Below are 440,524 nucleotides of genomic sequence, written 5' to 3'. Positions count from 1 at the left end.
AACGTCGAGCGCCGTCGCCGCCCTCTCCGCCCTGGCCCACCCGGGGCGGCTGGAGGTCTACCGCCTGCTGGTGAGGGCGGGCGATCCCGGCATGGCCGCCGGCGAGATCGCCCGCGCCACCGGCTCCCTGCCCAACACCCTGTCGGCCAACCTCAACATCCTCTCGGGCGCGGGCCTGGTCCGCTCCCGGCGGGAGGGCCGGTCGATCATCTACACCGCCGCCTATGACCGGATGCGCGACCTGCTGGGCTTCCTGATGGAGGACTGCTGCAGCGGCGCGCCGGAGATCTGCGGCCCGGTGGCCGAGATGGCCGCCCGCGCCTGCAAGGCCTGCTGACCCATGACCGAGCGCGTCTACAACGTCCTGTTCCTGTGCACCGGCAACTCGGCGCGCTCCATCCTGGCCGAGGCGCTGATGAACAAGCTGGGCGCCGGCCGGTTCAAGGCCTACTCGGCCGGCTCCTTCCCGAAGGGGGAGGTCAACCCGCACGCCATCCCGCTGGTGGAGAGCCTGGGCTTCCCGGCGAGCGCGTTCCGATCCAAGTCGTGGGACGAGTTCGCCGCCCCAGGCGCGCCGCAACTCGACTTCATCTTCACCGTCTGCGACGACGCGGCCGGCGAGACCTGCCCGGTGTGGCCGGGCCAGCCGGTCACCGCCCATTGGGGCGTGCCCGACCCCGCGGCGGTCCAGGGCAGCCATGCGGAGATCGCCGCCGCCTTCGCCGAGACCTGCCGTCAGCTGGGGACGCGGATACGCCTCTTCCTGGAGCTGCCGCTGGCCTCCATCGACCGGATGTCGCTGCAGAACCGCCTCGCCGAGATCGGCCGACACGCGGACGCGCCGGCCGGATGAGCGACGAGGCCAGCCTCGAGCCGCCGCTCGAGCCGGTCAGCCTGTCGCGGCGGCTCGCCGCCGAGGCGCTGGGGACGGCGATGCTGCTCGCCGTCGTGGTCGGCTCCGGGATCATGGGCGAGCGGCTGGCCGGCGGGAACGACGCCATCGCCCTCATCGCCAACACCCTGGCCACCGGCGCCGGCCTTACGGTCCTGATCGTCGTGTTCGGCCCGCTCTCCGGCGCCCACTTCAATCCTGCAGTGACGCTGGTCTTCGCGCTTCGGCGGGAGATCGGCGCGGGGCTCGCGGCCGCCTACGCCCTGGTCCAGGCGGTCGGCGGGATCGCCGGCGTCTGGGCGGCCCACGCGATGTTCGCCGAGCCGGTGTGGCAAGTGTCGGCCAAGCTGCGCGCCGGCCCGTCGCAGATGTTCTCGGAAGCCGTGGCGACCTTCGGGCTGATCGTCACCATCCTCGGCTGCGTGCGGCTGCGGCCGGCGTTCACGCCCATGGCCGTCGGGCTCTACATCACCGCCGCCTACTGGTTCACCGCCTCGACCTCGTTCGCCAACCCGGCGGTGACCCTGGCCCGCTGCCTGTCGAACACCTTCGCGGGCATCGCGCCCGCCTCCGCGCCGGGCTTCGTCGCCGGCCAGCTCGCCGGCGCCCTGGCCGCAGCGGCGCTGATGGCCTGGCTCCTGCCTACTCGACGGGCTTAGCCCGGTAGGACTCCTCGTCGAGCTCGTTCTCCCACTTGGCGACGGTGACCGCGACGGCCAGGTCGGAGGTGTTGTTGGCCACCGTCCGGGTCATGTCGAGCAGCCGGTCGAAGGGCAGCACGAAGCCCACCACCAGCGCCGTCTGCTCGGCGCTGACGCCGATCGAGCTCAGCACCGCGGCCAGCATGAACAGCGAGGCCGAGGGGATGGGCGCGGTGCCCACCGCCACCAGCACGGTGGTCAGGCCGGCGAGCAGGTACTGGGTGAAGGTCAGGTCGATCCCGAACGCCTGCACCGCGAACATGGTCAGCAGGCCGATGTAGAGGGCCGTCCCGTCCATCGAAACGGTGGTGCCGATCGGCAGGGCGGTGGAGGCCACGGTGTGCGACACGCCGAGGTTCTTCTCCGCCACCCGCATGGAGACCGGCAGCGTGGCGGCCGAGGACGAGGTGGAGAAGGCCACCAGCACGGCGTCCCAGATGTCGCGGAAGAAGGGCCGCGCCGGCAGCCGCGCGACCAGACGGATCAGCCCGCCGTGGGTGAGGATCACCTGCAGGGCGCAGCCGGCCACCAGGGCGACCGCCAGGTAGAAGACGTGGACGAAGACGCTGATCCCTTGCGTGCCCGCCACCCAGGCGATCAGGGCGAAGACGCCGAACGGCGCGACCTCCATCACCACCCGGACGATGAACAGCATCACGTCGACGCCGGCCTCGAACACCTTGCGGAGCGGCTCGCCCTTCTCGCCGATGGCCAGGATGGCGCTGCCGACCATGATCGAGAAGAAGATCACCCCCAGGATGTCGCCGCCGGCCAGGGCCTCGACCGGGTTCAGCGGCACGATGCCCATCAGCTGCTCGGCCACCGTCGGCGGCTCGCCAAGCACGTGCGGTTTGACGCCTTCGAAGACGACGCCTTGGCCGACGCCGATCAGCGCGCCGAGCGCCTGGCCGAGGATCACCGCCACCACGGTCGTGCAGAGGTAGAGGAACAGCGTCTTGCCGCCGATGGACCCCAGGCGGCGCGGATCGCCCATGCCGGTGACGCCGGCGACGATGGAGACGAAGACCAGCGGCACCACCACCATCCGGATCAGCCGGATGAACAGGTCGCCGACCCACTTGATGGACTCGGCTGCATCGCCCAGCAGCGCGCCGGCGATGGCGCCCAGCACCAGAGCCCCGAAGATCCGCTTCCACAGGACGACGTCGAACCAGTAGCGCTGCAGCAGGCTGCGGGCCGGCGGGGCGGCGGTCTCGTCGGCGGGCGTGGCCATGGGCGTCCTTCGCGTGGCGGTTCGCGGCGAGCCTAGGGGCAAGGGCCGCGCCGCGTCGAGGCCTTAAGCTGCGCCTTTGACACGGCAAAGCCCGTCATCCCGGACGGCCTGCAAGGCCGATCCGGGACCCAGCGGCGCGCTCGGCACGTCTGGGTCCCGGCTCTTCGGCCCGCTCGGGCGGGCCTGCGGCCGGGATGACGGCGGCGGATTACCGTCCGGCTTGAACCGCCCTCGCCCGCTCCCACTCGGCCCACAGCTTCGCCTCCTCGGCCTCGGCGGCCTCGATGGAGGCGGCCTTGATGTGGCCGAAGCCGCGGATCTGCTGCGGCAGGGCGGCGAGCTTCAGGGCGGTGGCGCGGCGCTCGGGAGCAAGGCCCGCGAGGAGGCGCTCGAGGCCCGCCTCATAGCGGCCGATCAGGGCCCGCTCCGTCCGGCGCTCGTGCGTGTAGCCGAACGGATCAAGCGGCGTGCCGCGCAGGCGCTTGAACTTCGCCAGCGTCGGGAAGGCGCCGCCGAGCATCCAGCCGCCGAAGGCCAGCTTCCTCGGCCGGCCCTCCTTGTCCTTCGGCGCCAGCAGCGGCGGCGAGAGCCAGACCTTGTCCTTGCCGCCCTGGAAGGTCTCGCCACGGTAGGCGGCGAAGCGGCCGTCGGTGTAGAGGCGGGCCACCTCGTACTCGTCCTTGTAGGCCATCAGCTTGTAGAGGCTGAGCGCGGCGGCGCGGGTCAGGTCGTCGTCACCGGCCGCCCGGACCTGGGCGATGCGGTCGAGGTAGCGGCGGGCGTAGGCCTTGTCCTGGTAGGCCTCGAGCTCGGCCGCCCGGTGGGCGATCAGCTCGTCCAGCGGCATGGTCTCGGGCGTGGGCACGTCGGCCTCACGGTGGCCGCGGCTGGCCGGATCATGCGCGGCCATGCGGCCGATCTCGAAGGCCTGCAGGTTGGCCTCGGCCTCCACCCCGTTCAGCCGGATGGCCCGGTAGAGGGCGCGGCTGGAGACCGGGATCACCCCCTTCTGCCAGGCGAAGCCCAGCATGATCATGTTGCCGAAGATGGCGTCGCCCAGCTTGGTCTCGGCCAGGGTCTGGGCCGGGCAGGCGTCGAAGCTCTTCGTCGCCGCAGCGATCCGCCGGGTGAACCCATTGGCGTCGTAGCGCACGTCGCGATCGGTGACGAAGTCGGCGGTCGGGGCGATGTCCGCATCGCCCACCGCCACCGTCCGGTCCTTGGCGTAGAGCGCCAGGGCGTCGGCGCCGGCCGCCACCATCATGTCGCAGGCGATCAGCACATGGGCGCTGGCGGCGGGCACGCGGCCGCCGATCGGCGTCTCCTCGGTCTCGCCGATGCGCACGTGGGAGAAGACCGCCCCGCCCTTCTGCGCCAGGCCGGTCATGTCCACCACGCTGGCCGAGCGGCCATCCACGTGGGCGGCCATGGCCAGGATCGAGGCGACCGTGGTCACGCCCGTCCCGCCGACGCCGGTGAAGACGATGTTGCGCACCCCCTGCAGGGCCTCGAACTGCGGCAGCGGCGTGGAGTCCGCCGTCAGCGCCGGCAGCTCGTGGGCGTGGGGGTTCTCCGCGCCCTCGACGGTGACGAACGAGGGGCAGAAGCCGTCGAGGCAGCTGTAGTCCTGGTTGCAGGTGGACTGGTTGATCTTGCGCTTGCGGCCGAAGGGCGTGTTCAGCGGCTCGACCGACACGCAGTGCGAGGTCTTCGAGCAGTCGCCGCAGCCTTCGCAGACCAGCGGGTTGATGATCACCCGCTGCTCGGCCTTGGGCATCTTGCCCCGCTTGCGCCGGCGCCGCTTCTCGGTGGCGCAGACCTGGTCGTAGAGCAGCACGGTGACGCCGGGCGTCTTGCGCAGCTCCCGCTGGATGCTCATCAGCTCCGAGCGGGGATGGACCGTCACGCCGGGCGCAAGGTCGGAAACGCCCTCGTAGCGGGAGGGATCGTCGGCGACGATCACCGTCTTCGTCACGCCCTCGGCGGCGAGCTGGCGGGTGATCTGGGCCGGGGTGAAGCCGCTCTCGGCCTGCTGGCCGCCGGTCATGGCCACGGCGTCGTTGAACAGCAGCTTGTAGGTGATGTTGCTCTTCGCCGCGACCGAGGCGCGGATGGCGAGCGAGCCGGAGTGGTTGTAGGTGCCGTCGCCCAGGTTGACGAAGACGTGCTTCTCGTCGGTGAAGGGCGCCGCCCCGACCCAGGAGAGCCCCTCCCCGCCCATGTGGCTGGTGAGGTCTGTGTTCGGGTCGGCGAAGCTGGCCATGTAGTGGCAGCCGATGCCGGCCAGCGCGCGGCTGCCGTCCGGAAGCCGCGTCGAGGTGTTGTGCGGGCAGCCCGAGCAGAAGAACGGCTTTCGCTGCTGTTCGGCGGCCAGGGTCACGGCCGCGACGCCCGCGGCGCTGACCCGGCTGAGGTAGTCGTTCACCTCGTCCATATGCGGGCCGGGCGGCAGGCGGTCGGAGATTGCGAGCGCGATCTCGGCGACCGAGAGCGAACCGACCTGGGCCAGCAGCGGGTGGCCGCGCTCGTCGACCTTGCCGACGATCCTGGGCTTGGCGTGGTCGGGCAGGTCGTAGAGGGCCGCGCGGACCTGTTGCTCCACCAGCGGGCGCTTGTGCTCGATAACCATCAGGGTCTCGAGGCCGGCGGCGAAGGCGCGCACGCCGGTCGGCTCCAGCGGCCAGGGCATGCCGACCTTGTAGATGGTGACGCCGAGCGCGGCCGCCTCCGGCAGGGACAGGCCCATGGCCGCGAGGGCCTCGATCACGTCCTTGTAGGCCTGGCCCTGGCAGACGATGCCGAGCCTGGGCCGAGGCGAGGCCAGGGCCACCCGGTCGATCCGGTTGGCGCGGGCGAAGGCCAGGGCGGCGGGGATCTTGTGCAGCCGAAGCCGCCGCTCCTTGTCGAGCGGCTGGTCCTTGGTGCGGATGCCGAGGCCGCCGGCGGGGATCGGGAAGTTGGCGGGCGTGACGATCCGGTGACGCGACAGGGTCACGTCGATGGTGGCGCCGGAGTCCATGGTGTCCGCCAGCGCGATCAGCCCGACCCACAGGCCGGAGAACCGGCTCATGGCGTAGCCGATCAGGCCGTAGTCCAGCACCTCCTGCACGTCGGCCGGCGCCAGCACCGGGATCTCGGCGTCCTGGAAGGCGAACTCCGACTGCGACGGCAGGGTGGACGACTTGCACATGTGGTCGTCGCCGGCCACGGCCAGCACCCCGCCGCGCGGCCAGGTCCCGGCGAAGTTGGCGTGCTTGAACGCATCGCCCGTGCGGTCGACGCCCGGCGCCTTGCCGTACCACATGCCGAAGACGCCGTCGTAGCGGGCGCCGGGGAAGAGGTTGGTCTGCTGGCTGCCCCAGACGGCGGTGGCGGCCAGGTCCTCGTTCAGCCCCTCCTTGAAGAGGATGTCGTGCTCGGCGAGGTGCTTTTCCGCCCGGTGCGCCTGCTGGTCGAGGCCGCCGAGCGGCGAGCCGCGGTAGCCGGAGACGAATCCGGCCGTGCTCAGCCCCTCCGCCCGGTCGAGCCGCTTGCGATCGATCAGGATGCGCAGCAGCGCCTGCACCCCGGTGATGAAGACTCGACCCTCGGTGAGCAGAAATTTGTCGTCTAGCGTCACATCTAGGTGCCGCATCGCAAATTCCTTCCTTTTGGGGCTCCCTAATCGCTTTAGAAGATCATATAAGAGCGCGGCAATTGCTTACCAAAGGCGTGCCCCCTGGGATGGGTTCCTGGGCAAGAAACACGCTGTGTGGGCCGGGGATCGGGAGGAAAAACTTGTCTGAGGTGCTTGATGCGGTCGATGCCAAGATTCTCGACCTGATCCAGCATGACGCCGGGCTTTCGGTGGCCGAGATCGCCGAAAGGGTCGGATTGTCCTCCAGCCCCTGCTGGCGGCGCATCAAGCGGCTCGAAGACGCCGGCGTGATCCAGCGCCGGGTGACCATCCTGGACCGCGAACGGCTGGGCCTCGGCTTCGAAGTCTACTGCACCGTCAAGCTCTCCCTGCCGACCAAGGACAACCTCGAGTTCTTCGAGCAGGCCATCGCCCGCCTGCCGGAGGTGGTGCAGTGCGCCACGGTCACCGGCGCGGCCGACTACGAGCTGCGCATCGTCACCCGCGACATGCACACCTTCGACGACTTCCTGCGCGACAAGATCCTGTCCCTGGGCCTGGTCTCCAACATCGAGAGCCGGATCGTCATCCGGGCCGTCAAGAACACCACCGCCGCCCCGCTCGGCCTGGTCAGCCCGTACATCAGCGCGCAGGGGTAATCCTTCCCTCCCCTTCAGGGGAGGGCCGAGTCGGCGAAGCCGACCGGGGTGGGGAAGTGACAGGCGGCTTTGCGCCCGAGTTCCGACGCCGGCGCGGTTCGAGCACCCGTCCGCTTCGCTGCAATCGCGTCCACCCTCCCCTGAAGGGGAGGGAAGACCTATGCTGAGCTCCCAATCCAAGGAGCCCTCCCCATGATCGACCTCGTCATCGACCAGCGGCGCAAGGACCTGGGAGGGTTCGAGGTCGGCCGGGTGTTGCCCTATGCGCGGCGGCGGATGGTCGGCCCGTTCATCTTCTTCGACCACATGGGCCCGGCGCAGTTCCAGCCCGGCTTCGGCCGCGAGGTGGACGTGCGGCCCCATCCGCACATCGGCCTTTCCACCATCAGCTACCTGTTCGAAGGCGAGATGACCCACCGCGACAGCGTCGGCGTCACGCAGGCCATTCGTCCGGGCGAGGTGAACTGGATGACGGCCGGCTGCGGCATCACCCACTCCGAGCGGTTCGAGACCCTCCGCGCCCAGGGCGGCCGGATGGACGGCATCCAGGCCTGGGTCGCCCTGCCGCTGGAGACGGAGGAGACCGACCCCAGCTTCGCCCACCACGAGGGCGGCGAGGATCTGCCGACCTACGAGGACCGGGGCATGTTCGCCCGGCTGATCGCCGGCGAGGCCTTCGGCGCGAAGGCGGCGGTGAAGGTCCATTCGCCGATGTTCTACGTCCATTGGGTGCTGCAGGAGGGGACCACCGCCGGCGTCCCGGCCGAATACCCCGAGCGGGCCGCCTACGTGGCCCGCGGCGCGGTGGAGGTGGAAGGCCAGACCTTCCGCGAGGGCCAGATGGTCGTCTTTTCGCCCGGCGAGACGGTGAAGGTCACCGCCGTCGGCGGCCCGGCCATCGTCATGCTGCTGGGCGGCGAGCCGGTGGGCGAGCGCTACATCGAATGGAATTTCGTCGCCTCGTCCAAGGACCGGCTCGAGCAGGCCAAGGCCGACTGGCGCGCCGGCCGCATGAAGCTGCCCGACGCCGACAACGGCGAGTTCATCCCACTGCCGGCCGACCCGCCCCCGCCCGCGAACCCGATGAGCTGACCCCCTTCCTCTTTCCTTTGCCATTCATGGGAAAGGGGGACCACCCGCCGAGCGGAGCGAAGAGCGGATGGCGGAAAGGGCAAGCCACGCGCACGGCGCTATCCGTCGCTGCAATTGAGATCTGTTCGTCCGCCGCGCAGGGGGCTCGCCCCCTCCCCCACCCGCCTCAGCCGGCTTGGCCGGCTTCGGCGGGCGGTCCCCCTCCCCCGCTTCGCAGGGGAGGAAAAGGTTGCGAAAGACATTGTTGCAAGTCATTCTCACTCGCATCTGAGGAGAGACACGCATGGTGGTGCAGACGAGCGGGGTGTTGCTCTTGCGGCTGATGCGGCTGGAGCGGGAGGCGCGGCCGAAGCCGCGGACCCTCAGGCCTTCAGCGCCTTGTGCGTCTTCTCCCAGTACTGGGCGCCGGTCACCACGGTGATCAGGGCGGCCAGCCAGAAGATGGCGTGGGCGGCGAAGGTGACGGTGTCGCGGATCTCCGGCTCCGGCGGCAACTGGAAGGCGCCCCAGGCGGCGACCAGCAGCTCGCCGCCCAGGCCTACGAGCTGAAGCGTCGTCTTCCACTTGGCCAGCAGGGTGACCGGCAGCTTCACGCCCTTGCCGGCGCCCACCTCGCGCAGCGCGCTGACGGTGAACTCGCGGAACAGGATCAGGCCGGCGGGGATCACCACCATCGGCTGGGGGCCCAGCGCCATCAGGCCGAGCACGCCCCCGCAGACCAGCACCTTGTCGCCGATCGGGTCGAGGATGGCCCCCCAGACGCTCTCGGCGTTGAACTTGCGGGCCAGCCAGCCGTCGAAGAAGTCGGTCACCGCCGCCACCACGAAGGCCCAGAAGGCCCAGCGCTGCAGGCCGAACTGGCTCTCCGGCGTGAGCCGCTCCGACAGCCAGGGCACCCCGCCCGCCGCCGCGGCGAGCGCCAGGAACATGAACAGCGCCAGCACCAGGCGCAGGGAGGTCAGCAGGTTCGGGAGCGCTTGCATGTGGGCCTCAACGCGCCGGAATCGCGCTGGGCGCCAGCTTAGCCCTTCCCTCCCCTTCATGGGGAGGGCCGAGTCGGCGCAGCCGACCGGGGTGGGGGAGTGACGAGCCTGCGAGGCGCTGATCGTCCAACGCCCGCCAAGCCAGGACTCCCCCACCCGTCGCGTCGCTGCGCTCCGCGCCACCCTCCCCTGAAGGGGAGGGAAGGCGCTCTACGCCTTGTGGAAGAAGTCATAGATGCGCTGGGCGAGGGGCTGGCTGACGCCCTCGACCTTGGCGAGGTCCTCGACGGAGGCTCTCGAGACGCCGCGGGCCGAGCCGAAGGCGTGGAGGAGCGCGCGCTTGCGCCCCGGCCCCACCCCCTCGATTTCATCGAGCGGGTTCTTCTTCATGTCGATGGCCCGGCGGGTGCGGTGGCTGCCGATGGCGAACCGGTGGGCCTCGTCGCGCAGGCGCTGGAGGTAGTAGAGAACCGGGCTCTTCGGCTCGAGCATGAAGGGCTCCTTGCCGGGGATGAAGAAGCGCTCCAGCCCCGCATCCCGGTCCGGCCCCTTGGCGACGCCCACCACCGGGATGTCGTCGACGCCGAGGTCGGCCATGATCTCTAGCGCCGCCGAAAGCTGGCCCGCGCCGCCGTCGATCAAAACCAGGTCCGGCCGGGGCGGCGTCTCGCCCGCCTCCTCCTCCTTCACCAGCCGAGAGAATCGGCGGCGCAGCACCTCGCGCATCATCCCGAAGTCGTCCCCCGGGGTGAGCTCGGTGCTCCTGATATTGAACTTGCGGTACTGGCTCTTCTGGAAGCCCTCGGGCCCGGCGACGATCATCCCGCCGACCGCGTTGGTCCCCATGATGTGCGAGTTGTCGTAGACCTCGATCCGCTCGGGCTGGCCCTCCAGGCCGAAGGCCTCGCACACGCCCGCCAGCAGCTTCGACTGGGCCGAGCTCTCGGCCATCTTGCGACCCAGGGCCTCGCGGGCGTTGGTCAGGGCGTGGTCGACCAGCTGGCGCTTCTCGCCGCGCTGGGGCTTGGAGATCTCCACCTTGCGCCCGGCCTTGATCCCGAAGGCCTCGCACAGCAGGTCCTTGTCGCTCGGCTCGACGTTCAGGAGGATCAGCTTGGGGATCGGCTTGTCGTCGTAGAATTGGCCGAGGAAGGCGCTCATCACGTCCACGTCCTCGTCCTGCCGGTCGACCCGGGGGAAGTAGGCGCGGTTGCCCCAGTTCTGGCCGGCGCGGAAGAAGAACACCTGCACGCAGGCTTGGCCGCCCTCGGCGTGCAGGGCGAAGACGTCGGCCTCGTCCACCGTCTCCGGATTGATCTGCTGTTCCTGGGCGATCGACGACAGCGCCCGGATCCGGTCGCGCAGGCGGGCGGCCCGCTCGAACTCCAGGTCGTCGGAGGCGGCCTGCATCTCCTGCGCCATCTTCGCCATGACCGCCCGGCTCTTGCCGCGCAGGAAGGCCTCGGCCTGGTCGACCAGCCCCTGGTAATCCTCGATGGAGATCAGGCCCGTGCACGGCGCCGAGCACCGCCGGATCTGGTGCAGCATGCAGGGCCGGGTGCGCGTCTCGTAGACGTTGTCCGAGCAGGACCGCAGCAGGAAGGCCTTCTGCAGGGTGTTGAGCGTGCGGTTCACCGCCCAGGCGCTGGCGAACGGGCCGAAGTAGTCGCCCTTGATGGTGTGGGCGCCGCGGTGCTTGCGCAGCTGCGCCGCCTCGTGGTCGCGCCGGATGAGGATCTCGGGGAAGCTCTTGTCGTCGCGGAGCAGCACGTTGAAGCGCGGCTTCAGCTGCTTGATCAGATTGATCTCGAGCAGCAGCGCGTCGGTCTCGGTGCGGGTGACGACGAACTCCATCGCCCGCGTCAGGTCGACCATGTGGGCGATGCGCTGGGTGTGGAACCGGCCCTGCGCGTACTGCGTCACCCGCTTCTTCAGCGAGCGGGCCTTGCCCACGTACAGCACCTCGCCGTCCTCGCCGATCATGCGATAGACGCCGGGCGCGTCGGGCAGACGCTTCACCTGGTCCTTGATGAGTGCGGCGCCCTGAAGCAGGGGCTCGGCGATGGTGTCGGCCATGGGCCCGCATATATAGGCCAGGAACGGCCGGCGCGCAGGAGCGGCCCGGTCACGGAACAGCGGGCGAAACGCCGCGTTCCGGCAAATCATGGACGGGGCTGGGCCGGCGTTGATCGAAAACTTCGAGGCGGACGCTGCCGCGCCATCGCCACGCCTCGACTTCGAGGCCCTGTTCGGCGCCCTGCCGAGCCCCTACATGGTGCTCGACCGGCAGCTGAACTATGTCGCCGTGAACGACGCCTACGTCGAGGCGACCGGCCGCTCCCGCGAAGGCCTGATCGGCGGCGCCATCTTCGACCTGTTCCCGAACGACGGCGAGAGCGGCGCCCTGCTGCGCGCCTCGTTCGAGCGCGTCCTGAAGACCGGCCGCCCCGACTCCATCGCCTACATCCCCTACCCCATCGCCGCCCCGACCGGCGCGCTGGAGATGCGCTACTGGTCGGCGGTCCACACGCCGCTGAAGGACGCCCAGGGCAAGGTCGCCTTCATCGTCCAGAACACGGTGGACGTCACCGAGCTTCGCCGGCTGAAGGACATCGCCTACGGCCCGGCGGGCCAGCCGCGCGCCTCCGCCGCCCAGCTGCTGCTCCGCGCCCAGGAGGTGCAGGCGGCCAACGCCTCGCTGATCGACGAGACCAACCAGCTCCGCGACCTGTTCATGCAGGCGCCCGGCTTCATGGCCGTGCTGACCGGCCGCGATCTGACGTTCCAGTTCGTCAACTCGGCCTACCTGCAGCTGATCGGCCATCGGCAGGTGATCGGGCGCACGGTGCTGGAGGCCCTGCCGGAAGTCCGCGCCCAGGGCTTCGTGGAGCTGCTGTCCGACGTGATGTCGACCCGCCAGCCCTACGTCGGCCGGGCGATGGGCGTGCGCCTGCAGCGGACGCCGGACGGGCCGCCGCAGGAGCGGTTCGTCGACTTCATCTATCAGCCGATCCTCGATCCGGCCGGCGAAGCGACCGGGGTGTTCGTCGAGGGGTACGACGTCACCGACCGCGTCCGCGCCGAGGCCCAGCAGAAGTTGCTGGTCGACGAGCTGAACCACCGGGTGAAGAACACCCTGGCCACCGTCCAGGCCATCGCCGCCCACACCTTGCGCGGCTATCCCGACCCCAAGGGCTTCCGCGAACAGTTCGAGTCCCGGCTCATGGCGCTGTCCGGGACGCACGACCTGCTCACCGCCACCAGCTGGCGCAGCGCCTGCCTGAAGGACGTGCTGCTGGCCGAGCTGAAGCCCCACGGCGAGGGCCGCTACGAGCTCGACGGCGCGGACGTGAACCTCTCGCCGAACGAGGCGCTGACCCTGGGACTGGTGTTCCACGAGCTGGCCACCAACGCGGCCAAGTACGGGGCGCTGTCCGCGCCCGGCGGCAAGGTGCGCGTGGCCTGGCGGGTGACGCGCGAGTGCGGCCAGCCGCGGCTGGCGCTCACCTGGACCGAGGCGGGCGGCCCGCCGGTCGATCCGCCAAAGCGCAAGGGCTTCGGCTCGCGCCTCATCGAGCGCACGCTGAGGGGCGACATCCAGGGCGGGGCCAGCCTCGACTTCGCCCCTTCCGGCCTGACCTGCCGCCTTGAAGCCCCGCTCCGCGCGGCTGACTGACCGCGCTAGAGCTTGTAGCCGCCGGCCTGGAGCTTCTCGATCACCGGCTTGGTGATGCGGATGTAGCCCTTGTCGGGATGCTTGAAGTAGAGCGGGTGCTTGACCTTGGACGGGTCGAAGCCCTCGGCGACCAGGTCGACCTTGCGCTGCTTGAAGGTGCCGGTGGTCTCGAGAGCCGGCAGCAGGCGCAGGAACATGGGCTGGGCGAAGTGCGGCAGCTCGCGCTCCACGTGCTCGCCGAAGGCCTTGACGTCGAACTCGCCGCTGGTGACCAGGGCGGCCATGCCGGCCCGGCCCTCGGCGCCGGGCGCCTCCACGCCGTAGACGTTGGCCTCCAGGACGCCGGGCGCCTCGTGCAGCCGCAGGGCCACTTCGGCGGTGGAGACGTTCTCGCCCTTCCAGCGGAAGGTGTCGCCGATCCGGTCGACAAAGTAGACGTAGCCGTCGGCGTCCTGGCGCATCAGGTCGCCGGTGCGGAACCAGGCGTCGCCCTTCTGGAAGACGTCCCGCAGGATCTTCTTCTCGCTGGCCGCCTTGTCCACGTAGCCGGTGTAGTCGGTTCGCGCGTCGTCGCCGATGCGGCCGATGCATTCGCCCACCTGGCCGGCTCCGCACTCGATGCACAGGCCGTCCGGCCCGCGGATCGGCTGTTCGGTCTCGACGTCGAACTGGATCAGCCGGGCGTTGAAGCGGTTCTTCATCCACTTCGGGATGCGGCCGATGGCGCCCTCGCGGCCGTCGTAGTTGAACATCGCCACGTTGCCTTCGGTGGCGCCGTAGAACTCCAGGATCTGGGGGATGCGGAAGCGGGTGCGCATCTCGCGCCAGACGTCGGGCCGCAGGCCGTTGCCGAAGGCCAGGCGGATCTTGTGCTTGGCCTCGTCATCCTGCGGCGGCTGGTTCACCAGGTAGCGGCACAGCTCGCCGATGTAGACGAACATGGTGCAGCGCTCGGCGACCACCTCCTCCCAGAAGTGGCTGGCGGAGAACTTCTTCTTCAGCACCACCGAGCCGCCGTTCAGCAGCGCCGCGCCCAGGGCGCAGAGGCCGCCGGTGGCGTGGTAGAGCGGCAGGGCCACATAGACCCGGTCGTGCTCCTTGGCCCCGGTCGCGCCGGCGAAGGCCCGCATGTAGAGCTGGGCCCGCTGGTGGCTGATGCGCGCGGCCTTGGGCAGGCCGGTCGTGCCGCTGGTGTAGATGTAGAGGATGGTGTCGCGGGCGGTCATGTCCTCGCGCACCGCCTTGTCCGGCGGCAGCTGGCTGCAGCTGCGCAGCGCCTGCGGCAGGTCCCGCTGGTCGCCGCTGGCCCTGCCCAGCACCCACTGGACCATCGGCTTCTCGAGCTCGCCCTTGACGTCCTGGAAGGCGGCGGCGGTCTCGTCGTCGACGATGACGTGGCTCGCGCCCGACAGCTTCAGGCAGTGGGCCAGCGGCGCGCCGGTCAGCTGGTTGTTCACCAGGGCGGTGACGACGCCGACTTTCGAGAGGCCGTACCAGACAGCGAAGTATTCCGCGCGGTTGGGCATGAACAGCGCCACCACCTGGCCGCGCCGCAGGCCCAGCCCCTTGGCCCAGTGGGCGAAGCGGTTGGCCATGGCGTCCACCTCGCCGAAGCTCAGCGTGCGCCCTTCGAAGGTGAGGGCCGGGCGGCTCCGCCACTTCTCGACCGCCGCCTGCACGTCGTCGCACAGCAGCGTCTTCGAATCGGGGGCGATGGTCTTGATGCGCCCTAGCGTGCGCCGCAAACCACGCACGTACCTGAGGTCGCGCTGCAACCGAGCCTTCAGACTCATAGATCCCTCCGACGGAGAGCGCAGCTTGGCGGCGTTCGTCGGAGGGTCAAGGCGGAGCGGCGCCGCGGGCGCTGACAACTCCGTCAGAGGCTTGCGGGCGTGGCGCCGGGGACTCACCCGGGCCGGGCCGGTCGCCGGCTTGCGGGGCTGGCGGGCGCGATCCTTCAGGCTGCTCATCTCGTCCCCTCGCCTCGGCTGTCGCAGACGCCCCGACGGTCCGGCGGCGAGGGTTGCCAGCGGATTGAGCGGCGGCGTTAACGCAGGCCGCTCCGGTGGGCTACACTGCCGCAGGTGACCGCCCTGCCCCGCGCCATCCTCTTCGACCTCGACGACACCATCATCTCCGCCGGCCCGCGCGGCCTGCTGCTGCGCACGCTCGCCGAGGAGATCGCGCACCTCCTGCCGATGCCGCCGGACGAGGCCGCCCGGCGGCTGGAGGCGGCCAATCGCGACTTCTGGTCCGACGAGACGCGGCACCGGACCTGGCGCTTCCGGCTGGAGGAGGCGCGCACGGCCATCGTCGAGCGGGTGTTCGAGAGCTGGCGGCCGCAGGCGCCGGGTCTGACGCCGGATGTGGCCCGCCAGTTCGGCGCCAGGTTCCACCGGCTGCGGGAGGAGAACGCCTGCTTTCCCGGCGCGGTGGAGACCATCGACGAGCTGAAGGCCCGCGGCGTCCTGCTGGCGCTGGTGACCAACGGAGCGGCCGAGGCGCAGCGGGCCAAGGTGGCGCGGTTCGACCTCGCCCGCCGCTTCGACCATGTGCAGATCGAAGGCGAGGCCGGGTTCGGCAAGCCGGAGGAGCGGGCCTACCGCCACGCGCTCGAGGCGCTCGGCGTGCAGCCGCACGAAGCCTGGATGGTGGGCGACAACCTCGAGTGGGAGGTCGCCGCGCCGCAGCGGCTCGGCATCTTCGGCATCTGGCACGACCACCTGGGCGAGGGCCTGCCGCCGGGCTCGACCGTGCGCCCGGACAGGATCATCCGCGCGCTCCCCGAACTGCTCGACTGAAATCGGGCGAACTCGCGGCGCGACACGCCACAATCGCGCCTGTATTGCGCAAGCATGGCGAGCACCCGAGAAACCGCCTCCGAGTAGTCGGCCAGTTTTGGGCGCCAAACAGGAGGGATTTTTACAGCACAGATGGAACCCGCTTCGGAACAAGCTGAGCCCGATGCCGTTGTAGCTCCGACCAACGATACCGGGAGAACGCCACCATGCCCGATCCGACGGGTACGCCGACGCAACAGGACTTCACGCGGCAGGACGGAGCGTCCACCGACGCCGAGCCGTCGATGTTCGCGCAGACCCCCATCTACGCCCGGGAGACGGGCAAGCGGCGCAAGGGCTTCGGCCGCGCAGGCGGCGCACGACCGGCCGCGGCGGCCTCGACCGCGGCGGCCGCCGAGCCCCGCAGCTTCGCCGAGCCCGCACCCGCGGCCCCCACGGGCGGCTTCGCAAATCCCGAGCCGATGATGCAGACCGGGCCGGCCGCGACGACCGCCGCCGAGCCGGCGACCAACACCCCCACCGACACCGGGCTGGGCATGGCCGGCGCGCGCCGCACCACCACCGCCAGGCGCAAGTCGAAGGGCGCGCCGGTCGGCGCGATCGCGGCCGGCGCCGTGGCCCTGGTGGCGGTGGCGGGCGTCGCCTTCTACGCGATGAGCAACGGCGACGAGCCGGCGGCCACCACCGCGGCCACCGACTCCACGCTGCCGCCGATGGCGACCACGGCCCCGCCGACGCCCGGCCCGACGGCCGCGGCCTCGACGACCACGCCGATGACGCCGGCCACGACCGCTGCGGCGACCCCGGCCGCGGCCACGCCGGCGGCGAGCCCCGCGCCCACCGAGGTCCGCACGAGCGCCCGCACCACCCGCGTCGCGCGCACCACCGCGCGGGCGCGGCCCGCCGCCGCCGCCAGCGCCGACTCCGAAGCGATCGACGCCAGCGGCACGGTGGCGCTGCCCGCCGGCCCGCAGCCCTACACCTCGATCGCCAGCTCGCCCGCCGCCGCGCCGCCGGCCCTGGTGATCCCGCCGGTCACGCCGGCCCCCGAGGCCGCGCCGGCCCCGACGCCGGACGCCGCACCGGCCCCGCAGGCCTCCACGCCCGAGGCGGCGCCGGACCCGGCCACGACGCCCTAGGCCGTCGACCTGATACGCGCTGCGACGGGCGGCTCCCCCAGGGGGCCGCCCGTTCTTTTCGCCTGCGACCGATCTGCCTTGCGCGGGCGTGTCACATCCCCAAGCGACTCAGGCATTCGTTAAGACCGTTGCGTCTAGTCTGACCCGCGTCGTTTGGGGGCTTATCGACATGCACAAGATCCTGTTCAGCCAGGAAGGCGCCGAGTGGGCCACGGCCATCCTCGTGTTCGTCTGCGGCGCCGCCGCAGGCCACTACGCCTCTGAAGGCATGAACGCGGTCCAATGGGCCGGCGCGGCCACCGCCGTCCTGGGCTCGGTCACCGCCGCCGTCGCCGTCCGCGTCTGGCCGTCGCCCGTGCGCGAGACGGTGGACGAGTAGGCCTTCCTCCGCCGGGGTGCTCGGAACCGATCACTCCGCGTGGACGTCCACGCCGAGCGCCGTCAGCAGGGCGTACTGCTGATCCAACGTCACCTTCAGCCCGTCGCGGCTGGCCAGCGCCGTCAGGTCGAGGCCGCTGACCTCCGCGGCGCGTAGATCCGCGCCGGCGAGCCGGGCGTCCGCCGTCAGCGCCCCGAACAGGTTGGCGCCGCGCAGGTCCGCTCCCTCCAGGTCAGCCCCGCGCAGATCGGCCTCCTTCAGGCTCGACTTGCGGAAATCGCACTCCGGCGCGCGCGCCTCCGACAGGTCGGCCAGCTCCAGCATGCAGGCGTCGAAGGTCACCGCCGTGCGCACCACCTTGGCCCCGAAGGCGCGGCTGAAGTCGGCCCGGTGGAAGCGCGCGCCGCGCAGGTTGCAGCCGTGGAACTCGGCCGCGTAGAGGCTCGAGCGGTCGACGTCCGCAAACGCCAGGTTGCAGCGGGAGAACCTGGCCTCGTCCAGGCGGCTGAAGGCGAACTGCACGCCGGCGTGGTTCTCCGGGTCGGAGAAGTCGCAGTCCTCGAACACCGTCTCGCGCAGGTCCGCGTGCGCGAACCGGCAGCCGATGATCCGGCAGCCCTTGAACCTGGCCCCCTGCAGGATGACCGCCGAGAGCTGCGCCTCCAGCAGGGTACAGTCGGTCAGCACGATGTCCGTCAGGTCCCGCTCGGCCCAGTCGAGGCGGGAGAGGTCCTGGCCGGTGACGACCGCGCCGGCTTCGAGTTGGATCTCGTCGGCCATTACCTACACCGCGCTCCCCTGTTTCGCGCCATGGCCGGCTTCATGCCGGCCACCCATCCCGTCGAGGTCAGGCCCCGCTACGTCAGGATGGGTCGCCGGGACGAGCCCGGCGATGACGAAAGGTGTGGGGCAGCCTACTCCGCCGCCCCCACCGGCACGTCGATCTCGCCCACCTTGCGGAACTTCTCGGCCATCTGGGCCATGCCCTCGGCCACGTCGTTCTGCGCCGCCGCCGCGTCGCGGATGTCATGGCTGATCTTCATCGAGCAGAACTTGGGCCCGCACATGGAGCAGAAGTGGGCGGTCTTGTGCGCCTCCTTCGGCAGGGTCTCGTCGTGGTACTCGCGGGCGGTCTCCGGATCGAGGCCGAGGTTGAACTGGTCCTCCCAGCGGAACTCGAACCGGGCCCTGGACAGCGCATCGTCCCAGGCGCGCGCCGAGGGATGGCCCTTGGCGAGGTCGGCGGCGTGGGCGGCGATCTTGTAGGCGATCACCCCCTGCTTCACGTCCTCGCGGTCCGGCAGGCCCAGGTGCTCCTTGGGCGTGACGTAGCAGAGCATCGCCGTGCCGAACCAGCCGATCATCGCAGCCCCGATGGCCGAGGTGATGTGGTCGTAGCCAGGGGCCACGTCGGTGGTGAGCGGGCCCAGCGTATAGAAGGGCGCGCCGTGGCAGGCGGCCAACTGCTTGTCCATGTTGGCCTTGATCTTGTGCATCGGCACGTGGCCGGGGCCCTCGATCATCACCTGGCAGCCGTGGCGCCAGGCCACCTGGGTCAGCTCGCCCAGGGTCTCCAGCTCGGCGAACTGGGCCGCGTCGTTGGCGTCGGCGATGGAGCCGGGGCGCAGGCCGTCGCCCAGCGAGAACGACACGTCGTAGGCCCGCATGATCTCGCAGATCTCTTCGAACCGCTCGTAGAGGAAGCTCTCCTTGTGGTGGGCCAGGCACCACTTGGCCATGATCGAGCCGCCGCGGCTGACGATGCCGGTGGTCCGCCGCGCGGTCAGCGGGATGTACGGCAGCCGCACCCCGGCATGGATGGTGAAGTAGTCCACCCCCTGCTCCGCCTGCTCGATCAGGGTGTCGGCGAAGACGTCGAAGGTCAGGTCCTCGGCGATCCCGCCCACCTTCTCCAGCGCCTGGTAGATCGGCACCGTCCCGATCGGCACGGGGCTGTTGCGGACGATCCAGTCGCGGATGTTGTGGATGTTGCGGCCGGTGGAGAGGTCCATGACCGTGTCCGCGCCCCAGCGGATGGCCCAGACCATCTTGTCCACCTCGTCGGCGACCGTGGAGAGCACGGCCGAGTTGCCGATGTTGGCGTTGATCTTGACCAGGAAGTTGCGGCCGATCGCCATCGGCTCGAGCTCGGTGTGGTTGATGTTGGCCGGGATGATCGCCAGGCCGCGGGCCACCTGGTCGCGCACGAACTCGGGGGTGACGAAGTCGGGGATCTCGGCCCCGAAGTCCTCGCCGTCGCGGATGAAGGGCTCGCCCTCCTGCCGGCGCAGGTTCTCGCGGATGGCGACGTACTCCATCTCGGGCGTGACGATCCCCTTGCGGGCGTACTCCAGCTGGGTGACGGCGTGGCCGGCCTTGGCCCGGTAAACCCGGCGCGGCGCGGCGAACTGCGGCGCCAGGTGCTTGCCCTGCGCAAAGCCGTTGTCCTCCGGCTTCACCTGCCGAGGGTTCTCGACGATCTCCACGTCACCGCGGGAGACGACCCACGGCTCGCGGGTGCGCGGCAGGCCCTTCTCGATGTCGATGGTCGCGCGCGGATCGGTGTAGGGCCCGGACGGATCGTAGAGGGTCAGCGGCGGCTCGCCGGCGCTCTCGTGGACCGCCACCTCGCGGAACGGCACGCGGATGTCGGGCCAGATCACGCCGGGCTGGTAGACCTTGCGCGATCCCGGGCGCTCGCCCGTGGGAATGGCCTTGGCGATGGGCGTTTCGATGTTCACCGGCGCGGTTCCTTCAAGAGGATCCGAGAGCCACCGCCAGCGTCGGCTGAAAAGAGGACGAGGGCGTAAGGCGCCCGCCGTCCGGTTCCCATCCCTTCGCCGGCATGACCCGGATCAGGTTCGACGGGTCGCGGGCTCACCCGCCTCTCAGCCGCTTACGCGCGGCCCCCCGGAGAATGGCCCCAGACTAGAGGCGAAGGAGCCGCGGCGCCAGACCCTGCCGACCGGCGTTTTATCGTTGCTGCCGGCGGCCGGGCTCTTGGTGTAGGCTCCAGGCGGCAGGAGACACGGTCATGAGAACCCATTTCGCAGCCGGCTGCGCCGCCGCCCTGCTGACGGCCTGCGCCGGCCCGCCAACCTACGATGCCGCCTACGCCGGACGGGCGGGCGCCGATGCGGTCGACACCGTCGGCGCGCCGGGCTGCTTCCGGATGAACGACATCCGCTCGCACCGCATCGCCGATTCCCGCACCCTCTATGTGGACGTGGGCGGCCGCGAGACCTACCGCCTCGACATGAGCGGCTCGTGCCTGGCCGGCGCCTCGCGCCAGGAGACGCTGATCACCGAAAGCGCCGGCGGCTCGGGCCTGATCTGCCGGCCCATCGACCTGAACCTGAAGGTGCGGCTCGGCGGCGGGATGGTCAGCCCCTGCATCATCTCGGCGATGACCCGGCTGACCCCGGCGGAAGTCGCGGCCCTGCCGCCGGACCTGCGGCCGTAGTCCTACCTCCCGCCGCTTCGCGGGGGAGGTATGCGGGTCGGCGCTGAAGGCGGCCAGCTTTCCAAAGCTTAATTTGGCCGGCCTGCCGGCGCGGTGCACGGTCGTCGTCGCGTCCCTCCTCCAGGAGGGTGGGCGCGGGGACGTCCCGGACCGACCGGCGAACTTGATCTGCGCCGCTCGCCGGCCTGCGAGGGGCGTCCCCCGCCCGGCATGGATCAGAGCCGGCTCGCCTGGAAGGTGTCGCAGGCGTCCGGATCGCCGGTCTCGACGCCGCGCCGGAACCAGCGCATCCGCTGCTCGCTGGTGCCATGGGTGAAGGCGTCGGGCATCACCCGGCCCTGGGCCTGCTTCTGCAGCGCATCGTCGCCGACCGCCGAGGCGGCCCTGAGGCCATCCTCGATGTCGCTGGGATCGAGCGCCACCTGGCCGCCGGACACCTGCGCCGCATGCGCCACCCAGACGCCGGCGAAGCAGTCGGCCTGCAGCTCCAGCCGCACGGCGCCGCTCTCGGCCCCGCGCATCCCCATCCGCTGTGCGACGGTGGTCTGGCCGGTCAGGTGCTGGACGTGGTGGCCGATCTCGTGGGCGATCACATAGGCGCGGGCGGCCTCGCCCTGCGCGCCGAAGCGGTTGGCCAGCTCGTCCCAGAAGGACAGGTCCAGATAGACCTTCTGGTCGGCCGGGCAGTAGAACGGCCCCATCGCCGCCTGCCCCGTCCCGCATCCGGTGCCGGTGGCCTGGTCGTACAGCACCACGTCCGCCGGCGGCCGGTAGGTCTGGCCCGCCTGACGGAAGATCGGCCCCCAGACGTCCTGGGTCGAGGTCTCGATCACGTCGACGAAGGCGCCGGCCTCGTCCTGCGGGCTGCCGATCTGCCCCTGCTGCTGCTGGGCCGGCGCGCCGGCGCCGCCGATGACGCTGGTGGTGGTCGACGGATCGATGCCGAAGACGAAATAGCCGATCAGGGCGATGATCACCCCGCCGACGCCGAGACCGCCGGCCGCCGCGCCCGGCCCCAGGCCGCGCCGATCCTCGATGTTCCCCGACCTGCGTCCGCCTTGCCAGCGCATCCCGTGATCCTTCCTCTGCCGCCGCCCGGGCCGTAACGCGGGAAGGGCCGCGGCTGCTCCGCCGGGCTAGCGGGCGGGACGGCTCGCGGCGCGGACCCGGTCGTTCGAAGCGTCGAGGCGATCATCGGGGATGGAGACGAAGCCGCCAAGCCCCGCATCCGAGCCGCCGGAGGCGGTCGTGCGGCGTTCCTGTGGAACGGGCGCGGCGGGCCGGCGGCGCTGCGCCTCCAGATCCCGCACCGTGCGCTCGGCCTGGAGCCGCATCTCCATCGACGTGATCTGGTTCTCGAGGTCGATGGTGCGGTTGCGCAGCATGTCCTGCTGGGCGCGCAGCTCGGCCTCGCGGGCGAGCAGACCCGGGTCGTAAAGGCCCTGCGCCGCGGCCGGCGTGGCGGCGGCGAGGACAAGGGCGGCGATCAGCAGTCGGCGCATGGGCATCCCTCCACCATCTAGGAACGCCGCAGGCCCGCGCCAGGGTCCGGGCTCAACCGCCGCGCTTGGTGACGGTGAAGCGGACCAGCTGCTCGCGGGGGGCCGACCACTCGGGCTTCAGCTCCAGCGCCTTCTGGTAGTCGAAGTAGGCCGACTTGGCGTCCTCCAGCCCCTCGTAGGCCAGGGCGCGGTTGTAATAGGCCTTGGCCGGCTCCTCGACGCCGAGCTCCAGCCCCTTGTTGATCTGCGGCACGCTCTCCGCATAGCGCTTCTGGCCGATGAAGGCCGCGCCGCGGTTCACGTAGGCCTCCCCGACGTCGGGCTTGAGCCGGATCGCCAGGTCGAAGTCCTTCACGGCCATGTCGTACTGCGCCCGCCGCAGCTTGAAGACGCCGCGGTTGACGTAGGTGCCGGCCCGGTCGCGGGCGTTGAGGAACTCCGACTCCAGCGCCGTCGTGCAGAGCGCTTCGTACTCGGGGGCCGACTCGCCGCGGATGGCGGCCTGCGAACAGGCTTCGGCCAGCCCGCCGCCGATGACGGTGACGGCCGCGTTCGCCGAGCCGGCCGCTGCGAGGGCGGCGGCGGCGCCGAGCGCGGCCCAGATGGTCTTCATGGCCTTGGGTCTCCTGATCGCCATGCCCGGCTATCCTCGGGGCGAGCGCGCCTGGCGCATGATCAGGCGGCGCGCCCGCTAAGGGCGCCCGGTCGTGTGCGCCAGAGTCTTCCCGTAACGACGGTCTGTCAACGCACGGCTCGCGTGATCGCCGTTCACGCGGCGTCGCGCCGCGCCTGCCGCATCCGCACCGTCTCGCGATAGAGGATGTAGACGCCGCTCGCGGCCACCACGAGAGCCCCAGCCACGGTCACGGGCCTCGGCAGCTCGCCCCAGATCAGGAAGCCGAAGACGCTGGCCCAGAGCAGCTGCGTGTAGTCGAACGGCGCCACCGCGGCGACCGGCGCGACCTTCAGCGCCTGGGTGAGCAACAGCTGGCCGACGCCGCCCAGCAGGCCCATCACCACCAGGACGCCCAAGGTGAACGGCTCCGGCGCGACCCAGTGGAACGGCAGGCTGGCCAGCCCGAGCAGCATCCCCGCCAGGGTGAAGTAGAAGACGATGGTGGGGCCGGGCTCGGTCCGTCCGATCTCGCGGATGGCGATCATCGCGCCCGCCGCGCCGAGGGCGCCGGCGAGGCCGAACAGCACGCCGAGATTGGCGAACTCGGTGGGGCTCGGCCGCACCATGATCAGCACGCCGACGAAGCCGACGGCCACCGCCCCCCAGCGGTGGCGTCCGACCTTCTCCTTCAGGATCAGCGCCGACAGCGCGGTCATGAACAGCGGCGCGGCGAAGGAGATGGCCGTCGCCTCGGTCAGCGGCAGCAGGGCGGCGGCCGAGAAGCCGCAGACCATCCCCGTCAGGCCCACCGCCGAGCGCGCCAGATGGCCCAGCGGGCGGCGGGTCTTCAGGACCCGCAGACCCGTGGTCGGCAGGATGTAGAGGGCGATGGGGATGAAGGCGAAGGCGTTGCGGAAGAAGACGATCTCCAGCACCGGGATGCCCTGCCCCGCCGTCCACTTCACCCCGGCGAACATCGCCGCCATGCAGGCCATGGCGCCGACGCGCAGGGCGATGCCCAGGCCGATGCGCTGGGCGTCGGGTCGGTCGCTGGCGGGGGGAGAGGCGGAGGTCACGGGGACTCGGGGCGGCGGGCGGGCCCTCGTCCTTAGCCGTCGAACCGGGTTTGCGAAACCGGCCGCAGCGTCCGCGAGTTGGAGGCGTCGAAGGAGCCCGCCATGCCCGACGAACCCCTGCGTCCCGCCGACGAAGCCGCCGCCGGCGCGCCCGGCACGGGCGAGAACGTCTGTCCGCGCTGCAACGGCGCCGGCCACATCGACGGCGGCCCGTGCCCGGAGTGCGAAGGCACGGGCAAGATCACGGAAGGAATCGGGGGCGCCTAGGCGCCCAGCCGGCCGAGGGGTTGGGGGGCGGACCCGCGCTCGACTTGGCCGACCATCCGCCCGTCCAGCCACACCTCCACCCGCTCGCAGCTGGCGTGCTCGCGCAGGAAGACGTGGGCGCGGGCCAGCGCCTCGCGCCGGCTGGCGCCGGCCACCAGATCGACGACCGGCACGCCGCCGTCAGGCCTGACGCCCAGGAGAGTGTAGCTGTCTTCGTCCATCTCCACCCCGATGCGATGGACGGCCAATAGCACGTCCCCCGGGGCGGCGATGTCTTCTACCCGACCTTGCGGTCAGGTGATGCGCTTGGGCGCGATCGGGTCGCTGGCGGGGAAGGTCTCCTCGACGGCTTCGTCGAGCAGCTCCTCCTGGCGCGCCCTCAGGTCCGCATCCTCCGCGCACGGTCCCGGCGCAGACTCGGCGGCCTTGTCGGCGTTGTGCTGTCCGCCGCTGGCCCGCTCGATCGGCGCGGGCCGGTCGTTGTCCCGGCGGCCGTCGTCGCTGTCGGTATGCGGTTGGTTGGGATGCATGACTTTCCCTCGTTTCGCCCTCTTCCAAAGGTAACGGCGCCGCGCCCGCCCCGTTCCGAGCAGGCAAGCGCCGCCGTCAGGGGCTCCCGGGCCCTGGATGCGGTTGCGCCGCCCGCAGGGCTGGGGCTTTTTCGGGCGCCGCCCCTTTACGCGTTGAGTGCCTTTCATGCCCGCCGCCATCCTGCGCAAGCTCTCCCGGCTGGCGCCGCCTGAAGTCCGCAGAGTCGCCGTGGGACTTCTGACCGACGTTCGGAGCCTCCCGGCCCGGATCGTCGACCCCGACCGTCGGGGCGAGCCGTGGAGCGTGATCCACGATGTCGGCGACGGCGACTACCGGCACGTGGGCCGCCAGATCGCCCGCTGGCTGGTGCGGTTCGGAGGGCTGAGGGCCGAATCCTCGGTGCTGGACATCGGCTGCGGCACCGGCCGGGTGGCCGAGCACGTCACCAAGGTGCTGGGGCCGCAGGGCCGCTACCTGGGGTTCGACGTCTCGGAAAAGGCCATCCGCTTCTGCCAGGCGCGGTTCGCGGGCGATCCCCGCTTCCAGTTCCACAGCATCGACGTGCAGAACGGCTTCTACAACCGCGCCGGCGGGATCCCGGAGGACCAGGTCCGCTTCCCGGCGGATGACGCCAGCGTCGACATCGCCTTCGCCACGTCGGTGTTCACCCACATGCGGCTGGCCTCGGTGGAGACCTACATCCGGGAGGCCGCCCGCACGCTGCGCCCGCACGGCGTGCTGCTGTTCTCCGCCTTCACCCTTGAGCCGGGACGCGAGCGCTCGCCCGCCCTGCCCTTCCAGCCCTTCGAACCCGGCTCGGCGGTGGTCAACCCGCGCGCCCCCGAGCAGGCCATCGCCCACCGGCGAGAGGTGCTGGAGGACCTGGTCCGGGGGGCCGGCCTGCGCACCGACGTCCTGCTGCGCGGGGAGTGGCATCCGCCCGCCGCCTACGACGGCGGGCAGGATCTCTGGATCGCGGTGAAGTAGCCGCGGCCGGCGTCAGGGGCCGGCGCGCCCGCCGATGCCGACCTGCCCGGCCGGGCCCTCGGCGCGCACGGCCTTGGCGGCCCCGCCGAAGTAGCGCGAGAGCCGGCGGCCGGGCCTGCGCGCCGGCGATCCGCCGAGGATGGCCGCCCAGCGCCGGACCTGCGCCTCGTCGTCCAGCGGGATCGCCCGAACCCCTTGGCCCCCCGGCATTTCGTCAGCCATTTCAGTCCGCTCCCAGCCTCAACCAGCCAACGCTCGCCGACCTTCAGCGTTCCGGGTCAGGCGGCGGCCGGGCGGACGGCGATCATCCCTTCGGTCCGCGCCCGCGCTTCCGGCGTCGCCAGGCAGGTGGCCACCGCCTCGTAGCCCGGCGCCCCGGGAAAGGGCGCGACCACGGTCGGGGGGCTGTGGTTGGCGGGGCAGAGGAGGATGGCCTCCTCCGGCCCGACGGCGGCCAGGTCGAGCATCGCGCAGGACCGGGTCAGCACGAACAGCGGCCGCGCGCCCGGACCGCGCCGGCGCAGGTGGGCGGCCAGCGCCAGCTGGGTCGCCTCGTCCAGCCCCTGCTCGGGGATGTCGACCACCAGCGCGGCCGGGCCGTCGGCCTCGAGCGCGGCGAGCAGCGCCGTGAGCGCATCTGACGGCGTCGCCCCGTCCTCGACCAGCCAGGCCTGCGAGGCGGCCACGCGGGCCGCCAGGGCCGGGTCGGCCGCGACCTGCGCCTTCGCCGCCGCCGCGCCGTCGGCCAGCCGGTCCAGGTCGACGAAGGCGGCGTTCGGCAGCGTCTCGGCCAGGCGCAGGGCGAGCCGCGTCTTGCCGCTGCCCAGCGGCCCGACAATCCAGGTCAGGGCCCGCAGCGCGCGCAGCTCGAAGCGCTCGCCGCCCCAGGGCCAGGGCAGGTCGAAGGCGACGACCGGCTCGGCGGCCGGCCCGGCGAGGCGGGCCAGGTCCTTGGCGCTGGGCGACGCGCCCTGGGCGAGGGCGGCGCGCAGGCCGCGCACCCGGTCCACCAGGCCGGCCATCTGGCCAAGCTCCGCCTCGAGCCTCGCCTGATGGGCCGCCAGCGCCGGCTCCAGCCCCTGGGCGTCGCCATCCAGCACCCGGCCGACCTGCGCAAGGCTGAAGCCCAGCGCCCGCAGCGCCGCGACCTCCGCCGCGCGGGCCATCTCGCCCGGGCCGTAGGCGCGCCATCCCGCGCCGGTGCGGACCGGCGTGACCAGGCCGCGGGCCTCGTAGAGGCGCAGCGCCTTGGCGGAAACGCCCAGCCGCCGGGCGGCTTCGGCGGGGCTCAGGTAGGGGGCGGAAGCAGTCACGAATCACCTCGCTCTCGGCTGACCGCCTTTCCATCGGGGCAGCCCCTGGGGCCGGGTCAATGGGACATCGCGCATCGCGCTATTGCTTCCCGAAACCGCGTCGCAGACTAGGCTGTGGGCGAGCCCGACGCGCACGGAGTCGCCCTGAAGTGAAAGCCGCCAAAGACCTGCTACCCGGCGTGCCGCTGATCCACAGCCCGTTCTTCCAGGACGTCCTGGTCGAATCGGACTGGGACGCGGAGACGCGCCGCGTCGCCGTCGACCTCAACCGGGACGGGTTCGCAGTCATCGACTTCCCGGAGCCGGAACTCGAGGCGCTGGCCGCCGACATCGTGGCGAGCGTGCACGCGGACCTGGCGTGGGACCGCTGGCGCTCGGGAGAGCTCGCTGAGCTGCCGCGCGCCACCGACGCCTGGGCGCACAACGAGTCCGTCCGTCGGATCGCCGCCAACGCCAAGATCGTCGAGCTGCTGGGCCGCCTCTACGGCCGGCCGGCCTTCCCGTTCCAGACGCTGAACTTCGCGATCGGGTCGCAGCAGGACATCCACGTCGACCTGGTGCACTTCGCCTCCTCGCCGGAGAACTACATGTGCGGCGTCTGGCTGGCGCTGGAGGACATCGCCGAGGGGGCGGGCCCCTTGCGCTACTATCCGGGCAGCCATCGCTGGCCGGCGGTGTTCAACGAGCACGTTGGCCGCCGGCCGACCTCCGACGGCGACCCCTACGCCGACCTGGGCGCCTTCGAGGCGGTCTGGGAGCGGCTGGCGCAGGTCCACGGCGCGCAGGAAGTGCGGTTCCACCCCAGGAAGGGCCAGGCGCTGATCTGGGCCGCCGGGCTGCACCACGGCGGGGCGCCCCACACCGACCGGACGCGCACCCGCTTCTCCCAGGTGACCCACTACTTCTTCGACGGCTGCGCCTACTTCACGCCGCTCTACTCGAACACCTACGCCGGCCGCATCGGCTTCCGCCACGAGATCACCGACGTGCGCACGGGCCAGGTGCGGAAGATGGACGTCAACGGCCAGCCGGTGCCCTGGAGCCTGATCAAGGCCACCGCGCCGCCGCCGCCGAACCCGCCCTCATTGCCGCGGCGGATCCTCCGGCGGCTGACGGGCCGCTGACCGGGGCCTTGCGAACCTTCATCGCCGTTGCACATTCGTCTGCGAACGGGGCCGATGCGCCTCCTCTGCAGCGATAGGAGCCTCCGTGCCGGAACCGACGGCGCCTGACCCCCTTGGCAAGCGCGCCGTCGGGCTGATCCTGCTCGGCGCGGCGGCGCTGGTGGGCGCCTACATGGTCGCCCAGCTGGCGATCCGGCTGTCCAACTTCTGGATGCTGATCTTCGGGTCCGTCCTGGTGGCGGTGATCCTGCGCTCGATCGCCGACCCGCTGGTGCGGCGCACGCGCCTGAGCGACGGCCTAGCCACCCTGGTCGCGGTGCTGGTGGTGGTCGCGGTGGTCGGCGCCATCTCCACCCTGTTCGGCCGGGCGATCGCCATCCAGGTCTCGGCGCTGGCCGAGCGGGTGCCGGAGGCCTGGGACTACGTCCGGGGCGAACTGGAGGCCTCGCCGCTCGGGGACCAGCTGCTGGAGGCGGCCGGCGCCGCCGCCAGCCAGGCCGGGCGGGCGCTCGCCCTCGCCCAGCGGGCGGCGACCAGCGCCCTGGCGGGCGTCACCACCCTGCTGCTCGTGCTGGTCGCCGGGGTCTTCCTCGCCACCAAGCCGGCCGCCGCGCGCGAAGGCGCGCTTTCACTGGCGCCCCTGTCGGTCCGGCCGCGGCTGCGCGAGGTGATGAACGCCTGCGGCCGGGCGCTGAAGGGCTGGCTGAAGGCGCAGCTGATCTCGATGATCCTGGTCGGCACGCTGGTCGGCCTGGGGCTCTGGCTGATCGGCGTTCCCTCTCCGCTGGCGCTGGCGCTGCTGACCGGCGTGGCGCAGTTCGTCCCTGTCATCGGCCCGATCGTCTCGGCGGTCCCGGCGCTGCTGATCGCCGCCACCCAGGGCCCGCACGCCCTGCTGCTGACGCTGGCCCTCTACGTCGGGGTCTCGCAGCTGGAGGCGAACCTGATCACCCCGCTGGTGCAGAAGAACGTCGCCTCGCTGCCGGTGGTGCTGGGAATCTTTGCGGTGGTCGGCCTCGGCACGATCTTCGGCCCCCTCGGCGTGCTGTTCGCGACCCCGCTGGCGCTGGTCATCTACACCGCCGTGACCATGCTCTACCGCCAGGACGTCCTGCACGATCCCGACGCCAAGGCGCCGGGCGAACAGGATCCGGCCTCGACCTGATCCGCCGATGGTGCCCCAGGTCGGACTCGAACCAACACGTGCTCTCGCACAACAGATTTTGAGTCTGCCGCGTCTACCATTTCGCCACTGGGGCCCAGCGGGGCGGGCAATCTAGCCGAGCGCGGCGCCCCGTCAACGCGGCGGGGCGGGCTCGCCGGCCAGGGCGGCGGCGGCCGACTGCAGGCGGGCCAGCAGGCGCTTCAGCTGGGCGACCTCGTCGGGGGCCAGGCCGGAGATCAGGGCGGCCTCGTAGGCCAGCGCCAGGGGCGCGATCTCGCCGTGCAGCGAGGCCCCGTCGGGGCTCAGCGCCAGCACCTGGGACCGGCCGTCGGCAGGGTTGCGGCGCCGCTCCACCAGCCGCCGGCGGGCGAGCGCGGCGGCGGCGCGGGAGACGGTGACCTTGTCCATGCCGGTGCGGGCCACCAGCCCCGCCTGGGTCGCCTCCCCTTCCTCGGCCAGCACGCAGACCAGCCGCCACTCGGGGATGGCCAGGCCGAAACGGTCCTCGTAGGCCCGGGCGATCAGCCGGCTGACGGCGTTGGAGGCCACCGACAGGCGGTAAGGCAGGTAGTCGGAGAGGCGGAGCAGCGCGCCGGCGCCCTGGGCCGGATCGCGCGGGGGCGCGGTCTCGCGCCTGGGCTGGGCGTTCACGTCACCTCCTGTTCTATCGCTCCGAACAGGGTGTGGCGGCGCTCGTCCCGCATCTCAATCCGGACCACGTCGCCGCGCTTGAGGAACGGCGTCCTGGGCGCCCCGTGGGCGAGCATTTCCACCGTCCGCACTTCTGCGATGCAGGAATAGCCGACGCCGCCCTCGGCCACCGGTTTTCCTGGACCGCCGTCCGGCCCGCGATTCGACACCGTCCCCGAGCCGATGATCGAGCCGGCGCACAGGCTGCGGGTCTTGGCGGCGTGGGCGATCAGCGTCCCGAAGTCGAAGGTCATGTCGACGCCGGCGTCGGCGCAGCCGAAGGGCTGCCCGTTCAGCTCCACCTCCATCTTCCGGTGCAGCCTGCCGTCCCGCCAGCTCCCGCCCAGCTCGTCCGGCGTCACCGCCACCGGCGAGAAGGCCGAGGCCGGCTTGGACTGGAAGAAGCCGAAGCCCTTGGCGATCTCGGCCGGGATCAGGTTGCGCAGGGAAACGTCGTTGCACAGCATCACCAGCCGGATCGCCGCCAGCGCCTGTTCCCGGCTCGCCCCCATCGGCACGTCGCCGGTGACCACCGCCACCTCGCCCTCGAAGTCGAGGCCCCAGGCCTCGTCCACCAGTGGGATCGGGTCGCGCGGGCCCAGGAAGCCGTCGGATCCGCCCTGGTAGATCAGCGGATCGGTCCAGAAGCTCTCGGGCATCTCGGCGGCGCGCGCCTGCCGCACCAGGGCGACGTGGTTCACATAGGCCGAGCCGTCGGCCCACTGGTAGGCCCGGGGCAGCGGGCTCGCCGCCTCGTGCTCGTGGAACCGCTCGCGCGGCACGGCGCCGTGCTCGAGGCTCTCGGCCAGGCCCCGGAGCATCGGCTCGCAGGTCTCCCAGTCGTCGAGCGCCGCCTGCAGACTGGGCGCGATCGCATCGGCGTCGGTGAACCAGGCCAAGTCCCGCGAGACCACCACCAGGTGGCCGTCCCGGCCGTTCTTCAGCGAGGCGAGTTTCACGAGGCGGAGGTCTCCTTGGCGATCTTGCGGGTCAGGCGCACGCCCTCTTCGAAGGCGCGGGGCTGGTAGACGTTGACCTCGACGCGGATGTCGCCGCCAGGGTCGTCGTCCCACAGGTAGCTGCGCTCGAAGCAGACCTCGCGGCCGGCGGGGGTGAAGCCTTCGAAGGTGTCGCCCCAGGGGGTGTGGGCCGAGAGCTGGCGCCAGCCGAGGGTGCAGGCGCGCTCGATCTCCTCGTGCGCCGCCTTGGCGAGGTCCGCGCGCAGGCCCTCTTTGGCCGTCAACCGGGCGATCTCCAGCTGTTCACGTAGTCCGGGTTCTCCACCGTAGAGGCCGCCTCGCCCACGTCCAGCGGATCGCGCGCGTCGATCATCACGGCGTACTCGTCGGTGGCGGGCTTTGGCTGGCTGAACATGTTCTTCAGCGCCTTGGGGTGCGGGCCGTGGGTGAAGCCCGAGGGATGGAAGGTCATCATCCCGGCCTCGATGTGGTCGCGGCTGAAGAAGTCGCCGGCGTGGTAGAACAGCACCTCGTCGTAGTCGTCGTTGTTGTGGAAGAAGGGCACCTTCAGCGCGCCGGGATCGGTCTCGAAGGGCCTGGGCGTGAAGGTGCAGACCACGAACCGGTCCGAGACGAAGGTCGAGTGGACCGACGGCGGCAGGTGGTACCGGTGGCTCATCACCGGACGGATGTCGCGGACGTTGAGCCGCACGGGCGCGAGCTCGCCGTGCCAGCCGACAGCGTCCAGCGGATTGTACGGATAGGTCACCACGCTGACCTGGCCGCGCTTCTTGATCTCGACGCGGAAGTCGCCGCGCTCGGCCTGATGGGCCTGGAAGGCCTCGTCGATGGCGGGCGTCTCCAGCATGGCCGGGTCGAACAGGGCGTGGCCGCCCAGCAGCCCCTTGTCCGGCAGGCCGAAGTGGGTGTTGGTCGCCTGAATGGTCAGCAGCGCCGCCGGGCCGTCGGGCGCGAGGCGCCACATGGTCCCGCGCGGCAGGTAGAGGTAGTCGCCGGCCTGGAACGGCAGCCGGCCGTAGTCGCAGAAGAGGTCGCCGCGCCCTTCGTGCACGAACAGCAGCTGGTCGCCGTCGGCATTGCGGGCGAGGTTCGGCATCGGCCCGGCCAGCTTCCAGAAGCGGATCTCGGTCGCCGCGTTGTGCAGCACCACCGGCGCGCTCCAGGGCGATCCGGCCGGCTCGTTCAGGCGGTTGAGATCGAAGGCCCGCGGCCGGAGCGGCCCCTCGAAGCTGGTCCAGCCGGTGGGCGGCCTCGGGTGGTAGATGAAGGCGGCCGGGCCGAAGAAGCCCTCCTTGGAGATCTCGCGCTCGAAGGTCCCTTCCGGCAGGTCCGCGTGGGCCTGGCGGGAGCGGCGCCCCTGCGCGCCGCGGACGGGGATCCAGTTGCGCGTGGCCATCTCTATGGGTCGTCCTTGTAGACGCCGACCACCAGCGGCTGGCCGTCGGCGATGCGGGCCCGGTACATGCCCGAGGTGTTGAAGCTCCAGGCGATGTCGCGGCCCGGCGAGACGGCGATCACCCCGCCGTCGCCGCCGATCTTGGAGAGCTTCTTCTGCACGACCTCGTCGGCGGCGGCCTGCAGGCTCATGCCCTTGTGCTCGACCAGGGCGCAGACCTCGCGGGCCACGGTCAGGCGGATGAAGTACTCGCCCGTCCCGGTCGCCGAGACGGCGCAGGAGGCGTTCGCCGCATAGGTGCCGGCGCCGATGATCGGCGCATCGCCCACCCGGCCCCAGCGCTTGGCGGTCGTCCCGCCGGTGGAGGTCGCGGCCGCCACGTCCCCGCGGATGTCGACGGCTACGGCGCCCACCGTGCCGCGCTTGCCCTCGTCGTGGGCCAGGGCGGCGGCCCGGTCGTCCTCGTCCGCGCCACGGGGCCTGGCGGGGACGGCCAGGTTCTGCCTGGCGAGCTCGCGCTCCAGGGCCCGCCAGCGCTGCGGCGTATAGAAGTAGGCCGGGTCGACCTCCGGCAGGCCGCGGCTGCGGGCGAAGGTCTCCGCGCCCGTCCCCATCAGCATCACGTGCGGCGAGTGCTCCATCACCTGGCGGGCCAGGCTGACGGGGTTGCGGGTGCGGGTGACGCCGGCCACGGCGCCCGCCTTCAGGCCCCGCCCCTCCATCACCGCCGCATCCAGCTCGTTCTTGCCCTCGGCGGTGAAGACCGCCCCGCGGCCGGCGTTGAACAGCGGGTTGTTCTCCAGTTCGACCACCGCCGCCTCGACCGCGTCCAGCGAGGTCCCGCCGGCCCGCAGCACCCTGGCCCCCGCCTCGGCCGCGCGTGTCAGCCCGTCGCGATAGGCCTTCTCCTGATCCGGGGTCAGGGCGTTGCGGTCGATCACGCCCGCGCCCCCGTGAATGGCCAAGGCCCACTTCGGGGCCGCCTCAGCCGCGTCCGCCATCAACACTCCCAATGCGACCAGGGACCAGACCTTGAGCTTCATCCGCCATCCTTCGCCGGCAACACGCCACGGCGGATCTGATCCAGCTCGATCGACTCGAACAAGGCCTTGAAGTTGCCTTCCCCGAAGCCCTCGTTGCCCTTGCGCTGGATCAGCTCGAAGAAGATCGGCCCGATAAGATTGCCGGTGAAGATCTGCAGCAGCAGGCCCTGCCCCTCGGTCGGCGCCCCGTCCACCAGGATGCGGTCGGCGGCCAGCCGCTGCAGGTTCTCCCCGTGCCCCGGCACCCGGGCGTCGAGCTGCTCGTAGTAGGTGTCGGGCGTATCCTGGAACGGCACCCCGCGGGCGCGCATCGCCTCGACCGAGGCGTAGATGTCGCCGGTCCCCAGGGCCACGTGCTGGATCCCCTCGCCGTGGTAGTCGCGCAGGAACTCCTCGATCTGCGAATGCTCGTCCTGGCTCTCGTTCAGCGGGATGCGGATCTTGCCGCAAGGGCTGGTCATGGCCTTCGACACCAGCGCCGTCTGCTTGCCCTCGATGTCGAAGTAGCGGATCTCGCGGAAGCCGAAGATGCGCTCATAGAAGTCGGCCCACTTGACCATGTTGCCGCGGAACACGTTGTGGGTCAGGTGGTCGATGTAGTCGAGGCCGACCGAGTTCTTCGCCATCTCTTCCTCGGCCCCTTCGATGGGCACGAAGTCGACGTCGTAGATCTCCTGCGCGCCGTAGCGGTCGACGAGGTAGAGGTTCGAGCCGCCGATCCCCTCGATGGCCGGGATGTTGAGCTCCATCGGCCCGACCGGCCCCTGCACGGCCTTGGCGCCGCGCTCCACCGCCAGCTTCAGGGCCCGGGCCGCGTCCTTGACCCGGAAGGCCATGGCGTTGGCCGATGGGCCGTGGACCTTGCGGAAATCGGCCGCCTGGCCGGAGGGCTCCATGTTCAGGATGAAGTTGATGTCGCCCTGCCGGAAGCGGAGCACGTTCTTCGACCGGTGCTTGCCGGTGGCGGTGAAGCCCATCAGCTCGAACAGGTGCTTCAGCCGCTCAGGCTCGGGCGAAGTGAACTCGACGAACTCGAAGCCGTCGGTGCCCAGCGGGTTGTCGAACAGGTCGCGGGCCTCGGAGGGGGCCTGGATGTTCATCGGCGTCTCTCCCAGATGCGGAGATCGTATCAGTTGAAACTATGCAGCGGCCGGGGCCGGGGCAAGACAAGCCCGGCAAGCCTTGCTAGGCAGAACGCATGAACCTCCTGATCGGCCCGCGCCGAGTTTCCGCCGCCGAGGTGGCGGGCGGATGAGCAAACTCGATCCCCTCCTCGCCCGCTGGCCGCTGGTCGCCCTCCTCGCGTCCGCGGCCATGCTGGCGACGGCCCACGTCTTCCAGCGGCTGGGCTACGCGCCCTGCGTGCTCTGCCTGAAGCAGCGGGAGGTCTACTGGGCGGCGGGCGGCGTGGCGCTGGCGGGCCTTCTGCTGACGCGGTTCCTGCTGAAGGAGGCCCGCTGGCGGGCGGCGCTGAACCTGATGCTGGGGCTCGTCTTCCTCGTCGGGGTCGGGGTCGCGGCCTACCATGCGGGGGTGGAGTGGAAGTTCTGGCCCGGCCCCGCAGCCTGCGCGCCCGGCGGCGCGGTCACCGCCGAGGACATGGGCGCGCTGCTCTCGGGCGAGGCCGTCGAGATGCCCGCCTGCGACGAGGCCGCCTGGGTGTTCCTGGGACTGTCGATGGCCGGCTGGAACGCCCTCGCCTCCCTGGCGCTGGCCGTGCTTAGTTTGGCCGCCGCGCGGAAGGAGTGGAGCCGCCGATGACCGACAAGCCGATCCCGCCCCGCCCCGGCCAGGGCGCCTGGGCCGCGCGCATGGCCGAGATCCTCAGGGTCGACCACGCGGGCGAGTTGGGAGCCGTCCACATCTACCGCGGCCAACGCGCCGTGCTGGGCGAGGCCCCCGGCCGCGAGCGGATCGCCGGCCAGCTCGCCGAGATGGAAGGCCACGAGGCCGAGCATCTGGCCAGGTTCGACCGGCTGCTGACCGAGCGGCGCGTGCGGCCGACGGCCCTGGCGCCCGTCTGGCGCCTGGCCGGGTTCGCGGTCGGCGCGGGCACCGCCCTGCTCGGCGAGAAGGCGGCCCATGCCTGCACCGAGGCCGTGGAGACGGTCATCGAGGAACACTACGCCGGCCAGATCGCCGAGCTCGCCAACCGCGACCCGGAGCTGGCCGCCGAGCTCTCGAAGTTCCGCGACGAGGAGCTGGCGCACCGGGACCTGGCCGTCGAGGAGGGCGCGCGCGAAGCGCCCGGCTATTCCGTGCTCGCAGCGGTGATCCGCGCCGGCTGCCGCACGGCGATCAAGCTCAGCGAGAAGATCTGAGATCATGACCTCCTCTCCCCCGACGCGCAGCGCGGGGGGAGAGGATTGAGGAGAGGGGCGACGCAGAGCTTGCGGCCGCACCGGATGGTCCCGCGATGTTCGAACGCGGTGGGACGTCGACCGGGCGCTACGCAAGCGGGGGCGCCGCTCCACCCCTCTCCCGGCCTCTCCCCTCGGGCTGCGCCTCGGGGGAGAGGAGATGGGCGATCGCGACGCTAGCGGGATGTATCGGCGGCTGTGTTCACCTCGGCCGGCGCGGGGGCCGAGTTCATCGTCGCCACTTCCTGGCGCATGGGGCTCGCCGCCGTCTCCTGCTCGCCGGTCGTGTCGGGCCTGGCGATGAAGACGATGGCCAGGATGACGAGGCTGACGCCGACGATCAGCCAGACGAGGCCTCGCCCGCCCGGCTTCGAGTTGACGTCGGCGCCATGCGCGCGGACCTTGCCGTCGTCCACGCCCGGCGCGGTGTCCGCCGCGTTTGTCTTGGTGTCCTGAGGTCTTTCCACGTCGCGCTCCACAGCTGAAGGATCAGGTCATCCGGGCAACCCGACAGCCTGTCGCCGGTTCCCGCGCTCGCCCGTGCAGAGCGGGATGACATTGCCTACATCTGCGACATGGCGGACATGGGCTTGCCGACAGAAGCGGATCGCGGGAGAGATATTGCCCCGCCGCGGGCGGCTGAGGAGCTTTCGATGTCCTGGGACCATCTCGACCGCTTCAAGCACCAGGACGAGGCCGAGGCGCTCGCAGGGCTGCTGAAAGCGCAGCCGCTGAGCACGGCCGACCGCCGGACGGTGGTGGACGAGGCCGTCCAGCTGGTGGAGGCGGCCCGCCGCGGCGCCCGCAAGCAGGGCGTGGTGGAGAGCTTCCTGCAGGAGTTCAGCCTCGGCACCCGCGAGGGCCTGGCGCTGATGTGCCTGGCCGAGGCCCTGCTGCGCACCCCGGACGAAGCGACCCGCGACCGGCTGATCGGCGAGAAGATCGGCGGCGCCGACTGGGCCAGCCATCTCGGCCGCTCCGACAGCCTGTTCGTCAACGCCTCCACCTGGGGCCTGATGCTGACCGGCAAGCTGGTGGACGTGGACGAGGAGGCCAGGCGCGACCTGCCCGGCTTCCTGAAACGCCTCGCCGGCCGCGTGGGCGAACCGGTGATCCGCGCCGCCGTCGCCCAGGCGATCCGCATCATGGGCGAGCAGTTCGTGCTGGGCCGCACCATCGAGGCGGCGCTGCAGCGGGCGGCGAAGGAGGGCTACCTCTGCTCCTTCGACATGCTGGGCGAAGGCGCCCGCACCGCCGCAGATGCGGCCCGTTACGAGGCCGCCTACGCCGCCGCGATCGAGACCGTCGGCGCCCAGGCGAACGGCCACGGGCCCGAGGCCGGGCATGGGGTCTCGGTCAAGCTCTCGGCCCTGTCGCCCCGCTACGAGGCGGTGCAGGAGGCCCGGGTCTGGGAAGAGCTCTACCCGCGCCTGAAGCGGCTGGCCCTGATCGCCGCCCGCGCCGACATCAACTTCACCATCGACGCCGAAGAGGCCGACCGGCTGGTCCTGTCGCTGAAGCTGCTCGACCGTCTGGCGCGCGAGCCGGAGCTGGGCGACTGGCGCGGCCTGGGGCTGGCCGTGCAGGCCTACCAGAAGCGCGGCGTGCACGTGATCGGCGCGGTCGCCGATCTCGCCCGGTCGAGCGGCCGGCGGCTGATGGTGCGGCTGGTGAAGGGCGCCTACTGGGATTCCGAGATCAAGCGGGCCCAGGTGAACGGGCGCCAGGACTACCCCGTCTTCACCACCAAGCCGGCGACGGACCTGTCCTACCTGGCCTGCGCCAGGGCGCTGATCGCAGCCTCACCCCATCTCTACGGCCAGTTCGCGACCCACAACGCCCACACCCTGGCGGCCGTGAAGCGGATGGCGGACGCGGCGGGGGTCAAGGTGGAGTACCAGCGCCTGCACGGGATGGGCGAGGCGCTCTACCGCGCCGCCGACGAGCGTTGGGGCGGCCTGACCCTGCGGGCCTACGCGCCCGTGGGCGGGCACGAGGACCTGTTGCCCTACCTCGTCCGGCGCCTGCTGGAGAACGGGGCCAACACCTCCTTCGTCCACGCCCTGCTGGACGAGGGGGTCCCGGCCGCCAAGGTCGTGGCCGACCCCGTCGCCGCCGTCGAAGCCGCCCCCCGCCCGCACCCAAAGATCCCCAAGCCTGTGGACCTCTACGGCCGCGAACGGCGCAATTCCGAGGGGGTCGACCTCTCCGTGGGCGAAGAGCGCGCCCGGCTCGCCGCGGCGGTGGCCCGGCTGAAGCCGGTGGAGGCCGGCGCCCTCGTCGGCGGCAAGCTCACGCTGGGCTGCAACGCCCCGCCCATGACCAGCCCCGCCGATCCGGACCTCGTCGTCGGCAAGGCGTCCGAGGCGGTGAAGCCGGAGATCGACGCCGCATTCGCCCGCGCCAGGGCCGCCCAGCCCGGCTGGGACGCCGCCGGCGGCCCGGCCCGCGCCAAGGTCCTGCGGTCCATGGGCGATGCGCTCGAGGCCGAGCGCGAGCGGCTGATCGCGCTGTGCATCCGCGAGGCCGGCAAGACCCTGCCCGACGCGGTCGCCGAGATCCGCGAGGCCGCCGACTTCTGCCGCTACTACGCGCACCTGGCCGAGACGCGTATGGTCCCGGAGACGCTGAAAGGCCCCGCCGGCGAGAGCAACGTGCTGGAGCTGCACGGCCGCGGCGTCTTCGTCTGCATCAGCCCCTGGAATTTTCCTCTGGCCATCTTCACCGGCCAGGTGGCCGCCGCGCTGGCGGCCGGCAACGCGGTGCTGGCCAAGCCCGCCGAGCAGACCCCGCTGATCGCCGCCGAGGCCGTGCGCCTGTTCCACGGCGCGGGCCTCGACCCCGACCTGCTGGCCCTCGTCCCCGGTCGCGGGGAGACGGTCGGCGCGGCGCTGGTCTCCCACCCCGACTGCGACGGCGTCGCCTTCACCGGCGGCACCGAGACCGCCTGGGCGATCAACCGCACCCTGGCCGAGCGCAAGGGCCCCATCGTCCCCTTCATCGCCGAGACCGGCGGCCTGAACGGCATGTTCGTCGACACCACCGCCCTGAAGGAGCAGGTGATCGACGACGTGGTGCTTTCCGCCTTCGGCTCGGCCGGCCAGCGCTGCTCGGCCCTGCGCCTTCTCTTCCTGCCGAACGAAACGGCCGACGGCCTCGTCGAGGGTATCGCCGGCGCGATGGACGCCCTGGTGGTCGGCGACCCGGCCGACCCCGCCACCGACGTCGGCCCGGTCATCGACGAGGAGGCCCGCGGGAACCTCGCCGCCCACCTCGAGCGGCTGGAGCGCGAGGCCAAGGTGGTCCGCCGCCTGCCGGCCCCGAACCGCGGGACCTTCTTCGGCCCGGTGCTGGCCGAAGTCCCCTCCGCCCGCTTCCTGGAGCGCGAGGTGTTCGGGCCGATCCTCCACGTCGTCCGCTACGATCCGGCCCGGCTGCGCGAGGCCGCCGCCGACCTGGCCGCCAGCGGCTATGGCCTGACGCTCGGCGTCCACTCGCGCATCGAGTCCTTCGCCGAGGAGGTCCGCCGCCTGGTCCCGGCCGGCAACGTCTACGTCAACCGCTCGATCATCGGCGCGGTGGTGGGCGTCCAGCCGTTCGGCGGCGAAGGCCTCTCCGGCACGGGGCCCAAGGCCGGCGGCCCCAACGCCCTCTCCCGCTACTGCCTGGAGCGCGCCGTCAGCATCAACATCGCCGCCCAGGGCGGCGATCCGGCCCTGCTCAACCTCTAGGCTTGCGCACAGTCAGGATTACAGATGTAGTCTCCGTATGCGCGGAGACCGCATCACGCCCCGTCCGGATATCGCCGCTGCGCTGAGCATGGGCGCGATCATCCTGTCCGCCGCGGCCATTCCCGCCCTGGTGTTGACCGAGGGGCTCGCCCGCCGCCAGGCGCTTCGCGGCCTGTGGACCATCGAGGGCCCGCCGTGCCCGACGCTCGCGCAGCCGGGGCCGGACGTCTTCGGTCCCGGGGGCCCCAGGACCTTCGTGTTCGGCGAGGCCGCGCTGTCCCGCCGCCTCGGCCACGCCAGCTGCGTCGCCAAGACCGAAAGTGGCCTGTTCACCCAGGCGACCTACAGCGTCTGCCAGTTCACCGGACCGGCGCAGATCGCCGTGCGGACGCAAGGCCGCACGACCTGGTTCGCCCCGGGCTATGGCCGCCGCGCGACGGTGACCATCCGGCGCGGCGAGGTCTCCTGCGTGCTCGGCGGCTGGTTCGGGACGCGCTAGGCTCGGCTTCATGGCAAGGGACGCCGACGTCGAAAAGGTGCTGCAGGCGCTTCAGGCCGAAGCGTCGGACAAGGTCCGCGACGAGATGGGTCCGCGCTACGGCATCGTCACGCCCAAGGCCATGGGCGTGCCCATGAACCGGATGCAGGCCATCGCCAAGCGCCTCGGCCGCGACCACGAGCTGGCCGAAGCCCTGTGGGAGACCGGCTGGTACGAGGCCCGCACGGTCGCCGCGCTGATCGACGATCCGGGCCAGGTCACCCCGGCGCAGATGGACCGCTGGCGCGCCGACTTCGACAACTGGGCCATCGTCGACACGGTCTGCTTCAAGCTGTTCGACCAGAGCCCGCACGCCTTCGCCAGGATCGACGCGTGGGCCACGCTGAACGACGAGATGGGCCGCCGCGCCGGCTTCGCCCTGCTGGCCTGCGTCGCCCTGCACGGCCGGGGCGGCGACGCCGACTACCTCTCCCGCCTGCCGCTGATCGAGGCCGCCGCCACCGACAGCCGCAACTTCGTGAAGAAGGCGGTCAACTGGGCCCTGCGCGCCATCGGCGGCAAGAAGAGCCCCGCCCTGCGCGCCGCAGCCCGCGAGCTGGCCGACCGCCTGGCCGCTTCGCCCGACCGGACCGCCCGCTGGATCGGCCGCGACGCCCAGAAGGCCTTCGCCAAGGCCGACGCGAAGGCGGCGGGCTAGCCGGCCCACGCCGGCGCCACGCCATTGTCGAGGACGTGACACTCTGGCCTAAACTCCCGCCAGCTTCGCCGTCGGACGGCCGGCGGCTCGTGAAGGAGAGATCGACGTGGCCGGATTCAAGGAATTCATCGCACGGGGCAATGTTCTGGACCTGGCGGTCGCCGTGATCATCGGCGCGGCCTTCGGGACCATCGTGTCCTCGCTGACGGACGACGTGATCATGCCGGTTGTCGGGGCGCTGTTCGGCGGGCTCGACTTCTCCAACTACTTCATCCGGCTGGGGCCGATCCCCGAGACGTTCACCGGCGATCCGAACAGCTACGCGGCGCTGAAGGCGGCGGGTGTGCCCATGCTGGGCTATGGCTCGTTCATCACCGCCATCGTGAACTTCCTGATCCTGGCGTTCGTGATCTACCAGTTCGTCCGGCTCGCCACGCGCTTCAACAAGCCCGCCGAGGCGGCGACGCCGGCGCCCAGCGACGAACTGCTCGTGCTGCGCGAGATCCGCGACGCGCTGAAGTCGCGGGGACCGGCCTGAGGCGAGGGCCCGCGGCGCGCGCTCAGTGCATCTCGCGCGCCGCGACGGCTCCTGCGAAATTGGGATCGCCCGTGAGGCCGGCGTAGACCTCCATCAGGTTCTCGAACACCGCATCCCAGCTGTGGCGCGCGACCGCCCGGGCCCGGGCGCGGCGGGAGACCTCGGTCAGGTCGCGGGCGAACAGGGCGTCGATCGCCTCGGCCAGGGCCGCCGGCTCCGAGGCCTCGGCCAGCTCACCCACCTCGGAATCGACGGTCTCGGCCACGCCGCCGGACCGCACCCCGACCACCGGCAGGCCGCAAGCCAGCGCCTCCAGCACGATCAGGCCCAGCGGCTCGTCGGGATTGGCGTGCAGGAAGCCGTCGCAGCTGGCCAGCAGCCGGGCCAGCGAGGTTGAATCCTGCATGTAGGGCAGGCCGATCACGCGCTCCGACGGCGGGGCGGCCTCGCCGGCGCCGACCAGCAGCAAGGTGGTCCCCGGGTCCAGCCGCTCGACCGCCTCGACCATGACGTCGATCCGCTTCTCCCGCGCCGGGCGGCCGGCGAACACCAGCAGGCGGTGATCGGCCGGCAGCCCCAGCCTCGTCCGGAGCGCCGCCCGGTCGGCCAGGTCCGGGCGGAAGAGGCCGACGTCCGCGCCGAGCGTCAGCGGCTGGGCCCTGGCCACCCCCGCCTCCTGCAGCCGCTGGGCGACGAAGCGGCTGGGGGCCAGCACGGCGTCGAACTGGTTGTAGATCCGCGACCAGCGGCGGCGCACCGGCTCCTCGGCCCACTCGCCCAGGTGCAGGGCCGCCAGCGCCGGCAGGTCCGTGTGGCAGAAGCCGACCACCGGGACCCCCAGGGCCTCGCCGGCGCGCAGGGCCGCAAGGCCCGGGGTGTAGGGGTCGCCCGCCTCGATGAGCGTCGGCCGGCGGCGGACCAGCCGCTCCATCCAGGCGGTCTTGCTGACCGGCCAGCGGTAGCCTTTCCCGAACGGCAGCGGCGCGGTGTAGATCGACCACAGGCCCTGGCCGTCGTGGGCGTCCTTGCGGCCGGGCAGGACGAGGTTGTGGCGCACGCCGGGCCGATTGGCCGCCAGCCAGTCGCGTTTGGCCAGCAGGTAGCGCTTCACCCCGCCGCTGCGGGGCGCGTAGAGCATGGTGGTGTCCACCAGCCGGGTCGGCCGGCCCGAGGGGCTCCTGGCCCGGTCCGCCGCGGCGGTCTCGCGCTCCAGCGCGATCATTCGCCGCACCCCGTGGGAAGCTTGATCGAAGTCGCGGCCATCGCCCTCCACCCTTTCTGGTCAAGCTTGTTCGCGAACAGATAGCCGGGCCTTGCGTTCGATCAAGCCCCCCGAGGTGAGTTGCTGTTCCAGGCCCCGGCGCCCCGCCCCGCGGTGGGCGGCGACGCCCGTTCAGGTTAAGGACGGGCGTAAACAGATGCGTCCGATTTTCGGCGAATACTTGTCTGCAATCGACGCCCGATGTAGAGGAGTACGTAGAGAACAGTGGTCGAAATGCGGCTAAACATTAACCGACTTTCACCACGTTGATTTCTCATATCGCAAGACCGGCACCCCTAGCGTCGAGGCTCTCGAACTGGGGGCGATCCGAGTAAGTCATGCGACTTGTCACCATCGTTAGTCTGGGCGCTTCGGCGGCCCTGGGGCTCGCGGCGCTGTTCGTCGCCAAGGTGGTGTTGCCGCAGGAAGAAGCGGTCGCGACCGAGGTGCGCCCGATGCGGACCGTTCCGGTCGTGGTCGCGGCCAAGCCGATCCCCTATGGCGTCAAGCTCAGCGCCGAGCACCTGGCCCTGGCCCAGTACCCGCCGGAGAGCGCGCCGGCCGGGGCCTTCGCCTCCATCGAACAGATCCTGTCGCAGGACGAAGGCGGCCCGCCGGTCGTGCTGATGCCCATCGCCGCCAAGGAGGCGGTGCTGCCGGCCAAGCTCAGCGGCGCCGGCGCCCGTCCCTCGGTGGCCGCCGTGATCGCCGACGGCATGCGCGCCTACACCATCCGGGTGACCGACGTCTCCGGCGTCGGCGGCCTGGCTCTGCCGGGCGACCGGGTGGACGTGCTGCTGATGCGCGACCTGTCGTCCGACACCAGCAACCGCTACCTGGTCACCGAGGTGGTGCTGCAGAACGTGCGCCTGCTGGGCGTGGACCTGAACGCCGACCAGACCTCCACCGAGACCACCTCGCCGAAGACCGCGACCCTCGAGGTCTCCATGGAGGACGCCCAGAAGCTGGCGATGGCCGGCGACCTGGGCAGCCTGTCGCTGGCCCTGCGCCGCTCCGGCGCGGCCGAGATCGAGCCGACGGCCCCGGTCGAAACCTACGACGTCGTCTCGATCGGCGCGGCGCCCGCCCCGGCGCCGAGGGCGGCCAGCGGCGGCGCCCGCGCGCCGGCCAACGCGGCGGCCCCGCGCCGCTCCTCGCCGATCCTGATCATCGAAGGCGACAAGCCCGCGCCGGAAGGCGCGTAAGGCCAGCAGGAAGAAATCCCATGTCGCGTATCCTCAGCCTCGCCCTCGCCGCCGCTCTGGCGCTCGGCCCGAGCGCCCAGCCGGCCCTGGCCGACGCATTCCCCGCCGAGTCCGCCCGCAGCCGGGTGATCGCCGTGCCGGTGGACAAGTCGCTGTCGTTCCGCCTGGACTCGCCGGCCTCGAAGATCGTCGTCGCCCAGCCGGACACGGCCCAGATCGTCGCCACCACCGACCAGAACTTCTACGTCCGCGGCAAGAAGCTCGGGGCCACCAACCTCTTGATTTACAACCGCCGCGGCGCGCTGATGGAAGTCGTCGACGTGCGCGTCGGCTACGACGCCGAGGCCCTGCAGCAGGACCTGGCGGCCGCCCTGCCGGGCGAGAAGATCACCGTCCGCAACCTCGGCAACGGCCTGCTGCTGACCGGCCAGGTCTCCAACACCGCCGCGGCCGTGAAGGCCAAGGCCCTGGCCGAGAAGATCGCTCCGGAATCGGTCACTTCCGCCTTGACCGTGGACGCCTCCCAGCAGGTGATCCTGGAGGTCCGCATCCTGGAGGCCAGCCGCACGGCGCTGACCGAGCTCGGCTTCGACATCGCCGCGGCCAACAACTCGACCTTCGCCTTCCTGTCGGGCGGGGCGATCGTCTCCTCGCCGATCAATCTGGAGACCCCGGCCGGCATCCTGCGGCTCTCCAGCACCGTCGGCACCGCCGCCTTCGACGTGACCATCAACGCGCTGGAGGAGAAGGGCGTGGTCCGCACCCTGGCGCGGCCGAACCTGGCGGCGCTGTCGGGCGAGAAGGCCAGCTTCCTGGCCGGCGGCGAGTTCCCCTTCCCCGTCCCCAGCGGCGAGGACCAGGTGACCATCGAATTCCGCCCCTACGGCGTGACCCTCGATTTCGAGCCGATCGTACAGGACAACGGCCTGATCAAGCTGAAGGTCGCCCCTGAGGTCAGCGCGCTGGATCCGCGCAACAGCCTGCGCACCAACGGCTTCGACGTCCCCAGCCTGTCGGTCCGCCGGGCCGCCACCACGGTGGAGCTGCGCGGCGGCGAGAGCTTCGCCATCGCCGGCCTGTTCCAGCAGGACTATCTGAACTCGATGCGCGAGATCCCCGGCCTCGGCGACGTGCCGGTGCTGGGCGCCCTGTTCCGCTCCACCCGCTGGCGGCGCAACGAGACCGAGCTGGTGATCATCGTCACGCCGCGCCTGGCCACCGTCGCCGACCTCGGCCCCGACCAGCCCAATCCGCTGGGCGCCTTCGACGAGCCGAGCGCCATCGACCTGATCCTCATGGGCGCGACGGCCAGGAACGCGCCGCCGCTGGGCGCCGTCGGCCAGTCCGGGCGCTGAGCCGCGCCGATGGGCATCGCCAAGCGTATCTCCCGGCTGCTCCGCGACGAGCGCGGCGGCATGGCGCTGTGGGCGGGACTGCTGGCCCCGGTGCTGGTGGGCTTCGGCGCGCTCTCGGTGGACGTGGCGCGGATGTACAACCTGGACGCCGACCTGCAGACGGCGGCCGACTCCCTCGCCCGGGCCGGCGCGATCGAGCTCGACGGCCGCTCGGACGCCATCGCCCGCTCGACTGCGGCGATCAACAACCTGGTCGACAACGAGCAGCGGCTCGCCGACGCCGGGGCCGGCGAGGTGCAGGTCGCCAACCTGCGGTTCCTCAAGGGCCTGCCGCCCAGCGACGATGCGCCGATCACCGCCGGCTACGTGACCGCGGACTCGAAGGAGGCCCGCTACGTCGAGGTCAACGTCGCCCCGACCGCCATCACCACCGTCTTCCCGCCCAGCCTGGTGCGCGGCCTGGTCCGTTCGCAGCTGACCGCCCAGGCGGTCGGCGGGCGCAAGTCGGGCATGTGCGGGGCCGCGCCGCTGTTCATCTGCAACCCCTACGAGGGCACGGGCCAGACGCTGGAGGTGGCGCTGGAAAGCCGGGCGGTGCGCGGGCGCCTGGTGCAGCTGCGCGCCAAGGGCGGCGGCAACGCGGCGTACGGGCCCGGCAACTTCGGCTTCCTGGAGCCGCCGGGCGGCCGGGGGGCGAACGAACTGCGCGACATGATGGGCCAGGTCAGCCCCGACGCCTGCTACGACGCGGCGGGCGTGATCCTGCGCACCGGCCAGATCTCGTCGGTGTCGCAGGGGCTGAACACCCGCTTCGACCTCTACGACGGCAATTTCAGCGGCAAGCGGAACGACCCGGACTACGCCCCGGCGCGCAACGTCACCAAGGGCTACACCTACACTGGGAACAACGCCTGCAACGCGAGCCCGGAGTCCAACCCCAGCCGCGCGCTCGGCCTGCCGCGGGACGCCTGCTTCGCCGCGGGCTCCTGCCCGAACATGGGCGGGCGCATGGGTGACGGGAACTGGGACATCGTCAGCTACATGCGGGTGAACCACCGCTCGCCCGCGACGGCGACGATCGGCGGCGTCACCTACACCTTCAACTACGCGGCCGGCACGGTGAGCCCGAGCCCGCGGCCGACCCGCTACGAGGTCTACCGCTGGGAGATCGACAACGCCCGCATCCCGGGCGAGTACACCCCGTCCGGCTCCGGCGCCTGGACCCAGGAGAAGGGCGCCCCGCGGTGCTTCAGCGGGACCGTCCCGTCCGCCCCCGACCGGCGGATCATCCCCGTCGCGGTGCTGAACTGCGAGGCGCTGGAGGCCGAGTACGGCCTCAACGGCGGCTCCACGCCGCCGCTGCCGGCGATCGGCTTCGCGAAAGTGTTCCTGACCGAGCCGATGGGCAGCGGCAGCGACGACGTCATCTGGGGCGAGCTGGTGGGCATGCTGCAGAAGGGCGTCGACCCCTGGTCGACCGACCAGGTGGAGGTGCGCCGGTGAGGCGGCTGATCCGCCGATTGATCGGCGACCGCCGCGGGGTGGCGGCCACCGAGGCCGCGCTGCTGGCGCCGGTCTTCCTGGCGATCGGCTTCGGCTGCGCCGACGCCGGGGGCCTGCTGCTGGAGCGGCACCGGATCAAGGTCGGGCTGGCGCTCGGCGCCCGGATGCTGGCCAGAGCGCCGGTCCCCTCCGCCATGGAATCCACCGCCAAGAACATCGCGGTCACGGGGCGGCCGTCCGGCGGCGCATCGCGGGTGCAGGGCTGGACCACCAACGACCTGGTGGTCAGCTACCGCTTCGTGGCCAACAGCGGCGGGGCCTACGTCGGCGGCGCGAACATCCGCATCGTGCGCCTGGAGACCACCAAGGACTACGAGGGGCTGGGCCTCCTGAACTTCGTCGGCGTCGGCGCGACCACGATCCGCGCCTGGCACGAAGAGCGGTGGACCGGATGAGCCGTTCGCTGCGATCCCTCATCCGCGACCGCCGCGGCGCCACCGCCGTGGAGTTCAGCCTGGTGGCCGGGATCATGATCCTGGGTTCGCTGACCCTGATCGACTTCGGCCGCTTCCTCTACGGCTGGAACCAGCAGGCCCAGGCCGTACGGCTCGGCGCGCGGCTGGCGGCGACGCACAACCCGGTGGCCCCGGACCTGTCGACGATGACCGGCCTGGAGACCGGCGTGGAGGTGGGCGATCCGGTCGGGCCCTACGAGCGCGTCTGCACCTCCACGTCCTGCTCGGGCGGCGGCGGCCATTCGAGCGCGGCCTTTAACCGGATTTTCTTTGGCGCGGATGCTCAATGCGGCGAGGCGGCCAGCGAGGCCGCCATGGGCATGTGCGATACGATGACAAGTCTCCAGCCTGGGCAAGTGACCGTCACCTACCGGAACTCCGGGGCGGACGTGGCCGGGACCGCGGGCGCCCTGCGCCCGCTGATCAGCGTGCGCCTGTCCGGGGTCAGCTCCGGCGCGGTGTTCATCGACACCCTCTGGTCGGCTCTGGGCGCCCTGCCCGACACCGAAGTCACCGTTCTGGCCGAAGATATGAGGACCTCATCATGAGCATGCCGAGCTTGACCGGCCGACGCATCCTGGCCGTGGGCGCGGGGCTGGCGACGCTGGCCGAGGGGCCGCTCTACGGCGCGGTGCTCGAGACCGCCGGGGTGGAGCGCCTGCGCGCGTTCGGGCCGGAGGTCGCCGACCTGGTCCTGATCGACGCCGACTCCACCGAGCCGGAGGCCCTGGTCCCGGCGCTCGCCGCCCTGGCCGCCCTGCCCTCGCCGCCGCCGACGCTGCTGATCGGCGCCCGCCTGTCCGCCGGCCTCGTGCGGGCCCTGCTGAAACTGGAGAGGTCCGACGTGCTCGAAGCCCCCTTCACGCCCGACCAGCTGACCCGGGCCGTCATGAGCCTGCTGACCGCCCCGGCCTCCGCCGTCGGCGCCGCCGCCCCCGCCTCCAGCTCGCGCTGCTGGGCCATCACCGGCGCCGTCGGCGGCTCGGGCGCGACCACGGTCGCCATCGAGGTGGCCTACGCCCTCTCGCAGCGCAGCCGCAAGGAGCGCAGCGTCTGCCTGGTGGACCTCAACCTCGCCGACGGAGCGGCCGCCGCCTACCTCGGCGCGACGCCGGCCCTTCGGCTGGCCGAGTTCGGCGCCCACGCCGAGCGGATGGACGCCTCCATGCTGCCGGCCTTCGCCGTGCCGGTCACCAAGCAGCTCGACCTGCTGGCCTGCCCGCGCGACCCGGAAGGCTTCGATCTGGTCCCGCGCGAGGCGGTGCTGCGCATCCTGGAGATCGCCTGCGAGGCCTACGACTGGGTGGTCGTGGACATTCCCCGCCATCGCCGTCCCTGGACGGTGGACGTGCTGGCCGGCTCGGACGAGGTGCTGGTGGTCTCGGAGCTGACCGTGCCCGCGCTGATCGCCGCCCGCTCGCTGTCCGAGGAGATCGAGCGGCGCCTGCCCGAGGGGCCGACCCCGCGGATCGTGCTGAACCGCCTGGCCACCCGCATGTTCGGCCCGGCGCCGACCATGGCCGAGGCCGAACGCGCCCTGCAGCGCAAGGCCGAGGCGGGCGTGAGCTCGGACTGGGAGGCGGCCGCCGCCTCCGTGAACCTCGGCGGCCCGATCGCCCAGCACCGGCCCAAGTCGCGCATCGTCCGCGACGTCTCGGTGCTGGTGGACCGCCTGATCGCCGACGAGAAGCGGCGTAAGGCGCAGGCCGCGCGAGCCGCCTGATGGGACGCTTCGGCCTCACGCGACCGCAGGCTGCGCCGCCGCCGCCTGCGCCGGAAGCGGGCGACCCGGCGCCGGCCACGGCGCCCCCGGCGCAGGCGGCCCCGACTGCGCCGGTCCCTCCGATCCTGGCCAAGGACCCGGAGGCCGAGATGCTGGACCTGAAGGTCCGGCTGCACGGCCGGCTGATCGACGAGCTCGACCTCTCCAAGCTCGACAAGCTGGAGGATGGCGAGCTGCGCCGCCAGGTGATGAACCTGGTGATGGACTTCGCCCGCGGCGAGCGGCTGGTGCTGAGCACGAGCGAGCTCGAGAAGCTGGGCGCCTCGGTCTACGACGAGATGGTGGGCCTGGGGCCCATCGAGCCGCTGCTCAAGGACGACTCGATCAACGACATCCTGATCAACGGCCCGTTCCAGGTGTACGTGGAGCGCCGCGGCGAGCTGGAGCTGACCCCGGTCCGCTTCCGCGACAACGACCACCTGCTGCGCATCGTCAACCGGATCGTCGCCGGCGTCGGCCGCCGGATCGACGAGAGCTCGCCGATGGTGGACGCCCGTCTGCCCGACGGCTCCCGCGTGAACGCGGCCATCTACCCGATCACCATCGACGGCGCGGCCGTCTCGATCCGGAAGTTCTCCAAGAAGCCCTACACGCTGGAGAAGCTGGTGGAGGTCGGGGCCATGCCGATGCCGGTCGCCGACTTCCTGCACGGCGCCGTGCGCAGCCGCGTCTCGACGGTCATCTCCGGCGGTACGGGCTCGGGCAAGACCACCCTGCTGAACGCGCTGTCGGCGGCGATCAGCCACTCCGAGCGCCTGATCACCATCGAGGACGCCGCCGAGCTGCAGATGCAGCAGCCGCACGTGGTGCGCATGGAGACCCGCCCGCCGAACATCGAGGGCAAGGGCGAGATCCGCCAGCGCGAGCTGGTCAAGAACGCCCTGCGGATGCGTCCGGACCGGGTGATCCTGGGCGAGGTCCGGGGCGAGGAAGCCTTCGACATGCTGCAGGCCATGAACACCGGCCACGAAGGCTCCATGGCCACCATCCACGCCAACACGCCGCGGGACGCCATCACCCGCCTGGAGCAGATGGTGGCGATGAGCGGGATGCGGCTGACGCCGGAATCCATGCGCGGCCAGATCGCCAGCGCCATCGGCATGATCGTGCAGGTGATGCGCCTGTCGGACGGCAAGCGGAAGGTGATGAGCGTCACCGAGATCACCGGCATGGAGGGCCAGGTGGTCCAGATGCAGGAGATCTTCGCCTTCCACCGCACCCACACCGGCCCGGATGGGGCGGTGCACGGCGAGTTCCGCGCCACGGGGCTGCGCCCCCGCTGCCTGGACGAGATGATCCGCCGGGGCATCCCGTACGACACCGCCAACTTCGATCCCGCAAAGCCGCTGGGCTAGCGCGATGCCGAACTTCCAGCTCGACGCCAACGCGGTCTTCCTGGTGCTGGTCTTTGCGGCCGTGTTCGCGGCCGCCCAGGCCGGCATCGGCCTGGTCCGCGTCGCCAGCGTGAAGCGCAAGGTCAACAAGCGGCTGGTGCTGGCCGAAAGGATCGGCGGCATCTCCGAACTGGTGCTGGAGCTGCGCAAGCAGCGGGGCCTCTCCGCCAACGGCGAGAAGAAGGGCTGGGCCTGGCTTTCCGACCTGATCGTCCGCTCGGGCCTGACCTACGAGCCGCGCCGCTGGGCGCTGCTGGCCGTGGGGGCGGGCGCGATCGCCGCGCTCGGCGCCTTCGTCGCCACCAAGAACCTGGCGCTCGCCGCCGTCGCCCCGCTGCCAGTGGTGACGCTGGGGCCCATCGTCGTGCTGAAGGTGGTCGCCGGAAAGCGGGCCAAGGCGCTCGGCTTCCAGCTGCCGCAGGCGCTCGACATCATCGTCCGCAGCCTCGAGGCCGGCCACCCGGTGCCCACCGCCATCGCCCTGGTGGGCCGCGAGATGTCCGACCCGATCGGCACCGAGTTCGGCATGGCGGCCGACGAGATCTCCTACGGGGCGACCCTGCAGGAGGCGGTCGACCGCATCGCCGAGCGCTGCCAGCACCCGGACGTGGACCTGTTCGCCGCCACGGTGCGGCTGCAGGAGCGGGCCGGCGGCAACCTCACCGGCCTCCTCAAGCTCAACGCCCACACCGTCCGCGAGCGGCACAAGATGCGGCTGAAGATCAAGGCCGCCTCGTCCGAGGGCCGCGCCTCGGCGATGATCCTGACCTCGGCGCCCTTCCTGGTCGCCGCCATGCTGCAGCTGATCTCGCCCGGCTTCTACGGCGACGTCATCCACGAGCCGTTCATCCAGATCGGCCTCGCCGGCCTGGGCCTTTGGATGTTCATCGGCAACCTGGTCATGCAGCGCATGATCGACATGCGGATCTGACCTGAATGCCCGTCTCGATGCAGGACATGATGACCTACGTCGCCGTCGCCCTGATCGCGATGGCGGCGGGCGGCTGCCTCCTGGCGGTGGTGAACGAGGCCCGCGCCCGCGCCGTGCGGCGCACCCGGCTGAGCGGCGGCGCGGCCGCGGCGGCCCGCCCGCAGGCCCAGTTCACCGAGCAGCTCGCGGCCGGGATGCGCCGCCTGGGCCACAGCGCCGCCGTGCGCGATCCGGCCAAGCTCTCGATCGTCCGCAACCGGCTGATGCAGGCCGGCTTCTTCAGCAAGGAGGCGGCGGTCGTCTATCTGGGCGTGCGCGCCGCGGCCCTGATCGCCGCCACCATCGGCACCCTGCTGCTGCTGCCGATGATGATGACCGGCTTCGGCGGAATGGGCGCGGTGGCGGTGGCCGGCGCCCTGTCGCTGGCCGCCCTGATGGGCCCCGACCAGGTCCTCAACATGCGCAAGCAGGCGCGCGAGCGGGAGTACGCCGACGGCTTCCCCGACATGCTCGACCTGCTGGTGGCCTCGGTCGAAGCGGGCCTGTCGCTGGATGCGGCGGTCAGCCGGGTGACCGACGAGCTGGCCCGCCGCTACCCGAACCTGACCGTCCACCTGCGCTACCTGACCCTGGAGCTGCGCGCGGGCCGCGCCCGCAAGGACGCCTGGTCCGGCTTCGCCGACCGGCTCGGCATCGAGGACGCCCGGGCCATGGCCACCATGCTGCGCCAGGCCGAGGACATGGGCACCAGCCTGGGCGAGACGCTGACCGTCTTCTCGGCCGACATGCGCACCAAGCGGATGCTGCGGGCCGAGGAGAAGGCTCTGGCCCTGCCGGCCAAGCTGACCGTGCCGCTGATCCTGTTCATCTTCCCCTGCCTGCTCGGCGTGCTGATCCTGCCGGCCGCCTTCCGCCTGGCCCAGAACTTCAACTGACGCGGGCGACCGCGACGATCGGTCGCGCCAGCAAAAGCGGAGCGGCGACAGGCGCTTAACCGCTCCAATTTACGCTCGCACCAGTAGCCCGGCGCGTTGGGAGCGGCTCGGGAGGGAGGCCGCCGCCTGATGAGCGCCGTCGCACGCCAGATCGAGACGCACGAGGAGGCCGCCCTCGAGGCGCCCCGCTTCACCGCCGCGAACGGGCGTCCGCTGCGCGTTTCCTGCCGTCTGGAGCCGGTGCTGGAGCTGAAGGCCTTCCGCCGGATCGGCTACCGCATGGCGCGCCAGGTGGTGGACGTGGAGACCGGACAGCCGCTCTCCGTCGACGAGACCGTCCGGCTCACCCGGGCCGACCTGGAGCGGATCGACCTGGCCACCCTCTCCCGGGGGCTCGACCGCCTGCAGGTCGAGTCCGAAGGCGCCAAGGAGCTGACGCTGACCCTGCCGGTCTCCTACGTCAGCCTGTCCAACCCGCACGGCCGCAAGGCGCTGGTCGGCTATTTCAAGCAGGCCCGCGAGGCCGTGCTCAAGGGCCTGGTCTGCGAGGTCACCGAGATCGAGGGCGTGCCGGAGGTCGGGCTGACCGCCGCCTTCGCCGCCATCCGACCCTACTGCCTGTTGCTGGTGGGCCGCCGCGCCCCGCCGTACGGCGACAGCCAGATCCTGGCCTCGGTCGGGCTGCAGGGCGTGTCGGTCGAATGCCCGGGCGAGCTGTCCGACGACGGGGAGTTCGTCGCCTGGGCGCGCCAGTCCACCGACGCCGGCAAGCGCGTCGCCCGCTCGGTGATGGCGTTCGGCGTCCCCTCCACGCGCCACCTGGCGATCGCCGCCCACCTGGGCGCCTCGCACGGCAGCCTGCGCTCCGGCCCGGTCGTGGCCGCGGCCGGCGACTAGGGCGTCGACGGCGCGCCTTCCGGGATCACCCACAGGTGGATGTCCCGGCCGTCGGCGCGGATGGTTCGCTGCGGGCGCCAGTCGCCCATCGAGTGCATGTGGCTGACGACCCGGGTCCCGGGCTTCAGCGTGGCCAGCAGCCTGGGCCGCAGCTTCAGGTTCACGTCGGGATAGAGGAACAGGGTCACCACGGTGGCCTCGCTGAAGTCCGCCGCGAACAGGTCCTCGTTTCGGAAGCTCACCCGGTCCGCCACCCCGGCCTTGCGGGCGTTGTCCTTCGCCCGCGCGACCAGCTTCGGATCGATGTCGATCCCCACCGCCCGGGCGCCGAAGTCGCGCGCCGCGGCGATCGGGATGCGCCCGTCGCCGGAGCCGAGGTCGTAGACGACGTCCTGCTCCCCGACCTTCGCCAGCTCGAGCATGGCGCGCACCACCTTGTGCGGGCTGGGCTCGTAGCGCACGTCCGGCTTCCGCAGCGCGGCCCCGGCCTCGGGGCGGGGCGCGGCCCGGCCCTCGCCGACCTCGGTGCAGCCGGCCAGGAGCAGCCCCGCCGCCATCGCCAGCGCGGCGCGAAGCGAGATCCTGCGGCCCATGGCGCCGGCCCTTTCGTCGAACCTGCCCTGAAACGCTCCAGCACGGCTTTTGGATCGGCGCCGCGGATCTGCGGGACCGCGTCCGATTTTCGACCGAATCTCAGGTCAACAAGCGCCGCAGTTCGAGGGAGGCCGAACCCGTGCGTAGTCTGAAACTCCTGGCGCTGGCTGGACTGGCCCTGACGCTGGCCGCTTGCGGTCACAACACCGAGCAGCGGGCCGCGACCGGCGCCGCCGCCGGCCTGATCCTGGGCGGCCCGGTCGGCGCGGCCATCGGCGCCGGCGCCGGCGTGGTCGTCAGCAAGACCCAGGACCGCTGACGGCGCGGTCCGCCGCGCGTTGCCGCCCTCCCCCTCGACTGGCTACTCTGACGCTCCAGCAAGAGGAGCGCTCGCCGATGTTCAAGGGTGTGGATCACGTCGTCATCGCCGTGAAGGATCTCGACGCGGCGGTGGGCCGCTATGAGACCATCTTCGGCGCGCCCGTCAGCGAGCGGCGCGAGGCGCCGGCGGCGGGGATGAAGATGGCCTTCTTCCGCTTCCCCGAGTCCTTCGTCGAGCTGGTCTCGAACATCGACGACAAGGGTCCGATCGCCAAGCGGCTGGCCGAAAAGGGCGAGGGCGTCCACCTCGTCGCCATGCACGTCGACGACATCGACAAGACGGTCGCCGAGCTGCGCGAGAAGGGCGTCCGGCTGGTCGGCGACCCCGGCCCCGGCAATCCCGTCAAGGGCCAGGTCTTCGTGCACCCGTCGGAGACCGGCGGCGTGCTGACCCAGATCGTCCAGCGCTGAGGCCCTACGCCTCCAGCTCGACGTCCCAGTAGAGGAAGTCCAGCCAGCTTTGGTGAAGGTGGTTGGGCGGGAAGCGGCGGCCGCGGTCCTGCAGCTCGTAGGCGCTGGGACGGCGGGGCCGGTGGTGAGGGTGCATGGCCGCCTCGGCCGGGGTCCGGCCGCCCTTGGTCAGGTTGCAGCGGGCGCAGGCGGTGACGATGTTCTCCCAGGTCGTGCGACCCCCGCGGGAGCGCGGGACCACATGGTCGAAGGTCAGGTCTTCGCCGCAGCCGCAGTACTGGCAGGTGAAGGCGTCGCGCAGGAAGAGGTTGAAGCGGGTGAAGGCGGGCGGCCGGTCCTGGGCCACGTAGTGCTTCAGCGAGACGACGCTGGGCAGCCGCATCTTGAAGGAGGGGGAGTGGACCTCCTGGTCGTAGGTCGAGACCACGTCGACCCGGTCCAGGAACACCGCCTTGATCACCTCCTGCCAGGGCCAAAGCGACAGGGGGTAGTAGCTGAGCGGGCGGAAGTCCGCATTCAGCACCAGGGCCGGCCAACCGGAGGGCGGGTGGTTAAGCACCTGCATGGCCGGGCCTTTCGGGGAGCCCTACGGCTCTGATCGGGTACGCTACAGGACTGAAGACAACGCCTCGTCGCTAGGAGCCCCAGAAGGCGAATCGACGAACATCGATCCGCTGAAAGGAGCATAGGGGAAAAACCGTGGCGCCTCCATGACGGCGGGCCGGAGCCGAGCGATTCCGGCCCGCGTCACTTGCGCCGCATCTGCGCCTACGCGCCCAGGGCGGCGGCGCCGCCGACGACGGTGAAGCTGAGGAACAGCAGGAAGGCCGCAACATAAGCGTCGGCGGTGCGGGCGAAGGTGTTGAGCGACATATCAGATCTCCTTGGCTTGGGATTCAGACCGAAGCGATCTGAACGGTGACAAGATAGGACGATCTAAGCGGCGTTCAAATATCGATTTACGCTGTACGGGTATGCGGATTTGCATAGCCCCAACTCCTTCCCCTACCTCTCCCGCGCAGCGGCGGGAGGTAGGGGTCACGGGAAGTAAGAGGACATACGAAAAAGGGGACCCCGTCGGGTCCCCTTCGTACGGCGGTGAGTTTCGACCGGCTTAGACCAGGGTCGCCGTGGCGAAGGCCGCCAGGAGGCCGAGGCTGACGAAGAACGCCGGAGCCGCGCGGTCGAAGAGCCGTTCAAACGTGACGAGAGACATGACACACACCTTTTCAGTTGAACCCCCGGGGGAGCGGGGGCGTTTTGTTATTTGAACAACGCTAAGATAGCGCCGATCTGAGCGACGTCAAGATGCATCTTTACGCCGTCCAGATTCAGAATTAGGGTGGAGCCTATGAGAGAAACTGCAAGCGCCGCCGAAGCCCGGCCGTACCACCACGGCGACCTGCGCCGGGCCCTGATCGACGCGGCGCAGCGGATTCTCGAGGCCGAGGGGCCGACGGCGCTTTCCCTGCGCGCGGTGGCGCGCGAAGCCGGCGTCAGTCCGGCCGCCCCCTACCACCACTTCAAGGACAAGGGCGAACTGCTCGACGCCGTCGCCGACGAGGGCTGGCGCCTGCTGAACGAGGCGATGAAGGCGGCCCGCGAAAAGGCCGGCTCCCCGCGCGCCGCAATGCCCGCGCTCGGCGTCGCCTATGTCTGCTTCGCGCGCGAACACCCGGCCCTCTACCGCGTGATGTACAAGCGCTCGCGGGACAAGGAGGCGCTGCCGGAGCACCTCCACGACGACGACGATTCCGCCTACTGCCGCACCCGCGACACCCTGATCGAGGCCGGCGCCGATCCGAATGACGCCATCGGCCTGGAACTGGCCACCATCGCCGCCTGGTGCGCCGCCCACGGCCTGGCCGAGCTGGGGGGCTTCCGCCAGTTCGAGCCTCTCAAGGATGCGCTCGGCGGAGAGGACGCCTTCTTCCGCGGCGTGTTCGAGCACATGGGGGTGTTCGCCAAGGGGCTGAACGACTAAAGCCGCTCTGGTGGCCCCAAGCTTCGTCACGCGCTTCGCCCCCTCCCCCACCGGCCGCCTGCACCGCGGCCACGCCTTCTCGGCCCTGACCGCCTATCGGGCCGCCCGGGCGGCGAACGGCCGCTTCCTGCTCCGCATCGAGGACATCGACGCCACCCGCTGCCGGCCCGAATACGAGGCGGCCATCTTCGAGGACCTCGCCTGGCTGGGCCTTCAGTGGGAGACGCCGGTCCGCCGCCAGTCCGAGCACCTGGCCGACTATCGCGCCGCGCTGGAGCGGCTGGCGCAGGGCGGCCTCGTCTACCGCTGCTTCCGCACCCGCAAGGAGATCCTGGCCGAGATCGGCCACGCTCCGCACGGCGCGATGGAGGCCTTCCGCGGCGGGCCCCTGCCGGCCGACGAGGAGGCGCGGCGCCTTGCGGCCGGCGAGCCCTTCGCCTGGCGGCTCTCGCTGGCCGCCGCCGAGGCGCGGCTCGGCGGCTTCTCCCGCCTGACCTTCCTGGAGGAGGGCGAGGGCCCGAACGGCGAGGCCGGGACCATCGCCGCCCGCCCCGAGCTCGGCGGCGATGTCGTGCTGGCGCGCAAGGACGTCGGCGTCGCCTACCACCTGGCCGTGGTCGTCGATGACGCCCTGCAGGGGATCACCCACGTCGTCCGCGGCCAGGACCTGTTCGAGGCCGCGCATGTCCAGCGGCTGCTGCAGGCGCTGCTCGGCCTGCCCTCGCCCGTCTACCGCCACCACCGCCTGCTGGTCGGCCCGGACGGCCGCCGCTACGCCAAGCGCGACAGGGCCGAGACGCTGGCCGAGCTCCGCGCCCGGGGCGTTGGGCCCGCTGAGCTGCGCCGGGAGCTGGGCTTTGACTGAAACGCGCGCGCCCGACGGCCGCTGGCAAGGCCTGGCCGTCCTGATCTTCGGCGCGGTGGTGATCGGCTTCGCCCCGATCCTCGTGCGGCTGGCCGAGACCGGACCGGCGGCGGCGGGGTTCTGGCGGCTGGTGTTCGCCACGCCGCTGCTGGCGGCCCTCAGCTTCCGGCCGGGCGCCGAGCGGACGGGCGGCGCGCCGCCCCGGGCCGCGGTCCTGGCCGGCCTGATGTTCGCCCTCGACCTGGGCTTCTGGCACTACGGCATCGCGCTGACCTCGATCGCCAACGCCACGGTGCTGACCAACCTGACCCCGGTGGTGGTCACCGCCTTCGCCTGGATCTTCTTCAGGCAGGCGCCGCGCCGGCTGTTCGTCGCCGCCGTGGCCCTGGCGGTCTCCGGCGCCTGGATGATGGCCGCCGCGCGGGGCGGGACGCCCGGGGTCAACCCGCCGCTCGGCGACGCCCTCTCGCTGGCCACCACCCTCTGGTACGCCCTCTACATGATCGCCGTGGCCCAGGCCCGCCGGTACGCGGGAGCCGTCCAGGTGATGCTCTGGTCGACCCTGACCGGCCTGCCCTTCCTGCTGGCCGGCGCCCTGATCCTGCGGGAGGACTTCGCCCCCGAAACCTGGGTCGGCTGGGCCGCCTGCGTGGGCCTGGGCGTCATGCACGTGGCCGGCCAGGGCTCCATCGCCTGGGCGCTCGGACGGCTGCCGGCCGCCACCGCCTCGGTGGTGGTGCTGATCCAGCCGGTGATCGCCGCCGCCCTCGGCTGGCTGCTGTTCGCCGAGGCGCTCGGCCCCTGGCAGGCGCTGGGCGCGGCGATCGCCCTGGCCGGCATCGCGCTCGCCCAATGGGCGGGACGACCGCGGGCCGAGGCGGCCTAGGCGCTCAGTCCGTAGGCCTGCCGGGCGACCTCGATGGCCTCCAGTTTGGCCTGGAAGGCGGACCAGTCGTCGCCCTGCGCGATAGGCGCCCAGAGAGCCTCGATCTCGTCGTAGAGCAGCTCTTCCGGCTCGGCCCGGGCGAAGTAGCCGGCGGCGAGCCGCTCCGGACGTTCCGGGGCATAGGGCGCCAGCAGCCGACGGAACTCGGCGAACCCCTCCCCTTCGTAGATGTCGCCCCTGGGACCCTTCAGCGCCCGCGCCTCGTCCTTGCAGAACCAGTCGAAGAAGAAGGGCTCCCAGCGCAGCCGCTCGCCGCCGGCGGCGATGGCGCGGAAGGCGGCGTTGACGAGGTCGGCGTCCTCGTCCGGAGAACGGGACTGAAGACCCAGCCTGGCCAGCATCGCGGCCGTCAGCTCACGCCGATAATGGCCGGAGAAGGTGTTGAGCGCCTCGACCAGCGGGTCGTGGCCGGTCACCAGGGTGAAGCAGGCGGCCAGCTGCTGCAGGTTCCAGAACACCGACTCCGGCTGACGGCCGAAGCTGTAGAGACCGGCGTGGTCGAAATAGGCGGCGGTGAAGTTGGGGTCGTTGTGCGGCAGGAAGCGGTAGGGGCCGTAGTCGAAGCTCTCGCCGGTGATGTTCATGTTGTCGGTGTTGAGCACCCCGTGCACGAACCCGGCGGCCATCCAGCGGGCGGTGAGCCGGGCCGACCGCTCGGTCGTCGCCGCCAGCAGGGCGGCCGCCTTGTCCTCGGCGTTGTGCAGTTCCGGGTAGTACCAGGCGATCACGTGGCCGATCAGCGCCTCGATCCGGTCGGCCTTGTCGAAGAAGGCGTGCCGCTGGAAGCTGCCGAAGCGGATGTGGCTATGCGACAGCCGCACCAGCACCGACGAGCGCGTGGGGCTGGGCTCGTCGCCGCGCCAGAGCGCCTCTCCCGTCTCGACCAGGGAGAAGGAGCGGGAGGTGGGCACGCCGAGCGCCTCCAGCATCGCCGTCGCCAGCACCTCGCGCACGCCGCCCTTCAGCGTCAGCCGCCCGTCCCCGTCGCGGGACCAGGGCGTCTGGCCCGAGCCCTTGGTGCCCAGGTCCAGCAGCCGCCCGGTCCCGGCCTCACGCAGCTGGGCGAAGGTGAAGCCGCGGCCGTCGCCGAGCTCGGGGTTGTAAACCCGGAACTGGTGGCCGTGATAACGCTGGGAGAGCGGGACAGGCAGGTTGTCGGGCAGCGGCCGGAAGCGGCCGAAGTGGGCGATCCACTCCTCGTCCGTCAGGCCGGCCAGCCCCACCGTCGCGGCCGCCCGGTCGTTCCGGAAGCGCAGGATGGTCTGCGGGAAGTCGGCCGCCTGGACGGGATCGGCGAACTCGGGCCCCAGCTCCTGCAGGTGCGGCTCGGGGCGGTAGGCGGCGGGGTCGACGGGCATGGCCTCTCCTGGCTGTCGGCGCCAGCATAACGAACCATCCGCCCAGATCGCCCCCGCCCCTTGCGGGCCATTTGGATGACGCCGCTCGCCGATTGCTGTTGCGGCAAGGCCACAACCATAGCGGCACCCGCCGAGAATAGGGCCAAGCCTGATTGTCGCCGACCCGCGTTCGGTCTAGACGCCCCCGCCTCGGAACACGGCCGCGCCTCCCCGTGACGGCCGTCGGGGATAACCGACAAAGGGAGTTTCAATGCGCATTTCCCAGCTGCTTCGCAGTTCGGCCTCGTTTGCGGTGCTGTCCGGCCTCGCCTTCGGCACGGCGGCCCACGCCCAGGACGCGGCTGAGACCCGCGAAGTCGACGAGATCATCGTCACCGCCCAGAAGCGCGAACAGAGCCTGCAGGACGTGCCGATCGTGGTCACGTCCGTCAGCGGCCAGCTGCTGCAGGACGCCGGCGTCCGCGACATCCGCGAACTGACCGTCCTGACGCCCGGCCTGACCGTCACCTCGACGTCCAACGAGACCATCGTCACCGCCCGCGTCCGCGGCGTCGGCACCGTCGGCGACAACCCCGGCCTGGAGAGCTCGGTGGGCGTGGTGATCGACGGCGTCTACCGTCCCCGCAACGGCGTCTCCTTCGGCGACCTGGGCGAAGTCACCCGCATCGAGGTGCTGAAGGGCCCGCAAGGCACCCTGTTCGGCAAGAACACCTCGGCCGGCGTGGTGAACATCATCACCGCCGGTCCGACCCGCGACCTGCAGGCCGAATCCGAAGTCACCGTCGGCAACTACGGCCAGTGGGGCTTCTCCGGCGCGCTGTCGGGCCCGATCACCGACACGGTGGCCGGCCGGATCTACGCCGCCGCCCGCGCCCGCGACGGCTACCTGAACGTCGTCACCGGCGAGGGCCCGCGCGGCCGCCACGAGGACAACACCCAGGACTTCTACACCCTGCGCGGCCAGCTGCTGTTCGAGCCGTCGCAGGATCTGAACATCCGGGTGATCGGCGACTACACCAAGCGCGACGAGCTCTGCTGCGCCGGCACCCAGCTGTTCGTCGGTCAGGCCGCCAACAGCCGCGCCCGGCTGATCGAGCAGGTCCGTCCGGGCTCGCTCGACCTGACCAGCACGCCGTTCGACCGGCTGGCCTTCTCCAACCGCCCGACCGACCAGCGCGTCGAGGACATGGGCCTGTCGGCCGAGGTCAACTGGGACATCAACGAGGCGATGAGCCTGACCTCGATCACCGCCTGGCGGAACTGGCAGGCCGAGACCGGCCAGGACTCCGACTTCACCGCGGCCGACCTGGTCTATCGCCCGAACGACGGCCGCAACCGCGTCGAGTTCGAGCAGTTCAGCCAGGAGCTGCGGCTGGCGGGCGAAGCCATGGACGGGCGGCTGAACTGGCTGGTCGGCGGCTTCTACGCCAAGGAAGACCTCAACACCCGCTCGCTGTTCTTCTACGGCCAGGACTACTACGCCTACTTCGCCCAGCGGGTGCTCTCGAACGTGCCGGCCCTCATCGGCCTGACGCCGGGCACGATCTTCCAGCCGGGCCTGGGGTCGGACGACATCCACGCCCAGGAAGGCGACACCTGGGCCCTGTTCACCAACAACTCGTTCAAGATCACCGACGCCCTCGAGCTGACGGTGGGCCTGCGCTACACCATCGACGAGAAGTCGCTGACCAGCGACTACACGACTACCGGTTCGTCCTGCGACCAGGGCGAGGCGGCCTTCCCGGCCCTCGCCGGCCTGCTGGGGACGGCGACGACCATCGTCGGCGGTCTGTGCCTGAACGCCCAGAACAACGATTTCGACGACCTGGGCGTCGTCAACCAGTCGCGCGAGGAGAAGGAGTGGTCGGGCACCGCCAAGCTGGCCTACCGCTTCAACCCCGACCTGATGACCTACGTCAGCTATTCGCGTGGCTATAAGGCCGGCGGCTTCAACCTCGACCGCGAACAGCGGATCCTGGCCGGCCCCGGCGGGGCGCCGAACTTCACGGCGGACCCGGACACCAGCTTCCGCGGCGAGTTCGTGGACAGCTGGGAAGTGGGCGCCAAGTCGACCCTGTTCGACGGCTCGCTGCTCCTCAATCTGGCGGCCTTCCACCAGACCTTCGAGGACTTCCAGCTGAACACCTTCGTCGGCACGGCCTTCATCGTGGAGACGCTGCCGGAGGTGATCTCGCGCGGCGTCGACGCCGACTTCATCTGGTCGACCCCGGTCGACGGCCTCGATTTCCAGGGCGGCGTAACCTACGCCGAAACGGAGATCCAGCCCTTCACCGCCTCGGACCTGCTGGTCCCCAGCCGGTTCAACAGCCTGCGCCGCCTGCCCGGCGCGCGGCTGTCGTTCGCGCCCCTGTGGTCGGCGTCCCTCGCCGGCACCTACGAGCGCGAGCTGGGCGGCGAGCTGATGCTGCGCTCGAACGTCTCGGCCAAGTACACCTCCAGCTACAACACCGGCTCGGACCTGCACCCCGCGAAGCTGCAGGACGAGATGGTGCTGGTGAACGCCCGCGTCGGCGTCGGCGCCGCGGACGAGAGCTGGACCGTCGAGCTGTGGGCCAACAACCTGTTCGACGAGGACTACCTCCAGGTCGGCTTCAACGGGCCGTTCCAGGTGGACGAGAACAACGACGCGGTCAGCGTCTACAACGCCTTCCTGGGCGCGCCCCGCACCGTCGGCGCGACGCTCCGGCTGCGCTACTAGACCTCGCCGGCTTCGCGTAACAATGGTGGCCCGGGAGCGATCCCGGGCCATCTTTCTATTGGGCGCTCCTGCGGACCGGGCCGGGAATCCAAGCGTCGCAATGACCTCGACTTGGCGTTGGCCTCTGGCCGTGCTGTGAAGCAGGGGTGACCGAGCTGGCCGTCCCTGAGCTCGACCTGACGCAATGCGACAGGGAGCCGATCCACATTCCGGGCGCCGTGCAGCCGCACGGCGCGCTCGTCGTCGTGGATCGCGCGACCCTGCGGATCGAGCAGGCGGGCGGCGGCTGCGCCCAACTCCTCGGCTCGGCGCCGGAGAGCCTGCTCGGCCGTCTCGTGACGGACGCCGTTCCGGCCGCCGCCGGCCTGTCGCTGGACGAGGCCTTCTCGGGAGCGACCTACGCAGGCGCCCTGCCCGGCGGCTCGGGCGGCGAGCTGGACTGCGTGGTCCATTCGGTCGGCGACAAGCTGGTGCTGGAGTTCGAGGCGGCGCCCGCCCGCCGCCGGTCGGCCGCCGAGATGGCCCGCACCGTCGAGACGATCGGCTCGGCCTTCGGCGCCGCGCGCACCCTCTCCCAGCTTGCCGACATCGCCGCGGCCCGTTTCCGGGAGCTCACCGGCTTCGACCGGGTGATGGTCTACCGCTTCCTGCCGGACGAGACCGGCAGCGTGATCGCCGAAGCCAGGGCGGATGCGCTCGAGCCCTTCCTCAATCACCGCTATCCGGCCAGCGACATTCCCAGGCAGGCGCGCCAGCTCTACCTGCGCAACGTCATCCGGGTGATCCCGGACGTGGGCTATGCCCCGAGCCCGCTGCTGGCGCAGGACCTGGGCGAGCCGCCGCTGGACATGTCGGACGCCCACCTGCGGAGCGTCTCGCCGATCCACATCCAGTACCTGAAGAACATGGGGGTGGCGGCCTCGGCCTCGGTGTCGATCATCCGTGACGGACAGCTCTGGGGGCTCGTGGCGCTGCACCACCGCACGCCGCGGGGCCTCAGCTTCGACGACCGCAGCCTCTGCCGGCTGCTGGCCGCCTCGCTGTCGCACCAGATCGCCAGCCTGGAGGACGCCGAACTCTACAGGGAGCGGCTGCGGAGCCGGGCGGCCGAGGACGCGCTGTTCAGCCTGCTGGCGCGCGGCGCTTCGGTGGACGAGGCGCTCGAGAGCCATGCGCCGGACCTGCTGGAGGTGGTGAGGGCGCACGGGGCGGCCGTGCGCCACGGGGACAAGGTGACGACCGCCGGCCTCTGCCCCGATCCCGACAAGCTGCTGACCCTGGCCGACTGGCTGCTGGAGCGCCCCGAGCCGGGAGTCTTCGCGACCGACTCCCTGTCGCGCATCTTCCCGGCCGCCTCCGTCTACCCCGAGACGGCGAGCGGGCTGCTGGCGGTCACCGTCTCCACCTCGGACAGGCGCCAGCTGCTGTGGTTCCGGGCCGAGCAGGTGGAGGAGATCAACTGGGCCGGCAATCCGCACAAGCCGGTCGACGCCGCATCCGATGTTGGAGCCCTGACGCCACGCAAGTCCTTCGACCTGTGGCGGGAGACGGTCCGCGGCCGCGCGCAGCCGTGGTCCTCGGTCGAGGCCGAGGCCGCCGGGCGCATCGCCCGCACGGTCGCCGAGCTGCAGCGGACCCAGAGCATCGCCCGGCTCAACGAGAGCCTGCGCCGCGCCCTCGACGAACGGGACCAGGAGCTCAGCCAGAAGAGTCACCTGCTGCGCGAGGGCGACCACCGGATCCAGAACAGCCTGCAGATCGTCGGCGGCATGCTGCGGATGCAGCTGCGGACGACCACCGATCCGGACGTGAAGGCCCAGCTGGAAGAGGCGCTGAGCCGGGTCAGCGCCGTGGCCCTCGTCCACCGCCGCCTTCACCGCTCCGAGCATCCCGAGACCGTCGACCTGGACGTCTACGTGCGCGAGCTTCTGGCCGACATCGGCGCGTCGCTGGGCGCGGAGTGGACGCGCCAGATGAAGACCAACCTCAATCCGGTCTCGACCCCCACCGAGATGGCGATGTCCATCGGCCTGGTGCTGAGCGAACTGGTGCTGAACGCCGCCAAGTACGCCTACGAGGGCGGCGCAGGCCCCTTGCAGGTGGACCTCGTCGTGCGCGGCCCCGCCCTGCGGCTCGAGGTGCGCGACTGGGGTCGCGGCGAGGCCGTGGCCAAACCGGTCGCCGGCGGCGGCCTCGGCTCCCGGCTGATCGGCGGTCTCATCGACCGGCTCAAGGGAACCATCGACCGCAGCGCCGCGGCGCCGGGCCTGCGCGTGGTCGTGACCGTCCCGCTGCCGGCGGGCGCACGCGGGCCCGGCGCATGAGCGTCCTCGCCGAGCTCCGGCGGGCCACGCGCGACCGTCACGACGACCTCGAGGCGAGCGCCGGCATCGTCGAACGGCTGGCCCGCCCCAACGAGCGGCGCCGACTGCTCGAGGCCTTCCTGTCGCTGTACGAGCCGGCGGAGGCGGCCCTGCGGCCTCAGTTGGAAACGATCCCCGATTTCGCGTTCGACGCCCGCCTGAAGACCCCGGCGTTGCGCCGGGACCTGCGGTCCCTGGGCGTCCAGGCGGACAGGGCTGCCCCGCTCCCGCCGCCGGCCCTGACCAGCCGCGCCCACGCGCTCGGCTTCGCCTATGTGCTCGAGGGCTCCACCCTCGGCGGGCGGGTGATCCGCAAGCGCCTGCGGGCGGCCGGCGCGCCGCTGGAGGGGACGAGCTTCTTCGACGTCTACGGGTCCGACACCGGCCGACGGTGGCAGGACTTCTGCGCCGTGCTGGAGCGCGAGTGCGCCGGCCGGGCGGCCGAGGCCGTCGCCGGCGCCGTGCTCGGGTTCGACTACGTGCGCAGCGGCCTCGTCGGCGAGGCGGCGACCGCCGCCTGAGGGGCGGCTACCTGGCCGCCTCCTGCGCCTTCTCGCCGGCCTCGGCGGCGGCCTCTCCGGCGGTCTCCGCTTCCTGGCCGGCAGCGGCTGCGGCGTTGCCGGCGGCCTGGGTCTGGGCGGTGGTCTGAGCTGTCGCGGCCGAGGCGGCGGCCTGCTGGGCCTGCTCGGCGGCGGCCGCCGCCTGAGCCGACGCCGCCGCGGTCTCCCGCGCCGCCTCCGCGGTCGCCGCGGCCTTGTCCTGGGCGGTCTGGGGCTGCTGCTGGCAGGCGGCCGCCGCCAGGGCCAGGGTGAGGGCGGCGCAGGTCGAAAGGCGCATCGGCGAGGCTCCGGCTGTCTGCCGAGAAGGCGCGCCGCGCCCCGCCGGTTCTCGCGTTCAGGCCGGCGCGGCCGCGCCCATCTTGTCGCGCAGGTGATCGATCACCGCCCGCATCTCGTCCTTCGGACTGAACTCGATGGCGCTGTAGTCCTCGTCCACCCACACCGTATGGCCCGGCGGCCAGTAGTAGACCTCGCCGGCGCTGACGGTCTCGGTCGCCCCGTCGGCGTAGCGGACGTTGATCGAGCCTTTCAGCACCATGCCCCAGTGCGGGCACTGGCACAGGTTCTGCGGCATGCCCTGAAGCAGCGGCGTCGCGTCCGCGCCCTTGGGGAAATGGATGTGGGAGATGTTGAGCTCTCCCCAGTCGGCGCCCTGCACCCGGACGCCGCCGGCGTTGAGGGCGTCGGGCAGCGCCTCGCACTTCATCTTCATGGCGATCCTCCAGATCAGATGGACGCCACTGTGCGCCGCAAGCCTCGGGCGCGCTTGCAGAAGTCCTGGAGGTTTCTGGGAGATCGACGGGCCGCGTGGTAGCTTGCGTAACGATGATCTACCGCTTCGGCGCCTTTGCCTTGGATGCCGCGGCCTGCGAACTGCGGAAGGGTGAGGCGCGCGTCCCGCTGGAGCCGCAGGTCCTCGCCCTGCTGCGCCTGCTGATCGACAACCGCCACCGTCTGGTCTCCAAGGACGAGATCGTCGAGACCGTGTGGAACGGCCGGATCGTCTCCGAGGCGGCGATCTCCAGCCGGGTGAAATCGCTGCGTCAGGCGCTCGGCGACGACGGCTCGACGCAGAGCATCGTCCGCACCGTCCCCAAGCTCGGCTTCCGCTTCGTGGCCGAAGTGGAGGCCGCCGGCCCCGAGCCCACGCCCGCCGCTTCGCCGGCGCCGCCGCAGGAGGCGGCCGAGCCGTCCTCCAGGCCCTCGATCGCCGTGCTGCCCTTCGAGGTGCTGGGCGACCCGCAGGAGGCGGCCGGCCTGGCCGAGGCCCTGCCGCACGACCTGATCGCCGAGCTGTCGCGGCTGCGCTGGCTGTTCGTGATCGCCCGCGGCTCCTCGTTCCGCTTCCGGGGGCCTGACGCCGACCTCGCCGCCGTCCGCACCGCCCTGAACGCGGCCTACTGCCTGACCGGCTCGGTGGAGGTCAGCGCGCGCGTCATGCAGTTGACCGTCGAGCTGGCCGACACCCGCGACGGCGGCGTCGTCTGGAGCGAGCGGTTCCGGGCCGCGCCCGATGCGGTGCACGAGATCCGCGAGCGCATCGTGCGCCAGGTGATCGGCGCCCTGGAGCTGCAGATCCCGCTGATCGAGGCCCGCCGTGCGCGCCTGGCCTCGCCGGAGAACCTCGACGCCTGGGCCGCCTATCACCTGGGGCTCAGCCACATGTACCGCTTCACGGCCGAGGGAACGGCGCGCGCCGCCGAGCTGTTCGGCCAGGCCGTGGCGCTGGAGCCGGGGTTTGCGCGGGCGCACGCGGGTCTCTCCTTCACCCACTTCCAGACCGCCTTCCTCAGCTTCACCGACGCGCCGGCCTGGGCCGCGGCGCAGGCGCAGCGCTCGGCCGAGACCAGCCTCGAGCACGACCCGCTCGACCCATTCTGCAACCTGGTGATGGGCCGGGTCTTCTGGCTGCGGCGGGACCTGGAGGCCAGCCTTCCCTGGCTGGAGCGGGCGATCGGGCTCAACCCCAACTACGCCCAGGCGAAATACTCCAAGGCCTGGAGCGAGACTCTCATGGGCTTCGGCCTGGAGGGCCGCACCGGCGTCGACGAGGCCCTGCGCCTCAGCCCGCTCGATCCCCTCGCCTACGGCATGCTCGGCGTGCGCGCCCTTTCGCACCTTGTGCTCGACGAGCCCGAGCAGGCGGCTCAGTGGGGCGAACGCGCCGCCCGCGCCCCCGGCGCCCACGCCCTGATCCACATGATCGCCGCGGTCGGCCACAGCCTGGCGGGCGATCCCGCCCGCGCCTGCCGCTGGGCGGCCTCGGCCCGGGCCCGCAAGCCCGGCCTCTCGGCCGACGACTTCCTGAGCGCCTTCCCGTTCCACGATGCCGCGGCGCGCCGCCGGGTGGTGGAGGCGTTCAGATCGCTGGCCTGACGGCGGCTTCCTACCTCCCCCGCGCAGCGGCGGGAGGTAGAGGGCGCGTCTTAGGCCCAGCCCTCTTCCCACCGCGGCGTGCCGGCGAAGTGGCGGACCAGGTGGTCGACGAATACCCGAACCTTGGGCGAGAGGTGCCGGGCGTGGGGGTAGACGGCGTAGATCGGCATCGGCTCCGGTTCGTAGTCGCAGAGCAGGGTCGAGAGGCGCCCGGCCCGCAGGTCCGCCGCCGCCGCGAAGGCCGGCGCGCGGGCGATGCCGAAGCCGTAGCGCGCGGCGGCCAGGCAGGCCTCGGCGTTGGACAGGCGCAGCCGCCCGTGCACCCGCACCTCCGTCTTGCCGGCGCCGCGGCCGAAGCTCCAGAGCGTCGGATCGGCGAGATTGAGATCGAGGATGGCTTCGCGGTGGGCGAGGTCGGACGGGTCCAGGGGCCTTCCCTCGCGCTGCAGGTAGTCGGGCGCGGCGCAGGTGACGATCCGCGCCTCCCCCAGTTTGCGGGCGACCAGCGAGGAGTCCGCCAGCCGGGTGATGCGGACGGCGACGTCGTAGCCCTCCTCCACCAGGTTGGTGACGCGGTCGGTGAGCGAGACCTCCAGCGACACCTCCGGATAGGCCCGCGCGAACTCCAGGATCACGCACTCCAGCTCGGTGCTTCCGAACGACATCGGGGCGGTGACCTTGAGCAGCCCCTGCGGCCCCCTCACCTCGCGCACCGAGGCGTCGAGGGCGTCGAACTCGTCGATCAGGCCGCGCGCCCGCTCCAGGTAGGCCCGTCCGCAGTCGGTGAGCGAGACGTCCCGCGTCGTCCGGTTCAGCAGCCGCGTGTTCAGCCGGTCCTCGAGCCGGGCGATGCCCTTGGAGGCCTGGGCCGAGGAGACGCCGAGGCGCCGCGCCCCGGCGGCGAAGCTGCGCGCGTCCGCCACGGCCACGAAAAGCCGAACCTCGTCGAGTCGGTCCACCCGGTTACTCCTTCCAAAGCGGAAACAGTATCCTTCGGACCGCACGGATTATCAACGCGGGGTCGCGGGCCCACCTAGGCGTTGTCGCCTTCGGGCGCCAAGTTTCAAGGGAGAGATCCATGACCACCCGCACCGTCGCCGTCCTCGTCGGCAGCCTCCGCAAGGACTCCTTCAGCCGCCAGGTCGCCGAGGCCCTGGCCGCCGTGTCGCCGCAGAGCGTGAAGTTCCGCTTCGTCGAGATCGGCGACCTGCCGTTCTACAACCAGGACGACGAGGCCACGCCGCCCGCGCAGTGGGTGCGCTTCCGCGAGCAGATCCGCAGCGCCGACGCCCTGCTGTTCGTCACGCCCGAATACAACCGCTCGGTCCCGGCCGTGCTGAAGAACGCCATCGACGTGGGTTCGCGCCCGTACGGCCACAGCGTCTTCAACGGCAAGCCGGGCGCGGTGATCAGCGTCACGCCGGGTGGCCTGGGGGCCTTCGGGGCCAACCACCACCTGCGCCAGTCGCTGGTGTTCCTCAACGTGCCGACGCTGCAGAGCGAGGCCTATATCTCCAACGCCGGCGCGCTGTTCGACGAGCAGGGCCAGCTGGTCAACGAGGACACCCGCGGGTTCCTCACCAAGTACGCCCGCGACTTCGCCGACTGGATCGAGGTCATCGTCGGCGCGCGCGCGCCGGAGTTCGTCTAGGCCATGCGCCAGCCGACCCTGTTCATCCCGCACGGCGCGGGTCCCTGCTTCTTCATGGACTGGACCCGCGGCCCGGCGGACGCCTGGGACAAGACGGCCGACTGGCTGGGCGGCCTGATCGCCGCCCTGCCGGAGCGGCCCAGGGCCATCCTGGTGGTCTCCGGCCACTGGGAGGCGCAGGCCTTCACGGTGGGCTCGGCGGCGCGGCCGGAGCTGATCTACGACTACTACGGCTTCCCCGCACACACCTATCAGCTGGCCTTCGACGCCCCGGGCGCGCCGGCCCTGGCGGCCCGGGTGCGCGAGCTGCTCTCAGCCGCCGGCCTGCCCGCCGTCGAGGATCCGACCCGTGGCTGGGACCACGGCGTCTTCGTGCCGCTTAAGGTCGCCCTGCCCGACGCCGACATTCCGGTCGTGCAGCTGTCGCTGCAGGCGAGCCTCGATCCGGCCCTGCACCTGGCGGCCGGCCGCGCGCTCGCGCCCCTGCGCGACGAGGGCGTGCTGATCGTCGGCAGCGGCATGAGCTGGCACAACATGCGCGGCTTCTCGCCGGCCTTCACCGAGCGCTCGCGGACTTTCGACGCGTGGCTCACCGAAGCCGTCGCCGATCCCGCCGCCCTCGCCCGCTGGGAAGAGGCGCCCCACGCCCGCGAGGCCCACCCCCGCGAGGAGCACCTCGCCCCCATCTTCGTCGCCGCCGGCGCCGCCCGGGGCGAGCCCGCCCGCAAGGTGTTCGGGGACGAGGTCATGGACGTGGCGATCTCGGCGTTCCAGTTCGGGTAGTTCCTTCCTCTCCCGCGTGCGGGAGAGGGGGACCGCCGGCCGAGCGCAGCGCAGAGCCGGTGGGGGAGAGGGAAAGCCGCATCCACCGCGCCTGGGGCTTGCCCTTTCCACCCCCCGCTCTTCAGCCGGCGTTCGCCGGCTTCGGCGGGCGGTCCCCCTTTCCCATGAATGGGAAAGGAAAGAGGGTCAGCTCAGCGCGGCCTTCAGCGCCTGCGCGGTCTCCCGCGCGGCGACGTCCACGGCCGGCGAGACGTCGGCCATGATGTAGAAGTCGTGGACCAGGGCGGGGTACTCCACGTGCCGGGCCTCGACACCGGCGGCGCGCAGGCGTTCGGCCCAGTCGCGGCCTTCGTCCTTCAGCGGATCGAAGCCGGCGGTGACCACCAGGGCGGGCGGCGCGCCGGAGAGGTCCTTGGCCTCGCCCAGCCATGCCCGCGCGCTCTGCGGATGGCCCTTGGCGGCCAGGCACTTGTCGAACCAGGCGATGGCCGCCTTGCTCAGCACCGGCCCGTCCAGCTCCTTGCGCGAGGCGGTGTCCTCCACCGGCCAGATCCCGGGGTAGAGCAGCAGCTGGAAGGCGAGCCGCCGGTCCGGGTCGCCGCGCAGGTCGAGGGAGACGGACGCCGCCAGGTTTCCGCCGGCGCTGTCGCCGCCGACCGCGATCCGCGACTTGTCGAAGCCGATCTCGTCCGCGTGGTCGAAGGCCCACTTCGTTGCGGCGAGCGCATCGTCGTGGCCGCAGGGAAACGGGTGCTCGGGCGCCAGCCGGTAGTCCACCGCCATCACCCGCACGCCGGAATAGGCCGCCAGCCTGCGGCAATGGCCGTCGTGGGTCTCCAGGTCTCCGATCACGAAGCCGCCGCCGTGGAAGTAGACCAGACCCGGCGTCTTCGCCGGCGCGCCGGGCGGGGTGTAGAGCCTGGCGGGGATCGGCCCCTCGGCGCCCGCCACCTGCAGGTCCCGCGTCTCGACGTCCTTCGGCGCGTTGGCGTTCTGGGCCGTCCGCTGGGCGCGGTAGCCGGCGCGGACCATCTCCGGCGGGATCACGTCGAGCGGCGGGGCCGGGTTGGCGGCGGCCACCTTCGCCTGCTCCTCCACGTGCGCCTTGAAGTGCGGGTCCATGGTCATACGCGTCTCCCCCTAACTCACCTGCCGCTCGCGCCCGGCCCAGTAGGGCGCCCGCAGCTCGCGCCGCAGGACCTTGCCGGACGGGTTTCGCGGCAGCACGTCGACGAAATCCACGCTCTTGGGCGTCTTGTAGCCGGCGATCCGGCTGCGGCAGTGGGCGATGATCTCAGCCGCGTCGGCGCTCGCGCCGGGCCGCAGCACGACGATGGCCTTCACCGCCTCGCCCCAGGTCTCGTCCGGCACGCCGATGACCGCGGCGTCGGCGACGGCGGGATGCGAGAAGAGGGCGTTCTCCACCTCGGCCGGATAGACGTTCTCGCCGCCGGACACGATCATGTCCTTCACCCGGTCGTGCAGGAACACGAAGCCGTCGGGGTCGCGGTAGCCGGCGTCGCCGGTCTTGAACCAGCCCTCGGCGTCGATGGCCTCGGCGGTGGCGTCCGGGCGGTTCCAGTAGCCCTTCATCACGCAGGGCGAGCGGATCTCGATCTCCCCCACCTCGCCGATCTCGGCGTCGCGCCCGCCGGTGCGGATGCGCAGCTCGATCTCCGGCGAGGGAAGGCCGCAGGCGCGCAGCTTGCCCTTGGCCGGGTCGTGCGCCTCCGGCGGCAGCCAGGTCCCGACGCCGATGGTCTCGGTCAGGCCGTAGAGCTGGTTGAAGCCGGCGCCGGCGAACCGCGCCTGGGCGCGCAGCAGCACGTCCTCGGAGATGGGCGAAGCGCCGTAATAGATGCCCTTCAGACTGGAGACGTCGGCGCTCTCCACGCCGGGCGTCATCAGGATCATGTTGATCAGCGCCGGCACCAGGAAGGCGTGCTCGATCTGGTGCTGTTCGATGGCCTGCAGGATGGCCGGCGGGCTCGCCTCGGCGAGGACGATGGCGAGGCCGCCCTGGAGCAGGGACAGCATGCCCATGTTGGCGCCGGCCACGTGGAACAGCGGCATGGCGACCAGCACCGGCATGCCTTCGCCGAACCGGCCCCAGCCCGCCTCGGCCGAGCGCCGCAGCGCCGCGTAGTTGCCCTGCGTCAGCTGCACGCCCTTGGGCAGGCCCGTGGTGCCGGAGGTGTAGAGCTGGATGACGTCGTCGTCCGCCGCCGCGGGATGCTGCGGATCCTCGGCCGGCTGGCCCGCGATCCAGCCGCGGAAGTCCGGCCAGGCGGCATGGCCCGGCTCGAACTGCACGATCGTGGATAGCCCGCAGTCGGCGGCGAGCCCTTCGACGACGGCGGCGTACTCGGCCCCGCAGGCCAGCACCTTGCAGCCGGCGTCCTTCAGCACGAAGGCGATCTCCGGCGGGGCGAGCCGCCAGTTCACCGGACAGAGGCAGGCGCCGATCTTCAGCGCCCCGAACCAGAGGACGAAGAAGTCGTCGACGCCCTTGGCCAGCACGCCCACCCGCTCGCCGGGCTTCACGCCCGCCGCGCGCAGCGCCTGGGCGGCCTGCGAGGAGAGCCGGTCGAACTCGCCGTAGCTGGTCTCGCGACCCTCGAAGCGGATGGCCGGCGCGTCAGGCCGCCTGCGGGCCTGGTCCCTGACGGCGTCGACGATGCCCTGGAAGGCGCTCATGCTCAAGAAACGAAAACGCCTCCGGGGCGGGCCCCGGAGGCGTCGTCGCTCGCCTTACTCGGCGGCCTGTTTCGGCGCGTAGCCGAGGATGGCCTTGGTCTCCAGGAACTCGTGGAAGGCGTAGTCGCCCCACTCGCGCCCGTTGCCGCTCATCTTGTAGCCGCCGAAGGGGGCGGTCATGTCGGAGCCGCCGTTGATCGACACCTGGCCGGCGCGCAGCGAGCGGGCCACTTCCCGGGCCTTCTCGATGTCCGCGCCGTTCACGTAGGCCGCCAGGCCGTACTCGGTGTCGTTGCCGACCTCGATCGCCTGCTCGAGGCTCTCGTAGCCGAGGATCGACAGCACCGGGCCGAAGATCTCTTCCTTGGCGATCGTCATCTCGTTGGTGACGTTGGCGAACACGGTGGGCTTCACATAGTAGCCCTTGTCCAGGCCCTCCGGCCGGCCGGGGCCGCCGGTCACCAGGGTGGCGCCTTCCTCGACGCCCTTCTGGATCAGGCTCTGGATCTTGTTCCACTGCACCTCGGAGACCACCGGGCCGATGGTGGCGTTTCCGTTCGGGTCGCCGACGGTGATCTGCTCGGCGGTCTCGCGGGCGACGCTGATCGCCTCGTCCATCCGCTTGGACGGGACGAGCATCCGAGTGGGCGCGTTACAGGACTGGCCCGAGTTGGTCATGATGTGCTGCACGCCGCGGGCGACCGACTTCGAGAAGACGTCGTCGTCGAGCACGATGTTCGGGCTCTTGCCGCCCAGCTCCTGGTGGACGCGCTTGACGGTCGGGGCGGCGTTCTTGGCCACCTCGATGCCGGCGCGGGTGGAGCCGGTGAAGGAGATCATGTCCACGTCCGGGTGGCTGGACAGGGCCACGCCCACGCCCGGGCCGTCGCCGTGCACCAGGTTGAACACGCCGGCCGGAACGCCGGCCGCATGCATGATCTCGGCGAAGATGTGCCCGCTGAACGGGGCCACTTCCGACGGCTTCAGCACCATGGTGCAGCCGGTGGCGATGGCCGGGGCCACCTTGCAGGCGATCTGGTTGAGCGGCCAGTTCCAGGGGGTGATGAAGCCGCAGACGCCGATCGGCTCCTTGACGATCATCGTCTGGCCGCGGTCTTCCTCGAACTTGAAGTTCTTCAGGATGTTGGCGGCGGTGGCCAGGTGGCCCATGCCGGCCGGCACCTGGGCCCGCTGGGCCAGGGAGGCGGGCGCGCCCATCTCTTCGGTCACCGCGTTGGCCAGGTCGCCGAAGCGCTTCTGGTACTCGGCCAGGATCCGCTGCAGGACTTCCAGGCGCTCCTCACGGCTAGTGCGCGACCAGGCCGGGAACGCCTTGCGCGCGGCCTTGACGGCCTTGTCGACGTCGGCCGCGGAGCCGATCGCGATCTTGCCGCAGACCTCTTCCGTGGCCGGGTTGATGACGTCGAGGGTCTTCTTCTCGACAGGATCCACCCACTGCCCGTCGATGTAGAATTTCATGTACTCGCGCATGACGTCCTCCTGGACCCGTATCGTTTTGGTTGGCCGAAGTGGACGCCTCGCCCCACCCGGCTTCAGCTACGTATCTTAGTGATCACTGATAACCCGCCAAGCCCCGAGGGGCCCGCGCTCGGCCGAATTCATGGACCGCGGGCGTTGGGGAAGGCAAGGGGCGCGTTCCTTCCTTTCCCAGCGTCCCCGCCTTTCCTTTCCCATTCATGGGAAAGGGGGACCGCCCGCCGAAACCGGCGAGAGCCGGCTGAAGAGCGGGGGTGGAAAGGGCAAGCCACGGGCGCGTGCGCACCGGCTCGCTCCAATCTGCACCTCTCCTGTCGCCGAGCAGGCGGCTCGCCCTCTCCCCCACTCGCTCTTCGCTGCGCTCGGCGAGCGGGCCCCCTCGCCCATGAATGGGAGAGGAAAGAGGTCAGGCGCTCTGCGCAGCGCTCTGATGCGCCATCGGCTGTCCCGCCACCGGGCTCCTGGCCTTGGCGATCCAGTCGGCGCGGATGGAGCCGATGTAGAGGTCCTTCAGGTCCGGGCCGCCCCAGGTGACGTTGGTCGGGTGGTTCACGTGCTCGCCCGAGGGATCGTGGATCACCGTCTCGACGCGGCCCTCGGGCGTGATCGCCACCACCTTGTTGGCCGCCGGCAGGCAGACCCAGAGGTTCCCCTCGGCGTCGAAGCCGATCCCGTCGGTCCAGCCGGTGGTCTCGGGCGCCGCGCCCCGCTCCAGCGAACCCAGCACCGGCCCGTAGCGCTCGCCGGGGCCGAGCTTCGCGCCCGGCAGGATGGGGAAGCGCAGCACGTCCGCCCCGCTGGTCTGGGCGCAGAACAGGAACCGCTCGTCGGCCGCGAGCGCCATGCCGTTCGGGAACTTCAGCCCCTCGGCGACGATATCGCTCGACCCGTCCGCCCGCAGCACGAAGATGAAGCCGTCGGTGCGCCCGTCCAGCGCCTGCGGCCAGGTCTCGGCGTGGGTGGAGTTGGCGCACCAGATGTTCCCGCCCCGGTCGATCACCGGGTAGTTGGCGCTGGTCAGCCGCCTGCCGCCCACCTCGGCGAGGAGGGTCTCGTGCACGCCGCTCCCCGGGTCGAAACGCTGCAGCGGCCCGTCCTGGCGGTCGTAGATGCCGAAGTTGGCGATCAGGATCCGGCCGTGGGCGTCCATGTTGATCCCGTTCGGCGCCCCGCCCTTCGGCCCCATCCGGCGGAACGATCCGTCCGGCAGGACCTCGGCGACCGCGCACTGGTGGTCGGAGGCGAACACCCGCCCATCCGGCCCGACGACCACGTCCTCCGGGCGGTCGATCCCCACCGCGATCTTCTGGAAGGCCTCGGGCGCGATCGGCTGCAGCGGCATGGCGTCTCCTCCTCCGTTGTGGTTGGCTCGAAGCTTGGACACGGGCCCGCGCGTTCCACAAGCTCGCTTGCGGAGAGCGCCGGGCGCCGGTAAAGCCGCGGCGAAGTTGTTATGGAGCCTGAAGAACCATGGTTGCGATCGGCGCCATCGTCCTGTTCCTCATCGTGGTCGCCGCGCTGAACTTCTATGAGTTCGGCCGGCTCGACTGACCCCTTGAGCGGAGCGCCCGCGGTTGGCTGAGCGCGGCCGAGGGGCCGCCCTGATCACCGGCGGCGCGCGGCGCATCGGCCGGGCGCTCACGCGGGCCTGCGCCGAAGCCGGCTTCGACGTGGCCATCCACGTCCGCACCATCGACGACGACGCCGAAGCCGCGGCCGCCGACGTGCGCGCCCGCGGCCGCAAGGCGACCCTGCTGCCCTGCGACCTGCGCAAGGAGGCTGTCACCGTGGCCCTGGTGGGCGAGGCCGAGACCGAGCTCGGGCCGGTCACCCTGCTGGTCAACAACGCCTCGGTGTTCGAGGACGACACCTTGGCCTCCATGAACCGCGCCTCGTGGGACGCGCACATGGACACCAACCTGCGCGCCCCGCTGATCCTGGCCCAGGCCTTCGCGCGCCGGCTGCCGGATGATCGCGAGGGCCAGATCGTCAACATCCTCGACCAGCGCGTCTGGCGCCCCGTGCCGGAGTTCTTCAGCTACTCGCTCAGCAAGTCGGCGCTGTGGGAGGCGACGCGCATGCTGGCCCAGGCGCTGGCCCCGCGCATCCGGGTCAACGGCATCGGTCCGGGCCCGACGCTGCAGTCGATCCACCAGGCCCCGGAGGACTTCCAGGCCGAGGTCGACGCCACCCTGCTGCGCCACAGCGTCGATCCCGCCGAGATCGCCGCGGCGCTTCGCTATCTCATTGACGCTCGTTCGGTGACGGGCCAGATGATCGCCGTCGACGCGGGCCAGCACCTGGCGCCGCGGCCGTAGGAGCGCCTCTTCGCTTGTCCGTCATCCCGCTTCCGCACGAGCCCGCGGCGCCTGAACCCGAGGTCCGGGCGGTCATGAGCAAGGTCTTCGTCCGGGGCCTGAGGCTCGACATCGAGATCGGCGCCTACGCCCACGAGCTCGGCCGCACCCAGCCGCTGGTGATCGACGTGGAGCTGGACGCCCCCGTCGCCGGCGCCCAGGGCCTGGGCGACGTGGTCAACTACGAGAAGATCGTGAAGGCCGCCAAGGCGATCGCCGCCGAAGGCCACATCGACCTCGTCGAGACCTTCGCCGAGCGCCTGGCCCGGGCCTGCCTCGCCGATCCCCGCGTGACCGCCGCCCGCGTCCGCGTGGAAAAGCCCCACGCCCTCGCCCCCGACGCGGAAGCCGCCGGCGTCGAGCTGACGCTGGTGAAGGAGTAGGCCTCTCCCCGCTACAGGGAGAGGGTTGGGTGAGGGGCGCGCGGCTGCAAGCCGCGCCCGGCACGAAGCGACGGACGACGGCGCACCCGGAGAGTCCCCCCTCACCCTACCCTCTCCCCCCGCTCCGCAGGGGGGAGAGGTCTGGAGCTGCGTAACATGAACGCGATTTAAAGTGGCGCCCGGGCCAAAAGCGACCACATCAAGGCCATGAGCTTCCAGGAGAGGGCCATGACCGACCACACCCAACTTCCGCCGCCCCCGGCGGCCGGCGCCGCCGACGAGCGCACCCTGCCGATCGTCGCCTACGCGCTCTATCTCGGCGGGATGGTGACGGGCGGCCTCACGCCGATCATCGGCGTCATCATCGCCCACGCCGGGAAGGACAACGCCAGCTGGTTCGTGCGCAGCCACTACCAGTTCCTGATCCGCACCTTCTGGATCACCGTGCTCGGCCTGCTGGTCGGCGGCGCGGCGATGGGCGTCGGCGCCATCCTGTCGATCATCCTGATCGGCATCCCGATCATGGCGCTGGCCGGGCTGTTCCTGGCCCTGGTCGGCATCTGGTTCGTGGTGCGCTCGGTCGTCGGCCTGGTCTACGCCGTGCAGAACCAGCCCTACCCCAAGCCCGAGACCTGGCTGCTGTGAGAAACAAGACCTCTCCCTCCGCGTGCGGAGGGGGAGGTCTACATTACGCGGGCTCCAGCTCGCGCCGCACGAGGCGGGCGTAGTCGTCCATCAGCGACAGCGAGAGGGTCCCCGGCTTGAAGCGGAACTCGCCGATCTCCGAGACCGGCGTCACCTCGGCCGCGGTGCCCACCACGAAGCACTCGGAGAAGGTCGACAACTCCTCCGGCTTGATGTGGCGCTCGACGACCTCGATCCCCTTCTGCCTGGCGAGCGCGATCACCGACTGGCGGGTGATGCCGTTCAGGAAGCAGTCGGGGGTGGGGGTGTGCAGCACTCCGTCCTTGACGAAGAAGACGTTCGAGCCGGTGCTCTCGGCGATGTAGCCGCGGTAGTCGAGCATCATCGCGTCGGTGTAGCCGTCCTTCTCCGCCGCGTGCTTGGAGATGGTGCAGATCATGTAGAGGCCGGTGGCCTTGGCGTGGACCGGCTCGGTCTCCGGCGAGGGCCGCTTGTACTTGGCCCAGGTCAGCCGGATGCCCTTGGCCTTCTCTTCCGGCGAGAAGTAGCTGGGCCAGTCCCACACCGCGACGGCGACGTGGACGGTGGTGTTCTGGGCCGACACGCCGATCATCTCCGAACCGCGCCAGGCGATCGGCCGGATGTAGGCGTCGGTGAGGCCGTTCTTCGCGCAGGCGTCGATGCAGGCGCGGTCGATCTCCTCGACGGTATAGGGGATCTCGAAGTCCAGCTGCCGGGCCGAGAAGAACAGCCGCTCGGTGTGCTCGCGCAGCTTGTAGATCTCGCCGCCGTACATCCGCTCGCCCTCGAACACGGCCGAGGCGTAGTGCAGGCCGTGGGTCAGTACGTGCACCTTCGCCTCGCGCCAGGGCACGAACTGGCCGTCCAGCCAGATCCAACCGTCGCGATCGTCGAAGGGAACCATAGACATGAGGGGGAAGCCTCCTTTCAGCGAGGTTCACTTACAGCCTGGAGCGGCGCTGGCAAAGGAATAGGCGCGCCGCGCCCAACCGCCGCAACCGTCGCGGGCCGCGCGCAATCGGGCTATCTAAGCGGTTCATGAGCCTGGCCGAAGTCGATCGCAAAGCCCGCCGCCACCTGATCGTCGTGGACGACGACGACCGCATCCGCGAGCTGCTCAAGCAGTACCTGGCGCGCGAGGGCTATCGGGTGACCACCGCCTCTGGCGGGGCGGCGGCCCGCAAGCTGATGGAGACCCTGGACTTCGACCTGGCCGTCTTCGACGTGATGATGCCGGGCGAGGACGGATTCTCCCTCACCCGCTGGCTGCGCGAGCGCAGCGGGCCGGCGGGCCGCACGCCCGTGCTGATGCTGACCGCCCGGGGCCTGCCCGAGGACCGCATCGAGGGGCTGAAGCTTGGCGCCGACGACTACCTGCCCAAGCCGTTCGAGCCGGAGGAGCTGCTGCTCCGCATCCACGCCATCCTGCGCCGCTCGGGCGACCGGCCGGCGCCGCGGGGCCCCCTGTCGCTCGGCCGCTGCCAATTCGACCTCGCCCGCAGCGAACTGACTTGCGATGGAGAGCTCGTCCGTCTGACCGAGGGCGAGCAGCAGCTGCTGCGCACCCTGGCCCGCTCGCCGCACGAGCCGGTGGACCGGCTGGAGTTGGCCAGGGACACCGTCGATCCCTCCGGCCGGGCCGTGGACGTGCAGGTCACCCGCCTTCGCCGCAAGATCGAGGCCGATCCCAAGACGCCGCGCTACCTGCAGACGGTGCGCGGGGTCGGCTACATGCTGGCGCCGGACTGATGCGCTCGCGCCTGACCGCCCGGATCCTGGCCCGCTGGATCAAGCGGCGGCTGCCCACCAGCCTGTTCGGCCGCTCGCTGCTGATCATCATCCTGCCGGTGGCGCTGATGCAGGTGGCCGTCACCTTCGTCTTCTTCGACGCCCACTGGAACACGGTGACCAGCCGCCTCTCCGAGGGCCTGGCCGGCGACATCGCCTGGGCGGTGGAGAGCTACCAGGACGATCCCAGCCCCGCCGCCTTCGCCCGCCTCTCCACGCGCGCCGAGGAGTCCCTCTCCCTCTCCATCGCCCTGCAGCCAGGCCGCACCCTGCCCGAGCGGCGGCGGCACGCGCTGTTCGCGGTCCTGGACCGGTCGATCGAACGGGCCCTGTCGGAGCGGCTCGACGCCCCCTTCTGGTTCGACACCACCCGCTACCCGGCCTACGTCGACATCCGGGTGCAGGTGGACGAGGGCGTGCTGCGCATCCTGGCGCCGAGGGATCGCGCCTACGCCACCCAGGGCCACATCTTCCTGCTCTGGATGATCGTCGCGACCATCCTGCTGACCGCGATCGCCATCCTGTTCATCCGCAATCAGGTGCGGGCCATCGAGCGGCTGGCCGACGCCGCCGACGCCTTTGGGCGGGGGGCCGACGAGGTGGCCTTCAAGCCGCACGGCGCGCGCGAGGTGCGCAAGGCGGCCCACGCCTTCCTGGCCATGAAGAGCCGCATCCAGCGGCACATCGACCAGCGCACGGCCCTCCTGGCCTCGGTCAGCCACGACCTGCGCACGCCGCTCACCCGGCTGAAGCTCGAGCTGGCTCTGGCCGAGCCCAACAGCCGCACGGCCGAGATGAAGCGCGACCTGGCCGAGATGGAGCACATGATCGACGAGTACCTCGCCTTCGCCCGCGGCGAGGGCGGCGAGGCGGTCGAGACCGTGCAGCTGCGCACCCTGATCGACGAGGTCAGCGAAGGCGCCGTCCGGGCCGGCGCCCAGGTCCGCGTCGCCGCCGACCCCGGCCTCACCGCCGAGGTGCGGCCCAGCGCGCTGAAGCGCGCCCTCTCCAACCTGGTCATGAACGCCGCCGTCCACGGCGAGCACGTGGAGGTCGCCGCCCGCCACCGTCCGGCCGGCGGCGTCGAGATCGTGGTGGACGACGACGGTCCGGGCATCCCGCCGGACCGCTACGAGGAGGCCTTCAAGGCCTTCTCCCGCCTCGACGAGGCCCGGAACCAGAACGAGAAGGGGGTCGGCCTGGGCCTGGCCATCGCGCGCGACGTCGCCCGCGGCCACGGCGGCGACGTGGAGCTGGGCCCCTCGCCGCTGGGGGGCCTCCGGGCCGTGGTGCGGCTGCCGGGATGAGCCGAGTTCGAGGAACTAGGCCCCCAGCTCCTTCGACCGCCGCGTCGCCGCCACCACCGCCTCGCGCAGCAGCGGCCCCAATCCGCCCTCGCCCGTCAGCACCTCCAGCGCCGCCGCGGTCGTGCCCCCCGGCGAGGTCACCTGTTTGCGCAGCTCGGCCGGATCGGCGCCCGTCTCGGCGAGCAGCGCCGCAGCGCCGGTGAGCGTCGCCCGGGCCAGCTTCCGCGACTCCTCAGGCCCCAACCCCACCGCCTCGCCCGCCGCCTCCAGCGCCTCGACGAAGGCGTAGAGGTAGGCGGGCGACGAGCCCGACACCGCCGTCGCCGCATGCATCAGCCGCTCGTCGGCCAAATCGACCACCGCGCCCAGGGGCTCGAACAGCGCGTGCGCCCGGGCGAACGCCTCGGGATCGGCGGAGAAGATGCTGGCGGTGCAGCGGGCGATGGCCGCCGCCGTGGTCGGCATAACCCGCGCCACCGGCCGCTTGCCGAACTCGACGGAGAGGTCCGCGGTGGCCACGCCCGCGGCCACCGAGACGATCACCGCATTGGAGGCCAGCCACGGCGTCACCTCGGCAGCGGCCTCGCGCCAGATCTGCGGCTTGACCGCCATCAGCACGGTCTTGGCCCGCGCCAGATCCCCGTCCTCGGGGTTGAGCCAGGCGCCGCCCCGCGCGGCGTCCTCCGCGGCCGGGCTCGGCTGCGGGTCGCGGATCATCAGGTCGGCAGGAGAAAAGGCGCCCGTGCGCCGCCAGCCCTCGATCAGCGCGCCGCCGAGCCGGCCGGCGCCCAGCATCAGGATAGGGGTGGTCATGAAGGTCCGCTCCGCGAATTCGCGCGGACCGTAGAAGATCATGCGGCGGCGGGCGAGTGGGGCCGAGGCGCGAGGGCTAATGCCCACCGTCATCCCGGCCGCAAGCCCGCAACAGCGGGCTGGAGAGCCGGGACCCAGCAACACCGGGCGCGGGGCCTGGGTCCCGGATCGGCCTAGCAGGCCGTCCGGGATGACGAGGATTGTTCGTAGAAGCGGCCGTCACCGCCGAACGGATATGCTCAGGCCTCGCCCATCGTCTCGAACATGCAGGCGGCCATGGCTTCGGCGGGGGAGCGGGCGCCGCGGACCATGAAGTCGAAGGCGGGGTAGAAGCGATCGGCGGCCTCGACGGCGACGTCGATCATGCCCGCGGCCTGGGCCAGCGAGGGCTGCTCGCCGGTCATCAGGGTCATGGCGTGGCGGAAGACGATCTCGCCGTCGTCCCACACCTCGAAGTGGCCCATCCACAGGCGCTGGTTGATGATCGAGATCAGCTCGAAATATTCGGCGCGGCGGGCCGGGTCGGCCTTCAGGTCCACCGATAGGCACAGCTGCAGGCAGTCGGCCTCCGGCCGCCAGGCGAACCACAACTCATAGTCCTTCCAGTCGCCGGTCAGGCAGAAGGCGAGGTCGCCGTCTTCCGTGCGGTCGAACTGCAGGTTCTCGGCGGAGAGCACATGCTCGACCACGTCGAGCGGATCCGGACCGATGAGGATGTCTTCGTCGGGGCGCTGGGTGTCCATGAGACCCTGGGTCCTTTCAGGCCGGCGCGAGCAAAGGGATGGCTCCCGAATCGCCGTCCGAAGTTGAGACTAGTCTGGTTCGCAAGCCGCCCGTCAGGGCCTTCGCGTCGCGGGCGAGCCGTAAGCTGTGAATTAGTCCTGCGCGGCGCCCTGGCCCTTCAGGGCCGCCAGTTCGGCGCGCAGCGCGGCGATCTCGGCCTTGAGGGCGTCGAACTCGTCGCGGCGCACGAGGTCGAGCTCGGCGGCCATCCGGTCGGCCTGGGCGCGGAACGCGGCCTTGGCCTCCTCGCTGGCGGCCTGGGCCATGCCCATCGCGGCCGTGGTCAGCTTGGCCATCTCGTCGAGGAAGGGGTTCTGGGTCTGCATCTCGTCACTCTGGCGGGGCGTGGGGCCGCCTCGCATGTTCCTATATGGGACGGAAGGGTAGGAATGCGAAGGGCTTTGCGTCTAAACCGGCGCAAAGCGTGGGCGAGGAGACGCAGGCCATTGCCGTTCCCTGAGATCGATCCCGTCATCTTCCAGATCCCGGGCTTTTCCCTGGGCGACCTGCAGATCGGGCCCTTCCCGATCCGCTGGTACGCGCTGGCCTATGTGGCCGGCATCCTGCTGGGCTGGCGCTACGTGGTGACGATCGTGCGCAACCCCAGGCTCTGGGAGCGCCGGGGCCCGCCCGCCACCGACATCCAGATCGACGACCTGGTGCTGTGGATCACCCTCGGGATCATCGTCGGCGGCCGGCTGGGCCACGTCTTCTTCTACACGCCGGACATCATCTTCACCGACCCGATGGAGATCGTCCGCGTCTGGAACGGGGGCATGAGCTTCCACGGCGGCGTGCTGGGCGTCACCGTGGCGATGATCGCCTTCTCGCTGCGCGCCAAGGTCGACCTCTACCGGCTGGCCGACCTGGTGGCCGCCGCCCAGCCGATCGGCCAGTTCTTCGGACGCATCGCCAACTTCATCAACGGCGAACTCTGGGGCCGGCCGACCGAACTCCCGTGGGGCATGATCTTCCCGAACGACCCGGAGGGCGTGCCGCGGCACCCGAGCCAGCTCTATGCGGCCGCGCTGGAGGGCGTGCTGGTGTTCCTGATCGTCCGCTGGGCGACGCACGGCCCCCACAAGCTGCTGAACCGGCGGGGCGTGGTCGCCGGCATCTTCCTGGTCAGCTACGGCCTTGTGCGGATCGCCGTCGAGACGGTGCGCGAACCCGACGCCTACATGCCGGAGATGCCGCTGGGCCTGACCATGGGCATGATCCTCTCCATGCCGATGCTGCTGGTCGGCGCCTGGCTGATCTGGCGCGGCCTGAAGGAGCCGGTTCCCGCCGAACCCGCGGCGAGCCCCGCCCCCTCCGCCGCCTCATGAGCCTGGCGCAGCGGCTGGCGGCGCAGATCCGGGCGGGCGGTCCGATGACCATCGCCCAATACATGACCGCCTGCCTGCACGACCCGCAGGACGGCTACTACGCCACGCGCCCGGCGCTGGGCGCCGACGGCGACTTCATCACCGCGCCCCTGGTCAGCCAGATGTTCGGCGAGCTGGTCGGCGCCTGGCTGGTGGCGTGCTGGGAGCGGCTCGGCCGCCCCGCGCCGTTCCGGCTGGTGGAGATGGGCCCCGGCGACGGGACGCTGATGAGCGACATCCTGCGGCTCGCCCGCCTCGCGCCCGAGTTCGCCGCCGCGGCGGACCTGTGGCTGGTGGAAGTCTCCGCGCCGCTTCGCGAGGCCCAGGCGCGCCGCCTGGAAGGCGCGGCCGTTGTCCCCAAGTGGGCGGGCGCGCTGGCCGACGTGCCGGGCGGCGCGCCGCTGCTGCTCGTGGCCAACGAGCTCCTCGATTGCCTGCCGGCGCGGCAGTACGTGATGACGCCGCAGGGCTGGGCCGAGCGGCTGGTCGGCCTGGACGCCGACGGCCGCCTCGCGTTCGGCCTGACGCCGTCGCCCGGCGCGGGACCCGAGGCGGCCCCGGAGGGCGCCATCTTCGAGCGCTCCCTCGCCCAGGAGGCCCTCGGAGCCGAGATCGGCGAGCGCATCGCCCGGGACGGCGGCGTGGGGTTGCTGATCGACTATGGCCGCGACCGGCCGGAGTTCGGCGATACGCTGCAGGCGCTGAAGCGGCACCGGAAGCAGCCCGCCCTCGCCTGCCCCGGAGGCGCGGACCTGACGGTGCACGCCGACTTCCCCGCCGTGCTGGCGGCGGCGCGGCAGGCGGGCTCTGCGGCCCACGTCCTCACCCAGGGCGAGTTTCTGCGCCGCCTGGGGCTGGACCATCGCGCCGCCGCGCTGGCCAGGTCCCGTCCCGACCGGGCGGACGAGATCGCCCGCCAGCGCGACCGGCTCGCCTCGCCCGAAGGCATGGGCGAGCTCTTCAAGGCCGCCGCCATCGCCTCGCCCGGCTGGGCGGTTCCCGCGTTCCAGGAGGCGGCATGACCCTCTCCCCCATCACCTCGCCGCTGCTGAACCTGCCGGGCGTCCGCCACGCCTTCTTCACCCGCCAGGGCGGGGTCTCGAAAGGGATCTACGAGAGCCTCAACGTCGGCCTGGGCTCGTCCGACGATCCGGCGGACGTGGCCGAGAACCGCCGGCGCGCCGCCGAGCACTTCGCCCTGCCGTCCGAGGCGCTCTCCACCTGCTACCAGATCCATTCCGCCAACGCCCTGATCGCCGAGCACGCGTTCGGCGACATGCGGCCCGAGGGCGATGCGGTCGTGACCCGCGCCAGGGGCGTGATCTGCGGCGCGCTGGCCGCCGACTGCGCGCCGATCCTGATGGCCGACCCGCAGGCCGGCGTGGTGGCGGCCGCCCACGCCGGCTGGCGCGGCGCCCTGGCCGGAATCGCCGAGGCGGCGGTCGCGCGGATGGTCGAGCTTGGGGCTGAACCGGGGCGGATCGTCGCAGCCGTCGGCCCCTGCATCGGCCCGGCCTCCTACGAGGTCGGTCTGGACTTCCTGACCAGCTTCACCGCCAAGGACGCCGGCTACGAGGTCTTCTTCCGTCCCGGCGCGGGCCCCGACAAGCGGCTCTTCGACCTGCCAAGCTTCGTGCTCTCGCGGCTGCGCGCCGCCGGCGTGACGACCTGCGCCTGGACCGGCCACGACACCGTGCCGGACGAGGAGCGGTTCTTCTCCAACCGCCGGGCCTTCAAGCGCGGGGAGCCCGACTTCGGCCGGCTGCTGTCGGCGATTGCGCTGACCTGAGGCTTGCTCCCGCCCGCGCGCCTGCTACAAGCCCGCGCGAACGGCGACGACGACGGGGGCCCGATGAAGCTGCTGGCCGGCAATTCCAACCCACAGCTCGCCCAGTCCGTGGCCGACCATCTCGACCTTCCGCTCACGCGGGCCCAGGTGAAGCGGTTCCCGGACAACGAGGTCTGGGTGACCATCGACGAGAACGTCCGCGGCGAGGACGTCTTCGTTCTCCAGTCGACCAGCTACCCGGCCAACGACAACCTCATGGAGCTGCTGATCTGCATCGACGCGCTGAAGCGCGCGTCGGCCAAGCGGATCACCGCCGTGCTGCCCTACTTCGGCTACGCCCGGCAGGACCGGAAGACCGGCGGCCGCACCCCGATCTCGGCCAAGCTGGTGTCCAACCTGATCACCCGCGCCGGCGCCGACCGGGTGCTGACGATGGATCTGCACTCCGGCCAGATCCAGGGCTTCTTCGACATCCCCACCGACAACCTGCTGGCCGCCCCGCTGCTGGCCGAGGACATCAAGCGCCACTACGAAAAGCCGTCCGACCTGCTGATCGTCTCGCCGGACGTGGGCGGGGTGGTCCGCGCCCTGGCGCTGGCCAGCCGGCTGAACGCCGACCTGGCGATCGTCGACAAGCGCCGTTCGGGGCCCGGCAAGAGCGAGGTCGCCAACATCATCGGCGACGTGTCCGGCCGGCGGCTGATCATGTTCGACGACATCGTCGATTCGGCCGGCACCCTGTGCAGCGCCGCCAAGTCGCTGATCGACGCCGGCGCCGTGGAGGTCTCGGCCTACGTCACCCACGGGGTGCTGTCGGGCGCGGCCGTGCAGCGGGTGCGCGATTCGGTCCTGAAGGAGCTGGTGATCACCGACTCCATCGACGCCGCCGACCGGGCGGTCGACGGCAAGATCCGGGTGGTGAGCTGCGCGCCCCTGATCGGCGAGGCTATCCGCCGCATCGCCAACGAAGAGTCGGTTTCCAAGCTGTTCGACTAGTCCAATCCCGCTACAGTGGCCGGGCTGTTGATCCGGCCAGAAGGGCCGGGTTGGTGAACATGCGTTAACGATGCCGAGACACAATCTCGCCAGCACGCACGCCTACTCAACTCCCTCTTGTACTCGGGGAAGGCCCCTCATGACGCTTACGCCCAAGGTTCGCGCGGCGATCGCCGGCGCCGCGGTCGCCCTCACTGCGCTCCTGGCCGGATGCGCCTCCGAGCCGCCGCCCCCGCCGCCGCCGCCCCCGCCGCCGCCGGTCTCGCTGGCGCCCCAGCTGATCGAGCAGGCCAGCGCCTACCGCCTCTACATGCAGCGCGCCACGGCCATTTCGGCCAGCTTCGCCGACGGGCTGCAGGTGCAGCAGGCGCTGAAGGTCGGCTCGGCCTACGAGCCGCAGCAGCTGCTGAAGGGCGCCATGGCCTATGGCGCGATCGCCGCCCTGCAGGACCAGGCCTTCGTCTCCGGCGTGCGCACCCACGCGGCCGACGCCCAGCGGCGGACCGAGGTGGCCTATGCGATCATGAAGGATCCGACCTACGTCCTGTCGATGCCCGGCGCGAACAGCGCCGCGGGCCTAGTCGTGGCCGCCCTGGGCGGCGAGGGCCGCCAGCTCTACGCCACCGGCAAGGCCGTGAAGATGGCCGCCTACGACGTCCAGCGCAGCGCCTGGTCCAAGGCCGAGGTGCCGAACCGTCCGGCCCGGCTGGCCGAGATGAAGAACCTTTCGATCACGCCGCTGGCCGGGGATGCGGCCGAGACGCTGCGCCTGCAGCAGGCCGCCGTCGGCGCCGCCCCGATCGCCCTGACGGCCGAGCCCGCCAGCCCGCCCTACAGCCCGGTGGTGGTGCGCAGCCTGGCCGTCGCCGCCCTGGCCGCGCTCGGCTACGGCAGCGAGGAGTACCTCAGCCACGCCAACGCCATCCTGGCCGACCCGGGCTCCAGCTCCTGCCTGTCGATGTCCAAGCTCAACCTCTACCAGTGCCTGGCCGTCTCCAAGCCGCACTACGAGGATGTCTTCTGCCTGGGACAGCACGCGCTGATGGACACCGGCCGCTGCCTGGTGCGCGGGGCGGGCGCGGCCGAGCCGGTCGACGTCAACACCCAGCCGCTGAAGATCGCCGGCCAGCTGCCCTCCCCCGCCCAGCCGGCGGTGGTCGCCTCGCAGGCGTCGACGGCTCCGTAACAGCTTGATCACATGAGGCGCGGCGCCCGTTGCAACGGGCGCAGCCCTCGTGTATCTAGCCGCACCTTTCGAGCCCCAAGGGGCCCGGACCAACGCCGCGCGGCTCTTGCGCGGCGGTTTCGTTTTGAGGCGAGGCCATGGCCGAGATCGTATTGAACGTTGAAGTGCGCGAACGCACGGGAACCGGCGGCGCGCGCGCCGCGCGCCGCGACGGCAAGGTGCCGGGCGTGCTCTATGGCGGCGACAAGCAGCCGGTGCCCATCGCCGTCCGCGCGAACGAGTTCCGCAAGGCGCTCTACACCGGCAAGCTGCTCGGCCACCTGGTGACCCTGAAGCACGGCGGTGAGACGCAGTCGGTCATCGCCAAGGACGTGCAGATGCACCCGGTCACCGACGAGCCGTGGCACTTCGACCTCTACCGGGTCGACGCGCACCAGCAGATCAAGATCGCCGTGCCGGTGCACTTCAAGAACGCCGACGAGGCCCCCGGCATCAAGCGCGGCGGCACCCTCAACGTCGTGCGTCACGACGTCGAGCTGCTCTGCCCGGCCGACCGCATCCCCGAAGAGCTGGTCTTCGACCTGACCGGCCTGGAGATCGGCGACACCATCCGCATCTCGGCCTTCCAGCTGCCGGAAGGCGTCTCCACCACCATGGACCGTGACTTCGTGGTCGCCACCGTCACCGGCGCGAGCGCCGCGGTGGAGGAAGAGACCGCCGAAGGCGCCGAAGGCGAAGCGGCCGAAGGCTCGGAAGACTAAGCCTTAAGCCGCCTTCCTCCGGGGGGCGACATGCTGATCCTCGCAGGGCTGGGCAATCCCGGCCCGCGGTACGCCGGCAACCGGCACAACATCGGCTTCCGGGCGGTCGACGAGATCGCCCGGCGCTGGCGTTTCGGCGCCGAGCGCCAGCGCTTCCAGAGCCTGGCCTGCGAAGGCGTCATCGAGACGCCGCAGGGCCCGGTGCGCACGCTGATCCTGAAGCCGCAGACCTACTACAACGAGAGCGGCCGCGCGGTCGGCGAGGCGCTGAAGTTCTTCAAGCTGCAGCCCAAGGACCTCGTCGTCTTCTACGACGAGATCGACCTCGCCCCCGGCCGCTTCCGGATGAAGACCGGCGGCGGGGCGGCGGGGAACAACGGCGTGCGCTCCATCGCCGCCCAGGTCGGCCAGGATTTCCGCCGGGCCCGCCTGGGCACCGGCCACCCCGGGCACAAGGAGCTGGTCCACGGCCACGTGCTGTCGGACTTCCACAAGGTCGAGCTGCCCTGGGTCGAGGACCTGTGCCGCGCCTGCGCCGACGCCGCCCCCCTGCTGGCCATGGGCGAGGACGAGAAGTACCAGGCCGAGGTCATGCGCCTGGCCCCCGCCGACAAGGCCGACCCGCGCAAGGCCGCCCGCGGGGATTGACGAGCCGTCCAGGCTTGGCTGCAAATGCCTGCCGTCGGTTGCGTGGGGGAAGGCATGCCGCTTCTGATTGGGCTGTCGCTGGTGATGTCCATCGCCCTGGCGGTGCACGTGGTGCGCACCGGCCAGCCCTCCTACTGGCTCTGGATCGTGCTGGCGTTCCAGCCGCTAGGCGGGGTGGTCTACGCGCTCGCCGTGCTGCTGCCGGACGTCATGCGCGGCCCAGCGGCCCGAGAGCTTGAGCGGGCGGCGCGGGCCAAGCTCGATCCCACGCGCGAATACCGGCTGGCCAAGGCGGCCGCCGAGGATGCGCCCACCGTCGCCAACCAGGCCCGCCTGGCCGCCGCCGCCGCGGGCCTGGGCCAGCACGACGAGGCCGAGCGGCTGTACCGCGAGGCCGCGCAGGGAATTCACGAGGACGACCCGGCCCTGCTGCTCGGGCGCGCCAACGCGCTCATCGAGCTGCAGCGCTATGACGAAGCCCTCGCGGTCCTGGAGAAGCTGGGCGAGGACGCCGAGCGCGGCCGCACGCCGGCCGCCGCCTTGGCGCTCGCCCGGGCGCACGAGGGCCTGGGGCGTATCCGCGAGGCGGACAGCGCCTACAGCTGGGCCGCCCAGCGGCTGGCCGGCTTCGAGGCGCTCGGCCGCTACGCCGCCTTCATGGCCCGCAGCGGCCGCACGGCCGAAGCAAAAGAGGCGATCGCCGAGCTCGACAAGCGCCTCTCCAAGACCCACCGCCAGTTCCGCAAGGAAGGCCGCTTCTGGCGCGACCTGGCCGCTGCGGAACTGGGCGGCTAGAGCCGGCTCGCCCCCTTCCCCAGCCCCGCTTTGCGGGCGAGGAAGGGTGACAGGCGACAATCACCGCGCCGTCGGCTAAACCCCCGCGCAATCCATTCATCTGAGGACGGCATGGCTCTGAAAGTCGCCATCGTCGGCCTGCCGAACGTCGGCAAGTCGACCCTTTTCAATGCGCTCACCCAGACCGCCGCGGCGCAGGCGGCCAACTATCCCTTCTGCACCATCGAGCCGAACGTCGGCGACGTGGCGGTGCCCGAGCCGCGCCTTGAGGCGCTGGCCAAGGTGGCGGGCTCGAAGGAGATCATCCCGGCCCGGATCAACTTCGTGGACGTGGCGGGCCTCGTCCGCGGCGCCTCCAAGGGCGAGGGCCTGGGCAACCAGTTCCTGGCCAACATCCGCGACTGCGACGCCGTCGCCTTCGTCGCCCGCTGCTTCGAGGACGACGACATCACTCACGTCGAGGGCCGGGTCGATCCCATCTCCGACCTGGAGATCATCGAGACCGAGCTGATGCTGGCCGACCTCGAGAGCCTCGAGAAGCGGGTGACCAACCTCGATAAGCGCGCCAAGGCCGGCGACAAGGAGAGCGCCAACACCCTGCGTCTGGTGAACCTGGCGCTCGCCGAGCTCAACCAGGGCCGCCCGGCGCGGATGGCCAAGGTCGGGCTGGAGGACGAGAAGGCCTGGCGCATGCTGCAGCTGCTGACCTCCAAGCCGGCCCTCTACGTCTGCAACGTCGACGAGGGCTCGGCCGCCACCGGCAACGCCCTTTCCGAAAAGGTCGCCGAGCGGGCGGCCCGGGACCACGCCAATTCGGTGGTGATCTCGGCCAAGATCGAGAGCGAGATCGCCCAGCTGGATCCGGCCGAGCGCGGCGAGTTCCTCGAGACCCTGGGCCTTGAGGAGCCGGGCCTGAACCGGATGATCCGCGAGGCCTACAAGCTGCTCGGCCTGCAGACCTACTTCACCGCCGGGCCGAAGGAGGCCCGCGCCTGGACCATCCCCGTGGGCGCCACCGCCCCGCAGGCGGCCGGCGTCATCCACACCGATTTCGAGAAGGGCTTCATCCGGGCCGAGACGATCGCCTACGATGACTACGTCCGGCTGGGCGGCGAAACCGGCGCCCGCGACGCCGGCAAGATGCGTTCGGAAGGCAAGGAGTATGTCGTCCGCGACGGCGACGTGATGAACTTCCGGTTCAACGTCTGACGCGCATCCAGCCAAGGTGGACGCCGGTTTGGCCCCGGGATGCGCGTCTACTAAAGATGGACGGGCCTGTTCATCCCGGTCGGCTGGCTGACCGGGACAGGCTGCAGGGAGAGGCGCGATGGGCGAGACGATCAAGCTGACGAGCCCGGCGGACGGGTTCGAGTTCTCCGCCTATCACGAGCCGTCGTTCACCCCGCGCAAGGGCGGGGTGATCGTCATCCAGGAGATCTTCGGGATCGACCAGTACGTCCGCGCCGACGTCGCCCGCTGGGCCAAGGCCGGCTACGAGGCGATCGCGCCGGCCCTGTTCGACCGCCGCCAGCACGACTTCGTGGCCCCGCACGATGCGGACGGCATCGCCGCTGGGATCGCCCACGCGCGGGCCACGCCCATGGAACAGGCGCTGGCCGACATCGAGGCCTGCCGCGACTTCCTCGCGCCCCGCGGCAAGGTCTGCGTGGTCGGCTACTGTTACGGCGGATCGCTCGCCTGGATCGCCGCGGCCCGGCTGGGCGGCCTGGCCGCCGCGGCCAGCTACTACGGCAGCATGGTCAAGGCCAACGCCCACCTGAAACCCAGGTGCCCGACCATCGTCCACCTGGGGCGGACCGATCCCGGCATCCCCGCCGACGAGGTGGAGGCGGCGGTGAAGGAGTCCAACCCCGACGTGCCGGTCTACATCTACGAAGGCGCCGGCCACGGCTTCAACAACGAGAGCCCCGAGCGCTACTCGGCCGAAGCGGCCGACCTGGCCCGCCAGCGGACCCGGCATCTGTTCGACGCGGCGGTCTGAGCGATGGGCGAGATGATCCGCCTGACCAGCGGCTTCGACGGGTTCGAGCTGGACGCCTATCGCGCCCCCGTCTCCGACGCCCGCCGGGGCGGCCTGGTGCTGATCCAGGAGATCTTCGGCGTCACCGACCACATCAAGGAGCTGGCCGACGGCTTCGCCGCCGACGGCTACGAGGTGATCGCGCCCTCGTTCTACGACCGGCTCGAGCGCGGCTTTGCGGCCGGCTACGACCAGGAGGGCGTCCAGAAGGGCGTCCGCTATTCGCAGGAGACGCCCTGGGACCAGGTGGCGGGCGACATCCAGGCGGCGATCGAGGCCCTGAAGCCGCCGGTCTTCGTCACCGGCTTCTGCTGGGGCGGGGCGGCGACCTGGCTGGCCGCCTGCCGATGCGAGGGGCTCTCGGCCGCGGCCTGCTACTACGGCCGGCGGATCTCCGAGCTGGTGGACGAGACGCCCCGCTGCCCGACCATCCTGCACTTCGGCAAGACCGACGCCTCCATTCCGATGGAGAAGGTGGAGGAGATCCGCCAGAAGCACCCGGACCTGCCGGTCTACCTCTACGACGCGGGCCACGGCTTCGTCTCCGACCGGCGCAGCGACTACCACCCTGACTCGGCAAGGCTCGCCCGCCTGCGGACGCTTCAGCTCTTCACGATGAACGGCGGGGGGCGCGGCGAAGGGGCTTAGCGCGAGCGCCCCTTCCCCTAGCGCTCCTCGATCACCTCGCGCACGTCGGGCCGCCGCTCGAGGCTGCGGACCAGCATCGCCTGGGCGGCGAGGATGCCGATGCCGGCGGCGTAGGCGGCGAACACGCCGGCGAACTTCAGCTCCGCATCGTTGGCGGCCAGCTGCGAGTAGACGAAGGCGGCCGCGCCCACCAGCAGGCCGATGCCGATCAGCACCGACGAGGCCGTCTGGCCGAACCCGGCCTTGAAGCTCATCCAGACGTACTTCGTCAGACCCCGCCGCAGCGCCGGAATGGCCAGCGGCACCAGCAGCGACAGGATCAGGAAGGGCGCGGGCCACAGCAGCGTGCCCTGGGCCACCAGGCTGGTGGGGCTGGGAAGGGTGCGGAAGGCGTGCAGCACCGCGCCGGTGTAGATCAGGCAGGCGGCCAGCACCGTCAGGTCCTGCATCCGCTTGAAGTTACGCCAGGCGGGAGTGAACACCATGCTCCCCAAGTTAGGGGTTCGCGACGGCGGTCGTAAGGCTGTTTCGGGCTAGGCGCCCTTCACATGGCCGTTGGCGCCCTAGTGCCCGCCGAAGGCGATGAGGCTGGTGACCGGCAGGCCCTCGGCGCGCAGGCGCTCGGCCCCGCCCAGGTCCGGCAGGTCGATGACGAAGGCGGCGGCCACCACCTCGGCTCCCGCGCCGCGCAGCAGCGACAGGCCCGCCAGCGCCGTGCCGCCGGTGGCGATCAGGTCGTCCACCAGCAGCACCCGCTCGCCGCTCTGGCAGGCGTCCAGATGCATCTCGATGGCGTCGGTCCCGTACTCGAGGGCGTAGTCGGCGCTGACCGTCTTGTGGGGCAGCTTGCCCTTCTTGCGCAGGGGCACGAACCCGGCGCCCAGCTGGTGCGCCACCGCGCCGCCGAGGATGAAGCCACGGGCCTCGATGCCGGCCACCTTGTCGATCCGCCCATCCCGGAAGGGCGCCGAAAGCGCATCGACGCTGCGCGCGAAGCCCACCGGGTCTGCAAGCAGGGTGGTGATGTCCCGGAACATGATCCCGGGCTTCGGATGGTCGGGGATGGTGCGGATGAGCGCGGCCAGGTCCAAGGGCGGAATCCCTCCAGGCGAGAGGCCCTGCTTATCGCCGAGGGCCGGCGGCTTGGCTATGCTCAAGCGTCTCCGGCATGGGAATCACGTGAGAGCCTGGGTCTTCGCCACGGCCGCCGCCGTTCTCGCCTCCAGCCCCGCCCGGGCCGGCGAGATCGACTGCTGGTTCGAGGAAGGCGCCCTGGTGGTCCCGGCCGTGGTGGCGGGCGCGGCCGGGGACTACATCCTCGACACCGGCGCGCCGCGCACCCTGCTGCACGAGACCCGCGCCCAGGCGGAGGGGTTCGAGGCGACCCAGCTGACCGGCGAGGTGCGGGTCGCGGGGCTCGCCCTCCCCGCCCGGTCAATCGCCGTGGAGAGCCTGGATGCGCGCACCTTCGCCCATCCGACGCCGATCGCCGGCGTGATCGGGGCCGACGTGCTCTCCGGCTTCGTGGTGGACGTGAGCTACAGCCCCTGCCGGGTCGGCCTATACCGGCCCGGCCGGGCCCCGCCGATGCGCGGCGGACTGACGATGCCCATGGGCCGCTTCGGCGCCCTGCCCCTCGCCGAAGGCTCGATGACCGACGGGCGCACCGGCGCCCGGGGCCCGTGGATCGTGGCGGTGAGTCAGGCGCTCCCGGCGCGCCTCAACGAGGCGGTGGCCTCCGCGCCGGGCGCGGCCAAGCCGGAGGAGCTCTATCCCGGCGGCGTCTGGACGGCCGAGCTGGCGGGCCTCGCCTTGGCGGGCCAGGCGGCGCCGGGCGCCCGGGTCGGGCTCCTGCGCCAAGCCGAGGCCGACGGCGCGCTGGGGGCGATCGGCTCGCCCGTGCTGTCGCGGTGGACGATCCGGTTCGACTTCCCGGCCGGGCGCCTGATCCTCAAAGAACAAGGCCCGCCGCCTCTCGGCGACGGGCCTCGCTAGCTCGGGTTCGCGACGCGCCTAGTGGGCGACGTTGCGCCAGATCCGGCGGTAGCTGGCGTAGACCAGGCCGGCCAGGATCAGCAGGTAGATCATCGCCGCCAGGCCGAACTGCTTGCGCTCGACCATCTTGGGCTCGGCGGCCCAGGTCATGAACGCGACCACGTCCTTGGCCTGCTGCTCGATGGTGGCCTTGGTGCCGTCGTCGTAGGTGACGCCGTCCGGCCGCAGCGGCGGCGGCATGGCGATGAAGCCGCCGACGGGCACGTGGTGGGCGTCGCCGCTCCAGAAGGCCGCCAGGTCGCCGGACATGTACGGGTTGTAGTACTGGCCGGGGCTGACGTTCAGGCCGGCCGGCGGGTCTGCATAGCCGGTCAGGATCGAGTAGACGTACTGCGGCCCGTGGTGGCGGGCCTTGATCAGCACCGACAGGTCCGGCGGCAGGGCGCCGCCGTTGCCGGCCCGGGCCGCCGCCTCATTGGGGTACGGGTTCGGGAACCGGTCCGCCGAGGTGCCGGGACGCTGGATCACGTCGCCGGTCTCGGAGTCGATGTCGTTGACCTGGTACTCGGCCGCGATCGCCCGGACGTACGGGTTGTCGTTCGGATTGGGCCGGTCAGGGTCGTAGAACGGCCCGTGCTTCTGCCCCAGGTTCCGGAAGCTCAGCAGGTTCATGCCGTGGCACGAGGCGCAGACCTCCCGGTAGACCTTGTAGCCGCGTTGCAGCTGGGCCTGGTCGAACTGGCCGAACGGCCCCTCGAACCCGAACTCCACGTGCTTGGGCGCCTTGGCGCCGCCGGCGGCGAGCGCAGGCCCCGCCGAGATGGCGAACCCAAGCGCCGCGAGTGCGATGACTTTGCGCAGCATCTTCGGGCTCAACCTCTCATCTCGGGGGCCGCGGCCGCGCCCGCAGGCGCGGCGGCCGGATGCGACAATACGGGTGCTGAGATCGATTCCGGCACCGGCAGCGGGGTCTCGGTGAGGCCCAGCACCGGCAGGACGATCAGGAAGTAGGCGAAGTAGTAGGCCGTGGCCACGCGCGACAGCCAGACGTAGCTGTTGAGGTCCGAGTCCCCGAGGATGAAGGTCGTCAGGTTCGGGATCACCGGATCGTCCGGCAGCTTAGCGCCGCACCAGCCCAGCACGAGGCAGGCGATGAAGAACAGCAGGAAGTACCACCGCGCGGTCGGCCGGTAGCGCATGGAGCGCACCTTCGAGGTGTCCAGCCAAGGCAGGATGAACAGCACGCCGATAGCGCCGAACATCAGCAGCACGCCGCCGAGCTTGTCCGGGACCGCCCGCAGGATCGCGTAGAACGGCAGGAAGTACCATTCGGGCACGATGTGCGCCGGGGTCACCAGCGGGTTGGCCGGGATGTAGTTGTCCGGGTGGCCCAGCAGGTTCGGCCCGTAGAACACGAAGCCGGCGAACATGATGAAGAACAGCACGATCGCGAAGCCGTCCTTCACCGTATAGTACGGGTGGAAGGGCACGGTGTCGGCGGCGCTCTTCACGTTGACGCCGGTCGGGTTGTTGTTGCCCGGCACGTGCAGCGCCCAGATGTGCAGCGCCACCAGGCCGGCGATCACGAACGGCAGCAGGTAGTGCAGCGAGAAGAAGCGGTTCAGCGTCGGATTGTCGACCGCGAAGCCGCCCCACAGCCAGGTGGTGATCGCCTCGCCGACGACCGGCAGGGCGCCCAGCAGGTTGGTGATCACGACGGCGCCGTGGAAGCTCATCTGACCCCAGGGCAGGACGTAGCCGAGGAAGGCCGTGGCCATCATCGCCAGGTAGATCAGGCAGCCGATGATCCAGAGGATCTCCCGCGGCGCCTTGTAGGAGCCGTAGTAGAGGTTCCGGAAGATGTGGATGTAGACGGCCACGAAGAACATCGAGGCGCCGTTGGCGTGCATGTAGCGGATCAGCCAGCCGTAGTTCACGTCGCGCATGATCCGCTCGACGGAATTGAAGGCGTGGTCGACGTGCGGCACGTAGTGCATGGCCAGCACGATGCCGGTGGCCAGCTGCACGACCAGCATGGTCGCCAGGATGCCGCCGAAGGTCCACCAGTAGTTCAGGTTCTTCGGGGTCGGGAAGGCGACCGCGGTCTCGTAGGCGAAGCGCGCGATCGGGAGCCGCAGGTCGAGCCAGCGCTCGAAGCCGGTCTTCGGCTCGTAGGTGGGATGATGTCCAGCCATCGTTAGCCCACCCTGACCGAGGTGTCCGAGAGGAAGGTGTATTCGGGAACCTCGAGGTTCCGCGGCGCGGGACCCTTACGGATCCGGCCCGAGGTGTCGTAGTGCGAGCCGTGGCAGGGGCAGAACCAGCCGCCGTACTCGCCGCCGCCGAACGTCGGCACGCAGCCCAAGTGGGTGCAGGTGCCGATCAGCACCATCCACTGGGCCTTGCCGTCCTTGACGCGGTCGGCGTCGGCCTGCGGGTCCGGCATGTTCGCGTTGTCGTCGGCGCGCGCCTTGGCGATCTCGGCCTCGGTGCGGTTGCGCACGAACAGCGGCTTGCCGCGCCACTTCAGCACCACCTGTTGGCCAGGCGGCACCTTGGTGAGGTCGAACTCGATCGAGGCCAGGGCCAGCACGTCGCCGGACGGGTTCATCTGGTCGATGAACGGCCAGCCGATGCCGACCACGGCCCCCACCGTGGCGGCGCCCGCCGCGATGTGAATGAAGTCGCGACGGTTCGGGTCGTCCGCCGCGTGTGGGTGGGATGTCGAGCCCACGACGGTGTCAGCCACCTTCAAGCTACCCTTCATCTAAGAGCCGCGGGTGCGGCCCCTCTCTCCGACCCCTGAGGTTCAGGGGCGCTGCTGCTCGACCCCGCCAGAACCTCTGGGCTAGGGTGTCGCCGAAACCGCCGGTCCGAAGGATTTATCGCAGGCCAAGCGCCCCGCGATGCCGCGGGGGCGGTCCCCGTGATTCGTCCCTCAATAGCCCCGGTCTATTCCGTGGCGGACCGCTTAGAATGCGTTTGGCCCTTTTTCAACCGGACATTCCGCAAAACCTGGGCGCCGCCATGCGCTTGACCGCCTGCCTGGGGGTCCCGCTGGAGGTGATCGAGCCCTGCGGCTTCCCCCTCTCCGACCCCGCCCTGCGCCGCGCGGCCCTTGACTACGGCGGCCTGGGAGAGGTGACACGGCGCCGCAGTTGGACGGATTTCCAGGCCGCGTCCGAGCGCGCCGAGGGCCGTCTGGTGCTTTTCACCACGAGAGGCGCCCTGCCCTTCCACGAATTCGCGTTCCAGGCGGGCGATACGCTGCTGTTCGGCCGCGAGAGCGCCGGCGCGCCGGAGGAGGTGCACCAGGCGGCCGAGGCGCGGCTCTTCATCCCCCTGGTTCCGGCCGCCCGTTCGCTGAACGTGGTCACCGCCGCGGCCATGGCGCTCGCCGAGGCGCTGCGGCAGACGGGGGGATATCCGCCCGCCCCACCTTCAACCGCTCATCCCGGCGAATGCCGGGACCCAGATCCCAAGCGCAATAGCGGCTGATCCGCCCGCAGCGTTATTGGACCCCACATCTGAGCCCGTCATCTGGGTCCCGGCATTCGCCGGGATGAGCGGGGGTGGGGAAGCCAGCACCGCCGTTGCGTACCGCCCCGGGATTTCCTAAGCCCGACCCATCATGACCGACGCCGCCACCCTGGAAGACTGGAACACCCGCGCGAGGGCCTGGTTCGACGCCCTGCGGGACCGCATCTGCGCCGAGTTCGAGCGCCTCGAGGACGAGGCCCCCGCCGAGCTCTACCCGGGAGAGCCGGGCCGCTTCGAGCTGAAGCCCTGGGTGCGCGCGGCCGGCGGCGGCGGGGTGATGGGCTTCATGCGCGGCGGCCGGTTCTTCGAGAAGGCCGGCGTCCACATCTCCCTGGTGCACGGGACCTTCACGCCGGAGATGGCGGCGACCATGCCGGGCGCCGACAAGGACCCGCGCTTCACCGCCACCGGCATCAGCCTGATCGCCCACATGCGCAGCCCCCGGGTGCCGGCGGTGCACATGAACACCCGCTTCCTGGCCACCACCCAGAGCTGGTTCGGCGGCGGCGCCGACCTGACGCCGACCATCGACGTCCAGCGCGATCCCAAGGCCGAGGACGCCCAGGCCTTCCACGCGGCGATGAAGGCCGCCTGCGACCGCTTCGATCCGGAGTGGTACCCGAAGTACAAGGCCCGCTGCGACGAGTACTTCTTCCTGCCCCACCGCAACGAGCCGCGGGGGATCGGCGGCATCTTCTACGACCACCACAACTCGGGCGACTGGGAGCGCGACTTCGCCTTCACGCAAGCCGTGGGGGAGGCCTTCCTCGACGTCTACCCGCGCATCGCCCGCCACCGGATGCACGAGCCCTGGACCGAGGCCGACCGCCAGGAGCAGCTGGTGCGCCGCGGCCGCTACGTGGAGTTCAACCTGCTCTACGATCGCGGGACCATGTTCGGCCTGAAGACCGGCGGCAACATCGAGTCCATCCTCTCGTCCATGCCGCCCCTGGTCGCCTGGCCCTAGGCGCGGCGGGGCTGTTCGCAGCCTCGAGAATCAGGCTGGTGGAACCCTCGCCGCTGGAGGGTTCGTGACCGCGCTCGTCGATCTGCTGGAAGACTGCCAGCCCGCCGACCTCGACCGGGTCATCCCGATCGTGCAGCGGCTGCACGCCTGGCTGGGCGAGACGGCGTACGACGGCTGCGACAAGCAAGGGTTCGCGGGCCGCACGCTCGCCCTTGCACAGGACGCTCGCTTCGACGCCGACGCGCGCCTCACCCTGGCCGGCGACGTGCTGGACCTGACGGCCGCCTGCGGCCTGCCGATCTGCGATGCGGACTACGCCGCGCTCGGCGCGATGGTCCGCGCCGCCCTGGGCGAGGCCGCGGCGCACATCCGTCACCGCGGCGAGGCGGCCGACGGGCGGGTGATGCGTCGGCACACGGTCCTGCCGGGCGCCCTCGTCTCGCCGACCGACGCGCCGACCCGTGACGTCGTCGAATACCTCGCCGCCCTCGCGGGCGACGCCGCCAACGAGCTGATCGACGTCTGGGTGCGGGGCGACGTCTCGGCGGACCTCGGCGGCTACATCGCCGAACGGCTGGGGCCGGCGCTGGAGCGGGTGCGCTTCTTCGCCATCGACCGGCAGCCCGACTACCTGGCCCTGCTGATGCAGCAGGGACCGCGGACCAGCCACGTCTGGCGCGAGAGCCCGCTGGCGGCGGACATCAGCCTGCTGGCCCTGATCGGCCCGACGCTGATGGTCGTCGGGGAAGACGTCCCGCCCCTGCAGCACGCCGACGTCTACTGGTCCTGCCGAGAGCCGGCTCACATCGAAGCGGTGTGGCGCCGCAGAGGCGCGCCCGAGACCTTCGTCGCCAACTACGTCCAGACCCAGGCGATCCCGCACCGCAGCCCGCCGGCCGGGCCGCCGCGCAGCCGGGAAGAGCTGGGTCTGGCGCCCGACGACCTCGTCCTGGCCACCGTCGGCCCGCGCCTGGGCGCCGAGTTCGATCAGGCCTTCGTCGACGGCCTGGGAGCCTTCCTGCTGGCCGATCCGCGCCGGCGGTGGCTGGTGGCCGGCCCGATGCCCGACTTCTGGATTTCCGCCTTCGGCCAGGTGCTGGGCCGCCAGTTCGTCCACGCGCCGCTGGACGTGGACCTGCCCGGCCTGCTGGCCCTCGCGGACCTGTTCGCCAATCCGTTCCGGGCCGGCGGCGGCAGCTTCGCCTTAGTGGCCATCGAGGCGGGGGCCGTCGTGCTGACGTGCGACGAGGGCGACGTCGCCGGCTTCGTTCCCGAGGCCCACCGCGCCGGCGACGCCGACGCCTACTTCGGCCGGCTGGAGGAGCTCGCCGCAGACGCTTCGCTCCGCCAGGCCTGGGCCGCCGAGCAGCGCGCGCTGGCGGGCCGGCGGCTGGATGCGTCCCGGTTCGCGGCCGAACTCAAGGACCTGGTCGCCCTCGCCTACAAGCGCTACCGCGCCCGCCTCCCCGCCACCCTCGAAGAGATCCTCGCCCTGCGCCCGCCCGGCGTCGGGTCGCTCCGCGGCCGGGCCTGACGGCCCCGCAGTCAGCCGCGGGGGCCCTCCGCCAAGGTCGCCGGCGGCGCAGCGTCACTCCCCGGAGGCGCCGTTCCCACCAACAGCGCGGCCGTCGCGCTGACGGCGACGATGAGGGCGCTCCACTTACGCATACGCTTGGACTTTCAGAGGCAAGGCGGATGAGCCGTTAACCGACGCCCGCCCGCCCGCGTTGCAGCGCGGCTACGAATTCCTGGGATCGGCCAGGAACCGCCGGATCCACTCCGCCAGGCGGGCGCGATCGTCGGGGCCCTCCAGGCTGGCGATCGCCTGGGCTGCCTCTTCCTCCCCGATCCGCTTGCTGCGGCGGGATTCGATCAGCGCCTTGGCGTATTCCGGCTCGAACTCGGGATGCAGCTGGATGGAGATGGCCGGCTGGTCGGTCCAGGCGAGCATGCCGAAGGGGCAGAAGTCGCTGCCGGCCACCACGGCGGCGCCTTCGGGGAGTTCGACGACCTGGTCCTGGTGCGAAGCTGGGGCGCGCAGTTCGCGCACCGTGTCCATCCACGGCTGCGGCTCGCGGACGCGGTAGCTGTGCAGGCCGATGCCCCAGCCGTTGGGCGACTTGATCACCTTGCCGCCGAACGCCTCGGCCATGATCTGGTGGCCGAAGCAGACCCCGACCAGGGCCGCCTGGCCGTTGGCGGCGCGCAGGAAGTCCTTCAGCCGGCCGATCCACTCGGCGTCCTCGTAGGCGCTGGCGGGCGAGCCGGTGATCACATAGGCGGCGCAGGCCTGCGGGTGGTCCGGCAGCTCGCCGGCCGTGGCGTCGAAGGTCCGGTAGTCGTAGTCCGGCCCCAGCAGCCGGCGGAACATGGCGGGATAGTCGCCGAAGGTGGCGTCCAGGCCCGAGGGCGGCGCGCCGGTCTCGAGGATCCCAAGCTTCAATAGACCATCCCCTGGGCGACGGCCTTGAGCTTCTCGATGGCCGCCAGCTTGTCGTCGATGAAGTCGTGGTCGATCCACCAGGCCTCGACCTCCTTCAGCACCTGGCCGACCATCGGCCCGCGCGGCACGCCGGCCCGGACCACCTCGTCGCCGTTCAGCGGGAAGGCCGGCGCCGACCAGCCTTCGCCGAGCGCGATCAGGCCCCGCCACTGGGGCGCGGTGGCGGTGCTCGAAGCCGTCGCCCAGGCGAGCTTCACCCGGTCGCGGAAGGCCTGGTGGCCCAGGGCGTAGACCGCCCGCCGGGTCTCGCGCGCGCTCATCCAGCTCTTGATCGTCGGCTCGCGGCCCAGGGCTGCCGCGATGCGGTCCCGATGCTCGTTGGAGAGCCGCAGCCGTTCGGCCAGAACCGGGGCGATGGCCGGATCGTCGGGCATCATGGCCGCCAGCCGCAGCACCGCGTCGGTCTCGAAGAGCTGCTCGCTCTCGATCTCCACCAGCCCCTCGAAGCGGCCGAGCGCGACGGCCTCGGGCAGGGCCACGGCCAGCACGCCGGTCTGGGCCATCAGCCGCACGGCCAGGCGCGGATCGTCGGCGGCCAGCAGCTTGAGCAGCTCGGCCGAGATCCGCTCGGCGGCCAGGTTGGCGATGGCGTCCTTGTGCTCGGCGCAGGCGGCCAGGGCGGGCGCGTCCGGCTCGCCCCGGCCGAACCAGGCGAAGAAGCGGAAGAAGCGCAGGATGCGCAGGTGGTCCTCCAGGATCCGCCGCGCCGGCTCGCCCATGAAGACGATGCGGCCCGCCCGCGCGTCCTCCACGCCGCGGCCGGAGGAATCGAACACCTCGCCGTCGCGCCCTGCGTAGAGCGCGTTGAGGGTGAAGTCCCGCCGCTCGGCGTCCTCCATCCAGTCGGTGGTGAAGGCGACCACCGCGCGCCGTCCGTCGGTGGAGACGTCGCGGCGAAGCGTGGTGATCTCGAACGGCTTGCCGCCCGACACCGCGGTGACGGTTCCGTGCTCGATCCCGGTCGGGACGGCGCGGATCCCGGCCGCCTTCAGCGCCTCGGTCACCTGGTCGGGGGTGAGCGGAGTTGCGATATCGATGTCGCTGACCGGCCGGCCGAGCACGGCGTCGCGGACGCAGCCGCCGACGAACCGGGCGCAGTCCGGGCCGCCCTTCGCCTCCAGCGCGTCGAGCACCGCCACGGTCTCCTTGGCGGTCATCCAGGGGGCGGGGCCGATGCGTGCGCTCATGGGGACTTCTGCTCGTAATGGCCCGGGACCACGCGCCCGTCTTCAAGCGTCTCGGCCGGTACATAGCGGCCGCCGCCGCCGTCGTCATGGAACAAGGGCAGGATCAGCATCGAGAGCGCGAACATCACCGCGGCGGCCGCCACCAGCCAGGCCCAGGGGGTCTCGCCCATGTCGCGGCCGTTGCGCCGGGCCCACTCGCGCCAGACGAACCAGACGACGAACGGCGTGGCCACCAGCACCGCCCGGATGAGGAAGATCCTAAGCAAGCGCGGCCCCGTAGAGCCGGTCGTAGAGGGCCCGCAGCATCCCGGCGGTGGCGCCCCAGATGTACTGGTCCTCGTGGGTCATGGCGTAGAAGCGCCGCTTGTCGCCCGTCGGCAGCTCGCGCTCGTGCTCCTCGTAGTTGGACGGGTCCATGAGGAAGCCGAACGGCGTCTCGAAGACGTGCGCCACCTCGTCGGGGTTCGGCTCCAGGGTGAACCCCTCTGCAATGAAGCCGACCACCGGCGTGACCAGATAGCCGGTGCCGGTGCGGTAGGGCGTCGACAGGCCGGCCAGCTCGACGAAGTCGGGATGCAGGCCCACCTCCTCCTGCGCCTCGCGCAGCGCCGCCTGCCAGGCGGTCTCGCCGGGGTCCAGCCGGCCGCCGGGAAAGGCGACCTGGCCGGTATGCCGCCGCAGCGTGTCGCTGCGCCGCGTGAGCAGCACCGAAAACCCCGCCTCGCGCTCGATCAGGCCGACCAGCACCGCGGCGGGCGTCAGCTCGATGGTCGGATCGGACGGCAGGGGCTCCAGGCCCTGGTCGCCCATGACGACGCCGCTCGCCGGAAGCCGGTCCTCGAGCGGATCGAGATGCCGCGCGATCCAGGCCCGCAGCTCGGCGGGCGATGCGCCAGGGCTCACGGCTGCGCCGCCCCGACCTCGAACCAGGCGCCGTTGGAGGTCACGCCATAGCGCTCGCCGTCCGGCGTCGGCTTCGGCTCGGCCATCTCCACGAGCTCGTAGAACACCGGCCGGTTGATCAGCGCCTCCAGGCCGCGGCGGACGTGGAGGTAGGGGCGCGGCTCGCCGCTCTCGGGATCGACCTCGACGCGGATAGGGTGCTCGGGACCGGCCTCGACCTCGTCGCCCACGTTGGTGGTGAACCGCAGCGCCTCGCCGGCCCGCTCCACGGCGACGGCGACGAAGGGCGCGTCCTCCACCTTGATCTTCATCTTCTCGACCGGCGTGACCAGCCAATAGCCGTCCGGGTCCTTGCGCAGGACGGTCGAGAACAGCCGCACCAGGGCCTCGCGGCTGATGACGGCGCCCTCGTGCACCCAGGCGCCGTCCCGGCGGATGACGATGTCGATCTCGCCCGAGTGGGCCGGGTTCCACAGGTGCACCGGCGGCAGCCCGCGCTTCTTCGGCTCCGCGTCCTGCGCCGCCTTCGCGGCCGCGATCACGCCTTCCAGGCCGGGACGAGCTTCAGCTTCCGCCATGCGACATAGGTAGGCCGCGCCGGCCTGCGCCTCAAGCGGGCTGGACGGGCCCCTCCAGCGGCGGCGCGTTCAGGTCCAGCATCTTGGCCAGCACCCGGCCACGGTCCACAGGCCCCGGCAGCTCGATCCGGGCCCCCGCGGCGGCCGAGAAGCCGACGCGGGCGTAGTAGGGCTCGTCGCCCACCAGCACGACGGCGGCGTAGCCGGCGCGACGGGCCGCCTCGCAGGCCTTCTCCAGCAGGGTGATGCCGTAGCCCGCGCCGCGCAGCTCGGTCTCCACGGCCAGCGGGCCCAGGAAGGCGACCGGCGTGTCGCCGACGCGCACCCGCCACTGCCGCACGACGCCCACCAGTCGCCCCTCCAGGAAGGCGCAGAAGGAGAGCTCGGGCACATAGGTCGCGAACTCGCGCACCCGCTCGGAGACCTTCACGTGGCGGCCCGGCCCGAAGGCCCGGTCGATCAGGGCCTCGGCGGCGGGACTGTCCTCCGGACACTCCGGCAGGATGGCGAGCGTGGGCTTGGGCTGGGCGGTCATCGGCGTGGGGCGGTCTCGATAGGGATAGCGACGGCGACCCGCCGCCCTGCTCAATGCGCCCGGCGGCGGGGGGTTCTTTGCGCCGGCCGCGCGGGCCGACGGAAGATGCAGCCTCGTCGCAGCATGGGCCCTTCCCGAAGAGGCTGTGGCTGTAGGGGCGCCGGACAGGCCCGTCAACGGCGCCGTTGCGGGCCGGCCCGGCGCAAGCCAAGTTGCGCAGCCCCATGTCGGATCCTCCCGCCGAGTCCCTGCCCTCCGCCCGCGCCCTGCTGCGCGAGCGCGACTACGTCCTGTTCTGGGGCTCGCGCTTCGCCGGAGGCCTGGCGGCGCAGATCCAGAGCGTCGCCATCGGCTGGCACATCTACGAGCTGGCGCGGCGGACGATGAACGTCGCCGAAGCCGCCTTCGTGGTCGGCATGGTCGGGCTGGTGGCGTTCATCCCGGTCTTCCTGCTGACCCTGCCCGCCGGCGAGACGGTGGACCGCTACGACCGGCGCAAGGTGATGATGGGCTGCTATGCGGCCGAGCTCCTCACGGTCGGCGTGCTCGTCTGGGCGACCGCGACCGGCGCAGCCACCGTCGGGCTGATCCTGGCGGTCGCCGCCGCCTTCGGCGCGGCGCGCGCCTTCATGGCCCCGGCCGGCACCGCGCTCGGGCCGATGCTGGTGCCCAGGCAGCTGCTGCCCCGCGCCATCGCCTGGAACTCGCTGGCCTTCCAGACCGCCTCGATCCTCGGGCCGGCCGTCGGCGGGCTGCTGCTGGCCCGTTCGACCACCCTGGCCTATGCGACCGCGCTGTGCCTCTACGCGACGGCCGCCCTGCTGGTCTTCCTGATCCGCACGGACACCCAGCCGAAGGTCAACCCGGGCTCGCGCCTGGCGCTGGTCAAGGAGGGACTGGCCTACGTGTGGAACCAGAAGATCGTGCTCGGCGCGATCTCTCTGGACCTGTTCGCCGTCCTGCTGGGCGGGGCGACCGCGCTGCTGCCGGTGTTCGCCCGCGACGTGCTGCATGTGGGCGAGCAGGGCTTCGGCATCCTGCGCGCGGGACCGGCCATGGGCGCCACGGTGGTGGCCCTGTTCCTGGCGGCCAACCCGATCCGCAGCAAGGCCGGCCTGTTCATGTTCACCGGCGTCGCGGTCTTCGGGGCCGCCACCGTGGTCTTCGGCCTCTCCAAGTCGCTCTGGCTGTCGGTGGCGGCCCTGGCGGTGCTCGGCGGCGCCGACATGCTGAGCGTCTACATCCGCCAGACGCTGGTCCAGCTGGTCACGCCCGACAACATGCGCGGTCGGGTGGCGGCGGTCTCGACGCTGTTCATCGGCGCCTCCAACGAGCTCGGCGAATTCGAGAGCGGCGTCGTGGCCCGCTTTCTGGGCCCGGTGGGGGCGGCGGTGTTCGGCGGCGTGGGGGCGATGTTCGTCACCGGCCTCTGGGCCAAGCTGTTTCCCGCCTTGCGCAAGGCGGACCGCCTCGAATAACTGTCTGCCATATTCATAGGGAGCTCTCGGACGAGAGAATTGCAATTATGGGCGCATTGGAAGGCAAGGTTGTCCTGGTTACAGGCGGCGGCAACGGCATCGGGCGCGACTGCGCTCTGATCGCCGCGCAAGAGGGCGCGAAGGTCGTGGTCAACGACCTGGGCGGCGGCCTCAAGGGTGACGACGAGGGCTCCGCGAGCGCCGCCGAGAAGGTCGCCCAGGAGATCCGCGCGGCGGGCGGCCAGGCCGTCTCCAACTCGGACAGCGTGACCAACTACCGGGCCGTCCAAGGCATGGTCGAGCAGGCGCGCGACGAGTTCGGCGGCCTGCACGCGGTGATCAACCCGGCCGGCATCCTGCGTGACGTGATGTTCCACAAGATGACCGAGGACGACTGGGACCGCGTCATCGACGTGCACATGCGCGGCAGCTTCAACGTCGCCCGCGCCACCATCGAGCTGTTCCGCGAGCAGAACGACGGCGCCTACATGTTCTTCACCTCGACCTCGGGCCTGTTCGGCAACATCGGCCAGGCCAACTACGGCGCGGCCAAGATGGGCATCGCCGGCCTGTCGCGGATCATCGCCATGGAAGGCGCGCGCAACAACGTGCGCTCCAACTGCCTGGCGCCCGTGGCCTGGACCCGGATGACCCAGTCGGTGCCGGTGAAGGACGAAGCCGCCGCCGCCCGCCGTCAGGTGATGGCCGAGAAGATCCGCGCCGACCAGCCGGCCCGCTTCTCGGTGGCGATGGTCTCCCCGGCCGCGGCCCACGTGTCCGGCCAGATCTTCGGCGCCTCGGGCGAGACGATCACCCTCTACTCGCAGCCGCGGCCGATCGAGACGGTGACCAAGGAAGAAGGCTGGACGGTCGACACCATCCTCTCCGAGGCGGTGCCGAAGATGCAGCCGAAGTTCTTCGACCTGAACCGCGCGCCTCCGGCGGCCCAGCCGCAGAAGCAGCCGGCGTAAGCTGAGCGGAGCGACCGGCGGCGCCTGCGGCGCAACCGGTCACCGCAATTCGATGAAGGGTGACGGGTTGGGCGCGAGCCCTACCTGTCACCCTTTTTCTTTGGCCTATCGCCCGCCGCTGCGCAGGATGAACGCCAGGATCTCGGCGATGGCGACGTAGAGTTCTTCGGGGATCTCGGTGTCGAGCTCGATGTGGGAGAGGGCCTCGGCGAGGGCCGGGTTCTCCTCCAGCGGCACGCCGTGCTCGCGGGCGGCGGCGATGATCTTCTCGCCCAGCCAGCCGCGGCCGACGGCCACCACCTTGGGGGCCTCCGGCTCGGTGTAGCGCAGGGCGACGGCCAGGCGGCGGGCGACGGGGCCGGTCATGTGGCCTGGTCCAGGAAACGCCCCGGCGGGACGGGCGCGCGCGGCGCCGGCCCCAGCCGCACCGCCAGCTCGGCCTCGAAGCTCGCGCGCGACAGGGCCGCCGTCAGCCGCTCGCCGTCGCGGGCGAGCCGGCGCGCCGTCTCCGGCCGCTCGGCCCACAGGGTCACCCCCGCCTTGGCGCCGCGGAGTACGACCTGGGCCTCGACGGGTCCCATCGGCTCCAGGTCCAGGGCGAAGCGGACGCGCCAGGCCGGCGGGGCGGCGCCGTGTTCGGAGCGTCCATCCCCCTCCCCGTCCGGCGCATCGCGGCGGATCTCGAAGCCGGCCACGGCCGGTCCGTGCGGCGTCGTCAGCGGGACCTCGAAGCTCCATCGCGCCGCGGCCGGAACCTCGTCGGGCGGGCGGGCGGTCGGCAGGGAGGCGATCTGGTGCAGCTCCTGGCGGGCGATCGCCGCCTCCACCTGCGGCGCGAGGGCCCGGGCGATGGCGGCGGGCCCGGCGTCGGCCGGCAGGCTGGGCGCGGCCGGCGCCTGGGGCGCGGGCGCAGCGCCCGCCATCGGCGGCGCGGGACGAGCGGCGGCGGGCGGCGGCGCGGGACGGCCGGGCGCGGCCTCTCTCGGCGGTGGCGCGGCGGTCGGGGCCTCAAGCTCGACAGGCGGCGCGGGCGCGGCTGCGGCCGGCCTCGCGGAGAGCGGCCGGGGCGGTGGGGCGGGTCTCTGCGCCAGGGCCATGTCCGACGCATCGGGGGCGGGCTGCGGCGGCGCACTTTGGGGTCCGGCGGGCGCAGGGGCCGCAGACGTCGGAGCAGCCGCGGCCGGCGCCGAAAGCTGCGGCGCAGAGACAGGCGCCGCCGCCGTGTTCGGCGGAGCGGCCGCCTGCGCCGTCGCAGCCGGCGGGGTGGGAGGCGGAGCGGCCGCGGGCGGCGCCGCAGGAGCTCCCGCCGCGGCCGTCGACGGGGGCGCAGGGGCAGGAGCCGTCGCGGCCGGTGCGGACGGCGGCGCCGGCTGACCGCTCGGCGGCGAGGCCGGCGTCGGCTGGGCGCTGGCCGGTGCAGGCGGAGACGGCTGGGCGGTCGCCGCCGCCGCCGCTGGGGCGGGGGCGCGAGGCGGCGCCGACTGGCCCGCCGCCGGCGCGGCGGCCGCGGCCTGAGCCGGCGCTGGCGGGGCGGCGCGGGGTTCGGGCGGGGGCGCCGGCGCGTGGGCGGCCCGGCCGGACGGCGGCGGGTTCGCCGCGGCGGGCCGGTCAGGGGCCTGAGGCGCCAGGTCGGCGACGACCTGCTGCAGCTTCACGAGCGCGGCCTTCAGGTCGCTGGTTGGGCGGGGCGGGACGCCGGCGGGCTGCGGCCGCGCGAGCCGGGCCTCCAGGAAGAGGCCGGAGACGGCCAGGGCCTGCTTCAGCCCCTGGGGCGTGGTCAGCGCCTCCGGGCGAGCCTGCAGGGCCATGACCGTGCGGACGGCGGCGCGCAGCGGGGCGGGCAGGTCCGGCTGCTCGGCGAGCCGCGCGAGGTTGGCCATGAGCGGCGCGACGCTGTCCTGCGAGATGGCCGCGCTCTGCGCCGCCGCGCCCGCGGCCTGGGCCAGCTGGGGCGGCAGGAGGATCGCCGGCATGGCCGGCGGGGTGCGGGCGGGCGCCGGCGCGGCCGCGGCTGGCGGCGCATCCGCGCCGGGGGCGGGCGCCGTCCGCGGCGCCGGAGCCTGCGGCTGGGCGGCGCCCTGGCGGGCCTGCGTCTCGCCCTGGGACTTGCCGTCGGACCGGGGCGCGGCGGGCGCGACCGGGGCGACGGGCGGAACCGGCGCCGACGGTGGCGTCAGGCCGGCGGCGGCCAGCACCCGCTGGGCCTCCGGCGACAGCTGCGGCACGGGGAAGACGGTCACGGGCGGCGCGCCTTTCGGGTCTTTCTCCCGGCAGCGTAGGCCGTCACGGTGAAGCCGCCCTTAAGCCTCCGCGAGCCGCGCCAGCGGCTCGCCGGTCAGCCGGCGGACGATCCAGTCGTCCAGCGCCGCGGCCCCCAGGGCGTCGTAGAAGGCGATCGACGGCGCGTTCCAGTCGAGCACCGCCCATTCCAGCCTCGCCAGCCCCTCGGCCACGCAGCGGCGGGCGAGGCCGGCGAGCAGCGCCTTGCCGGCGCCGCGGCCCCTGGCCTCTTCCCGCACGAACAGGTCCTCCAGGTAGATCCCGTGCCGGCCGGCGAAGGTGGAATAGCTGTAGAACCAGAGGGCGAAGCCGACGGGCGTTCCGTCCGCCTCGGCGATGTCGCAGAAGACCCGCGGCGCGGGCCCGAACAGGTCGCGGGCGATGTCGGCCTCGGTGGCCTTCACCTGGTCCAGCAGCCTCTCGTACTCGGCCAGGTCGCGGATGAAGCCGTATATTGTCGCGCAGTCGGCGGGGCTCGCGGGTCGGACGGCGATCTTGGCGGCCTGCAGGGGAGCGTCGGTCATGGCGGTGTCTTCGGAGTTCCTGGACTATCTGCTCGAGCAGCTCGAGCCGCTGGGCCGGGTGACCAGCCGGCGGATGTTCGGCGGCGCCGGCCTCTACCGCGACGGGATCATCTTCGGGATCGTCTCGGGCGAGGCCGTCTACTTCAAGACCGACGAGACGAACCTGCCCGACTACGAGGCGGCCGGCGCCGAGCGGTTCGATCCCATGCCGGAGCGGCCGGCGAAGTTCAGCTACTTCTCCGTGCCCCCGGACGTCCTCGAGCAGCCGGACGAGCTGGCCGAATGGGCCCGCAAGGCCGTGGCCGCCTCCGCCCGCCGGCCCGCCAAGCCCGCTAAGCGGCCGCGCCGGCCCCGATCGTGACGCCGGGCGGCGGAACCGAGTCCTCGGGCACGAAGAAGTCGGGCATCAGCGGCCGCGACGGGTCCACCCGGTAGGGCTCGAAGTCGCGCACCCCCTCGCCGTAGAGGAAGGTGTCGTCGATCAGGCAATTGCCGCTGAACTGGCGCGCGGGCTTGTTGAAGATCGCGTAGGCCGCGTCGGCCATGATCTCCGGCTTGCGGCAGCTCCTCATCCCCTCGTCGCCGGCCAGGGCGAACTGGATGGCGGCGGTGGCGATCCCGGTCCTGGGCCACAGGGCGTTGAAGGCGATCCCGTCCTCGCGGAACTCCTCGGCCATGCCCAGCACGCACATGCTCATGCCGAACTTGGCCATGGAGTAGGCCACGTGGCCCTTGAACCAGCGCGGGTTCATGTCGAGGGGCGGGCTGATCATCAGGACGTGCGGGTTGGCCGCCCGCTTCAGGTGCGGGATGCAGGCCTTGGAGGTCAGGTAGGTCCCGCGCGCATTGACCCCGTTCATCAGGTCGTAGCGCTTCATCTCGGTCTGCAGCGTGCCGGTCAGCTGGATGGCGCTGGCGTTGTTCACGCAGATGTCGATGCCGCCGAACCGCTCGACGGCCTTGTCCACCGCCGACATCACGCTGGCCTCGTCCCGCACGTCGACGACCAGCGGCAGGGCCTTGCCGCCCGCCTTCTCGATCTCCTCGGCGGCCGTGTAGATGGTGCCGGGCAGGTGCTTGTGCGGCTCGGCGGTCTTGGCGGCGATCACCACGTTGGCGCCGTCGCGGGCGGCGCGCAGGCCGATGGCCAGGCCGATCCCGCGGCTCGCGCCGGTGATGAAGAGGGTCTTCCCGGAGAGCGACATCGAACCCCCTCCCCTACCCGAGCTTGCCGAAGTCGGGCGCGCGCTTCTCGCGGAAGGCGGCGAAGGCCTCCTTCGCTTCCGGCGACTTCAGCTGGGCGGAGAAGTGGCGGCCTTCCTCGTCGATCCGCGCCGCCAGGCGGGCGGGGTCGCGCATCAGCGCCTTGGTGATCGCCACCGCGCTCGGCGGGCGGGCCGCCACCGCTTCGGCCGCGGCGCGGGCCTTGGCGCGCAGCTCTGCGGCCGGGACGGCCTCGTTGGCGATGCCCCAGGCCACCGCCTTGGCCGCATCCACCGCCTCGCCCAGGACGAACATGGCGAAGGCCCGGGCGTGGCCGATCCGCTCCGGCAGCTGCAGGCTGGAGGCGGCCTCGGGCACCAGGGCGAGGTTCACGAACGGCGTGGTCAGCAGGGCGTCCTCGGAGACGTAGACCAGGTCGCAGTGCAGCAGCATGGTGACGCCCACGCCCACCGCGCGGCCGTTCACCGCCGCCACGATCGGCGTCTTGGCCCGCGCCAGCGCGCTCAGCAGCGGATTGCCCCCGCGCCGGGCGTCCTGGGCCGAGGCCTCGCCGGCGTTCACCGCCGCGAACTCGCCCAGGTCGTTTCCGGCGGTGAACATGTCGCCGTTGGCCTGGATCAGGACGCAGCGGACGTCCCTGTCGAACTCGGCGCCGTCGATGCCGTCGGCCAGCGCCTGGTACATCTCCCGCGTCAGGGCGTTCTTCTTCTCCGGGCGGTTCATCGTCAGGGTCAGCACCCCGGCGGATTTCTCGGCCAGCACGTGCTGTTCGGTCTGGACCAGGGTCTCGCTCATCGGCGCCTCCTCACGTCTTACTGCGTAAAGGCTAGGCCGCGGACGCGACGGCGTCGATCCGATTTCCTCTAACAGCGGCATGCGAAAACAGGCGCTTGGCCGCCCTTGCGGTCAAGCCGCGCCACAGTTCCGCCTCCGTGGCTTGTTCATCCTTGATTAACACGCTGTGGCGGCGTTTTAGTCGCCCGCAATGGAAACACCCCCCAGGAGAGTAATAAGCATCATGAAGCCCTTAAGGCTCGGGCTCATCGCCGCTGTCGCGATCGGCATGCTGGCGCCGGTCGCCGTTTCTTCCCAATCCAAGGACGCAGGCGTGTCCGAGAAGGACCGTCAGCGCGGCATGGCCGAGGCCCCGGCCATCGCCCAGGCCGCCGGCGTCACCTGCCAGGTCTCCGACGCCCGCTTCATCGGCGAGGTCGCCGACAAGAAGGCCAAGACCAAGAGCAGCTACTACGAAGTGGACTGCTCCGAGGGCCTCGGCTTCGTCCTGCAGAACACCGCCGGGGCCAAGCCCTCGGCGTTCACCTGCATCGAGGCCAGCGCCCCCGGCGCCGACGGCAAGCCGAGCGCGCTCGCCTGCGCCCTGCCCGGCAACCAGAACAGCACCGCCGACGTCGCGGCCCTGGCCAAGAAGGCCGGCGTCGCCTGCCCGGTCGAGAAGGTCCGCGCGGTCGGCCAGACCACCGACAAGAGCCTGTTCGAAGTGCTCTGCGCCGGCGGCACGGGCTACATCGTGACCGCCAGCAACCCGCCGATCGCCTCGGCCACGGCCGAGGCGGCGAGCTGCCTGCTCTACGACGAAGCCAACACCAACATCTCCTGCACCCTGGCCGACAAGGCGGCCCGCCTGGCGGTGGTGGACACCCTGGTCCAGCAGTCGGGCACGAGCTGCCAGGTCAAGGACCGCAAGTTCGTCCTGATGACCAAGCAGAACGACACCTACTTCGAAGTCGCCTGCCAGGACGGCAAGGGCTACATGATCAAGGCCGACGCGGCCGGTAAGGGCTCGGCGGTCGACTGCGCCAAGGCCCAGCACATCGGCGGCGGCTGCACCCTGACCGACGCGCGCGCCGCGGCCACCGAACAGGCCGGCCTCTACACCCGGCTCGCCAAGTCGGCCGGCCACAACTGCGAAGTGACTCAGTACGGCGCCCTGCCCGCCGCGGCCGGCAAGGACGTGGTCGAGCTGGTCTGCGCCAACGGCCCCGGCGGCATCGGCGTGTTCGAAGCCAACGGTTCGGGCAAGGTCTACAACTGCGCTCACGCCCTGGTGGCCGGCTACCGCTGCTCGCTCAACAAGGGCGACACCGGCGCCTCGGCCCTGACCGCCGACCTGAAGAAGCTCGGCAAGGGCTCCTGCACGGTCAAGGACTCGCGCCTCGTCGGCAAGACGGCCAACGGCAGCGCCTACGTCGAGGTGAACTGCTCGGACGGCCTGGCCGGCTACATGATCGAGTACACCGCGGCGACCGTGACCCCGAAGGAAGCCATCGGCTGCGCCTTCGCCAAGGGCATCGCCGGCGGCTGCAAGCTGCCGGGCAACACCTGAGGCGCGGCGCTACAGCCTGAAGTCAGAGGCCCGCGGGGACGCCCCCGCGGGCCTTTTTCTTTGGTCTCACCAGGCGGGGCGCACCGACGAGATCGCGTCGCCGAGGCCGAGGGAGCGGGTGTCCGAGACGCTCCGGCTGACGGTCACGCAGCGGCCGCGGTAGCCGGCGTCGGAGCAGACGATCCACGGCCCCGAGCCGCGCTCGATGCGGATCGAGCGCACCCGGTCGTTCAGGCCGGTGTGGTCGAGATTGTCCACCGGACCGTCGATCCAGGCCGGCTGGCCGCGGAACCCACGGCCCTCGAACAGGCCGATCGCGCCGCCAGGGTAACCGCCGGGATAGCCGCCGTAGCCCGGTCCCGGCCCGTAACCGGGAGGATCGTAGGGCGCGGGCAGCGGCGCATAGGGCGAGCCCGGCCGGCCGACGGCGCCTGGGCCCAGGCAGACCAGCCCGCCCTCGGCGTCGACGGTGATATCGCTGGCGCAGCTCAGCACGTTGATCGAGGACTGAGCCCAGCCGTTCACGCCGCGACAGCGGGCGTTCAGGAACTGCCCCTCCATGTAGATGTCGGTGCACTGCCGCTGATAGCTGCCCGGCGGCGGGCCGCCGTAGGGCTGGGCCTGAGCCGGCGCCGCCGCCGCCGCCAGCGCCAGGGCCGAAAGGGCCAGGATCGTTCGCATTCTTGCGCTCCAGTCTCGTCCCTTGAGCACTGTAACGCTTGAAACGTCCTGACGGTCCAGATCAGCCGATCGCCGCCTCGATGAACATCGGGCCGCGCTGGGCCATGGCCCCGGCGAACACCTTCTCGAAGTCCTCGGCGGTCTCGCAGCGGACGGCGGGTACGCCCATGCCCTTGGCCATGGACACCCAGTCGATCTTGGGATCGCCGAGGTCCAGCAGCTTGGAGGCGGCGGGCCCGGCCTCGGTCCCCGCGCCGGTGCGCATCAGCTCGATGTTCAGGATCCGGTAGACGTGGTTGGCGAAGACCACGACGGTCACGTCGAGGTTCTCGCGGGCGATCGTCCACAGGCCCTGGACCGTGTACATCGCCGCCCCGTCGCCGTTCAGCGACAGCACCTTGCGGTCGGGCGCGGCCACCGCGGCGCCGATGGAGAGCGGGATGGCCTGGCCGATCGCCCCGCCGGTCAGGGCCAGCACCTCGTGCGGCGCGGCCTTGGCGCAGGGCACGGCGACCCCGCCGCCGGAGGTCACCGAGTCGTCGCAGATGATCGCCCCTTCCGGCAGGTGGCGGGCGATGGCGATCCCTGCCGACTGCGGCGTCAGCGCCCCGGCCGGCGCGGCGTCCGGCTTCACCAGCGGCTGCACCGGGCCCTGCCTGGGGGCGCCGAGCGCGTCGGCGAGGGCGTTCATCGCCGCCACCGCATCCTCGGACCGGGAGGCGAGCTCGGTGGTCTGGCAGCCTTCGGGCACCAGCACGCTCGGCCGGCCCGGATAGGCGAAGAAGGCCACGGGCGTGACGGTGCCGACGAAGACCATCAGGTCGACGCCTTCCAGGTCGGCCAGGGCCGCCTCGCCGAAATACTGCATCCGGCCGGGCTGGAAGTGGCCGGCGCCGCGGGGCTGGCGGGCGACGAAGGTGTCGGCCAGCACCCGGTAGCCGGCGGCCGCCAGCCGGCCCGCCGCGGCCATGCCGGGCGCCAGGCAGGCCTGGCCGCCGATCAGGAACACCGGCTTCTTGGCCTCGCGCAGGGCGCGGGCGACGGCGTCGACCTTATCGCCGGCCGGCTCGGCCCGCGTCGGCTTCTGGGCCCGCACGGGCTCGGACTTGGTCTCCAGCCAGGCGCTGTCGGCGGGCAGGATCAGGCTGACCGGCCCGCCCGGCGGGCCGTAGCTGGCCGCCACGGCCTCGGCCGCCACGCCGGCCACGGCGTCGGGGCTGTCGGCGCTCTTCAGCCAGATGGAGTTGGGGCTGGCCAGGGTCGGGATGTCGGAGTTCAGCGGCGCGTCGTACTGGCGGTGGTAGGTCGCGTGGTCGCCGATGACGTTGACGATCGGGGTGAAGGCGCGCCGGGCGTTGTGCAGGTTGGCCAGGCCGTTGCCGTAGCCGGGGCCCAGGTGCAGCAGGGTGCAGGCCGGCCGCTCGGCGATGCGACCGAAGCCGTCGGCGGCGCCGGTGGCCACGCCTTCGAACAGACACAGCACCGGGCGCATGGCCGGCTGGCGGTCCAGGGCGCTGACGAACTGCATCTCGCTCGTCCCCGGGTTCGCGAAGCAGGCGGTGACCTCGTTGGCCAGGAGCGTTTCGATCAGGGCGTCGGCGCCGTTCATGTTCAGAACACCATCACGTCTGGAGGGGCGGGGTCGGAGTAGAGGCGCTCGACGTCGGCGGCGCGCAGCCGCCGGGCGAGGGCCTGGGCGATGTAGCCCTTGTCGGTGATCTCGCCGGCGCCGGCGTTGGGCGGGCCGTCCAGCACCAGGGCGCGGGTCACCTTGCCGCCGCCCTTGGCCGCGGCGTTGTAGCGGGAAAGCCCCTCGCGGGCCGCAGCCTGCACCTGGGCGCGGTCCATCGTGGGGTTGGGGTAGAGCAGCAGGCCGACGCCGGCCTCGCCCTCGCCGCAGACGACCGCGTCGGTCACCGCCCCGCCGATCGCGCCGACGGCGGCGATGCGCAGGTCGCCGACGGCCACGAAGGTGCCGCTGGCCAGCTTGAAGTTCTCCGAGATGCGGCCGTCGAACACCAGCCCCTGCATCGGGTCTTCCGGATCGACGAAGCGGGCGGCGTCGCCCAGGCGGTAGAAGCCCTCCTCGTCGAAGATCTCGCCGGCCAGGTCCTCGCGGCCGAGGTAGCCCGGGGCCACCTGCGGGCCCTTGACCCGGAACTCCAGCTTTCCGGCGACCGGCGAGAGCTTCACCGCCGTGCCCGGCACCGGCAGGCCGATCAGGCCCATGCGGTCGTTGGGCCAGTGGACGTTGCAGGCGGTGGGGCCGGTTTCGGTCGCGCCGTAGCCGCTGGCGAAGCTGATCTTCTCGCCGACCGTGCGCACCGCCACCGCCTGGATGCGGTCCGCCACCTCCTGGCCCAGCGCCGCGCCGCCGTACTGCAGCACCCGCACCCGCGAGAAGAAGGTGCGGGCCAGGGCCTCGTCCCTCTCCAGCTCGTCCACCAGCAGCATCCAGCCGGCCGGGACCATGTTGCAGTAGGTGGTGGCGACCTCCTTGAGGTTCCGGACGGTCTCGGCGAACCGGCCCGCCACCGGCTGGCCGGCGTCGATGTAGAGCGTCCCGCCCCGGTGCAGGCCCATCTGCAGGATGGCGTTGGCGCCCAGGCTGTGGCTCCAGGGCGCGGAGTTGACCATCACCGGCGGTTCGGGGTCGTCGTAGCAGGCGGCGACCTGGGCCGCGGTCACCGCCAGCCGCCGCTGGGCGATGATCACCGCCTTGGGCAGGCCCGTGGAGCCGGAGGTCAGCAGGTATTTAGCATGGTCTTCGGGCCGCGCGCTGGGCGCTGCGGGCGCGGCGTTCCACAGGCGCTCCAGGGGGATGTCGCCGTCTCTCGCGTTCTTGCCCGCGATCACCGGCAGGCCCTGCAGGAAGTCGGCCTCCAGCGCCTCGCGGAACAGGGCCGCGTCCTCGGTGTAGACGGCCGCCGGCTTCAGGACCTGCACCGCGTGGGCCAGCCGCGAGAGGTCCGCGCCCGGCAGGCCGTACTGCGGCGAGACCGGCGCGGCCGGCAGGCCCTGGCTCATCGCCGCGTACTTGATCAGCGCATGGTCGATCCCGTTGCGGGCCAGGATCAGCAGCGGCCCCTTGCCGACGACGTCCAGTTCGCGCAGGCCGCCGGCCAGCGCCGCGACGCGCTCGTGCGCCTCGAGGTAGGAGAGCTTGCGCCAGCCCTCGCCCGCCCGTTCGGCGAGCCAGGTGCGGTCCGGCGCCTCGCGGGCCCAGTGGGCCAGGGGCTCGACGGGCGTCTGGAAGGTGGCGTCGAAGGGCGTGGGGTTGGTGAGCACGATCTCGCCGCCCGGGCGGCGGTCCACCTCCAGCCGGCGGGGCGCGTAGCGCGGGTCGCGGAACGGCGCGGTGGCGATGCGGAGCTCGGCGTCCATCCCTCCTGGGTTAGCCGCTGGCGGAGCCTTCGTCGAGATTCCTCAGCTGACGCTCGAGCCACAGCCGCTCGGCCGGCGCCGGCGAAAGGGCCAGGGCCGACTTCAGCGCGCAGGCCGCCTCCGCCCGCCGCCCCGCCTTCACGCAAAGGCCCGCCCGCGCCGCCTGGTAGGGCAGCCAGCCTTCGACGCCCGTGATCGCCGCGAGCGCGGCTAGACCCTCTTCCGCGCCCCGCGCCTCGCCGATCGCCACGGCCCGGTTCACCGCCGTCGCCGCGTGCGGGCGGACCAGCATCAGGATCTCGTAGAGGGCGGCGATGTCGGGCCAGGGCGTCGGCCGTCCCTCGATGCGGGCGCAGTGGGAGGCGTGGACGGCGGCCAGCAGCTGGCGCGGGCCGCTGCGGCCCATTTCGGCCGCGCGGTCCAGGAGACGCACCCCCTCGTGGATCAGGTCGGCGCGCCAGAGCCCGACCTCCTGCCGGTCCGGCGGGACCATCGCCCCGGCCGCGTCCAGCCTGGCCGGCCGCCGCGCCTCGGCGAAGCGGACGAGGGCGGCCAGGCCCAGCGCCTCCGGCTCGTCCGGCATGAGCTCGGCCAGGAGAGGCGCAGCACCTCCTCGGCCAGGCCCGAGGCCTCGCCCGCCAGGGCCGCGTCCTCGTAGGCCTGGGCGTAGGCGACCTCGAGCGTGCTGAGCACCGCCTCCAGCCGCTCGGGCCAGGCCTCGCGTCGGGGGATCTCGAACGGCACGCCGGCGGCGGCGATCTTCTTCTTTGCCCGGGTGATCCGCTGCAGCATCGCCGGCTCGGCGACGAAGAAGGCCCGGGCCAGCCGCTCGGTGGAGAGGCCGCAGACCACCTTCAGGGTCAGCGCGACCCGTGCGTCCGGCGAGATGGCGGGGTGGCAGCAGACGAAGATCAGCCGCAGCCGCTCGTCCGGGATGGGGGTGTCGGCGGCGATCAGCGCCTCCTCGGGCGTGGGCGCCGGCTCGGGCGCGTCGAGCACCGCCCGCGCGCGCACGGCCGCTCGGCGCCTGGCGTCGATCGCCCGGCGCAGGGCCGCGCGCCAGAGCCAGGCCGCCGGATCGCGCGGCGGCTGGTTGGGCCAGGCGACGAGCGCCGCCGCGCAGGCCTCGGCGAAGGCGTCCTCGGCGGCGTCCAGGTCCCGCAGCCGCGCGGCGAGGGCCGCCACCACCCTCGGCCGCGCGGCCCAGATCTGCTGGCCGATCCGCTTCATCAGCCGTAGTTGGCGTGCGGCCGGACCTCGACCTTGCCGCCCGGCGTCACCGGGATCTTGCGGGCCCAGTAGAGCGCCTCGTCCAGGTCCTTCACGTCCAGTTCGTAGTAGCCGCCCAGGTGTTCGCGGGTCTCGGCGAACGGGCCATCGTGCAGGGTCTGGGCGCCGTCCGTGCCGGTGCAGACGGTGGTGGCGGTGGACGAGGGCTCCAGCGGCGCGCCGCCGTAGACGACGTTCTTGGCGCGCAGCTCCTCGCCGAGCTTGCGGTGCTTGGCGACCACCTCCATCAGCGCCTTCTGGCCCGCCTCGCCCTGGTAGGCGCCCTCCGGCTCGTAGATCAGCAGCATGTATTTCATCGTCTCTTCCCTTCGGGCCTCGATGTTGCGCGACGCCGATGCGTGCGTCACCGGGGAGACGCGCGGGCCTTGGGAGATTCGACAGGGCGCATGGCGATTGCCGGTACTCTCGCGCGAGGCGAACCCTTAGGACGAGGCATGACCACCGACGAGAAGGCGAAGTCGAAGCGGCGGCCCCCGATCAGCCTGGCCGCGCGGCTCGCGGGCCTGGTCCTCGACTTCACCCCGGGGGTGTTCGCGGTGCTGGCCTTCGCGGCCGGCGCCGTGATGCTGGCCGCCAGCGCCACGCCCGAGATCGGCGCCCGGCTGGAGCCGGTGGCGCGCTATGCGCCGGTGCTGGTCATCGAGCTGTCCCACTTCCTGGCCAGCGTGGTCGGCTTCCTGCTGATGGTCATCGCCAGCGGTCTGTGGCGCCGGCAGCGGGGCGCCTTCTGGATCGCGCTGGCGCTGCTCGCGGGCGGAGCGGTCTTCTCGGTCCTCAGGCACGCGCCGGTGATCGAGCCGGCGCTGCTGGTCGGCGTCGCCGCAGCCATGCTGCCCTGCCGCAGGGCTTTCCGCCGCCGCTCTCGCCTGACGGCGGGCGCGATCAGCCCGGTGTGGCTGGGCGCCATCGTCGTCACCGTCGGGGCGGCGGCCTGGCTCGGCTTCTTCGCCTACCGGGACATCCCGTACACGGACGAGCTCTGGTGGACCTTCCTGCGCGACGCCGACGTCGCCCGGTTCCTGCGCGCCGAGGCGGCGCTGGCGCTGCTCACCCTGCTGCTGGGCCTCAGCGTCCTCTTCAGCCGCCCGTCCGCCCGCGGCCGCGGCCGGGCCAGCCCCGAGGACATCGAGCGCGCCGCCGCCATCCTGGAGACCGCCCAGGACGCGCCGACCAACGCCGCGCTGGCCCTGGTGGGCGACAAGGACCTGCTGTTCTCGGCCTCGGGGCGCAGCTTCCTGATGTTCCGGGTCCGCGGCGCCCACTTCGTCGCGCTGGAGTCGCCGGCCGGCGATCCGGCGGAGCGGCGCGACCTGCTCTGGGCCTTCCTCGAGCTCGCCGACCGGGAGGGCCGGGGCGCGGTGATGTACGGGGTCGGCGACGAGCTCCTGCCGGACCTGGCCAGCCTCGGGATGAGCATCCGCAAGGTGGGCGAGAGCGCGACCGTCGATCTCTCCACCTTCAGCCTGACGGGCCGGGCGCGGCAGGACCTGCGCACCGCCCGCAACCGCGCCGAGCGCGAGGGCTACCGCTTCGAGCTCCTTCCGCCCGGCTCGGCCGCGGCGCACGAGGCGGAGCTGTCGCGGATCTCCAACGCCTGGCTCGCCGCGCAGAAGGGCGGCGAGAAGGGCTTCAGCATGGGCCGCTTCGACCTCGCCTACCTGAACCGCACGCCCCTGGCCGTGGTCCGCGGGCCGGACGGCGCCGTCGCCTTCGCCAACCTGCTGGTCAACCGCGCCCGCAGCGAGGTGGGCGTCGACCTGATGCGCCACCTCGAGGTCCGCAGCTTCGTCATGGACTACCTGTTCGCCGAGGCCATCCTGTGGGCCCAGCGCGAGGGCTATCGGACCTTCGACCTCGGCAAGACCCCCCTCGCCGGCCTCGACGACCACGACCTCGCCCCGCTGTTCATCCGCCTGGGCGACCTGGTGTTCGACGAAGGCGGCGCGCTCTACAGCTTCCAGGGCCTGCGCGCCTACAAGACCAAATTCTCGCCCAGCTGGCGTCCCGTCTACATCGCCGCCACCCCCGGCGTGCCGATGGTCAGCGCCCTTCTCGACGTCGCCCTGCTGTCCAGCGGCGGCTGGCGCGGGGTGCTGGGGCTGCGGGGAAGGCCGAAGGGCTAGGGCAGCGCTCTCTACTCTTGCCCCAACCCCCACCGTCATCCCGGCCGCAAGCCCGCCCTGGCGGGCTGGAGAGCCGGGACCCCGCCGGCAAGGCGCGGATACTGGGTCCCGGATCGGCCTTGCAGGCCGTCCGGGATGACGGGGCGGGAGGAGCGCGAGTTAGCTCGCCAGCGTCTCCAGGAACCGCACCGGCTCGCCGAGGTGAGGCGCCACCACCTCGTCGTCGCGCATGACGATCCGGCCGCGGACGATGGTCGCCATGGGCCAGCCCTTGGCTTCGAAGCCGTCGAAGGGGGTCCAGCCGACGCGGGTGGCCATGGCGTCGTGGGTGATGGTGCGGCGGGCCTTCAGGTCGACGATGGTGAGGTCGGCGTCGTAGCCGACGGCGAGGCGGCCCTTGTCGGCGAGGCCGAAGATGCGGTTGGCGCCGTGGCTGGTCAGGTCGACGAACCGCTCGAGGGTCAGCCGGCCTTCGGCGACGTGGGTCAGCATTACCGGCACCAGGGTCTGGACGCCCGGCATGCCCGAGGGCGAGGCGGGATAGAGCCGGGCCTTCTCCTCGCGGGTGTGGGGGGCGTGGTCGGAGCCGATCACGTCGGCGACGCCGTTGGCGATCCCGGCCCACAGCCCCTCGCGGTGCTCGGGCCCGCGGATCGGCGGGTTCATCTGGGCGAAGCCCTTCAGCCGCTCGTAGGCCTCCGGCCCGGCGAGCGTCAGGTGCTGGGGCGTGACCTCGACGGAGGCGACGTCCTTGTGGGCGGCGAGGAAGGCGATCTCTTCGCGGGTGGTCACGTGCAGCACGTGGATCCGCTTGCCCAGGCCCTTGGCGATGCGCACCAGCCGCTCGGTGGACTGGATGGCCGACTGGGCGTCGCGCACCTCGTAGTGGCTCACCCAGTCGCCGGTGCGGGCCAGCGGGCGGCGCTCGGCAAGGCGGTATTCGTCCTCGGAGTGGAAGGCGGCGCGGCGGCGGATGTGGCGCAGCACGTCCTCGACGCCGGCGTCGTCCTGCACCAGCAGGGTGCCGGTGGAGGCGCCCATGAACACCTTCACCCCGCAGCAGCCGGGCAGCTGCTCCAGCTCGCCGAGGAAGGCGGCGTTCTCGTGGGTGCCGCCGATGTAGAAGGCGTGGTCGCAGTGCATGCGCCCCTTGGCCCTGGCGAGCTTGTCCTCCAGCGTCGTGGGGTCGGTGGTGTTGGGCTCGGTGTTCGGCATCTCGAACACGGCCACCACGCCGCCGAGGACCGCCGAGCGGCTGCCGGTCTCCAGGTCTTCCTTCCACTCCATGCCGGGCTCGCGGAAGTGGACCTGGGTGTCGATGACGCCGGGCAGGACGGTGAGGCCCGCCGCGTCGAACACCTCGCCCGCCGAGGCCTGGGAGAGGTCGCCGACGGCGGCGATCTTGCCGTTGCGGACGCCGACGTCGGCAAGGCCGCGGCCGGCGTGGTTCACCACCTCGCCGCCGCGGACGATCAGGTCGAAGGTCTCAGGCAAGTTCCGGCTCCGTCGCCTCGAGCAGCTCGCGCGCGGCCAGGGTCACCGTGCGCACGCCCAGGTCCATCATGTGGCAGATTTCCTGGTTGAGTCCCGGGTCGACGCGCCGGATCTCCTCCAGGGTGCGCACGCCCCGCACCGCCCGGGCGTGTTCGCCCCAGGGGCCGTAGAGCTGCTCGTCGGAGGGGCCGAAGAGGCCCAGCGTCGGCGTCCCGGCGGCGGCGGCCATGTGCATCAGGCCCGAGTCGTTGCCGATGAAGAGGCGCGCGCGCTTCAGGCAGGCATAGGCGGTCAGCACGTCCACCTTGCCCACCAGGTCGATGAAGCGGTTCTTGAGCACCACGTGGCGCAGCGGGGCGACGACCTGGTGGTCGGCCGTCCCGCCCAGGATCATCAGTCGCCCGCCTTCCATCGGGCCGCCCTTGCCGAGCAGCTGGATGGCGGCTTGCGCGAAGCGCTCGATGGGCCAGGTCTTGCCGACCCAGTTGGAGGCCGGCGCCAGGGCCAGGATGGGGCCCGCGCCCGCCGTCAGCTCGTCGGCGCGCGCCTCGGTCTCGGCGGAGGTGAACAGGAAGGGCGCCGGCGGCTCGTCCTCCAGCTTCAGCACCCGGGCGGCCTCGATCACCTTGTGCACCGGCGAGCCGGAGCCCTTGCGGTGGACGGCCCGGCGCTTGGTGGACAGGAAGCGGTTGATCGCCGAGCCGCGCAGGTCGACGACCAGGCCCCACTTGCGGCGGCGCACCTCGCTCCACAGGCCCAGCCAGTGGCCGCCGCCCTTGTGCTTGTCGAGGACGATCACCTCGTCCAGGTGCGGGACCTCGGCGAACAGCGGGGCCGCATCGCGGCCGGCCACGATGGTGAAGCGGGCGTTGGGGATCTCGTCGAGCAGCTTCTTGATGAGGCCCGAGGAGAGCACCGCATCGCCGATTCGCGTGGCGGTGATGAACAGAATCGGAAACGAGCCGCGCGCCATGGAGCCTCTATAGGATGGGCTCGGCTGGCGCTCCACCGACTCCGCGCTTAAGTCTCGGGCCATGGCGAACAATCAACTCCTCGCGGTGCTGGCCAGCCGGGCGCTGATCGCCGTCTCCGGCCCCGACTGGCGTCACTTCCTGCAAGGACTGCTCACCCAGGATGTCGAAACTCTGGCGCCGGGCGAGCTTCGCTTCGCCGCCCTGCTGACGCCCCAGGGCCGGCTGCTCTACGACATGTTCGTCGCCGGCCGAGAGGACGGCTGCTGGCTGGAGGTCGAGGCGGCCAAGCTCCCGGCCATCGTCCAGCGGCTGTCGCTCTATCGCCTGAGGGCCAAGGTGGAGATCGCGGCGGACGAGACGCCGGTCGCGGCGCTGTTCGGCGGCGAGGCCGCCCCGGAGGGCTGGTTCCGCGACCCGCGCCTGCCGGCGCTCGGCTGGCGCGGCTACGGCGCCGCTGCGCCCGCCGACGCCCAGGCTGCGAGCGAAGCCGACTACGAGGCCCACCGCCTGGCGCTCGGCGTCCCCGGCCCCGCCGACTGGGGCTCGGAGAAGACCTATCCGATCGAGGCCGGCTTCGACCTGATGGACGGCATCGACTTCAAGAAGGGCTGCTTCGTCGGCCAGGAAACGACGTCACGCATGAAGCGCCGCGGCCAGATCAAGACGCGGATGCTGCCGATCGCGTTCGACGGCCCCGCGCCCGCGCCGGGCGCCGAGATCCTGGCCGGAAGCCTGCGCGCCGGCGAGGTGCTCTCCGGCCAGGACGGCCGCGCCATGGCCCTCGTGCGCCTCGACCGTGCGCTGGGCGCCGAGCTGACGGTGGAGGGCCGCCCCGTGCGCGTCGAGACGCCGGACTGGATGGCCTCGGCGATCAGCGAGAGCGCCTGATCCTTCAAGACCTCTCCCCGCTCGCGGGGAGAGGGTTGGGTGAGGGGCGCGCGGCCGAAAGGCCGCGCCCGGCGCGAAGCGGCGGAAACGTGTGCGCGCGGAGAGGCCCCCCTCACCCTACCCTCTCCCCCCGCGAGCGGGGGGAGAGGTCATTAGGCGAAGAACCCCCTCAGCGCCGCCAGCGTCTCGGCGGGCCGCTCCTCGGGGATGAAATGCCCGGCGTCGATCTCCTGGCCGCGGACGTCCGCGGCCCAGTCGCGCCAGATCGCCAACACGTCGTACCAGCGCGGCAGCGCGCCCTTGGCGCCCCAGAGGACGAGGGTCGGGACCTCGATCTTCCGCCCCGCCCCGCGGTCGGCCTTGTCGAGGGCGAAGTCGAAGGTCGCGCCGGCGCGGTAGTCCTCGCACATGGCGTGGATCACCGAGGGCTTGCGGCCGGCGCGCCGATAGTCCGCCAGCGCCTCGGGCGCGAAGGGGCCGCGGCCGCCGCGGAAGAAGAACCAGTCGGGGTTCGCCTCGATGATCCGCTCCGGGAACGGGTGCGGCTGGACGAGGAAGAACCAGTGCCAGTAGCCGAGGCCCATGGCCATGTCGGCGCGGCTGTAGACCTCGAATGTCGGCACGATGTCGAGGACGGCGAGACGGGCCACCGCCTCGGGGTGGTCCAGCGCCAGCCGGTAGGCGACCCGCCCGCCGCGGTCGTGGCCGGCCAGGTCGAACCGCTCGAACCCGAACCGGCGCATCAAGGCGAGGGCGTCCCGGCCCATCGCCCGTTTCGAGTAGGGCTCATGGTCGGCGGTGGTCTCCGGGCCCGTGCTCTCGCCGTAGCCGCGCAGGTCGGGCGCGATCACCGTGAAGTCGCGGGCGAGGTCGTCGGCGATCCTGCCCCACATCATGTGCGTCTGCGGCCAGCCGTGCAGCAGCAGCAGCGGCGGCCCGCTCCCGCCCCGGCGGACGCGCAGCCGCGCCTGGCCGACGTCGACCTCCAGGACCTCGAAACCCTCGAACATGGGCCGATTAGGCTCGCCGGCCTGGCCGCGGGCAAGCGCGATTGAAGCGCCCTGGCGCGGCGCATACCCTCGGTCGGCGAATCGGGCGGGGGGAGCGAAGATGCGCGCATTGGCATGGGCCGTGATCGCCCTGGCGCTGGCGGCGGGTCCCGTGGCCGCGCAGGAGGGGCCGCTCGACGAGCCGACCGAGAAGCTCTCGCTGAAGCCGCACCGCATCAAGGGCCAGCTGCTCGGCTACGGCTACACCCTCGGCGAGTTCACCGGCGAGGTGCGCAGCACGGCCAGCTCGGTCCGCGCGCCCACCTATTCGTCGGACAAGGCCAAGACCACCTTCACCTTCTCCTCGCCGCGGCATCCGCAGGTCACCGTCCGCTGCGCGGGCGGCCAGAGCCACCGGCAGCTGGCGTGGATCCAGTTCAACACCAAGGACCTCGCCTACGTCTGCGAGTTCGAGGGCGGCCCGCCCGACGCGGCCTTCGCCCTGGCGCTCAGCGACGGCTCGGTCATGCAGCGGCTGTATCAGCCCCAGCGGGCCGCCGAGCTGACCTTCGGGGCGGTCACGCTTCGCGCCGAGACGCGGCACGTGAAGGGCGCCCTGCCCTTCAGCGGCGGCGCGCCGGTGTCCTACCGCATCAGCCGCGAGGACGGCCGGGGGATCGCCGCCATGCTCCGCGGCGCGCTCCGGCCGACCTTCCACCTGCCGCCCGAGGGCGCGCCCGAACGCGACGCCGCCGCGCTCATGGCGCTCGCCCTCTTCTTCTTCGTCGATCCGGGCCTCGAGGAATACTAGGCGGCGCGGTCCAGCTCCTTGGCCAACGCCTCCAGCAGCTCGCGGCAGCCCTCCTCGCGCATCGCCACCGCGTTCGGCTCGTCGAAGTAGGCGCCCTGCTCGGTGTAGGTGAGGCGGCAGCCGCCCGCGACCGGGTCGATCTGGATGGTCGCCAGCGAGACCGAGATGTTGGTTCCGGCCACCGTCATCCGGTAGCTGATGACGATCCGCCGGTCCGGCACGATGTCCTGGTACTGGGTGACGTTGGTCATCTCCGGCCCGTCGCCGAACCGGAAGCGGGAGAACTCTTCGCCGCCGACGCGGAAGTAGTTGCGGTGCTCGAACACTTCCCAGCCCTCGCCCTCGACGAACCAGCGCCGCTTGGTGGCGGTGTCGGCGTGGGCGAAGAACACCTTCGACGGGGGGTGCCTGTAGGTCCGCTCCACGGTGAAGCTGCCGTGGGTCACCTTCGACGGTTCGGTCATGACGTCGGTCCTCATGTCTTCTTCTCCGGTTGATCGGCTTCGTCCTCGTCCAGCAGCGCGGCGAGGCGGTCGTAGCGGCGCTCGATGAATCGCCGGCGTTCGGCGACCCAGTCGGCCAGGGCGTCGAGGCCCTCCGGCCGCAGGCGGCAGGTGCGGGTTCGGCCCACCTTCTCGGTGGCGACCAGGCCCGTCTCCTCCAGCAGCTGGATGTGCTGGACCACCGCGGCCAGGCTGATCTCGAGGGGCCGGGCCAGTTCGCTGACCGACGCCGGCCCCGCGCTCAGCCGCTCCACGATCACCCGCCGGGTGGGCTCGGCGAGGGCGCGGAAGCTGGCGTCGACAGGCTGATACTCAAGCATGCACTTAAGTATCGCCACCTCGGTGGTTAGTCAAGCGATCACTTAAGTATCAGCCGCCCTGCTCTTCGCCGGTGGCCCGCTCCACCGCGACGGCGGCGGAGAAGCCGTGAAGCACCGTCGAGACCAGGACGGTGAAGGCGGCGATGGCCCAGAGCTCGGCCTCGTTGACCAGTTCCATGTGGCTGCCGGCGTAGCTGAGGTAGTAGACGGTCCCGACGCCGCGCACGCCGTAGACGGCCACCACCAGCCGCTCCCGCCGCCGCATCTTCGACCAAAGCAGCGAAAGCCAGCCCGAGAGCGGCCGCACGATGAAGATGAGCCCGAGCCCGACGAGCGCACCGCGCAGGTCGAGGTGGCTCAGCAGCGCCGGCATCGCCGCGCCGAGACCGATCAGCAGCATGGCCGTCAGGGCGTGCTCGATGGTCTCCGAGAAGTCGTGAAGCCGGACGTGGAACTCGTGGTGGGACTCGCTGCGGCGCACCGTCAGGCCGGACACGAAGGCGGCGATGAAGCCGTAGCCCTCGGCCAGCTCGGTGGCGCCGTAGGCGACGAACACCCCGGCCAGGGCGAAGACGCCGGCCTGGGTCTTGGCCAGGGCGTTCTCGCGCGGGAAGTCGAACAGCACCTTGCCGAGCAGCCAGCCCACCCCGACGCCGCCGGCCACGCCGACCGCCACGCGATAGAGAACGTCGCGCCAGGCCCACTCGCCGATGAGCTCGGGCGTGACCACGGACGCCGCCGCGACGGCCAGGCTGAGGTGGACGAAGGGAAAGGCCAGGCCGTCGTTGAGCCCGGCTTCGGTGGTGAGCGTCAGGCGCACCGGATGCTCGCCGCCCTCGGTGGGCCGCCCCACCTGCACGTCGCCGGCCAGCACCGGGTCGGTCGGCGAGAGCACCGAGGCCAGCAGCAGGGCGCCGCCCAGCGTCAGTCCCGCCGCCGCCCAGCCCAGCAGCGCCACCCCGATGATGGTCAGGGGCATGGCGATGGCCAGCATGCGGATGGTCGGACCGAAGCCGGCCAGGCCGACCAGCCGGTCGATGCGCAATCCGACGCCGAACAGGCCCATGATGACGCAGAGCTCGCTGACCACCTCCCACGGCTTGGGCGAGTCGATGGGGCTGATGGCCTCCGGCATGCCGGGGATCCAGCCGAAGATCAGCCAGCCCAGGCCGATCAACAGGGCCGAGGCGGTGGGCTCGCGGGCCGAGACGAACCGCGGCAGCCAATAGGCCAGGATGATCGCCACCCCCAGCGCGGCGAGCAGCACGTGATAGCTGGAGAACTCGAACACGCGATGCTTACGCGCGCCGGGCCTGCGGGTTCATTCCTGGGGTGCACGGCGGTCGCTCGCGGGGTCTTTCGCCCGGCGATCCGCCTCCCCAGATGAAGTCGATGAGCGTCGCCTTCACCCGCGAAGAGGACTACGAGGCCCAGGCCGCCGACCTGCCGGACCGTCCGATCTCGCCGCATCCGAACCTGGTCACGGCCTCGGGCCTCGCCCAGATCGAGGCAGAGCTGGCGGCCGCCCGCACGGCCTACGCCGCCGCCCAGGCCCAGGGCGACGTCAGCGCCGACCGCACGGCGATGGCGCGTGCGACGCGGGACCTGCGCTACTGGTCCGCCCGCCGGGCCACCGCCCAGCTCACCGAGCCCACCGGCGATCCCGACCTCGTCCAGTTCGGCCGCACGGTCGAGTTCGAGCGCGAGGACGGCCGGCGCCAGGCCTTCCGCATCGTCGGCGAGGACGAGGCCGACCCCGCCAAGGGCAGCGTCTCCTACGTCTCGCCGCTGGCCCGCGCCCTCATGGGCAAGGCCGTCGGCGACACCGCCCTGGTGAACGGCGCCGAGGTGGAGATCGTCGCCGTCCGCTGAACCCAAGGCTCAGTCGAAAATGTCGAAGATGCTGCGCCGCTTGTGGCCGTAGTGGCCGCGCTCGCCGCGTTCTCCGCGCTCGCCCCACTCGCCGCGTTCGCCGCGCTCCCCGCGTTCGCCCCACTCGCCGCGCTCGCCCGGATGACCGCCCACGGCGCCCGGCGGATAGCTGGCGGGGCGGTAGGCGACGCCGCCCTGGCTCGGCGCCTGCGCCGCGCCCTCGCTCCGGGCCGCCTCCATCAGCTTCTCGAGCTCGCCGCGGTCGAGCCACACGCCGCGGCAGGTGGGGCACATGTCGAAGTGCACGCCCGAACGCTCGACGGTGTTCATCGCGGCGTTGTCGTTGGGGCACATGAGCAGGGGCATCGCAGGGGACCTCCTTCGCGTTGCAGGGCACGAGGCTTCAAGCCCCCGGCCCGCAGGTGATGTTCCGAAGTTCTGCGGGCCGACATCACGTGGCCGAAGGTCGGCCGCCGCCAGAGGGGCCCGGTCCGCAAGCCTCGAACATGGGCCGGCGCGCCGCGGTGGACAACCCCGCGTCGGGTGCGCCCCTTCCGTCTCGTCGCTTCGCGCCGATCCACCTCCCCCGTCGTCTGCGCGTCGGGGGAGGAGCTGACGCGTCATTCTCCTCCCCCGCAGCGAAGACTGCGGGGGAGGGGGACCGCCGAAGGCGGTGGAGGGGGCGCTCGGCCCCTACCCCGCGATCTCGGCCACCGTCGCGCCCAGCGCCGCCACCAGGTCCTTGGGCGACAGCTCGGCCTGCAGGCCCCGCTGGCCGCCGTTGACGAACACCTTCTCGTGGGCCAGGGCGGCCGCGTCCACCACCACCGGGCTCTTCCGCTTCTGGCCGAACGGCGAGACGCCGCCGACCCGGTAGCCGGTGATCCGCTCGGCGTCGGCGGGCTTCATCATCGCCGCCGACTTGCCGCCGACCGCCGCCGCCAGTCGTTTCATCGCCACCTCCCTGTCGGAGGCCAGCACGGCGCAGACCGGCTTGCCGTCCACCTCGGCCATCAGGGTCTTCAGCACCCGCTCGGCCGGAACGCCCAGGCTCTCGGCCGCCTGCAGCCCCACCCGCGGGGCGTCCGGGTCGTAGTCGTAGGTCGCGAGGCGATAGGCGACCTTGGCGGCGTCGAGGGCGCGGGTGGCGGGCGTGGTCTTGGCCATCCCCCGGCTCTAGCCAAGCTCGCCGCGCCCCGCCACCATCGGCGCATGCACGAGCACCCCCACCGCTGCCCCTGGCCCGGCCAGGACCCGCTCTACCTCGCCTATCACGACACCGAGTGGGGCGTGCCCGAGTACGACTCGCGAGCCCTGTGGGAGAAGCTGGTGCTGGACGGCTTCCAGGCGGGGCTGGCCTGGATCACCATCCTGAGGAAGCGCGAGGCCTTCCGCGCCGCCTTCGACGGCTTCGACCCGGAGAAGGTCGCCCGCTACGGCGAGGCGGACAGGGCGCGGCTGATGGCCGACGCCGGCATCGTGCGTTCCAACGCCAAGATCGACGCGGCGATCGACGGCGCCCGGCGATTCCTCGACATGCGCGACAAGGGCGAGGACTTCTCGCAGTTCCTGTGGGGCTTCACCGGCGGGAGGCCGATCCAGAACGCCTGGGAGAACGTGTCGCAGGTGCCGGCCCAGACGCCGCTGGCCGTGGAAATGTCCAAGGCGCTCAAGGCCAAGGGCTTCAAGTTCACCGGCCCGGTGATCGTCTACGCCTTCATGCAGGCGACCGGCATGGTGAACGATCATGTCACACCCTGCTTCCGGCACGCCGAAGTGGCGGCTATGAGCGGCTGATGCCCAAGGGCCCCACCATGCTGCTCGAGAAGGCCTGCCCGGCCCCGGTCTGCGGGGTCGACGAGGCGGGCCGCGGGCCGTGGGCCGGCCCGGTCTGCGCCGGCGCGGTGATCCTCGACCCCCGCCGGGTCCCCAAGGGTCTGGACGACTCCAAGAAGCTCAACGCCAAGACCCGCGAGGCCCTCGAGGTCGAGATCAAGGCCAAGGCGGTCGCGTGGGGCGTCGGCTTCGCCTCGGTGGAGGAGATCGCCTCGCTGAACATCCTGCACGCCACCGGCCTGGCCATGTGCCGTGCCATCGAGGCGATGGCGGTGCAGCCGGTGTTCGCCCTGGTGGACGGCAACTACCGCTTCAAGCTGCCGTGCGACGTGAAGACCGTCGTCGGCGGGGACGGCAAGTCCAAGTCGATCGCCGCGGCCTCGATCCTGGCCAAGGTCGCCCGCGACCGGCTGATGGTGGAGATGGACGCCCGCTACCCCGGCTACGGCTTCGCCTCGCACAAGGGCTACCGCGCCCCGATCCACGCCCGCGCCCTGCTCGACCTCGGCCCCTGCGAGATCCACCGCCTGACCTGGGGCCCGGTCAAACTCGCCCTCATGGGCAAGGACCCACTGCTGGCCTTCGACGACGCCCTGCAGGACGAACTGCCGCTCTGAGCGGCTGGCGCAGCCAGCTAGACACAAAGAACACGAAGACCACGAAGGACACGAAGAGGCTGAGCACGCGCCGGCGCCTTCGTGATCTTCGTGGTCTTTGTGGTCTTCGTGTTCTGAATGCCGGCCTCGCCGGCGATTAGTCCCCTCCTCTCCCCGACGCGAAGCCCTTGGGGAGAGGAGAGGCGCGGATTGATCCGCTGAATCAAGATTGCCGTTGGCTCCCAGGGCGGCGATGGCTTGGCCATGGACGCCTCGATCTCCCCGGCCCTGATCTCCGCCTTCGAGGTCCAGGCCGGCTTCTGCGAGCGGCTGGGCTCGCCGTTCAACGCGGCGCTGGCGACGGCCGCGGCGGAGGCGATGGGCCGGGGCGACGGGCTCGAGGGGCTGCTGCGGCCCTGGGCCGGACTGAGCGCGCACGAGATCGGCGAGGCGGCCGTCACGCTGCGCCTGCTGGGCGCCTGCCACGATCTGGCGCTGAGCGGCGAGGCGCCGGAGCTCGCCGCCGCCTACCCGGCGCCGGATCGCGACGGCGACCCGCAGGCCGCCTGGCGCATCGCCCGGGCCGCGATGGCCGCCCGGCGCGGCCGCTTCGAAGCCTTCCTCGGACACGAGCCGCAGACCAATGAGGTGCGCCGCTCGGCGGTGCTGCTGCCGGGCTTCCTGACCATCGCGCAGGCGACGGGGCTGCCGCTGCGCGGCTTTGAATTGGGCGCCAGCGCCGGACTCAACCTCAACTGGGACGGCTTCCGTTATTCGCTGGGCGAGCACGCGTGGGGGCCGGAGGACTCGCCCGTCCGGCTCGCCGCCGAATGGCGAGGCCCGCCGCCCCCGCTCGATGCGCCGGTCCAGGTTCTGGAGCGCGCCGCCTGCGACCGCCGTCCCGTGGATCTGACCGACCCCGAACAGCGCCGCCGGCTGCTCGCCTTTATCTGGCCGGACCAGTTCCAGCGCCTGGCCGCCGCCCGCGCCGCCATCGACCTGGCGCTGTCGCGCGGCGTCCGCGTCGAGGCCGCCGACGCGGCTGAGTGGCCGGCCGGGCGCGCCGAGCCCCGGCGGGGCGCCGCCACGGTGCTCTATCATTCGATCTTCTGGCAGTACCTGCCCGAGCTCTCCCGCGCCCGGCTCGCGGCGCTGATCGACACGCTCGGGCGGACGGCCACGGCCGACGCCCCCTTCGCCTGGCTGCGGATGGAGCCTCCGCCCGGCGAGCTCGCCCACATCGAACTGCGCCTCACCCACTGGCCGGGCGGCGAGGACCGCCGGCTGGCGCGGGCGCACCCCCACGGCGCCTGGGTCGAGTGGACGGGCTGATCCTCGTCCGCCCCCCACCGTCATCCCGGCCGCAAGCCCGCCTCGCGGGCTGGAGAGCCGGGACCCAGGGGCCCCAAGCGCCGTAGCTGGGTCCCGGATCGGCCCTGCGGGCCGTCCGGGATGACGGGTGGTGTTTACCTGTCGCCCCGGCTCTCGCGCATGCGCAGGATCAGCGACTGGCTGGCGGAGGCCATCAGCTCGCCGTCCTGGGCGAACATGTACATCGAGCCGTGGGCGAAGCCGCCGTGCAGGCCGTGGATGCGGATGTCGCAGAGCACCCACTCGGTGGGCACGATCCGGCGGATGCGGATGGTGTTGTCGAGGCTATTGCCGCCGGCGTTGGCCCCCAGCGCCGCGCCGACGCCGGAGGGCACGTGGTCGGCCATGATCGCCAGCATCGGCGCGTCGATGGCGTGACCCTCCTTGGGCCGCATCCACAGGAGCGAGCGGCCGTCCGCCTCGGGCGCCGCGCCCTTGCCGAAGCTGCCCTTGGCGACCCGCACCTCGATGCGGCTGTGCAGGCCCTCGTCGTCGCCACGCCAGTGCTCGGAGGGCTCGCAGTCGTCCGGCCCCGGCCCGTCGGGCATCGCCAGCCACTGGCGCGACAGCTCGCTGGGCCGCGATCCCAGGGCCGCGTTGACCGTGAAGATCTCCTTGTCGTCCACGTGCCCGATGACCCGGGCCTGGCTGTTGTACTTGCCCTCAGCCGGCACCCAGACGTCCAGGTCCACCACGCTCGGCGGGCGGGCGTAGGACAGGTACTGGGCCGTGGCCCAGATCACCGGCCGCTCGCAGGTCCGTTCCATGGCCGCGATGGCCGAGGCCATGCCGACCCCGCCGAACATGAACAGGTTGCCGGGCGGGCCGACGCACACGGCGGGGCTCAGCGGCATGTACCAGCGGTGCGGATTGTGCGTCGCGCGCAGGTCGAAGAAGAGATCGCTCATCGCGGCCGCTCAAAGCCTAAGCCGCAGGTTTTCGCAAGTGCGAGATAAGGACGCCCAATCCGGGCGCCACGGCGGCGCTTAACACCCCGTTCACCACGTTTGTTCGTGACCATTCAACCTTAACGGCGGCAGGATTCCGCGGTCAGTTTTTTCCTTAACCGGGTGCGGCCATGGCTCTTCCTGCGGACAGCATCATCTGCGGCGATTGCATCGAGGAGCTGAAGAAGCTTCCGGCCAAGTCCGTGGACCTGGTGTTCGCCGACCCGCCCTACAACCTGCAGCTCGGCGGCGACCTGCTGCGGCCCGACAACTCCAAGGTCGACGCGGTCGACGACGACTGGGACCAGTTCGAAAGCTTCGCCGCCTACGACGCCTTCACCCGCGCCTGGCTCTTCGAGTGCCGCCGGGTGCTGAAGGACGAGGGCACGCTGTGGGTGATCGGCAGCTACCACAACATCTTCCGGGTCGGCACGGCGCTGCAGGACCTGGGCTTCTGGCTGCTGAACGACATCATCTGGCGCAAGTCGAACCCGATGCCGAACTTCAAGGGCACCCGGTTCACCAACGCCCACGAAACCCTGATCTGGGCCGCCAAGGGCAAGGGCGCGCGCCGCTACACCTTCAACTACGACGCCATGAAGATGGCCAACGACGAGCTGCAGATGCGCTCGGACTGGACGCTGCCGCTGTGCACCGGCGAAGAGCGGCTGAAGGACGAGACCGGCTCCAAGGCTCACCCGACCCAGAAGCCGGAGGCCCTGCTGCACCGGGTGATCCTGGCGTCCACCAAGCCCGGCGACGTGATCCTCGACCCCTTCTTCGGCACCGGCACCACGGGCGCGGCCGCCAAGAAGCTGGGCCGCCGGTTCATCGGCCTGGAGCGCGACCCCGCCTATGTCGAGCTCGCCAAGACCCGCATCGCCCGCGTCACCCCGATCGCTGAGAAGGACCTGGAGGTCACCGGCTCCAAGCGCGCCGAACCCCGCGTCCCGTTCGGCGCCGTGGTCGAGGCCGGGCTGCTGCGCCCGGGCGACGTGCTCTACTGCCCGAAGGGCAAGCTCGCCGCCAAGGTGCGCCCCGACGGCTCCCTGGCCTCCGGCGACCTGACCGGCTCGATCCACAAGGTCGGCGCCATGGTGCAGTCTGCGCCCGCCTGCAATGGCTGGACCTACTGGCACTTCAAGTCCGACAAGGGCCTGGCCCCCATCGACGTTCTGCGGGCCAAGGTGCGCTCGCAGATGCCGGCGTAGGCCCCCTCCACCGCCTTCGGCGGTCCCCCTCCCCCAAGGGGGGAGGAGAATCGATGCGGCGCCGGAGTTCCTCTCCTCCCCCTTTGGGGGAGGGGGACCACGCGAAGCGTGGTGGAGGGGGCAGCCGCCCGCTCAGATCAGCCCGTTCAGCCCGGCGCGAGCCGCCTTGAGGAACACGCTGGGCAGCCCTTGCAGGGCCGCGCGCGGGTGGAAGGCCAGCTCGCCCTCCCCTTCGGCCCGCAGCAGCCGCAGCGACAGGGTGAAATGGGTGAAACCGTGCTCCACCTCGCCGACCTCGCGCCAGTCCGCCGGCGCCGGCGCGGCGGCCAGCGCCTCGGCGAGGCTCCAGGGCGCTTCGCGCCAGTCGCTCGTCGGCAGGGCCAGCATGCCGCCCAACAGCCCCTCTGGCGGGCGGCGGACCAGGGCCACCTCCTCGCCCCGGGTCAGGACATAGGCGATCCCGTAGCGGTGCGGCCGCCGGGCCTTGGCCGAGCGGCGGGGATAGGCCTCCGGCGCGCCGGTCCTCAGCGCCGCGCAATGGGCCGCGACCGGACAGCGCTCGCACAGCGGCGTCTTCGGTTTGCAGATCACCGCGCCGAGGTCCATCAGCGCCTGGGCCCAGTCGCCGGGGCGCCCGTCGCGCACCAGGCCGCCGGCCAGCGCCTTCAGCTGCGGCTTGGCGGCGGGCAGCGGCTCCTCGACCGCGAACAGCCGCGCCGTCACCCGCTCGACGTTGCCGTCGACGACGTTGGCGGGCCGGTCGAAGGCGATCGCCGCCACCGCCGCGGCGGTGTAGGGGCCGACGCCCGGCAGGGCGAGCAACCCGGCCTCGGTGTCCGGAAAGACCCCGCCGTGCTCGGCCGCCACGGCCCGGGCGCAGGCCAGCAGGTTGCGGGCTCTCGCGTAGTAGCCGAGGCCCGCCCAGGCGGCCATCACCTCGGCGTCGGGCGCGGCGGCCAGGTCGCTGACCGTCGGCCAGCGGTGGGTGAACTCCAGGAAGTAGGGCGCAGCGTGGGGGACCGTCGTCTGCTGCAGCATCACCTCCGAGAGCCAGACCCGGTAGGGGTCGGGCTTCACGCCGGGGGCGCGCTCGTGCGGACCCACCCGCCAGGGCAGGGTCCGCGCCTGGACGTCGTACCAGGCGAGCAGGGCGGATCTGAGGGCGGCGGCGTCCACGGCTCCTGCTTACCGCCGAGCGCCCCGGGAGCGCCACCACCGCAAGGTGCGGCGAAAGCCCCTCGCCTTCGCCGCGCCGGTTCGCGCTATGATGGCCTCATGTCCCGGCGCAGCCTGCCCTCGCGAGAGGACGCCATCATGATCCTGGCCACCAAGCGGACGCGCCCGGCGCGGCGACCGCCGCCGCCGGCCGGGCGGATGCTGGCCTCGACCCTGAAGGCGCTCGACGCCAGGTTCGGCCAGGGCCCGCAGGCGCTGCAGGCCCGATGGCGCGAGATCGTCGGCGAACAGATCGCCCGCCGCACCGAGCCGGTGAAGGTGATCAAGGGCCGCCAAGGCCAGCCCTCGACCCTGGAGATCCGCGTCGACGGCCCTGCCGCGGCGCTGATCCAGCACCAGGCCGCCGAGATCGTCTCACGCGTGAACCTGTTCCTGGGATCCGGCGCCATCGGCCGGCTGCGCATCGTCCAGGGCCCGCTCCGCCCGGCCGCCGCCGCGGCCGCCGCGCCCCGCCCGCAGGTCCGCCGCCCCGCCCCGCTCGACGCCGCCCGTGAGGCCGAACTGAAGCGCAGCCTCGCCGATGCCCCCGACGGCCCGCTTAAGGCGGCGCTTGAGGAGCTGGGCCGCAACATCCTGCGGAAGGGATAAAATTGCCGCTCATCCCGGCGGAGGCCGGGACCCAGAATGGCGGGCGCAGATTCGCCTCCCATCTGGCTCCGCGTTCATCCAGCCACCTCTTTCGTCTTGGATCTGGGTCCCGGCCTTCGCCGGGATGAGCGGGGGTGGGGTGGGCGCTCGCAGGGGATGAAAGAGGTGCGGCGCGGCCCGGTGTTGACTCGCGCACCCAACCGCCTTTCCTGCGGCAACCTGGCCAATGGGGCCGCGCGCAGGGAATCGCGCTTTAATCATTCATTCAGGACTGCAGAGCCTCGCCATGCCGCACCTTACCCGTCGCACTCTCGCCATCGCCGCCGCCAGCTTCGCGCTCGCCCTCTCCGGCTGCGGCCAGGCCAACGGGGCGGGCGGCGCCGCGGGGACGGCCGTCAGCGGGGACATGACGCTGGGCGACCCCAACGCGCCGGTGAAGGTCGTCGAGTACGCCTCGCTGACCTGCCCGCACTGCGCCGCCTTCCACAACGAGGTCTTCCCCGAGTTCAAGAAGAAGTACGTCGACACCGGCAAGGTCCACTACACCTTCAAGGAATTCCTCACCCCGCCGGCCGCCGTGGCCGCCGCCGGCTCGCTGCTGGCCCGCTGCGCCGGCAAGGACAAGTACTTCGACGTCATCTCCGCGGTCTTCCACAGCCAGTCGGAGTGGGGGACCAGCGGGCCACGCGAATCCCTGCTGCGAGTGGCCAAGTCGGCCGGCATGACCGAGGAGCAGTTCGACAAGTGCGTCGGCGACCGCGAGGCGCTGCAGGCGCTGAACGCGCGCGTCGAGAAGTCCGCCAAGGAAGCCGACATCCAGTTCACCCCGACCTTCGTGATCAACGGCAAGAAGGCGAAGGAAGGGGCGATGACCATGGCCGAGCTCGACGCGGCGATCGCCGCCGCCTCGAAGTAGGACGCGCGAAGGGGGCCGAGTGCACTTCCAGCGGCTGCGCCTCTCCGGGTTCAAGTCCTTCGTCGATCCGACGGAGTTCCGCATCGAGCCGGGCGTCACCGGCATCGTCGGGCCCAACGGTTGCGGCAAGTCGAACCTTCTGGAGGCGCTCCGCTGGGTTATGGGCGCCAACTCCGCCAAGGCCATGCGGGCCGGCGGGATGGACGAGGTGATCTTCGCCGGCAGCGGAAACCGGCCCTCGCGCAACCACGCGGAAGTCGCGCTGACCATCGACAACTCCGACCGGCGCGCGCCGGCGGCGTTCAACGAACATCCGGTGCTCGAGGTCGTCCGGCGGATCGACCGGGGCGAGGGCTCGACCTACCGGATCAACGGCCGCGAGGTCCGGGCCCGCGACGTCCAGCTGCTGTTCGCCGACGCCTCCACCGGCTCCAACTCGCCGGCGCTGGTCCGCCAGGGCCAGATCTCCGAGCTGATCGGGGCCAAGCCGCAGAACCGGCGGCTGATCCTCGAGGAGGCGGCCGGCGTCTCCGGCCTGCACTCGCGCCGGCATGAGGCCGAGCTGCGCCTGAAGGCCGCCGAGGCCAACCTCAACCGCCTGCAGGACGTGCTGGGCGAGCTGGAGTCGTCGCTGAACAAGCTGCGGCGGGAGGCCCGCCAGGCTGAGCGCTACAAGAAGATCTCGGCCGAGATCCGCGCCCTGCAAGGCGCCTTGCTGTTCGCCCGCTGGTCGGAGGCCAAGGCCGCCGTCGAGCGGATCGGTGGAGAGCTCCGTGAGGCGGCCGGCGAGGTGGAGGCCACCGCTCGCGCGGCCGCCGGCGCCACCACCCGCGCCGCCGACGCCGAGCGGGCGCTGGCGCCCCTGCGCGAGGCCGAAGCCGTCGCCGCCGCCGTCCTCGGCAAGCTGGCCATCGACAAGGATCGGCTCGAGCGGGAGGAGGAGCAGGTCGCCGCCGAGCGCGAGCGGCTGGCCGGCGAGCTTTCCCGAATCGACGCCGACCGCGCCCGTGAGACCCAGATCATCGACGACGCCGAGGCCGCCCTCGCCCGCCTCGCCGACGACCTGGCCTCGGTCGAGGCCGCCGTCGCCGCCGCGCCCGAGAAGGTCCCCGAGCTGGAGGCCGCCCTGCGCGAGGCCGAGGCGGCCCGGGCCGAGGCGGATGCGACGGTGGAACGCCTCGCCTCACAGCTCGCGGCCGAGGAGGCCCGCCGCCGGGCGGCCGCCGCGCGGGTCGACGAAGCCCAGGGCCGGGTCGCCCGCACCCGCAGGGCGCTCGACCAGGCCAGAAGCGAACGCGCCGCCCTCGCCCCGCAGAACGAGCCGCAGCTCACCGCCGCACGCGAGGCCTTCGCCAAGGCCGAAGCCGGCCTCGCGGCCGCCCGCGCCGCCCTTGAGGCGGCCGAGACCGCCCGCCAGCAGGCGAGCCAGGACGCCAACGCCGCCCGAGAAGCCGCCCGCAAGCTGGAGGACCAGCTCGGCCGGCTGACCGCCGAGGCCCGCGCCCTGGCCCAGCTCGTCGCGCCGCAGCGCAAGGGCGGCTACGCCACCGCGCTGGAGAAGGTCCGTCCCGGCCGCGGCTACGAGGCCGCGCTGGCGGCCGCCCTGGGCGATGACCTCGACGCGGCGCTGGATGCCTCCGCGCCGGCCTTCTGGGGCGGCCGCGACGCCGCGGCGCCCGCCTGGCCCGCGGGCGCCCAGCCGCTGGCGCCGCTGGTCGAGGCGCCGCCCGCCCTCGCCGCCCGCCTGGCCTTCACCGCCCTGGTGGACAAGGCCGACGGGGATCGGCTCCAGCCCCTGCTGCCGCCGGGCGGCCGGATCGTCTCCAAGGAAGGCGACCTCTGGCGCTGGGACGGCTTCACGGTCCGCGCCGAGGCCAAGAAGCCCGCGGCGGTGAAGCTGGAGCAGAAGAACCGGCTCGCCGAACTGGAGATCCAGATCGAGGCGCTGGAGCCCGACGCCAAGGCGCAGGCCGAGGCGGCCAAGGCCGCCGCCGCCCGCCTCCAGGCGCTCGAGGCCGAGCTCCAGACCTTGCGCCGCCAGCCGCCGCAGGCCGAGCGCGCCGTGGCCGACGCCCGCCAGGCGGTGGAGAAGCTGGACCGCGAGGCGGCCCGCCGCGAGGCCCACGCCGCCTCGCTCGACGACGTCATCCGCCGCTTCGAGGCCGAGCTGGCCGAGACCGAGGCCGCCCTGGCCGCCGTGCTCGCCGAGGCCGGCGATCAGGACGGCTCCGAGACGCTCAAGGCCGAGCTCGCCGCCGCCCGCGAGGCCGCCGGTCCCGCGCGCGAGGCCGCCGCCCAGGCCCGCATGGCCCTCGACGTGGAGGTCCGTGAGAAGACCCAGCGCGTCCGCCGGCTGGAGACCCTGACCAAGGACCGCGACGACTGGGCCCGCCGGGCGAAGGCCGCCGCCGCCCGCCTGGAAGACCTGATGGCCGGGCGCGCCAAGGTCCAGGCCGAGATCGACGCCTCCAGCGAGGCGCCCGCCCGGCTCGAAGCCCGCCGCGAGAAGCTGCTGGCGGAATTCACCGCCGCCGAGGCCCGCCGCGCCCAGGCGGGCGACGCCCTGCAGGCCGCCGAGGCCGAGCGGACCGAGGCCGACCGCGCCGTCCGCGCCGCCGAGACCGCCGCTTCCGAAGCCCGCGAGCGCCGGGCCTCGCTCACCGCCCGGCTGGAAGCGGCCCAGGAGCGGCTGACGGAAGTCGACGCCCAGCTGCGCGAGACCGCCGGCCTGGAGCCCGAGGCCCTGGCCCAGAAGCTGTCCGAAGACGCCGTCGCCATCCCGGCCGACGCCAGCGGCATGGAAAGCCACCTCTTCAACCTGGAGCGCCAGCGCGAGGCGATCGGTCCGGTCAACCTGCGCGCCGAGGAGGAGGCCGCCGAGCTCGCCACGCGCATCGAGACGATGCACTCGGAGCGCAGCGATCTGACCGGCGCCATCGCCCGCCTGCGCCAGGGCATCGACGAGCTGAACGGCGAGGGCCGCGAGCGGCTGCTGGCGGCCTTCGACGTCATCAACGAGCACTTCAAGGCGCTGTTCTCGGCGCTGTTCCAGGGCGGCCAGGCCGAGCTGCGGCTGGTGGAATCCGACGATCCGCTGGAGGCGGGCCTCGAGATCTACGCCTGCCCGCCCGGCAAGCGGCTCTCGACCATGAGCCTGATGAGCGGCGGCGAGCAGGCGCTGACCGCGATGGCGCTGATCTTCGCCGTCTTCCTCGCCCAGCCGGCCCCCATCTGCGTGCTCGACGAGGTGGACGCCCCCCTCGACGACTCCAACGTCGACCGGTTCTGCAACCTGCTGGACGAGATGCGCAGCCGCACCCAGACCCGCTTCGTGGCCATCACCCACAACCCGGTGACCATGGCCCGCATGGACCGCCTGTTCGGCGTCACCATGGCCGAGCGGGGCGTCTCCCAGCTGGTCTCGGTGGACCTGCGCCAGGCCGAGGCCCTGGCGGCGGAGTAATCAGACCTCTCCCCGCGCAGCGGGGAGAGGGTTGGGTGAGGGGCGAGCCGGCGCAGCCGGCGAGTGCGGCGGCGCCGCAGCTCCCATGCCCGCACGTTCGCGCCGGCCCAGACGCCCCCCCTCACCCAACCCTCTCCCCCCGCATGGCGGGGGGAGAGGTCTTGAGCTTCCCTCGCGGCGCCGTTGTGCGACGGCGTTCAGGCGGCCATGCTCCTCCCAACAAGAGTACGAGGAGGAACTTCCATGGGCCTGCACACGCCGCTTTGCGATCTCCTGGGCGTCGAGAAGCCCATCATGCTGGCCGGGATGGGCGGGGTGTCCTACGGCGAGCTGGTGGCGGCGGTGTCGAACGCCGGCGGCTACGGCGTGCTGGGCATGGCCGGACGCTCCCCCGACTTCATCCGCGACGAGATGCGCAAGGTGAAGTCGCTCACCGACAAGCCGTTCGGCGTCGACCTGCTGGCCGCCTCGCCCCAGTCGCTGACCGCCTCGGTGGAAGTGATCATCGAGGAAGGCGCCTCCAGCTTCGTGGCGGGCCTGGGCATCCCCATGCCGATCATGGAGCGGCTGAAGAAGGCGGGCCTGAAGGTGATGGTCGTCTGCGGGGCCGTGAAGCACGCGGTGAAGGCCGAGCAGGCCGGCTGCGACGCGGTCATCTGCCAGGGCGGCGAAGGCGGCGGCCACACCGGGCTGGTGGGCACAATGCCGCTGATCGCCCAGGCGGTGGACGCGGTGAAGATCCCGGTGGTCGGGGCGGGCGGCATCTTCGACGGCCGCGGCCTGGCGGCGGCGCTGGCCCTCGGCGCCCAGGGCGTCTGGATGGGCACCCGCTTCATCGCCTCGAAGGAGGCTCACGCCGGCGCCCTCTACCAGCAGGCGGTGCTGGAGGCGGCGGACGAGGACACAGTCCGCACCCGCTCCTATTCGGGCAAGCCGATGCGGGTGAAGAAGAACAGCTGGGTCGAAGAGTGGGAGGCCCGCCCGCAGGACATCCAGCCCTTCCCGCAGCAGGCCCAGCTCTCCGGCCAGGCCGGGGTGATGGGCGGCATCGGCGGGCAGATCGAGGGCCTCGACCCGGACCGCTCCTGCTTCGCCATGGGCCAGTCGGCCGGCGGCGTTCACGACATCCTGCCCGCCGGCGAGATCGTCCGCCGCATCATGTCCGAGGCCGAAGCGGCGATGGACCGGATAGGCAGGCTCCGCACGCGGGAGGCGGTGGGCGCGTAACCCCATTCGTCATCCCGGCCGCAAGCCCGCTCCTGCGGGCTGAAGAGCCGGGACCCAGGAGTCCAGCCGTGGCGCCTGGGTCCCGGATCGGCCCTGCGGGCCGTCCGGGATGACAGGAGTTTGTGCTGCGCCCTACGGCGCCGCCGCCAGGTACCCCGTCGGGTCCTGCAGGAACTGGCCGAAGGTGCCCAGGCAGGTCTGCCAGGCGCCGATGTGCATGCGCATGTCCTCGCGCGTGTCGGTGGCGCCCAGCAGGGTCGCGTAGACCACGTTCATCTTGCCGGACTTGTCCTGATAGGCGCGGCAGAGCAGCGAGGTCTGGTTGAAGTTGTTCACCTGCGCCAACGTCGCGCCGCGCTTCTCCGAGGCGGCCGTGAAGGCCAGCGCCTTGCAGGCCTTGCCGCTGGCCTCGCAGCCGGCGAACTGGGCGCCGAAGGCGACGCCCGAGGTCGAGACGCTGAGATGGACCTCGTCCTCGGCGCTGCGGGTCACCTCGGCCTTGGCGTCCATGGCGGCGAGGACATTGATCAGGCCGGCCGGGTCGCGGGCGTCGAACCGGGCCGGCGCGGCCTTGGGCGCCGCCTTCGGCGCAGCCTTCGGGGCGGGCTTGGTCTGGGCGGGCGCGGCGATTGGCGCGGCCGCCAGCGCCAGGACGGCGATTGCGGTCAGGAGTCTTTTCGTCACCATGCGGCTCCCCTAGCAGAGGGCCGCGGCGAAATCTCGGCCCAACTCGGAGGTAGGCGTGGTCACATTCCGGCGAACCCTGGCGGCGGCGATCGCGCTTGCGCTGGCGGGCCAGGCCCAGGCCCAGGCCCAGGCTCAGGACAGCGGCCGGCGTGGCGACCTGGTCGCCCTGTCCCGCGTGCTGGGCGAGAGCCAGGCCCTGCGCGAGGCCTGCGAGGGCAAGAAGGACCAGTACTGGCGATCGCGCATGATGCGGCTGCTGTCGCTGGAGGAGGCCGACGGGGCGGCCGGCGCGGCGCTCACCGCCGCCTTCAACGCCGGCTACGCGGAGGCGCGGCAGGCCTGGCCCGACTGCGGACCGGAGAGCCGCCGGGCCGAGGTGGACGCCGCCGTCCGCGGCCAGCAGCTTTCGGCGATGCTGGCCGGCCCGGCCCCGGCGGCTGCGCCGCGCATCGACCTTCCGGACGACATAGGCGCCCCGCCCGAGCCGCGCTAAGCTCGGCCGCAACCTAGGGGGGCTTTCGATGGAACTTGCGACTGCGGTCGTCGTCCTGGTGCTGGCGCTGGTCGTGCTGTTCGGCGCCATCAAGATCGTGCCGCAGGGGCGCGAGTACACCGTCGAGCGGTTCGGCCGCTACACCCGCACCCTCAAGCCCGGCATCAGCATCCTGACGCCCTTCGTCGAGGGCATCGGGCGCAAGGTGAACATGATGGAGCAGGTGCTGGACGTGCCGCGCCAGGAGGTGATCACCAAGGACAACGCCCTGGTGCACGTGGACGGCATCGTCTTCATCCAGGTGATGGACGCGGCGGCCGCGGCCTACCGCGTCGACAACCTGCACTACGCCATCAGCCAGCTGGCGATGACCAACCTGCGCACGGTGGTCGGCTCGATGGAGCTGGACGAGGTGCTGTCCAACCGCGACCAGATCAACACCCGCCTGCTCAACGTCATCGACCACGCCACCGGGCCCTGGGGCGTGAAGGTGGCGCGGATCGAGATCAAGGACCTGCAGCCGCCGCCGGACATCACCGACGCCATGGCCCGGCAGATGAAGGCCGAGCGCGAGCGGCGGGCGGTGATCACCGAGGCCGACGGCGAGAAGTCCGCCGCCATCGCCCGGGCCGAGGGCGCCAAGCAGGCGGCCATCCTGGAGGCCGAGGGCCGGCGCGAGGCGGCCTTCCGCGACGCCGAGGCGCGCGAGCGCGAGGCCGAGGCCGAGGCCAAGGCCACGGCGTTCGTGTCCGAGGCCATCGCCCGCGGCGACGTCAACGCGATCAACTACTTCGTCGCCCAGCGCTACGTGGAGGCCTTCGCCAAGCTGGCCGAGAGCCCGCAGCAGAAGACCGTGATCGTCCCGGCCGAATTCTCCGCCCTGACCGGCTCCATCGCCGGCATCGCCGAACTGGTGAAGACTGTCGGCGGCGGTGCGCCGCCCGCCCCGCCGGCCCGCGGGCGCGGCGCCGTCCCGACCAGCTAGGCCGCCGATGCCGGACCTCGTCGACCTCTACCTCTCGCACGCCTTCTGGTTCTGGCTGGGGCTGGCCGCGGCCATCCTGGCGGCGGAGGTGGCGACCAGCACCGGCTGGCTGCTGTGGCCCGCAGGCTCGGCCCTGGCGGTGGCCTTCCTGACGCTGATCATCGGCCCCGACCCGGCGACCACCATCGCCGCCTTCGCGGTGCTGACCCTGGCCTCGACGCTGCTGGCCCGGCGCTACCTGCCCAAGTCGGTGCTCGGCGCCGGCGGCGACATCAACGACAACGTCTCCCGGCTGATCGGCCAGGAGGCCCGCGCCGTGGCCGCCTTCTCCGAGGGCTCCGGCCGCGTGCTGATCGACGGCAAGGAATGGGCCGCCGAGCTCGACGAGGGCCACATCCTCGCCGCCGGCGAACGCGTGCGGGTCATCGGCGTCCGCAACGGCGCGCTGCAGGTGCGGCCGGCGGGGTAGGCGCGGCGCCGCGTCACTCGCATCCACGGGCCATTCGCGGGAAACTCGGGGCATGAGCGCTCTTCGTTCCGCCGCCTTTGTCCTTTCACTCGCCCTGGCCGGCTGCGCCCCGCTGGAACCCGGGAGGATCGAAGGGCCCAACTGGGCCGGGCCGCGAGAGACCTGGATGGACGATCCGACGCCGCCCGCAGCGGCCATGAACGGCGTCTCGGGATGGGCGCTCCTGCGCTGCCGGGCCACCGCCACGATGCGTGTCACCGATTGCGCTCCAATCGCCGAAGCGCCGCCGCACTGGGGCTTCGCGCAGGCCGCGCTGGAGATGAGTCCGCAGCTCGTGCTGCGCGAGGGCTCGCCGGACTACGGATACGCCCTGCCCGAACCTGGCGAGTATGCGCTCATCCCCGTCGCCTTCTGCCCTCAGGAGGTGAGCGAAGCCTGCCGCACCGCATCCAGGCAGCAGTCCGCCCGCTTCGCAGCCAGGGTCAAGCAGATCGCCGAACTCATCGAGAGCGGTCGCTGCGCGGAGGCCAGGCCGGCCGCCGCGGCCCTGGGCCAGCCGCTGTACACGGCGCTGGTGGACCGCGAGTGCGCGGCGCAGGACGCGGCGGGCTAGGCCCCCGGGGCCACAACCTTAGCCCCAGGCGTCATGGCCGCCTTAATGCCGGCCACCCATTCTGCTGGGCCGCCCCAGCCGCAACGGGCCGGGTCGCCGGGACAAGCCCGGCGATGACGGGAGGGGATGAGCGGAGGGAGCTACCCCGCGTTCCGCAGCTCCGTGATCCCCCGCCGGGCCAGGGCGTCGGCGCGTTCGTTGTGTTCGTGGCCGGCGTGGCCCTTGATCCAGCGCCAGTCGACCTCGTGGCGCAGGCGGGCCGCGTCGAGCCGCTTCCATAGGTCCTCGTTCTTCACCGGGTCCTTGGCGGCGGTCTTCCAGCCGCGCGCCTTCCAGGCCGGCATCCACTGGGTGATGCCGTTCTTCACATACTGGCTGTCGGTGTGGAGCTCGACCTTGCAGGGGCGCTTCAGCGTCTCCAGCGCCTGGATGGCGGCCATCAGCTCCATTCGGTTGTTGGTGGTCACCGGCTCGCCGCCGTAGATCTCCTTGACCGTGTCGCCCCACATCATCACCGCGCCCCAGCCGCCGGGCCCCGGGTTCCCGCTGCAGGCGCCGTCCGTGTAGATCACCACCTTCGGCGTCATGCGCCCTCCCCGAACAGCACGAGGTCGGGGGCGGAGCGGTGGACCGCCAGCTTGCGCTCGTATTCCATCGGATCCTTCGGCCGCACCAGGGCGCCGGCGGGCGTGGCGTGCCAGTCGTGCAGCCGGGTGAGGAAGAAGCGCATCGCCGCCCCGTGGGCGAGGATCGGCAACGCCCGCCGCTCGGCGCTGCTCAGCGGCCGCCGCGCCTCGTAGCCGGCCACCAGGGCGCGGGCGCTGGTGATGTTGAAGCTGCCGTCCGGCTCGAAGCACCAGGCGTTCAGCGCGATGGCGATGTCGTAGGCGTAGGCGTCGGTGCAGGCGAAGTAGAAGTCGATGGCCCCGGCGAAGGCCTGGCCCTGGAAGAAGACGTTGTCCGGGAAGTAGTCGGCGTGGATGACGCCGCCCGGCAGGCCCCGCGGCCAGTCCCGGGCGATACGGGCAAGATCGGATTCGATCTGGTCGGCCATGCCGGGCTTCAGCCGCTCGGCGTCCGGGCGCAGGCCGGCGAACAGGGGCGCCCAGCTCTCCTGGCCCAGGTCGTTCTCCTTCGACATCGCAAAGCCCGCCCCGGCCTCGTGCAGCCAGGCCAGGCCCCGGCCCGCCTCGCGGCAGTGGGCGGCGCTGGGCCGGCGCACCGACAGGCCCGGCAGGAAGGAGACGACCGCCGCCGGCTTGCCCCGCACCCGCTGGATCAGCTCGCCGGCGCGGTTGGCGATCGGCGTCGCGCAAGGAAAGCCGTGCTCGGCCAGGTGCCGCATCAGGCCCAGGTAGAAGGGCAGGTCGTCCTCCCTCACCCGACGCTCGTAGACGGTCAGGAAGTAGCGCCCCTTGTCCGTCTCCAGGAGGAAGTTGGAGTTCTCCACCCCCTCGGCGATGCCCTTGAACGAGAGCGGCGCGCCGAGGTCGAACTCGGCCAGGAGTTCGGCGAGCTCCTCGTCGGTGATGTCGGTGTAGACGGCCATGCGGGCTCCCGATTGCGGGCGCCCGGGCCCGGCGTCAAGCGAGGTTCGGGGACGCGCCCCCTCCACCACGCTTCGCGTGGTCCCCCTCCCCCGCTTCGCGGGTGAGGAGCTTGGCGCATCAGCTCCTCCCCCGGCCCGCAGAGGACGGGGGAGGTGGATCGGCGCGCAGCGACGAGACGGAGGGGGCGCTACGCCACCAGCACCCGCGGCAACTTGAAGCTGACGGTCTCTTCGCGGGCCGAGATCTCCTCGACCTCGACGTCGAAGGTCTCGGCGAGGCGGTCGATCACCCCCTGGACCAGCACCTCCGGGGCCGAAGCGCCGGCGGTGACGCCGACCGTGCGGGCGGTCTCGAACCAGGCGAGGTCGAGGCCAGAGGCGTCGTCGATCAGGTGGGCCTGGCCGGCGCCCGAGCGGCGGCCGACCTCCACCAGGCGAAGGGAGTTGGAGGAGTTGGCCGACCCCAGCACCAGCAGCACGTCGGAGGCCGCGGCGATCGTCTTGACCGCCTCCTGCCGGTTGGTGGTGGCGTAGCAGATGTCTTCCTTGTGCGGCGCGGCGATGGCCGGGAAGCGGGCCCGCAGCGCCTCGACGATCTCGCTGGTGTCCTCGACCGACAGCGTCGTCTGGGTGGCGAAGGCGACATTGCCCGGATCGCGCGGCGTGAAGGCCAGCGCATCCTCCACGGTCTCGATCAGGGTGACGGCCCCGTCCGGCAGCTGGCCCATGGTGCCGACCACCTCCGGATGGCCCGCATGGCCGATCAGCACGATCTCGCGGCCGGCGTCGTAGTGGCGCTGGGCCTCCACATGGACTTTCGAGACCAGCGGGCAGGTGGCGTCGAGGTAGAGCATCTGGCGCGCCTGCGCCTCCGCGGGCACCGACTTGGGCACCCCGTGGGCGGAGAACACCACCGGCCGGTCGGCCGGGCACTCGTCCAGCTCCTCGACGAACACCGCGCCCATGGCCCGCAGCCGCTCGACGACATAGCGGTTGTGGACGATCTCGTGGCGCACGTAGACCGGCGCGCCGTACTTCTCGATGGCGCGCTCGACGATCTGGATGGCGCGGTCCACGCCGGCGCAGAATCCGCGCGGGGCGGCGAGCAGCACCTTCAGAGGACGGCGCGGGACGACGGGAGCGTTCATGGCCCGCAACGTAGGGCCGCAGGGGCGGGACCGCCAGCCGCGTTGCGGCCGCATTCGATAGCCTTTACTAGGAGGCGACTGCGCCCTGTAGCGGCGCAACCCCCTTCAGGACGCGACATGAGCCGCCCTCTCCTCCTCGCCGCCGCCTTCGCCGCGGCGCTGACCACCGTCTCCTTCGACGCCGCCGAAGCCCAGTCCTCGCGCCGCCAGGACCAGCAGCAGGAGCAGCAGCGCGAGGAAGCGGCCAAGAAGCGCCGCTCGGCCGAGGAGTGGGGCGATTCCCGCGCCCCCCTGCCCCAGCTGCGCAACGCCGGTCCGTGCCCGTATGTGAAGGTGCTCTACGACGCCGCCCGCTACATCGAGTTCGAGGGCGGCCGCGAGGCCTCCGCCGCGGTCGGCTACTCGGGCGAGATCCAGGGGGTCTCGGCCGAGTGCGCCTACAAGGACGACGAGCCGATCCGCGTCTCGATGGAGATCCTGTTCGACCTGGGCAAAGGCCCCACGGCCCAGGGCTCGTCCAAGACCTATCGCTACTGGATCGCCGTGACCAAGCGCAACGACATGGTCATCGACAAGCAGTACTTCGACCTGCCGGTGAACTTCCCGGCCGGCCAGAACCGCATCTACGCCACCGAGACCATCGACCGGATCACCATCCCGCGCGCCCAGATGACCACCAGCGGCGCCAACTTCGAGGTGCTGGTCGGCTTCGACGTCACTCCGCAGATGGCCGAGTTCAACCGCGCCGGTAAGCGGTTCCGCGTCAACGCCGGGAGCGACGTGGCGGCCGGGGGTTCCACCTCGGGCCAATGAGCGACCTGAAGAGGGGCCTGAGCGAAGCGGTCGGCGCCGCCTTCGCGAGCCTTGGCCTTCCCGCCGAACTCGGGCGGGTGACCGTTTCCGATCGTCCCGACCTCGCCGACTTCCAGTGCAACGGCGCGCTCGCCGCCGCCAAGCAGGCCAGGCGCAACCCGCGCGAGGTCGCGACCGAGGTCGCGCGCGCGCTGGAGGCCGACCCGCGCCTGGCCTCCGTCGAGGTCGCCGGCCCGGGCTTCATCAACCTGAAGGTCTCGGAGGCGGCCCTCTCGCAGCGGGCCGCGGAGATCGCCGAGGATCCGCGGGCCGGCGCCTCCAACGTCGCCGATCCGCGGCGCGTGCTGGTCGACTACGGCGGCCCGAACGTCGCCAAGCCGATGCATGTGGGGCACCTGCGCGCCTCGATCATCGGCGAGTCCGTCAAGCGGCTCTACCGCTTCCGCGGCGACGAGGTGATCGGCGACGCCCACTTCGGCGACTGGGGCCTGCAGATGGGCCTGGTGATCGGCGCGGTGATGGACGAGCGCCCGGAGATCCGCGACCGGGTCGAGGCGTTGAACGCCCGCGGCTCCCAACCCTCGCCCGAGGAGGAGGCCGAGGCCTTCGCGCTGTTCTCCGTCGTCAGCCTGGAGGACCTCGACCGCCTCTATCCGGCCGCCGCGGCCCGCAACAAGACCGACGCCGACTACCGCGGCCGGGCCCGGCGGATCACCGCCGAACTGCAGGCCAAGAAGCCCGGCTACCATCTGCTGTGGCGGCACTTCGCCAAGGTCACCCAGGTGGCGCTGGCGCGCGACTTCCACGCGCTCGGCGTCGACTTCGACCTCTGGAAGGGCGAGAGCGACGTCGACGAGCTGATCGAGCCGATGGTCGCCGAGCTGGACGCCAAGGGCCTGCTGGTCGAGGACCAGGGCGCCCGCATCGTCCGGGTCTCCCGCCAGGGCGACAAGCGCGAGCTGCCGCCGCTGCTGGTGGTCTCCTCCGAAGGCTCGGCCATGTACGGCACCACGGACCTCGCCACCATCCTCGACCGGCGCAGGAGCTTCGATCCGCACCTGATGCTCTACGTCGTCGACCAGCGGCAGGCGGACCACTTCGAGATCGTGTTCCGGGCCGCCTACTTGGCCGGCTACGCCGCCGAGGGCAGCCTCGAGCACATCGGCTTCGGGACCATGAACGGGACCGACGGCAAACCCTTCAAGACCCGCGAGGGCGGCGTCCTGAAGCTGCACGACCTGATCGAGATGACCCGGGCCAAGGCCCGCGAGCGGCTGCACGAGGCGGGCCTGGGCGAGGAGCTGAGCCCCGAGCTCTTCGAGGACACCGCCCACAAGGTGGCGGTCGCGGCCCTGAAGTTCGCCGACCTGCAGAACTTCCGCGGCACCTCCTACGTCTTCGACCTCGACCGCTTCTCCAGCTTCGAGGGCAAGACCGGGCCCTACCTGCTCTACCAGGCGGTGCGGGTGAAATCCCTGCTGGCCAAGGCGGCCGAGCAGAGCGCCGAGCCCGGCCCCGTCGCCGTCGCCGAGCCGGCCGAGCGCGAGCTTGCCCTGCTGCTCGACGCCTTCGACGCCGCCCTGGCCGAGGCCTACGACAAGAAGGCCCCGCACTTCATCGCCGAGCACGCCTACAGGCTCGCCCAGGCCTTCTCCAAGTTCTACGCCGCCTGCCCCATCCTCACCGCCGAGCCGGCGGTGCGCGGCTCGCGCCTGACGCTGGCGGTGACCATGCTGCGGCAGCTGGAGCTGGCCCTGAGCCTCCTGGGCTTCGAAGCGCCGGAGAAGATGTAGGCGTCACCGATCTGCGATCCGCCTCGAGGACGGCCTGAACCTGGCCTCGGCCGTCAACTCCGCCGACGCCACCGGGGACGGCGTGCGCGACACCGTGCTCACCCTCTCCAACGGCCATGTCATCGTTCTCTCCGGCTACACCGGATGGAATGGCGGCGGCCTGATCCTGGCCTAGGCGGGCCCCGGCTCCGGGGCCGCTCCCTCGAAATGGGTGACGGGGTCCTCGCCTGCGAGGCGAGACGCGTTGCCAAGCCCGCGCCCCAACCGCACGTTGTTATCTGAATATTAACGTCACCGCTCGGGCTGGGCGGTCGGGATCAGGTGCGGCCGCCTGGGGAGGCGGCCCATGGGGGTTGGATTATGAGCGAACTGGTCATCGGCGCGGGCGGCGCGCAGCCATACGCTGGCGGCTTCGGCGATCACGGAAGCCGCTTCTTCGGGCAGGAGTTCATCGCGCTCGACCCGATCCTGGGCGAGCTGACCTTCCGGGTGGACCTCACCGGCGAGGCGGGCCCGGTCGCCCTGCGCGTCCTCGTCGTCAGCCTGCTCCCGAACGACAAGGTCAACCAGGTGCTGTTCACCTCGTCCACCTTGACCGTCAATCCCGCGGCGGGCGAGACCCTGGTCTACAACGCGGCGGAGCTCCGCGACCTCACCGTCGACCTTGCGGACACCGCCGTGGTCGCCGGGCAGCGCTACGCCATCGTCTGGCAGTACATGCCGGTGAACTCGGGGGATGGCCAGCTCACGTTCGCCGCCAACAGCGGCGGGGTCTACGCCGGCGGCGACATGAGCGCGACCAATGGGGCGGACCTGAACTCGTTGCAGTTCAGCTCGAGCAACATCGACATCGCGATGACGCTCACGTTCGAGGGCGCGGCAAATTCGGCGCCCACCGCGCCGGCCCTGGCTGATCAGAACGTCGCGGAGGACACCGCGGTCAACTTCCAGGTCGCCGCCTTCAGCGACGTCGATGGCGACACGCTGACCTACACCGCCTCGATGGCCGACGACGGCGCCCTGCCGGGCTGGCTGAGCTTCGACGCCGCCACGCGGACTTTCACCGGAACGCCGCCGGCCAACTTCAACGGCGTGCTGGCGCTGAAGGTCACCGCCAGCGACGGCGCGCTCACCGCCTCCGACACCTTCAACCTGACCATCTCGCCGGTGAACGATGCGCCGGTGGCGGCCGCGCTGGCTGATCAGAACGTCGCGGAGGACACCGCGGTCAACTTCCAGGTCGCCGCCTTCAGCGACGTCGATGGCGACACGCTGACCTACACCGCCTCGATGGCCGACGACGGCGCCCTGCCGGGCTGGCTGAGCTTCGACGCCGCCACGCGGACCTTCACTGGAACGCCGCCGGCCGACTTCAACGGCGTGCTGGCGCTGAAGGTCACCGCCAGCGACGGCGCGCTCTCCGCCTCCGACACCTTCAACCTGACCATCTCGCCGGTGAACGATGCGCCGGTGGCCGCCGCGCTGGCTGATCAGAACGTCGCGGAGGACACCGCGGTCAACTTCCAGGTCGCCGCCTTCAGCGACGTCGACGGCGACACGCTGACCTACACCGCCTCGATGGCCGACGACGGCGCCCTGCCGGGCTGGCTGAGCTTCGACGCCGCCACGCGGACCTTCACCGGAACGCCGCCGGCCAACTTCAACGGCGTGCTGGCGCTGAAGGTCACCGCCAGCGACGGCGCGCTCACCGCCTCCGACACCTTCAACCTGACCATCACGCCGGTGAACGACGCGCCAGTGGCGGTGGACGACACGGTGACGCTATCGGAGGACGCCGGGCTGGCGACGGTGTTCGTGCTGGCGAACGACACCGACCCGGACGGCGACCCGCTCGCGCTCAGCAGCATGACCCACTTCCCTTCGGATATGGACCTGCAGTTCGTAAGCTTCGAGACGGGCCAGATCAGCTTCCTTCTCGGCTCGCGCTACCAGTACCTGAAGGGCGGCGAGACGGTCAGCTTCGACTTCTTCTATCGTAACAGGGACCCTTCCCACGCCACAGATGATGGCAAGGTGACGGTCACCGTCGTCGGCGCGAACGACGGGCCGACGGCGCCGACGCTGGCCGACCAGTCGTTCGCGGAGGATGCGCCGGTCAGCTTCCAGGTCGCCGCGTTCGAGGACGTGGACGGCGACACGCTGACCTACACCGCCTCGATGGCCGACGACGGCGCCCTGCCGGCCTGGCTCAGCTTCGATGCGGCCACGCGGACCTTCACCGGAACGCCGCCCGCCAACTTCAACGGCGTCCTGGCCCTGAAGGTCACCGCCAGCGACGGCGCGCTCAGCGCCTCTGACACCTTCGACCTCACCATCACGCCGGTGAACGACGCCCCGGTCGCGCCCGCGCTGGCCGACCAGAGCTTCACCGAAGGCGCCCTTGTCAGCTTCCAGGTCGCCGCCTTCAGCGACGTGGACGGCGACACGCTGATCTATTCGGCGACTCGGGCAGACGGGAGCGCCCTGCCGGCCTGGCTGAGCTTTGATGCATCTACCCGCAGCTTCAACGGAACGCCGCCGGCCGACTTCGTCGGCGTGATCGCGCTGAAGGTCACCGCCAGCGACGGCGCGCTGACCGCCTCCGACACCTTCGAGCTCGCCATCACGCCGGTGAACGATGCGCCGACCGCCGTCGGCGACGCGATCTTCGTGAACGAGGACGCCACGACGGGGAACCTCGTGGCCACGCTGCTGGCCAACGACACCGATCCGGACGCCGGCGACAGCAAGACGATCACGGCCGTCGGGACCTCCGCCACCAAGGGCACGGTCGTCTTCGACGCCGGGACCCAGACCCTGACCTACGCGGCCGACCACGACGACTTCGACCTCTTGGGCGCCTTCGGCGGGCCGAACACCGCCACCGACACCTTCACTTACACCATGGTGGACAGCGGCGGCCTGACCTCCACGGCGACGGTCACCGTGACGATCACCGGTGTCGCCGACGGGGTGAAGATCAACGGCGGGGGTGCGGCCCAGACCCACCAGGGCGGCGATGGCGATGACACCATCTTCGGCCTCGCGGGCCATGACTCCATCTACGGCCTGGGCGGCTCGGACAGCCTCAACGGCGGGTCGGGCAACGACATCGTGGACGGCGGTACGGGCCACGACCGCCTGCTGGGCGACAGCGGCAACGACAGCCTGTACGGCGGCGCCGGCCGCGACACGCTCTGGGGCGACGCCGGCAACGACCTGATCGACGGCGGCGCCGGCGACGACGTGATGAGCAGCGGCTCGGGCTACGACGTCTTCGTCTTCACCGCCGGCCAGGGCGGCGACCGCGACATCGTCACCGATTTCGCCACCGTGGACCGGATCCGGCTGGAGGACGGCCTGACCCTGAGCTCGGCGAACAACGCCGCCGACGTGACCGGAGACGGCGCCCGCGACACCGTGCTCACCCTCTCGGACGGGCACGTCATCGTGCTCTCCGACTTCACGGCATGGAGCCCCGGCTACCTCGTGCTGGGCTAGGCGGCGGCGCGCCGGGCGGCCGGCGCCGGGCGCGTGCAGCGGGCGACGATCGCCAGCAGCTCGGCGGGGCGGAACGGCTTGGCCAGATAGGCGTCGAAGCCGGCCGCGCGCAGCCGTTCGGCGTCGCCGGCCATCGCCTCGGCGGTCAGCGCGACAATGGACGTGTCCCGCCGGCCGGCCTCGCCGGCGCGGACCGCGGCCACCGCCGCGGAGCCGTCCAGGTGGGGCATGTTCACGTCCATCAGCACCAGGTCGAAGTCCTGCCGCCGCAGCGCCTCGAGCGCCTCCATCCCGTCGTTGACGATGGTCAGCGACCCGACGAGGCCGTTGAGCAGCGCGTGGACGACCAGCTGGTTGAGGGGATTGTCCTCGGCCACCAGCACCCTGAGGTCGGCGATCGGCTCGCGAGACTGCGCCGGGTCCGCGCGCGACAGCTCCGCCCCCGCCCCTTCGGACTCCCGAGCCTTCGCGCCGGCGGCCGGGGCGGGCGGGGAGATGCGGATCAGATTGGCGGCCAGTCCGGCCGCGCCGACGACCAGCGCCACGACCAACAGCCCCTGCATCGTCGCTTCGGGCGAGGCGCGCTCGGCCAGGAAGACGATTGCGGCGAGGCCCGCCAGACCCAGGCCGAAGTTCACCGCCCGCGGCGCCGACGGCGGCCAGCCCTCGGCGGCTTGGCGCGGGCCGGTGGAGAGACTTGCGGCTGCGGCGAGGGCGGTCGGGCGGGGCATCGGAACAGGCACTCCAGTCGGGCCAAGGATCGCTCGCGCTCCGGTAGCAGGCCCTTAAGCATAGGGTGAGGCGGATTGTCGCAGATCGGGCGCCGCCGGCTCGCGGGCCGCGCAGCGATGCGCGTTGACTTGGGAAGCGCGATCGAACAGGTTCGCGCGACTCTCGCGGGAGAGGCCGGGCCAGCCCCGGCGCCGAAGGCGCAACCGCCCCGGAAACGCTCAGGCAAAAGGACCGCGAAGGGCTGATGAACGCTGGAAAGTAGCCGCGCCTTTCGGGGCGGGCTCGCCGAAGGAGCAGAGGGGGAAACCCCCAAATCTCTCAGGCCCAAGGACAGCGGGGGCGCAGGTCGGCCGGGGGCGTTTTCCCCGGGCGTGCGCGAAGTCGTCAGCCGGAGTCCGTGTCGTGACCGAAGCCAGTCTCAAGACCACGCCGCTCACCGAGGCGCACCTGGCCCGTGGCGCGCGCATGGTCCCGTTCGGCGGCTACTCCATGCCGGTGCAGTACGCCGAGGGCGTGCTCAAGGAGCACCTGTGGACGCGCGAGCACGCCGGCGCCTTCGACGTCTCCCACATGGGTCCGGCGGTCCTGACGCTGGAGGAGACCAGCGGCGACGCCGAAGCCGACCACAAGGCGATCGCCGCCCTGATCGAGCCGCTGGTCTGCGGCGACATCCGGGGCCTCAAGCGCGGGCAACTGCGCTACACCCTGCTGCTGAACGACGAGGGCGGCGTCCTCGACGACCTGATGATCGGCCGCCCGGCCGACGACGAGGCCCAGGGCGGCCTCTACATCGTCGTCAACGCCGGGACCAAGGACGCCGACTTCGCCCGCATCGAGCAGGCGGTCGCCGGCCGCGCCAGCCTGACCCGCGCCGACGACCGCGCCCTGGTCGCCATCCAGGGGCCGCGCGCCGCCGACGTGACCAAGGCCTTCTTCCCCCTGGCGCCGACCCTCAGCTTCATGACCTTCGCGACCTTCGACCTGGAGGGCCACCCGTGCGTCGTCGCCCGCTCCGGCTACACGGGCGAAGACGGCTACGAGGTGCTGGTCCCGCGCGAGGCGGCCGCCGGCTTCTGGAACCGGCTGCTGGCGGACGAGCGCGTCCGCCCCATCGGCCTGGGCGCCCGCGATTCCCTGCGGCTCGAGGCCGGCCTGCCGCTCTACGGCCACGACCTGGACGAGACCGTCTCGCCGATCGAGGCGAACCTCGCCTTCGCCATCTCCAAGCGACGCCGCAAGGCGGGGAACATCCCCGGCGCGGCGCGTATCGAACAGGAAATGACGCAGGGGCCGTCGCGCCTCCGCGTCGGCCTGAAGGTGCTGGAAGGCGCCCCGGCGCGCGAGGGGGCCGAGATCGCGGACGAGAACGGCCATGTGGTCGGCAGGGTGACCAGCGGCGGCTTTTCGCCGAGCCTCTCCGGCTCCATCGCCATGGGGTTCGTCCCGCCGTCGCTGTCGGAACCTGGAACCCGCCTGAAGGTCATCGTCAGAGGAAAGCCGCAGGCCTGCGAAGTCGTGGCCCTGCCGTTCGTCCCGCACCGCTACGTCCGGCTCGCCTGAAGAGGAAGAGACAAGAGAATGCGCTTCACCAAGGACCATGAATGGGTCGTCCTCGAGGGCGATGTGGCGACCGTCGGCATCACCGCCTACGCCGCCGAGCAGCTCGGCGACGTGGTGTTCGTGGAGACCCCGGAGGTCGGCAAGACCGTCTCCGCGGGCGACTCCTTCGCCGTCGTCGAGAGCGTGAAGGCCGCTTCCGACGTCTACGCCCCGATCTCCGGCGAAGTGGTCGAGGCCAACGCCGCGCTCGGCGACAAGCCCGAGACGGTCAACGAGTCGGCCGAGGGCGAGGGCTGGTTCGCCAGGCTGAAGGTGGCTGATCCCGCCGAATACGAGGGCCTGATGGACAAGGCCGCCTACGACGAGTTCCTGAAGACCCTCTGACCATGCGCTACCTCCCCCTCACGCCGGCCGACCGGGCCGAGATGCTGGCCGCCATCGGCGCCGGCCAGATCGACGAACTGTTCCGCGACGTGCCGGAAGCGGCGCGCCGCAAGGAGCTGTTCGACCTGCCGCTGCACGCCGGCGAGGTGGAGGTGGAGCGCCAGCTCGGCCGCCTGGCCGCCATGAACCGCGCCGCCGGCGCCGGGCCCTTTTTCTGCGGCGCGGGAGCCTACCGCCACCACGTGCCGGCGACGGTGGACCACATCATCCAGCGCTCGGAGTTCCTGACCAGCTACACGCCCTACCAGCCGGAGATCGCCCAGGGCACGCTGCAGGCCCTGTACGAGTTCCAGACCCAGGTCGCGGCCCTCACCGGCCTCGATGTGGCCAACGCCTCGATGTACGACGGCTCCACCGCCTGCGCCGAGGCGGTGATGATGGCCCAGCGGGTCACCCGCCGCGAGAAGGCGGTGCTGTCCGGCGGCCTGCACCCCCACTACGCCGCCACCACCCAGACCATCGCCCACGCCGAGGGGATGGAGATCCAGCGCTTGGCCGCCGCCATCGACGGCGAAGCCGCGGTGCTGGAGGCCATCGACGCCGACACCGCCTGCGTCGTCGTCCAGACGCCCAACGTGTTCGGCACGGTCACCGACGTGACGAAGATCGCCGAGGCCGCCCACGCCGCCGGCGCGCTGCTGATCGTGGTGACGACCGAGGCCGTCTCCTTCGGCCTGCTGAAATCGCCTGGGGCCATGGGCGCCGACATCGCCGTGGCCGAGGGCCAGTCGATCGGCAACGCGCTGAACTTCGGAGGCCCCTACGTCGGCCTGTTCGCCGCCCGCGAGAAGCTGGTGCGCCAGATGCCCGGCCGCCTGGCCGGCGAGACGGTGGACGCCGAGGGCCGCCGCGGCTTCGTGCTCACCCTCTCCACGCGCGAGCAGCACATCCGGCGGGAGAAGGCGACCTCCAACATCTGCACCAACTCCGGTCTCTGCGCGCTGGCCTTCACCATCCACCTGTCGCTGCTGGGCGGCAAAGGCCTGCGCCAGCTGGCGCAGGTGAACCACGCCCGGGCCAGGGAGCTGGCCAAGGCGCTCGCCGCCGTCCCGGGCGTCGAGCTGCTGACCCCGCGCTTCTTCAACGAGCTGGCCGTGAAGGTCCCGGGCGCTGCGACCGCCCTGGTCGAGGCCCTGCTGGACGACGGGATCGTCGCCGGCGTGCCCTACGCCCGGCTCGACCCGCACGCGGGCCAAGACGACGTCCTGCTGCTGGCCGCCACCGAACTCACCACACCAGAAGACATCGCCGCCCTGACCGGCGCGCTCTCCAAGAGGATCGGCGCATGAGCATGCTGAGCGTCGGACGCCCGACCCGCCCCGAGGCCGCGGACGCCCAGGGCCAAGCCTCCCTCACCGGCGGCCGCGGCCTGCTGCAGGACGAGGCCCTGATCTTCGAACTCGGCGGCTGGGACAAGACCGGCGTCGACCTGCCGGAGCCGGAGGCCGACGCCTCCGACCTCGCCGGCCTGACCCGCGACGACGTCCCCCTGCCCGGCCTCTCCGAGCCCGAGGCGGTGCGCCACTACGTGCGCCTGTCGCAGAAGAACCACGCCATCGACCTGGCGCTCTATCCGCTCGGCTCGTGCACCATGAAGCACAACCCGCGGCTCAACGAGCGGATGGCCCGCCTGGCCGGCTTCTCGGACATCCACCCGCTGCAGCCGCAGTCCACCGTGCAGGGCGCCCTGGCGCTGATGGACGGCCTCGCCCACTGGCTGAAGACCCTGACCGGCATGCCGGCCGTGGCCCTGCCGCCCAAGGCCGGCGCGCACGGCGAGCTTTGCGGCCTGCTGGCCATCCACGCCGCCCACGACGCCAAGGGCGATTCGGCCCGCCGGCGCGTGCTGGTGCCAACCTCGGCCCACGGCACCAATCCGGCCACCGCCGCCTTCGTTGGCTACTCGGTCACCGAGATCGCCCAGACCGACGACGGGCGCGTCGACCTCGCCGACATGGCCGCCAAGCTTGGGCCGGACGTGGCGGCCATCATGGTCACCAACCCCAACACCTGCGGCCTGTTCGAGCGGGACATCATCGAGATCGCCCGCCTGGCTCACGAGGCCGGGGCCTACTTCTACTGCGACGGCGCCAACTTCAACGCCATCGTCGGCAAGGTGCGGCCGGGCGACCTCGGCGTCGACGCCATGCACATCAACCTGCACAAGACCTTCTCCACGCCGCACGGCGGCGGCGGGCCGGGCGCTGGGCCCGTGGTGCTGTCGGAGGCCCTGGCGCCCTTCGCGCCGGCCCCCTGGGTCGTGTCGGGTGAAGGCGGCTTCAAGCTGGTCGAGGAGCCCGCGGGCGAAGCGGCCCAGGCCTTCGGCCGGATGAGCGCCTTCCACGGCCAGATGGGGATGTTCGTCCGCGCCTACGCCTACATGCTGAGCCACGGCGCCGACGGCTTGCGCCAGGTCGCCGAGGACGCGGTGCTGAACGCCAACTACGTCAAGGCGCGCCTGCAGGACCTGATCACCCCGGCGTTCCCGGAGGGGCCGTGCATGCACGAGGCCCTGTTCGACGACAGCTGGCTGGAGGGCACCGGCGTCACCACCCTCGACTTCGCCAAGGCGATGATCGACGAGGGCTTCCACCCGATGACCATGTACTTCCCGCTGGTGGTGCATGGGGCGATGCTGGTGGAACCGACCGAGACCGAGTCCAAGGCCGAGCTCGACCGGTTCTGCGAGGCGCTGCGGGCGCTGGCGACGGCCGCCAAGGCGGGCGAGGTGGACCGCTTCAAGGGCGCGCCCTATCTGGCGCCCCTGCGCCGGCTCGACGAGACCCTGGCGGCGCGCAAGCCGAAGCTGGCGTGGCGCCCAGAACCCACGGGTGTGGCGCCGACGCCGCTCGCTGCCGAATAGCGTAGCCTCGGGAGAAATTTCCGGGGCGGCGCCTTTACGACTCTCCGGCGCGTTCGCATATCTCACTGGCGGGTCGGCCGGACCTCCCCCGAATGGCCGTCCCGAACCCAGGTCGAACCCCCGTGTCTTACGTCAGCATCATGCCGCGCGCGCGCCGCTACGCCTCCGATGATCTCGCGCAAGAGATCCTCGGCCGGATTACGCGCGCCGCCCTGGTGATGCTGGGCCTGACGGTGGTCGCCGCCGGCATCCTGATCGCGCCCTTGCCCGGCCCGGGCGGCATCCCCGTCATCGTCGTCGGGCTGATGCTGATCCTGCGCAACTCGTTCAAGGCGCGCCGGCATTTCGTGAAGTTCCAGCGGGCCCACCCGAAGATGGTCTACCCGATCCGGCGCCTGCTGCGCCGCGAGCCGGAGATGATCCTGGTGGCCTGGCAACAGACGCTGCGGATCGAGCGGCTGGTTCTTCCCGCCCGTTTCCGGGTCGCGATGCGGCTCCGGCGGCGGTGGAAGCTGAAGCGGCGCAGGTCCGCTTCAGCCTGATCGTCCGTTCTACTTCAGCTTGACGGCGAGTTCGCCGATCGCGCGGTCGATGCTCGGGTCGCTCTTCAGGCCGGCCAGCCGGCCGGCGAGCACGCCCTCGGCCGCCCGGGCCGCCAGCTCGGCGGCCGTCGCCTTGACCTCGACAATGGCCTGGGCCTCGGCGGTGGCGATCTTGCGCTCGGCCAGTTCGCGCCGGCGGGCCACGCTCTCCTCGAGCTTCACCCGGGCCTCTTCCTGGTTGCGCTTCGCTTCCGCCTGAGCCGCGGCGAGGATGTCGGCCGCCTGCCGCTCGGCTTCGGCGCGCTCGGTGCGCAGCTCCTCGAGCAGGCGCTGGGCCTCCTCGCGCAGGCGCTTGGCCTCGTCCAGGTCGGCCTGGATGGCGGCCGACTTGGCGTCGAGCATCCCCGCCACCGCCTTCGGCGCCTTGGCGACGAAGATCACGATGGCCAGGAAGATCAAGAGGCCGATCCCGACCCAGAACTCCGCTTCGGCCGGGCTAAGGAAGGCAGGCATCAGACGGCTCCCGCGGGGATACGCGCCGCCAGGGCGGCTTCGACTTCGGCCGGCGCGGCCGGTTGGCCGGTCAGCTTCTGGACCATGGCCTGGGCGGTCTCCGAGGCGATCGCGCCGACGTTGGTCATCGCCTGGTCGCGCATGGTCCGGATCCGGCCTTCGGCCTCGGCGAGCTTCGCGTCGAGCTCGCGCTCGAGTTCGGCCTGCCGTTCGGCGATCTCCGCCGCGGCCTTGGCCTTGGCTTCGGCGCCCACGCGTCGGGCGTCGGCCCGGGCCTGCGCCACCTCGGCCTTGGCGGCTTCGGCGAGCTTCTCGGCCTCGGCCTGAACGCTCTTGGCCTCGGCGACAGCGGCGCTGATCGTCTCGGCCCGGGTGTCCAGCACCTTGCGCAGGCGCGGCACGAAGACCCGGCCCAACAGGATGTAGAGCAGCAGGAAGATCAGCAGCAGCCAGACGATCTGGCCGCCCCAGTACTCGGTGCGGAACTGCGGCAGTCCGCCGCCTTCGCCGCCGTGGGCGGCGACTTCGCTCGTACCGGCAGGGACTTCGTGACCGTGCACGGCCTCGGCCGCCTCGGCAGCCGGATTCGTGTCGTGGTCGCCCGTGCTCGGCGTGGTGGTCGTTTCGGCGGCCATTGGCCTGGTCGTCCTTAGAAAACGACGGGCGGAGCAGGCTCCGCCCTGTTGGCGTCAGCGGTTAGCTGAACAGGATCAGCAGGCCCAGCACGAAGGCCAGAATGCCGAGGGCTTCGGTCAGAGCCGCGCCGAGGATCAGGTTGGTGAACTGGCCGCCGGCCGCCGACGGGTTACGCGTGGCGCCTTGCAGGAAGCCCGAGAAAAGGGTGCCGACGCCGATGCCCGCGCCGATCATGCCCAGGGTGGCGAGACCCGCGCCGATGAACTTAGCCGCTTCCGCTTCCATGATGTGTGTGTCCCGTTTGGAAGTTGTGAGAGTGAGGGGTTGCCGGCCGTCAGTGGTGATGGCCGAGGTTGACCACGTCGTTCAGGTAGACGCAGGCCAAGACTGCAAAGACGAACGCCTGAAGGAAGGCGACCAGGAACTCGAGCGCGGTGAGCGCCACCACGCCGCCCAGCGACAGCAGCGCGCCGGGGATGCCGAGCAGGCCCAGGCCGCCGCCGGCCGCCAGGGCGCCCAGGCTGACCACGAAGCCGGCGAACACCTTCAGGGCCACGTGGCCGCCCAGCATGTTGCCGAACAGACGCAGGGCCAGGGTGACCGGGCGCAGCAGGAAAGAGATGAGCTCGATCGGGGTGACCAGGACCAGCATGTACCAGGGCACGCCGGCCGGCACGAACAGCTTGTACATGTTCACGCCGTTGCGCATCACGCCGACGATCAGCACCAGCAAGATGGTCATCGCCGCGAGCGTCGCGGTGACCGCCAGTTGCGAGGTGGCGGTGAACACCAGGAACATGCCCAGCAGGTTCATCGCCAGGATGAACAGGAACAGGGTGAAGATGAAGGGAAAGTACCGGCGCCCTTCGTGACCGATGATGCTGGTCGTCAGGTTGTCGATGTAGCCGAACACCCCTTCGCCGATCAGCTGCAGCCGTCCCGGGACGACCGCGGCCTTGGCCGTGGCGATCGCGAAGAAGACGACGATCAGGCCGGCGGCCAGCAGCATGGCCACCGTGGAGTTGGTGATCGACATGTCGATCACCCCCACGCCGGGGAGCGAGAAATCCGGGAGGTCCACGATCTTCTGGACCTCGAACTGGTGCATCGGGTCGGCCATGCCGCCTCGAACTCCTTCAATCTTCCTCGTCATCCGGGGGCAGGTCCTTGGGGGGACCCCACTCCCTCGTCGCTTCTTCAGACATCCGCTGCGCAGAGCGGACCGCCATCCAAACCGACACTACGAAGCCGACGAGGACCCCGCAGATCATCCCCCACGGCGCGGTGCGCAGAAGGGCGTCGGCGCCCGCGCCAATCGCGATGCCGACAAACAGGCCGCCCAGCAACACGCCGAGCAGCCGATATCCGTATCCGGCCGCTTTGACGCCGTAATCCTGCGGCGTCGTGGCGGTCCGCGCCCGAAGAGCCTCGGCCTGCGCTTCGAGACGCTTGATGGTCTCGTCCCGCGTTTCGTCAGGCTCCGGCATGGTCCTCGAGTCCAGCCGCAGCAGCAAAGTCGCCGCCATGGCCCGGGCTGAAAGTCGCGCGGAACCTATAGACGCTGGTGCAGTGCGTCAAGATTCCGGCGCCGCAACATAGCCCGTTGTTTTTTCACGGGAAAAATGTGGCGGGAGATTTGGTCGCGCTTCTTAGAAGATAGCGTAGCCGCCGTCGATCAAAATGGAGTCGCCGGTATGGAAGCGCGAGGCGTCCGAGGCGAGGTAGACGGCGATGCCGCCGAAGTCCTCCGGCTCGCCCCAGCGGCGGACCGGCACGCGCTTGATCACCTGCTCGTTGAACTTGTCGTTGCCCTGCGCGCCGGCGGTCATGTCGGTGGCGATCCAGCCGGGCAGCACGGCGTTGGCGCGGATCCCGTAGCGGGCGTACTCCACGGCCAGTCCGCGCACCATGCCCAGCACCGCCGTCTTGGCCGAGGAATAGGCCTCGTTGCGGGCCGCCCCGTGCACCGCCGACAGGGAGGACGTGACCACCAGCGAGCCGCCCGGATCGCCGCCCTGGGCCCGGGCCACCATGTGCTTGGTCGCCTCGCGGAAGGTGAAGAACACCCCGTCCAGGTTGACGCCCATCACGCGCCGCCAGGTCTCGGTGCTCATCTCGGCGAAGGAGCGGGCCCCGCCGCCGATCCCGGCGTTGGCGACCACGGTGTCCAGCCGGCCCATCTGTTGGGCCGCCTGCGCCATGCCCTCGACCACCTGCTGTTCCTGCGACACGTCGATCCGCTGGCTCAGCACCCGCACGCCGTGCGCCTTGAGCTTCGCCTCCGCCGCGGCGTTCTTCTCGGCATTGGTGCCCCAGATGACGACGTCGGCGCCCGCCTGGGCCATCGCCTCGGCCATGCCGAGCCCGATCCCGCCGTTGCCCCCGGTGACCAGCGCGACCTTCCCGGTCAGATCGAACGGCTTGTAGGCCATGGCGGCGCTCTCCCTCTGCTTTGAGCGCTCCTGAAAGGCCCAGTTCCGTAAGGAGCGTCAAGCTTTCAGACCTCTCCCTCCGCTCGCGGAGGGAGAGGGTAGGGTGAGGGAGGCTCCACCCGCCGCGCGGCGCCGGCGCCGGAGGCCCTCCGCTGCGCTTCGGGCCCCCTCACCCAACCCTCTCCCCGCCTTGCGGGGAGAGGTCTAGAGCAGCGGCTCGATGGCCGCGCGTTCGTCGCCGAAGGGGTCGTCCTCGACGTGCGACGAGGCGGTGTCGAACACCATGGTGGTCCGCCGTTCGGGGTCGAAGGCCGGCCACTGCAGGCCGGCGGTGCTGGGGTTCCCGGTCCGCGCGAAGGCCGCCCAGGCCGCGTTCATCTCCGCCGACAGCCGCTCCACGTCCGGGCCCGTGCCGCAGAACCGGTCCTGCGTCGGCGCCGAGAGGGTCCCGAAGACGAACGGCATCTCCAGGGCGTGGCAGGCGCCGAGCGCCCCCTTCCGGGCCGGCGAGGCGTGGGTGAAGAGGTAGAGGTAGGTGTTCGGTTGCACCGCCTTCTGGGCGCTCGCCAGCCGGATCGAGGGGACGCGGAAGCGCACGTCGCTCTGCACCGCATCCAGGATGTCCAGGCTCTCGGCCGGCAGGCCCTTGGCCCGGCGTGACGTGCGGTAGGTCTCGATCAGCGCCTTCGCCTGCGCCTCGTCGGCCTTGGGCAGCGCCGCGCGGACGGCCGCGACCAGCCCGGCCTCGTCGAGCGGCTGGCGCGGGGCGGCGGCGTTGAACAGCTTCACCTCGTCGCGGTTGGAGCCGATCAGCACCGCCGTCTCGGACGCGCCGCCGGCGCGGACGATCCTCATCGGCTCGTCGGGCAGGGTGGCCGCATCGCGCACTGGCCCGAAGGCCAGGCCCTGCTTCTGGACAGCCGCCTGCGCCTGGACGATCTGCGCCGCCGGCACGTCCCGCAGCTCCGCGGCGCGCTCGCGGGTCAGGCCCAGCGCCGCCAGCAGGGCGTCGGCGCTCTTCGCGGCCACCTCCGGCGGGGCGGCGCGGCCCACGCCGCTCTGCAGGATGGCGCGGTGGAACAGCCCCTTGGCCGGCGGCATGGCCAGCAGCGCCGCCACGGAGGCCGAGCCGGCGGACTCGCCGAAGATGGTCACGTTGGCCGGATCGCCGCCGAACGCCTCGATGTTGGCCTGCACCCATTTCAGCGCCGCGACCTGGTCCAGCAGGCCCTGGTTCGGCCCGAAGCCCGCCTCCGGGATCGAGAGGAAGCCCAGGGCCCCCAGGCGGTAGTTGATGGTCACCACCACCACGTCGTGCCGGGTCGCGAACGGCCCGCCGTCGTAGAGCGGCTCGTAGCCCGCGCCGTGGGTGAAGCCGCCGCCGTGGATCCAGAACAGCACGGGCCGGCGCGCCCCGTCAGGCGCCGGGGTGAAGACGTTGAGGTTCAGGCAGTCCTCGTCCTGCGGCCCGGAGGCGGCGAAGCCCTGGATGACGTGCGGCGTCTGCGGCGCGGCGAAGCCGATCTCGTGCGCCCGTCGCACCCCGCCCCAGGGGGCGGCCGGCTGCGGCGGCCGAAACCGCTGCTCGCCGGTTGGACAGGCCGCGTAGGGGATGCCGTAGAAGGCCAGATGCCCGTCCTTCAGGACGCCCTCGACCCGGCCGCCCGTCGTCGCCACAGCCTCCAGCGTGCGCGCATCCATGCCGCTTCCTCCACCATCCTCTTTTCGTTGGCGGCGAGGCTACACGGCCCACAAACCGCCGTCATCCCGGCCGCAGCGAAGCGGAGAGCCGGGACCCAGGAGGCCACGCGGTGAGTCTGGGTCCCGGGTCTCGCTGCGCTCGCCCGGGATGACGCCTAGGCGGCGGTCCAGCCGCCGTCGATGGCGAGGGAGGCGCCGGTGGTGGAGGCGCCCAGGTCGCTGACCAGGTAGAGCAGCATGCCGGCCAGATGGGGGTACTCGACGAAGCTCTTGTTCGGCTGGGCGGCGAGGATCACGTCCTCCACCACACGCTCCTCGGGAATGCCGCGGGCTTTCGCCTGGTCGCCGATCTGGGCCTCCACGAGCGGCGTCTTCACATAGCCCGGGCAGATGGCGTTGCAGGTCACCCCGCTGCGGGCGAGCTCGAGGGCGATCGACTTGGTGAAGCCGACGATCCCGTGCTTGGCCGCCACATAGGCCGACTTGAAGGGCGAGGCGACGAGGCCGTGGGCCGAGGCCAGGTTCACGATCCGCCCGCGCCCCTGGGCCTTCATGATCGGAACCGCCGCGCGGGTGGCGTAGAAGGCCGAGGAGAGGTTGATGGCGATGATCGCCTCCCACTTCTCCGGCGGGAACTCCTCCACAGGCGAGACGTGCTGGATGCCAGCGTTGTTGACCAGGATGTCCAGCCGGTCGAATTCGCGCCAGGCGCTGTCGACCAGGTCGGCGATCTCGTCGGGCTTGGTCATGTCGGCGCCGTGGTAGACGATCCTGACGCCCGTCCGCTCCTCGAGCGCGCGCCGGTCGTGCTCGATCCTGGCCGCGTCGCCGAAGCCGTTGATGACGACGTTGACGCCCTGCTCGGCGAGGGCCGTGGCCATCGCCTCGCCGATGCCGCTGGTGGAGCCGGTGACGATCGCCGCCTGGCCCGCAAGGCCGTAGTCCATGCTCAACTCTCCTTCACGGCCCCCGCCGGCGGCGGCTGCGGCCGCGAAAACGTCCACTCCGCCTCGGTCGAAAGATCCTCGCGGAAACGGTAGCCGGCCACGTCGAAGCCCTTCAGCTTCTCGGCCTTGTCGATCCGGTGATCGATGGCGAAGCGCGCCACCATCCCCCGCGCCCGCTTTGCGTAGAAGCTGATCACCCGCCCCTCGCCGTCCTTCTCCTCGAGGAAACGGAAGCTGACCACCGGCGTCTCCAGGGCGGCCAAGTCGACGGCGCCGAAATACTCCTGGCTGGCGAGGTTCACGAGGGTGCGGTCCTTGTGCCCACGGGAGGCCTCGTTGAGCGCCTTGGCGATCTTCTCGCCCCAGAACTTGTAGAGCGTCGGGCCGCGCCTGGTCTTCAGCCGGGTCCCCATCTCCAGCCGGTAGGGCTGGATGGCGTCGAGGGGCCGCAACACGCCGTAGAGGCCGGAGAGGATGCGCACGTGGTCCTGCGCCCAGGAGAGCGCCCGCTTGTCCAGCTCGCGCGCCTTCAGGCCCAGGTAGACGTCGCCGTTGAACGCCAGCGCCGCCTGCAGCCCCTCTTCCGAGGCCGGGTCGAAGGCCTGGAAGCGCTCGCGGTTCAGCTTGGCGAGGTCGTCGGAGAGGCTCATCAGCCGCTTCAGGTCCGCGGCCTTCAGCTTGGCGGTGACCTTGGCGAGCTCGGCCACGTCGTCCATCAGCTCCGGCGTGCTCACCGGCAGCTGCGCCTTCGGCCGCTCGAAGTTCAGCGACTTGGCGGGCGAGAGCACCATCAGCATGGCGGCTCTCTTGGCCCGAGACTCAGGGGAAGGGAAGAGGCTGGGTGACAGACAATCTGACCTCTCCCTCCGCCCGCGGAGGGAGAGGGTAGGGAGAGGGAGGCCGCGGCCGCGGTGCAGCCCCGACGTCGGAGGCCCTCCGCTGCGCTCCGGGCCCCCTTCACCCAACCCTCGCCCCGCCTTGCGGGGAGAGGTCAGAGACTAGAACAACACCCGCGGGTTCATGATCCGCTTGGGATCCAGCGCCTGGCGGATGGCGCGCAGGGCGGCGACCTCGACGGGGCTCTTGTAGCGCAGGGCCTCGGCGGTCTTCATCGCGCCCAGGCCGTGCTCGGCGCTGATCGAGCCGCCGAGCCGGGCGACGATGTCGTGGACGATGCGCGAGCCCTCGTCGCGCCTGGCCGAATGGACCGCATCGTCGCCGCCGTCGGGCCGCAGCACGTCGTAGTGGATGTTGCCGTCGCCCACGTGGCCGAAGGCGCAGATCCGGCAGCCGGGGGCGAAGCGGACCATCGCCTGGGACGCCTCGCGCAGGAAGTTGGCCACCTCGCTGACCGGCACCGAGACGTCGTGCTTCCAGGTGGCGCCCTCGGGCTTCTGGGCCGGCGACTGGTTCTCGCGCAGGGACCAGAAGGCCCGCGCCTGGGCGTCGGTCTGGGCGACGGCGGCGTCCTGCACCAGGCCCGCCTCGAGGGCGCCGGCCAGCAGCCGCTCCATGGCCGCCTCGGCCGAGCCCGGCTCGCCGGAGGTGATCTCGATCAGCGCATACCAGGGATGGACGCCCTCCAGCGGGTCGCGCTGGCCGGCGATGTTCCTCAGCGCGAAGTCGACGCCGATGCGGCTCATCAGCTCGAAGGCCTCGACGGCGCCGCCCGCCTCCTCCTTGGCGCGGGCCAGAAGGCGGATGGCGTCGTCGGCGCTGGCCAGCCCCGCCATGGCCGTGGCCCGCGAGGCCATCACCGGGAACAGCTTCAGGCTGGCGGCGGTGACGACGCCGAGCGTCCCCTCCGCGCCGATCAGCAGCTGCTTCAGGTCATAGCCGGTGTTGTCCTTGCGCAGGCGCTTCAGCCCGTTCCACACCTCGCCGTTCGGCAGCACCGCCTCCAGGCCCAGCACCAGCTGGCGGGTGGTCCCATAGCGCAGCACCTGGGTGCCGCCGGCGTTGGTGGAGACCACCCCGCCCACCGTCGCCGAGCCCTCCGAGGCCAGCCCCAGCGGGAAGCGGCGCCGATGCTGGGCCGCCGCCTCGTGCACGGAGGCCAACGTCACGCCGGCCTCGGCCACGATCACGTCGTCGAAGGGATCGAGGTCGCGGACCGCCCGCAGCCGCTCGGTGGAGAGCAGGATCTCGCCCTGTGGGATCTGGCCGCCGACCAGGCCGGTGTTGCCGCCCTGGGTCGTGATCGGCACGCCCGCCTCGAAGCAGATCCCCACCACCGCCGCCACGTCCTCGGTGGTCTTCGGCAGCGCCAGGAACGGCGTCGTTCCCTGCCAGCGGTCGCGCCATTCCAGGAGCTTCGGCGCCAGACGTTCGGGATCCTGGCTCCACCCCGCCTCGCCCAGCACGGCTTTGAGGCGGGAGAGGACGTCGGCGGGCACAGGCGCGGTCATGGCGGCGAGTGTAGCGCCTCGGCCGCCGATGATCGATTCAGGGGAGATAGCCGGGTCGACTCCTCTCCTCCCGTGTGGGGCGCCTCATGCCGAGCGCGACATCCCACTCCTGCAACCCGGCTCGGACGCGGCCCTTTCCGCAGTTTCCGATCTCCACGACGAAGTGGGGCGGATCGATGATATCCAGCCGACGCTCGCTCATACGCACGATGACTCTAACCGTCCGCCCCCGCACCGAGTGGGTCGGACTTGCCGTGTCCCAGTCGCGAAGTTCACCCTCCAGAGCTCTTCGCACCTCGGGCATGACTACGGTCTCGTGGAATTCAGGCGTGTAGCTGAACCTGCACTTTGCATCGGCTTGCGCAGGGGCCGCCAGCAGCAGGCCTGTCGCGGCGCAGGCCAGAACCCGGTCGTGGCGCATGGCCATCACTTGATGCGGATGCCCACCGGCCCCTGGGCGCCCTGGACCTCGAAGGTATCGCCGCTCTTCTTGTCCTTCGGGTACTCGGTGCAGCTCTCCTCCGGCTGGATGGAGGACTTGGTGCACAGCTTGTCGCCGTCGATCCGCCACTCGCCGGTGATCTGGCCGTCCATGGCGGTGAACTTGCCGTCCGGCGTGTAGTCCACCTCGATGTCCATGCCCTGGATGTTGAGCACGATGCCCTTGGTGGTGACCTCTTCCAGCGTTCCGGCCAGGGCCGGCGTCGACAGCGCCAGAAGTGCCGCGGCGGTCAGAAGCGTGCGCATGGTGATCCTCTCCCCGTTGAAGCGGCCATGGCGCCACAACTTGCGGCGGTCGAGCAAGAGAAAATTGGAAGGTGCGGTATGGTCCGCCGGACCTTGACTCGCGCGCCGCTACATTCATACTGGTTGGTATGTACCGTGACGACGCCCTGCCAGCGAAGACCCGGGTCCGCAATCCGGCCCAGACCCGCGAGCGGCTGCTGTCGGCCGCCTTCGAGGAGATGCACCGGTCCGGCTTCCGCGGCACGGACCTGGAGACCATCCTGGCCCGCGCCGGCGTCACCAAGGGCGCCATGTACCACCACTTCCCGGGCAAGCAGGCCATCGGCTACGCGGTCGTCGACGAGGTGATCGCCGAGGTCACCCGCCGCAAATGGCTGGAGCCGCTGGCCGAGGCGGCCGACCCGATCGCCACACTGATCGCCATCATCGAGTCGACCCCTTTCACGGCCGAGGACCTGGAGAAGGGCTGCCCGCTGAGCAACTTCTCCCAGGAGATGTCGCCGCTGGACGAGGGCTTCCGGATGCGCACCGGCGCGGTCACCCGGGCCTGGCGCGAGGCCATCGCCGAGGCCCTGCGGCGCGGCCAGGCCGCGGGCCTGGTCTCCCGCGCCGTCAATGCGGAGGACGAGGCCGTCTTCCTGATCGCCGCCTACCAGGGCGGCCTGTCGCTGGCCAAGAACACCCAGGACGAAGCCACCCTGCGCGCCTCCCAACGGACTCTCGTCCGCCACCTGGAGAGTCTGCGCGCCTGAACCCTGGCCGCCTGTTCGCGCGGCCCCTTACAAACCGACTGGTCGGTTCAAACAGGAGACGAACGTGAAGCTCTACTGGTCCGAGACTCTCAATCCGCGGAAGGTCTGCGCTGTCGCACGGCACCTGGAGGCGCCGGTGGCGTTCGTCCACGTCGATCTCGCCGCTGGCGGGTCCCACGCCCCCGACTTCCTGGCCCGCAACCCCAACGGCAAGGTGCCCGTGCTGGAGGAGGCGGACGGCCGCACCCTCTGGGAGTCCAACGCCATCATGTGCCGCCTCTCGGAAGCTGCGGGCGCGGACCTGTGGCCCCGCGACGAACGGCAGATCGACCTGCTGCGGTGGCTGTTCTGGGACGCCCAGCACTTCGGCCTGCACGCCAGCCGGCTCTACTTCGAGAACATCATCCGGCCCAAGCTGTCGGGCGCGGAGCCGAACCCGCGCACGGTGGCGGACGCCCTGGGCCAGTTCCGGACCTACGCCGCCATCCTCGACGACCACCTGGCCGGCCGAAGCTGGGTGATGGGCGATCAGCTGACCCTCGCCGACTTCGCCCTGGGCGTCGCCCTCCCCTACGCGGAGGCGGCGCAGATCCCGCTCGGCGACTTCCCCGCCATGGCCCGCTGGCACGACCGGCTGAACGAGCTGCCCGCCTGGCGCGAGCCCTTCCCCGCGATCCACTGATCCACGCCGTCCGCAAAGGAGCCTGAGATGGACGCCAAGACCGAAACCCTGATCCCCGCCCAACAGCTGGCGCGCGAGAACCCCCTCCGCGTCCCCAATGAGAGCGCCGAATACCGCGCCGCCCGCACGGCCTTGCTGGCCGAGGAGATCGAGCTGCGCCGGCACATCGAGCGGGTGGCGGCCCAGCGCCGCGCGCTGCCGCCCGGCGCCCCCGTGACCGGCGACTACCGTTTCCTGGGCGAGGAGGGCGAGGTCGACCTCGCGGGCCTCTTCCAGGACAAGCCCACCCTCGTCGCCTACAGCTACATGTTCGGTCCGCAGCGGGAGCGCCCCTGCCCCATGTGCACCGCCATGCTCGGCGCCTGGGAGGGCAACGCCGCCGATATCGGCCAGCGCGTTTCGCTGGTGGTGATCGCCCGCTCGCCGCTGGAAAAGCTGCTGGCCTGGAAGCGCGAGCGCGGGTGGAAGAACCTGCGTCTCTACCAGGACCTCACCGGCGCCTACTCCCGCGACTACTTCGCCATGCCCACCGACGGCGCGGACGACTCGGCCCTCAACGTCTTCACCCGCAGGGACGGGACCGTCCGCCACTTCTGGTCCGGCGAGATGGGGGACGGCACGGCCGACCCCGGCCAGGACCCTCGCGGCGCGCCCGATCCCACCCCGCTGTGGACCGTGCTGGACATGACCCCGGAAGGCCGGGGCCGCGACTGGTATCCGAGCCTGAACTACGCCTGAGGCTGACCGGCAGCGGCGGCTCGGTCCGCCGCCGCACGCTCAAGCCGCTTCCGCCGGCCGGCCGATCTCCTATGGTGGCGACAAAGAAGTCCCAGGAGAGGAAGCCCATGACCCCGCTCGTCACCACCTCCGACGCCGGCCACGTCCGCACCATCACGCTGAACCGGCCGGCCAAGAAGAACGCCCTTTCCCAGGAGCTGGCCTGGGGCGTGGTCGAGGCGGTGGACGAGGCGGCCAAGGACGACAACGTCTGGGTCGTGGCCATCACCGGCTCGGGCGACGCCTTCTGCGCGGGCCTGGACCTCTCCGGCTCGGAGCCCTACTCGCCATGGCCGGCGATGACCGCCCAGCTCGACGACATCGGTTGGGTCGGCCACTTCCTGCTCTCCATCCGCAAGCGCTGCGACAAGCCGGTCGTCGGCGGGATCAACGGAGTGGCGGTGGGCGCGGGCCTGGGCCTGGCCATGAGCTGCGACGTGCGGCTGATCGCGAAGAGCGCGCGGCTGATGGCCGGCTACACCCGCATCGGCGGCTCGCCCGACGCAGGGCTGACCATCACGCTGCCGCAGGCCATGGGCTACGAGAAGGCCATGCGGTTCATGATGGAGAACCGCACCGTCACCGGCGAGGAGGCGATCGCCTGGGGCATGGCCGGCGAAGTGGTGGACGACGCGGCCTTCGCCGAGCGCCTCGCCACCTATTGCCAACAGCTGTGTGAATGGTCGCCGATCACCCTGCGGCTCCTCAAGCGCGGCATCGTCAAGTCGTACGAGACGTCCGACCTCGAGACCCAGCTCCGCTACGAGGTCTCGAACATCCGTAGAGCCTTCGGCAGCCAGGACGGCCAGGAAGCCCGCAAGGCCTTCCTCGAGAAGCGCAAGCCGGTGTTCCAGGGGAAGTAGCGCCTTCCCTCCCCTTCATGGGGGAGTGTCGAGATTTCGGGGCGCTGGACCACCGGCTGCCCGCGAGGCCGAGACTCCCCCACCCGTCCCGTCGCTTCGCTCCGGACCACCCTCCCCATGAAGGGGAGGGAAAGGTGACCTCACCCCACGAACCCCGCCGCCCGGCGCAGGCGGTCGTTGATGGCTTCGCCGAGGCCGTCGTCGGGGATGGGGGCGACGGCGATGGCGCGGGGGCGCGTGGCGTCGGCGGCGCGCAAGTGGGCGAAGAGGTTGGCGGCCGCTTCGCGCAGGTCGCCGGAGGGGCTGAGGTTGAACGGGCCGGGCGCGCCAGAGCCGAAGCCGAGGAAGGCCTCGCCAGGCTCGGGCGCGGCGGCGTTCAGGCGCACCGGCGCGTTCGGCGCGTAGTGGCGGGCGAGGCGCCCGGGGGAACGGCGCGCGTCCGCCTCGGCCTCGGCGAGGGCGCCGATCTCGGCCTCGATCTCGCCGCGGGTGACGGCGCCGGGGCGCAGCAGGCGCGGTTCATCAAGCAGCGAGACGACCGTCGACTCCAGGCCGACCCGGCAGGGGCCGCCGTCGAGGGCCGCCGCAGCGGCGGCGCCGGTCTCTTCCAGGGCGGCCTCGAAGGTCGTGGGGCTCGGCCGGCCGGAGCGGTTGGCCGACGGGGCCGCGACCGGGCCGCCGAAGGCCGCCAGCAGCGCGCGGGCGATCGGGTGGGCCGGCGCGCGGACGGCGACGGTGTCGAGGCCGGCGCGGGCGAGGTCGCTGACCTTGGCCGGCGCCCGGACCGGCAGCACCAGGGTCAGGGGGCCTGGCCAGAACCTTTGGGCCAGGCGCCGCGCGCGCCCGTCGAACACCGCGACGCGCTCGGCCGCCTCGAGGCCGGCCACATGGGCGATCAGCGGATTGAAGCTCGGCCGGCCCTTGGCCTCGTACAGCCGGGCCACGGCGTCGGGGTTGGCGGCGTCGGCGGCCAGGCCATAGACCGTCTCGGTCGGCAGGATGACGAGGTCGCCGGCGCGCAGGGCCGCCGCGGCGCGCGCGATCGCCGCGCCCTCCCCTCCCCGCTCGTCCGCCGGTTCCGTCATGGCCGGGCTCGTACACCGTGCGAGCGGGGCTTGTCCTCATCCCTCTCACCGCCGAGATTGCGGCGCCGGTTATCCACCCCAGAGGCTCCATGTCCGACGTCCAGATCGCCGCCCTCCACTGGGGCGTGAAGCAGAGCTTCCGCAGCTACGTCGAGGCCGTGGGCGGCCAGATCGCGTTGTCGGGGCCGGCGGAGCGCGCGCCCGACGGCGGCTTCGTCTTCGCGGCCGGCGAGGCGGCGGTGACCCGCAGCCCCGACGGTCGCCCGCAGGGGCAGGCTCAGTTCTCCGGCGAGGTCCGGTTCGAGGCCCACGGCGGGATGCTCAAGGTCGCCATCGCCGACCCGGGCGTTGAGCTCGGACCCGACGGCGGCGCCCTGACCGTCGCCGACCCCTGGGCGGCCGGCAAGCGCATGGCCATCGCCAAGCTCGACGTGGCCGCCGCCGTCACGGAGGCCGGCGAAGTCGCCCTCCCCGCCGTCACAACGATCGACGGCATGCAACTCCTCGGCGACCACTATCCGCCCGGAACTCAGCTCGATCCCGTGCGGCTGAAGCTGGGCTGAGTGATGGGTGACAGGTAGGGCTTCGCCCAACCAGTCACCGAGGTCGTCCGGTGACTGGTTGCGCCGCAGGCGCTACCTGTCACCCCACCTTCCGTCATCGCCGGGCTCGTCCTGGCGACCCAGCCCGCTACGGCAGGTCGATCCTCATCAGGATGGGTGGCCGGCATGCAGCCGGCCATGACGAAGTGAGGGTGCGCGACGTGGGGAGGCGGCGGCGCTATCGCCGCGCGCGGATATCCACCTCGATCTTCACGTCGGCGGGGATCTGGTCGGTGGCGGCGAACTCGCCCTGGCCGACGCCGAAGGCGGTGCGGTCGAGGCTGGTTTCGCCGCGGACCCGGGCCTTGTCCTCGTCGATGTCGAGCTCGAAGGGCAGGCTGACCGGCCGGGTCACGCCCTTCAGGGTCAGGCGGCCGCGGGCGATGTAGCGGTCCTCGCCCGTGCGCTCGAACCGGTCGGCCACGAACGTCGCCCGCGGGTGCTCGTCGATGTTGAAGAAGTCGAAGCCCGGCAGGGCCTCGTCGCGCTGGGGATCGCCGGTGTCCACGGAAGCCACATCGATGGTCACGCTCACCCGCGAGCGGTCCAGCGCGTCGGGACTGAAGCGGATGTCGGCGCTGAAGCGTTCGAACTCGCCCTCGATCTTCGTCTGCCCCCAGGCCGTCTCGAACTCGATCTTGGAGCCGTCGTCGAGCCGCCAGGCGATGGGCTCGCCGGCCGCCGCGGGCGTCTCGGGCTCCGCGGGCGCGACCGCACCGCTATCCGCCGCGAGCGGCTCGCCGGGCCCGGTCGCCTCGAGCGGCTCGGCGTCCTCGGCCGGGGCCGCGGCGGGCGGCCGCAGCCCGCCCAGCGGCGGCGTCACCACCGCGGCGAACGCAGCCACCGCCGCGGCGGCCAGGGCGATGATCGCCAACCGGGGCTCCAGCCAGCGGCCGGCCCGGGCGCCCGGCGCCATGCGCGCCAGCACCGGCTCGTCGCGGCTGAGCAGCTGGTGCTTCAGGGCGCCCGCCACGTGCAGGGCGATCAGGCCGTAGAAGCCCTTGATGATCAGGTCGTGGCCGGCCTCGCCGAACTCGTGCAGCCCCTCGCGGGCGTCCCGCGACATGGCGTCGGTCCCGGGCAGGTCCGGCCAGGGGATGACGCCGTAGAGCAGGGTCGGGATCTCGATGCGGCTGGTGGAGACCATGATCCAGCCGGTCAGCGGCATGCCGATCATCACCACGTAGAAGGCCGCGTGGGTGAAGCCCGCCAGGGTCTTCTCCCAGCGCCGCAGGGTGTCCGGCATCGGCGGCGGCGGGTTCATCAGCCGCCAGCCCAGACGCACGAGGCTGAGGAGCAGGATGGTGACGCCCACCGACTTGTGCAGTTGGGTGACGGCGAAGGCCTCGGGGCCGCGGTCCTCCATCCGGCCCGCCAGGACGATCTGGGTCAGGATCAGGGCCGCGATGGTCCAGTGCAGGACGATGGCGATGGTGGCGTAACGGCCGCTGCCGGCCCGGGCGGGGTTCTCCGCGACGTCGCTCATCGGCCTATTTCTTGGTGAACTCGACCTCGAAGTCGAGCATCACCTCGTCGCCCGCCGCGCTGGCGGAGGTCGTGAGGCCGAAGTCCGAGCGCTTGATCATGCCGGTTCCGGAAAACCCGAGCCGCGTCCCCGTTCCCATCATCCCCGGCCCGACGCCGTTGAAGGTCACGTCCAGGGTGACCGGCTTGGTCACGCCCAGGAAGGTCAGGTCGCCGATGATCTTGCCCCGGCCGTCCGCCCCGGCGTCCACCTTGGTGGAGACGAAGGTGATCGCCGGGTGGGCCGCGGCGTTGAACCAGCGGGGGCCGGCCAGCTCCTTGTCGAAGTTCGGCAGGCCGGTGTGGATCGAGGCCGGGTCGATGCGGATCGTCGCCTTGGCGGCGGCCGGGTTCGCCGGATCCCAGGTGAAGCCGCCCGAGAGCTTGTCGAACCGCATGGCGTAGTTGGAGAAGCCGCCCAGGTGGGAGACCTTGGCGGTCAGGCTGGCGTGGCGGGCGTCCAGCACATACTCGCCGGCCGGGACCTGGGCCGGATCGCGCGACTCCGGCGCCGCGACGGCGACGGCGGCGAGGGCCGAAGACATGACGATTGCCAGCGCGGTACGACGGAACACGATCACCTCCCACTCTTTCCCCTCACCTATCGGGCGGGTTTGTTTCCCGCAATTTGCAGCCGCCGCTGCGTCAGGCTTGGAGGGTGCAGGGCCGGCGCCGTAAATGGCCGCGAGCCACTGGAGCCCCGCCCATGACCTTCCGCGCGCCCGTCCGCGACATCGCCTTCGCCCTGGCCGCCGTCGGCGGGTCGGACCTGGCCCGGCGCGGTTTCCCGGACCTGGACGAGGACACGATCCAGGCCATCCTCACCGCCGCCGGGGCCTTCTGCGAGGAGCAACTGGCGCCGCTGAACCGCATCGGCGACACCCACGGCGCGCGCTACGAGAACGGCAAGGTCACCGTCGCGCCCGGCTTTGCGGAGGCTTACCGCGCGTTCGCCGCCGGCGGCTGGAACAGCCTGTCGGCCGATCCCGAGCACGGCGGCCAGGGCCTGCCCAAGGCGCTGGAAGCCGGCGTCTTCGAGATGGTCCAGTCGGCCAACATGGCCTTCGGCCTCTGCCCGATGCTGACCCAGAGCGCCATCGAGGCCCTCGCCCACGTGGGCACGGAGCGCCAGAAGCAGCTCTATCTGCCGAGGCTGGTCTCCGGCGAGTGGACCGGCACCATGAACCTGACCGAGCCGCAGGCCGGCACAGACCTGGCCGCCCTGACCACCCGCGCCGAACCGGACGGGGCCGGCGGCTACCGCCTGAACGGCCAGAAGATCTTCATCACCTGGGGCGACCACGACGCGGCGGACAACATCGTCCACCTGGTGCTGGCGCGCCTGCCCGACGCCCCGCCGGGGGTGAAGGGCATCTCCCTCTTCCTGACGCCCAAGCGGCTGGTGAACGAGGACGGCTCGCTCGGCGGCCTGAACGACCTGCGGCCGGCCTCCATCGAGCACAAGCTGGGCATCCATGGCTCGCCCACCTGCGTCATGCTGTTCGAGGGGGCGAAGGCCGAGCTGGTGGGCAAGCCCGACGAGGGCCTGGCCAACATGTTCCTGATGATGAACGCCGCCCGCCTGCAGGTCGGCGTCCAGGGCGTGGCCATCGGCGAGCGCGCGTGGCAGCAGGCGATGGCCTTCTCGCTCGAGCGCCGGCAGGGCCGTTCGGCCTGGACCGGCGAGACCTCCGCGCGGATCTTCGACCACCCGGACGTGCGGCTGATGCTGGCGCTCACCAAGGCCAAGATCGAGGCGGCCCGGGGGATCTGCCTGATGACCGCCGTGCTCGCCGACGAGGCCCGGCTCGCCGAGACCGAGGCCGAGCGGGCGGCGGCCAAGGCGCGGCAGGAGCTGCTGACGCCCATCGCCAAGGCCTGGTCCACCGACATCGGCGTCGAGGCCGCCTCCATCGGCGTGCAGGTGCACGGCGGCATGGGGTTCATCGAGGAGACCGGCGCGGCCCAGCACTACCGCGACGCCCGCATCGCCCCGATCTACGAGGGCACCAACGGCGTCCAGGCCCTCGACCTCGTCGGCCGCAAGGCGCCGATGGCGGACGGCGCCGTGGTGCGCGGCCTGGCGAGCGACATCCTGACCACCGCCGAGGCGCTGACCGCCGCCGAGGGGCTCGCCCCCGTCGGCAAACGGCTGGCCGAGGGCGTGCTGGCCCTGGAGCGGGCCACCGACTGGCTGCTGGAGCACCGCGGGCCGGAGGGGCTGGCGGGCGCGACGGCCTACCTGCGGCTGGCCGGCGCGGTGATCGGCGGCTGGGTGTTGGGCCGCCAGGCGCTGCTGGCCCAGGGCGGGACCGATCCGTGGCTGGCCGGCAAGGCCAGGCTCGCCCGCATCTACGCCGACCGGGTGCTCACCCTGGCGGCTGGCGAGGCCGCCGCGGCGATGGCCGGCGACGCCGACCTCGCCGCTCTGGAGCCGGAGGCGCTGGCCGGGTGAGCGAAGCCTTCTTCGCCCGCCACCCCGTCGACGTCGCCCGCGAGCTGATCGGCGCCCGCCTCACCCTCTCCGGCGTCGGCGGCGTGATCGTCGAGACCGAGGCCTACCACCACGAGGACCCCGCCTCGCACAGCCACGCCGGGCCGACGGCGCGGAACGCGGCCATGTTCGGCCCGGTCGGCCGCGCCTACGTCTACCGCTCCTACGGCATCCACTGGTGCCTCAACATCGTCTGCGGCAGCGATCCCGGCAGCGCGGTGCTGATCCGCGCCCTGGAGCCGACGGACGGCCTTGAGACGATGCGCCGGCGCCGGGGGCTTTCGGACCCGCGCCAGCTCTGTTCCGGCCCCGGCAAACTCTGCCAGGCCCTGGGGGTCACCCGCGAGCACGACGGCCTGCCCATCGACCACGCCCCCTTCGCCTTCACGCCCGCGGCCGCGCCGTCGGAGATCCTCGCCGGCCCGAGGATCGGCATCTCGAAGGCCGCGGACCTGCCCTGGCGCTTCGGCCTCAAGGGCTCGAAGTTCCTCAGCCGGCCGTTTCCAGGCGCCTCCCGGTGACTGGTTAGGGTGTCCCGGCGTAGCCTCGCCGCCCCACCGAGGGACCCCCTTACCTGTCACCTTCGCAGGCGGCTCCGAGGGGTGACAGGTAAAGGCGTCCCGCAGGGCACAGTTCGCAAATCCGCGTCGGGACGCCTTAACCAGTCACCGTCAGATGGCGGAGCCTCACCCTCTCCGCTTCGCCTCGGCGGTCTGGGGGAACACCTTGCCGACGTCCAGCACGCCCCAGCCGTAGGTGGGATCGGCGCCGGGCTCGCCGGTATCGCGGGCGTTCTGCAGCAGCAGGGCCAGCGCCTCGCGGCCGGTGAGCTGCGGATGGCCCTCCATCACCAGGGCGAGGGCGCCGGCCACGTAGGAGGCGGCGAACGAGGTGCCCGACACGAGGCGGCAGGTCTTCTTGCCGCAGTCGGTGACGATCCGCTCGCCGGGGGCGGCCAGGTACCAGGCCTTCGTCGGGCCGGCGCGGTTGGACCATTTGGTGAGCTCGCCTTCCGCCGTGGTCGCGCCCACGGCGACGATCGCGCCGGCGAACCTGGGATCGGCGGCGTAGCGGGCCGGATAGCCCGGCTGGTCGGCCGAGCGGTTGCCGGCGGCGATCACCACCACCGCCCCGCCGTCGACGGCGTTCTTCAGGGCGGTCTCGAAGGCCGGCCCCATCGGCCGGGTGGCCTGCAGCGGCAGGACGATGACCCGGGCCTTCTGGTCGGCCGCGTACTGCACGGCCCGGGCCAAGGAGGAGGCCTTGAAGGCGCACTGGCCGTTGTGGCCGCCCTCGATGTCGGCCCGCACCGACAGGAGCTCGGCGTTGTAGGCCACGCCCACCAGCCCCCTGCGGTCCAGCGCCGAGCCCAGCGGGCCGGCCATGTAGGTTCCGTGGCGGTCGGTGGCCGGCAACGCCCGCTCGGCGGCGAAGATGTCGACGGAGTTGCGCGAGACGTTGCGCAGCACCTCGCGCGGGGCGTCCTGCAGCCCGCAGTCGACCATGGCCACGGTCACCCCGCGCCCGGTCGCGCCGGCCTGATAGGCGCCCATGGCGTTGATCGCGCCCAGGCCCCAGCTGCGCAGATACTCGCCGCTGGTGACCTCCGGGACGCGCTGGGTGCAGCCGGCGAGCAGGGCCGCCAGCGCCGCGGCGAGGGCCAGACGCCGGCCTCGCCCGGCGCGTGGAAGCAAGCTCATGGACACCACCTCTGGGGCGAGCATGGCCGCATTCCGGCCGCCCGCCAAGGGGTTGGAATCGCTGGAGCTTAGCCGCTGCCTCGGCTCAGAGCTGGGCCATCAGGTAGTCGGCCGAGGAAACCTTGAACTCGCCCGGCGCCTCGACGTTCAGCTCCTTCACGACCCCGTCCTCGACGATCATCGAATAGCGCTGCGAACGCTGGCCGAGGCCGAACTTGCCGGCGTCCATCTCCAGGCCCACGGCGCGGGTGAAGTCGCCGTTGCCGTCGGCGACCATCATGATGTCCTCGCCCACGCCCTGGTGCTCGCCCCAGGCCTTCATCACGAAGGCGTCGTTGACCGACAGGCAGGCGATGGCGTCGACGCCCTTGGCCTTGATGTCGGAGGCCTTGTCCACGAAGCCGGGCAGGTGCTTGGCCGAGCAGGTGGGGGTGAAGGCGCCGGGCACCGCGAACAGGGCCACCTTCTTGCCGCCGAACAGCTCCTTGGTGCTGATCGGGCGGGGGCCCTCGTCGGTGGCGAGCGTCAGGGTCGTTTCGGGAATGCGGTCGCCGACTTTGATGGTCATGGCCAGGGCTCCGTGAACAGGGGGTCCGGGAAGGCAGACCACGACAGCCGGCCATGCGTCAACGGGTCGCGCAAACGACTTGAAAGCGCCGCGATCGGCCTCAAAATCGCTGCCCATGGGTTCCCGATATTCCGGCTCCGAAGCCGAGGCCGAGTTCCTCGCCGGCCAACTCCTGATCGCCATGCCGGGCATCGGCGATCCGCGCTTCGAGCGGGCGGTGATCCTGGTCTGCGCCCACGACGAGCAGCACGCCATGGGCGTGGCGGTGAACCAGCCCGTGTCGGGGCTGACGATCCCCGATCTGCTGGAGCGGCTGAACATCACCGCAACGATCGAGGTGCCGCCCGACCTGGTGCTGCTGGGCGGGCCGGTGGAGCGCGAGCGCGGCTTCGTCCTGCACACCACCGACTACCGCTCGCCGGAGATGACCCTCGACATCACCGAGGACGTGGCCCTGACGGCCACCCGCGACGTGCTGGAGGCCATGGCTCGCCCGGAGGGCCGCCCGCGGCGCTCCTTCCTGGCCCTCGGCTACGCCGGCTGGGGCGCCGGCCAGCTAGAGCGCGAGATCCGCGAGAACGTGTGGCTGACCTGCCCGGCCGACGAGGAGCTGCTGTTCGGCGACGACCACGAGAACAAATGGTCCCGCGCGCTCGCCAAGCTGGGGATCGACCCGCGGCTGCTGTCGACGCAGACCGGGCGGGCCTGAGGCTCAGACCGCCGTCGCCAGCGTGCTCGCCGCCTGGGTCCAGACCGTGAGCTGCTGACGGCGCATGAAGGTCTGCATGGCGGCGGTGGAGGGGTCGCGCGAGCGTTCCCACTCGCCGTGGTCGCCGTAGCGGGTGATCAGCAGGAAGCGGGCGGCGCCGGCTTCGTCCCGGGCGCGGAACAGGCCGAAGACCTTGGCGTCGAAGCGGGTCTCGAAGTCCGCCCAGCCCTCGCCCGAGAGCTTCACGAACTCTTCCGCCGAGTCCGGCAGCACGTGGAACCAGCGCAGCACGTGGATCCCGCCGAGCCGCAGCCGATCGCCCGCCGCCGGCCGGATCGTCGGCGTCAGCGCCTCGCGCCGGACCGCCTCGACCGCGGCGAGGCTCGACAGGTCCGCCCGTCCCCGCTCGCCCCAGCGCACCAGCAGGGCGAGCTCATTGGCCGCCCACCCGAGCTGCGAGGCGAACAGCCCCAGCAGCTCCCCGCCGGCCGCCCGCACGCTGCCCGCGCCCCGGTCCTTCAGGTCGCCCGCGAACGCCGCCTGGCTCCGCCGCCCGGGCGCGGCGGCGAGTTGGAACTGGAAGAGCTCGTAGTCGGCCATGCGCGCTCCGCGTCTGCGGTGACTGGTTAGGGTGTACCATCAGCAGCCGCAGGGCGACCCCATGACACACCCTTACCTGTCACCTTCACAGGCGGCGGGGAAGGGTGACAGGTAGAGGCGTCCCCCGTCGGGTGCGGCGCCGCCGAGCTGGACGCCTCAACCAGTCACCGCGAGGCGGGATCAACCGCGCGCCTTCACCGGGGCGGCGCCGTCGACGTAGCTTTCGTTGAGGTAGACTTCGGCTTCCTGGGGCGAGAGGGCCGGGGCGTAGCCGAAGCCCTGGCCGTAGTCGCAGCCGAGGTCGAGGAGCTGGCGGGCCATGCCGGCGTTCTCCACGCCCTCGGCGACGACCTCCAGCTTGAGGTCCTGGCCGAGCTTGACGACCGAGGAGACGATCTTGGCCGAGCCCTCGTCGGTGGCCATGGTGCGCACGAAGTAGCGGTCGATCTTCAGCGTGTCGAACGGCAGGCGGGTCAGGTACGACAGCGACGAGAAGCCGGTCCCGAAGTCGTCCAGGGCCAGGGCCGCGCCGGCCTCGCGCAGGCGGCGCAGGATGACGGCGGCCCGGTCCGGATCGTTCATCACGTCGCTCTCGGTGACCTCGAGCTTCAGCGCGCCCGGCGGCAGGCCGGTCTCCTCGCGGATGGCGACGACGTCGGAGACCAGGTCCGGCCGGTCGATCTCGCCCGTGGAGAGGTTGACGGCGACGGTCAGCTCGCCGGCCAGCCGATGGTCGTGCCGCCAGATGGAGAGCTGCTTGGCGGCCTCGCGCATCATGTGGGCGCCCAGGTCGCTCATAAGGCCCATCTCTTCGCAGAGCGGCAGGAACTGATCGGGGGTGAGCAGGCCGCGGCGCGGGTGGCGCCAGCGGACCAGCGCCTCGAACCCGGAGAGGGCCCCGGTCGAGAGGCGGACGATGGGCTGGTAGAAGGGCGTCAGCTCGCCGCGGGCGATGGCGCCGCGCAGGTCGCCCTCCAGGGCCAGCCGCGACAGCCCGTCGGTCTCGAGGCTGCGGCCGTAGGCGGCGGCTCCGCCGCGCCCGCCGCTCTTGGCGGCTTCGACGGCCAGCTCGGCCCGGCGCAGCAGCTCGGCCGCGTCGGGCGCCTCGCCGCCGCCGTGGGCCTCCACGGCGCCGATGGACAGGGTGGGATGGATGTCGAAGCCGGCGACCCGCAGCGGCTGCTCCAGGGCGCCGCGCAGCACCTCGGCCGCGCTGGGCCGGCGGGCGGGGGCGAGCACCGCGAACTCGTCCTCGCCGACCCGGGCCAGCAGGGCGTCCGGCGGGAAGGCGGCGGCCAGGCGCGAGCCGAGGGCGGCCAGCACCAGGTCGGCCCGCTCGTGGCCCAGGGCCTCGTTGAGACGGCGCAGGCGGTCGAGGTCGGCGACCACCAGCTGGTGGCGGCCCGGCGCCTGCAGGCGGTCGCGTGCGTGGGCGAGGAAGCTTCGGCGGTCGAGCAGGCCGGTCAGGCTGTCCTGGTCGGAGGCGGCGAACTTGGTCTCGGGGGCGACCACGCCGGCGGCGCGCACCCCCTCCTCCAGCCAGACGCCCCGCCAGATGCAGACCCCAGCCCCGCGCATGCGCAGGCGCACGGCGACCTCGGTCCCGGGCTCATGGGGTCTCAGGATGTCTTCGGCGAGCGCCCGGTCCTGCGGCAGGGCCAGGGCGCGCAGGGCGGCGGAGGAGCATTCGGGGGCCAGCGGCCCCAGGCCCAGCGCACGGCTGGCGCCCGTCAGGCGCATGCGGTCCTGCTCAGGTTCCCAGTACCAAAGGGCCACGTCCGCCGCACCGAGAGCCTCGAGCGTCGTCGTCGCATCCCAGATCCAGCGGTCGCTCGCCATTCCGCCCCATGACGCCCGGTGGCGCCGTCAGACGGACACCCCCTCCTGATCGACCCCCGCATCGCCTAGCGGCGAGATGAGGCCGAACAGGACATGATCTCTCCAAACGCCGTTAATTTTGAGATAAGCCTTGGCGTAGCCTTCCTCGGTGAAGCCGGCCTTGTTCAGCAGGCGGCGCGAGGGCTCGTTGTGCGGCAGGCAGGCGGCCTCGAGCCGGTGCAGGGCCAGCGAGCGGAAGGCGAAGCCGATCAGGGTCTTCACCGCCGCCAGGGTGTAGCCGTTGCGCGCGTAGGGCTGGCCGCACCAGTAGCCGACCGATCCCATCTGGGCGACGCCGCGGCGGATGTTGGACAGGGTGATGCCGCCCACCAGCGCCTCGTCGCTCTGGCGGAAGACGAAGAAGGGATGGGCGACGCCCGCCTCGCGGTCGCGGGCGTAGGCGGTCAGCCGGCGGCGGAAGGCGGCGCGGGTCAGGTCGTCGGCCGGCCAGGTCGGCTCCCAGGGCTGCAGGAAGGCGCGGGAGCGGGCGCGCAACTCGCGCCACTCGGAATAGTCGGACGCCCGCGGCGGGCGCAGGCGAACCCCCTCCCCCTCGATCCGGAGGCCGCTTTCCGCACCGATCCAGTCCAAAAGCGCCATGAAGACAGGGTCCTGCGAAAAAACGCCTCGTCAAGCGCCGCGTTCGGCTCAGGCGGCGAGGCTCCTGCGGAACACCTCGGCGGCCGGCAGGGCGCCTTTGGGCCCCAGCACCGAGGCGGCGGCGCGGCCTTGCGAGACCATCCGCTCGCCGAGCCGCTGCAGGTCCTCGGCCGCGACCTCGTCGATCCGGCGCGCGAGCTCCTTCGGCCCCAGCAGCCGGCCGAAGATCAGCAGCTGGCCGGCGGCGTGCTCGGCCCGGGCCAGCGGCGACTCCCGGCCCATGAACATGGAGGCCTTCAGCTGGGCCTTGGCGCGGGCCAGCTCGCGCGGCTCGACGCGGCGGGCGAGGCTGGCGATCTCGCCGGCCACCACCTGCGCCAGCTCGCGCGCGTCCTTGGCCGCACAGCCGGCGTAGACCCCCAGCAGGCCGGTATCGAGATAGGTCTCGGCATAGGCGTCGATGGCGTAGGCCAGGCCCCGCCGCTCGCGCGCCTCCTGGAACAGCCGCGACGCCATGCCGCCCCCCAGGATCTCGGCGAAGAGGCGCAGCGCGAAGTAGTCGGGGTCGGTGGCGGCCGGCGCGGGCAGCAGGAAGACCGCATGCGCCTGCTCAAGACGGTCGGCCTCGGCGACGGCGCCGCCGTCGAAGCTCGCGGGCGGATAGGACAGCGCCGGCCCGGGCTGGGCCGCCTGCGGGCCGAAGTCGCGCTCGGCCAACTCCAGCAGCTCAGCCTCGTCCACGGCGCCGGCCGCGGCCACCACCAGGGCGTTCGGCGGATAGAGGCGGGCGCGCCAGTCGGCGAGGGATTCCGGCGTCGCCGCCCCGATCGACTCGACCGTGCCCAGGATCGGCCGGCCGAGCGGCTGGTCCGGATAGGCCGCCGCCTGGGCCATCTCGAACACCCTGTCCTCGGGATCGTCGGCGGCCTCGGCGATCTCCTGGGCGATGACCTGCTTCTCCTTGGCCAGGTCGTCGGGCGACAGGGTCGGGCGGAACAGCAGGTCGGAGATGGTGGACAGGCCCAGGTCCAGGCCGCCCTCCAGCGCCCGCACCTGATAGCTGGTCCGCTCGTAGCCGGTGGCGGCGTTGATCTGGCCGCCCTGGGCCTCGACGGCCTCGACGATCTCCTGCGCCGAGCGCCCGTTCGCGCCCTTGAAGACCATGTGCTCCATCAGGTGCGACCAGCCGCAGCGGGCCGCGTCCTCGTAGCGGGCGCCGCGGCCGGCGACGACCGACACCGCCAGGGTCTGCAGGCCCGGCATGGAGTCGCAGACGACCGTCACGCCGTTGGCCAGGCGCCGCACGGCGGGCAGGACGTCTTCAGGCAGCGGAGAACTCTCGGACATAGGCGTTGACGGCGGCCGCCTCGGGCGGGAGGCGGTCGTATTTCTCGGGCCGGTGCGCAAGGTCCTCGGCCCCGCGCGGCAGCGGCGGCGCGACGCCGGTGACCGCCTTCACCGTCTCAGGGAACTTGGCCGGGTGGGCGGTGGACATGACGACGACCGGGCCCTTGGTCTTCCCCATCCGGCGCAGGCCGGCGACGCCGACGGCGGTGTGCGGGTCGATCAGCTCGCCGGTCTCGTTGAGCGTCGAGACCATCGTCCGGGCCGTCTCGGCCTCGCTGACCATGCAGCCGCCGAACAGCTCGCGCATCGCGGCCAGGGCCTGCGGCGGCACGTCGATGACGCCGGTCTCGTTGAAGGCGGCGAACGCGCGGGCGGTCTCGACCGCGTCGCGCCGGACGCACTCGAAATAGAGCCGCTCGAAGTTGGAGGCGGCCTGGATGTCCATGGCCGGCGACTGGGTGGGCGTGATCTTCCCGCGCGCGTAGCGGCCTTCCTCGAAGGCCCGGGCGAGGATGTCGTTGGCGTTGGTGGCGGCCACGATGCGGGCGATCGGCAGGCCCATCCGCTTGGCGACGTAGCCGGCGAAGGCGTCGCCGAAGTTGCCCGAGGGCACCACGTAGGAAACCTCGCGGTCCGGCGCGCCAAGGGCGACGGCGGTCGTGAAGTAGTAGGTCGCCTGGGCCACGATGCGGGCGAAGTTGATCGAGTTGACGCCCGACAGGTCCACCGCCTGGCGCAGGGCCGGGTCCTGGAAGGCCTGCTTCACCAGCGCCTGGCAGTCGTCGAAGTCGCCCTGGATGGAGACGCAGGCGACGTTGGCCTCGGTGGCGGTGGTCATGAACCGCCGCTGGACCTCGGAGATCCGCCCCTCGGGGAAGAGGGCCACGATCTTGACGTTGTGGCGCCCGCGCAGGGCCTCGACCGCCGCCCCGCCGGTGTCGCCCGAGGTGGCGCACAGGATGGTCTGGGTCCGGTTCTGGCGGCTCAGCAGGGTGTCGTACAGGCGGGCCAGCAGCTGCATGGCCACGTCCTTGAAAGCCAGGCTCGGCCCGTGGAACAGCTCGGCCAGGAAGACGCTGGGCGAGACCTGCGTCAGCGGCACGACGGCGGCGTGGGTGAAGCTCGCATAGGCCTCGGCGCACATCTCCAGCGCCTCGTCCGCCGTCAGCTCGTCGCCGGCGAACTTGCCCAGCACGGCGGCGGCGACTTCGGCGTAGGGCCGCCCGGCGAAGCCGGCGATCTCCTCGCGGGTGAAGCTCGGCCACTCCTGCGGCACGTAGAGGCCGCCGTCGGGCGCAAGGCCGCCCAGCACCGCATCCACGAAGCCGACCGCGGGCGCCCCGCCCCGCGTCGAGACGTACCTCATCGCACCTTCCATCTGCGCCAGAGCACGGCGGCATAGACGGCGAGCAGCGCCCCGGCAAGGCCGAACCAGGTGAGCGCATACTCCATATGCCGGTTGGTGATGCCGCTGGGGACCGGCAGCGGTTTCAGCGCCCCCCACTGCGGATTGGTGGAGGTCTCGGCCATCAGGAACACCGGCGCGGGGGCCGGGGCGCCGAGCGCCCGCGCCATCCCGGGGATGTCGCGGCGGAACCAGCGCTGCTCGGTGTTGGCCGCGGCGAACAGGCTGGGCGCCTCGGGCGTGCGGATCACCGCATCGACGGTCACCGGCTCGCTCGCCGCCGCGTCGCGCGGCGGGCGCGAGGAAATGGTGTCGAGGACGAAGCCGCGGTCCACCAGCACCGAGCGATAGGGGCCGGCCTCAAGCCGGCAGGCCGAGATCAGCCGCACGCCCGACTGGCCCTCGTGCAGGCCGTAGAGTTCGAGCCAGGGCGCCTGGGCCAGGCCCGGGCAGACGGCGCGGACGCGGTGGAAGTCCATGTCCTGGCCGCCGGCGATGCGCGCCAGGGCCTGTTCAGCCGGGATCGGCGGGGCATTCTCCAGGGCCGCGATGCGGTCCAGAAGGTCCTGCTTCCAGGCGAGGCGCTGCAGTTGCCAGGCGCCGAGGCCGATCAGGATGGCGAGGGCGATCAGCACCGCGGCCGTGAGGCCGAGCGGGATGCGCCTAGACATCGCGGCGGCCGGCCTCCGAGGCCTTGTTGGCGAACTGGGCCGCCAGCATCACGCCCTTCAGCGGGCGCACCAGGGCGAGCGACAGGATCAGCGTCAGGGGCAGCCAGATGATCATGTGCACCCAGATAGGCGGGCGCACGGCGACTTCCACGAACAGGGCCGCGAAGGAGACCACGAAGCCGGCGATGAGGATCACGAAGACCGCCGGGCCGTCGCCGGAATCGGCGCTCCTCAGGTCGAAGCCGCACGCTTCGCAGCGTGCGGCCACCTTGAGATACCCTTCGAAGAGCGGGCCCTCGCCGCAGTTCGGACAGCGGGCCATGAGGCCCGCCGCCAGCGGATTGGGCCGGCTCATGACGCGGTCAATGCGCCGCGCCGCCGAAGATCACGTAGATGAAGGCGAACAGGAAGAGCCAGACCACGTCGACGAAGTGCCAGTACCAGGCCGCCGCCTCAAAGCCGAAGTGCTTCTGCGGCGTGAAGTGGCCGGCCATCAGGCGCAGCAGGCAGACGATCAGGAACAGGGTCCCGACCAGCACGTGGAAGCCGTGGAAGCCGGTGGCCATGATGAAGGTCGAGCCGTACAGCGTCGCGTTGGCCGCCTCCTCCGAGTAGAAATAGTCGTGCGAGAAGATGTGGTAGTACTCGTACGCCTGGACCGCCGTGAACAGCACGCCCAGCGCGATGGTCAGCGCCAGCGCGATCTTGGCGCCCTTGCGGTCGCCGACCTGCAGCGCGTGGTGGGCCCAGGTGACGGTGGTGCCCGACAGCAGCAGGGTCAGGGTGTTGACCAGCGGCAGCTCCCAGGCCGGGACGGTGTGCACGCCGTGCGGGGGCCAGGTGGCCCAGGCGGTGCGGACCTCCTCGATGGCGGACAGCGTCCGGAACTCATTGAAGAGCGCCATCTCGAAGAACATCCAGAACCAGGCGACGAAGAACATCACCTCGGAGGCGATGAACAGCACCATGCCGTAGCGCAGGCCGATCGAGACGACCGGGGTGTGGTCGCCCTGGCGGGACTCCTTCACCACGTCGCGCCACCAGCCGAACATCGTGTAGAGCACGCCGGCCAGACCGGCCCAGAAGACGATCGAGTTGCCCTTCTCGAGGCCCAGGGCGCCCTTCATCCAGACGACCGCGCCGATCGCCATGACGGTGGCGGCGACGGAGCCGACCAGCGGCCAGGGGCTGGGGTTGACCAGGTGGTAGTCGTGCTTGACGCCTTCGGCCATGTCGCTCGTGGTCCTGTCTTCTTAAGCGGCGGCGGTGTTCGCGCCGGTGCTATAGCCCCGCATCCGCCGATCCGCCAAGGGGCGAAGCCGGCCCAACCTGTTGCAGTTGAGCGGTTTTGCTGCCCTTCGCGGCCGGCGGGCTCGGGAAGTAGCTGTAGGAAAGGGTGATCTCGCCCTTGCCGCGGGTCTCGAAGTCCTCCGCGTACTCGGGATCGACGAAGTAGATCATCGGAAACTCGACCGTCTGTCCCGGCTGGATCGTCTGGTCCGAGAAGCAGAAGCACTCGAGCTTGCGGAAATAGGGGCCGGCCTGCTCGGGCACGACGTTGTAGGTCGCCCGGCCGGTGATCGGCCGGTCCGAGGTGTTGGTGACCTTGAAGAAGGCGGTGCCGGTCTCGCCGATTCGCAGCGTCTGGCTGACCTGCTCGGCCTCGAACTCCCACGGCAGGTCGCCGCGGACGTTGGTGTCGAAGTGGATCAGCAGGGTCTGGTCCAGCACCCGGGTCGGCGCGGCCTCGGCCTTGCGCACGGTGCCGTCGAAGCCGGTCAGCTGGCAGAAGGCGCGGTAGGCCGGCACGGCGGCGTAGGCGGCGCCCACCATCAGGGCGAGGCCGCCCAGGCAGGCGGCGGCGACCTTGCGGTTTCGCCGCCTGGCGGCGTCGGAAAGGCTAGAGGGGCCGGTCGAGGACATTGGCGCCGAGACGGACGATGGTGACGAGGAAGACGAGCACGACGAACAGCAGCAGGCCGAGGGCCAGGGCGATGTTGCGGCCCCGGCGGGCCTTGGCCTCGCGTTCGCTCTCGTTGGCCGGATCGCTCATGATCACACGAGCCCCGGCAGGCCCATGAGCCGCTCGGCCAGGATGCTGGCGAACAGCAGGGTCAGGTAGAGGATCGAAAAGGCGAACAGGTTGCGCGCGTCCTTCGCGCCGGCCTTCACGTCGTAGAGGCCGTCGTCGTTGCGCACCTTGGCCGCATCGCCCGCCTTGCTGCGCAGGACGCGCCAGGCCAGGACCAGGAACACCGCCCCGCCCACCGCCGAGACGGCGAGGTAAAGGCCCCCGCCCAGGCCGGTCAGCGCCGGGGCGATGCAGATCGGCACCAGCAGCAGGCTGTAGAGGAAGATCTGCTTGCGCGTCTCCGCCGCGCCGGCGACCACCGGCAGCATCGGCACGCCGGCCTTCTCGTAGTCCTCGCTGGTGTAGAGCGACAGGGCCCAGAAGTGAGGGGGCGTCCAGAAGAAGATGATCGCCACCAGCAGCCAAGCGTCCAGCGGCGCGGTCCCCGCCGCCGCGGCCCAGCCGATGGCCGGCGGCAGCGCCCCGGCGAGGCCCCCGATGACGATGTTCTGCGCCGTGCTGCGCTTCAGCCACATCGTGTAGACGACGGCGTAGAAGAAGATGGTGAAGGCCAGCAGGCCGGCGGCCAGCCAGCCGACCGCCATGCCCATGAACATCACCGAAAACAGCGACAGCACGACGCCGAGCGCCAGGGCGTCGGAGCCCTGCACCCGGCCGGCCGGCACCGGCCGGCTGCGGGTGCGCCGCATCTTCGCGTCGATGTCGGCGTCGTACCACATGTTCAGCGCCGCCGAGGCGCCCGCGCCGACGGCGATGCAGAGGATGGCCACCGCGCCCAGCAGCGGATGGATCGGCGCATCGGCGGCGATCATCCCGGTGAAGGCGGTGAAGATCACCAGCGACATGACCCGGGGCTTCAGCAGGCGCACGTAGTCCTGCCAGGTGGCGGGCGTGCGGGCCTGCGAGAGCGTGGAGGTCATAGACATCAGAATACTCGATAAGCCGAGGGTGCGCGGCCCGGCGTTTCCGGCCCGCGCACCCCGTAGGTCATAGGTTCGCCGGCGCTAGTGGTGCGCGTCCGGACGCACCACCGGCAGCTCGTTGAACTGGTGGAACGGCGGCGGCGAGGACAGGGTCCACTCCAGCGTCGTCGCGCCCTCGCCCCACGGGTTGGCCTCGGCCTTGCGGCGGAAGACCATCGCGTCGAGCAGGACCACCAGGAACACGCCCACGCCCGCCAGGGTGACGGCGTAGCCGAGCGAGGAGACCCAGTTCCACAGCGCGAAGGCGTCCGGGTAGTCGACATAGCGCCGCGGCATGCCCTGCAGGCCAAGGAAGTGCTGCGGGAAGAAGATCAGGTTCACCCCGATGAAGGTGATCCAGAAGTGCAGCGCGCCGAGCCACTCGCGGTACTTCACGCCGAAGATCTTCTCGAACCAGTAGTAGAAGCCGGCGAAGATCGCGAACACGGCGCCCAGGCTCAGCACGTAGTGGAAGTGGGCCACCACGTAGTAGGTGTCGTGCAGGCTGTAGTCGATGCCGGCGTTGGCCAGGACGACGCCGGTGACGCCGCCGACCGTGAACAGGAAGATGAAGCCGATCGCCCAGAGCATGGGCGTCTTGAAGTCGATCGACCCGCCCCACATCGTCGCGATCCAGCTGAACACCTTCACGCCCGTGGGCACGGCGATGACCATGGTCGCGGCCACGAAGTAGGCGCGCAGATTGATGTTCATGCCGACCGTGTACATGTGGTGCGCCCACACGATGAAGCCGACGAAGCCGATCGCCACCATGGCGTAGGCCATGGCCAGGTAGCCGAACACCGGCTTCTTCGAGAAGGTCGCCACGATGTGGCTGATGATGCCGAAGCCCGGCAGGATCAGGATGTAGACCTCGGGGTGACCGAAGAACCAGAACAGGTGCTGGTACATGATCGGGTCGCCGCCGCCCGCCGGGTTGAAGAAGGCGGTGCCGAAGTTGCGGTCGGTCAGCAGCATGGTGATGGCGCCGGCCAGCACGGGCAGCGACAGCAGCAGCAGGAAGACGGTGACCAGCACCGACCACACGAACAGCGGCATCCGGTGCAGGGTCATGCCCGGCGCGCGCATGTTGAAGATGGTGGTGATGAAGTTGATGGCGCCGAGGATCGAGCTGGCGCCGGCCAGGTGGACCGACAGGATGGCGAAGTCCATCGCCGGGCCCGCGTGGCCCATGGTCGACAGCGGCGGATAGAGCGTCCAGCCGCCGCCGAAGCCGCGGCCCGGGCCGCCGTCGGTGAACATCGACAGCAGCAGCAGCACCCAGGCGGCCACCAGCAGCCAGAACGAGATGTTGTTCATCCGCGGGAAGGCCATGTCGGGCGCGCCGATCATCAGCGGCACGAACCAGTTGCCGAACCCGCCGATCATCGCCGGCATGACCATGAAGAAGATCATGATCAGGGCGTGGCCGGTGACGACCACGTTGTAGCCGTGCTTGGAGGCCTCCACGAGGCCGAGCTTGGCCAGCAGGCTGCCTTCGGTGAACACCTGGATGCCCGGCTCGGCGAGCTCCCAGCGGATCAGGCCGGACAGGGCGCCGCCGACGATGCCCGCCATGATGGCGAACAGCAGGTACAGCGTGCCGATGTCCTTGTGGTTGGTCGAAAGGAACCAGCGGACGAGGAAGCCCGGCTTATGGTCGTGGTCTGCGTGAGCGGCGGCGTGAGCCATCTGACTTCGAGTCCTGGAGACTATTTCGCGGCGGGCGCGGCAGGCGTCGCCGGAGCGGCGGCGGCGGGTGCGGGAGCGGCGGGGGCCGGAGCCCCAGCGGCGGCGGCGGGCGCGGCGGCCTGGGCCGAAGCCGCGTCGGCGGCCGCGTCCAGGGTGGTCGGCGTCGGAGCCGGCGCCTTGCCGGTCTTGGAGGCCACCCAGGCGTCGAACTCGGCCTGGGTCACGACCTTCACCTCGATCGGCATGAAGGCGTGGTCGACGCCGCACAGCTCACGGCAGTTGCCGTAGTAGGTGCCGACCTTGTCGGCCTTGAACCAGGTCTCGTTCACGCGGCCCGGGACGGAGTCGGTGATGACGCCGAAGGCCGGGATGGCGAAGGCGTGGATCACGTCCGCGCCGGTGGTCAGAACGCGGACGACCTTGCCCTCCGGCACCACGATCGGCTCGGTGACCGCCAGTCGATAGGGCACGCCGCGGGCCTTGGCGTCCTCCTCCGGCAGCATGTTGGAGATGTACTCGCTGATCTCCAGGTCCGGATACTCGTAGCCCCAGTACCACTGGTAGCCGGTCGCCTTCACCGTCACGTCCGCGCGCGGCATGTCGTGGTAGGCGAACAGCAGCCGGAACGAGAAGATGGCGATGAACATCAGGATCATCACCGGCGCCACGGTCCAGACGATCTCGACCGGCGTGTTGTGGCTCCAGCGGGCGGGCGTCGGGTTCGAGCGCTTGTTGAAGCGCACGACGACCCAGATCAGCAGGCCCAGCACCAGCAGGCAGATGGCCGTGATGATCGGCATCAGCACCGCATCATGGAAGAAGTGCGCCTGGTGCTTCAGCGGCGAAGCCGCCGGCTGCAGCCCGATCCCGCCGGGCGTCGGCTGCCCCAGCAAGTCTTCGGCGAATGCGGCGCCGGCGAAAGACGCCATCGCGACGCTTGCGGCCGCCCCAGCCGCCAGCGCACGGATCCCCTGAAACCTCGACTTCATGTCCCCTCGGTCTCTTCGGCCGCGCGCCCCGGATTGGAGGCGATTCTCCCGGCCATACGAACGTAGGGGCCGCGCGGAACTCGTCCCGGGCCCTTCGCGGGCGTCCATACGCGCCTTCCCCAAGATTGCCAAGGCGGTTGGCTGCACTCGCCTTGCGACGGCTTGACCTTCGTCAAGCGGCCCCTCGGAAAACCGTGGCGGGAGACCGCCGTATCGGCGGCCAACAGCGACCGGCGTTCGGCTGGCGAGCAGGCCCGGACGCATCGGCCGCGGGTGACGCGGCAGGCCTGAGCCCCTATCTCTAGGCTCTCCAGCCTGAAGAGAAGACCGGCCCATGAACGCGCACGCCTCCGCCCCCTCGATCCTGGCCTCCTCCGGCGTCGACGCCGATCGCGCGCGCGGCCTGCTCGGCGAGGCCCTCGCCGGGGCCGACGACGGCGAGCTGTTCGTGGAGCGCAGCGAGAGCGAGGCCTTCCTCTATGATGACGGGCGGCTGAAGTCGGCCTCCTACGACGCCACCGAGGGCTTCGGCCTGCGGGTGGTCGCCGGCGAGACCGCCGGCTACGCCCACTCCAGCGAAATCTCCGAGGGCGCCATCGCCCGGGCGGCCCAGTCCGCGGCGCTGGCCAAGCGCGGGTACCAGGGCGTCGCCGCCGAGCCGCCCCGGGCCACCAACGAGAAGCTCTACGGCGAGGACAATCCCCTCGCCTCGCCCGACTTCTCCGACAAGGTCGCCCTGATGCAGGAGATCGACGCCTGGGCCCGCGCGCGCGACCCGCGCGTGGTTCAGGTGATGGCCTCGCTGGCCGGCGAGCGGCGGACGGTGGAGATCCTGCGGGCCGACGGGCGGCTGATTCGCGACGTGCGCCCGCTGTGCCGGATCAACGTCCAGGTCACCGTCGAGCGCGAGGGCCGGCGCGAGAGCGGATCGTCGGGCGCCGGCGGCCGCGCCGGCTTCGAGACCTGGATCACGCCCGACCGCTGGCAGGAGCAGGTCGACGAGGCCCTGCGCCAGGCGCTGGTCAACCTCGACGCCGTTCCCTGCCCGGCCGGCGAGATGGACGTGGTCCTCGGACCGGGGTGGAACGGGGTGCTGCTGCACGAGGCGGTGGGCCACGGGCTGGAAGGCGACTTCAACCGCAAGGGCACCTCGGCCTTCTCCGGCCGGATCGGCGAGCGGGTGGCCGCGCCCGGCGTCACCGTCTTCGACGACGGCTCGATCGCCGGCCGCCGGGGCTCGCTGACCGTCGACGACGAGGGCACGCCCACCGAGCGCACCATCCTGATCGAGGACGGCGTCCTGGTCGGCTACATGCACGACCGGATGAGCGCGCGGCTGATGGGTCTGAAGGCCACCGGCAACGGCCGGCGCCAGTCCTACGCCCACCTGCCGATGCCCCGGATGACCAACACCGGCATGCTGGCCGGCGATTCGACCCGCGAGGAGATGATCGCCTCGACCAAGCGCGGCCTCTACTGCGCCAACTTCGGCGGCGGCCAGGTCGACATCACCAACGGCAAGTTCGTCTTCCAGTGCACCGAGGCCTACCTGATCGAGGACGGCAAGGTGACCACGCCGGTGAAGGGCGCGACCCTGATCGGCGACGGCCCCTCGGCCCTGACCCGGGTGACCATGATCGGGAACGACTTCGACTTCGACCCGGGCATCGGCATGTGCGGCAAGTCCGGCCAGAGCGTCCCCGTCGGCGTCGGACAGCCCTCGCTGAAGCTGACCGGCCTGACGGTGGGCGGCACGAGCCTCTGAGGCCGCGGCAGGCCCCCTCCACCGCCTTCGGCGGTCCCCCTCCCCCAAAGGGGGAGGAGAGGAACTCCGGCGCCGCATCGATTCTCCTCCCCCTTGGGGGAGGGGGACCACCCGTAGCGTGGTGGAGGGGGCCGCGCCGCACCCACCTGTCCGAAATTTAATCCACCTTTCCGCAATTTAATTGGCGAAGCTTGATTGGGGCGGGCTCTCTCCCCGCGGGAGAGGTTACATTGCTCGTTACATCGATCTTCGCCGCGGCGCTGGCCGCCGCCGCCCCTGACGCCGCGTCCGACGCCCAGGCCAGCGAGGCCGCACCCGCGGCCGCGCCGGCGGTGATCAGCTATCCGCCGGCCTTCTTCGAGAGCTTCGCGCCGGGCAACGCCTTCGAGATGGTGTCCCGCCTGCCCGGCTTCGCCTTCGACGGCGGGGCCGACGTGCGCGGCTTCGAGGGGGCGGCCGGAAACGTGCTGATCGACGGCGAACGGCCGGCCTCCAAGAGCGACAACCTGGAGTCGATCCTGCGCCGCATCCCCTTCTCGCAGGTGGAGCGGATCGACCTGATCCGGGGCGGCGCGCCCGGCATCGACATGCAGGGCCAGTCGGTGATCGCGAACGTCATCCGCAAGCAGGGCGGCGGCTTCCGCGGCCTGGCCGCCATCTCCAACAACGCCGCCTACGACGGCCGCAACGCCCAGGGCGCGCGGCTCGAGGGCTCCGGCAAGTGGGGCGTGACGTCCTGGGAGGCCGGCGTCGTCGGCGGCGAGGGCATCGACGACGGCGCAGGCGACGGCCCGGCCGTCCACCTCGACGCCGCCGGCCGGCCCGTGGAGACCGCCTTCCTCGACACCGACGGCGACGTGCTCAACGTCAACGCCACCGGCGCGATCGAGACGCCGCTGGCCGGCGGCAAGCTGCGGGTCAACGGGCGGTTCTTCGCCGAGGTCTACGAGTACGACGAGCTGGGGCGGGTGACCTTCCCAACGCCCTATCTCGCCCGCGGCCAGGACGAGGTCGACACCGTCTCGACCGAGCTGGGCGGACGCTACTCGCGCGTCCTCGGCGCCCGCACCTCGCTCGAGCTCGTGGGCATCCAGCAGACCGAGTCGCAACAGATCGCCTCGAACTTCGAGGCGCCGGGCGAGGCGGTCGCCTTCACCCGCGACTCGGACCTCGGGGAGAGCATCGGCCGGGCCAAGCTCTCCTACCGGCACAACGACCGGCTGTCGTTCGAAGCGGGCGCGGAGGGCGCCTTCAACTGGCTGGAGGGCGTCACCCGGCTGGCCGTCAACGGCGCGCCTGTGCCCGTTCCCGCCGGCGACGTGCGGGTCGAGGAGAAGCGCGGCGAGGTGTTCGGCAAGGCCGTCTGGCAGGCGCACCGCAAGCTCACCCTGGAGGGCGGCCTTCGCTACGAGGGCTCCAACATCTCCTCCGAGGGCGACGTCGAGCTCGAGAAGACGCTCTACTTCCTCAAGCCGCGCGCGGCGCTGACCTGGGCGCCGGACGAGAAGACCCAGCTGCGGCTGCGCCTGGAGCGGGTGGTCGGCCAACTCGACTTCGACGACTTCGTCTCCTCGGACTCAGTCAACTCCAGCACCCTGACCGCCGGCAACCCGGACCTCGATCCCGAGCAGGAGTGGGTGGTCGAGGCGGCGCTCGAGCGCCGCTTCCTGGACGGGGGCGCCGTCGTGCTGACCGCCCGCCGCTCGAACCTGACCGACGTCATCGACCGGGCCCCGATCCGCACCCTGGAGGGGGTGTTCGACGCCCCGGCCAACATCGGCGACGGGATCCGCGACGAGCTCGTCCTGAACCTGACCCTGCCGCTCACCCGGCTGGGGCTGAAGGGCGCGCAGCTGCAGGCCGAGTCCACCTGGCGCCGTTCGGAGGTCACCGACCCCACGACGCTGCAGAAGCGCGAGATCTCGGGTCTGAGGCCGCTGGAGTGGGAGGCCCACTTCACCCACGACCTGCCGCGTCTCAACACCACCTGGGGCGTCAACGTCTTCGGCGCCTGGCGCGAGACCTACTACCGCTTCGACGAGGTCGACGTGGTCAAGCTGAAGAACTGGGTCGAGCTGTTCGCCGAGGTCCGTCCGCGGCCCGACATCAACGTCCGCCTGGCCGTCTCGAACGTCGGCGAGCGGGGCTTCCGCCGCACCCGCTACGTCTACCCCGGCGGCCGCGACGTCACCCTCGCCCCCGAAGTCTTCGACCGCGACCGCCAGTTCGGCCGGCTGTTCTACGTCCGCGTCCGCAAGAGCTTCGGGGGGTGAGGCTCCAGTCCCCTCCTCCCGCCAGGGGAGAAGGCCAGTCGCCCCGCTCCCGTCGCGGCAAAGCCGCACCTGACGGAAAAACCAGCGAACGCTGTAAAATTAGGCTTCGCCGAACGGCGTCAGCCGGGCTACCCAAGCGTCTGGGGGAGCCTCTCGTCCATGTTCCTGTCCGCCACTCTGGCCGCGGCGCTGGCCGCCGCGGAGCCCGGTGAGATCGCGCCGGCGCCGGCCGCGCCTGCGCCGCCCGAAACTGCGGCCGATGCGCAGCGGGGCGTGATCTCCTATCCGGCGGACTATTTCGCCGAGGCCCGGCCGCAGACCGCCTACGACATGATCTCCCGCCTGCCCGGCTTCACCTTCGACAAGGGCGAGACGGTGCGCGGCTTCGCCGGCGGGGCCGGCAACGTGCTGATCAACGGCGACCGGCCGGCCGCCAAGACCGAGGCGCTGGAAGACACCCTCAAGCGCATCCCCGCCTCGTCCGTGCAGCGCATCGACGTGATCCGCGGCGGCGCGCCCGGCATCGACATGCAGGGCAAGCCGGTGGTCGCCAACATCGTCCAGCGCACCGACGCCAGCTCCCAGGGGCTCTTCCAGGCGCACGAGCACTACGCGCCCGACGGGCGTCACCTGAACGGGGCCCGGTTCGAGTACTCCCGCCGCTGGAACGGCCGCCGCTTCGAGGCGCTGGTCTCCGGCGGCAGCGGCTTCTCCGACAACGTCGGCGACGGCGCCCGCCTCAGGATCACCCCCGGCGGCGTGCCGTTGATCCAGGGCAGCATCTACGCCTGGGGTCACGGCTCGCGCTACAATCTCACCGGCGCGTACGAGACGCCTGCGCTCGGCGGACGGCTGCGGGTGAACGGCCGGGTGTTCGTCAATCCCGGCACGAGCCACGAGTACCAGGAGCTGACGACGCCGGCCGGCGGGTTCGAGAGCTTCGTCAACAAGTCCAAGAACTGGCAGCGCGAGATCGGCGCCCGCTGGTCGCGGCCGCTGGGCGAGCGGCTCAGCTTCGACGGCATCTTCATCCGCCAGGGCCAGCACTCCGAGACCGACCAGTTCCAGGACCTCCTCGTCCTGGACCAGGAATATCACCTGGAGAAGGACACCGAGGAGACCATCGGCCGGGGCGAGCTGACCTTCCAGGCCCACCCGCTGCTGAGCCTGAAGGGCGGCTTCGAGGCGGCGTTCAACTCGCTGGAGAGCGAGACCCGGCTGAGCCGTGGCCGCATCCCGGTGCCGCTCCCCGCCGCCAACGTCGTGGTCGAGGAGCAGCGGTCGGAGATCTTCGCCACCGCCTCCTGGCGGCCGATGCCGGCGCTCAGCGCCGAGGCGGGCATGCGCATCGAGGAGTCCACCGTCAGCTCGTCCGGCGACGTCGTGCTGGAGAAGACGCTCCGCTATCCGAAGCCGCGGCTGATCGTCGTCTGGTCGCCCAATCCGCAGAACCAGGTGCGGCTGCGGCTCGAGCGCTACGTCGGCCAGCTCCGATTCGAGGACTTCACCGCCGCCAGCCAGGTGGGCCAGCAGGTGGTGGCCGGCAATCCCGACCTGGAGCCGCAGCAGGAGGACATCTTCGAGGTCGCCTACGAGCGCCGGTTCTGGAGCAACGGCTCGGCGGCGCTGACCCTGCGCCACGTGGCGATCAGCGAGGTCGTCGACCGCGTCTCCATCCGCGGCTTCGAGGCGCCCGGCAACCTCGGCGACGGCACGCGCGACGAGGCGATCGTCAGCCTGACCCTGCCGCTGGACCGCTTGGGCCTGTCGAACGGCCTGCTGAAGGGCCAGGCCACCCGGCGCTGGAGCGAGGTGATCGACCCGCCCACCGGCCTGCCGCGGGAGATTTCGCTGGTCCGGCCGCTGGAGTGGGAGGCCCACTTCACCCAGGACTTCCCGGAGCGGCGGATCGGCTGGGGGATCGACGCCTACAGCGCCATCCGCGAGACGACCTACGGCCTCAACGAGACCAACACCTACAAGCTGAAGGCCTGGACGGTGGTGTTCGCCGAGTACAAGCCGCCCGGCTGGGTGATCCGCGGCGAGATCCAGAACCCCATCGGCCGCGGCGCGCGGCGCACCCGCACCGTCTGGGCCGGCCTGCGCGGCCAGAGCCCGATCCTGTACGTCGACGACCGCGACGTGCAGGTGAAGCCGTTCTTCTACGTGGTCGTGCGCAAGCTGTTCGGAAGCTGAGGCTTGAAAGACCTCTCCCCGCAAGGCGGGGAGAGGGTTGGGTGAGGGGGCCCGAGCGCAGCGAGGGCCTCCAGCGTCGGAGCAGCTCCGCCGCCGGACCTCCTTCACCCTACCCTCTCCCCCCGCAGGGCGGAGGGAGAGGTCTGAGGACTACTGATCCCGTGTCACCGCCGCCGGGCTCACCGCCTGGCGCTCGCCGTCGAGGACCGGGGCGATCGGCTCGGGCTGGGCGCCGCCGGTGGGCTCGTTCACACCGTGGGCCCAGTGCTTGATGAAGAAGGACAGGGCGATGAAGGCGACGCCGATGCCCATGCCCCACAGGCCGAGCATGTTGAACACCCGAAGCGAGGTCTCCAACGCGGCCGCCGGATCGACCACCTCGCCGCCGATCGTCTCGGTCCCGGCCAGGCCGGCGATGATGCCGCCCACGTACTGCGCCCAGGACGAGGACAGGAACCACACCGCCATCATGAAGCTGACGATCGAGGCGACGGAGAGCTTGGTGATCTCCGACAGGCCGACGGGGGACAGGAACAGCTCGCCCGTGGTGTGCAGCAGGTAGAGGACCACCAGCAGGATCAGCGGCACCCGGGCGTCCGCCCCCGCCAGACCCGCGCCCCAGACCACCACCATGAAGCCGAGGCCGAGCTGGATCAGGCCGAGCCCGAACTTCATCACCGGGTTGGGATCGCGTCCGCGCTGCGCCAGCCAGGCCCACATGGCCGCGAAGATCGGCGCGAAGATCAGGATGAAGCCGGCGTTGAACGACTGCACCTGGGCTGCGGGGATGCCCATCAGCTCGACGTTGCGGGCCGCGAACAGGTTGAGGGAGGTCCCGGCCTGCTCGAACAGCGTCCAGAACACCACCGACCCGGCGATCAGCACCAGCGCCAGCATCATCCGGTCGCGTTCGACGCGGTCGCACTTCACCACCAGGAACCAGACGATGAAGGCCAGGGTGAGCACGGTGGCGAGCGCCAGGCCGACGCCCACCAGCGCGTTCCGCTGCACCAGGAACCAGATCGCCGGCACCGCCGCCAGGCCCGCGAGATAGATCAGCCACTCGCGGTTGATCGGGCCGAACAGCGGCCGCCGCAGCCGCTCAGGGTCCGGCGGCTCGCCGTGGCCCTGCAGGTGCGGCTTGCCCCAGACGAAGACGATCAGGCCCGCCAGCATGCCGATCCCGGCCAGGCCGAAGCCGGCCCACCAGCCGAACTTGAGGCCCAGCCAGGCGCAGAGGATGGAAGCCCAGAAGGCCCCCAGGTTGATGCCGTAGTAGTAGAGGGTGAAGCCGGAATCCCGACGCGGGTCGCCCTGCGGGTAGAGCTGGCCCACGATGGTCGAGATGTTGGGCTTGAGGAAGCCGACGCCGATGATGATCAGCGACACCGCCAGGTAGAAGGCCATGGTCCCGATCGAGTCGGCGGTCTGGACCATCTCGAACGAGCCCGGCGGCAGCACGGCCGGCAGCGGCGCGGTCGCCGGCAGCCCTTCGATCGACAGCCCCGCCTCGGTCTGGCTGAACTCGTAGCGCTCGCCGCCGACAACCAGGAAGGCTTCGCGTTCCTCCATGCGGCCTTCGGCGGCGACCTGGTAGGTCTGGCCGGCGTAGACCAGAGCCTCCTGCGTCTGCCGGCCTTCGATGGCCATGGTCGAGTGGCCGGCGACGAGCAGGATCGCCCCGAAGAGGATCGCCTTGCGCGTGCCGAGATAGCGGTCGGCGAGGATCCCGCCGATCAGCGGCAGCAGGTAAACCAGAGAGGTGTAGGACCCGTACTGGAGGGTCGCCGTCTCGTCGTCGAACAACAGGTGCTGGGTCAGGTAGAAGATCAGGATGGCGCGCATCCCGTAGTAGGAGAACCGCTCCCACATCTCGGCGAAGAACAGGATCATCAGGCCGCGCGGGTGGTTGCGCAGCATCTGCAGCAACACCGGGATTCCGGTGACTAGGGTGATGAGAATCCCGATGAGGATGATGATCATGCGAGGCCTTTTCGGTCCCTGTTGCTCGGCGGACAGGGAAATTCTACCTGCGCCGCTTCAGTTTGCCGGGAGAGAACCACGCGAGGGGCGCAAGCACAAGCAAGCCGGCGCCCCTGCGGAGCTTGCCCGGCCCTGACGCGTTGATCCTTTCCCGAGAGGAGGACTGCGCCCATGACTAGCCCCATCCGAGTGGAACGCGCCGGCCGCCGCTGGCGGGCCCTCTTCGCCGGCCACCTGATCGCCGACAGCGACGACGCGGTGATCGTGCACGAGCAAGGCCTGAACCCGGTCGTCTACTTCCCGCGCGAGTCCGTCTCGATGGAGTACATGTCGCGCACCGACAAGACGAGCCGCTGCCCCTACAAGGGCGATGCGACCTACTACACCCTGCTGATGGACGGGAATCTCGCCGAGAACGGGGTCTGGAGCTACGAATCGCCCATCGACGAGGAGCTCGGGATGCTCGCGGGCCACGTCGCCTTCGATCCCAGGCTGGTGGACGTCTACGAGGCCGACGAGAAGGTCGCGCGCGCGGAGGGGGACGCCGGGCCCGAGGACCGCGCCCGCGTCGACGAGGTGGTCAAGCACACCGACACCGGCGCCGGCTACAGCCAGCGCGAACACTGGGCGCCGAATGTGAGGAACCCGGAGTCGTAGAGCCCCCTTCCTTTCCCATTCATGGGAAAGGGGTACCGTCCGCCGAAGCCGGCGAACGCCGGCTGTAGGGCGGGTGGTGGAAAGGGCAGACCACAGGCGCGGCGCTGCGGCTCGCTCCGATCTGCACTAATCCTGTCTCGGGAGCCGGCGGCTCGCCCCCTCCCCCACCCCCGCTTCGCAGGGGAGGAAAGATCATTTCAAAAGTTCGGCCGCCCTGCGGCGGACGTCGGCCGGCGCGGCCACGGCCAGGTTGCCGCCGGCGAAGAACGGCTCGGCCGTGATCTCCACCGCGGCCCAGGGCGGGAAGGCCAGGGCGAGGACGTCCTCGCGGGTCGCCGCCTCGGCCTCGCAGATCGCCAGGCCTTCCAGGCGGCCGAGGAAGAGATCCAGGCTGAAGGCGCGGCCGGCGTGATCCACGCTGCAGCGGCGCTTCACGACGTACGCGCCCGGCAAGATCGCGAACGCCGCGTGCTCGGCTTCCGACAGGTAGATGTTGACGATCGGCTCGGAGACCGCGTCGGCCGAGCCGTACTTCTTGCAGAGCTTGAACTCGCGCGCCCCGCTCGCCTCGTCGGTGATGGCCCGCAGCCGCATGCGCCCGCCGGAGAGGTAACGGTCCTCGATGAGCCGCCGGCGGGAGATGGCCAGCGCCTCCACCGCCTGCGGCCGCACCAGGAACCGGCGCTCGTTCTCCAGGACCGCGTACTTGGGAAGCTGCACGGCCCCTCTCCGCGGGCTAGTAGGCCAGGGCCTCGAAGACCTTGGTCACGTCCCCCTGCCAGGGCCCGTGGTAGGCCTCCAGCAGCCGCTCGGCCGGGGTGATGCCGCTGTCGGCGATCTCGTCCAGATCGGAGAGGTAGCCGGTCTCGTCCACCAGCCCGCCGGACAGGCGGTTCCGGTTCTTCAGCCCCTGGCGGGAGATGGCCAGCATGTCTTTGGCGATCTCCTGCACCGTGCGGCCGCCGACCTTGGCCTTCAGGCCGAGGCGCGCGACGTCGGCGCGGACCTGGTCGTGCTCTTCGGTCGTCCAGTCCTTGCAGAGGTCCCAGGCGGCGGCCAGCGAGGGCGGGTCGTAGAAGATGCCGGTCCACAGCGCCGGCAGGGCGCAGAGCCGGCTCCAGGGCCCGGCGTCGGCGCCGCGCATCTCCAGGTACTGCTTCAGCCGCACTTCCGGGAAGATGGTCGAGGTGTGGTCGGCCCAGTCCTTCAGGCTGGGCTTTTCGCCCGGCAGTTCCGCCAGCTCGCCCTTCATGAAGTCGCCGAACGCGCGGCCCGCCACGTCGATGTAGCGGTCGCGCTTGACGAAATACATCGGCACGCCGAGCGCGTAGCGGGCGTAGGTCTCGAAGCCGAACCCCGGCTGGAAGACGAAGTGCAGCATCCCCGTGCGGTCCGGGTCGGTGTCGGTCCACACGTTGGCGCGCGCCGAGAGGAAGCCGTTGGGCTTGCCCTCCGTGAACGGAGAATTGGCGAACAGGGCGGTGGCGATCGGCTGCAGGGCCAGGCTGGTGCGGAACTTGGCCACCATGTCCGCCTCGGACGCGTAGTCGAGGTTGGCCTGCACGGTACAGGTGCGGAACATCATGTCCAGGCCCATGCCGCCGACCTTCGGCATGTACTGCCGCATGATCTTGTAGCGGCCCTTGGGCATCACCGGCACGTCCTCGCGCCGCCACAGCGGCGTGAAGCCGAGGCCCAGGAAGCCGAGGCCGAGCTCGTCGGCGACGATCTTGATCTCCTGCAGGTGGGCGCCGGTCTCCTCGCAAATCTCGTGCATGGTGGCGAGCGGCGCGCCGGAGAGCTCGAACTGGCCGCCGGGCTCCAGGGAGACGTTGGCCTTGCCGCGCTCCAGGGCGATGACGTTCTCGCCCTCGTAGACGCCCTTCCAGCCGAAGCGCATCAGCCCTTCCAGCAGGGCGTTGATGCCGGCGGGGCCGTCGTAGGGCACGGGCCCCAGGTCCGCCCTGCGGAAGACGAACTTCTCGTGCTCGGCGCCCACCAGGTGTTCGGACGGCGGTTTGCACCCGGCCTCGAACCAGCGGACCAGGTCCTCGAACGTCAGGGGACGATCCTCGCACGCGGCGTCGGCCATCCACACCCTCCCCAATGCCAAGCTGGACGCTCTGGGCGGCCGGCGGCGTTCCTTACGCTGTCAGGCAGGTGGGCGCCAACCGGCGAAACCTCAAGTGCGCCAATCCCCAAGCGCCGCCTGCCAAAGCGTGAGCGCAGCGATGGCGGCGGTGTCGGCGCGCAGAATCCGCGGCCCCAGCGAGGCGGCTGTGGCGTAGGGCAGCGCCCGCAGGACCTCCCGTTCCACCGGCGAGAAGCCGCCTTCCGGCCCGATCAGCACGGCCCAGGGGCCGGCGGGCTTTCCCGCCAGCGCCTCGAGAGCGGACGGCGCGTCCCCGCCCTCGTCGCAGAACAGCAGCCGGCGGCCGCCGTCCCAGCCCTGGATCAGCTTCGGCAGCTTCACCGGCTCGAGCACTTCGGGGACGTCCAGCCGCCCGGTCTGCTCGGCGGCCTCCACCGCGATGGCCTGCAGCCGGGCGACCTTGGCGTGGTCGGCGTTGGTCCGCTCGGTGATGACCAGGCGCACCCGCGCCGCGCCGAGTTCGGCCGCCTTCTCGACGATGGTCTCCAGCCGGGCCCGCTTGACCAGCGCCACCACCAGCTCGAGGTCGGGCGCGCTCGCCTGCTCGCGCACCCTCTCCTTCACCTCCAGGACGACGCCCTTCTTGCGCACGTCCAGGACGATCCCCAGCCACTCCCCGTCCCGCCCATTGAACAGCAGCAGGGCGTCGCCCGGCTGGCGGCGCATCACCGAGGACAGGTAGTGGCTCTGCTCGTGCCCCAGGGCGATCTGGGCGCTGGCGGCGAGCGGCTCGGCGACGTGCAGGCGGATCATCTGCGCTGTTTAGCTCGCATTCTCCAATCTCGTCATCGCCGGGCTTGTCCCGGCGACCCAGCCCGTTCCCGCCGGCCCGCCTCATCAGGATGGGAGGCCGGCATGAAGCCGGCCATGACGAGCGCGGAGTCGCGGAGCGGTTGAATGGACGATCACAGCCGTGCTTGATCTCCCCCCATGAGCGACGCCGGCGCGACCGAGACCCTCACCGCCGGACAGGCCCGGCGCATCGCCCTGGCGGCCCAGGGGCTGGCGGGGCCGAGGCCAGAGGGGCCGATCGGGCCGCGGCAGCTGATGCGCACCATCGAGCGGCTGGGCGTGATCCAGATCGACAGCGTCAACGTCGTCTCGCGCACCCACTACCTGCCGCTGTTCGCCAGGCTCGGCGCCTATCCGCGGCCGCTGATCGACGAGCTGGCCTGGGGCAAGAGGCCCAGGCTGGTCGAATACTGGGCCCACGAGGCCTCGCTGATCCCGCCCACGACCCACCCGCTGCTGCGCTGGCGGATGGCCGACGCGGCCGAAGGCGTCGGCGTCTGGAAGGGGATCGCCCGCTTCCTGCGCGAGCATCCGCAGCTCGTCGACCGCACCCTGGAAGAGATCCGCACCCGCGGCCCCCTCGCCGCCTCCGACTTCGACTGGGGTCAGAAGAAGCGGGAGAAGTGGTGGGGCTGGAACGAGCCGAAGCGGGCGCTGGAGGGCCTGTTCTGGACCGGCCGCCTCACCACCGCCACGCGCCGCAACAGCTTCGAGCGCGTCTACGGCCTGCCGCAGAAGGTGCTGCCCCGCGCCGTCGTCGAGACGCCCACGCCGCCGCGCGACGAGGCCCAGCGCGGCCTCCTGCGCATCGCCGCCCGGGCGATGGGGATCGCCACCGAGCGCGACCTGCGCGACTACTTCCGCATGCCCGTGGCCGAGACCAAGGTCCGCATCGCCGAGCTGGTCGAGGCCGGCGAGCTGATCCCGGCGGCGGTGAAGGGCTGGCGTGAGCCCGCCTACCTGCACCCCGAAGCCCGCCGCCCGCGCAAGGCGACCGCGACCGCCCTGCTCTCCCCCTTCGACAACCTGATCTGGTTCCGCGAGCGCACCGAGCGCCTGTTCGGCCTGCGCTACCGCATCGAGATCTACACCCCGGCCGAGAAGCGCACCCACGGCTACTACGTCCTGCCCTTCCTGGAGGGCGAGGCCCTCACCGCCCGCGTCGACCTGAAGTCCGACCGCAAAGCCGGCGTGCTGATCGTCCAGCACGCCCACGCCGAGCCCGGGGCGACGGATGAGACGCCCCGCCGCCTCGCCGCCGAACTGCGCCTGATGAGCGGGTGGCTCGGCCTCGGCGACGTCCGGGTGGAGCCGCGCGGGGATCTCGCCGAACGGCTGGCGGCGGCGCTCTAACCTTCCCTCCCCTGAAGGGGAGGTAAGGTGATCACTCCGCCGCGCCCTGCGTCACCGCGTGCAGGCGCGCGTAGGCGCCGCCGCGGCCGACGAGTTCGGCATGACGGCCCTCCTCGACGATGCGGCCGTCGTCGAAGACGAGGATGCGGTCGGCCGAGCGGATGGTGGAGAGGCGGTGGGCGATGACGATGGTGGTGCGGCCCACCATCAGCTCCTCCATCGCCGCCTGAACCTGGCGCTCGGTCTCCACGTCCAGCGAGGAGGTGGCCTCGTCGAGCACCAGGATCGGCGCATCGGCGAGGAAGGCCCTGGCGATGGCCACCCGCTGCCGCTCGCCGCCGGAGAGCTTGACGCCCCGCTCGCCGACCAGGGTCTCGTAGCCCCTGGGCAGGCGGGCGATGAACTCGTGGGCGCGGGCCCGGCGCGCGGCGAGCTCGATCTCCGCCAGGGTCGCTTCCGGCCGGGCGTAGCCGATGTTCTCAGCGATCGTCCGGTGGAACAGCGCCGGGTCCTGCGGCACCACGGCGATGGCGCGGCGCAGGGAGCCCTGGTCCACGTGGGCGATGTCCTGAGCATCGATCAGGATCCGCCCGCCCTGCACGTCGTAGAGCCGCTGGATCAGCTTCACGAAGGTCGACTTGCCGGCGCCGGTCGGCCCGACCAGCGCCACCCGCTCGCCCGGGCGGATGCGCAGGGAGAAGTCCTGGTAGATCGGCTCGTCCGCCGACTTGTAGCGGAAGGTCACCTTGTCGAAGACGATCTCGCCGAGCTCGCCGGCGAACGGGCGGGCGCCCGCCACGTCGCGCACCTGCGGCGCCTGGCGGGCGAAGTTGGCCACGTCCTCCACGTCGTCGAGGCCCCGCTGCAGCATGCGGATGTTCTCGCCGACATTTCGCAGATAGCCGCTCATCAGCATGAAGGAGGTGATGGCGAAGGCCACGTCACCCGGGCTGGCGCGCCCCGCCTGCCACTGGCGCAGCAAGAGGCCCGTGAGCCCCGCCTGCAGGATGACCAGCAGGACGTTCTGGATCAGGCCCACGTCCATGAACCGCGTCCAGGTCTTCAGCGCCGCCGCCCGCCAGGCGTCCGAGACCTCGGCGATCCGCGCCTCCTCCCGCGCCTCGGCGCCGAAGGCGCGCACCGTCGGGTTGGAGCTGACCGCGTCGGCCAGCGCCCCGCCGATACGCGAGTCCAGCGCCACCGACTTCAGGTTCGCCGGCCGCGTGTAGTACTTGTTCATCAGCAGCGTCGTGGCGACGTAGGCGGTCACCGCGAGCAGCGAGAACAACCCCACCGCCGGCCAGCGCAGGATCATCATCACCGACAGGCCGAACAGCACCAGGAAGGCGGGGCCCAGCCACAGCACCACCGCGTCCGACACCTGGTCGTAGCCCCACATGGCGCGGGTCAGCTTGCGCACCGTCGCGCCGGCGAAGTTGTCGGCGTGCCAGTCGGCCGAGAAGGACTGGACCTTCTTAAAGGCCTCGTCGGTCAGCTCCTTCATGTTGCGCGAGGCGAGCGGGTTCCAGAACCGGAAGGCGATGTTCCGGATCACCGTGAAGGCCAGGTAGACCCCCACGAACAGAGCCCAGGCGGCCCACGCCGCGTCGGCGTTGGCCGGCCCGGCGGTGACCGCGTCCACCAGCATGCGGGCGGCGTGCGGCAGGGCCAGGTCGAAGCCGATCGCCACCAGCATCAGCCCGACCGCGGCGGCCAGCAGAACCGGCCGCCGCAACCACAGGCGCATGACGAAGCCCAGCACCTGGCTGTTGGAGAGGACCCGCTTCTTCGGGCCCTCGTCCTCGTCGATCAGGTCCTCGCTCACGCCGCGCCCTCCGTCACCGCATGCAGGCGCGCGTAGGCGCCGCCGGCTCCGACCAGCTCGCCGTGCCGGCCCTCCTCCACGACCCGCCCGCGGTCGAACACCAGGATCCGGTCGGCGGACCGGATGGTGGACAGCCGGTGGGCGATGACGATGGTGGTGCGCCCCACCATCAGCTCTTCCATGGCCGCCTGCACCTGGCGCTCGGTCTCGACGTCCAGCGAGCTGGTCGCCTCGTCCAAGACGAGGATCGGCGCGTCCGCGAGGAAGGCCCGGGCGATGGCCACCCGCTGCCGCTCGCCGCCCGACAGCTTCACGCCCCGCTCGCCGACCAGCGTCTGGTAGCCCTTGGGCAGGCCGGCGATGAAGTCGTGGGCTCTGGCCCGGCGGGCCGCCAGCTCGATCTCGTCGGCCGTGGCCTCCGGGCGGCCATAGGCGATGTTCTCGGCGATGGTCCGGTGGAACAGCGCCGGATCCTGCGGCACCACGGCGATGGCGCGGCGCAGGGTCCCCTGCCGCACGGCCGAGATGTCCTGGCCGTCGATCAGGATCCTGCCGCCCTGCACGTCGTAGAGCCGCTGGACCAGCTTGACGAAGGTCGACTTGCCCGAGCCCGTCGGCCCGACCAGCGCCACCCGCTCGCCCGGCGCGATGCGCAGGGAGAAGTCGCGGTAGAGCGCCGCCGGCTGGTTCTCGTAGCCGAAGGTCACCTTGTCGAAAACGATCTCGCCCATCTCGCCGCGGAAGACCGGCGCGCCCGGCTTGTCGGCCAGCTGCGGCGGGGTGCGCATGAACACCGCCACGTCCAACGAGTCGTCCAGGCCCTTCTGCAGCATGCGGGTGATCTCCGAGAAGTTCCGCATGTAGCCGGCCATCAGCATGAAGCTGGTGATGGCGAAGGCGACGTCGCCCGCCGTCGCCTGGCCTTTGGTCCAGGCGTTGAGCAGCATGCCGGTCAGCCCCGCCTGCAGCGCGATCAGCATCAGGTTCTGGCCGATGCCGGTCAGGTTGAAGCGGTTCCAGGTGCGGATGACCGAGCGTCGCCAGCGGGCGACCACCTCGGCGAACCGCTGCTCTTCCCGCGCCTCGGCGCCGAAGCTCTTGACCACCGGGTTGCCGCCGATGGCGTCGGCCAGGGCCGCGCCGATGGAGGAGTCCAGGCGGTTGGAGAGCTGGTTGGCCGGCTGGGTGAAGTACTTGGCCATCAGCACGTTGTAGACGGCGAAGAAGCCCACCAGCACGGCCACGAACAGACCGACCAGCGGCCAGCGCACGCCCATGGAGACGGCCAGGCCGCCGAGCACGATCAGCGTCGGCATCAGCATCAGCAGCAGGGCGTCTGAGGCCGAGTCGTAGCCCCACATCGCGCGGCTCACCTTGCGCACGGTCGCGCCGGCGAAGTTCGACGCGTGCCAGTCGGACGAATAGCTCTGCACCCGCGAGAAGCCCTGGGTGACGATCCGCTCCATGATCCGGGCGTAGAAGCCGTTGAGCAGGCGGAAGCCCGTCGAGCGCAGCAGGTAGTAGGCCGCGTAGAGGCCCGACAGCAGCCCCCAGGCCTTCCACGCCAGGTCCGCGTCCCGCGTCCGGGAGACGGCGTCCATCAGGTCCTTCACCGCCCAGGGGATGGCCAGGTCGCAGAAGGTGGCGGTCAGGAAGATCCCAGCCGCCATGGCGAAGCGGCGCGGCTCCGCCGTCCAGTGACGCCAGATGTAACCCAGCAGCTGGGTGTTCGAGAGGGTGCGGCGTCGGCCGCCGCCCGCCTCGTCCTCGTCGTCGTACTCGTCGAAAGTCGCGTCGGTCATGACCAGGCCGCCGTGCGTTGGGGGGAGGATGGGGAGGAAGATGGAAGGCGCGCGCCGACACTCCCGGACGCACCACCGGCGGGCGCCGGCGCGCGCACGCGCTCAGCCGCCGCGCAAAGCGGTCGCGAATGGCGGCTGGAGCCGCGGTCGGGAATGAAGGTGGACAAGAGAAGCTTCCATCGGTCGAGGGGCGTCGAGGGCGCGCCGACCGAGGAGCAACTCAGGGTGAGTTAATGGAACTCGGCGGCGGCGATCCGGCGAAGGGTTGGGCGTGCAGATCGATTCACTCTCGCGCCTCCTTCGTCCGTGGGTCCAAACCGAGTGAGCCGCCGAAGCTAGAGGGCGTCGCGGCGGCCGTCAAGGTGGGAGAGCGGGGGTATGCGTGTCGCCCACCCGACGCGGCGGCGGCCCTATCCCTCCGTCATCGCCCGGCGTGTCCCGGCGACCCGGCCCCTTGCGGCTGACGCGCTCATCAGCATGGGTGGCCGGCATGAAGCCGGCCATGACGAGAGACCAGGCTCGCACCTTGGCGCAGCGAAGGACATACTCTAGGGGAGTACAGTATGGCTCACCTGACCTCCAACCCTGAGCTGGTCGCCCGCGTCCGCCGCATCGCCGGCCAACTGGCGTCCGTGGAACGTGCGCTGGCCGAGGGGCCTGACTGCGCGGCCGTCCTCCAGCAGGTCGCCGCGGTCCGCGGGGCCGTGAGCGGGCTCATGGAGGAGATCCTCGAGACCCACCTGCGCGAGCACGTGGCCGCCCCGGGGCTGGATCCCGACGCCCGGGCGCGCGGGGCCGAAGAGGTCATCGCCGCCATCCGCCGCTACGCCAAGTAAGGCTTCGACATGCCCCACGACCACGACCATGCCGCGCTCGCGCACGAGCACGTCTTCCTCGGCGCCGATCACGACGAGAACACCCGCCGCACCCTGCTGGTCGTGGCCCTGACCGCGGCGATGATGGTCGCCGAGATCGTCGCCGGCACGATCTTCAACTCCATGGCCCTGCTGGCCGACGGCTTCCACATGGCGACCCACGCCGGCGCGCTCGCCGTGGCCGCGGCCGCCTACGCGTTCGCCAAGAAGCACGCACGCAGCCGCCGCTTCTCGTTCGGCACCGGCAAGGTGGGCGACCTGGCGGGCTTCGCCTCGGCGCTGGTGCTTGCGGTGGTCGCCGTCGGCATCGCCTGGGAGTCGGTCCAGCGGCTGATCTCGCCCGAGCCGGTCGCCTTCGGCCAGGCGACGCTGGTGGCCGTGGTCGGGCTGGCGGTGAACCTGGTCAGCGCCCTGCTGCTCGGCGGCGGGCATCACCACCACGGGCACGGGCACGGGCACGGCCACCACCACCACGGCCACGCTCACGATCATCACCATCATCACCACGCGCACGGACGCCACCGCGACAACAACCTGCGCGCGGCCTTCCTGCACGTCGTCGCCGACGCCCTGACCTCGGTGCTGGCCATCGCGGCGCTGCTGTCGGGCCGCTACTTCGGCTGGACCTGGCTGGACCCGGTCATGGGCATCGTCGGCGCGGCGGTGATCGCCAGTTGGTCGTGGAGCCTGATGCGCGACACCGGCCTGGTGCTGCTGGATGCGGCGGACCCGCACCTGGAGGCCGAAGTCCGCGACGAGGTGGAGTCCCACGGCGACGCCCGCATCACCGACCTCCACGTCTGGCGGCTGGGACCGGGCGCGCACGGCGCCATCGTCAGCTACATGGGCGATGCGCCCGCGGCCGCCGTCCGCGCCCGACTGCGGCGCGTGCACGAGCTGCGGCACGTCACGGTGGAGCGGTTCGCGCACCCTGGCTGAGCGCGTGGCGCAGCGCCGCAGCGCGGCCCGACGGCCGGGCGGCTAGGGAGTGGGGATGACCAACACCCCGTCGCGGGCGGCGATGGCGGCCAAGGCCGCGCTCGGCACGCTGGAGTCCCCGAGGGCCCGCTTCCTCTTCCAATGGTTCCTCCCCGCCCTGTTCATGGCCGGCGGCGGCTTCCTCATCTACATCGCGGGCGGGGCGATCCTGGCGGGCGTGTGGAAGCCGGTCCTGCTGCTGGTCCTGGGGGCCGGCCTGCTGGTCGTTGCGGCGTGCCTGTTTGCGATGTTCGGCCGCCGCCGCGCTCCGGAACTCGCCGACGCGGTCTCCTACGGCCTGGCGGCCGTCCTGATGTCGTCGGGAACCGCGGTCGGCCTGCACGTCTGTCTGACCGGCGGGAGCGTCGAGACCCGAAGCGGCGATCTGGTCTCCGTCCGGGAGAAGGACAACGGCGTGGCGCTGCGGCTGGCGGACGGGACGGACTACGACTGGTCCTGCAGGCGCCCGTGCGATCCGGCGCCCGTGCTGGCGCTGGCCGACAGGCTGCCGGCGAAGGTCGTGGTCGGCGCGTCCGGCTCGACGGTCCTCTCGCTCCAGGTGGACGGCCGGCCGCTGCTCGATGCGGCGGCCGAGACCGCGCGCCATCGCCAGGACATGGGCGCGCTGGCGATCTTCTGCGGCCTCAACGCCCTGCTTTGGGGCGGTCTCGCCGCCAAGCGGCTGCGGGACCGGGCGAGGCGCCTGCGCGCCGCGGGCTAGGTTCCGGCCGAGGGCGAGACGGGCGCCGGCGCCAGGGCGAGCTCAGGCTCGGGCTGGAAGGCGGGCGACGGCCGGGCCGCGGGCCGGGTCGCCGTCCTGGGCGCCACCGCCAGGGCCGGGAGGCCGGCGATCTCCGGCTGCTCCAGCGTCGCTGCGAAGCTCGACAGCTCGCGCGAGGACAGCCGGCGAGAGGTGAACACCGCCAGCGCCGGCGCCAGCAGCAGCGGCACGACGACCGGGGCGAAGGCGATGGACAGGTCCGGGCGGATGCACAGGCCGGCGACGAACCCGGCGCCGATCACCATCTGCAGGCGGGTCGCCTCGAAGGCGTCGCGCCAGGCCAGGCCCGCGCGGTCGCGCTGCTGGACGCCCCAGCCCACGTCCTTGCCGCGCAGCGTCTGCAGCACCGAGCGGGTGTTGGCCACCATCAGCACCGGCGCCAGGGCGGCCGACAGCAGGATCTCGACGGCCAGGCTCTTCACCACCGCCGCGCCGCCGCCGAACGCCCGCCGCTCGCCTCTGCGGCTGAGCACCAGCGCCGCGCCCATCAGCTTGGGCCCGATCAGCAGCAGCACCGACAGCAGACTGGTCAGCATGAACGGCGAGAAGCGCGGATCGAGGAAGTAGAAGAAGGAGGCCCAGTCCACGGGATTGCCGAGCTGGCTCGCCAGACCCAGCGTCAACGCGGTCAGCCACAGCGGCGAGCAGATATAGGCCAGGCACCCCAGGAACAGCTGCAGCCGGCTGATCGGGTGCAGGCCCCGGGCGCCCAGCAGGCGCAGGTGCTGCAGGTTGCCCTGGCACCAGCGGTGATCTCGACGCATGAACTCGAGGATGTTCGGCGGGGTCTGCTCGCAGCTGCCGTCCAGAGCTGCGGTCAGGTGCACGCCCCAGCCGGCCCGGCGCAGCAGCGCCGCCTCGACCACGTCGTGGCTGAGGATGTGGCCGCCGAACGGCCGCTCGCCCGGCAGGATCGGCAGGCCGGCGGCGGCCGCGAAGGCCTTCACCCGCACGATGGCGTTGTGGCCCCAGTAGCTGGACTCGGAGCCGGTCCACCAGGCCAGGCCGGCGGCGGCCACCCGGCCGTACATCTGCACGCCGAACTGGCAGCCCCAGGCGAACAGGGTCTTGGCGCCGACGATCGTGGGCGTGGTCTGGATCAGGCCGACGTCCGGATGGCGCTCCATGGCGTCGACGAGCCTGAGGACCGTCTCGCCGGCCATGCTCGAGTCGGCGTCCAGCACGATCATGAAGTCGTAGGCGCCGCCGAACCGGCGCACCCAGTCGCCGATGTTGCCGGCCTTGCGTTCGATGTTGTTGGTGCGCCGGCGCAGGTAGACGCGGGTGTTCGCGTCGGCCGAGAAGTCCCAATAGGCGGCCCGCTCGGCGACGGCGATCTCCTCGGACCGGGTGTCGCTGAGCACGAAGATGTCGAAGGCGTCGGCCACGCCCAGCCGGCCGAGCGCGGCGTCCAGCGCCTGCAGCCGGCCGAAGGCGGCGGCGGCGTCCTCGTTGTAGAGCGGCATCAGCAGCGCAGTGCGGGTGGTCGGCGCGGCCGGCCGGGGCGAGAAGGCCAGGTCCTGCTGCTCGCGGCCCTTCGCCAGCACCCAGAAGCCGGCGGCGGCGCTGCAGAACCAGCAGCAGATGCAGGCGGCCAGCAGGAGGAAGAGCGAGAAGCCGACGGCTTCGAGCGTCTGGAACCCCTCGCGGGCGTAGAGGAGCCAGGGGCCCCAGGCCATCAGCGCGGTGAGCGCCAAGGTGGCGGCGAGCAGGCCGATGCGCCGGCCGGCGACGCCCGCGGGCGAGGTCGACGGCGCCGGCGCGAGGTCGGGCCCGTCCGCGTCCAGCCGCTGCCGCGGCATGGCCAGCGGGGCCTCCTCCGGCAGCTCGGGCGTGTCGGCCCAATGGGACGCAGGTGCGATTTTCGTCGCCAGGATGCTCATCTTCTGCTCGACCCAAATCAGCGCCGGTTGAATCGCCCGACCCGTGCTGCAGCGCAGCATCCGCTTTACCCCAACGGGTTCAAACACGAAACCGTGATTTAATCGCTAATCAGCCGATTGTGGCGGAAGCTTGGGCGATCGGCGCATTCGGCGCCTCGGCCCTCAGGCGGCGCTCGAGCAAATACGCCGCGACCCCCACCCAGCCGACGAGGACGACGGCGTAGGCGCGTTCCCACAAGCCGACGTTGGCGTCGTTCACCAGTCCCGGGAACACGAGGTGCTTGGTGATCACCGTCAGGACCGCCATCACCACGAACACCGCGCCGAGGAACAGCTTCAGGCCCCGCAGGTCCCGCCGGCCCCAGAGCGCCCACAGCAGCAGCAGCGGGGCGAGCTGGATGCCGAGCGCCAGGTTGATCGCCAGGTGCCGCGGGTCCGGCCAGGGGTAGAGCGCCGCCGCCGCCAGGCCGCAGCCCGCCAGCACGAAGACCACCGCCGTCAGCCCGCCCAGGATCCGGGCGCCGGTCAGCGCCAGGACCGAGAGCCCCAGGCCCAGGCCCGCCAGCCCGGCCAGCACGGCGGCGGCCAGCACGCCGGTGTTGAAGATCAGCGGATTGGCCGCCGAGGGACCGCCGAGCTCGCTCAGGTACTGCCGCGAGTGGTCGAGGTCCGGATGGGCCAGCGCGGCCATCGCGGTGAAGGCGGCGGCCAGCACCGGCGCGGCCACGCCGAAGCGCAGCAACACGCGCCGGCGGGCGAACCGCATCGGCGGGGCGCTGTCCGAGGGCTTCAGCCCCCAGACCGGACGGATGAGCGGGATCCGGCGCACGACCTCGTAGACCAGCAGGCTGCCGCCCAGGGTGACGGCGACCAGGATCATCGCCTCCAGCGGCGCAGGCAAGAGGGCCGGCCTCAGGAACCAGACGGCGATCACCAGGATGGTCTGGTGGGCCAGGTAGCAGGGGAAGACCGCGTTGGTCAGGTAGGTCAGCAGCGGCGTGTTGGCGCCCCGCAGGTGGCGGCTGGCGAAGCCCAGCACGGCGGCGATCACCAGCCACTGGGCCGCGCCGTAGGCGGCGTTCTGCGGGACGCCCCAGAAGGCGCCGCCGCCCGGGTGGAAGGCCTGGGCGATCATCACCGCCGAGGCCGCGGCGGCCAGCGCCAGGCTGGTCCCGCGCAGCCGCTCCAGCGTGGCCCAGACGCTCGGCCGGCTGACCATCAGGTAGCCGAACAGGAAGGCGCCGAGGGACTGGGCGTGGTTGTACCAGTCCCAGGTCAGGCGGTTGGTGATCCCGACCCACGGGTAGATCAGGATCCGCACGAGGACCAGGTAGGCGATCGGGACCCACAGGACGCCCCAGCCGCGCAACGCCCGCTCCAGCCCGTCGCCCAGCCCGGCGGCGAGCTGCGGCCGGGCCATCAGCGGCACGACCGCCAGGGTGTAGGCCGTCAGATAGACGAGGAACCACAGGTGGTTCACCGGCACGCTGTCGGCCACGCCCGCCGGGCTGAACTCCTGCAGCCACCAGTGGAAGAAGTCGCCCGACCAGTAGCCCTTGTCGGTCGCCTCGATGAACGACTGCGGCGGGATCAGCACCAGCGTCCCGAAGATCAGCGGCGGCAGCAGCCGCTCCATGCGCGCCGAGGCCACCTCCCCCGCCGTGCGCCGGCGGGTCATGAACCGCAGCGCCGCGCCCGAGACCAGGAACAGCAGCGTCAGCCGCCAGGGGCTGGAGAGCAGCAGCGCGCCCTCCATCCAGCCGAACCGATGGGTGCTCTGGATGTGCCAGTCGTAGGGCGCGTAGACGAGCCCGACGTGGAACAGGATCAAGAGGGCGAAGGCGCCGATGCGCAGCCAGTCCAGGTCCGCCCGCCGCCCGCCGGACAGGCCGGCGAGGTCGCGGGAGGCGGGCGGCGCCACGGTATGGGGGACGGCTCGGCTCATGGGCGAGCCCCCGACACAGCGCCTCGCCGCGCCGCGCGCAAGCCGGAACGGCCGCAAGCCGCCGCCCGCGCGCAGACTGACCGCCAGGCAAGCAGGGTCCGCCTCATGTGGGCCAACGCCGCACCCAGGCTTCGGAGACAGCCTCGCCGGTCCTGACCAGCCGCGCGCGCAGCTCGCCCGCAGGGGCGTCCTGCCCGTTGTATTCGAAGGCCACCCGGGCGCCCCGCCGGTTCGGGTTGGGCTGCAGGGTCACGTGGCGCACCGCGCCGGCGCTGACCGAGACGTCCGCCGCGAGTTCGGCGAAGTCCGCCCCCTCGACCGGCCCGAAGTCGACGACGAAGCGCCGCCAGGGCTGGGCGTCGCCCCGCCCAGCGCGCCAGCCGGCGACCGGCGCGAGCGGCCGGGCCGCTGGGATCGCGGCCGACCAGTGCAGCCGATAGGCGTAGGCGAACGGCCGGCCGGCCGGCGGCGGCGAGGCCGGACGCCAGGAGGCGACGATGTTGTCCTCGCCCTCGCCTCGGGCCGGCAGCTCCACCAACTGCACCGCGCCGGGGCCCCAGTCGCCCAACGGCTCCACCCAGGCGCTCGGGCGGCGGTGATAGTGGGCCTCCAGGTCATGGTAGGCCTCGAAGCTGCGCTGGCGCTGGGTGAGGCCGAAGCCCCTGGCCCGCGGCTCGTCGATGCGGCTGACCTGCACGCTCGGCGGGTTGGACAGCGCCCGCCACTCGCGCTCGCCCTCGGCTCTGGCCAGCAGCAGGCCGTCGGAATCGTGCACCTGCGGCCGGAAGTCGTCGAAGGCGTGCGCCCCGCCCGGCCCGTAGAGGAACATGCTGGTCAGCGGCGCAAGGCCCGCCCGGCCGAGCGGCGTGCGCGGAAAGAGGGTCGCGGCGACCTCGAACACGGTCGGCTCGCCCGGAGCGATGGTGAACTGGTAGGCGCCCGCCAGGCTCGGCCCGTCCAGCAGGGCGTGGACGGTCAGGCTGGCCTGCCCCGGCGAGGGCCGCTCGACGAAGAAGGCGCGGAAGGCCGGGAACTCCTCCCCGGGCTCCCCCGAGCCGACCTCGATGGCCCGGGCCGAGAGGCCGTAGACGCCGCCGCGCGGAACGGCCCGGAAGTAGCTCGCGCCGAGGAAGACCGCGAACTCGTCGTACCAGGCCGGATCGTTGAGCGGCGCGTGGATGCGGAAGCCGGCGAAACCCGCATCGGCGGACAGCGCCGCCTCGTCCGCCGTGCCGGCGATGAAGTAGTCGGGCCGGTAGGCGATGGGCCGGATCTCGCCGTCCACCACCTCGTAGAGCTCGACCGGCCGGGTGTGCAGGCCCCCGCGCGGGAACATCTGCAGCTGGAACGGCAGCCCCAGGTCCCGCCAGATCGCCATCTCCGGCCGGAAGCGCAGCGCGCGGTAGCCGTCGTAGTCGAGCGCCGCCAGCTCCGGCGGCAGCGGCGCGGACGGCGGCGCGTAGGGGCGGCGGGCCAGCGCCTGGGCCTTGCGGCGCACGGCCTCGGCGGTGCGCGAGGTGCGGGCGGCGGCGGCCGTCGGCCAGGCCGCGACCGCCGCCAGGCCGATCAGCAGATCGCGCCGCGCAACACCAGGCTGCTCAGGCCTCGCTTCCACCGACATCCATCCTCACGCCGCCGTGATCGCGCACGGTCGGGCGGTGAGGACCACAACATGGCCTGAGATGCAATCTCCCAGATGCCGCGGCGGAAGGTGACAGGTAGGGCCTGCCGGCCCAACCAGCCACCGACGGCCATTGGTGACCGGTTGAGGCGCAGCCTCTACCTGTCGCCCCTTACCGTCACCCCCGCGCCGCCGCCTCCAGCGGAGCGATGTCGAGCTTGACCATCTTCAGCATCTGCTCGGTCACCCGCTTGGCGACGGCGGGGTCGGGATCGCTCATCAGCTCGCCCAGGCGCTTGGGCGCGATCTGCCAGCACAGGCCCCAGCGGTCGCGGACCCAGCCGCACTGCTCGACGGTCCCGCCTTTCTCCAGGGCCGACCAGAGCCGGTCGATCTCGGCTTGGTCGTCGCATTCCACCATGATCGAGAAGCTGTGGTTGAAGGGGTCGAGCGGCCCGGCCTCGATGGCCATGTAGCGCTGATCCCCAAGGGTGAACGAGGCGATCTTCACGCTGCCGGCCGGTCCGCTGGGGGTCTCGGCCGGAATGGTCGTGATCGACTCGATAGCCGAGCCGGACACCAGCCCGGTGTAGAAGCGCAGCGCCTCCTCCATGTCCTTCTCGAACCAGAGGTGCTGAGTCACCTTCATCATCGCGTTCTCTCCGTTGGTCTCGGCCGAGCGGCCATCCTGCGCCCCGACGAGGAGCGCTTCGACCCCAGGACGAACGGGGCGGACCGATCCCGACAATCGGTCCGTCAGGAAGTTCGCGCGCTGCGTTCGGCGATCAGGATCCCGGTCAGGACCAGCACGAGGGCCGCGGCGTGATGCAGGCCGAACGGCTCGGAGAGGATCAGCACCGCCAGCAAGGCCCCGAAGATCGGCACCAGGTTGATGAACAGGCCCGCCCGCCCCGGGCCGATCAGCTCGACCGCCCGCATGTAGAAGACCTGGGCCACGAAAGACGGCGCGAAGGCCACGTAGGCCAGAACCGCCCAGCCCTTGAGGCTCGGCCAGCCGCTGGCGCCCGCCGCGATCTCGCCCGCCAGCAGCGGCAGGGAGGTGACGAAGGCCGCCGCCGCCAACCCTGCGAAGAAGCTCAGGCCCCCGACGCCGGCCCGGCCGCGCAGGGCCAGGGTGTAGCCGGCGTAGAGGACGCAGGCGATCAGCATGAACAGGTCGCCGAGGTTCAGCCTCAGCCGCGCGAGCGAGGCCAGGTCGCCATGGCTCGCCACCAGGGCGACGCCGACCAGGGTCATGGCCATGCCCACCCCCTGCCCCGGCCGGACCGGCGTGCGGTGGAGCATCAGCGCGCCGAGCATCACCAGCACCGGGATCGACCCCTGCAGGATCGAGATGTTCACCGCGCTGGTGTGGTGGGCGGCGAGATAGAAGAGGGCGTTGAAGGCGGTGAAGCCGCACGCGCCCATGGCCAGCGCGATGCGCCACTGGGTCTTGGCCTGCGAGAGCGCCACCGCCACCTGGCCGCGCGCGAAGAGCACCAGAGCCGCCAGCACCAGGCCCCACCGACCGGCGGTGAGCGCCATCGGCGCGATCTCGCCGACCGCCAGGCGCCCCGCCACCGCGTTGCCGCCCCAGGCGAGCGTGGTCAGGACCAGCAGCGCGTAGGGCTGGTCGAGCAGTCGGGACAGTCCGGAGGCCCGCGGCGGGGCCGGCGCCCTCTCAGCCATGGATCCTCCGCGGGTGAGAGGGCGGGATAAGGCGCCGCCGGGCGCCCCGTCCAGGGTTCACGCTGGCCGGCGCGCGTCCGCTTGGCCGATCGCGTAGCGCACGAAGGCGCGGGTGGCGGCCACGTCGGCCGGATCGGCCGGGAGGCCCGCGGTCGCATCGTCGCCCTTCTTCAGCGCCTTCGCGCGGGAGATCAGGCCCCGCCACGCCGGGTCCAGCGCCCCCTCCGCCCAGGTCATCGCCTGCTTCTTGGAGGTGACCTCGCCGGTCTCCAGGGTGTGCAGGATGCGGCAGAACAGGCCGACCCAGAAGGCCTGCCAGGCGACCAGGTGCATCGGCTCCAGGCCCACCGCGACGCACAGGTCCATGGTCGCCCGGACCTCGGCCTTGAGCGCCTCCGGCGGCACCGGGTCGATCAGCGTCTTCGGGTCGGGGCCCGCCAGCGTCACGCCCTTCTCGCGCAGGCACCAGCGCACAACCTGGCTGTTGTCGTGCTCCGAGCGGACCAGGGTCTTGGAGCCGTGGTCCAGGTACCAAAAGGGATAGGCCTTGGGCGGGGCGCCGCTCATGCCCGGATCGCCCCAGTCGTCCGGCCGCGGCTCGCCGGGCGGATCGCGCGGCGTCGTCGAATACCGCCGCAGGATGGCCTTGGGCGCATAGGAGCCCTCCAGGCCGTTGCGCCAGTAGGGCGCCGGCAGGGTGTGGATCTCCGCGTGCAGGGCCTGGAGCCGGGCCAGCTCGGCCGGGGACAGGTCCTCGTGGGTGACGACGATGAAGTCGCAGTCGCTCCAGGGCGTGAAGTCGCCGACGGCGAAGGAGCCCTGCAGGTAGGCGCCGAGGAAGTTGTCGCTCAGCGCCGCCTGGGCGCCGGCCAGCAGGTGGGCGAGCACGCCGTTGAGTTCGGCGTAGGGGGTCGGCGCGAAGGCGTCCGAATGGGTCATGGGATGTGTCCGTGAATGCGCGTGCGGCCGCGGCGCGCGCGGCTCGCGAGGGGCGGACCCGGCGGGTCCGGCGGATCGGAGGCCTCAGCCCCTCAGGCGCTCGGTACACATGGGATGGAGCCTAAGCCCTACCGGCCCAGCCAGTCCAGGATCTGGTTGGTCGCGAACGCGCCCACCGCGAAGGCCACGACGACGATCGCGGCGGTGACGAGCGGCGTCGCCCCCGCCAGCAACGCGGTGGAGACGAAATAGGCCGCCGCAGCGAGGACGACCCCGCCGGCGAACACGGGCAACACCCTGGGCATCGAAAAAGCTCCCGAACTCCGGGGCTTAGCATTCATCCCGGCGGTGTTCGGAATGAGACGCGGCGGGGCTGTGGAGCGCAGGATCCTCCCCCACAGGGGGAGGGGGACCGCGAAGCGGTGGAGGGGGTTCCACGCACCGAGGTTGGCGCCCTGCGCTACCAGAGCCAGCGCCTGTGAACTCCCTCAGTCGCTACGCGACAGCTCCCCCTGTGGGGGAGCATCTTGCGGCCTCAGCCCCCCTTGGTCCGCTCCACCCAGCGCCGCACGCGCGCCTCCAGCACCGGCAGCGGCAGGGCGCCGCCCCCCAGGACGACGTCGTGGAAGGCGCGGATGTCGAACTTCCCGCCCAGCGCCTTCCGGGCCTCCTCGCGCATCGCCTGGATGCGGATCATGCCGACCTTGTAGCTGGTCGCCTGGCCGGGGTTGACGAGGTAACGCTGGATCTCCGAACGGATCGCCGCCTCCGGCTGGGCCGAGTTGGCCATGAAGTAGGCCACCGCCTGCTCCTGGCTCCAGCCCTTGGAATGCATGCCGGTGTCGACCACCAGCCGGATGGCCCGCCAGATCTCGCCCGAGAGCCGGCCGAAGTCGTTGTAGGGGTCGGTGGCGAAGCCCATCTCCTTGGCCAGCTTCTCCGAGTAGAGCCCCCAGCCTTCCGAATAGGCCGTGTAGTCGTACTGGGTGCGGAACTTCGGCAGCCCGGTCAGCTCCTGGGCGATGGAGATCTGCATGTGATGGCCCGGCAGGCCCTCGTGGTAGGCGATGTTCTCTAGCTGATAGGTCGGCATGGCGTTCATGTCCGACAGGTGGGCGTAGAAGACGCCCGGCCGCGAGCCGTCCGGCGTGCCGGCGAAATAGTGCTGGGCGCCGCCCGGCTCCTCGCGGAACGGCTCCACCCGCTTCACCACCAGGTCGGCCTTGGGCAGGATGCCGAAATACTCCGGCAGCTTCTTCTTCATGCCGGCCAGGTAGGCGTCGGCCATGGCGATGTACTGCGCCCGCCCCTCGTCGGTGTTGGGCAGGTAGAACCGCTTGTCGGTGCGCATGAAGACGAAGAAGTCCTCGAGCGAGCCGGTGAAGCCGGCCTTGGCCTTCACCGCCTCCATCTCGGCCCGCAGGCGAGCGACCTCTGAAAGACCCAGGTCGTGGATCTGGTCGGCGGTCATGTCGGTGGTGGTCTGCAGGAAGAGCTGCGCGTCGTAGTAATCGCGGCCCTGCGGCAGGGCGTGGACGCCCTTGGCCTCGGGCGCGGTCTTCTCGCGGTCGGCCTTCAGCCAGGCGAGCAGCCGGTCGTAGCCGGGCTTCATCTCGGCGGTCATCGCCTCGGTCAGCTCGCGGGTGAAGGCGTCGGCCTGGCGCTGGTCGATCTTGCCGGCCTTCAGCAGGGCCGCGATCTTGGCCTTGCCGTCGGCCAGCAGGGCCGAGTCCTCGCCCGGGCCGAAGGGCGCGCCGCCGGTCACCCGGCCCACCTCATCGATCGAGCGGTCATAGGCGAACCTGGGCATCCGCACCCCGCCCTCGGCGGCCGCCTTGGCGCGCACCAAGAGCTGGTCGAGCGCATCGTCCAGCTGGCGGACCCGGGCGATGTAGGCGGCCATGTCGGCCGGCTCGTCGACCCGGTGGAAGTTGATCAGGAAGTTGGGAAGGCCGGTGTGGGCCCCGCCGCGGGCGAAGATGTAGCGGTGGCGGCGCCACTTGTTGGCCGTCTCGGCCCGGTCCAGCTCCAGCGCCCAGACCTCGAAGCTGGTCCGCGCCTCCTCGTCCAGCTTCGCCAGGTCGAACCGCCGCTTCATCTCGGCGACGCTGGCCCGCCGCCAGGCCAGCAGCGCGTCGGCGCGGGCCTCGCTGCGGTCGGTCAGCTTGTCGTAGTGGTCCTTGCGGCCCTGCATGGTGAGCCCTTCCGGGTCCATCTGCAGTTCCTGTTCGTACTGCTGATCGAGCCAGGCGGTGAGCGCGCGGCTCTCGCTGGTCGCCTGCGCCCCGGCGGGCGCGGCCGCCTGCGCCAGGACCTGCGGCGCGGCGCCCATGAGCGCCACGGCCAGACCGATCGCGATGGCTCTACGCATGAGCAACGCCCCTCCATGACTGGCCGCAGATTGCGCGGAATCGTCCGGAAGTCGATGCGGGCGGCGGGGCCGAGGGTGGACAGCGGCCGTGAAGCCTGAACCTAGGACGATGACCTCAACGTTCCCGAGCGTCGCCAAGCGGCCGCTGCATGTCCGAGCGCCCGGGGCCGGACCGAAGCCGTGCAAGGTCTGCGGCTCGTCCGCCGAGTTCTTCGGGGTGCAGGACTTCAACCGGTCCTGCGAGGAGGTCCGCGGCCAGACGCTGCCGCCGTCGGGCCTCGCCATCGCCTACCGCCGATGCGGCGCCTGCGGGTTGCTGTTCACAGACGCCTTCGACGACTGGTCGGACGAGGACTTCGCCGCGCACATCTACAACGCGGCGTACGGGGAGGTGGACCCCGATTTCGAGGTCAAGCGGCCGGTCAGCAACGTCGCGGCGGTCGCCCCGGTGTTCCAGGCCGTGAGGGAGGAGCTCGAGATCCTCGACTACGGCGGCGGCAACGGTCGCTTCGCAGAGGAGATGCGCGGCGCCGGCTATCCGCTGACCCGGACGTACGATCGCTTCCATCCGGCCCACTCCGTCCGTCCCGAAGGCCGGTTCGGGCTCGTCACCTGCTTCGAGACGATCGAGCACATGCCCGATCCGGTGGCGGGCGCGGCGGACATCGCCGCCTTCGTGGCGGACGACGGCCTGCTGATCATCTCGACGCTGCTGCAGCCGCCGGACATCGAGCAGCAGCGGATGGACTGGTGGTACATCGGCCCTCGCAACGGCCACGTCACCCTCTTCACGCAACAGGCGCTGGCGGTCCTGTTCGCCCGCTACGGCTTCCGCGTCCTGCGCAGCGCCAACGCCAACCTGCACCTCCTCTGCCGCCAGGTCCCGGACTTCGCCCGACACCTGTTCGCGCCGGGGACGCAGTAGGCCTCGCCGTTCCTTTCCCGCGCAGCGGGAGAGGAAGGAGGGTCTCCTACCCCGCCGCCGCCGCCTTCCACTTCGCCAGCAGCTCGGCCTCGCGTTCAGGCGTCAGGCCGGCCCGCAGCTTGGCCTGGCGCTCGGCCGGCAGGGTGCGGAACCAGGCGAGGGTGTCGACGGCGGTGCTGGAGAGGGGGCGGAAGGTCAGGCCGCGCGCCAGCGCCTTCCTGATGTCTCTCCGGGCGAAGCCGGCCATCTCGCCCTGGGCGGGGACCCAGACGGGCAGGTCGCTCCAGGGGGCGACGCCCTGTTCGGCGAGGAACTTGGCGGACACCCAGGTGAGCCTGGCGCTCGACGGGATGGACGAGGCCATCCCTCCTAGCATCTCCTTGATGGTCAGCGGCTCGGCCGGGCCGGTGGCGTTGTAGGCGCCCGCCGCGCCCTGCTCGGCCATGCGCACGGTCCATTCGGCCAGGTCGCGGGCGTCGATGAACTGCACCGGATCGGAGCCGTCGCCGGGGGCCAGCACCTCGCCGCCGCGGGCGATGCGCACCGGCCAGTAGGTGAAGCGGTCGGTGTCGTCGCCGGGCCCGACGATCAGGCCGGGCCGGATGATGGTCACCGCCCCCTCGCCGAACTGGCGGATCGCCTCGCGCTCGCTGGCCGCCTTCAGCGGCCCGTAGAGAGCGCCGCCGCTGGCCTGCAGCGTCTGCATGGTTTCGGCCAGCGGGTCCTGGCCCTCGTAGGGCGCGAGCGCGGCGCTCTCGTCGGCGGGGGCGTCGTTGGCCGCGTAGGCAGAGAGGGTGGAAATGAAGACGTAGCGCTTCACCCTGCCCTTCAGCGCCTGGCCCGCGTCGCGCACCCAGAACGGCAGCGTCGTGGGGTTGTCGATGCAGACGTCCCACTCCCGGCCGGCCAGCGCCTTCAGGTCGCCGGTGTTGCGATCGCCGGTCAGCTCCTCGACCTCGCCGGGCCAGTCCTGGGGCCGCCGGCCGCGGTTGAAGAGGGTGATCTTGTGCCCCCGCGAGAGGGCGTAGCGGACCTGGTGCGGCCCCGTGAAGCCGGTGCCGCCGAGGACCAGGATGCGCAGCGGTTTCACCGGCTCGGCCGCCAGCGCCATCCCCGGCAGCGCCAGCGCCCCCAGCTCCAGCAGTCTCCGACGCGTCGTCCCCATGCCCGATCCTCCAGCGGCCGGCTTGGCCATGCCGCCACTCTAGCCGGGATCGATCCGCCGAAAAGCGCCGGCGCGCGGGGCGGGACAGAGCTTCGACATCGGAGTTAGGCTTCGCTGCATGAGCCTCGCCCATCCCCTCGACCGGCCGGCCTGGTCCGCGCTCACCGGCCGCTGGTCGGACCTGACGCTCGCCCACGGCGGCGCCCGCCGCCTCGCCCCCGAGTTCGGCCTGTTCGCCGCCGCGCCGGACGCGGGCGCAGCCAGCCTCGCCGACCTCGGCGCGCTGGTCCGTGCGCACGGGGAGGTCGGGCTGATGGAGTCGGAGGCCTGGCCGGCGGCGCCGGGCACGACGGCCACCAACGCGGTCTGCTGGCAGATGGTGGCGCAGTCGCCGCCGCCCGCTTCGGACCCCGGCTTCGAGATCGTCCCGCTGACGGATGCGGACGCGCCGCAGATGCTGGAGCTGGCGACCCTCACCAAGCCGGGTCCGTTCTTCAGCCGCACGCACGAGCTGGCCGAGTTCATCGGCGTGAAGGTCGGCGGCCGTCTGGTCGCCATGGCCGGCGAGCGGATGCGGACGGCGGGCTTCAGCGAGGTCAGCGCCGTGTGCACCCATCCCGACCATCGCGGCCGCGGCTACGCCGCCGCGCTGATGAGCCGGGTGGCCGAGCGGATCCTCGCGCGCGGCGAGACGCCCTTCCTGCACACCTATGCCGACAACGCCGGCGCGATCGCCCTCTACGAGCGGCTGGGCTTCGCCTTCCGGCGGGAGATCATCCTCACCTTGCTGGCGCCCGCCTGAGCCCGGACATGCGAACGCCGGCCGCGGCGGGCGCGGCCGGCGTTGTCTCTGCGCCGCGGGCTGGGCGGCGCATCAAGCCTCGGGACGTCTAGCAGGCGTACCGGCGCTTGATGGTCATCCGGCGACCGGTGTACGGGTCGCGGACCCGTTCGCGGACCACGCAGGTCCGACCGCCATAGCCGTAGCTGTAGGTCGGCGCGTAGCCGTAGGGCGTGCCGTAGCTGTAGGGCGTGCCGTAGTAGCCGCGGCCGTAGTACGGATCCTGATAGTAGCCGCCGCTGTAATAGCCCCGGTTGCGGCTGTTGCCGGCCAGGGCCGCGCCGATCGCCAGGCCGGCGACGCCGGCGACGATGGCCGCGGCGGCCGCATCGTTGTCGCGATCGCGGTCACGGTGGCGATAATAGCTCTGGGCGTTCGCGGACGTCGCGCTGGCCGCGACCGCGCCGCCGAAGGTGACGGCCGCCATGGCCGCAACTAGGGATTTACGCATCTGACTCTGCCTCCTGTCCTCGGCCTTGGTGCGCCAAGGGCCGGACTTTGAGGAAAAGTTAACAAACCGGCCTGAACCCCTGCTGAACGCCACAGTCAGGTTGCGCCGCCGCAACGTCAGGCCCCATGCTGGCGCTCAAACCGCCGGAGGGGACCCATGGCCATTTCGCTCTACGACGTCAGCGTGACCGGCTATCTGCAGACCCTGCATGCCGTCGCCGGCTTCCTCGACAAGGGCCTCGCCCACCTGCAGGCCGAGGGCAAGGACCCCGACCAGTTCGTCGAGACCCGGCTCTATGCCGACATGCTGGACTTCCGCTTCCAGATCGTCTCGGTCGCCCACCACTCGATGGGGGCCATCGAGGGGGCGAAGTCCGGGGTCTACAGCCCGCCCGCGCCGAAGGGGGAGAACTACGCCGGCCTGCAGCAGCGCGTCGCCGACGCCATCGCCGGGCTGCAGGCGCTGTCCCGTGAAGAGGTGGAGGCGCTGGCAGGAAAGGACATGGCCTTCGTCATGGGCGAGCGGCGGATCCCCTTCACGGTCGAGAACTTCATCCTGTCGTTCTCGCTGCCCAACTTCCATTTCCACGCCACCACGGCCTACGACATCCTGCGCGCCCACGGCGTCCCGCTCGGCAAACGCGACTATCTGGGCCGGCTGCGGATGAAGACCTGACCGCCACCGGAGCGCGATCGGCCGTCGGTGACGCAACCCCGAGGCGCGGGAATCGGCGGTCGCGGCAGGTTCGCGGCGGCCTCGTCTTGACGTACCGGCGCCCCCTCCCGCAGTTTTGACCAAACAACCACGTCTCTCCGCGTGAAGGAGGGCGGATCGCCGTGGCCGCGGCAGGAGGAGGACCGTTGAAGATGGCGTCATTGCGCATGCGCGCGCCCGCGTCCCAGTCAGTGAACCGCGGGTCCTGGTCCGAATGACCGCCACGGCCATCACGTCGACCGAGCGCAAGCTCGGCGCCGGAACCAAGCTCCTCTACGCCCTCGGCGCCACGGCCACGAGCCTGAAGGCCCGGGCGCTCTCAACCTTTCTGCTGATCTTCTACAACCAGGTCGTCGGCCTGCCGCCCAAGTACGTGGGCCTGATCCTGATGGTGGCCATCGTGGTCGACGCCGTCGTCGATCCGCTGGTCGGCCAGATCTCCGACAACTTCAAGTCACGCTGGGGCCGGCGTCACCCGTTCATGATCGCCGCGGCCCTGCCCTATCCGCTGGCCTTCTTCCTGTTGTGGAACCCGCCGACGGACTGGAGCGACCCGATGCTGCTCGGCTGGCTGGCCGTGCTGCTGATCGGGGTGCGGATCCTCGACACCTTCTTCGAGCTGCCGCACCAGGCGCTCGCGCCTGAGCTGGCGTACGAATACGACTCCCGCACCCGGCTGATGGCGCTGCGCCACTTCTTCACCGTCATCGGCGGCCTGGGCATGCAGGTCATGGCCTACCGGGTGTTCCTGAAGGAGAACCCCGACGGCTCCGGCGGCGTCCTGGCGAGGGACGGCTACTTCCTGTACTCGCTGGTCGGGGCGCTGATCATCTTCACGACCATGGTCATCTCCACCCTGGGCACGCTCAACCAGGTGCCCTACCTGCGCCAGGCGCCGGCCCGGAAGGTGAAGCTGAAGGTGATGGCGCGGGAGGTGATCCAGACCCTCTCCAACCGCGCCTTCCTGGTGATCACCGGGGCGGCGATGTTCATCTCCATCGCCGTGGGGGTGCGCAACGGCCTGGAGCTCTACATCGGGCTCTACTTCTGGAACCTCACCCAGCCGCAGCTCGCCACCCTGGCGACGGTGAGCGTGACCGGCGGCTTCATCGGCACCGCGCTGGCCCCGATCGTGGCCTCGAAGCTCGGCAAGAAGATCGGCCTGATCACGGTGTTCGGCACGGCCGTGCTGGTGCACGTGACGCCCGTGTCCCTGCGCCTCCTCGGCCTGGCGCCGGCCAACGGCACGCCAGAGCTGTTGATGCTGATCTACGGCGAGGAGATCATCAACTCGACGCTGGCCGCCGCGACGGGCGTGATCCTGGCCTCCATCGTGGCCGACGTCGTGGAGGACGCCGAGGTCAAGACCGGCCGCCGGTCGGAGGGACTGCTGCTCTCGGCCACGGCGCTGGTGCGCAAGATCGTCTCCAGCGGCGGGCCGTTCATCGCCACCATGGTGCTGACGCTGGTCGCCTTCCCGATCGGGGCCGAGCGCACCGAGGTGGCGCCGGAGGTGCTGCACAGCCTGGGCATGGCCTATGTGCCGACCATCCTCGGCCTCTACGGCGTGGCCATCGCCGCCCTCTTCATGTTCAACATCACCCGCCAGAAGCACGAAGAGAACCTGCGCACCCTGCGCGAGGCCGCCGCCTTGGCCGAGAACGTCTCCACCACCGACGAGCCGGAAGGCCCGGTCCCGCCGGTGCCCGCCCCGACGCGGCGGGGGTAGCGCTCCCTCCTGTCCCCCGAGCAAAGCCCGAGGGGAGAGGTCGGGTGAGGGGTGGAGCGGCCTTAGGGCGGCGAGGCGGCCGATCGAGTGCGGCGCGGCCGCGGGGCGACTCGTCCAAACATCCGGGGTGGCGCCAAGTCTGCGCCGCCCCTCTCCCTACCTCTCCCCTCGCGCTTCGCGTCGGGGGAGAGGAGATTACGGCGCCGACCCGGCGCTCGCGCCGCCGGCGGCGGCCTTCTCCCTGGCCGCGGCCTCTTCCACGCGCGCGCCGCGCAGGATCCCGGGCAGGGCGTAGTTGCCCTCGTGGCAGGCGTATTCGTAGATCGGCTCGGGGAAGTGGGCGAACTCATACTCGCCGCTGAACGGCTGCTCCCACACCGTCGGGTCCTCGATGGTGTAGCGGTAGTGGATCCGGTCCGGCGCCACGCGGGTGAACCGCTCGGTGACCTTCAGATTCTCCCAGGCGCCGCGGTAGGCCTGCCGGCGGGGGATGTTGGTGGTCTCCACCACCAGGGTGTCGCCCTCGTACCAGCCGATGGAGTCGCCGAACCAGGGCCGCACGCCGTCGGTGCGGTGCTTGGCGTTCAGGCGCACGATCCGCATGTCGTGGACCATCTCCACCAGGATGCCCACGTGCTCGGGCCCCTGAACGAAGGTGTAGTTGTTGTTGTAGAAGCCGTTGGGCAGCATCGGCGGGCCGCCGTTGCGGCCGAACGAGATGATGCACCGCTCGCCGAGCCCGCGGGTCTCGTAGCTGTCGAACGAGCCGGGCCGCGCGCCGCCGGGCGCCGAGGCCTGGGTCAGGCCGCCGAACCCGCGCTCGGGCGGGGCTCCGGGCTTGCGCGCCGGGACCTGGCCGTCGGGCGTCAGCAGGAAGGACGTGCGCGGCTCGCCGCCGACCCGCATCACGCTAGAGCCGGGATCGAGCCAGCCGCGGTTGTAGCCGCCGACCGCCCCGCCGGCCGCCGACTGCGGGGTGTCGGTGCGCGGCGCCTCGCCGCCGGCCGCCGGCGGCGGGGCGTTGGGATCGGTGGGCCGGTTGCCCGCCTCGACCAGCTGGGCCGCGCGCCCCTCCAGGGCCTTCACCTCGTCCTCGGTGTAGGCCAGCCGGTCCTTGAGCGCCGCCGGCCGGCTCTCCCGGGTGAGGGTGGCGTTGGTCCAGTTGCCCGACAGGTCCGGCTGGCCGAAGGCGTTGCGCGGCGCCTTGTAGGCGGAGGGCTTGGCCTGCGCCGCGGCCGGCGGGGCGGCGACCAGGGCCAGCGGCGCGGACGCCAGGCAGGTTCCGAGGGCGAGGATGAGGGCGCGCTTCAAGGTGTCTTCTCCCGGGGCGTCGCGGTCTGGCGCCGCGATCGTCCCTGGATTGTAGGAAGCGCTGACTACTGGGGCAACGGTCCTCGTAACCCCGGTACGGCAGACCCGAGGGCCATCTCGAGAAAGACCTCCCCCGCCGGGCGGGGGGAGAGGTCTGGATTAGGGCGCCGAGCCCGCGCCGGCCGCAGGCGCCGCCGCCGCCTTGGCCTTGTCGGCCTCCTCGACGCGGGCGCCGCGCAGCATCCCCGGCAGGGCGTGGTTGCCCTCGTGGCAGGCGTATTCGTAGATCTGGCCGTCCAGCGGGCTGAACTCGTACTCGCCGCCCCAGGGCTGGTCCCACAGGGTCGGGTCGTCGATCGTAAACTGGTAGTGGATCCGGTCCGGCCCCACGCGGGTGAACCGCTCGATGACCTTCAGGTTCTCCCAGCTGCCGCGATAGGCCATCCGCTGCGGGATGTTGGTGGTCTCGACGACCAGGGTGTCGCCTTCCCACCAGCCGATGGAGTCGCCGAACCAGGGCCGCACGCCGTCCTTGCGGTGCTCCTTGTCGTTCAGCCGGATGATCCGCAGGTCGTGGACCATCTCCACCTCGATGATGAAGTGGTCCTTGGTCTGAACGAACTGATAGTTGTTGTTGTAGAAGCCGTTGGGCAGCATCGGCGGCCCGGCGTTGCGCCCGAACGACAGGATGCAGCGCTCGCCCAGGGAGCGGACCTCGTAGCTGTCGAAGGGGCCGATCCGGCCGCCGCTGGCGACGATCCGCGCATAAGGGTTGGTCGGCGCCGGCGCGCCGGCCTTGCGGGGCGGCGGCTGCCCGTTCGGCGTGGTCAGGATCGAGGTGCGCGGCTCGCCGTTCACCCGCATGACCCGCGAGCCGGGCTCCAGCCAGCCGCGGTTGTAGCCGCCCACCGCGCCGCCCGCGGCGGCGAAGGCGGGGTTGATGGTCTGCGAGAGCTCGCCGCCGACCTTCGGCGCGCCCTCGTTGGGGTCGGTGGGGGCGTCGGCGGCGGCGGCCTCGGCCGCCTCGGCGCTCTCGATCTTGGCGACCTCTTCCTCGGTGTAGACCTTCTTCTCGCCGAGCGCGGCGGGCCGCGTCTCGGGGGTCAACGACACGTTGGTCCAGTAGCCGGCCAGGTCCGGCTGGCCGAAGGCGTTGCGCGGGGCCTTGTAGGCCGAGGCCTTAGGCTGGGCCGCCGCCTCGAGGGCGAAGGCCAGCGGCGCCGCCGCCAGACAGGTTCCAAGGGCGAGAATTAGGGCGCGCTTCACCGCAGCCTCCGCGAATTAAGCGCCGCGGCCTCCCGCGCGGCATACCGGTTTTACGAGAGCCCGGCGCCCGCGGCAATGGCCCTCGGGCAGGCGGCGGGCCCAAAGAAAAAGGGCGGCGGCGCTGTGCGCCGCCGCCCCAGTCGGGGAGCCCGAAGAGCTCTCTCGGAGACTAGAACCGGTACTGCAGCTCCACCCCGAAGGTGCGGGGCTGGACCAGGCCGCGGGTGATGGCCACCCCGGTCTGGCGCAGGTAGGTGGTCGAGCCGACCGTCAGGCCCGGGTTCGGGCTGGCGAACACCGCGGTCGGGTTGGTCGAGCCGGTGGAGGTGAAGGCCTCCTCGTCGAAGGCGTTCTTCACGAAGGCGATCACCGAGTAGCGGTCCTCGCCGTCGTTCCACAGGGCCCGGAAGTCGGCCGTGCCGTAGGCCTCCGCCTCGAAGGCGGGGTTGTCGAACGGCTGGTAGATGGTCGAGTCCGTCCAGGTGTAGGTGCCCGACAGGATCAGGCTGCCGGCCGTGAAGTCGAAGGTGTAGTTGGCGTTGAACGCGAACTTGTTCTCCGGCGACTGGTAGAGCTTGGAGCCCTTCAGGTCCTGGAAGACCAGCAGCACGTTGTTGGTCACCGCCGTCCCGCCGCTCGGCCGGGCGCTGGGCAGCAGGGCGCTGGGGTCGGCCGGGTCGTAGAAGCAGCAGCCTTCGGTGATCTCGGTGTGCAGGTAGCCGTAGGAGGCCGACAGCTGCAGCGCCGGGCTGACCTGCCACATCGCCTCGAGCTCGAGGCCGTAGGCCTCGGCGTCGACGTTGACGAAGTTGTTGGCCGAGGCGGTGCCCGCCGCGTTGAGCTGCTGCAGGTTGAGCTGCAGGTCCTTGTAGTCGTTGAAGAAGGCCGAGCCGTTCAGCTGCAGGCGGCGGAAGAAGGTCTTCTTCAGGCCCACTTCGTAGGCGTTGACCGTCTCCTTGTCGGCCTCCGGCTGCGGGGCCAGGGTGCCGAGCAGGAAGCCGCCCGACTTATAGCCGCGCGAGTACTTGCCGTAGACCAGGGTGTCGGGATCCGGCGTCCAGTCGAGGTTGACCACGCCGGTGACCGCGTCCCACTCGTTGTCGAGCGTGCGCGAGTTCTGCACGCCCGGCGTCGACGGGTCGAGGTCGGTGGAGACGTCGAACGCGAACATGCCGCCCAGGGCCGGACCGAACGCGCCGGCCGGCGAGAACATCACCAGGCGCTGGCTCTCGGTCCCGGTCTTCTGGTCGAGGCTGTAGCGCAGGCCCGCGGTCAGGGCGAACTGGTCGTTGAACTCGTAGGTCGCCTGGCCGAACACCGCGTAGGCGTCGGACTCGAGGTAGGCGTTGCCGTCGACGAAGTTGCGCTCCGGGTTGGCCGGGGCGGCGATGCACCCGGCGGTCGGGCTGAAGTAGCAGGGCGCCGCGAGCTGCGCCTGTTGCGGCGCGGCCAGGTGGATCCGCTGCCGGTACTGCTCGTGGTACTGATAGAGGCCCACGATCCAGCTCAGCGGGCCGTCCGTGTTCGAGGTCAGGTTGATCTCGTTCGAGTAGTACCTTTTGTGCTCGTCGAAGTCGGTCGTGTAGTCGGTGAAGATCGGCACGGTCGGGGCGATCGGCAGGAAGATCGCCGAGGTCCGGTTGGTGGCGTCATAGTCGCCGCCGGTCTGGTAGTTGTACTGCTGGAAGCCGCCGATCCACTTCAGGTCCGCGAAGCCCAGGTCGTAGGTGACGTTGGCGATCACCACGTGGTTGCCGCGCAGGGCGCCGTAGCCGTCGCGGTTGGTGTTCTGGACGTAGGGATCGGTGACGCCCGGGTTCGGGGTGGTGACGCCGTACTGGGCGTTGGTCACCAGGCCGCCGATCGGCTGGAACATCCGGGTGGTGTCGTACGGGGTGACCTGGTTGGCCAGCCGGTCGCCGACCCCCATGGAGTCGTCCCAGTTCGAGCGGTTGTAGCGGAGGAAGACCTCGGTGCGGTCGCCGAGCTCGGCCTCGAGCTGGGCCTCGAAGTAGGTGCGCTTGAACGCGGCGCCTTCGTTGGCCCCGCCGATGTTCTCGATGAAGCCTTCGCGCTGCCAGTCCTGCGAGCCGCCGACCTTGACGCGGAGGTTGTCGGCCAGCGGGATCGAGACCACGCCTTCGACCTTGGTGCGGTCGTAGTTGCCGACCGCCACGCGGACCTCGCCGCCGAAGTCGTGCGCCGGGCGGCGGGAGACCTGGTTCATGGCGCCGCCGATGGCGTTGCGGCCGTAGAGGGTGCCCTGCGGGCCCCGCAGGATTTCGGTCCGCTCGATGAACAGCGGCGACTTGAACAGCTCCGACGACGAGGAGGAGTAGAAGCCGTCGGTGTAGCTGGCCACGCCGGGATCGTTGCCGACGTAGAAGGTGTTGCGGCCGGCGCCGCGCAGGCTGACCCGGTCGGTGCCGGAGTAGTTCATGCCCGGCGTGAAGTTCACGAAGTCCTGGATGCCGGTGATGCCGACGACGTCGCGCTGTTCGGAGGTGTAGGCCGAGACGGCCACCGGCACGTCGTTAAGCGCCTGCTCGCGCTTCTCGGCGGTGACAACGATCTCCTCGAGCATGAAGTCGTTTTCGTCGATCGGCGCAGCATCCTGCGCGAAGGCCGAGTGGGCGAGCGTCATGGCGGCCGCGGAAGCGGAAAGCGCCAGCCAGGTGCGGCGGCGCGCAGTCAGTTCGATCATCAGTTCATCCCCAAAGCGCGCCGATAAGCAGGCCGAGGGAGCGGCTTTGCTGTGCGCGCGGTGGGCGCCGTCTAACGATCGTTCGAATTCATCGCCAGCACAAAGTTCAACACGCCGGTACGCGAAAAATCAGCGTTTTCGCAGGTTTACCTGACGGTAACGACTGGCCTTCTATTCACCGGCATGTCGGCGGGATTCCGCCGGCGCAGTCCGCCGGCGGAATCCGAGGGCGCTAGTAGCCGCCCATGATCACCTGCGCGATCAGCCCCGTTGCGACCGACATCAGCACGAAATTGCCGTCGGCGTAGATCCAGCGGTGCCCGTAAGGCGCCGGCCGCAGGCCGTAGTAGTACGGGTCCTGCACATAGTAGTTGCGGTAGATCACCGGCACGTGGGCGCCGCGCCGCCAGACATTTGCGTAGCGCCGGTCGTGCGGCCGATAGCCGTACCCTGGGGCGTACCAATAGCCGGCGCGCACGCCGCGATAGCCGCGCCATTCGGCCCGGTCGCGCCAGGTGTCGGCCCGGCGGCGGTCGTAGCGCGCCTCTCGGCGGGTGTCGCGCAGCTCGCGGCGGCTCTCGCGCACCTCGTGGCGGTCGCGGTTCAGCTCGCGGCGCTCACGCTGGGTGATCACGCCGTCGCGGCGGGCGTCGCGACGGTCTTCACGCAGTTCGCGGCGGTCTTCGCGCAGCTCCCGGCGATCCTCGCGCAGTTCGCGCCGGTTCTCGCGCCGCTCGCCGCGCCAGTCCTGGGCGGAGGCGGCGATCGGGGCGGCCGTCGCGGCGAGGGCGGCGACGGCCAGGATGAGCTTTTTCATGACATCTCCTCGGTGGACCCCGTCCCCGTCGGCGCCCCTCTTCCGGCGCCCCGGCTGAACCGTAGCTGAACCTTCCCGTCAGGCGAGGCTGCGCGCCCGGCGCGCGATCTGCTAGTGAGGCGGGCGATGACGACGCCGCTGCCCGACGCCGCCCCCGCCAACTGGGTCGACCGCCACGCCCCGGCCGGGCTGCGGCCCTGGCTGAAGCTCGGCCGGTTCGACCGGCCGACGGGCATCTGGCTGCTGATGCTGCCCGGCTGGCAGGGGATCGCGCTGGCCGCGGCCATGGAGGGGCGGCTGCCGGACCTGCGTCTGCTCGTGCTGTTCTTCCTCGGTGCGGCGCTGATGCGGGCCGCCGGCTGCGCCTACAACGACATCGTCGATGCGGACTTCGACGCCAAGGTCGCCCGCACCGCCGGCCGGCCGATCCCGTCGGGCCAGATCAGCGTGAAGCAGGCCTGGGGCTTTGTGATCGCCTGCTGCCTCGCGGCCCTTCTGATCCTGCTGAGCTTCCCGCCGCTGGCCATCGCGCTCGGCGCCGGCTCGCTTCTGCTGGTCGCCGCCTATCCGTTCATGAAGCGGATCACCTGGTGGCCGCAGGCCTGGCTGGGCCTGACCTTCAACTGGGGCGCCCTGCTGGGCTTCGCCGCCGCGACCGGGACGCTGGGCTGGCCGGCGGCGCTGCTCTACGCCTCCGGCATCTTCTGGACCCTCGGCTACGACACCATCTACGCCGTCCAGGACCTGGAGGACGACGCCCTGGCCGGCGTGAAGTCCTCCGCCCGGCGGATGGGCGCCGCCGCGCCCAAGGGCGTCCTGGTCTTCTACATGGCCGCGACCTTCCTGGCCCTGGCCGCCGCCTTCGCCGGCGGCCTCGGCCCCCTCTTCTGGCCCGCCGCCGCCCTCTTCGGCCTCCACCTGGCCCGCCAGGCCCAGCGGCTGGACGTCGCCGACCCGCTGGGCGCGCTCAGCCTCTTCAGGTCCAACGCCGTCGCCGGCTTCGTGCTGTTCGTCGCCATCTGCGCGGGCGGCTGGCGGCCCTAGGTGGCGCGGGGTGACAGGTAGCGCCGTGCCGGCGCAACCAGTCACCGAGCCCCGCCGGTGACTGGTTGGGCGCAGCCCTACCTGTCACCCATCTCACGCCGGGGATGTCCCTGGGTCATCCTGTCTTTGAACGGTCATCTGAGCTAAAATGCCCCCATGGCCGTAGCCGCCCGCGTCGATCCTAAGACCTTCTTCCCGCCCGATCAGTGGGCGCGGCTGACGGCGCGCTCGGATCTCAAGGGCCTGGCGCTCATCGTCCACGCCTGGGGCGTCATCGGCCTCGCCGTCGCCATGGCCATGCTCTGGCCGATCACCATCCCGATTGCGGTGATGATCATCGGCGGGCGGCAGCTGGGCCTCGCCATCCTCATGCACGACGCGGCCCACGGCGCCCTGTGCCGCAACCTCAAGCTCAATGACTGGGTCGGCGAGCACCTGACCGCCGGTGGCCTGCACAAATACCGGCCCTACCACCTGCAGCACCATAAATACGCCCAGCAGGCGGAGGACCCCGACCTCGTCCTCTCCGCCCCCTTCCCGATCACCCGCCTGTCCCTGCGCCGGAAGATCCTGCGCGACCTGACGGGCCAGACCTGGCTGAAGCTGCGCTGGGGCCAGGTGGCCGCCGAGCTGAAGGCCCGCAAGGCCGGCGAGCCGGTCTGGCCGATCCTCGCCCGCGAGCTGAAGCGCAAGCGGCGGTTCTTCATCGGCGGCCTCGTCACCACCGCGGTGTTCGCCCCGTTCGGCTATTGGTGGGTCTGGCCGGTGCTGTGGGTGCTGCCCGCCGCCACCTGGCTGCAGATGATCACCCGGCTGCGCAACATCGCCGAGCACGCCTGCGTGGCGAAGGACGAGCCCGATCCGCTGCGCCATGCCCGCACCACGAGAGCCAACCTGATCGAGCGCGCGGTGCTCGCGCCCTACTGGGTCAACTATCACTGCGAGCACCACATGTTCATGCACCTGCCCTGCTACAGCCTGCCCAAGGCGCACCGTCTCCTGAAGGCGCAGGGGGTGACCGAGCGGATGGAGGTCCAGCCGGGGTACCTGAGGGTGCTGGCCATGGCCTCGGCCAAGCCCGCCGCGGCGTGATCGACCAGACCCCGGAGGGCCGCCGGGCCTTCATCCTCGAGAACACCACCCTGCAGGCGCCGCCGCACACGCCGGAGCTGACTCTCCACCTCGCCGACGAGATCACCCCCATCTGGCGGATGACCGAGGAGGCGCTGGAGACGCTGGGCCTGCCGCCGCCCTTCTGGGCCTTCGCCTGGGCCGGCGGTCAGGCGCTCGCCCGCTACGTGCTCGACAACCCGCAGATCGTCGCCGGCAAGCGGGTGATCGACTTCGCCTCGGGCTCCGGCATCGTCGGCGTCGCCGCGGCGAAAGCCGGCGCCGCCGAAGTCCTCTGCGCCGACATCGACGCCTTCTGCGGCGCGGCCGCCCACCTGAACGCCGCCGCCAACGGCGTCGCCCTCAAGACCACCGAACAGAACCTCCTGGACCGCCCGCCGCCGCCCCAGGCCGAGGTCATCCTCGCGGGCGACATCTGCTACGAGGCGCCGCTGGCCGGCCAGGTGATGGACTGGCTCACCGCCGCCAAGGCCGCGGGCGCCCTCGTCCTCGTCGGCGATCCGGGCCGCAGCTACTTCCCCGGCGAGCGCCTGACCAAGCTGATCGAGTACCAGGTGCCCACCACGCGCGAGCTGGAGGACATGGAGGTGAAGAAGACGGCGGTGTGGGCGCTGCCGTAGCCCTTGCGGCGGCGCTGAAAACCGGGACTTGTTGAGCAAGTACAACGGAGTTCGCCCATGCGCCGCCGCACCTTCCTCGCCGCCCTGCCCGCCGCCGTGGCGGCGGGCTCGGCGTTCGCCCAGAGCCGGGCGGGCAATCCGAACCTGAACCGGCCGGACGTGCGGGCCGGGGACCGGATCGACGGCGCGACGTTCGCGACGCGGAGCGCGGCCTGGGGGCTGCACGGGGCGGCGGCGACCGCCCATCCGCTTGCGACGCTGGCGGCGATCGACATCCTGCGGGCCGGCGGCTCGGCGGTGGACGCGGCGATCGCGGCCAATGCGGTGCTGGGGCTGGTGGAGCCGATCGCCTGCGGCATCGGCGGCGACGCCTTCGTCATGCTGTGGGACCCCAAGCAGCGCAAAGTGGTGGGGCTGAACGGCTCCGGGCGCAGCCCCCGAGCCCTGTCCCTGGAGACGGTGCGCAGCCGCGCGAAGAACGGGCTGATCCCGTCCTACGGGGCGGTGTCGGTGAGCGTGCCGGGCGCCGTCGGCGCCTGGGGCGACCTGCACGGCCGGTACGGCAAGCTGCCCTGGAAGAACCTCTTCTCGCGCGCCATCCGCCACGCCGAGGAGGGCCATCCGGTGGCCCAGACGGTCGCCTATTACCTCGGCCGAAGCTTCATCAACTTCAACAAGGCCGGGGCCGGCATCGAGGAGGTGGAGAACTTCAACAAGGTCTGGGCGCCCGAGGGCCGCGCCCCGCGCGAGGGCGAGATCTTCAAGAACCCGGCGCTGGCCCGCACCTACCAGCGGATCGCCGACGGCGGCCCGCGCGAGTTCTACGAGGGCGACATTGCCCGGGACATCGAGCGCTACTTCAAGCGGATCGGCGGCTGGATGACTCGGGCCGACCTGGCCGCCCACCGCTCGGAGTGGGTCGAGCCGCGCGCGTCCAGCTACCGCGGCGTCGACGTCTGGGCCCTCCCGCCCAACAGCCAGGGCCTGGCGACGCTGCAGCTGCTCAACATCCTCGAGACCTTCGACGTGAAGGCCATGGGCTTCCAGTCGGCGGCGGCCATCCACCACGGCGTCGAGGCCAAGCGGCTGGCGTTCGAGGACCGCGCCCGCCACTACGCCGACCCGGCCTTCTACCAGGCCCCGGTCGAATGGCTGATTTCCAAGGACTACGCCCGCGAGCGCGCCAAGCTGATCCGGCCCGACCGCATCCTGACGCCCGTCCATCCCGGCCAGGCGCCGAGCCGCGGGGACACCACCTACTTCTGCGTGGCCGACGCGGACGGGATGATGGTCAGCCTGATCCAGTCCAACTACCGCGGCATGGGCTCGGGGCTGTCGCCGGACGGGATGGGCTTCATGTTCCAGGACCGGGGCGAGCTGTTCGCCCTGGAGGACGGCCACCCCAACCTCTACGCCCCCGGCAAGCGGCCCTTCCAGACCATCATCCCGGGCTTCGCTACCCGCGGCGGCGAGCCCTGGCTGGCCTTCGGCGTCATGGGCGGGGACATGCAGCCGCAGGGCCAGGCGCAGATCATCTCGAACATGGTCGACTTCGGCCTCGACCTGCAGGCCGCGGGCGATGCGCCCCGCTGGCACCACGAAGGCTCCACCGAGCCGACCGGCGAGGCCCAGAAGGGCGTCGGGACCCTGCGGCTGGAGACCGGCGTGCCGGAGACGACGAAGGCGCAGCTCGCCCGCATCGGCTGGAAATTCGGTCCCTCCGACGGCGGCTTCGGCGGCTACCAGGCCATCGAGCGCTGGCCGGGCCGCTACGCCGCAGCCACCGAGATGCGCAAGGACGGCGTGGCGCTGGCGTATTAGGCGCCCTCCTCTCCCCCGAGGCGCAGCCCGAGGGGAGAGGGTAGGGAGAGGGGGGAGCGGCGGCGGCGCTGCGAGGCGGTTGATGGAGGCGCACCTCCGCGGAGCGACTCGCCCAATCACCGGGAGCGGCGTTGCGACCTGGGCCGCCCCTCTCCCGACCTCTCCCCTCGCGCTTCGCGTCGGGGGAGAGGAGGATGGCAACCGATGATCCCCGAACCCACCTTCTTCGCCGCCCCCGAGGACTTCCGCGCCTGGCTGGAAAAGCACCACGCCACGGCGGCCGAGCTGCTGGTCGGATTCTGGAAGGTGGGGTCGGGCAGGCCGTCGATGACCTGGAACGAGTCGGTGGACGAGGCCCTGTCGTTCGGCTGGATTGACGGCGTGCGGCGCTCGCTGGGCGAGGAGGCCTACACGATCCGGTTCACGCCCAGGCGCCGCGGCAGCATCTGGAGCGCCAAGAACATCAGGCGCTTCCATGAGCTGAGGGCCGAGGGGCGGATCCGACCGGCCGGCGAGGCGGCCTTCGCCGACCCGAAGGCCAAGACCGGCCAGTACGCCTTCGAACGGCCGCTCGCCGAACTCGCTCCCGACGAGACCGCCGCCTTCCAGGCCGACCCGGCGGCCTGGACCGCCTTCAACGCCTTCCCGCCCTCGTACCGCAAGGTCGCGCTCAACTGGGTGGTCAGCGCCAGGCGGCCCGAGACCCGCGCCCGCCGCCTCAAGATCCTGATTGAAGACAGCGCCCATGGGCGCAAGATCGGCCTCGTGCGCACAGGGAGGGACGAGGCATGACCCCCGAAGAGGTTCGCCGGCTGGTGCTGTCGTTTCCGGAGACCGAGGAAGGCACCTCCTACGGTCGGCCCTCCTTCAAGGTGAAGGGCAAGTTCTTCACCCGCATCCGGGCCGAGGACGACAGCCTGGTTCTGCTGGAGGTGCCCTTCGACGAGCGCGAGATGCTGATGGAGGCGGAGCCGCAGACCTTCCACATCACGCCGCACTACAAGGACTACCCCAGCGTGCTGGCCCGCATCGAGACGGTCGACCCGGGATCGCTGCGCAACTTCCTCGAGCGGCGCTGGCGCAAGGTGATGCCCAAGAAGCTCGCGCGGCAGTACGAGGCGGCCCTGCCCGGCCCCTGATCCCTGCGCCGCCTTGTCGCAGGGGCCGGTAACCAAGCCTGCAAACCGCTTCTTATAGATGGCCCTGAGCGCAGGGGGCTGCGCCGAGTGTTTTCCGGGGCTCTTCATCAGAGATGCGTATCCTTCTCGTCGCCGCCGCGTTCACGGTCTGCGGCTGCACGCCCATGAGTCTGGAGCAGGGCAAGCGGCTGGCGGCGCGCTACGCCGGCGATACGGCCGCGGTCGAGTTCCGCGACCTGGTCCTCCACGAGGGTCACGTGTGCGGCCAGATGAGCATCGCCGGGGCGGAGGGCGGCTTCCGCGGCTTCATCGCCGAGCTCGACACGGGGCACGTGATCCGCGAGCCGGAGCTGGACAGCCCGGCCGGTCTCACCCCCTACGAGCGGGCGGTGGACCAGCTCGACCGCGGTTCCAGCCTGCTCGACTTCAGCGCCACCAGTCTGCACCTTTGCGGCCGAAGCGTCGCCAGTCCGGCGTTCGAGACCGCGCGCCGCGCGCTCTCGCGGCACATCGGCCTGGCGGCGATTCCCAGACTAGACGAGACCCAGGCGGGCCGCGCAGAACCATGATCTGAAGTCGGATGGAGTGACGCGGCTTGGACAATCCCCAGAGCGCGGTTGCGGCCGAGGTCGGCGACCACAGACAGGTCCCGCTGACCGTCCTGCGCCTGGCGATGCGGGCGTCGAACCAGTTCCTGCTCGACGCGGTCGTCTACGCCTCGGCGGGACGCGACTTCACCGACAACCTGATCCTGCTGGCGATCATCCAGGCGAACGTCGCGCCGATCACGGCCGACCCGGAGCTGCAGCGCCGGTACGCGACGGCCGACGCGCCGCCGCCCGACGAGCTGCGGCGGCCGATCAGCATCAACGCCGTCGCCGCCTCGCTCCAGCTGCCGTTCGAGACCGTGCGCCGCCGGGTCGTGCACATGGCCGAGAAGGGGCTGTGCGAGATCACTCACCGCGGGCTGGTGGTGCCCGAGAGCCAGGTCGTTCCGGCGGCCCACGTCGCCATCCTGGAGACCAACTACCGCGCCGTGAGGGGCCTCTACCTTCGGCTCAGGACCGCCGGCTGCCTGCCCCCGCCCGCCAACTCGCCGCCGGCTCCGGCCGCGCCCCCGCTGCGGGCCGTGGCGCGCCTCTCCTCGGACTTCGTGCTGCGCCTGGTGGATCCGATGATCCGGACGGCGGGGAGCCTGGTCGGCGGCCTCACCCTGCTGGCGGTCTTCGACCTGAACACCCGCAGGATCCCCGACGAGGAGCGCGGCGACGAGCGGGCGGGGCCCGACGGGTTCGTGCCCGACGCTCTGCGCCGTCCGGCCAGCGTGCGGGAGGTGGCCGAGCGGCTGGCCCTGCCCTACGAGCAGACGCGGCGCCGGCTCGCGGCCTTCGCCGCCGAAGGACGCTGCACGCGGGCCGGCGAGGGCTACGTGCTCAGCGCCCAGAACCTGGCCCGCGCCGACATGCTGCAGGCCTACCGCACCAGCTACGGCAGCCTTCAGAGGATGTTCGCCGGCGCCGGGGAGCTGGGCGTGCTGACCGAGTGGGAGCAGGAGCTGGCCGCCGGCTCAGCCCGCTAGAAGTCATCTTCCATCAGCGAGCGGAACTGCTCGAAGATCTCGCGCGTGCGCATCTCCGGCTCGACGGCCTCGGCCTCCTCCGCGCCTTCGGGTTCGGGCGCGGGCCCGCCGACCAGTCGGGCGACCACCAGGCCGTTCTGCACCAGCAACAGCTCCTCGCCGTCCTCCACCCCGCTGAGCAGCTGGGCGGCCTTGGGCGGCAGGTCGTCGAGGTCGAGGCGCTTCATCGGGCGCGACTTAAGCCCCGGCGCCCCGCGGCCGCAAGAGGTGACAGGGGCCGCCGCGGCGCATAGAGGCTTGGCCTGTCCAAGGCGCAGGAGATCCCATGGCGTACCGCTCCTTGCGGGAGTTCCTTCAGAAGCTCGAGGCGTCGGGCGAGCTGGTGCGTGTCTCCGAGCCCGTCTCGTCCGTGCTGGAGATGACCGAGATCCAGCGCCGGCTGCTGGCGACCGGCGGGCCCGCGGTGCTGTTCGAAAAGCCCATCCGCGCCGACGGCCAGGTCGCCTCGATGCCGGCCCTCGTGAACCTGTTCGGCACGGTGAAGCGGGTGGCCATGGGGGTCACCCTGGAGGGCCGCGAACGGACCACCGCCGCCGACCTGCGCGAAGTGGGCGAGCTGCTCGCCTTCCTGCGCGCGCCCGAGCCGCCGCGGGGGCTGAAGGACGCCTTCGACATGCTGCCGCTGGCCAAGACGGTGATGTCCATGCGGCCGGCGACGGTGAAGCGCGCGCCGGTGCAGGAGGTCGTGCTCACCGGCGATCAGATCGACCTCTCGCAGCTGCCGATCCAGACCTGCTGGCCCGGCGAGCCGGCGCCGCTGATCACCTGGCCGCTGGTGGTGACCAAGGGCCCGGGGACGGCCCGCGAGGACGACTACAACCTGGGCATCTACCGCATGCAGGTGCTGGGCAAGGACCGCACCATCATGCGCTGGCTGGCGCACCGCGGCGGCGCTCAGCATCACCAGCGGTGGAAGGCGGCGGGCCGGCCTGAGCCCCTGCCCGCCTGCGCGGTGATCGGGGCCGATCCCGGGACCATCCTGGCGGCCGTCACGCCCGTGCCCGACACCCTCTCGGAGTACCAGTTCGCCGGCCTCTTGCGCGGGGCCAAGCTCGACCTCGTGCCGGCCAAGACCGTGCCGCTGAGGGTGCCGGCCCAGGCCGAGATCGTCATCGAGGGCCACGTGCTGCTCGACGAGTACGCCGACGAGGGCCCCTACGGCGACCACACCGGCTACTACAACTCGGTCGAGAGGTTCCCGGTCTTCCAGGTCAGCGCCATCACCATGCGGCGCGATCCCATCTACCTGACCACCTTCACCGGCCGCCCGCCCGACGAGCCGTCGATCCTCGGCGAGGCCCTGAACGAAGTCTTCATCCCGCTGATCCGCCAGCAGTTCCCGGAGATCGTGGACTTCTGGCTGCCGCCGGAGGGCTGCAGCTACCGCATCGCCGTGGTGTCGATGAAGAAGGCCTACCCCGGCCACGCCAAGCGCGTGATGATGGGCGTCTGGAGCTACCTTCGCCAGTTCATGTACACCAAGTGGGTGATCGTCGTGGACGACGACGTGGACGCCCGCGACTGGAAGGACGTGATGTGGGCCGTCTCCACCCGGATGGACCCGGCCCGCGACGTCACCCTCGTCGAGCACACCCCCATCGACTACCTGGACTTCGCCTCGCCGGAATCCGGCCTGGGCTCCAAGATCGGCCTCGACGCCACCAACAAGCTGCCCCCCGAGACCCACCGCGAATGGGGCCGCCTGCTGGCGATGGATCCGGACGTGGTCGCCGCCGTCACCGAGAAGTGGAGCCGGCTGGGGCTGCCGGAGTAGGCGCCGCCTTCCCTCCCCTTCAGGGGAGGGTGGACGCGAGCGCAGCGAAGCGGACGGGTGGGGGAGTGACCAGGCTGCCGGGCGCTGATTGCGCAGCTCTTCGGCGGTCCAGGACTCCCCCACCCGGTCCCCTTCGGGACCACCCTCCCCTGAAGGGGAGGGAATCCCTTTCCTCTGTCATCGCCGGGCCGACATGAAGCCGCCCCTGACGAAACAGGGGGTAGGCGGACGCCCCGCCGCATTGCCGCGCCCCGCCGCGCAGTCCATCACTCGCCCCGTCCAGACCGCAGGGAGATCACATGGACCCAGGATCCGGCCCGGCCGCGGCGGCGCTCTGGACAGGGCTGCACCTCATTCTGCTGCTTGTCCTCTCGGTGCTGGTCGTGCGCCAGCGGCAGAAGCACCACGTGGCGCTGGGCGACGGCGGGGTGCCGGAGCTGGCCCAGGCGATCCGGGCCTTCGGCAACGCCACCGAATACGTGCCGACCGGGCTGGTCGGCCTCGGCGTCCTGGCCCTGGCGGGAGCGCCGGCGCTGGCGGTGCATCTGGGCGGGGCGATGCTGTTCGGCGGCCGGCTGGCGCACGCCATCGGCCTGTCGCGCTCCGGCGAAACCTCCTGGCCCCGGTCGATCGGGGCCAGCGTCACCTGGCTCGCCTACGTCTTCATCGCCTCCACCCTGCTCGTCTACGCCATCGCCTGAGCTTGCCCGCACCGGCCGCGGCGGCCATATGGCGGGCATGGACGAGAACCTGCTGAGCGACCTCATCTCCCAGGCCCTGAAGGCCGGCGCGGACGCCGCCGAGGCGGTCAGCGCCGAGCGCAGCGCCCTTTCGATCACCGTCCGGCTGGGCGAGCTGGAGGAGGTGGAGCGCGAAGAGGCCCGGGACCTCGGCCTGCGGGTGTTCGTCGGCCGCCGCCAGGCCACGGTGTCCGGCTCGGACATCTCGGCCGAAGCGCGCGCCAAGCTCGTTGAGCGCGCCGTCGCCATGGCCAAGCTGGCGCCGGAGGATCCCTACGCCGGGCTCGCCGACCCCGAGCTGCTGGCCCGCGGCCCCCTCCCCGAGCTCGACCTCTTCGATCCGGCCGAGCCCTCGCCGGAGACCCTGGAAGCCCGCGCCCGGGCCGCCGAGGACGCCGCCCGCGCCGTGGACAAGGTGACCAACTCCGACGGCGCCTCGGCCTCCTGGTCCAGCTCGCAGTGGCGGCTGGTCACCAGCGGCGGCTTTTCCGGCCTGCACCGCGCCTCCGGCTTTTCCATCGGCGCCTCGGCCATCGCCGCCGACGACGGCGGGATGGAGAACGGCCACGACTGGCGTTCGGCCCGCTGGCAGGAGGATCTGCCCGAGCCAGAGCGGATCGGCGCCGAGGCCGGCCGGCGGGCCGCCATGCGGCTGGGGGCCCGCAAGATCGCCTCCACTACCGCCCCGGTGATTTTCGAGAACCGGCTGGCCGCCTCACTGCTGGGCCCGCTGATCGGGGCCATCTCCGGCCCCTCGATCGCCCGCGGCACCTCCTTCCTGAAGGACAAGCTGGGCCAGCAGGTGTTCGCCAAGGGGATCTTCGTCACCGACGACCCGCACCGGGTCCGCGGCCTGGGCTCGAGCCCCTTCGACGACGAGGGCGTCGCCAACGGCCCCCGCGCGCTGATCGACGACGGGGTTCTGACCACCTGGCTGCTGAACTCCAGCTCGGCCCGCCAGCTGAACCTCACCTCCACCGGCCACGCCTCGCGGGGCCTGGCCGGCCCGCCGGGGGTCAGCGTCAACAACCTGACCCTGAAGCCCGGCGACAAGGATCAGACCGAGCTGATGCGCGAGGCGGGATCTGGCCTGCTGGTCACCTCGATGTTCGGCCCCTCGCTGAACGGCAACACCGGCGACTGGTCGGTGGGCTGCTCCGGCTTCTGGTTCGAGAACGGCGAGCTCGCCTACCCGGTCACCGAGATCACCGTCGCCGGGAACCTGATCGACATCTACGGCCGCCTGATCCCCGGCTCGGACCTAGAAATCCGCGGCGCCTCGAACGCGCCGTCCATCCTCGTTGACGCTTTGGCGATCGCTGGCCGGTGAAATGGAGCCCTGCGACGGCTCGGCCGTTGACGTCCGACGCGGGGCGGCCCTATCGCCAACCCAAATGGACCTGATTTTCGGGACTTCTCATGGCTGAGAAACAGCTGCTTCACCTGGTCATCGGCGGCGAGCTGTCGGACCTGGAGCACAACACCTTCAAGGACCTCTCCAAGGTCGACCTCGTCGGCGCCTATCCCTCCTACGACGAAGCCAAGGCCGCCTGGCGCGCCAAGGCCCAGGAGACGGTCGACAACGCCCTGGTCCGCTACTTCATCATCCACGCCCACAAGCTGCTCGACCCCGACGCGGAAGAGGCCGAGCACGAGCACTAGGCCAGCCTAGCCCGGCGGCGCCGAGGAGCCGGCCGCGTCGCAGGCCTCGGCCGGCTTCGGGCCGCTTTCCGGCTCGACCAGGTGCAGCGTCGGCCCGGCGACGTCGATCACCGCCTGGTGGGCCTTCATCACGTCCTGGCCGACGATGCCCGAGATCGGCTGATCGGACAGCCGGCTGAGGGCGCCGGTGACCTGCGACAGGTCGGTGGTGACGATGGTCCCCTGGCGCACGGGCACGGGGCCGATGCGCAGCTCCTCGAGGCTCCACTGGCGCGCGCCGGTCGACCCGCCCAGCCCGACGGCTGCGCCGCGTAGGCCGAGGCGCGGCTTAAGCCCGAACTTCTCCGCAAGCGCGGCGTCGAGCACCGTGACGTTGGCGCCGGTGTCGACCACGAAGGTCGCGGGCTGGCCGTTCAGGCTGACCTCCACGAGATGATGGCCGCTCCGCAGCTCGCGCAGCGGGATCGCCGTGAAGCCGAGCTGGCAGAGCGCCTGCCCCACCGTCTCCGACAGCCCCGGCCGCAGCGGCGGCGGAGCCGCGCCCGGCACGGCCACCTGGTCGCAGGCGGCGATCAACAGGAGCGCGGCGATGGCGAGGTTCCGCATGCCTGCGCAATGGCCCGACCTGCCGGCGGTTCCGGCCTATCGCATGTGGCGGCGGAACCAGTCGATCACCAGCCGGTCGCGTTCGCGCCAGTTGAGGTCGAGGGCGTGGGTGTCGTTCGCGAACACGTGCACTTCGTAGGGGCGCCCCCGCGACTGCAGCCGGCTGGCCATCTGCAGGGTGTTATCGGGATGGGCGCGCCAGTCGGCCGTGCCGTGCAGCAGAAGCACGGGCGGCAGGTCCACCTTGTCGGCGAACTCGATGGGCGAGCGCCGGCGCATGGCGACCTCCGGGGCGGGGTTCCAGTCGGGCATCAGTTGGCTCCACACCCGCTGCGGCAGCTCGGGCCGCCGCTCGGCCTCGCTGAGTACGTCCGCCAGCGCGCTCTCGGCGACGAAGGCGTTCACGTCGGCCCCGTCGCGCGCCGCGAGGTAGGCCATCATCCCGCCCCTCGAGCGGCCCCACATGAAGACGTTCCTCGGATCCACCTCGGGAAGGCTGCGGGCCAGCTTGATGGCGTTGAGCACGTCGTGGACGTCGGCGCCGCCGAACTCGTCCTGCCCTTCCCCGCCGTCCGCGCCGCGGTACTGGACCCCGATGACCACGAATCCGGCGCCGGTCAGGGCCGCCATCCGCCGCTGGCTGTCGGGCCCGAACTTGCCGAAGTCGCGGTTGCCGCCGCGGAGCGCGACCACGGCCGGTAGCCGCCGGCCCGGCTGCATGTCTGCCGGCCGCCAGATGTAGGCGGCCACCTTCAGTCCGTCCGAGCCGTAGAAGACCTTTTCGCAGGCGGCCGGCCGCCCTAGGCCGGCCTCGTACTCGGCGCGGGTGATCAGGGCCTTGCGATAGGTGTCGACCGGCGGCTGCGGGACGCCCGCCTGGCGTCCGAGCGCGGCCTCGTCCTCATAGTCCTTCAACCGCGCGGCGACCCAGGCGTCGTAGCTCTCGCTCTGCGGCGGACAGGGCCGGCCCTCGATCAGCCGCCCGTCCGCGGGCCGCGCCTGCGCCGCCGAGGCGAGCGCCACCGCCGCCATGACCACAATGATCGCCCGCACCCTCGCCCTCCGGATTGAACACGGAGAGGTACCGCGGTTCGGCGCAGGAGTTCGGTGGAGCCCGTTCGGTCATTCCGGGCGGCTGACGGGGAGCCCTCGCCATGGCTGAGCTGAAGGCCCGTGTGGCGGCGCGCGGCCCTAGCCCCCTACTCCCGCTTCAGGAACCGCTCCGTCATCAGCGTGCCCCACCACTGGGCGCGGAAGTCGGCCTTGATGCCGGCGGGGTCGTACATCGGGCTCTCGACCCATTCCAGGAAGCTCATCCCGGCCGGTTCGCCTTCGCGCAGGTAGCGCTCGAAGGTGTAGTCGAGGACGCCCGTCTTGCCGTGGCGGACGTGCAGGTAGCGCAGATGGAGCTGGTCCATCGCCTCGCGGATCGTCTTCCCCTTGCGGAAGTGCATGTAGAAGACGCTCATGATCCCGGCCCGGTCCGCGCCGGACTTGCAGTGCATCAGGGCCGGGTACGCGATGGTCTCGAAGAGGCGCTTGGCGCCCAGCACGCGGTCGCGGATCGGCACCTCGCGCGAGGTGATGGTGAAGTCGACCATGGTCAGGCCGTGCTTCTCGCAGGCGTGCTTCTCCAGCGCGTGGAAGCTGGCGTCGAACCCGCCGCGCAGGTTGATGACCGTCTTGATGCCCCGCTTCTTCCAGGCCGCCAGCTGGTGCGGCCAGGGCTGGTTGGTGCGCACCAGCTCCTCGCTGATCCAGTGGGCGTTGGAAAAGCCCAGGCGCAGGTAGGCGTGGTCGTTCCACAGATAGTCGAGATAGGTCCGCACCCGCCCGCCGGGCGTGGACATGTCGAATCGGTTCTCGGGGCGGTCGGGTTTGAGCACGACGCTTACCTAGGAGGTCGGGGCGACGAGCGCAAAGCGGCGAAGCGTCCAAAGACCTCTCCCCGCTTGCGGGGAGAGGGTTGGGTGAGGGGCGCCCGGCGAAACCGCGCCCGTCGCGAAGCGGCGGACACGGGGCGAGCGGAGAGTCCCCCCTCACCCTACACTCTCCCCCCGCCGAGCGAGGGGAGAGGTCTTTGGTCACAGCGTCTTGGCCAGCGCCGCCAGCTGGTCGGCGCAGATGCCCCAGCCTTCGTGGAAGCCCATCTCCTCGTGCTGCTTCTTGGACTCGGCGGTCCAGTGGCGGGCGCGGGCGATGTAGCGGGTGCGGCCGTTCCCCAGGTCGTGGAACTCCACAATGCCGGTGAAGAAGGGCTGCTCGGTGGGGACCCAGCCGGCGGTGTAGGCGTCGGTGAAGACGATCTTCTTGCCGGGGATCACCTCCAGGTAGACGCCGGCGTTGGGCATCTCGGTCCCGTCCGGGCCGCGCATGACGATCAGCGAGGCGCCGCCGGGCCGAAGGTCCGTCTCGGCGTGCGGCACTTCCCAGGGCTTGGGCGCGAACCACTGCTTGATCAGCTCCGGCTCGGTCCAGCAGCGGTAGAGGACGTGGGCCGGGGCGTCGATCTCGCGGACGAGGACCAGTTCGCGGTCGTTGATCGGGGCGGTGTCGTCGAGGGGCATGAGGCTCTCCTTGGCTGGCGTTCAGCCTAAGGACGCACGAGATCGCGACAAGCCGACATTCCCTCGCGCGTAATCCGGTCGCCTTGACTTCGGCGCCGCAAAATCCGACCCCAGGACCATGACCGAGAGCGCGCGCCACGCCGACGCCGGGGCCGACCTGCCGGCCCGCGCGCTGATCGCACGGCTGTGGGGCCGCTACCTCGCCCCGCGGTGGCCGGCGCTGGCGCTGTCGCTCGTGGCGGCGGTGGCGGTGGCCTACACGAGCGCGGCCCTGGTCGCGATCCTCGAGCCGGCCATCAACGACCTGATGGTGTTCAAGACCGCGGCCGCGCTGACCGCGATCCCCCTGACCATCGCGGCCCTCGCGGTCGGCCGCGCCTTCGCGCAGGTGGTCCAGGCCACGGTGGTCAACCGGGTCGGCAACGCCGTGGTCGGCGACGTCCAGGTGCAGCTGTTCGGCAAGCTGGTGCGGGCTGACCTGGCCCGCCTGCGGGAAAAGCACTCCGGGGCCTACGTCTCCTCGGTGCTCTACGACGCCGGGCTGATCCGCGAGGCGGCGACGGCCGGGATCGTCAACTACGTCCAGCACGCGCTGATCGTCATCGGCGCCCTGTCGGTGATGGTCTCCAACGACCGGGCCCTGACGCTGGGGGTCCTGGTCGCAGCCCCGCTGGCCACCGGGGTGATGCGGCGCTTCTCCAAGCGCACCACCAAGGCCGCCAAGGGGGCCATGGCCGAAACCTCCGCCCTCTCCACGGCGATCATGGAGAGCCTGGACGGCGTGCGCGTCGTGAAGATCGAGAACCGCGAGGCGCACGAGGAGGCCCGGGTCGCCGAGGTGGTCCGCCGCCGCCAGAAGCACCTGGTGAAGGGCGCCAACGCCCGCGCCGCGGCCGCGCCGTCCACCGAGCTGATCATGACCCTGATCACCGCCGCAGTACTGGCCTACGCCGGCTGGCGGGCCCAGACGGGCGCGATGAACGTCGGCGCCTTCGTGGCCTTCATGGCCGCGCTCGCCATGGCCTCGCAGTCGCTGCGCCAGCTCGCCAACCTGCAGACGGTGATGGCCGAGGGCCTCTCCGCCGCCCGCCGCCTGTTCGCCGCGCTGGACGTGGAGCCGGAGGTGCGCGATCGCGCGGGCGCGGCGGCGCTGCCGCGCGGCGAGGGGACGATCCGCTTCGAGGACGTCGGCTTCTCATACGCCGAGGGCCCGCCGGCGCTCAGCGACGTGAAGCTTGAGGTCCGCCGCGGCGAGACGGTGGCCCTGGTCGGCCCCTCGGGCGGGGGCAAGAGCACCATCCTCAACCTGATCCCCCGCTTCTACGACGTGACCCAGGGCCGGGTGACGATCGACGGGATCGACGTGCGCGACGTCACCCTCGCCTCGCTGCGCGACCAGATCGCGCTCGTCACGCAGGAGCCCTTCCTGTTCGACGACACCATCCGCGCCAACATCGCCTATGCGCGTCCCGACGCCTCGCAGGCCGACATCGAGGCGGCGGCCCAGGCGGCGGCCGCGCACGACTTCATCGCCGAGCTGCCGAACGGCTACGAGACCCTGGTCGGCGAGGCCGGCGCCCGGCTTTCCGGCGGCCAGCGCCAGCGGATCGCCATCGCCCGGGCCTTCCTGAAGGACGCGCCGATCCTGCTGCTGGACGAGGCCACCAGCGCCCTGGACGCCGAGAGCGAGGCCCAGGTGCAGACCGCGCTCGCCCGGCTGATGGCCGGCCGCACCACCATGCTGATCGCCCACCGGCTCTCCACCGTGCGCGCCGCCGACCGGATCTACGTCATCGACCGGGGCCGGGTCGTGGAGGAAGGCGACCACGCGGGGCTGATCCGCAAGCGCGGCCTCTATGCGCGGCTGGCCAAGAGCCAGGACCTGGAGTCGGAGACCGCCGCTTGAAGGGACTGCTGCGCAACCCGGCGGTCCAGTCCTTCCTCGGCTGGGTGCTCGCCGCCTACCTGAAGCTCGTGCTGCGCACGATCCGCTGGCGGCACGAGAACGTGGACTGCGTCGAGCCGGTGCTGGCGGGCGATGGCGGCGCCATCGCCCTGTTCTGGCACGGACGCATCCCGCTGTGTCTGGCGACCGCCCCGCAGTGGTGGCGCAAGCGGACGCGGGCGATGATCTCGCCCTCGGCGGACGGGGAGTTCATCGCCCAGGCGCTGGCCCGCGCCGGCTTCCCCGCCATCCGCGTCTCCTCGGCCAAGCCGGGCGATACAGCCAAGGCCCGGGCGGCGGTGGCGGGCTTCCGCGAGGCCATGACCTGGGTCGCCGACGGCGGCGCGCTCGTCATCACCCCCGACGGCCCGCGCGGGCCCAACGAGGTGATCGCCGCCGGCGCTCTGCAGATCGCCCGGCGCACCGGCGCGCCGGTCTTCCTGATGGGCATCGCCGCCCATCCGGCGACCCAGCTGAAGACCTGGGACAAGGTGATGTTCGCCGCCCCGTTCGGTCGCGGCGCCGTCGTCTGGGACGGCCCCTACCACGCCCCGCCGAAGCTGGACGAAGCGCAGGCCGAGGCGCTGATCGCCGACTGGTCGCAGCGGCTGTCGGCGGCCACGCGACGCGCCGAGGCGCTGGTCGGCCGCCCCGTTGCCGACGCCGCGGCGGGGTGAGAGATAGGGGCATGGCCCACGCCGGTCACCATCACGCCCACGACCACGGCCACCACGACCATGGCCGGCACGATCATGGCCATCACCATGGCCCCGGCCACCATCACGGGCCGCCGCCGGACGCCGGGCGGGCGTTCGCCATCGCCGTCGGGCTGAACACGGCCCTGGTGCTGGGTCAGGCGGCCGCCGGCCTCTGGTTCGGCTCCCTCGCGCTGCTGGCCGACGCCGGTCACAACCTCTCGGACGTGCTGAGCCTGGTGCTGGCCTGGACCGCGGCCGTGCTGGCCAGGCGCGCGCCCACGGCGCGGCGGACCTATGGCCTGCGCAAGGGCTCCATCCTCGCCTCGCTGGCCAACGCGGTCCTGTTGCTGGTGGCGGTGGGGGTGATCGTCTCCGAGGCGATCCGGCGGCTGCAGGCGCCGGCCGAGGTCGCCACAACGCCGGTGATGATCGTCGCGGGGCTGGGGGCGCTGATCAACACCGCCACGGCGATGATGTTCATGCGCGGCCGCCACCACGACCTGAACATCCGCGGCGCCTTCCTGCACATGGCGGCCGACGCCGGCGTCTCGCTGGCCGTGGTGGTGGGCGCCGGGCTGATGGCGCTGACCGGCGCCCTGTGGATCGACCCGGCGCTCAGCCTGCTGATCGCGGCGGTGATCGTCATCGGCACCTGGGGTCTGCTGCGCGAATCCATGGACCTGGCGCTCGACGCCGTTCCCAAGGGCGTCGACGTCGACGCGGTGCGCGCCTGGCTGGCCAGCCGGCCGGGAGTCACCGACGTCCACGACCTGCACATCTGGGCGATGAGCACCACCGAGACGGCGCTGACCGCCCACATCACCCGCCCGGCGAACGCCGACCCCGACGGCTTCCTGCACGCCGCCTGCGAGGGCCTGGCGCACCGGTTCGGCATCGGCCACGCCACCTTGCAGGTGGAGACAGGCGACGGCGACGCCTGCCGTCTCGCGCCCGCGGACGTGGTGTGAGCCCCCGCTCCCTCGCGCTCGGCGCCTACCGCGCCGCCACGGGCCTGGCCGAGCCGCTGGCGCCCGCGCTGCTGAACGGCCGCGCCCGCCGGGGCAAGGAGGATCCCGCCCGGATCGCCGAGCGCCTGGGCCGGCCCACCGCGCCTCGGCCGGCCGGCCCGCTGGCCTGGCTGCACGCGGTGAGCGTCGGCGAGGCGGTGTCGATCCTGCCGCTGGCGCAGGCGCTGCGGGCCCGCCGGCCGGAGCTCTCGGTCCTCGTCACCTCCGGCACCCGCACCTCGGCCGAGTTGCTGGCGAAGCGCCTGCCGCAGGGCGCCCTGCACCAGTACGCGCCGGTGGACGGGCCTGCCGCCGTCGCCCGCTTCCTGGCCCACTGGCGGCCCGACCTTGGGATCTTCGTCGAGAGCGAGCTGTGGCCGAACCTGATCCTGCAGGCCAGGCGCGCGGGCGTCCGCCTGGCGCTGCTGTCGGCCCGGATGACCGAAGCCAGCGCCCGGGGATGGTCGCGCGCGCCCGCCGCCGCCGCCGAGCTGCTCGCCGCCTTCGACCTGATCCTCGCCCAGGACGAGGCGACCGCCGCGCGCCTGCAACGCCTTGGCGGCTCGCCGTCCGGCCGGCTGAACCTCAAGCTGGTCGGCGAGCCCCTGCCCTGCGATGCGGACGAGCTCGCGCGCCTGAAGGCCGGCCTCGCCGGCCATCCCGCCGTGCTGGCGGCCAGCACCCATCCGGGCGAAGAGGCGCTGATCGCCCGCGCCTGGCGCGCGGCCGGCGCCCCGGGCCTGCTGATCGTGGCGCCACGCCACCCGGACCGCGGCCCGGCCGTCGCGGCGGAGCTGACGGCGCTCGGGCTGACGGCCGCACTTCGCAGCCGCGGCGAGGCGCCCGGCGGGGCCGACGTCTACCTGGCCGACACCCTCGGCGAGCTCGGGCTGTTCTTCCGCCTGGCGGCCGTCACCGTGATGGGCGGCGCCTTCGTTCCCGGGGTCGGCGGCCACAACCCCCTGGAGCCGGCGCGGCTCGGCTGCGCCGTCGTCACCGGCGCCGACGTCTTCAACGCCGCCGACGTCTACGCCGAAATGGCCGAGGCGGGGGCGGTGGTGGTGGTCGGCGACGAGGCCGAGCTGGCCGCGACGCTGCGCGACCTCCTGGCGACGCCCGACCGCGCCAGCAGCCTGGGCGCGGCCGCCCTCGCCTACGCCCAGCGGCAGGGGGCGGCGCTGGACGAGGCGCTGGCCCGCCTCTCGCCCCTGCTGCCGGCATGAGCCTCGGCACCCCCCGGTGGTGGTACCAGCGGCGCGGCGGCGCCATGGGCGCCACCCGCCTCTTGCTGACGCCGGTCTCCTGGATCTGGGCCGGCGTCACCGCCTGGAAGATCGCCAGCGCCAAACCGATCGATCCCGGCGTCCCGGTGATCTGCGTCGGCAACCTGACGATGGGCGGAACCGGCAAGACGCCGATCGTCCGCGCCCTGATGGCCCACATCACCGCGCTCGGCGTGCCGGTGCACGGCCTCTCCCGCGGCTATGGCGGGCGGCTGCCGGGGCCCGTCGAGGTCGATCCCGAGCGGCACAGCGCCCAGGACGTGGGCGACGAGCCGCTGCTGCTGGCGCTCGAAGGCCCCGTCTGGGTGGCGCGCAACCGGGCCGACGGGGCCGAGGAGGCCGCCATCTCCGGCGCGGCGGTGATCGTCATGGACGACGGCCACCAGAACGGCTCGGTGGCCAAGGCCCTGTCGCTGGTGGTGGTCGACGGCGAGACGCGGGACGGCGAGTGGCCGTTCGGCGGCGGCGGCGTGTTCCCGGCCGGGCCGATGCGCGAGCCGCTGCAGGCGGGCCTGGCCCGGGCGGACGCCGTGGTGCTGCTGATGCCGGCGGACCTGGGCCGTCCCGACCCGGAGCTCCTGAAGCTGTTCGGCGCGACTCCGGTGCTGATCGCCCGGCTCGAGCCCGCCCAGTCGCCGCCTCGCGGACCCCAGCTCGGCTTCGCGGGCGTCGGAAAGCCCTGGAAGGTGGAGCGCTCGCTGCGCGCCGCCGGCTGCGAGCTGATCGACTTCGCCGCCTTCCCCGACCACTTCGCCTACGACGAGGCGACGCTGCAGGCCCTGCACGCCCGCGCCCTCGACGCCGGCGCGGGCCTCGTTACGACCGAGAAGGACTGGGTCCGCCTGCCGCCCCACTGGCGCGGCCGCGTCGTCGCCTGGCCCGTGCGGGCGCGGTTCTCCGATCCCGCCCTGCTGAACAAGCTGCTGGAGCGCGTGCTGCCGGACTAGCCCGTGGCGCCGGCCTTCTGGGCGAACTTCCAGCCGGCCTGGGCGAGGGAGACCACGCGCGGGGCCATGGCGGCGGCCTGCGGGCTGTTGGCCGTGCCGTCGCGGGCCCGCCCGACGATGCCCTGGATGATCCCGGCCAGCCGGAAGATGTTGTAGGCGAAGTACCAGTTGAGGTCCGGCAGGCCCGGGCGGCCGGTCAGCCGGCAGTACTCGTCCACATACTCCTCGATGGTCGGGATGCCGTGGGCCTTCAGGTCCGGGATCGTCGCGACCGTGCCGTTGACCCAGTTCATCAGGAGGTAGGTGAAGTCGGCCAGCGGCTCGCCGAGGGTGGAGAGCTCCCAGTCGAGCACGGCGATTACCCGCGGCTCGGTGGGATGGAAGATCATGTTGTCCAGCCGGTAGTCGCCGTGGACGATCGAGGTGCGCTCCTGCGGCGGCAGCGTCTTGGGCAGCCAGTCGATCAGCCGCTCCATCTCCTCGATGTGCTGGGTCTCGGAGGCCTTGTACTGCTTGGTCCAGCGGTCGACCTGCCGGCCCATGTAGTTGCCGGGCTTGCCGTAGTCGCCAAGGCCGATCTTCTCGTGGTCGGTGTTGTGCAGATCGGCCAGGGTCTTCAGCTTGCCCATGAAGATGGCGCGCCGCTCGGCCGGCTCGTACTGGGGCAGGCTCTGGTCCCAGAGGATCCGGCCCTCCACCATGTCCATCACGTAGAACATGGTGCCGATAACGCTATCGTCCGTGCACAGGCCGTAGGTCTTGGCGACCGGGAAGCCGGTCGTGCCGAGGGCCGTGATCACCTTGTACTCGCGGTCCACCGCATGGGCCGAGGGCAGCAGCTTGCCCGGCGGCTTGCGCCGCATGACGTACTTCTTGCCCGGCGTGACCAGTTGGTAGGTCGGGTTGGACTGGCCGCCCTTGAACTGGCGCACCTCCAGCGGGCCCGCGTAGCCCTCGACGTTGGCCTGCATCCAGCGGTCGAGCGCGGCCTCGTCGAACTTGTGGGACTCCGCGACCTCTTTCGTGCCGGTGTTCAGCTGCTCGCGCTGCTGCTCGGCGGCGTCGATGACGGCCATGGGCGGCTCCCTTTTTCTAACGCTTGTTCGGCGCGACCATACCGAGGCTGCCAGGGCCGCGGCAACGGCGAATCCGAGGCTCAGCGCTTCAGCGCGCGCCAGCCGATGTCGCGGCGGAAGAAGCCGCCGGGCCAGTCGATGCGGTCGACGGCGGCGTAGGCCCTGGACAGGGCGTCCTGCAGCGAGGGACCGCGGGCGCAGACGTTCAGCACGCGGCCGCCGGCGGCGCGCAGCGTGCCGTCGGGGTCCTGCTTGGTGCCGGCATGGAAGACGATGACGTCCGGTCCGAAGTCCTGGTCGGCGCCGCGGATGATTGAGCCGGTGAGCGGGCTTTCCGGATAGCCGTCGGCGGCCATCACCACGCAGACCGCGGACTCGTCGCGGAAGGTCGGCGGCGGCAGCCGGTCGAGCGTGCCCTTCGCGCAGGCCTCCAGGTAGGGGACGATGTCGCCGTCAAGACGCAGCATCAGCACCTGGCACTCCGGATCGCCGAAGCGGACGTTGAACTCGATCAGCTTGGGCCCGTCCTTGGTGACCATCAGCTCCACGTAAAGAACGCCGCGGTAGGGCGCCCCCTCGGCCGCGATGCCGGCGAAGGTCGGCTCCACCAACCGTTTGCGGACCTGCTCGATCACCTCGGGGGTGAAGACCGGCGCCGGCGAATAGGTCCCCATGCCGCCGGTGTTCGGGCCCTGCTCGCCGTCGAAGGCGCGCTTGTGGTCCTGGGCTTCGCCGATCAGGGCGACGTTCTTGCCGTCGCACAGCGCGAAGAAGGAGCCGATTTCGCCCTCGAGGAACTCCTCGATCACCACCCGCGCCCCGGCCGCGCCGAACCGGCCGCCGAGAGCGTCGTCGATGGCCGCCACGGCGTCGGCCCGGGTGGGGGCGACGACCACGCCCTTGCCGGCCGCCAGGCCGTCGGCCTTGACCACGTAGGGCGCGGTGAAGTCGGCCAGGGCGGCCTTGGCGGTCGCCGCGTCCTCGCAGATCCGGTAGCGGCCGGTGGGCAGGTTGTGGCGGTCGCAGAAGCCCTTGGTGAAAGCCTTGGAGGACTCCAGCCGCCCGGCCGCCGCGGTCGGGCCGAAGCAGGGGAAGCCCGCCGCCTCCATAGCGTCGGCCACGCCGGCCGCCACCGACGACTCCGGGCCGATGACGATCAGGTCCGCCGCGATCTCCTTGGCCAGCGCCACCAGGGCCGGCACGTCCGTCGCCCCCACCGGCCGGACCTCGCAACATTTGGCCATGCCGGGGTTGCCGGGCGCGGCGACGAGGCGGGTCAGTTTGGGCGAGGCGGCGATCTTCCAGGCGAGGGCGTGCTCGCGGCCGCCCGACCCGACCAGCAGGATGTTCATGGCGCGCGTTTGGCCCGCTTAGGGCCGGTCGGTCAAGCCGTGGCCAGCCAGCGCATCACCTCGGTCACCGCGCCCGGGTCCTCGCCCTCGGCCGGCGGGGTCGGCGGCCAGGTGATCTCCAGGACGATGCCGTCTGGGTCTTCGAAATAGAGGGAGTGCTGGTCGCCGTGCCGCTCCTCCCAGGAGGCGACGTCGGCCTCCGCCAGCCTGCGCTTCCAGGCCGCGTAGGCCTCGGCGCTCTCGGCGCAGAAGGCGTAGTGGCGCGCGTCCTTGGGCCTGGCGTCCACCGGCGCCTCCGGCGCGCCCTTCAGCGCCACGCAGACCAGCTCGGCCCCGCCGCCCAGGCCGAAGAACATCATCAGGTATTGATAGCCGTCCCAGTCCTCGCCGCTCATCTGCCCGGTCAACGGGAGGCCCAGAAGGTCCCGGTAGAACCCCAGCGTCGCGCCCGCGTCGCGCACGGGGAAGACGACATGGTCCAGGCTGAGCATGGCGGTCTCCAAGCTGTCGCTCGGACCCACTCTAACCTCATCCCGGCCGAAGCGAAGCGAAGAGCCGGGACCCAGGGCGGCGGCGGCCTCTTTCTGGGTCCCGGATGAGTCCGCTGCGCGGCTCTCCGGGATGACGGGCGTGCGTTACCCCTCCAGGTCCAGCGCGTAACCGGCCGAGCGGACGGTGCGGATGGGATCGGCCGCCTCGCCGTGGTTCAGGGCCTTGCGCAGGCGGCCGACGTGGACGTCGACGGTGCGGGCCTCGACGTAGACATCCGAGCCCCAGACGGCGTCCAAGAGCTGCTCGCGGGAGAACACCCGGCCGGGGTTCTGCATGAAGTGGTCGAGCAGGCGGAACTCGGTGGGGCCCAGGTGGACCTCCTTGCCGTTGCGCTTCACCCGGTGGGCGACCCGGTCGATGACGATGTCGCCGATGCGGACGCGGTCCTCGGCGAGGCCCGGCCGCAGGCGCCGCAGCACGGCGCGGACGCGGGCCGACAGCTCGCTCATCGCGAAGGGTTTGACCACGTAATCGTCGGCGCCGGTATCGAGGCCGCGGATCCGGTCGCTCTCCTCGCCGCGGGCGGTGAGCATGATGATCGGCACGTTGCGGGTCTCGGGCCGGGCGCGCAGCCGGCGGCAGACCTCGATGCCCGACACCTTGGGCAGCATCCAGTCGAGGATGACCAGGTCCGGCAGGCGCTCCTTGACCAGGGTCATGGCCTCTTCGCCGTCCGGCGCGAGGGCCACCTCGTAGCCCTCCTTCTCGAGGTTGTAGTGGAGCAGGGTGGCGAGGGCGTCCTCGTCCTCGACAACCAGAATGTTCGGCGTCATGGGGCCTCCTCAAGTCCCAGGGCGTCGGTCTTCGGACGCGCGGAGAGCATCTCCTCGCCCGTGATCTCGTAGTGGACGATCTCGGCGATGTTGGTGGCGTGGTCGCCGATCCGCTCGAGGTTCTTGGCGACGAACAGCAGATGGGCGCAGGGCTCGATCGTGCGCGGATCGCCCATCATGTAGGTCAAGAGCTCGCGGAAGAGGCTGTTGTAGTGCTCGTCCACCTCGTCGTCCCGGGTCCACACGGCGCGGGCGCGCTCGAGGTCGAGGGAGGTGTAGGCGTCGAGCACCTCCTTGAGGCGGCCCAGCACCAGCTTGCCCATCCGGTCCAGCGGCCGGGTCAGGGCGGTCATCGGGCCGGCGTCCTTGATGACCAGGCTGCGCTTGGCGATGTTCTTGGCCAGGTCCCCGCAGCGCTCGAGGTTGGAGGCGATCTTCATCGCCGCCACCGTCCGGCGCAGGTCGTTGGCCATCGGCTGGCGCAGGGCGATCAGCCGGATCGCCTTGCGCTCGATCTCGGCCTCCAGCACGTCCAGCCGGTCGTCGCGGCCGACCACGTCGGCGGCCAGCTTGGCGTTCTTCTTCACCACCGCGGTGATGGCGTCGGCCACCTGGGCCTCGGTCAGCCCGCCCATGCGCGCGCACTCGGCGGCCAGGGTGTTCAGTTCGTCCTCGAAGGACTTGACGATGTGCTCGTTCACGTCCGCCGCTCCCTCAGCCGAACCGGCCGGTGATGTAGTCCTGGGTCCGCGCATCGCGCGGGTTGGTGAAGATCTCGTCCGTCGGCCCGGCCTCCACCAGCTTGCCCAGGTGGAAGAAGGCCGTCTTCTGCGAGACGCGCGCGGCCTGGGCCATGGAGTGGGTGACGATGACGATGCAGTACTGGCTGCGCAGCTCGTCGATCAGCTCCTCGATGCGGGCGGTGGCGATCGGGTCGAGGGCCGAGCAGGGCTCGTCCATCAGGATCACCTCGGGGCTGACGGCGATGGTGCGGGCGATCACCAGCCGCTGCTGCTGGCCGCCGGAGAGGCCCGTGCCCGGTTGGTGCAGCCGGTCCTTGACCTCTTCCCAGAGGCCGGCGCGCTTCAGGGCCGTCTCGACGATCTCGGCCAGCTCGGTCTTGTTCGCGGCCAGGCCGTGGATGCGCGGCCCATAGGCGACGTTCTCGAAGATGGTCTTCGGGAACGGGTTGGGCTTCTGGAAGACCATGCCGACGCGCGCGCGCAGCAGCACCGGATCGACGCCGCGGTCGTTGACGTCCTCGCCGTCGATCTCGATCCGGCCCTCGACGCGCGCCGTCGGGATGGTGTCGTTCATCCGGTTGATGCAGCGCAGGAAGGTGGATTTGCCGCAGCCCGAGGGGCCGATCAGGGCGGTGACCGCCCGATCCGGGATGTCCAGGCCGACGTCGAACAGGGCCTGCTTCTCGCCGTAGAAGACTTTGACGTCGCGGGCGCAGACCTTGGCCGGGCCATTGGCGCCGGCGGCGGCTTTTTCCACGGCGATGTGGAGCTGGCCGGTGTGGTGGCCGGCGGCGTCATCGCGCTGGTGGGGCATCGGTGACCTCTGGCGGGACAGGGGACGAATGAACATCGGACGCCTCACCAACGCCTTTCAAAGCGGCGGCGCAGCAGAATGGCCGCCAGATTCATCACGATCATGAAAACGAGCAGCACCAGGATGGCCGCGGCCGTGCGCTCGTGGAACGCCCGCTCGGAGGCGTTCTCCCAGATGAACACCTGCACCGGCAGCACCGTCGCCGCCGAGGTGAAGCTCTCCGGCGGCGCCGGCACGAAGGAGACCATGCCTATCATCAACAGCGGCGCGGTCTCGCCCAGGGCGTGGGCCAGAGACAGGATCGAACCGGTCATCACGCCCGGCATGGCCAGCGGCAGCACGTGGTGGAACACCGTCTGGGTGCGCGAGGCGCCGACGCCCAGCGCCGCCTCGCGGATCGAGGGCGGCACGGCCTTCAGGGCCGACCGGGTGGCGATGATCACCGTCGGCAGCGACATCAGCGCCAGCACCAGGCCGCCGACCAGCGGCGAGGACCTGGGGATGGCCAGCCAGTTGATGAACACCGCCAGGCCCAGCAGGCCGTAGACGATGGAGGGCACCGCCGCGAGGTTGTTGATGTTGACCTCGATCAGGTCGGTCCAGCGCGTCTTGGGCGCGAACTCCTCCAGGTAGACCGCGGCCAGGACCCCGATCGGGATGGAAAGCAGCGCGGTCACCAGCAGCATCATCGCCGAGCCGACGACCGCGCCCCAGACGCCGGCCTGCTCGGGCTCGGTGGAGTCGGACCGCGTCAGGAAGTCGAAGTTGAAGCCGCTGGTCACCAGACCCTGACGCTTGAGCTCGTCCAGCCAGTCGAGCTGCTGATCGGTCAGCTTGCGCTCGCCCTCGGGCGCATCGCGGTGGACCTCGCCCTTGTAGTAGAGCGCCGCGTCGGCCCGCACCGGACCGGTCACGGTCACCGTCTTGCCGATCAGCGAGGGATCGTCGCGCACCTGGTCCAGAAGCTGGAAGCCGAGGTCGTTGGAGATCAGGGCCATCACCTTCGAGGAGGTGACGCCGAACTCGTCGTCCTGCAGGCCCAGCCTGGCCATCACCGCGTCGGTGACCATCAGGTTGTAGTTGGCGCCGGTCGGGTCGGCCGGATCGATCCGGGCCGGGTCCAGATGGACCGGGACGCTCATGTCGTAGCTGGCGAAGGTCGTGTAGCCCTGCATGACGATCCGCCCGAGCAGGACCGCCAGGAAGGCCAGGGCGACGACGATCGCGGCGCGGCCGTAGAAGCGGAACCGGCGCTCGGCGGCGTAGCGCTTCTTCAGCCGCCGGGCGGCGGCCTCGGACGGCGCGCGCGCGGCCGCGGGGGAAGGGAGGGCCGCGTCAGTCATACTGTTCCCGGTACTTCTGGACGATCCGCAGGGCGATGACGTTCAGCGCCAGGGTGACGGCGAACAGGGTCAGGCCGAGGCCGAACGCCGACAGGGTCTTGGGGCTGTCGAACTCCTGGTCGCCGGTCAGCAGGGTGACGATCTGCACCGTCACGGTGGTCACCGTGTCCAGCGGATTGGCGGTGATCTTGGCCTGCAGGCCGGCCGCCATGGTGACGATCATGGTCTCGCCGATGGCCCGCGAGACGGCCAGCAGCATGGCCGCCATCACGCCCGGCAGGGCGGCCGGCAGCACCACCTTCTTGATGGTCTCCGAGCGGGTCGCGCCCATGGCAAGGCTGCCGTCGCGCAGGGACTGGGGCACGGCGTTGATGATGTCGTCGGACAGGGAGGAGACGAAGGGGATCAGCATGATCCCCATCACCGCCCCGGCGACCAGGGCCATCTGGTTCTGCACCTGCATCAGGTGCTGGCCCAGGGCGTCGAACGGGCCGCCGACGAGCTGGGCGCCCAGGGCGTTGAACCCGCCGCGGAACAGCGGGCCCACGGTCAGGGCCGCGAAGAAGCCGTAGACCACCGTCGGCACGCCGGCGAGGATCTCCAGCAGCGGCTTGACCACCCCGCGCATGCCGCGGCTGGCGTACTCCGACAGGTAGATGGCCGAGAGCAGGCCGATGGGTGCGGCCACGGCCATGGCGATCAGCATGATCAGGAAGGTGCCGACGAACAGCGGCACGGCCCCGAAGGCGCCGGTGGAGGCGAACTGGTCGGCCCGCATGGCGATCTGCGGGTTCCACTGGGTCCCGAACAGGAACTCCAGCGGCGGCACCGCCTGGAAGAAGCGCCAGCTCTCGAACACCAGGGAGGCGACGATGCCGATGGTGGTCAGGACGGCGGCGACGGCGCAGGCCATCAGCACCCCGCCGGTCCAGCGCTCCACCTGGTTGCGGGCGCGCAGCTCGGGCCGGATCTTCGAATAGGCGAACAGGCCGCCGACGACGGCGACCACGGCTGCGAGCGCCGTCAGCCCGCCCCAGCCGAACGGCAGCCGGCCGGCGAAGGCCGCGCCGATCACCAGCAGGATCAGCGCCGGCCCGGCGGCCCAGAGCGCGGCGTAGGCGCCGTAGTAGCCCGGCAGCGAGTGGGCGGCGCGCGGTCGGCCGGCGACGGCCGCCACGATGCGCTGCCGGCCGAGCCAGAAGCTGCCGGCCGAGAGGGCGACGAGGGCCAGCAGTACGACCCAGATGGGCATGGGCGAAGGTTGTCCGTTCTGAACCGGTCGGCCGGCGGGTCCCGCCCGGCCTTGGGCCGCCCGATAGACCTCGTACGCGACAGTTCTATGACAGTTGTGTCGCAATCCGCCGGGGCGGGGCCTCCGCCTCGGCCGGCTCGGAGATCGGCAGGTAGGCGGTGAAGGCCGTTCCCTGGCCCGGCGCGCTCTCCACCACCAGCCCGCCGTAGTGGCGGTTGAGGATGTGCTTGACGATGGCCAGCCCGAGGCCCGTGCCGAGCCGGTCGCCGCTCTTCTGGCCCTCGACCCGGTAGAATCGCTCGGTCAGCCGGGGCAGGTGCTCGCGGGCGATGCCGGGGCCCTCGTCCGAGACCGTCACCGCCACGAAGGGGCCTTTGCCGAGGTCGGGGGTGAGCAGCGGCAGGCGATGGGCGTCCTTTCGCCGCGGGCCGGCCGCGGCCTCGGCCGCCAGCCCCGATTCCACGGCGATCCGCACCGAGCCGCCCTCCGGCGAGTATTTGAGCGCGTTGTCGGTGAGGTTCTGGACCACCTGCACCAGCTGGTCGTGGTCGCCGGTCAGCTGCGCGGGCGCCTCGGGGGTATCCACCTCGATCCGTACGCCGCGGGCCTTGGCCTGCGGGGCGAGGGCGTCGGCGACGTCGCGGGCCACTTCGACGAGGTCCACCGCCTCGGACGGGGGGACGTGCTCGCTGAGCTCGATGCGACTGAGGCTGAGCAGGTCGTCGATGAGCCGGCTCATCCGCTCGGCCTGGGCCTGCATGATGCCCAGGAACCGGTCCTGGGCGGCCGGGTCGCCCCGGGCATGGCCGCGCAGGGTCTCGATGAAGCCGCGCAGCGAGGTCAGCGGCGTGCGCAGCTCGTGACTGGCGTTGGCCAGGAAGTCGACCCGGGTCTGTTCGATCCGGTAGAGCTCGGTGTCGTCGTGGAAGGTCAGCAGCGCCAGCCGCGCCCCATCCGGCCCGGGCTCCAGCGGCCGCGCGGCGACCCGCAGCACCCGGTCCTGCGCCCCGGCCGGCTGGTAGGAGGCCTCGGCGCCGCGGTCCTGGAACAGCGCCTGGTCGAGGGCGGCCAGCACCTGGGGATCGCGCAGCACGGTGACCAGCAGCCCCTCGTCCCGCTGGATGCGCAGGAGCTCGCGCGCGGCGGCGTTGACCAGGACGAACTTCTTGCCGATGGGATCGTCCGGCTCGCGGGCCGAGACGACCAGCACCGGGTCCGGCAAGGCGTCGAGCAGCCGCAGCCACGGCAGCGCCGCGCGCTCGGCCGAGGCGTTGATCAGGAGCGCCGAGGCCGGCCCCTCCTCCCGCCGCGCGGCGACCGCCCCGGCCAGCAGCCCGGCCGCGACCATCACCACCGCGATCGCCATCGCCGCCGCCCGCACGTCGGCCCAGTCGGCGGCCGCCAGGGCGGCGAGCGACAGGGCGCCGACGCCGCCCGCGGCCAGGATCGGCCAGGCGGGGCGGCGCAACCAGGAGGCGGCGGTGGGATGCGGCGGGGGCACGGCGAATCTCCTGCCAGACTTTCATCCAAGCCGTCACCCGTGTCAGGCCGATTACGCCACGCCCAGCCTGGGCTGACCAGGAGAGGAACCAGAGCCCCTGGCCCACGTTGCGCCGCTGGGGAAGCAGCGGAGGGCGGCGATGACCATCATGCAGGAGACCGAGCGCGGCGGGCGGGCCGCGGGCGGCGCGCCGTCCACGGACGACGCCATCGTGATGGCGGTGAAGGGCGCGCAACTGCCGATCGTCATCTCCGACGCCCGCCGCTTCGACCAGCCGATCGTCTTCGCCAACCGGGCCTTCCTGGCCCTGACCGGCTACGAGGAGGCCGAGGTCGTCGGCCGCAACTGCCGCTTCCTGCAGGGCCCCGAGACCGGCGCCGAGGCCGTCGAGACCATCCGCCGGGCTCTGGAAGACGGCGGCCCGGTCGGCGTCGAACTCGTCAACTACCGGAAGGACGGCAGCCGGTTCTGGAACGCGCTGCACATCAGCCCGGTCCGCGACCCAGCCGGCGAGGTGGCCTACTTCCTGGGCTCCCAGCGGGACGTGACGGCGAGCCGCGAGGCCGAGCTGGAGCTGAAGGGTCGCGTCGAGAAGGCCCTCGAGCAGAAGACCGCGCTGCTGCACGAGATCGACCACCGGGTGAAGAACAACCTGCAGCTCATCTCGTCCCTGTTGCTGCTGCAGAGCCGCCGGTCCGACGACGAGGGGACCCGCGCGGCCCTGCGGCGGACCCTGGAGCGGGTCACCGCCGTGGCCACCGTCCACCGCCGGCTGTTTCAGGGCGAGGCCATCGACCGGTTCGACTTCGCCGAGTTCGTCCGCGACCTGGTGAGCGACCTCACCGGCGCGGCCGGCCGCCCGGACCTGAGGGTGCTGCTCGACCTCGAGCCGGTGGAGGTCGGCGCCAGCCAGGCCGCGCCGCTGGCCCTGATCCTGTCCGAACTGGTGACCAACGCCCTGCGCCACGCCCGACCGGACGGCGCCCCGGCCACCCTGCATGTGGCCCTGATCCGCGGCGAGCGCAGCTTCGACATGGTGGTCGAGGACGACGGGGTCGGCCGGCCCGGGGAAGCGCCCGCGGCCGGATTCGGCCTGACCATCGCCGGGCTGCTCGCCCAGCAGCTGCGGGCCGACATCCGCCTGGAGGACGCCGGCCCGGGCCTGAAGGCGACGGTGCGCTGTCCGGTGAGCCTGGTCGTATGAGCCAGGGACGCCCCCTCGAAGTGCTGATCGTCGAGGACGAGGCGCTGCTGGCGCACGAACTGGGTTTCCTGGTGCGCGAGGCGGGCCTCAGCGACGTCGGCCACGCCATGACCTCGGACGAGGCGCGCCGGCTCGCGCGCACCCTGCGGCCGAACCTGGCCCTCGTGGACGTTCACCTTCAGGACGGCCCGACCGGCGTCGATGTGGTGCGCGACATCGCCGGCCACAGCGGCGGGGTCGCCCTGTTCATGACCGCCAACCTGCGCCGGCTGCCCGAGGACTTCGCCGGCGCCTGCGGGGTGATCGCCAAGCCCTATTCCGAACAGGGGATCAAGACCGCCCTCGCCTATCTCGAGACCTGCCTCAGGGGCGGGCGCGCGCCCGGACCGCCGCCCGTGGGCCTGACGCTGTCGCCCGTGTTCGCCCGCCGCTGGGGCGTGGCCGAGGCGATGGAGGCCGGCTGACTTGCCGATCGAAACCGCCGACCTGGTCGGGACCGCCGCGGGCCTCTGCTCGATGGCCAGCTTCACCCCGCAGCTGCTGAAGATCTGGCGGGAGAAGGACGCCTCGTCGCTGTCGCTGCGGATGTACATCGTGACGGTGACCGGCTTCAGCCTCTGGATCGTCTACGGGGTGCTGGAGACCAGCTTTCCGGTGGTCCTGACCAATTCGGTCTGCCTGGTGCTGTCGGGCGCGATCCTGGCCCTGAAGTGGCGCTACAGCCGCCGCGAGGCCGAGGGCCCTTAACGGCGTCGAAAGCCGGGCCGTGGCATCAGCCCGGCATGGAGCGCCCCGACCGTATCGCCCTCCTGGGCGCCGAGGTGGACCTCGTGACCCCGGCCGAGGTGATGGAGTCCGTCGCCGCCTTCGCCGCCGCCGGGCGGCTGGCGGTGATCGCCAACCACAATTCCCACAGTCTCTACCTGCTGAAGCGCGAGCCGCAGCTGGCCGCCTTCTTCCGGGCCGCAGACCTGATCGAGATCGATTCGCGGCCGATGATCCTGTGGGCTCAGCTGCTGGGCCTGCCGGTGCGCGGCCGCCACCGCTGCACCTACCTCGACTGGCGCGCCGACTTCTGGAGCCTGGCCGAGCAGAAGGGCTGGCGGGTCTTCTACCTGGGCGGGGCGCCGGGCGTGGCCGAGGCGGGCGCCGAGCGGCTGCGCCAGCGCTGGCCCGGTCTGAACCTGGCCGTTCGTCACGGCTATTTCGACGCCCGACCGGAGTCCGAGGAGAACCTCGAGGTGGTGGGCCAGATCCGCGAGTTCGATCCGCACGTGGTGCTGGTCGGCATGGGCATGCCGCGCCAGGAGGCCTGGATCCACGAGAACCGCGCCGCCTTCCGGCGCGGGGTGTTCATGCCGGTCGGGGCGGCGATGGACTACGAGGCCGGCGTCCAGTCGGTCGCGCCGCGATGGCTGGGGCCGATCGGCCTGGAGTGGCTCTACCGGCTGGCGACGCAGCCGCGGCGGCTCGCCTTCCGCTACCTGGTGGAGCCGTGGTCGCTGCTGCCGGCGATGGGCCGCGACGTCGCCGCCCGCCTGAAGCGATCCCGCGGGCGTCCCGGGTCGGCCCAGGCCGTTGGCGCCGGAAACGGGCGCCGATAGGATGGCGAGGCGGCGCGCCTCCGCGCGCCCGGCAGTCATTCGAGAGCCCGCCCGACCCTTCGCGGCCACGCCACGTTCAGGACAGCTTGATGGATCCCAGGTTCGCCCAGGCCGAGGCGGCGCTGCAGGCCGGCCGCTACGAGGAAGGCGTGCGCCTGACCGAGGCGGCGCTCGAGGCCGACCCCAAGGCGCCGGCGGGGATCTACCGCAGCTTCACCGCCATCCTCTTCCGCCACCGCGACTTTGCGCGGGCGGCCAAGTGGGCCAAGGCCGGCGCCGAGCAGCATCCGAAGGACTCCGAGCTGTTCAACATCCTCGGCGTCGCCCTGCGCCGGAGCGGCCGGCTGAAGGAGGCGCTGCAGGCGCTGGACACCGCCGCCAGACTGAACCCGAAGAACCTCGCGGTCCTGCAGAACAAGGGCAACGTCCTCAACGACCTGAGAGACGGGCCGGGCGCGGTGGAGGTCTTCACCAAGCTGGTCCGCGCCCAGCCGAGCAACGCCGAGGTGCAGCGGGGCCTGGGCCGCGGCCACCACAACAGCGGCGATCTGGCCAAGGCCGAGATGCGCTACCGGCTGGCGGTCAAGCTGAAGCCGGACAACATCGACGGGTGGATCGACCTGCTGTCGCTGCTCAGCGACGCCTTCCGCATGGCCGAGGCGGCCGAGGCGCTGGACCGGGCCATCGCCGCCAATCCGGCCAGCGCCCGCCTGCTGGAGGCCAAGGCGGTGATGCTGCGCCGGGCCGGCCGCCGCCGCGACGCCGACGCCTACCTGACCGAGCTGGCCCGGGCTCATCCGGACGAAGCCTGGATCCACCACCAGATCGGGCTGACGGTCGCCGACTACGACCGCGAGCGGGCCAACCACCACCTGCGGCGCGCCTTCGAGCTGGCGCCCCAGAACCTCGACTTCCGGCTCAGCCTCGCGGAGAGCCTGAACCGCTCGCGCTACGGCGATGAGTCCGCCCACATCGAGGAGGCCTACCAGGTCGTGAAGGGCGGCCTCGACCGGCCGATCACCCACCCGGTGCAGCTGAAGATCGCCAGCGAGGTGCTGATGCGGGTCGGCGCTCACGCCGAGCGCGACCGGCTGGCCACCTTCGCCGAAGCCGGGCGCCGCTGGGCCGAGGCCGGCATGCACGCGCCGCTGCTGGCCCAGATGGCCCGCGTCGAGACGCCCGAGGACCGCCACGAGCTGATCGCCCAGCACCGCATCTGGGGCGACCTCGTCCAGGCCCAGGCGGCCCGCTCGCCCATCTCACGCCCCGGCCCGCGCGCCCCGGACGGCAAGATCCGCATCGGCTTCATGTCCTCGGACCTGCGCAACCACCCGGTGGCCTATTTCGCGCTGCCGCTCTTCGAGCACTACGACCGCAGCCGGTTCGAGCTCTACTGCTACTCCTTCAACCAGGGCGAAGAGGACCAGATCCAGCGGTTCATCACCGAGTCCGTCCACGCCTTCCGCTGGTGGAAGGACATCTCCGACCGCGACGCGGCCGAGCGGATCGCGGCCGACCAGCTGGACATCCTGATCGAGCTGGGCGGGTCGACCCACATGAACAAGTTGCCGGTGATGGCCTACAAGCCGGCCAGGCGCCAGGCGAGCTGGGTGGGCTATCCGCACTCCGCCGGCCCGACCGCCATCGACCACATCGTGCTCGATCCCCACCTGGTGCCGAAGGACCCGCGGCTGCTGATCGAAACGCCCCTGGTCATGCCGAAGACCTGGCTGGCGCTGGGCCGCACCTTCCGCGACGCCCACGTGATCGCCGGCGACCTGGCCGAGGAGCGCAACGGCTTCATCACCTTCGGCACCGCCAACAACCCGCACAAGTACAACGAGCGGCTGATCCGCACCTGGGCCCGCGTGGTGCGCGAGGTCCCCGGCTCCAAGTTCGCCTTCATCCGCCCGGAGGGGAACGCCCCCAGCTTCCGCCAGCACATGGCCGACTACTTCGCCGCCGAAGGCGTCTCGGCCGACCGGCTCGTGTTCCACACCGTGCGCGGGGCCCACATGCCCTTCTACAACGAGGTGGACGTCACCCTGGACCCGTTCCCGCTCACCGGCGGCACCTCGACCTGCGAGGCGCTGTGGATGGGCGCGCCGGTGGTCAATCTGCGGGGCGAGGCCCTGTTCGAGCGGCTGAGCTACTCGATCCTCAGCAACGTGGGCCTGGCCCACCACAGCGCCGAGACGCTGGACGGCTACATCGACATCGCCGTGAAGCTCGCCGCCGACCGCGAGCAGCGCCGGGAGCTGCGCCGCACCCTGCGCGAGCGCATCAAGCAGAGCCCCCTCGGCCAGCCCGAGGCCTTCGCCCGCGACTTCTACGAGATGATCGCCCAGGCGGTGGCGAAGGAAGGGGCGCAGGCGGCCGTCGGCTAGCGCGGCCGCCCCCCTGAGGGCCCGTTCAGGCCGCCGCCGCGTCGAGCAGGGTGGCCTCGCGCGCCGTCTTCAGCGCCTTCGCCCACCAGGCCAGCTCGTCCAGCAGGACGCCGGCGGACTGGGCGAGGTGGGGCATCTCCTCGAAGCTGCGGCCGCCCTGCCAGAGGCCGAGGAAGTCGGCGCCGCCGATATGGACGCCGTTGCGGGTGGGGGCCATCTGCAGCTCGACATTGATCAGGCGCAGCTGCTCGACGGCCCGGGCCGCGCCGACGCCGCCGTAGCCGACATAGGCCGCGGGTTTGCGGTTGAACTCGCGGTAGGCGTAGTCGAGGGCGTTCTTCAGGACGGCGGTCGGGGCCCGGTTGTACTCGGCGGTGACGAAGATGAAGCCGTCGAGGCTGTCGACCTTCGCCGCCCAGGCGCGCGCCACGTCGTCGGCCGGCGCCGCGTAGGCGGGCGACGTGGCTTCCTCGAAGAACGGCATGGGGTAGTCCCGCAGGTCGATCAGCTCGACGTCGAGGTCGCCGCGGGCGGCGGCCAGGTCGTGGATCCACTTCGCCGGCTTCTCGCCGAAGCGGCCCTCGCGCGTGGAGGAGATCACGATTCCGATCTTGGGCTTGGACTGGAGCATCAAACTCACCTTTGGTTGTCTAGTCACCGTTGGTGACCGACATTACATCAGTGAGTGATCCGCCTTCCGCAAGAAGGCACCTTTCCGTAAGCTGGTCACCTCGATGAAACCCGCCCGAACCAACCATCTCCCCGAGGACTGCCGTCCCGTCAGCGAGGTCCTCTCGCGGGTCGGCGACAAGTGGTCGGTGCTGGTCGTGATGCAGCTGAGCGAAGGCCCGCGGCGGTTCAGCGAGCTGAGGGACGGCATCGGCGGCATCTCGCAGAAGATGCTCACCGCCACGCTGCGGGGCCTGGAGCGCGACGGCCTCGTCACCCGCACGGTCTTTCCGACCATTCCCCCGCGCGTCGACTACGAGCTGACCGATCTCGGGCGCGACCTCACCATCCCGGTGCTCGCCCTGGGCGAATGGGCCCAGCGGAACCAGCCGCGCATCGAAGCCGCGCGAGCGGCGTTCGACGCGCGCAACGGGCGGGCGCCCGGCGGCTGAGGATCACCTCCTCAGCGTCTCGACCTCTTCCCTGAGCGCATCGATCTGGCGGGTCAGCGGGGTTCGGAGCGGGCGCGGCTGGGCATGGCTCCGGAACAGCGCCGCCGCGCGCGCTGTTCCTTCAACCGCGGGTTCGCGCCCCCCCAACGCCCGCCCTCGCCCGTCGCCGGCTGACAGGAAGGAGCCGCCGCCCATGCCGCCGCAACCCAGGCGACGCCCGTTCTCAGGTCTGAGGGACTTCCTGAACCAGGAGGCGGCGGGCGGCTATGTGCTGATGGCGGCCGCGGCCCTGGCGCTGATCGCCGCCAACTCGCCCTTCGCGGGCGCCTACTTCGCCGGGCTGGACCGGTACGTGGGCTTCGAACTCGGCCCGCTGCGCATGCGGGAGAGCGTCCTGCACTGGATCAACGACGGCCTGATGGCGGTCTTCTTCCTGCTGGTGGGCCTCGAGATCAAGCGGGAGGTCCTGGACGGCCAGTTGTCACGACCGTCGCGGCTCGTGCTGCCGGGCCTGGCGGCGCTGGGCGGGCTCGCGGTCCCGGCCGGCATCTATCTGGCGCTGAACGCAGGCGATCCGGCGTCCCGGGCCGGGTGGGCCGTCCCGGCCGCCACGGACATCGCCTTCGCCCTCGGGGTGCTCACACTGGCCGGCGACCGCGTGCCCAGTTCGCTGAAGATCCTGCTGACGGCGATCGCGGTCCTGGACGACCTGGCGGCCATCCTGATCATCGCCCTCTTCTACACAGCCGAGCTGCACCTCTGGGCGCTCGGCGGCGCGGCCGCGGTGCTGGCGGTGCTGGTGCTGATGAACCGGCTGAAGGTGAGGCTCATCTGGCCGTACCTGCTGGCGGGGCTCGTCCTGTGGTGGTTCGTCTTCGAATCCGGCGTGCACGCCACCTTGGCCGGAGTGGCCCTGGCCATGACGATCCCGGTCGTCCGCTCTCCGGGCCGGCCGGACGCCTACAAGGCCTCGCCCCTGCACCGCCTGGAGCACAAGCTCCACAAACCGGTGGCCCTGCTGGTGATCCCGATCTTCGGATTCGCGAACGCCGGCCTCTCCTTCGCCGGCCTGTCGCCGACGGACCTGCTGAACCCTGTTCCGCTTGGGGTGGTCCTCGGCCTGTTCGCGGGCAAGCAGATCGGCGTCTTCGCCACCGCCTGGACGGTCGTGAAGCTCGGCTGGTCGGACATGCCGAAGTTCGCGTCGGTGGGGCAGCTCTACGGCTTGTCGGCTTTGTGCGGCATCGGCTTCACCATGAGCCTGTTCGTCGGGGGCCTGGCGTTCGAGGATCCCGCCCTGGTCGACGGCGTGAAGCTCGGCGTGCTGGTCGGATCGCTCGCCTCGGCCCTGGTCGGCCTGGCCTGCCTGCGGCTGTTCGCGCCGAGGACCGCGGCCATCGAGCCCCGGCCGGCCTGACCGCTCCGCCGGCCGCACCGGAGACCGCCTCGGCGATGGGCCGCTAGAGGCGGAAGTACTCGCGCAGCAGGTCCTCGGGCGCAGGGCGCAGGGCCAGCTCGCCGCCGGGAGCGGTGAAGGCCATGGATCGGGGCGGGACCTGGCGGTCGACGATGCGGGCGCCCTGGCTGACGACGCAGCCGTCGCCGACGACCGATGCGCCGATCACCGCGGAGTTGGGGTAGATGATCACCCCCTCGCCGACGGTCGGGATCTTGTCGATGTGCCGGCCGACCGTGGAGTTCTGGTAGAGCACCAGGTAGTCGCCGTAGGTCGCCTTGGCGAGCACGATGCCGACCGAATGGCCGATGAAGAAGTGGGCCGGCATGGCGATCTCGTAGAAGAGGTCGATGCCGTTCAGGGCCTTGTTCAGCAGGAACAGCCGCGTGGCCGAGGCGGCGTCCTTCTCCCGCACCCAGATGGTGTTCGCCAGGTAGTAGAGGTACTGGCAGTACTGGGACGAGTGCAGGTAGTTGAACTCGCCGGGGCGCCAGGCGGCGACCTTGTCGATGCAGGCGATGGTGCGGGCCAGCGCCTCGTCCTGGTGCCGGCCGATGGCCTCGCGCAGCGCCTGGTGGCGGCCGTCGGGCACGAGGTTCGCCACCTGGGCGGTCGTGTAGTCGGCCAGGCTTTGCGGCGTGTGGTCGATCAGCTTCACGCCAGGCTCTCCAGATAGCCGCGGATCACGTCCAGCGCCGGGCGGGGATGGACGCCCAGGTCTCGCAACTTGGCCGCGTCGGCGCAAGGCGGGCGGGGGACCGCGTCGCGGCGGGCGAAGTCCACGCGCCAGCCGGCCTGGGCGAAGATCTCGGCGATCTGGCTGTTGAGGGTGAGCTCGCCGCTGGCGACGTTGACGATCCCAGGGGCCGGCGCGGCCGCCATGGCGATCAGCGCCTCCACCACGTCGTCCACATGGATGTAGTCGCGCGCCACCGTCGGGCTGGAGTCCAGGGTGAAGCTGCGCGCGCCGGCCGCGCGGATCAGCCATTCGGAGAGGAAGCCGGGCGAGCCGGCCTCCCAGTCGAAGACGTTGGAGAGGCGCGCGACGGCGCCCCGGCCGGCGGTCTGGGTCAGGGCGATGTTCTCGCCGAGGGCCTTGGAGAGGTCGTAGATGTGCCGCGGCTCGGCCGGCCGCAGGATCAGCGCGTCGTCCTCGCGGGCGAGCTCGGCCCTCGAGGAATCGTAGAGCCGGGTTGAGGAGAGGACGATCAGCCGGTCGAACCTCGCCCGCTCGGCGAGCCGGGCGACGAGGGTCGCGTGCGCCTCGACGGTGTCGAACGGCCGAGCGGCGTAGTCGGCGGTCAGGCCCGCGCAGTCGTAGACGACGCCCAGGTCCTGCTCGAACACCGCCGGATCGTCGCGGCCGGGACAGAAGGGCGCGATCCCCTGCCCTTCCAGGCGCCGGCGCAGGCGCGAGCCGACGAAGCCGGCCGCGCCGAGGATGGTCGCCTGCGCCACGGCCTCGGCCTCAGAGCCCGTCCACCGGGTGGTGGAGCTTGGGGTCCTTGTGGCGCAGCAGCTTGGGGCTGACGTTCTCGACGATGCGGTAGCCGGGGCGCTCGAACACCGCCGGGTCCTTCACCGCCACCATGTTGAAGCCGTGCGGCGGGCCTTCAAGGTAGACCTTGTCCTGCGGGATCAGCTCGACCGGCTTGCCGGAGAGGTCGACGTTGGAGTTGAAGTCGCGCAGGGCGAAGAGGTGGTAGCCGAGGCCGGTCAGGAATCGGGAAATCTCGGTGTTGGCCATCCCCTGGCTCCAGTCCACGTAGTGCCGGTGCACCTCGTAGACGATGTGCGGCGCGTCAGAGCCGGCCAGGAACCTCTCAGCGCCCTGCAGGGCCGCCAACTCCGCGCCCTCGATGTCGACGACGATCAGGTCCAGCCGGTCGACGCCCTGCGCCGCCAGATAGTCGGCGATGGTCACCGTCCGGAAGGCGTCGGCGGCGCCGGCCTCGGCCTTCTCGGCGGTGGCGAAGGAATCGTAGCCGACCAGCTTCAGGTGCTCGGAGGAGGAGCTCCACAGGCCCTCGGGGCGGGCCACGATGTTGGTCAGGCCGTTGATCTCGGCGTTGCGCATCAGCATCCGCCGCTGGTCCGAGTTGGGCTCGAAGGCGTGGACGATCCCGCCGTTCCTGGCGACCTCGCGGGCGATCAGGATGGCGTGGTCGCCGAAGTAGGCGCCGCCGATGACCACCTGCCGGGCGTCCTTGGCCAGGTCCACGACGATGCGCGAGGTCATCGGCTCCCAGGCGTGATCGGGCACGGCCGGCTCGCTCATCACGAAGTCGCGGGCGATCTTGGAGCGGTAGAGGAACTCGAACGTCACGCCGTTCGAGAGGCTGCGCCGCACCGGCTCGCCCTCCTGATAGACGGCGTCCACCAGCGGGCCGGTGACGTCCTCGCGCAGATCGACGCCGGGCGTGGCGATCTCCTTCTCCAGCGCCAGCAGGTGACGGACGAAGGCCTCGCGCCAGCCGGGGGTGGCGCGGAGCTTCTCGAGGGCGGCGGCGAGCTTTTCCTGGTCCATCGACCTTGGGTTCCTAAAGGTAGTCGGCATAGGCCGCATCGCGCGGCGAGATGACCTTGGGCTCGGCCGGCCAGGCGATGGCGAAGGCCGGATCGTTCCAGCGGACGCCGCGGTCGTGGCCCGCCTCGTAGCGCGGGGCGATCTGATAGACCACGTCCGTCTCCGGCTCCAGGGTCAGGAAGCCGTGGGCGACGCCCTGCGGGATCAGCACCGCGCGCGCATTGTCCGCCGACAGCTCCACCGAGACCCAGCGGCGGTGGGTGGGACTGTCCGGGCGCAGATCCACGGCGACGTCGAAGGCGCGCCCGCGGGTGACCCGCACCAGCTTGGTCTCCGCATGCGGCGGAGCCTGGTAGTGCATCCCGCGCAGGGTGAAGGCGGCGGTGTTGCGCGAGAGGCTGGTCTGGGCCGGGTCGAACGGATGGCCGGCGGCGGCGAACTCGTCCGGGCAGTGCAGGCGCGCGAACAGGCCCCGCTCGTCGCTCGCGGGCTCGATCTCGACGATGACGACGCCGGCGATCTCCGTCTCTTCGAACCGCATCAGTCCAGGACCTGCACGTGCGGCGTGGCGATGACGAAGCGGCCGCCCCAGTCGCGCACGAAGGCCAGCTGGCCGATGATCTCGTCCTTGATGTTCCAGGGCAGGATCAGGACGTAGTCGGGGCGCACCTCGGCGACCTTCTCGGGCGCCAGGATCGGGATGTGGCTGCCCGGCAGGTAGCGGTCCTGCTTGACCGGGTTGGCGTCGAAGGCGGCGACGATGTCGTCCGTCCCCACCCGGCAGTAGTTCAGGAAGGTGTTGCCCTTGGCGGCGGCGCCATAGGCGGCGATCCGCTTCCCCTCGGCCTTGGCGCGGGCGAGGAAGGCCAGGAACTCGTCCCGCACCGCCTCGACCCGCGGCGCAAAGCCCCGGTACGTCTCGATCCGGCCAAGCCCCGCCTCGGCCTCCCGGGCCCGCAGCGCCCGCAGCGCGTCGGTCTCGGCGTGGGCGGCGCCCTGGTGGGCGCAGAAGAGGCGCAGGCTGCCGCCGTGGGTGGGCAGCAGCTCCACGTCGAAGGGGCGCAGCCCGTGGGCCCTCAGCACCTGCTCCACCGCCAGCAGCGACAGGTAGGAGAAGTGCTCGTGGTAGATGGTGTCGAACTGCACCTTCTCGATGAGGTTCAGAAGGTGCGGGAATTCGAAGGTCAGCACGCCTTCGCGCTTCAGCACGCGGCGGAAGCCCTCCACGAAGTCGCCGATGTCCGGCACGTGGGCGAGCACGTTGTTGGCCGCCATGAGGTCGGCGCGCACGCCGCGGTCGGCCAGCGCCTGGCCCGTCTGCGCGCCGAAGAACATCACCTCGGTGGGCACGCCCCGGGCGCGGGCGGCCTCGGCGGTGCCGAGGGTGGGCTCGATGCCCAGCACCGGCACGCCCATGGCGACGAAGTGCTGCAGCAGATAGCCGTCGTTGCTCGCCACCTCGACGACCAGGGAGTCCGGCCCGAGGCCGAACCGCTGCGCCATCGCCGCGGCGTAGCGGCGCGCATGCTCGACCCAGCTGGCGGAATAGGAGGAGAAGTAGGCGTAGCCCTCGTCGAAGATCTCGTCGGCGGCCACGGGATCGTCCACCTGCACGAGGAAGCAGCTGGAGCAGACGCGGGCGTGCAGCGGGTAGGCCCGCTCGGTCCCCGCCTCGAGCTGCTCGCGGGTCAGGTTGCTGTTGGCCAGCGGCTGGTCGCCAAGGTCCAGGAAGGTCTCGGTCAGCGGGGCGCGGCAGAAGCGGCAGAGGGGCGTCATCGGCCGCCCTCGTAGAGCGCGATCTGCTCTTCGCAAAGGGCGCGCGCGTCCTCGCCCGCGCCCTGGCGGCGATACCAGTCCATGGTCAGGCGCACGGCGGCCGGGCCCTCGAGGCGGCTTTCGAAGCCGAGCGCCCGGCCGGCGAGGCTGGTGTCCACCGCCAGCGCCTTGGCCTCCAGCGAGGCGGGATCGGGTTCATGGATCCACTGTTTGGCGCCGAGCGCCTCCACCGCCAGGCTCGCCAGTTCGCCGACGGTGACCTGCGGCCCGTCCGGGCGGGGGCCGAAGTTGACCGCGCGCGGCGTCGCGGGATCCCCCGCCAGCCGCTCGAGCAGCACGAGGTAGCCGGCCAGGCAGTCCAGCACGTGCTGCCAGGGCCGGGTGGCCTCGGGATGGCGCAGGACCACCGCCTCGCCGGCCCGGGCCGCGCGGACGATGTCGGCCACCAGCCGGTCGCGGGAGAAGTCGCCGCCGCCGATGACGTTGCCGCCGCGGGCCGTGCCCACCGCCACGCCGGCGCGTTCGAAATAGCTGCGGGCGAAGCTGGCGGTGACGATCTCCGCCGCGGCCTTGGAGGCCGAGTACGGGTCCTTGCCGCCCAGGCAGTCGGCCTCGGCGAAGGCTCGGCCGGAGTCGTTGTTGGCGTAGACCTTGTCGGAGGTGACGACGAGCGCCGCCTTCAGCGCCCGCTGGCCGCGTAGCGCCTGCAGCAGGTGGGCCGTGCCCATCACGTTGGCCGCGAAGGTTCCGACCGGGTCCTCCACCGAGGCCCGCACGATCGGCTGGGCGGCCATGTGCAGCACGACATCGAAGGCCTCGCCGGCGACCGCGGCCTCGACGGCGGCGGCCTCGCGCAGGTCGAGGATGTGCGAGCGCACCAGCCCCTCCACGCCGGCCAGCTCGAACAGGCTCGGGTTCTGGTCGGGCGCGAGCGCCAGGCCGGTGACCTCGGCGCCCATGCGCGTCAGCCAGATCGCCGCCCAGCTCCCCTTGAACCCGGTGTGGCCGGTGAGCAGGACCTTCTTCCCGCGCCAGAAGGCGGAATCGGGGCGCGTCATGGCCAGTTGCGCCAGGGCGCCTTGCCCGAGGCCCACAGCGCCTCGAGGTGGTTCTTGTCGCGCAGGGTGTCCATGGCGGCCCAGAAGCCGTCGTGGTGGTAGGCCATCAGCTCGCCGTCCCGCGCCAGCCCCTCCAGGGGTTCCAGCTCCCAGGAGGTGGCGTCGCCCTCGATCCGATCGACCACCGCCGGCTGCAGGACGAAGAAGCCGCCGTTGATCAGGCCGTTGTCGCCGGGCGGCTTCTCGATGAAGCGGCGCACATGTCCCTCGTCGATTTCCAGGGCGCCGTAACGGCCCGGCGGGGCGACCGCGGTCACCGTCGCCTGGCGCCCGTGATTGCGGTGGAACTCGGCGAGCGCGCGCAGGTCCACGTCGGCCAGACCGTCGCCGTAGGTGAAGAAGAAGGGCTCGCCAGGATTGAGGTACTTCGCCACCCGCTTCAGCCGCCCCCCGGTAAGGGTCTCGGGCCCGGTGTCCACCAGAGTGACGCACCACGGCTCGTGATTGGTGGCGTGATACTGCGTCTCGCCGGTGGCCAGGTTCACCGTCAGGTCCGCGTTGTGCAGGACGTAGTTGGCGAAATACTCCTTGATGACGTAGCCGCGGTAGCCGAGGCAGATCACGAAGTCATTGAAGCCGTGCTGCGAGAACAGCTTCATGATGTGCCAGAGGATCGGCCGCCCGCCGATCTCGATCATCGGCTTGGGCTTGAGGTGGCTCTCTTCCGAGATCCGCGTCCCGAGGCCCCCGGCCAGGATCACCGTCTTCATTCGTTCGCCTTCTTGGCGCGCGCCCGAGTCGCGCCGGCCTACTTAGCCGGACCGGCGGCGGATCAGGAAGCGATACGCCGCCGCGCCCCCGATATCCCCGCTCATCCCGGCGGAGGCCGGGACCCAGAATGGCGGGCGCGGGGGCGGGCGCCACGAACGCAGCGCCGGTCCAGCCAGTTCAGAGCCTTGGATCTGGGTCCCGGCCTTCGCCGGGATGAGCGGTGTTGAGGGAGCGGGGTGCGCCCCTCAGTACGGCACCTTCCACTCGTCCATCCACGGCGAGGTCTTGGCCTCGTCGGCGAAGCGATAGGCGAAGCGGTGCTGGTTCTTGTCGGTCCAGGCGTAATGGTCCTCGAACACCTTGGTCTGGATGTTCTCGGTGTCGCACTGGCAGGCGCTGGCCGGACAGGGGCGCGGCCCGTCGAGGAACTCGATCTTCGGCGAGACGGTGAGGTCGCCGAGGATGCGGCCGTGCTCGGCGCCGCCGCAGGGCTTCACCACGCCGTAGGGGTCGATGAACAGGTATTTGAAGCCGGCGTTGCACAGGCCCGGCTTCTTCAGATTCAGCAGGAACTCGTAGTCGTGGCGCGAGTAGATCACCTCGCGCACGATCGCCCGCTCCTCCTCGGTGTAGGCCTGCGGATAGAGCTTGCCCTCGTATTCGCCGATGAAGGGTTGGATGAAGTGGTCGACGCCGACGGCGGCGAACTTCTCCTTGATCTCGCGCAGCTTCGGCAGCGCCGGCGGATAGGCGACGCTCATCGTCGTCAGATCGTAGTAGGTGGCCAGCTCCTGGGCCGCGGCCACCCAGGCGTCGGCGCTCTTCACCTCGGTCGGGTGGTAGCTGGCGACGAGGGCCACCTTCTCCTTGGGAATGCCCTTCAGGATCCGGGCGTACTGCTGCGGGTGGAAGGAGAGGTTGGTGATGAGGTTGAGGACCTTGACGTGGTCGCAGGCCGCCAGCTTGCGGGCGCCCTCCACCAGGACCTTGGAGATGAAGAACTCCCCGCCCACTCCGATGCGCAGGTTGATCGGGAAGTCGAGCTTGCAGAGGTTGTCGACGACCTGGAGGTAGCGCTCCTCGCTCCAGGGGCTCTCAGGGCGGCCCTCCGGCGGGGCGTGGCCGGCCACGCAGTAGGGACACTTGTAATTGCAGACCGGGTAGTCGGTGTAGAACCGCACGTTGATCACCCGCTCGCGCGCCGGATCGGCGGCGGGCGGAGCGGCCTGCGGCGGCGCGTGCGGGCGCACCAGCTCGGCCACCGGCGCGGGGGCCGCGGCCGGCGCGGGCGGCTCGGCCATCAGCCGGCCCCCGAAGATCCGCTTCAGCGACAGCTCAGGCATATTGTCTCCCGGCCCAGGGGACGTCGTAGCCCAACAGCTCCACGTCCTCGGCGAATCGGTTGCGCACCAGTTCGACCGTCTCCTCGTCGTAGTAGTCCTCGACCCGGCCCCGTGTCGACGCATTGACGCGCGGCAGCACCTGGCGGGCGATGCCCAGCCGGTCGCAGACGGCGTCGAAGTCGGCCTGCAGGGTCTCGTAGCGCATGAGGTGGTCGAAATTGCGGACGACCTCGGCCAGCGGCTGGCCGGGACGCTCGCGCAGGAAGTAGGTCATCGGCGGCGCGCCGTTGAGGAACTCCACGAAGCTCTCGCGGGTGAAGCCGCCCACCTGCCGGTGCGGCGAGAAGTAGTAGGAGATCGCCCACTCCCACGGATTGCGCACACAGGCGAACTTGAAGAGCCGCGCGTAGGTCTCGGCCGGCAGCTTCTCGCGGTACTCCGACAGCGGGCTGTGCTTGGCGAAGCCGTAGGTCGGGTTGCGCACCTCGAACCGTTCGACGCCGTCCTGGTAGGGCTCCTTGGCGAGGATCTCGTCCTCGGAGTAGCGCCTGAGGATGTTCTGGATGGAGTTGCCGCCGGTCTTCGGCACGTGGACGAAGAGGAAGGGCGGGGTGAGCGCCATCATGTCCCCACCTCCGGTCCGGGAACGCCCGCCGGGCGCGGGGCCTGCGGAAGTGAATGCGGATGCGGCAAGCTCGATACCAATCCCGTTGCGGCGTGGCCCTGCGGCCCTTGGATGCAGGCGCAGCTCACTTAGGTAGCCCGAGTCCGCCGCACAATCGCAACGGCGCCACACTTCCGTCCGCCGGTCTGGCCAGCCTCGCGCCCACATCGCCAGGGAGACCCAGCATGCGCCTTCGCCATCTCGCCTTCCTCGCGCTCGTCGTCGCCGGCTGCTCGCCGGCCGCCTCGGACGGATCGGGCAAGGACGCCCCGGCGGCGCAGGCGGCGGCTCCGGCCGCGGCGACGGCCGCCCCGCCCCCCGACGGGGCCCCACGGCTGGTCTTCCCGGTCGCCTGCAAGGTCGGGGAGAGCTGCGAAGTGCAGAACTATGTCGACCGCGACCCCGGGCCGGGGGTGAAGGACTACATGTGCCTGAGCCGCACCTACGCCGACCACGGCGGCGTCGACATCCGCCTGCCGGACCTGGCGGCCCAGAAGCGCGGCGTCGACGTGCTCGCGGCGGCGGCCGGGACGGTGCTGCGGGTCCGGGACGACATGCCGGACGTCTCGGTGCGGCAGAGCGGGACCGGCGCCGTGGACGGCCGCGACTGCGGCAACGGTCTGGTCATCGACCACGGCGGCGGCTGGGAGACCCAGTACTGCCACATGGCCCAGGGGAGCCTGAGGGTGCAGCCCGGCCAGACGGTGGCCGCGGGCGAGCCGATCGGGCGGATCGGCCTCTCCGGCATGACCGAGTATCCGCACCTGCACATCACCGTGCGCCGCGCGGGAACCGTGGTGGACCCCTTCGCCCCGGCCGGCGGCGACACCTGCCGGGCGCAGGATGCCCTGTGGGACCCAGGGGCGATGGCCCAGATGGCCTACAAGCGCCAGACGGTGCTCAACACCGGCTTCACGTCGCAGGCCGTGCAGATGGAGGCCCTGGAGGCCGGCGCCCTGCCCCCGGCCGGCGGCGACGCGCCCGCCCTCGTGGCCTATGTGCGGGCCATCAACCTGGAGCCCGGCGATGTGCAGGAGCTGGTCCTGCGCGGGCCGGCCGGCGCCGTCCTGGCCGCCGGCAAGGCCGAGCCGATGCCGCGGGCGCGGGCCCAGCACATGATGTTCGTCGGCAAGAAGCGGCCGCAGGAGGGCTGGCCGCAGGGCCGCTACCAGGCGACCTATCGGGTGGTCCGCGGCGACGGCCAGGAGGCCGTGCGAAAGACCTTCGAAATCAGTCTCTGAGACCGCTTCCGTAGCGCCACGGTCTGGGATAAGCTGGGCGCGTCAGCCTAGCTCTCCATGGCTGTGTCGCTTTGGCCGGGTCGTAGAAGCACAAGCTTCGCGGCCCGGCCTTTCGCTTTTCGGGGGTCGGCTAGTGGCCGCCGCCGGGCCGCTCGCGCAGCACCAGCACGCCGATCGCGGTCGCCACGACCGCCACGAAGGCCGAGCCCAGGAAGCCGGTCTTGGTGCAGAACAGCAGGGTCAGGAACAGCACCGCCACGGCGGTGGCCAGCGAACCCCACTTGGTCAGGGCCATGACCAGGTGGAAGGTCGAGGTCTGCTCCGAGATGTCCATCTCGCCGCGGTGGTAGTCGGAGGCAGGTCCGGCCATGGGCTTACGTCGTCTCTTTCGTCTGAACTGTCGAACTTGCGCCGGGTGCTACACGAGAGCGCCGCGCCGCTCAAGCCGGCCAGGCCGCCAGCAGCGCCCGAAGGGCGGCCACCAGGGCCAGCGGCTGATCGACCATGATGTGGTGGTTGGAATCGGGGATGGCGATCTGGATCATGTCCTCGGGCAGCGGCGATCCCCCGCCCTGCAGGCGCCGCTGGGCCACGCCGGACTTCTCGCCGTAGATGTGGGCGATCGGCACCTTCACCACGGGGCGGCCGCCTTCGGAGAGCCGGTTCATCGCCGTGCGGTCCAGCTTGTTCCACATGGCCGGGTCGAACCGCCAGGTCCAGCCCATGCCCGAGCCGTCCTCCAGAGGCGCCTGCTTCAGCGATTTGCGGGCGATGTAGTCGGCGACGAACAGGTGGCCCGGCGCCTGCGGCGGCATGAAGCGGAAGCGCTTCAGCGCGGTCGGGATGTCCGGGTAGACCCGGTTGGCCCGGTCGGTGGTGGGGATGTTGCGCACCCGCTCGGCCCGGCGCTCCATCTCCTTCTGCTGGGCCGGCGGCGGGCCGCCGAAGCCGGTGTCCACCAGCACGGCCGCGTGCATGCGGTCCGGATGGCTGGCCGCGGCGAAGAACACCTGCGAGCCGCCGAACGAGTGGCCGATGTAGATCGGCTTGCGGCCGCCCTCGTACAGCCCCGCCGCCCGGGCGCAGGCCTCCGCGTCCTCGGCGAAGTCCTGGAAGGCGTAGGTCTCGCGCCAGTCCGAGGCGCCCATGCCGGCCAGGGACATGGAGGCCACCCGGTAGTCCTGGGCCAGGAACGGGGCGATGAAGCTCCACCAGTCGGCGTGCGCCGAGTTGCCGTGCACCAGCAGCAGGCCGGGCTTGCCGATCTCGCCCCAGGTCAGCAACTCGATCCTGGTGCCGAGGGATTCGACGAACCGGCGCTCCGGCTCCTGGGCGATGGCGTCCTTGAACCACTGGGGCGCCTCGGGCTCGCGCCCTTCGAAGGGCGCCAGGGGCGACTGCACCTCCGGCGGCAGCTCTCCGGGCTCGGTGTGGACCGGGCGGTCGTCGAAGGCTTCCGGCTTGACGGCCGGCGATGCGTCTTCGGCCATCAGCCGCTACCCCTCGCTATCGCACAAAAGAATGCGGATGCTGACTAACGGGCGTTTGAGAAATGGCAAGCGCCCAGGAGTCACAGCTCAGCCGCAACCGCGGCGGCGCCCCGGCCGTTGACCTCTCGCATTCGTGATTGAACAGGAGCTCGTCATGACCTCGTACAAGCCTGCCCGCATCCTCGGCCTGGCCGCCGCCGTCGCCTTCGCCGGCGCCCTCTCCGCCTGCGGCGGGCGCGAAGCCGAAAGCGAGACCGCCACCTCCGAGGCCGAGGTGTCCACCGAGGCGCCGCCGGAACAGGTGACCGACGCCCAGCTCAAGGCCGCCGCCGACGAGGCCGCCGCCGCCGCCGCGGCGGGCGGGGCGACCACCAGCACCGCCCCGACCATGGACCCGGCCGCGCCCGCCTCCGGAGCACCCGCCGCCCCGGGGACCACGACCGCTCCGACGACGACCACTCCGGCCGCACCGGCCTCGGGGTACTGACCCTAGACCTCTCCCCCCGCTCAGCGGGGGGAGAGGGTTGGGTGAGGGGGGCCTCTCCGCCTAGAGCGGCGCTGACCTGAACTCGCCGGCTCCGCCGGCTCGCCCCCTCACCCTACCCTCTCCCCGCCTTGCGGGGAGAGGTCACGAAACCAACGCCTCGAACTCGTCGACGAGGCGCTCCATCTGCTTCACGCCGGCGGCCCAGAAGGCCTTCTCGCGGGGATTGAGGCCGAAGGGCTTCAGCGCCTCGACGTAGGTGCGGGTGCCGCCGGCGGCGAGCAGCTCCTCGTAGAGAGGGGCGAAGCCGGCCGGGTCCTCGCGCCGCTTCTCCATCAGCCCGCGCACCAAAAGGTCCCCGAACGCGTAGGCGTAGACGTAGAACGGCGCATGCACGAAGTGGCTGATGTAGGCCCAGTAGTGCTCGTAGCCGGGGTTGAGCCGGATGGCCGGCCCCAGGCTGTCGCCCATCACCTTCATCCACAGCTGCGAGATCTCGTCGGGCGACAGCTCGCCCTGCGCCCGGCGGGCGTGGAACTCGGTCTCGAACTGGTGGAAGGCGATCTGGCGGAAGACGCTGTTCAGCCCGTCCTCGATCTTGCCGGCCAAGAGGCCGCGTCGCTCGTCGGGCGTCGCCTCGGCCAGGAGCCGCTCGAACACCAGCCCCTCGCCGAAGATCGAGGCCGTCTCGGCCAGGGTCAGCGGGGTGTCGGCCAGCAGGGTGCCGAGCGGGGCGCAGAGGGTCTGGTGGACGGCGTGGCCGAGCTCGTGGGCCAGGGTCAGCACGTCCCGCCGCTCGCCCATGTAGTTCATGAACACGTACGGGTGCTTGTCCGAGGTCACCGGGTGGGAATAGGCGCCCGACTGCTTGCCGGGCCGGGGCCGGGCGTCGATCCAGGGCTGGGCGAAGAAGCTGCGGGCGCTATCGGCGAAGCGGGGCGCCAGGGCGGCGAAGCTGTCCAGCACCATCGACTGGGCCTCGCTCCAGGTGAAGGTGCGGGGCGCGCTGGTGTCGAGCGGGGCGTTGCGGTCCCAGTAGTCGAGCTTGGACCGGCCCATCACCTTGGCCTTGAGCCGATAGTAGCGGTGGCTGACGGCCGGATAGGACTCCACCACCGCGGCGACCAGCGCGTCGACCGCGTCGGCGTCCACCTCGTTGGCGATGTGGCGGGAGGCGGCCGGCGTCGGATAGCGCCGCCAGCGGTCCTCCACCTGCTTCTCGAAGGCCAGGGTGTTGAGGGCCAGCGACAGCACGGGCGTGCGCTCGGCCAGCGCCTTGGCAAGCCCCTGGGCCGCCTGCTTGCGCCGCTCGGGCATGGGATCGGAGAGGCGGTTCAGGGCCTCCGGCAGGGTCAGGGTGTCGCGGCCCGCCTTGGCCGTCAGCCGGGCCAGGGTCTCGTCGTAGAGACGCACCCAGTTGGCCACCGCCGGGCTGCGGTCCAGCAGGATCCGCTCCAGGTCGGGGCTCAGCTCGTGCGGCCGCGACAGCCGCACGCGGCGCAGCCAGGGCCGCCAGATCCCCGCCTTCGGATAGGCGTCGAGCGCCGCGTCCAGCTCGGCGTCGTCCAGCTGGTTGATCTCCAGCGTGAAGAACAGGGCCAGAGAGGCGATCTCGGCGGTGCGGGCGCGCAGGTCGGCCTCGAACTTGGCCCAGGCCGGATCGTCGCGGGCGGTGGAGGCGGCCAGGCCCGCGAAGGCGCCGACCGCGCCCAGCAGGTTGGCGCCGCGCTCGTAGAGGCGGACGCCCTCGTCCAGCAGACCGCCCAGGCGGGCCGCGTCGGCGCGGGCTTCGATCAGCTTGCCTTCCAGCTCGGCGAGCGCCTCGGCGGCGGTCCTCGCCTCGGCCAGGTCGGCGGCGATCTTCGGGTCCTCGCGGCCGGCGTAGAGGTCGTCGAGCCGCCACTGCGGCAGGGCGTCGGGATTGAATGGCGCGTTCATGGGGCCGGTATAACCGATGGCGCGGATCGGAACGACGGGGTTCGCGCCCGGGAGATGCGTTCGGCGGCGATTAGGACGCCTGCGGTGCGCGGGCCAGGGCGTCGGCCAGCCAGCGCCGCAGCGCCGCCACCTCGTCGCGGATGACCTCTTCGTCGCGCAGCGCGAAGCCGAGGGCGAAGGCGCCTTGCGTGCCGGCCATCAGGTGGACGGCGCCCGACCTGGCCGCGGCGGCGTCGAGGCCGGCGGCGCGGAACTGCCGCTCCAGCCACGCGAGCATGTCCCGGAAGACCTGGGCCGCCGGGGCCGCATCCAGGCCCTCATGGCTGAGATCGGCGGCCAGCTGGGCCACGGGACAGCCGAGCTGGGCGCGGTCCCTGGCGATGCGGTCGGCGCCGTCCAGGAAGGCGCCCAGCCGGGCGGCCGGCTCGTCCAGCGCCTGGTCCAGGCCGCTCAGGAAGGCCGCGAAGAAACCCTGGTGCCGGTCCGCGACGGCCGCGCAGAGCGCCTGCTTGGTGGGGAAGTAATAGAACACGCCCCCCGCCGGGACGCCCGCCCGCTGCGCCACCTGGGCCAGGGTGGCGCCGCCCACGCCGCTCTCGCGGAACAGGGCCTCGGCCGCCGCCAGCAGCTTCTCCCTGCGCCTTCGGCCTCGTTGCTGCGCCATGGAATATTCCAAGTGAGTTGACTCACTTATTTTGGCATGGGAGGACTCCGCCGTCCAGAGAGGAGCCCGCCCATGCAGGCCGAAATCGTCGCCGCGCTTCCGAAATCCGTCGCCGGGGTGGCGGTGCCCGACACCGCCGCGGCCAAGGCCGCCGCCCGGCTGTGCGCCGAGCACAGCCCCGGATTCCTCTACAATCACTGCCTCAGGACCTACGCCTTCGGCAGGCTGCTGATGGCCCGGCAGGGGATGGCCTGCGACGCCGAGCTGACCTTCATCGCCTCGGCGCTCCACGACCTCGGCCTGCTGGAGCCGTTCATGACCCCGACGCAGCGGTTCGAGGTGGACGGCGCCGACGCCGCCCGCGCCTTCGCGCTCGAGCACGGGTTCTCGGACGCCGAGGCGGACGTCGTCTGGGACGCGATCGCGCTGCACACCTCGCCCGGCATCGCCGTCCGGAAGCAGGCCGAGATCGCCTTCGTGCACATCGGCGCGGGCGCCGACGTGTGCGGGCTGGGGATGTCCCTCATTTCGCCCGATGACGTGGCCGAGGTGCTGGACGCCTGGCCCAGGCTGCAGTGCAAGACGCAGTTCCACCGGCTGATGCTCGAGGTCTGCCGGCGCAAGCCTCAGGCCCAGGCGCTGACCTTCACCGCCGAGCTCGGACGGGCCCACATCCACGGCTTCGCCTGCCCGACCTTCGAGCAGCTCATGGCCGCCGCCCCGTTCGACGAATGACCACCGCCATGGAAGGACGCCCCTTGCGCCGGCTCATCGCTTCCGGATCGCCCTTCGAGCGCGACATCGGCTACTCGCGCGCCGTGGTGGACGGCGAGTGGGTCTTCGTCTCCGGCACGACCGGGTTCGACTACGCCACCATGCGGATCTCGGACGACGTCGCCGAACAGACCGAACAGGCCCTGCGCAACATCGAACAGGCGCTCGAGGCGGCCGGCTCGGACCTCAGCCAGGTTGTCCGGGTGCGCTACATCCTGCCGAACGCGGAGGACTTCCCCGCCTGCTGGCCGGCGCTGCGGCGGGCGTTCGGCGAGGTGCGTCCGGCGGCGACGATGTTCGCGGCGGGGCTCGCCGACCCGCGGATGAAGATCGAGATCGAGGTGACGGCCAGGACGGCGCGGAACGGGCTTTAGGGCAGCTCGCCGCGGCTGACGGCGATACCCATCTGCAGGCTGCGGCCGATCATCTCCGCCTTCTCCACGACGAGCTCCGCCGCCGGCGACGGCCAGACCTCGCGGGCCGTCTGGCGGAACAGCTCGAGCCAGCGGGCGAAGTGGGCGGGCTGGATGTCCGGCACCTGCACGTGCGCGGCCATCGGTCGGCCCTTGAAGCGGCCGGTCATCAGCAGCACCGAGCTCCAGAAGTCGCAGAGCTTCTCCAGGTGCTCGTCCCAGTCGTCCACCGCCTGGTTGAAGATCGGCCCCAGCACCGGCTCGGCCCGGACCTTCGCATAGAAGGCGTGCACCAGCTCGGCGATCATCTCCTCGGTCACCCCGGCGGCGTAGCCGGGGGCGATCTGGGTGCGGTCTTTGCGGGGCGCCTGGGCGGTCATGGTCCCGCATATGGCGCTGATCCGGCCCGCATCCAATTCCGGAACTCTACCTATCCGTCATCCCGGACGGCCGCAGGCCGATCCGGGACCCAGCAGCCGTGCGCCCTGGGTCCCGGCTCTCCGCTTCGCTGCGGCCGGGATGACGGTGATAGTCAGCCCCGGCTCGGCAGCACCACGACGGCGTGGCCCGGGCAGGTGGCTTCGCCGTTCTGGTTGAGGACGTTGGTCTCCAGGCGGACCTGGTTCTCGCCGCCGACCGCGCCCTTCTCCACCACCTTGCCGACCACCGTCAGGGTGTCGCCCTTCTGGTTGATGGCCCGGTACTGGCAGCCGATCTCGCGGATCTCGGCCTCGTCGCCGATCCAGTCGCGCAGGGCGTTGACGAGGTAGGCGTAGCGCAGGTTGCCCATGCCGAAGCCGCCCTTCTCGTTGCCCGCCCGGCGGCCGGCCTCGTCGTCCATGTGGAAGGGGACGAACTCGTCGTTCACCGCGGCATAGCGGTTCCAGTGCATGTAGTCGGTCGTGCGGCTCCACTTGGGCAGCTCATCGCCGACCTTCACATCCTCGAAGTAGACGTTCACGGTCATCTTGCGGCCCCTCAGTACTGGATCGACGTGGAGATGCGGCGACGGACGAACTCGCCCTTCTGGTTCGTCCACTCGGTCTCGCGGAACGAGTAGAGCATCAGGCCGAAGCGGCCCTGGCGCTCGTTGAAGTCCGAGAGGCGGGTCTTGGAGGTGATCACGTCGCCGGGACGCATGGGGACGCCGTAGGTGTCGGTCTGGCCGCCGTTCATATTGGTCAGACGCAGGCCGTCCTTGCGCGGGGCGCCGCTCCCCATGGCGATCCTCGGCCGCTCCACCGGCCAGGCGAAGGGGTTGAAGTCGGCGGGCGCGATGACGCCGCCCCAGCGGGTGGTCCTGGCGTACTCTGCGTCCCAGTAGATGCGCGGCGGCGTCTCGGGCCAGTAGGTGGCGATCGCCCACTTGCGGATGTCCGAGGCCCCGATCGGCGGGCTGACCCGCTCCCCGCCCCACTTGCCCTTGGCCTCCTGCAGTTCCGGAGTGACCAGGGTGTCCACGCCCTGCGCCATCGCGTCTTCCTCCACCGTCGTTGTCGTTGGCGGCAGCTAAGCAGCGGGCAGGGAGAGGCGCAATCGGATGGGTGACAGGTGGCCGCCGGCGGCGGCGACCGGTCACCGGCGGCCGCCCGCCCTCCTCTCCCCCGACGCGAAGCGCGAGGGGAGAGGCCGGGAGAGGGGCGGAGCGGAGTGTGTTCCGAACGCTGGATGGCCGGGCGAAACGGGCGGGCGTCTGCGGGACTCGTTCGACCGCCTCACGGCGGACGCGCCGCTCCCCCCCTCTCCTCGATCCTCTCCCCTCGGCCTTCGGCTCGGGGGAGAGGAGGCTAGAACCTCTGCGTCGCCAGCAGGATGTTGGTCTCGGTCTGGGCGATGCCTTCGATGAGGCGGATGTCGTCGAGTGTGCGGGCGAACTCGCCGAGGTTCTCGCAGGCCAGTTCGGCGATCAGGTCCCAGCGGCCATTGGTGGAGTGGATGGCCTCCACCTGCTTGAAGCCGCGCAGAGCCTTGATCACCGCGGCCGAACGCTCGCCCTCGATGTTGATGGCCATGATGGCGCGGATCCGCTGGTCCTCCACGTCCGGCCGGGTGGCGATGGTGAAGGCCTGGATGTCGCCGTGGGCGAGCATGCGGTCGATGCGGTTCTGCACCGTGCCGCGGGAGACCTTCAGCTGGGCGGCCAGGCTGGAGATCGATTCGCGGGAGTTGGCGCGCAGCAGGCTGACCAGCTTGCGGTCGGTCTCGTCCATGCCGGAATGACAGCACTTGCTGGCGAATTGTCAAATCTGAGACGAATCTCGCGCAACAGTGCAGCTTTTCGCTAGCTGAACTGCCCGGCATGCTTGGGTCATCCCGTTGTGGCTTGGGGTGATGCGTATGAGTAGCCGTCCGCTGATCCTGATGACCGATCCCGGTCACTACGAGGTCAGCTACCAGATCAATCCGTGGATGCGCCCGGACGCCTGGGCCGAGTGCGCCCAGTCCCGCGCTGAGGCCGCCCGAGGCGCCTCGGCGGCGCTGTGTGCGGCGCTGCAGGCGGCCGACGCCCAGGTGGAGATCCTGCCCGGCCGGCCGGGGCTGCCGGACATGGTCTTCCCGGCCAACGCCGCCGTGGTGCTGGACGGCACGGCCCTGATGGCCCGCTTCCGCCATCCGGAGCGCCAGGGCGAGGAGGCGCCGTTCCGCGAGGCGTTCGAGGCCTTGAGGGCCCGGCGGATGATCGACGAGATCGTCTCCCTGCCCGACGGCCTCTTCCAGGAAGGCGCCGGCGACGCCCACTGGGACGCCCACCGCCAGCTGTTCTGGACGGGGTACGGCCCCCGCTCCTCCAAGGAGGCTGTTCCCGTCATCGCCGAGGTGTTCGGCCAGGAGGTGGTCGCGCTCGAGCTGGCGACCCAGCAGTTCTACCACCTCGACACCTGCTTCTGCCCGCTGCCCGGCGGCGAGGCGCTCTACTTCCCGCCGGCCTTCACAGAGGCGGGCCGGGCGGCCATCGCGGCCTTCACCGATCCCGACCAGCGGATCGAGGCTGCGCCCGACGAGGCCGCCGCCTTCTGCGTTAATGCGGTGTGCCTGGGCAGGACGGTGATCATGGCCAAGGCCCCAGCGCGGCTGAAGGCGATCCTGACCGAGCGCGGCTACCGCGTCGTCGAGATCGACCTGGCCCCCTTCATCCTCTCCGGCGGCGCGGCCTTCTGCATGACCCTGCGCCTGGACCACGCCGCCGCCCGCTCCCGCCCGTCCCTTCCCCTCGCCGCCAACGCCTGAGGCCCGCCATGACCGACACCCTGACCCGAGACCGCGCCGCCGACCTGATCGCGCTGGAGACACTCTACGGCGCCACCAACTACAAGCCGCTGGACGTCGTGCTGACCCGCGGCGAGGGCGTCTACGTCTGGGACGTGAACGGCAAGCGCTACCTGGACTGCCTGGCCGCCTACTCGGCGGTGAACCAGGGCCACTGCCACCCGAAGATCGTCGCCGCGATGGTCGAGCAGGCCGGCCGCCTGACCCTGACCTCGCGGGCCTTCCGCAACGACCAGCTGCCGCTGTTCTACGAAGAGCTCTGCACCCTGACCAAGAGCCACAAGGCGCTGCCGATGAACTCCGGCGCCGAGGCGGTGGAGACGGCCCTGAAGGTCGCCCGCAAGTGGGGCTACGAGGTCAAGGGCGTCGCCAAGGACAGGGCCGAGATCATCGTGTGCAAGCAGAACTTCCACGGCCGCACCCTGGCGGTGGTGGGCTTCTCGTCCGACCCTTCCACCTACCGCGGCTTCGGCCCGTTCGCGCCCGGCTTCGTGCCCGTGCCCTACGGCGATGCGGCCGCGCTGGAGGCGGCGATCAACGAGAACACGGTCGCCTTCCTGGTCGAGCCGATCCAGGGCGAGGCCGGGGTGATCGTCCCGCCGGCCGGCTACATGAAGACCGCCCGCGAGCTCTGCACGAAGCACAACGTGGTGCTGATCTGCGACGAGGTGCAGACCGGCCTTGGCCGCACCGGCAAGCTGCTGGCCGAGGAGCACGAGGGCATCGAGGCGGACCTGACCCTGGTCGGCAAGGCGCTCTCGGGCGGCTTCTACCCGGTCTCGGCCGTGCTCTCGAACGACGAGGTGATGAGCGCCATCAAGCCGGGCGAGCACGGCTCGACCTTCGGCGGCAACCCGCTGGCCTGCGCCGTCGCCCGGGCGGCGCTGAAGGTGCTGATCGAGGAGGACATGATCGGCAACTCCGAGCGCATCGGCGCGCGGCTGAAGGCGAACCTGGCCTCCATCAAGAGCGACAAGGTCAAGGAGGTCCGCGGACGCGGCCTGATGCTGGCCCTGGAGCTTACCGAGGACCTGGGCGGCGCCCGCCCCTACTGCGAGGCGCTGCAGCACCGGGGCATCCTCTGCAAGGACACCCACGACCACACCATCCGCATCTCCCCGCCCCTGGTGCTGACCGCCGACCAGGCCGACTGGATCGCCGAGCAGTTCGAGGCGGTGCTGAGGGCGTAGGGGCCTTCTTTACCCCGTCATGGCCGGCCTTGTGCCGGCCACCCATCCTGATGGGTCCGCCACCGCCGCAACGGGCTGCGTCGCCGGGACAAGCCCGGCGGTGACAGGAAGGGCCCCCTGCCCTTTCCCGCCATAGATCTCACGGCAGAGGTGTCCGCTGAACGCGGACTCACGCACCGGACTTCCCAACACCGCTCATCCCGGCGGACGCCCGGGATCGGGTTCGCCCGCCCTACGTCTTCGGCGCAGGGCCGCCCTTCGGAGCCGGGACCGCGGGGACGGGCTGCCCCTTCGCCTCGGAGAGGATGTAGGCGCGCAGGTCCTCGGCCTCGGCGGGGGTGAGGAAGGCCTTGAAGCTGGGCATGCCGCGGGGGGCCAGGGCGCCGTCGATCAGGACGGAGTGGAAGCTCTCGGGCGAGAGCAGCATCTGCGAGGCCTTCAGGTCGGGCAGGAAGGCGCCCGAGGCGTTGGGCCCGTGGCAGACCTGGCAGTTGATGTGAAAGAGCTCGAAGCCGCGGCGCACGTCGCCGGTGGAGGAGACGGCCGTGAGGTCGAGCTTCGCCCGCTCGGGCAGCTCGTACTCGGGCGCCTTGGCGGTCCCGCCGAGCTTGAAGACCAGCAGGCGGCCGGGGAGCCTCGGCCGATCCGGCAGCACGAAGGGCGCCGAGAGGGCGCCGGCGCCGCCGTAGCCGACCATGATGGCCACATACTGCTCGCCGCCGAGCTCGTAGGTCATCGGCGCGGCGATGACGCCGTTGGTGGTCTTGTAGGTCCAAAGCTTCTGGCCCGTGCCGGCGTGGTAGGCCGAGAACTCGCCCTGGGCCGCGCCCTGGAAGACGAGGTCGCCGGCGGTGGTCAGCACGCCCGCGTTCCAGAAGTAGGGGTGGTCGACGGTCCAGCGGGCCTTCTGGGCCACCGGGTCCCAGGCGATCAGCTGGCCCTTGATCATCGCCTTGGTGGCGGCCAGCACCGCCTGGTCCGTCGGCAGGGCGTTGGCCAGGAAGTCGAGGCCGGTGTTCCAGGCGCCCGGCCGGTAGGAATAGTCCGCCGCGGCGTTGGTGTAGGCGAACGGGACCTGCTGGGCCGGGATGTAGACCAGCCCGTGCTTGGGGTTGAAGGCCATCGGGTGCCAGTTGTGGGCCCCGAACGGCGCCGGCATCTGGATCGCCGGGGCGTTCTGGTAGCGGGCCGCCGGGTTCTCGACCGGCCGGCCGGTGCGGACGTCGACGCTGGTCGCCCAGGTCACCGGCACATAGTTCTTGGCGCTGATCAGCTGCCCGGTGGCGCGGTCCAGGACATAGAAGAAGCCGTTCTTCGGCGCCTGCATCAGCACCTTGCGGACCTGCCCGCCGATGTTGAGGTCGGCCAGGATGATGTGCTGGGTGGCGGTGTAGTCCCAGGTCTCGCCGGGGGTGGTCTGGTAGTGCCAGACGTAGGCGCCGGTGTCGGGCTTCAGCGCCAGGATCGAGGAGACGAACAGGTTGTCGCCCACCCCGTCCGAGCGGACCTGGTGGTTCCACGGCGAGCCGTTGCCGACGCCGACGTAGAGGATGTCGAGCGCCGGGTCGTAGGCCATGGCGTCCCAGACGGTGGCCCCGCCGCCGGACTGCTTCCAGCCCTCGCCGGACCAGGTGGCGGCGGCCTTCTCGGCCATCACCTTGTCGGAGGCGGCGTTGTCGGGCAGGCCCTGCGGGTTGGGGGCGGTGTAGAAGCGCCAGGCGAGCTGGCCGCTCTCGGCGTCGTAGGCGGAGAGGTAGCCGCGCACGCCGTACTCGCCGCCGCCGTTACCGATCAGGACCTTGCCTTTGATCACCCTGGGCGCGCCGGTGATCGTGTAGGGCTTGGACGTGTCGGTCGTCTGGACGCTCCAGACCGGCTTGCCGGTGGCCGCATCGACGGCGATCAGCCGCCCGTCGAGGGCGCCGACATAGACCTTGCCGTTCCAGACGGCGACGCCGCGGTTCACCACGTCGCAGCAGGCGTCCATGCCCTTCTGGCCGGGCACCTTGGGATCGAACGACCACTTGAGCTGCCCCGTGCGGGCGTCGAAAGCGTAGACCTTGGACCAGGCGGTGGTGGTGTAGAGCACCCCGTCGACCATCAGGGGCGTCGCCTCCTGGCCGCGGTCGGTGTCGAACTCGGCGTACCAGGCCAGGCCCAGTTGGCCGACGTTCTCGGCGTTGACCTGCGTCAGGGGGCTGTGCCGCTGCTCCGAGTAGCTGCGGCCGTAGGACAGCCACTCGGCGTTGCCTTCGGCCGCCTCGAGCCGCGCCTGGTCGACGCCGCGGGGCGCTGCGGCGTCCTCGCCGCGCTGGCAGGCGGCGGCCACGAGAACGGCCGCGACCACCAAGATGAACCTGGTCGCTCGCATGACTTCCTCTCCCCGACCGGCCGGTCTGTCGCGGCCTCGTCGAAAGCCACTGAAGCGCGCACGAAGCGGCGCCGCAAGCCACGACGCCGCGTTAACCCCTGACTCAGCTCTCCGAAACCCGCCCTTTACCCCACCGGCTGTATCACCACGACACAACGAGCCTCGTCCGGACCGCGGTCCAGAGATGGGCAAGCAGAGTTTCACGGTGGGTGTTTTCAGATGAGCAAGACCGTCCTGGTGGTCGACGACGACCCGACCCAGCGCCGGCTGATCCAGGCCGTTCTCGAGCGGGACGGCTTCTCCGTCGCCCACGCCGAGAGCGGGGATGAGGCGATCTCCCACCTGACGTCGGGTGCGGCGGTCGACCTGATCCTGCTGGACCTGGTCATGCCCAACCTATCGGGGCAGGAAACACTGGCCGAGATGCGCGCCCGCGGCTTTTCCCAGCCGGTGATCGTGCTGACCGCCCAGGGCGGCATCGACACGGTGGTGAAGGCCATGCAGGCCGGCGCCGCCGACTTCTTCGTCAAGCCGGCCAGCCCCGAGCGGATCATGGTCTCGATCCGCAACGCCCTCTCCATGGGCGCGCTGAAGGGCGAGGTCGAGCGGCTGAAGAAGCACGCCAGCGGCCGCTTCACCTTCCAGGACATGGTCGGGACCAGCCCGGGGATGCAGCTGGTCCGGCGGATGGGCGAGCGGGCGGCCAAGTCGTCGATCCCGATCCTGATCACCGGCGAGAGCGGGGTCGGCAAGGAGGTCATCGCCCGCGCCGTGCACGGCTCGTCCGAGCGGGCCGGCAAGCCGTTCGTCGCCGTGAACTGCGGCGCCATTCCCGAGAACCTCGTCGAGTCGATCCTGTTCGGCCACGAGAAGGGCAGCTTCACCGGCGCCACCGACAAGCATCTGGGCAAGTTCCAGGAGGCCAACGGCGGCACCCTGTTCCTCGACGAGGTCGGCGAACTGCCGCTCGAGATGCAGGTCAAACTGCTGCGCGCGCTGCAGGAGAGCGAGATCGACCCGATCGGCGCCAAGCGCAGCGTCAAGGTGGACGTTCGCATCGTCTCGGCCACCAATCGCGACCTGTCGCAGGCGGTGAAGGAAGGCCGGTTCCGCGAGGACCTGTTCTACCGGCTGAACGTCTTCCCGATCGAGGCCCCGTCCCTGCGCGAGCGTCGCGAGGACATCCCGGCCCTGGTCGACCACTTCATCCGCCGGTTCAACGTCGAGGAAGGCAAAACCGTCGTCGGCGCTTCGGCCGAGACCCTGGCCTGCCTGACCGCCTTCGACTGGCCGGGCAACGTGCGGCAGCTGGAGAACGCCGTCTACCGCGCCATCGTGCTGGCCGACGCGCCCTATCTGCAGCCCTACGACTTTCCGTCGATCTCGGGCCTGGCCGCGCCGATGCCGGAGGCCGCGGGCTCGCCGATGGCCAACCTGCCGACCGCCCAGCAGCTGGTCGCCGAGGCTCCGGCCGACGCGCCGGTGCGCATCCTCGACGAGCGGGGCCACCTGCGCACCCTGGAGGAGATCGAGCGCGACCTCATCCAGCTGGCCATCGAGATCTACGCCGGCCACATGAGCGAAGTCGCCCGCCGCCTCGGCATCGGCCGCTCCACCCTCTACCGCAAGGTCCGCGAGCAGGGCCTGGAGGATGTCGTCAAGGGCGCCGAAGAGGCGGCCTAGGCCCCCTCCACCGCCTTCGGCGGTCCCCCTCCCCCAGAGGGGGAGGAGAGGAACTCCGGCGCCGCATCGATTCTCCTCCCCCCTTGGGGGAGGGGGACCACGCGTAGCGTGGTGGAGGGGGCCAGCTCCCCCTAGTCCCGCATCGCCAGCCTGAAGGCCGCGTCGCACTCGACCAGGTCCTGTTCGGGGCCGGGGTCGTTGCGGGCGACTTCGGCGTCGGCCCGGGAGGCGGCGGCCTCCATGTGCTCGCGCTGATCTTCCGTGGAAACGTTGGCCTCGTCGCCGAAGGTCTTGGCCGCGACGCCCCAGAACAGCATCTGGTCGAGCCGCTGACGCGCGTCCGACGGCAGCTGGGTGCGCGAGACGGCGTCGATGACCGCAAAGCAGCGGTTGGCCATGTGATAGGCGCTCATCGACTCGGCGGGCTCCAGCGCCCAGGCGCCGACAGGCAGCAGGGCCGCCGCGGCGACGGCGCAGGCGATGGCGAAGCGAATCATTTTTCTCCCCCAGCAGTGGGCCGAGGCTATCGGGGGAACGCGGTTCGCCGCCTGTGGTGGATGGGCGCGCCTGCCCAGATTGGGCCTTACGCCTTGCGCATCCAGAAGGAGGCGCCGAACAGGCTGACGTCCTTCAGCGCGCCCTTGCAGATCCGCTCGGCCGCGAGCTGCGAGAGCTCCGGGTCCTGGGTGACGAACCAGCTCGGGAAGAGGATCTCGAAGCCCTGGCCGAACAGCAGCAGCACGCCCAGCAGGTACTGCTCGTTCCAGATCCGGCGGACGTGGCCCGAGACGTAGTCGTCCGGCAGGTAGACGTCGTGGATGTGGACGATCACCCCGCTCTTCAGGCGCGGCAGGATCTCCAGGAAGAAGACCGTCACGTCCGAGCCCTGGAAGCAGCGGTGCGAGCTGTCCAGGAACAGGATGTCGCCGGCCTCCAGCCGGTCGAAGATCGAGAGGTCGCAATCCTCCAGCGGCCGGCGCACGGTCTCGTCGCACAGGGCGTCGATCTCGGCCCGCGGCTGCGGATCGATGGAGACCAGCCGGGTGCGGAGCCCGTAGCGGCGCACCGCCTCCCGGGCGAACATCGTCGAAAAGCCCGAGCCGATCTCCAGGAACAGCGCCGGGTTCCCCGCGCGAAGCATGTGCATCAGCGCCATCGCGTCCAGCGAGGCGAACCAGGCGTTCAGCCAGAAGGGCCGGGCCAGGCGGTTGTCGCCGCCGAGCGGGATGGTCTCGAGGTCCGGATGGATTTCGCCGAGCCCGTCCAGGAGGGCCCGGTAGCGCGCGCGCCCGGCGCCGATCGTCTCGGCCAGCTGCGGATGGGACGGCCGCCCCTCGCCCCAGCGGATCTTGGCCGTGTAGCCGTAGTCGAACAGCTTGAAGCCCTGCTCGGCCCGCTCGACCGAGAACGCGGCGTCGGGCGGGAGCGGGCCCGCGCGCCCGGCCGACCGCCAGGCCTGCGCGGCCGCCTCGCCCTGCCCCAGGCGCTGCAGCGCGACCGCCAGGTCGCCGGACGCCTCCGCCCCGCCCAGCTCCGCCGCCCGGCGCAGGCGCGCCACGGCCTCCTCGCCGCGCCCCTTCCTGAACAGGGTGATCCCCAGCCCCCTCAGCGCCTCCGCATGGTCCGGCGCGCCGGCCAGGACGCGTTCGAACAGCATCCCGGCCAGGGTGAGCTGGTGTTCGGCGAGCCGCTCGAAGCCGACCGCGAGATAGGTCCGCAGCTCGGGCGGCAGGGGCGCGTTGGCCATGTCAGTCAACATCCTCGGCCACATCCTTGGGCTTGCCGCGGATGCGGCCGCGGCGCGCGAGCGGCTTCTTCTCGCCGGCCGCCTTGGCGGCGATCTCCTTCAGCTTGACGTGCTGCAGGGCCGAGAGCGCCTCGCCGGGCGCGCCCTTGTCCGGATCGCCGAAGGCGCGGCCGAAGGTCTTCAGGCGGTCCTCGACGCTGCCGAGGAACTCGCCTTCCCACTCCGAAAGCTTGACGCCGGCGCGCTCGGCCTTGCGGCGGGCGCGCCGAAGCGCGTTCAGCGCGGCCCGCTTGGCCTGCGCCTTCCGATCCGGAAGCTTGCGCTTCAAATCTCTCCGAGGGCCGAGAGGTAGAGGTCCAGGATCGCCTCCTCCTCCTGCCGGGTGGCGCGGTCCTGCTTGCGCAGGCGGATCACCTTGCGGAGGATCTTGGTGTCGAAGCCGTTGCCCTTGGCCTCGGCCATCACTTCCTTGATCTGCTCGGCCACCTCGGCCTTCTCCACTTCCAGCCGCTCGACCCGCTCGATGATGCTTTTGAGCTGGGACTGCGCCGTGGAGTTGAGCACGTCGATGTTCGAGCTGTCATCAGCCATTGGCGGGGCCCCTTGGATGAGCGAGGAATGAAGAAGGCGCGGAACCTAGCGGCGGGCCTGCCCCCTGTCATCCGCCGCATGAACCTTAGCCGCGGCCGGATCGTTGAGACGGATCGACGCGGAGCCTGCAATGCCCGATTCTAGGCCAAGCCGCCCCACCCAGGCCGACGCGGAGGCGGCCGTCCGTACACTGATCGAATGGGCCGGCGACGATCCGGAGCGCGAGGGCCTGCTGGAGACCCCCAGCCGCGTGGCCAAGGCCTACCGCGAGCTGTTCTCCGGCTACGAGGCCGATCCCCGGGCCTACCTTGAGAAGACCTTCGAGGAGGTCGGCGGCTACGACGAGCTGGTGGTGCTGACCGACATTCGGGTGGTGAGCTTCTGCGAGCACCACATGCTGCCGTTCCTGGGCCGGGCGCACGTCGGCTACCTGCCGCGCAACCGGGTGGTGGGGATCTCCAAGCTCGCCCGCGTCGTGAACGGATTTTCCCGCCGCCTGCAGATCCAGGAGAAGCTGACCTCGCAGGTGGCCGAGGCGATCCAGGACATCCTGCAGCCCAAGGGCGTGGGCGTGGTGATCCAGTCCGAGCACAGCTGCATGACCATGCGCGGCGTCAACACGCCCGGCAGCCTGCTCACCACCAGCACTCTGCTCGGCGAGGTGCGGGACGATCCGCGCACGCGGCAGGAGTTCCTCGAGCTCGTCCGCTCGGGCCGGCCGGGATAGGACGCGTTCGGAGGGTTTACAGTCCTCCACCCGAGGCCTAAGGCGCCCGTAGGCAGCACTGGCGGGGACGGACGATGCGGTGGTTTCAGGCGCTCATGCCCAAGGAGGAGCGCTTCTTCGAGCTGTTCGACAGCCACGCCCGCACCCTCAGCCAGGGCGCCCACGCCATGCGCCGGCTGCTGGACGGCGGCGAGGAGGTCCCCAAGTGGTGTCAGGCCATCGCCCAGCACGAGCACGAGGCCGACCTGATCGCCCGCGAGGTGCTGCTGGCCGTGCGGCGGACCTTCATCACGCCCTTCGACCGGGCGGACATCCGCGACCTGATCTCCTCGATGGATGACGCAGTCGACCAGATGCACAAGACCGCCAAGGCGATCACCCTCTACGAGGTGCGCGAGTTCGAGGACCACATGCGCACCATGGGCGACATCATCGTCAAGACGGCGGACATCACCCTGGAATCCACCCCGCTGCTGCGCCAGATGAGGGCCAACGCCGCGCGGCTGAACGTGCTGACCGAGGAGGTCACGCGGCTGGAGGAGGAGTCCGACCACCTCTACGACGCCGGCATGCACGCCCTCTACAAGGGCGTCGGCCGCGCCGACCCGATGGCCTTCATCGTCGGGGCCGAGATCTACGACCACCTGGAGAAAGTGGTCGACCGCTTCGAGGACGTGGCCAACCGGATCAGCGGCGTGCTGATCGAGCACCTCTAGGCGCTCGCCCGTGGACTTCGGCGGGTTCTCGCTGCTGCTGATCGTGCTGATCGGCGTGGCCCTGGCGTTCGACTTCCTGAACGGCCTGCACGATGCGGCCAACTCCATCGCCACGGTGGTGGCCACGCGCGTGCTGCCGCCGCTGGTGGCGGTGGGCTTCGCGGCCTTCTTCAACTTCGCCGCCTACTTCTTCTTCGGCGTCCACGTGGCCAACACGGTGGGCAAGGGCATCATCGATCCGGGCATCGTCAGCGACGCGGTGATCTTCGGGGCGCTGATGGGGGCCATCAGCTGGAACGTCATCACCTGGTGGGCCGGCATCCCCTCCTCTTCCTCCCACGCCCTGATCGGCGGCCTGATCGGCGCGGGGCTGGCCAAGACCGGGTTCTCGGCGGTGGTCTGGTCGGGCGTGCTGAAGACCGCCTCGGGTATCATCATCTCGCCGACGCTGGGCTTCACCCTGGCGATCCTGCTGGTGCTGATCGTCAGCTGGCTGTTCGCCCGGGCGACGCCGGCGATGGCCGATTCCACCTTCCGCAAGCTGCAGCTGGTCTCGGCCTCGCTGTATTCGCTGGGCCACGGCGGCAACGACGCGCAGAAGACCATGGGCATCATCGCCGTGCTGCTGTTCTCGCACGGCCACCTGGGCGAGAGCTTCTACGTTCCGACCTGGGTCGCCATCACCTGCTACGTGGTGATCGCGCTCGGAACCATGTTCGGCGGCTGGCGCATTGTTCACACCATGGGCTCGAAGATCACCCGCCTGTCGCCCCAGCAGGGCTTCTGCGCCGAGACGGGCGGAGCGATCACCCTGTTCTTCTTCACCAACCTGGGCATCCCGGTCTCGACGACCCACACCATCACCGGCGCCATCGTCGGCGTCGGCTCGGCGCGGCGCATGTCGGCGGTGCGCTGGAACGTGGCCGGCAACATCGTCTGGGCCTGGGTCTTCACCATGCCGATGGCCGGACTGATGGGCGCCTTCTTCTACGGGCTGGCGCGGCTCGCCGACCGGGCGTTCGGATGAGATGCCCAAGGCCCGCACCACGCCCCTGACGCAGTACGCCGCCCTCCCCTGGCGCAAGGCGGCGGACGGGCGGATCGAGGTGATGCTGATCACCTCGCGCGAGACCCGCCGGTGGGTGATCGCCAAGGGCTGGCCGATCACCGGCCTCAATCCGGGCGACTCGGCCGCCCAGGAGGCGCTGGAGGAGGCCGGGGTCACCGGCGACGTATGGGCCGAGCCGGTCGGCGCCTACGACTACGAGAAGCGGCTGAAGGGCGGCGAGCTGCAGCCGGTCGAGGTCGAGGTCTTCCCCCTGAGGGTGCTGGAGGAGCTCGAGGCCTGGCCGGAGAAGGGCCAGCGCGAGCGCCGCTGGTTCGCCGCCGCCGAGGCCGCCGGCCTGGTCGCCGAGCCGCGGCTGGCCGAACTGATCCGCGAGTTCGGCGGCCGCTAGAGCAGGCCCCTGGCCTCGAGCGCCGGCCGCAGCGCGGCGGGGGCCGTGAACAGGTGGACGTCGAAGCCGAGCGCCTGCGCCACCTCGATGTTGCGGGGGCCGTCGTCCACGAACAGCACGTCTTCGGGGGAGAAGCCGAACCGCTCGCAGGCGATGCGGAAGATGGCCGGATCGGGCTTGGTCACGCCCTCGGCGCCGGAGACGACCACCCCCTGCAGCCGCGCGAAGGCGGGGCTCATGGCGAAGGTGCCCTCGATGGTGTGCTGGGAGATGTTGGACAGGCCGTACATGGGCACGCCGCGGGCGTGCAGCGCCTCGATGGCGGCTTCGGTCTCGGGGATCGGGCCGGAGAACATCTCCCACCAGCGATCGCCCCAGGCGCGGATCGCGGCCTCGTGCTCGGGGAAGCGGGCGATCAGCTCGTCGCGGTTGTCCTCGAACCGCACGCCCCGGTCGTGGGCGTCGTGCCAGGCCATGGTGCAGACCTCGGCCAGGAAGCGGTCACGCTCGGCCGGGTCGGGGAAGATCTTGGAATAGAGCGTGCGCGGATCCCAGCGCACGATGACGTTGCCGATGTCCCACAGGACCGCCTTGGGCATGGTCCCTCAGAGCGCGGCGGGCGTCGTCAGCCCTGCTTGGCCTTGAAGCGGGGGTCGGTCTTGTTGATGACGTAGACCCGGCCCTTGCGGCGCACGAGCTTGCAGTCGCGGTGACGCGTCTTGAGCGACTTGAGCGAGCTTCTGACCTTCATGACCTTGTCTTCACGCGAGTGACCGGCCGACCCCTCAGCGGGGCGGCGACAGAGCGGGCGCATATACGGGCAGAGCGGCGGGGAGTCAACGCAGGCGCGGCTTCGCGGCGTTTTGAACAGCTTCGTGTTCCGCCGTTCATGCGACGCAGGCTAGGGTCGCCGGATGCATCGTAGAGTCTTCCTCGCCCTGCTGCTCGCCGGCTGCTCCACGGGACCCGCACGGGCCCAGCCTGTCCCAGGTCCGCAGGCGCCCGCCGCCCTGCCGCCGCCGCCGCTGGGGCCGATGAGCTTCAACGACTGGCTTGAGAGCTTCCGTGCACGCGCGGTGGTGGCGGGGATCCCCAGGACGGTGCTGGATCGCGAGCTCGCCGGCCTGACGCCCAACGACCGGGTCTCGGCCCTGGACGGCGCCCAGCCGGAGTTCTCCAGGCCGGTCAGCGCCTACATCAAGGCCGCTCTGACGCAGAGCCGCATCGACATCGGCCGGCGCCGGCGCAACGAGCCCTTCTTCCCGGCCATCGAGCAGCGCTACGGCGTGCCGCGCGAGATCCTGATGGGGGTCTGGGCCCAGGAGTCCGGGTTCGGGACCATCCTCGGCGATCTGGACATCATCCGCTCGCTGGCCACCCTGGCCGCCGACGGCCGTCGGCGGGCCTGGGCCGAGGGCGAGCTGATCGCGGCGCTGAGGATCATCGCCTCGGGCGAGCACCCGCGGAGCCGGCTGAAGGGCAGCTGGGCCGGGGCGTTCGGCCAGACCCAGTTCATCCCCACCACCTATCTCTCCACCGCCGTGGACGGCGACGGCGACGGGCGGCGCGACATGTGGGGCTCGCCCGCCGACGCCCTGGCCTCGGCCGCCAACCTGCTGGCCAAGGCCGGCTGGCGGCGCGGGGAGAGCTGGGCGCGGGAAGTGACCGTCCCCAACGGCTTCGACTTCTCGCTGACCGAAGGCCCCAAGGAGACGCCGGACTGGTGGGAGGCGCGCGGCGTGCGCCGGGCCGACGGCCAGCCCTGGAGCGCCGCCGACCGGGCCGCGCCGGCCCAGCTGCTGGCGCCGTCCGGGGCCAACGGGCCGCTGTTCCTGCTGTTCCCCAACCACTTCGCCATCCGCCAGTACAACAACTCGGTGGCCTACGCCCTGGCGGTGGGCCTGCTGGCCGACCGCTTCGCCGGCATGGGCCCGCTGGTGAAGGCCTGGCCCGAGGAGGTCGGCCTGGCGCTGGCCGACCGGCAGGCGGCCCAGCGGGCGCTGGCCCGCCTGGGCTTCGACCCCGGCGCGCCCGACGGGGTGGTGGGGATGAACACCCGCTCGGCCCTGCGCGCCTGGCAGAAGTCCCGCGGGCTGACCGCCGACGGCTACCTCTCCATGGACATGGTCCGGCGGCTGAGGACCGAAGCGGGGGTCTAGATCCCCCCGCCCTCGTTGCGCTTCTCCAGGGTCGCCATGGTGGCGTCCTCGCGCGTGGCGGGCTTGGGGTCGGCGTTCTTCAGCTGCGGGTTCTTGAAAGCGTAGATCAGCAGGCCCGCCAGGATCGCCGCGTTGAGGATGAAGGGGCCCCAGGCCAGGTGGCGGTAGAGCCAGACGAAGGCCGGCGCCAACACCACGTTGACGCCGTTCACCGCCGCGATGGCCCCGGCGGCCCTCGCCTGCTCGCCCATGTTGACCGCGAGTGAGGCGCCGGCCGTGAAACCCGGCCGCGCGAAGCCGAAGCCCAGGCTCGAGACCGCATAGCCGACCACCACGCTCCAGTAGCCGGGCGAGAGGGCGACGATCAGGTTGCCCACCGCCGCCACCGCCACGCCCCAGCGCAGCAGCTGGCGCGGGGTCATGTCGAACATCCGGATGATGCCCCACTGGGCCAGCAGTCCGGCCACCGCGCCGAACATCATGGCCACGGCGATGAAGCCCTGGGCCTCGGTCGGCGACATCTCGAGGGTGTCGATGATCAGGAACCCCAGCGTCTGGCCCTGGGCCGTCTGGCAGACGGCGACCAGGAAGCCGTAGGCCAGGAACGGGATGATCCGCGGGTCGCGCCACATCGGCCGGACCTTGCCGTTGGCGTCCACCGGCTCCGGCTCCGGCTCGCCGCCCTGGTTGCGGTATTCGCTTTCCGGCAGGTAGCGGACGACGATGGCCAGCATCACGCCGGCGATCAGCGAGAAGGCGAACAGCGGCCCCGAAAGGCCCACGAACGGCAGCACGAACAGGGGCGCCAGGAACGGCCCGATCACCGTGCCCAGGCCGAAGGCGCCGGCCAGGCTCGACATCGCCCCGGTGCGCTTCTCGGGCGGGGTGTACTCGGCCACATAGGCCTGCGTCGCCGGGTTGGACGCTGCGCCGAAGAAGCCGAACAGGGCCCGGGCCAGCAGGAAACAGATGAAGATCACCGCCCAGTGCGCCAGGTGCGCCAGGCCGGCGGCCACCACCACCCCGCACAGGGCCATCGAGACCATGAACCCGGCCAGGCCGACGATCATCAGCGGCTTGCGGCCGTGCCGGTCCGAGGCCCTGGCCCACATCGGCGAGGAGAAGGCCCACAGCAGCGCCGAGAGCGAGAAGATCGCCACCACCGCCTCGTCCGGGATGCCGGTGGACCGGCCGATCGCCGGCAGCACCGAGATCAGGCCGGTGTTGCCCATCGCGGTCGCCAGCGAGACGCCGAAGATGATGGCGAAGGAGCGCTTCGGAATCCCGTCGGGCGTCGTGGTCGGCTGGCTCATGCTCCGCTGTTAGGCCGCCCGCGCAGCCGGCGCAAACCCTCTCGCTCACCTGCCCTTAAGCATTAACGGCCAAGGTGTCGGACCAGGATTCGGGGGCCCGTCCGCATGTTTCAGATCATCGGCATCATTGTGCTGTTCGCGATGGTGTTCGGCAGTTACCTGATCTCAGGCGGGCGGATGGACGTCATCACCCACGCCCTGCCGCACGAGATGATGGCCATCGGCGGCGCCGGGGTCGCGGCGTTCCTGATCTCCAACTCGATGACCACCATCAAGGCGACGGGCAGCGGCCTGGCCAAGGTGTTCGCCGGCCCGAAGTGGAAGGCGTCGGACTACAACGACCTCCTCAGCCTGCTCTTCCTGCTGACCAAGACGATGAAGTCCAAGGGCGTGATCGCCCTGGAGAGCCACATCGAGAACCCCAGCCAGAGCTCGATCTTCTCGCGCTTTCCCAAGGTGATGAAGGACCACTTCGCCGTCGACTTCATCTGCGACACCCTGCGGATGATGACGATGAACCTGGAGGATCCCCACCAGGTGGAAGACGCCATGGAGAAGCAGCTCGAGAAGCACCACCACGAGGCCCTGGCCCCGGCCGGCGCGCTGCAGAACCTGGCCGACGCCCTGCCGGCGCTGGGCATCGTCGCGGCGGTGCTGGGGGTCATCAAGACCATGGGCTCGATCACCGAACCGCCGGAGGTGCTGGGCGCGATGATCGGCGGTGCGCTGGTCGGCACCTTCCTCGGCGTCTTCCTCGCCTACGGGCTGGTGGGCCCGATGGCCTCGCGGCTGAAGAACGTGGTCGAGGAGGAGCACTCCTACTACAAGATCATCCAGTCGGTTCTGGTCGCCCACCTGCACGGCAACGCCGCGCAGATCTCGGTCGAGATCGGCCGCGGCAACGTGCCTTCGGAATCGCAGCCGAGCTTCCTGGAGCTGGAAGAGGCGCTGTCGAACATCCCGGCCGAGGCGTGACCGCAGGTTGCGGACCACAGCCGAAAATCGTGAAAAAAGTGATCACGGGCCCGTGAATAAACCCCTTGTCCGGCGCGCGAACCGCGGCATAGTCGATCTCGCGTCCGTGATCTGATCCCTCCTCGCTCCGGCCTCACGGACGCGGAGGGGCAGGTCGCGCCAAGGGCGCAAGAACCCGACCTCAAGGGAACCCAGGGATCATGACCTCCGAAACTCTCCGCAAGCTGCTCGTCGCCGGCGCCGCCATGGCCGCGCTCTCCGTCGCCGCCTGCCAGCAGAACGCCGAAAAGGCCGAAGAGCCGGCCGCTGAAGCTCCGGCCGCCGACGCCGCCGCGACCGCTCCGGCCGCCGACGCCATGGCGACCACCCCGCCGGCCGCCGACGCCGCTGCGACCGCTCCGGCCGACGCCGCCGCCGCTGGCGCGGCCGCCGGCGCCGAAGCTGGCGCCGCCGCCGGCGCGGAAGCCGCCACGACGGCTCCGGCTGCCCCGGCTGCTCCGGCCGCGGGCCACTAAGCCGACCCACGCTTTCGCGTGTTCGGGAGGGCCGCCCTTTGGGGCGGCCCTTTTCGTTTATGAGGAGCCCATGAGCGCGCCCGACGGCCCATCGCCGCTGACCTGGACCGAAGACGGCCAGCCGCGCTCGCGCCTGTTCGGAGACGTCTACTTCTCCGCCGAGGACGGCCTGGCCGAATCCCGGGCCGTCTTCCTGGCCGGATGCGGCCTGCCGGACCGCTGGGCCGGCCGGCGACGTTTTGTGGTCGGCGAGCTGGGCTTCGGGACCGGCCTCAATATCCTGGCCCTGCTGGACCTGTGGGGCCGCGCGCGCCCGCCGGGGGGCCGGCTGCACGTCTTCACTATCGAGGCCCATCCGCTGGCGCGGGCCGAGGCGGCGCGCGCGCTGGCCGCCTGGCCCGAGCTTTCGCCGCTCTCCGACCGGCTCGTCGCGCAGTGGCCCGGCAAGGCCCGGGGCTTCCACCGGATCGAGCTGGCCGAGCTCGGCGCCGTGATCGACGTCGCCCACATGGAGGCGGCCGAGGCGCTGGCCGCCTGGACGGGCCGGGCCGACGCCTGGTTCCTCGACGGCTTCGCACCGGCCGCCAACCCGGAAATGTGGCGCCAGGAGGTGCTGGACCTCGTCGCGGCCCGCTCGGCGCCCGGGGCGCGGGCGGCGACCTTCACCGTCGCCGGCGCCGTCCGGCGGGGACTGCAGGCGGCCGGGTTCGGCGTGGACAAGCGGCCCGGCTTCGGACGCAAGCGCGAGCGGCTGGAGGCCGCGCTCCCCGGCGAGGCCGTCGATCCGGCGCCGCGCCGCGTGGCCATCGTCGGCGCGGGGATCGCCGGGGCCTCGGCGGCGCGGGCGCTGCGGGCGCTGGGCGTCGAGCCGCTGGTGATCGAGGCCGAAGCGCCCGGGGCCGGCGGCTCGGGCAATCCTGCGGCGCTGGTGACGCCGAGGCTGGACGCCGGGCTCGGCCCCCTCGCCGCGTTGTTCGCGCAGGCCTGGGCGCGGGCGATCGAGCTCTACGAGGCGCTGCCGGGTGCGGTGATCTCGCGCGGGGTGCTGCAGCTCGCCGCCCAGCCCCGGGACCCGACGCGGTTCGAGAAGATCGCCGCCTCGGACCTCTTCGACCCCGGCGCGCTGACGGTGCTCGGCCCCCAGGCGGCCAGCGCGCGGCTTGGCGAGCCTGCGCCCGTGGCGCTCGACCAGGCGCCGGCCCTGGTGATCGCGCCGGATGCGGCCCTGGCGGCCTGGCTCGGCCCCGTCCGGCGGGCCCGGGTCGCCCGCCTCGAGCGCAGCGGTCAGGGGTGGCGGCTGCTCGCCGACGACGGGGCGCTGATCGGCGAGGCCGAGCAGGTGATCCTCTGCGCCGGGCTGGCCAGCCGCGCGCTCGTCCCCGGCCTGCCGCTGTCGGCGGTGCGCGGCCAGGCGAGCTGGGCGCCGGGCGTGACGCCGCCCGCCGCCGCCGCCTGGGGCGGCTATGTGCTCCCCACCCGGGACGGCGGTGCGCTGTTCGGCGCGACGCACGACCGCGAGGACGAGGCCTGCGACCTTCGCCCCGGCGACCACGACCGCAACCTGGCGCAGCTGCGCGCCGCCCTGCCGGGCCTGGCCGCGCAGGTGGACGGCCGCCCGCTCGAGGGTCGCGCCTCGGTGCGGGCCGTCACGCCGGACCGGCTGCCGATGGCCGGCCCGGTCGCCGGAATGGACGGGCTGCACCTGCTGACCGGGTTAGGCTCGCGCGGCTTCGCGCTGGCCCCGCTGCTGGCCGAGCAGGTGGCGGCCGCGGCGCTGGGCGCGCCCTGGCCCCTGCCCGCCCCGCTCGCGGCGCTGGTGGATCCCGAGCGGTTCTCCCGGCGGGCCGCACGCGGGGCGGGCCCCGGTCCCAGATAAAGAAAGGGCGCCGCCCCCACGGGGAGCGGCGCCCGATCCAGTCTCGCTTGGAGGCCTAGAAACGCTTCTTCAGGCCGACCACGAACACGCGGCCCAGCGGGTTACCGCTGCCCGGGTCGTAGTTGTACTGGGTGCCGATCGCGAAGGGCGGATCGGTGTCGAAGATGTTCTGGATCCCCAGGGTGCCCGTGGTGTTCCAGGGCAGCTGAGCCGTGTAGGTCAGGTCGTGCTGCCAGTACTCGTCGATCTTCGTGCTGCCCCGAACGTTGGTGGCGATCGCGATCGAGGTCGGCTCGCTGTGGACGGTCGAGGACACGTGCCGCACCTGCCAGCGCAGGTTGTGGATGTCCCGGTTCCAGTTCATGTAGGCGTTGGCCCGCAGCTGGTTGTAGCCGGTGAAGACCGAGGCGCGGTACTTGCCCACGCGGTCGATCTTGCCCGAAGCCGTCGGCACCCCTTCGATCTCGTACGGGGACTCGTCGTACTTCAGCAGCCAGGTGCCGTCGAAGCCCGCCTGCAGCTCGCCGCCCAGGACCTCGCCCACGTCGAAGTTGGCCTGGAAGTCGATGCCCGACGTCTCGATGGCGCCGCCGTTGATGTACTGCGTGCGGTACGAGAGGATCTTGGCGCGGTTGACCGGATTGCCTTGGACCATCGAGGTCGGATCGCAGGGCGAGGTCAAGGTCAGCCGCGCGAGAACCGCGGCCGGGCCGCAGCCGCCCGCAGTCGGCATCGCAAGCGCGATCAGGTCGGCGGTGGCCTCGCTGGTCAGCGGATCCTCGAAGTCGAACTGCCAGTAGTCGATGGTGGCGTTGAAGCGGTCGAAGGTGAAGATCACCCCGAAGTCGAGGGTCTTCGCCGTTTCCGGCTCCAGGTTCGGGTTGCCGTAGAGGTCGTTGGCCCGATAGGTGCCCGAGGCGTTGGTCAGGCCGCGGTCGAAGTCGGTGGTGGTGAGCGTGGCCAGCGGCGCCCGGTAGGTGGAGCCGATGGCGCCGCGCAGCGCCAGCCAATCGGTCGCCTGCCAGCGCACCGAGAGCTTCGGATTGAAGGTCTCGTCGAACCCGATGTAGCGCTCGTAGCGGCCGGCGATGGTCGCTTCGAGGTTGTCGGTGATCGGGATCCGCGCCTCGCCGAACACCGAGGCGATCTCACGCGAGACGTCGGACGGCAGGTTGTTGGCGTTGAACAGGAACGGACCGGTGCCGGTGGTCGGGCACGGCGGCAGGCCGTCGCCGAACGGCGGGCTGTCCACGCAGGGCGTGGCCACCGCCGAATACAGCGCATCCGGGCTCTCGATGTAGCGGTCGTAGCGGTACTGCGCGCCGGCGGCCCAGGCGATGGTGTCGTCGGTCCACAGGCTCCAGCCGGTGTCGCCATTGAAGATGGCGTCGGCGACGAACAGCCGGGTGGTGTTCGTCTGGTACTGCTTCTCGATCATCCAATCCATGATCGCGGCGCGGTTGGCGACCGCGTCGTTGAAGCCCGGGATGGCGCTGGAGCCGATGTAGTAGGGGTTCGGCCCAACGTCCGAGAGGCTCTGCTCCATGGCGTTGGTGAACGGGTTGAACCAGTAGCAGCCCAGCGCCGCGTTGCCGGCGCCCGTGGTGAAGCCGGCCGTCTCTTCGGGGGTGCACTGGTTCGGATCGCCGGCCCGGCTGGCGTAGCCGCGCAGGCCGAGCTGCAGCCGGTTCACCGAGGTGTCTTCGAGGTTATAGCGGTAGTCGATCTCCTGGTAGGTCATCGACACGTCGAAGCCGATGTCCTTCCAGAAGGTGCCCTTGAAGCCGCCGACCACCCGCCAGGTGTCGGTGTTGTAGGTGTAGTGCGAGTGGCGGTCCGCCTCGTGCGCGGCGCCGGCGAAGCCGACGGGGCGCCAGGCGGTCTGGCTGGTGGCCACGCCGTAGAGGGCGGCGTTCGCCGCCTGGGCGCGCGCGGCGTTCAGCAGGGCGGCGCAGCTCGCCGCGTCGACGCCGTAGGGCAGGACCGAGCCGGCGCAGTTGGCCGAGTTGATCTGCGAGATCAGCGCCTGCAGGCCCGGGTTGTTGGCCGGGATGTAGAAGCGCGACTGCTCCGAGGTGCCGGTCGCCGGGATCGGCGAGGTGCCGCCGCCGGTCGAGGCGCCGGACGGGCGGATCGGGGTCGGATACTGGTTCGGACCGGTAAGCGCCCAGTGCTGCTGCGGCGTCTGGTTGCGGTTCCACAGGGCCTCGGCGTGGAACTCGATGTTCTCGGTGATGTCGAAGTTGATCTCACCGTAGAGGGTGTAGTGGTTCTCGTTTTCGACGAGGTTGTCGTACACCGTGTACTGGAAGTTACACGCCGGCGAGGTGCCCGGGACGGCGCCGCCGACCGTGGTCGAGCCCAGGATGTAGGGCGCGCCGCCGTTCGCCGCGCAACCGATGTCCATCAGGTTGCCGGTGAAGTTCGAGGTGTTGAAGCCCGTGTTCGGGTCGCCGCCCGGATTGGCAGTCGCCGTCTGGTAGAGCCCCGGGTTGCCGGTGCCGGCCCAGCCGCCGAGCGGGTTTTGCAGGTAGCCTTCCGGACCGGTGCGGATCGCCCAGTCGCGCTCGAAGATCGGCAGCTGCGAACGGGCGCGGTGGCCCGCCATGAACATCACGTTGCCGCCGTCGAACTGCTTGCCCCACAGGGCGCTGAGTTCGTAGTCGCCGTCCGAGCCGTCGATGAACTGGTAGGTGCCGTTCAGCTCCAGGCCGTCGAGATTGCGGCGGGTGATGAAGTTGACCACGCCGCCGATGGCGTCGGAGCCGTAGGTCGCGGCCGCGCCGCTCTTCAGCACCTCGACGCGCGAGATCGCCGCGGTCGGGAAGCTGTTGATGTCCACCGACCCGAGGGAGCGGGTGGTGGAGGCCACGCGACGGCCGTTGAACAGCACCAGCGTGCGGGCGCCGGTGACGGCGGAGTTGAGGTTCCGCAGGTTGATGGTGGCGGTGCCGTTACCGGCCCCGAAGCGGTTGTTCTCGCCGATCACCGCGCCCGAGGACGGGATCGTCTTGACGAACTGGACCATCGAGGGCGAGCCCCGCTTTTCCAGCTCCTGGGCGTTGACCACGTCGACCGGCAGGGCGGCGTCTTCGGGCGTGCCGGCGATGAATGAGCCGGTGACGACGACTTCTTCGAGTTCGGCGGCCTCGTCCTGAGCGGAGGCGGCCTGGGTGGCGCCGAATGCCAGGGCGACGGCCAGCAGCGATCCGCCGCAGAAATATCTGCTCTTCATAAGAATGTTTCCTTCCCCCTCAGAGCGCCGACCCAACTTCATGCAGGTCTGGCTTCTAGAGTGGGGGATAGATGAACGGCTCAATCGTAAAAATCTAGTCGCTATTGCGGGGGTTGTTCGGCGAGCCCCGTTCTATGCTTTATATTTTGACGTATCGGTGGTTTTCTGTGCGACTATACTTTTGACGCTGAAGCTCATTTGTGTCGCATCTGCAATGCCGCTGGTGCGGCGAAGGCGCGCCCGTCCCTCCCCTTCAGGGCGAGGGTGGACGCGGAGCAATGCGGAGCTGTCGGGCGGGGACTCATCGCCCCCTCGATGCGCCCGTCGTTCGGGCGCCCGGCCCCCTAAGAGCGGGAGGAAAGCGGACTCTGGCCCCGCCCTGACGGGCGGGAAGGGGCGCAAAAGAAAAGGGCGCCGCCCCCGGGGGAGCGGCGCCCGATCCAGTCTCGCGTGGAGGCCTAGAAGCGCTTCTTCAGGCCGACCACGAACACGCGGCCCAGCGGGTTACCGCTGCCCGGGTCGTAGTTGTACTGGGTGCCGATCGCGAAGGGCGGATCGGTGTCGAAGATGTTCTGGACGCCCAGGGTGAGCGTGGTGTCCCAGGGCATCTCACCCGTGTAGGTGATGTCGTGCTGCCAGTACTCGTCGATCTTCTCGGTGCTGCCCACGTTGCGCGCCAGCGAAATGGCCAGGGCCTCGCTGTGGACGGTCGAGGAGATGTGCCGCACCTGCCAACGGACGTTGTGGATATCCCGGCTCCAGTTGACGTAGGCGTTCGCCCGCAGCTGGTTGTACCCGGTGAAGAGCGAGGCGCGGAACTTGCCGACGCGATCGATCTTGCCTGAAGCCGTCGGGACCCCTTCGATCTCGTAGGGCGACTCGTCGAACTTCAGCAGCCAGGTGCCGTCGAAGCCGGCCTGCAGCCGACCCCAGAGCACGTCGCCGAAGTCCATGTTGGCCTGGAAGTCGATGCCCGAGGTCTCGATGGCGCCGCCGTTGATGTACTGCGTGCGGTACGAGAGGATCTTGGCCCGGTTCGCCGTGCCGGACGCCGCCGGATCGCAGGGGCTGGTCAGCGTCAGGCGCGAGAGCACCGCCGCCGGGCCGCAGCCGCCGGCCGTCGGCATGGCCAGGTTGATCAGGTCGGCCGTGGCCTCGCTGGTCAGCGGGTCGGTGAAGTCGAACTGCCAGTAGTCGACCGTGGCGCTGAACCCGCCGATGGTGGCGATCACGCCGAAGTCGAAGGTGTCCGCGGTTTCCGGCTCCAGGTTCGGGTTGCCGTAGAGATCGTTGGCCCGATAGGTGCCGCTGGCGTTGGTCAGGCCGCGGTCAAAGTCGTTGGTCGTGATGCTCGCCAGCGGCGCACGGTAGGTGGAGCCCACCGCGCCACGGATGGCGAACCAGTCGTTGATCTGCCAGCGGGCCGACAGCTTCGGATTGAAGGTGTCGCCTTGGCCGATGTACTCCTCGTAGCGCCCCGCCAGGGTGACCTCGAGGTTGTCGGTGATCGGGAAGCGCACCTCGGCGAAGGCGCCGAAGATCTCCCGAGACACGTCCAGCGGGCTGTTGTTGGCGTTGAACAGGAACGGACCGGTGCCGGTGGCCGGGCAGGTCGGGATCCCGTCGCCGAACGGCGGGCTGTCGACGCAGGGCGTGGCCTGGGTGCTGTAGAGGTCGTCCGGCTGCTCGATCTGACGGTCGTAGCGGTACTGGACGCCGGCGGCCCAGGCGATGGTGTCTTCGCCCCACAGGTTCCTGCCCGTGTCGCCGTTGAAGATCAGGTCGGCGACGAACAGCCGGGTGGTGTTCGTCTGGAACTGCTTCTCCACCATCCAGTCGAGCAGCGCGGCGCGGTTGGCGACCGCCTCGTTCAGGCCCGGGATGGTGCTGCTCGAGCCAACGTAATAGGGGTTCGGCGGAACCTGCGAGAGGCTCTGCTCCATCGCGTTGGTGAACGGGTTGAACCAGTAGCAGCCGAGGGCCGCGTTGCCCGCGTTCTGGGTGAAGCCCGCCGTCTCCTCGGGGGTGCACTGGTTCGGATCGCCGGACCGGCTGCCGAAGCCCCGAAGGCCCAGCTGCAGTCGGGTGACCGAGGTGTCCTCGAGGTTATAGCGGTAGTCGATCTCCTGGAAGGTCATCGAGGCGTCGAAGCCGATGTCCCGCCAGAACGTGCCCTTGAACCCGCCGACGATGCGCCAGGTGTCGGTGTTGTAGCTGTAGTGCGAGTGCTTGTCGGCCTCGTGGGCCGCGCCGGCGAAGCCGACCGGACGCCACGCCGTCTGGCTGGCCGTCACCCCGTAGGTGCCCGCGTTGACGATCTGGCTGCGCGCCGTGGCGAGGCCGACGGCGCAGGTGGCCGCATCGACGCCGTAGGGCAGCACCGGACCGGAGCAGGTGGCCGCGTTCACTTGCGCAATCAGCGCCTGCAGGCCCGGGTTGTTCGGCGGGATGTAGAAGCGCGACTGCTCCGACGTGCCCGTCGCCGGATAGGGCGAGGTCCCGCCGCCCGGCGAGGCGCCGGAGGCGATCAGCGGCGTCGGGTACTGGTTCGGACCGGTGAGCGCCCAGTGCTGCTGCGGCGTCTGGTTGCGGTTCCACAGCGCTTCGGCGTGGAAGGTGATGTCTTCGGTGATGTCGAAGTTCACTTCACCGTACAGCGTGTAGTGGTTCTCGTTTTCGACGAGGTTGTCGTACACCGTGTACTGGAAGTTACAGGCCGTCGGGCTGACGATCGCCGTGGTCAGGGCGTAGGGCGCGCCGCCGTTGGCGCCGCAGCCGATGTCCATCAGGCTGCCGCTGAAGTTGGCGAAGGTGAAGCCGGTGTTCGGGTTCCCCTGCGGCGGCGGAATGTTGACCGTGACGCCGCCGGTCGTGACCGTCGGGACGTAGGTGTTGTACAGGCCCGGGTTGCCGGTGCCGGCCCAACCGCCGAGCGGGTTCTCCAGGTAGCCGGCCGGGCCCGTGCGGGCCGCCCAGTCACGCTCGAAGATCGACAGCTGCGAGCGGGCGCGGTAGCCGGCGTAGAGCATCACGTTGCCGCGTTCGCCGCTGTAGCCCCACAGGCCGTTGACGTTCCAGTCGCCGTCGGAGCCGTCGATGAACTGGTAGGTGCCGTTCAGCTCGAAGCCGTCGACGTCGCGGCGGGTGATGAAGTTCACGACCCCGCCGATGGCGTCGGAGCCGTAGGTCGCGGCCGCGCCGCTCTTCAGCACTTCGACCCGGCCGATCGCGCCGGCGGGGAAGCTGTTGATGTCCACGGATCCGAGGGAGCGGGTCGTCGAGGCGACCCGGCGGCCGTTGAACAGCACCAGGGTCCGGGCCCCGGTGACCGCGGAGTTCAGGTTCCGCAGGTTGATGGTGGCGGTGCCGTTACCGGCCCCGAAGCGGTTGTTCTCGCCGATCACCGCGCCCGAAGACGGGATGGTCTTGATCAGCTGGACCATCGTCGGCGTGCCGCGCTTCTCCAGCTCCTGGGCGTTGACGACGTCCACCGGCAGGGCCGCGTCCTCGGGCGTCCCGGCGATGAACGAGCCGGTGACGATCACCTCCTCGACCGTGTTGTCGGCTTGCGCGCTGGCCTGACCGGCCAGGACGAACGAGGCGACGACGGCCAAAGCCGAGCCGCTGCAGAAATACCTGCCCTTACGCATTTGGTTTGTTTCCTTCCCCCTCGCGGAGTCGAGCCGGCCGTCTGGCGCGGTGGCTTCGACGCTTGAGTAACCCTCCGGCTTGACCACGGAGCTGGTTAAGTTGTCAACGCCGTAACATGTCGCTGTTCCGTCAACTTTCGCCGCGGGCGGTTTCGTCCCGTCGCCCCGCCCGGATTGAGCGCCGACATACCAGGGCGTCGAAAATCCCGCGCGCCGCCTGCGAAGGGCCGCCGTACGGGTCCTTCGAAACAGGGTGACGCGGCGTCAACCGGCGGGAATCCTCACGCCGGATTTCCAAGTGTTGCATCAGAGCCGCGGTGGCGAGATTTCTCCGCGGCCAAAAAGAAAGCGCCGCCGGCGGGGCCGGCGGCGCTTGGAAGCGGGTCGGGGGCGGGACGCCCCCGGGGAATCAGAACCGCTTCGTCAGGCCGATCTTGAAGTACCGGCCCAGCGGGTTGGCGGTGTACGGGTCGTAGCTCAGGTCGTAGCGCGCGAACGGCGGCTCCTCGTCGAACACGTTGATCACCGCGGCCGTCAGGGTGACGTCCCAGGGCAGCTCGCCCCGATAGGTGAGGTCGTGGGTGACGAAGGAGTCGATCTTCGCGCCGGCCGCGACCAGGCCGCCCGTCACCGGGAAGCCGCTGGTGCCGAGGCCGAAGATGTTGGTCCCGCCGAACGAACCGTTCCGCGTGTCGATCATGTTGTCGATGTAGCGGATGGTCCAGCGCACGTTGTGCGCGCCGGTGTTGTACTCGGCGTAGACGTTGCCCCGCCATTGCGGCTGCGAGCCGTGCGTCAGGTCGGAGTGACCGGCGTAGTCGTTGGCGGGGATCACCTCCACGCCCTCGACCATCATCGCGCCCACTTCGTACTCGAACACGTAGGTGACGTCGGCGCCGACACGGACGCGACCGCCCCAGACGTCGTCGAAGCGCGCCACGATCGAGCCGTCGAGACCCGAAGTCTGGATCTCGGCGCCGTTGATCGTGTTGACGCGGGTCCGGGCCACGTTGGCGGCCGTGCAGCCCGCGCCCGGGCCGATCGGCGTCGCCGTGGCGGCCGTGAACCGGGCCAGGAAGGCGGCCGGGAAGTTGCACCCGCCCTGGATCAGGGTGGCGAACATCCGGGTGCCGGACTCGTTGCCGATGGGGTTGCCGAAGTCGAAGCGCCAGTAGTCGAGCGTGGCGTTCACCGGACCCATCTCGAAGATCGCGCCGAGGCTGAAGGTGTCGGCGGTCTCAGGGTCGAGGTTCGGGTTGCCGAAGACGTCGTACGGCCGGTAGCCGCCCGCTTCGCTGGTGAACGTCAGGTTGGTGGTGGCGTCAGGCAGCAGCTGGGCCTGAGGCGGCGCCCGGAAGGTGCTGCCGGCGGCGGCGCGCAGGGCCAGCCAGTCCGTCGCCTGCCAGCGCAGGGCGATCTTCGGATTGGTGGTCGAGCCGACGTTGCCGCCGTAGTCCTCGTGGCGGAGGGCCAGCTGCATGTCGATGGTGTCGGTGAACGGCACCTGCAGTTCGCCGAAGACCGCCCACACCGAGCTGTCGAACGCCTGGTTGGTCAGGCCGCCGAAGAAGCTCAGCGGGCCGAACTGCTGGCTGGTCGGGCAGTTGGTGACGCCTTCCTCGATGCACGGATTGATGTCCGCGTTCGAGATGTTGTTCACCCGGCGCTCGAAGCCCTGGACCCGGTACTGGGCGCCGAGGGCCCAGCCGATGTCCCCGCCGGCCAGGTTCAGGCTGTCGAACTTGCCGTTCACCACCGCGTCGGCGACGAACAGGTCGGCGCGCGAGTTGTAGCCGTAGTCCTCGAACATCCAGTCGGCGACTTCACGGCTGTTGGCCTGCGCCGCCGGCGAGCCGGCCACGTAGTTCGGGTTCACCTCGCCGGTGGCCGCGTTGCGCGCGATGCCGGTGGAGAACGGGTTGAACCACATGCAGGGCCCGACGCCCGGCGTGCCGGTGGCGGGGTTGCAGCCCGGGCCGCCCAGGCCGCGCAGGGCCAGCTGCAGGCGGTTGGTGACGATGTCGGGCGTGGAGATCTCGCTCTCGTTGACCGAGTAGGTCAGCGCCACGTCCCAGCCGATGCCGTTCTCGAGCTCGCCCTTGAAGCCGCCGCTGACGCGCCAGCCTTCGAAGTAGCGGCGGTCGTGCTTGGACTCGCCGGTCAGCGGGTTGCCGCCGGCGCCGTAGGGACGCCAGGCCAGGCCGGTGGTGATGATCCCGCGCAGCGGCGAGGCGGCGATCTGCGCCTGCTGGGCGGCGGTCAGCTGCGGCAGCAGGGCCTGCAGGCCCGGGTTGGTCGACGGGATGTAGAAGAAGCCGGGGACCAGGGCGCCGGCGCTGGCCGTCGGGCTCGTCACCGGGGCGTAGCTCGGCGAGGAGTTTTCCCGCGGCACGTCGTGGCTGGCCCACAGCGCCTCGCCGTGGAACTGCACGCTGTCGGTGAGGTCGAAGTTCACCTCGCCGTACAGCTGGTAGTGGTCTTCTTCCTCGATCAGGTTGTTGAACCGGCCGAACTGGAAGTAGCAGGTCTCGCCCGAGGCGGCGATGCGCGGGTCGTTGCCGAGCGCGGCGCAGTTCGGGTCGGCGAAGCGGGTGGTGGTCGGGAAGCCCGCCGCCGCGTTGCCGGGGATGAAGTAGGCGCCCGGGTTGCCGAAGCTCGACCAGCCGCCGCCCGGATTGACGTCGAAGTCCGGCATCGCGAAGTCGCGCTCGGTGACCGGCAGTTCGTCACGGTGACGGTAGCCGGCCGACAGCAGCACGCTGCCGCGCTCGCCGCGCCAGCCGTAGTTGGCGAACATGCTGTACTCGCCGTCCGAGCCGGGGATCAGGCTGTACTGGCCGCCGACTTCGAAGCCGTCGAGCTTCTTGGTGATGAAGTTGACCACGCCGCCGATGGCGTCCGAGCCGTAGGTCGCCGCAGCGCCTTCCTTCAGCACTTCCACACGGCCGATGGCCGAGACCGGGAACAGGTTGATGTCGATGCCGATGCCGGCCGCCGGGGAGGGGGCGACGCGGCGGCCGTTGAGCAGCACCAGGGTGCGCAGCGGCCCGAGGCCGCGCAGGTTGACGTTGCTGGTGCCGGTCGACTGGCCGGCCCGGAACTGGTTGGTCTCGCCGGCCACGCCCTGCACCGCCGGGATCGACTTGATCAGGTCGGTGGTCGAGGGCGAGCCCTGACGCTGGAGTTCGTCGGACGAGATGACGTCGACCGGCAGGGCCGCGTCCTCAGGCGTGCCGGCGATGAACGAGCCGGTGACGACGACCTCTTCGACTTCGGCGACGCCCTCGTCCTGGGCGTAGGCCGTCCCGGCGAGGCCGAGGCTCAGGGCGACGGCGAAAGCCGATCCGCTGCAGAAAAATCTGCTTCTAGTCATAAAACACTATCCCCTCTGAAACGCTTCCAACTCCCGCCACGTACGCGCCTCGTCAGGACGCTTTGCGGGCGCGGCTATGTCCCTCCGATCAAGTTGCAATGCCAGTAAAGGGATCAAGCAGACATCAAAGTTTTGCAGAGTGATGCGATGCAGCAACAGTTCAATTGTTTTGACGTAACTGGCAAAACAAGCGTTTTATGCAGTATTTATGCATCACGTTCTTTGACTTTTCTGTCAGAAAGCGCCGGTCGGCCACCGGCGCTCGGCGCGCGCTCGCCGCCCTCAGCGCACCCGCAAAAAGAAGCCGCCGCCGGCGAGCGGCGGCGGCGAAGGGCCCGGGACGGCGGTCGCTTCAGAACCGCTTGGTGACGCTCAGCTTGAAGGTGCGGCCGAGGGGGTTGGCCGTGAACGGGTCGTAGCCGAGGTCCAGCCGGGCGAACGGCGGGTCCTGGTCGGTGAGGTTGCGGATCGACAGCACCGCCGTGGTGTCCCACGGCAACTGCACCCGATAGGTCAGGTCCGCCGTGAAGAAGGAGTCGATCTTCCGCCCTTCGCTCGACTTCAGGACTGTGCCGCCGGTCTCAGTGAACAGCACGTTCGGCGGATAGGGGTCGGTCCGCTGGTCGATGTAGCTGTCGATGTAGTTCAAGGTCAGCCGCAGGTTGTGGATGTCGCGGGTGTATTCGGCGAACATCGAGGCCTTCCACTGCGGCACGGGGACGATCTGGGTCTGGTAGTTCAGCCGGTTCACGCCCTCGAAGGCCGGACTGACGGTGACGCCCTCCACGACCGTCTCCTCGACGCTGTACTCGCGCACGAAGGTGAGGCTGCCGCCCAGCCGGGCGTTGCCGCCCCACAGGTCGTCCACGTCGTAGTTGAACAGGGCGTCGATCCCCGAGGTCTTGATCCCCGGTCCGTTGATCCAGCCGGTCGAGATGCGGGCCAGCGCCGCCGTGCTGCAGACCCCGCCCTGGAAGGTGAAGCGCGTCTGCAGGGCCGCCAGGGCCGGATCGCCGCAGCGGGACGGCGCCCCCGTCGGGAACAGGGTGGAGAAGATCGGCCCCACCGGCTCGGTGACGATCGGGTTCTCGAAGTCGAAGCTCCAGTAGTCCACCGTGGCGTTGAAGTTGCCCATCTCGAAGATGGCGCCGACGCTGTAGGTGGTCGCCGATTCCGGCTCCAGCTCCGGGTTGCCGAGGATGTCCACCGCCCGGAAGGCGCCGCCCAGGAACTGCAGCGTCGTCGCCTGGCCGGGATCGAGCGCGGTGAGCGGCGGCGCCCGGAAGGTGGTGCTGACCGAGGCGCGCAGGGCGAACGGGTCGATGACCTGCCAGCGGACCGACAGTTTGGGGTCGAAGGTCGAACCGCCCAGGTCGCCGTAGTCCTCGTAGCGGGCCGCCAGCTGGACCTGGAAGGCGTCGGTGAACGGCAGGCTGAGCTCGGCGAAGCCGGCCCAGGCGTCCCCCTCGAGGTCGGCCGGGAAGGCCCCGCCCAGGAACATGAAGGGCCCGTTGCGGACGGCGCAGTTCAGGGTGCCGGTGACCGGGGTGTCGACGCAGGGCGTGGCCTGCAGGTTGGTGAGCTGGTCGTACTGGCCCTCGAAGAAGTTCTTCCGGTACTGCGCGCCCACCGCCCAGCCGACGGCCCCTCCCCCGAATTCCCACGGCAGCTGGCCGTTGAACACCAGGTCGGCGACCAGCATCCGGGTCGTCAGGTCCGCGGTGGTCGGCTGGAAGAACCAGCGGATCAGCTCGGGGTCGTTGGCGACGGCGGCGTTGAAGCCGGGGTTGGTCGCCCCGGTGATGGCGTTGGCGGGGATTGAGTTGGAGAACGGGTTGAACCACTGGCACCCGCCGACCCCCGGCGTTCCGGTCGCCGGGTTGCAGCCCGGCCCGCCGAGGCCGCGCAGCGCCAGCTGGAAGCGGCTGACGACGGTGTCGTAGCCGATCCGGACCAGGTTATCCTCCATGTAGGTCAGGGCCGCGTCGTAGCCGACGCCCGCGAAGCCCAGCTCGCCCTTCAGGCTCGCCGAGATCCGCCAGCCCTCGTGCTCGCGGCTGCCGCGCGAGGACTGGTCGCCGAACAGCGGGTTGCCCCCCAGGGACAGGGGCCGGAACAGCGCGCCGGGGAAGTAGGCGCCGACCACCGGCGCGGTCACGCCCGGCGCGACCGGCACGCCGGTCGGCAGCGCGCCGGGGTTCTGCTGCGAATAGAGGATGTAGCCGGGGTTGTTGGCCGGCACGAAGTAGCCGGCCCCGAGCCCGGGCGAGCCGGCGATCGGATTGGTCGCCGTGGTCGGCACCTGCAAGGCCAGGTAGGACGGCGAGGTCGCCCATTCCGGCACGTTGGTGTGGGCGTAGAGCGCCTCGACGTGGAACACCGTGGTGTCGGTCAGGTCGACGTTCACCTCGCCGTAGATCTGGTAGCGGTCCTCCTTCTCCACGATGTTGTCGTAGGGCGTGTAGTTCCAGAAGCAGGCGGCCGTGCCGAGGGTGGCCGGCGGCGTGGGGGCGGTGAAGCTCGGCACCCCGCCCAGGGGCGCGCAGCCCACGTCCCGGCGCCCGGCCGCCCCGAACGCGAAGGACGTCGCTCCCGTCTGGATGATCGGGAAGAAGGTCGTGACGGCGTTGCCCGAGGACCACCCCGTCTCGGGACTCTCGAAGTAGCCGCGCTGGGCGAAGTCGCGCTCGCGCACCGACAGCTCGGAGCGGTGCTGCCAGCCGGCGGTGACCAGGGCGTTCGCCGTATCGCCCACCCAGCCGAAGACGAGATGGCCGCCGTAGTCGCCGCCGTCGGAGCCGTCGATGTGCTCGTAGTAGGCGTTGACCTCGAGGCCCTCGAAATTGCGCCGGGTGATGAAGTTCACCACCCCGCCGATGGCGTCCGAGCCGTAGGTGGCGGCCGCGCCCTCCTTCAGCACCTCGATGCGGCCGATGGCGGCGGTGGGCAGCAGGTTGATGTCCGGCGAGCCGGCGCCGATCGGGGCGGGAACCAGCCGGCGGCCGTTGAACAGCACCAGGGTGCGCGCCGAGCCCAGCCCGCGCAGGTTCACCGTCGCCGCCCCTTCGGAGCCCTGCGCGCGGGCGTCGAACTGGTTGGTGTCGCCGAGCACGCCGTTGGAGACCGGCAGCTGCTTCATCAGCTCGACGGTGGACGGCGAGCCCTGCTTCTGCAGGTCGTCGGAGCTGATCACGTCGACGGGCAGGGCCGCATCCTCCGGCGTGCCGGCGATGAACGAGCCGGTGACGACGACCTCCTCGACCTCCGTGCCCTGCGCCGCCGCCCCGCCGCCCGTGGCGAGGGCGAGGATGAGCGCGAGCGCCGAGCCGCCCGCCAGCTGATTGGTCCTGGACATCGATGCCTCCCTGGCCGGTCCGCGACTTTTTGACGCGAACGTTGTTTTTCGAGAGGCTTGCGCCGCAAGCGGGCGCCGCGCCAGCCGTTACGCGACTCGCGGGTGCAAAGTTTTCTAGCTGTCGCCAGGGCGCCACAGCACTGATTATCAAAGGAGAAGCTTGACCATTCTAGTTGGTGGAATGGTCAAGGGCGGACTGTCCGCGGCGGCTGTCCGGCCTGTGCGGGCGACTCCAGCTTGACTGTAGCCGGGACATCGAAAAGTCTCGGCCCCTGGGGGTTCCACCAAGTCGGAGGACGGGCCATGGCCCACAAGTTTGAGATCTACAAGGACAAGGCCGGCGAGTTCCGCGTCCGCTTCAAGTACAACAGCGAGACCATCTTCTCGACCGAAGGCTACAAGTCGCGGGCCTCGGCGGAGAACGCCATCGCCAGCATCAAGAAGAACGGCCCGGAAGCCCCGGTCGAAGACGCCAGCGTCGCCTGACGCCCTCGGGCGGCCGCAGGCCCTCCCGGGCCGCGGTCGCCCGCCGCCGGCCCGGAAGCCCCGGTCGAAGACGCCAGCGTCGCCTGGCCTCCAATGACAGACCGCACCTCATGAGCCCTGCCGAACGCGGGGCCGCCGGCGCGACGCCTCGCCGATCGCGGGAATAGAGGAAAAAGGCTTAAGGCTACCTGGGGTATGGAAGCTGCTTTGCAGCAGCCGCCGGGGGAGCAGGTGGTTTCGAACTCCGTGCCGTTGGAGGCCGTGCGGTCCACAGCGGAACGCGTCGTGCAGCTCGCGACGGCCGTCTACGACGGCTACGGCGCCGACGTGGTCTGGCGCGAGTCCGGCAGGTTCTCCCGCACCAAGCCGTTCAAGGGCGACATGAGCCGGCGCTTCCCCAGCCGCTACGTCATGTCGACGCGCGAGCCGCTGTGGATCGCCGACTTTGAGACCGATCCGGTCGCCATCCAGCATCGGCTCGCCCCGGCCAGTCCGAAGGTGAAGGCCTTCGTGGGCGTTCCCATCCTCAGCCAGGGCCAGGTGCTGGGCGCGCTGATCGCCATCGACCTGAAGGTGCGCCCGTATGACGAGGCGGTTCGCAGCCACTTCGAGGCGCTCGCCTCGCTTCTGGGCGACGACTACACGCGGGCGAACATGGCCCTGGAGCTGGAGACGACCGCGGCCCAGATGCGCGAGGCGCTGGACGAGACCGCGCGGTCGGAGCGGCGCCTGCGCCTGGCGACCCGCCTGGCCGGCATCAAGGTCTGGGAGCTCGACCACACCCGGCAGGAAGCCTTCCGGCTCAACTCCAGCAAGGGCGCGGGCGACTACGAGACCGCGACCCGGACGCTGTGGGATCCGGTGCATCCGGAGGACCTGCCGCAGGCCCTGGCCAAATGGGACGCCCACCTGGCCGGGGGGCCGCCGTTCCAGGTCGTGCACCGCCACATCCGCCAGGACGGCGGCATGCACTGGGTCGAGAGCCTGGCCGAGGCCGTCCGTGACGAGACCGGCCAGGTGGTCGGCTTCGTCGGCGCGGTGCGCAACATCGACAAGGAGAAGCGCAACGAGCAGGAGCTGATCGACGCCCGCCTGGCCGCCGAGGCCGCCAACGAGGCCAAGAGCGCCTTCCTCGCCACGGTCAGCCACGAAATCCGCACGCCGCTGAACGGCATCCTCGGAATGGCCCAGGCCATGGCCCGGGACGAACTCCCCGAGCTGCAGCGCGAGCGGCTGGCGGTGGTCACCCAGTCCAGCGAAAGCCTGCTGGCCATCCTCGACGACGTCCTGGACCTGTCGAAGATCGGGGCCGGCAAGCTCGAACTCGAGCAGGTGGCGTTCGAGCCCGCCGCCGTCGCCCGGGCGGTGCGCGCGACCTTCTCCGCCGTCGCCGCGGCCAAGGGCCTGGCCCTGGACCTGGAGGTCTCGCCGGCCGCCGAGGGCGCCTACCTGGGCGACCCGGCCCGGCTGCGGCAGGTGATCGCCAACCTGGCCTCGAACGCGGTCAAGTTCACCGACGCCGGACGGGTGCTGATCGCCCTCGACCGCGCCGAGAACGGCCTGCGCCTCTCCGTCGCCGACACCGGCATCGGGATCCGGCAGGACCGGCAGGCGCAGCTGTTCGAACCCTTCGTGCAGGCCGACAGCTCGACGACCCGTCAGTACGGCGGCACCGGGCTTGGGCTCTCCATCTGCCGTGAGATCGTCCGGCTGATGGGCGGCGACATCTCCGTCGAGAGCGCGCCGGGACGGGGCTCCACCTTCCACGTGACCCTGCCGATGACCTACCTCGGCGAGGGCGAGGTCGTCCCGGCGCCGGCGGCCGCCGCGCCCGCCCCGGAGATCGGCGCCGTGCGGATCCTCGCGGCCGAGGACAACGCGGTGAACCAGCTGGTGCTGCAGACCCTGCTCGGCCAGTTCGGCGTCCAGCCGCACATCGTCGGCAACGGCGCCGAGGCGGTGGCGGCCTGGCGGGCCGAGGCGTGGGACGTGATCCTGATGGACGCCCACATGCCGACGATGGACGGGGCCGAAGCGACCCGGGCCATCCGCGCCGAAGAGGCCCGCACTGGCCGCCCCCGCACGCCGATCATCGCCCTCACCGCCAACGCCCTCAGCCACCAGGCGAAGGAATATCTGGACTGCGGCATGGACCTGGTGGTGGCCAAGCCGATCCAGGTCTCCAAGCTGCTGGAGGCCATCGCCCTGGCCCTGGCGCCCGGCGCCGACCGGCGCGCCGGCGCGGCCTGAGACCGCGCCGGCGCCTCGGCGCCGCGTCAGGCCGTCGTCGCCGTCGGGCGGACGATGATCTCGTTCACGTCGATCTCGGGCGGCTGCTCGATGGCGAAGCGGACGGCCCGGGCGATCGCCTCGGCCGGGATCGCCTTCTTCCGGTACTCCTCGATGAAGGCCGCCGTCTCCGCATGGGTGATGGTGTCGGCCAGCTCGGACTCCGTGACGCCCGGCGAGACCACGCTCACCCGCACCTTGTCGGTCTCCTGGCGCAGAGCCTCGGAGATAACCCGCACGGCGAACTTGGTCGCGCAGTAGACCGCCGCTGAGGGGATGATCTGGTGGCCGGCGGTCGAGGCGATGTTGACGATCTGGCCGTGGCCCTGCGCCTCCATCACCGGCAGCGCCGCGGCGATCCCGTGCAGCACGCCGCGGATGTTGACGTCGATCATCTGGTCCCACTCGTCGACCTTCAGCGCCGCCAGCGGCGACAGCGGCATCACCCCGGCGTTGTTGACGATCACGTCCACCCGGCCGAACCGCTCCCGCGCCGCCTCCACGAAGGCCTTCACGTCATCCCGGGAGGTGACGTCCAGCCCCTTGGCCATGGCCGTTCCGCCCGCAGCCTCGATCTCGCGCTTGAGGCTCTCCAGCCGCTCCACGCGGCGGGCGCCGATCACCACGGTCGCGCCGGCCGCCGCCAGCTCGCGCGCCGTCGCCTCGCCGATGCCGCTGCTCGCGCCCGTCACCAGCACCACCTTGTTCGCAACTTCAGTCATGGCCGTCTCCTTGTTGGCGAGGAGACAGATGCGCCCTCTGGAGGATCGGGCGTTAGAACGGTCCTCCGCGGTTCTTGCCCGATCCTCCAGGACCTGGCCCGACGCGCTTGCGCCGCGCGCGGGCGCGTGGGAGGCAGTCTCCATGGAGCAATTGGCCTCTCTCATCGCCCGCCACGCGCCCGAGGACGGCATGCACGACATGCCCATTCCTGGCCTGGCGCTGATCCGCTACGCCGGCCCGACCGACAGGGTGCCGACGCTTCACCAGCCGGCCCTGTGCATGATCGCGCAAGGCGCCAAGGTGGTGATGCTGGCCGATGAGGCCTACCGCTACGATCCGGCCACCCACCTGGTCATCTCGGTGGACCTGCCCCTCACCGGCCAGGTCATCGAGGCCTCGCCCGAGAGGCCCTACCTGTGCGTGCGCGTCGACCTCGACCCGGCGCTTCTGAACGAGCTGATGCTGCAGCAGCCGCCGGCGCCGGGCGGCGAGAGCGGCCGCGGCCTGCATCTGGCCCGCACCACCCCGGAGCTGGCCGACGCCGTCGCCCGCCTCGTGCGCCTGCTGGAGCGGCCGCAGGACGGGCCCGTGCTCGCCCCGCTGATCCGGCGCGAGATCCACTACCGGCTGCTGACCGGCGACCAGGCCGGCGTCGTCCGTCAGATCGGCAGCCCCGACAGCCGCCTCTCGCAGGTGAACCGGGCCATCGCCTGGATCCGCGCCAACTTCGACCGCCCGGTCCGCATCGAGGCCCTGGCCCGCGAGGCCGGCATGAGCGCCTCGGCCCTGCACCAGCACTTCAAGGCGGTCACCGCCATGAGCCCCCTGCAGTACCAGAAGCAGATCCGCCTGCAGGAGGCCCGCCGGCTGATGCTCGGCGAAGCCCGCGACGCCCAGGCCGCGGCCTTCGAAGTCGGGTACGAAAGCCCGTCGCAGTTCTCGCGGGAGTACGCCCGGCTGTTCGGCGCGCCGCCGGCGCGGGACGCAGCGCGGCTGCGGGCAAGCGGAGCGGTGGTGGCGGGGGTGTAGGGGACTCTACAACAGCGGCCGCCAGAGGATCAGCGCCACCGCGGCGACGCCGACGGCCGTAACGCCCGTCAGCAGGACGAGCACTGCGCTGGTCACGCCCTGCGCCAGCCAACCGCGCTGGGACCTGGCCCAGAAGTAGAGCTCCAGCACTGCCAGGGGAACGAGGTACGAGCCGAACGCCCACGCCTTGGCAGGGGCGCCGTCAGGCCCGAGCGAGCCGCCCAGCGCACGGTTGACGACGATCGCGCCGATCAGCCCCACGCGCAGGAACCAGACCCCATTGACCACGAGGAAGAGCCGCAGCGCCCAACGGCGATGAGCGGCGATGTTCCGCGACACGGCCGTGCGCCAGGCCAGGGCGGCGGACGTCAGGATCAGGGCGGCGTTGAGGGTGATCGGCAGCCAGGTCATGACCCTCGTCAGGTCGCCGCGCGCGAAGACGAGGTACAGCCCACCCGCCGCGGCGGCCGCGCCGCTGATCAGGAACAGCCGTCCGTTCCATCGATGGAATGCAGGCGCCCGCGCCCTGACCTGAGGAAGCAGCTGCAGCGTTCCGGAAAGCGTCACCAGCGCCGCCAGGAGAACGTGGGAGGCGAACACCAGATTGCCGGCCACGTCGCCGGCGACGTGGCCATGGACGAGGAGCTTGTTCCTGTTCCACTGCGCAAACTCGCCCGCCAGCGTCGCTGGCCCATAGAAGGCGGCGATGTAGTAGACGAACGCCCATTGCCCGATCAAAGCCACGGACACCCAGAGGACGGCCGATCCGCTCAGGACCAGGCTCGCCCCGCCGGCCCGCGATGTGGTGGTGTTCACTGCCCGCACTCAGTAAGTTTCGATCTCACGGCAGGCTATGCCTGACGCGGCTGAGGGCCATGACTGGCGGCGCCAAAACATGATCGCGGGTTGCAAGGGGCGGCGCGGCGGTGCCTGAGGCCACGGTCGCTGCGGGCTATCCCAAGGCCCTGCTGGATTTCGCGGCGACGCGCGGCGTTTCGAAGACCACGCTGCTCGAAACGTCGAGGATCGATCCGGCCGACTTGTGCAGCCAGGACAACCGGGCGCCCCTGGGCGGCTACCTGGCCATGCTCGACCTTGCGGTGAGCCTGTCAGGCGATCCGGCGTTCGCGCTCAAGTTCGGCGAGGGCGTCAGGATGCAGGATCTCAGCATTGTCGGCCTCATCGGGCAGACCGCCGAGACGACGGGCGAGGCGAGCGAGCAGATCGCCCGATACGCCCGCCTTGTGTTCGACGAGACCGGCGACGGCGCAACCCGCCTGAGCGGCGTCGTCCGCGAAGGCGGTCGTGTCTGGATCGCCCATCCCGGGCCCCAGGACAGTCCGCACTTCGCCGAAGCCAGCTTGGCGCGATCGGTGACGGGAGCCAGAGCCCTCCTGGCCACGACGCCCTATTTCCAGGCCGGCCGCTTCCCGAGGGCGGTCCACTTCGTCCATGCCGCACCGCCGCACGCCGGCGAGTACGAGCGGATCTTCAGGGCGCCGGTGGTCTTCGGGAGCGACAGGAATGCGCTCCTGGTGGACGATGAGTTTCTGTCGATCAGGCTGCCGACCTCCAGCCGCTATGTGTTCGGCATCTTCAGCGACCGGGCCGAAGCCCTGCTGAATGAGTTGGAGACCGCCATATCGATGCGCGGCCGGGTCGAAGCCATCCTCATGCCGATCCTCCACAAGGGCGAAGTCCGCATGGCGAAGGTCGCCGGCGCCCTGGGCATGAGCCGACAGACGCTCCACCGCCGGCTGAAGTCGGAGGGCGTCAGCTTCGAGCTGGTCCTCGACGACCTGCGCCGCCGGATGGCGATCAGCTACCTGACGCGCAGGAAGGTCTCGGTGAACGAGGCCGCTTACCTGGTCGGCTTCTCCGACCCGGCGGCCTTCTCCCGCGCTTTCAAACGGTGGACGGGACAGCCTCCGTCGTCCCTGCTGCGCGAGCGTTGAGCGGGCGAGAGCTCCGCGACCGTGCCCCCGATCTTGAATTAGCCGTTGCTCATCGATTAGTTTCTACTAATGTATCGGCGGACTTCCGAGCACGGAGAGAAGACGTGAGCGAGGCCTACACCGGCGGCTGCGCCTGCGGCGCCGTGCGCTACCGGATCGGCGGCGAGCCGCTGTTCCAGCCGCAGTGCCAATGTCGCGACTGCCAGCGGATGAGCGGCGCGGGCCACGGCTCGTACCTGACCTTCCCGCGCGGACCGAACGTGACGCTCGAAGGCCGGGCCCAGGAATGGCGCTTCGCCGGCGACAGCGGGAACGTGAAGACGCGCGGCTTCTGCCCGACCTGCGGCTCGCCCGTGTACCTGACGTCCGTGGCGATGCCGGACCTGTTCACCGTCCACGCCGGAAGCCTCGACGATCCCGGCCGGTACAGCCCGCAGGCGGTGATGTACCACTCGAGCGCCCTTGCCTGGGACCACCTCGACCCCGCCCTGCCGAAGTTCGACAAGCTGCCGCCGGCGTAGATCGCCCCTTCGGCGGCGGGGAGTGGCCTGGGCCCGCCGAAATGGGGCGAACCTGGCGCCGAGTTGGGGGTCGAGTTCGCCGGCCGCCGCCTATGTGATCAAGCTGAAGTCCGGATGCGCCGGACGCGGCTGTGGCCCCGAGGCTTGAGATGCGGTGGAAGCCTCTTCGAGCGGGAGCCCTGGCGGCGTCGAAACTTTTGTTTTTCAGGGGGAAGGGATGGTGGACGCGGCTGGGATTGAACCAGCGACCCCTACGATGTCAACGTAGTGCTCTCCCGCTGAGCTACGCGTCCGACCGGATCGTCTCCCCTAAGGGAGCGGGAAGCGGGGATATAACGGGGCGCCCCCGCGGGCGCAAGCTGGCCGTTGGGCCAAGCGTCAGGCGGCGACCATCCGCTCCACTTCGGAGACGATCTCGCGCAGGTGGATGGGCTTGGAGAGCACCTTGGAGCCAGGGGGCGCCTGGTCGCCGGCGGCGAGGGCCACGGCGGCGAAGCCGGTGATGAACATGATGCGCAGGCCCGGGTGGCGGGCGGCGGCCTGGCGGGCCAGCTCGATGCCGTCGACGCCGGGCATGACGATGTCGGTGAGCAGCAGGTCCCAGTCCTGGTCGAGGACGGCCTGGGCCTCCTCGCCGTCGGCGCAGGAGACGACCTCGTAGCCGGCCCGCTCGAGGGCCCGGGCCAGGAACCCGCGCAGGGAATCGTCGTCTTCGGCCAGGAGGATCCGGGGCATGCTGGGTCCGCGTTGTAGGAAGATCGGACACTACCACGGGGTTCGTAAATTCGCGATGAACTCGCCCCCCGATCCCGGTTTGACCGGCCCGGCGCCGCAACGTCATATGGCCCGATGAGCGTCACGCCGAGCATGACCACGGAGCAGCACCTGCAGGGGCCGGGAGAAGCGTACCAGCTGCGCCGGGCCGCGCCCGTCGGCACGCCCCCGCCGACGCCCCTGGTGTTCGCCTCGCCGCACTCCGGCCGGGACTACCCGGAGGAGATGATGGCGGCCGCCGCGCTCGACGCCACCGCCATCCGCCGCAGCGAGGACGCCTTCGTGGACGAGCTGATCGCCGGCGCGCCCGAGGCGGGCGTGGCGACGCTGACCGCGCGGCTGGCCCGGGCCTACATGGACGTCAACCGCGAACCGTTCGAGCTCGACCCGTCGATGTTCGTCGACGAGCTGCCGGACTTCGCGCGCGCCCGCACGGCGCGGGTGGCCGCCGGGCTGGGCGCCATCGCCCGCATCGTCTCCGAGGGCCAGGAGATCTACGCGCGCAAGCTGACCTTCGCCGAGGCGCGTGGCCGGATCGAGCGGGCCCACCGGCCCTACCATGCAGCGCTGGCCCGGCTGCTGGGCGAGGCGCACGCCGCCCATGGCGTCGCGATCCTGATCGACTGGCACTCCATGCCGGCGGCCGCGGCGCGCCAGGGCGGGCGCGAGCGGCCCTGCGACATGGTCCTGGGCGACCGGTTCGGCGCGGCTTGCGCCGGCGCGCTCACCGCCCGGGTCGAGGCCGAACTTGAGAAGCTCGGCTACCGCGTGGCCCGCAACACCCCCTACGCCGGCGGCTACACGACCGAGCATTACGGCCGTCCAGCCCGGCGCACCCACGCCCTGCAGATCGAGATCAACCGCGCCCTCTACCTCGACGAGGCGCGCCTGGAGCCGACGGAGGGCTTTTCCAAGCTGAAGTCCGACCTCGAGACGCTGACCCGCGCCCTGGTCGCCGCCGACTGGTCGGGCCTGCGCTAGGGCCCGCCCGCCGGCGAGCCCAGTTCGTAGCGGGCGGCGATGGCGGCGATCTGCGGCCAGACCGCCTGTGCGGCCCTGGCGTCGGCGTCGGCTTCGGCGGCGCGGCCCTGGCGGCGCAGCACGAGGCTGCGGCCGTAGAGGGCCTGGGCGTGCCGCGGGTCGCGCTTCAGGGCCGCGTCGAAGTCGGCCTGCGCCGCCTCCAGCCGGGCCGACTGGAGATGGACGAGACCGCGCGCCGCCAGCGCCGAGGGATCGCGAGCGGCGATCTTCAGCGCCGCCTCGCAGTCCGCGAGCGCCAGCGCCAGGTCGGTCCGCACCAGCGCCCGCGCCTGGCAGCGAGAGGCGAGCACCGCGGCCCTGACGGGCGGCGGCGGCGCGCCGGCCAGCAGCACGTCGTACTGCGCCACGGCCTCGCCCGCCTTGCCGGCGGCGAGCCAGGCCTGGGCGATTCGGGCGCGCACGCCCGGGCCGGAAGCGGGGCTGGCCGTCGCGCGGGCGAAGTCCTCGGCCGCGCCGTCGGCGTCGCCGGCCGAGAGGCGGAGTTCGCCGCGCATCAGGCGCGCCTCGACGTCGCCGCCGGCCAGCGCCAGCGCCGCGTCGAGGTCGCGGCGGGCCGCCGCGGGATCGCCGCTCGCCAGATGCGCCGCCGCCCGCTGGCGCAGGTGGATCGCCCGGCGCGGCTCAAGTTCGATCGCGCGGGTGAAGTCGGCGATCGCCCGGACGTGATCGGCCCGCGCGAGGGAGGCGGCCGCGCGGCGGTGATAGCCGTCCGCGTCCTTGGGCTCGTCGGCGGCCCCGGCGACCTGCGCGGGCTCTTCGGGCCCGCCCTCCACCGGCTCCAGGCGGAACACCGGTCCGCCATTGTAGGTGAAGTAGACCCGGTCCTGGCTGTTGGAGATCAGGATCCGGTGCGAGAGGAAGAAGTCGGCCCCCAGCAGCATGTCCGCCTTGGGCAGGGTGATGGGGGCGACCCGCAGGCGGGTGTTCTGGATCTTCTCCTCGCCGATGGCGAATTCGGCGAAGGGGGCGATCCAGTTCTCCAGCCGCCGCGGGCCGATGCCGCCGCTGAGGCCGCCGTACTCGACGCCCGGTCCGTCGGGCCGGAAGCCGAGCCGCTCGGCGGTCGACTGCTCGAGCACAGAGCGGAAGGCGCCGGTGTCGAACATCACCCGGATCGGCCGGCCGTTCACCGATGCATTCGCGATGACGTGCGGCTCGCTCGGGGTGGTCGCGCGGAAGGACAGCACGTTCACGGGCTTGTCCCCCGCCCAGTAGGCCAGCCGCGCCTTCTCGCACCCCTGCGGCTTGAACAGGCGGATGGCCCCGTTGGCGAAGTCGTATTCGACGTCGAGCACGCCCAGCACGTTCTGGCCCAGGATTCCGTCGGCCCGGCTCCCCGGCGCGAGGTCGCCGACCAGGAAGTCCACGTTGGTCAGCACGCCGCCGGAGAGCTCGAAGCGATCGGCCACGCCGACCTTGACCGGAGCCGTCCCCCCGACCCCGCGGACCCGCATGCCGGGCGGCGTCATGCCCCGGCTGAGCCCCAGGCGCTTGGCGTTGGCCTCGCCGAGCATGCTGAAGAAGGCGCCGCTGTCGGCCACCAGCACCACGTCGCGGCCGTTGATCTTCGCCGGCACATGCGGCTTCAGACCGGCCATGGTCACGGGCAGGTCGGCGACCTTCTGCAACTGACAGCCGCCCTCGGCCGCGCTGGCGGCCTCGGCAAGCGAAAGCGCGGCCGCCAGGCCGAGCAGAACCTGCCGCATGATCCCCTCCCGATCAGGCGCTCATTCTACCATCGCGAGGGTCGATGGCGAAATGCGCGCGGCGCGGGCCGGCGCGCGGGCGAAAAAAAAGCCGCGCCCGAAGGCGCGGCAGTTCATTAGGGAGGAAACGCCCAGGAAGGGCAGAGGCGTCAGCGACGCCTCAGGCCCTCCTTATACTGTGCGACGCACAAATCTGCAATGGCTTTGTCGCGATTTTTTCGCACGCGGGAGCCCAGGATAGGATTTCTCCAGCCAAATCAACGGCGTGATATTAGTTTGTCGCCGAGTCAACTTGTTGCGGCGCACAAAATCTGGTAGCTCCGGGCCATTGGTCGCAAGCCCTTGTGGGCGCGCCGCCGCGCGCCGATCTTTGGCCGCATCACAAGGTTCTGGCCCCCGGAGCCGCCCTCCTCTAGAAGCCCCGGCTTCGCCCGCTGATCAGAATCCGAAATGTCGCTCCGCAACATCGCCATCATCGCCCACGTCGACCACGGCAAGACCACCCTCGTCGACCAGCTCCTCGCCCAGTCCGGCGTCTTCCGCGCCAACGAGGCGACGGTCGAGCGGGCCATGGACTCCAACGACCAGGAACGCGAGCGCGGGATCACCATCCTGGCCAAGGCAACGTCCGTGCTGTGGCAGGGTGCGGCGGGCGAGACCCGAATCAACATCATCGACACCCCCGGCCACGCCGACTTCGGCGGCGAGGTGGAGCGGATCCTGGGCATGGTCGACGGCTGCCTGCTGCTGGTCGACGCCGAGGAAGGCGTCATGCCGCAGACCAAGTTCGTGCTCGGCAAGGCGCTGAAGCTGGGCCTGCGCCCCATCGTCGTGCTGAACAAGGTGGACCGCGCCCACGCCGACCCGGAGCGGGTGGTGGGCGACGTGTTCGACCTGTTCGCCACCATGGGCGCCAGCGACGAGCAGCTGGACTTCCCGCACATCTACGCCAGCGGCAAGCAGGGCTGGGCGGTCACCGAGATGGCCCACGAGAAGAAGGACCTGTCGGCCCTGTTCGACAAGATCGTCGAGCACGTGCCGGCGCCGCAGGCCGAGCAGCGGGCCGACGAGCCCTTCCGCCTGCTGTCGGTGCTGATCGAGAGCGATCCCTTCCTGGGCCGCCTGCTGACCGGCCGCGTCGAAGCCGGCCGCGCCGTGCCGGGCCTGACCGTGAGGGCCCTCAGCCCGGACGGGACCGAGGTCGAGCGCGGGCGGATCACCAAGGTGCTGGCCTTCCGCGGCCTGCAGCGCCGACCGATCGACTCGGCCGACGCCGGTGACATCGTGGCCATCGCCGGCCTCTCCAAGGCGACGGTGGCCGACACCATCGCCGCCCCGGAGGTGACCGAGCCCCTCCCCGCCCAGCCGATCGACCCGCCGACCATCGCCATCACCGTGTCGGTCAACGATTCCCCGCTGGCCGGCCGCGAAGGCGACAAGGTGCAGAGCCGGGTGATCCGCGACCGGCTGCTGAAGGAAGCCGAGGCCAACGTCGCGATCCGGGTGACCGAGACCGCCGACAAGGACGCCTACGAGGTGGCCGGCCGCGGCGAGCTGCAACTCGGCGTGCTGATCGAGACCATGCGCCGCGAAGGCTTCGAGGTGTCCATCAGCCGCCCGCGGGTGGTGTTCCAGACGGACCCCGAGACCGGCGAGAAGCTGGAGCCGATCGAGGACGTGGTCATCGACGTCGACGACGACTTCACCGGCGTGGTCATCGAGAAGCTGTCGGCCCGCAAGGCCGAGCTGAAGGACATGGGCCCCTCGGGCGCCGGCAAGACCCGGATCACCCTGCAGGCCCCGTCCCGCTCGCTGATCGGCTACCAGGGCGAGTTCCTGACCGACACCCGCGGCTCGGGCGTGCTGAACCGCGTCTTCTCCCACTACGAGCCCTACAAGGGCGCCATCGAGGGCCGCCGCAACGGCGTGCTGGTCTCCAACTCCGACGGCGAGACCGCGGCCTACGCGCTGTGGAACCTGGAGGAGCGGGGGACGATGTTCGTCGGCGGCGGCGAGAAGACCTACCAGGGCATGATCATCGGCGAGAACTCGCGCAGCGACGACCTCGACGTGAACCCGATGAAGGCCAAGCAGCTGACCAACGTCCGCGCCTCCGGCAAGGACGAGGCGGTGCGCCTGACGCCCCCGCGCCGGCTGACGCTCGAGCAGGCCATCGCCTACATTGAGGACGACGAGCTGGTCGAGGTCACGCCCAAGAACATCCGCCTGCGCAAGCAGGTGCTGAACCCCAGCTTCCGCAAGAAGCGCCAGCGCGAACAGGCGTAGGCTCGCAGGATGGCTGGCAAGGTCATCCTGCTCAACGGCGCCTCCAGCAGCGGCAAGTCCTCCATCGCCCGGGCCCTCCAGGCGCGGATCGGCGAGCCCTTCTGGCACGTCTCCATCGACCACCTGATCGAGGCCAGGATCCTGCCGCGCGAGCGGATCCGCAGCGGCGAGTTCCGCTGGAGCGGGATGCGGGAAGCCTTCTTCGACGGCTTCCACCGGTCGCTGCCCGCCTATGTGGAGGCCGGGAACAACCTGATCGTCGAGCACATCGTCGAGACCCTCGCCTGGCGCGACCGGCTGGTCGGCCTGCTCGGCGCGCACGACGTCTTCTTCGTCGGCGTCCACTGCCCGCTCGAGGAGCTGGAGCGCCGGGAGCTGGCCCGCGGCGACCGCCCGGTCGGCGACGCCCGCCGCGACTTCGAGACCTGCCACCTGCACACGACCTACGACCTGGAGGTCGACAGCCGCGAGCCGCCGGAGGCCAATGCGGCGCGGATCATCGCCGCCTGGGAGGCGCGCGGGCGGCCCCATGCCTTTGACCGGATGAGATCGTCTTGGACCTCTCCCCCCGCTGGGCGGGGGGAGAGGGTTGGGTGAGGGGGGCCTCGGCGCAACAGTCGGCGCCCTAGAATGAACCGAGGCCGCTCCTCCCTCACCCTGCCCTCTCCCTCCGCAGGCGGAGGGAGAGGTCGATGTTGCAGGTCCGTGCGAGGCGCCCATTGCCGCGGTGGCGGGAGCGGGGCAAAGCCTCGCCATGGCCAACCCGATCTTCGCAACCTTGCCGACCACCATCTTCGAGGAGATGAGCGGCCTGGCGCGCGCGCTGGGCGCCATCAACCTCGGCCAGGGCTTCCCGGACGATCCGGGGCCCGAGGCGGTGCGGGCCAAGGCCGCCGAGGCGGTGCTGAACGGCTACAACCAGTACCCGCCCATGGCCGGCCTGCCGGAGCTGCGCCAGGCCGTGGCGAGACACTACGCCCGCACGCAGGGGCTGGACCTGGACTGGGAGCACGAGGTCACCGTCACCTCCGGCGCGACGGAGGCGCTGGCCTCGGCCTTCCTGGGCCTGATCGAGCCGGGCGACGAGGTGATCGTCTTCCAGCCGCTCTACGACGCCTACGTGCCGCTGATCCGACGGGCGGGCGGCGTGCCGAAGCTGGTGCGCCTCTCGCCGCCGGAATGGCGGTTCGACCGGGCGATGCTGGAGGCCGCCTTCACCGAGCGCACCCGCCTCGTGGTGCTGAACAACCCGATCAATCCGACCGGCGTCGTGCTGCCGGAAGAGGACCTGGCGCTGCTGGCCGAGTTCTGCGTCCGCCACGACGCCGTCGCGATCTGCGACGAGGTATGGGAGCAGGTGGTGTTCGCGCCCGCCCGCCACCGGCCGCTGATCGGCCTTCCCGGCATGCGCGGGAGGTGCGTGAAGATCGGCTCGGCGGGCAAGATGTTCGGCCTGACCGGCTGGAAGGTCGGCTTCCTGTGCGCGGCGCCGGCGCTGACGCGGACGCTGGCCCGCACCCACCAGTTCCTGACCTTCACCACTCCGCCCAACCTGCAGGCCGCCGTCGCCTTCGGGCTGGAGACCGGCGAGGCCTGGTTCGCCGAGATGCCCGGGCGCCTGGCCGCCTCGCGCGACCGGCTGACGGAGGAGCTGCGGCGCGAGGGGTTCGCGGTGCTGCCCTCGCAGGGGACCTACTTCCTGAACCTCGACCTGCCGGCGTCCGGCATCGACCTCGCCGACCGCGAATTCGCCCTGCGCGCGGTGCAGGAGGCGGGCGTCGCCTCCATCCCGGTCTCGGCCCTCTACGAGGAGGCGCCGGTGACGACGATCCTGCGGCTCTGCTTCTCCAAGAGCGATGAGACGCTTGACGAGGGCGTACGCCGCCTGGCGCGGGCGCGGGATCTGGTGCGGGGTGACAGGTAGGGCTGCGCCCAACCAGTCACCGCGGACTTCCGTGACTGGTTGCGCAAAGCGCTACCTGTCACCCCCCGCGCGATACCTCGCCGGCGTGACCCCGAACGCCGCCTTGAAGGCGGCGATGAAGGCGCTGGGGCTGGCGTAGCCGGCGTCGAGGGCGGCGGCGGTGACGGAGGCGCCGGCGGTGAGCTGGACGAGGCCCTGCTGCAGGCGGGCCCTCGTGCGCCAGGCCTCGATGGAAAGGCCGGTCTCGGCGGCGAACAGGCGCTGGAGGGTGCGCACGCTGGCGGCGGCGTTGCGGGCGAGGTCGGCGAGCGACGCTGGGCTGGCGGGGTCGGCGAACAGGGCCTCCGCCAGGCGCCGCGCGCGGGGATCCTTCGGCAGCGGCAGGCCGAGCGGCGTCGTCTCGCTCTTGGCCAGCAGGTCCAGGAACACGCCGCAGAGCCGCGCGTCCTCCGCCACGTCCGTTCGCAGCATGCCGCCGACGATGTGCAGCACCAGCTCGCGCAGCAGCGGCGAGACCTCCAGGGCCCGGCACTCATGCGGCAGGGCCGCGGCGGCCTGCGGCGAAACATAGAGCGTCCGCATCGCCGTCTGGCCGCGCATGTGGATCTCGTGAGGGACCCGGGGCGGGACCCAGATCGCCCGGGTGGGCGGCACCAGCCAGGCGGCCTCGTCCGTCGACACCCGCATGGTCCCCGAGGCGGCGTAGATCAACTGGGCCAAGGAGTGGCTGTGGCGGTCGATCCGCTCGCCGTCCCGGTAGGTCACCGCCAGGCTGCGGACGGAATGGCTCTCGCTTTGGCGCGCTTGCGACATTTCTCGTCAGGATAGCGCGAGAACGCCGTTCGGCCAGGGGTTAGCGTCGCGGCCAGGTATCCGGAGACGCCCGCCATGCCCGCCACCTTGCGCCACTTCTCCATCAACGCCGACGACGTCGACCGCGCCCGCCGCTTCTACGAGGCGGTGATGGGCTGGACCTACGAGCCCTGGGGGCCGCCGGACTACTACCAGGCCCGCGGCGCCGGGACGGCCGGCGCGCTGCAGGAGCGGCGCGAGATCGCCGGGCGGCCGCAGAGCGTGGAGGTGACCTTCGGCGTCGAGGACCTGGCCCAGACCATGGCCGCCATCGAGGCGGGCGGCGGCAGGATCCTGACCCGCCCGTTCCGCATCGAGGGCGTCGGCGAGCTGGTCTGGTTCGAAGACACCGAGGGCAATGTTCTGGGCGCCATGCAGTACGACCGGGAGGCCGGCCAATGACCCTGCCCGCCGATCCGAAAGCCCGGGCCGTCGCGGAGCGGCTGCACGCCCGGAGCGCGGCCCAGGACGCCGAGCTGGCCGCCTACTTCGGCCGAAGAGCCCGTGAAGGCACGCTGGACTGGACGGGGCTGGACGCCGAGGCCCACCGGTTCATGGCCGACAAGTTCGTGGCGCTGGAGCCGGACAAGGCCGGCTTCTGCGCCCAGGTCTGCCGGGCGCTGCGGGCCCGAACGGTTGTCGAGGTCGGCACCTCGTACGGCGTCTCGACCATCCACCTGGCCGATGCGGTGCGCGAGGTGATCCGGGCGGCCGGCGGAACCGGCCAGGTGATCGCCACCGAGAACGAGCCGGCGAAGGCCGCCGCCGCCCGCGCCCACTGGGTCGAGGCGGGCGTGTCGGACCTGATCGAGCTGCGCGAGGGCGACCTGCGCGAGACGCTGAAGCACCTCACCGGGCCGGTCGATTTCGTGCTGATGGACATCTGGACCGAGATGGCCCGGCCGGCCATCGAGCTGATCGGGCCGCGCCTTCGGCCGGGCGCCGTGGTCATCGCCGACAACACTGCGCAGTTCGCCGCCGCCTACGCCGACTACTTCGCCTATGTGAACGATCCGGCCAACGGCCTGCGCACCCAGACCCTGCCGTTCGCGAACGGGCTGGAGTTCACGGTGAAGTGCTAGGCGAAACCGCGGCCGGCGCGGCAGGTTTGTGCGCGGGGGCTTCCTGCAGGAGCGCGCAATGGCCGGACTACTCGAACAGATCCTCGGCGGCATGGTCGGCGGCGGCCTCGGCCGCGGCTCGAGGGGGCGGATGGGCGGCGGACGCTCGGCCGCGATGAACGGCCTGCTGATCGCCCTGGCCGCCAAGGCCGCCCAGCACTACATGCGCCAGCGCGGCGGCGGCGGACGCAGCTTCGATCCAGGCTCGGCTGGCGGGCCGGGCGGCGGCCTGCCCGGCGGCCTGGGCGCTGGCCTGCCCGGCGGCCTGGGCGGACTGCTCGGCGGCCTGGGCGGAGCCGGCGCGCTCGGCGCCCTGCTCGGTCAGCTGCGTGAGCGAGGCCTCGGGAACGAGGTCGACTCCTGGGTGCGACCCGGACCCAACCAGCCCGTGCCGCCCCAGCGGCTGGCCGAGGCGCTCGGGGACGAGACGGTGGACTCGCTGGCCGCCGAGACCGGGATGCCGCGCCAGGCGCTGCTCTCAGAGCTCTCGCAGGCGCTGCCCGAGGCCGTGGACGAGCTGACGCCGGAGGGGCGCGAGCCGACCGACGACGACCTCGGCCGCATCGGCCAGGCCTAGCGCCTCACCTGCCCTCGAACCTGGGCGGCCGCTTCTCGCGGAAGGCGGCCACGCCCTCGCGCACGTCCTGGCTGGGATTGGAGATCATCACCGCCATCTGGGCGTCGGCGAGCGAGCTCTCCAGCGGCGTCTCCATGGCCTTGGCCATCATCATCTTCGTGAGGCGTACGGCGAGGGGCGCCTTGGCCGCGAGCTGTTCGCACAGGTCCAGGGTGTGGGCCTCCAGCACCGGATCGCCCACCACCTCGGTGACGAGGCCCAGGTCCTTGGCCACGCTGGCCGGATAGATCTCGTGCAGCAGGGTCATCTTCAGCGCCCGATCGAGGCCCATGGCCCTGGGGAACAGCCAGGCGCCGCCCTCGTCGGGCAGCAGGCCCACCTTGTTGCTGGTGTCGCCGAGCCTCGCCGACGCGCCGGCGATCCGCAGGTCGCAGGCGAGCGCCAGGGCCAGGCCCCCGGCCACCGCGAAGCCGCGGATCATCGCCACGCTCGGCTTGTCGAGCCGGCGCAGGGCCAGCACCACCGCCTGCATGCCGTCGCGCATCTCGCGCCCGTGGCCCATGGGCGATGACCGGACCTTGCGGGAATGCTCGGCGTCGGCGCCGGAGATGTCGCCGCCGGTGCAGAAGGCCCGCTCGCCGGCGCCGGTGATCACCAGCGCCCGCAAGCCGTCGTCGTCGCGGAAGGCGGCGATGGCGGCCAGCAGCTCCTGGGTCATGCGGAAGCTGTAGGCGTTCATCTGCGCCGGCCGGTTCAGCGTGATCCGCGCCACGTGCGGCCGCGGCTCATCGAACAGGATGGTCTCGAAAGCGTCGGTCATCGCGGCGTCCCTTCTGGCTGGCCCGGGATGAGCCTAGCGCGCGGGGCGGCGGGGCGTCGAACGCACGGTTCGGGCGTTATGGCTGCGTCGGATGTAGGCAGGAGGAGCCCGGCTCGATGGCGCAGGCGCAAGGCGCGCAGGACCTGGAGGATCTGCTGCGCGAGCTCCGCAAGGCGGCCGACGGCAACGGCCCGAAGGTGAGCGTCCAGGAGATCATGGACGCGGTGGGCCACCGCTCGTTCGGCCCGCTGCTGCTGCTGGCCGGCCTGCTGGGCATGACGCCGGTGTCCGCAGTGCCGGGCGTGCCTTCGATGATCGCGCTGATCACCCTGCTGGTGGCCAGTCAGCTGCTGATCGGCCGCGACACCTTCTGGCTCCCCAGGTTCCTGCTGAAGCGCACCGTCAAGGCGGACAAGCTGCAGAAGACCGTTCACGTGGCCGCCAGGCCGGCCCGCGTCGTCGACCGCATGGTCAAGCCCAGGCTGCAGGTGCTGACCGGCCCCGTCGCCGACCGCATCGTCGCCCTGGTCTGCGTGATCCTGGCCCTGGCCGTGCCGCCGCTGGAGTTCCTGCCCTTCGTCGCCTTCATCCCCTCGGCCGCCATCGCCACCTTCGGCCTCGGCCTCATCGCCCGCGACGGGCTGCTCGTCCTCATCGCCTTCACCATCAGCGCCGGCGCGCTGGGATTCGGGGCCTATCAGCTGTTCTGGTGAGGGATGGCAGGTAGGGCTGGCGCCCAACCAGTCGCCGACGTCTCACGGTGACTGGTTGCGCGAAGCGCTACCTGTCACCTTGTTCGGCATTTGTTCTGACGCTAGCTTGTGCCTATGCCGCGTTCAGGCCGCATCGTCTATCCGCACGTGCCGCATCACGTGACGCAGAGGGGCAATCGCCGCGCACCGATCTTCTTCGAGCCGGGGGATCAGGAGTTTTACCTGGGGCTGCTGGCCGAGCAGACACGCAAGCACGCCGCCGAGGTCTGGGCCTTCTGCCTCATGCCGAACCACGTCCACCTCATCCTCACGCCGGGTGACGAGCGCGGACTCGGGCGGGCGATGGGCGAAGTTCACCGGCTGTACGCATTGAGGATCAACGCACGTCATGGCTGGTCCGGGCACCTGTTCCAGGACCGGTTCGCGTCCGTGCCCATGGGCGAAGACCACCTCGTGGCCGCGTTCCGCTACGTGGCGACGAACCCGGTGCGCGCTGGGCTGGCCGAGAGGGCGCAGGACTGGCGGTGGTCGAGCGTGCACGCGCACCTGGCCGGCCGGGACACCAGGCTGGTGAGGGTTGCGCCGTTGTTGGCGCGCGTCGGGGACATCGCGGAGCTGCTGGAGACCAGCGAAGACGCCGACGCCCGATACTCTGAAGCGTTCGCCGCGCTACGGCAGGCGGAGCTGACCAATCGCCCGCTCGGGGTGACAGGTAGGGCTGGCGCCCAACCAGTCACCGAAGATCGCCGGTGACTGGTTGCGCCCAGCGCTACCTGTCACCCATCGCGCGGCCGCGGGTGGGACAGGTTAGGACGTCCCATTCGGCCGCGGCTGTAACCAGCGGCGGCGCGAGGGACGCCCTAACCAGCCCCTGAGATCAGCAGGTCGAGCCGCCGTCGACGATGATGGATTGGCCGGTCATCCAGGAGGCGGCCTTGGAGGCCAGGAACACCGCCGCGCCGGCGATGTCGTCGGGCTCGCCGAGGCGGCGCAGGGGGGTGTTGGCGCTGGAGCGCTTCTCGGCTTCGGGGGTGTCCCACAGGGCGCGGGCGAAGTCGGTCTTCACCAGGCCCGGAGCGATGCAGTTGACCCGGATGTTGTGCGGGCCGAGCTCGACGGCGAGGTTGCGGGCCAGCTGGAAGTCGGCGGCCTTGGAGATGTTGTAGGCGCCGATGCCGGTGGACCCGCGCAGGCCGCCGATGGAGGAGATGATGATCACCGCCCCGTCGCGGCGCTCGATCATCTCCGGGGCGACCATCTGGACCAGCCAGTGGTTGGCGATGATGTTGTTGTCCAGGATCTTGCGGAAGGCGTCGTCGCTGATCTTCGACATCGGTCCGAAGAAGGGGTTGGTCGCCGCGTTGCAGACCACGATGTCGATCTTGCCGAACGCCTGGCGGGTCTCGTCCACCAGCCGCTGCAGGTCGTCCTTGGACGAGATGTTGGCCGGCACGGCGATGGCGTGGCCGGGGTGGCGGGCGTTGATCTCGGCGGCCACTTCCTCGCAAGGGCCGGCCTTGCGCGAGGAGATCACGACCTTGGCGCCCTGCTCGGCCATCCGCTCGGCGATCGCCTTGCCGATGCCGCGGGAGGAGCCGGTGATGATCGCCACCTTGCCCGTGAGGTCGAACAGGCCTTGCGCCTTGGTCTGCGCGCCGGCCTCGGCGAGGACTTCGGTGGTCATGGCGTCTTCCCTTAAACGTGTGTTTGACGCGCCATTTGCCGCACCCGCTTCCGGAAGGTCAAGCGTCAGCGGCAGAGGCGGTAGGGGCCGTGATCCAGGTGGAAGTGGTCGCGGTGGGCGGCGTTGTAGTCGGGCCCGAGCGTGCCGTGGAACCACTCGCAGGCGCCGTCCCGCACCCGCCTCAGGAAGGCGCCGCGGGGATCTTCCAGCCGGTAGTGCGGCTGGACGCTGACCTGCCGGCCCGTGGAGAGGGCGAAGGTGTGGACGTCGACGGCGTTGGCCCCGGCGTGCTCGCTGCGGCGGCCCTCGGCGCGGCCGTAGACGTTGCGGCAGGCGTAGGTGCCGAAGTGCTCGATGCGGGTCACCGGCGCGCCCAGGAGCTCGCGGGCCGCCGGCTGCACCACATGCCGCTCCCAGCCGACGTAGCCCAGCGCCACCGGGCAGGTCATCACCGGCGCGGGCGGCGCCAGGCGCGTGACGCCGTCCTGCACGCGGACCGAATTCTGAGTCGTGCAGTCGCCGACGGTGCGGTCGGGCTCGTTCGCGAAATCCACGCCGGCCCGGGTCAGGGCTTCCCGGCAGAGCCCCGGATCGTCGGCCGCCCGCTCGAACTGCGCGCGGGTGGCCAGTCCCGGCGGGCGGGCCAGGTCCAGCGGCTTCCAGGGCAGGTCCTGCGGCGGCGCCCAGGCGTTGACCGCGCCGCCCAGCAGGATGGCGACGAGGGCGAGGTCGAGCAGCGCCGACCACAGCCCGGCCGAGGCTGCAGCTTCGGCCGACGGGGCCTGGGTGAGGAAGGACCAGGGGCGCGCCACGGCCGGTCACTTAGGATCTGGCGGCTGCAACTTCACCACGGCGGCGGCTTTCCTCTCCCTACCCCCTTGCGGCGCGCGGCCCGGCGATACAGGTTCCCCGCCACGTGAACGGAGGCGCCGAATGTATATCCGCATGGACGACGACGAGGACGAGGACCAGGAGAAGTCGCGGCTGCCCGACATGCCGCTGACGGCCGGCCCGGTCCAGAACGCCCTGTTCAAGGGCCGCACCGTGCTCGTCTTCGGCGAGATCGACATGCGGCTGGCCGAGCGTGTTTCGGCCCAGCTGCTGGCGCTGGCCTCGGAGAGCGAGGCGGACATCAAGGTGTTCGTCAACTCGCCCGGCGGCCACGTGGAGAGCGGCGACACCATCCACGACATGATCCGCTTCTGCGGGCCCAAGGTGAAGGTCGTCGGCACCGGCTGGGTGGCCAGCGCCGGGGCGCACATCTTCCTGGGCGCCCACAAGGAGAACCGCTTCTGCCTGCCCAACACCCGCTTCCTGCTGCACCAGCCGATGGGCGGCGTGCGGGGCCAGGCCTCGGACATCGAGATCGAGGCCGAGGAGATCGTGAAGATGCGCGAGCGGGTGAACCGGATGATCGCCCGCGAGACCGGCCAGCCCTATGAGAAGGTGGTCAAGGATACCGAGCGGAACTTCTGGATGAACGCCGAGCAGGCGGTCGAGTACGGGATCGTCAGCAAGATTATCAACAACGCCAGCGACGTATGACCCGGCCCTGGTGGCGGGGGGCGATCCTCTACCACGTCTACGTCCGCAGCTTCTTCGACGCCGACGGCGACGGCCAGGGCGACCTGGCCGGCGTCGCGGCCAAGCTGGACTATATCGAGAGCCTGGGGGTCGACGGGATCTGGCTGTCGCCCATCCACCCCTCGCCCGACCGGGACTGGGGCTACGACGTCGCCGACTACGAGAGCGTCCACCCCGACTACGGGACGCTGGCCGACTTCGAGGCCCTGCTCGAGGCGGCGCACGCCCGGGGGCTGAAGGTCCTGCTGGACGAGGTGCTGGCCCACACCTCCGATGAGCATCCCTGGTTCGTCGAGAGCCTGACCGGCGGCGAGGCGGGCCCGAAGGCGAACTGGTACGTCTGGGCCGATCCCAAGGCCGACGGGACCGCGCCCAACAACTGGCTCAGCGTGTTCGGCGGGCCGGCCTGGGCCTACCAGCCCAAGCGGCGCAAGCACTACCACCACAAGTTCCTGCGCCAGCAGCCGAAGCTGAACTGGCATGACCCGGGCGCCCGAGAGGCGGCGCTGGGCGTGCTGGACCTGTGGCTGGCCCGCGGCGTCGACGGCTTCCGGCTGGACGTCGCCAACGCCTTCCTCCACGACGCCGCGCTCAGGGACAATCCGGCCGTCCCGCCCGCCGAGCGCACCGCCGCCCACTGGCGCCACGCCTCCGATCTGCAGCGGCACCTGTTCGATTCCAACCTGCCGGAGAACATCCCCCTGCTCGAAGAGGTGCGCCGGCGGGTGGAGGCCCACGGCGAGCGCTTCGTGTTCGGCGAGTTCTCCGAGGAGGAGGCCCGCTGCGGCGCCTACTGCAGCCCGGACGAGGGGCTGCACTCGGCCTACACCTTCGTCATGCTGCTGGCCCGCAAGCTGGGGCCGCAGTTCGTCCGCGACCACTACGCCACGTTGGCCGGCCATCCCGGGCACTGGCCGACGATCAGCTTCTCCAACCACGACGTGCCGCGCACCGTAAACCGGTTCGGCGGGCCGGACGCCGGGCCCGACGTCGCCAAGCTGATGTTCGCCCTGCTGGCGACGCTGAAAGGCACCACCCTGATCTACCAGGGCGAGGAGCTGGGCCTGCCGCAGGCCAGGCTCACCCGGGCCCAGCTGCGCGATCCGGTCGGCGATCTCTACTGGCCCTACGACGGCGGCCGCGACGGCTGCCGCACGCCGATGCCCTGGCGCGCCGATGCGCCGAACCTGGGCTTCACCACCGGGACCCCGTGGCTGCCGATGGCCCAGGAGCACGCGGGCCTCACCGTGGCGGACCAGGAAGCGGACCCGGACTCCGTGCTCGCCTTCGCCCGCCGCGTCATCGCCCTGCGCAAGGGCTCGGAGGCGCTGACCGCCGGCGAGATCGGCTTCCTGGAGGCGCCCGACCCACTGCTTGCGTTCACGCGCACGGCGGGCGCAGAGACGGTCGCGTGCGTGTTCAACCTGGGCTCCGGAACCGCGGAGTGGGCGCACGAGGCGATCGGCGCGGCCGAACCGCTGCTGGCGCTCGGCGCGACGGGCGTTCACCCGGGCAGAATTGTGCTCGGCCCCGGCTCGGGGGCGCTGCTCCAATTCGCTGCAGGTCCGGACCGGCTCTAGCGGCCTAGCGGTGGCGCTCCAGGTAGCGAATGATCGCCTGCCGCTCGGCCGGGTCCTTGATCGGCGGCGAGACCATGCGGTTGCCCCGGATGAAGGTCGCCGGGCTGGCCAGGAAGGCGTCCAGCGTCTTGGCGGTCCAAACGACCTTCGAGGCCTTCATCGCCGGCGAGAAATGCTTGAACTGCGGGTTGCTCCCCGCCTGGCGACCCATCACCCCGCGCAAGTCGGGACCGTAGCGACTCGCTCCCACGCCATCGAGCGAATGGCAGGCGATGCACTTGCCGTAGGCGCGCCGCTCGGCGTCGGCCTGGGCCGCGGCCGGGCCGGCCGCCAATGCGGCGACAGCGGCGAAAAGTGGGAACTTTCCGAGCATTCGGCTTCACCCTGCCCGGCGAGCTTAGCCGCCTCGCGCCCGCCGGGCCAGCGGCTCAGGCCGCCGTGCGTCGCGGCTCAGCCTGCGGCAGGGTCTTGACCATGTCGACGCCGCGGAGCGGGACCTCGCCCAGGTGGAGGAAGGTGGCCCCGATCGCGCGATAGCCACGCCGCTCATAGAAGCCTTGCGCCCCCAGCGTGGAGACCAGCCGGATGGCGCCCGGGTTGCGCCGCGTCGCCTCGGCCTCTACGTGGTCGAGCAGACGGCTGGCGAGCCCGCGGCCCGCGCATTCGGTGCGGACGTAGACCGACCGGAGCATGACGGCCCCCGCCTCGCTCCGCCGCCAGCCGGCGCAGGCGTCGATACGCCGGCCGCGGCCCAGCACCCAGACATGGGCGGTGCGCAGAAGCTGATCCATCCCCACCGACGGGTGAGTGAGGAAGGCGGCCATTTCCTGCGGCGTGTAATGGGCGGCGGCGATGCCCATCAGTGAATTGCGTTGAAGTTCGGACAGGGCCTCGATGTCGGAGAAGGATGCCCTGCGCAGTTGCAGTCGTCTCATTTCCCGTGCTCGATGAAGGTGTCGTTGCGCGTGTTTTCGGCGCGCCGGACGCCCGGGGCGAGCGAATTGGGCTGAAATCGCAGTTCAACAGAATTGAATCCATGTTCGACCACGACCTGCTTCGCACCTTCGTGGCCATCGTCGAAACGGGCAGCTTCACGGCCGCCGCGGAGACGGTGGGCCGCACTCCCTCGGCGGTGAGCATGCAGGTCAAGCGGCTGGAAGCCATCGCCGGCCGACGGCTGCTGGCCCGCGGCGCGCACGGCGTGCGGCTGACCGGCGACGGCGAGATCCTGCTGGTCCACGCACGCGGGATCCTGGAGGCGTACGAGGCGGCGTTCGATGCGATGATGGCCGAGCGGTCGGCCCAGTCGCTCACCATCGGTCTGCCGGACACCTTCGTCGCGCCCGTGCTGGCGCCGCTGCTGGGCGAGCTGCTGAGCCGGTTCCCCGACACCAACGTGCGGATCGTCACCGACGGCTCGCGCATGGTTCTTCGGCGGCTTGAGGAGGGGGCGGCGGACCTGGCGCTGGTCACCGAGTTTCAGCTCGGCGGCGACGATCGCGGCGAGCTCGTCCATGTCGAGCGCGGCGTCTGGGCCTGCGCCGAGGGCTGCCCCGCGCTGGCGACTTCACCCCTGCCGATCGCCCTGATGCTGGAGGGCAGCGTGTTCCGCAGGTACGCCCAGGAGGTGCTGCGGCGGATGTCCCGCCCCTACCGGATCGCCGTGACCACCAACGCCGAGTCGGTCCTGCAGGCCGTAATCGCCTCGGGCGCGGCCGTCGCGCCCCTCCCCGCCTCGCGCATGCGGCCAGGCATGCGGGCGCTGACCGCGGCCGACGGCTTTCCCGAGATGCCGCCCCTTCGTGTCCGCCTGCGCATCGGCCGACGCCGTCTTCCGCCCGCCGGCGAGTGGCTGGCCGCGGCGCTCGCTCGAGGCTGATCCGGGCGCGGCGGTTCAGGCGGCCCGGGCCGCAGGCGCGGCCTTCGCCGCGCCCACGTCGAACGTCTCCAGCCGCTGGAACAGCTCCTCGGCCTTCTGCGCCAGATTGCGGCTGGAGGCGGCGGACTGCTCGACCATGGCCGCGTTCTCCTGGGTCACGTGGTCCATCTGGCTGACGGCGGCGTTGACCTGCTGCAGGCCGGCGGCCTGTTCCTGGGCCGAGGCCGCGATCTGGGCGATCAGGGCGTTGACGCCGGCGACCTGGGCGCTGATCCGGCTGAGCGCCTCGCCAGTCTGGCCGACCAGGTCCACGCCCTGCGCCACCTGGTCCACGGAGGCGCCGATCAGCGACTTGATCTCCTTGGCCGCGTCGGCCGAGCGCTGGGCCAGGCCCCGCACTTCCGAGGCCACCACCGCAAAGCCGCGGCCGGCTTCGCCCGCGCGGGCGGCCTCGACCCCGGCGTTCAGCGCCAGCAGGCTGGTCTGGAAGGCGATCTCGTCGATCACCCCGATGATCTGGCTGATCTGCTGGGCCGAGCCCTGGATCTGGCTCATTGCGGCCATCGCCTGGCGCACCAGGTCGTCGGAGCGGCCGGCGTCAACGTTGGCGGCGGAGACGGCCGCATGCGCCTCGCGGGCGTCCTCGGAGGTCCGGACGACGGTGGAGGTCAGCTGCTCGACCGCCGCGGCGGTCTCCTCGAGGCTGGCGGCCTGGCGCTCGGTGCGGGCGGACAGTTCGTCGGTGGCGCGGCTGATCTCGCGGGCGCCGCTGCGGATGTCCTCGGCCACCCCGCCGACCAGTTGCATCGCCTCGCAGAGCTGGGCCACCGCCCGGTTGAAGTCGCTGCGCAGCTTCTCGTACTCGGCCGCGAAGCCGTCTTCCAGGCGCGTGGTGAGCCGGCCGCCCGCGATCGCGTCGAGGGCGTGGGCGAGCTGGTCCACCACCTTGGCCTGGGCGAGCCCCGCCTCGCGGAAGGCGGCCTCGGTCGCCTGCAGCTTCTCGGCGTTGGCCTCGTGGACGACGCGGGCCTCGGCCTGCAGCCGATTCCGGTCGACGATCCCCTCGCGGAAGATGCCGAGCGCGGCGGCGATGCGGCCGGTCTCGTTGCGGTCCGAGCGGCAGGGGATGTCCACCTCGACCTCGTTGGCGCTCAGCCGCTCCATCACCCGCACGAGGCCGTTGATGCGCGAGGCCAGCGCGCGGGAGATCGAGATCGCCAACCCGGTGGCCAGGGCCAGCGCGACACCGACCAGGGTCAGGTGCATGGCCATGCGGGCGCGCATCTTGCCGATCCGGGCCTCCAGCAGCCGGCTGAGCTCCTTCTCGGTGGCGATCCAGGCCTGATCGGCGGCGCCGTCGAGGGCGGCGCTGGCCTGGGCGATCGCTTCGGGGCCGCCGCCCTGGGCCGCGGCCTGCACGGCCGTGGCGGCGGCCTGGAGCTGGGCCGCAGGTTCTCCCAGCGCCTGGCGGGTCTTCCCTTCCAGGTTCTTCTCCATGGTCGCGTTCAGCGACGACAGCGTCTGGTCCTGGGCGATGGCGAGGTGGTCCAGGGCCCGCATCAGGAGCTGAGGGTCGCCGCTGGCGACGGCCGCCTTCAGGTCGGCGTTGGCGCGGAACAGGGCCGGCAGGCGCACCGTCACCGCGTCCATGGCGTAGAAGCTGTCGAGGTCCGGATCGAGCGTCAGGTTGGAGCCGTCGGCGACGGCGGTGACCAGGCCCACGCCGGCCTTGATCTTCTCGGCGCCCGCCGCCTGTTGGAAGGCCTCGAAAACCTTCGTCTCCCCGAAGCGGCCGCCGGCGCTCTCCAGCGCCTCGCCCCGGACCATGGCGGGCCAGACCTTCTGCAGGTATCGGGCGCCCTCCAGCTCCTTCGCCGAGAAATCGATCTGGCCCAGGCTGGCCTGGACGAACAGCACCAGCAGCAGGGCCAGCGGTGCGCAGAAGAGGCCGGAGATCAGGGCCAGTCGGGCCCCGAAGCTGAGGCGGGAGTGGATCAGGCCAAACACGAGGTTCCGCTCGCTAACCAGGGGCGGATTAAGGTTAACGGCGCAAACGCTAAGCTTTAGCTAACGATGTTCGTGCAACGGCGGCCCAGCGCAACGCTTGCGGGAAATTCGGCGTCCGAGCCCCATCCGGCCAAGCCTGCGCCGTGGCGGCCTCAAAGGAAAGATTTGCGTTATGCGGCCATAGGCGCCACGCCGCGCGACCGCTTATCGGAAGAGACCCCGCATGCCATTCGCCGCCACCCACCCGGCTCTCGCCCGCGCCCTCGAGGCGCAGGGCTATGGCGCGCCCACGCCCGTGCAGCAGGCGGTGCTCGAAGCACCGCAGGACCGCGACCTGCTGGTCTCGGCCCAGACCGGCTCGGGTAAGACCGTCGCCTTCGGCCTGGCCGCCGCCTGGCCGCTGCTGGGCGAGGCCGAGCGGTTCGAGCGGGCGGGGCCGCCCCTGGCGCTGGTGATCGCACCCACCCGGGAACTGGCGCTGCAGGTCAGCCGCGAGCTCTCCTGGCTCTACGCCGAGGCCGGCGCGGTGGTGGCGACCTGCGTCGGCGGCATGGACGCGCGGCGCGAGCAGCGGGCCCTGGCGGCCGGCGCCCACATGGTGGTCGGCACGCCCGGCCGCCTGCGCGACCACCTCGAGCGCGGCAACCTCGACCTTTCGGCCCTGAAGGTCGTGGTGCTCGACGAGGCCGACGAGATGCTGGACCTGGGCTTTCGCGAGGACCTGGAGGAGATCCTCGACTGCGCGCCGGACCAGCGCCGCACGCTGCTGTTCTCGGCCACCATCGCCAAGGAGATCGCCGCGCTGGCCAAGCGCTACCAGCGCGAGGCCATGCGGATCGACACCACCCGCCGGGACGAGCCGCACGGCGACATCGAGTACCGGGCCGTCCGTGTGGCGCCCAACGAGGTGGAGCCGGCGGTGGTGAACCTGTTGCGCTACTTCGAGGCGCCGGGGGCGCTGATCTTCTGCGCCACGCGGGAGAAGGTGCGCCACCTCTACGGCGCGCTGCGCGAGCGGGGCTTCTCGGCCGTGCAGCTCTCGGGCGAGCTGTCGCAGAAGGAGCGGGCCGACGCCCTGCAGGCGCTGCGCGACGGCCACGCCCGGGCGTGCGTCGCCACCGACGTCGCCGCCCGCGGGCTCGACCTGCCGGACCTGGGCCTCGTCATCCACGCCGAGCTGCCGGCCAACAAGGCCGGCCTGCTGCACCGAAGCGGCCGCACCGGCCGGGCGGGGCGCAAGGGCGTCTCGGTGCTGATCGTGCCCTACACCAAGCGGCGGCAGGCCGAGCGGCTGCTGGACGCCTCCGGCGTCGACGCCATCTGGTCCGGCCCGCCCTCCCCTGAGGCGATCCGGGCCAAGGACCAGGCCCGGCTGCTGGAGGACCCGATCCTCAACGAGCCGCCGACGCCCGAGGACCTGGAGCTGGCCGGCAAGATCCTGGCGGACCGCAGCCCGGAGGCGGTGGCCGCCGCCCTCGTGCGCCTGCACCGGGCCCGCCTGCCCGAGCCCGAGGAGGTGTTCGACCAGGACGGCGGGGCCGCGCCCGAGGGCCGGGGCCCGCCCCCCAGCCGCGCGCCGCGGATCGACCCATCGGACGCGGTCTGGTTCCGCCTGCCGATCGGGCGCAGCAAGAACGCCGACCCGAAGTGGCTGGTGCCGCTGATCTGCCGGCTGGGCCACGTGACCAAGGCCGACATCGGCCAAATCCGCATCCTCGACAACGAGACCCGCTTCGAGATCGCCCGCGAAGCCGAGGACCGATTCCGCGAGGCGGCCAAGGCGGCCGCCAACGCCGGCGACCTGCGCGCCGTCCCGGCAGAGCCGCCCGGCCCGCAATCGCGCCGCCCGCCGCCGGCCCGCGGCCCCAAGCGCGCGCCGCGTCCGGACAGGAAGCGGGCGCGGTGAGGCGCCTGCGACAGGTCAAGTCGTCCCTCTGAGCTGCGGCGAACGGGGCGTCGGGACGTCTTAATCAGTCGCATTTTTTTCGCGCGCTCGTGTCGGAATGGGATCAGCCTGCGCGTCTTCCACGCGAGGAGGACGTCTCATGACCAACACGCCTGGCGAATTCATCTGGTACGAGCTGATGACCAGCGACCCCGACGCGGCCGCCGACTTCTACGGCGCGGTCGTGGGCTGGACCACCAAGGCCTTCGAAGGCGGCGTCGACTACCGCCTGTTCGGCGCGCCTGACGCGGACGTGGCGGGGCTGATGCGCCTCGAGCAGGCCGGGGCGCCGGCCGGCTGGTTCGGCTACATCGGGGTGGAAGACGTGGACGCCAAGGCCCGCGAGATCGTGGCGGCGGGCGGGACGCAGCACGCGCCGCCCACCGACATCCCCGGCGTCGGCCGCTTCGCCATGCTGGCCGACCCGCAGGGCGTGGCCTTCTACATCATGCGCGGGGCCTCGGAGGAGCCGAGCACCTCGTTCAAGCCGAACACGGTCGGCCACTGCCAGTGGAACGAGCTGAACACCACCGATCCGGCGGCGGCGCTCGCCTTCTACACGCGCGCCTTCGGCTGGCTGAAGGGCGACGTGATGCCGATGGGCGAGATGGGCGACTACCAGTTCATCAACATCGGCGAGCAGATGATCGGCGCGATGATGGGCCAGCCGCCCGGCAGCCCGCCGCCCAACTGGCTCTTCTATTTCGGCGTCGACGACATCGACCGCGCCGCCAAGGCGGTGACGGACAGGGGCGGCCAGATCCACCACGGCCCCGCCGAGGTGCCGGGGGGCGACCACATCATCGTCGCCACCGACCCGCAGGGCGCCATGGTCGGCTTCGTGGGACCGAAGCGCAGCTAACGGTCGCCGTCCGGCTCCCGCGCCGCGCTCGGGCTCTCCCCGGTCCAGCGCTTGAAGGCGCGGGAGAAGGCGGCGGGGTCGGAGAAGCCGAGCAGGTAGGCGGTCTCGTTGACCGACAGCCTGCGCCCCGTCAGGTAGTCGCGGGCCAGGCGGCAGCGCAGTTCGTCCAGCACCTGCTCGAAGGTCACCCCCTCGGCCTTCAGCCGCCGGAACAGCGTCTGGCGGGAGAGGCCGAGCTGGCCGGCGACCAGGTCCATGCTGGCCTGGCCGCTGTGCAGCATGGGCTTCAGCAGGGCTTCGACACGGCCGCGGGTGGTTTTGGACGCCTCCAGCTCGCGCAGCAGGGCGTCGGCGTGGCCGGTGAGCACGCCCTTCACATACTTGGGCAGATAGGCGACCGGGGCGTCGAGGCTCGCCTCCTCGATCAGCATGGCGTTGCGGTCGCTGCCGAAGGTGACGGGTACGCCCAGCACCTTCTCGTACTCCGCCGCGTGGGCCGGGGCGGCGTGCGTGACGTGGGCGGCCTTGACCCACTTGCGCGGATCGTAGCGGCGCGGGCCGCAGATCATCTGGGCGAGCCAGGACTCGGTCAGCTCGGGGAAGGCGTCGGCGTCCTTGCGGGTGTCCACCATCCACAGGCCGGCGCGGTCGCGGCGCAGCTGGAAGCGCTCGCCAGGGCCTTCGTTCTCGGTCTCGACGATCAGGCGCACGAAGCGGTTCAGGGTCGCGAAGCTGTCCATCACCGTGTCGGCCGCCCGGCCGATCAGCCCGACGATGGAGACCTGGGAGATCTCCACGGCCTCGCCGTAGTGGAGGGCCAGCGCCGGATCGCCCGTCAGCGCCTTGCCGGCCCGCATCAGGGCGACGTAGCGCGTCCAGGGAACGCGGCCGTCCTGGGCCGCGAGGTCGTCCGGCGAGAGGCCGGCCCGGGCCATGAGCTCGTCGCGGCCGGCGCCCTTGGAGACGGCGAACTCCAGCAGGCCGCGGGCGAACCCCGCGCCCACCGTCAGCTCCGCCGCCCGCACCGCCATCGCGCAACCTGGGGACATGGTTTTGACGCGCCCGATCATGGGCCATCGCCGGGCCCCGCGGTAGGAAAGACTATCAGGCGTCGCAAGGTAGCGGCGTTAAGTCTTGGTAACCTCTGAGGTTGTGGGCACATGCCTTATCCGGCGCCGGTGATGCTGCACGTGCTGGCGGGGCTGGTGGCGATCGGGGCCGGCTTCGCGGCGCTGGCGGTGCGCAAGGGCGGTCCATCGCACCGCCAGATCGGGACCGTCTTCTTCGTCGCCATGCTCCTGATGGCGGGATCCGCCGCCGTGATGGCGGCCATCGGCGGCCAGCGGCTCAACACCATCGCCGGCCTGTTCACCCTCTATCTGGTCTCCACCGCCTGGCTGGCCGTGCGCCGGCCGCCCCGGACCACCGGACGCTTCGAGACCTGGGCGATGGCCGGCGCGGCGCTGGTCTGCCTGGCCGGGCTGGCGATCGGGCTTCAGGCCGCCACCGTCGGGGTGCAGGACGGCGATCCCTCGTCCGGAAACGATCCCACCATCTACTTCGTGTTCGCGGGCCTGGCCGCGCTGGGCGTGGGGACCGACCTGCGGGTGATGGGCGCCGGCGGCCTTGCCGGGCGGCCCAGGCTGGCGCGGCACCTGTGGCGGATGTGCCTGGCGCTGTTCGTCGCCGCCGGCTCGTTCTTCTTCGGCCAGGCCGACGAGATCCCGCAGGCGTTCCGAGGCCCGCACCTGATGATCCCGCCGCTCGCGGCCCTCGGCGCGCTGGCCTTCTGGATGATCCGGGTGAGGTTCCCGGCCCGGTTCGTGCTGCGCGCGCCGGCGGCCTAAGCGCCCCCTGCGTCGTCTCCGCGACGGGGGAGGAGCTGAAGCGGTTCGATCCTCCCCCGCAGCATAGACTGCGGGGGAGGGGGACCATGCGAAGCATGGCGGAGGGGGCGCTATGGTCGCCCCAGTTCCGGGGTAAGCGGCCTAGCCGCCGTAGCGGGCGCTGCGGACGGCGCCCTGGGCGTGCAGGAGCTCGCTCCAGCGCCAGGCGCCCGAGCCGAGCACGATCCGCGGCGCGCCGGGCCGGTCGGACAGCGAGATCAGCACCCGGCCGCGCACGGTCTCGTCGCGGCAGGCGGCGGGGGCGAAGCCGACCTCCATGATGATCGCCTGGCGCACGCCGGCCAGCCCCTTGCCCTCCTGGCCGGAGCCGCGGATCCAGTCGCCGTTCCAGATGTTGATCGCCTTGCCCGCCAGCACCGAGTGCTCGCGCGCGACGGCGGCCTGCACGTCGGCGTCCCGTCGCAGGGCCTTCTGCAGCAGGTCGACCATGTCGCAGCCGCCGCCGGCGCCGCCGGAGCCGGCGGTGCGCGCGCCGGCGATCTCGCCGTCGCTCAGACCGTTGCCGGGCGCGAGAGTCTGGGCGACGCCGACGGCGTCGGTCTGGGCCTTGCCGGCGAACAGCGGGGCGACATCCTTCGGGACGACCTTGGCGAGCCGCGCCTTGCGCAGCGGCTTGGGCTTGTCCGGCGAGGGCTCGGGGACCGGCGCATCGGCCGAAGGCGGCGCGGGCGGGGCCGGCTCGGAGACCTCCGGGGCGGGGTCGGGTTCAGGCTCCGGCGGCGGGGGCGGCGGGACCAGCAGACGCGGCTCGATGAGGCTGAGCGCCATCGGCTGCTCCTCGTACACGCTCATCGGCTCGGGGCGGGCCTGGTAGATCGCCAGCGCCACGGCCAGGTGGGCCGCGATGCTGATCGGCGCGGCCAGCAGGGTTCGCCGCCGTTTCGCGGCGCCGCTGCGCCCGCCTGCCCTCGTCGCCACCTCGAAGCTCAATCCGACCGCCCCGAATCAAACGCCTCAACACGCCTCGACGGAAGGTCGGCCGCAGCCCTCCAACCTGTCGATCGGACGGAAGTTCGCACCGCCCGGGCCCGCGCCTACCCGTTCCGGGAATCGCAGCCGGCTTAACCTTGGTCGTTAGCCATGACCGAAGTGGGGCGGGGGTGCGCGCACCCGCGGCGCGAGAGCGGCGCCATGATTGCGCCATACCCGCGTCATTACGCCGCCACGCCGGTTGAAGCACCTGACGGCAGCGCTGGAGCCTAGGAGCGGCGCGTCGATAGAGGGATAGCGACTGTGATCCAAGCGAGACTGAGGGCGGGGGCCATTACGGCTGCGGTGCTGGCGGCGGCCGTGGCGACGACGGGGTGCGCGAGCCACAAGTTCGTGCGCGAACAGGTGGCCGTGGTCGACACACGGGTGACCCAGGTCGAAGGGACCGCGGGCGAGGCCCTGCAACGGGCCAATGCGGCCCACAAGCTGGCGGAAGGCAAGTTCCTCTACGAGGTGGTGCTGTCGGACGACTCGGTGAAGTTCCCGGTCGACCACTCGGCCCTCTCCCCTGAGGCCGAGGCCCGGCTCGCCGAGCTGGCCCAGCGCCTGAAGGCCGAGAACCGGAACGTCTACCTGGAGATCCAGGGCCACACGGACGCCACGGGCGATGAGACCTACAACGACCGCCTGGGCGAAGCCCGGGCCGAAGCGGTGCGCCGCTACCTGGCCAAGCAGGGCGTCGCCCTGAACCGCATGGCGACCATTTCCTACGGCGAGGAATCGCCGGTGGCGCCGAACGACACGCCCGAAGGCCGGTCCCAGAACCGCCGCGTGGCGATCGTCGTCCTGAGCTAGGACAGGTGGGCGCGGGCGGTCCGCTAGAGCGCGTTAGGCGGAAGTGTGAGCGGTTCCGCCGCCCCAACGCGCTCTGAACTTGGATGTAGAGCCTGTTGATCGGTTCAGGCGATTACGCCTGAACCGAACAGGCTCTAGGATCGCCCGCCCCTCCTCTTGCGCCGCTGCGGCGAGGGGTGCGGCCGGCGGCGAGTCCCGCTACAACCCGCCCCATGCCCGAAGGCGACACCCGACAGTCCCGCGCCCCCCAGATCGGCTTCGGCGAGGGGTTCCTGACGGACATCTGGTATTTCGCCGCGCTGGCCGGCGACTTGAAGCCCGGAAAGCTGCAACGTTACGAGATCCTCGGCGAGCCGATCCTGCTCGGCCGCACGCTGGGCGGCGAAGCCTACGCGCTCAGGGACATCTGCCCCCACCGCGCCGCGCCGCTGTCGGCCGGCCGGCTGACCCGCGAGGCGGACGGGCGCGAGGTCGTATCCTGCCCCTACCACGGCTGGCGGTTCGGCACGGACGGCGCCTGCACCGCCATCCCCTCACTGGTCGGCGACCAGGCGATGGACGTCTCCAAGATCCGCGTGCGCCGCTATCCGGTGCGCGAGAGCCAGGGGCTGGTGTTCGTCTGGATCAGCGCAGATCCCCGCTTCTCCGGCGAGCCGGACGTCGAGCCCCCGACCTTCCCGGGCGTGGTCGGCGGCGGGCCCAAGTTGGTCGACCGGATGGACTTCGAGGCCCACATCGACCACGCGGTCGTCGGCCTGATGGACCCGGCCCACGGGCCTTACGTGCACCAGCAGTGGTGGTGGCGCTCGTCCAAGAGCCAGCACGACAAGGCCAAGAAGTTCGAGCCGCGCGAGGCCGGCTTCGCCATGGTCCGCCACGAGCCGTCCAAGAACTCCCGCGCCTACGCGATCCTGGGCGGCGAGCCGCTGACCGAGATCACCTTCCGCATCCCCGGCCTGCGCTGGGAGCATGTGACCGTCGGCGCCCGCCAGGTGCTGTCGCTGACCTGCCTGACGCCGATCCACGAGAAGAAGACCCGGATCACCCAGATCGTCTGGTCCGACCACCCGGCCTTCTGGTTCTTAAAGCCGTTCATCGCCGCCGGGGCGCGGGCCTTCCTGCGCCAGGACGGCGACATGGTGAACCTGCAGAACGAGGGGCTGAAGTACGACCCGACCCTGCTCTGGATCGACGACGCCGACACCCAGGCCAAGTGGTACCAGCAGCTGAAGCGCGAATGGGCCGCCGCCCGCCGCGAGGGCCGGCCGTTCGTCAACCCGGTGAAGCCGGCGACGCTGCGCTGGCGAAGCTAGGCCGCCCGGCCCGTCGCGCCCTCGGTCCCCACGAACACCACCTCCGTCCCCTTGGACACCGCCGCGCCGAGCTCCTCGGCGTCCCAGTTGGTCAGGCGCACGCAGCCGTGGCTGGCGGTCTTGCCGATGGTGTCCGGGTCGGGGGCGCCGTGGATGCCGTAGGTGTCCTTGGTAAGGTCGATCCAGATGCTGCCGACCGGGTTGTTCGGCCCGGCGGGGATGGTCAGCTTGGTCTTGGCCTTGCCGAAGCTCAGCTTCTCCGGGTCGTAGTTCCAGGTCGGGTCGGACGCGACGGCGGCCACCTCCCAGCGCCCGCTCGGGGCCGGAAGCTCGCTGGAGCCGACCGTCGCCGGATAGACGGCCAGCAGCTTGCCGCCGGCGTCGAAGGCACGCACCTCGCGCTCGGCCTTGTCGACCTCGATGCGGGCCACCTGGGCGGACAGCTTGTCGGCGCCGGGGCGGGCCACCAGGATCGTCGTGCCCGCCTTCGAGAAGTCGACGCCCGGGTTCAGCGCCCGCAGCAGCTCCTCGTCCATGTGGAACTTCTCGGCCAGCAGCTCGGCCGGGCCGGTGTAGGCGAGCCGCTCGAGCTTGGCCATGTCTTCGTAGTCGGTGGGGATCTTCGGCGTGAAGGGGCCCTTCACGTCGGCCTCGGTGATCACATAGTCCTGCATGATCGGCGTGGAATCGCCCGCCGCGAGCTTTTCGAACACCTGGGCGTCGATCTGGCCGTCGACCGGCAGGCCGTTGGCGGCCTCGAAGGCGGCGATCGCCTGGCGCACGTTCTCGCCGTAGAGGCCGTCGATGACGCCGGGGGAGAAGTGGGCGCGGTCCAGCAGCACCTGGGCGCGGATCATCATCTGCCGGCCGGGCTCGGTCTCCACCGAGGCGGTGGAGAAGGCGGCCTTGTCGATGCCCTGGGCCAGCGGATTGGCGGAGGGCGCCGCCGGCGCGGCGGCCGCCGTCGCCTTCGAAGCATCGCCGCCGGCGGCGGCGCTGGGCGCCTTCTCGGCCTGATCGGCCTTGATCACCATCTCCGAACAGGCGGCCAGCGCGAGGGCCGCCGCCGTCATGGCCAGGGAGCGCCGGTAGTGCTTCATCGTTTCACTCGCATGCTGAAGGCCGGGACACGCGCGAAATGAAGGCCTCGGGACGGGGCAGGTTCCGAGCGGCGGCGGCGCTCGCCCTGATGGTGGCGGCCTGTTCGCCGCAGGACGGCCAACCGGGAGACGGCTTCATCCTGCGCGCCCCGCCGAAGGCCAAGGACCGGGCGCAGAGCCAGGCGGCCGCCCCCGGCCCCGCCGCGCCGCTGCCGCCGCCGGGCCAGGCGGCGAGCGACCTCGGCGACCAGGCCTGCCACCAGGGCCCGCTGGTCAACGCCGCCCGCGCCAACGCCGCCCAGCTCCGCAGCCTGGCCTGGAATCCGTTCGGGCGCCCCGAGGTGGGCTGGGAGACCTATTACCGGCTGATCGCGCGGGAGATCGGCTCGAGCTGCCCGCCCGACAGCCCGGGCTTCGCCGCCGCCCTGGCCCGCTGGCAGGCCAACAACGGCCTGGCCCAGACCGGCATCCTCGACGAGGCGGTGTTCATCCAGATGAAGAACAAGTGGCAGCTGAAGCGGCCGGTGGTGCGCGCCATGCGCCAGGGCGGCTGCCCGCCGCCGCCGGCCTCCCACCAGCTGGCGACCGCCCGGCCGGACGAGAGCTACGGCGGCAAGACCATCGAGCTGCGCCGCGGCGCCCTGGCCGCCTACCGGCGCATGGTCCAGGCGGCCAAGGCCGAGCAGCCGCAGATCGCCCGGGATCCGCGCAACCTGACCATCTTCTCCGGCTACCGCAGTCCCGAGTACGACGCCGCCCGCTGCGCCCGCGACCAGAACTGCGACGGGCTGGTGCGGGCCCGCTGCTCGCCCCACCGCACGGGCCTGGCGATGGACATCTACGTCGGCCAGGCGCCCGGCTACGGCCCCGATTCCAGCGCCGATCCGAACCGGCTCTACATGAGCAAGACCGCGACCTACGCCTGGCTGACCGCCAACGCCCATCGGTTCGGCTTCGTGAACTACCCCTTCGAGCCCTGGCACTGGGAGTGGACCGGCGAGGCGCCGTGAGCCCCTTCCCTCCCCTTCGGGGGAGGGTGGACGCGAGCGAAGCGACGCGGACGGGTGGGGGAGTCTGGTTTCAGCTGGATGCTGATCGTCCAGCACCGGCGAGGCTCGCCACTTGCCCACCCGCCGATGCTCCGCACCGGCAGCCCTCACCTGAAGGGGAGGGAACTTGGCCGCCCCTGCTCCGCCGTGGCATGACGCTGGCCAGAGGAAACGCGACAAGGGGACGAGCCCGCGCATGCCCACCTTCACCTCCGACGGCCTGACCCTGGCCTACGACGACATCGATCCTCCCGGCGCCGAGCGGACCATCGTGCTGGTCCACGGCTTCGCCTCGAACCGGAACGAGGGCTGGCGGCGGACGGGCTGGTACGGCGCCTTCGAGCGGCGGCGGGTGCGGTGCGTGGCGCTGGACCAGCGCGGCCATGGCGAGAGCGCCAAGCCGCACGAGCCGGAGGCCTACACCCGCGAGAAGCTGGCCGGCGACCTTGCGGCCCTGTTCGACCACCTGGGCCTGCAGCGGGCCGATGTCTTCGGCTATTCCATGGGCACCCGGACGGCCATGCAGATGGCCATCGACGCGCCCGAGCGGATCTCCAACCTGATCCTCGGCGGGATCGGCGAGCGGCTGTTCCAGCCGCGGCCGACGTCCGAGGGCGAAGCCCCGGCGATGAGCATGGCGCAGGCCATGCTGGCGGACGACCCCGAGACCATCGCCCAGCCGATGCTGCGCAGCTTCCGCCAGTTCGCCGACGAGCAGGGGGAGGACCGGCGGGCGCTGGCGGCCTTCACCGAGGCCAGGAACCCGCCCCTGGACCGCGAGGCCCTGGAGCGGCTGCCGATGCCGGTGCTGGTGGTCGCCGGCCAGCGCGACCAGGGCGCGGGCGACCCCGAGGGCCTGGCCCGCGTCTTCCCGGACGGCAAGGGCGTGATGGTCCCCGGCTGCGACCACTTCTCGGCCATTCCGCACGCGCTGACCAAGGCCGCGGTGTTCGACTTCCTGGACGGGCTGCTGGACGACCCCTGGGCCCGGTAAGCCCCCGCACCGGCACGAGATTAACATAGGCGGGGAGCCCCATTCAGGACTCGCCAAGCCCCAAAATAGGGTCTTAAGTTCACCTTGTCGGGAGGTGAGCGTGTCGGTCGTGCGCAAGCTCAGCGGACGTGATGGACGGCGGCGCCAGGAAGATCCGGGCGAGCTCTACCGCACCCTGTTCGAGACCATGTCCGAGGGCTTCGTCATCTGCGAGGTCATCCGCGACGCGAGCGGCCGGCTGGTCGATTACTGGGTCCGCGACGCCAATCCCGCGTTTCGGCGGCGCGCGCCGGGCGCGGCCAACATGGTCGGCCGCCGCTTCCTGGAAATGCGGCCCAACACCCATCCGCGCTGGTTCACCGCCTGCCATGTCGCCCTGACCAGGGGCGAGCCGGTGCGGTTCGAGTTCTGGGACGACCAGGCCCTGCGCTGGTACGACGTGCACATGACCCGGCTGTCCGAGGACGAGGTCGGCCAGTTCTACATCGACATCACCGAACGCAAGAAGGCCGAGCGCTACCAGGCCGAGCTGTTCGACGAGCTGAACCACCGGGTGAAGAACAACCTGACCATCGTCTCCGGCGTGCTGACCATGCAGGCCAGGGCGAGCGCCGATCCAGCGGTGCGCGAGCAGCTGCTCAAGGCGGTCGACCGGATCCAGTCCATCGCCGACCTGCACGCCAGCCTCTACCGCAGCGGCGGCAAGGACGAGGTGGAGGCCCAGCGCTACCTGCAAGAGCTGTGCGAGCGGCTGTCGCGCACGCTGCTGGAGGGCCGTGACGTGCGGCTGGACCTGCACGCCGAGCCCCTGACCCTGCCCCTGGACCAGGCGGTCCAGCTCGGGATCATCGTCAACGAGCTGGTCACCAACGCGGCCAAGCACGCCTATCCCGACGCCGGCAAGGGGGTGATCTGGGTCCGCCTGGGCCGCGCCGAGGGCGGCCTGCGGCTGTGCGTCTCCGACCTCGGCCGGGGTCTCGCGCCGGACACCGCCAGCGGCCTGGGCATGCGGCTGGTCCGTTCGCTGGTCGAGCGGGCCGGCGGCGAGGTCAAGGTGGAAGGCGCCCGCGGCGCCAGCGTCGAGGTGCGCCTGCCGGTCGGCGCCGCGGGGGACGACGGCCCCCTTCAGGACAACCTGCTCTAGGCCGCACAGAGGCGGTGAAATAGACTCACAGACCCGCTGGAGTTGTCCACAGGATCGCACCCCGCCCCGCTCGTAATCGGAACGTCATCTGGCATTCTAGGTTTCGTTAACCACTCGAGTCGGGGAGGGCTTTAGGTGGATCAACTCCTGCTGATCGCTTACAAGCGTGGTAGCCGCTGGGTGTTGCTGAACGACCAGGCCAGAGAGCTTGGCCATTACTCCAGGGAAGACGAGATCATCAAGGCGGCGGAGTCGCGCCTCCAGGGCGCGCGCAGGCCCGGCGCCCTGCTGCTGGAGACGCGCGAAGGCTGGCGCGAACAGGTGCTGGAAGTCGCCTGAGGGCCTAGGCCTCGGGCTCCAGCCAGTCGACGATGCCGATCTTCGCCATCCAGGTCAGACCAAGTTCAAGGGAAGCCCTGCGGTTCGGCGGAAAGCGCGCCGTCAGCTCGGCCACCGAGAGCGAGGCGCCGCCGGCCAGCATCCCGAGCATGGCGGCGCATTCGCCGGGGCCCGCCCGGTAGGCCGGATAGGCTCCGTCGAGGTCCACGCGGGCGGCGCGGTCGAGGTCCGCAGGCGAGGCGCCCTCGCGGATCCGCACCCTCGTCTGCGGCCCCAGCACGTGGGAGGCGAAGTGGGCGAAGTCGGCGAACGGATCGCCCTTGGCCGGATGCATGCGCATGCTGGCCTGGGGCGCCTGCGCCGCGGCGCGGACCCGGCCCAGCTCCTCCACCAGCTCGCGGTAGAGGCCGGCGACCACGGCCCAGTCGAAGTGGGCGCGCACCCGTTCGCGGCCGGCCTCGCCCATCCGCCGGCGAAGCTCGGGCGAGCGGATGAGGGCGGCGAGCGCCTCGGCCGCCTTGCCCACGTGGACGGCGGTGTGCTGGGCCAGCGTGCCGACGTAGTTCTGGTAGCTGCTGAGCAGCATCAGGTGCGGGGCCGCGATGCTGGGCCCCAGGCCGCCCGGCGGCGGCCCAAGGGTGGGGATCAGGAAGCCCTGCACCCCATGCTCGATTGTGTAGCGGTAGCCGTCCCAGTCGCTGGCCACGACCGGCAGCCCGGCCGCCATCGCCTCGATCGGCGTGATGCCGAAGGTCTCCTGGACGTTGTCCACCAGCGAGATGAAGACATCGGCCGCGGCCCAGGTGTCGGCCAGCAGCTGGCGGTCGTTGCCGTCGATGAACTGCACGTCCACGGTCGGGGCGTAGGCCTCCGCCGCCTGCCGGTAGACGTCGCGGTGGCGCGGCTCCACCGGAAACCACCCGGCCATCTGGAAGACCACCTTGCCGCCGGTCGCCTTCGCCGCCTCCTCGACGGCCCGGAACATCGGCTGGGGGTAGGCCTTCTCGAAGAAGGACAGCCGCCCGACCCACAGCACCAGGACGTCGTCGTCGCCCAGGCCGAGCCCGGCCCTCACCCGCTTGCGCGCCTCGGGCCGGTCGGCGGCGGCGCGCATGGCGGCCAGGTCGACGCCCAACGGCACCAGCGGCAGGTGGGGACGCGGCCGGCGGGCGCCGCCGAACCGCTCGGCGGCGAAATCCCCGACGGCGTCGAACATCTCGCTCAGCGCCTGGACCACGGACGGCGAGGTGCAGATCAGCGCGTCCCACTCGTGCAGCGGCGAAAAGGCGCTCTTGGCGATGTATTCGCGGATCACCGGCGGGGCGAGGGTGTGGACCAGCCCGAGCAGGCTGTAGGCCTTGTCGCCCACGGCCGTGCGCCTGAGCCAGGCCATGTCGGCGAGCTCGGCCTTGCCGCGCACCAGCGCCCCGGCCGCGGCGGCGGTGCGCTGGTCCAGGATGGTCGAGGTCGTGAACCGGGTGTTCGACGGACGGCCGTCGAGCAGGGATGCGCTGATCTGCGCGACGTCGATCCTGGCGTTCGCCAGCACGTCGATCTGGTCGAACCCGCCGTGCTGGGCCAGCGCCCGCCACAGGCCCATGTTGGCCACGTCCTTGCCGAACGGGTTCTTGCCCAGCCCCACCTGGGCCGACGGGTTGTAGATGGCGAGACGGGATGGCGCCAAGGGAACGGGATCCGGCGTTGCTGCGGGGCCCCGCCCCATAGCAACCGGGCGCCCCGATAGCTAGCGGACGAAGCTGTAGGCCCCGCCCTTCTCCAGGGCCGCCCGATAGGCCGGCCGGGCCTGCATCCGCTTCAGCCAGGATTCCAGGTTCGGGTAGCTGGGCAGCTTGCCGAACGCCCCCGCGACTTCGGCGATGAAGCTCATCTGGATGTCCGCGCCGGTCAGCTCGCCGCCGACCAGGAACTCCCGGCCGGCGAGGGCCTGGTCGACGTAGCCCAGGTGGTTGGCGATCTCGCTCTCGATGCGCGGATGCAGCGGCTGTCCCCCCTCGCCCAGCCGCATCACGTACATGAACAGCATCAGCGGCAGCATGGCCGAGCCTTCGGCATAGTGCAGCCACTGGAGATAGGCGTCGTAGTCGGCGCTCGCTGGGTCCGGCTGCAGCCGGCCCGCGCCGTGGCGGCGGATCAGGTAGTCGATGATGGCGCCGGACTCGTGGACGGTGCGATCCCCGTCGGTGATCACCGGCGACTTGCCGAGCGGATGCACCGCCTTCAGCTCGGCCGGCGCGAGGCGGGTCGCCGGGTCGCGCGCATAGCGCTTGATCTCGTAGTCGAGCCCCAGCTCTTCCAGCAGCCAGAGGATGCGTTGCGAGCGCGAGTCGTTCAGATGGTGGACGAAGATCATGCCGGCTCTCCTCTTTCGCTTACAGCGTAAGCGACTGGACTGACGTCGCGCAAGCATCGCCTAGTCTGCCGCCATGACGGATACGACCTCCACGGGCCGCTACGGCGGGACCCTCCCGGACCATCTCGGCCTCGACATCGACCAGGACGGGCCGGGCCGCTGCGTCGGCCGCTTCACGGTCAAGCCGCACCACATGGCGCCGAACGGTTTCCTGCACGCGGCCAGCGTCGTCGCCCTGGCGGACTCCTGCTGCGGCATGGGCTGCATGGCCAACCTGCCGGAGGGGGCGAACGGATTCACCACCGTCGAGCTGAAGTCCAACTTCCTGGGCACGGCGCGGAGCGGCGAGGTCGCCTGCGAGGCGCGGCTGGTGCATGGCGGGCGGACGACGCAGGTCTGGGACGCGGAGGTGCGCGACGCGGCCGGCAAGGTGACGGCCCTGTTCCGCTGCACCCAGATGATCCTCTATCCGCGCCCGACGGGCGGCTAGATCAGGCCGCTGGCCTGCGGGCGCGGCGTGAAGCCTGCGGCGATCAGGCCGATCTGCCGGTCCATGGCGTGGCTCATCGTATCGGCGTCGGCGTCGGCCCAGGCGGCGAGCCGGTAGGTCCAGGCGTAGGCCGCCAGCAGGGTGTCGACGATCAACTCCGGATCGATGGCCGGATCGACGTCGCCGGCGGCGACGCCGCGGGCCAGGCAGTCGCGGACGACCTGCTTCAGCCTCTCGTTGTGGCCGAACGGCGTGGCCTTCGCGCCGGGCCGCCAGTCGTAGGTGGCCGCGATATGGGCCAGGAAGAGCCGCTTGCGCCGGGTCTCGAAGGCGAAGAACAGGGCGAACAGCGAGCGCAGCCGGTCGGCGGTGGAGCCGCGCAACTGGTGACCCACCCGGTCGAGCTCTTCGTAGAGCTCGTCCAGCCGCTCGCCCATCACCTCGGACAGGATGTCCAGTTTCGACTGGAAGCTGGTGAAGACGCTGCCGACCGAAACGCCGGCCCGTTTGGCGATCGCCCGGACCGTCGTCTCCTCGTAGCCTTCGGTTTCGAAGAGCTCGCGCGCGGCCTCGAGCACGCGCCGGCGCGTCGCCTCCTTCTGAACGCTTCGAACGCTCAAAGCCCCCTCCCCGAAGCTCCGACCGAAAGGTTGAGACACAACCTCGCCGCCAGGAGCCCTCCCTCAGGTTGGAGCGCGTTCCGGCCTCGGACCGTCCGGAACGCGCCCTAGCTGGCGCTCACTCACGCGTGCGGCCGGCGGGCCGCACCGCCTTAGCCGCGCTTGGCGCCCGCGAGCAGGATCCGGATCTGATCCTTGGCCCGCGCCTGCAGCGCCTCGAGGCTCCAGCCGCCGAAGATCGCCTGCGGATAGTTCGACAGGTAGGCGTCGAACAGCATCTGGCTGCGCAGCTTGACGTCGGCTTCCTGGCTCAGCTCGCCCCGCTCGACCGCGGCGGAGAGCTGCTCGGCCATGATGTCGATCATCTTCTGGACGGCCTGGAAGCTGCGGACGGCCTTGCCCTCGACCGGCGACCAGGAGATCGAGAACATCGCCCGGGCGAGCGGCAGCTGGCCCTTGTAGAATGCGTAGCCGGCGGTGAAGACCCGCAGCAGCGCGTCCTCGACGCCGCGGCCCTTCTGGGCGGCCTCGGTCATCTCCTGAACCACGTTGTCGAGATCGTTGATCATGATCTCGCGGAACAGGTCCGACTTGTCGGTGAAGTTGGCGAACACCGCGCCCGTGGACATGCCAGCCGCGGCGGCGATGTCGCGGATGGTGGCGCCTTCATAGCCCTGCTCGCTGAACAGGCGGCGAGCGGCGGCCAGCACCTTGGCGCGGGTCTGCTGCTTGGCGATCGCCCGGCGCGTCAGGCCCTTGACCTTGGTCTCACCGATCGGATTGGCGACGTGCTTCATTGGGCGATCTCCGAAATATCCCGGCCGCCGACAGGCGGCGCTGGAGCGTGAAAAGCCATGTCTATCAACGTCCTCTCGTCGACGTCGCCGCGCGTTCAGCGACGTTCGATGATCATGTTCAAATAACCCGTGACGCGAACACGGTTCAGCTTTGCCCTACACGAGACCGCTGGCCTTGGCCTTGTGGCTCATGGTCGCAACGACGTTCGCCGACGCGCTTCCCCCGTAATTGAGGCTGTTTTCTGACATCACACCGCTATTAGACCCGATTCGCTGAGCACGCTCAACCACAAATTTGCGCGGGCGCAAGTTTTCGCCGGGCCCGTGCCCGCGCGACCAGGGCGGCCGCGAGTCGGTGGCGGCCGCCCGGGCGAGGGCTTAGATTGGCGCGATGGAGCGCTTCTTCGACCTGCTGATCCCCGTGGCCCTGCTGGCGGTCGCGACGACCCTGGCGATCGGCATCTACGCCCTGTTTCGCGGCGGGGACTTCGGCCGGTCCTATTCGAACAAGCTGATGCGCCTGCGCGTCGTGCTTCAGGCGGTGGCGATCGTGGTGCTGGTCGCCGCCCTGTTGTGGCGCGAGCGGGGCCTCTGAGATGGTCACCCTCAACCGGATCTACACCCGGGCCGGCGACGCCGGGCGCACGCGGCTGGCCACCGGCGAGCTGGTCAGCAAGACCTCGCTGAGGGTCGAGGCCTACGGCGCCGTGGACGAGACCAACGCGGCGGTGGGCCTGGCGCGGCTGCACACCGGCCCGGACGGGGTGCTCGACGCCATGCTGGCGCGGGTGCAGAACGAGCTGTTCGACCTCGGGGCGGACCTGGCCACCCCCGAGCGCCCGGGCGAGGCCGCGGGCAGCGTGCTGCGGATCCTGGACGGCCAGGTGGAGCGGCTGGAGCGGGAGATCGACGAGCTGAACGGCGCGCTGCCGCCGCTCGCCTCGTTCGTGCTGCCGGGCGGGACCCCGGCGGCGGCGGGGCTGCACCTGGCCCGCACCATCTGCCGGCGCGCCGAGCGGCAGGCCGTCGCCCTGCAGGAGTCCGGCGAGGCGGTCAGCCCGGCGGCGCTGAAATACCTCAACCGCCTCTCCGACCTGCTGTTCGTCGCCGCCCGCTGGGCAAACGATCGCGGCGCGGCGGAGGTGTTCTGGCAGTCGGGCGCGACCCGCTAGGGCTGGGCGGCCTCGGCCGGAGCCTCAGCCGCTTCCGGCGCCGGGCGGCCGATCGCGGCCCGCGCGGCGGCCTCGGCCTGCTTGTCCTGGATGGTGCGGCCGGTGATGTCGGAGATCAGCACCGGCGTGGCGCACACCCGGTGCTTGGCGTCCCACCACTTGCGAGCCTTTTCACAGGCCTCCGCCGGGTTGGCCCACATGATCTGGTAGACGATCGCGCCGACGCTGCCGACGGCGAAGATCACAAGAAAGGCGGCCATCAGTCGGCCGATGTTCCGGTTCATGGGACGCGATCTAATCGTCCTTCGTCCGGGCGCCTAGAGGTCACAGCCGCGCGGTCAAACCTGCGCCGCACGTCTTGCATCTCGCGCTGAAACCGTTATGCCCGCGGCCACCATTTCTTTCCGCGATCAAATTTGAGGCGCTAGCAACCCATGAAGGTGTTGGTCCCGGTCAAGCGGGTTATCGATTACAACGTCAAGCCGAGGGTGAAGCCCGACAATTCGGGCGTCGACCTGGCCAATGTGAAAATGTCCATGAACCCCTTCTGCGAGATCGCCGTCGAGGAGGCGGTGCGTCTGAAGGAGAAGGGGGCCGCGACCGAGGTCGTCGCCGTCTCGATCGGCCCGGCCCAGGCGCAGGAAACCCTGCGCACCGCGCTGGCCATGGGCGCCGACCGGGCCATCCTCGTGCAGACCGACACCGATCTCGAGCCGCTGGCGGTCGCCAAGGTGCTCAAGGCGGTGATCGCTGAAGAGAGCCCCAACCTGGTCGTCATGGGCAAGCAGGCCATCGACGGCGACAACAACGCCACCGGCCAGATGCTCGCCGCGCTGCTCGACTGGCCGCAGGCGGCCTTCGCCTCCAAGGTCGAGGTGTCGGGCGACAAGGCCAGCGTCACCCGCGAAGTCGACGGCGGCCTGCAGACCATCGAAGTGGCGCTGCCGGCGATCGTCACCGCGGACCTGCGCCTCAACGAGCCGCGCTACGCCAGCCTGCCGAACATCATGAAGGCCAAGAAGAAGCCGCTCGATGTGAAGGAGCTCGCCGCCTACGGCGTCGACACCGCGCCCCGGCTCAAGGTGCTGAAGGTCACCGAGCCGCCGAAGCGCGCCGGCGGCATCAAGGTCGAGAACGCCGCCGACCTGGTCATGAAGCTGAAGAACGAAGCGGGGGTCCTCTAATGGCCGTTCTCGTCATCGCCGATAACGACAACGCCACCGTCCGGGACAACACCCACAAGACGGTGACCGCCGCCCTGCGCATCTCGTCCGACGTGGACGTGCTGGTGGCCGGCCAAGGCGCCCGCGCCGCCGCCGAAGCCGCCGCCAAGATCAAGGGCGTGCGCAAGGTGCTGCTGGCCGAGAGCGAAGCCCTCGCCCAGGGCCTGGCCGAGGCCTTCGAGGCCGCGATCGTGCCGCTGGCCGCGAACTACGAGGCGATCCTCACGCCGGCCACCTCGCAGGGCAAGAACCTGTCGCCGCGCATCGCCGCCAAGCTGGACGTGGCCCAGATCTCCGACATCGTCGAGGTGGTCGACGCCAACACCTTCGTCCGCCCGATCTACGCCGGCAACGCGCTGGAGACCGTCCAGTCCTCCGACGCCAAGAAGGTGATCACCGTCCGCCCGACCGTCTTCAAGGCGGCCGAGGAAGGCGGCTCGGCGAGCATCGAGACCGTCGAGGCCGGCGGCGCGCCCGCCAAGACCCGCTTCGTCGACCAGCAGATCGTCAAGTCCGAGCGTCCCGAGCTCACCGCCGCCAAGATCGTCGTCTCCGGCGGCCGGGCGATGGGTTCGGCCGAGGAGTTCCAGCGGGTGATCGAGCCCCTCGCCGACAAGCTCGGCGCGGCGGTCGGCGCCTCGCGCGCCGCGGTCGACGCGGGCTACGCCCCGAACGATTACCAGGTCGGCCAGACCGGCAAGGTGGTCGCCCCCGAGCTCTACGTGGCCGTGGGCATCTCGGGCGCCATCCAGCACCTGGCCGGGATGAAGGACTCCAAGGTGATCGTCGCGATCAACAAGGACGCCGACGCCCCGATCTTCCAGGTCGCCGACTACGGCCTCGTGGCCGACTACAAGACCGCCATCCCCGAACTGATGGACGAGCTCGCCAAGGTCGGCAAATAGCCGCGCCCCCTCGCGAAAGCGGGGCCGAGTTCACAATTAGGCACTTCGCCGAAGCCCAACGCCTCTCGAGGCGTTGGGCATTCGAGCCCGACGCCTCACCCCTCCAACCCCTTAGGTCATGAAGTCTTTCAAGCCGATCTCGTTCGAAGACCGCCTCGCCGCTCAAGCCGAAGCCAAGAAGGCGATGCTGGAGAAGTTCAAGCCCAAGCCCGCGGTGCGTGAGACGCCCTACGTCGACACCGCCGCCCAACGGCAGGCCGAACTCGAGCGGATCCGCGCCGAGCGCCAGGCCCAGCGCGAGGCCAAGAAGGCCGCCGCGGCCGAGGCCGAGCGCCTTCGCCAGGAAGCCGAGGCCAGGGAACGCGAGGCCCAGGCCGCGAACAAGGCCGCCAACGCCCGCGCCGCCCTGCTGGCCATGTACGGCACCAAGAAGCGCGGCAGCGGCTCCAAGTAGCCGCCCCGCGCTCGCCCAAGCCCCACGGAACTGCCGCCCGCCTGTTCGCCAGGCGGGCTTCCTCATGCTCAGTCCCTGCCCGTGAGGCTTCGGCGCAACGCAAGCTTCACCATGCCACGCTGCGGCGCAGCAAAACGCTTGCGGGCTTGCGCGGCCTCCGTGCTACAACATTTGGATAATACGACGGGCGCACGGTTCTTCGCGCCTGCATCATAAGGCTGTTGGCATGGTTCAGATCAGGTCGGTCGGCGTCATCGGCGCCGGTCAGATGGGTTCGGGGATCGCCCACGTGTGCGCCCTGGGCGGCTACGACGTCCTCCTCCACGACGTGAGCCCGGACAGGATCAAGGCCAGCCTGTCGCAGATCGAACGCAACATGAGCCGCCAGGTGGCGCGCGGCATCATCGACGACGAGGCGATGAAGACGGGTCTGGCCCGCATCAAGGCCGCCGAGGAGCTGCAGGCCATCGGCCAGGCGGATCTGGCCATCGAGGCCGCCACCGAGGACGAAGAGGTCAAGAAGACCATCTTCAAGGCCCTGGCCCCGCATCTGGCGCCCAACACCCTGCTGGCCTCCAACACCTCGTCGATCTCGATCACCCGGCTGGCCTCGGCCACCGACCGGCCCGAGCGGTTCATCGGCCTGCACTTCATGAACCCCGTGCCGCTGATGAACCTCGTGGAGATCATCCGCGGCATCGCCACCGATGCGGTGACCTACGAGGCCGCCGTCGACTTCGCCAAGTCGCTGGGCAAGACCACGGCCAACGCCGAGGATTTCCCGGCCTTCATCGTCAACCGCATCCTGGTGCCGATGATCAACGAGGCCATCTACACCCTCTACGAAGGGGTGGGCACGGTGGAGGCCATCGACACGGCCATGAAGCTGGGCGCCAACCACCCGATGGGCCCGCTGGAGCTGGGCGACTTCATCGGCCTCGACACCGTGCTGTCGATCATGAACGTGCTCTACGAGGGCCTGGCGGACTCCAAGTACCGGCCCTGTCCGCTGCTGGTGAAGTACGTCGAGGCCGGCTGGCTGGGCCGCAAGACCGGCCGCGGCTTCTACGACTACCGCGGCGACCAGCCGGTGCCGACGCGCTGAGCAACTTCCCCTCCCCCTCAGGGGAGGGAAAGGGCTACGGCTCGCCCCACAGCCGCAGCAGGTTGCCGCTGGCCTTGTCGAGCAGCAGGCGGGCCTCGCCTTCGGGCAGCGCGCCTCGGACGCGGGCCAGGTCGAAGAGGATCTCCCGCTCGTCGGCGCGGCGGATGAAGCTCTGGATCCAGCCGACGCAGGCCAGCCGCTCGCCCGAGGTCACCGGCTCCACCCGGTGCAGGGCGCCGGTGGAGTAGACCACCATGCTCCCGGCCGGCAGCTTGACCGCACGCTCGCCCTCCACGCCCTCCACCACCAGCTCGCCGCCCTCGTAGGTCGAAGGATCCGAGAGGAAGAGGGTGAAGGACAGGTCCGTGCGCACCCGGGCGCCTTCCGGGCCCATCAGCGCATCGTCCATGTGCGAGCCGTAGGTCTCGCCCGGGCCGTAGCGGTTGAACATCAGCGTCGACCAGCGGGCCGGCCGGGCGTAGGCGGCGAACACTTCGTTGCGCTCCAGCGCCTCGCGGACGAAGCGGGCCAGGGCCGCGATCTTGGGATTGTCGGCGTCGGCCTGGCTGTTGGCCTTGACCTTGCGCGCCGCGGCGCCGGCGGTGCGCCGCCCGTCCCGCCAGGGCGCCTGCGCGAGCGCCTCGCGGATCCGGGCGACATCTTCGGCCTCGAGCACGTCGGCGAGCGTCAGCATGGCGCCCTGTCCCATCTTTGCGAATGACTTGCAAGAGCGGCGCCCGGCATGTTTAGGTCCAGGCGAACCAGTGGAGCTTCGCCAATGACCGTTCTTCGCCCGAAACTCTGGACCAGCCTCTCGGCCGCCGTGCTGCTCAGCGCCGGCGTCGCCGCCTGCGGGGGCGAGGCCGGCGAAGCGGGCGGGGCGGGCAAGGCCGCCGCCGTCGGCGAGGGCGGCGAGGCCGCGGAGAAGGGCGCCCAGGCCGTGGGCGAAGGCGGCGAGGCGGCCGAACAGGGCGCGGCCCAGGCCTACGGCGCGATCCCGGCCGAGTCCAAGGCCGCGCTGCAGCTCGCCCACCTGAAGGGCTTCTTCCTCATCGCCCAGGAGCAGAAGGACGGCCCGGAAGCGGCCGCCGCCCTCGCCGGCCAGGGGATGCTGGAGGTGTTCGACAAGGACCCCGACGCCTTCCGCGCCGCCGGCGTGGACGAGGCGGTGCTCCGCAAGGCCGCCCAATCGGGCGCGGCCGCGGACCTCAACGCCGCGATCGCCAACCTCGACGCCGCTGCGGCGAAGGCCGGCGGCGACCCGGCCGAGGTGGTCAAGGGCCTGGTCTCGGTGGCCGAGGGCATCTACCGCGGCGTCATCATGGAGGGCGTGGTCGACCCGATCGAATACCAGCACTCGCTGGGCTCGATCCTCGCCGCCCAGTCGGTGGCCGCCAAGGCCGGCGACAATCCGAAGCTGTCCGCCGCCAAGGCCGAGCTCGACAAGCTGGCCGCCATGTGGACCGGCGCCACCGCACCGGAGACGCCGACGCCCGCCCAGCAGGTCTCGGCCCAGGCCTCGCGGGTGCAGCTGGCGCTCAGCTAGAAGGCGAGAAAGGCCGCGTCACCATTACATTCGACGAAAGCCCCACAACCGTCCGATAATTCTGATTGATTCGGACGGGCGGGTTCATGCGACGGCTGACGCTTCCCCTGCTCCTGGGGGCTTATTTCATCTCCGCGCTGGTCCTCGCCCTGACCTTGTGGCGAGGCGGCGGCGGCTGGACCGTGGGCGTGGCCGCCTTCGTGGGCGGCCTCTCCTTCGCGCTGGCCGTGCACGGCCTGATTGCCCGGGCCCTGGCTTCGGCCGAGGTCGCCGAGGACATCGAGGCCATCCGCGCCGCCCAGCGCATCCTGCTCGAGCAGATCGAGAAGATGGACGAGCGGGTCGCCGAGGCCGTCAAGGACGTGGCCAAGGACGCCCGCAAGTCCGAGCAGCTGGCCGGCGAGGTCCACATGCTGGAGGACCTCGTCCACCGGCTGTCGGTGCGCATCTCCGACGGCATCCTGCCGCCGAGCCAGGCGCGTCTGGCGCCCCAGCAGCAGGCCCAGTCCAAGGCCCTGCTGGAGACCGTCCGCGCGGCCCTCACGGAGAACCGGGTCGACCTCTACCTGCAGCCGATCGTCGGCCTGCCGCAGCGGCGGCGGATGTACTACGAGAGCTACTCGCGCCTCCGCGACGAGACCGGCCGGGTGCTGATGCCGGCCGAGTACCTGAAGGTCGCCGAGCCCGAAGGGCTGATCACCGCCATCGACAACCTGCTGCTGTTCCGCTGCGTGCAGATCGTCCGGCGGCTGGCCAAGGAGGACCGCAAGGTCGGGATCTTCTGCAACATCAGCCAGGCGAGCCTGGCCGACGAGAGCTTCTTCCCGCAGTTCCTCGACCTGCTGTCCACCAACCGGGACCTGGCCGGCGCGCTGATCTTCGAGATGGGCCAGGCGGCGTTCGACGCCCGCGGCTCGGTCGAAGCGCGCAACATGGCCAAGCTGGCCGACCTCGGCTTCCGCTTCTCCCTCGACAAGGTCACCGACCTCGACCTCGACTTCCAGGACCTGGCCCGCTCGGACGTGAAGTTCGTCAAGGTCGCCGCCCAGGTGCTGCTCGAGCAGCTCACCGAGCGGGACGGCCGGCTGGTGCTGCAGGCTCTCCCGGACCTCGCCGCCGAGGACTTCGCAGGCCTGACCCGCCGCTACGGCGTCGAGATCATCGCCGAGAAGGTCGAGACCGAGCGCCAGGTGGTGGACATCCTCGAGCTCGACATCGCCCTGGGCCAGGGCCACCTGTTCGGCGAGCCCCGCCCGATCCGCGACCAGGTCCTCGCCGAAACCGCGCCGCCGCCGGCCTACGTCCAGACCTCCCTGGCGCGCCGCGCAGCCGGCGGGCGGTTCTAGGCCCGCTTTCCTCTCCCATTCATGGGAGAGGGGGACCACCCGCCGCAGAGCGGGTGGTGGAGAGGGCAAGCCACAGGCGCGGCGACGCCCCGCGCTCCACTCTGCACCTCTCTCACCTCGGAGTCGGCGGCTCGCCCCCTCCCCCACCCCCGCTTCGCAGGGGAGGAAAGGAAGGTTGACCCCCGCCCCGGGGCTCTTTACCCGCGGCGCGCATGACCGCTCCCCGCCCGATCGAGCACTTCTCCGACCTCGCCGACCGCTACGACGTCCTGCTCTGCGACGTCTGGGGCGTGATCCACAACGGGCGCGAGAGCTTCCCGGCCGCTTGCGAGGCGCTGGCCAGGTTCAAGGCCGAGCGGGGGCCGGTGATCCTGATCTCCAACGCGCCCCGCCCCGCCTCGGCGGTGCGGCCGCAGCTGACCCAGCTGAAGGTGCCCGACGCGGCCTGGAGCGAATTCATCACTTCGGGCGATGCGACCCGGGTGCTGCTCTCCGAGCGCGCGCCGGGCCCGGCCTGGGCCATCGGGCCGGATCGCGACGCCCCGCTCTACGAAGGCCTCGACCTGACCTTCGCCGGTCCCGAGGAGGCGCGGTTCATCTCCTGCACCGGCCCGTTCGACGACGAGACCGAGACGCCGGAGGACTACCGCCAGGCCTTCGAACAGGCGGTGAAGCGCGACCTGGCGATGATCTGCGCCAACCCGGACATCGTGGTCCAGCGGGGGGACAAGCTGATCTACTGCGGCGGCGCCCTGGCCCAGCTCTACGAGCAGATGGGCGGCGAGGTGCTGATGGCCGGCAAGCCGCACGCCCCGCTCTACCGGCTCTGCCTGGGCCGCGCCGGCGAGCTGCTGGGCCGCCCGGTCGATCCGGCCCGGGTGCTGTGCATCGGCGACGCGGTGGCCACCGACGTCCTCGGCGGCAACCGCCAGGGGCTGGACGTGCTGTTCGTCGCCAGCGGCATCCATGCCGGCGACGCCATCGGCGAGGCGGGCCTGGACCCGGCCGCGGTCGAGGCCCTGCTTCAGGAGGCCGGCGCCGAGGCGGCCTATGTGACGACGCACCTGTCCTGGTGAGGCTTCGCTTCTGGGCGCGCGGACGCTAAGGAGGCTGTCGGCTACGGGAGTTGTGGGTGCAGGGACTGTTCTTCGAAGACTTGAGCGTGGGCCAGAGCGCGGAGATCACCCGCGTGGTCGAGGCGCGCGACCTGACCGCCTTCGCCGAGGTGTCCGGCGACACCAATCCGGTCCACCTGGACGAGGACTACGCCAAGACCACGCCGTTCCAGGGCCGTATCGCCCACGGGATGCTTTCGGCCGCCTACATCTCCGCCGTGCTGGGCACCCGTCTGCCCGGCCCGGGCGCCATCTACCTGACCCAGTCGCTCAGGTTCCGCCGGCCGGTGAAGATCGGCGATGCGGTCACCGCCAGGGTCAGCGTCGCTGCGCTCGACGAGCGGCGGGCCCACGCGACCCTCACCACCCTCTGCATTGTCGACGGCCGCAACGTGGTGGAGGGCGAGGCGATGGTCATGGTCCCCAGGCGGCCGGCGTGACGGCTGTACGGGTGATCACCGGCTGGAAGGGGCTGGCGCAGGCCGACCGCGGCGCGGCGGTGGCGATGGGCAGCTTCGACGGCGTCCACAAGGGCCACCAGAAGGTGATCGCGCTGGCCGCCGACGCGGCGCGCAGGCTCGGCGCGCCGCTGGGCGTGATCAGCTTCGATCCCCACCCCCGCGAGATCTTCAACCCCGGCCAGCCGGCCTTCCACCTGATGACCCGGAACCAGCAGCTGCGGGTGCTGGGCGAGCTCGGCGTCGAGCGTCTCTATCTCCTGCCCTTCACGGCCGAGCTGGCCGAGCTCACCGACCGCGAGTTCGCCACCCAGGTGCTGCACGAGGGCCTCGGCGCGCGCCACGTGGCGGTCGGCTTCGACAACTCCTTCGGCAAGGGCCGCACCGGCAGCCCGGAGACCATGCGACAGTACGGCGAGGAGCTCGGCTTCGGCGTCTCGGTGGCTGGCGCGGTGGGCGACGATTCGGTGGAGAAATACTCCTCCACCGCCGTCCGCGAGGCCCTGCGCGAGGGCCGCCCGCAGGACGCTGCGGCCATCCTCGGCCGGCCGTTCGCCATCGAGGGGACCGTGCAGCGCGGCCGCCAGCTCGGCCGAGAGCTCGGCTATCCCACCGCCAACGTCGCGCTGGGCGACTACGTCATCCCGAAGTTCGGCGTCTACGCCACCCGCACGCGCCTACCGGATGGGCGCGAGTTCGCCGGCGTCGCCAACATCGGCGTCAACCCGACGGTCGGCGAGGTCGACCCCCGGCTCGAGGTCTGGCTGTTCGGCTTCGACGAGGACATCTACGACCAGCTCATCGAGACCGACCTCCTCCACTTCCTGCGGCCGGAGCTGAAGTTCGAGACCATCGGCGAGATGACCGAGCAGATCCTGCGCGACGCCGACCAGGCGAAGCGGCTGCTGGGGGCGGGTGACAGGTAGCGCTGCGCGCAACCAGTCACCGAGGACCACCGGTGACTGGTTGGCCGAAGGCCTACCTGTCACCACCCGCTGCGGCGCCCTTTGCCCCACGCCCCGGCCTCTGCTAACACCCGCCCCCATGACTTCGGCTTGGAAGACTTCGCGAATTAAGCGCCCGGCGTGACGCCGCCGGACCAAGCTCCAGCGCGCGCCGGGTCTTAAGCCCAATCTCCAACCGAACCCCCGCTGGATAGCCCCATGGCCGACGACGCTGAAAAGCCCTCGCGCGATTACCGCGAGACCGTCTTCCTTCCCGACACGCCCTTCCCGATGCGGGGCGGCCTGCCGCAGAAGGAGCCGCAGATCCTGGAGCGGTGGGAGCAGGACGACCTTTACAAGTCGATCCGCAAGGCCCGGCAGGCCGCAGGCGCGCCGCTGTTCGTGCTGCACGACGGCCCGCCCTACGCCAACGGCGCCATCCACATCGGCCACGCCCTGCAGAAGACGCTGAAGGACTTCGTTGTCCGCTCGCGCTTCGCCCTCGGCTACGACGTCGACTACCTGCCCGGCTGGGACTGCCACGGCCTGCCGATCGAGTGGAAGGTCGAGGAGGAGTTCCGCGCCCAGGGCCGGCGCAAGGACGAGGTCTCCAAGGCCGAGTTCCGCGAGCGCTGCCGCGCCTACGCCGAACACTGGATCGGCGTGCAGATGGAGGGCTTCAAGCGGCTGGGCGTGCTGGGCGACTGGGGCCGCCGCTACTCCACCATGGACTATGCGAGCGAGGCGGCCATCGTCGCCGAGTTCCACAAGTTCGTCGCCTCGGGCCAGCTCTACCGCGGCTCCAAGCCGGTGATGTGGAGCCCCGTGGAGCGCACGGCGCTCGCCGACGCCGAGGTCGAGTACCACGACCACGTCTCGCCGACGATCTGGGTCAGGTTCGAGGTGCTGGAGGGCTCGGACGCGGCCCGCGGCGCCCACGTGGTGATCTGGACCACCACCCCCTGGACCATCCCGGCCAACCGGGCGATCGCCTACAACGAGGGCATCGACTACGCCGTCTTCCAGGTGGAGGCGATGGAGGAGAACCTGCCCTTCGCCCCCTGGGCCAAGCCGGGCGACCGGCTGATCGTCGCCGAAAAGCTGATCGAGGAGGTCGCCAAGGCGGCCAAGATCGCCCGCTGGCGCCGGGTCGAGAAGGTCGACTGCCAGGGCATGGTCTGCGCCCACCCGCTGGCCGGGCTGGATCGCCACTACGGCTTCCAGGTCCCGCTGCTGGCTGGCGAGCACGTGACCGACGAGGCCGGCACCGGCTTCGTCCACACCGCCCCCGGGCATGGCGCAGACGACTACGCCGTCTGGCTGGCGCACGGCCATCGGGAGATCCCCGACACCGTCGATCCCGACGGCGCCTACTACCCCGACGTGCCGCTGTTCGGCGGCCTGAAGGTGCTGGAGACCGAGGGCAAGAAGGCCGGCAAGTTCGGCCCGGCCAACGACGCCGTCATCGAGAAGCTGATCGAAGCCGGGCGGCTGCTGGCCCGCGGCCGCATGGAGCACAGCTATCCCCACTCCTGGCGCTCCAAGGCGCCGGTGATCTTCCGCAACACGCCCCAGTGGTTCATCCGCATGGACCAGCCGCTGAAGGACGGGCGCACCCTGCGCGAGACCGCGCTGGAGGCCATCGAGGCCACCGCCTTCCATCCCGAGGCCGGGCGTAACCGCATCCGTTCGATGGTCGAGTCCCGTCCCGACTGGCTGATCAGCCGCCAGCGCGCCTGGGGCGCGCCCCTGGCCATGTTCGTGGACAAGGAGACCGGACAGCCGCTGCACGACGACGAGGTCAACGCCCGCATCGTGGGGCTGATCGCCAAGGAAGGCGCCGACGCCTGGTTCACCCGGCCGGCCAGCGACTTCCTGGGCTCGCACGACCCGGACCGCTACGAGAAGGTCGAGGACATCCTCGACGTCTGGTTCGATTCCGGCTCGACCCACGCCTTCGTGCTGGAGACCCGCGACGACACCCGCTGGCCCGCCGACCTTTATCTGGAGGGCTCGGACCAGCACCGCGGCTGGTTCCAGTCCTCGCTGCTGGAGAGCGCCGGAACCCGCGGCCGGGCCCCCTACGACGCCATCCTCACCCACGGCTTCACCGTCGATGAGAACGGCGAGAAGATGTCCAAGTCCAAGGGCAACACCGTCGAGCCGCAGACGGTGATCAAGGACTCCGGGGCCGAGATCCTGCGCCTGTGGGCGGCCATGGCCGACTACACCGAGGACCTGCGGATCGGCAAAGCGGTGATGGCCACCACCACCGACGCCTACCGCAAGCTGCGCAACACCGTCCGCTACCTGCTGGGCGCCCTGGCCGGCTTCTCCGACGCCGAGAAGGTCGCGCCCAAGGACATGCCGCCGCTGGAGCGGTTCATCCTGCACCGCCTCTGGGAGCTGGACGTGCAGGTGCGCACCGCCTACCGCGAGTACCGGTTCTCGGACGCGGCCCGGCCGGTGCTGGAGTTCTGCCAAAACGAGCTCTCGGCCCTGTTCTTCGACATCCGTAGAGACAGCCTCTACTGCGACCTGCCGACGGCGGACCGCCGCCGAGCCGCGCGCACGGTGATGGACCTGGTGTTCGAGCGGCTGACCATCTGGCTCTCGCCGCTGATCCCCTTCACCATGGAAGAGGCCTGGACCACCCGCTTCCCGGACGCCGGGTCCAACTCCCTGCGCGTCTTCCCCGACACGCCCTCGGCCTGGCGCGACGACGCCGAGGCCGAGCGCTGGGAGAAGGTGCAGAAGGTGACCTCGGTGGTCACCGGGGCCCTGGAGGTCGAGCGGCGCGAAAAGCGGCTGGGCTCGGCGCTGGAGGCCGCCCCGCGCGTCCACATCGCCGATGCGGCCCTCAGGGCCGCCTTCGAGGGCCTCGACGCCGCCGAGGTGTTCCGCACCAGCCAGGCCGACCTAGTCGACGGCGAAGGTCCCCCGGACGCCTTCCGCCTGCCCGAGGTCGCCGGCGTCGCCGTCGAGCCGCTCAGGGCCGAAGGCCGCAAGTGCGCCCGTAGCTGGCGCATCCTGCCGGAGGTCGGCTCCGACCCCCGCTATCCGGACCTGTCCCTGCGCGACGCCGAAGCGGTCGCGGCCTGGGATGCGGCCCGCCAGGGGCAGGGGGTCGCGTGAAGGGCTTCACTCGTCACGGCGCCTCGGCGCTCGCCCTCGCCGTCCTCATCCTGATCCTCGACCAGATCTCCAAATACTGGGTCGTGGAGGTGTTCGCCCTGGAGAGCCGCGGACCGACCCAGCTGGCCGGCCCGCTCTGGCTCAGCATGGTCTGGAACTCGGGCGTCAGCTTCGGACTGCTGGGCGGTCCCAGCGAGTTCACCCGCTGGGCGCTGACCATCTTCGGCTTCGGCGTCGCCGCCGCCCTGGCGGTCTGGGTTCGCAACGCCGACAAGCCGCTCACCGCCGCCGCCCTGGGCTGCATCATCGGCGGGGCGATCGGCAACGCCATCGACCGGATCCGCTACGGCCACGTCGCCGATTTCATCGACGTCAGCCGCCTGCACTTCCCCTGGGTGTTCAATGTCGCCGACGCGGCGATCAACATCGGCGTCGGCCTGTTGATCCTCGAACTGGTGCTCGATTCCATGCGGCGTCAGGCCCCCTCCTGACGGCGTTGGCGCCGATGCCCGATTAAGCTAATTGAAAGGCCACACATCCTGGCCGGGGGGCGGCCTTGGGAGTCATTACGTCCATGCGTCTTTACCCTGTCATCCTCGCTGCAGCCGCCGTGGCCGGCCTCGGCCTCTCCGGCTGCGGCACGACGCGCAATGCGCTGGGCATGCAGAAGGTCACGCCCGACGAGTTCCGCGTCGTGACCAAGGCGCCCCTGGTGGTGCCGCCCGACTATTCGCTGCGCCCGCCGGCCCCCGGCGAGCCCCGCCCGCAGGAGCTGCAGCCGGAGAGCGCGGCGCGCACCGCCCTGCTGGGCCAGCGCGAGGCCGAGGTCCGCTCCGACGGCGAGAAGCTGCTGGTGGCCCGCGCCGGCTCGGACAAGGCCGATCCCCTGATCCGCTACGTCGTCGACGACGAGTTCGGCGACCTGGCGCACAAGGAGAAGAGCTTCGCCGACCGGGTGATGTTCTGGCGCAAGGACGCCGCGCCCCAGCCGGGCCTGGACAACAGCGCCACGCCCGTCGACACCGCCGCCGAGGAAGAGAAGATCAAGGCCCTGACCGGCGGCCAGGACATCGTCATCCAGCGCCAGGCCGCCCCGCGCCTGAAGCTGCCGGGGCTGTAGGGAGCATCCCCTCCTCTCCCCCGACGCGCAGCGCGGGGGGAGAGGTCGGGAGAGGGGCGAAGCTGACTTCGGTCCACGCCGGATGATCCGGCGGCGAGCCCTTTGCGCCGCCGCACCTCTCCACGCCCCGCCCATTCGCTCACAAGGCGCCGACGCCGCGCCATCCCTCTCCCTACCCTCTCCCCTCGCCCTACGGGTCGGGGGAGAGGAGGCGCGCGCCCTCACCCATCCCCCGGCGTCTTCACATCGAAGCCCTGCGAGCGCAGCCGGTCGAGCACGCCGCCCTGGCTGAGCAGGGGGCGGAGCTGGACGACGGCGACGGCGTGGCCGGGCCTTTCCAGCGCCGCGGCGATGGCGGCGGCCTGGTCGGCCTTGTACTGGGCGTCGAGGCGGGCCGCCCCGGGGGCGGCGGCCAGGCACCGTTCGTAGACCCGCTCGGCCGACAGCGCGCCCGGCACGTCGCCGTGGGCCCAGGCGCGGGAGGCGGCCTGGATCCGTCCGGGCCCGGCGTCGATCTGGTCGAGCACCGCCTCCAGGCAGGCGTCCCCCGCCGAGCGGGGCGTGCGGACCAGGGCGCCCAACAGGGCTCCGGCGTCGTAGGTCTTCTCCGTCACCCGGATCCGCTTCGAGCGGGCGAGCTGGCGGATCGGCTTGGAGGGATCGGTGGTGGTCAGCCGCACATGGTCCAGCCAGTCCTCCACCAGCATCAGCCCGGCCGCCAGCGCGTTGCCGGTCTTGTAGCGGTCGGCGGGCTTGCCGAACCTGGTCCGCGCGGCGACGAAGCGGGCCTTGGTCGCCCCCGAGAGCTGGGCCTCGAACGGGGTGCGCGAGCGCAGCCTGAGGAAGTTCACCGCCGCCCCGGCCGCGCCGAGCGCGCGCACCTTCACCGGATCCACCGAGACGATCACCTCGTTGGCGCCCTGCAGCCGGCGCTCCAGGACGCCGCGGTCCCAGGCCAGCTGCTTGGTCGCGACCGAGGGCACGCCCAGCACATAGACGGTGGTGTCGGCGTCGGAGACGCGCCACCAGGCTGGCCCCGGCAGGCGGCCGACCACCACCAGCTCCTCGACCAGCACCTCGTCGGGGTCCTGCGGCAGGGCCGAGGGCGCCGGGGCGAGCGGGACCTGGGCGGCGGGAGCGCCGGCCGTGAAGGCCAGGACCGCGGCCAGCGCCGCGCCGGCCCATCGCTTGGGACTCTTCATCGCACGCGTCCGCCTGGCTTGAATCGTCCTATGATGGGTGTTTCGAGACCCATCCGCCATGCCGATCCGCCGCCTTCCGCCCGAGACCGTCAACCGCATCGCCGCCGGCGAGGTGGTGGAGCGGCCTGCGAGCGCCATCAAGGAGCTGGTGGAGAACGCCCTCGACGCGGGCGCGAACCGCATCGAGGTGCAGGCCGACGGCGGCGGCCTGACCCGGATCCTGGTCGCCGACGACGGCGGCGGCATGGGCCCGGACGAGCTGCCCCTGGCGGTCGAGCGGCACGCCACCTCGAAGCTCGCGCCCGGCGCCGACGGCGACTACGACCTGCTGCGCATCGCCACCCTGGGCTTCCGCGGCGAGGCCCTGCCCTCGATCGGCTCGGTGGCCCGGCTCTCCATCGCCTCGCGGGCCCGCGGATCGGCCGACGCCTTCGCCATCCTGGTGGAGGGCGGGGCGATGGGTCAGATCTCGCCGGCGCCCTTCCCCGGCCCCCACGGGGCGCGGGTGGAGGTGCGGGACCTGTTCTACGCCACCCCCGCCCGGCTGAAGTTCATGAAGTCCGAGCGGGCCGAGGCGCTGGCGATCACCGAGGAGCTGAAGCGCCAGGCCATGGCCCACGAGGCGGTGAGCTTCTCCCTCGACCTGGACGGCCGCCGCGCCCTGCGCCTTCCGGCCGAGGCGCCGGGGGCGGACGGCCGGCTGGCGCGCCTGGCCTCGATCATGGGCCGCGACTTCTCGGACAACGCGCTGGCCATCGACCATGAGCGCGAAGGCGTGCGGCTCTCCGGGTTCGCGGGCCTTCCGACCTACAACCGCGGCAACGCGGCCCACCAGTACCTGTTCGTCAACGGCCGGCCGGTGCGCGACCGGCTGCTGCAGGGGGCGCTTAGGGCCGCCTACGCCGACTTCCTGGCCAGGGACCGCCACCCGCTGGCGGCGCTGTTCATCGAGCTCGATCCGGCCCTCGTGGACGTCAACGTCCACCCGGCCAAGGCCGAGGTGCGGTTCCGCGACCCGGCGCTGGTGCGCGGCCTGATCGTCTCGGGCCTGCGCCACGCCCTGGCCGCCGCCGGTCACCGGGCGGCCACCACCGTGTCCGCCGAGGCGCTGAGCGGACTGCGGCCCGCCTACACGCCCCCGCCCTCGGCCGCCGGCTTCTCGGCCTGGCGGATGGGCGGCTGGAGCCCGGCCGCGACGGCGGCCGCGCCGGCCATCCCCGGCCTCGAGGAGGTCTCCGCCCGCGCCGAGCCGGCCTTCGAGCCGCCGCCGGGCCTGGCCGAAGCGCCCGCCCCGGCCGCCGTGTTCGATCCGGTGGACTATCCGCTGGGGGCGGCCCGCTCGCAGCTGCACGAGACCTACATCGTCGCCCAGACCCGCGACGGCATCGTCATCGTCGACCAGCACGCCGCCCACGAGCGGCTGGTCTACGAGCGGATGAAGCAGGAGATGGCCGACGGCGGGGTCGTGCGCCAGGCCCTGCTGCTGCCCGAGGTGGTCGAGCTCGATCCGGCCGAGGCCGAGCGCGTCGCCGCACGCGCCGAGGAGCTGGCCGCGCTGGGCCTCGTCCTCGAGCCCTTCGGCCCGGGCGCGGTGCTGGTTCGCGAGACCCCCGCCCTGCTGGGCGAGACCGACGTCGCCGGCCTCGTCCGCGACATCGCCGACGACCTCTCCGAGAACGGCCAGGCCCTGGCGCTGAAGGAGCGGCTGGAGGAGGTCTGCGGCACGCTCGCCTGCCACGGCTCGGTCCGCGCCGGCCGCCGCCTCACCGCGCCGGAGATGAACGCCCTCCTGCGCCAGATGGAGGCCACCCCCCACTCCGGCCAGTGCAACCACGGCCGCCCCACCTACGTCGAGCTCAAGCTCGCCGACATCGAGAAGCTGTTCGGGCGGCGGTGAGCCTTGCTCCATCCCCCGACGCGCAGCGCGGGGGGAGAGGAGTTCGTCAGAGCTTCCGCTCGCCGAACACCCGCATGGCCTCGGCCAGGTAGTCCGTCAGGCCCGGGGCCCGGCCGTCATAGCGGGCGCGGAAATCCGGATGCTCCTGGTAGAGCCGGCCGAGACCGGCGAACGCCTCGGCCGTCGGCGGCCGGCGCCAGAAGGCGGCGACCCAGTCATGGTGGCGGCGCATCAGCGCCTGCACGGCCGAGCTGTCGGCCGGCAGCCCCTCGGCCAGAGCCTTGGCCATGGCGGTCTCGATCGCCTCCGCCTCGGCCTGCAGGCGCGCCATGTCGGCCGCCGAGGCGCCCTTCAGCTTCGCCTTCGAGGCGGCGATCTCCTCGGCCATCCCGGGGCCGAAGCGGTCCACCAGCCAGTCCTCGTATTCCGCCTGCTTCTCCGGCGCGAAGCCGCGATAGAGGTCCTTCTCGTCCATGTCCGTCTCTCCTTCGAGGGCGGCGAGGGTCTGATCGATGGTTCGCACCAGCCGGCGGTAGCGGGCGGCCTCGGCGGCCAGCGTCTGGCGATGAGCCCGCAGCGCCGCCGCCCGGTCGAAACCGGGCGCGTCCAGCACCTGGGCGATCTGCGCCAGCGGCAGTCCCAGCTCGCGGTGGAAGAGTATCTGCTGCAGGCGCAGCAGCTCCTCGCGGCCATAGTAGCGGTAGCCGTTCCGACCCACGCAGGCGGGCCGCAGCAGGCCCACCGCGTCGTAGTGGTGCAGGGTGCGCACCGAGACGCCGGAGAGGCGGGCGAGCTCGCTGACCGTCCAGCGCTCCATCGATTCAAGTCCTCGCATCGGACAGGCCATCTGGGGTCTCACGCCGCGTGAGGGTCAAGGACCGGCGAAACCCGCGTCGGCATCCCGACGTTCAGCCGGCCATGGAACACCGCATCGGCCGGATGATCGACCACGTCCACCTGCGCTGCCGCGACCTGGAGGCGTCGAAGCGCTTCTACAAGGCCGCGCTCGGCGCGCTCGGCCTGGAGCTCACCGACGGCGGCGATCATGCCTTCTGCGACGAGCTCTGGATGGACCACGGCGAAACCGAAAGCCGCATCCACCTCGCCTTCCAGGCGAGGGACCGCGAGACGGTCGACCGCTTCTACGAGGCGGCGCTGGCGGCCGGCGGGCGCGACAACGGCGCGCCGGGCGAGCGGTCGTACCACCCGGGGTACTACGCCGCCTTCGTCTTCGACCCGGACGGGAACAACATCGAGGCCGTCCACCACGGCCCGCACCAGCGCTCGGCCGAGGCCATCGTTCTGCGCTGGTAGGCCGGCCGCTGGACGGGGCCTGCGAAGCTTTGCCATACTGGCCCGGCACTCAGGGGAGTTGATGCAAGAGTCTGTGCGCGAGCGCCGGGCCTAGAGCCGACCGGCCTCACATTCCGATCGGCTGATTAGGCCTCGTACCGCCCCGCGCCCCGCGTGGGGGCGCGGTCCGCTTTGCGCCTGAACACGGACTCTTCCTTGAACATCTCCAAGCCGCAGCAAAGGACGCTGCACGCGCTCGCCCAGGGCGGCGCCATCCATCTGGAACGCAACGAGAAGGGCGACATCGTCGCCGCCGAGTGCATCACCCGGGAGGGCTGGACCCTCACCGACTGCGACGTCGCGGTCTTCCGGAGCCTGAAGAAGAAGCGGCTGATCGCCAGCCGGAACGGCGGCCCCTACCGGATCACCCGGGAGGGCTTGCTGAACCTGCGCAGCCAGCTCGACAACCGCGTCTCAGGGCGCGGGTGGTGAGTACCTGAGGAAGTGGACGCGCGCGGCGCCGTAGTCGCGCGCGTCCAGCTTCTCGTAGGCGGCGACCTCGAAGTCCGCCTCGCCGACGCCGCGTTCGAAGACGACGATCGCGCCGGGCGCCAGCCAGCCGCCCTCGGCCAACCGCTGCAGCGCCGTCTCGCCCAGGCCCTTGGCGTAGGGCGGATCCAGGAAGGCGAGCTCGAAGGCCGGGCCGTCGGCGCCGGGCCGTACGCCCAGCTGGGTGGCGTCGCGCCGATGCACGCGGGTCCGGCCGAACAGGCCCATGGCCTCGACGTTCTCGCGGATCGCGCCGCGGGCCGCCTCATCGGTCTCCACGAACAGGCAGAAGGCCGCCCCTCGCGAGACCGCCTCGAAGCCCAGCGCGCCGGAGCCGGCGAACAGGTCGATGACCCGCCTGTCCCGCACCCCGTCCGACCAGGCGGCGTGCTCGAGGATGTCGAAGATCGCCTGCCGGGCGCGGTCGGACGTCGGCCGCGTGGCCTCGCCCGCCGGCGCGGCCAGCGTCTTTCCGCGAAACTCCCCCGAGACGATGCGCATGCAATCCCCTTACGCCTGAACGCCCCCTCCACCGCCTACGGCGGTCCCCCGCCCCCGCAGTCTGCCCTGCGGGGGAGGAGAAGGGGCCCGCTCCTCCCACGGCCCGCAGAGGACGGGGGAGGTGGATCGGCGCGCAGCGCCGAGACGGAGGGGGCGCTTAAACGATCGGCTCGCCGAACATCAAGGCCCGGGCGTAGCGGACGGGCGGCGCGCCGAACGACAGCACCCTGTCGTTGAACCGCTTGAGGTCGAAGCCCGCGCCCTCGCGCCGGCGCGCCTCGGCCCGCAGCTCGTCGTGTTCGGAGGCGCCCACGAAGTAGGTCGGCAGCTGGGCCGAGGAGAGCTGGGCCCGCACCCACTTGCCGGCGGCCTCGCGCTCCTGCTGGAAGGCGGTGACGGTGAGGAACTTCATCACCTCCGCTTCGCTCGCCCCGTCCACATGCACCATCTGGTCGAGGATGGCGTTGGTGATGGTCCTAACCCGCATCTTCAGCTGCTGCAGCCGGAACCGCGGGTCGCCGTCCAGATAGCCGGCGTCGGCCATCATTTCCTCGGCGTAGACCGCCCAGCCCTCCACGAACGGCCCGGACCAGAGCACGGCGCGCAGCACGCTGGGGTGTTTGTTGCCGTGCCAGAGCTGGGTGTAGTGGCCCGGCACACCCTCGTGGATCGCCACGTCGTGGATGCCGAAGATGTTGTATTCGCGAAGGAAGCTCTGGGCCTGCTCGTCGGTCCATTCGTCCGGTATCGGCGAGACGGCGTAGAAGGTGTCCAGGTGCTTATCCAGCGGGCCGGGCGGGTCGCAGTAGGCGACCGCGAAGCCGCGCTGGAACTCCGGCATCAGGATCACCTGCACCGGGGCGTCCGGCAGGGTGACGAGGTCCTTCTCGCGGGTGAAGCGGGTGGCCTGGTCGAGCGCCGCGCGGCTCGTCTCCACCAGCTTGTCGCGCGGGGCGCGGTCCGCATAGACCAGCTCCAGCGCCGCCTCGATGGCGGCCTGCTCGCCGTCAGGGACCGGCCTGCCACGGGCGGTCAGGAGGGTCCTGGAAACCCCGTGCATCCGGGCCCGCGTCGCGGTCAGGGCCGCATCCGCCCGGCGGCGGATCTCGGCCCGGTCGAGCGGCGAGTTCAGCGCAAAGGCGAGCTTCTCGTCGTACAGCCTGGCGCCCAGGCGGAAATCGCCCTTGGCCTGCGGGACCAGCGTCTTGTCGAGCCAGACCTGGTGCTCCGCGGACGCGGCGCGGAGCTTGTCGGCGGCGGCGCGCAGCCGGGCCTGCTCGGCCGGCGGCAGTTCGCCGGCCTTTGGCAGGATCATGCTGTCGACGATGGACATCAGCCCCGCGTTCTGGCGGGCCACCGTCTGGGCGTGGGTGGGCGGCACGCGGGCCGGCTGCAGCTCCGCGCGCGCCTGGGCCAGGAAGGCCGGCAGCGCCTCCATCCGGGCGATCGCCGCGCGCAGCCGCACGGGCGCCGGGGCGAACTCGCGGGCCATCAGCCCGTAGAGGGCCGAGCCGGCCAGGTCGTTATAGGTCTGCGGGTCCCAGGCCCAGTCCTGCAGCACCTCGGTCGACCAGATGCCGAAGGCGAGGTTGTTCTTCAGGATCGCCAGGTCGACCTGGTTCTCCGGGCTGAGCTCCCGCGCCGGGATCGCCTGCGCCTCCTTCAGCAGCGCCTTGCTGGCCGCGAGCTCCCGGGCCCGGGCGGCGGCGGAGACGTCGTCCAGGCGATGGTCGTTGCGGTGGTCGCCGAGCGTGGTGGCGCGGATCGGCGAGGCCAGCAGCAGCCGGTCGAGGAAGCGCTTGGCGAGGTCGGCGAAGCGGGCGTCGGCGGGGCTCGCCGCCTGGGCGACGGCCGGGCGCAGGCCCATCAGGACGAGGGGCAGGGCCGCAACGGTGCGGCGAGTCAGGGCGTAGGACATGGGCCGCAGATGAGCATGGGCGGCGCCGCTTCGCCAGCAACCGCCGCCGCGCCTTGCGCGCTTCTAGGGCGATGAACTCCTGGGATGTCCGCGCCCCGCTGCCCGCCGCCGCCCTGCTGGCCTACGCCCTGGTCGGCGAGGGCGGCTGGCCGTTCCGATGGTTCGTGCTGGCGGGCCTGGCCCTGTGGTTCGGGGTCACCGCGGTGACCGGCGTGACCGCCATGCTCGCCTCGGCCAAGGACGATGCCGAAATCCACCACCAGAGCGGCGTCGCCCGCCACCGCAGCTCCTGGGCCGAGATCCTGACCGACGCCGTGCGGCTCGGGGCGGCGCCCTTCCTGTGGCTGGCGCTGGCCGGGTTCGCCGCCGCCGCGCTCGGCGGGGACGGGATCCCGCAGCCGGGCGCCCTCGCCGCCGTGTCCCTGGCGGTCGCGGCGCTCGCCTTCGCCGCCGGTCTGACGGCCTACGCGGTCAACGTGCGGGCCGTCGAGCGCCGGTTCCGGACACGCTAGCTCAGCCGCGTCGGCGCGGACCGCCGCCGGGCCTCGGCGCCGGCGGACGCGCCGGGCCGGTGCGACGAGCGGCGCCCGCCGGCCCGGCGGCCTTGCCGCGCGGAGGACCGTCGACCCGCTTGGGCTTGGCCTTGGCCGGGCGCGGCGGCCCGGGCTTGATCTTCGGCTTGGCCCAGCCAGGCTTGTAGGCCTTCTTCTTCGGCGCCTCGGCGGGAGACGCCTCCGAGACGGCCGCGCCTGGGGCCTTCGGGGCCCGGCGGCCTGCGCCGGCCGGCCGCTTGGGCGGCGTCCACTGCGGCCGCTCGCCCTTGGGCAGGTTCTCCGGGGCGATGTGGGCGGAAAGCTGTTCGCGGATGACCCGCGGGCCGACCTCCTCGATCTCGCCGACGCCGAGCGTCCCCAGCGCGAACGGGCCGTAGGCCAGCCGGATCAGCCGGTTCACCTTCAGGCCCAGCGCCTCCAGAACCCGCCGGACCTCACGGTTCTTGCCCTCGGTCAGGGTGACGCTGATCCAGACGTTGGCGCCCTGCGGGCCCTCCTTGGCCTTGTCGAGCCTGGCCTCGATGGGGCCGTAGCGGACGCCCTCGACGGTGATGCCGTTCTTCAGGGTGTCGAGCTTGTCCTGGGTGATCCGCCCGTGCGCCCGGGCCCGGTAGCGGCGCAGGATCGCCGTCTCGGGCAGCTCCAGCGCGCGGGCCAGGCCGCCGTCGTTGGTCAAGAGCAGCAGGCCTTCGGAATTGAGGTCCAGCCGCCCCACGGAGATCAGCCGCGGCAGGCCGGGCGGCAGGGCGGCGAACACCGTCGGCCGCCCCTGCGGGTCCTTGTGGCTGGTCACCAGGCCCACCGGCTTGTGGTAGCGGAACAGGCGCGCTGGCTCGGGCTCGTTCACCACCTCGCCGTCGACGGTGAGGATGTCGCCCGGCTCGACCTTCACCGCGGGCGTCGTCAGCACCTTGCCGTTCAGCGCCACCCGCCCGGCTTCGATCAGCCGCTCGACGTCGCGCCGTGAGGCGACGCCGGCGCGGGCCAGCGCCTTGGCGACGCGCTCGCCCGCCCCTTGACCTTGCGGGGCGGCGTCGGTGTGTTGCGGATCGTGGACCATGACGAGCGGACAATGCGCATCGCCCTCGAAGCGGCGCAAGCCGCCGCCGAGCGCGGCGAGACCCCGGTGGGCGCCGTCGTGGTCGATCCGGCCAGCGGCGAGACGATCGCCGTGGCGGCCAACGGGCCCATCGGCCTGTCCGACCCGACCGCGCACGCCGAAATCCTGGCCCTGCGCGCCGCCGCCGCCAGGCTGGGCAACTACCGCCTCACCGGCCTGACCCTGGTCGTCACCCTCGAGCCCTGCGCGATGTGCGCCGGCGCCATCAGCCACGCCCGCATCGGCCGCCTCGTCTTCGGCGCCGAGGACCCCAAGGGCGGCGCCGTCCTCCACGGCCCCCGCTTCTTCGACCAGCCCACCTGCCACTGGCGGCCGCAGGTGGCCGGCGGCGTCCTGGCGGCGGAGAGCGCCGAACTGCTGCGGGGGTTCTTCCGGGCGCGGCGGGCGCGGTGATGAGCTCACTCGCGCGGCTCCCCCTCACCCGCTCGTCCCGGCGAAGGCCGGGATCCAGATCCCGAACGCTAAGGTGGGTGGACCGGCGCTGCGCAACATGGCGCACACGTCTGCGCCCGCCATCCTGCGTCCCGGCCTCCGCCGGGATGAACGGAGTGGAAATATGCTGATCGCCGCCATCGCCGCCGCCGCGCTGTGCGCCAGTGACGCCGACGTCGCCGCGTTCGAGTGGATGAGCGGGACCTGGATCGCCGAGAGGCCGGGCGGGGCGATCGTGCGGGAGACGTGGACGGCCTCGAACGGGCGGGCGATGACCGGGGTCGGCCAGACGGTGCGGGAAGGCCGGCCGGCGGTCACCGAGTTCATGACCATCACCGCCGAGCCGGCGGGCATCACCTTCACCGCCTATCCGGAGGGCCAGGAGAAGACCGCCTTCGTGCTCCGGCCCGGCGGCGGCGAGGGGGCGGTGTTCGAGAACCTCGCCCACGACTTCCCGCAGCGGGTCATCTACCGGCCCTGCGGCGCCGACCTGTGCGCCCGCATCGAAGGCCGGGTGAACGGCGAACCGAAGGGCGAGGACTGGCGGTTCCGGCGCGTCGGGCCGCCAAACGGAGCCTTGCCACCTCAAAACTGACGCCAGATGATGGGGGCCTAGCTTAAAACCATAAGGAGGACGCGATGGGTTTGCTCGATGGCAAGGTTGCGATCGTCACGGGGGCCGGCGGCGGCCTGGGCGAGGCTTACGCCAAGCTTTTCGCCAAGGAAGGCGCCGCGGTCGTCGTGAACGACCTGGGCGGGGCCCGTGACGGCACCGGGGCGGACCGTTCGGCGGCCCAGAAGGTGGTGGACGAGATCATCGCGGCCGGCGGCCGGGCCGTGGCCAACGGCGACGACGTCTCCACCGTCCAGGGCGGCGAGAACATCTGCAACGCGGCGCTGGAGAACTTCGGCCGCGTCGACATCCTGGTCTGCAACGCCGGCATCCTGCGCGACAAGACCTTCGCCAACACGTCCGAACAGGACTGGGACGCGGTGATCAAGGTGCACCTGAAGGGCACCTACTGCTGCGCCATGCCGGTCTGGAAGTGGATGAAGGACAACGGCGGCGGCACGATGGTGTTCACCTCGTCCACCTCGGGCCTCTACGGCAACTTCGGCCAGACCAACTACGGCGCGGCCAAGGCCGGCATCTACGGGATGGTCCGGGTGATGTCGATCGAGGGGCGGAAGTACAACATCCGGGTCATGGGCCTGGCGCCCGGCGCCTACACCCGCATGACGTCGGACCTGCCCGGCCGCAAGGACCGCGAGCCCGATCCCATGTCCCTGCCCGAGAACGTCGCCCCCGGCGTGCTCTACATGGTCTCGGACCTGGCCAAGGACCATTCGGGCAAGATCCTCGGCGTCTCCTCGCGCGGCGTGCGGGAGATCAAGATGGTGCAGACCGCCGGCTTCGACCCCGGCCGGCCCTACACCGCCGAGGAAGTGGCCAAGAACGCCGACAAGGTGTTCTTCCCCACCGAGGACCGCACCGTCACGGTCCAGCCGGTCGCGCCGGCCCAGCCGCAGCCGGCCTAGGCCCAAGCTGAACTCTGCTGGAGCGCCCTCCCTGCACCGCGGGGAGGGCGCTTTCGTTTCGGCCGCTTGTCAGCCGTCCCGCAGCGCTTGAAGGTGTACCGGTGTTCGGACGCTTGGGAGGGGGTCCATGGGGCTGAGCCGGCGCGGTTTCCTGCATCGACTTGGAGCGGTCGGAGGCTACGGCGCGACCTACTCCGCCATGCTGGCCATGGGCCTCCTGGCGGCGCCGCCGGCCCTGGCGATGCCGCAACTGCCGGCGGCCCTGGGGACGGGAAGGAGGGTGGTCGTGTTGGGCGGCGGGATATCCGGCCTGACCGCCGCCTACGAGCTGGAGCGCGCAGGCTTCGCCGTCACCCTGCTGGAGGCGCGCGAACGCCTGGGCGGCCGGAACTGGACGCTGCGCGGCGGCTCGAAGATCGAGATGATCGGCGAGGCCGACCAGACCGTCGCCTTCTCCGACGGCGTCTACATGAACGCCGGCCCGGCCCGCATCCCCAGCCACCACGAACACCTCCTGGAGTACTGCCGCCGGCTGGGCGTGCCGCTGGAGGTGGAGATCAACACCACGCGCTCGGCGCTGCTCGCCAGTTCGAAGGGCGGGGCGCCCATCCAGATGCGCCAGGCCGTGAACGACACCCGCGGATGGATCTCCGAGCTGCTGGCCAAGGCCCTGAAGCGCGGCGCGCTGGACCAGGATCTCAGCGCCGAGGAGAAGGAGAAGCTGCTGCCCTTCCTCCGCAGCTACGGCGACCTCGACGCCCAGCACGCGTTCAAGGGCACCGAACGCTCCGGCCTGCTCCGGCATGGCGGAGCGGCGGACCAGCTGGCGCAGGCCCGCCCGCCGGTCCCGCTGAAGGAGCTGCTGGCCAACGACCAGCTCTCGGCGACGCTGTTTGAAGAAGCCTTCGACATGCAGGCCACCATGTTCCAGCCGGTCGGCGGCATGGACCGGATCCCGGCCGCCTTCGAACGGGCGATCAGGAGCCCCATCGTCCGCGGCGCCGAGGTGGTGAAGATCCGCCAGAGCCCGAACGACGTCACCGTCGTCTACCGCGAGCGGGCGAGCGGGGCGGAGAAGGCGGTCCGCGCCGACTTCGCCATCGCGACCTTGCCGCTCAACATCCTGGCCAAGATCGACTCCGACTTCGACCCGGCGGTCCGCAAGGCCCTGGCGACGCCGATCGCCGTCAGCACCAACAAGATCGGCTTCGAGGCGCCCAGGTTCTGGGAGCGCCAGCAGATCTACGGCGGCATCTCGTTCGTCGGCGGCGAGACGAGCCTGGTCTGGTACCCGTCCAACGACCTGCACAGCGCCAGGGGCCTGCTGCTGGCCTGTTACGCGGCGGGCCCGCCCGCCACGCGGTTCGCGCAGCGCCCGATCGCCGAACAGATCGAGATCGCCAAAGGCGTGGTCGCCCGCCTGCATCCCGGCCACGAGACCGCGCTGTCGAACCCGGCGGTGATCAACTGGAGCAAGATTCCCTTCAGCCTCGGAGGCTACGCCTGGTGGGGCGCGCCCGAGGGGCACATCGAGGCGCCGGCGCACCGGCTGCTCAACGCGCCGCAGGGCCGGGTCTACTTCGCCGGCGACAACCTCACACAATTTCCGGCCTGGCAGGAGGGGGCGGTGCTGTCCGCCCACCGCGTGGTCGGCCTGATCGCCGACCGGGTCCGGCAGCGCGCCGCCGCCTGATCAACAGAAGGACAGACCATGCGCATCATCCTCTCGACCGCCCTGACGCTGGCGCTCGCCGCGGCCGGCGCCGCCCACGCCCAGAACCAGCACATCGGCCCGCCGAACTCGCCGATCGCCCAGGCCGTGAAGGTGCCGCCCGGTTCGGAGATGCTCTACGTCTCCGGCATCACGCCGCCGCTGCTGCCCGCGGGGGCGCCGGGCGCGCCGGGATTCGGCGACACCAAGACCCAGACCCTCGGCGTGCTGAAGCGCATCGAGGCGATCCTGCAGGCCCAGGGCTACGGCTTCGGCGACGTCGTGATGATGCGGGTCTCCCTGGTCGGCGATCCGGCCAAGGATGGGAAGATGGACTTCGCCGGGATGATGGAAGCCTACAACCAGTTCTTCGGGACGCCGGAGCAGCCGAACAAGCCCGCGCGCATCACCGTGCAGGTCGCCGCCCTCGCTGCGCCCGGCATGCTCGCCGAGATCGAGGTGCAGGCGGCCAAGCCGCCGGCCAAGTGACATGGTGTGACATCTGAACAACGCTCATTTGCGACGTAAAATTTTTTGCTGTGGAGGCTTGCTTCCGGGGCGCGTGGGCTTATTTGAGCCGTGCCCTTCGGGGCGTTTCCTCCCTAATGACTTAGGCCGCGGTTCGCCGCGGCCTTTTTTTTAGCCGCCGCCGGCCAGGTAGAGCTGCACGGCCTGGGCGAGGAAGGTCCCGCCGATCACGGTGAAGATCCACCGCCGCCAGCGCCGGAAGTTCTCCTCGCTGACGTGGTCCAGCAGGCGCCCGCCGATCGCCGCGCCGGCCAGGGCGGCCAGGGCGACGGCGGCCAGCAGCCACGGCGGCGCGGCCCCCTCCCCCGCCCCTGCCAGCAGCGCCGCGCCGTAGAACAGGATCTTGGCCACGTGGCCGAAGACCTGCAGCGCCGCCTTGGTCGCGATCACCTGCCGGGCCGGCATGGCGCTGCGCACCAGGAAGAGCTCGGTGAGCGGGCCGGACACGCCCGAGGTCAGCGCCAGGGCCGTGGTCGACATGCCGGCGACGAAGGCGTGCGCCGGCCTGGCGGCGTCGAACGGGGACCAGCGCTGGGGGATCCACACCAGGATCGGCAGCAGGCCCATGGCCAGGAAGACCAGCGCCTTGGAAGGCGCGAAGCTGACGAAGCTCATCAGCGCCATGGCCAGCACCGCGCCGGCCCCGAACACGGTCACCACCGGCCAGCGGATGTGGCGGAAGTGGAGCGCGGCCCGGGCGCCGTTCGACGCCAGCTGCGCCGCGCCGTGCAGCACCATGGCGCTGGCCACCGGCACGGTCAGCATCAGCACGCCCATCAGAAGCGAGCCGCCGGCCATGCCGAACAGGCCGGAGATGGCGGCCGTGCCCACCACCGCCGCCAGCACGATGGCGATCGTGGCGGGGCTCACCGGGCGGCCATGAAGAGCTGGGCGGCCTGGACGAGGTAGAGCAGGCCGACGCCGGTCACGATCCAGCGCGTCCAGCGCTTGAAGTTGACGTCGCTCATGGCGTCCAGGATCCGCCCGCCCACCGCCGTGCCGGCCATCGACAGCGGCACGGCCAGGGCGAAGAGCCAGACGGGCGGCATGTCGTTGGCGGGGCTGGCGATCAGCGGCGCGCCGTAGACAAGGATCTTGGCCAGGTGGCTGAACACCTGGGTCGCCGCCTTGGTGGCCACGATGGCGTGCCGGGTCAGGGTGGTGCGCACGAAGAAGACGTCCAGCAGCGGCCCGGCCACGCCGGCGGTGAGGTTGAGGCCGGTCACCACCAGGCCCGAGGCCAGGGCGTGGGCCGGCTTGGCCGCGTCGAGCCGCAGCAGCCGCTCCGGCAGCCAGACAAGGCCCGGCACCAGGCCCAGCAGCAGGAAGAGCAGCGGCTTGGAGGGGGCGAGCGCGATGGCTGCGGCCGCCGCGCCGGCGACCAACGAGGCCAGGGCGTACCAGCCGACGATGTCCCAGCGCACGTGCTTGCGGTGCAGCACCGCCCGCCAGCCGTTGGCCACCATCTGCAGCAGGCCGTGGGTGACGAAGGCCGCCGAGACCGGCAGCACCAGCGCCAGCGCCCCCATCAGCACCAGCCCGCCGGCCATGCCGAACACGCCCGACAGCAGCGCCGTTGCGAAGGCGGCGACGAGCACGAAGGCGGCGGCGGCTGCGCCCAATGGCGGCTCCTTCTCGACGGCCCCGTCCTAGAGCGCGCCGCCGAAACGTCCAACAGCCAAGCCTGCGACGCTGGCGAACGGCGCCCGCCACCATTGCGGAAAATTAATGCCGGGAAGCTGCGCCGATGGTCGCATGGTTATTCCCAGAAGCCGCGCGCATCCCCACCGTCCGAGCCACGATGAATCAGCTGCCGCTCAGACGCACCTGGGAGCTCGAGGACCCGCCGCAGGCCGGGGTCGCCGAGCCGCCCGCCGAGCCGCCGCGGCGCCGACGCCGGTGGGCCTGGATCCTGCTGGGCCTGGCGGCGCTGCTCGGCGCCGGCTTCCTGTGGCTGTCGTGGAGCCTGCCGCTGGAGCGGGCGCTGGAGCCGCTGCCGAGCCCGGCGGTGATCCTGGTCAGCGCCGACGGCAAGCCGTTCGCCCGGCGCGGCGCCTACAAGGAGGCGCCGGTGGACGTCGAAGCGCTGCCGGCGCACGTGCCGAACGCCTTCATCGCCATCGAGGACCGGCGCTTCTACCGCCACTGGGGCATCGACCTGCGCGGCGTCGCCCGGGCGGCGCGCGAGAACATGCGGGCCGGCGGCGTGCGCCAGGGCGGCAGCACCATCACCCAGCAGCTGGCCAAGACCACCTTCCTGACCGCCGACCGCAGCTTCAAGCGCAAGGTCCAGGAGGCCTTCATCGCCCTCTGGCTCGAGCTGCGCCTATCCAAGAACGAGATCCTCGAGCGCTACCTCTCGGGCGTCTACTTCGGCGACGGGGTCTATGGCCTCAGGGCCGCCGCCCGGCACTATTTCGACAAGCCGCCGGAGTCCCTCACGCTGGCCGAGGCCGCCCTGCTGGCGGCGACTGTCAAGGCGCCCTCCAGGCTCAACCCTGCGGACAATCCCAAGGGCGCCGGCGCGCGGGCCCGGCTGGTCGTGAACGCCATGGTCGAGACGGAGATGATCACGCCCGACCAGGCCGAGGGCTGCTGCAAGGCGAAGGTGAAGCTCAACCGCGCCAACCTGCCCGTGGGCGGCTACTTCGCCGACTGGGTCTCGCCGCAGGTGAAGGACGCCTTCCCCTCGGCCTACGGCGAGGTGCGGGTCACCACCACCCTGGACTCCCGGCTGCAGGCGCGCGCCGAGCGGGTGATCAACCGGGCCCTGTCCGCGCAGGGCAAGCGGCGCAACGTGGGCCAGGCCGCGCTGGTGGCCATGCGCCGGGACGGCTCGGTCGTGGCCATGGTCGGCGGGCGCAGCTATCGCGGCAGCCAGTTCAACCGCGCCGTCCAGGCCCGCCGCCAGCCGGGCTCGGCCTTCAAGCTGTTCGTCTACCTGGCCGCGCTGCGCGACGGCGCCCGGCCCGACATGGTGGTCAGCAACGAGCCCCTGACGCTCGGCGACTGGTCGCCCAAGAACGACGATGGGGGCGCCGGGGGCTACCTGACGCTGACCGAGGCCTTCGCCAAGTCGAGCAACCTGGCGGCCGTGCGGGTGTCGGAGCAGGCCGGCCGGCGCAACGTGATCCGCGCCGCCCGCGACCTCGGCGTCACCAGCCCCCTGACCGACGATCCCACCCTGGCCCTCGGCTCCTCGGAGATGACGCTGCTGGAGCTCACCGGCGCCTACGCGGCCATCGCCGGCGGCGAGACGGTGCGCCCCTTCGGCCTGCAGGGAGTCGAGGTTCCCGGCGGCCGCCCGATCCCCGGCCGCGTGCGCGAGCAGATGATGGAGCTGCTCTACGAGGCCGTGGAGCACGGCACCGGCCGCGCCGCCCGCCTGCCCGGCCCCGTCTACGGCAAGACCGGCACCACCCAGGACCACCGCGACGCCATCTTCGTCGGCTTCAACGAGGACCTGGTGGTCGGCGTCTGGGTCGGCAACGACGACCAGTCGCCGATGAAGGGCGTCACCGGCGGCGGCCTCCCGGCCGAGATCTGGCGCGACTTCGTCGGCAACGGCGCCCGCCGCGTCGACCCGCCCCCGGCCCCGCCCGCGCCGGAGGTCGAAGATTACGACATGCCCGGCTGGCTGCGTCGGCTGCTGGGGCGTTGGGGGTAACACCCCGACCGTCATCCCGGACGGCCGCAGGCCGATCCGGGACCCAGCGCTACGGCCCGCCCTCTGGGTCCCGGCTCTCCGCTTCGCTGCGGCCGGGATGACGGGATGGCTCACGCGGCCCGGCGCTTGGGCCTTGTGAGGTCCAGCAGCAGCTTTCGCGTCAGCTCGACACGCTCGGCCGCCGTCTCGGTCGGGCGGGCGAGGACGAGGCGGCCGTCGCGCCAGGAAAGGTCCGGGCCGGAGGCGGCGGCCTCGCCGGCGCTCTCGTCGCGGAAGGTAAGCGCGACGGCCTTGGGGCCGGCGTCGATGCGCAGGACGCCGGCGGCGCGGGCGAGCACGCGCAGCTCGGCCTGGTCGACCAGCGTCACGACCTCGTCCGGCGGCGGCCCGAAGCGGTCTTCGATCTCCTCGCGGAAGGCCTCGACCTCGGCGGCCTCGGCGAAGCGCGCCACGCGCCCGTAGAGATTGAGGCGGGTGGTGGGGTCGGGGACGTAGGCCTCCGGGATCGCGCCGGAGAGCCCGAGGTTCAGCTCCGGGGTCCAGTCGTCGCCCGCCTCCTCGCCCTTGGCGACGCGGACGGCGCGGGCCAGCAGGCGCTGATAGAGCTCGGCGCCGATCAGCTTGACGTGCCCGGTCTGGGCCTCGCCGACGAGATCGCCACCGCCGCGGATGTCGAGGTCGCGGGCGCTGATCGCCAGGCCCGAGCCCAGGCGGTCGAAGGCCACCAGGGTGGAAAGCCGCGCCTGGGTCGCCTCCGGCAGCTCGGCGTCCGGCTCGGTGAGCAGATAGGCCACGCCCTGGGCCCGGCCGCGGCCGACCCGGCCCCGCAGCTGGTGCAGCTGGGCCAGGCCGAACATGTCGGCGCGGTGCACCAGCATGGTGTTGGCCCGCGGCACGTCGAGGCCGCTCTCGATGATGTTGGTGGCCAGGAGGACGTCGCCGTCGCCCTCGGCGAAGCCGACCATGACCTCGTCCACCTCCTCGGCCGGCAGCTCGCCGTGGGCCACGCGGACGGTCAGCTCCGGCGCGATCTCGGCGAGCTGGGCGCGCAGCGGCGCGATGTCCTCGATGCGCGGGACGACCAGGAAGCTCTGCCCGCGCCGGCGGCGCTCGCGCAGCAGGGCGGTGCGCACGGTGGCGGGGTCGAACGGCGAGAGGAAGGTGCGGATGGGCCGACGCCTCGCCGGCGGGGTGGCGATGACGCTGACGTCCTCCACCCCGACCATGGCCGCCTGCAGGGTGCGCGGGATGGGCGTGGCGGTCATGGTCAGGACGTGCAGGTCGGGCGCGAGCTCGCGCAGCTGGGCCTTGAGCTTGGCCCCGAACCGCTGCTCCTCGTCGATGATGACCAGGCCCAGGTCGGCGAAGGCGACGTCCTTGGAGACGAGGGCGTGGGTGCCGATGACGATGCGCACCGAGCCGTCCGCCAGCCCCTGCTTCACCGCCCGCGCCTCGGCGGTGTCGACCAGGCGGGAGAGCTGGCGGACCTCCACGCCCAGCCCGGCGAAGCGGCGGCGGAAGGTCTCGAAGTGCTGACGGGCGAGCACGGTGGTCGGTGCGGCGACGGCGACCTGGCGGCCGCAGAGCGCCGCCGCGGCCGCCGCCCGGATGGCGACCTCGGTCTTGCCGAACCCCACGTCGCCGCACACCAGCCGGTTCATCGGCCGCCCGGCGGCCAGGTCCTCCAGCACCGCCTCGATGGCGGCGGCCTGGTCGGGCGTCTCGGGATAGGGAAAACGGGCCGCCACGCGGGCGTAGGGGCCGGCCGGCGGGACGAGCTTCGGCGCGGTCTGTTCGGCCCGGGCCCTGGCGAGGGCGACCAGCTCCTCGGCGGTGCGGTCGATCTCGGCGCTGATCTCGACGCGCCGCTTCGCCCAGGCGTCGGTGTGCAACCGGTCGAGGCTGACCGCGCTCTCCTCGGCCCCGTAGCGCCAGATGCGGCCGAACTCCTCGACGGGCGCGAGCAGCATGGCGCCGCCGTGGTACTCGATCCGGACCGCGTCGCGGACCGCGCCCTCCACCTCCACCGGCTCGATGGCGCGCAGCACGCCCAGGCCATGGTCCTCGTGGATCACCACGTCGCCGACCCGCAGCTCCGGCTCGGCCAGCAGGCCGGCGCCGGCGGTCCGTTTCGCCACCCGTCCGCCCATCACGTCGGGGGCGGCGATCACCGTCAGCTTCGCGTCCGGATCCGTGAAACCGGCGTCCAGGTCGAACGGCGCCATCAGCAGGGCGCCGGGCTCCGCCGCCAGGATCCCGGCCCAGTCGGTGGTCCCGTCGGGCGCCCGGTCGAGCCCCCGCTTCACGGCCCGGGCGAGGGCGCGCAGCTCGTGGGGAAGCCCGGTCAGCAGCACGCGCTCGCCGGCCTCGAGCCGGCCCTGCACGAAGTCGGCGAACGCCCGCCCCGGATTGCGCTCCAGGGCGAAGATGGGGATCGGGACGACGGTCTCGAGGTCGAGGTCGAGCCGCTCGCGGCGGGCGATCTCGGCCTCCAAGGCCTTGCGGTCGAGGTAGAGGCCGGGGGCCGGCGGATCCTCCTCGCCGAACAGGCGCCGCGCCTCGCGCGCATCCTCCAGCTGTTCGCAAAAGCCCGCGACCCGGGACGGCGCCGAGGGATCGGCGGCGAGCCGCGCCTTGGGCGTCAGGCTGAGCACGGTCACGAGCTTCGCGTAGTGCTCGGCCAGCCGGTGCTCGATCCCGGCGACCCGGTCCACGGCCTGGCCGTGCTTGCCGTCCAGGACGAGCTCGGAGGCGGGGCCGATGGTCGCCGCCTCCAGCTCCTCGTCGGTGCGCTGGGACAGGGGGTCGTAGGCGCGGATGTCCAGCACCTCGCCGTCCTCGGAGAGCCGCAGGCGCAGCGGCGCCTCGGCCGCGGCGGGAAAGATGTCCACCACCTCGCCCAGCAGGGCGATCTCGCCGGGCTCGTCGATCCGGTCGTCGGTGAGATAGCCGGCGGCGTGGGCGAACGCCTCCAGGCCCTCGCGGGTCAGGCGCTCGCCCTTGCGGACCTGGAGCCAGCCGGCCTCGAGGGCCTTGGGCGGCGCAACCTTCTGGAGCAGCGCCTCGGCGGGGGCGACCAGCACGCGCGGGCCCTCGGCGCCCTTCCCCAGACATCGCAGCACCGCGCACCGGCGCCCCATCACCTCACGCGAGGGCGAGGCCCGGTCGAAGGGCAGGCAGTCCCAGGGCGAGAGGACCAGCACCTCCACGTCCGGCGCGAACTGGCGCAGGGCCCGGCCGATCTCCTCGGCCCGCCGCTCGCTCGAGGCCATGTAGACGAGACCCGAGGCGCCGGCCTGGCGGGCAGGCTCCACGAGCGCCGACGCCACCGCGCTGGGCGTCGGCTGCCGGCTGGCGCTGCGGGACGGGGCGGCGAAGGCGGCAGGGACGAGCGGCGGCTCGGCCGCATCCGCCGGCTTGGACGCTTTGGATGATGTTCTGGTCACGCGGCCGCCCCTCGTTCGCAAGGGCCAACACCGAGGGTCGGTCGGGGTTCCTCAAGACTCCTCTCCTCCGACGCGCAGCGCGAGGGGAGAGGAGTCGCTAATCGTCGAGGTAGGCCCAGGTGTCGGCGCCGTCGAGCCGCCGCACGCGGGCGGCGGCGACGACCTGCGGGTCGAACATCCGGGCGTTGACGCCCATGCGCTCGCCGCCGCCGGCCTCGAGGCTGCGCCAGTGGGTGGTGCAGCCGCAGGCCTGGCAATGATGCAGCGCGAGCGTGCGGTCGCCCTGGACATAAGCGACCGTGGCCGCCTCCCCCTCGATGCGCACCTGCCGAGGATGGGGGTAGAACCACAGCCCGCCGAGCCGGCGGCAGATCGAGCAGTTGCAGTCCGTGACCGCGGTCGGGGCCTCTTCGACCTCGATCCGCACCGCGCCGCAGTGGCAGCCGCCTTCGATCACCACCGCCTCCTTCGTTACCGATGTTCATGTTGCGCGACGTTGCGGAAGCGCGCCACCCTCCCGTCAGGGATCGGCCCGTCAGAGGCCGGGACGGAGGGAACAGGGATGAAGAGCCTTCTCATCGGCCTCGTGGCCGGCCTCATGGCGACCAGCGCCTCGGCCGGGACGCTGAAGGTGGCGCCGGGGCCGGACTCGCAGGAGCGGCTGCAGACGGCGCTGCTGGACGCCAAGCCCGGCGACACGGTCGAGCTCGGCGCGGGCCGCTTCGAACTGGTCGACGGCCTCTCGCTCGACATCGACGACGTGACGGTGCGCGGCGCCGGGCCGGAGGCCACCGTCCTCTCCTTCAAGGGCCAGAAGGGCGCCGGCGAAGGGCTGCTGGTGACCTCCGACAAGGTCGTCCTGCGCGACTTCGCCATCGAGGACAGCCGCGGCGACGGGATCAAGGCCAAGGGCTCGGACCAGATCAGCTTCGTCAACCTGCGGGTCGAGTGGACCGGCGGCCCGAAGGAGTCGAACGGGGCCTACGGGGTCTATCCGGTCAGCTCCAGCAACGTGCTGATCGACAAGGTGACGGTGCGCGGCGCCTCCGACGCCGGCATCTACGTCGGCCAGTCCAGGAACATCGTGGTCCGCAATTCCACGGCCGAGTTCAACGTCGCCGGGATCGAGATCGAGAACTCGATGAACGCCGACGTCTACGACAACCTCGCCACCCGCAACGCCGGCGGGATCCTGGTGTTCGACCTGCCGGGCCTGCCGGTGATGGGCGGCCACTCGGTGCGGGTGTTCCGCAACCGCATCGTCCAGAACGACACCAAGAACTTCGCGCCCAAGGGCAACATCGTCGCCCAGGTGCCGACCGGCACCGGCGTGATGATCATGGCCAACCGCAACGTCCACGTGTTCGAGAACGAGATCGACGGCAACGGCTCGGCCGCGGTGCTGCTGATGAGCTACACGCGGCCGTACGACGATGCGACCTACAACCCGCTGCCGCGGGACGTGGTGGTGCGGGACAACAAGCTCGGCCGCAACGGCTGGAGCCCCGGCTTCCCCGGCGGCGACGTGCTGCTGAAGGCCATCGGCGGCGAGGCCTTGCCGCCGGTGATCTGGGACGGGGTCACGAACTACACGCCCAAGGGCATGAGCGAGCCGCAGGTGGTGCGGGTGCGGGCCCTCGACGGGCCGGTGCTGAGCCTGGGCCTGCCCGAACCCGGCGCGCTGATGAAGGCCGACCCGAAGGTGACGCCGACCCTGGACCACGGCGCCATCGAGGAGCCGAAGGCCGTCGCCCTGCCGACGACGCAGGCGGCGCTCGGATCGTGAGGCGGGCGCTCGCCGGCCTCGCCGCCGCCGCCGCGGTGCTGGCGGGCGGGACGGCCGCCGCGCCGGCGCGCGTGGCCCAGGAGGCGCTGCTGGCCGAGACGCCGGCGCCGGCCATCGGGGCCTACGGGCTGTTCGATGCGGCGGGCCGGCCGGCGGCGGAGCTGATCCCGTTCGCGCCGGCCACGCCGCTGTTCAGCGACTACGCCGAGAAGCAGCGCTGGCTCTACCTGCCGCCGGGGACCAAGGTCCGCTACACGGCCGAGGGGCCGCTGGACTTCCCGGTCGGCTCTGCGCTCGTCAAGACCTTCGCCTACCCCGCCGACCTGCGCCGCCCCAAAGAGGCGGTGCGCCGGCTGGAGACGCGGCTCCTCATCCGCAAGGCGTCCGGCTGGACCGCCCTGGCCTACGTCTGGAACGAGGCCGGGACCGAGGCGGTGCTGAAGCGGGCCGGGGCGCGCATCGACGTCGCCTTCACCGACGCAAAGGGCGCGGCCCGGCGGATCGACTACGCCGTGCCCAACGTCAACCAGTGCAAGGAATGCCACGCCCGCGACGAGGTGCTTGTCCCCATCGGCCCCAGCGCGCGCAACCTCAACGCCGACTTCGACTATCCCGACGGACGCGAGAACCAGCTGAAGCGCCTCGCCCGCCTCGGCCTGCTGGAGGGCGCGCCGGCGCCGGCGCGCGCGCCGCGGACGCCAGTGTGGGACGATACAGCCGAGCCGCTGGACCAGCGGGCGCGGGCCTACCTCGACGCCAACTGCGGCCACTGCCACAGCCCGACCGGCATCGCCGACAACAGCGGCCTCAACCTCAATCTCGAGGAAACGCGGCCCTATGCGCTCGGCGTCGGAAAGGCGCCGGTGGCGGCGGGCCGCGGCTCCGGCGGGCTGGAGGTGGCCATCGCGCCCGGCCGCCCCGAGGCCTCGATCCTGGTCCACCGCATGGCCTCCACCGAGCCCGGCGTCATGATGCCGGAGCTCAGCCGCAGCCTGGTCCACGAGGAGGGCCTGGCCCTCGTCCGCGCCTGGATCGCGGCGATGCCGAAGTCCTAGATCCGGCCGCTGGTCACCGGCGCGCCCACCGCGGGCGGCTCGCCGGACTCCGAGGCGGCCTCGGCGCGGGCCATGGCTTCGCGCGCCGTGCGCAGGTTCTGCTCGTGGGTCTTCTGGTCGATGCGGAAGAAGGCCCAGGTGGCGATCGACATGGTCGAGATGGCGATGGTGACCGGCAGGTAGATCATCACCAGCTCGCGGGCCATGGCGTCGGTGACCATGCCAGGCGCCGGGCGGTCGGGGAAGTTCACCGCCGCCAGGATCAGCCCCGGCAGCATGGCCGACATGGCCGTGGTGACCTGCTGCAGGAAGCTGTCGGCGCTCATCAGCAGGCCTTCCGACCGGCGGCCGGTCTTGGCCAGGGCGTCGTCGGTGACGTCGGCGATCATCGAGGTCACCACCACGTAGCCGCCGGCCGCCAGGGTGTCGCCGAAGAAGCGGAAGACGATCAGCAGCGGCAGCAGCTCGGCCGCGCCCTTGCCTGGGAAGAGCCCGGCCAGCGCGAGGATGTAGGGCGCCGAGTTGGCGGCCACGGCGGCGAAGAACAGGCCCATGGTCGTCCGCTTCTTGCCGAACCGGCGCGACAGGGGCGGGGCGATGAAGGCGGCGAGCACCGCGCCCAACAGCCGGGCCATCTCCAGCACGCCCACCTGCTGGGCCGGCAGGCCCCAGAAGTAGGTGGCCAGGTAGAGGCCCAGGCCCGAATAGACGCCGGCCGCCATGCCCGAGATCATCGCGGCCACGACCACCACGCCGACGTTCCAGTTCTTCAGCGTCGCGGCGACGTCGCCGAGGGTGCGCTTGAGGCTCGCGCGGCGGACGGGCGGCTGGTGCAGGCGGGCGATCCGGTGGTGGGTGCCGACCGTGCAGATCACCATCGCCGCCAACATCATCACCCCCACCGCCAGGGTGAGCGGTCCCCAGGCCTCCGGATTGAGCTGGCCGCTCGGAAACTCCGGCGTCGGGCGGAAGAAGTAGAAATAGCCGAGGTTGGTGGCCACCGCCCCGCCGCCGATCAAGAGGGCGTAGCGGACGCCCATCATCACCGTCCGGTCGTGGTAGTCGGGCGCCAGCTCCGGACCCAGCGCCGCCGCCGGCACCTCGAACAGGCTGACCGAGAAGCGGGTGAGCAGCAGGAAGGTCAGCAGCCAGGCGAAGGTCTGCCAGTGGGTCAGGCCTTCGGGCGGGCGGAACAGCAGCACGAAGCAGACGAAGAAGGGGACGATGGCCAGGTACATCAGCAGGTGCCGGCGCCCCAGGCGGGTGCGCAGGTTGTCCGACACGTGGCCGATCATCGGGTCCCAGAAGGCGTCGATCAGCAGCGAGATCGAGAGCGCCAGGCTGACCATCGCCGCCGGCAGGCCGACGATCTGGTTGTAGAAGAACAGCAGGAGCCCCATCACGAAGATGCGGGCCCCATACTCGATGGCGCCGACCCCGTAGACGAACTTGACCTTCAGGCTCAGCTTCTCGGGCGCCGGCCCGCTCGCCGTCTGTTCCACCACCCTCGGCTCCTTGCGCTTCCCCGTCTTGGGCCTGTGTCCGGCCCTTGGCGGGACGGTAAGGGCAGGATCGCCCGGCGCGCAACAGATATCGAAGGTTCGGTATGCTGAAACGCCGATCGGCCTGCGACGCCGGCGCCGACAGGCTCAAGCGCTCGCCTGTTCCGCGGTTGCGCGGGCCGCGGCGAACAGGCGGTTGAGCTCCGACTGCGGAAGCTGGCCGCGCGCGTAGCTGATGGTTCCCTCGTCGCGCAGTTCCTCGGCCGCACGGCGGACGAGCCCCAGCGCAGCGCGGGCCAGGGAGCCGCCCAGGGTGACGCGCTTCACGCCGGCCGCGATCAGCTCGCGCGCATCGCCGCCCGCCTCGCCCAGGCCCATGACGACGTTCAGCGGCCCGTCGATTTCCGCCACCAGGGTGCGGACCACCGCCGGGTCCGTCGTGCCGGGGGTGAACAGGCAGTCGGCGCCGGCCGCGCGGTAGAGGTTCGCGCGACGGATGCAGGCCGCCAGCGACTCGGGGGCGCCGGCCTGCAGGGCGTCGGTGCGGGCGTTCAGCACGAAGCGGTCGCCACCGGCCTCGCGCGCGGCGGCGATCCGCTCGGCGGCGAGGACCTCGTCGTAGAGCCCCCCGCCGGGCCGGGCGTCCTCGATGTTGCCGCCGGCCAGGCCCGCGGCGATGGCCATCCGCACCGTCTCGGCGACGGCCTCGGGCGTTTCGCCGTACCCGGCCTCCAGGTCGGCGCTGACCGGCGCGCTCAGCGCGGCCGCGATCTCGCCGGAACGGCGCAGCATCTCGTCCCGGCTCACCGCCAGTCTCGGGTCGGCGACCTGATAGTCGGGGCGGCCCAGGGAGAAAGCGATCCCGGCGCTGGTCGTCGCCACCGCCGGAAAGCCGGCGGCCGCCAGCAGCAGCGCCGTGCCGACGTCCCAGGCGTTCGGCAGGATGAAGCCGGTCTGCGCCAGGTGGAGGGCCTGAAACGCCCGCGCCTTCGTGGCCTGCGATATGTCCATCGATCGCCTCCTGGTCCGCGGCCGCGCGCCGCCGGAACCCAAGCTGCCGTCGACGTCCTCATGCGTCCAATTTCTTGTTCTGCTGGCAGCGATCAGGATTCTGCATGATGCTGCCGCCATGGACGCCGAGGCTCTCACCACCTTTCTGGCCGTTCACCGCGCCGGGGGTTTCTCCCGCGCCGCCGAGCGGCTGCACCGGTCGCAGCCGGCGATCAGCCGCCGGATCGCCCTCCTGGAGGCCGAACTCGGCGCGCCGCTCTTCGACCGCGGCGCCGCCGGGATCAGCCTCAGCCAGGCCGGCCGCGTGCTCTTGCCCTACGCCGAGCGGGCCCTGGCGGCCCTGGAGGACGCCCGCGCGGCGGTTCGGGCCCTGGCGAGCGAGCAGGCCGGGCCGGTGCAGATGGCCGTCGTCGGCACCTTGGCCAGCACCGCCCTCAGCCGCGTGCTGCAGGCGTTTGCGCAGACGCATCCGGACGTCGACTTCCGGCTACGGACCGCCACCAGCGCCGAGGTGAGCGAGCTGGTCCGCATCGGCGAGGCGGACCTGGGCCTGCGCTACCACGCCGACGCCTCGTCCGATCTCGCCTACCAGGTGATCGGCCGCGAGCCGCTGGTGGTGGCCTGCACGCCGGCTCACCCGCTGGCCGGGGCGCGCGTTCCCGGACTGGCGGACCTGAAGGCCGAGCGCTGGCTGGCCTTTCCCGACGTTCCGACCCGGCGCGAGTTCGCCGCCGCCCACATCTTCGCCCTGTTCCTCGCCCGCGGCCTCTCCGACGTCGCCTGGACCGCGGTCGACAGCCTCACCGCCCAGAAGCGGCTCGCCGAGGCCGGCTTCGGCCTCGCGCTCGTCCCCGCCAGCAGCATCGCCGAGGAGCTGGCCGCCGGCGCCCTCGCCACCATCGCGGTCGCCGACCTCGAGGCCGCCCAGGACGTCGTCGCCGTCACCCGCCGCGACGGCTTCTTGAGCGCGGCGGCGCGCAGGCTGCTGGTCCTGCTCGAGGAGAGCTACCGCGCCTAAGGCGTGACGATCGGGAAGGGCCTGGCGGCGGGTCGCTCGATCCAGGCGGCGAGCCGCGTCAGCACCGTGGGATCGCCGCTCAGCTCCGCGTGCCCGGCGGCCTGCAGGTCCGCCAGCTTGCGGGTCCCGGTGAACAGGCCGGCCAGGTCCGCGCGGCGGACCTTCAGCACCGCCTGCGCTTCGGAAGGCGCCAGCACCGGCTCGTGCACCAGCACGCCGTTCGCGACCTTCAGCAGCGCCTTCCCCGGCTCGTCCGTCAGCACGATCTGCAGCGCAAGCTCGCCGCCTGCGGCCTTGGCCGGATCGAGCCGCACCGCGATGGCGTCCAGCATCAGCGGCAGAGGCGCGGACGCGAGCAGCCCCGGCTGACCAGGTCCGCCCTTCGGCGCGGAGGCGAGCTCGTCGGCGGCCGAGAGGTACATGTTGCGCCAGAGGGAGCTCTCGGACTGATAGCCGAGCTGGCGGTAGCTCTCGGCGAGCAGCGCCTTGGCCTCGGGGGTCGGGTCGCCGGCGAACACCAGCTTGTCGAGCAGCTCCGCCGCCCAGGCGTAGTCGCCCGCCTCGAACGCCGCCCTGGCCCGCGCTGTCACCGCCGCCGGCCCGCCCATCGCCTCCACATAGCGCGTGGCGGCCCGTTCGGGCGGCAGCGGCGCAAGCTGCACCGGATTGCCCTCGTACCAGCCCATGTAGCGCTGGTAGACCGCCCGGCTGTTGAAGCTGACGTTTCCGTAGAAGCCCTTGTTGTACCACTCGCGCGCCAGCTCCGGCGGCAGGGTGAGGCGCTCGGCGATCTCCTCGCCGGTCAGGCCCTGGTTCATCAGCCGGACCGTCTGGTCGTGCAGGAACTTGTAGGCGTCGCGGTGGCGCGCGAGGAAGCTCTTCACCTCCTCCCGGCCCCAGCGGGGCCAGGCGTGGCTGGTGAACATCACGTCGGACCTGTCGCCGTAGAGGCGGAGCGAGGCGGTCAGCTGGTCTGCCCAGGCCTTGGCGTCGCGGACCAGCGCGCCGCGGGGCGTCAGGACGTTGTGCATGGTGGCGTTGGCGTTCTCGGCCATGCACAGGACGCGCAGGCCGGGCAGGTAGATGTTCATCTCCGCCGGCGCTTCCGTCTCCGGCGTCAGCTGGAACTCCATCTCCACGCCGTCGACCGTCAGCCGCGACGAGCTCGCGGTGACGATGGTGTTCGGCGCAACCAGGGCCGGGGTCCCGCGCGACAGCCCGGGCCCGATCCCGGCGCCGACCTGCCCCTCCGGGCCGCGCGGAAGGAAGACGCCGAACTGGTAGACCGCGCGCCGGGCCATGGCCGGGCCCGCCAGGATGTTCTCGCTGGCGACCGCCTCCATGAAGCCTTCCGGCGCGATCACCTTCACCCGCCCGGCGGCGGCGTCCTCCGGCGAAACAAGCCCGCCGGCGCCGTTGAAGTGATCGCTGTGGCTGTGGGTGTAGACGACGGCGGTGACCGGCCGCGCGCCCAACGTCTCGGTCACCAGCTCGTACGCCGCCTTGGCGGTCTCGGCCGAGCCGAGCGGATCGATGACGATCCAACCGCGCCGCCCGCGGATGAAGGTGACGTTGGCCAGGTCGAAGCCGCGCACCTGGTAGACTCCGTCGACGACCTCGAAAAGACCGTGCTTCGCCAGCAGCTGCGACTGCCGCCACAGCGCCGGGTGGACCGAGGCCGGCGCCTCGCCCTTGAGGAAGTCGTAGGCCCGCAAATCCCAGGCGACGCCGCCTGCGGCGCTGCGGATCACCGGATCGGTCCGCGTGCCGAGGAAGCCCCGCGCGGCGAAGTCGTAGTCGGTCCGGTCGGCGAACTCCGGCGCGGCCGCCGCCTGGGCCTGCAGGGCCGTGGTGTGGGCCGTCGGCTCGGCGGCCGCCGGCAGAGCGAGGCCGGCCAAGGCGGTCGCCAGGATGAATCTCAGCCTCATGATTTCTCTGCTCCCCCTGTTCGGCCGCAGACGTTAGCCCAACCCACGGCGGAACAGGACGAAGGCACTCGCCGCCGCGCCGATGCGTTTGTCACGTCATGCGAGGCAGATCGATGCGAAATCCAGTCCGGCGCATCGCGCGCACGACCACGACCCTGGCCGCCGCCGGCGTGCTGGCGGGCTGCGCCTACAACGAGGATCTGGGGCGCAGCCAGTTCCTGCTGGTGGACGACGCCGCCCTTGCGGGCGCGGCGGAGCAGGCCTGGGGCGAGGCGCTCGGCGCCGGCAAGGTGTCCACAAACCGGGCCGCCATCGCCCGGGTGGAGCGGGTGGCCAAGCGGCTTATCGAAGCCGCCGGCCTCGGCGACCGGCCCTGGCAGTACGTGGTGTTCGAGGACCCGCAGGCGAACGCCTTCGTGCTGCCGGGCGGCCGGATCGGCGTCAACACCGGCCTGCTCGCGCTCGCCCGGACGGACGACCAGCTGGCGGCGGTGATCGGCCATGAGCTGGCGCACAGCGTGGCCAACCACGCGGCCGAGCGCTACTCCCAGACCGCCGCGACCCAGACCGCGCTGCAGGTGGGCCAGGCGGCGCTCGGGGGACGGATGAGCCCGCAGACGGCCCAGGCCGCCGCGGCCTTCGGCGGGCTCGGCGCCCAACTCGGGCTGCTGATGCCGTTCTCCCGGCGGCACGAGCTGGAGGCCGACCGGCTGGGCGTCGATTACATGGCCCGGGCCGGCTATCGCCCCGGCGAAGCGCTGGAGCTGTGGCGGACGATGGCCCGGGAAGGCGCCGGCGGCCGCCCGCCGCAGTTCCTCTCCACCCACCCGTCCGAAGCCACGCGGCTGGCCGAACTGGAGCGCTACCTGGCCAGCCGCGGCTGGCTGGAGGCCGGCTAGCGCAGCCCGCTCCGCTCAACCCGGGGCGTGGCAGACCGCCTCGATGTTGTGGCCGTCGGGATCGAGGACGAAGGCGCCGTAGTAGGTGGGGTGGTAGTGGGGGCGGATCCCGGGGCCGCCGTTGTCCTTGCCGCCGGCCGCCAGCCCCGCGGCGTGGAAGGCGTCCACCAGGGCGCGGCTCTGGACCGTGAAGGCGACATGGAGCTGGCCCGTCGGCTCGGGCGCCTCGCTGATCCAGAAGAACGGCCGCTGATCGCCATAGCCCAGCACCTCGGATCCGCCGGTGAGTTCGGCGCCGACCGTGTGCAGCAGCTTCACCCCGATGGCCGCCAGGGCCTTGTCGTAGAAGGCGCGCGCGGCGGAAAGGTCGCTGACGGTGAGGCCGATGTGGTCGAGCATGTCGTTGGTCCCCTGCGCAATCGCGGGAACAGGACGCCGTCCCCGCCGGTTGGCCGCAGAACAGCAATCTTCGAAGCGGCCGTCCATTCCCCCGGCGGCGGGGGCGGCCATACAACCCCGGATCGAGGGAAAACCGGCGCCGCGGCGGGCCCAGCGGCCGGCCCCGGCCCTTGACTCAAACCCCCCGCTTGCCTACCTCCGCGGCGGCGTTAGCACTCGGGGGTGGCGGCTGCTAACAGAGCAGTCGCCCAGCGGGTCAGACGCTAAGGCATTTAGGAAACCGTCTCGAACGGAGAAAGAGCACAATGGCGTTTCGTCCTCTGGGAGATCGCGTCCTCGTCCGGCGCGTCGAGGAAGAAGAGAAGACCCGCGGCGGGATCATCATCCCCGACACGGCGAAGGAAAAGCCGCAGGAAGGCGAAGTGATCGCCGTCGGCCCGGGCGCTCGCGACGAAACCGGCAAGGTCCAGCCGCTGGACGTGAAGGTCGGTGACAAGATCCTGTTCGGCAAGTGGTCCGGCACCGAGGTCCGCCTCGACGGCCAGGACCTGCTGATCATGAAGGAAAGCGACATCCTGGGCGTGGTCGAGGCCGACGCCGCGCGCGCCGCGGCCTAAGTCGCCCCACCCTTCCATCGAGATTAGAGAGAGACAGCGCAAATGGCTGCTAAAGACGTCTACTTCGCTTCGGATGCGCGCGACCGCATGCTCCGCGGCGTGAACACCCTCGCCAACGCGGTGAAGGTGACCCTGGGCCCCAAGGGCCGCAACGTGGTGATCGAAAAGTCCTTCGGCGCTCCGCGCTCGACCAAGGACGGCGTGTCGGTCGCCAAGGAAATCGAGCTCTCCGACCGCTTCGAGAACCTCGGCGCCCAGCTGATCCGTGAAGTCGCCTCCAAGACCAACGACAAGGCCGGCGACGGCACCACCACCGCCACCGTCCTGGCCCAGGCGATCGTCACCGAGGGCCTGAAGTCGGTCGCGGCCGGCATGAACCCGATGGACCTGAAGCGCGGCATCGACAAGGCCGTCGCCAAGGTCGTCGAAGAGATCAAGTCCACCTCCAAGAAGGTCTCCGCCAACTCGGAGATCGCCCAGGTCGGCACCATCTCGGCCAACGGCGACGACGAAGTGGGCGGCATGATCGCCCGCGCCATGGAAAAGGTCGGCAACGAGGGCGTGATCACGGTCGAAGAGGCCAAGAGCCTGGAGACCGAGCTCGAAGTGGTCGAAGGCATGCAGTTCGACCGCGGCTACCTCAGCCCCTACTTCATCACCAACGCCGAGAAGATGGAGGCCGAACTCGAAGAGCCTCTGATCCTGCTCTTCGAAAAGAAGCTCTCCTCGCTGCAGCCCCTGCTGCCGGTGCTGGAAGCGGTGGTCCAGTCGGGCCGTCCGCTGCTGATCATCGCCGAGGACGTGGAAGGCGAGGCCCTGGCCACCCTGGTGGTCAACAAGCTGCGCGGCGGCCTGCGGGTCGCGGCGGTCAAGGCTCCGGGCTTCGGCGATCGCCGCAAGGCCATGCTGGAAGACATCGCCATCCTGACCGGCGGCCAGCTGATCAGCGAAGACCTCGGCATCAAGCTCGAGAACGTGACCCTCGACATGCTGGGCCGCGCTAAGAAGGTCTCCATCACCAAGGACGACACCACCATCGTGGACGGCTCGGGTGACAAGGAAGGCATCGAAGGCCGCATCACCCAGATCAAGCGTCAGATCGAGGACACCACCTCGGACTACGACAAGGAAAAGCTGCAAGAGCGTCTGGCCAAGCTCGCCGGCGGCGTCGCGGTGATCCGCGTCGGCGGCTCGACCGAAGTCGAGGTGAAGGAGAAGAAGGACCGCGTCGACGACGCCCTGAACGCCACCCGCGCTGCGGTGGAAGAAGGCATCGTCCCCGGCGGCGGCGTCGCCCTGCTGAAGGCCTCCAAGGCGCTTGAAGGCTTCAAGGGCGACAACGACGACCAGGAAGCCGGCGTCGCCATCGTGCGCCGCGCCCTGCAGGCCCCGATCCGTCAGATCGCCGAGAACGCCGGCGTGGAAGGCTCGATCGTGGTCGGCAAGGTCCTGGAGAACACCTCCGCGACCTTCGGCTTCAACGCCCAGACGGAAGAGTATGTGGACATGGTCCAAGCCGGCGTCATCGACCCGGCCAAGGTGGTCCGCACGGCCCTGCAGGACGCCGCCTCGGTGGCCGGCCTGCTGATCACGACGGAAGCTGCCGTGGTCGAAGCGCCGAAGAAGAACGCCCCCGCGGGCGGCCCCGGCGGCATGCCGGGCGGCATGGGCGACATGGACTTCTAAGCCGAAGTCCCAGTCGAACGTCCTTGAAGGGGCGGAGCCGCAAGGCTCCGCCCCTTTTCCTTTGCGTCAATCTCGGGCCACGATGCGGGCAACGAGAAGAACGACGGAGGATGCGCCCATGCTGCTCGAGGGGCTGAAGGTGGTGGAGTTCTCCACCTGGGTCGCCGCGCCCGGCTGCGCCGCCATCATGGCGGACTGGGGCGCTGAGGTGGTGAAGGTGGAGAGCGAGGCCGGGGACGCCACCCGCGGCTTCTTCCCCGACGACGAGGAGAGCCCCTACAACCCGATCTTCTCCAACGAGAACCGCGGCAAGCGCGGGATCGTGCTGAACACCGGCCGGCCGGAGGGGCGGGCGGCGCTGATCGCGCTGCTGAAGGGCGCCGACATCTTCATCACCAACCTGCGGCCCGGCGCGCTGAAGCGGGCGCGGCTGGACTACGCGGCGGTGAAGGACGAGCTGCCCCACCTGATCTACGCCAACGTCACCGGCTATGGCCTGGAAGGCGATGAGATCGACACCCCGGCCTTCGACCTGACCGGCTTCTGGACCCGCAGCGCGGTCGCCGCCTGCACCATCCCGCCCGACCAGGAGCCGTTCACCTGCCGCCCGGGGTTCGGCGACCACGTCACGGCGCTGGCGACCCTCTCCGGCGTGCTGGCGGCGCTGCACGAGCGGACCCGGACCGGCCGCGGCCGGCAGGTGGAGACGGCGCTGATCCGGGTCGGCGCCTACGCCATCGGCTGGGACCTCTCCACCTTCCTCCGCTACGGCCAGGCGACCACCGCCCAGCCGCGCAACGACCGGCCGGGGGTGCTCTCCGGCTACTTCCGGACCAAGGACGAGCGCTGGTTCTGCGTCTCCTCGCGCAGCCCGCGGGACCAGCCGGCGCTCCTGGCCGAGCTGGGCCTGGCCGAGCTCAACGCCGAGCCGCGCTATGCGCCGCCGGTGCGCGACATCGAGACGGTGCGCGAACTGCGGGCGGTGCTGGACGCCGAGTTCGCGAAATACACCCTGGCGGAGGTGAAGCAGATCCTGCACCGGGCGGACCTCATCTGGGCGCCCATGGCCACCCTGCCGGAGCTGGTGGAGGACCCGCAGGCAAAGGCGGCCGGCTGCTTCGTCGAGATCCCCGACCGCTTCGGCGGCCGCCACCGCGCGCCCGCCGCGCCCGTGCGCTTCCCGGGCGTTCCCACCGGACCCGCCGGACCCGCCCCCGCCCTCGGCCAGCACACCCGCGAGGTGCTGAAGGAAGCCGGGATGAGCGACGCGGAGGTCGAGAACCTGTTCGCGATAGGGGCGGCGATGTGACCTCTCCTTCCTTTCCCATTCATGGGAAAGGGGGACCGCCGGCCGAGCGGAGCGAAGAGCCCGTGGGGAAAAGGGCAAGCCAAAGGCGCGGCCTCTCCGCCGCTCCGATTTCGTTCCGCGGAGTTGGTGGCTTTCCCTCTCCCCCACCCGCTCTTCAGCCGGCGTGCGCCGGCTTCGGCGGGCGGGCCCCCTCTGCCGCTGCGCGGGAAAGGAAGCGAGAAGCTACTTCGCCTCGTCCTTGACGAAGGCCGAGCCGAGCCAGCTGACGATGCCGGTGATGATGGCGGCGGCGACGCCGGAGCCGAGGCCGTCGACGGAGAAGCCGGGCAGGAACAGGGCCACGAGGCCGATCATCGCCGCGTTCACCACCAGCAGGAACAGCCCGAGGGTGATGATGGTCAGCGGCAGCGTCAGCCAGAAGACGATCGGCCGGACCACCGCGTTGACCAGGCCGAGCAGCACGGCCGCGACCAGCAGCCAGACGCCGCTCGAGAAGGCGATCCCGCCCAGCAGCGCGTCGGCCAGCCAAAGGCCGAGGGCGGCGATCAGGGCGCGGAGGATGAAGCGGACCACGACGGCTCCTTCCGGTGAAGCTCGGCCCTAGAGATGGCGCCTCCGGCCCGGGCGCGCAATTTCCCCGTCATCCCGGACGGCCTGGAAGGCCGATCCGGGACCCAGAGCCCGTGCGCCTGGGTCCCGGCTCTCCGCTTCGCTTCGGCCGGGATGACGGAGAGTTGTAGCCGCTAGGCCCGCACCTCGATGCGGCGGGTCGGCGGGGCCGCCTCGGACGCCCGCTTGGGCAGCACGACCTTCAGCACGCCGTCCTTGAACTGGGCGTCGATGCGGTCGGCCTCGGCGTCCGGCGGGATCGGGAAGGAGCGCTCGAAGCGGCCGAAGCGGCGCTCGGAGAGGCGATAGGAGCCGCGGGCGTCCTCACGCTCCTCGCGCTTCTGGCCGCGGACGGTCAGCATGTCGCCGACCATCTCGATGTCGAGCTCCTCCAGCCGCATCCCCGGCAGCTCCAGGCATAGCTGGTAGTCCTGGGCCGTCTCCTTCACGTCGGCCGGCGGCAGGCCGAGGATGACGCCGGGCGAGAAGGCGGCGAACGGGCGGGCGGTGTAGAGGGCCGGCAGGGCCCCGACGCCGGTCGTCTGGCGCCACAGCTGCTCGAAGTAGCGGCTGGCCTCCATCTGGGCGTTCAGCAGCGGATCGAAGGCCTCACGCCAGAAGTTGGCGATCTCCATCCCCGTGCGGCGGCCCTGTTCGGTGAGCTGGCGGGTGGTCTGGGCCCCCTGGCGGGCGGCGTCGCGCGCCGCCTCGAACCCGCTGCGGGCGGTCTCGCGGGTCTCCCGACCGGCCTCGTTGAAGGTCCGGCGCTCGGCGGTGAGCGCCTCTCCCAGCGGCGGGGCGGCGGCGGGCGGCGGCTCGCGGCCCTTGTCGGCGGTCTTGCCCGATGCGGGGGTGACTTGCGGATCAGCCATGCTCGGCTCCCGTGATCTTGTAGGGAAGTGGAGACGCAGGATCGCGCCCCCGCCGAGAAAACTAGGGTCTGCGAATGGCTGTTCCCGCAACGCAGCATGAAATTTGTGCGACGCGGGAAAACCTAAGAGAACTCGGGCGCCTAGCCCTGGGCCGGCGTGTCCTCGAGCGAGGGGACGTGCTGCGACAGCCGCCCGCCGACGCGGATCGGCTCGATGCGGCGGGCCAGGCCCGTGGGGGGGTGGGTCTCGACGAAGACGCCGCAGATGGTGGCCGGGCCCTCGGCCGGCTTGTAGCGGCCGCCGGAGATCCGGGTGGTGAACCGCCGGAGCGGCTCCTCCTTCTGGTTGCCGATGACGCTGTCGTAGTCGGCGCAGGCGCCGGCGTCGGTCTGGTAGGCGGTGCCGCCCGGCAGGATCTGGCAGTCGGCGGTCGGCACGTGGGTGTGGGTGCCCACCACCAGGCTGGCGCGGCCGTCGCAGAAGTGACCCATGGCCATCTTCTCGCTGGTCGCCTCGGCGTGGATGTCGACGATCACCGCATCGGCCACGGCGCCCAGCGGGCAGGCCTCCAGCTCCTTGTCCACGGCCCCGAACGGATCGTCCAGGGAATCCATGTGCACCCGGCCCAACAGGTTCACGACCAGGACGCGCTTGCCGTTGTCGGTCTCGAACAGCTGGGCGCCGCGCCCGGGCGCATCGGCGAAGGCCGAGTAGTTCAGGGGACGGATCAGCCGCGGCTCGCGCACGATGTAGGTCAGCGCCTCCTTCTGGTCCCAGGAGTGGTTGCCCAGGGTCAGGCAGTCGGCACCGGCGTCGAACAGCTCGCGGGCGGTGGACTCGGTGATGCCGAAGCCGGCGGCGGCGTTCTCGGCGTTGACCACCACGAACTCCAGCCCCAGCCGGCGGCGCAGCCCGGGCAGGTGCTCGGCCAGGCCTTCGCGGCCCGACCGGCCGACGACATCTCCGAAAAAGGCGAAACGCATCTGAACTCCTTACCTCACCTCGATATAGCCGGTCTCGGTGAGGATGGCGTCGAGCCGCTCGTCGTGCGGCTCGGCGGGCAGCTCCTCGACCTCCTGGCCGGCGTAGGCGAGGCCCAGGACGAAAACAGGTTTGGCGGCGCGAAGGTTCGCAAGGGTGCGGTCGTAGTGGCCCGCCCCCTGGCCGAGCCTGTGGCCATGGCGGTCGAAGGCGAGCAGCGGGGCGATGACGAGGTCGGGCGCCAGGTGTTCGGCGCTGTGCGGCGGCGAGGGGATGCCGAAGGCGTCCGGGACCTGCGGATCGCCCGGCGCCCAGGCCCGGAAGACCAGCGGCGCGTCGCGGTCCTCGGCCACCGGCAGCGCGAGCCTCGCGCCGGCCTCTGCAAACCGGCGCAACACGGCCCGAGGATCGAGCTCGGTGCCCATCGCGTGGTAGCCGCTGACCACGGCGAACCGCGACAGCAGTTCGGCCGGCAGCTGCCCCGCGGCCAGCTCGGCGGCGTCCGGCCAGGCGCGCGCCAGCCTCAGCCGCTGGGCGCGCATGCGCCGGCGAAGCTCGGTCTTGTCGGAGGGGCCCGGCATCGGGGGCCCTATAGCAGGGATTGGGGTGGCGGCGCCGCGAGAGCCGTGAAGGACTGTTTCATCCCCTCGACCTGGATAGACCAGGTGGGCGCCGTTTGCCCGAGACCACGGCCCCGGACAGGGACAGCTCCCTTCGAGATAGATAAGGTCGCTGGGATATGTCGCCTTCGACGCGAGCCGCAGCAGACCCGCCGGGACGTAAGGTAGGGCGCGAGGGGCGGCGCCACAAGCGGGGCCGGGCGCCGACTAGGCCCCCTCCACCGCCTTCGGCGGTCCCCCTCCCCCAGAGGGGGAGGAGAGGGCAAGTGGCGCCGCATCGATTCTCCTCCCCCCTTGGGGGAGGGGGACCACGCGTAGCGTGGTGGAGGGGGCCTCGCCGCCCTACCCGTTCGCCAGCTTCTCGATCCGCTGAGCCGCGGCTTCCAGCGCGGCGACGCTCTTGGTCTCGGTGCGGGCCAGGTCGTTCTGCAGCCGCGCGACTTCGCCCTGCAGGGCGGCCAGGCGGCCGCGCATCTCGAACAGCTCGTCAGCCATCAGCAGGGCGCCCAGCAGGAAGAGGCGCGTGTCGCCGAGTTGGCCGAGGTCCTTGCTGACCTGGCGGACCTGGCCGTCGAACATCTTCGCGAGCTCCCGAAGGTGCCCCTCCTGCCCGTCCTCGCAGCCGACCGTATAGGGCCGGCCGTTCACCTCGATGGTCACCTGGGCCATGGCTCAGGCCTCCTCGGACGCGCGGGCGTCGGCCTGGCCCAGGGTCGCCTTGATCTCGGCGATGGCCTTGCCGAGGGCGGCGGAGGCGGCGGCGCCGGCCTCTTCGAGCTCGCGCTCCCGGGCCCTGGCCTGGTCGAGCTCGGCGGCCAGCTTGGCGCGGTCCTGGTCGAACAGCCCGCCGGCCTCGGCGCCGGCCCGGGCCACGCGGTCCGCGAGACGCTGCTCCAGCACGGCCAAGGCGCGTTCGAGGCGCCGGATCGCAAGGTCTAGCGCGCTGTCGCCGCCGGGCTGAGCGTTCATCCCGCCTCCGTCTGGTGTGGCCTCATCTATAGCCCGCGCCGCGCCGGCTTTTGAAGACATCTTCGCCGCCTGCGGCGGCGCAGCGGCCGGGCGCCGCCTTGACCCTAGGCCGCGCGCGTGCGAGGGCGCGGCCGCCGCCCCGAAAATTAACGACTCGAAGACAGCCGCCAATGCCGCAAGACTTGAAGACCATGGCCGACGCCATCCGGGTCCTCGCCATGGACGCCGTCGAGCAGGCCAACTCCGGACACCCGGGGATGCCCATGGGCATGGCCGACGTGGCCACGGTGCTGTGGACGAAGTTCCTGAAGTACGACGCGACCAAGCCCGACTGGGCCGACCGCGACCGCTTCGTGCTCTCGGCCGGCCACGGCTCGATGCTGATCTACGCCCTGCTGCACCTGACCGGCGTCAAGGGCGTCTCGATGGACGAGCTGAAGGCGTTCCGCCAGTTCGGCTCCAAGACCCCCGGCCACCCCGAGTTCGGCCACACGCCGGGCGTCGAGACGACCACCGGCCCGCTGGGCCAGGGGATCGCCACCAGCGTCGGCATGGCCATCGCCGAGCGCAGGCTGGCCGCCCGGTTCGGCGAGGACTTGGTCGACCACCGCACCTGGGTCATCGCCTCCGACGGCGACCTGATGGAGGGCGTCAGCCACGAGGCCATCCACCTGGCCGGCCGGCTGAAGCTGAACCGGCTGACCGTCCTGTGGGACGACAACAACATCACCATCGACGGCCCCCTGTCGCTGTCCGAGACCGGCGACCAGCTGGCCCGCTTCAAGGCGGCCGGTTGGGCGGTGAAGGCCATCGACGGCCACGACATCGGCCAGATCCGCCGCGCGCTCACCTGGGCCACCCGCCAGGACAAGCCGAGCCTGATCGCCTGCCGCACCAAGATCGGCAAGGGCTCCAAGAACATGGAGGGCCACCACGACACCCACGGCAAGGCCCTGGGCAAGGCCGAGGTGGCGGCGACCCGCGACAACCTGGGCTGGCCGCACGAGCAGTTCGTGGTGCCGGACGAGGTCTACCGCCCCTGGCGCGCCGCCGGCCGCCGCGGCGGCAAGCTGCGCCGGGCCTGGGAGCAGCGGCTGGCCGCCTCCCCGGCGCGCGCCGACTTCGAGCGGGCGATGAAGGGCGAGCTGCCCGAGCACGCCTTCGAGGCGCTGGACGCGCTGATCGAGAAGGCCGTGGCCGACAAGCCCGCCGCCGCCACCCGCCAGCACTCCGGCTCGGCGCTGGACGCCCTGTTCGGCGCCATCCCCGAGCTGCTCGGCGGCTCGGCCGACCTGACCGGCTCGAACAACACCTTCGTCAAGAACACCGCCTTCTTCGACGCCCCCGACTACGCCGGCCGCTACATCAACTACGGCATCCGCGAGCACGGCATGGCCGCGGCGATGAACGGCATGGCCCTGCACGGCGGCGTCATTCCCTACGGCGGCACCTTCCTGGTGTTCACCGACTACTCCCGTCCGGCCATCCGCCTTGCGGCCCTGATGGGCGTGCGGGTGATCCACGTCGGCACCCACGACTCCATCGGCCTGGGCGAAGACGGGCCGACCCACCAGCCGATCGAACACCTGGCTGCCCTGCGCGCCATGCCCAACCTCTACGTCTTCCGCCCGGCCGACCTCGTCGAGACCGCCGAGTGCTGGAAGGCGGCCCTGCGCCTGCAGCGCAGCCCCTCGGTGCTGGCCCTGTCGCGCCAGAAGACCGCGCCGGTGCGCACCGAGGTGATCGGCGAGAACCTGTCGGCCCACGGCGCCTACCAGCTGAAGGCCGCCACCGGCCCGGCCCGGGTGACCATCTTCGCCTCGGGCACCGAGGTGCCGATCGCGCTCGCCGCCCGCGAGAAGCTGGAGGCCGAGGGGATCGGCACGCGGGTGGTCTCCACCCCCTGCTGGGAGCTCTTCGAGGAGCAGACCGACCGCTACAAGGCCGCGGTGATCGGCGAGACCGAGGTGAAGGTCGCCGTCGAGGCCGCCGCCCGCTTCGGCTGGGACCGGTTCATCGGCCCGGACGGCGTCTTCGTCGGCATGACCGGCTTCGGCGCCAGCGCCCCCTTCGAGCGCCTCTACAAGGAGTTCGAGATCACCGCCGAGGCCGTGGTGAGCGCGGTCAAGGCCAAGCTCGAGGACTGACCCCATGCGGCTCGGCACGCCCCTCTCTCCTTCGGCCGTGAAGGTGATGCTGCTGGGGAGCGGCGAGCTCGGCAAGGAGGTGGCGATCGAGCTGCAGCGCCTCGGCTGCGAGGTGATCGCCGTCGACCGCTACGCCAACGCGCCGGCCCAGCAGGTGGCGCACCGCGCACATGTCGTCGCAATGACCGACGCGGCCGCCCTGCGCGCGGTCATCGAGGCCGAGCGGCCGCACCTGATCGTGCCCGAGATCGAGGCCATCGCCACCGACGAGCTGGTGCGCATCGAGGCCGAGGGGCTGGCGACGGTGATCCCCACCGCCAAGGCCGCTCAGCTGACCATGAACCGCGAGGGCATCCGAAGGCTGGCCGCCGAGGAGCTGAAGCTGCCCACCAGCCCCTACGCCTTCGCCTCGTCCGAGGCCGAGCTCGCCCGGGGCGCCGAGCAGGTGGGCTTCCCCTGCTTCGTGAAGCCGGTGATGAGCTCGTCCGGAAAGGGCCAGTCCTATGTGGAGCGGCCGGACCAGATCGGGCAGGCCTGGCGCTACGCCCTGGAGGGCGGCCGGGTCGAGCAGCCGCGGGTCATCGTCGAGGGGCGCATCGACTTCGACTACGAGATCACCCAGCTGACCGTCCGCTCGCGCATGGCCAACGGCGCCACCGCCACCAGCTTCTGCGCCCCCATCGGCCACCGCCAGGTCAAGGGCGACTATGTGGAGAGCTGGCAGCCGCAGGCGATGAGCGCGGCGGCCCAGGCCCGCGCGGAGCAGATCGCGGGCCTGGTCACCGAGGCCCTGGGCGGGCACGGCATCTTCGGCGTCGAGCTGTTCGTCAAAGGCGACGAGGTGTGGTTCTCGGAAGTGAGCCCCCGCCCGCACGACACCGGCCTGGTGACCCTGGTCTCGCAGTACCAGAGCGAGTTCGCCCTGCACGCCCGGGCGATCCTCGGCCTGCCGGTGGACGTGACCCAGCGCGAGCCGGGCGCCAGCGCGGTGATCTACGGCGGCCTGGAGGCCAACGGCATCGCCTACGAAGGCGTCGCCGAGGCCCTCTCCATCCCCGGCGCCGACATCCGCCTGTTCGGCAAGCCCGAAGCCTTCGCCCGCCGCCGCATGGGCGTGGCGCTGGCCAGGGGCCACGATGTCGACGAGGCGCTGGTCCGGGCTCGCGCCGCCGCGAGCCTGGTGCGGCCGGTCGAGGCCTAGATCCCACCGTCATCCCGGCCGCAGCGAAGCGGAGAGCCGGGACCCAGGCTCTCGCGCTCCGACGCTGGGTCCCGGATCGGCCTGCGGCCGTCCGGGATGACGGCGGACATGACCCAACCGTAAGTTTCCATGCTCGCATAACGCGGTAAGGTCGGCCCATCGGGAGGACCTCCATGCGCATCCAGTTGCTCGCGGCCGCCGCCGCCCTCGCCCTGCTCGCCCCGCTGGCCGCGCCGGCGCAGACCCAGGCGCCGCTGATCGAGCGGACCAAGTTCTTCGGCAATCCGGAGAAGATCGGCGGGCAGATCAGCCCGGACGGCAAGTGGCTGTCGTGGATCGCGCCGCGGGACGGGGTGCGCAACGTCTGGGTGGCGCCGGTGAACGATCCCTCGGCCGCCAAGCCGATGACCGCCGAGAAGTCGCGGCCGATCGCCGGCTACTGGTGGAGCCCGGACTCGAAGCAGATCCTGTTCATCACCGACAAGGGCGGGGACGAGAACTTCCTGCTCTACGGCGTCGACGTCGCCAGCGGCGTCCAGAAGACCCTCACCCCGTTCGAGAAGACCCGGGCCCAGATCGTCGGCCGCAGCCGGCTGGTGAAGGACCGCATCCTGGTCGGCCTCAACAACCGCGACCCGCGCTGGCACGACGTCCACAGCCTGGACTTGGCGACCGGCAAGCTGACGCCGGTGCTGCAGAACGACGGCTTCGCCAGCTTCAGCGTCGACCAGCAGCTCAACATCCGCACCGCCATCAAGTCACGGCCGGACGGGGGCATGGACCTCTACAAGGTGGAGAACGGCAAGGTCGCCGCCGCGCCCTACGAGACCATCCCCTTCGAGGACACCGAGACCACCCAGCCGACCAGCTTCACCCCCGACGGCAAGACCCGCTACTGGATGGACTCCCGCGGCCGCGACACCGCGGCCCTGATCGCCGAAGACGTCGCCACGGGCAAGAAGACGCTGATCGCGGAGAACGCCAAGTCCGACATCGGCGGCGCCCTGGTGGACCACGAGACCGGCAAGGTGCTGGCCTACGCCTTCAACTACTTCAAGACCGAGTGGACGCCGACGGACCCGGCGGTGAAAGCCGACCTCGACTTCCTGATGTCGCAGCTGAAGGGCGAGCTCTCGATCGCCTCCCGCACCGACGACGACGCCCTGTGGATCGTCGGCGTCGATCCTGTGACCTCGCCCTCGGCCGCCTATCTCTACGACCGCAAGGCCAAGAAGCTCACCAAGCTCTACGTCACTCGCCCGGCGCTGGAGGGCGCGCCCCTGGCGCCGATGCACCCGCTCGAGATCAAGACGCGGGACGGGCTGACCCAGGTCTCCTACCTCACGCTGCCGCCGGGCAGCGACGCCGACGGCGACGGCCGGCCCGAAAAGCCCGTGCCGATGGTGCTGTACGTCCACGGCGGCCCGTGGGGCCGCGACACCTACGGCTACCACTCGATCCACCAGTGGCTGGCGAACCGGGGCTATGCGGTGCTGTCGCCCAACTTCCGCGGCTCCACGGGTTTCGGGAAGTCGTACATCAACGCCGGCGACCGCGAGTGGGGCCGCAAGATGCACGACGACCTGATCGACGCCGTCGACTGGGCGGTGAAGAGCGGCGTCGCGCCCAAGGACAAGGTGGCCATCATGGGCGGCTCCTACGGCGGCTACGCCACCCTGGCGGGCCTGACCTTCACGCCGGACACCTTCGCCTGCGGCGTCGACATCGTCGGCCCGTCCAACATCAACACTCTGCTGTCCACCATCCCGCCCTACTGGGAGGCGGCGCGGAGCATCTTCGCCAAGCGGGTCGGGGACATCTCCACGCCCGAGGGCCAGGCGATGCTGAAGGAGCGCTCTCCGCTGACCCATGCGCACAAGATCAAGCGGCCGCTGCTGATCGGCCAGGGCGCCAACGATCCGCGGGTGAAGCAGGCCGAGTCCGACCAGATCGTCCAGGCGATGCAGGCCAAGAACATCCCCGTCACCTACGTGCTGTTCCCGGACGAGGGCCACGGCTTCGCCCGGCCGGAGAACAACATCGCCTTCAACGCCACCGCCGAGAACTTCCTGGCCAAGTGCCTGGGCGGCCGCGCCGAGCCCTACAAGGACGCCTTCGCCGGCTCGTCGATCCAGGTCCCGCACGGGGCCGAGTTCGCGCCCGGCCTGAAGGCGGCGCTGGAGAGCCGGCAGGTGGCGACGCGCTAAGTCCCCTCCTCTCCCCCGACGCGAAGCGCGGGGGGAGAGGCCGGGAGAGGGGTGGAGCGACGTCGGCGCGAGCGAGGCGGTCGGGCGGCCCGCCCGGAACCTGTTGCGCGACCATCCGGAGCCGCGGTGAGACCTGGGCCGCCCCTCTCCTCAATCCTCTCCCCTCGGGCTGCGCCTCGGGGGAGAGGAGGCAGGCAACCAACCCACACCTCGAGTGTTTAAGGCGCAGCTTGGTCGCGGGCGGGGCGAGCGGGGTTGACTCGGCGGCCCCAGGCCTCAAGAACCGCCCGCAAAATCACTGAACTAGGCCGCTCCCCCGGCCCGTCTGTCACTCGAGGAGATTTCGATGCCCGTACGCGTCGCCATCAACGGCTTCGGCCGGATCGGCAGGTTGGTCCTTCGCTCGATCATCGAGCATGCGCGCACGGACATCGAGGTGGTGGCCATCAACGACCTCGGCCCGGTGGAGACCAACGCCCACCTGCTGCGCTACGACTCGGTGCACGGCCGCTTCCCCGGAACCGTGACCGTCAACGGCGACACCATCGACGTCGGCCGCGGGCCGATCAAGGTGACCGCCATCCGCAATCCGGCCGAGCTGCCCCACAAGGAGCTGGGCGTGGACATCGCGCTGGAGTGCACCGGCCTCTTCACCTCCAAGGAGAAGGCCAAGGCGCACCTGGACGCCGGCGCCAAGCGCGTGCTGGTCTCCGCGCCCTGCGACGAGGCCGACCAGACCATCGTCTACGGGGTCAACCACGACACCCTGACCGCCGACGACCTGATCGTCTCCAACGCCTCCTGCACCACCAACTGCCTGGCTCCGATCGCCAAGGTGGTCCACGAGCTGTGCGGCATCGAGCGCGGCTACATGACCACGATCCACGCCTACACCGGCGACCAGCCGACGCTGGACACCATGCACAAAGACCTCTACCGCGCCCGCGCGGCGGCCCTGTCCATGATCCCGACCACCACCGGCGCGGCCAAGGCCGTGGGCCTGGTGCTGCCGGAGCTGAAGGGCAAGCTGGACGGCTCTTCGATCCGCGTGCCGACCCCCAACGTTTCGGTCGTGGACCTGAAGTTCGTGCCGGGCCGCTCGGTCACCAAGGACGAGATCAACGAGGCCCTGAAGGCCGCCGCCAACTCCAACGAGCTGCGCGGCATCCTGGTCACCAGCGAGGACCCGCTGGTCTCCTCCGACCTCAACCACATCGCCGCGTCCTCGACCGCCGCGCTGCCGCAGACCCAGGTCATCGAAGGCCAGCTGGGCCGCGTGCTGTCCTGGTACGACAACGAGTGGGGCTTCGCGACGCGGATGAGCGACACCGCCGTGGCGATGGCCAAGCTGATCTGAGCGCGATGAGCTTCAGGACGCTGGACGAGGCCGACCTGGCCGGCAAACGCGCCCTGGTGCGCGTGGATTTCAACGTGCCGATGGAGGGCGGGCGCGTCACCGACGACACCCGCCTGCGCGCGGCGCTGCCGACCATCGAGAAGCTGCGCAAGGGCGGCGCGAAGGTGGTGCTGCTGGCCCACTTCGACCGGCCCAAGGGCAAGCGCGTGCCGGAGATGAGCCTGCAGCCCGTCGTCGAGCCGCTGGCCAGGCTGGTCGGCGCGCCGGTGGCCTTCGCCGACGACTGCATCGGCGATGCGGCCAAGGCGGCGATCGACGCGCTCCCGCCGCGCGGCGTCGTCCTTCTGGAGAACGTCCGCTACCACGCCGGCGAGGAGAAGAACGATCCGGAGTTCGCCAAGGCGCTGGCCGCGGGCGGCGACCTCTACGTGAACGACGCCTTCTCGGCCGCCCACCGGGCGCACGCCTCCACCGAAGGCCTCGCCCGCCTGCTGCCCGCCTACGCCGGCGAGCAGATGCGCCGCGAGCTGGAGGCGCTGGAGATGGCGCTGGGCAGCCCCAAGCGGCCGGTGATGGGCATCGTCGGGGGGGCCAAGGTCTCCACCAAGCTCGACCTGCTCAACAACCTCGTCGGCAAGCTGCAGTACCTGGCGATCGGCGGCGGCATGGCCAACACCTTCCGCTACGCCCAGGGCTACGAGATCGGCGGCTCGCTCTGCGAGAAGGAGATGGCCGACACCGCCCGCCAGATCCTCGACAAGGCCAAGGCCGCCGGCTGCCACATCATCTTGCCGACCGACGCCGTGGTGGCCGAACAGCTCGCCTCGGACGCGGCCACCCGCACCGTCGAGCTCTCCGAGCCGGGCGCCATGGGGCCGCAGGACAAGATCTTCGACGTCGGCCCCAAGACGCTGGCGCAGATCCTCGACGCCATCTCCGAGGCGGCGACGCTGGTCTGGAACGGGCCGCTCGGCGTGTTCGAGGTGCAACCCTTTGACCGCGCGACAGTTGAAGCTGCGCAGCACGCGGCCCGGCTGGCCAAATCCGGCAAGCTGGTGGCCGTGGCGGGCGGGGGTGATACCGTGGCGGCCCTCAACGCGGCCGGCGTGAGCGGCGACTTCACCTTCGTCTCCACGGCCGGGGGCGCGTTTCTGGAATGGATGGAAGGCAAGACGCTGCCCGGGGTGGCGGCGCTGTCGAAATAAAGGGCTGACATGGCGCGAATTACTCTGAGGCAACTGCTCGATCACGCGGCCGAGCACGGCTATGGCGTGCCGGCCTTCAACATCAACAACATGGAGCAGGGCCTCGCCATCCTGGAGGCGGCCGACGCGGTGGACGCGCCGGTGATCATCCAGGCCAGCCGCGGCGCGCGCCAGTACGCCAACGACATCGTCCTGAAGCACCTGATCGACGCCCTGGCGGAGATGTATCCGCACATCCCGATCTGCATGCACCAGGACCACGGGAACAACGAGGCCACCTGCGCCACCGCGATCCAGTTCGGCTTCACCTCGGTGATGATGGACGGCTCGCTGATGGCCGACGCCAAGACGCCCGCCGACTACGACTACAACGTCCGCGTCACCCGCAACGTGGTGGACATGGCCCACTGGGTCGGCGCCTCGGTGGAGGGCGAGCTCGGCGTGCTGGGCAGCCTCGAGACCGGCATGGGCGAGAAGGAGGACGGCCACGGCTTCGAGGGCAAGCTCGGCCACGACCAGCTGCTGACCGATCCCGACCAGGCCGTCGAGTTCGTGAAGGCCACCGAGGTCGACGCCCTGGCGATCGCCATGGGCACCAGCCACGGCGCCTACAAGTTCACCCGCAAGCCCGACGGCGAAGTGCTGGCGATGAACGTGATCGAGGAGATCCACCGCCGCCTGCCGAACACCCACCTGGTGATGCACGGCTCCTCGTCGGTGCCGCAGGAGCTGCAGGACATCATCAACAAGTACGGCGGCGAGATGCCCCAGACCTGGGGCGTGCCGGTCGAGGAGATCCAGCGCGGCATCAAGCACGGCGTGCGCAAGATCAACATCGACACCGACAACCGCATGGCGATGACCGGCGCGATCCGGAAGGTGTTCGCCGAGCATCCGGGCGAGTTCGATCCGCGCAAGTATCTGAAACCCGCCATGGAGGCGATGCGCGCGGTCTGCCGCCAGCGGTTCGAGGAGTTCGGCACCGCCGGCTGGGCCAGCAAGATCAAGCCGATCCCGATGAGCCAGATGGCCAAGCGCTACGCGTCCGGCGAACTGGCCCCCAAGATCGGCGCGGCCCGCAAGCTGGAGGCCGCCGAGTAGAGTTTGGACCGCGCGCTTCCGGCCCGGTCGGCCCGGGCTGGAGGGGCCGGCCGGTGCAGGGAGTGGAGAAGAACAATGAACCTCGCGGCGCTGAACGAAATCGCTGAGAAGATGGTGACGCCGGGCAAGGGCATCCTGGCCGCGGACGAGAGCTCGGGCACCATCAAGAAGCGGTTCGACGCCATCGGCGTGGAATCCACCGAGACCAACCGGCGCGACTACCGCGAGCTGCTGTTCCGCTCGACGGAGGCGATGCAGAAGTACATCTCCGGCGTCATCCTCTACGAAGAGACCCTCTACCAGGACGCCGCGGACGGTACGCCGCTGGTGAAGCTGATCGCCGAGGCCGGCGCGGTGCCGGGCATCAAGGTCGACAAGGGGACCAAGCCCCTGCCCGGCTTCCCCGGCGAGACCATCACCGAGGGCCTCGACGGGCTGCCCGAGCGGCTGGCCAAGGACTATGAGCGCGGCGCCCGCTTCGCCAAGTGGCGGGCGGTGATCGACATCGCGGCGGGCATCCCCACCGCCGGCGCGGTGAAAGCCAACGCCCACGCGCTCGCCCGCTACGCCCGCATCTGCCAGGAGGCGCAGATCGTGCCGATCGTCGAGCCGGAAGTGCTGATGGACGGCTCCCACGACATCGCCCGCTGCGACGAGGTCACCCGCTTCGTCCTGCAGACCGTGTTCGCCGAGCTGTTCGAACAGCGCGTGGCCCTGGAAGGCATCGTGCTGAAGCCGAACATGGTCGTCTGCGGCAAGAAGTGCGAGACGCGCGCCACCATCGACGAGTGCGCCCACCGCACCATCGCGGCGCTGAAGGCGACGGTGCCGTCGTCGGTGCCGGGCATCGCCTACCTCTCCGGCGGCCAGAGCGACGAGGAGGCCACCGCCCACCTGAACGCCATGAACAAGATCGGCGGCTTCCCCTGGAAGATGACCTTCTCCTACGGCCGGGCCCTCCAGGCCGCGCCGCAGAAGGCCTGGGCCGGCCGTCCCGAGAACGTCGCCGCCGCCCAGCGCGCCTTCACCCACCGGGCGCGGATGAACGCCCTGGCCAGCCTCGGCAAGTGGGAAGACAGCCTGGAGACGGCGCTGGCCGCCTAGGCGCAGCTTCGGAACCTCCTCACGCCTCGCCGGATTGACGAGGCGTGAGGAGCCATCTGACCCTGATCGTCACCTTCGCCGGGCTCGCGGTGCTCGGCGCCTGCCTCGCCTGGCTGCTGGTCGCGGGCGACGCCTTCGAGAACCTCGGGCCTGTGCTGCCGTGGATGGTCGGCGGCGCCATCGTGGTGGCCGCGCTCACCGCCGGCCTGATGTGGCTGGCCTTCTTCTCCTCCCGCCGCGGCTACGACGAGCCGTACGACGTGAACAAGCCGAACGGCGGGCGGCCCTACTAGGCCGCTGGAATGGGTGACAGGTAGGCGCTAGGCGCCAACCAGTCACCGGCGGTCATTGGTGACTGGTTGGCCGAAGGCCTACCTGTCACCGCGCTCAGGCATCGATGTTTGCGCCGCGCATCTCCTTCAGGAAGAACAGGCCCACGACCAGCGTCACCGCGGCGATGACGATCGGGTACCAGAGCCCGAAGTAGATGTTGCCGGTGGCCGCCACCATGGCGAAGGCCGTGGGAGGCAGGAAGCCGCCGAACCAGCCGTTGCCGACGTGGTAGGGCAGCGACATGGAGGTGTAGCGGATCCTCGCCGGGAACATCTCCACCAGGGCCGCGGCGATCGGGCCGTAGACCATGGTGACGTAGAGCATCAGCACGAACAGCACGCCGACGACGAGCGGCCGGTTGACCTGCGCCGGGTCGGCCTTCTCCGGGTAGCCGGCGGCGGCGAGCACCGTGCCGATCTGGCCCTGCCATTCCTTCTTCGCCGCATCGAATTCTGCCTTGGGCAGCCCCCGGCCGTCGAAGCTGGGCACCGCCACCTGGCCCACCTGCACCACCGCCTGTGAGCCGGCCGGGGCGGGACGGCTCTCGTAGGAGACGCCGGCGCTGGCCAGGTGCGACTTGGCCACGTCGCAGGACGAGGCGAAGGTCTGCCGGCCGATGGGGTCGAACTGGAAGGCGCAGTCGGCCGGGTCGGCGATCACCGTCACCGGCGCCCGCTCGGCGGCCGCGGCCAGCTGCGGGTTGGCCGCCGCCGTCAGGGTCTTGAACAGCGGAAAATAGGTCAGCACCGCCAGCAGGCAGCCCAGCAGGATGATCGGCTTGCGGCCGATCTTGTCCGACAGCCAGCCGAAGACGATGAAGAAGGGCGTGCCGAGGATCAGGGCGATCGCCACCAGGGTGTTGGCCAGCGAGCCGTCGACCTTCAGCATCCGTTCCAGGAAGAACAGGGCGTAGAACTGGCCCGTGTACCAGATCACCGCCTGGCCGGCGGTCAGGCCCGCCAGCGCCAGCAGCACCAGCTTCAGGTTCGGCCAGCGGGCGAAGCTCTCGGTCAGCGGCTTCTTGGAGGCCTTGCCCTCCTCCACCATCCGCCGGAACACGGGGCTCTCGTTGAGCCGCAGGCGGATCCAGAGCGACAGGCCCAGCAGGATGATCGAGACCAGGAAGGGGATACGCCAGCCCCACTCCCGGAAGGCCTCTTCCCCCAGGTTGCTGCGCACCAGCAGGATGACGATCAGGGACAGGAACAGCCCCAGCGTCGCCGTCGTCTGGATGAAGCTGGTGTAGAGGCCGCGCCGGCCGGGCGGGGCATGCTCGGCCACATAGGTCGCCGCCCCGCCGTATTCGCCGCCCAAAGCCAGGCCCTGGATCAGCCGCATGACGATCAGCAGGATGGGCGCGGCGACGCCGATCTGGGCGTAGCTGGGCAACAGGCCGACGACGAAGGTCGACAGCCCCATCAGCAGCATGGTCACCAGGAAGGTGTTCTTGCGGCCCCACAGGTCGCCCAGCCGGCCGAACACCAGCGCCCCGAACGGGCGCACCGCAAAGCCGGCCGCGAAGGCCAGCAGGGCGAAGATGTAGCCGGTGGTCTCGTTGACCCCGGAGAAGAAGTGCTGGGTGATGAACCCGGCCAGCGAGCCGTAGAGGTAGAAGTCGTACCACTCGAAGACCGTGCCCGCCGAGGCGGCCCCGATCACTGTGGCGTGCTGGCGCCCGCTCCCCTGCCCCGCGTCCGACATGCGCCCTCCCTAGGCCTTTTCGTCAGAGCCTAGAGGCGAAGCTTTCGGCTTAGAAGGGGCGCCCCTAGCGCTGGGCGCCCATCCGATGGCTGGGATCGGCCGGGCCTTGCTTGTCGCCGGCGTTGGGGTGGTCGTACTCCTCGCGGGTGGCGGCCTCGGTGAGGGCGTCCTTGCGGCGGTCGCGGCGGGAATTGTAGGCCATCCCCCACGCGATGGCGGCGCCCAGCAGGGCGACGCCGATCACCGTCACCAACATCCAGAAGGCGCCAGAGCTGATGTCGAGCATGCTCGCGTAACTCCAGGTCTCGTCAGACCTTGAGAACAGGCGGGCGGCCGAAAGGCTCCCTCAATTCTCTTCCCTCCCCTCATGGGGAGGGTGGACGATGCGAAGCATCGGACGGGTGGGGAAGCGACGGTCATCGCAAGCGCTGATCGGCCGGCTCCCTGCTGCACCGGACTCCCCCACCCGGTCCCTTCGGGACCACCCTCCCCTGGAAGGGGAGGGAAGGCGCCACCTTACTACGAGTTAATGCATGCTAGCTTGCATCGCTCAGTACCTTGCGTAAGACTTCACCTCGAGGGACGCCAAGGGAACGGCCGACGTGACCGAGACCATCCAGGTTCAGCTGAAGAAGGGGGTGCTGGAGCTCTGCGTCCTGGCCCTGCTCTCGCGCGGCGACGGCTACGCCTACGACATCGCCAGCCGGCTCTCGCAGGCGATCGACATGGGCGAGGGCACCATCTACCCCCTGATGCGCCGCATGCAGGCCGACCGGCTGGTGGAGACCTACCTCGTCGAGTCGCCCGCCGGCCCGCCCCGCAAATACTACCGCCTGACCGACGCCGGCCGGGCGAGCTTCGAAACCCAGAAGGCCGCCTGGGCCAAGTTCTCGGGCGCCGTCGCGACCATCCTTGGAGAGGGGCCATGACGCGGCAGATCTTCCTACAGCGGCTGCGCGACGGCCTGCGGGGCCTGCCCCCGCAGACCATCGACGACATCGTCGCCGACTACGAGGCCCACTTCGTCGAGGGCGAAGCGGCCGGCCGCAGCGAGGCCGAGGTGGCCCAGGCGCTGGGCGATCCCGACCGGCTGGCGCGCGAGCTGCGCGCCGAGGCGGGCCTCAGGATGTGGGAAGAGCAGAAGAACCCGTCGGCGGCCATGGGCGCGGTGTTCGCCGTCATCGGCCTGGGCGCGCTCGACCTGCTCATCGTCCTGCCGCTGCTGATCGGCGTCGCGGGCGCCCTGTTCGGCATCGGCATGGGCGTGGTCGCGGCCTTCTTCGCCGGCGGCGCGGTGTTCATCGGCGGCCCCTTCTTCGACCCGCCGGGCGGCGCGGTCACCGCCATCTTCGCGGGCCTCGGACTGATGGCCGGCTCGATCTCCGCCGGCGCGGTGCTCACCCTGGTGACCATCGGGCTGGTCAACGCCCTCGTCTGGTACGGGCGACTGCACTTCCGCCTGCTCAAGCCGGCCCTCTAGCCGAAAGGACGCTGCGCCATGATCCGCAACCTCGTGCTGATCGCCGTCGCCGGCTTCTTCACGGCGATCATCTGCTTCACCGCGGCCGTGAGCTTCGGCGGTCCGGACATCTTCACTAACCACAACTGGCATCGAAGCTTCGGCGGCTGGGACGACGACGAGGACCGCGCCGAACGGCGCTGGGAGGCGTCGGACGACCTGGCGACCCGCGAACTGCCCTGGACCGGCGAGAGCCTGGACGTCGACGTGGCCGGCGAGGTCCGGTTCATCCAGAAGGACGGCCCGGCCACCCTGGTGATCAGCGGCCCGAGCCGCCTCGTCCACGAGGTCCAGCTCGCCGGCGGCCGGATCAGCGGCGACGACGACGAGGACGGCTGGCGGCGGGTCGGCATCACCATCACCGCCCCGCGAATCACCGAGTTCCGGCTGGACGACGAGGACACCCTGGTGGTCCACGGGTACGACCAGGACCGGTTGATGCTGACCATGGAGGGCCGCGCCGACGTCTCGATCCAGGGCCGCACCGGATCGCTGACCCTCAACATCGGCGAATCGGCCGACGCGGACCTGTCGCAGCTGCAGGCCGGCGAGGTGCTGGCCAACGTCCGCGACTTCGGCGAGGTGAGCCTCGCGCCCCAGACGCGGGCCGACCTGAAGGTGGCCGATTCGGGCAAGGTGACCCTGGTCAGCCGCCCTGGGCAGCTGCACAGCGACGTCACCGGCCGCGGCAAGATCATCGAGGCCGGGGCCGCGCCCGCCGAACCGGCGCCCACGGTGGGCGAAGTCGCCCGGGACGCGACGAGTTAACGCGGCAAAGCGCCTTCCTTCCGCCCGCAAGGCGAGCGAGGTTTAACGAAACCGGCGCCTGTGCCCTATATGGGCGCCGACCCTCTTCGCAGACCCGAGGTATTGCGCTTGCCGACCGTGGCGTTTGTCAGCCCCAAGGGGGGTGCGGGAAAGACCACCGCTTCCATGCTGCTGGCCCTGGGGCTGGTCGAGCAGGGCCACAAGGTGGCGATGATCGACGCCGACCCGAACAAGCCGCTGGTGCACTGGGCCTCGCTGCCCGGCCGGCCGAACGCCATCAGCGTGCACGCCGCGCCGTTCGAGATGGACCTGCCCGACGCCCTGCGCGAGGCGAACGGCAAGAAACCGGATTGGATCATCCTCGACACCGAGGGCTCGGCCCGGGTCGGCCTGTCGTTCACGGCGGTGAAGCCGGATCTGGTCATCACCCCCCTGGCCTCCTCGGCGCTCGAGGCGCTGCAGGCGCTGAAGATGGCCGAGATCGTCGGCAATGCGGAAAAGAAGCTGCGCCGGCCGATCAAGCACGCCTGCCTGCTGACCCGCCTGCCGGCCGCCGTCCGGCCCAAGTCGCTGAAGGGCATCGTCGAGCAGCTGCGGATCAACAATATCGCCATCCTGCCCACCGGGATCATCGAGAAGGAGGCCTTCCGGATGATCTTCGCGCTCGGCGGCGATCTCGCGACGCTGGAGAAGAACGGCGTCTATGGCGTGGGCCAGGCCCGCACCATCGCCCACACCTACGTGAACGCCGTGAAGGAGTTCATGGGCCTGCTGGCGCCCAAGGAGGCCGAGCCGGCGATGGCCCCGGCGTCGCAGCCGCAGGCCATCGAGGGCCGGCTCGGCTGATGCCGGACGAGGCCCGCATCGTCTATCTCTTGATGGCTGCGGCCCTGGTCGCCCCGGCCGCCTTCGCGATCATCAAGCGCTGGTTCGACCGGCGGCGGTAGCATTCGACCCCTACCTCCCCCGCGAAGCGGCGGGAGGTAGGAGAAGCGCTAGTGCCCGTCCCCTTCCAGCTCGCCCATGGCGCTCTGCATGTAGTTCTGCTCGCCGAGCGAACGCAGCAGTCCGACCTGGGTCTCCAAGAAGTCGATGTGCTCCTCGGTGTCGGAGAGGATCTCCACCAGCACCTCGCGGGAGACGAAGTCGGCGGCGGCCTCGCATTGCTTGACGCCTTCGACGAGGGTGACCCGGCCGGAGGTCTCCAGCTCCAGGTCGGCCATCAGGCCTTCGCCGACGCTCTCGCCGATCTTCAGCTTGTGCAGGTCCTGCAGGTTGGGCAGGCCCTCGAGGAACAGGATCCTACGGATCAGCTTGTCGGCGTGCTTCATCTCGCCGATCGATTCTTCGTAGGTGATCTTGCCGAGCCGCTTCAGGCCCCAGTTCTCGTACATGCGGGCATGCAGATAGTACTGGTTGACCGCCGTCAGCTCGTTGGTCAGCACGGCGTTGAGCAGCCGGATGATGTCTCTGTCGCCCTGCATAGAAGCTCTCCGTCACTATTCGCGCGCAGCCTTTCCGCGCGTCGGGCGGGGAGTCAAAGCCTATCTTTGCAAGTGATTTGCGGTCGCTGATTTAGTTGCGAGCGACGCCGGCAAGTCTCTGATTTTATTGCCGCGCCTCTGGTAATCGGCGCGTGCGGCCGAGCTACTCGGCGGCGTACTTCAGCGCCTCGTCCTGCTCGTCCAGCATCTGGCGCATATCGCAGACGCAGCGGGCGCACTGGGGCTTGGAGTCACAAGCCTTGAAGATCTCGGCCGGGCGCCGCGCGCCGGCCTGGATGGCGGCGCGGACCTGACGTTCCCGGATCCCGTTGCAATTGCAGACGTACAAGTTGCGAACCCCTCGCAGATGGATCCTATGTACCAGATGCGAACGCCGTTGCAACTCATTTGCAACTGGGCGGTTGCGACGCGGCGCCGCGGGAGCCATCGTCCAGCTTGGGCGTTCCACAACCGGACGGGGCGCCTCGCGCGCGCCGAGTGCGAGGCCAGAACGACATGGACGCCGAGGCCCTGCTGCTGTCGCGGCTGCAGTTCGCCTTCACCATCGCGTTCCACATCATCTTCCCGAGCTTCACGATCGGGTTGGCGAGCTACCTCGCCGTGCTGGAAGGCCTGTGGCTGACCACGAAGAACGAGGCCTTCAAGACCCTCTACCTGTTCTGGGTGAAGATCTTCGCCCTCTCGTTCGGCATGGGCGTCGTCTCCGGGGTGGTGATGAGCTACCAGCTCGGCACCAACTGGAGCGTCTTCTCGGCCTTCGTCGCCCCGGTGATCGGGCCGCTGTTCGCCTTCGAGGTGCTCACCGCCTTCTTCCTCGAGGCCAGCTTCCTGGGCGTCATGCTGTTCGGCTGGCGCAAGGTCGGCCCGCGCCTGCATTTCGCCTCCACGGCGCTGGTCGCCGTCGGCACCCTGATGTCGGCCTTCTGGATCATCTCCGCCAACAGCTGGATGCAGCACCCGAGCGGCTACGCCCGCCTCCCGGACGGCTCGATCAGGGCGACGAGCTGGATGGAGGTGATCTTCTCGCCGACCTTCCCCGAGCGCTTCACCCACATGGTGCTGGCCGCTTACCTGACCACCGCCCTGGTGGTCGCCGGCGCCTCGGCCTGGCGGCTGCTGAAGTCGCGCGGCGAGACCGAGTCGGCGATCTCCCTGCGCATGGCGGTCGGCATGCTGGCCATCGTCGCGCCGCTGCAGCTGTGGGTCGGCGACATCTCCGGCAAGCAGATGCTGGAGAGCCAGCCCTCCAAGCTCGCGGCCATCGAGGCCTTCTGGGAGACGAGGGCCGAGCAGCCGTTCCACATCGCGGCCTGGCCCGACCGGGCCACGGAGTCGAACCGCTGGGAGATCTCGATCCCCAAGGTCGGCAGCTGGATCGTGGCCGGCGAGACCACCGCCGAGGTGCCGGGCCTGAGGAGCCTGGCGCCCGAGGACCGCCCGCCGGTGGCCATCGTCTTCTGGGCCTTCCGGATCATGGTCGGGCTCGGCCTGCTCATGATCCTCCTCGGACTCTGGGGCGCCTGGCTCTGCTGGCGGACCAAGGGGCCTGAGCACAGCCGGCCCTACCTGCGGACTTGCGTCGCCATGGCCCCGACGGGCTTCGTCGCCGTCATCTCCGGCTGGGTGGTCGCCGAGGTCGGCCGCCAGCCCTACGTGGTCTACGGCGTGCTGCGGACGGCCGATGCGGTCTCGCCGGTGGGCGCAGGCGAGGTCTCGGCCTCGCTGCTGGCCTTCCTGGTCGTCTACGGCATCGTGTTCAGCGTCGGCGCCCTCTACATCCTGCGACTGATGGCCGAAGGGCCCGTAGCCGGCGCCGGCGAGCCGCCGCCCGAGCATCCGGGGCCGCGCCAGCCCAGCCAGCCGATGGCCGCCGCGCCCGCCGATCCCGACCCGGAGGCCGGCCGATGAACCTCGATCTTCCGCTGATCTGGGCCGGGATCATCGCCATGGCGGTGCTGATGTACGTGCTGCTCGACGGCATGGACTTGGGCCTCGGCATCCTCTTCCCGTTCGCCGGCTCGCCGGAGGAACGGGACATCATGATGGACACCATCGCCCCGGTCTGGGACGGCAACGAGACCTGGCTGGTGCTGGGCGGCGGCGGCCTGTTCGCCGCCTTCCCGGTGGCCTACGCCGTGCTGGGGCCGGCGCTCTACGTGCCCATCCTCCTGATGTTGCTGGCGCTGATCCTGCGCGGCGTCGCCTTCGAGTTCCGGGCCCGCGGCCGGCGGCGGGGCAAGGCCTTCTGGACGGGCGCCTTCTACGCAGGCTCGATCGTCGCCACCCTGGCCCAGGGCTTCGTGCTCGGCGGCTTCATCCAGGGCGTCGAGGTGGAGGGCGAAGCCTTCGCCGGCGGGGCCTACGACTGGCTGACGCCCTACACCGTGCTGGTCGCGGTCGGGCTGGTGTTCGGTTACGCCCTCCTGGGCGCCTGCTGGCTGATCTGGCGGACCGAAGACGAGCTGCACGGCCGGGCCCGCCGCTGGGCCTGGGTGAGCGCCGCGGCCACCGCCCTGCTGCTGGCGGCGGTGAGCCTGGCGACGCTCTTCATCCATCCGGAAGTCGCCGTCCGATGGGGCTGGGAGGGCGGCCGCTTCGACCTCGCCCGCCTTGCGCCCCTGCTCGCCATCCCCGCCCTCGGCGCGGCCGGCCTGGCCCTGCTGGTCGTCGGGCTGAAGCGCCATTCGCACGCCCTGCCCTACTTCGGCGCGACCATCGTCTTCCTGTCCGGCTACATCGGCCTGGCGGTGAGCTTCTTCCCGAACATCGTCCCCTACGACCTGACCTTCCGCCAGGCGGCCTCGGCGGACAACGCGCTGGGCCTGATGCTGGTGGGCGTGGCGATCCTGCTGCCGGTGATCCTGGGCTACACCTTCTGGGTCTACTGGCTGTTCCGCGGCAAGGTGACGGCCGGTGCGGGCTATCATTGAACCGCCGCCCGAGGGGGACGAGCCGGCCGGGCCGCTGTGGCGCCGGCTGGCCTGGTTCTTCGGCCTGGCGCTCGCCGGCCTGCTGGCGACCGCCGCGGTCGCCTACGGCCTGAGGGCGCTTCTCGCCGCGGGCTGATATAGAGCCCCGCCATGAGCCAAGCCGACTGCCGCCTCTACCTGATCACCCCGCCCGCCATCGACGACCTGGCCGCGTTCGGGCGCGAACTCGCCCATGCGCTCGACGCCGGCGACGTGGCGGCCCTGCAGATCCGCCTGAAGGACGCCCCCGACGAGGTCGTGGCCGCCGCCGTCGACGCCCTGACGCCGATCTGCCACGCCAGGGACGTGGCTGTGATCCTCAACGACCGCCCGGACCTGGCCGCCAGGCTGGGCTGCGACGGGGTGCACGTGGGCCAGTCGGACGCCCCCTACGCCGAGGCGCGCCGGCTGATGGGCCCGGACCGCATGGTCGGCGTGACCTGCCACGACAGCCGGCACCTGGCCATGGAGGCCGCCGAGGCCGGCGCCGACTACGTCGCCTTCGGGGCCTTCTTCCCGACCACGACCAAGGACGCGCCGACCCGCGCCGAACCGGAGATCCTGACCATCTGGCAGGAGACCATGCAGACCCCCTGCGTCGCCATCGGCGGCATCACCGTCGAGACCGCGCGCGAGATCGTCCGGGCCGGCGCCGACTTCCTGGCGGTGTCGGCGGGCGTCTGGAAGCATCCGGAAGGCCCGGCGGCCGCCGTCGCGGCGCTGAACGCCGAGATCGCCAAGGGGCTGGCCGAACGGGGCTAAGCGCCTTGCCTTGGCCCCACCCTGCCACTATCCCGGCCCCTCGACGTCCACGGAGCCCAGATGTCCACCCAGTCCGCCCTCCTGAAGGTGATGAGCGATGCGGCTCGCAAGGCCGCCCGCGGGCTGAACCGCGACTTCGGCGAGCTGGCCGAGCTGCAGGTCTCGAAGAAGGGCGCCGCCGACTTCGTCTCCGCCGCCGACCTGAAGGCCGAGCAGGTGCTGTTCGAAGCCCTGACCAAGGCCCGCCCCGGCTACAGCTTCCACGGCGAGGAGCGGGGCCTGATCGAAGGCACCGACAAGACCCACACCTGGATCGTCGACCCGCTCGACGGCACCACCAACTTCCTGCACGCCCTGCCGCACTTCGCCATCAACATCGCCCTGCAGCGCGAGGGGCAGGTGGTCGCCGCGGTGACCTACAACCCCGCCACCAACGAGCTGTTCTGGGCCGAGAAGGGCAAGGGCTGCTTCGTCAACGACAAGCGGCTGCGGGTCGCGGCCCGCACCCGGCTCGACGAATCCCTGCTGGCCACCGGCATCCCGTTCCTGGGCCATGGCCAGCACGCGCGGTTCCTGAAGGAGCTGCACCAGCTCAGCCAACGGGTCGCCGGCGTGCGCCGGTTCGGCTCGGCGGCCCTGGACCTGGCCTATGTCGCGGCCGGCCGGTTCGACGGCTACTGGGAGCGGGACCTCTCGCCCTGGGACCTGGCGGCCGGGACCCTGCTGGTCACCGAGGCCGGCGGCAAGGTGACGGACCTCGAGGGCGGCTCGGACGTGCTGACCAAGGGCAGCGTCTGCGCCGCCAACCTCGACCTCCACCCGCTGCTGCTCGAACGGCTGCAGGCGGCCGCGTGACGGGCCTGACGCGCCGCGCGCTCGCCGCGGCGGGTCTCGCCGCCGCCCTGCCGGCGCACGCTCAGGTCACCGGGAAGCGGCCGCTGGTCATCGCCCACCGCGGCGCGAGCGGCCAGCTGCCGGAGCACACCCTCTCCTGCTATCTCCTCGCCATCCAGCAGGGCGCCGATTACATCGAGCCCGACCTGGTGGTGACCAAGGATGGCATCCTGGTCGCCCGGCACGAGAACGAGATCTCGGCCACCACGGACGTCGCCGACAAGCCGAACTTCGCCCGCCGCAAGAAGACCAAGACCATCGACGGCAAGCCGGTGGAGGGCTGGTTCGTCGAGGACTTCACCCTGGCCGAGCTGAAGACCCTGCGGGCCCGCGAACGGCTGCCGAAGATCCGCCCCGCCAACGCCAAGTATGATGGCAACGAGGCCATCCCGACCTTCCACCAGATCGTCGAGCTGGCCCGCGTCGAGAGCGCCAAGGCCAAGCGCACCATCGGCGTCTATCCGGAGATGAAGCACCCGAGCTATTTCCGCTCGATCGGGCTGGCCCTCGAGCCGCGGCTCGCGGCGGCCCTGAAGACGCAGAGCCTGGATTCGCGCAGCTCGCCGGTGTTCGTGCAGAGCTTCGAGCCCGAGTCGCTCAGGCGCTTCCGCCGGCTCTCGCCCGTGCGCCGGGTCCA

434 protein-coding genes, 2 tRNA genes, 1 other RNA gene, 2 pseudogenes and 2 riboswitches (2 of these 441 only partly in view) are annotated in these 440,524 nt (G+C 71.2%); of the genes and pseudogenes, 224 read left to right on the top strand and 215 right to left on the bottom strand.

What is annotated here, in order from left to right:
- The 3 genes in view from ACFSC0_RS12420 to ACFSC0_RS12410 are tightly spaced (at most 3 nt apart) and all read left to right on the top strand, a layout consistent with a single transcriptional unit that may run on beyond the window.
- A protein-coding gene (locus ACFSC0_RS12420; RefSeq protein WP_377283843.1) for an ArsR/SmtB family transcription factor crosses the window boundary here: on the top strand, positions 1-337 show its 3' portion. The gene continues 5 nt to the left of window position 1, outside the view; the window shows 337 of its 342 coding nt (coding positions 6-342); the start codon falls outside the window, past its left edge; the stop codon is at positions 335-337.
- 3 nt (positions 338-340) lie between these two features.
- On the top strand, positions 341-853 hold the full coding sequence (locus ACFSC0_RS12415) for an arsenate reductase ArsC (protein ID WP_377283844.1): 513 nt from the start codon (positions 341-343) through the stop codon (positions 851-853).
- Entirely contained in the window at positions 850-1,551 is a 702-nt protein-coding gene (locus ACFSC0_RS12410) for an aquaporin (protein ID WP_377283845.1), read from the top strand. The genes ACFSC0_RS12415 and ACFSC0_RS12410 overlap by 4 nt, the downstream gene beginning before the upstream one ends.
- On the opposite strand, the gene ACFSC0_RS12405 is transcribed toward ACFSC0_RS12410, so the two are convergent.
- Positions 1,535-2,827 carry a dicarboxylate/amino acid:cation symporter gene (locus tag ACFSC0_RS12405; RefSeq protein WP_377283846.1) on the bottom strand — a complete coding sequence of 431 codons (1,293 nt, stop codon included), beginning with the start codon at positions 2,825-2,827 and terminating at the stop codon, positions 1,535-1,537. The two genes, ACFSC0_RS12410 and ACFSC0_RS12405, sit on opposite strands and share 17 nt — an antisense overlap.
- Before the next feature lie 208 nt (positions 2,828-3,035).
- Positions 3,036-6,461 carry an indolepyruvate ferredoxin oxidoreductase family protein gene (locus ACFSC0_RS12400; protein WP_377283847.1) on the bottom strand — a complete coding sequence of 1,142 codons (3,426 nt, stop codon included), beginning with the start codon at positions 6,459-6,461 and terminating at the stop codon, positions 3,036-3,038.
- A 143-nt stretch (positions 6,462-6,604) separates the two neighbouring features.
- Here ACFSC0_RS12400 and ACFSC0_RS12395 point away from each other — a divergent pair, with 143 nt between their 5' ends.
- Both ACFSC0_RS12395 and ACFSC0_RS12390 read left to right on the top strand, forming a co-directional pair.
- Positions 6,605-7,102, top strand: coding sequence for an Lrp/AsnC family transcriptional regulator (locus tag ACFSC0_RS12395; protein ID WP_377283848.1), 498 nt, complete (start codon positions 6,605-6,607; stop codon positions 7,100-7,102).
- Positions 7,103-7,294: 192 nt separating this feature from the next.
- Entirely contained in the window at positions 7,295-8,194 is a 900-nt protein-coding gene (locus ACFSC0_RS12390; protein WP_377283849.1) for a pirin family protein, read from the top strand.
- Positions 8,195-8,556: 362 nt separating this feature from the next.
- Here ACFSC0_RS12390 and pgsA read toward each other — a convergent pair whose 3' ends face one another.
- The gene (gene pgsA, locus ACFSC0_RS12385; protein WP_377283850.1) at positions 8,557-9,177 is read right to left on the bottom strand and encodes a CDP-diacylglycerol--glycerol-3-phosphate 3-phosphatidyltransferase; all 621 of its coding nucleotides are present in this window, start codon (positions 9,175-9,177) and stop codon (positions 8,557-8,559) included.
- A 210-nt stretch (positions 9,178-9,387) separates the two neighbouring features.
- Entirely contained in the window at positions 9,388-11,253 is a 1,866-nt protein-coding gene (gene uvrC / locus ACFSC0_RS12380; protein WP_377283851.1) for an excinuclease ABC subunit UvrC, read from the bottom strand.
- A gap of 88 nt (positions 11,254-11,341) precedes the next feature.
- Here uvrC and ACFSC0_RS12375 point away from each other — a divergent pair, with 88 nt between their 5' ends.
- Positions 11,342-12,853, top strand: a complete 1,512-nt coding sequence (locus ACFSC0_RS12375) for a sensor histidine kinase (protein ID WP_377355152.1) — start codon at positions 11,342-11,344, stop codon at positions 12,851-12,853.
- Between the two features lie 5 nt (positions 12,854-12,858).
- Here the strand turns inward: ACFSC0_RS12375 and ACFSC0_RS12370 are convergent, their stop codons facing one another.
- Positions 12,859-14,646, bottom strand: a complete 1,788-nt coding sequence (locus ACFSC0_RS12370; protein WP_377283853.1) for a long-chain-acyl-CoA synthetase — start codon at positions 14,644-14,646, stop codon at positions 12,859-12,861.
- A 291-nt stretch (positions 14,647-14,937) separates the two neighbouring features.
- On the opposite strand from ACFSC0_RS12370, the gene ACFSC0_RS12365 reads away from it, so the two are divergent.
- From ACFSC0_RS12365 to ACFSC0_RS12355, 3 genes are all read left to right on the top strand, one after another.
- The gene (locus ACFSC0_RS12365) at positions 14,938-15,654 is read left to right on the top strand and encodes an HAD family hydrolase (RefSeq protein ID WP_377283854.1); all 717 of its coding nucleotides are present in this window, start codon (positions 14,938-14,940) and stop codon (positions 15,652-15,654) included.
- A gap of 206 nt (positions 15,655-15,860) precedes the next feature.
- Positions 15,861-16,793 (top strand): hypothetical protein, encoded by a 933-nt coding sequence (locus ACFSC0_RS12360; protein WP_377355151.1) that lies wholly within the window; start codon positions 15,861-15,863, stop codon positions 16,791-16,793.
- A gap of 169 nt (positions 16,794-16,962) precedes the next feature.
- Positions 16,963-17,172 (top strand): hypothetical protein, encoded by a 210-nt coding sequence (locus ACFSC0_RS12355; RefSeq protein ID WP_377283856.1) that lies wholly within the window; start codon positions 16,963-16,965, stop codon positions 17,170-17,172.
- A gap of 30 nt (positions 17,173-17,202) precedes the next feature.
- Here the strand turns inward: ACFSC0_RS12355 and ACFSC0_RS12350 are convergent, their stop codons facing one another.
- Together ACFSC0_RS12350 and thiC are read right to left on the bottom strand one after the other, a co-directional pair.
- Positions 17,203-17,952: a pentapeptide repeat-containing protein gene (locus ACFSC0_RS12350; protein ID WP_377283857.1), complete on the bottom strand. Its 750-nt coding sequence runs from the start codon at positions 17,950-17,952 to the stop codon at positions 17,203-17,205.
- 134 nt (positions 17,953-18,086) lie between these two features.
- Positions 18,087-19,913, bottom strand: a complete 1,827-nt coding sequence (gene thiC, locus ACFSC0_RS12345) for a phosphomethylpyrimidine synthase ThiC (RefSeq protein ID WP_377283858.1) — start codon at positions 19,911-19,913, stop codon at positions 18,087-18,089.
- Between the two features lie 85 nt (positions 19,914-19,998).
- Positions 19,999-20,090: riboswitch (TPP riboswitch) on the bottom strand.
- Between the two features lie 116 nt (positions 20,091-20,206).
- On the opposite strand from thiC, the gene ACFSC0_RS12340 reads away from it, so the two are divergent.
- Positions 20,207-20,635 (top strand): DUF6491 family protein, encoded by a 429-nt coding sequence (locus ACFSC0_RS12340; RefSeq protein ID WP_377283859.1) that lies wholly within the window; start codon positions 20,207-20,209, stop codon positions 20,633-20,635.
- Between the two features lie 215 nt (positions 20,636-20,850).
- Here the strand turns inward: ACFSC0_RS12340 and ypfJ are convergent, their stop codons facing one another.
- The 4 genes from ypfJ to ACFSC0_RS12320 all read right to left on the bottom strand — a co-directional run bounded on the left by ypfJ (position 20,851) and on the right by ACFSC0_RS12320 (position 23,829).
- Positions 20,851-21,705, bottom strand: coding sequence for a KPN_02809 family neutral zinc metallopeptidase (gene ypfJ / locus ACFSC0_RS12335; RefSeq protein ID WP_377283860.1), 855 nt, complete (start codon positions 21,703-21,705; stop codon positions 20,851-20,853).
- Positions 21,706-21,771: 66 nt separating this feature from the next.
- Positions 21,772-22,137, bottom strand: coding sequence for a hypothetical protein (locus tag ACFSC0_RS12330; RefSeq protein WP_377283861.1), 366 nt, complete (start codon positions 22,135-22,137; stop codon positions 21,772-21,774).
- A 52-nt stretch (positions 22,138-22,189) separates the two neighbouring features.
- Positions 22,190-22,774, bottom strand: coding sequence for a tetratricopeptide repeat protein (locus tag ACFSC0_RS12325; protein WP_377283862.1), 585 nt, complete (start codon positions 22,772-22,774; stop codon positions 22,190-22,192).
- Between the two features lie 131 nt (positions 22,775-22,905).
- Entirely contained in the window at positions 22,906-23,829 is a 924-nt protein-coding gene (locus tag ACFSC0_RS12320; protein ID WP_377283863.1) for a DMT family transporter, read from the bottom strand.
- Positions 23,830-23,931: 102 nt separating this feature from the next.
- On the opposite strand from ACFSC0_RS12320, the gene ACFSC0_RS12315 reads away from it, so the two are divergent.
- Positions 23,932-24,096 (top strand): hypothetical protein, encoded by a 165-nt coding sequence (locus tag ACFSC0_RS12315; RefSeq protein ID WP_377283864.1) that lies wholly within the window; start codon positions 23,932-23,934, stop codon positions 24,094-24,096.
- Here the strand turns inward: ACFSC0_RS12315 and ACFSC0_RS12310 are convergent.
- Complete coding sequence (locus ACFSC0_RS12310) at positions 24,093-24,344, bottom strand: hypothetical protein (protein ID WP_377283865.1); 252 nt, start codon at positions 24,342-24,344, stop codon at positions 24,093-24,095. The two genes, ACFSC0_RS12315 and ACFSC0_RS12310, sit on opposite strands and share 4 nt — an antisense overlap.
- Positions 24,345-24,389: 45 nt before the next feature.
- Positions 24,390-24,626: a hypothetical protein gene (locus tag ACFSC0_RS12305; protein WP_377283866.1), complete on the bottom strand. Its 237-nt coding sequence runs from the start codon at positions 24,624-24,626 to the stop codon at positions 24,390-24,392.
- Between the two features lie 166 nt (positions 24,627-24,792).
- Between ACFSC0_RS12305 and ACFSC0_RS12300 the strand changes: the two genes are divergently transcribed.
- A complete protein-coding gene (locus ACFSC0_RS12300) occupies positions 24,793-25,614 on the top strand; it encodes a class I SAM-dependent methyltransferase (RefSeq protein WP_377283867.1) in 822 nt (273 codons plus the stop codon).
- A gap of 12 nt (positions 25,615-25,626) precedes the next feature.
- Here the strand turns inward: ACFSC0_RS12300 and ACFSC0_RS12295 are convergent, their stop codons facing one another.
- Together ACFSC0_RS12295 and ACFSC0_RS12290 are read right to left on the bottom strand one after the other, a co-directional pair.
- Entirely contained in the window at positions 25,627-25,836 is a 210-nt protein-coding gene (locus tag ACFSC0_RS12295) for a hypothetical protein (protein ID WP_377283868.1), read from the bottom strand.
- Positions 25,837-25,892: 56 nt separating this feature from the next.
- Positions 25,893-26,927, bottom strand: a complete 1,035-nt coding sequence (locus ACFSC0_RS12290) for a MerR family transcriptional regulator (protein WP_377283869.1) — start codon at positions 26,925-26,927, stop codon at positions 25,893-25,895.
- Between the two features lie 149 nt (positions 26,928-27,076).
- Between ACFSC0_RS12290 and ACFSC0_RS12285 the strand changes: the two genes are divergently transcribed.
- Both ACFSC0_RS12285 and ACFSC0_RS12280 read left to right on the top strand, forming a co-directional pair.
- Positions 27,077-28,051: a phytanoyl-CoA dioxygenase family protein gene (locus ACFSC0_RS12285; RefSeq protein ID WP_377283870.1), complete on the top strand. Its 975-nt coding sequence runs from the start codon at positions 27,077-27,079 to the stop codon at positions 28,049-28,051.
- A gap of 85 nt (positions 28,052-28,136) precedes the next feature.
- Positions 28,137-29,216 (top strand): AI-2E family transporter, encoded by a 1,080-nt coding sequence (locus ACFSC0_RS12280; RefSeq protein ID WP_377283871.1) that lies wholly within the window; start codon positions 28,137-28,139, stop codon positions 29,214-29,216.
- Positions 29,217-29,224: 8 nt separating this feature from the next.
- On the opposite strand, the gene ACFSC0_RS12275 is transcribed toward ACFSC0_RS12280, so the two are convergent.
- The 7 genes from ACFSC0_RS12275 to hppD all read right to left on the bottom strand — a co-directional run bounded on the left by ACFSC0_RS12275 (position 29,225) and on the right by hppD (position 34,425).
- Positions 29,225-29,310 (bottom strand) — tRNA-Leu (locus ACFSC0_RS12275).
- A 38-nt stretch (positions 29,311-29,348) separates the two neighbouring features.
- The gene (locus ACFSC0_RS12270; RefSeq protein ID WP_377283872.1) at positions 29,349-29,867 is read right to left on the bottom strand and encodes a MarR family winged helix-turn-helix transcriptional regulator; all 519 of its coding nucleotides are present in this window, start codon (positions 29,865-29,867) and stop codon (positions 29,349-29,351) included.
- Positions 29,864-30,865: a fumarylacetoacetate hydrolase family protein gene (locus ACFSC0_RS12265; protein WP_377283873.1), complete on the bottom strand. Its 1,002-nt coding sequence runs from the start codon at positions 30,863-30,865 to the stop codon at positions 29,864-29,866. The genes ACFSC0_RS12270 and ACFSC0_RS12265 overlap by 4 nt, the downstream gene beginning before the upstream one ends.
- Positions 30,862-31,149 carry a hypothetical protein gene (locus ACFSC0_RS12260; RefSeq protein ID WP_377283874.1) on the bottom strand — a complete coding sequence of 96 codons (288 nt, stop codon included), beginning with the start codon at positions 31,147-31,149 and terminating at the stop codon, positions 30,862-30,864. Before ACFSC0_RS12260 ends, ACFSC0_RS12265 begins: the two co-directional genes overlap by 4 nt.
- Positions 31,146-32,282, bottom strand: a complete 1,137-nt coding sequence (locus ACFSC0_RS12255) for a homogentisate 1,2-dioxygenase (RefSeq protein ID WP_377283875.1) — start codon at positions 32,280-32,282, stop codon at positions 31,146-31,148. Before ACFSC0_RS12255 ends, ACFSC0_RS12260 begins: the two co-directional genes overlap by 4 nt.
- 2 nt (positions 32,283-32,284) lie before the next feature.
- Positions 32,285-33,283, bottom strand: coding sequence for an isoaspartyl peptidase/L-asparaginase family protein (locus ACFSC0_RS12250; protein ID WP_377283876.1), 999 nt, complete (start codon positions 33,281-33,283; stop codon positions 32,285-32,287).
- 38 nt (positions 33,284-33,321) lie between these two features.
- Positions 33,322-34,425 (bottom strand): 4-hydroxyphenylpyruvate dioxygenase, encoded by a 1,104-nt coding sequence (gene hppD / locus ACFSC0_RS12245; protein ID WP_377283877.1) that lies wholly within the window; start codon positions 34,423-34,425, stop codon positions 33,322-33,324.
- A gap of 151 nt (positions 34,426-34,576) precedes the next feature.
- Between hppD and ACFSC0_RS12240 the strand changes: the two genes are divergently transcribed.
- A complete protein-coding gene (locus tag ACFSC0_RS12240) occupies positions 34,577-35,086 on the top strand; it encodes a disulfide bond formation protein B (RefSeq protein WP_377283878.1) in 510 nt (169 codons plus the stop codon).
- Positions 35,083-35,646, top strand: a complete 564-nt coding sequence (locus tag ACFSC0_RS12235) for a demethoxyubiquinone hydroxylase family protein (RefSeq protein WP_377283879.1) — start codon at positions 35,083-35,085, stop codon at positions 35,644-35,646. Before ACFSC0_RS12240 ends, ACFSC0_RS12235 begins: the two co-directional genes overlap by 4 nt.
- A gap of 215 nt (positions 35,647-35,861) precedes the next feature.
- Here the strand turns inward: ACFSC0_RS12235 and ACFSC0_RS12230 are convergent, their stop codons facing one another.
- Entirely contained in the window at positions 35,862-36,152 is a 291-nt protein-coding gene (locus ACFSC0_RS12230; RefSeq protein WP_377283880.1) for a hypothetical protein, read from the bottom strand.
- A 117-nt stretch (positions 36,153-36,269) separates the two neighbouring features.
- Between ACFSC0_RS12230 and putA the strand changes: the two genes are divergently transcribed.
- From putA to mscL, 4 genes are all read left to right on the top strand, one after another.
- Positions 36,270-39,416, top strand: coding sequence for a bifunctional proline dehydrogenase/L-glutamate gamma-semialdehyde dehydrogenase PutA (gene putA / locus ACFSC0_RS12225; RefSeq protein ID WP_377283881.1), 3,147 nt, complete (start codon positions 36,270-36,272; stop codon positions 39,414-39,416).
- Positions 39,417-39,453: 37 nt separating this feature from the next.
- On the top strand, positions 39,454-39,915 hold the full coding sequence (locus tag ACFSC0_RS12220) for a hypothetical protein (protein WP_377283882.1): 462 nt from the start codon (positions 39,454-39,456) through the stop codon (positions 39,913-39,915).
- A gap of 10 nt (positions 39,916-39,925) precedes the next feature.
- The gene (locus tag ACFSC0_RS12215; RefSeq protein WP_377283883.1) at positions 39,926-40,612 is read left to right on the top strand and encodes a DNA alkylation repair protein; all 687 of its coding nucleotides are present in this window, start codon (positions 39,926-39,928) and stop codon (positions 40,610-40,612) included.
- Between the two features lie 106 nt (positions 40,613-40,718).
- Positions 40,719-41,150: a large conductance mechanosensitive channel protein MscL gene (gene mscL / locus ACFSC0_RS12210; protein ID WP_377283884.1), complete on the top strand. Its 432-nt coding sequence runs from the start codon at positions 40,719-40,721 to the stop codon at positions 41,148-41,150.
- A 22-nt stretch (positions 41,151-41,172) separates the two neighbouring features.
- Here the strand turns inward: mscL and ACFSC0_RS12205 are convergent, their stop codons facing one another.
- Positions 41,173-42,372: a glycosyltransferase gene (locus tag ACFSC0_RS12205; RefSeq protein WP_377283885.1), complete on the bottom strand. Its 1,200-nt coding sequence runs from the start codon at positions 42,370-42,372 to the stop codon at positions 41,173-41,175.
- 377 nt (positions 42,373-42,749) lie between these two features.
- Here ACFSC0_RS12205 and cpaB point away from each other — a divergent pair, with 377 nt between their 5' ends.
- The 10 genes from cpaB to ACFSC0_RS12155 all read left to right on the top strand — a co-directional run bounded on the left by cpaB (position 42,750) and on the right by ACFSC0_RS12155 (position 52,929).
- Positions 42,750-43,616, top strand: coding sequence for a Flp pilus assembly protein CpaB (gene cpaB / locus ACFSC0_RS12200; RefSeq protein WP_377355150.1), 867 nt, complete (start codon positions 42,750-42,752; stop codon positions 43,614-43,616).
- A gap of 20 nt (positions 43,617-43,636) precedes the next feature.
- A complete protein-coding gene (locus ACFSC0_RS12195) occupies positions 43,637-44,971 on the top strand; it encodes a type II and III secretion system protein family protein (RefSeq protein ID WP_377283887.1) in 1,335 nt (444 codons plus the stop codon).
- 9 nt (positions 44,972-44,980) lie between these two features.
- Positions 44,981-46,474, top strand: a complete 1,494-nt coding sequence (locus ACFSC0_RS12190) for a pilus assembly protein TadG-related protein (RefSeq protein WP_377283888.1) — start codon at positions 44,981-44,983, stop codon at positions 46,472-46,474.
- Positions 46,471-46,929, top strand: a complete 459-nt coding sequence (locus tag ACFSC0_RS12185) for a TadE/TadG family type IV pilus assembly protein (protein ID WP_377283889.1) — start codon at positions 46,471-46,473, stop codon at positions 46,927-46,929. Before ACFSC0_RS12190 ends, ACFSC0_RS12185 begins: the two co-directional genes overlap by 4 nt.
- Complete coding sequence (locus ACFSC0_RS12180; protein ID WP_377283890.1) at positions 46,926-47,537, top strand: TadE/TadG family type IV pilus assembly protein; 612 nt, start codon at positions 46,926-46,928, stop codon at positions 47,535-47,537. Before ACFSC0_RS12185 ends, ACFSC0_RS12180 begins: the two co-directional genes overlap by 4 nt.
- Positions 47,534-48,712, top strand: coding sequence for an AAA family ATPase (locus tag ACFSC0_RS12175; RefSeq protein ID WP_377283891.1), 1,179 nt, complete (start codon positions 47,534-47,536; stop codon positions 48,710-48,712). Before ACFSC0_RS12180 ends, ACFSC0_RS12175 begins: the two co-directional genes overlap by 4 nt.
- Entirely contained in the window at positions 48,712-50,127 is a 1,416-nt protein-coding gene (locus ACFSC0_RS12170; protein ID WP_377283892.1) for a CpaF family protein, read from the top strand. Before ACFSC0_RS12175 ends, ACFSC0_RS12170 begins: the two co-directional genes overlap by 1 nt.
- Before the next feature lie 4 nt (positions 50,128-50,131).
- The gene (locus ACFSC0_RS12165) at positions 50,132-51,097 is read left to right on the top strand and encodes a type II secretion system F family protein (protein WP_377283893.1); all 966 of its coding nucleotides are present in this window, start codon (positions 50,132-50,134) and stop codon (positions 51,095-51,097) included.
- Positions 51,098-51,102: 5 nt separating this feature from the next.
- Positions 51,103-52,032: a type II secretion system F family protein gene (locus ACFSC0_RS12160; protein WP_377283894.1), complete on the top strand. Its 930-nt coding sequence runs from the start codon at positions 51,103-51,105 to the stop codon at positions 52,030-52,032.
- A 129-nt stretch (positions 52,033-52,161) separates the two neighbouring features.
- Positions 52,162-52,929 carry a hypothetical protein gene (locus tag ACFSC0_RS12155; protein WP_377283895.1) on the top strand — a complete coding sequence of 256 codons (768 nt, stop codon included), beginning with the start codon at positions 52,162-52,164 and terminating at the stop codon, positions 52,927-52,929.
- Here the strand turns inward: ACFSC0_RS12155 and ACFSC0_RS12150 are convergent.
- Positions 52,926-53,522 (bottom strand): SAM-dependent methyltransferase, encoded by a 597-nt coding sequence (locus tag ACFSC0_RS12150; protein WP_377283896.1) that lies wholly within the window; start codon positions 53,520-53,522, stop codon positions 52,926-52,928. The genes ACFSC0_RS12155 and ACFSC0_RS12150 overlap by 4 nt on opposite strands.
- Before the next feature lie 140 nt (positions 53,523-53,662).
- Here ACFSC0_RS12150 and ACFSC0_RS12145 point away from each other — a divergent pair, with 140 nt between their 5' ends.
- Entirely contained in the window at positions 53,663-53,842 is a 180-nt protein-coding gene (locus ACFSC0_RS12145) for a hypothetical protein (RefSeq protein ID WP_377283897.1), read from the top strand.
- Positions 53,843-53,919: 77 nt separating this feature from the next.
- Entirely contained in the window at positions 53,920-54,315 is a 396-nt protein-coding gene (locus ACFSC0_RS12140; RefSeq protein WP_377283898.1) for a VOC family protein, read from the top strand.
- A gap of 4 nt (positions 54,316-54,319) precedes the next feature.
- On the opposite strand, the gene ACFSC0_RS12135 is transcribed toward ACFSC0_RS12140, so the two are convergent.
- Complete coding sequence (locus tag ACFSC0_RS12135; RefSeq protein WP_377283899.1) at positions 54,320-54,880, bottom strand: HNH endonuclease; 561 nt, start codon at positions 54,878-54,880, stop codon at positions 54,320-54,322.
- A 786-nt stretch (positions 54,881-55,666) separates the two neighbouring features.
- Here ACFSC0_RS12135 and ACFSC0_RS12130 point away from each other — a divergent pair.
- The 3 genes from ACFSC0_RS12130 to ACFSC0_RS12120 are packed head-to-tail and all read left to right on the top strand — an operon-like array spanning position 55,667 to position 58,050.
- Positions 55,667-56,299: a TetR/AcrR family transcriptional regulator gene (locus tag ACFSC0_RS12130; protein WP_377283900.1), complete on the top strand. Its 633-nt coding sequence runs from the start codon at positions 55,667-55,669 to the stop codon at positions 56,297-56,299.
- A gap of 10 nt (positions 56,300-56,309) precedes the next feature.
- Entirely contained in the window at positions 56,310-57,164 is an 855-nt protein-coding gene (gluQRS, locus tag ACFSC0_RS12125) for a tRNA glutamyl-Q(34) synthetase GluQRS (RefSeq protein WP_377283901.1), read from the top strand.
- Positions 57,157-58,050: a DMT family transporter gene (locus ACFSC0_RS12120; RefSeq protein WP_377283902.1), complete on the top strand. Its 894-nt coding sequence runs from the start codon at positions 57,157-57,159 to the stop codon at positions 58,048-58,050. Before gluQRS ends, ACFSC0_RS12120 begins: the two co-directional genes overlap by 8 nt.
- On the opposite strand, the gene ACFSC0_RS12115 is transcribed toward ACFSC0_RS12120, so the two are convergent.
- Positions 58,047-59,468, bottom strand: coding sequence for a protein adenylyltransferase SelO (locus ACFSC0_RS12115; RefSeq protein ID WP_377283903.1), 1,422 nt, complete (start codon positions 59,466-59,468; stop codon positions 58,047-58,049). The two genes, ACFSC0_RS12120 and ACFSC0_RS12115, sit on opposite strands and share 4 nt — an antisense overlap.
- A gap of 250 nt (positions 59,469-59,718) precedes the next feature.
- Between ACFSC0_RS12115 and ACFSC0_RS12110 the strand changes: the two genes are divergently transcribed.
- The 3 genes from ACFSC0_RS12110 (at position 59,719) to ACFSC0_RS12100 (ending at position 65,071) form a co-directional block, all read left to right on the top strand.
- Entirely contained in the window at positions 59,719-62,187 is a 2,469-nt protein-coding gene (locus ACFSC0_RS12110; RefSeq protein ID WP_377283904.1) for a TonB-dependent receptor, read from the top strand.
- A gap of 146 nt (positions 62,188-62,333) precedes the next feature.
- Positions 62,334-64,511: a histidine kinase dimerization/phosphoacceptor domain -containing protein gene (locus tag ACFSC0_RS12105; protein WP_377283905.1), complete on the top strand. Its 2,178-nt coding sequence runs from the start codon at positions 62,334-62,336 to the stop codon at positions 64,509-64,511.
- Entirely contained in the window at positions 64,508-65,071 is a 564-nt protein-coding gene (locus tag ACFSC0_RS12100; RefSeq protein WP_377283906.1) for a biliverdin-producing heme oxygenase, read from the top strand. Before ACFSC0_RS12105 ends, ACFSC0_RS12100 begins: the two co-directional genes overlap by 4 nt.
- A 7-nt stretch (positions 65,072-65,078) precedes the next feature.
- Here the strand turns inward: ACFSC0_RS12100 and ACFSC0_RS12095 are convergent, their stop codons facing one another.
- Entirely contained in the window at positions 65,079-65,387 is a 309-nt protein-coding gene (locus tag ACFSC0_RS12095; RefSeq protein WP_377283907.1) for a hypothetical protein, read from the bottom strand.
- 57 nt (positions 65,388-65,444) lie between these two features.
- The gene (locus ACFSC0_RS12090) at positions 65,445-65,822 is read right to left on the bottom strand and encodes a cupin domain-containing protein (protein ID WP_377283908.1); all 378 of its coding nucleotides are present in this window, start codon (positions 65,820-65,822) and stop codon (positions 65,445-65,447) included.
- A 113-nt stretch (positions 65,823-65,935) separates the two neighbouring features.
- Between ACFSC0_RS12090 and ACFSC0_RS12085 the strand changes: the two genes are divergently transcribed.
- Positions 65,936-67,486: a winged helix-turn-helix domain-containing tetratricopeptide repeat protein gene (locus ACFSC0_RS12085; protein WP_377355149.1), complete on the top strand. Its 1,551-nt coding sequence runs from the start codon at positions 65,936-65,938 to the stop codon at positions 67,484-67,486.
- A gap of 50 nt (positions 67,487-67,536) precedes the next feature.
- Here the strand turns inward: ACFSC0_RS12085 and ACFSC0_RS12080 are convergent, their stop codons facing one another.
- Positions 67,537-68,445: a LysR family transcriptional regulator gene (locus ACFSC0_RS12080; RefSeq protein WP_377283910.1), complete on the bottom strand. Its 909-nt coding sequence runs from the start codon at positions 68,443-68,445 to the stop codon at positions 67,537-67,539.
- A gap of 119 nt (positions 68,446-68,564) precedes the next feature.
- Between ACFSC0_RS12080 and ACFSC0_RS12075 the strand changes: the two genes are divergently transcribed.
- Positions 68,565-69,137, top strand: coding sequence for an NADPH-dependent FMN reductase (locus ACFSC0_RS12075; RefSeq protein WP_377283911.1), 573 nt, complete (start codon positions 68,565-68,567; stop codon positions 69,135-69,137).
- A 3-nt stretch (positions 69,138-69,140) separates the two neighbouring features.
- Positions 69,141-69,920, top strand: coding sequence for a DODA-type extradiol aromatic ring-opening family dioxygenase (locus ACFSC0_RS12070; RefSeq protein WP_377283912.1), 780 nt, complete (start codon positions 69,141-69,143; stop codon positions 69,918-69,920).
- A gap of 186 nt (positions 69,921-70,106) precedes the next feature.
- On the opposite strand, the gene ACFSC0_RS12065 is transcribed toward ACFSC0_RS12070, so the two are convergent.
- The 4 genes from ACFSC0_RS12065 to ACFSC0_RS12050 form a co-directional block, all read right to left on the bottom strand.
- Complete coding sequence (locus ACFSC0_RS12065; RefSeq protein WP_377283913.1) at positions 70,107-71,048, bottom strand: alpha/beta hydrolase; 942 nt, start codon at positions 71,046-71,048, stop codon at positions 70,107-70,109.
- 12 nt (positions 71,049-71,060) lie between these two features.
- Positions 71,061-72,617 (bottom strand): long-chain-fatty-acid--CoA ligase, encoded by a 1,557-nt coding sequence (locus tag ACFSC0_RS12060; RefSeq protein ID WP_377283967.1) that lies wholly within the window; start codon positions 72,615-72,617, stop codon positions 71,061-71,063.
- Positions 72,618-72,671: 54 nt separating this feature from the next.
- Entirely contained in the window at positions 72,672-74,108 is a 1,437-nt protein-coding gene (locus ACFSC0_RS12055; RefSeq protein ID WP_377283914.1) for an aldehyde dehydrogenase family protein, read from the bottom strand.
- Between the two features lie 412 nt (positions 74,109-74,520).
- Positions 74,521-75,456 (bottom strand): SMP-30/gluconolactonase/LRE family protein, encoded by a 936-nt coding sequence (locus tag ACFSC0_RS12050; protein ID WP_377283915.1) that lies wholly within the window; start codon positions 75,454-75,456, stop codon positions 74,521-74,523.
- Between the two features lie 232 nt (positions 75,457-75,688).
- Here ACFSC0_RS12050 and ACFSC0_RS12045 point away from each other — a divergent pair, with 232 nt between their 5' ends.
- From ACFSC0_RS12045 to ACFSC0_RS12035, 3 genes are all read left to right on the top strand, one after another.
- A complete protein-coding gene (locus ACFSC0_RS12045; RefSeq protein ID WP_377283916.1) occupies positions 75,689-76,432 on the top strand; it encodes an SDR family oxidoreductase in 744 nt (247 codons plus the stop codon).
- Between the two features lie 74 nt (positions 76,433-76,506).
- Positions 76,507-76,854, top strand: coding sequence for a dihydroneopterin aldolase (folB, locus tag ACFSC0_RS12040; RefSeq protein ID WP_377355148.1), 348 nt, complete (start codon positions 76,507-76,509; stop codon positions 76,852-76,854).
- A 228-nt stretch (positions 76,855-77,082) separates the two neighbouring features.
- Complete coding sequence (locus tag ACFSC0_RS12035; RefSeq protein ID WP_377283918.1) at positions 77,083-77,499, top strand: DUF4870 family protein; 417 nt, start codon at positions 77,083-77,085, stop codon at positions 77,497-77,499.
- A gap of 43 nt (positions 77,500-77,542) precedes the next feature.
- Here the strand turns inward: ACFSC0_RS12035 and ACFSC0_RS12030 are convergent, their stop codons facing one another.
- On the bottom strand, positions 77,543-78,430 hold the full coding sequence (locus tag ACFSC0_RS12030; protein WP_377283919.1) for a branched-chain amino acid aminotransferase: 888 nt from the start codon (positions 78,428-78,430) through the stop codon (positions 77,543-77,545).
- A gap of 128 nt (positions 78,431-78,558) precedes the next feature.
- Here ACFSC0_RS12030 and ACFSC0_RS12025 point away from each other — a divergent pair, with 128 nt between their 5' ends.
- The gene (locus ACFSC0_RS12025; protein WP_377283920.1) at positions 78,559-79,269 is read left to right on the top strand and encodes a response regulator; all 711 of its coding nucleotides are present in this window, start codon (positions 78,559-78,561) and stop codon (positions 79,267-79,269) included.
- Positions 79,269-80,615 carry an ATP-binding protein gene (locus tag ACFSC0_RS12020; protein WP_377283921.1) on the top strand — a complete coding sequence of 449 codons (1,347 nt, stop codon included), beginning with the start codon at positions 79,269-79,271 and terminating at the stop codon, positions 80,613-80,615. Before ACFSC0_RS12025 ends, ACFSC0_RS12020 begins: the two co-directional genes overlap by 1 nt.
- 15 nt (positions 80,616-80,630) lie before the next feature.
- On the opposite strand, the gene proC is transcribed toward ACFSC0_RS12020, so the two are convergent.
- From proC to ACFSC0_RS12005, 3 genes are all read right to left on the bottom strand, one after another.
- On the bottom strand, positions 80,631-81,428 hold the full coding sequence (proC, locus tag ACFSC0_RS12015) for a pyrroline-5-carboxylate reductase (RefSeq protein WP_377283922.1): 798 nt from the start codon (positions 81,426-81,428) through the stop codon (positions 80,631-80,633).
- A 239-nt stretch (positions 81,429-81,667) separates the two neighbouring features.
- Entirely contained in the window at positions 81,668-82,171 is a 504-nt protein-coding gene (locus ACFSC0_RS12010) for a type III secretion system chaperone family protein (RefSeq protein ID WP_377283923.1), read from the bottom strand.
- Between the two features lie 132 nt (positions 82,172-82,303).
- Positions 82,304-82,537 carry an accessory factor UbiK family protein gene (locus ACFSC0_RS12005; protein ID WP_377283924.1) on the bottom strand — a complete coding sequence of 78 codons (234 nt, stop codon included), beginning with the start codon at positions 82,535-82,537 and terminating at the stop codon, positions 82,304-82,306.
- A 120-nt stretch (positions 82,538-82,657) separates the two neighbouring features.
- Between ACFSC0_RS12005 and lgt the strand changes: the two genes are divergently transcribed.
- The 11 genes from lgt to ACFSC0_RS11950 all read left to right on the top strand — a co-directional run bounded on the left by lgt (position 82,658) and on the right by ACFSC0_RS11950 (position 92,442).
- Positions 82,658-83,539 carry a prolipoprotein diacylglyceryl transferase gene (lgt, locus tag ACFSC0_RS12000; protein WP_377283925.1) on the top strand — a complete coding sequence of 294 codons (882 nt, stop codon included), beginning with the start codon at positions 82,658-82,660 and terminating at the stop codon, positions 83,537-83,539.
- Entirely contained in the window at positions 83,536-84,600 is a 1,065-nt protein-coding gene (locus ACFSC0_RS11995; protein ID WP_377283926.1) for a class I SAM-dependent methyltransferase, read from the top strand. The genes lgt and ACFSC0_RS11995 overlap by 4 nt, the downstream gene beginning before the upstream one ends.
- Positions 84,597-85,367, top strand: a complete 771-nt coding sequence (gene pgeF, locus ACFSC0_RS11990; RefSeq protein ID WP_377283927.1) for a peptidoglycan editing factor PgeF — start codon at positions 84,597-84,599, stop codon at positions 85,365-85,367. Before ACFSC0_RS11995 ends, pgeF begins: the two co-directional genes overlap by 4 nt.
- 63 nt (positions 85,368-85,430) lie before the next feature.
- Entirely contained in the window at positions 85,431-86,363 is a 933-nt protein-coding gene (locus ACFSC0_RS11985; protein WP_377283928.1) for a ribose-phosphate pyrophosphokinase, read from the top strand.
- A 139-nt stretch (positions 86,364-86,502) separates the two neighbouring features.
- Positions 86,503-87,549 (top strand): hypothetical protein, encoded by a 1,047-nt coding sequence (locus ACFSC0_RS11980; RefSeq protein ID WP_377283929.1) that lies wholly within the window; start codon positions 86,503-86,505, stop codon positions 87,547-87,549.
- Between the two features lie 137 nt (positions 87,550-87,686).
- Positions 87,687-88,310, top strand: coding sequence for a 50S ribosomal protein L25/general stress protein Ctc (locus ACFSC0_RS11975; protein ID WP_377283930.1), 624 nt, complete (start codon positions 87,687-87,689; stop codon positions 88,308-88,310).
- Positions 88,311-88,340: 30 nt separating this feature from the next.
- Complete coding sequence (pth, locus tag ACFSC0_RS11970; RefSeq protein ID WP_377283931.1) at positions 88,341-88,958, top strand: aminoacyl-tRNA hydrolase; 618 nt, start codon at positions 88,341-88,343, stop codon at positions 88,956-88,958.
- Positions 88,959-89,012: 54 nt separating this feature from the next.
- A complete protein-coding gene (locus ACFSC0_RS11965; RefSeq protein ID WP_377283932.1) occupies positions 89,013-89,753 on the top strand; it encodes a tetratricopeptide repeat protein in 741 nt (246 codons plus the stop codon).
- A gap of 111 nt (positions 89,754-89,864) precedes the next feature.
- The gene (gene ychF / locus ACFSC0_RS11960) at positions 89,865-90,962 is read left to right on the top strand and encodes a redox-regulated ATPase YchF (protein ID WP_377283933.1); all 1,098 of its coding nucleotides are present in this window, start codon (positions 89,865-89,867) and stop codon (positions 90,960-90,962) included.
- 118 nt (positions 90,963-91,080) lie between these two features.
- The gene (locus ACFSC0_RS11955) at positions 91,081-91,755 is read left to right on the top strand and encodes a dienelactone hydrolase family protein (RefSeq protein WP_377283934.1); all 675 of its coding nucleotides are present in this window, start codon (positions 91,081-91,083) and stop codon (positions 91,753-91,755) included.
- A gap of 3 nt (positions 91,756-91,758) precedes the next feature.
- Complete coding sequence (locus tag ACFSC0_RS11950; RefSeq protein WP_377283935.1) at positions 91,759-92,442, top strand: dienelactone hydrolase family protein; 684 nt, start codon at positions 91,759-91,761, stop codon at positions 92,440-92,442.
- 17 nt (positions 92,443-92,459) lie between these two features.
- Here the strand turns inward: ACFSC0_RS11950 and ACFSC0_RS11945 are convergent, their stop codons facing one another.
- Together ACFSC0_RS11945 and ACFSC0_RS11940 are read right to left on the bottom strand one after the other, a co-directional pair.
- Positions 92,460-92,927, bottom strand: coding sequence for a hypothetical protein (locus ACFSC0_RS11945; RefSeq protein ID WP_377283936.1), 468 nt, complete (start codon positions 92,925-92,927; stop codon positions 92,460-92,462).
- A 78-nt stretch (positions 92,928-93,005) separates the two neighbouring features.
- Entirely contained in the window at positions 93,006-93,533 is a 528-nt protein-coding gene (locus tag ACFSC0_RS11940) for an adenine phosphoribosyltransferase (RefSeq protein WP_377283937.1), read from the bottom strand.
- A gap of 88 nt (positions 93,534-93,621) precedes the next feature.
- Between ACFSC0_RS11940 and ACFSC0_RS11935 the strand changes: the two genes are divergently transcribed.
- The gene (locus tag ACFSC0_RS11935) at positions 93,622-94,437 is read left to right on the top strand and encodes a pepsin/retropepsin-like aspartic protease family protein (RefSeq protein WP_377283938.1); all 816 of its coding nucleotides are present in this window, start codon (positions 93,622-93,624) and stop codon (positions 94,435-94,437) included.
- Positions 94,438-94,455: 18 nt separating this feature from the next.
- On the opposite strand, the gene ACFSC0_RS11930 is transcribed toward ACFSC0_RS11935, so the two are convergent.
- The 3 genes from ACFSC0_RS11930 to petA are packed head-to-tail and all read right to left on the bottom strand — an operon-like array spanning position 94,456 to position 97,186.
- Positions 94,456-95,301, bottom strand: a complete 846-nt coding sequence (locus ACFSC0_RS11930; protein ID WP_377283939.1) for a cytochrome c1 — start codon at positions 95,299-95,301, stop codon at positions 94,456-94,458.
- Positions 95,302-95,309: 8 nt separating this feature from the next.
- Positions 95,310-96,632 carry a cytochrome b gene (locus tag ACFSC0_RS11925; RefSeq protein ID WP_377283940.1) on the bottom strand — a complete coding sequence of 441 codons (1,323 nt, stop codon included), beginning with the start codon at positions 96,630-96,632 and terminating at the stop codon, positions 95,310-95,312.
- A gap of 2 nt (positions 96,633-96,634) precedes the next feature.
- Entirely contained in the window at positions 96,635-97,186 is a 552-nt protein-coding gene (petA, locus tag ACFSC0_RS11920; RefSeq protein ID WP_377283941.1) for a ubiquinol-cytochrome c reductase iron-sulfur subunit, read from the bottom strand.
- Between the two features lie 227 nt (positions 97,187-97,413).
- On the opposite strand from petA, the gene ACFSC0_RS11915 reads away from it, so the two are divergent.
- The 3 genes from ACFSC0_RS11915 to ACFSC0_RS11905 all read left to right on the top strand — a co-directional run bounded on the left by ACFSC0_RS11915 (position 97,414) and on the right by ACFSC0_RS11905 (position 100,478).
- Positions 97,414-97,935 carry a tRNA (cytidine(34)-2'-O)-methyltransferase gene (locus tag ACFSC0_RS11915; RefSeq protein ID WP_377283942.1) on the top strand — a complete coding sequence of 174 codons (522 nt, stop codon included), beginning with the start codon at positions 97,414-97,416 and terminating at the stop codon, positions 97,933-97,935.
- A 133-nt stretch (positions 97,936-98,068) separates the two neighbouring features.
- Positions 98,069-98,944, top strand: a complete 876-nt coding sequence (gene hemF, locus ACFSC0_RS11910) for an oxygen-dependent coproporphyrinogen oxidase (protein ID WP_377283943.1) — start codon at positions 98,069-98,071, stop codon at positions 98,942-98,944.
- 64 nt (positions 98,945-99,008) lie between these two features.
- On the top strand, positions 99,009-100,478 hold the full coding sequence (locus tag ACFSC0_RS11905; protein ID WP_377283944.1) for a glycosyltransferase: 1,470 nt from the start codon (positions 99,009-99,011) through the stop codon (positions 100,476-100,478).
- A 204-nt stretch (positions 100,479-100,682) separates the two neighbouring features.
- Here the strand turns inward: ACFSC0_RS11905 and ACFSC0_RS11900 are convergent, their stop codons facing one another.
- Genes ACFSC0_RS11900 through ACFSC0_RS11875 form a run of 6 tightly spaced genes read right to left on the bottom strand, consistent with a single transcriptional unit; the run spans position 100,683 to position 104,650 of the window.
- A complete protein-coding gene (locus ACFSC0_RS11900; protein WP_377283945.1) occupies positions 100,683-101,387 on the bottom strand; it encodes a type 1 glutamine amidotransferase in 705 nt (234 codons plus the stop codon).
- Positions 101,384-102,634 carry a CCA tRNA nucleotidyltransferase gene (locus ACFSC0_RS11895; protein WP_377283946.1) on the bottom strand — a complete coding sequence of 417 codons (1,251 nt, stop codon included), beginning with the start codon at positions 102,632-102,634 and terminating at the stop codon, positions 101,384-101,386. Before ACFSC0_RS11895 ends, ACFSC0_RS11900 begins: the two co-directional genes overlap by 4 nt.
- Positions 102,631-102,900: a DUF6111 family protein gene (locus ACFSC0_RS11890; RefSeq protein WP_377283947.1), complete on the bottom strand. Its 270-nt coding sequence runs from the start codon at positions 102,898-102,900 to the stop codon at positions 102,631-102,633. The genes ACFSC0_RS11895 and ACFSC0_RS11890 overlap by 4 nt, the downstream gene beginning before the upstream one ends.
- Positions 102,893-103,537, bottom strand: coding sequence for a CoA pyrophosphatase (locus ACFSC0_RS11885; RefSeq protein WP_377283948.1), 645 nt, complete (start codon positions 103,535-103,537; stop codon positions 102,893-102,895). Before ACFSC0_RS11885 ends, ACFSC0_RS11890 begins: the two co-directional genes overlap by 8 nt.
- Positions 103,534-104,115, bottom strand: a complete 582-nt coding sequence (locus ACFSC0_RS11880) for a DUF1285 domain-containing protein (RefSeq protein ID WP_377283949.1) — start codon at positions 104,113-104,115, stop codon at positions 103,534-103,536. The genes ACFSC0_RS11885 and ACFSC0_RS11880 overlap by 4 nt, the downstream gene beginning before the upstream one ends.
- Before the next feature lie 31 nt (positions 104,116-104,146).
- Positions 104,147-104,650 carry a GNAT family N-acetyltransferase gene (locus ACFSC0_RS11875; protein WP_377283950.1) on the bottom strand — a complete coding sequence of 168 codons (504 nt, stop codon included), beginning with the start codon at positions 104,648-104,650 and terminating at the stop codon, positions 104,147-104,149.
- Positions 104,651-104,874: 224 nt separating this feature from the next.
- Between ACFSC0_RS11875 and ACFSC0_RS11870 the strand changes: the two genes are divergently transcribed.
- Positions 104,875-106,128 carry an MFS transporter gene (locus ACFSC0_RS11870; protein WP_377283951.1) on the top strand — a complete coding sequence of 418 codons (1,254 nt, stop codon included), beginning with the start codon at positions 104,875-104,877 and terminating at the stop codon, positions 106,126-106,128.
- A 47-nt stretch (positions 106,129-106,175) separates the two neighbouring features.
- Complete coding sequence (locus ACFSC0_RS11865; RefSeq protein ID WP_377283952.1) at positions 106,176-107,099, top strand: SDR family NAD(P)-dependent oxidoreductase; 924 nt, start codon at positions 106,176-106,178, stop codon at positions 107,097-107,099.
- A 105-nt stretch (positions 107,100-107,204) separates the two neighbouring features.
- Here the strand turns inward: ACFSC0_RS11865 and ACFSC0_RS11860 are convergent, their stop codons facing one another.
- The 3 genes from ACFSC0_RS11860 to ACFSC0_RS11850 are packed head-to-tail and all read right to left on the bottom strand — an operon-like array spanning position 107,205 to position 109,903.
- A complete protein-coding gene (locus tag ACFSC0_RS11860; RefSeq protein ID WP_377283953.1) occupies positions 107,205-107,465 on the bottom strand; it encodes an EscU/YscU/HrcU family type III secretion system export apparatus switch protein in 261 nt (86 codons plus the stop codon).
- Positions 107,462-109,339, bottom strand: a complete 1,878-nt coding sequence (gene fliK / locus ACFSC0_RS11855) for a flagellar hook-length control protein FliK (protein ID WP_377355147.1) — start codon at positions 109,337-109,339, stop codon at positions 107,462-107,464. Before fliK ends, ACFSC0_RS11860 begins: the two co-directional genes overlap by 4 nt.
- Positions 109,340-109,399: 60 nt before the next feature.
- Entirely contained in the window at positions 109,400-109,903 is a 504-nt protein-coding gene (locus tag ACFSC0_RS11850; protein WP_377282722.1) for a GNAT family N-acetyltransferase, read from the bottom strand.
- Between ACFSC0_RS11850 and ACFSC0_RS11845 the strand changes: the two genes are divergently transcribed.
- Complete coding sequence (locus ACFSC0_RS11845; RefSeq protein WP_377282723.1) at positions 109,902-110,264, top strand: TfoX/Sxy family protein; 363 nt, start codon at positions 109,902-109,904, stop codon at positions 110,262-110,264. The two genes, ACFSC0_RS11850 and ACFSC0_RS11845, sit on opposite strands and share 2 nt — an antisense overlap.
- Here the strand turns inward: ACFSC0_RS11845 and ACFSC0_RS11840 are convergent.
- Together ACFSC0_RS11840 and ACFSC0_RS11835 are read right to left on the bottom strand one after the other, a co-directional pair.
- Entirely contained in the window at positions 110,236-111,108 is an 873-nt protein-coding gene (locus ACFSC0_RS11840) for an SDR family oxidoreductase (protein ID WP_377282724.1), read from the bottom strand. The genes ACFSC0_RS11845 and ACFSC0_RS11840 overlap by 29 nt on opposite strands.
- 13 nt (positions 111,109-111,121) lie before the next feature.
- Entirely contained in the window at positions 111,122-111,922 is an 801-nt protein-coding gene (locus ACFSC0_RS11835; protein WP_377282725.1) for an enoyl-CoA hydratase-related protein, read from the bottom strand.
- Positions 111,923-112,145: 223 nt separating this feature from the next.
- Here ACFSC0_RS11835 and ACFSC0_RS11830 point away from each other — a divergent pair, with 223 nt between their 5' ends.
- A complete protein-coding gene (locus tag ACFSC0_RS11830; RefSeq protein ID WP_377282726.1) occupies positions 112,146-113,471 on the top strand; it encodes a hypothetical protein in 1,326 nt (441 codons plus the stop codon).
- A gap of 66 nt (positions 113,472-113,537) precedes the next feature.
- Here ACFSC0_RS11830 and ACFSC0_RS11825 read toward each other — a convergent pair whose 3' ends face one another.
- The 6 genes from ACFSC0_RS11825 to ACFSC0_RS11800 all read right to left on the bottom strand — a co-directional run bounded on the left by ACFSC0_RS11825 (position 113,538) and on the right by ACFSC0_RS11800 (position 119,122).
- Complete coding sequence (locus ACFSC0_RS11825; protein ID WP_377282727.1) at positions 113,538-114,152, bottom strand: beta/gamma crystallin-related protein; 615 nt, start codon at positions 114,150-114,152, stop codon at positions 113,538-113,540.
- Between the two features lie 61 nt (positions 114,153-114,213).
- Positions 114,214-115,761 (bottom strand): acetolactate synthase large subunit, encoded by a 1,548-nt coding sequence (locus ACFSC0_RS11820; RefSeq protein ID WP_377282728.1) that lies wholly within the window; start codon positions 115,759-115,761, stop codon positions 114,214-114,216.
- 2 nt (positions 115,762-115,763) lie between these two features.
- Positions 115,764-117,536 (bottom strand): feruloyl-CoA synthase, encoded by a 1,773-nt coding sequence (locus ACFSC0_RS11815; protein WP_377282729.1) that lies wholly within the window; start codon positions 117,534-117,536, stop codon positions 115,764-115,766.
- A 10-nt stretch (positions 117,537-117,546) separates the two neighbouring features.
- Positions 117,547-118,092 carry a DUF6596 domain-containing protein gene (locus ACFSC0_RS11810; protein ID WP_377355179.1) on the bottom strand — a complete coding sequence of 182 codons (546 nt, stop codon included), beginning with the start codon at positions 118,090-118,092 and terminating at the stop codon, positions 117,547-117,549.
- Positions 117,981-118,766 carry a sigma factor gene (locus ACFSC0_RS11805; RefSeq protein ID WP_377282730.1) on the bottom strand — a complete coding sequence of 262 codons (786 nt, stop codon included), beginning with the start codon at positions 118,764-118,766 and terminating at the stop codon, positions 117,981-117,983. The genes ACFSC0_RS11810 and ACFSC0_RS11805 overlap by 112 nt, the downstream gene beginning before the upstream one ends.
- Positions 118,766-119,122 carry a YciI family protein gene (locus tag ACFSC0_RS11800; RefSeq protein WP_377282731.1) on the bottom strand — a complete coding sequence of 119 codons (357 nt, stop codon included), beginning with the start codon at positions 119,120-119,122 and terminating at the stop codon, positions 118,766-118,768. Before ACFSC0_RS11800 ends, ACFSC0_RS11805 begins: the two co-directional genes overlap by 1 nt.
- A gap of 138 nt (positions 119,123-119,260) precedes the next feature.
- Here ACFSC0_RS11800 and ACFSC0_RS11795 point away from each other — a divergent pair, with 138 nt between their 5' ends.
- Entirely contained in the window at positions 119,261-120,949 is a 1,689-nt protein-coding gene (locus tag ACFSC0_RS11795; RefSeq protein WP_377282732.1) for a phosphatidylglycerol lysyltransferase domain-containing protein, read from the top strand.
- A 159-nt stretch (positions 120,950-121,108) separates the two neighbouring features.
- On the opposite strand, the gene ACFSC0_RS11790 is transcribed toward ACFSC0_RS11795, so the two are convergent.
- A complete protein-coding gene (locus tag ACFSC0_RS11790) occupies positions 121,109-122,443 on the bottom strand; it encodes a dihydroorotase (RefSeq protein ID WP_377282733.1) in 1,335 nt (444 codons plus the stop codon).
- Positions 122,436-123,416, bottom strand: coding sequence for a glycosyltransferase family 9 protein (locus tag ACFSC0_RS11785; RefSeq protein ID WP_377282734.1), 981 nt, complete (start codon positions 123,414-123,416; stop codon positions 122,436-122,438). Before ACFSC0_RS11785 ends, ACFSC0_RS11790 begins: the two co-directional genes overlap by 8 nt.
- A gap of 61 nt (positions 123,417-123,477) precedes the next feature.
- Here ACFSC0_RS11785 and ygfZ point away from each other — a divergent pair, with 61 nt between their 5' ends.
- Complete coding sequence (ygfZ, locus tag ACFSC0_RS11780; RefSeq protein ID WP_377282735.1) at positions 123,478-124,305, top strand: CAF17-like 4Fe-4S cluster assembly/insertion protein YgfZ; 828 nt, start codon at positions 123,478-123,480, stop codon at positions 124,303-124,305.
- Positions 124,306-124,457: 152 nt separating this feature from the next.
- Here the strand turns inward: ygfZ and ACFSC0_RS11775 are convergent, their stop codons facing one another.
- Positions 124,458-125,315 carry an alpha/beta fold hydrolase gene (locus ACFSC0_RS11775; RefSeq protein ID WP_377282736.1) on the bottom strand — a complete coding sequence of 286 codons (858 nt, stop codon included), beginning with the start codon at positions 125,313-125,315 and terminating at the stop codon, positions 124,458-124,460.
- 100 nt (positions 125,316-125,415) lie between these two features.
- Between ACFSC0_RS11775 and ACFSC0_RS11770 the strand changes: the two genes are divergently transcribed.
- The gene (locus ACFSC0_RS11770) at positions 125,416-126,105 is read left to right on the top strand and encodes a hypothetical protein (protein WP_377282737.1); all 690 of its coding nucleotides are present in this window, start codon (positions 125,416-125,418) and stop codon (positions 126,103-126,105) included.
- On the opposite strand, the gene ACFSC0_RS11765 is transcribed toward ACFSC0_RS11770, so the two are convergent.
- From ACFSC0_RS11765 to ACFSC0_RS11755, 3 genes are read right to left on the bottom strand one after another with little or no spacing between them, the layout of a single operon-like run.
- Positions 126,102-126,584: an SRPBCC family protein gene (locus ACFSC0_RS11765; RefSeq protein ID WP_377282738.1), complete on the bottom strand. Its 483-nt coding sequence runs from the start codon at positions 126,582-126,584 to the stop codon at positions 126,102-126,104. The two genes, ACFSC0_RS11770 and ACFSC0_RS11765, sit on opposite strands and share 4 nt — an antisense overlap.
- Entirely contained in the window at positions 126,581-126,928 is a 348-nt protein-coding gene (locus ACFSC0_RS11760; protein ID WP_377282739.1) for an ArsR/SmtB family transcription factor, read from the bottom strand. The genes ACFSC0_RS11765 and ACFSC0_RS11760 overlap by 4 nt, the downstream gene beginning before the upstream one ends.
- A 49-nt stretch (positions 126,929-126,977) precedes the next feature.
- Positions 126,978-128,219 (bottom strand): cation:proton antiporter, encoded by a 1,242-nt coding sequence (locus ACFSC0_RS11755; RefSeq protein WP_377282740.1) that lies wholly within the window; start codon positions 128,217-128,219, stop codon positions 126,978-126,980.
- A 101-nt stretch (positions 128,220-128,320) separates the two neighbouring features.
- On the opposite strand from ACFSC0_RS11755, the gene greA reads away from it, so the two are divergent.
- Entirely contained in the window at positions 128,321-128,800 is a 480-nt protein-coding gene (gene greA / locus ACFSC0_RS11750) for a transcription elongation factor GreA (protein WP_377282741.1), read from the top strand.
- Between the two features lie 9 nt (positions 128,801-128,809).
- Here greA and ACFSC0_RS11745 read toward each other — a convergent pair whose 3' ends face one another.
- On the bottom strand, positions 128,810-129,166 hold the full coding sequence (locus ACFSC0_RS11745; RefSeq protein WP_377282742.1) for a TFIIB-type zinc ribbon-containing protein: 357 nt from the start codon (positions 129,164-129,166) through the stop codon (positions 128,810-128,812).
- Between the two features lie 327 nt (positions 129,167-129,493).
- Positions 129,494-129,967, bottom strand: coding sequence for a Cys-tRNA(Pro) deacylase (ybaK, locus tag ACFSC0_RS11740; protein ID WP_377282743.1), 474 nt, complete (start codon positions 129,965-129,967; stop codon positions 129,494-129,496).
- Between the two features lie 45 nt (positions 129,968-130,012).
- Between ybaK and ACFSC0_RS11735 the strand changes: the two genes are divergently transcribed.
- The 3 genes from ACFSC0_RS11735 (at position 130,013) to ACFSC0_RS11725 (ending at position 132,564) form a co-directional block, all read left to right on the top strand.
- On the top strand, positions 130,013-130,597 hold the full coding sequence (locus ACFSC0_RS11735) for a DNA-3-methyladenine glycosylase I (protein WP_377282744.1): 585 nt from the start codon (positions 130,013-130,015) through the stop codon (positions 130,595-130,597).
- Positions 130,597-131,253, top strand: coding sequence for a ribonuclease HII (locus ACFSC0_RS11730; RefSeq protein ID WP_377282745.1), 657 nt, complete (start codon positions 130,597-130,599; stop codon positions 131,251-131,253). The genes ACFSC0_RS11735 and ACFSC0_RS11730 overlap by 1 nt, the downstream gene beginning before the upstream one ends.
- Positions 131,254-131,496: 243 nt before the next feature.
- A complete protein-coding gene (locus ACFSC0_RS11725; protein WP_377282746.1) occupies positions 131,497-132,564 on the top strand; it encodes a DUF2332 domain-containing protein in 1,068 nt (355 codons plus the stop codon).
- Positions 132,565-132,698: 134 nt separating this feature from the next.
- On the opposite strand, the gene ACFSC0_RS11720 is transcribed toward ACFSC0_RS11725, so the two are convergent.
- On the bottom strand, positions 132,699-133,511 hold the full coding sequence (locus tag ACFSC0_RS11720) for an acyl-CoA thioesterase (RefSeq protein ID WP_377282747.1): 813 nt from the start codon (positions 133,509-133,511) through the stop codon (positions 132,699-132,701).
- A gap of 170 nt (positions 133,512-133,681) precedes the next feature.
- On the opposite strand from ACFSC0_RS11720, the gene ACFSC0_RS11715 reads away from it, so the two are divergent.
- Complete coding sequence (locus ACFSC0_RS11715) at positions 133,682-134,761, top strand: site-specific DNA-methyltransferase (RefSeq protein WP_377282748.1); 1,080 nt, start codon at positions 133,682-133,684, stop codon at positions 134,759-134,761.
- A 132-nt stretch (positions 134,762-134,893) separates the two neighbouring features.
- Here the strand turns inward: ACFSC0_RS11715 and mutY are convergent, their stop codons facing one another.
- Complete coding sequence (mutY, locus tag ACFSC0_RS11710) at positions 134,894-135,937, bottom strand: A/G-specific adenine glycosylase (RefSeq protein ID WP_377282749.1); 1,044 nt, start codon at positions 135,935-135,937, stop codon at positions 134,894-134,896.
- Positions 135,938-136,036: 99 nt separating this feature from the next.
- Between mutY and ACFSC0_RS11705 the strand changes: the two genes are divergently transcribed.
- The 4 genes from ACFSC0_RS11705 (at position 136,037) to ACFSC0_RS11690 (ending at position 142,191) form a co-directional block, all read left to right on the top strand.
- Complete coding sequence (locus ACFSC0_RS11705; RefSeq protein ID WP_377282750.1) at positions 136,037-136,585, top strand: DUF721 domain-containing protein; 549 nt, start codon at positions 136,037-136,039, stop codon at positions 136,583-136,585.
- Between the two features lie 286 nt (positions 136,586-136,871).
- A complete protein-coding gene (locus tag ACFSC0_RS11700) occupies positions 136,872-137,501 on the top strand; it encodes a DsbA family protein (protein WP_377282751.1) in 630 nt (209 codons plus the stop codon).
- Between the two features lie 19 nt (positions 137,502-137,520).
- Positions 137,521-140,964 carry a chromosome segregation protein SMC gene (smc, locus tag ACFSC0_RS11695; RefSeq protein WP_377282752.1) on the top strand — a complete coding sequence of 1,148 codons (3,444 nt, stop codon included), beginning with the start codon at positions 137,521-137,523 and terminating at the stop codon, positions 140,962-140,964.
- Between the two features lie 243 nt (positions 140,965-141,207).
- Positions 141,208-142,191, top strand: a complete 984-nt coding sequence (locus ACFSC0_RS11690) for an NAD(P)H-dependent flavin oxidoreductase (RefSeq protein WP_377282753.1) — start codon at positions 141,208-141,210, stop codon at positions 142,189-142,191.
- A 132-nt stretch (positions 142,192-142,323) separates the two neighbouring features.
- Here ACFSC0_RS11690 and ACFSC0_RS11685 read toward each other — a convergent pair whose 3' ends face one another.
- Positions 142,324-142,878, bottom strand: coding sequence for a YbjN domain-containing protein (locus ACFSC0_RS11685; protein WP_377282754.1), 555 nt, complete (start codon positions 142,876-142,878; stop codon positions 142,324-142,326).
- A gap of 55 nt (positions 142,879-142,933) precedes the next feature.
- Between ACFSC0_RS11685 and ACFSC0_RS11680 the strand changes: the two genes are divergently transcribed.
- The 4 genes from ACFSC0_RS11680 to ACFSC0_RS11665 are packed head-to-tail and all read left to right on the top strand — an operon-like array spanning position 142,934 to position 145,438.
- On the top strand, positions 142,934-143,371 hold the full coding sequence (locus tag ACFSC0_RS11680) for a TIGR02301 family protein (RefSeq protein ID WP_377282755.1): 438 nt from the start codon (positions 142,934-142,936) through the stop codon (positions 143,369-143,371).
- Positions 143,372-143,399: 28 nt separating this feature from the next.
- Complete coding sequence (locus ACFSC0_RS11675; protein WP_377282756.1) at positions 143,400-144,356, top strand: SPFH domain-containing protein; 957 nt, start codon at positions 143,400-143,402, stop codon at positions 144,354-144,356.
- Positions 144,357-144,363: 7 nt separating this feature from the next.
- Positions 144,364-144,825, top strand: coding sequence for an NfeD family protein (locus ACFSC0_RS11670; protein WP_377282757.1), 462 nt, complete (start codon positions 144,364-144,366; stop codon positions 144,823-144,825).
- Between the two features lie 52 nt (positions 144,826-144,877).
- Entirely contained in the window at positions 144,878-145,438 is a 561-nt protein-coding gene (locus ACFSC0_RS11665) for a hypothetical protein (protein ID WP_377355146.1), read from the top strand.
- A gap of 140 nt (positions 145,439-145,578) precedes the next feature.
- Here the strand turns inward: ACFSC0_RS11665 and rnhA are convergent, their stop codons facing one another.
- The 3 genes from rnhA to ispH form a co-directional block, all read right to left on the bottom strand.
- On the bottom strand, positions 145,579-146,025 hold the full coding sequence (rnhA, locus tag ACFSC0_RS11660; RefSeq protein WP_377282759.1) for a ribonuclease HI: 447 nt from the start codon (positions 146,023-146,025) through the stop codon (positions 145,579-145,581).
- Complete coding sequence (gene thrB, locus ACFSC0_RS11655; protein WP_377282760.1) at positions 146,022-146,987, bottom strand: homoserine kinase; 966 nt, start codon at positions 146,985-146,987, stop codon at positions 146,022-146,024. The genes rnhA and thrB overlap by 4 nt, the downstream gene beginning before the upstream one ends.
- Positions 146,988-147,175: 188 nt before the next feature.
- Positions 147,176-148,135 (bottom strand): 4-hydroxy-3-methylbut-2-enyl diphosphate reductase, encoded by a 960-nt coding sequence (ispH, locus tag ACFSC0_RS11650; RefSeq protein WP_377282761.1) that lies wholly within the window; start codon positions 148,133-148,135, stop codon positions 147,176-147,178.
- 117 nt (positions 148,136-148,252) lie between these two features.
- On the opposite strand from ispH, the gene ACFSC0_RS11645 reads away from it, so the two are divergent.
- The 3 genes from ACFSC0_RS11645 (at position 148,253) to ACFSC0_RS11635 (ending at position 154,242) form a co-directional block, all read left to right on the top strand.
- Positions 148,253-148,948, top strand: a complete 696-nt coding sequence (locus ACFSC0_RS11645; protein ID WP_377282762.1) for a Tat pathway signal sequence domain protein — start codon at positions 148,253-148,255, stop codon at positions 148,946-148,948.
- A complete protein-coding gene (locus tag ACFSC0_RS11640) occupies positions 148,945-150,741 on the top strand; it encodes an arginine--tRNA ligase (protein ID WP_377282763.1) in 1,797 nt (598 codons plus the stop codon). The genes ACFSC0_RS11645 and ACFSC0_RS11640 overlap by 4 nt, the downstream gene beginning before the upstream one ends.
- 360 nt (positions 150,742-151,101) lie before the next feature.
- Positions 151,102-154,242 carry a putative Ig domain-containing protein gene (locus tag ACFSC0_RS11635; RefSeq protein WP_377282764.1) on the top strand — a complete coding sequence of 1,047 codons (3,141 nt, stop codon included), beginning with the start codon at positions 151,102-151,104 and terminating at the stop codon, positions 154,240-154,242.
- On the opposite strand, the gene ACFSC0_RS11630 is transcribed toward ACFSC0_RS11635, so the two are convergent.
- Positions 154,239-154,973, bottom strand: a complete 735-nt coding sequence (locus ACFSC0_RS11630; protein WP_377282765.1) for a response regulator — start codon at positions 154,971-154,973, stop codon at positions 154,239-154,241. The two genes, ACFSC0_RS11635 and ACFSC0_RS11630, sit on opposite strands and share 4 nt — an antisense overlap.
- Before the next feature lie 156 nt (positions 154,974-155,129).
- A riboswitch (glycine riboswitch) is annotated at positions 155,130-155,218 on the top strand.
- 158 nt (positions 155,219-155,376) lie between these two features.
- Between ACFSC0_RS11630 and gcvT the strand changes: the two genes are divergently transcribed.
- From gcvT to ACFSC0_RS11605, 5 genes are all read left to right on the top strand, one after another.
- Positions 155,377-156,534 (top strand): glycine cleavage system aminomethyltransferase GcvT, encoded by a 1,158-nt coding sequence (gene gcvT / locus ACFSC0_RS11625; protein ID WP_377282766.1) that lies wholly within the window; start codon positions 155,377-155,379, stop codon positions 156,532-156,534.
- Positions 156,535-156,552: 18 nt separating this feature from the next.
- Complete coding sequence (gene gcvH, locus ACFSC0_RS11620; RefSeq protein ID WP_377282767.1) at positions 156,553-156,918, top strand: glycine cleavage system protein GcvH; 366 nt, start codon at positions 156,553-156,555, stop codon at positions 156,916-156,918.
- Between the two features lie 2 nt (positions 156,919-156,920).
- Positions 156,921-158,267, top strand: coding sequence for an aminomethyl-transferring glycine dehydrogenase subunit GcvPA (gene gcvPA / locus ACFSC0_RS11615; RefSeq protein WP_377282769.1), 1,347 nt, complete (start codon positions 156,921-156,923; stop codon positions 158,265-158,267).
- A complete protein-coding gene (gcvPB, locus tag ACFSC0_RS11610; RefSeq protein WP_377282770.1) occupies positions 158,264-159,841 on the top strand; it encodes an aminomethyl-transferring glycine dehydrogenase subunit GcvPB in 1,578 nt (525 codons plus the stop codon). Before gcvPA ends, gcvPB begins: the two co-directional genes overlap by 4 nt.
- A gap of 92 nt (positions 159,842-159,933) precedes the next feature.
- Positions 159,934-160,383 carry a PGPGW domain-containing protein gene (locus ACFSC0_RS11605; protein ID WP_377282771.1) on the top strand — a complete coding sequence of 150 codons (450 nt, stop codon included), beginning with the start codon at positions 159,934-159,936 and terminating at the stop codon, positions 160,381-160,383.
- A gap of 9 nt (positions 160,384-160,392) precedes the next feature.
- Here the strand turns inward: ACFSC0_RS11605 and ACFSC0_RS11600 are convergent, their stop codons facing one another.
- The 12 genes from ACFSC0_RS11600 to ACFSC0_RS11545 all read right to left on the bottom strand — a co-directional run bounded on the left by ACFSC0_RS11600 (position 160,393) and on the right by ACFSC0_RS11545 (position 169,767).
- On the bottom strand, positions 160,393-160,896 hold the full coding sequence (locus ACFSC0_RS11600) for a F0F1 ATP synthase subunit B (RefSeq protein ID WP_377282772.1): 504 nt from the start codon (positions 160,894-160,896) through the stop codon (positions 160,393-160,395).
- Positions 160,896-161,531, bottom strand: a complete 636-nt coding sequence (locus tag ACFSC0_RS11595; protein WP_377282773.1) for a F0F1 ATP synthase subunit B family protein — start codon at positions 161,529-161,531, stop codon at positions 160,896-160,898. The genes ACFSC0_RS11600 and ACFSC0_RS11595 overlap by 1 nt, the downstream gene beginning before the upstream one ends.
- Positions 161,532-161,592: 61 nt before the next feature.
- Complete coding sequence (locus ACFSC0_RS11590; protein WP_293382167.1) at positions 161,593-161,817, bottom strand: F0F1 ATP synthase subunit C; 225 nt, start codon at positions 161,815-161,817, stop codon at positions 161,593-161,595.
- A 49-nt stretch (positions 161,818-161,866) separates the two neighbouring features.
- Positions 161,867-162,652 carry a F0F1 ATP synthase subunit A gene (locus tag ACFSC0_RS11585; protein WP_377282774.1) on the bottom strand — a complete coding sequence of 262 codons (786 nt, stop codon included), beginning with the start codon at positions 162,650-162,652 and terminating at the stop codon, positions 161,867-161,869.
- A gap of 16 nt (positions 162,653-162,668) precedes the next feature.
- Positions 162,669-163,019 (bottom strand): AtpZ/AtpI family protein, encoded by a 351-nt coding sequence (locus ACFSC0_RS11580; RefSeq protein WP_377282775.1) that lies wholly within the window; start codon positions 163,017-163,019, stop codon positions 162,669-162,671.
- A gap of 162 nt (positions 163,020-163,181) precedes the next feature.
- Complete coding sequence (locus tag ACFSC0_RS11575; RefSeq protein WP_377282776.1) at positions 163,182-163,964, bottom strand: SDR family NAD(P)-dependent oxidoreductase; 783 nt, start codon at positions 163,962-163,964, stop codon at positions 163,182-163,184.
- 204 nt (positions 163,965-164,168) lie between these two features.
- Positions 164,169-165,665, bottom strand: coding sequence for a carboxylesterase/lipase family protein (locus ACFSC0_RS11570; protein ID WP_377282777.1), 1,497 nt, complete (start codon positions 165,663-165,665; stop codon positions 164,169-164,171).
- Between the two features lie 155 nt (positions 165,666-165,820).
- On the bottom strand, positions 165,821-166,618 hold the full coding sequence (locus ACFSC0_RS11565; protein WP_377282778.1) for a 3-hydroxybutyrate dehydrogenase: 798 nt from the start codon (positions 166,616-166,618) through the stop codon (positions 165,821-165,823).
- Positions 166,615-167,409 carry a peroxide stress protein YaaA gene (gene yaaA, locus ACFSC0_RS11560; protein ID WP_377282779.1) on the bottom strand — a complete coding sequence of 265 codons (795 nt, stop codon included), beginning with the start codon at positions 167,407-167,409 and terminating at the stop codon, positions 166,615-166,617. The genes ACFSC0_RS11565 and yaaA overlap by 4 nt, the downstream gene beginning before the upstream one ends.
- A 201-nt stretch (positions 167,410-167,610) precedes the next feature.
- Positions 167,611-169,020: an FAD-binding oxidoreductase gene (locus ACFSC0_RS11555; protein ID WP_377282780.1), complete on the bottom strand. Its 1,410-nt coding sequence runs from the start codon at positions 169,018-169,020 to the stop codon at positions 167,611-167,613.
- 37 nt (positions 169,021-169,057) lie between these two features.
- Positions 169,058-169,441, bottom strand: a complete 384-nt coding sequence (locus ACFSC0_RS11550; RefSeq protein WP_377282781.1) for a hypothetical protein — start codon at positions 169,439-169,441, stop codon at positions 169,058-169,060.
- Between the two features lie 5 nt (positions 169,442-169,446).
- Positions 169,447-169,767 carry a hypothetical protein gene (locus ACFSC0_RS11545; RefSeq protein WP_377282782.1) on the bottom strand — a complete coding sequence of 107 codons (321 nt, stop codon included), beginning with the start codon at positions 169,765-169,767 and terminating at the stop codon, positions 169,447-169,449.
- A gap of 128 nt (positions 169,768-169,895) precedes the next feature.
- On the opposite strand from ACFSC0_RS11545, the gene ACFSC0_RS11540 reads away from it, so the two are divergent.
- From ACFSC0_RS11540 to ACFSC0_RS11525, 4 genes are all read left to right on the top strand, one after another.
- Positions 169,896-170,519: a TetR/AcrR family transcriptional regulator gene (locus tag ACFSC0_RS11540; protein WP_377282783.1), complete on the top strand. Its 624-nt coding sequence runs from the start codon at positions 169,896-169,898 to the stop codon at positions 170,517-170,519.
- A 64-nt stretch (positions 170,520-170,583) separates the two neighbouring features.
- Positions 170,584-171,201, top strand: coding sequence for a glutathione S-transferase family protein (locus tag ACFSC0_RS11535; protein WP_377282784.1), 618 nt, complete (start codon positions 170,584-170,586; stop codon positions 171,199-171,201).
- A gap of 27 nt (positions 171,202-171,228) precedes the next feature.
- Complete coding sequence (locus ACFSC0_RS11530; protein WP_377282785.1) at positions 171,229-171,939, top strand: DUF899 family protein; 711 nt, start codon at positions 171,229-171,231, stop codon at positions 171,937-171,939.
- A 107-nt stretch (positions 171,940-172,046) separates the two neighbouring features.
- Positions 172,047-172,841: an enoyl-CoA hydratase/isomerase family protein gene (locus ACFSC0_RS11525; protein ID WP_377282786.1), complete on the top strand. Its 795-nt coding sequence runs from the start codon at positions 172,047-172,049 to the stop codon at positions 172,839-172,841.
- A 140-nt stretch (positions 172,842-172,981) separates the two neighbouring features.
- On the opposite strand, the gene ACFSC0_RS11520 is transcribed toward ACFSC0_RS11525, so the two are convergent.
- A complete protein-coding gene (locus tag ACFSC0_RS11520) occupies positions 172,982-173,926 on the bottom strand; it encodes an L-threonylcarbamoyladenylate synthase (protein WP_377282787.1) in 945 nt (314 codons plus the stop codon).
- An 89-nt stretch (positions 173,927-174,015) separates the two neighbouring features.
- On the opposite strand from ACFSC0_RS11520, the gene ACFSC0_RS11515 reads away from it, so the two are divergent.
- Positions 174,016-174,489 (top strand): HtaA domain-containing protein, encoded by a 474-nt coding sequence (locus tag ACFSC0_RS11515; RefSeq protein WP_377282788.1) that lies wholly within the window; start codon positions 174,016-174,018, stop codon positions 174,487-174,489.
- A 217-nt stretch (positions 174,490-174,706) separates the two neighbouring features.
- On the opposite strand, the gene ACFSC0_RS11510 is transcribed toward ACFSC0_RS11515, so the two are convergent.
- Together ACFSC0_RS11510 and ACFSC0_RS11505 are read right to left on the bottom strand one after the other, a co-directional pair.
- The gene (locus ACFSC0_RS11510) at positions 174,707-176,014 is read right to left on the bottom strand and encodes a YceI family protein (RefSeq protein WP_377282789.1); all 1,308 of its coding nucleotides are present in this window, start codon (positions 176,012-176,014) and stop codon (positions 174,707-174,709) included.
- 4 nt (positions 176,015-176,018) lie between these two features.
- Entirely contained in the window at positions 176,019-176,627 is a 609-nt protein-coding gene (locus tag ACFSC0_RS11505) for a YceI family protein (RefSeq protein ID WP_377282790.1), read from the bottom strand.
- Between the two features lie 131 nt (positions 176,628-176,758).
- On the opposite strand from ACFSC0_RS11505, the gene ACFSC0_RS11500 reads away from it, so the two are divergent.
- Together ACFSC0_RS11500 and ACFSC0_RS11495 are read left to right on the top strand one after the other, a co-directional pair.
- Positions 176,759-178,507 (top strand): acyl-CoA dehydrogenase, encoded by a 1,749-nt coding sequence (locus ACFSC0_RS11500; protein WP_377282791.1) that lies wholly within the window; start codon positions 176,759-176,761, stop codon positions 178,505-178,507.
- On the top strand, positions 178,504-179,067 hold the full coding sequence (locus ACFSC0_RS11495; protein WP_377282792.1) for a DNA-3-methyladenine glycosylase: 564 nt from the start codon (positions 178,504-178,506) through the stop codon (positions 179,065-179,067). Before ACFSC0_RS11500 ends, ACFSC0_RS11495 begins: the two co-directional genes overlap by 4 nt.
- 165 nt (positions 179,068-179,232) lie before the next feature.
- Here the strand turns inward: ACFSC0_RS11495 and ACFSC0_RS11490 are convergent, their stop codons facing one another.
- A complete protein-coding gene (locus ACFSC0_RS11490) occupies positions 179,233-180,246 on the bottom strand; it encodes a S8 family peptidase (protein ID WP_377282793.1) in 1,014 nt (337 codons plus the stop codon).
- A gap of 85 nt (positions 180,247-180,331) precedes the next feature.
- On the bottom strand, positions 180,332-180,814 hold the full coding sequence (locus tag ACFSC0_RS11485; protein ID WP_377282794.1) for a peroxiredoxin: 483 nt from the start codon (positions 180,812-180,814) through the stop codon (positions 180,332-180,334).
- A gap of 115 nt (positions 180,815-180,929) precedes the next feature.
- On the opposite strand from ACFSC0_RS11485, the gene ACFSC0_RS11480 reads away from it, so the two are divergent.
- Positions 180,930-181,523, top strand: coding sequence for a YqgE/AlgH family protein (locus tag ACFSC0_RS11480; protein ID WP_377282795.1), 594 nt, complete (start codon positions 180,930-180,932; stop codon positions 181,521-181,523).
- Between the two features lie 3 nt (positions 181,524-181,526).
- On the opposite strand, the gene ACFSC0_RS11475 is transcribed toward ACFSC0_RS11480, so the two are convergent.
- The 13 genes from ACFSC0_RS11475 to coxB all read right to left on the bottom strand — a co-directional run bounded on the left by ACFSC0_RS11475 (position 181,527) and on the right by coxB (position 193,759).
- Positions 181,527-182,123, bottom strand: coding sequence for a hypothetical protein (locus ACFSC0_RS11475; RefSeq protein ID WP_377282796.1), 597 nt, complete (start codon positions 182,121-182,123; stop codon positions 181,527-181,529).
- A gap of 180 nt (positions 182,124-182,303) precedes the next feature.
- Positions 182,304-183,962, bottom strand: coding sequence for a putative bifunctional diguanylate cyclase/phosphodiesterase (locus ACFSC0_RS11470; RefSeq protein ID WP_377282797.1), 1,659 nt, complete (start codon positions 183,960-183,962; stop codon positions 182,304-182,306).
- A 27-nt stretch (positions 183,963-183,989) separates the two neighbouring features.
- A complete protein-coding gene (locus ACFSC0_RS11465) occupies positions 183,990-184,601 on the bottom strand; it encodes a GNAT family N-acetyltransferase (protein WP_377282798.1) in 612 nt (203 codons plus the stop codon).
- 48 nt (positions 184,602-184,649) lie between these two features.
- Positions 184,650-185,948 carry a M16 family metallopeptidase gene (locus tag ACFSC0_RS11460; protein ID WP_377282799.1) on the bottom strand — a complete coding sequence of 433 codons (1,299 nt, stop codon included), beginning with the start codon at positions 185,946-185,948 and terminating at the stop codon, positions 184,650-184,652.
- Positions 185,923-187,314: a threonine synthase gene (gene thrC / locus ACFSC0_RS11455; RefSeq protein WP_377282800.1), complete on the bottom strand. Its 1,392-nt coding sequence runs from the start codon at positions 187,312-187,314 to the stop codon at positions 185,923-185,925. Before thrC ends, ACFSC0_RS11460 begins: the two co-directional genes overlap by 26 nt.
- On the bottom strand, positions 187,311-188,024 hold the full coding sequence (locus tag ACFSC0_RS11450) for an SURF1 family protein (RefSeq protein WP_377282801.1): 714 nt from the start codon (positions 188,022-188,024) through the stop codon (positions 187,311-187,313). Before ACFSC0_RS11450 ends, thrC begins: the two co-directional genes overlap by 4 nt.
- Positions 188,017-188,379: a DUF983 domain-containing protein gene (locus ACFSC0_RS11445; RefSeq protein WP_377282802.1), complete on the bottom strand. Its 363-nt coding sequence runs from the start codon at positions 188,377-188,379 to the stop codon at positions 188,017-188,019. Before ACFSC0_RS11445 ends, ACFSC0_RS11450 begins: the two co-directional genes overlap by 8 nt.
- Positions 188,380-188,386: 7 nt before the next feature.
- Positions 188,387-189,256, bottom strand: a complete 870-nt coding sequence (locus tag ACFSC0_RS11440; RefSeq protein ID WP_377282803.1) for a cytochrome c oxidase subunit 3 — start codon at positions 189,254-189,256, stop codon at positions 188,387-188,389.
- 49 nt (positions 189,257-189,305) lie between these two features.
- Positions 189,306-189,947: a cytochrome c oxidase assembly protein gene (locus ACFSC0_RS11435; protein WP_377282804.1), complete on the bottom strand. Its 642-nt coding sequence runs from the start codon at positions 189,945-189,947 to the stop codon at positions 189,306-189,308.
- Positions 189,925-190,077: a hypothetical protein gene (locus ACFSC0_RS11430; protein ID WP_377282805.1), complete on the bottom strand. Its 153-nt coding sequence runs from the start codon at positions 190,075-190,077 to the stop codon at positions 189,925-189,927. Before ACFSC0_RS11430 ends, ACFSC0_RS11435 begins: the two co-directional genes overlap by 23 nt.
- Before the next feature lie 2 nt (positions 190,078-190,079).
- Entirely contained in the window at positions 190,080-191,042 is a 963-nt protein-coding gene (cyoE, locus tag ACFSC0_RS11425; RefSeq protein WP_377282806.1) for a heme o synthase, read from the bottom strand.
- A gap of 78 nt (positions 191,043-191,120) precedes the next feature.
- The gene (gene ctaD / locus ACFSC0_RS11420; RefSeq protein WP_377282807.1) at positions 191,121-192,770 is read right to left on the bottom strand and encodes a cytochrome c oxidase subunit I; all 1,650 of its coding nucleotides are present in this window, start codon (positions 192,768-192,770) and stop codon (positions 191,121-191,123) included.
- A 20-nt stretch (positions 192,771-192,790) separates the two neighbouring features.
- Complete coding sequence (coxB, locus tag ACFSC0_RS11415) at positions 192,791-193,759, bottom strand: cytochrome c oxidase subunit II (protein ID WP_377282808.1); 969 nt, start codon at positions 193,757-193,759, stop codon at positions 192,791-192,793.
- A gap of 334 nt (positions 193,760-194,093) precedes the next feature.
- On the opposite strand from coxB, the gene tldD reads away from it, so the two are divergent.
- The 3 genes from tldD to ACFSC0_RS11400 all read left to right on the top strand — a co-directional run bounded on the left by tldD (position 194,094) and on the right by ACFSC0_RS11400 (position 199,993).
- A complete protein-coding gene (tldD, locus tag ACFSC0_RS11410; RefSeq protein ID WP_377282809.1) occupies positions 194,094-195,524 on the top strand; it encodes a metalloprotease TldD in 1,431 nt (476 codons plus the stop codon).
- Between the two features lie 230 nt (positions 195,525-195,754).
- A complete protein-coding gene (locus tag ACFSC0_RS11405) occupies positions 195,755-197,797 on the top strand; it encodes a TonB-dependent receptor plug domain-containing protein (RefSeq protein ID WP_377282810.1) in 2,043 nt (680 codons plus the stop codon).
- Between the two features lie 159 nt (positions 197,798-197,956).
- Positions 197,957-199,993, top strand: a complete 2,037-nt coding sequence (locus ACFSC0_RS11400; protein WP_377282811.1) for a TonB-dependent receptor plug domain-containing protein — start codon at positions 197,957-197,959, stop codon at positions 199,991-199,993.
- A gap of 150 nt (positions 199,994-200,143) precedes the next feature.
- Here ACFSC0_RS11400 and ACFSC0_RS11395 read toward each other — a convergent pair whose 3' ends face one another.
- Positions 200,144-201,976, bottom strand: coding sequence for a peptide MFS transporter (locus ACFSC0_RS11395; protein WP_377282812.1), 1,833 nt, complete (start codon positions 201,974-201,976; stop codon positions 200,144-200,146).
- A 171-nt stretch (positions 201,977-202,147) separates the two neighbouring features.
- Between ACFSC0_RS11395 and ACFSC0_RS11390 the strand changes: the two genes are divergently transcribed.
- Positions 202,148-202,633, top strand: a complete 486-nt coding sequence (locus ACFSC0_RS11390; protein ID WP_377282813.1) for a DUF427 domain-containing protein — start codon at positions 202,148-202,150, stop codon at positions 202,631-202,633.
- A 192-nt stretch (positions 202,634-202,825) separates the two neighbouring features.
- Here ACFSC0_RS11390 and ACFSC0_RS11385 read toward each other — a convergent pair whose 3' ends face one another.
- The 3 genes from ACFSC0_RS11385 to ACFSC0_RS11375 all read right to left on the bottom strand — a co-directional run bounded on the left by ACFSC0_RS11385 (position 202,826) and on the right by ACFSC0_RS11375 (position 205,538).
- Entirely contained in the window at positions 202,826-203,353 is a 528-nt protein-coding gene (locus tag ACFSC0_RS11385) for a CYTH domain-containing protein (protein WP_377282814.1), read from the bottom strand.
- 16 nt (positions 203,354-203,369) lie between these two features.
- Positions 203,370-204,725: a glutamate--cysteine ligase gene (locus tag ACFSC0_RS11380; protein ID WP_377282815.1), complete on the bottom strand. Its 1,356-nt coding sequence runs from the start codon at positions 204,723-204,725 to the stop codon at positions 203,370-203,372.
- A gap of 90 nt (positions 204,726-204,815) precedes the next feature.
- A complete protein-coding gene (locus ACFSC0_RS11375; RefSeq protein WP_377282816.1) occupies positions 204,816-205,538 on the bottom strand; it encodes a 16S rRNA (uracil(1498)-N(3))-methyltransferase in 723 nt (240 codons plus the stop codon).
- Between the two features lie 177 nt (positions 205,539-205,715).
- Here ACFSC0_RS11375 and ACFSC0_RS11370 point away from each other — a divergent pair, with 177 nt between their 5' ends.
- Positions 205,716-206,930, top strand: coding sequence for a winged helix-turn-helix domain-containing protein (locus ACFSC0_RS11370; RefSeq protein WP_377282817.1), 1,215 nt, complete (start codon positions 205,716-205,718; stop codon positions 206,928-206,930).
- Between the two features lie 31 nt (positions 206,931-206,961).
- On the opposite strand, the gene ACFSC0_RS11365 is transcribed toward ACFSC0_RS11370, so the two are convergent.
- Both ACFSC0_RS11365 and ACFSC0_RS11360 read right to left on the bottom strand, forming a co-directional pair.
- Positions 206,962-208,755: an ABC transporter ATP-binding protein gene (locus ACFSC0_RS11365; protein WP_377282818.1), complete on the bottom strand. Its 1,794-nt coding sequence runs from the start codon at positions 208,753-208,755 to the stop codon at positions 206,962-206,964.
- Positions 208,752-210,557, bottom strand: coding sequence for an ABC transporter ATP-binding protein (locus ACFSC0_RS11360; RefSeq protein ID WP_377282819.1), 1,806 nt, complete (start codon positions 210,555-210,557; stop codon positions 208,752-208,754). Before ACFSC0_RS11360 ends, ACFSC0_RS11365 begins: the two co-directional genes overlap by 4 nt.
- Before the next feature lie 563 nt (positions 210,558-211,120).
- Here ACFSC0_RS11360 and ACFSC0_RS11355 point away from each other — a divergent pair.
- From ACFSC0_RS11355 to ACFSC0_RS11345, 3 genes are read left to right on the top strand one after another with little or no spacing between them, the layout of a single operon-like run.
- Positions 211,121-211,393 carry a metal/formaldehyde-sensitive transcriptional repressor gene (locus ACFSC0_RS11355; protein WP_377282820.1) on the top strand — a complete coding sequence of 91 codons (273 nt, stop codon included), beginning with the start codon at positions 211,121-211,123 and terminating at the stop codon, positions 211,391-211,393.
- Between the two features lie 9 nt (positions 211,394-211,402).
- The gene (dmeF, locus tag ACFSC0_RS11350; protein WP_377282821.1) at positions 211,403-212,371 is read left to right on the top strand and encodes a CDF family Co(II)/Ni(II) efflux transporter DmeF; all 969 of its coding nucleotides are present in this window, start codon (positions 211,403-211,405) and stop codon (positions 212,369-212,371) included.
- Positions 212,372-212,426: 55 nt separating this feature from the next.
- A complete protein-coding gene (locus ACFSC0_RS11345) occupies positions 212,427-213,131 on the top strand; it encodes a hypothetical protein (protein ID WP_377282822.1) in 705 nt (234 codons plus the stop codon).
- On the opposite strand, the gene mdoH is transcribed toward ACFSC0_RS11345, so the two are convergent.
- The 8 genes from mdoH to ACFSC0_RS11305 form a co-directional block, all read right to left on the bottom strand.
- Positions 213,128-215,074 (bottom strand): glucans biosynthesis glucosyltransferase MdoH, encoded by a 1,947-nt coding sequence (mdoH, locus tag ACFSC0_RS11340; protein ID WP_377282823.1) that lies wholly within the window; start codon positions 215,072-215,074, stop codon positions 213,128-213,130. The two genes, ACFSC0_RS11345 and mdoH, sit on opposite strands and share 4 nt — an antisense overlap.
- A gap of 109 nt (positions 215,075-215,183) precedes the next feature.
- Positions 215,184-217,019, bottom strand: a complete 1,836-nt coding sequence (locus tag ACFSC0_RS11335; protein ID WP_377282824.1) for an acyltransferase family protein — start codon at positions 217,017-217,019, stop codon at positions 215,184-215,186.
- A 103-nt stretch (positions 217,020-217,122) separates the two neighbouring features.
- Positions 217,123-218,634, bottom strand: coding sequence for an OpgD/OpgG family glucan biosynthesis protein (locus tag ACFSC0_RS11330; protein WP_377282825.1), 1,512 nt, complete (start codon positions 218,632-218,634; stop codon positions 217,123-217,125).
- 184 nt (positions 218,635-218,818) lie between these two features.
- A complete protein-coding gene (locus tag ACFSC0_RS11325; RefSeq protein ID WP_377282826.1) occupies positions 218,819-219,292 on the bottom strand; it encodes a VOC family protein in 474 nt (157 codons plus the stop codon).
- Positions 219,293-219,396: 104 nt separating this feature from the next.
- Positions 219,397-220,329: a DMT family transporter gene (locus tag ACFSC0_RS11320; protein ID WP_377282827.1), complete on the bottom strand. Its 933-nt coding sequence runs from the start codon at positions 220,327-220,329 to the stop codon at positions 219,397-219,399.
- 57 nt (positions 220,330-220,386) lie between these two features.
- Complete coding sequence (locus tag ACFSC0_RS11315) at positions 220,387-221,268, bottom strand: nucleotidyltransferase domain-containing protein (RefSeq protein ID WP_377282828.1); 882 nt, start codon at positions 221,266-221,268, stop codon at positions 220,387-220,389.
- Between the two features lie 128 nt (positions 221,269-221,396).
- Positions 221,397-221,573, bottom strand: coding sequence for a hypothetical protein (locus tag ACFSC0_RS11310; protein ID WP_377282829.1), 177 nt, complete (start codon positions 221,571-221,573; stop codon positions 221,397-221,399).
- Positions 221,574-221,803: 230 nt separating this feature from the next.
- Entirely contained in the window at positions 221,804-223,639 is a 1,836-nt protein-coding gene (locus ACFSC0_RS11305) for a DUF885 domain-containing protein (protein ID WP_377282830.1), read from the bottom strand.
- A 109-nt stretch (positions 223,640-223,748) separates the two neighbouring features.
- Between ACFSC0_RS11305 and ACFSC0_RS11300 the strand changes: the two genes are divergently transcribed.
- Positions 223,749-224,564: a class I SAM-dependent methyltransferase gene (locus ACFSC0_RS11300; RefSeq protein ID WP_377282831.1), complete on the top strand. Its 816-nt coding sequence runs from the start codon at positions 223,749-223,751 to the stop codon at positions 224,562-224,564.
- A 46-nt stretch (positions 224,565-224,610) separates the two neighbouring features.
- Here ACFSC0_RS11300 and ACFSC0_RS11295 read toward each other — a convergent pair whose 3' ends face one another.
- A complete protein-coding gene (locus ACFSC0_RS11295) occupies positions 224,611-225,759 on the bottom strand; it encodes an NAD-dependent epimerase/dehydratase family protein (protein WP_377282832.1) in 1,149 nt (382 codons plus the stop codon).
- Positions 225,760-225,847: 88 nt separating this feature from the next.
- On the opposite strand from ACFSC0_RS11295, the gene ACFSC0_RS11290 reads away from it, so the two are divergent.
- Positions 225,848-226,531 (top strand): GNAT family N-acetyltransferase, encoded by a 684-nt coding sequence (locus ACFSC0_RS11290; RefSeq protein ID WP_377282833.1) that lies wholly within the window; start codon positions 225,848-225,850, stop codon positions 226,529-226,531.
- Between the two features lie 88 nt (positions 226,532-226,619).
- Here ACFSC0_RS11290 and ACFSC0_RS11285 read toward each other — a convergent pair whose 3' ends face one another.
- Positions 226,620-227,021 (bottom strand): hypothetical protein, encoded by a 402-nt coding sequence (locus ACFSC0_RS11285; RefSeq protein WP_377282834.1) that lies wholly within the window; start codon positions 227,019-227,021, stop codon positions 226,620-226,622.
- Positions 227,022-227,177: 156 nt separating this feature from the next.
- Here ACFSC0_RS11285 and ACFSC0_RS11280 point away from each other — a divergent pair, with 156 nt between their 5' ends.
- Together ACFSC0_RS11280 and ACFSC0_RS11275 are read left to right on the top strand one after the other, a co-directional pair.
- Entirely contained in the window at positions 227,178-227,696 is a 519-nt protein-coding gene (locus ACFSC0_RS11280; RefSeq protein WP_377282835.1) for a DUF1993 domain-containing protein, read from the top strand.
- Between the two features lie 253 nt (positions 227,697-227,949).
- Entirely contained in the window at positions 227,950-229,464 is a 1,515-nt protein-coding gene (locus ACFSC0_RS11275; RefSeq protein ID WP_377282836.1) for an MFS transporter, read from the top strand.
- 195 nt (positions 229,465-229,659) lie between these two features.
- Here the strand turns inward: ACFSC0_RS11275 and ACFSC0_RS11270 are convergent, their stop codons facing one another.
- The 4 genes from ACFSC0_RS11270 to ACFSC0_RS11255 all read right to left on the bottom strand — a co-directional run bounded on the left by ACFSC0_RS11270 (position 229,660) and on the right by ACFSC0_RS11255 (position 235,562).
- On the bottom strand, positions 229,660-230,775 hold the full coding sequence (locus ACFSC0_RS11270) for a hypothetical protein (RefSeq protein WP_377282837.1): 1,116 nt from the start codon (positions 230,773-230,775) through the stop codon (positions 229,660-229,662).
- 159 nt (positions 230,776-230,934) lie between these two features.
- Entirely contained in the window at positions 230,935-232,041 is a 1,107-nt protein-coding gene (locus ACFSC0_RS11265) for a hypothetical protein (RefSeq protein ID WP_377282838.1), read from the bottom strand.
- A 169-nt stretch (positions 232,042-232,210) separates the two neighbouring features.
- Complete coding sequence (locus ACFSC0_RS11260; RefSeq protein ID WP_377282839.1) at positions 232,211-234,745, bottom strand: TonB-dependent receptor; 2,535 nt, start codon at positions 234,743-234,745, stop codon at positions 232,211-232,213.
- Between the two features lie 232 nt (positions 234,746-234,977).
- On the bottom strand, positions 234,978-235,562 hold the full coding sequence (locus ACFSC0_RS11255) for an RcnB family protein (RefSeq protein ID WP_377282840.1): 585 nt from the start codon (positions 235,560-235,562) through the stop codon (positions 234,978-234,980).
- A 126-nt stretch (positions 235,563-235,688) separates the two neighbouring features.
- On the opposite strand from ACFSC0_RS11255, the gene ubiA reads away from it, so the two are divergent.
- The 8 genes from ubiA (at position 235,689) to ACFSC0_RS11215 (ending at position 242,896) form a co-directional block, all read left to right on the top strand.
- Positions 235,689-236,606: a 4-hydroxybenzoate octaprenyltransferase gene (gene ubiA / locus ACFSC0_RS11250; protein WP_377282841.1), complete on the top strand. Its 918-nt coding sequence runs from the start codon at positions 235,689-235,691 to the stop codon at positions 236,604-236,606.
- A 156-nt stretch (positions 236,607-236,762) separates the two neighbouring features.
- Complete coding sequence (locus ACFSC0_RS11245; RefSeq protein WP_377282842.1) at positions 236,763-237,698, top strand: fatty acid desaturase family protein; 936 nt, start codon at positions 236,763-236,765, stop codon at positions 237,696-237,698.
- Positions 237,695-238,357 (top strand): class I SAM-dependent methyltransferase, encoded by a 663-nt coding sequence (locus ACFSC0_RS11240; RefSeq protein WP_377282843.1) that lies wholly within the window; start codon positions 237,695-237,697, stop codon positions 238,355-238,357. Before ACFSC0_RS11245 ends, ACFSC0_RS11240 begins: the two co-directional genes overlap by 4 nt.
- Positions 238,358-238,414: 57 nt before the next feature.
- Positions 238,415-240,178 carry a gamma-glutamyltransferase family protein gene (locus ACFSC0_RS11235; protein WP_377282844.1) on the top strand — a complete coding sequence of 588 codons (1,764 nt, stop codon included), beginning with the start codon at positions 238,415-238,417 and terminating at the stop codon, positions 240,176-240,178.
- Between the two features lie 204 nt (positions 240,179-240,382).
- Positions 240,383-240,970 (top strand): YdeI/OmpD-associated family protein, encoded by a 588-nt coding sequence (locus tag ACFSC0_RS11230; RefSeq protein WP_377282845.1) that lies wholly within the window; start codon positions 240,383-240,385, stop codon positions 240,968-240,970.
- Entirely contained in the window at positions 240,967-241,317 is a 351-nt protein-coding gene (locus ACFSC0_RS11225; RefSeq protein ID WP_377282846.1) for an MmcQ/YjbR family DNA-binding protein, read from the top strand. Before ACFSC0_RS11230 ends, ACFSC0_RS11225 begins: the two co-directional genes overlap by 4 nt.
- A 113-nt stretch (positions 241,318-241,430) precedes the next feature.
- On the top strand, positions 241,431-241,886 hold the full coding sequence (locus ACFSC0_RS11220) for a hypothetical protein (RefSeq protein ID WP_377282847.1): 456 nt from the start codon (positions 241,431-241,433) through the stop codon (positions 241,884-241,886).
- Positions 241,887-241,912: 26 nt separating this feature from the next.
- Positions 241,913-242,896, top strand: a complete 984-nt coding sequence (locus ACFSC0_RS11215; protein ID WP_377282848.1) for a hypothetical protein — start codon at positions 241,913-241,915, stop codon at positions 242,894-242,896.
- Here the strand turns inward: ACFSC0_RS11215 and ACFSC0_RS11210 are convergent.
- On the bottom strand, positions 242,893-243,123 hold the full coding sequence (locus ACFSC0_RS11210; RefSeq protein WP_377282849.1) for a hypothetical protein: 231 nt from the start codon (positions 243,121-243,123) through the stop codon (positions 242,893-242,895). The genes ACFSC0_RS11215 and ACFSC0_RS11210 overlap by 4 nt on opposite strands.
- Before the next feature lie 98 nt (positions 243,124-243,221).
- On the opposite strand from ACFSC0_RS11210, the gene ACFSC0_RS11205 reads away from it, so the two are divergent.
- The 4 genes from ACFSC0_RS11205 to ACFSC0_RS11190 all read left to right on the top strand — a co-directional run bounded on the left by ACFSC0_RS11205 (position 243,222) and on the right by ACFSC0_RS11190 (position 247,132).
- Positions 243,222-244,730, top strand: coding sequence for a UbiD family decarboxylase (locus ACFSC0_RS11205; RefSeq protein WP_377282850.1), 1,509 nt, complete (start codon positions 243,222-243,224; stop codon positions 244,728-244,730).
- 299 nt (positions 244,731-245,029) lie between these two features.
- Complete coding sequence (locus ACFSC0_RS11200; RefSeq protein ID WP_377282851.1) at positions 245,030-245,431, top strand: MAPEG family protein; 402 nt, start codon at positions 245,030-245,032, stop codon at positions 245,429-245,431.
- A 37-nt stretch (positions 245,432-245,468) separates the two neighbouring features.
- Positions 245,469-246,800 (top strand): TldD/PmbA family protein, encoded by a 1,332-nt coding sequence (locus tag ACFSC0_RS11195; protein ID WP_377283315.1) that lies wholly within the window; start codon positions 245,469-245,471, stop codon positions 246,798-246,800.
- A gap of 89 nt (positions 246,801-246,889) precedes the next feature.
- On the top strand, positions 246,890-247,132 hold the full coding sequence (locus ACFSC0_RS11190; RefSeq protein ID WP_377282852.1) for a DUF4170 domain-containing protein: 243 nt from the start codon (positions 246,890-246,892) through the stop codon (positions 247,130-247,132).
- Positions 247,133-247,138: 6 nt separating this feature from the next.
- Here the strand turns inward: ACFSC0_RS11190 and ACFSC0_RS11185 are convergent, their stop codons facing one another.
- From ACFSC0_RS11185 to ACFSC0_RS11170, 4 genes are all read right to left on the bottom strand, one after another.
- Positions 247,139-247,738, bottom strand: coding sequence for a retropepsin-like aspartic protease (locus tag ACFSC0_RS11185; RefSeq protein ID WP_377282853.1), 600 nt, complete (start codon positions 247,736-247,738; stop codon positions 247,139-247,141).
- A 36-nt stretch (positions 247,739-247,774) separates the two neighbouring features.
- Positions 247,775-248,791: an alpha/beta hydrolase family protein gene (locus ACFSC0_RS11180; RefSeq protein ID WP_377282854.1), complete on the bottom strand. Its 1,017-nt coding sequence runs from the start codon at positions 248,789-248,791 to the stop codon at positions 247,775-247,777.
- Between the two features lie 146 nt (positions 248,792-248,937).
- A complete protein-coding gene (locus ACFSC0_RS11175; protein WP_377283316.1) occupies positions 248,938-249,588 on the bottom strand; it encodes a fused DSP-PTPase phosphatase/NAD kinase-like protein in 651 nt (216 codons plus the stop codon).
- A 234-nt stretch (positions 249,589-249,822) separates the two neighbouring features.
- Positions 249,823-250,305 (bottom strand): SRPBCC family protein, encoded by a 483-nt coding sequence (locus ACFSC0_RS11170; RefSeq protein WP_377282855.1) that lies wholly within the window; start codon positions 250,303-250,305, stop codon positions 249,823-249,825.
- Positions 250,306-250,423: 118 nt separating this feature from the next.
- Here ACFSC0_RS11170 and ACFSC0_RS11165 point away from each other — a divergent pair, with 118 nt between their 5' ends.
- From ACFSC0_RS11165 to lpxK, 5 genes are read left to right on the top strand one after another with little or no spacing between them, the layout of a single operon-like run.
- Positions 250,424-252,211 (top strand): ABC transporter ATP-binding protein, encoded by a 1,788-nt coding sequence (locus ACFSC0_RS11165; RefSeq protein WP_377282856.1) that lies wholly within the window; start codon positions 250,424-250,426, stop codon positions 252,209-252,211.
- Complete coding sequence (locus ACFSC0_RS11160) at positions 252,208-252,927, top strand: lysophospholipid acyltransferase family protein (RefSeq protein WP_377282857.1); 720 nt, start codon at positions 252,208-252,210, stop codon at positions 252,925-252,927. Before ACFSC0_RS11165 ends, ACFSC0_RS11160 begins: the two co-directional genes overlap by 4 nt.
- Before the next feature lie 11 nt (positions 252,928-252,938).
- Entirely contained in the window at positions 252,939-253,916 is a 978-nt protein-coding gene (locus tag ACFSC0_RS11155) for a cation diffusion facilitator family transporter (protein ID WP_377282858.1), read from the top strand.
- On the top strand, positions 253,913-255,178 hold the full coding sequence (locus tag ACFSC0_RS11150; RefSeq protein WP_377282859.1) for a 3-deoxy-D-manno-octulosonic acid transferase: 1,266 nt from the start codon (positions 253,913-253,915) through the stop codon (positions 255,176-255,178). The genes ACFSC0_RS11155 and ACFSC0_RS11150 overlap by 4 nt, the downstream gene beginning before the upstream one ends.
- On the top strand, positions 255,175-256,185 hold the full coding sequence (gene lpxK, locus ACFSC0_RS11145) for a tetraacyldisaccharide 4'-kinase (protein ID WP_377282860.1): 1,011 nt from the start codon (positions 255,175-255,177) through the stop codon (positions 256,183-256,185). Before ACFSC0_RS11150 ends, lpxK begins: the two co-directional genes overlap by 4 nt.
- Here lpxK and ACFSC0_RS11140 read toward each other — a convergent pair.
- The 9 genes from ACFSC0_RS11140 to ACFSC0_RS11100 all read right to left on the bottom strand — a co-directional run bounded on the left by ACFSC0_RS11140 (position 256,182) and on the right by ACFSC0_RS11100 (position 265,591).
- Positions 256,182-257,261: a phosphotransferase gene (locus ACFSC0_RS11140; protein WP_377282861.1), complete on the bottom strand. Its 1,080-nt coding sequence runs from the start codon at positions 257,259-257,261 to the stop codon at positions 256,182-256,184. The two genes, lpxK and ACFSC0_RS11140, sit on opposite strands and share 4 nt — an antisense overlap.
- A gap of 80 nt (positions 257,262-257,341) precedes the next feature.
- Positions 257,342-258,613 (bottom strand): phosphoribosylamine--glycine ligase, encoded by a 1,272-nt coding sequence (gene purD, locus ACFSC0_RS11135; RefSeq protein ID WP_377282862.1) that lies wholly within the window; start codon positions 258,611-258,613, stop codon positions 257,342-257,344.
- 32 nt (positions 258,614-258,645) lie between these two features.
- Positions 258,646-259,104, bottom strand: a complete 459-nt coding sequence (locus ACFSC0_RS11130; protein ID WP_377282863.1) for a VOC family protein — start codon at positions 259,102-259,104, stop codon at positions 258,646-258,648.
- A gap of 144 nt (positions 259,105-259,248) precedes the next feature.
- Positions 259,249-259,938 carry a phosphate regulon transcriptional regulator PhoB gene (phoB, locus tag ACFSC0_RS11125; RefSeq protein WP_377282864.1) on the bottom strand — a complete coding sequence of 230 codons (690 nt, stop codon included), beginning with the start codon at positions 259,936-259,938 and terminating at the stop codon, positions 259,249-259,251.
- Positions 259,935-260,639: a phosphate signaling complex protein PhoU gene (gene phoU / locus ACFSC0_RS11120; protein WP_377282865.1), complete on the bottom strand. Its 705-nt coding sequence runs from the start codon at positions 260,637-260,639 to the stop codon at positions 259,935-259,937. The genes phoB and phoU overlap by 4 nt, the downstream gene beginning before the upstream one ends.
- Before the next feature lie 13 nt (positions 260,640-260,652).
- Positions 260,653-261,531 (bottom strand): phosphate ABC transporter ATP-binding protein PstB, encoded by an 879-nt coding sequence (pstB, locus tag ACFSC0_RS11115; protein ID WP_377282866.1) that lies wholly within the window; start codon positions 261,529-261,531, stop codon positions 260,653-260,655.
- Between the two features lie 8 nt (positions 261,532-261,539).
- Entirely contained in the window at positions 261,540-262,838 is a 1,299-nt protein-coding gene (gene pstA, locus ACFSC0_RS11110; RefSeq protein WP_377282867.1) for a phosphate ABC transporter permease PstA, read from the bottom strand.
- Positions 262,831-264,090 (bottom strand): phosphate ABC transporter permease subunit PstC, encoded by a 1,260-nt coding sequence (gene pstC, locus ACFSC0_RS11105; protein ID WP_377282868.1) that lies wholly within the window; start codon positions 264,088-264,090, stop codon positions 262,831-262,833. Before pstC ends, pstA begins: the two co-directional genes overlap by 8 nt.
- Before the next feature lie 85 nt (positions 264,091-264,175).
- Positions 264,176-265,591: a sensor histidine kinase gene (locus ACFSC0_RS11100; RefSeq protein ID WP_377282869.1), complete on the bottom strand. Its 1,416-nt coding sequence runs from the start codon at positions 265,589-265,591 to the stop codon at positions 264,176-264,178.
- Positions 265,592-265,730: 139 nt separating this feature from the next.
- Here ACFSC0_RS11100 and ACFSC0_RS11095 point away from each other — a divergent pair, with 139 nt between their 5' ends.
- The 5 genes from ACFSC0_RS11095 to ACFSC0_RS11075 all read left to right on the top strand — a co-directional run bounded on the left by ACFSC0_RS11095 (position 265,731) and on the right by ACFSC0_RS11075 (position 270,786).
- Entirely contained in the window at positions 265,731-266,795 is a 1,065-nt protein-coding gene (locus ACFSC0_RS11095) for a histidine kinase dimerization/phosphoacceptor domain -containing protein (protein WP_377282870.1), read from the top strand.
- Positions 266,792-267,259 (top strand): response regulator, encoded by a 468-nt coding sequence (locus ACFSC0_RS11090; RefSeq protein WP_377282871.1) that lies wholly within the window; start codon positions 266,792-266,794, stop codon positions 267,257-267,259. The genes ACFSC0_RS11095 and ACFSC0_RS11090 overlap by 4 nt, the downstream gene beginning before the upstream one ends.
- A 1-nt stretch (position 267,260) precedes the next feature.
- A complete protein-coding gene (locus ACFSC0_RS11085) occupies positions 267,261-267,542 on the top strand; it encodes a SemiSWEET family sugar transporter (RefSeq protein ID WP_377282872.1) in 282 nt (93 codons plus the stop codon).
- 35 nt (positions 267,543-267,577) lie between these two features.
- Complete coding sequence (locus ACFSC0_RS11080; RefSeq protein WP_377282873.1) at positions 267,578-268,399, top strand: WecB/TagA/CpsF family glycosyltransferase; 822 nt, start codon at positions 267,578-267,580, stop codon at positions 268,397-268,399.
- A gap of 89 nt (positions 268,400-268,488) precedes the next feature.
- Positions 268,489-270,786 (top strand): O-linked N-acetylglucosamine transferase family protein, encoded by a 2,298-nt coding sequence (locus ACFSC0_RS11075; protein ID WP_377282874.1) that lies wholly within the window; start codon positions 268,489-268,491, stop codon positions 270,784-270,786.
- 25 nt (positions 270,787-270,811) lie between these two features.
- Here ACFSC0_RS11075 and ACFSC0_RS11070 read toward each other — a convergent pair whose 3' ends face one another.
- Complete coding sequence (locus tag ACFSC0_RS11070) at positions 270,812-271,417, bottom strand: NADPH-dependent FMN reductase (RefSeq protein WP_377282875.1); 606 nt, start codon at positions 271,415-271,417, stop codon at positions 270,812-270,814.
- 103 nt (positions 271,418-271,520) lie between these two features.
- On the opposite strand from ACFSC0_RS11070, the gene ACFSC0_RS11065 reads away from it, so the two are divergent.
- Complete coding sequence (locus ACFSC0_RS11065) at positions 271,521-271,907, top strand: winged helix-turn-helix transcriptional regulator (RefSeq protein WP_377282876.1); 387 nt, start codon at positions 271,521-271,523, stop codon at positions 271,905-271,907.
- 193 nt (positions 271,908-272,100) lie between these two features.
- Entirely contained in the window at positions 272,101-273,324 is a 1,224-nt protein-coding gene (gene nhaA, locus ACFSC0_RS11060; protein ID WP_377282877.1) for a Na+/H+ antiporter NhaA, read from the top strand.
- 43 nt (positions 273,325-273,367) lie between these two features.
- Here the strand turns inward: nhaA and ACFSC0_RS11055 are convergent, their stop codons facing one another.
- The 9 genes from ACFSC0_RS11055 to ACFSC0_RS11015 all read right to left on the bottom strand — a co-directional run bounded on the left by ACFSC0_RS11055 (position 273,368) and on the right by ACFSC0_RS11015 (position 281,463).
- Positions 273,368-274,021, bottom strand: a complete 654-nt coding sequence (locus ACFSC0_RS11055; RefSeq protein WP_377282878.1) for an LbetaH domain-containing protein — start codon at positions 274,019-274,021, stop codon at positions 273,368-273,370.
- The gene (locus ACFSC0_RS11050; RefSeq protein WP_377282879.1) at positions 274,018-274,821 is read right to left on the bottom strand and encodes an NAD-dependent epimerase/dehydratase family protein; all 804 of its coding nucleotides are present in this window, start codon (positions 274,819-274,821) and stop codon (positions 274,018-274,020) included. Before ACFSC0_RS11050 ends, ACFSC0_RS11055 begins: the two co-directional genes overlap by 4 nt.
- A gap of 10 nt (positions 274,822-274,831) precedes the next feature.
- Positions 274,832-275,890 (bottom strand): FkbM family methyltransferase, encoded by a 1,059-nt coding sequence (locus ACFSC0_RS11045; RefSeq protein WP_377282880.1) that lies wholly within the window; start codon positions 275,888-275,890, stop codon positions 274,832-274,834.
- Positions 275,891-275,903: 13 nt separating this feature from the next.
- Complete coding sequence (rfbC, locus tag ACFSC0_RS11040; protein WP_377282881.1) at positions 275,904-276,431, bottom strand: dTDP-4-dehydrorhamnose 3,5-epimerase; 528 nt, start codon at positions 276,429-276,431, stop codon at positions 275,904-275,906.
- Positions 276,431-277,666, bottom strand: a complete 1,236-nt coding sequence (locus ACFSC0_RS11035) for a methyltransferase domain-containing protein (protein ID WP_377282882.1) — start codon at positions 277,664-277,666, stop codon at positions 276,431-276,433. The genes rfbC and ACFSC0_RS11035 overlap by 1 nt, the downstream gene beginning before the upstream one ends.
- Positions 277,663-278,724, bottom strand: coding sequence for a CDP-glucose 4,6-dehydratase (gene rfbG, locus ACFSC0_RS11030; RefSeq protein ID WP_377282883.1), 1,062 nt, complete (start codon positions 278,722-278,724; stop codon positions 277,663-277,665). Before rfbG ends, ACFSC0_RS11035 begins: the two co-directional genes overlap by 4 nt.
- Positions 278,721-279,494 carry a glucose-1-phosphate cytidylyltransferase gene (gene rfbF / locus ACFSC0_RS11025; protein ID WP_377282884.1) on the bottom strand — a complete coding sequence of 258 codons (774 nt, stop codon included), beginning with the start codon at positions 279,492-279,494 and terminating at the stop codon, positions 278,721-278,723. The genes rfbG and rfbF overlap by 4 nt, the downstream gene beginning before the upstream one ends.
- Before the next feature lie 246 nt (positions 279,495-279,740).
- Positions 279,741-280,838, bottom strand: a complete 1,098-nt coding sequence (locus ACFSC0_RS11020; protein ID WP_377282885.1) for a hypothetical protein — start codon at positions 280,836-280,838, stop codon at positions 279,741-279,743.
- Complete coding sequence (locus ACFSC0_RS11015) at positions 280,831-281,463, bottom strand: sulfotransferase family 2 domain-containing protein (protein ID WP_377282886.1); 633 nt, start codon at positions 281,461-281,463, stop codon at positions 280,831-280,833. The genes ACFSC0_RS11020 and ACFSC0_RS11015 overlap by 8 nt, the downstream gene beginning before the upstream one ends.
- Before the next feature lie 224 nt (positions 281,464-281,687).
- Between ACFSC0_RS11015 and ACFSC0_RS11010 the strand changes: the two genes are divergently transcribed.
- Complete coding sequence (locus ACFSC0_RS11010) at positions 281,688-282,743, top strand: M23 family metallopeptidase (RefSeq protein WP_377282887.1); 1,056 nt, start codon at positions 281,688-281,690, stop codon at positions 282,741-282,743.
- 130 nt (positions 282,744-282,873) lie between these two features.
- On the opposite strand, the gene ACFSC0_RS11005 is transcribed toward ACFSC0_RS11010, so the two are convergent.
- Positions 282,874-283,113 (bottom strand): aa3-type cytochrome c oxidase subunit IV, encoded by a 240-nt coding sequence (locus ACFSC0_RS11005; RefSeq protein WP_377282888.1) that lies wholly within the window; start codon positions 283,111-283,113, stop codon positions 282,874-282,876.
- A 70-nt stretch (positions 283,114-283,183) separates the two neighbouring features.
- Positions 283,184-284,233, bottom strand: a complete 1,050-nt coding sequence (locus ACFSC0_RS11000) for an alpha/beta fold hydrolase (protein WP_377282889.1) — start codon at positions 284,231-284,233, stop codon at positions 283,184-283,186.
- A gap of 154 nt (positions 284,234-284,387) precedes the next feature.
- Here ACFSC0_RS11000 and ACFSC0_RS10995 point away from each other — a divergent pair, with 154 nt between their 5' ends.
- Positions 284,388-284,720, top strand: coding sequence for a hypothetical protein (locus ACFSC0_RS10995; RefSeq protein ID WP_377282890.1), 333 nt, complete (start codon positions 284,388-284,390; stop codon positions 284,718-284,720).
- Positions 284,721-284,861: 141 nt separating this feature from the next.
- Here the strand turns inward: ACFSC0_RS10995 and ACFSC0_RS10990 are convergent, their stop codons facing one another.
- Positions 284,862-286,655, bottom strand: coding sequence for a M3 family oligoendopeptidase (locus ACFSC0_RS10990; protein WP_377282891.1), 1,794 nt, complete (start codon positions 286,653-286,655; stop codon positions 284,862-284,864).
- 70 nt (positions 286,656-286,725) lie between these two features.
- Positions 286,726-287,319, bottom strand: coding sequence for a TetR/AcrR family transcriptional regulator (locus ACFSC0_RS10985; RefSeq protein ID WP_377282892.1), 594 nt, complete (start codon positions 287,317-287,319; stop codon positions 286,726-286,728).
- A gap of 72 nt (positions 287,320-287,391) precedes the next feature.
- Here ACFSC0_RS10985 and ACFSC0_RS10980 point away from each other — a divergent pair, with 72 nt between their 5' ends.
- On the top strand, positions 287,392-288,054 hold the full coding sequence (locus tag ACFSC0_RS10980) for an HD domain-containing protein (RefSeq protein WP_377282893.1): 663 nt from the start codon (positions 287,392-287,394) through the stop codon (positions 288,052-288,054).
- A 23-nt stretch (positions 288,055-288,077) separates the two neighbouring features.
- Positions 288,078-288,467: a RidA family protein gene (locus ACFSC0_RS10975; protein ID WP_377282894.1), complete on the top strand. Its 390-nt coding sequence runs from the start codon at positions 288,078-288,080 to the stop codon at positions 288,465-288,467.
- Here ACFSC0_RS10975 and ACFSC0_RS10970 read toward each other — a convergent pair.
- The 4 genes from ACFSC0_RS10970 to ACFSC0_RS10955 all read right to left on the bottom strand — a co-directional run bounded on the left by ACFSC0_RS10970 (position 288,464) and on the right by ACFSC0_RS10955 (position 290,716).
- Positions 288,464-288,886, bottom strand: coding sequence for a group III truncated hemoglobin (locus ACFSC0_RS10970; protein WP_377282895.1), 423 nt, complete (start codon positions 288,884-288,886; stop codon positions 288,464-288,466). The genes ACFSC0_RS10975 and ACFSC0_RS10970 overlap by 4 nt on opposite strands.
- Before the next feature lie 152 nt (positions 288,887-289,038).
- A complete protein-coding gene (locus tag ACFSC0_RS10965; RefSeq protein ID WP_377282896.1) occupies positions 289,039-289,473 on the bottom strand; it encodes a MaoC family dehydratase in 435 nt (144 codons plus the stop codon).
- A gap of 11 nt (positions 289,474-289,484) precedes the next feature.
- Positions 289,485-289,979, bottom strand: a complete 495-nt coding sequence (locus tag ACFSC0_RS10960) for an FAS1-like dehydratase domain-containing protein (protein WP_377282897.1) — start codon at positions 289,977-289,979, stop codon at positions 289,485-289,487.
- Positions 289,980-290,293: 314 nt separating this feature from the next.
- Positions 290,294-290,716 carry an Lrp/AsnC family transcriptional regulator gene (locus tag ACFSC0_RS10955; RefSeq protein ID WP_377282898.1) on the bottom strand — a complete coding sequence of 141 codons (423 nt, stop codon included), beginning with the start codon at positions 290,714-290,716 and terminating at the stop codon, positions 290,294-290,296.
- A gap of 127 nt (positions 290,717-290,843) precedes the next feature.
- Between ACFSC0_RS10955 and ACFSC0_RS10950 the strand changes: the two genes are divergently transcribed.
- Entirely contained in the window at positions 290,844-291,734 is an 891-nt protein-coding gene (locus tag ACFSC0_RS10950; protein WP_377282899.1) for a dimethylarginine dimethylaminohydrolase family protein, read from the top strand.
- Positions 291,735-291,742: 8 nt separating this feature from the next.
- Positions 291,743-292,963 carry an ornithine--oxo-acid transaminase gene (gene rocD, locus ACFSC0_RS10945; protein ID WP_377282900.1) on the top strand — a complete coding sequence of 407 codons (1,221 nt, stop codon included), beginning with the start codon at positions 291,743-291,745 and terminating at the stop codon, positions 292,961-292,963.
- A 232-nt stretch (positions 292,964-293,195) separates the two neighbouring features.
- Here the strand turns inward: rocD and ACFSC0_RS10940 are convergent, their stop codons facing one another.
- Positions 293,196-295,334 carry a PQQ-dependent dehydrogenase, methanol/ethanol family gene (locus ACFSC0_RS10940; RefSeq protein ID WP_377282901.1) on the bottom strand — a complete coding sequence of 713 codons (2,139 nt, stop codon included), beginning with the start codon at positions 295,332-295,334 and terminating at the stop codon, positions 293,196-293,198.
- A gap of 219 nt (positions 295,335-295,553) precedes the next feature.
- On the opposite strand from ACFSC0_RS10940, the gene ACFSC0_RS10935 reads away from it, so the two are divergent.
- Positions 295,554-297,017 carry a sigma-54-dependent transcriptional regulator gene (locus tag ACFSC0_RS10935; RefSeq protein WP_377282902.1) on the top strand — a complete coding sequence of 488 codons (1,464 nt, stop codon included), beginning with the start codon at positions 295,554-295,556 and terminating at the stop codon, positions 297,015-297,017.
- A gap of 131 nt (positions 297,018-297,148) precedes the next feature.
- On the opposite strand, the gene ACFSC0_RS10930 is transcribed toward ACFSC0_RS10935, so the two are convergent.
- The 4 genes from ACFSC0_RS10930 to gapR form a co-directional block, all read right to left on the bottom strand.
- Positions 297,149-297,514 (bottom strand): hypothetical protein, encoded by a 366-nt coding sequence (locus tag ACFSC0_RS10930; RefSeq protein ID WP_377282903.1) that lies wholly within the window; start codon positions 297,512-297,514, stop codon positions 297,149-297,151.
- Between the two features lie 86 nt (positions 297,515-297,600).
- Positions 297,601-298,764 carry a class I SAM-dependent methyltransferase gene (locus ACFSC0_RS10925; RefSeq protein WP_377282904.1) on the bottom strand — a complete coding sequence of 388 codons (1,164 nt, stop codon included), beginning with the start codon at positions 298,762-298,764 and terminating at the stop codon, positions 297,601-297,603.
- A gap of 1 nt (position 298,765) precedes the next feature.
- Positions 298,766-299,092: a hypothetical protein gene (locus ACFSC0_RS10920; RefSeq protein ID WP_377282905.1), complete on the bottom strand. Its 327-nt coding sequence runs from the start codon at positions 299,090-299,092 to the stop codon at positions 298,766-298,768.
- Complete coding sequence (gapR, locus tag ACFSC0_RS10915; RefSeq protein WP_377282906.1) at positions 299,089-299,355, bottom strand: nucleoid-associated protein GapR; 267 nt, start codon at positions 299,353-299,355, stop codon at positions 299,089-299,091. The genes ACFSC0_RS10920 and gapR overlap by 4 nt, the downstream gene beginning before the upstream one ends.
- A 130-nt stretch (positions 299,356-299,485) precedes the next feature.
- Between gapR and folE the strand changes: the two genes are divergently transcribed.
- The 4 genes from folE (at position 299,486) to ACFSC0_RS10895 (ending at position 302,255) form a co-directional block, all read left to right on the top strand.
- A complete protein-coding gene (folE, locus tag ACFSC0_RS10910) occupies positions 299,486-300,082 on the top strand; it encodes a GTP cyclohydrolase I FolE (protein WP_377282907.1) in 597 nt (198 codons plus the stop codon).
- A gap of 74 nt (positions 300,083-300,156) precedes the next feature.
- Positions 300,157-300,798, top strand: a complete 642-nt coding sequence (locus ACFSC0_RS10905) for a DUF47 domain-containing protein (RefSeq protein WP_377282908.1) — start codon at positions 300,157-300,159, stop codon at positions 300,796-300,798.
- 10 nt (positions 300,799-300,808) lie between these two features.
- Positions 300,809-301,825: an inorganic phosphate transporter gene (locus ACFSC0_RS10900; RefSeq protein WP_377282909.1), complete on the top strand. Its 1,017-nt coding sequence runs from the start codon at positions 300,809-300,811 to the stop codon at positions 301,823-301,825.
- Between the two features lies 1 nt (position 301,826).
- Positions 301,827-302,255: an NUDIX hydrolase gene (locus ACFSC0_RS10895; RefSeq protein WP_377282910.1), complete on the top strand. Its 429-nt coding sequence runs from the start codon at positions 301,827-301,829 to the stop codon at positions 302,253-302,255.
- On the opposite strand, the gene ACFSC0_RS10890 is transcribed toward ACFSC0_RS10895, so the two are convergent.
- The gene (locus ACFSC0_RS10890) at positions 302,252-302,854 is read right to left on the bottom strand and encodes an HAD family hydrolase (protein WP_377282911.1); all 603 of its coding nucleotides are present in this window, start codon (positions 302,852-302,854) and stop codon (positions 302,252-302,254) included. The genes ACFSC0_RS10895 and ACFSC0_RS10890 overlap by 4 nt on opposite strands.
- A gap of 26 nt (positions 302,855-302,880) precedes the next feature.
- Positions 302,881-303,006, bottom strand: a complete 126-nt coding sequence (ykgO, locus tag ACFSC0_RS10885; RefSeq protein ID WP_012523667.1) for a type B 50S ribosomal protein L36 — start codon at positions 303,004-303,006, stop codon at positions 302,881-302,883.
- A 163-nt stretch (positions 303,007-303,169) separates the two neighbouring features.
- Here ykgO and ACFSC0_RS10880 point away from each other — a divergent pair, with 163 nt between their 5' ends.
- Positions 303,170-304,414 (top strand): lytic murein transglycosylase, encoded by a 1,245-nt coding sequence (locus ACFSC0_RS10880; RefSeq protein ID WP_377282912.1) that lies wholly within the window; start codon positions 303,170-303,172, stop codon positions 304,412-304,414.
- Here the strand turns inward: ACFSC0_RS10880 and ACFSC0_RS10875 are convergent.
- Positions 304,411-305,727, bottom strand: coding sequence for an MFS transporter (locus tag ACFSC0_RS10875; RefSeq protein ID WP_377282913.1), 1,317 nt, complete (start codon positions 305,725-305,727; stop codon positions 304,411-304,413). The two genes, ACFSC0_RS10880 and ACFSC0_RS10875, sit on opposite strands and share 4 nt — an antisense overlap.
- 105 nt (positions 305,728-305,832) lie before the next feature.
- Here ACFSC0_RS10875 and motA point away from each other — a divergent pair, with 105 nt between their 5' ends.
- From motA to mnmC1, 3 genes are all read left to right on the top strand, one after another.
- Positions 305,833-306,702, top strand: a complete 870-nt coding sequence (gene motA, locus ACFSC0_RS10870) for a flagellar motor stator protein MotA (RefSeq protein WP_377282914.1) — start codon at positions 305,833-305,835, stop codon at positions 306,700-306,702.
- A gap of 200 nt (positions 306,703-306,902) precedes the next feature.
- Positions 306,903-307,217 (top strand): hypothetical protein, encoded by a 315-nt coding sequence (locus ACFSC0_RS10865; protein ID WP_377355145.1) that lies wholly within the window; start codon positions 306,903-306,905, stop codon positions 307,215-307,217.
- Positions 307,218-307,287: 70 nt separating this feature from the next.
- The gene (mnmC1, locus tag ACFSC0_RS10860; RefSeq protein ID WP_377282915.1) at positions 307,288-309,093 is read left to right on the top strand and encodes an FAD-dependent 5-carboxymethylaminomethyl-2-thiouridine(34) oxidoreductase MnmC1; all 1,806 of its coding nucleotides are present in this window, start codon (positions 307,288-307,290) and stop codon (positions 309,091-309,093) included.
- A gap of 55 nt (positions 309,094-309,148) precedes the next feature.
- Here mnmC1 and ACFSC0_RS10855 read toward each other — a convergent pair whose 3' ends face one another.
- The 4 genes from ACFSC0_RS10855 to ACFSC0_RS10840 form a co-directional block, all read right to left on the bottom strand.
- Positions 309,149-312,328: a TonB-dependent receptor domain-containing protein gene (locus ACFSC0_RS10855; protein WP_377282916.1), complete on the bottom strand. Its 3,180-nt coding sequence runs from the start codon at positions 312,326-312,328 to the stop codon at positions 309,149-309,151.
- Positions 312,329-312,786: 458 nt separating this feature from the next.
- Positions 312,787-315,978 (bottom strand): TonB-dependent receptor domain-containing protein, encoded by a 3,192-nt coding sequence (locus ACFSC0_RS10850; RefSeq protein WP_377282917.1) that lies wholly within the window; start codon positions 315,976-315,978, stop codon positions 312,787-312,789.
- Positions 315,979-316,387: 409 nt separating this feature from the next.
- Positions 316,388-319,351, bottom strand: a complete 2,964-nt coding sequence (locus ACFSC0_RS10845) for a TonB-dependent receptor domain-containing protein (protein WP_377282918.1) — start codon at positions 319,349-319,351, stop codon at positions 316,388-316,390.
- 352 nt (positions 319,352-319,703) lie between these two features.
- Complete coding sequence (locus tag ACFSC0_RS10840) at positions 319,704-322,706, bottom strand: TonB-dependent receptor (protein WP_377282919.1); 3,003 nt, start codon at positions 322,704-322,706, stop codon at positions 319,704-319,706.
- Between the two features lie 303 nt (positions 322,707-323,009).
- On the opposite strand from ACFSC0_RS10840, the gene ACFSC0_RS10835 reads away from it, so the two are divergent.
- Positions 323,010-323,192, top strand: coding sequence for a YegP family protein (locus ACFSC0_RS10835; RefSeq protein ID WP_377282920.1), 183 nt, complete (start codon positions 323,010-323,012; stop codon positions 323,190-323,192).
- 285 nt (positions 323,193-323,477) lie between these two features.
- Positions 323,478-325,442 carry an ATP-binding protein gene (locus ACFSC0_RS10830; protein WP_377282921.1) on the top strand — a complete coding sequence of 655 codons (1,965 nt, stop codon included), beginning with the start codon at positions 323,478-323,480 and terminating at the stop codon, positions 325,440-325,442.
- 26 nt (positions 325,443-325,468) lie between these two features.
- Here ACFSC0_RS10830 and ACFSC0_RS10825 read toward each other — a convergent pair whose 3' ends face one another.
- Complete coding sequence (locus ACFSC0_RS10825) at positions 325,469-326,203, bottom strand: SDR family oxidoreductase (RefSeq protein ID WP_377282922.1); 735 nt, start codon at positions 326,201-326,203, stop codon at positions 325,469-325,471.
- 142 nt (positions 326,204-326,345) lie between these two features.
- Here ACFSC0_RS10825 and ACFSC0_RS10820 point away from each other — a divergent pair, with 142 nt between their 5' ends.
- A complete protein-coding gene (locus ACFSC0_RS10820; RefSeq protein ID WP_377282923.1) occupies positions 326,346-327,233 on the top strand; it encodes an AraC family transcriptional regulator in 888 nt (295 codons plus the stop codon).
- A gap of 6 nt (positions 327,234-327,239) precedes the next feature.
- Here ACFSC0_RS10820 and ACFSC0_RS10815 read toward each other — a convergent pair whose 3' ends face one another.
- The gene (locus ACFSC0_RS10815) at positions 327,240-328,049 is read right to left on the bottom strand and encodes a DUF2306 domain-containing protein (protein ID WP_377282924.1); all 810 of its coding nucleotides are present in this window, start codon (positions 328,047-328,049) and stop codon (positions 327,240-327,242) included.
- A gap of 110 nt (positions 328,050-328,159) precedes the next feature.
- Here ACFSC0_RS10815 and ACFSC0_RS10810 point away from each other — a divergent pair, with 110 nt between their 5' ends.
- Positions 328,160-329,188 carry an AraC family transcriptional regulator gene (locus tag ACFSC0_RS10810; protein WP_377282925.1) on the top strand — a complete coding sequence of 343 codons (1,029 nt, stop codon included), beginning with the start codon at positions 328,160-328,162 and terminating at the stop codon, positions 329,186-329,188.
- A 104-nt stretch (positions 329,189-329,292) separates the two neighbouring features.
- Complete coding sequence (locus ACFSC0_RS10805; protein WP_377282926.1) at positions 329,293-329,709, top strand: GFA family protein; 417 nt, start codon at positions 329,293-329,295, stop codon at positions 329,707-329,709.
- A 218-nt stretch (positions 329,710-329,927) separates the two neighbouring features.
- Here ACFSC0_RS10805 and ACFSC0_RS10800 read toward each other — a convergent pair.
- Positions 329,928-330,002, bottom strand: a tRNA-Val gene (locus ACFSC0_RS10800).
- Between the two features lie 85 nt (positions 330,003-330,087).
- Entirely contained in the window at positions 330,088-330,444 is a 357-nt protein-coding gene (locus ACFSC0_RS10795; protein ID WP_377282927.1) for a response regulator, read from the bottom strand.
- A gap of 132 nt (positions 330,445-330,576) precedes the next feature.
- On the opposite strand from ACFSC0_RS10795, the gene ACFSC0_RS10790 reads away from it, so the two are divergent.
- Positions 330,577-331,464: an N-formylglutamate amidohydrolase gene (locus tag ACFSC0_RS10790; protein WP_377282928.1), complete on the top strand. Its 888-nt coding sequence runs from the start codon at positions 330,577-330,579 to the stop codon at positions 331,462-331,464.
- Here the strand turns inward: ACFSC0_RS10790 and ACFSC0_RS10785 are convergent.
- On the bottom strand, positions 331,461-333,230 hold the full coding sequence (locus tag ACFSC0_RS10785; protein WP_377282929.1) for an aspartyl protease family protein: 1,770 nt from the start codon (positions 333,228-333,230) through the stop codon (positions 331,461-331,463). The two genes, ACFSC0_RS10790 and ACFSC0_RS10785, sit on opposite strands and share 4 nt — an antisense overlap.
- A 450-nt stretch (positions 333,231-333,680) precedes the next feature.
- Here ACFSC0_RS10785 and typA point away from each other — a divergent pair, with 450 nt between their 5' ends.
- The 3 genes from typA (at position 333,681) to ACFSC0_RS10770 (ending at position 337,440) form a co-directional block, all read left to right on the top strand.
- A complete protein-coding gene (typA, locus tag ACFSC0_RS10780; protein ID WP_377282930.1) occupies positions 333,681-335,516 on the top strand; it encodes a translational GTPase TypA in 1,836 nt (611 codons plus the stop codon).
- A 9-nt stretch (positions 335,517-335,525) separates the two neighbouring features.
- Positions 335,526-336,113: a chloramphenicol phosphotransferase CPT family protein gene (locus ACFSC0_RS10775; protein WP_377282931.1), complete on the top strand. Its 588-nt coding sequence runs from the start codon at positions 335,526-335,528 to the stop codon at positions 336,111-336,113.
- A 157-nt stretch (positions 336,114-336,270) separates the two neighbouring features.
- Entirely contained in the window at positions 336,271-337,440 is a 1,170-nt protein-coding gene (locus tag ACFSC0_RS10770) for an aminotransferase (RefSeq protein WP_377282932.1), read from the top strand.
- A 51-nt stretch (positions 337,441-337,491) separates the two neighbouring features.
- Here the strand turns inward: ACFSC0_RS10770 and ACFSC0_RS10765 are convergent, their stop codons facing one another.
- Entirely contained in the window at positions 337,492-338,253 is a 762-nt protein-coding gene (locus ACFSC0_RS10765) for a helix-turn-helix domain-containing protein (protein WP_377282933.1), read from the bottom strand.
- A 75-nt stretch (positions 338,254-338,328) separates the two neighbouring features.
- Between ACFSC0_RS10765 and ACFSC0_RS10760 the strand changes: the two genes are divergently transcribed.
- The 3 genes from ACFSC0_RS10760 to ACFSC0_RS10750 are packed head-to-tail and all read left to right on the top strand — an operon-like array spanning position 338,329 to position 339,990.
- Positions 338,329-338,694 (top strand): VOC family protein, encoded by a 366-nt coding sequence (locus tag ACFSC0_RS10760; RefSeq protein WP_377282934.1) that lies wholly within the window; start codon positions 338,329-338,331, stop codon positions 338,692-338,694.
- Complete coding sequence (locus ACFSC0_RS10755) at positions 338,691-339,374, top strand: O-methyltransferase (RefSeq protein WP_377282935.1); 684 nt, start codon at positions 338,691-338,693, stop codon at positions 339,372-339,374. The genes ACFSC0_RS10760 and ACFSC0_RS10755 overlap by 4 nt, the downstream gene beginning before the upstream one ends.
- A 58-nt stretch (positions 339,375-339,432) precedes the next feature.
- On the top strand, positions 339,433-339,990 hold the full coding sequence (locus ACFSC0_RS10750) for a YidB family protein (protein ID WP_377282936.1): 558 nt from the start codon (positions 339,433-339,435) through the stop codon (positions 339,988-339,990).
- A 4-nt stretch (positions 339,991-339,994) separates the two neighbouring features.
- Here ACFSC0_RS10750 and ACFSC0_RS10745 read toward each other — a convergent pair whose 3' ends face one another.
- A complete protein-coding gene (locus ACFSC0_RS10745) occupies positions 339,995-340,810 on the bottom strand; it encodes an enoyl-CoA hydratase/isomerase family protein (protein WP_377282937.1) in 816 nt (271 codons plus the stop codon).
- Between the two features lie 116 nt (positions 340,811-340,926).
- Here ACFSC0_RS10745 and ACFSC0_RS10740 point away from each other — a divergent pair, with 116 nt between their 5' ends.
- Positions 340,927-341,523 carry an exopolysaccharide biosynthesis protein gene (locus ACFSC0_RS10740; RefSeq protein ID WP_377282938.1) on the top strand — a complete coding sequence of 199 codons (597 nt, stop codon included), beginning with the start codon at positions 340,927-340,929 and terminating at the stop codon, positions 341,521-341,523.
- A gap of 114 nt (positions 341,524-341,637) precedes the next feature.
- Positions 341,638-342,276 (top strand): transposase, encoded by a 639-nt coding sequence (locus ACFSC0_RS10735; protein ID WP_377282939.1) that lies wholly within the window; start codon positions 341,638-341,640, stop codon positions 342,274-342,276.
- A 124-nt stretch (positions 342,277-342,400) separates the two neighbouring features.
- On the opposite strand, the gene ACFSC0_RS10730 is transcribed toward ACFSC0_RS10735, so the two are convergent.
- Together ACFSC0_RS10730 and ACFSC0_RS10725 are read right to left on the bottom strand one after the other, a co-directional pair.
- Positions 342,401-343,207: an SDR family oxidoreductase gene (locus ACFSC0_RS10730; RefSeq protein ID WP_377282941.1), complete on the bottom strand. Its 807-nt coding sequence runs from the start codon at positions 343,205-343,207 to the stop codon at positions 342,401-342,403.
- A 65-nt stretch (positions 343,208-343,272) separates the two neighbouring features.
- Positions 343,273-344,019: an extensin-like domain-containing protein gene (locus ACFSC0_RS10725; protein ID WP_377282942.1), complete on the bottom strand. Its 747-nt coding sequence runs from the start codon at positions 344,017-344,019 to the stop codon at positions 343,273-343,275.
- A gap of 121 nt (positions 344,020-344,140) precedes the next feature.
- Between ACFSC0_RS10725 and ACFSC0_RS10720 the strand changes: the two genes are divergently transcribed.
- Together ACFSC0_RS10720 and ACFSC0_RS10715 are read left to right on the top strand one after the other, a co-directional pair.
- On the top strand, positions 344,141-344,752 hold the full coding sequence (locus tag ACFSC0_RS10720) for an ATP-dependent Clp protease proteolytic subunit (protein WP_377282943.1): 612 nt from the start codon (positions 344,141-344,143) through the stop codon (positions 344,750-344,752).
- Positions 344,749-346,371, top strand: coding sequence for an alpha-glucosidase (locus ACFSC0_RS10715; protein ID WP_377282944.1), 1,623 nt, complete (start codon positions 344,749-344,751; stop codon positions 346,369-346,371). Before ACFSC0_RS10720 ends, ACFSC0_RS10715 begins: the two co-directional genes overlap by 4 nt.
- Before the next feature lie 4 nt (positions 346,372-346,375).
- Here ACFSC0_RS10715 and ACFSC0_RS10710 read toward each other — a convergent pair whose 3' ends face one another.
- Together ACFSC0_RS10710 and ACFSC0_RS10705 are read right to left on the bottom strand one after the other, a co-directional pair.
- The gene (locus ACFSC0_RS10710) at positions 346,376-346,744 is read right to left on the bottom strand and encodes a c-type cytochrome (RefSeq protein ID WP_377282945.1); all 369 of its coding nucleotides are present in this window, start codon (positions 346,742-346,744) and stop codon (positions 346,376-346,378) included.
- A gap of 55 nt (positions 346,745-346,799) precedes the next feature.
- Positions 346,800-347,306: a GNAT family N-acetyltransferase gene (locus tag ACFSC0_RS10705; protein ID WP_377282946.1), complete on the bottom strand. Its 507-nt coding sequence runs from the start codon at positions 347,304-347,306 to the stop codon at positions 346,800-346,802.
- A 101-nt stretch (positions 347,307-347,407) separates the two neighbouring features.
- On the opposite strand from ACFSC0_RS10705, the gene ACFSC0_RS10700 reads away from it, so the two are divergent.
- Positions 347,408-348,250, top strand: coding sequence for a LysR family transcriptional regulator (locus ACFSC0_RS10700; RefSeq protein WP_377282947.1), 843 nt, complete (start codon positions 347,408-347,410; stop codon positions 348,248-348,250).
- Between the two features lie 15 nt (positions 348,251-348,265).
- Here ACFSC0_RS10700 and ACFSC0_RS10695 read toward each other — a convergent pair whose 3' ends face one another.
- The gene (locus ACFSC0_RS10695; protein ID WP_377282948.1) at positions 348,266-350,257 is read right to left on the bottom strand and encodes a methyl-accepting chemotaxis protein; all 1,992 of its coding nucleotides are present in this window, start codon (positions 350,255-350,257) and stop codon (positions 348,266-348,268) included.
- A gap of 223 nt (positions 350,258-350,480) precedes the next feature.
- Between ACFSC0_RS10695 and ACFSC0_RS10690 the strand changes: the two are divergent.
- Together ACFSC0_RS10690 and ACFSC0_RS10685 are read left to right on the top strand one after the other, a co-directional pair.
- A pseudogene (locus tag ACFSC0_RS10690) lies at positions 350,481-352,151 on the top strand (DEAD/DEAH box helicase); the annotation flags it as partial.
- Between the two features lie 151 nt (positions 352,152-352,302).
- Positions 352,303-353,064, top strand: coding sequence for a VOC family protein (locus tag ACFSC0_RS10685; protein ID WP_377282949.1), 762 nt, complete (start codon positions 352,303-352,305; stop codon positions 353,062-353,064).
- Here the strand turns inward: ACFSC0_RS10685 and ACFSC0_RS10680 are convergent.
- Positions 353,061-354,113 (bottom strand): AraC family transcriptional regulator, encoded by a 1,053-nt coding sequence (locus ACFSC0_RS10680; RefSeq protein ID WP_377282950.1) that lies wholly within the window; start codon positions 354,111-354,113, stop codon positions 353,061-353,063. The two genes, ACFSC0_RS10685 and ACFSC0_RS10680, sit on opposite strands and share 4 nt — an antisense overlap.
- Before the next feature lie 111 nt (positions 354,114-354,224).
- Here ACFSC0_RS10680 and ACFSC0_RS10675 point away from each other — a divergent pair, with 111 nt between their 5' ends.
- A complete protein-coding gene (locus ACFSC0_RS10675; protein WP_377282951.1) occupies positions 354,225-354,911 on the top strand; it encodes a DUF2306 domain-containing protein in 687 nt (228 codons plus the stop codon).
- 141 nt (positions 354,912-355,052) lie between these two features.
- Here the strand turns inward: ACFSC0_RS10675 and ACFSC0_RS10670 are convergent, their stop codons facing one another.
- The gene (locus ACFSC0_RS10670) at positions 355,053-355,889 is read right to left on the bottom strand and encodes a hypothetical protein (RefSeq protein WP_377282952.1); all 837 of its coding nucleotides are present in this window, start codon (positions 355,887-355,889) and stop codon (positions 355,053-355,055) included.
- A gap of 318 nt (positions 355,890-356,207) precedes the next feature.
- Between ACFSC0_RS10670 and ACFSC0_RS10665 the strand changes: the two genes are divergently transcribed.
- Together ACFSC0_RS10665 and ACFSC0_RS10660 are read left to right on the top strand one after the other, a co-directional pair.
- On the top strand, positions 356,208-356,756 hold the full coding sequence (locus ACFSC0_RS10665) for an OmpA family protein (protein ID WP_377283317.1): 549 nt from the start codon (positions 356,208-356,210) through the stop codon (positions 356,754-356,756).
- A gap of 212 nt (positions 356,757-356,968) precedes the next feature.
- Entirely contained in the window at positions 356,969-358,069 is a 1,101-nt protein-coding gene (locus tag ACFSC0_RS10660; RefSeq protein WP_377282953.1) for a Rieske 2Fe-2S domain-containing protein, read from the top strand.
- Here the strand turns inward: ACFSC0_RS10660 and ACFSC0_RS10655 are convergent.
- Positions 358,066-359,169: a L,D-transpeptidase family protein gene (locus tag ACFSC0_RS10655; RefSeq protein ID WP_377282954.1), complete on the bottom strand. Its 1,104-nt coding sequence runs from the start codon at positions 359,167-359,169 to the stop codon at positions 358,066-358,068. The two genes, ACFSC0_RS10660 and ACFSC0_RS10655, sit on opposite strands and share 4 nt — an antisense overlap.
- Positions 359,170-359,207: 38 nt before the next feature.
- Between ACFSC0_RS10655 and ACFSC0_RS10650 the strand changes: the two genes are divergently transcribed.
- The 4 genes from ACFSC0_RS10650 (at position 359,208) to ACFSC0_RS10635 (ending at position 362,695) form a co-directional block, all read left to right on the top strand.
- Entirely contained in the window at positions 359,208-360,179 is a 972-nt protein-coding gene (locus tag ACFSC0_RS10650) for a M15 family metallopeptidase (RefSeq protein WP_377282955.1), read from the top strand.
- 235 nt (positions 360,180-360,414) lie between these two features.
- Positions 360,415-361,212 (top strand): alpha/beta fold hydrolase, encoded by a 798-nt coding sequence (locus ACFSC0_RS10645; RefSeq protein ID WP_377282956.1) that lies wholly within the window; start codon positions 360,415-360,417, stop codon positions 361,210-361,212.
- A 100-nt stretch (positions 361,213-361,312) separates the two neighbouring features.
- On the top strand, positions 361,313-362,356 hold the full coding sequence (locus tag ACFSC0_RS10640; protein ID WP_377282957.1) for a sensor histidine kinase: 1,044 nt from the start codon (positions 361,313-361,315) through the stop codon (positions 362,354-362,356).
- Positions 362,357-362,491: 135 nt separating this feature from the next.
- Complete coding sequence (locus tag ACFSC0_RS10635) at positions 362,492-362,695, top strand: hypothetical protein (protein WP_377282958.1); 204 nt, start codon at positions 362,492-362,494, stop codon at positions 362,693-362,695.
- A gap of 4 nt (positions 362,696-362,699) precedes the next feature.
- On the opposite strand, the gene ACFSC0_RS10630 is transcribed toward ACFSC0_RS10635, so the two are convergent.
- Both ACFSC0_RS10630 and ACFSC0_RS10625 read right to left on the bottom strand, forming a co-directional pair.
- Complete coding sequence (locus ACFSC0_RS10630) at positions 362,700-364,379, bottom strand: glycosyltransferase family 4 protein (protein ID WP_377282959.1); 1,680 nt, start codon at positions 364,377-364,379, stop codon at positions 362,700-362,702.
- Positions 364,380-364,439: 60 nt separating this feature from the next.
- Positions 364,440-365,066 carry a glutathione S-transferase family protein gene (locus ACFSC0_RS10625; RefSeq protein ID WP_377282960.1) on the bottom strand — a complete coding sequence of 209 codons (627 nt, stop codon included), beginning with the start codon at positions 365,064-365,066 and terminating at the stop codon, positions 364,440-364,442.
- A 73-nt stretch (positions 365,067-365,139) separates the two neighbouring features.
- On the opposite strand from ACFSC0_RS10625, the gene ACFSC0_RS10620 reads away from it, so the two are divergent.
- Positions 365,140-365,556 (top strand): PaaI family thioesterase, encoded by a 417-nt coding sequence (locus ACFSC0_RS10620; protein ID WP_377282961.1) that lies wholly within the window; start codon positions 365,140-365,142, stop codon positions 365,554-365,556.
- Here ACFSC0_RS10620 and ACFSC0_RS10615 read toward each other — a convergent pair.
- The gene (locus ACFSC0_RS10615; RefSeq protein WP_377282962.1) at positions 365,553-366,176 is read right to left on the bottom strand and encodes a TetR/AcrR family transcriptional regulator; all 624 of its coding nucleotides are present in this window, start codon (positions 366,174-366,176) and stop codon (positions 365,553-365,555) included. The genes ACFSC0_RS10620 and ACFSC0_RS10615 overlap by 4 nt on opposite strands.
- A gap of 152 nt (positions 366,177-366,328) precedes the next feature.
- A complete protein-coding gene (locus ACFSC0_RS10610; protein WP_377282963.1) occupies positions 366,329-366,973 on the bottom strand; it encodes a TetR/AcrR family transcriptional regulator in 645 nt (214 codons plus the stop codon).
- Positions 366,974-367,364: 391 nt separating this feature from the next.
- Here ACFSC0_RS10610 and ACFSC0_RS10605 point away from each other — a divergent pair, with 391 nt between their 5' ends.
- On the top strand, positions 367,365-367,568 hold the full coding sequence (locus tag ACFSC0_RS10605; protein WP_377282964.1) for a twin transmembrane helix small protein: 204 nt from the start codon (positions 367,365-367,367) through the stop codon (positions 367,566-367,568).
- A gap of 1 nt (position 367,569) precedes the next feature.
- On the top strand, positions 367,570-368,145 hold the full coding sequence (locus ACFSC0_RS10600; protein WP_377282965.1) for a cob(I)yrinic acid a,c-diamide adenosyltransferase: 576 nt from the start codon (positions 367,570-367,572) through the stop codon (positions 368,143-368,145).
- On the opposite strand, the gene ACFSC0_RS10595 is transcribed toward ACFSC0_RS10600, so the two are convergent.
- Positions 368,142-368,405, bottom strand: a complete 264-nt coding sequence (locus ACFSC0_RS10595; RefSeq protein ID WP_377355144.1) for a hypothetical protein — start codon at positions 368,403-368,405, stop codon at positions 368,142-368,144. The genes ACFSC0_RS10600 and ACFSC0_RS10595 overlap by 4 nt on opposite strands.
- Before the next feature lie 174 nt (positions 368,406-368,579).
- Here ACFSC0_RS10595 and ACFSC0_RS10590 point away from each other — a divergent pair, with 174 nt between their 5' ends.
- The 4 genes from ACFSC0_RS10590 (at position 368,580) to ACFSC0_RS10575 (ending at position 371,832) form a co-directional block, all read left to right on the top strand.
- Positions 368,580-369,329: an electron transfer flavoprotein subunit beta/FixA family protein gene (locus ACFSC0_RS10590; RefSeq protein ID WP_377282967.1), complete on the top strand. Its 750-nt coding sequence runs from the start codon at positions 368,580-368,582 to the stop codon at positions 369,327-369,329.
- The gene (locus ACFSC0_RS10585) at positions 369,329-370,273 is read left to right on the top strand and encodes an electron transfer flavoprotein subunit alpha/FixB family protein (RefSeq protein ID WP_377282968.1); all 945 of its coding nucleotides are present in this window, start codon (positions 369,329-369,331) and stop codon (positions 370,271-370,273) included. The genes ACFSC0_RS10590 and ACFSC0_RS10585 overlap by 1 nt, the downstream gene beginning before the upstream one ends.
- A gap of 118 nt (positions 370,274-370,391) precedes the next feature.
- Entirely contained in the window at positions 370,392-370,727 is a 336-nt protein-coding gene (locus ACFSC0_RS10580; protein ID WP_377282969.1) for a DUF6481 family protein, read from the top strand.
- Positions 370,728-370,953: 226 nt separating this feature from the next.
- Positions 370,954-371,832 carry a 3-hydroxybutyryl-CoA dehydrogenase gene (locus tag ACFSC0_RS10575; RefSeq protein WP_377282970.1) on the top strand — a complete coding sequence of 293 codons (879 nt, stop codon included), beginning with the start codon at positions 370,954-370,956 and terminating at the stop codon, positions 371,830-371,832.
- Between the two features lie 34 nt (positions 371,833-371,866).
- On the opposite strand, the gene ACFSC0_RS10570 is transcribed toward ACFSC0_RS10575, so the two are convergent.
- Positions 371,867-372,541, bottom strand: coding sequence for a Fe2+-dependent dioxygenase (locus tag ACFSC0_RS10570; protein ID WP_377355143.1), 675 nt, complete (start codon positions 372,539-372,541; stop codon positions 371,867-371,869).
- 69 nt (positions 372,542-372,610) lie between these two features.
- On the opposite strand from ACFSC0_RS10570, the gene ACFSC0_RS10565 reads away from it, so the two are divergent.
- The 8 genes from ACFSC0_RS10565 to ACFSC0_RS10530 all read left to right on the top strand — a co-directional run bounded on the left by ACFSC0_RS10565 (position 372,611) and on the right by ACFSC0_RS10530 (position 381,496).
- Positions 372,611-373,378, top strand: coding sequence for a hypothetical protein (locus tag ACFSC0_RS10565; protein ID WP_377282972.1), 768 nt, complete (start codon positions 372,611-372,613; stop codon positions 373,376-373,378).
- Positions 373,379-373,464: 86 nt separating this feature from the next.
- Positions 373,465-374,724 carry a flagella assembly cyclic-di-GMP phosphodiesterase TipF gene (gene tipF / locus ACFSC0_RS10560; RefSeq protein WP_377282973.1) on the top strand — a complete coding sequence of 420 codons (1,260 nt, stop codon included), beginning with the start codon at positions 373,465-373,467 and terminating at the stop codon, positions 374,722-374,724.
- A gap of 212 nt (positions 374,725-374,936) precedes the next feature.
- The gene (locus ACFSC0_RS10555) at positions 374,937-375,800 is read left to right on the top strand and encodes a TIGR01459 family HAD-type hydrolase (RefSeq protein WP_377282974.1); all 864 of its coding nucleotides are present in this window, start codon (positions 374,937-374,939) and stop codon (positions 375,798-375,800) included.
- A gap of 56 nt (positions 375,801-375,856) precedes the next feature.
- The gene (locus ACFSC0_RS10550; protein WP_377282975.1) at positions 375,857-376,279 is read left to right on the top strand and encodes a MaoC family dehydratase; all 423 of its coding nucleotides are present in this window, start codon (positions 375,857-375,859) and stop codon (positions 376,277-376,279) included.
- Positions 376,276-377,223, top strand: a complete 948-nt coding sequence (locus ACFSC0_RS10545; protein ID WP_377282976.1) for a bifunctional riboflavin kinase/FAD synthetase — start codon at positions 376,276-376,278, stop codon at positions 377,221-377,223. The genes ACFSC0_RS10550 and ACFSC0_RS10545 overlap by 4 nt, the downstream gene beginning before the upstream one ends.
- Before the next feature lie 237 nt (positions 377,224-377,460).
- The gene (gene ileS / locus ACFSC0_RS10540; protein WP_377282977.1) at positions 377,461-380,376 is read left to right on the top strand and encodes an isoleucine--tRNA ligase; all 2,916 of its coding nucleotides are present in this window, start codon (positions 377,461-377,463) and stop codon (positions 380,374-380,376) included.
- Entirely contained in the window at positions 380,373-380,867 is a 495-nt protein-coding gene (lspA, locus tag ACFSC0_RS10535) for a signal peptidase II (protein ID WP_377282978.1), read from the top strand. The genes ileS and lspA overlap by 4 nt, the downstream gene beginning before the upstream one ends.
- A gap of 83 nt (positions 380,868-380,950) precedes the next feature.
- Positions 380,951-381,496: a DUF3035 domain-containing protein gene (locus tag ACFSC0_RS10530; protein ID WP_377282979.1), complete on the top strand. Its 546-nt coding sequence runs from the start codon at positions 380,951-380,953 to the stop codon at positions 381,494-381,496.
- A 221-nt stretch (positions 381,497-381,717) separates the two neighbouring features.
- Here ACFSC0_RS10530 and ACFSC0_RS10525 read toward each other — a convergent pair whose 3' ends face one another.
- On the bottom strand, positions 381,718-382,698 hold the full coding sequence (locus tag ACFSC0_RS10525) for a TraB/GumN family protein (RefSeq protein ID WP_377282980.1): 981 nt from the start codon (positions 382,696-382,698) through the stop codon (positions 381,718-381,720).
- Between the two features lie 58 nt (positions 382,699-382,756).
- Between ACFSC0_RS10525 and mutL the strand changes: the two genes are divergently transcribed.
- Entirely contained in the window at positions 382,757-384,595 is a 1,839-nt protein-coding gene (gene mutL / locus ACFSC0_RS10520; RefSeq protein WP_377282981.1) for a DNA mismatch repair endonuclease MutL, read from the top strand.
- 46 nt (positions 384,596-384,641) lie between these two features.
- Here mutL and ACFSC0_RS10515 read toward each other — a convergent pair whose 3' ends face one another.
- Positions 384,642-385,412, bottom strand: a complete 771-nt coding sequence (locus ACFSC0_RS10515) for a MerR family transcriptional regulator (RefSeq protein WP_377282982.1) — start codon at positions 385,410-385,412, stop codon at positions 384,642-384,644.
- Positions 385,413-385,513: 101 nt separating this feature from the next.
- Here ACFSC0_RS10515 and ACFSC0_RS10510 point away from each other — a divergent pair, with 101 nt between their 5' ends.
- A complete protein-coding gene (locus ACFSC0_RS10510; protein ID WP_377282983.1) occupies positions 385,514-385,909 on the top strand; it encodes a VOC family protein in 396 nt (131 codons plus the stop codon).
- Between the two features lie 195 nt (positions 385,910-386,104).
- A complete protein-coding gene (locus ACFSC0_RS10505; RefSeq protein ID WP_377282984.1) occupies positions 386,105-386,380 on the top strand; it encodes a YjhX family toxin in 276 nt (91 codons plus the stop codon).
- On the opposite strand, the gene rsmD is transcribed toward ACFSC0_RS10505, so the two are convergent.
- Together rsmD and ACFSC0_RS10495 are read right to left on the bottom strand one after the other, a co-directional pair.
- A complete protein-coding gene (rsmD, locus tag ACFSC0_RS10500; RefSeq protein ID WP_377282985.1) occupies positions 386,363-386,938 on the bottom strand; it encodes a 16S rRNA (guanine(966)-N(2))-methyltransferase RsmD in 576 nt (191 codons plus the stop codon). The genes ACFSC0_RS10505 and rsmD overlap by 18 nt on opposite strands.
- 157 nt (positions 386,939-387,095) lie before the next feature.
- Entirely contained in the window at positions 387,096-388,856 is a 1,761-nt protein-coding gene (locus ACFSC0_RS10495) for a DUF885 domain-containing protein (RefSeq protein ID WP_377282986.1), read from the bottom strand.
- 71 nt (positions 388,857-388,927) lie between these two features.
- Here ACFSC0_RS10495 and ACFSC0_RS10490 point away from each other — a divergent pair, with 71 nt between their 5' ends.
- Positions 388,928-389,368: a hypothetical protein gene (locus tag ACFSC0_RS10490; RefSeq protein ID WP_377282987.1), complete on the top strand. Its 441-nt coding sequence runs from the start codon at positions 388,928-388,930 to the stop codon at positions 389,366-389,368.
- A gap of 1 nt (position 389,369) precedes the next feature.
- On the opposite strand, the gene ACFSC0_RS10485 is transcribed toward ACFSC0_RS10490, so the two are convergent.
- A complete protein-coding gene (locus ACFSC0_RS10485) occupies positions 389,370-390,470 on the bottom strand; it encodes a pseudouridine synthase (protein WP_377282988.1) in 1,101 nt (366 codons plus the stop codon).
- Positions 390,471-390,482: 12 nt separating this feature from the next.
- Here ACFSC0_RS10485 and ACFSC0_RS10480 point away from each other — a divergent pair, with 12 nt between their 5' ends.
- The 5 genes from ACFSC0_RS10480 to ACFSC0_RS10460 all read left to right on the top strand — a co-directional run bounded on the left by ACFSC0_RS10480 (position 390,483) and on the right by ACFSC0_RS10460 (position 394,701).
- On the top strand, positions 390,483-390,923 hold the full coding sequence (locus tag ACFSC0_RS10480; RefSeq protein ID WP_377282989.1) for a nucleoside deaminase: 441 nt from the start codon (positions 390,483-390,485) through the stop codon (positions 390,921-390,923).
- Between the two features lie 163 nt (positions 390,924-391,086).
- On the top strand, positions 391,087-391,557 hold the full coding sequence (locus ACFSC0_RS10475; protein ID WP_377282990.1) for a DUF6265 family protein: 471 nt from the start codon (positions 391,087-391,089) through the stop codon (positions 391,555-391,557).
- A gap of 44 nt (positions 391,558-391,601) precedes the next feature.
- On the top strand, positions 391,602-392,501 hold the full coding sequence (locus ACFSC0_RS10470; RefSeq protein WP_377282991.1) for an SDR family oxidoreductase: 900 nt from the start codon (positions 391,602-391,604) through the stop codon (positions 392,499-392,501).
- A gap of 127 nt (positions 392,502-392,628) precedes the next feature.
- Positions 392,629-394,194 (top strand): flavin monoamine oxidase family protein, encoded by a 1,566-nt coding sequence (locus ACFSC0_RS10465; RefSeq protein WP_377282992.1) that lies wholly within the window; start codon positions 392,629-392,631, stop codon positions 394,192-394,194.
- Between the two features lie 18 nt (positions 394,195-394,212).
- Positions 394,213-394,701: a RidA family protein gene (locus ACFSC0_RS10460; protein ID WP_377282993.1), complete on the top strand. Its 489-nt coding sequence runs from the start codon at positions 394,213-394,215 to the stop codon at positions 394,699-394,701.
- Between the two features lie 150 nt (positions 394,702-394,851).
- Here the strand turns inward: ACFSC0_RS10460 and ACFSC0_RS10455 are convergent, their stop codons facing one another.
- Entirely contained in the window at positions 394,852-395,610 is a 759-nt protein-coding gene (locus ACFSC0_RS10455) for a TSUP family transporter (protein ID WP_377282994.1), read from the bottom strand.
- On the bottom strand, positions 395,607-396,362 hold the full coding sequence (locus tag ACFSC0_RS10450; protein WP_377282995.1) for a TSUP family transporter: 756 nt from the start codon (positions 396,360-396,362) through the stop codon (positions 395,607-395,609). The genes ACFSC0_RS10455 and ACFSC0_RS10450 overlap by 4 nt, the downstream gene beginning before the upstream one ends.
- 179 nt (positions 396,363-396,541) lie before the next feature.
- Here ACFSC0_RS10450 and ACFSC0_RS10445 point away from each other — a divergent pair, with 179 nt between their 5' ends.
- Entirely contained in the window at positions 396,542-398,407 is a 1,866-nt protein-coding gene (locus tag ACFSC0_RS10445; protein WP_377282996.1) for a transglycosylase domain-containing protein, read from the top strand.
- A gap of 110 nt (positions 398,408-398,517) precedes the next feature.
- Here the strand turns inward: ACFSC0_RS10445 and ACFSC0_RS10440 are convergent, their stop codons facing one another.
- Together ACFSC0_RS10440 and ACFSC0_RS10435 are read right to left on the bottom strand one after the other, a co-directional pair.
- A complete protein-coding gene (locus tag ACFSC0_RS10440; protein WP_377282997.1) occupies positions 398,518-401,853 on the bottom strand; it encodes a transcription-repair coupling factor in 3,336 nt (1,111 codons plus the stop codon).
- Between the two features lie 97 nt (positions 401,854-401,950).
- Positions 401,951-402,310, bottom strand: coding sequence for a GFA family protein (locus ACFSC0_RS10435; protein ID WP_377282998.1), 360 nt, complete (start codon positions 402,308-402,310; stop codon positions 401,951-401,953).
- Positions 402,311-402,415: 105 nt separating this feature from the next.
- Here ACFSC0_RS10435 and ACFSC0_RS10430 point away from each other — a divergent pair, with 105 nt between their 5' ends.
- Together ACFSC0_RS10430 and ACFSC0_RS10425 are read left to right on the top strand one after the other, a co-directional pair.
- Entirely contained in the window at positions 402,416-403,639 is a 1,224-nt protein-coding gene (locus ACFSC0_RS10430; RefSeq protein WP_377282999.1) for a parallel beta-helix domain-containing protein, read from the top strand.
- Entirely contained in the window at positions 403,636-404,694 is a 1,059-nt protein-coding gene (locus ACFSC0_RS10425; RefSeq protein WP_377283000.1) for an SO2930 family diheme c-type cytochrome, read from the top strand. The genes ACFSC0_RS10430 and ACFSC0_RS10425 overlap by 4 nt, the downstream gene beginning before the upstream one ends.
- Here the strand turns inward: ACFSC0_RS10425 and ACFSC0_RS10420 are convergent.
- The gene (locus ACFSC0_RS10420; protein WP_377283001.1) at positions 404,691-406,196 is read right to left on the bottom strand and encodes an MFS transporter; all 1,506 of its coding nucleotides are present in this window, start codon (positions 406,194-406,196) and stop codon (positions 404,691-404,693) included. The genes ACFSC0_RS10425 and ACFSC0_RS10420 overlap by 4 nt on opposite strands.
- 147 nt (positions 406,197-406,343) lie before the next feature.
- Entirely contained in the window at positions 406,344-407,207 is an 864-nt protein-coding gene (locus ACFSC0_RS10415) for an isocitrate lyase/PEP mutase family protein (RefSeq protein ID WP_377283002.1), read from the bottom strand.
- 118 nt (positions 407,208-407,325) lie between these two features.
- Between ACFSC0_RS10415 and ACFSC0_RS10410 the strand changes: the two genes are divergently transcribed.
- The gene (locus ACFSC0_RS10410) at positions 407,326-408,225 is read left to right on the top strand and encodes a LysR family transcriptional regulator (RefSeq protein WP_377283003.1); all 900 of its coding nucleotides are present in this window, start codon (positions 407,326-407,328) and stop codon (positions 408,223-408,225) included.
- Here ACFSC0_RS10410 and ACFSC0_RS10405 read toward each other — a convergent pair.
- A complete protein-coding gene (locus ACFSC0_RS10405) occupies positions 408,222-410,153 on the bottom strand; it encodes an alkyl/aryl-sulfatase (RefSeq protein WP_377283004.1) in 1,932 nt (643 codons plus the stop codon). The genes ACFSC0_RS10410 and ACFSC0_RS10405 overlap by 4 nt on opposite strands.
- A 113-nt stretch (positions 410,154-410,266) precedes the next feature.
- Here ACFSC0_RS10405 and ACFSC0_RS10400 point away from each other — a divergent pair, with 113 nt between their 5' ends.
- A complete protein-coding gene (locus ACFSC0_RS10400; RefSeq protein ID WP_377283005.1) occupies positions 410,267-411,052 on the top strand; it encodes a M48 family metallopeptidase in 786 nt (261 codons plus the stop codon).
- A 15-nt stretch (positions 411,053-411,067) separates the two neighbouring features.
- Here the strand turns inward: ACFSC0_RS10400 and ACFSC0_RS10395 are convergent, their stop codons facing one another.
- Positions 411,068-411,451, bottom strand: a complete 384-nt coding sequence (locus ACFSC0_RS10395; RefSeq protein ID WP_377283006.1) for a VOC family protein — start codon at positions 411,449-411,451, stop codon at positions 411,068-411,070.
- Positions 411,452-411,756: 305 nt separating this feature from the next.
- Between ACFSC0_RS10395 and groES the strand changes: the two genes are divergently transcribed.
- The 3 genes from groES (at position 411,757) to ACFSC0_RS10380 (ending at position 415,063) form a co-directional block, all read left to right on the top strand.
- On the top strand, positions 411,757-412,068 hold the full coding sequence (gene groES, locus ACFSC0_RS10390; RefSeq protein ID WP_377283007.1) for a co-chaperone GroES: 312 nt from the start codon (positions 411,757-411,759) through the stop codon (positions 412,066-412,068).
- A 42-nt stretch (positions 412,069-412,110) separates the two neighbouring features.
- Positions 412,111-413,754, top strand: a complete 1,644-nt coding sequence (gene groL, locus ACFSC0_RS10385) for a chaperonin GroEL (protein ID WP_377283008.1) — start codon at positions 412,111-412,113, stop codon at positions 413,752-413,754.
- A gap of 118 nt (positions 413,755-413,872) precedes the next feature.
- Entirely contained in the window at positions 413,873-415,063 is a 1,191-nt protein-coding gene (locus ACFSC0_RS10380) for a CaiB/BaiF CoA transferase family protein (protein ID WP_377283009.1), read from the top strand.
- 222 nt (positions 415,064-415,285) lie between these two features.
- Here the strand turns inward: ACFSC0_RS10380 and ACFSC0_RS10375 are convergent, their stop codons facing one another.
- The 8 genes and pseudogenes from ACFSC0_RS10375 to ACFSC0_RS10340 all read right to left on the bottom strand — a co-directional run bounded on the left by ACFSC0_RS10375 (position 415,286) and on the right by ACFSC0_RS10340 (position 419,114).
- Positions 415,286-415,636: a phage holin family protein gene (locus ACFSC0_RS10375; protein WP_377283010.1), complete on the bottom strand. Its 351-nt coding sequence runs from the start codon at positions 415,634-415,636 to the stop codon at positions 415,286-415,288.
- Positions 415,637-415,663: 27 nt separating this feature from the next.
- Positions 415,664-415,789: pseudogene (locus ACFSC0_RS10370) on the bottom strand (hypothetical protein); the annotation flags it as partial.
- Positions 415,790-415,806: 17 nt separating this feature from the next.
- Positions 415,807-416,544 (bottom strand): Hsp20/alpha crystallin family protein, encoded by a 738-nt coding sequence (locus ACFSC0_RS10365; RefSeq protein WP_377283011.1) that lies wholly within the window; start codon positions 416,542-416,544, stop codon positions 415,807-415,809.
- A gap of 140 nt (positions 416,545-416,684) precedes the next feature.
- Complete coding sequence (locus tag ACFSC0_RS10360) at positions 416,685-417,527, bottom strand: TIGR00282 family metallophosphoesterase (RefSeq protein WP_377283012.1); 843 nt, start codon at positions 417,525-417,527, stop codon at positions 416,685-416,687.
- A gap of 9 nt (positions 417,528-417,536) precedes the next feature.
- Positions 417,537-418,106 carry a 5-formyltetrahydrofolate cyclo-ligase gene (locus ACFSC0_RS10355; protein WP_377283013.1) on the bottom strand — a complete coding sequence of 190 codons (570 nt, stop codon included), beginning with the start codon at positions 418,104-418,106 and terminating at the stop codon, positions 417,537-417,539.
- Positions 418,107-418,133: 27 nt separating this feature from the next.
- Positions 418,134-418,295: non-coding RNA, 6S RNA (gene ssrS / locus ACFSC0_RS10350), on the bottom strand.
- A 192-nt stretch (positions 418,296-418,487) separates the two neighbouring features.
- Positions 418,488-418,814, bottom strand: a complete 327-nt coding sequence (locus ACFSC0_RS10345; RefSeq protein WP_377283014.1) for a cell division protein ZapA — start codon at positions 418,812-418,814, stop codon at positions 418,488-418,490.
- A gap of 3 nt (positions 418,815-418,817) precedes the next feature.
- A complete protein-coding gene (locus tag ACFSC0_RS10340) occupies positions 418,818-419,114 on the bottom strand; it encodes a DUF4164 family protein (RefSeq protein ID WP_377283015.1) in 297 nt (98 codons plus the stop codon).
- A 170-nt stretch (positions 419,115-419,284) separates the two neighbouring features.
- Here ACFSC0_RS10340 and tkt point away from each other — a divergent pair, with 170 nt between their 5' ends.
- From tkt to ACFSC0_RS10300, 8 genes are all read left to right on the top strand, one after another.
- On the top strand, positions 419,285-421,261 hold the full coding sequence (gene tkt, locus ACFSC0_RS10335; protein ID WP_377283016.1) for a transketolase: 1,977 nt from the start codon (positions 419,285-419,287) through the stop codon (positions 421,259-421,261).
- A gap of 4 nt (positions 421,262-421,265) precedes the next feature.
- Positions 421,266-422,462 carry a formate-dependent phosphoribosylglycinamide formyltransferase gene (purT, locus tag ACFSC0_RS10330; RefSeq protein WP_377283017.1) on the top strand — a complete coding sequence of 399 codons (1,197 nt, stop codon included), beginning with the start codon at positions 421,266-421,268 and terminating at the stop codon, positions 422,460-422,462.
- Positions 422,463-422,635: 173 nt separating this feature from the next.
- Complete coding sequence (locus ACFSC0_RS10325; protein WP_377283018.1) at positions 422,636-424,669, top strand: S9 family peptidase; 2,034 nt, start codon at positions 422,636-422,638, stop codon at positions 424,667-424,669.
- 346 nt (positions 424,670-425,015) lie between these two features.
- A complete protein-coding gene (gene gap, locus ACFSC0_RS10320) occupies positions 425,016-426,026 on the top strand; it encodes a type I glyceraldehyde-3-phosphate dehydrogenase (protein WP_377283019.1) in 1,011 nt (336 codons plus the stop codon).
- A gap of 5 nt (positions 426,027-426,031) precedes the next feature.
- The gene (locus tag ACFSC0_RS10315) at positions 426,032-427,231 is read left to right on the top strand and encodes a phosphoglycerate kinase (protein ID WP_377283020.1); all 1,200 of its coding nucleotides are present in this window, start codon (positions 426,032-426,034) and stop codon (positions 427,229-427,231) included.
- Between the two features lie 9 nt (positions 427,232-427,240).
- Positions 427,241-428,332, top strand: coding sequence for a class II fructose-bisphosphate aldolase (gene fba / locus ACFSC0_RS10310; RefSeq protein WP_377283021.1), 1,092 nt, complete (start codon positions 427,241-427,243; stop codon positions 428,330-428,332).
- A gap of 75 nt (positions 428,333-428,407) precedes the next feature.
- Positions 428,408-429,436, top strand: a complete 1,029-nt coding sequence (locus tag ACFSC0_RS10305; RefSeq protein ID WP_377283022.1) for a class I fructose-bisphosphate aldolase — start codon at positions 428,408-428,410, stop codon at positions 429,434-429,436.
- A 44-nt stretch (positions 429,437-429,480) separates the two neighbouring features.
- Positions 429,481-429,729: a hypothetical protein gene (locus tag ACFSC0_RS10300; protein ID WP_377283023.1), complete on the top strand. Its 249-nt coding sequence runs from the start codon at positions 429,481-429,483 to the stop codon at positions 429,727-429,729.
- Positions 429,730-429,823: 94 nt separating this feature from the next.
- On the opposite strand, the gene ACFSC0_RS10295 is transcribed toward ACFSC0_RS10300, so the two are convergent.
- Complete coding sequence (locus ACFSC0_RS10295) at positions 429,824-431,470, bottom strand: MFS transporter (protein WP_377283024.1); 1,647 nt, start codon at positions 431,468-431,470, stop codon at positions 429,824-429,826.
- A 64-nt stretch (positions 431,471-431,534) separates the two neighbouring features.
- On the bottom strand, positions 431,535-431,756 hold the full coding sequence (locus tag ACFSC0_RS10290) for a hypothetical protein (protein WP_377283025.1): 222 nt from the start codon (positions 431,754-431,756) through the stop codon (positions 431,535-431,537).
- Positions 431,757-432,072: 316 nt separating this feature from the next.
- Here ACFSC0_RS10290 and ACFSC0_RS10285 point away from each other — a divergent pair, with 316 nt between their 5' ends.
- From ACFSC0_RS10285 to ACFSC0_RS10270, 4 genes are all read left to right on the top strand, one after another.
- Positions 432,073-432,399 (top strand): PadR family transcriptional regulator, encoded by a 327-nt coding sequence (locus ACFSC0_RS10285; RefSeq protein ID WP_377283026.1) that lies wholly within the window; start codon positions 432,073-432,075, stop codon positions 432,397-432,399.
- Positions 432,396-432,950 carry a DUF1700 domain-containing protein gene (locus ACFSC0_RS10280; RefSeq protein WP_377283027.1) on the top strand — a complete coding sequence of 185 codons (555 nt, stop codon included), beginning with the start codon at positions 432,396-432,398 and terminating at the stop codon, positions 432,948-432,950. Before ACFSC0_RS10285 ends, ACFSC0_RS10280 begins: the two co-directional genes overlap by 4 nt.
- 18 nt (positions 432,951-432,968) lie before the next feature.
- The gene (locus tag ACFSC0_RS10275) at positions 432,969-433,757 is read left to right on the top strand and encodes a GIN domain-containing protein (protein WP_377283028.1); all 789 of its coding nucleotides are present in this window, start codon (positions 432,969-432,971) and stop codon (positions 433,755-433,757) included.
- Positions 433,758-433,826: 69 nt separating this feature from the next.
- Positions 433,827-434,603 carry a ParA family protein gene (locus ACFSC0_RS10270; protein ID WP_377283029.1) on the top strand — a complete coding sequence of 259 codons (777 nt, stop codon included), beginning with the start codon at positions 433,827-433,829 and terminating at the stop codon, positions 434,601-434,603.
- 149 nt (positions 434,604-434,752) lie between these two features.
- Here the strand turns inward: ACFSC0_RS10270 and bfr are convergent, their stop codons facing one another.
- The gene (gene bfr, locus ACFSC0_RS10265) at positions 434,753-435,241 is read right to left on the bottom strand and encodes a bacterioferritin (protein ID WP_377283030.1); all 489 of its coding nucleotides are present in this window, start codon (positions 435,239-435,241) and stop codon (positions 434,753-434,755) included.
- Positions 435,242-435,404: 163 nt separating this feature from the next.
- Complete coding sequence (locus tag ACFSC0_RS10260) at positions 435,405-435,590, bottom strand: (2Fe-2S)-binding protein (RefSeq protein WP_377283032.1); 186 nt, start codon at positions 435,588-435,590, stop codon at positions 435,405-435,407.
- Positions 435,591-435,757: 167 nt separating this feature from the next.
- On the opposite strand from ACFSC0_RS10260, the gene ACFSC0_RS10255 reads away from it, so the two are divergent.
- The 6 genes in view from ACFSC0_RS10255 to ACFSC0_RS10230 are tightly spaced (at most 60 nt apart) and all read left to right on the top strand, a layout consistent with a single transcriptional unit that may run on beyond the window.
- Positions 435,758-437,170, top strand: a complete 1,413-nt coding sequence (locus ACFSC0_RS10255; RefSeq protein WP_377283033.1) for a cytochrome ubiquinol oxidase subunit I — start codon at positions 435,758-435,760, stop codon at positions 437,168-437,170.
- Complete coding sequence (gene cydB, locus ACFSC0_RS10250; RefSeq protein ID WP_377283034.1) at positions 437,167-438,192, top strand: cytochrome d ubiquinol oxidase subunit II; 1,026 nt, start codon at positions 437,167-437,169, stop codon at positions 438,190-438,192. The genes ACFSC0_RS10255 and cydB overlap by 4 nt, the downstream gene beginning before the upstream one ends.
- Complete coding sequence (locus ACFSC0_RS10245; protein ID WP_377283035.1) at positions 438,176-438,328, top strand: hypothetical protein; 153 nt, start codon at positions 438,176-438,178, stop codon at positions 438,326-438,328. Before cydB ends, ACFSC0_RS10245 begins: the two co-directional genes overlap by 17 nt.
- A gap of 14 nt (positions 438,329-438,342) precedes the next feature.
- A complete protein-coding gene (gene thiE, locus ACFSC0_RS10240; RefSeq protein WP_377283036.1) occupies positions 438,343-438,993 on the top strand; it encodes a thiamine phosphate synthase in 651 nt (216 codons plus the stop codon).
- Between the two features lie 60 nt (positions 438,994-439,053).
- On the top strand, positions 439,054-439,848 hold the full coding sequence (locus ACFSC0_RS10235; protein ID WP_377283037.1) for an inositol monophosphatase family protein: 795 nt from the start codon (positions 439,054-439,056) through the stop codon (positions 439,846-439,848).
- Positions 439,845-440,524 carry the 5' portion of a glycerophosphodiester phosphodiesterase gene (locus ACFSC0_RS10230; protein ID WP_377283038.1) on the top strand. 379 nt of this gene lie beyond the right edge of the window, so the window shows 680 of its 1,059 coding nt (coding positions 1-680); it begins with the start codon at positions 439,845-439,847; the stop codon falls past the right edge of the window. The genes ACFSC0_RS10235 and ACFSC0_RS10230 overlap by 4 nt, the downstream gene beginning before the upstream one ends.

This window comes from Phenylobacterium terrae, from assembly GCF_042681205.1.
In the GTDB taxonomy this organism is placed as follows: domain Bacteria; phylum Pseudomonadota; class Alphaproteobacteria; order Caulobacterales; family Caulobacteraceae; genus Phenylobacterium; species Phenylobacterium terrae.
This window is presented reverse-complemented; position numbering and strand designations above follow the sequence as displayed.

Bases quoted from the DNA above. Each gene is read 5' to 3' on its own strand.
- ACFSC0_RS10475 (WP_377282990.1), top strand. From the start codon at position 391,087: ATGCTGATCGCCGCCATCGCCGCCGCCGCGCTGTGCGCCAGTGACGCC.
- ACFSC0_RS10935 (WP_377282902.1), top strand. From the start codon at position 295,554: ATGAGCAAGACCGTCCTGGTGGTCGACGACGACCCGACCCAGCGCCGG.
- ACFSC0_RS11880 (WP_377283949.1), bottom strand. From the start codon at position 104,115: ATGGCGGAAGCTGAAGCTCGTCCCGGCCTGGAAGGCGTGATCGCGGCC.
- ACFSC0_RS11305 (WP_377282830.1), bottom strand. From the start codon at position 223,639: ATGCGTAGAGCCATCGCGATCGGTCTGGCCGTGGCGCTCATGGGCGCC.
- ACFSC0_RS10410 (WP_377283003.1), top strand. From the start codon at position 407,326: ATGGACGCCGAGGCTCTCACCACCTTTCTGGCCGTTCACCGCGCCGGG.
- dmeF (WP_377282821.1), top strand. From the start codon at position 211,403: ATGCCCCACGACCACGACCATGCCGCGCTCGCGCACGAGCACGTCTTC.
- ACFSC0_RS10400 (WP_377283005.1), top strand. From the start codon at position 410,267: ATGCGAAATCCAGTCCGGCGCATCGCGCGCACGACCACGACCCTGGCC.
- ACFSC0_RS11255 (WP_377282840.1), bottom strand. From the start codon at position 235,562: ATGAAAAAGCTCATCCTGGCCGTCGCCGCCCTCGCCGCGACGGCCGCC.
- ACFSC0_RS10760 (WP_377282934.1), top strand. From the start codon at position 338,329: ATGCCCGCCACCTTGCGCCACTTCTCCATCAACGCCGACGACGTCGAC.
- ACFSC0_RS10895 (WP_377282910.1), top strand. From the start codon at position 301,827: ATGCCCAAGGCCCGCACCACGCCCCTGACGCAGTACGCCGCCCTCCCC.
- ACFSC0_RS10575 (WP_377282970.1), top strand. From the start codon at position 370,954: ATGGTTCAGATCAGGTCGGTCGGCGTCATCGGCGCCGGTCAGATGGGT.
- ACFSC0_RS11545 (WP_377282782.1), bottom strand. From the start codon at position 169,767: ATGCGCACGCTTCTGACCGCCGCGGCACTTCTGGCGCTGTCGACGCCG.
- ACFSC0_RS10295 (WP_377283024.1), bottom strand. From the start codon at position 431,470: ATGTCGGACGCGGGGCAGGGGAGCGGGCGCCAGCACGCCACAGTGATC.
- greA (WP_377282741.1), top strand. From the start codon at position 128,321: ATGAGCGTCGCCTTCACCCGCGAAGAGGACTACGAGGCCCAGGCCGCC.
- ACFSC0_RS12065 (WP_377283913.1), bottom strand. From the start codon at position 71,048: ATGACCATGGACCCGCACTTCAAGGCGCACGTGGAGGAGCAGGCGAAG.
- ACFSC0_RS11850 (WP_377282722.1), bottom strand. From the start codon at position 109,903: ATGACCGACGCTCCCCTGCAGGCCGCCAAGATCGCCGTCCGACCCGCG.
- pgeF (WP_377283927.1), top strand. From the start codon at position 84,597: ATGACCCTCTCCCCCATCACCTCGCCGCTGCTGAACCTGCCGGGCGTC.
- ACFSC0_RS11800 (WP_377282731.1), bottom strand. From the start codon at position 119,122: ATGAAATACATGCTGCTGATCTACGAGCCGGAGGGCGCCTACCAGGGC.
- ACFSC0_RS11000 (WP_377282889.1), bottom strand. From the start codon at position 284,233: ATGGCCGAAGACGCATCGCCGGCCGTCAAGCCGGAAGCCTTCGACGAC.
- ACFSC0_RS11605 (WP_377282771.1), top strand. From the start codon at position 159,934: ATGGCCGTCCCGAACCCAGGTCGAACCCCCGTGTCTTACGTCAGCATC.
- ACFSC0_RS11070 (WP_377282875.1), bottom strand. From the start codon at position 271,417: ATGCTCCAGTCCAAGCCCAAGATCGGAATCGTGATCTCCTCCACGCGC.
- ACFSC0_RS11195 (WP_377283315.1), top strand. From the start codon at position 245,469: ATGGACGAGAACCTGCTGAGCGACCTCATCTCCCAGGCCCTGAAGGCC.
- groL (WP_377283008.1), top strand. From the start codon at position 412,111: ATGGCTGCTAAAGACGTCTACTTCGCTTCGGATGCGCGCGACCGCATG.
- ACFSC0_RS10970 (WP_377282895.1), bottom strand. From the start codon at position 288,886: ATGACCGCCCAGGCGCCCCGCAAAGACCGCACCCAGATCGCCCCCGGC.
- ACFSC0_RS11225 (WP_377282846.1), top strand. From the start codon at position 240,967: ATGACCCCCGAAGAGGTTCGCCGGCTGGTGCTGTCGTTTCCGGAGACC.
- ACFSC0_RS11045 (WP_377282880.1), bottom strand. From the start codon at position 275,890: ATGGACCAGGAAAAGCTCGCCGCCGCCCTCGAGAAGCTCCGCGCCACC.
- ACFSC0_RS11530 (WP_377282785.1), top strand. From the start codon at position 171,229: ATGGACGCCAAGACCGAAACCCTGATCCCCGCCCAACAGCTGGCGCGC.
- ACFSC0_RS12180 (WP_377283890.1), top strand. From the start codon at position 46,926: ATGAGCCGTTCGCTGCGATCCCTCATCCGCGACCGCCGCGGCGCCACC.
- ACFSC0_RS10515 (WP_377282982.1), bottom strand. From the start codon at position 385,412: ATGGAGCGCTGGACGGTCAGCGAGCTCGCCCGCCTCTCCGGCGTCTCG.
- ACFSC0_RS10340 (WP_377283015.1), bottom strand. From the start codon at position 419,114: ATGAACGCTCAGCCCGGCGGCGACAGCGCGCTAGACCTTGCGATCCGG.
- rfbG (WP_377282883.1), bottom strand. From the start codon at position 278,724: ATGACGCGCCCCGATTCCGCCTTCTGGCGCGGGAAGAAGGTCCTGCTC.
- tkt (WP_377283016.1), top strand. From the start codon at position 419,285: ATGCCGCAAGACTTGAAGACCATGGCCGACGCCATCCGGGTCCTCGCC.
- ACFSC0_RS11490 (WP_377282793.1), bottom strand. From the start codon at position 180,246: ATGAGCTTGCTTCCACGCGCCGGGCGAGGCCGGCGTCTGGCCCTCGCC.
- ACFSC0_RS12350 (WP_377283857.1), bottom strand. From the start codon at position 17,952: ATGGCCGACGAGATCCAACTCGAAGCCGGCGCGGTCGTCACCGGCCAG.
- ACFSC0_RS12030 (WP_377283919.1), bottom strand. From the start codon at position 78,430: ATGTCTATGGTTCCCTTCGACGATCGCGACGGTTGGATCTGGCTGGAC.
- ACFSC0_RS11285 (WP_377282834.1), bottom strand. From the start codon at position 227,021: ATGCGTAAATCCCTAGTTGCGGCCATGGCGGCCGTCACCTTCGGCGGC.
- ACFSC0_RS11745 (WP_377282742.1), bottom strand. From the start codon at position 129,166: ATGCCCCTGCTCATGTGCCCCAACGACAACGCCGCGATGAACACCGTC.
- ACFSC0_RS11260 (WP_377282839.1), bottom strand. From the start codon at position 234,745: ATGATCGAACTGACTGCGCGCCGCCGCACCTGGCTGGCGCTTTCCGCT.
- ACFSC0_RS11080 (WP_377282873.1), top strand. From the start codon at position 267,578: ATGGAGCGCCCCGACCGTATCGCCCTCCTGGGCGCCGAGGTGGACCTC.
- bfr (WP_377283030.1), bottom strand. From the start codon at position 435,241: ATGCAGGGCGACAGAGACATCATCCGGCTGCTCAACGCCGTGCTGACC.
- ACFSC0_RS11325 (WP_377282826.1), bottom strand. From the start codon at position 219,292: ATGATGAAGGTGACTCAGCACCTCTGGTTCGAGAAGGACATGGAGGAG.
- ACFSC0_RS11600 (WP_377282772.1), bottom strand. From the start codon at position 160,896: ATGCCTGCCTTCCTTAGCCCGGCCGAAGCGGAGTTCTGGGTCGGGATC.
- ACFSC0_RS11995 (WP_377283926.1), top strand. From the start codon at position 83,536: ATGAGCCTGGCGCAGCGGCTGGCGGCGCAGATCCGGGCGGGCGGTCCG.
- ACFSC0_RS11010 (WP_377282887.1), top strand. From the start codon at position 281,688: ATGCGCCTTCGCCATCTCGCCTTCCTCGCGCTCGTCGTCGCCGGCTGC.
- ACFSC0_RS11550 (WP_377282781.1), bottom strand. From the start codon at position 169,441: ATGCGCCACGACCGGGTTCTGGCCTGCGCCGCGACAGGCCTGCTGCTG.
- ACFSC0_RS10480 (WP_377282989.1), top strand. From the start codon at position 390,483: ATGCGCATCGCCCTCGAAGCGGCGCAAGCCGCCGCCGAGCGCGGCGAG.
- ACFSC0_RS11375 (WP_377282816.1), bottom strand. From the start codon at position 205,538: ATGATCCGCCTGCACGTCGCCGAGCCGCTCGCCGCCAGCGCCCAGATC.
- ACFSC0_RS10930 (WP_377282903.1), bottom strand. From the start codon at position 297,514: ATGATTCGCTTCGCCATCGCCTGCGCCGTCGCCGCGGCGGCCCTGCTG.
- ACFSC0_RS11515 (WP_377282788.1), top strand. From the start codon at position 174,016: ATGTCCGACGTCCAGATCGCCGCCCTCCACTGGGGCGTGAAGCAGAGC.
- mdoH (WP_377282823.1), bottom strand. From the start codon at position 215,074: ATGAGCATCCTGGCGACGAAAATCGCACCTGCGTCCCATTGGGCCGAC.
- ACFSC0_RS11430 (WP_377282805.1), bottom strand. From the start codon at position 190,077: ATGAGCGATCCGGCCAACGAGAGCGAACGCGAGGCCAAGGCCCGCCGG.
- ACFSC0_RS11140 (WP_377282861.1), bottom strand. From the start codon at position 257,261: ATGGCCGTCATCGACGCCGCCGAGCAGCAGCGCGAGCAGCTGAACACC.
- ACFSC0_RS10735 (WP_377282939.1), top strand. From the start codon at position 341,638: ATGCCGCGTTCAGGCCGCATCGTCTATCCGCACGTGCCGCATCACGTG.
- ACFSC0_RS12160 (WP_377283894.1), top strand. From the start codon at position 51,103: ATGCCCGTCTCGATGCAGGACATGATGACCTACGTCGCCGTCGCCCTG.
- ACFSC0_RS11165 (WP_377282856.1), top strand. From the start codon at position 250,424: ATGACCGAGAGCGCGCGCCACGCCGACGCCGGGGCCGACCTGCCGGCC.
- ACFSC0_RS11460 (WP_377282799.1), bottom strand. From the start codon at position 185,948: ATGTCCGAGAGTTCTCCGCTGCCTGAAGACGTCCTGCCCGCCGTGCGG.
- ACFSC0_RS10445 (WP_377282996.1), top strand. From the start codon at position 396,542: ATGAATCAGCTGCCGCTCAGACGCACCTGGGAGCTCGAGGACCCGCCG.
- ACFSC0_RS11725 (WP_377282746.1), top strand. From the start codon at position 131,497: ATGGACGCCTCGATCTCCCCGGCCCTGATCTCCGCCTTCGAGGTCCAG.
- ACFSC0_RS11075 (WP_377282874.1), top strand. From the start codon at position 268,489: ATGGATCCCAGGTTCGCCCAGGCCGAGGCGGCGCTGCAGGCCGGCCGC.
- pth (WP_377283931.1), top strand. From the start codon at position 88,341: ATGCTGATCCTCGCAGGGCTGGGCAATCCCGGCCCGCGGTACGCCGGC.
- ACFSC0_RS11360 (WP_377282819.1), bottom strand. From the start codon at position 210,557: ATGACCGACGCGACTTTCGACGAGTACGACGACGAGGACGAGGCGGGC.
- ACFSC0_RS12005 (WP_377283924.1), bottom strand. From the start codon at position 82,537: ATGCAGACCCAGAACCCCTTCCTCGACGAGATGGCCAAGCTGACCACG.
- ACFSC0_RS11020 (WP_377282885.1), bottom strand. From the start codon at position 280,838: ATGCCTGAGCTGTCGCTGAAGCGGATCTTCGGGGGCCGGCTGATGGCC.
- purT (WP_377283017.1), top strand. From the start codon at position 421,266: ATGCGGCTCGGCACGCCCCTCTCTCCTTCGGCCGTGAAGGTGATGCTG.
- ACFSC0_RS11875 (WP_377283950.1), bottom strand. From the start codon at position 104,650: ATGACCGCCCAGCCCAAGCCCACGCTCGCCATCCTGCCGGAGTGTCCG.
- ACFSC0_RS11155 (WP_377282858.1), top strand. From the start codon at position 252,939: ATGGCCCACGCCGGTCACCATCACGCCCACGACCACGGCCACCACGAC.
- ACFSC0_RS11520 (WP_377282787.1), bottom strand. From the start codon at position 173,926: ATGACGGAACCGGCGGACGAGCGGGGAGGGGAGGGCGCGGCGATCGCG.
- coxB (WP_377282808.1), bottom strand. From the start codon at position 193,759: ATGAAGTCGAGGTTTCAGGGGATCCGTGCGCTGGCGGCTGGGGCGGCC.
- ACFSC0_RS10845 (WP_377282918.1), bottom strand. From the start codon at position 319,351: ATGACTAGAAGCAGATTTTTCTGCAGCGGATCGGCTTTCGCCGTCGCC.
- ACFSC0_RS10700 (WP_377282947.1), top strand. From the start codon at position 347,408: ATGTTCGACCACGACCTGCTTCGCACCTTCGTGGCCATCGTCGAAACG.
- ACFSC0_RS10705 (WP_377282946.1), bottom strand. From the start codon at position 347,306: ATGAGACGACTGCAACTGCGCAGGGCATCCTTCTCCGACATCGAGGCC.
- ACFSC0_RS12195 (WP_377283887.1), top strand. From the start codon at position 43,637: ATGTCGCGTATCCTCAGCCTCGCCCTCGCCGCCGCTCTGGCGCTCGGC.
- ACFSC0_RS11700 (WP_377282751.1), top strand. From the start codon at position 136,872: ATGCCGCACCTTACCCGTCGCACTCTCGCCATCGCCGCCGCCAGCTTC.
- ACFSC0_RS12215 (WP_377283883.1), top strand. From the start codon at position 39,926: ATGGCAAGGGACGCCGACGTCGAAAAGGTGCTGCAGGCGCTTCAGGCC.
- ACFSC0_RS11705 (WP_377282750.1), top strand. From the start codon at position 136,037: ATGTCCCGGCGCAGCCTGCCCTCGCGAGAGGACGCCATCATGATCCTG.
- ACFSC0_RS10270 (WP_377283029.1), top strand. From the start codon at position 433,827: ATGGGCGCCGACCCTCTTCGCAGACCCGAGGTATTGCGCTTGCCGACC.
- ACFSC0_RS11955 (WP_377283934.1), top strand. From the start codon at position 91,081: ATGGGCGAGACGATCAAGCTGACGAGCCCGGCGGACGGGTTCGAGTTC.
- ACFSC0_RS11865 (WP_377283952.1), top strand. From the start codon at position 106,176: ATGGGCGCATTGGAAGGCAAGGTTGTCCTGGTTACAGGCGGCGGCAAC.
- ACFSC0_RS10880 (WP_377282912.1), top strand. From the start codon at position 303,170: ATGCATCGTAGAGTCTTCCTCGCCCTGCTGCTCGCCGGCTGCTCCACG.
- ACFSC0_RS11975 (WP_377283930.1), top strand. From the start codon at position 87,687: ATGGCCGAGATCGTATTGAACGTTGAAGTGCGCGAACGCACGGGAACC.
- ACFSC0_RS10775 (WP_377282931.1), top strand. From the start codon at position 335,526: ATGGCTGGCAAGGTCATCCTGCTCAACGGCGCCTCCAGCAGCGGCAAG.
- ileS (WP_377282977.1), top strand. From the start codon at position 377,461: ATGGCCGACGACGCTGAAAAGCCCTCGCGCGATTACCGCGAGACCGTC.
- pstC (WP_377282868.1), bottom strand. From the start codon at position 264,090: ATGCCCATCTGGGTCGTACTGCTGGCCCTCGTCGCCCTCTCGGCCGGC.
- yaaA (WP_377282779.1), bottom strand. From the start codon at position 167,409: ATGCTGATGGTGCTCTCGCCCGCCAAGTCGCTGAACTTCGAGCGGCCG.
- gap (WP_377283019.1), top strand. From the start codon at position 425,016: ATGCCCGTACGCGTCGCCATCAACGGCTTCGGCCGGATCGGCAGGTTG.
- ACFSC0_RS11245 (WP_377282842.1), top strand. From the start codon at position 236,763: ATGGCCGTAGCCGCCCGCGTCGATCCTAAGACCTTCTTCCCGCCCGAT.
- ACFSC0_RS10280 (WP_377283027.1), top strand. From the start codon at position 432,396: ATGACGCGGCAGATCTTCCTACAGCGGCTGCGCGACGGCCTGCGGGGC.
- gcvPB (WP_377282770.1), top strand. From the start codon at position 158,264: ATGAGCATGCTGAGCGTCGGACGCCCGACCCGCCCCGAGGCCGCGGAC.
- ACFSC0_RS11300 (WP_377282831.1), top strand. From the start codon at position 223,749: ATGACCTCAACGTTCCCGAGCGTCGCCAAGCGGCCGCTGCATGTCCGA.
- ACFSC0_RS11015 (WP_377282886.1), bottom strand. From the start codon at position 281,463: ATGATGGCGCTCACCCCGCCCTTCCTCTTCGTCCACGTGCCGAAGACC.
- ACFSC0_RS12075 (WP_377283911.1), top strand. From the start codon at position 68,565: ATGACCACCCGCACCGTCGCCGTCCTCGTCGGCAGCCTCCGCAAGGAC.
- ACFSC0_RS11185 (WP_377282853.1), bottom strand. From the start codon at position 247,738: ATGCGGAACCTCGCCATCGCCGCGCTCCTGTTGATCGCCGCCTGCGAC.
- tldD (WP_377282809.1), top strand. From the start codon at position 194,094: ATGAACGCGCACGCCTCCGCCCCCTCGATCCTGGCCTCCTCCGGCGTC.
- ACFSC0_RS10905 (WP_377282908.1), top strand. From the start codon at position 300,157: ATGCGGTGGTTTCAGGCGCTCATGCCCAAGGAGGAGCGCTTCTTCGAG.
- ACFSC0_RS11765 (WP_377282738.1), bottom strand. From the start codon at position 126,584: ATGAGGACCGACGTCATGACCGAACCGTCGAAGGTGACCCACGGCAGC.
- ACFSC0_RS11690 (WP_377282753.1), top strand. From the start codon at position 141,208: ATGGGCCTGCACACGCCGCTTTGCGATCTCCTGGGCGTCGAGAAGCCC.
- ACFSC0_RS11775 (WP_377282736.1), bottom strand. From the start codon at position 125,315: ATGTTCGAGGGTTTCGAGGTCCTGGAGGTCGACGTCGGCCAGGCGCGG.
- ACFSC0_RS10380 (WP_377283009.1), top strand. From the start codon at position 413,873: ATGCTGCTCGAGGGGCTGAAGGTGGTGGAGTTCTCCACCTGGGTCGCC.
- ACFSC0_RS10620 (WP_377282961.1), top strand. From the start codon at position 365,140: ATGACGGATACGACCTCCACGGGCCGCTACGGCGGGACCCTCCCGGAC.
- ACFSC0_RS11735 (WP_377282744.1), top strand. From the start codon at position 130,013: ATGCACGAGCACCCCCACCGCTGCCCCTGGCCCGGCCAGGACCCGCTC.
- ACFSC0_RS10580 (WP_377282969.1), top strand. From the start codon at position 370,392: ATGAAGTCTTTCAAGCCGATCTCGTTCGAAGACCGCCTCGCCGCTCAA.
- ACFSC0_RS10555 (WP_377282974.1), top strand. From the start codon at position 374,937: ATGACCGCTCCCCGCCCGATCGAGCACTTCTCCGACCTCGCCGACCGC.
- ACFSC0_RS11315 (WP_377282828.1), bottom strand. From the start codon at position 221,268: ATGACCCATTCGGACGCCTTCGCGCCGACCCCCTACGCCGAACTCAAC.
- ACFSC0_RS11005 (WP_377282888.1), bottom strand. From the start codon at position 283,113: ATGGCCGGACCTGCCTCCGACTACCACCGCGGCGAGATGGACATCTCG.
- ACFSC0_RS10720 (WP_377282943.1), top strand. From the start codon at position 344,141: ATGTATATCCGCATGGACGACGACGAGGACGAGGACCAGGAGAAGTCG.
- ACFSC0_RS12390 (WP_377283849.1), top strand. From the start codon at position 7,295: ATGATCGACCTCGTCATCGACCAGCGGCGCAAGGACCTGGGAGGGTTC.
- ACFSC0_RS11985 (WP_377283928.1), top strand. From the start codon at position 85,431: ATGAAGCTGCTGGCCGGCAATTCCAACCCACAGCTCGCCCAGTCCGTG.
- ACFSC0_RS11590 (WP_293382167.1), bottom strand. From the start codon at position 161,817: ATGGAAGCGGAAGCGGCTAAGTTCATCGGCGCGGGTCTCGCCACCCTG.
- ACFSC0_RS11175 (WP_377283316.1), bottom strand. From the start codon at position 249,588: ATGTCCACGCCCGGCGGGCGGGTGCGGACCTATCTCGACTATCTGTGG.
- ACFSC0_RS10485 (WP_377282988.1), bottom strand. From the start codon at position 390,470: ATGGTCCACGATCCGCAACACACCGACGCCGCCCCGCAAGGTCAAGGG.
- ACFSC0_RS11820 (WP_377282728.1), bottom strand. From the start codon at position 115,761: ATGAACGGCGCCGACGCCCTGATCGAAACGCTCCTGGCCAACGAGGTC.
- rfbF (WP_377282884.1), bottom strand. From the start codon at position 279,494: ATGAAGACGGTGATCCTGGCCGGGGGCCTCGGGACGCGGATCTCGGAA.
- ACFSC0_RS10465 (WP_377282992.1), top strand. From the start codon at position 392,629: ATGGGGCTGAGCCGGCGCGGTTTCCTGCATCGACTTGGAGCGGTCGGA.
- ACFSC0_RS11845 (WP_377282723.1), top strand. From the start codon at position 109,902: ATGGCGGTGTCTTCGGAGTTCCTGGACTATCTGCTCGAGCAGCTCGAG.
- ACFSC0_RS11945 (WP_377283936.1), bottom strand. From the start codon at position 92,927: ATGGTGTTCACTCCCGCCTGGCGTAACTTCAAGCGGATGCAGGACCTG.
- tipF (WP_377282973.1), top strand. From the start codon at position 373,465: ATGCGACGGCTGACGCTTCCCCTGCTCCTGGGGGCTTATTTCATCTCC.
- ybaK (WP_377282743.1), bottom strand. From the start codon at position 129,967: ATGGCCAAGACCACGCCCGCCACCCGCGCCCTCGACGCCGCCAAGGTC.
- hemF (WP_377283943.1), top strand. From the start codon at position 98,069: ATGACCGACGCCGCCACCCTGGAAGACTGGAACACCCGCGCGAGGGCC.
- ACFSC0_RS12175 (WP_377283891.1), top strand. From the start codon at position 47,534: ATGAGCATGCCGAGCTTGACCGGCCGACGCATCCTGGCCGTGGGCGCG.
- ACFSC0_RS10605 (WP_377282964.1), top strand. From the start codon at position 367,365: ATGGAGCGCTTCTTCGACCTGCTGATCCCCGTGGCCCTGCTGGCGGTC.
- ACFSC0_RS10955 (WP_377282898.1), bottom strand. From the start codon at position 290,716: ATGGACGAGACCGACCGCAAGCTGGTCAGCCTGCTGCGCGCCAACTCC.
- ACFSC0_RS12255 (WP_377283875.1), bottom strand. From the start codon at position 32,282: ATGGCCACGCGCAACTGGATCCCCGTCCGCGGCGCGCAGGGGCGCCGC.
- ACFSC0_RS10600 (WP_377282965.1), top strand. From the start codon at position 367,570: ATGGTCACCCTCAACCGGATCTACACCCGGGCCGGCGACGCCGGGCGC.
- ACFSC0_RS10740 (WP_377282938.1), top strand. From the start codon at position 340,927: ATGGCGCAGGCGCAAGGCGCGCAGGACCTGGAGGATCTGCTGCGCGAG.
- ACFSC0_RS11805 (WP_377282730.1), bottom strand. From the start codon at position 118,766: ATGAAGCGGATCGGCCAGCAGATCTGGGCCGCGCGGCCGAGGGTGGTG.
- ACFSC0_RS11635 (WP_377282764.1), top strand. From the start codon at position 151,102: ATGAGCGAACTGGTCATCGGCGCGGGCGGCGCGCAGCCATACGCTGGC.
- uvrC (WP_377283851.1), bottom strand. From the start codon at position 11,253: ATGGCCGACACCATCGCCGAGCCCCTGCTTCAGGGCGCCGCACTCATC.
- ACFSC0_RS10525 (WP_377282980.1), bottom strand. From the start codon at position 382,698: ATGAAGAGTCCCAAGCGATGGGCCGGCGCGGCGCTGGCCGCGGTCCTG.
- ACFSC0_RS10510 (WP_377282983.1), top strand. From the start codon at position 385,514: ATGGAACACCGCATCGGCCGGATGATCGACCACGTCCACCTGCGCTGC.
- ACFSC0_RS10925 (WP_377282904.1), bottom strand. From the start codon at position 298,764: ATGGCCAACGCGCCCCTGCCGCCCGAGCTGCGGACCTATCTCGCGGTC.
- ACFSC0_RS11380 (WP_377282815.1), bottom strand. From the start codon at position 204,725: ATGGCCGACGCCGCGTGCGAGGATCGTCCCCTGACGTTCGAGGACCTG.
- ACFSC0_RS11595 (WP_377282773.1), bottom strand. From the start codon at position 161,531: ATGGCCGCCGAAACGACCACCACGCCGAGCACGGGCGACCACGACACG.
- ACFSC0_RS11925 (WP_377283940.1), bottom strand. From the start codon at position 96,632: ATGGCTGGACATCATCCCACCTACGAGCCGAAGACCGGCTTCGAGCGC.
- ACFSC0_RS12130 (WP_377283900.1), top strand. From the start codon at position 55,667: ATGAGAGAAACTGCAAGCGCCGCCGAAGCCCGGCCGTACCACCACGGC.
- gcvH (WP_377282767.1), top strand. From the start codon at position 156,553: ATGCGCTTCACCAAGGACCATGAATGGGTCGTCCTCGAGGGCGATGTG.
- ACFSC0_RS10590 (WP_377282967.1), top strand. From the start codon at position 368,580: ATGAAGGTGTTGGTCCCGGTCAAGCGGGTTATCGATTACAACGTCAAG.
- ACFSC0_RS12315 (WP_377283864.1), top strand. From the start codon at position 23,932: ATGCCCGACGAACCCCTGCGTCCCGCCGACGAAGCCGCCGCCGGCGCG.
- ACFSC0_RS10680 (WP_377282950.1), bottom strand. From the start codon at position 354,113: ATGTCCCCAGGTTGCGCGATGGCGGTGCGGGCGGCGGAGCTGACGGTG.
- ACFSC0_RS12360 (WP_377355151.1), top strand. From the start codon at position 15,861: ATGCCCGATCCGACGGGTACGCCGACGCAACAGGACTTCACGCGGCAG.
- ACFSC0_RS10715 (WP_377282944.1), top strand. From the start codon at position 344,749: ATGACCCGGCCCTGGTGGCGGGGGGCGATCCTCTACCACGTCTACGTC.
- ACFSC0_RS11860 (WP_377283953.1), bottom strand. From the start codon at position 107,465: ATGACCGGCCCCGTCGCCCGCCGCCTGGCCGTCGCCCTGCGCTACACC.
- ACFSC0_RS10855 (WP_377282916.1), bottom strand. From the start codon at position 312,328: ATGAAGAGCAGATATTTCTGCGGCGGATCGCTGCTGGCCGTCGCCCTG.
- rsmD (WP_377282985.1), bottom strand. From the start codon at position 386,938: ATGCGCATCGTCTCGGGGGAGTTTCGCGGAAAGACGCTGGCCGCGCCG.
- ACFSC0_RS11445 (WP_377282802.1), bottom strand. From the start codon at position 188,379: ATGAGCCGGCCCAATCCGCTGGCGGCGGGCCTCATGGCCCGCTGTCCG.
- ACFSC0_RS12090 (WP_377283908.1), bottom strand. From the start codon at position 65,822: ATGAAGATGAAGTGCGAGGCGCTGCCCGACGCCCTCAACGCCGGCGGC.
- ACFSC0_RS12155 (WP_377283895.1), top strand. From the start codon at position 52,162: ATGAGCGCCGTCGCACGCCAGATCGAGACGCACGAGGAGGCCGCCCTC.
- ACFSC0_RS11915 (WP_377283942.1), top strand. From the start codon at position 97,414: ATGCGTTTGGCCCTTTTTCAACCGGACATTCCGCAAAACCTGGGCGCC.
- ACFSC0_RS10655 (WP_377282954.1), bottom strand. From the start codon at position 359,169: ATGAAGCACTACCGGCGCTCCCTGGCCATGACGGCGGCGGCCCTCGCG.
- ACFSC0_RS11630 (WP_377282765.1), bottom strand. From the start codon at position 154,973: ATGCCCCGCCCGACCGCCCTCGCCGCAGCCGCAAGTCTCTCCACCGGC.
- ACFSC0_RS12325 (WP_377283862.1), bottom strand. From the start codon at position 22,774: ATGGCGATCAGGAGACCCAAGGCCATGAAGACCATCTGGGCCGCGCTC.
- ACFSC0_RS10990 (WP_377282891.1), bottom strand. From the start codon at position 286,655: ATGAACGCGCCATTCAATCCCGACGCCCTGCCGCAGTGGCGGCTCGAC.
- ACFSC0_RS10750 (WP_377282936.1), top strand. From the start codon at position 339,433: ATGGCCGGACTACTCGAACAGATCCTCGGCGGCATGGTCGGCGGCGGC.
- ACFSC0_RS10490 (WP_377282987.1), top strand. From the start codon at position 388,928: ATGAACTCCTGGGATGTCCGCGCCCCGCTGCCCGCCGCCGCCCTGCTG.
- lpxK (WP_377282860.1), top strand. From the start codon at position 255,175: ATGAGCCTCGGCACCCCCCGGTGGTGGTACCAGCGGCGCGGCGGCGCC.
- ACFSC0_RS10470 (WP_377282991.1), top strand. From the start codon at position 391,602: ATGGGTTTGCTCGATGGCAAGGTTGCGATCGTCACGGGGGCCGGCGGC.
- ACFSC0_RS10875 (WP_377282913.1), bottom strand. From the start codon at position 305,727: ATGAGCCAGCCGACCACGACGCCCGACGGGATTCCGAAGCGCTCCTTC.
- ACFSC0_RS11390 (WP_377282813.1), top strand. From the start codon at position 202,148: ATGACTAGCCCCATCCGAGTGGAACGCGCCGGCCGCCGCTGGCGGGCC.
- ACFSC0_RS12240 (WP_377283878.1), top strand. From the start codon at position 34,577: ATGAGCAAACTCGATCCCCTCCTCGCCCGCTGGCCGCTGGTCGCCCTC.
- ACFSC0_RS12355 (WP_377283856.1), top strand. From the start codon at position 16,963: ATGCACAAGATCCTGTTCAGCCAGGAAGGCGCCGAGTGGGCCACGGCC.
- ACFSC0_RS10415 (WP_377283002.1), bottom strand. From the start codon at position 407,207: ATGGACATATCGCAGGCCACGAAGGCGCGGGCGTTTCAGGCCCTCCAC.
- ACFSC0_RS10315 (WP_377283020.1), top strand. From the start codon at position 426,032: ATGAGCTTCAGGACGCTGGACGAGGCCGACCTGGCCGGCAAACGCGCC.
- ACFSC0_RS11295 (WP_377282832.1), bottom strand. From the start codon at position 225,759: ATGGCCAAGCCGGCCGCTGGAGGATCGGGCATGGGGACGACGCGTCGG.
- ypfJ (WP_377283860.1), bottom strand. From the start codon at position 21,705: ATGCGCTGGCAAGGCGGACGCAGGTCGGGGAACATCGAGGATCGGCGC.
- ACFSC0_RS11480 (WP_377282795.1), top strand. From the start codon at position 180,930: ATGGGTTCCCGATATTCCGGCTCCGAAGCCGAGGCCGAGTTCCTCGCC.
- ACFSC0_RS10360 (WP_377283012.1), bottom strand. From the start codon at position 417,527: ATGCGTTTCGCCTTTTTCGGAGATGTCGTCGGCCGGTCGGGCCGCGAA.
- ACFSC0_RS12050 (WP_377283915.1), bottom strand. From the start codon at position 75,456: ATGCCGCTGCAGCCGATCGCGCCCGAGGCCTTCCAGAAGATCGCGGTG.
- ACFSC0_RS11525 (WP_377282786.1), top strand. From the start codon at position 172,047: ATGACCCCGCTCGTCACCACCTCCGACGCCGGCCACGTCCGCACCATC.
- ACFSC0_RS10835 (WP_377282920.1), top strand. From the start codon at position 323,010: ATGGCCCACAAGTTTGAGATCTACAAGGACAAGGCCGGCGAGTTCCGC.
- ACFSC0_RS11065 (WP_377282876.1), top strand. From the start codon at position 271,521: ATGAAACCCGCCCGAACCAACCATCTCCCCGAGGACTGCCGTCCCGTC.
- ACFSC0_RS10980 (WP_377282893.1), top strand. From the start codon at position 287,392: ATGCAGGCCGAAATCGTCGCCGCGCTTCCGAAATCCGTCGCCGGGGTG.
- ACFSC0_RS10985 (WP_377282892.1), bottom strand. From the start codon at position 287,319: ATGGCGCAGCAACGAGGCCGAAGGCGCAGGGAGAAGCTGCTGGCGGCG.
- ACFSC0_RS11220 (WP_377282847.1), top strand. From the start codon at position 241,431: ATGCGTATCCTTCTCGTCGCCGCCGCGTTCACGGTCTGCGGCTGCACG.
- ACFSC0_RS12205 (WP_377283885.1), bottom strand. From the start codon at position 42,372: ATGATCGCGCTGGAGCGCGAGACCGCCGCGGCGGACCGGGCCAGGAGC.
- ACFSC0_RS11980 (WP_377283929.1), top strand. From the start codon at position 86,503: ATGACGCTTACGCCCAAGGTTCGCGCGGCGATCGCCGGCGCCGCGGTC.
- ACFSC0_RS12135 (WP_377283899.1), bottom strand. From the start codon at position 54,880: ATGCAGGTGCTTAACCACCCGCCCTCCGGTTGGCCGGCCCTGGTGCTG.
- ACFSC0_RS11395 (WP_377282812.1), bottom strand. From the start codon at position 201,976: ATGATCATCATCCTCATCGGGATTCTCATCACCCTAGTCACCGGAATC.
- ACFSC0_RS11585 (WP_377282774.1), bottom strand. From the start codon at position 162,652: ATGGCCGACCCGATGCACCAGTTCGAGGTCCAGAAGATCGTGGACCTC.
- ACFSC0_RS12340 (WP_377283859.1), top strand. From the start codon at position 20,207: ATGAGAACCCATTTCGCAGCCGGCTGCGCCGCCGCCCTGCTGACGGCC.
- ACFSC0_RS10995 (WP_377282890.1), top strand. From the start codon at position 284,388: ATGACCTCGTACAAGCCTGCCCGCATCCTCGGCCTGGCCGCCGCCGTC.
- ACFSC0_RS10645 (WP_377282956.1), top strand. From the start codon at position 360,415: ATGCCCACCTTCACCTCCGACGGCCTGACCCTGGCCTACGACGACATC.
- ACFSC0_RS10785 (WP_377282929.1), bottom strand. From the start codon at position 333,230: ATGCGGCAGGTTCTGCTCGGCCTGGCGGCCGCGCTTTCGCTTGCCGAG.
- ACFSC0_RS12235 (WP_377283879.1), top strand. From the start codon at position 35,083: ATGACCGACAAGCCGATCCCGCCCCGCCCCGGCCAGGGCGCCTGGGCC.
- ACFSC0_RS12035 (WP_377283918.1), top strand. From the start codon at position 77,083: ATGACCGACCACACCCAACTTCCGCCGCCCCCGGCGGCCGGCGCCGCC.
- hppD (WP_377283877.1), bottom strand. From the start codon at position 34,425: ATGAACATCCAGGCCCCCTCCGAGGCCCGCGACCTGTTCGACAACCCG.
- ACFSC0_RS12405 (WP_377283846.1), bottom strand. From the start codon at position 2,827: ATGGCCACGCCCGCCGACGAGACCGCCGCCCCGCCGGCCCGCAGCCTG.
- ACFSC0_RS12295 (WP_377283868.1), bottom strand. From the start codon at position 25,836: ATGGCTGACGAAATGCCGGGGGGCCAAGGGGTTCGGGCGATCCCGCTG.
- rfbC (WP_377282881.1), bottom strand. From the start codon at position 276,431: ATGCGGTTCGAAGAGACGGAGATCGCCGGCGTCGTCATCGTCGAGATC.
- ACFSC0_RS10625 (WP_377282960.1), bottom strand. From the start codon at position 365,066: ATGATCTTCGTCCACCATCTGAACGACTCGCGCTCGCAACGCATCCTC.
- ACFSC0_RS10825 (WP_377282922.1), bottom strand. From the start codon at position 326,203: ATGACTGAAGTTGCGAACAAGGTGGTGCTGGTGACGGGCGCGAGCAGC.
- ACFSC0_RS10585 (WP_377282968.1), top strand. From the start codon at position 369,329: ATGGCCGTTCTCGTCATCGCCGATAACGACAACGCCACCGTCCGGGAC.
- ACFSC0_RS10595 (WP_377355144.1), bottom strand. From the start codon at position 368,405: ATGGCCGCCTTTCTTGTGATCTTCGCCGTCGGCAGCGTCGGCGCGATC.
- fba (WP_377283021.1), top strand. From the start codon at position 427,241: ATGGCGCGAATTACTCTGAGGCAACTGCTCGATCACGCGGCCGAGCAC.
- ACFSC0_RS11345 (WP_377282822.1), top strand. From the start codon at position 212,427: ATGACCAACACCCCGTCGCGGGCGGCGATGGCGGCCAAGGCCGCGCTC.
- ACFSC0_RS10795 (WP_377282927.1), bottom strand. From the start codon at position 330,444: ATGCCCCGGATCCTCCTGGCCGAAGACGACGATTCCCTGCGCGGGTTC.
- ACFSC0_RS12300 (WP_377283867.1), top strand. From the start codon at position 24,793: ATGCCCGCCGCCATCCTGCGCAAGCTCTCCCGGCTGGCGCCGCCTGAA.
- ACFSC0_RS10820 (WP_377282923.1), top strand. From the start codon at position 326,346: ATGGAGCAATTGGCCTCTCTCATCGCCCGCCACGCGCCCGAGGACGGC.
- ACFSC0_RS12375 (WP_377355152.1), top strand. From the start codon at position 11,342: ATGGACGGGGCTGGGCCGGCGTTGATCGAAAACTTCGAGGCGGACGCT.
- ACFSC0_RS12055 (WP_377283914.1), bottom strand. From the start codon at position 74,108: ATGCGCGAGTACATGAAATTCTACATCGACGGGCAGTGGGTGGATCCT.
- ACFSC0_RS10940 (WP_377282901.1), bottom strand. From the start codon at position 295,334: ATGCGAGCGACCAGGTTCATCTTGGTGGTCGCGGCCGTTCTCGTGGCC.
- ACFSC0_RS10950 (WP_377282899.1), top strand. From the start codon at position 290,844: ATGAGTAGCCGTCCGCTGATCCTGATGACCGATCCCGGTCACTACGAG.
- ACFSC0_RS11205 (WP_377282850.1), top strand. From the start codon at position 243,222: ATGGCGTACCGCTCCTTGCGGGAGTTCCTTCAGAAGCTCGAGGCGTCG.
- ACFSC0_RS11930 (WP_377283939.1), bottom strand. From the start codon at position 95,301: ATGCTGCGCAAAGTCATCGCACTCGCGGCGCTTGGGTTCGCCATCTCG.
- ACFSC0_RS10255 (WP_377283033.1), top strand. From the start codon at position 435,758: ATGGACGCCGAGGCCCTGCTGCTGTCGCGGCTGCAGTTCGCCTTCACC.
- ACFSC0_RS10570 (WP_377355143.1), bottom strand. From the start codon at position 372,541: ATGGGACAGGGCGCCATGCTGACGCTCGCCGACGTGCTCGAGGCCGAA.
- ACFSC0_RS12190 (WP_377283888.1), top strand. From the start codon at position 44,981: ATGGGCATCGCCAAGCGTATCTCCCGGCTGCTCCGCGACGAGCGCGGC.
- ACFSC0_RS11685 (WP_377282754.1), bottom strand. From the start codon at position 142,878: ATGGTGACGAAAAGACTCCTGACCGCAATCGCCGTCCTGGCGCTGGCG.
- thiE (WP_377283036.1), top strand. From the start codon at position 438,343: ATGAGCCAAGCCGACTGCCGCCTCTACCTGATCACCCCGCCCGCCATC.
- ACFSC0_RS10290 (WP_377283025.1), bottom strand. From the start codon at position 431,756: ATGCTCGACATCAGCTCTGGCGCCTTCTGGATGTTGGTGACGGTGATC.
- purD (WP_377282862.1), bottom strand. From the start codon at position 258,613: ATGAACATCCTGCTGGTCGGGTCGGGCGGCCGCGAGCACGCCCTCGCC.
- ACFSC0_RS11580 (WP_377282775.1), bottom strand. From the start codon at position 163,019: ATGCCGGAGCCTGACGAAACGCGGGACGAGACCATCAAGCGTCTCGAA.
- ygfZ (WP_377282735.1), top strand. From the start codon at position 123,478: ATGGCGAACAATCAACTCCTCGCGGTGCTGGCCAGCCGGGCGCTGATC.
- ACFSC0_RS10610 (WP_377282963.1), bottom strand. From the start codon at position 366,973: ATGAAGCACGTCGCCAATCCGATCGGTGAGACCAAGGTCAAGGGCCTG.
- ACFSC0_RS12415 (WP_377283844.1), top strand. From the start codon at position 341: ATGACCGAGCGCGTCTACAACGTCCTGTTCCTGTGCACCGGCAACTCG.
- ACFSC0_RS11830 (WP_377282726.1), top strand. From the start codon at position 112,146: ATGAAGCCCTTAAGGCTCGGGCTCATCGCCGCTGTCGCGATCGGCATG.
- ACFSC0_RS11770 (WP_377282737.1), top strand. From the start codon at position 125,416: ATGCGCGCATTGGCATGGGCCGTGATCGCCCTGGCGCTGGCGGCGGGT.
- ACFSC0_RS11895 (WP_377283946.1), bottom strand. From the start codon at position 102,634: ATGAGCGCACGCATCGGCCCCGCCCCCTGGATGACCGCCAAGGAGACC.
- ACFSC0_RS10790 (WP_377282928.1), top strand. From the start codon at position 330,577: ATGACCACGGAGCAGCACCTGCAGGGGCCGGGAGAAGCGTACCAGCTG.
- ACFSC0_RS11400 (WP_377282811.1), top strand. From the start codon at position 197,957: ATGTTCCTGTCCGCCACTCTGGCCGCGGCGCTGGCCGCCGCGGAGCCC.
- ACFSC0_RS11785 (WP_377282734.1), bottom strand. From the start codon at position 123,416: ATGGCGCGCGGCTCGTTTCCGATTCTGTTCATCACCGCCACGCGAATC.
- ACFSC0_RS10650 (WP_377282955.1), top strand. From the start codon at position 359,208: ATGAAGGCCTCGGGACGGGGCAGGTTCCGAGCGGCGGCGGCGCTCGCC.
- ACFSC0_RS11335 (WP_377282824.1), bottom strand. From the start codon at position 217,019: ATGAGCCGAGCCGTCCCCCATACCGTGGCGCCGCCCGCCTCCCGCGAC.
- ACFSC0_RS11555 (WP_377282780.1), bottom strand. From the start codon at position 169,020: ATGACCGCGCCTGTGCCCGCCGACGTCCTCTCCCGCCTCAAAGCCGTG.
- typA (WP_377282930.1), top strand. From the start codon at position 333,681: ATGTCGCTCCGCAACATCGCCATCATCGCCCACGTCGACCACGGCAAG.
- ACFSC0_RS11170 (WP_377282855.1), bottom strand. From the start codon at position 250,305: ATGCCCCTCGACGACACCGCCCCGATCAACGACCGCGAACTGGTCCTC.
- ACFSC0_RS12010 (WP_377283923.1), bottom strand. From the start codon at position 82,171: ATGGACACCCAGCGCCCCGACGAAGACATCCTCATCGGTCCGGATCCG.
- ACFSC0_RS10305 (WP_377283022.1), top strand. From the start codon at position 428,408: ATGAACCTCGCGGCGCTGAACGAAATCGCTGAGAAGATGGTGACGCCG.
- ACFSC0_RS12100 (WP_377283906.1), top strand. From the start codon at position 64,508: ATGAGCGTCCTCGCCGAGCTCCGGCGGGCCACGCGCGACCGTCACGAC.
- ACFSC0_RS12400 (WP_377283847.1), bottom strand. From the start codon at position 6,461: ATGCGGCACCTAGATGTGACGCTAGACGACAAATTTCTGCTCACCGAG.
- ACFSC0_RS10395 (WP_377283006.1), bottom strand. From the start codon at position 411,451: ATGCTCGACCACATCGGCCTCACCGTCAGCGACCTTTCCGCCGCGCGC.
- ACFSC0_RS11475 (WP_377282796.1), bottom strand. From the start codon at position 182,123: ATGGCCGACTACGAGCTCTTCCAGTTCCAACTCGCCGCCGCGCCCGGG.
- ACFSC0_RS12305 (WP_377283866.1), bottom strand. From the start codon at position 24,626: ATGCATCCCAACCAACCGCATACCGACAGCGACGACGGCCGCCGGGAC.
- ACFSC0_RS11210 (WP_377282849.1), bottom strand. From the start codon at position 243,123: ATGAAGCGCCTCGACCTCGACGACCTGCCGCCCAAGGCCGCCCAGCTG.
- ACFSC0_RS11825 (WP_377282727.1), bottom strand. From the start codon at position 114,152: ATGCGAACGATCCTGGCCCTTTCGGCCCTGGCGCTGGCGGCGGCGGCG.
- proC (WP_377283922.1), bottom strand. From the start codon at position 81,428: ATGACCACCCCTATCCTGATGCTGGGCGCCGGCCGGCTCGGCGGCGCG.
- pstA (WP_377282867.1), bottom strand. From the start codon at position 262,838: ATGACTGACGCGGCCCTCCCTTCCCCCGCGGCCGCGCGCGCGCCGTCC.
- ACFSC0_RS10325 (WP_377283018.1), top strand. From the start codon at position 422,636: ATGCGCATCCAGTTGCTCGCGGCCGCCGCCGCCCTCGCCCTGCTCGCC.
- ACFSC0_RS10660 (WP_377282953.1), top strand. From the start codon at position 356,969: ATGCCCGAAGGCGACACCCGACAGTCCCGCGCCCCCCAGATCGGCTTC.
- ACFSC0_RS11840 (WP_377282724.1), bottom strand. From the start codon at position 111,108: ATGTCGCTCTCCGGGAAGACCCTCTTCATCACCGGCGCGAGCCGCGGG.
- ACFSC0_RS10405 (WP_377283004.1), bottom strand. From the start codon at position 410,153: ATGAGGCTGAGATTCATCCTGGCGACCGCCTTGGCCGGCCTCGCTCTG.
- mutL (WP_377282981.1), top strand. From the start codon at position 382,757: ATGCCGATCCGCCGCCTTCCGCCCGAGACCGTCAACCGCATCGCCGCC.
- ACFSC0_RS11440 (WP_377282803.1), bottom strand. From the start codon at position 189,256: ATGGCCGAAGGCGTCAAGCACGACTACCACCTGGTCAACCCCAGCCCC.
- gapR (WP_377282906.1), bottom strand. From the start codon at position 299,355: ATGGCTGATGACAGCTCGAACATCGACGTGCTCAACTCCACGGCGCAG.
- ACFSC0_RS11095 (WP_377282870.1), top strand. From the start codon at position 265,731: ATGACCATCATGCAGGAGACCGAGCGCGGCGGGCGGGCCGCGGGCGGC.
- ACFSC0_RS12070 (WP_377283912.1), top strand. From the start codon at position 69,141: ATGCGCCAGCCGACCCTGTTCATCCCGCACGGCGCGGGTCCCTGCTTC.
- motA (WP_377282914.1), top strand. From the start codon at position 305,833: ATGTTTCAGATCATCGGCATCATTGTGCTGTTCGCGATGGTGTTCGGC.
- ACFSC0_RS11090 (WP_377282871.1), top strand. From the start codon at position 266,792: ATGAGCCAGGGACGCCCCCTCGAAGTGCTGATCGTCGAGGACGAGGCG.
- ACFSC0_RS12170 (WP_377283892.1), top strand. From the start codon at position 48,712: ATGGGACGCTTCGGCCTCACGCGACCGCAGGCTGCGCCGCCGCCGCCT.
- ACFSC0_RS10865 (WP_377355145.1), top strand. From the start codon at position 306,903: ATGACCTCCGAAACTCTCCGCAAGCTGCTCGTCGCCGGCGCCGCCATG.
- ACFSC0_RS10365 (WP_377283011.1), bottom strand. From the start codon at position 416,544: ATGGCTGATCCGCAAGTCACCCCCGCATCGGGCAAGACCGCCGACAAG.
- ACFSC0_RS11950 (WP_377283935.1), top strand. From the start codon at position 91,759: ATGGGCGAGATGATCCGCCTGACCAGCGGCTTCGACGGGTTCGAGCTG.
- ACFSC0_RS11670 (WP_377282757.1), top strand. From the start codon at position 144,364: ATGCCGGACCTCGTCGACCTCTACCTCTCGCACGCCTTCTGGTTCTGG.
- ACFSC0_RS10745 (WP_377282937.1), bottom strand. From the start codon at position 340,810: ATGACCGACGCTTTCGAGACCATCCTGTTCGATGAGCCGCGGCCGCAC.
- mnmC1 (WP_377282915.1), top strand. From the start codon at position 307,288: ATGAGCGCGCCCGACGGCCCATCGCCGCTGACCTGGACCGAAGACGGC.
- ACFSC0_RS10675 (WP_377282951.1), top strand. From the start codon at position 354,225: ATGCCTTATCCGGCGCCGGTGATGCTGCACGTGCTGGCGGGGCTGGTG.
- ACFSC0_RS11370 (WP_377282817.1), top strand. From the start codon at position 205,716: ATGAGCGACGCCGGCGCGACCGAGACCCTCACCGCCGGACAGGCCCGG.
- ychF (WP_377283933.1), top strand. From the start codon at position 89,865: ATGGCTCTGAAAGTCGCCATCGTCGGCCTGCCGAACGTCGGCAAGTCG.
- ctaD (WP_377282807.1), bottom strand. From the start codon at position 192,770: ATGGCTCACGCCGCCGCTCACGCAGACCACGACCATAAGCCGGGCTTC.
- ACFSC0_RS11640 (WP_377282763.1), top strand. From the start codon at position 148,945: ATGAGCGACCTGAAGAGGGGCCTGAGCGAAGCGGTCGGCGCCGCCTTC.
- ubiA (WP_377282841.1), top strand. From the start codon at position 235,689: ATGACGACGCCGCTGCCCGACGCCGCCCCCGCCAACTGGGTCGACCGC.
- folB (WP_377355148.1), top strand. From the start codon at position 76,507: ATGAGCAAGGTCTTCGTCCGGGGCCTGAGGCTCGACATCGAGATCGGC.
- ACFSC0_RS10685 (WP_377282949.1), top strand. From the start codon at position 352,303: ATGACCAACACGCCTGGCGAATTCATCTGGTACGAGCTGATGACCAGC.
- ACFSC0_RS12110 (WP_377283904.1), top strand. From the start codon at position 59,719: ATGCGCATTTCCCAGCTGCTTCGCAGTTCGGCCTCGTTTGCGGTGCTG.
- ACFSC0_RS11760 (WP_377282739.1), bottom strand. From the start codon at position 126,928: ATGCTTGAGTATCAGCCTGTCGACGCCAGCTTCCGCGCCCTCGCCGAG.
- pgsA (WP_377283850.1), bottom strand. From the start codon at position 9,177: ATGCAAGCGCTCCCGAACCTGCTGACCTCCCTGCGCCTGGTGCTGGCG.
- ACFSC0_RS11720 (WP_377282747.1), bottom strand. From the start codon at position 133,511: ATGAGCGATCTCTTCTTCGACCTGCGCGCGACGCACAATCCGCACCGC.
- phoB (WP_377282864.1), bottom strand. From the start codon at position 259,938: ATGACGCCGAACATTCTGGTTGTCGAGGACGAGGACGCCCTCGCCACC.
- cpaB (WP_377355150.1), top strand. From the start codon at position 42,750: ATGCGACTTGTCACCATCGTTAGTCTGGGCGCTTCGGCGGCCCTGGGG.
- ACFSC0_RS11290 (WP_377282833.1), top strand. From the start codon at position 225,848: ATGAGCCTCGCCCATCCCCTCGACCGGCCGGCCTGGTCCGCGCTCACC.
- groES (WP_377283007.1), top strand. From the start codon at position 411,757: ATGGCGTTTCGTCCTCTGGGAGATCGCGTCCTCGTCCGGCGCGTCGAG.
- ACFSC0_RS11965 (WP_377283932.1), top strand. From the start codon at position 89,013: ATGCCGCTTCTGATTGGGCTGTCGCTGGTGATGTCCATCGCCCTGGCG.
- ACFSC0_RS11540 (WP_377282783.1), top strand. From the start codon at position 169,896: ATGTACCGTGACGACGCCCTGCCAGCGAAGACCCGGGTCCGCAATCCG.
- ACFSC0_RS11355 (WP_377282820.1), top strand. From the start codon at position 211,121: ATGGCTCACCTGACCTCCAACCCTGAGCTGGTCGCCCGCGTCCGCCGC.
- ykgO (WP_012523667.1), bottom strand. From the start codon at position 303,006: ATGAAGGTCAGAAGCTCGCTCAAGTCGCTCAAGACGCGTCACCGCGAC.
- ispH (WP_377282761.1), bottom strand. From the start codon at position 148,135: ATGAACGCTCCCGTCGTCCCGCGCCGTCCTCTGAAGGTGCTGCTCGCC.
- ACFSC0_RS12330 (WP_377283861.1), bottom strand. From the start codon at position 22,137: ATGCGCCGACTGCTGATCGCCGCCCTTGTCCTCGCCGCCGCCACGCCG.
- ACFSC0_RS12250 (WP_377283876.1), bottom strand. From the start codon at position 33,283: ATGGCGGACGCGGCTGAGGCGGCCCCGAAGTGGGCCTTGGCCATTCAC.
- ACFSC0_RS12140 (WP_377283898.1), top strand. From the start codon at position 53,920: ATGTTCAAGGGTGTGGATCACGTCGTCATCGCCGTGAAGGATCTCGAC.
- ACFSC0_RS10770 (WP_377282932.1), top strand. From the start codon at position 336,271: ATGGCCAACCCGATCTTCGCAACCTTGCCGACCACCATCTTCGAGGAG.
- ACFSC0_RS11465 (WP_377282798.1), bottom strand. From the start codon at position 184,601: ATGGCGCTTTTGGACTGGATCGGTGCGGAAAGCGGCCTCCGGATCGAG.
- pstB (WP_377282866.1), bottom strand. From the start codon at position 261,531: ATGTTCATTCGTCCCCTGTCCCGCCAGAGGTCACCGATGCCCCACCAG.
- ACFSC0_RS11665 (WP_377355146.1), top strand. From the start codon at position 144,878: ATGAGCGCTCTTCGTTCCGCCGCCTTTGTCCTTTCACTCGCCCTGGCC.
- ACFSC0_RS11235 (WP_377282844.1), top strand. From the start codon at position 238,415: ATGCGCCGCCGCACCTTCCTCGCCGCCCTGCCCGCCGCCGTGGCGGCG.
- ACFSC0_RS12165 (WP_377283893.1), top strand. From the start codon at position 50,132: ATGCCGAACTTCCAGCTCGACGCCAACGCGGTCTTCCTGGTGCTGGTC.
- ACFSC0_RS11130 (WP_377282863.1), bottom strand. From the start codon at position 259,104: ATGCTCAGCCTGGACCATGTCGTCTTCCCCGTGCGCGACGCGGGCGCG.
- ACFSC0_RS11485 (WP_377282794.1), bottom strand. From the start codon at position 180,814: ATGACCATCAAAGTCGGCGACCGCATTCCCGAAACGACCCTGACGCTC.
- ACFSC0_RS12370 (WP_377283853.1), bottom strand. From the start codon at position 14,646: ATGAGTCTGAAGGCTCGGTTGCAGCGCGACCTCAGGTACGTGCGTGGT.
- ACFSC0_RS11795 (WP_377282732.1), top strand. From the start codon at position 119,261: ATGACCACCGACGAGAAGGCGAAGTCGAAGCGGCGGCCCCCGATCAGC.
- ACFSC0_RS11715 (WP_377282748.1), top strand. From the start codon at position 133,682: ATGGCTCTTCCTGCGGACAGCATCATCTGCGGCGATTGCATCGAGGAG.
- ACFSC0_RS10530 (WP_377282979.1), top strand. From the start codon at position 380,951: ATGCGTCTTTACCCTGTCATCCTCGCTGCAGCCGCCGTGGCCGGCCTC.
- rnhA (WP_377282759.1), bottom strand. From the start codon at position 146,025: ATGACGCCGAAGGTGGTGATCTACACGGACGGCGCCTGCAGCGGGAAC.
- ACFSC0_RS10730 (WP_377282941.1), bottom strand. From the start codon at position 343,207: ATGACCACCGAAGTCCTCGCCGAGGCCGGCGCGCAGACCAAGGCGCAA.
- ACFSC0_RS11645 (WP_377282762.1), top strand. From the start codon at position 148,253: ATGAGCCGCCCTCTCCTCCTCGCCGCCGCCTTCGCCGCGGCGCTGACC.
- ACFSC0_RS11200 (WP_377282851.1), top strand. From the start codon at position 245,030: ATGGACCCAGGATCCGGCCCGGCCGCGGCGGCGCTCTGGACAGGGCTG.
- ACFSC0_RS10850 (WP_377282917.1), bottom strand. From the start codon at position 315,978: ATGCGTAAGGGCAGGTATTTCTGCAGCGGCTCGGCTTTGGCCGTCGTC.
- ACFSC0_RS12115 (WP_377283903.1), bottom strand. From the start codon at position 59,468: ATGCCCGTCGACCCCGCCGCCTACCGCCCCGAGCCGCACCTGCAGGAG.
- ACFSC0_RS12410 (WP_377283845.1), top strand. From the start codon at position 850: ATGAGCGACGAGGCCAGCCTCGAGCCGCCGCTCGAGCCGGTCAGCCTG.
- ACFSC0_RS10235 (WP_377283037.1), top strand. From the start codon at position 439,054: ATGTCCACCCAGTCCGCCCTCCTGAAGGTGATGAGCGATGCGGCTCGC.
- ACFSC0_RS11570 (WP_377282777.1), bottom strand. From the start codon at position 165,665: ATGGATGCGCGCACGCTGGAGGCTGTGGCGACGACGGGCGGCCGGGTC.
- ACFSC0_RS12085 (WP_377355149.1), top strand. From the start codon at position 65,936: ATGATCTACCGCTTCGGCGCCTTTGCCTTGGATGCCGCGGCCTGCGAA.
- ACFSC0_RS10565 (WP_377282972.1), top strand. From the start codon at position 372,611: ATGACCGTTCTTCGCCCGAAACTCTGGACCAGCCTCTCGGCCGCCGTG.
- ACFSC0_RS10275 (WP_377283028.1), top strand. From the start codon at position 432,969: ATGATCCGCAACCTCGTGCTGATCGCCGTCGCCGGCTTCTTCACGGCG.
- ACFSC0_RS11500 (WP_377282791.1), top strand. From the start codon at position 176,759: ATGACCTTCCGCGCGCCCGTCCGCGACATCGCCTTCGCCCTGGCCGCC.
- ACFSC0_RS11190 (WP_377282852.1), top strand. From the start codon at position 246,890: ATGGCTGAGAAACAGCTGCTTCACCTGGTCATCGGCGGCGAGCTGTCG.
- ACFSC0_RS10960 (WP_377282897.1), bottom strand. From the start codon at position 289,979: ATGGCGCAGGGCGTGGACACCCTGGTCACTCCGGAACTGCAGGAGGCC.
- ACFSC0_RS11835 (WP_377282725.1), bottom strand. From the start codon at position 111,922: ATGAGCGAGACCCTGGTCCAGACCGAACAGCACGTGCTGGCCGAGAAA.
- cydB (WP_377283034.1), top strand. From the start codon at position 437,167: ATGAACCTCGATCTTCCGCTGATCTGGGCCGGGATCATCGCCATGGCG.
- ACFSC0_RS10345 (WP_377283014.1), bottom strand. From the start codon at position 418,814: ATGGCCCAGGTGACCATCGAGGTGAACGGCCGGCCCTATACGGTCGGC.
- ACFSC0_RS11510 (WP_377282789.1), bottom strand. From the start codon at position 176,014: ATGAGCGACGTCGCGGAGAACCCCGCCCGGGCCGGCAGCGGCCGTTAC.
- ACFSC0_RS11035 (WP_377282882.1), bottom strand. From the start codon at position 277,666: ATGACGCCCCTCTGCCGCTTCTGCCGCGCCCCGCTGACCGAGACCTTC.
- thrC (WP_377282800.1), bottom strand. From the start codon at position 187,314: ATGAGGTACGTCTCGACGCGGGGCGGGGCGCCCGCGGTCGGCTTCGTG.
- ACFSC0_RS10965 (WP_377282896.1), bottom strand. From the start codon at position 289,473: ATGACCGTGAACGTCTACTTCGAGGATGTGAAGGTCGGCGATGAGCTG.
- ACFSC0_RS10460 (WP_377282993.1), top strand. From the start codon at position 394,213: ATGCGCATCATCCTCTCGACCGCCCTGACGCTGGCGCTCGCCGCGGCC.
- ACFSC0_RS10355 (WP_377283013.1), bottom strand. From the start codon at position 418,106: ATGCCGGGCCCCTCCGACAAGACCGAGCTTCGCCGGCGCATGCGCGCC.
- ACFSC0_RS10495 (WP_377282986.1), bottom strand. From the start codon at position 388,856: ATGTCCTACGCCCTGACTCGCCGCACCGTTGCGGCCCTGCCCCTCGTC.
- ACFSC0_RS11450 (WP_377282801.1), bottom strand. From the start codon at position 188,024: ATGTCTAGGCGCATCCCGCTCGGCCTCACGGCCGCGGTGCTGATCGCC.
- ACFSC0_RS12095 (WP_377283907.1), bottom strand. From the start codon at position 65,387: ATGCGCCTTTCGACCTGCGCCGCCCTCACCCTGGCCCTGGCGGCGGCC.
- ACFSC0_RS11275 (WP_377282836.1), top strand. From the start codon at position 227,950: ATGACCGCCACGGCCATCACGTCGACCGAGCGCAAGCTCGGCGCCGGA.
- ACFSC0_RS11435 (WP_377282804.1), bottom strand. From the start codon at position 189,947: ATGTCCTCGACCGGCCCCTCTAGCCTTTCCGACGCCGCCAGGCGGCGA.
- thrB (WP_377282760.1), bottom strand. From the start codon at position 146,987: ATGGCCGTCTACACCGACATCACCGACGAGGAGCTCGCCGAACTCCTG.
- ACFSC0_RS10765 (WP_377282933.1), bottom strand. From the start codon at position 338,253: ATGTCGCAAGCGCGCCAAAGCGAGAGCCATTCCGTCCGCAGCCTGGCG.
- ACFSC0_RS12220 (WP_377283882.1), top strand. From the start codon at position 39,454: ATGCGCGGAGACCGCATCACGCCCCGTCCGGATATCGCCGCTGCGCTG.
- ACFSC0_RS11730 (WP_377282745.1), top strand. From the start codon at position 130,597: ATGCCCAAGGGCCCCACCATGCTGCTCGAGAAGGCCTGCCCGGCCCCG.
- nhaA (WP_377282877.1), top strand. From the start codon at position 272,101: ATGCCGCCGCAACCCAGGCGACGCCCGTTCTCAGGTCTGAGGGACTTC.
- ACFSC0_RS11675 (WP_377282756.1), top strand. From the start codon at position 143,400: ATGGAACTTGCGACTGCGGTCGTCGTCCTGGTGCTGGCGCTGGTCGTG.
- ACFSC0_RS12060 (WP_377283967.1), bottom strand. From the start codon at position 72,617: ATGAGCGCCTTCCAGGGCATCGTCGACGCCGTCAGGGACCAGGCCCGC.
- ACFSC0_RS11575 (WP_377282776.1), bottom strand. From the start codon at position 163,964: ATGGCCTACAAGCCGTTCGATCTGACCGGGAAGGTCGCGCTGGTCACC.
- ACFSC0_RS10890 (WP_377282911.1), bottom strand. From the start codon at position 302,854: ATGCCCAAGGCGGTCCTGTGGGACATCGGCAACGTCATCGTGCGCTGG.
- ACFSC0_RS11870 (WP_377283951.1), top strand. From the start codon at position 104,875: ATGTCGGATCCTCCCGCCGAGTCCCTGCCCTCCGCCCGCGCCCTGCTG.
- folE (WP_377282907.1), top strand. From the start codon at position 299,486: ATGCCCGATTCTAGGCCAAGCCGCCCCACCCAGGCCGACGCGGAGGCG.
- putA (WP_377283881.1), top strand. From the start codon at position 36,270: ATGGGCTTGCCGACAGAAGCGGATCGCGGGAGAGATATTGCCCCGCCG.
- ACFSC0_RS12150 (WP_377283896.1), bottom strand. From the start codon at position 53,522: ATGGGCCGCAGGATCTCGCTTCGCGCCGCGCTGGCGATGGCGGCGGGG.
- ACFSC0_RS12020 (WP_377283921.1), top strand. From the start codon at position 79,269: ATGCGCTCGCGCCTGACCGCCCGGATCCTGGCCCGCTGGATCAAGCGG.
- ACFSC0_RS10710 (WP_377282945.1), bottom strand. From the start codon at position 346,744: ATGCTCGGAAAGTTCCCACTTTTCGCCGCTGTCGCCGCATTGGCGGCC.
- ACFSC0_RS10755 (WP_377282935.1), top strand. From the start codon at position 338,691: ATGACCCTGCCCGCCGATCCGAAAGCCCGGGCCGTCGCGGAGCGGCTG.
- rocD (WP_377282900.1), top strand. From the start codon at position 291,743: ATGACCGACACCCTGACCCGAGACCGCGCCGCCGACCTGATCGCGCTG.
- ACFSC0_RS12025 (WP_377283920.1), top strand. From the start codon at position 78,559: ATGAGCCTGGCCGAAGTCGATCGCAAAGCCCGCCGCCACCTGATCGTC.
- ACFSC0_RS11320 (WP_377282827.1), bottom strand. From the start codon at position 220,329: ATGGCTGAGAGGGCGCCGGCCCCGCCGCGGGCCTCCGGACTGTCCCGA.
- cyoE (WP_377282806.1), bottom strand. From the start codon at position 191,042: ATGTCTATGACCTCCACGCTCTCGCAGGCCCGCACGCCCGCCACCTGG.
- ACFSC0_RS11230 (WP_377282845.1), top strand. From the start codon at position 240,383: ATGATCCCCGAACCCACCTTCTTCGCCGCCCCCGAGGACTTCCGCGCC.
- ACFSC0_RS11470 (WP_377282797.1), bottom strand. From the start codon at position 183,962: ATGGCGAGCGACCGCTGGATCTGGGATGCGACGACGACGCTCGAGGCT.
- gcvPA (WP_377282769.1), top strand. From the start codon at position 156,921: ATGCGCTACCTCCCCCTCACGCCGGCCGACCGGGCCGAGATGCTGGCC.
- ACFSC0_RS10840 (WP_377282919.1), bottom strand. From the start codon at position 322,706: ATGTCCAGGACCAATCAGCTGGCGGGCGGCTCGGCGCTCGCGCTCATC.
- ACFSC0_RS10430 (WP_377282999.1), top strand. From the start codon at position 402,416: ATGAAGAGCCTTCTCATCGGCCTCGTGGCCGGCCTCATGGCGACCAGC.
- ACFSC0_RS11280 (WP_377282835.1), top strand. From the start codon at position 227,178: ATGGCCATTTCGCTCTACGACGTCAGCGTGACCGGCTATCTGCAGACC.
- ACFSC0_RS11310 (WP_377282829.1), bottom strand. From the start codon at position 221,573: ATGCCCAGGGTGTTGCCCGTGTTCGCCGGCGGGGTCGTCCTCGCTGCG.
- ACFSC0_RS11815 (WP_377282729.1), bottom strand. From the start codon at position 117,536: ATGGACGCCGAGCTCCGCATCGCCACCGCGCCGTTCCGCGACCCGCGC.